398 protein-coding genes and 1 pseudogene (2 of these 399 running past the window's edge) are annotated in these 461,373 nt (G+C 40.5%); 161 read left to right on the top strand and 238 right to left on the bottom strand.

Annotated features, from left to right (window positions below):
* The 3 genes from NO991_RS03690 to NO991_RS03680 form a co-directional block, all read right to left on the bottom strand.
* A protein-coding gene (locus NO991_RS03690) for an SNF2-related protein (protein WP_371351690.1) crosses the window boundary here: on the bottom strand, positions 1-155 show its 5' portion. 2,989 nt of this gene lie to the left of the window's left edge; only the first 155 of its 3,144 coding nucleotides appear in the window; the start codon lies at positions 153-155; its stop codon lies off the left edge, out of view.
* 415 nt (positions 156-570) lie between these two features.
* Positions 571-1,533 carry a transcriptional regulator gene (locus NO991_RS03685; RefSeq protein WP_300545677.1) on the bottom strand — a complete coding sequence of 321 codons (963 nt, stop codon included), beginning with the start codon at positions 1,531-1,533 and terminating at the stop codon, positions 571-573.
* A 14-nt stretch (positions 1,534-1,547) separates the two neighbouring features.
* A complete protein-coding gene (locus tag NO991_RS03680; protein ID WP_199528876.1) occupies positions 1,548-2,786 on the bottom strand; it encodes an AAA family ATPase in 1,239 nt (412 codons plus the stop codon).
* 769 nt (positions 2,787-3,555) lie between these two features.
* On the opposite strand from NO991_RS03680, the gene NO991_RS03675 reads away from it, so the two are divergent.
* Positions 3,556-4,770: a hypothetical protein gene (locus NO991_RS03675; RefSeq protein WP_054553336.1), complete on the top strand. Its 1,215-nt coding sequence runs from the start codon at positions 3,556-3,558 to the stop codon at positions 4,768-4,770.
* A 59-nt stretch (positions 4,771-4,829) separates the two neighbouring features.
* On the opposite strand, the gene NO991_RS03670 is transcribed toward NO991_RS03675, so the two are convergent.
* A complete protein-coding gene (locus tag NO991_RS03670; RefSeq protein ID WP_371351689.1) occupies positions 4,830-5,705 on the bottom strand; it encodes a DNA replication terminus site-binding protein in 876 nt (291 codons plus the stop codon).
* A 436-nt stretch (positions 5,706-6,141) separates the two neighbouring features.
* Between NO991_RS03670 and NO991_RS03665 the strand changes: the two genes are divergently transcribed.
* Positions 6,142-7,491, top strand: a complete 1,350-nt coding sequence (locus NO991_RS03665) for a class II 3-deoxy-7-phosphoheptulonate synthase (RefSeq protein WP_054563102.1) — start codon at positions 6,142-6,144, stop codon at positions 7,489-7,491.
* 63 nt (positions 7,492-7,554) lie between these two features.
* Here NO991_RS03665 and NO991_RS03660 read toward each other — a convergent pair whose 3' ends face one another.
* The gene (locus NO991_RS03660) at positions 7,555-8,364 is read right to left on the bottom strand and encodes a pyruvate, water dikinase regulatory protein (protein ID WP_054553333.1); all 810 of its coding nucleotides are present in this window, start codon (positions 8,362-8,364) and stop codon (positions 7,555-7,557) included.
* Positions 8,365-8,516: 152 nt separating this feature from the next.
* Here NO991_RS03660 and ppsA point away from each other — a divergent pair, with 152 nt between their 5' ends.
* On the top strand, positions 8,517-10,892 hold the full coding sequence (gene ppsA, locus NO991_RS03655) for a phosphoenolpyruvate synthase (RefSeq protein WP_138617233.1): 2,376 nt from the start codon (positions 8,517-8,519) through the stop codon (positions 10,890-10,892).
* Between the two features lie 345 nt (positions 10,893-11,237).
* Here ppsA and NO991_RS03650 read toward each other — a convergent pair whose 3' ends face one another.
* Entirely contained in the window at positions 11,238-11,447 is a 210-nt protein-coding gene (locus NO991_RS03650) for a PGPGW domain-containing protein (protein ID WP_054553331.1), read from the bottom strand.
* Positions 11,448-11,594: 147 nt separating this feature from the next.
* Here NO991_RS03650 and NO991_RS03645 point away from each other — a divergent pair, with 147 nt between their 5' ends.
* Positions 11,595-14,639, top strand: coding sequence for an FAD-binding and (Fe-S)-binding domain-containing protein (locus tag NO991_RS03645; protein ID WP_371351688.1), 3,045 nt, complete (start codon positions 11,595-11,597; stop codon positions 14,637-14,639).
* A 36-nt stretch (positions 14,640-14,675) separates the two neighbouring features.
* On the opposite strand, the gene NO991_RS03640 is transcribed toward NO991_RS03645, so the two are convergent.
* Both NO991_RS03640 and NO991_RS03635 read right to left on the bottom strand, forming a co-directional pair.
* Positions 14,676-15,863 (bottom strand): sodium:proton antiporter, encoded by a 1,188-nt coding sequence (locus NO991_RS03640; RefSeq protein ID WP_300417486.1) that lies wholly within the window; start codon positions 15,861-15,863, stop codon positions 14,676-14,678.
* Entirely contained in the window at positions 15,863-17,074 is a 1,212-nt protein-coding gene (locus NO991_RS03635) for a tyrosine-type recombinase/integrase (RefSeq protein ID WP_194441132.1), read from the bottom strand. The genes NO991_RS03640 and NO991_RS03635 overlap by 1 nt, the downstream gene beginning before the upstream one ends.
* Positions 17,075-17,208: 134 nt before the next feature.
* On the opposite strand from NO991_RS03635, the gene NO991_RS03630 reads away from it, so the two are divergent.
* From NO991_RS03630 to NO991_RS03620, 3 genes are all read left to right on the top strand, one after another.
* The gene (locus tag NO991_RS03630; RefSeq protein WP_054553327.1) at positions 17,209-17,772 is read left to right on the top strand and encodes a YSC84-related protein; all 564 of its coding nucleotides are present in this window, start codon (positions 17,209-17,211) and stop codon (positions 17,770-17,772) included.
* A 617-nt stretch (positions 17,773-18,389) separates the two neighbouring features.
* Positions 18,390-18,698, top strand: coding sequence for an excalibur calcium-binding domain-containing protein (locus NO991_RS03625; RefSeq protein ID WP_054552227.1), 309 nt, complete (start codon positions 18,390-18,392; stop codon positions 18,696-18,698).
* Positions 18,699-18,922: 224 nt separating this feature from the next.
* Positions 18,923-20,482: a PAS domain-containing methyl-accepting chemotaxis protein gene (locus NO991_RS03620; protein WP_300361111.1), complete on the top strand. Its 1,560-nt coding sequence runs from the start codon at positions 18,923-18,925 to the stop codon at positions 20,480-20,482.
* A gap of 17 nt (positions 20,483-20,499) precedes the next feature.
* Here NO991_RS03620 and NO991_RS03615 read toward each other — a convergent pair whose 3' ends face one another.
* The 5 genes from NO991_RS03615 to NO991_RS03595 all read right to left on the bottom strand — a co-directional run bounded on the left by NO991_RS03615 (position 20,500) and on the right by NO991_RS03595 (position 26,074).
* A complete protein-coding gene (locus NO991_RS03615; RefSeq protein WP_138599780.1) occupies positions 20,500-21,549 on the bottom strand; it encodes a patatin-like phospholipase family protein in 1,050 nt (349 codons plus the stop codon).
* Between the two features lie 27 nt (positions 21,550-21,576).
* Complete coding sequence (locus NO991_RS03610) at positions 21,577-22,986, bottom strand: sodium:alanine symporter family protein (RefSeq protein WP_300543311.1); 1,410 nt, start codon at positions 22,984-22,986, stop codon at positions 21,577-21,579.
* A 120-nt stretch (positions 22,987-23,106) separates the two neighbouring features.
* Complete coding sequence (locus tag NO991_RS03605) at positions 23,107-24,063, bottom strand: patatin family protein (protein WP_300361118.1); 957 nt, start codon at positions 24,061-24,063, stop codon at positions 23,107-23,109.
* A 174-nt stretch (positions 24,064-24,237) separates the two neighbouring features.
* Complete coding sequence (locus tag NO991_RS03600; RefSeq protein WP_138599782.1) at positions 24,238-25,233, bottom strand: LLM class flavin-dependent oxidoreductase; 996 nt, start codon at positions 25,231-25,233, stop codon at positions 24,238-24,240.
* A 67-nt stretch (positions 25,234-25,300) separates the two neighbouring features.
* Positions 25,301-26,074 (bottom strand): siderophore-interacting protein, encoded by a 774-nt coding sequence (locus NO991_RS03595; RefSeq protein WP_138599783.1) that lies wholly within the window; start codon positions 26,072-26,074, stop codon positions 25,301-25,303.
* Positions 26,075-26,185: 111 nt separating this feature from the next.
* Here NO991_RS03595 and NO991_RS03590 point away from each other — a divergent pair, with 111 nt between their 5' ends.
* From NO991_RS03590 to NO991_RS03580, 3 genes are all read left to right on the top strand, one after another.
* Complete coding sequence (locus tag NO991_RS03590; RefSeq protein WP_054552220.1) at positions 26,186-26,620, top strand: MarR family winged helix-turn-helix transcriptional regulator; 435 nt, start codon at positions 26,186-26,188, stop codon at positions 26,618-26,620.
* 63 nt (positions 26,621-26,683) lie between these two features.
* A complete protein-coding gene (locus tag NO991_RS03585; RefSeq protein WP_054552219.1) occupies positions 26,684-27,097 on the top strand; it encodes a LexA family transcriptional regulator in 414 nt (137 codons plus the stop codon).
* Positions 27,085-28,341, top strand: coding sequence for a Y-family DNA polymerase (locus NO991_RS03580; protein ID WP_300361126.1), 1,257 nt, complete (start codon positions 27,085-27,087; stop codon positions 28,339-28,341). The genes NO991_RS03585 and NO991_RS03580 overlap by 13 nt, the downstream gene beginning before the upstream one ends.
* Here the strand turns inward: NO991_RS03580 and ybaK are convergent.
* Positions 28,338-28,799 (bottom strand): Cys-tRNA(Pro) deacylase, encoded by a 462-nt coding sequence (gene ybaK / locus NO991_RS03575; protein WP_371351687.1) that lies wholly within the window; start codon positions 28,797-28,799, stop codon positions 28,338-28,340. The two genes, NO991_RS03580 and ybaK, sit on opposite strands and share 4 nt — an antisense overlap.
* A 457-nt stretch (positions 28,800-29,256) precedes the next feature.
* Here ybaK and NO991_RS03570 point away from each other — a divergent pair, with 457 nt between their 5' ends.
* Both NO991_RS03570 and NO991_RS03565 read left to right on the top strand, forming a co-directional pair.
* Positions 29,257-29,601: a DUF3302 domain-containing protein gene (locus NO991_RS03570; protein WP_054552213.1), complete on the top strand. Its 345-nt coding sequence runs from the start codon at positions 29,257-29,259 to the stop codon at positions 29,599-29,601.
* Positions 29,602-29,604: 3 nt separating this feature from the next.
* Positions 29,605-30,735 carry an HlyD family secretion protein gene (locus NO991_RS03565; RefSeq protein WP_300362846.1) on the top strand — a complete coding sequence of 377 codons (1,131 nt, stop codon included), beginning with the start codon at positions 29,605-29,607 and terminating at the stop codon, positions 30,733-30,735.
* A 62-nt stretch (positions 30,736-30,797) separates the two neighbouring features.
* On the opposite strand, the gene dnaJ is transcribed toward NO991_RS03565, so the two are convergent.
* Positions 30,798-31,937, bottom strand: a complete 1,140-nt coding sequence (gene dnaJ / locus NO991_RS03560; RefSeq protein WP_371351686.1) for a molecular chaperone DnaJ — start codon at positions 31,935-31,937, stop codon at positions 30,798-30,800.
* A gap of 183 nt (positions 31,938-32,120) precedes the next feature.
* Complete coding sequence (gene dnaK / locus NO991_RS03555) at positions 32,121-34,043, bottom strand: molecular chaperone DnaK (protein ID WP_300362844.1); 1,923 nt, start codon at positions 34,041-34,043, stop codon at positions 32,121-32,123.
* Between the two features lie 239 nt (positions 34,044-34,282).
* On the opposite strand from dnaK, the gene NO991_RS03550 reads away from it, so the two are divergent.
* Positions 34,283-35,083 carry a thioesterase family protein gene (locus NO991_RS03550; RefSeq protein ID WP_199529829.1) on the top strand — a complete coding sequence of 267 codons (801 nt, stop codon included), beginning with the start codon at positions 34,283-34,285 and terminating at the stop codon, positions 35,081-35,083.
* On the opposite strand, the gene NO991_RS03545 is transcribed toward NO991_RS03550, so the two are convergent.
* On the bottom strand, positions 35,072-35,848 hold the full coding sequence (locus NO991_RS03545) for an ABC transporter substrate-binding protein (protein ID WP_235373655.1): 777 nt from the start codon (positions 35,846-35,848) through the stop codon (positions 35,072-35,074). The two genes, NO991_RS03550 and NO991_RS03545, sit on opposite strands and share 12 nt — an antisense overlap.
* Before the next feature lie 140 nt (positions 35,849-35,988).
* Between NO991_RS03545 and NO991_RS03540 the strand changes: the two genes are divergently transcribed.
* The 3 genes from NO991_RS03540 to NO991_RS03530 are packed head-to-tail and all read left to right on the top strand — an operon-like array spanning position 35,989 to position 39,490.
* Positions 35,989-37,227, top strand: a complete 1,239-nt coding sequence (locus NO991_RS03540; RefSeq protein ID WP_138599792.1) for a PqiA/YebS family transporter subunit — start codon at positions 35,989-35,991, stop codon at positions 37,225-37,227.
* Positions 37,224-38,879, top strand: a complete 1,656-nt coding sequence (gene pqiB / locus NO991_RS03535; protein ID WP_187490385.1) for an intermembrane transport protein PqiB — start codon at positions 37,224-37,226, stop codon at positions 38,877-38,879. Before NO991_RS03540 ends, pqiB begins: the two co-directional genes overlap by 4 nt.
* Positions 38,879-39,490 (top strand): membrane integrity-associated transporter subunit PqiC, encoded by a 612-nt coding sequence (locus NO991_RS03530; protein ID WP_187490386.1) that lies wholly within the window; start codon positions 38,879-38,881, stop codon positions 39,488-39,490. Before pqiB ends, NO991_RS03530 begins: the two co-directional genes overlap by 1 nt.
* On the opposite strand, the gene NO991_RS03525 is transcribed toward NO991_RS03530, so the two are convergent.
* Entirely contained in the window at positions 39,473-39,964 is a 492-nt protein-coding gene (locus NO991_RS03525) for a GNAT family N-acetyltransferase (protein ID WP_187490387.1), read from the bottom strand. The two genes, NO991_RS03530 and NO991_RS03525, sit on opposite strands and share 18 nt — an antisense overlap.
* A 3-nt stretch (positions 39,965-39,967) precedes the next feature.
* On the bottom strand, positions 39,968-40,372 hold the full coding sequence (locus NO991_RS03520; protein WP_187490388.1) for an NUDIX hydrolase: 405 nt from the start codon (positions 40,370-40,372) through the stop codon (positions 39,968-39,970).
* Between the two features lie 284 nt (positions 40,373-40,656).
* On the opposite strand from NO991_RS03520, the gene NO991_RS03515 reads away from it, so the two are divergent.
* Positions 40,657-42,039, top strand: coding sequence for a Na+/H+ antiporter NhaC family protein (locus NO991_RS03515; RefSeq protein ID WP_371351685.1), 1,383 nt, complete (start codon positions 40,657-40,659; stop codon positions 42,037-42,039).
* A 49-nt stretch (positions 42,040-42,088) separates the two neighbouring features.
* Here the strand turns inward: NO991_RS03515 and NO991_RS03510 are convergent, their stop codons facing one another.
* Positions 42,089-44,974 (bottom strand): insulinase family protein, encoded by a 2,886-nt coding sequence (locus NO991_RS03510; protein ID WP_371351684.1) that lies wholly within the window; start codon positions 44,972-44,974, stop codon positions 42,089-42,091.
* A gap of 166 nt (positions 44,975-45,140) precedes the next feature.
* Here NO991_RS03510 and NO991_RS03505 point away from each other — a divergent pair, with 166 nt between their 5' ends.
* Positions 45,141-45,554 carry an MAPEG family protein gene (locus NO991_RS03505; protein WP_138599799.1) on the top strand — a complete coding sequence of 138 codons (414 nt, stop codon included), beginning with the start codon at positions 45,141-45,143 and terminating at the stop codon, positions 45,552-45,554.
* Between the two features lie 61 nt (positions 45,555-45,615).
* Here the strand turns inward: NO991_RS03505 and NO991_RS03500 are convergent, their stop codons facing one another.
* The gene (locus tag NO991_RS03500; RefSeq protein WP_366035299.1) at positions 45,616-46,293 is read right to left on the bottom strand and encodes a peptidylprolyl isomerase; all 678 of its coding nucleotides are present in this window, start codon (positions 46,291-46,293) and stop codon (positions 45,616-45,618) included.
* On the opposite strand from NO991_RS03500, the gene NO991_RS03495 reads away from it, so the two are divergent.
* The 3 genes from NO991_RS03495 (at position 46,262) to ushA (ending at position 48,487) form a co-directional block, all read left to right on the top strand.
* Positions 46,262-46,369 carry an AgrD family cyclic lactone autoinducer peptide gene (locus NO991_RS03495; RefSeq protein WP_365995968.1) on the top strand — a complete coding sequence of 36 codons (108 nt, stop codon included), beginning with the start codon at positions 46,262-46,264 and terminating at the stop codon, positions 46,367-46,369. The genes NO991_RS03500 and NO991_RS03495 overlap by 32 nt on opposite strands.
* 231 nt (positions 46,370-46,600) lie before the next feature.
* A complete protein-coding gene (locus tag NO991_RS03490; protein ID WP_300542986.1) occupies positions 46,601-46,798 on the top strand; it encodes a hypothetical protein in 198 nt (65 codons plus the stop codon).
* A gap of 75 nt (positions 46,799-46,873) precedes the next feature.
* The gene (ushA, locus tag NO991_RS03485) at positions 46,874-48,487 is read left to right on the top strand and encodes a bifunctional UDP-sugar hydrolase/5'-nucleotidase UshA (RefSeq protein ID WP_054552198.1); all 1,614 of its coding nucleotides are present in this window, start codon (positions 46,874-46,876) and stop codon (positions 48,485-48,487) included.
* A gap of 69 nt (positions 48,488-48,556) precedes the next feature.
* Here ushA and NO991_RS03480 read toward each other — a convergent pair whose 3' ends face one another.
* Positions 48,557-49,504 (bottom strand): hypothetical protein, encoded by a 948-nt coding sequence (locus NO991_RS03480; protein ID WP_300416859.1) that lies wholly within the window; start codon positions 49,502-49,504, stop codon positions 48,557-48,559.
* The gene (locus NO991_RS03475) at positions 49,491-50,393 is read right to left on the bottom strand and encodes a hypothetical protein (protein WP_054552196.1); all 903 of its coding nucleotides are present in this window, start codon (positions 50,391-50,393) and stop codon (positions 49,491-49,493) included. Before NO991_RS03475 ends, NO991_RS03480 begins: the two co-directional genes overlap by 14 nt.
* 219 nt (positions 50,394-50,612) lie before the next feature.
* On the opposite strand from NO991_RS03475, the gene NO991_RS03470 reads away from it, so the two are divergent.
* Positions 50,613-51,476, top strand: coding sequence for a S1/P1 nuclease (locus NO991_RS03470; RefSeq protein ID WP_138617477.1), 864 nt, complete (start codon positions 50,613-50,615; stop codon positions 51,474-51,476).
* 34 nt (positions 51,477-51,510) lie between these two features.
* Positions 51,511-54,627 carry a TonB-dependent receptor gene (locus NO991_RS03465; RefSeq protein WP_300361942.1) on the top strand — a complete coding sequence of 1,039 codons (3,117 nt, stop codon included), beginning with the start codon at positions 51,511-51,513 and terminating at the stop codon, positions 54,625-54,627.
* A 469-nt stretch (positions 54,628-55,096) separates the two neighbouring features.
* Here NO991_RS03465 and NO991_RS03460 read toward each other — a convergent pair whose 3' ends face one another.
* The 5 genes from NO991_RS03460 to NO991_RS03440 all read right to left on the bottom strand — a co-directional run bounded on the left by NO991_RS03460 (position 55,097) and on the right by NO991_RS03440 (position 60,021).
* Entirely contained in the window at positions 55,097-56,107 is a 1,011-nt protein-coding gene (locus NO991_RS03460; RefSeq protein WP_300416853.1) for an ABC transporter ATP-binding protein, read from the bottom strand.
* 11 nt (positions 56,108-56,118) lie between these two features.
* Positions 56,119-57,618 carry an ABC transporter permease gene (locus NO991_RS03455; protein WP_371351683.1) on the bottom strand — a complete coding sequence of 500 codons (1,500 nt, stop codon included), beginning with the start codon at positions 57,616-57,618 and terminating at the stop codon, positions 56,119-56,121.
* On the bottom strand, positions 57,618-58,658 hold the full coding sequence (locus NO991_RS03450; protein WP_138617304.1) for an extracellular solute-binding protein: 1,041 nt from the start codon (positions 58,656-58,658) through the stop codon (positions 57,618-57,620). The genes NO991_RS03455 and NO991_RS03450 overlap by 1 nt, the downstream gene beginning before the upstream one ends.
* Complete coding sequence (locus tag NO991_RS03445) at positions 58,658-59,470, bottom strand: hypothetical protein (protein ID WP_054552191.1); 813 nt, start codon at positions 59,468-59,470, stop codon at positions 58,658-58,660. Before NO991_RS03445 ends, NO991_RS03450 begins: the two co-directional genes overlap by 1 nt.
* Before the next feature lie 95 nt (positions 59,471-59,565).
* Positions 59,566-60,021 carry a MarR family winged helix-turn-helix transcriptional regulator gene (locus tag NO991_RS03440; RefSeq protein ID WP_138617308.1) on the bottom strand — a complete coding sequence of 152 codons (456 nt, stop codon included), beginning with the start codon at positions 60,019-60,021 and terminating at the stop codon, positions 59,566-59,568.
* A gap of 103 nt (positions 60,022-60,124) precedes the next feature.
* On the opposite strand from NO991_RS03440, the gene hmgA reads away from it, so the two are divergent.
* Together hmgA and maiA are read left to right on the top strand one after the other, a co-directional pair.
* A complete protein-coding gene (hmgA, locus tag NO991_RS03435; protein WP_300361932.1) occupies positions 60,125-61,429 on the top strand; it encodes a homogentisate 1,2-dioxygenase in 1,305 nt (434 codons plus the stop codon).
* Complete coding sequence (gene maiA / locus NO991_RS03430) at positions 61,429-62,058, top strand: maleylacetoacetate isomerase (protein ID WP_063530108.1); 630 nt, start codon at positions 61,429-61,431, stop codon at positions 62,056-62,058. The genes hmgA and maiA overlap by 1 nt, the downstream gene beginning before the upstream one ends.
* Positions 62,059-62,111: 53 nt before the next feature.
* Here maiA and NO991_RS03425 read toward each other — a convergent pair whose 3' ends face one another.
* Complete coding sequence (locus NO991_RS03425; protein WP_054552187.1) at positions 62,112-62,342, bottom strand: TIGR02647 family protein; 231 nt, start codon at positions 62,340-62,342, stop codon at positions 62,112-62,114.
* A gap of 77 nt (positions 62,343-62,419) precedes the next feature.
* On the opposite strand from NO991_RS03425, the gene NO991_RS03420 reads away from it, so the two are divergent.
* Together NO991_RS03420 and NO991_RS03415 are read left to right on the top strand one after the other, a co-directional pair.
* Positions 62,420-62,719 (top strand): DUF1496 domain-containing protein, encoded by a 300-nt coding sequence (locus tag NO991_RS03420; protein WP_054552186.1) that lies wholly within the window; start codon positions 62,420-62,422, stop codon positions 62,717-62,719.
* 56 nt (positions 62,720-62,775) lie between these two features.
* Entirely contained in the window at positions 62,776-63,042 is a 267-nt protein-coding gene (locus tag NO991_RS03415) for a VF530 family DNA-binding protein (protein WP_054552185.1), read from the top strand.
* 4 nt (positions 63,043-63,046) lie between these two features.
* On the opposite strand, the gene NO991_RS03410 is transcribed toward NO991_RS03415, so the two are convergent.
* Positions 63,047-64,669: a diacylglycerol kinase family protein gene (locus NO991_RS03410; protein ID WP_300359860.1), complete on the bottom strand. Its 1,623-nt coding sequence runs from the start codon at positions 64,667-64,669 to the stop codon at positions 63,047-63,049.
* A gap of 335 nt (positions 64,670-65,004) precedes the next feature.
* Here NO991_RS03410 and NO991_RS03405 point away from each other — a divergent pair, with 335 nt between their 5' ends.
* From NO991_RS03405 to NO991_RS03380, 6 genes are all read left to right on the top strand, one after another.
* Positions 65,005-65,535 (top strand): sigma-70 family RNA polymerase sigma factor, encoded by a 531-nt coding sequence (locus tag NO991_RS03405; protein WP_138599809.1) that lies wholly within the window; start codon positions 65,005-65,007, stop codon positions 65,533-65,535.
* Positions 65,532-66,221 (top strand): anti-sigma factor domain-containing protein, encoded by a 690-nt coding sequence (locus tag NO991_RS03400; RefSeq protein ID WP_166340963.1) that lies wholly within the window; start codon positions 65,532-65,534, stop codon positions 66,219-66,221. The genes NO991_RS03405 and NO991_RS03400 overlap by 4 nt, the downstream gene beginning before the upstream one ends.
* 122 nt (positions 66,222-66,343) lie before the next feature.
* On the top strand, positions 66,344-67,936 hold the full coding sequence (locus NO991_RS03395) for a DUF4331 domain-containing protein (RefSeq protein WP_054552181.1): 1,593 nt from the start codon (positions 66,344-66,346) through the stop codon (positions 67,934-67,936).
* Between the two features lie 14 nt (positions 67,937-67,950).
* A complete protein-coding gene (locus NO991_RS03390; RefSeq protein WP_054552180.1) occupies positions 67,951-68,463 on the top strand; it encodes an Ig-like domain-containing protein in 513 nt (170 codons plus the stop codon).
* 39 nt (positions 68,464-68,502) lie between these two features.
* The gene (locus tag NO991_RS03385) at positions 68,503-69,495 is read left to right on the top strand and encodes a lipopolysaccharide assembly protein LapB (protein WP_235377368.1); all 993 of its coding nucleotides are present in this window, start codon (positions 68,503-68,505) and stop codon (positions 69,493-69,495) included.
* Between the two features lie 9 nt (positions 69,496-69,504).
* Positions 69,505-70,014: a hypothetical protein gene (locus tag NO991_RS03380; RefSeq protein WP_054552178.1), complete on the top strand. Its 510-nt coding sequence runs from the start codon at positions 69,505-69,507 to the stop codon at positions 70,012-70,014.
* 126 nt (positions 70,015-70,140) lie between these two features.
* On the opposite strand, the gene NO991_RS03375 is transcribed toward NO991_RS03380, so the two are convergent.
* The 7 genes from NO991_RS03375 to NO991_RS03345 all read right to left on the bottom strand — a co-directional run bounded on the left by NO991_RS03375 (position 70,141) and on the right by NO991_RS03345 (position 80,166).
* Positions 70,141-70,758, bottom strand: a complete 618-nt coding sequence (locus tag NO991_RS03375) for a TetR/AcrR family transcriptional regulator (protein ID WP_054552177.1) — start codon at positions 70,756-70,758, stop codon at positions 70,141-70,143.
* 128 nt (positions 70,759-70,886) lie between these two features.
* Positions 70,887-72,290, bottom strand: a complete 1,404-nt coding sequence (locus NO991_RS03370) for an efflux transporter outer membrane subunit (RefSeq protein ID WP_300359847.1) — start codon at positions 72,288-72,290, stop codon at positions 70,887-70,889.
* Positions 72,290-75,421: an efflux RND transporter permease subunit gene (locus NO991_RS03365; protein WP_054552175.1), complete on the bottom strand. Its 3,132-nt coding sequence runs from the start codon at positions 75,419-75,421 to the stop codon at positions 72,290-72,292. Before NO991_RS03365 ends, NO991_RS03370 begins: the two co-directional genes overlap by 1 nt.
* Before the next feature lie 12 nt (positions 75,422-75,433).
* Positions 75,434-76,597 (bottom strand): efflux RND transporter periplasmic adaptor subunit, encoded by a 1,164-nt coding sequence (locus NO991_RS03360; RefSeq protein WP_138599815.1) that lies wholly within the window; start codon positions 76,595-76,597, stop codon positions 75,434-75,436.
* Between the two features lie 213 nt (positions 76,598-76,810).
* Positions 76,811-77,899 (bottom strand): 6-phosphofructokinase, encoded by a 1,089-nt coding sequence (locus tag NO991_RS03355; protein WP_199529839.1) that lies wholly within the window; start codon positions 77,897-77,899, stop codon positions 76,811-76,813.
* Positions 77,900-77,970: 71 nt separating this feature from the next.
* A complete protein-coding gene (locus NO991_RS03350) occupies positions 77,971-78,384 on the bottom strand; it encodes a hypothetical protein (RefSeq protein WP_300359842.1) in 414 nt (137 codons plus the stop codon).
* 87 nt (positions 78,385-78,471) lie between these two features.
* Positions 78,472-80,166 carry a cyanophycinase gene (locus NO991_RS03345; protein WP_371351682.1) on the bottom strand — a complete coding sequence of 565 codons (1,695 nt, stop codon included), beginning with the start codon at positions 80,164-80,166 and terminating at the stop codon, positions 78,472-78,474.
* Between the two features lie 343 nt (positions 80,167-80,509).
* Between NO991_RS03345 and NO991_RS03340 the strand changes: the two genes are divergently transcribed.
* The 3 genes from NO991_RS03340 (at position 80,510) to iadA (ending at position 86,167) form a co-directional block, all read left to right on the top strand.
* Positions 80,510-83,437 carry a TonB-dependent receptor domain-containing protein gene (locus NO991_RS03340; RefSeq protein WP_371351681.1) on the top strand — a complete coding sequence of 976 codons (2,928 nt, stop codon included), beginning with the start codon at positions 80,510-80,512 and terminating at the stop codon, positions 83,435-83,437.
* Between the two features lie 142 nt (positions 83,438-83,579).
* Positions 83,580-84,989, top strand: a complete 1,410-nt coding sequence (gene yfcC, locus NO991_RS03335; RefSeq protein ID WP_166340943.1) for a putative basic amino acid antiporter YfcC — start codon at positions 83,580-83,582, stop codon at positions 84,987-84,989.
* 11 nt (positions 84,990-85,000) lie between these two features.
* Positions 85,001-86,167: a beta-aspartyl-peptidase gene (gene iadA, locus NO991_RS03330; protein WP_300359835.1), complete on the top strand. Its 1,167-nt coding sequence runs from the start codon at positions 85,001-85,003 to the stop codon at positions 86,165-86,167.
* A gap of 15 nt (positions 86,168-86,182) precedes the next feature.
* On the opposite strand, the gene NO991_RS03325 is transcribed toward iadA, so the two are convergent.
* The 4 genes from NO991_RS03325 to NO991_RS03310 all read right to left on the bottom strand — a co-directional run bounded on the left by NO991_RS03325 (position 86,183) and on the right by NO991_RS03310 (position 90,604).
* On the bottom strand, positions 86,183-87,469 hold the full coding sequence (locus NO991_RS03325; RefSeq protein WP_054552168.1) for a hemolysin family protein: 1,287 nt from the start codon (positions 87,467-87,469) through the stop codon (positions 86,183-86,185).
* Between the two features lie 138 nt (positions 87,470-87,607).
* Positions 87,608-88,300: an ABC transporter substrate-binding protein gene (locus NO991_RS03320; RefSeq protein ID WP_166340939.1), complete on the bottom strand. Its 693-nt coding sequence runs from the start codon at positions 88,298-88,300 to the stop codon at positions 87,608-87,610.
* Positions 88,301-88,425: 125 nt separating this feature from the next.
* Positions 88,426-89,535, bottom strand: a complete 1,110-nt coding sequence (locus tag NO991_RS03315) for an arginase family protein (RefSeq protein ID WP_194441101.1) — start codon at positions 89,533-89,535, stop codon at positions 88,426-88,428.
* Positions 89,536-89,824: 289 nt separating this feature from the next.
* Positions 89,825-90,604 (bottom strand): DUF2189 domain-containing protein, encoded by a 780-nt coding sequence (locus NO991_RS03310; protein WP_054552165.1) that lies wholly within the window; start codon positions 90,602-90,604, stop codon positions 89,825-89,827.
* A 145-nt stretch (positions 90,605-90,749) separates the two neighbouring features.
* Here NO991_RS03310 and udp point away from each other — a divergent pair, with 145 nt between their 5' ends.
* Positions 90,750-91,505, top strand: coding sequence for a uridine phosphorylase (gene udp, locus NO991_RS03305; protein WP_054552164.1), 756 nt, complete (start codon positions 90,750-90,752; stop codon positions 91,503-91,505).
* Here udp and cdd read toward each other — a convergent pair.
* Positions 91,502-92,434 carry a cytidine deaminase gene (gene cdd / locus NO991_RS03300; protein ID WP_194441100.1) on the bottom strand — a complete coding sequence of 311 codons (933 nt, stop codon included), beginning with the start codon at positions 92,432-92,434 and terminating at the stop codon, positions 91,502-91,504. The genes udp and cdd overlap by 4 nt on opposite strands.
* Before the next feature lie 165 nt (positions 92,435-92,599).
* Positions 92,600-92,968 carry a hypothetical protein gene (locus NO991_RS03295; protein ID WP_054552162.1) on the bottom strand — a complete coding sequence of 123 codons (369 nt, stop codon included), beginning with the start codon at positions 92,966-92,968 and terminating at the stop codon, positions 92,600-92,602.
* A gap of 343 nt (positions 92,969-93,311) precedes the next feature.
* Between NO991_RS03295 and NO991_RS03290 the strand changes: the two genes are divergently transcribed.
* Positions 93,312-95,342 carry an ATP-binding protein gene (locus NO991_RS03290; RefSeq protein ID WP_371351680.1) on the top strand — a complete coding sequence of 677 codons (2,031 nt, stop codon included), beginning with the start codon at positions 93,312-93,314 and terminating at the stop codon, positions 95,340-95,342.
* Here NO991_RS03290 and ppc read toward each other — a convergent pair.
* The gene (gene ppc, locus NO991_RS03285) at positions 95,339-97,984 is read right to left on the bottom strand and encodes a phosphoenolpyruvate carboxylase (RefSeq protein ID WP_371351679.1); all 2,646 of its coding nucleotides are present in this window, start codon (positions 97,982-97,984) and stop codon (positions 95,339-95,341) included. The genes NO991_RS03290 and ppc overlap by 4 nt on opposite strands.
* Positions 97,985-98,408: 424 nt before the next feature.
* On the opposite strand from ppc, the gene NO991_RS03280 reads away from it, so the two are divergent.
* Together NO991_RS03280 and NO991_RS03275 are read left to right on the top strand one after the other, a co-directional pair.
* Positions 98,409-99,155, top strand: coding sequence for an SDR family NAD(P)-dependent oxidoreductase (locus NO991_RS03280; protein WP_371351678.1), 747 nt, complete (start codon positions 98,409-98,411; stop codon positions 99,153-99,155).
* A 10-nt stretch (positions 99,156-99,165) separates the two neighbouring features.
* Positions 99,166-99,774, top strand: coding sequence for a flavin reductase family protein (locus tag NO991_RS03275; protein WP_371351677.1), 609 nt, complete (start codon positions 99,166-99,168; stop codon positions 99,772-99,774).
* 15 nt (positions 99,775-99,789) lie between these two features.
* Here the strand turns inward: NO991_RS03275 and NO991_RS03270 are convergent, their stop codons facing one another.
* Positions 99,790-100,869 carry a M24 family metallopeptidase gene (locus NO991_RS03270; RefSeq protein ID WP_371351676.1) on the bottom strand — a complete coding sequence of 360 codons (1,080 nt, stop codon included), beginning with the start codon at positions 100,867-100,869 and terminating at the stop codon, positions 99,790-99,792.
* Between the two features lie 129 nt (positions 100,870-100,998).
* On the opposite strand from NO991_RS03270, the gene NO991_RS03265 reads away from it, so the two are divergent.
* Together NO991_RS03265 and NO991_RS03260 are read left to right on the top strand one after the other, a co-directional pair.
* Positions 100,999-102,219, top strand: a complete 1,221-nt coding sequence (locus NO991_RS03265) for a Xaa-Pro peptidase family protein (RefSeq protein WP_300545655.1) — start codon at positions 100,999-101,001, stop codon at positions 102,217-102,219.
* 152 nt (positions 102,220-102,371) lie between these two features.
* A complete protein-coding gene (locus NO991_RS03260; protein ID WP_175080086.1) occupies positions 102,372-103,778 on the top strand; it encodes a YfcC family protein in 1,407 nt (468 codons plus the stop codon).
* Between the two features lie 222 nt (positions 103,779-104,000).
* On the opposite strand, the gene NO991_RS03255 is transcribed toward NO991_RS03260, so the two are convergent.
* Together NO991_RS03255 and NO991_RS03250 are read right to left on the bottom strand one after the other, a co-directional pair.
* Positions 104,001-104,330: a HigA family addiction module antitoxin gene (locus tag NO991_RS03255; protein ID WP_300360856.1), complete on the bottom strand. Its 330-nt coding sequence runs from the start codon at positions 104,328-104,330 to the stop codon at positions 104,001-104,003.
* 10 nt (positions 104,331-104,340) lie between these two features.
* Positions 104,341-104,580 (bottom strand): annotated as a pseudogene (locus NO991_RS03250) (type II toxin-antitoxin system RelE/ParE family toxin); the annotation flags it as partial.
* A 481-nt stretch (positions 104,581-105,061) separates the two neighbouring features.
* Between NO991_RS03250 and NO991_RS03245 the strand changes: the two are divergent.
* Entirely contained in the window at positions 105,062-105,556 is a 495-nt protein-coding gene (locus tag NO991_RS03245; RefSeq protein WP_300360877.1) for a GNAT family N-acetyltransferase, read from the top strand.
* 188 nt (positions 105,557-105,744) lie between these two features.
* Positions 105,745-105,969, top strand: a complete 225-nt coding sequence (locus tag NO991_RS03240) for a hypothetical protein (RefSeq protein ID WP_300360858.1) — start codon at positions 105,745-105,747, stop codon at positions 105,967-105,969.
* A gap of 643 nt (positions 105,970-106,612) precedes the next feature.
* On the opposite strand, the gene ppiC is transcribed toward NO991_RS03240, so the two are convergent.
* The 6 genes from ppiC to NO991_RS03210 form a co-directional block, all read right to left on the bottom strand.
* Positions 106,613-106,891 (bottom strand): peptidylprolyl isomerase PpiC, encoded by a 279-nt coding sequence (gene ppiC / locus NO991_RS03235; RefSeq protein ID WP_055021968.1) that lies wholly within the window; start codon positions 106,889-106,891, stop codon positions 106,613-106,615.
* Positions 106,892-106,954: 63 nt separating this feature from the next.
* On the bottom strand, positions 106,955-107,509 hold the full coding sequence (locus NO991_RS03230) for a lysoplasmalogenase (RefSeq protein ID WP_300545649.1): 555 nt from the start codon (positions 107,507-107,509) through the stop codon (positions 106,955-106,957).
* 217 nt (positions 107,510-107,726) lie between these two features.
* Positions 107,727-108,749, bottom strand: a complete 1,023-nt coding sequence (locus NO991_RS03225; RefSeq protein ID WP_288343834.1) for a zinc-binding dehydrogenase — start codon at positions 108,747-108,749, stop codon at positions 107,727-107,729.
* A gap of 13 nt (positions 108,750-108,762) precedes the next feature.
* Positions 108,763-110,169: a TolC family protein gene (locus NO991_RS03220; RefSeq protein ID WP_300420628.1), complete on the bottom strand. Its 1,407-nt coding sequence runs from the start codon at positions 110,167-110,169 to the stop codon at positions 108,763-108,765.
* Entirely contained in the window at positions 110,162-113,308 is a 3,147-nt protein-coding gene (locus NO991_RS03215) for an efflux RND transporter permease subunit (RefSeq protein WP_209328381.1), read from the bottom strand. The genes NO991_RS03220 and NO991_RS03215 overlap by 8 nt, the downstream gene beginning before the upstream one ends.
* A 6-nt stretch (positions 113,309-113,314) precedes the next feature.
* The gene (locus NO991_RS03210; RefSeq protein WP_371351675.1) at positions 113,315-114,481 is read right to left on the bottom strand and encodes an efflux RND transporter periplasmic adaptor subunit; all 1,167 of its coding nucleotides are present in this window, start codon (positions 114,479-114,481) and stop codon (positions 113,315-113,317) included.
* Between the two features lie 118 nt (positions 114,482-114,599).
* Here NO991_RS03210 and NO991_RS03205 point away from each other — a divergent pair, with 118 nt between their 5' ends.
* Positions 114,600-115,544, top strand: a complete 945-nt coding sequence (locus tag NO991_RS03205; RefSeq protein WP_054552136.1) for a LysR family transcriptional regulator — start codon at positions 114,600-114,602, stop codon at positions 115,542-115,544.
* A gap of 11 nt (positions 115,545-115,555) precedes the next feature.
* On the opposite strand, the gene NO991_RS03200 is transcribed toward NO991_RS03205, so the two are convergent.
* Both NO991_RS03200 and NO991_RS03195 read right to left on the bottom strand, forming a co-directional pair.
* The gene (locus NO991_RS03200) at positions 115,556-116,599 is read right to left on the bottom strand and encodes a GGDEF domain-containing protein (RefSeq protein ID WP_054552135.1); all 1,044 of its coding nucleotides are present in this window, start codon (positions 116,597-116,599) and stop codon (positions 115,556-115,558) included.
* A 199-nt stretch (positions 116,600-116,798) separates the two neighbouring features.
* Positions 116,799-117,647 carry a DUF6279 family lipoprotein gene (locus NO991_RS03195; RefSeq protein WP_054552134.1) on the bottom strand — a complete coding sequence of 283 codons (849 nt, stop codon included), beginning with the start codon at positions 117,645-117,647 and terminating at the stop codon, positions 116,799-116,801.
* A gap of 545 nt (positions 117,648-118,192) precedes the next feature.
* On the opposite strand from NO991_RS03195, the gene NO991_RS03190 reads away from it, so the two are divergent.
* On the top strand, positions 118,193-118,915 hold the full coding sequence (locus tag NO991_RS03190) for a tetratricopeptide repeat protein (protein ID WP_054552133.1): 723 nt from the start codon (positions 118,193-118,195) through the stop codon (positions 118,913-118,915).
* 19 nt (positions 118,916-118,934) lie between these two features.
* Here the strand turns inward: NO991_RS03190 and NO991_RS03185 are convergent, their stop codons facing one another.
* The 15 genes from NO991_RS03185 to NO991_RS03115 form a co-directional block, all read right to left on the bottom strand.
* Positions 118,935-120,347 carry a coniferyl aldehyde dehydrogenase gene (locus tag NO991_RS03185; protein ID WP_371351674.1) on the bottom strand — a complete coding sequence of 471 codons (1,413 nt, stop codon included), beginning with the start codon at positions 120,345-120,347 and terminating at the stop codon, positions 118,935-118,937.
* A gap of 139 nt (positions 120,348-120,486) precedes the next feature.
* The gene (locus NO991_RS03180; RefSeq protein WP_054552237.1) at positions 120,487-121,917 is read right to left on the bottom strand and encodes an SLC13 family permease; all 1,431 of its coding nucleotides are present in this window, start codon (positions 121,915-121,917) and stop codon (positions 120,487-120,489) included.
* Between the two features lie 57 nt (positions 121,918-121,974).
* Positions 121,975-122,934, bottom strand: coding sequence for a porin (locus NO991_RS03175; RefSeq protein WP_371351673.1), 960 nt, complete (start codon positions 122,932-122,934; stop codon positions 121,975-121,977).
* 213 nt (positions 122,935-123,147) lie between these two features.
* On the bottom strand, positions 123,148-124,518 hold the full coding sequence (locus tag NO991_RS03170) for a sigma-54 dependent transcriptional regulator (RefSeq protein ID WP_054552130.1): 1,371 nt from the start codon (positions 124,516-124,518) through the stop codon (positions 123,148-123,150).
* Positions 124,515-126,254, bottom strand: coding sequence for an ATP-binding protein (locus NO991_RS03165; protein WP_371351672.1), 1,740 nt, complete (start codon positions 126,252-126,254; stop codon positions 124,515-124,517). The genes NO991_RS03170 and NO991_RS03165 overlap by 4 nt, the downstream gene beginning before the upstream one ends.
* A gap of 22 nt (positions 126,255-126,276) precedes the next feature.
* Positions 126,277-128,259 (bottom strand): TonB-dependent receptor plug domain-containing protein, encoded by a 1,983-nt coding sequence (locus NO991_RS03160; RefSeq protein ID WP_371351671.1) that lies wholly within the window; start codon positions 128,257-128,259, stop codon positions 126,277-126,279.
* Between the two features lie 194 nt (positions 128,260-128,453).
* Positions 128,454-128,723: a hypothetical protein gene (locus NO991_RS03155; protein WP_054552127.1), complete on the bottom strand. Its 270-nt coding sequence runs from the start codon at positions 128,721-128,723 to the stop codon at positions 128,454-128,456.
* A 159-nt stretch (positions 128,724-128,882) separates the two neighbouring features.
* Positions 128,883-129,365: a hypothetical protein gene (locus NO991_RS03150; RefSeq protein ID WP_371351670.1), complete on the bottom strand. Its 483-nt coding sequence runs from the start codon at positions 129,363-129,365 to the stop codon at positions 128,883-128,885.
* Positions 129,352-129,774, bottom strand: a complete 423-nt coding sequence (locus NO991_RS03145) for a hypothetical protein (RefSeq protein ID WP_371351669.1) — start codon at positions 129,772-129,774, stop codon at positions 129,352-129,354. The genes NO991_RS03150 and NO991_RS03145 overlap by 14 nt, the downstream gene beginning before the upstream one ends.
* A gap of 51 nt (positions 129,775-129,825) precedes the next feature.
* The gene (locus tag NO991_RS03140; RefSeq protein ID WP_054552126.1) at positions 129,826-130,077 is read right to left on the bottom strand and encodes a hypothetical protein; all 252 of its coding nucleotides are present in this window, start codon (positions 130,075-130,077) and stop codon (positions 129,826-129,828) included.
* A 38-nt stretch (positions 130,078-130,115) separates the two neighbouring features.
* Positions 130,116-130,520, bottom strand: a complete 405-nt coding sequence (locus NO991_RS03135; RefSeq protein WP_054552125.1) for a DUF1761 domain-containing protein — start codon at positions 130,518-130,520, stop codon at positions 130,116-130,118.
* A 152-nt stretch (positions 130,521-130,672) separates the two neighbouring features.
* The gene (locus NO991_RS03130) at positions 130,673-131,206 is read right to left on the bottom strand and encodes a response regulator transcription factor (RefSeq protein WP_371351668.1); all 534 of its coding nucleotides are present in this window, start codon (positions 131,204-131,206) and stop codon (positions 130,673-130,675) included.
* On the bottom strand, positions 131,203-132,414 hold the full coding sequence (locus NO991_RS03125) for a sensor histidine kinase (RefSeq protein ID WP_371351667.1): 1,212 nt from the start codon (positions 132,412-132,414) through the stop codon (positions 131,203-131,205). The genes NO991_RS03130 and NO991_RS03125 overlap by 4 nt, the downstream gene beginning before the upstream one ends.
* 17 nt (positions 132,415-132,431) lie before the next feature.
* Positions 132,432-132,836, bottom strand: coding sequence for a DUF4440 domain-containing protein (locus tag NO991_RS03120; protein WP_054552122.1), 405 nt, complete (start codon positions 132,834-132,836; stop codon positions 132,432-132,434).
* 8 nt (positions 132,837-132,844) lie between these two features.
* The gene (locus tag NO991_RS03115) at positions 132,845-134,110 is read right to left on the bottom strand and encodes an amidohydrolase family protein (protein ID WP_371351666.1); all 1,266 of its coding nucleotides are present in this window, start codon (positions 134,108-134,110) and stop codon (positions 132,845-132,847) included.
* Between the two features lie 195 nt (positions 134,111-134,305).
* On the opposite strand from NO991_RS03115, the gene NO991_RS03110 reads away from it, so the two are divergent.
* Entirely contained in the window at positions 134,306-135,379 is a 1,074-nt protein-coding gene (locus NO991_RS03110) for a ketoacyl-ACP synthase III (protein WP_166340915.1), read from the top strand.
* Positions 135,380-135,447: 68 nt separating this feature from the next.
* Positions 135,448-135,834 (top strand): VOC family protein, encoded by a 387-nt coding sequence (locus tag NO991_RS03105; protein WP_138617396.1) that lies wholly within the window; start codon positions 135,448-135,450, stop codon positions 135,832-135,834.
* Between the two features lies 1 nt (position 135,835).
* Here the strand turns inward: NO991_RS03105 and NO991_RS03100 are convergent, their stop codons facing one another.
* Both NO991_RS03100 and NO991_RS03095 read right to left on the bottom strand, forming a co-directional pair.
* Positions 135,836-137,197, bottom strand: coding sequence for a leucyl aminopeptidase family protein (locus NO991_RS03100; protein ID WP_339980587.1), 1,362 nt, complete (start codon positions 137,195-137,197; stop codon positions 135,836-135,838).
* Between the two features lie 86 nt (positions 137,198-137,283).
* Positions 137,284-137,694 (bottom strand): hypothetical protein, encoded by a 411-nt coding sequence (locus NO991_RS03095; protein WP_054552118.1) that lies wholly within the window; start codon positions 137,692-137,694, stop codon positions 137,284-137,286.
* 106 nt (positions 137,695-137,800) lie between these two features.
* Between NO991_RS03095 and NO991_RS03090 the strand changes: the two genes are divergently transcribed.
* The 3 genes from NO991_RS03090 (at position 137,801) to NO991_RS03080 (ending at position 142,465) form a co-directional block, all read left to right on the top strand.
* Positions 137,801-137,953 carry an oxidoreductase-like domain-containing protein gene (locus NO991_RS03090; protein WP_082389209.1) on the top strand — a complete coding sequence of 51 codons (153 nt, stop codon included), beginning with the start codon at positions 137,801-137,803 and terminating at the stop codon, positions 137,951-137,953.
* 296 nt (positions 137,954-138,249) lie between these two features.
* The gene (locus NO991_RS03085; protein ID WP_166340914.1) at positions 138,250-140,835 is read left to right on the top strand and encodes a TonB-dependent siderophore receptor; all 2,586 of its coding nucleotides are present in this window, start codon (positions 138,250-138,252) and stop codon (positions 140,833-140,835) included.
* A 145-nt stretch (positions 140,836-140,980) separates the two neighbouring features.
* Complete coding sequence (locus NO991_RS03080) at positions 140,981-142,465, top strand: sulfotransferase (RefSeq protein WP_371351665.1); 1,485 nt, start codon at positions 140,981-140,983, stop codon at positions 142,463-142,465.
* Here NO991_RS03080 and NO991_RS03075 read toward each other — a convergent pair.
* The 7 genes from NO991_RS03075 to NO991_RS03045 all read right to left on the bottom strand — a co-directional run bounded on the left by NO991_RS03075 (position 142,398) and on the right by NO991_RS03045 (position 149,493).
* The gene (locus tag NO991_RS03075; protein WP_339980590.1) at positions 142,398-143,300 is read right to left on the bottom strand and encodes an alpha/beta fold hydrolase; all 903 of its coding nucleotides are present in this window, start codon (positions 143,298-143,300) and stop codon (positions 142,398-142,400) included. The genes NO991_RS03080 and NO991_RS03075 overlap by 68 nt on opposite strands.
* Before the next feature lie 1,723 nt (positions 143,301-145,023).
* The gene (locus NO991_RS03070) at positions 145,024-145,497 is read right to left on the bottom strand and encodes a hypothetical protein (RefSeq protein ID WP_138599854.1); all 474 of its coding nucleotides are present in this window, start codon (positions 145,495-145,497) and stop codon (positions 145,024-145,026) included.
* Between the two features lie 123 nt (positions 145,498-145,620).
* Positions 145,621-146,475, bottom strand: coding sequence for a DUF6236 family protein (locus NO991_RS03065; RefSeq protein WP_339980592.1), 855 nt, complete (start codon positions 146,473-146,475; stop codon positions 145,621-145,623).
* Between the two features lie 269 nt (positions 146,476-146,744).
* Positions 146,745-147,209 (bottom strand): hypothetical protein, encoded by a 465-nt coding sequence (locus NO991_RS03060; protein WP_339980593.1) that lies wholly within the window; start codon positions 147,207-147,209, stop codon positions 146,745-146,747.
* A gap of 116 nt (positions 147,210-147,325) precedes the next feature.
* Positions 147,326-147,493 (bottom strand): hypothetical protein, encoded by a 168-nt coding sequence (locus tag NO991_RS03055; RefSeq protein WP_166340905.1) that lies wholly within the window; start codon positions 147,491-147,493, stop codon positions 147,326-147,328.
* Positions 147,494-147,557: 64 nt separating this feature from the next.
* Complete coding sequence (locus NO991_RS03050) at positions 147,558-148,016, bottom strand: hypothetical protein (RefSeq protein WP_166340904.1); 459 nt, start codon at positions 148,014-148,016, stop codon at positions 147,558-147,560.
* Between the two features lie 277 nt (positions 148,017-148,293).
* The gene (locus NO991_RS03045; protein WP_054552110.1) at positions 148,294-149,493 is read right to left on the bottom strand and encodes a DUF642 domain-containing protein; all 1,200 of its coding nucleotides are present in this window, start codon (positions 149,491-149,493) and stop codon (positions 148,294-148,296) included.
* 229 nt (positions 149,494-149,722) lie between these two features.
* On the opposite strand from NO991_RS03045, the gene rlmF reads away from it, so the two are divergent.
* Together rlmF and ltaE are read left to right on the top strand one after the other, a co-directional pair.
* Positions 149,723-150,628 carry a 23S rRNA (adenine(1618)-N(6))-methyltransferase RlmF gene (rlmF, locus tag NO991_RS03040; protein WP_194441069.1) on the top strand — a complete coding sequence of 302 codons (906 nt, stop codon included), beginning with the start codon at positions 149,723-149,725 and terminating at the stop codon, positions 150,626-150,628.
* Positions 150,629-150,638: 10 nt separating this feature from the next.
* Positions 150,639-151,646, top strand: coding sequence for a low-specificity L-threonine aldolase (ltaE, locus tag NO991_RS03035; protein WP_166340902.1), 1,008 nt, complete (start codon positions 150,639-150,641; stop codon positions 151,644-151,646).
* On the opposite strand, the gene NO991_RS03030 is transcribed toward ltaE, so the two are convergent.
* From NO991_RS03030 to NO991_RS02985, 10 genes are all read right to left on the bottom strand, one after another.
* Complete coding sequence (locus NO991_RS03030; RefSeq protein WP_054552107.1) at positions 151,629-152,213, bottom strand: thymidine kinase; 585 nt, start codon at positions 152,211-152,213, stop codon at positions 151,629-151,631. The two genes, ltaE and NO991_RS03030, sit on opposite strands and share 18 nt — an antisense overlap.
* Before the next feature lie 65 nt (positions 152,214-152,278).
* Entirely contained in the window at positions 152,279-153,016 is a 738-nt protein-coding gene (locus NO991_RS03025) for a hypothetical protein (protein WP_194441067.1), read from the bottom strand.
* A 159-nt stretch (positions 153,017-153,175) separates the two neighbouring features.
* The gene (locus tag NO991_RS03020; RefSeq protein ID WP_138599979.1) at positions 153,176-153,643 is read right to left on the bottom strand and encodes a methylated-DNA--[protein]-cysteine S-methyltransferase; all 468 of its coding nucleotides are present in this window, start codon (positions 153,641-153,643) and stop codon (positions 153,176-153,178) included.
* A gap of 2 nt (positions 153,644-153,645) precedes the next feature.
* The gene (locus NO991_RS03015; RefSeq protein WP_194441066.1) at positions 153,646-154,995 is read right to left on the bottom strand and encodes a DNA-3-methyladenine glycosylase 2 family protein; all 1,350 of its coding nucleotides are present in this window, start codon (positions 154,993-154,995) and stop codon (positions 153,646-153,648) included.
* 87 nt (positions 154,996-155,082) lie between these two features.
* Entirely contained in the window at positions 155,083-155,694 is a 612-nt protein-coding gene (locus tag NO991_RS03010; RefSeq protein WP_371351664.1) for a superoxide dismutase, read from the bottom strand.
* Positions 155,695-155,709: 15 nt separating this feature from the next.
* The gene (locus tag NO991_RS03005) at positions 155,710-156,216 is read right to left on the bottom strand and encodes a hypothetical protein (protein WP_138599957.1); all 507 of its coding nucleotides are present in this window, start codon (positions 156,214-156,216) and stop codon (positions 155,710-155,712) included.
* A 122-nt stretch (positions 156,217-156,338) separates the two neighbouring features.
* Positions 156,339-156,824 carry a GNAT family N-acetyltransferase gene (locus NO991_RS03000; protein ID WP_062565571.1) on the bottom strand — a complete coding sequence of 162 codons (486 nt, stop codon included), beginning with the start codon at positions 156,822-156,824 and terminating at the stop codon, positions 156,339-156,341.
* Positions 156,825-156,970: 146 nt separating this feature from the next.
* Positions 156,971-160,081 carry an efflux RND transporter permease subunit gene (locus NO991_RS02995; protein ID WP_371351663.1) on the bottom strand — a complete coding sequence of 1,037 codons (3,111 nt, stop codon included), beginning with the start codon at positions 160,079-160,081 and terminating at the stop codon, positions 156,971-156,973.
* A 9-nt stretch (positions 160,082-160,090) separates the two neighbouring features.
* Positions 160,091-161,218 carry an efflux RND transporter periplasmic adaptor subunit gene (locus NO991_RS02990; RefSeq protein WP_371351662.1) on the bottom strand — a complete coding sequence of 376 codons (1,128 nt, stop codon included), beginning with the start codon at positions 161,216-161,218 and terminating at the stop codon, positions 160,091-160,093.
* A 57-nt stretch (positions 161,219-161,275) separates the two neighbouring features.
* Positions 161,276-161,653 (bottom strand): hypothetical protein, encoded by a 378-nt coding sequence (locus NO991_RS02985; RefSeq protein WP_054552100.1) that lies wholly within the window; start codon positions 161,651-161,653, stop codon positions 161,276-161,278.
* A gap of 170 nt (positions 161,654-161,823) precedes the next feature.
* Here NO991_RS02985 and NO991_RS02980 point away from each other — a divergent pair, with 170 nt between their 5' ends.
* From NO991_RS02980 to bfr (NO991_RS02955), 6 genes are all read left to right on the top strand, one after another.
* The gene (locus NO991_RS02980; protein ID WP_294410434.1) at positions 161,824-162,687 is read left to right on the top strand and encodes a cation diffusion facilitator family transporter; all 864 of its coding nucleotides are present in this window, start codon (positions 161,824-161,826) and stop codon (positions 162,685-162,687) included.
* A 64-nt stretch (positions 162,688-162,751) separates the two neighbouring features.
* Positions 162,752-163,822: a PepSY domain-containing protein gene (locus NO991_RS02975; protein ID WP_054552233.1), complete on the top strand. Its 1,071-nt coding sequence runs from the start codon at positions 162,752-162,754 to the stop codon at positions 163,820-163,822.
* A 28-nt stretch (positions 163,823-163,850) separates the two neighbouring features.
* A complete protein-coding gene (locus NO991_RS02970) occupies positions 163,851-164,186 on the top strand; it encodes a DUF3703 domain-containing protein (protein WP_166340894.1) in 336 nt (111 codons plus the stop codon).
* 354 nt (positions 164,187-164,540) lie between these two features.
* A complete protein-coding gene (locus tag NO991_RS02965) occupies positions 164,541-166,676 on the top strand; it encodes a TonB-dependent receptor (protein ID WP_371351661.1) in 2,136 nt (711 codons plus the stop codon).
* 210 nt (positions 166,677-166,886) lie between these two features.
* Positions 166,887-167,360 carry a bacterioferritin gene (gene bfr / locus NO991_RS02960; RefSeq protein WP_054552096.1) on the top strand — a complete coding sequence of 158 codons (474 nt, stop codon included), beginning with the start codon at positions 166,887-166,889 and terminating at the stop codon, positions 167,358-167,360.
* Between the two features lie 11 nt (positions 167,361-167,371).
* Positions 167,372-167,836 (top strand): bacterioferritin, encoded by a 465-nt coding sequence (bfr, locus tag NO991_RS02955; RefSeq protein ID WP_054552095.1) that lies wholly within the window; start codon positions 167,372-167,374, stop codon positions 167,834-167,836.
* A 57-nt stretch (positions 167,837-167,893) separates the two neighbouring features.
* On the opposite strand, the gene NO991_RS02950 is transcribed toward bfr (NO991_RS02955), so the two are convergent.
* Positions 167,894-168,367 carry a mechanosensitive ion channel family protein gene (locus NO991_RS02950; protein ID WP_054552094.1) on the bottom strand — a complete coding sequence of 158 codons (474 nt, stop codon included), beginning with the start codon at positions 168,365-168,367 and terminating at the stop codon, positions 167,894-167,896.
* Positions 168,368-168,425: 58 nt separating this feature from the next.
* The gene (locus tag NO991_RS02945; RefSeq protein WP_300362898.1) at positions 168,426-168,881 is read right to left on the bottom strand and encodes a hypothetical protein; all 456 of its coding nucleotides are present in this window, start codon (positions 168,879-168,881) and stop codon (positions 168,426-168,428) included.
* Between the two features lie 181 nt (positions 168,882-169,062).
* Here NO991_RS02945 and NO991_RS02940 point away from each other — a divergent pair, with 181 nt between their 5' ends.
* Positions 169,063-169,494 carry a hypothetical protein gene (locus NO991_RS02940; RefSeq protein ID WP_138599963.1) on the top strand — a complete coding sequence of 144 codons (432 nt, stop codon included), beginning with the start codon at positions 169,063-169,065 and terminating at the stop codon, positions 169,492-169,494.
* Positions 169,495-169,785: 291 nt separating this feature from the next.
* Here NO991_RS02940 and NO991_RS02935 read toward each other — a convergent pair whose 3' ends face one another.
* Both NO991_RS02935 and hutH (NO991_RS02930) read right to left on the bottom strand, forming a co-directional pair.
* On the bottom strand, positions 169,786-171,786 hold the full coding sequence (locus NO991_RS02935; RefSeq protein WP_199529410.1) for a urocanate hydratase: 2,001 nt from the start codon (positions 171,784-171,786) through the stop codon (positions 169,786-169,788).
* Positions 171,787-171,797: 11 nt separating this feature from the next.
* Positions 171,798-173,291 carry a histidine ammonia-lyase gene (gene hutH / locus NO991_RS02930; RefSeq protein ID WP_300362989.1) on the bottom strand — a complete coding sequence of 498 codons (1,494 nt, stop codon included), beginning with the start codon at positions 173,289-173,291 and terminating at the stop codon, positions 171,798-171,800.
* 120 nt (positions 173,292-173,411) lie between these two features.
* On the opposite strand from hutH (NO991_RS02930), the gene NO991_RS02925 reads away from it, so the two are divergent.
* Positions 173,412-174,308, top strand: coding sequence for a LysR family transcriptional regulator (locus NO991_RS02925; protein WP_054552089.1), 897 nt, complete (start codon positions 173,412-173,414; stop codon positions 174,306-174,308).
* Here NO991_RS02925 and NO991_RS02920 read toward each other — a convergent pair.
* From NO991_RS02920 to NO991_RS02890, 7 genes are all read right to left on the bottom strand, one after another.
* Positions 174,286-174,693 (bottom strand): DoxX-like family protein, encoded by a 408-nt coding sequence (locus tag NO991_RS02920; RefSeq protein ID WP_300362739.1) that lies wholly within the window; start codon positions 174,691-174,693, stop codon positions 174,286-174,288. The two genes, NO991_RS02925 and NO991_RS02920, sit on opposite strands and share 23 nt — an antisense overlap.
* A gap of 49 nt (positions 174,694-174,742) precedes the next feature.
* Positions 174,743-175,159 carry a DUF805 domain-containing protein gene (locus NO991_RS02915; RefSeq protein ID WP_138599969.1) on the bottom strand — a complete coding sequence of 139 codons (417 nt, stop codon included), beginning with the start codon at positions 175,157-175,159 and terminating at the stop codon, positions 174,743-174,745.
* A 186-nt stretch (positions 175,160-175,345) separates the two neighbouring features.
* Positions 175,346-175,873: a DUF4240 domain-containing protein gene (locus tag NO991_RS02910; protein WP_054552086.1), complete on the bottom strand. Its 528-nt coding sequence runs from the start codon at positions 175,871-175,873 to the stop codon at positions 175,346-175,348.
* On the bottom strand, positions 175,870-176,064 hold the full coding sequence (locus tag NO991_RS02905; RefSeq protein ID WP_036971837.1) for a YwbE family protein: 195 nt from the start codon (positions 176,062-176,064) through the stop codon (positions 175,870-175,872). The genes NO991_RS02910 and NO991_RS02905 overlap by 4 nt, the downstream gene beginning before the upstream one ends.
* Before the next feature lie 59 nt (positions 176,065-176,123).
* A complete protein-coding gene (locus tag NO991_RS02900; protein WP_300362734.1) occupies positions 176,124-176,570 on the bottom strand; it encodes a hypothetical protein in 447 nt (148 codons plus the stop codon).
* Between the two features lie 2 nt (positions 176,571-176,572).
* Complete coding sequence (locus NO991_RS02895; RefSeq protein ID WP_194441060.1) at positions 176,573-176,845, bottom strand: hypothetical protein; 273 nt, start codon at positions 176,843-176,845, stop codon at positions 176,573-176,575.
* Entirely contained in the window at positions 176,838-177,044 is a 207-nt protein-coding gene (locus tag NO991_RS02890) for a hypothetical protein (RefSeq protein WP_138599973.1), read from the bottom strand. The genes NO991_RS02895 and NO991_RS02890 overlap by 8 nt, the downstream gene beginning before the upstream one ends.
* Positions 177,045-177,132: 88 nt before the next feature.
* Here NO991_RS02890 and NO991_RS02885 point away from each other — a divergent pair, with 88 nt between their 5' ends.
* The gene (locus tag NO991_RS02885) at positions 177,133-177,939 is read left to right on the top strand and encodes an ion transporter (protein ID WP_171041553.1); all 807 of its coding nucleotides are present in this window, start codon (positions 177,133-177,135) and stop codon (positions 177,937-177,939) included.
* Between the two features lie 40 nt (positions 177,940-177,979).
* On the opposite strand, the gene NO991_RS02880 is transcribed toward NO991_RS02885, so the two are convergent.
* The 4 genes from NO991_RS02880 to NO991_RS02865 form a co-directional block, all read right to left on the bottom strand.
* Positions 177,980-178,372: a VOC family protein gene (locus NO991_RS02880; RefSeq protein WP_300362731.1), complete on the bottom strand. Its 393-nt coding sequence runs from the start codon at positions 178,370-178,372 to the stop codon at positions 177,980-177,982.
* A 273-nt stretch (positions 178,373-178,645) separates the two neighbouring features.
* Entirely contained in the window at positions 178,646-179,080 is a 435-nt protein-coding gene (locus NO991_RS02875) for a GNAT family N-acetyltransferase (RefSeq protein WP_138599975.1), read from the bottom strand.
* 122 nt (positions 179,081-179,202) lie between these two features.
* The gene (locus NO991_RS02870; RefSeq protein WP_300362728.1) at positions 179,203-181,161 is read right to left on the bottom strand and encodes a methyl-accepting chemotaxis protein; all 1,959 of its coding nucleotides are present in this window, start codon (positions 181,159-181,161) and stop codon (positions 179,203-179,205) included.
* Positions 181,162-181,446: 285 nt separating this feature from the next.
* On the bottom strand, positions 181,447-182,058 hold the full coding sequence (locus NO991_RS02865) for an FMN-binding negative transcriptional regulator (RefSeq protein WP_166340882.1): 612 nt from the start codon (positions 182,056-182,058) through the stop codon (positions 181,447-181,449).
* A 509-nt stretch (positions 182,059-182,567) separates the two neighbouring features.
* Between NO991_RS02865 and NO991_RS02860 the strand changes: the two genes are divergently transcribed.
* Complete coding sequence (locus NO991_RS02860; RefSeq protein WP_300360449.1) at positions 182,568-184,715, top strand: TonB-dependent siderophore receptor; 2,148 nt, start codon at positions 182,568-182,570, stop codon at positions 184,713-184,715.
* 133 nt (positions 184,716-184,848) lie between these two features.
* On the opposite strand, the gene asd is transcribed toward NO991_RS02860, so the two are convergent.
* From asd to NO991_RS02785, 15 genes are all read right to left on the bottom strand, one after another.
* Positions 184,849-185,985 (bottom strand): aspartate-semialdehyde dehydrogenase, encoded by a 1,137-nt coding sequence (asd, locus tag NO991_RS02855; RefSeq protein ID WP_054552076.1) that lies wholly within the window; start codon positions 185,983-185,985, stop codon positions 184,849-184,851.
* Between the two features lie 119 nt (positions 185,986-186,104).
* The gene (yegS, locus tag NO991_RS02850) at positions 186,105-187,001 is read right to left on the bottom strand and encodes a lipid kinase YegS (RefSeq protein WP_194441057.1); all 897 of its coding nucleotides are present in this window, start codon (positions 186,999-187,001) and stop codon (positions 186,105-186,107) included.
* Positions 187,002-187,116: 115 nt separating this feature from the next.
* Positions 187,117-187,440 (bottom strand): hypothetical protein, encoded by a 324-nt coding sequence (locus tag NO991_RS02845; RefSeq protein ID WP_130167573.1) that lies wholly within the window; start codon positions 187,438-187,440, stop codon positions 187,117-187,119.
* Between the two features lie 159 nt (positions 187,441-187,599).
* On the bottom strand, positions 187,600-190,233 hold the full coding sequence (locus NO991_RS02840) for a TonB-dependent receptor domain-containing protein (protein WP_300360447.1): 2,634 nt from the start codon (positions 190,231-190,233) through the stop codon (positions 187,600-187,602).
* Between the two features lie 78 nt (positions 190,234-190,311).
* A complete protein-coding gene (locus NO991_RS02835) occupies positions 190,312-193,065 on the bottom strand; it encodes a hypothetical protein (RefSeq protein ID WP_138600834.1) in 2,754 nt (917 codons plus the stop codon).
* A gap of 291 nt (positions 193,066-193,356) precedes the next feature.
* Positions 193,357-194,664, bottom strand: coding sequence for a lipopolysaccharide assembly protein LapB (locus NO991_RS02830; protein ID WP_199528363.1), 1,308 nt, complete (start codon positions 194,662-194,664; stop codon positions 193,357-193,359).
* A 17-nt stretch (positions 194,665-194,681) separates the two neighbouring features.
* Positions 194,682-195,287: an energy transducer TonB gene (locus NO991_RS02825; protein WP_054552071.1), complete on the bottom strand. Its 606-nt coding sequence runs from the start codon at positions 195,285-195,287 to the stop codon at positions 194,682-194,684.
* Positions 195,288-195,299: 12 nt separating this feature from the next.
* Positions 195,300-195,713 carry a biopolymer transporter ExbD gene (locus tag NO991_RS02820; RefSeq protein WP_036971869.1) on the bottom strand — a complete coding sequence of 138 codons (414 nt, stop codon included), beginning with the start codon at positions 195,711-195,713 and terminating at the stop codon, positions 195,300-195,302.
* A gap of 45 nt (positions 195,714-195,758) precedes the next feature.
* Positions 195,759-196,286 (bottom strand): MotA/TolQ/ExbB proton channel family protein, encoded by a 528-nt coding sequence (locus NO991_RS02815; protein WP_054552070.1) that lies wholly within the window; start codon positions 196,284-196,286, stop codon positions 195,759-195,761.
* 3 nt (positions 196,287-196,289) lie between these two features.
* On the bottom strand, positions 196,290-197,657 hold the full coding sequence (locus tag NO991_RS02810) for a MotA/TolQ/ExbB proton channel family protein (protein ID WP_054552069.1): 1,368 nt from the start codon (positions 197,655-197,657) through the stop codon (positions 196,290-196,292).
* A gap of 10 nt (positions 197,658-197,667) precedes the next feature.
* On the bottom strand, positions 197,668-198,420 hold the full coding sequence (locus NO991_RS02805) for a DUF3450 domain-containing protein (protein WP_138616705.1): 753 nt from the start codon (positions 198,418-198,420) through the stop codon (positions 197,668-197,670).
* Positions 198,421-198,596: 176 nt separating this feature from the next.
* Positions 198,597-199,202, bottom strand: coding sequence for a DsbA family protein (locus NO991_RS02800; RefSeq protein ID WP_194441053.1), 606 nt, complete (start codon positions 199,200-199,202; stop codon positions 198,597-198,599).
* A complete protein-coding gene (locus NO991_RS02795; RefSeq protein WP_228482467.1) occupies positions 199,203-200,282 on the bottom strand; it encodes a diguanylate cyclase in 1,080 nt (359 codons plus the stop codon). It lies immediately after the preceding gene.
* Positions 200,283-200,301: 19 nt separating this feature from the next.
* Positions 200,302-202,200, bottom strand: a complete 1,899-nt coding sequence (locus NO991_RS02790; RefSeq protein ID WP_371351660.1) for a methyl-accepting chemotaxis protein — start codon at positions 202,198-202,200, stop codon at positions 200,302-200,304.
* Positions 202,201-202,547: 347 nt separating this feature from the next.
* A complete protein-coding gene (locus NO991_RS02785) occupies positions 202,548-203,819 on the bottom strand; it encodes a sugar MFS transporter (RefSeq protein ID WP_166340869.1) in 1,272 nt (423 codons plus the stop codon).
* 137 nt (positions 203,820-203,956) lie between these two features.
* Here NO991_RS02785 and NO991_RS02780 point away from each other — a divergent pair, with 137 nt between their 5' ends.
* On the top strand, positions 203,957-205,174 hold the full coding sequence (locus tag NO991_RS02780; RefSeq protein WP_371351659.1) for an AGE family epimerase/isomerase: 1,218 nt from the start codon (positions 203,957-203,959) through the stop codon (positions 205,172-205,174).
* On the top strand, positions 205,174-206,127 hold the full coding sequence (locus tag NO991_RS02775) for a carbohydrate kinase (protein ID WP_300360477.1): 954 nt from the start codon (positions 205,174-205,176) through the stop codon (positions 206,125-206,127). The genes NO991_RS02780 and NO991_RS02775 overlap by 1 nt, the downstream gene beginning before the upstream one ends.
* A gap of 59 nt (positions 206,128-206,186) precedes the next feature.
* On the opposite strand, the gene NO991_RS02770 is transcribed toward NO991_RS02775, so the two are convergent.
* Positions 206,187-207,872 (bottom strand): M1 family metallopeptidase, encoded by a 1,686-nt coding sequence (locus NO991_RS02770; protein WP_371351658.1) that lies wholly within the window; start codon positions 207,870-207,872, stop codon positions 206,187-206,189.
* Between the two features lie 179 nt (positions 207,873-208,051).
* On the opposite strand from NO991_RS02770, the gene NO991_RS02765 reads away from it, so the two are divergent.
* Positions 208,052-209,788: a hypothetical protein gene (locus tag NO991_RS02765; RefSeq protein ID WP_371351657.1), complete on the top strand. Its 1,737-nt coding sequence runs from the start codon at positions 208,052-208,054 to the stop codon at positions 209,786-209,788.
* A gap of 26 nt (positions 209,789-209,814) precedes the next feature.
* On the opposite strand, the gene NO991_RS02760 is transcribed toward NO991_RS02765, so the two are convergent.
* From NO991_RS02760 to NO991_RS02750, 3 genes are all read right to left on the bottom strand, one after another.
* Positions 209,815-210,339 (bottom strand): RNA methyltransferase, encoded by a 525-nt coding sequence (locus tag NO991_RS02760; RefSeq protein ID WP_054552060.1) that lies wholly within the window; start codon positions 210,337-210,339, stop codon positions 209,815-209,817.
* Positions 210,339-210,836, bottom strand: a complete 498-nt coding sequence (locus NO991_RS02755) for a YcgN family cysteine cluster protein (RefSeq protein ID WP_371351656.1) — start codon at positions 210,834-210,836, stop codon at positions 210,339-210,341. Before NO991_RS02755 ends, NO991_RS02760 begins: the two co-directional genes overlap by 1 nt.
* Positions 210,837-210,900: 64 nt before the next feature.
* Positions 210,901-212,724 (bottom strand): DUF885 family protein, encoded by a 1,824-nt coding sequence (locus NO991_RS02750; RefSeq protein WP_138600814.1) that lies wholly within the window; start codon positions 212,722-212,724, stop codon positions 210,901-210,903.
* Between the two features lie 147 nt (positions 212,725-212,871).
* Between NO991_RS02750 and NO991_RS02745 the strand changes: the two genes are divergently transcribed.
* Positions 212,872-214,140, top strand: a complete 1,269-nt coding sequence (locus NO991_RS02745) for an amidohydrolase family protein (RefSeq protein WP_371351655.1) — start codon at positions 212,872-212,874, stop codon at positions 214,138-214,140.
* A 197-nt stretch (positions 214,141-214,337) separates the two neighbouring features.
* Complete coding sequence (locus NO991_RS02740) at positions 214,338-216,746, top strand: TonB-dependent receptor (RefSeq protein WP_371351707.1); 2,409 nt, start codon at positions 214,338-214,340, stop codon at positions 216,744-216,746.
* Between the two features lie 563 nt (positions 216,747-217,309).
* On the opposite strand, the gene NO991_RS02735 is transcribed toward NO991_RS02740, so the two are convergent.
* The 4 genes from NO991_RS02735 to adhP form a co-directional block, all read right to left on the bottom strand.
* A complete protein-coding gene (locus tag NO991_RS02735; protein WP_300360481.1) occupies positions 217,310-219,070 on the bottom strand; it encodes a hypothetical protein in 1,761 nt (586 codons plus the stop codon).
* A gap of 167 nt (positions 219,071-219,237) precedes the next feature.
* On the bottom strand, positions 219,238-219,711 hold the full coding sequence (locus NO991_RS02730; protein WP_300360482.1) for a hypothetical protein: 474 nt from the start codon (positions 219,709-219,711) through the stop codon (positions 219,238-219,240).
* A gap of 133 nt (positions 219,712-219,844) precedes the next feature.
* On the bottom strand, positions 219,845-220,588 hold the full coding sequence (locus NO991_RS02725; protein ID WP_300360483.1) for a YrzE family protein: 744 nt from the start codon (positions 220,586-220,588) through the stop codon (positions 219,845-219,847).
* A gap of 375 nt (positions 220,589-220,963) precedes the next feature.
* Positions 220,964-221,974 (bottom strand): alcohol dehydrogenase AdhP, encoded by a 1,011-nt coding sequence (adhP, locus tag NO991_RS02720; protein WP_300419491.1) that lies wholly within the window; start codon positions 221,972-221,974, stop codon positions 220,964-220,966.
* A 251-nt stretch (positions 221,975-222,225) separates the two neighbouring features.
* Between adhP and NO991_RS02715 the strand changes: the two genes are divergently transcribed.
* From NO991_RS02715 to NO991_RS02705, 3 genes are all read left to right on the top strand, one after another.
* On the top strand, positions 222,226-222,783 hold the full coding sequence (locus NO991_RS02715; RefSeq protein ID WP_187490940.1) for a GbsR/MarR family transcriptional regulator: 558 nt from the start codon (positions 222,226-222,228) through the stop codon (positions 222,781-222,783).
* A 197-nt stretch (positions 222,784-222,980) separates the two neighbouring features.
* Complete coding sequence (locus NO991_RS02710; protein WP_300362315.1) at positions 222,981-223,640, top strand: ion transporter; 660 nt, start codon at positions 222,981-222,983, stop codon at positions 223,638-223,640.
* Between the two features lie 253 nt (positions 223,641-223,893).
* A complete protein-coding gene (locus NO991_RS02705; RefSeq protein ID WP_300362312.1) occupies positions 223,894-224,139 on the top strand; it encodes a hypothetical protein in 246 nt (81 codons plus the stop codon).
* Positions 224,140-224,533: 394 nt separating this feature from the next.
* Here the strand turns inward: NO991_RS02705 and NO991_RS02700 are convergent, their stop codons facing one another.
* Both NO991_RS02700 and NO991_RS02695 read right to left on the bottom strand, forming a co-directional pair.
* The gene (locus NO991_RS02700; RefSeq protein WP_138616663.1) at positions 224,534-225,559 is read right to left on the bottom strand and encodes a lytic transglycosylase domain-containing protein; all 1,026 of its coding nucleotides are present in this window, start codon (positions 225,557-225,559) and stop codon (positions 224,534-224,536) included.
* The gene (locus tag NO991_RS02695; protein ID WP_054552050.1) at positions 225,552-225,833 is read right to left on the bottom strand and encodes a YcgL domain-containing protein; all 282 of its coding nucleotides are present in this window, start codon (positions 225,831-225,833) and stop codon (positions 225,552-225,554) included. The genes NO991_RS02700 and NO991_RS02695 overlap by 8 nt, the downstream gene beginning before the upstream one ends.
* A 156-nt stretch (positions 225,834-225,989) precedes the next feature.
* Here NO991_RS02695 and minC point away from each other — a divergent pair, with 156 nt between their 5' ends.
* The 3 genes from minC to minE are packed head-to-tail and all read left to right on the top strand — an operon-like array spanning position 225,990 to position 227,774.
* A complete protein-coding gene (gene minC, locus NO991_RS02690; RefSeq protein WP_300582509.1) occupies positions 225,990-226,694 on the top strand; it encodes a septum site-determining protein MinC in 705 nt (234 codons plus the stop codon).
* A gap of 5 nt (positions 226,695-226,699) precedes the next feature.
* The gene (gene minD / locus NO991_RS02685; RefSeq protein WP_054552048.1) at positions 226,700-227,509 is read left to right on the top strand and encodes a septum site-determining protein MinD; all 810 of its coding nucleotides are present in this window, start codon (positions 226,700-226,702) and stop codon (positions 227,507-227,509) included.
* A 1-nt stretch (position 227,510) separates the two neighbouring features.
* Entirely contained in the window at positions 227,511-227,774 is a 264-nt protein-coding gene (gene minE, locus NO991_RS02680; protein ID WP_054552047.1) for a cell division topological specificity factor MinE, read from the top strand.
* A gap of 39 nt (positions 227,775-227,813) precedes the next feature.
* On the opposite strand, the gene NO991_RS02675 is transcribed toward minE, so the two are convergent.
* Positions 227,814-228,230 (bottom strand): GNAT family N-acetyltransferase, encoded by a 417-nt coding sequence (locus NO991_RS02675; protein ID WP_119852929.1) that lies wholly within the window; start codon positions 228,228-228,230, stop codon positions 227,814-227,816.
* Between the two features lie 73 nt (positions 228,231-228,303).
* Positions 228,304-231,093, bottom strand: a complete 2,790-nt coding sequence (locus NO991_RS02670) for a TonB-dependent receptor (protein WP_371351654.1) — start codon at positions 231,091-231,093, stop codon at positions 228,304-228,306.
* 389 nt (positions 231,094-231,482) lie between these two features.
* Between NO991_RS02670 and NO991_RS02665 the strand changes: the two genes are divergently transcribed.
* Together NO991_RS02665 and NO991_RS02660 are read left to right on the top strand one after the other, a co-directional pair.
* A complete protein-coding gene (locus tag NO991_RS02665) occupies positions 231,483-232,211 on the top strand; it encodes a copper homeostasis protein CutC (protein ID WP_300362300.1) in 729 nt (242 codons plus the stop codon).
* 2 nt (positions 232,212-232,213) lie between these two features.
* The gene (locus tag NO991_RS02660) at positions 232,214-233,074 is read left to right on the top strand and encodes a BadF/BadG/BcrA/BcrD ATPase family protein (RefSeq protein ID WP_371351653.1); all 861 of its coding nucleotides are present in this window, start codon (positions 232,214-232,216) and stop codon (positions 233,072-233,074) included.
* Here the strand turns inward: NO991_RS02660 and NO991_RS02655 are convergent.
* Positions 233,071-233,796 (bottom strand): helix-turn-helix domain-containing protein, encoded by a 726-nt coding sequence (locus tag NO991_RS02655; RefSeq protein WP_371351652.1) that lies wholly within the window; start codon positions 233,794-233,796, stop codon positions 233,071-233,073. The two genes, NO991_RS02660 and NO991_RS02655, sit on opposite strands and share 4 nt — an antisense overlap.
* 163 nt (positions 233,797-233,959) lie before the next feature.
* Here NO991_RS02655 and NO991_RS02650 point away from each other — a divergent pair, with 163 nt between their 5' ends.
* From NO991_RS02650 to NO991_RS02620, 7 genes are all read left to right on the top strand, one after another.
* Positions 233,960-235,120 carry a Gfo/Idh/MocA family oxidoreductase gene (locus NO991_RS02650; protein WP_300418499.1) on the top strand — a complete coding sequence of 387 codons (1,161 nt, stop codon included), beginning with the start codon at positions 233,960-233,962 and terminating at the stop codon, positions 235,118-235,120.
* Positions 235,121-235,126: 6 nt separating this feature from the next.
* On the top strand, positions 235,127-236,179 hold the full coding sequence (locus NO991_RS02645; RefSeq protein ID WP_371351651.1) for a sugar phosphate isomerase/epimerase family protein: 1,053 nt from the start codon (positions 235,127-235,129) through the stop codon (positions 236,177-236,179).
* A gap of 34 nt (positions 236,180-236,213) precedes the next feature.
* The gene (locus tag NO991_RS02640; protein WP_300544737.1) at positions 236,214-237,434 is read left to right on the top strand and encodes a sugar MFS transporter; all 1,221 of its coding nucleotides are present in this window, start codon (positions 236,214-236,216) and stop codon (positions 237,432-237,434) included.
* A 26-nt stretch (positions 237,435-237,460) separates the two neighbouring features.
* On the top strand, positions 237,461-238,153 hold the full coding sequence (locus NO991_RS02635; RefSeq protein WP_300418493.1) for a DUF1080 domain-containing protein: 693 nt from the start codon (positions 237,461-237,463) through the stop codon (positions 238,151-238,153).
* A gap of 1 nt (position 238,154) precedes the next feature.
* Entirely contained in the window at positions 238,155-239,834 is a 1,680-nt protein-coding gene (locus NO991_RS02630; protein WP_371351650.1) for a GMC family oxidoreductase, read from the top strand.
* Positions 239,835-239,836: 2 nt separating this feature from the next.
* Positions 239,837-240,592 (top strand): gluconate 2-dehydrogenase subunit 3 family protein, encoded by a 756-nt coding sequence (locus NO991_RS02625; protein WP_300544744.1) that lies wholly within the window; start codon positions 239,837-239,839, stop codon positions 240,590-240,592.
* 67 nt (positions 240,593-240,659) lie between these two features.
* Positions 240,660-241,490, top strand: a complete 831-nt coding sequence (locus NO991_RS02620) for a sugar phosphate isomerase/epimerase family protein (protein WP_371351649.1) — start codon at positions 240,660-240,662, stop codon at positions 241,488-241,490.
* Between the two features lie 132 nt (positions 241,491-241,622).
* Here NO991_RS02620 and NO991_RS02615 read toward each other — a convergent pair whose 3' ends face one another.
* From NO991_RS02615 to NO991_RS02600, 4 genes are all read right to left on the bottom strand, one after another.
* Positions 241,623-241,940 carry a hypothetical protein gene (locus NO991_RS02615; protein WP_138600778.1) on the bottom strand — a complete coding sequence of 106 codons (318 nt, stop codon included), beginning with the start codon at positions 241,938-241,940 and terminating at the stop codon, positions 241,623-241,625.
* 889 nt (positions 241,941-242,829) lie between these two features.
* Positions 242,830-243,960: a ribonuclease D gene (rnd, locus tag NO991_RS02610; protein WP_371351648.1), complete on the bottom strand. Its 1,131-nt coding sequence runs from the start codon at positions 243,958-243,960 to the stop codon at positions 242,830-242,832.
* Positions 243,961-244,008: 48 nt separating this feature from the next.
* Positions 244,009-245,670: a long-chain-fatty-acid--CoA ligase FadD gene (fadD, locus tag NO991_RS02605; RefSeq protein WP_138616640.1), complete on the bottom strand. Its 1,662-nt coding sequence runs from the start codon at positions 245,668-245,670 to the stop codon at positions 244,009-244,011.
* A 117-nt stretch (positions 245,671-245,787) separates the two neighbouring features.
* Positions 245,788-246,639 carry an alpha/beta fold hydrolase gene (locus NO991_RS02600; RefSeq protein WP_194441035.1) on the bottom strand — a complete coding sequence of 284 codons (852 nt, stop codon included), beginning with the start codon at positions 246,637-246,639 and terminating at the stop codon, positions 245,788-245,790.
* Between the two features lie 110 nt (positions 246,640-246,749).
* Here NO991_RS02600 and NO991_RS02595 point away from each other — a divergent pair, with 110 nt between their 5' ends.
* Positions 246,750-248,039: an alkaline phosphatase gene (locus NO991_RS02595; protein ID WP_194441034.1), complete on the top strand. Its 1,290-nt coding sequence runs from the start codon at positions 246,750-246,752 to the stop codon at positions 248,037-248,039.
* A 102-nt stretch (positions 248,040-248,141) separates the two neighbouring features.
* Here NO991_RS02595 and NO991_RS02590 read toward each other — a convergent pair whose 3' ends face one another.
* The 5 genes from NO991_RS02590 to NO991_RS02570 form a co-directional block, all read right to left on the bottom strand.
* Complete coding sequence (locus NO991_RS02590; RefSeq protein WP_054552027.1) at positions 248,142-248,465, bottom strand: hypothetical protein; 324 nt, start codon at positions 248,463-248,465, stop codon at positions 248,142-248,144.
* Positions 248,466-248,541: 76 nt separating this feature from the next.
* Entirely contained in the window at positions 248,542-249,234 is a 693-nt protein-coding gene (gene tsaB / locus NO991_RS02585) for a tRNA (adenosine(37)-N6)-threonylcarbamoyltransferase complex dimerization subunit type 1 TsaB (protein ID WP_300544517.1), read from the bottom strand.
* 10 nt (positions 249,235-249,244) lie between these two features.
* The gene (locus NO991_RS02580; RefSeq protein ID WP_054552025.1) at positions 249,245-251,161 is read right to left on the bottom strand and encodes an ATP-dependent DNA helicase; all 1,917 of its coding nucleotides are present in this window, start codon (positions 251,159-251,161) and stop codon (positions 249,245-249,247) included.
* Between the two features lie 104 nt (positions 251,162-251,265).
* Positions 251,266-253,128 (bottom strand): M28 family metallopeptidase, encoded by a 1,863-nt coding sequence (locus NO991_RS02575; RefSeq protein WP_300582351.1) that lies wholly within the window; start codon positions 253,126-253,128, stop codon positions 251,266-251,268.
* Positions 253,129-253,197: 69 nt separating this feature from the next.
* The gene (locus NO991_RS02570; protein WP_300360494.1) at positions 253,198-255,393 is read right to left on the bottom strand and encodes a M4 family metallopeptidase; all 2,196 of its coding nucleotides are present in this window, start codon (positions 255,391-255,393) and stop codon (positions 253,198-253,200) included.
* A 387-nt stretch (positions 255,394-255,780) separates the two neighbouring features.
* On the opposite strand from NO991_RS02570, the gene NO991_RS02565 reads away from it, so the two are divergent.
* Entirely contained in the window at positions 255,781-256,860 is a 1,080-nt protein-coding gene (locus NO991_RS02565) for a mechanosensitive ion channel family protein (protein ID WP_300418271.1), read from the top strand.
* Positions 256,861-257,085: 225 nt separating this feature from the next.
* Positions 257,086-258,369 (top strand): sodium:proton antiporter, encoded by a 1,284-nt coding sequence (locus tag NO991_RS02560; protein WP_054552023.1) that lies wholly within the window; start codon positions 257,086-257,088, stop codon positions 258,367-258,369.
* 27 nt (positions 258,370-258,396) lie between these two features.
* Here NO991_RS02560 and NO991_RS02555 read toward each other — a convergent pair whose 3' ends face one another.
* Together NO991_RS02555 and NO991_RS02550 are read right to left on the bottom strand one after the other, a co-directional pair.
* A complete protein-coding gene (locus NO991_RS02555) occupies positions 258,397-259,362 on the bottom strand; it encodes a sensor domain-containing diguanylate cyclase (protein ID WP_194441029.1) in 966 nt (321 codons plus the stop codon).
* Positions 259,363-259,452: 90 nt separating this feature from the next.
* Positions 259,453-259,686 (bottom strand): hypothetical protein, encoded by a 234-nt coding sequence (locus NO991_RS02550; RefSeq protein ID WP_054552021.1) that lies wholly within the window; start codon positions 259,684-259,686, stop codon positions 259,453-259,455.
* Positions 259,687-260,030: 344 nt separating this feature from the next.
* Between NO991_RS02550 and hisG the strand changes: the two genes are divergently transcribed.
* The 13 genes from hisG (at position 260,031) to NO991_RS02485 (ending at position 270,764) form a co-directional block, all read left to right on the top strand.
* Entirely contained in the window at positions 260,031-260,930 is a 900-nt protein-coding gene (gene hisG, locus NO991_RS02545; RefSeq protein ID WP_138616628.1) for an ATP phosphoribosyltransferase, read from the top strand.
* Positions 260,931-260,936: 6 nt separating this feature from the next.
* Entirely contained in the window at positions 260,937-262,238 is a 1,302-nt protein-coding gene (hisD, locus tag NO991_RS02540; protein ID WP_371351647.1) for a histidinol dehydrogenase, read from the top strand.
* Positions 262,228-263,325: a histidinol-phosphate transaminase gene (hisC, locus tag NO991_RS02535; protein WP_187490069.1), complete on the top strand. Its 1,098-nt coding sequence runs from the start codon at positions 262,228-262,230 to the stop codon at positions 263,323-263,325. The genes hisD and hisC overlap by 11 nt, the downstream gene beginning before the upstream one ends.
* On the top strand, positions 263,322-264,383 hold the full coding sequence (gene hisB, locus NO991_RS02530; protein ID WP_138616622.1) for a bifunctional histidinol-phosphatase/imidazoleglycerol-phosphate dehydratase HisB: 1,062 nt from the start codon (positions 263,322-263,324) through the stop codon (positions 264,381-264,383). The genes hisC and hisB overlap by 4 nt, the downstream gene beginning before the upstream one ends.
* Entirely contained in the window at positions 264,380-264,970 is a 591-nt protein-coding gene (gene hisH, locus NO991_RS02525) for an imidazole glycerol phosphate synthase subunit HisH (protein WP_063707478.1), read from the top strand. The genes hisB and hisH overlap by 4 nt, the downstream gene beginning before the upstream one ends.
* Before the next feature lie 27 nt (positions 264,971-264,997).
* The gene (locus tag NO991_RS02520) at positions 264,998-265,732 is read left to right on the top strand and encodes a 1-(5-phosphoribosyl)-5-[(5-phosphoribosylamino)methylideneamino] imidazole-4-carboxamide isomerase (protein ID WP_063707479.1); all 735 of its coding nucleotides are present in this window, start codon (positions 264,998-265,000) and stop codon (positions 265,730-265,732) included.
* Positions 265,714-266,493: an imidazole glycerol phosphate synthase subunit HisF gene (gene hisF / locus NO991_RS02515; RefSeq protein WP_054552014.1), complete on the top strand. Its 780-nt coding sequence runs from the start codon at positions 265,714-265,716 to the stop codon at positions 266,491-266,493. Before NO991_RS02520 ends, hisF begins: the two co-directional genes overlap by 19 nt.
* Positions 266,484-267,098 carry a bifunctional phosphoribosyl-AMP cyclohydrolase/phosphoribosyl-ATP diphosphatase HisIE gene (gene hisIE / locus NO991_RS02510; protein ID WP_054552013.1) on the top strand — a complete coding sequence of 205 codons (615 nt, stop codon included), beginning with the start codon at positions 266,484-266,486 and terminating at the stop codon, positions 267,096-267,098. The genes hisF and hisIE overlap by 10 nt, the downstream gene beginning before the upstream one ends.
* A 310-nt stretch (positions 267,099-267,408) precedes the next feature.
* A complete protein-coding gene (locus tag NO991_RS02505; protein WP_138600742.1) occupies positions 267,409-267,996 on the top strand; it encodes a hypothetical protein in 588 nt (195 codons plus the stop codon).
* 280 nt (positions 267,997-268,276) lie between these two features.
* Positions 268,277-269,014 (top strand): hypothetical protein, encoded by a 738-nt coding sequence (locus tag NO991_RS02500; RefSeq protein WP_235373714.1) that lies wholly within the window; start codon positions 268,277-268,279, stop codon positions 269,012-269,014.
* Between the two features lie 151 nt (positions 269,015-269,165).
* Positions 269,166-269,678: a hypothetical protein gene (locus tag NO991_RS02495; protein WP_055021702.1), complete on the top strand. Its 513-nt coding sequence runs from the start codon at positions 269,166-269,168 to the stop codon at positions 269,676-269,678.
* Positions 269,679-269,719: 41 nt separating this feature from the next.
* Positions 269,720-269,905 (top strand): DUF1289 domain-containing protein, encoded by a 186-nt coding sequence (locus NO991_RS02490; protein WP_054552009.1) that lies wholly within the window; start codon positions 269,720-269,722, stop codon positions 269,903-269,905.
* A gap of 64 nt (positions 269,906-269,969) precedes the next feature.
* On the top strand, positions 269,970-270,764 hold the full coding sequence (locus tag NO991_RS02485; protein WP_235373713.1) for a glycosyltransferase family 25 protein: 795 nt from the start codon (positions 269,970-269,972) through the stop codon (positions 270,762-270,764).
* 20 nt (positions 270,765-270,784) lie between these two features.
* Here NO991_RS02485 and NO991_RS02480 read toward each other — a convergent pair whose 3' ends face one another.
* Positions 270,785-272,566: a M61 family metallopeptidase gene (locus NO991_RS02480; RefSeq protein WP_371351646.1), complete on the bottom strand. Its 1,782-nt coding sequence runs from the start codon at positions 272,564-272,566 to the stop codon at positions 270,785-270,787.
* Between the two features lie 201 nt (positions 272,567-272,767).
* Here NO991_RS02480 and NO991_RS02475 point away from each other — a divergent pair, with 201 nt between their 5' ends.
* From NO991_RS02475 to ilvN, 9 genes are all read left to right on the top strand, one after another.
* Positions 272,768-274,303: a GGDEF domain-containing protein gene (locus NO991_RS02475; protein ID WP_138600731.1), complete on the top strand. Its 1,536-nt coding sequence runs from the start codon at positions 272,768-272,770 to the stop codon at positions 274,301-274,303.
* 71 nt (positions 274,304-274,374) lie between these two features.
* The gene (ppnN, locus tag NO991_RS02470) at positions 274,375-275,718 is read left to right on the top strand and encodes a nucleotide 5'-monophosphate nucleosidase PpnN (RefSeq protein ID WP_138600729.1); all 1,344 of its coding nucleotides are present in this window, start codon (positions 274,375-274,377) and stop codon (positions 275,716-275,718) included.
* Positions 275,719-275,729: 11 nt separating this feature from the next.
* The gene (xni, locus tag NO991_RS02465; RefSeq protein WP_300419709.1) at positions 275,730-276,503 is read left to right on the top strand and encodes a flap endonuclease Xni; all 774 of its coding nucleotides are present in this window, start codon (positions 275,730-275,732) and stop codon (positions 276,501-276,503) included.
* Between the two features lie 71 nt (positions 276,504-276,574).
* Positions 276,575-276,958 carry a DUF3192 domain-containing protein gene (locus tag NO991_RS02460; protein WP_054552003.1) on the top strand — a complete coding sequence of 128 codons (384 nt, stop codon included), beginning with the start codon at positions 276,575-276,577 and terminating at the stop codon, positions 276,956-276,958.
* A gap of 6 nt (positions 276,959-276,964) precedes the next feature.
* Positions 276,965-278,662, top strand: coding sequence for a hypothetical protein (locus NO991_RS02455; RefSeq protein ID WP_371351644.1), 1,698 nt, complete (start codon positions 276,965-276,967; stop codon positions 278,660-278,662).
* A gap of 215 nt (positions 278,663-278,877) precedes the next feature.
* On the top strand, positions 278,878-279,885 hold the full coding sequence (locus NO991_RS02450; RefSeq protein WP_054552001.1) for an isocitrate dehydrogenase: 1,008 nt from the start codon (positions 278,878-278,880) through the stop codon (positions 279,883-279,885).
* A 242-nt stretch (positions 279,886-280,127) separates the two neighbouring features.
* Entirely contained in the window at positions 280,128-281,102 is a 975-nt protein-coding gene (locus NO991_RS02445; RefSeq protein WP_371351642.1) for a transposase, read from the top strand.
* Between the two features lie 791 nt (positions 281,103-281,893).
* Positions 281,894-283,618 (top strand): acetolactate synthase 3 large subunit, encoded by a 1,725-nt coding sequence (locus NO991_RS02440; RefSeq protein ID WP_054551999.1) that lies wholly within the window; start codon positions 281,894-281,896, stop codon positions 283,616-283,618.
* Positions 283,618-284,115 (top strand): acetolactate synthase small subunit, encoded by a 498-nt coding sequence (gene ilvN, locus NO991_RS02435; RefSeq protein WP_054551998.1) that lies wholly within the window; start codon positions 283,618-283,620, stop codon positions 284,113-284,115. The genes NO991_RS02440 and ilvN overlap by 1 nt, the downstream gene beginning before the upstream one ends.
* Positions 284,116-284,197: 82 nt before the next feature.
* Here the strand turns inward: ilvN and NO991_RS02430 are convergent, their stop codons facing one another.
* The 15 genes from NO991_RS02430 to NO991_RS02360 all read right to left on the bottom strand — a co-directional run bounded on the left by NO991_RS02430 (position 284,198) and on the right by NO991_RS02360 (position 295,410).
* Positions 284,198-284,473, bottom strand: coding sequence for an HU family DNA-binding protein (locus tag NO991_RS02430; RefSeq protein WP_004586404.1), 276 nt, complete (start codon positions 284,471-284,473; stop codon positions 284,198-284,200).
* A gap of 204 nt (positions 284,474-284,677) precedes the next feature.
* Entirely contained in the window at positions 284,678-285,211 is a 534-nt protein-coding gene (locus NO991_RS02425; protein ID WP_054551997.1) for a DUF3833 domain-containing protein, read from the bottom strand.
* Entirely contained in the window at positions 285,204-285,701 is a 498-nt protein-coding gene (locus tag NO991_RS02420; RefSeq protein ID WP_054551996.1) for a chalcone isomerase family protein, read from the bottom strand. The genes NO991_RS02425 and NO991_RS02420 overlap by 8 nt, the downstream gene beginning before the upstream one ends.
* Before the next feature lie 55 nt (positions 285,702-285,756).
* Positions 285,757-286,251 carry a DUF2878 family protein gene (locus NO991_RS02415; RefSeq protein ID WP_371351641.1) on the bottom strand — a complete coding sequence of 165 codons (495 nt, stop codon included), beginning with the start codon at positions 286,249-286,251 and terminating at the stop codon, positions 285,757-285,759.
* A complete protein-coding gene (locus NO991_RS02410; protein WP_300579918.1) occupies positions 286,229-287,491 on the bottom strand; it encodes a cyclopropane-fatty-acyl-phospholipid synthase family protein in 1,263 nt (420 codons plus the stop codon). The genes NO991_RS02415 and NO991_RS02410 overlap by 23 nt, the downstream gene beginning before the upstream one ends.
* A 4-nt stretch (positions 287,492-287,495) precedes the next feature.
* Entirely contained in the window at positions 287,496-288,245 is a 750-nt protein-coding gene (locus tag NO991_RS02405) for a DUF1365 domain-containing protein (RefSeq protein WP_235377351.1), read from the bottom strand.
* Positions 288,238-289,494: an NAD(P)/FAD-dependent oxidoreductase gene (locus tag NO991_RS02400; RefSeq protein ID WP_294407962.1), complete on the bottom strand. Its 1,257-nt coding sequence runs from the start codon at positions 289,492-289,494 to the stop codon at positions 288,238-288,240. The genes NO991_RS02405 and NO991_RS02400 overlap by 8 nt, the downstream gene beginning before the upstream one ends.
* The gene (locus NO991_RS02395) at positions 289,491-290,201 is read right to left on the bottom strand and encodes an SDR family NAD(P)-dependent oxidoreductase (protein WP_194441388.1); all 711 of its coding nucleotides are present in this window, start codon (positions 290,199-290,201) and stop codon (positions 289,491-289,493) included. Before NO991_RS02395 ends, NO991_RS02400 begins: the two co-directional genes overlap by 4 nt.
* Positions 290,201-290,647: a nuclear transport factor 2 family protein gene (locus NO991_RS02390; RefSeq protein ID WP_054551990.1), complete on the bottom strand. Its 447-nt coding sequence runs from the start codon at positions 290,645-290,647 to the stop codon at positions 290,201-290,203. Before NO991_RS02390 ends, NO991_RS02395 begins: the two co-directional genes overlap by 1 nt.
* Position 290,648: 1 nt before the next feature.
* The gene (phrB, locus tag NO991_RS02385) at positions 290,649-292,040 is read right to left on the bottom strand and encodes a deoxyribodipyrimidine photo-lyase (protein ID WP_371351640.1); all 1,392 of its coding nucleotides are present in this window, start codon (positions 292,038-292,040) and stop codon (positions 290,649-290,651) included.
* Complete coding sequence (locus NO991_RS02380; RefSeq protein WP_054551988.1) at positions 292,040-292,993, bottom strand: DUF523 and DUF1722 domain-containing protein; 954 nt, start codon at positions 292,991-292,993, stop codon at positions 292,040-292,042. Before NO991_RS02380 ends, phrB begins: the two co-directional genes overlap by 1 nt.
* Before the next feature lie 10 nt (positions 292,994-293,003).
* Positions 293,004-293,654, bottom strand: a complete 651-nt coding sequence (locus NO991_RS02375) for a ChrR family anti-sigma-E factor (RefSeq protein WP_054551987.1) — start codon at positions 293,652-293,654, stop codon at positions 293,004-293,006.
* The gene (locus NO991_RS02370) at positions 293,647-294,270 is read right to left on the bottom strand and encodes a sigma-70 family RNA polymerase sigma factor (RefSeq protein WP_054551986.1); all 624 of its coding nucleotides are present in this window, start codon (positions 294,268-294,270) and stop codon (positions 293,647-293,649) included. Before NO991_RS02370 ends, NO991_RS02375 begins: the two co-directional genes overlap by 8 nt.
* Positions 294,271-294,332: 62 nt before the next feature.
* A complete protein-coding gene (locus tag NO991_RS02365) occupies positions 294,333-294,911 on the bottom strand; it encodes an LON peptidase substrate-binding domain-containing protein (RefSeq protein ID WP_138599476.1) in 579 nt (192 codons plus the stop codon).
* Between the two features lie 220 nt (positions 294,912-295,131).
* Positions 295,132-295,410 (bottom strand): hypothetical protein, encoded by a 279-nt coding sequence (locus NO991_RS02360; protein ID WP_054551984.1) that lies wholly within the window; start codon positions 295,408-295,410, stop codon positions 295,132-295,134.
* A 259-nt stretch (positions 295,411-295,669) separates the two neighbouring features.
* Here NO991_RS02360 and NO991_RS02355 point away from each other — a divergent pair, with 259 nt between their 5' ends.
* Positions 295,670-296,299 carry a hemolysin III family protein gene (locus NO991_RS02355; RefSeq protein ID WP_300418725.1) on the top strand — a complete coding sequence of 210 codons (630 nt, stop codon included), beginning with the start codon at positions 295,670-295,672 and terminating at the stop codon, positions 296,297-296,299.
* On the opposite strand, the gene NO991_RS02350 is transcribed toward NO991_RS02355, so the two are convergent.
* Positions 296,296-296,604 carry an MGMT family protein gene (locus NO991_RS02350; protein ID WP_300361991.1) on the bottom strand — a complete coding sequence of 103 codons (309 nt, stop codon included), beginning with the start codon at positions 296,602-296,604 and terminating at the stop codon, positions 296,296-296,298. The two genes, NO991_RS02355 and NO991_RS02350, sit on opposite strands and share 4 nt — an antisense overlap.
* Positions 296,588-297,499, bottom strand: coding sequence for a LysR family transcriptional regulator (locus tag NO991_RS02345; protein WP_138599474.1), 912 nt, complete (start codon positions 297,497-297,499; stop codon positions 296,588-296,590). Before NO991_RS02345 ends, NO991_RS02350 begins: the two co-directional genes overlap by 17 nt.
* A gap of 117 nt (positions 297,500-297,616) precedes the next feature.
* Here NO991_RS02345 and NO991_RS02340 point away from each other — a divergent pair, with 117 nt between their 5' ends.
* The 3 genes from NO991_RS02340 (at position 297,617) to NO991_RS02330 (ending at position 302,973) form a co-directional block, all read left to right on the top strand.
* The gene (locus NO991_RS02340) at positions 297,617-298,702 is read left to right on the top strand and encodes an efflux RND transporter periplasmic adaptor subunit (protein ID WP_166340814.1); all 1,086 of its coding nucleotides are present in this window, start codon (positions 297,617-297,619) and stop codon (positions 298,700-298,702) included.
* Positions 298,702-301,773: an efflux RND transporter permease subunit gene (locus NO991_RS02335; protein WP_300361987.1), complete on the top strand. Its 3,072-nt coding sequence runs from the start codon at positions 298,702-298,704 to the stop codon at positions 301,771-301,773. The genes NO991_RS02340 and NO991_RS02335 overlap by 1 nt, the downstream gene beginning before the upstream one ends.
* Positions 301,774-302,430: 657 nt before the next feature.
* Positions 302,431-302,973, top strand: a complete 543-nt coding sequence (locus NO991_RS02330; RefSeq protein WP_300418726.1) for a hypothetical protein — start codon at positions 302,431-302,433, stop codon at positions 302,971-302,973.
* Between the two features lie 72 nt (positions 302,974-303,045).
* Here the strand turns inward: NO991_RS02330 and rluF are convergent, their stop codons facing one another.
* From rluF to NO991_RS02275, 11 genes are all read right to left on the bottom strand, one after another.
* Positions 303,046-303,990 (bottom strand): 23S rRNA pseudouridine(2604) synthase RluF, encoded by a 945-nt coding sequence (gene rluF / locus NO991_RS02325; RefSeq protein ID WP_058584133.1) that lies wholly within the window; start codon positions 303,988-303,990, stop codon positions 303,046-303,048.
* Positions 303,991-304,079: 89 nt separating this feature from the next.
* Entirely contained in the window at positions 304,080-305,144 is a 1,065-nt protein-coding gene (locus tag NO991_RS02320; RefSeq protein ID WP_371351639.1) for an ABC transporter substrate-binding protein, read from the bottom strand.
* Between the two features lie 70 nt (positions 305,145-305,214).
* Complete coding sequence (locus NO991_RS02315) at positions 305,215-306,297, bottom strand: DUF418 domain-containing protein (RefSeq protein WP_300363019.1); 1,083 nt, start codon at positions 306,295-306,297, stop codon at positions 305,215-305,217.
* 7 nt (positions 306,298-306,304) lie between these two features.
* Positions 306,305-307,519: an EAL and HDOD domain-containing protein gene (locus NO991_RS02310; RefSeq protein ID WP_371351638.1), complete on the bottom strand. Its 1,215-nt coding sequence runs from the start codon at positions 307,517-307,519 to the stop codon at positions 306,305-306,307.
* Positions 307,520-307,610: 91 nt separating this feature from the next.
* Positions 307,611-309,149, bottom strand: a complete 1,539-nt coding sequence (locus NO991_RS02305; RefSeq protein WP_235373694.1) for a glycogen synthase — start codon at positions 309,147-309,149, stop codon at positions 307,611-307,613.
* 123 nt (positions 309,150-309,272) lie between these two features.
* Complete coding sequence (gene glgC, locus NO991_RS02300; RefSeq protein ID WP_054551973.1) at positions 309,273-310,571, bottom strand: glucose-1-phosphate adenylyltransferase; 1,299 nt, start codon at positions 310,569-310,571, stop codon at positions 309,273-309,275.
* A gap of 18 nt (positions 310,572-310,589) precedes the next feature.
* Positions 310,590-313,112 (bottom strand): glycogen/starch/alpha-glucan phosphorylase, encoded by a 2,523-nt coding sequence (locus NO991_RS02295; protein WP_371351637.1) that lies wholly within the window; start codon positions 313,110-313,112, stop codon positions 310,590-310,592.
* Positions 313,105-315,162, bottom strand: coding sequence for a glycogen debranching protein GlgX (glgX, locus tag NO991_RS02290; RefSeq protein WP_371351636.1), 2,058 nt, complete (start codon positions 315,160-315,162; stop codon positions 313,105-313,107). The genes NO991_RS02295 and glgX overlap by 8 nt, the downstream gene beginning before the upstream one ends.
* A complete protein-coding gene (gene glgB / locus NO991_RS02285; protein ID WP_300542476.1) occupies positions 315,152-317,389 on the bottom strand; it encodes a 1,4-alpha-glucan branching protein GlgB in 2,238 nt (745 codons plus the stop codon). Before glgB ends, glgX begins: the two co-directional genes overlap by 11 nt.
* Positions 317,389-319,365, bottom strand: a complete 1,977-nt coding sequence (gene malQ, locus NO991_RS02280; RefSeq protein ID WP_300417217.1) for a 4-alpha-glucanotransferase — start codon at positions 319,363-319,365, stop codon at positions 317,389-317,391. The genes glgB and malQ overlap by 1 nt, the downstream gene beginning before the upstream one ends.
* An 8-nt stretch (positions 319,366-319,373) precedes the next feature.
* Positions 319,374-319,673, bottom strand: coding sequence for an isoamylase early set domain-containing protein (locus NO991_RS02275; protein ID WP_054551968.1), 300 nt, complete (start codon positions 319,671-319,673; stop codon positions 319,374-319,376).
* A gap of 939 nt (positions 319,674-320,612) precedes the next feature.
* Here NO991_RS02275 and NO991_RS02270 point away from each other — a divergent pair.
* Together NO991_RS02270 and NO991_RS02265 are read left to right on the top strand one after the other, a co-directional pair.
* Positions 320,613-322,526 (top strand): putative bifunctional diguanylate cyclase/phosphodiesterase, encoded by a 1,914-nt coding sequence (locus NO991_RS02270; protein WP_371351635.1) that lies wholly within the window; start codon positions 320,613-320,615, stop codon positions 322,524-322,526.
* A gap of 48 nt (positions 322,527-322,574) precedes the next feature.
* The gene (locus NO991_RS02265) at positions 322,575-323,501 is read left to right on the top strand and encodes a hypothetical protein (protein WP_300362255.1); all 927 of its coding nucleotides are present in this window, start codon (positions 322,575-322,577) and stop codon (positions 323,499-323,501) included.
* Positions 323,502-323,529: 28 nt separating this feature from the next.
* On the opposite strand, the gene NO991_RS02260 is transcribed toward NO991_RS02265, so the two are convergent.
* Complete coding sequence (locus tag NO991_RS02260; protein WP_054554593.1) at positions 323,530-323,958, bottom strand: Lrp/AsnC family transcriptional regulator; 429 nt, start codon at positions 323,956-323,958, stop codon at positions 323,530-323,532.
* 204 nt (positions 323,959-324,162) lie between these two features.
* On the opposite strand from NO991_RS02260, the gene NO991_RS02255 reads away from it, so the two are divergent.
* The 6 genes from NO991_RS02255 to NO991_RS02230 all read left to right on the top strand — a co-directional run bounded on the left by NO991_RS02255 (position 324,163) and on the right by NO991_RS02230 (position 331,107).
* Positions 324,163-325,368, top strand: coding sequence for an aspartate aminotransferase family protein (locus tag NO991_RS02255; RefSeq protein ID WP_138616543.1), 1,206 nt, complete (start codon positions 324,163-324,165; stop codon positions 325,366-325,368).
* Between the two features lie 46 nt (positions 325,369-325,414).
* The gene (gene astA / locus NO991_RS02250; RefSeq protein ID WP_054554521.1) at positions 325,415-326,449 is read left to right on the top strand and encodes an arginine N-succinyltransferase; all 1,035 of its coding nucleotides are present in this window, start codon (positions 325,415-325,417) and stop codon (positions 326,447-326,449) included.
* A gap of 18 nt (positions 326,450-326,467) precedes the next feature.
* Complete coding sequence (astD, locus tag NO991_RS02245) at positions 326,468-327,940, top strand: succinylglutamate-semialdehyde dehydrogenase (protein WP_235374021.1); 1,473 nt, start codon at positions 326,468-326,470, stop codon at positions 327,938-327,940.
* 40 nt (positions 327,941-327,980) lie between these two features.
* Positions 327,981-328,784, top strand: a complete 804-nt coding sequence (locus tag NO991_RS02240; RefSeq protein ID WP_138599460.1) for a DUF1338 domain-containing protein — start codon at positions 327,981-327,983, stop codon at positions 328,782-328,784.
* A 17-nt stretch (positions 328,785-328,801) separates the two neighbouring features.
* Positions 328,802-329,629: a hypothetical protein gene (locus NO991_RS02235; RefSeq protein WP_300362263.1), complete on the top strand. Its 828-nt coding sequence runs from the start codon at positions 328,802-328,804 to the stop codon at positions 329,627-329,629.
* Positions 329,630-329,889: 260 nt separating this feature from the next.
* Positions 329,890-331,107, top strand: a complete 1,218-nt coding sequence (locus tag NO991_RS02230; RefSeq protein ID WP_188728802.1) for a type III PLP-dependent enzyme — start codon at positions 329,890-329,892, stop codon at positions 331,105-331,107.
* Between the two features lie 82 nt (positions 331,108-331,189).
* Here NO991_RS02230 and NO991_RS02225 read toward each other — a convergent pair whose 3' ends face one another.
* Together NO991_RS02225 and NO991_RS02220 are read right to left on the bottom strand one after the other, a co-directional pair.
* Positions 331,190-332,470 (bottom strand): flavohemoglobin expression-modulating QEGLA motif protein, encoded by a 1,281-nt coding sequence (locus NO991_RS02225; RefSeq protein ID WP_166340802.1) that lies wholly within the window; start codon positions 332,468-332,470, stop codon positions 331,190-331,192.
* Between the two features lie 79 nt (positions 332,471-332,549).
* Complete coding sequence (locus NO991_RS02220) at positions 332,550-333,416, bottom strand: thioredoxin family protein (protein ID WP_082389329.1); 867 nt, start codon at positions 333,414-333,416, stop codon at positions 332,550-332,552.
* 202 nt (positions 333,417-333,618) lie between these two features.
* Between NO991_RS02220 and NO991_RS02215 the strand changes: the two genes are divergently transcribed.
* The 3 genes from NO991_RS02215 to NO991_RS02205 all read left to right on the top strand — a co-directional run bounded on the left by NO991_RS02215 (position 333,619) and on the right by NO991_RS02205 (position 335,859).
* On the top strand, positions 333,619-333,879 hold the full coding sequence (locus NO991_RS02215) for a DUF3081 domain-containing protein (protein WP_054554528.1): 261 nt from the start codon (positions 333,619-333,621) through the stop codon (positions 333,877-333,879).
* 7 nt (positions 333,880-333,886) lie between these two features.
* Entirely contained in the window at positions 333,887-334,186 is a 300-nt protein-coding gene (locus tag NO991_RS02210; protein ID WP_054554529.1) for a hypothetical protein, read from the top strand.
* Between the two features lie 77 nt (positions 334,187-334,263).
* Positions 334,264-335,859, top strand: a complete 1,596-nt coding sequence (locus NO991_RS02205) for an AbgT family transporter (RefSeq protein ID WP_135926342.1) — start codon at positions 334,264-334,266, stop codon at positions 335,857-335,859.
* Positions 335,860-335,913: 54 nt separating this feature from the next.
* Here NO991_RS02205 and NO991_RS02200 read toward each other — a convergent pair whose 3' ends face one another.
* Both NO991_RS02200 and NO991_RS02195 read right to left on the bottom strand, forming a co-directional pair.
* Complete coding sequence (locus tag NO991_RS02200) at positions 335,914-345,213, bottom strand: Ig-like domain-containing protein (RefSeq protein ID WP_371351634.1); 9,300 nt, start codon at positions 345,211-345,213, stop codon at positions 335,914-335,916.
* Positions 345,214-345,337: 124 nt separating this feature from the next.
* Positions 345,338-346,066: an outer membrane beta-barrel protein gene (locus tag NO991_RS02195; protein WP_300362997.1), complete on the bottom strand. Its 729-nt coding sequence runs from the start codon at positions 346,064-346,066 to the stop codon at positions 345,338-345,340.
* 242 nt (positions 346,067-346,308) lie between these two features.
* Between NO991_RS02195 and NO991_RS02190 the strand changes: the two genes are divergently transcribed.
* The 3 genes from NO991_RS02190 to NO991_RS02180 all read left to right on the top strand — a co-directional run bounded on the left by NO991_RS02190 (position 346,309) and on the right by NO991_RS02180 (position 349,633).
* The gene (locus NO991_RS02190) at positions 346,309-347,286 is read left to right on the top strand and encodes a Solitary outer membrane autotransporter beta-barrel domain (RefSeq protein ID WP_166340797.1); all 978 of its coding nucleotides are present in this window, start codon (positions 346,309-346,311) and stop codon (positions 347,284-347,286) included.
* Between the two features lie 72 nt (positions 347,287-347,358).
* Positions 347,359-349,095, top strand: a complete 1,737-nt coding sequence (locus NO991_RS02185; RefSeq protein WP_371351633.1) for an amidohydrolase — start codon at positions 347,359-347,361, stop codon at positions 349,093-349,095.
* A 19-nt stretch (positions 349,096-349,114) separates the two neighbouring features.
* Positions 349,115-349,633, top strand: coding sequence for a protein tyrosine phosphatase family protein (locus tag NO991_RS02180; RefSeq protein ID WP_199528732.1), 519 nt, complete (start codon positions 349,115-349,117; stop codon positions 349,631-349,633).
* Between the two features lie 53 nt (positions 349,634-349,686).
* Here NO991_RS02180 and NO991_RS02175 read toward each other — a convergent pair whose 3' ends face one another.
* The 24 genes from NO991_RS02175 to dapA all read right to left on the bottom strand — a co-directional run bounded on the left by NO991_RS02175 (position 349,687) and on the right by dapA (position 371,816).
* Entirely contained in the window at positions 349,687-351,933 is a 2,247-nt protein-coding gene (locus NO991_RS02175; RefSeq protein ID WP_300360413.1) for a carbohydrate binding family 9 domain-containing protein, read from the bottom strand.
* A 220-nt stretch (positions 351,934-352,153) separates the two neighbouring features.
* Positions 352,154-353,455, bottom strand: coding sequence for a DEAD/DEAH box helicase (locus NO991_RS02170; protein ID WP_300419502.1), 1,302 nt, complete (start codon positions 353,453-353,455; stop codon positions 352,154-352,156).
* A 67-nt stretch (positions 353,456-353,522) separates the two neighbouring features.
* Positions 353,523-353,954, bottom strand: a complete 432-nt coding sequence (locus tag NO991_RS02165; RefSeq protein ID WP_054554538.1) for a hypothetical protein — start codon at positions 353,952-353,954, stop codon at positions 353,523-353,525.
* On the bottom strand, positions 353,955-354,785 hold the full coding sequence (locus tag NO991_RS02160; protein ID WP_300419506.1) for a MipA/OmpV family protein: 831 nt from the start codon (positions 354,783-354,785) through the stop codon (positions 353,955-353,957).
* Positions 354,782-356,008 (bottom strand): beta-ketoacyl-ACP synthase, encoded by a 1,227-nt coding sequence (locus NO991_RS02155; RefSeq protein WP_300360411.1) that lies wholly within the window; start codon positions 356,006-356,008, stop codon positions 354,782-354,784. Before NO991_RS02155 ends, NO991_RS02160 begins: the two co-directional genes overlap by 4 nt.
* Positions 356,008-356,733: a 3-oxoacyl-ACP reductase FabG gene (fabG, locus tag NO991_RS02150; RefSeq protein WP_138599445.1), complete on the bottom strand. Its 726-nt coding sequence runs from the start codon at positions 356,731-356,733 to the stop codon at positions 356,008-356,010. Before fabG ends, NO991_RS02155 begins: the two co-directional genes overlap by 1 nt.
* Positions 356,730-357,185, bottom strand: coding sequence for a hotdog family protein (locus NO991_RS02145; protein ID WP_054554542.1), 456 nt, complete (start codon positions 357,183-357,185; stop codon positions 356,730-356,732). Before NO991_RS02145 ends, fabG begins: the two co-directional genes overlap by 4 nt.
* Entirely contained in the window at positions 357,172-358,335 is a 1,164-nt protein-coding gene (locus tag NO991_RS02140) for a beta-ketoacyl-ACP synthase (protein ID WP_300543202.1), read from the bottom strand. Before NO991_RS02140 ends, NO991_RS02145 begins: the two co-directional genes overlap by 14 nt.
* 2 nt (positions 358,336-358,337) lie before the next feature.
* Positions 358,338-358,889, bottom strand: a complete 552-nt coding sequence (locus tag NO991_RS02135; RefSeq protein WP_300360409.1) for a DUF3261 domain-containing protein — start codon at positions 358,887-358,889, stop codon at positions 358,338-358,340.
* On the bottom strand, positions 358,877-360,118 hold the full coding sequence (locus NO991_RS02130; protein ID WP_300360408.1) for an NAD(P)/FAD-dependent oxidoreductase: 1,242 nt from the start codon (positions 360,116-360,118) through the stop codon (positions 358,877-358,879). Before NO991_RS02130 ends, NO991_RS02135 begins: the two co-directional genes overlap by 13 nt.
* 3 nt (positions 360,119-360,121) lie before the next feature.
* Positions 360,122-362,341, bottom strand: coding sequence for an MMPL family transporter (locus NO991_RS02125; protein ID WP_371351632.1), 2,220 nt, complete (start codon positions 362,339-362,341; stop codon positions 360,122-360,124).
* Positions 362,338-362,856 carry an outer membrane lipoprotein carrier protein LolA gene (locus NO991_RS02120; RefSeq protein WP_300360406.1) on the bottom strand — a complete coding sequence of 173 codons (519 nt, stop codon included), beginning with the start codon at positions 362,854-362,856 and terminating at the stop codon, positions 362,338-362,340. Before NO991_RS02120 ends, NO991_RS02125 begins: the two co-directional genes overlap by 4 nt.
* Positions 362,856-363,281: a thioesterase family protein gene (locus NO991_RS02115; protein WP_063707680.1), complete on the bottom strand. Its 426-nt coding sequence runs from the start codon at positions 363,279-363,281 to the stop codon at positions 362,856-362,858. The genes NO991_RS02120 and NO991_RS02115 overlap by 1 nt, the downstream gene beginning before the upstream one ends.
* Complete coding sequence (gene hutH, locus NO991_RS02110; protein ID WP_300360405.1) at positions 363,274-364,818, bottom strand: histidine ammonia-lyase; 1,545 nt, start codon at positions 364,816-364,818, stop codon at positions 363,274-363,276. The genes NO991_RS02115 and hutH (NO991_RS02110) overlap by 8 nt, the downstream gene beginning before the upstream one ends.
* Position 364,819: 1 nt before the next feature.
* Positions 364,820-365,788 (bottom strand): acyltransferase, encoded by a 969-nt coding sequence (locus NO991_RS02105; RefSeq protein ID WP_300360404.1) that lies wholly within the window; start codon positions 365,786-365,788, stop codon positions 364,820-364,822.
* Positions 365,788-366,525: a glycosyltransferase family 2 protein gene (locus tag NO991_RS02100; protein WP_300360403.1), complete on the bottom strand. Its 738-nt coding sequence runs from the start codon at positions 366,523-366,525 to the stop codon at positions 365,788-365,790. Before NO991_RS02100 ends, NO991_RS02105 begins: the two co-directional genes overlap by 1 nt.
* 3 nt (positions 366,526-366,528) lie before the next feature.
* Positions 366,529-366,882 carry a thioester dehydrase gene (locus NO991_RS02095; RefSeq protein ID WP_119853021.1) on the bottom strand — a complete coding sequence of 118 codons (354 nt, stop codon included), beginning with the start codon at positions 366,880-366,882 and terminating at the stop codon, positions 366,529-366,531.
* Positions 366,866-368,224 carry a class I adenylate-forming enzyme family protein gene (locus NO991_RS02090; protein ID WP_194441358.1) on the bottom strand — a complete coding sequence of 453 codons (1,359 nt, stop codon included), beginning with the start codon at positions 368,222-368,224 and terminating at the stop codon, positions 366,866-366,868. Before NO991_RS02090 ends, NO991_RS02095 begins: the two co-directional genes overlap by 17 nt.
* Complete coding sequence (locus tag NO991_RS02085; RefSeq protein ID WP_138599435.1) at positions 368,211-368,777, bottom strand: septation protein IspZ; 567 nt, start codon at positions 368,775-368,777, stop codon at positions 368,211-368,213. The genes NO991_RS02090 and NO991_RS02085 overlap by 14 nt, the downstream gene beginning before the upstream one ends.
* A gap of 8 nt (positions 368,778-368,785) precedes the next feature.
* Positions 368,786-369,031, bottom strand: coding sequence for an acyl carrier protein (locus tag NO991_RS02080; protein WP_054554554.1), 246 nt, complete (start codon positions 369,029-369,031; stop codon positions 368,786-368,788).
* A 25-nt stretch (positions 369,032-369,056) separates the two neighbouring features.
* On the bottom strand, positions 369,057-369,314 hold the full coding sequence (locus tag NO991_RS02075; protein WP_054554555.1) for a phosphopantetheine-binding protein: 258 nt from the start codon (positions 369,312-369,314) through the stop codon (positions 369,057-369,059).
* On the bottom strand, positions 369,311-370,096 hold the full coding sequence (locus NO991_RS02070) for a 1-acyl-sn-glycerol-3-phosphate acyltransferase (RefSeq protein ID WP_194441356.1): 786 nt from the start codon (positions 370,094-370,096) through the stop codon (positions 369,311-369,313). The genes NO991_RS02075 and NO991_RS02070 overlap by 4 nt, the downstream gene beginning before the upstream one ends.
* Positions 370,086-370,796: a beta-ketoacyl synthase chain length factor gene (locus NO991_RS02065; protein WP_300360401.1), complete on the bottom strand. Its 711-nt coding sequence runs from the start codon at positions 370,794-370,796 to the stop codon at positions 370,086-370,088. Before NO991_RS02065 ends, NO991_RS02070 begins: the two co-directional genes overlap by 11 nt.
* A gap of 105 nt (positions 370,797-370,901) precedes the next feature.
* Positions 370,902-371,816: a 4-hydroxy-tetrahydrodipicolinate synthase gene (dapA, locus tag NO991_RS02060; protein ID WP_300420136.1), complete on the bottom strand. Its 915-nt coding sequence runs from the start codon at positions 371,814-371,816 to the stop codon at positions 370,902-370,904.
* A 160-nt stretch (positions 371,817-371,976) separates the two neighbouring features.
* Between dapA and NO991_RS02055 the strand changes: the two genes are divergently transcribed.
* Both NO991_RS02055 and NO991_RS02050 read left to right on the top strand, forming a co-directional pair.
* A complete protein-coding gene (locus NO991_RS02055; protein ID WP_300543216.1) occupies positions 371,977-372,630 on the top strand; it encodes a DUF6058 family natural product biosynthesis protein in 654 nt (217 codons plus the stop codon).
* A 236-nt stretch (positions 372,631-372,866) separates the two neighbouring features.
* Positions 372,867-376,646 (top strand): S8 family serine peptidase, encoded by a 3,780-nt coding sequence (locus tag NO991_RS02050; RefSeq protein WP_371351631.1) that lies wholly within the window; start codon positions 372,867-372,869, stop codon positions 376,644-376,646.
* Positions 376,647-376,715: 69 nt separating this feature from the next.
* On the opposite strand, the gene NO991_RS02045 is transcribed toward NO991_RS02050, so the two are convergent.
* Positions 376,716-376,943: a hypothetical protein gene (locus NO991_RS02045; RefSeq protein WP_220095044.1), complete on the bottom strand. Its 228-nt coding sequence runs from the start codon at positions 376,941-376,943 to the stop codon at positions 376,716-376,718.
* 249 nt (positions 376,944-377,192) lie between these two features.
* Here NO991_RS02045 and NO991_RS02040 point away from each other — a divergent pair, with 249 nt between their 5' ends.
* Both NO991_RS02040 and ykgO read left to right on the top strand, forming a co-directional pair.
* On the top strand, positions 377,193-377,444 hold the full coding sequence (locus NO991_RS02040) for a type B 50S ribosomal protein L31 (protein ID WP_300359034.1): 252 nt from the start codon (positions 377,193-377,195) through the stop codon (positions 377,442-377,444).
* 18 nt (positions 377,445-377,462) lie between these two features.
* Entirely contained in the window at positions 377,463-377,600 is a 138-nt protein-coding gene (gene ykgO, locus NO991_RS02035) for a type B 50S ribosomal protein L36 (protein WP_054554561.1), read from the top strand.
* Positions 377,601-377,650: 50 nt separating this feature from the next.
* Here ykgO and NO991_RS02030 read toward each other — a convergent pair whose 3' ends face one another.
* Positions 377,651-378,034 carry a cytochrome b562 gene (locus NO991_RS02030; protein WP_138616481.1) on the bottom strand — a complete coding sequence of 128 codons (384 nt, stop codon included), beginning with the start codon at positions 378,032-378,034 and terminating at the stop codon, positions 377,651-377,653.
* A gap of 346 nt (positions 378,035-378,380) precedes the next feature.
* Between NO991_RS02030 and NO991_RS02025 the strand changes: the two genes are divergently transcribed.
* Entirely contained in the window at positions 378,381-381,227 is a 2,847-nt protein-coding gene (locus NO991_RS02025) for a TonB-dependent receptor domain-containing protein (protein WP_187490011.1), read from the top strand.
* A 145-nt stretch (positions 381,228-381,372) separates the two neighbouring features.
* Positions 381,373-382,416 carry an ABC transporter substrate-binding protein gene (locus NO991_RS02020; RefSeq protein WP_300543221.1) on the top strand — a complete coding sequence of 348 codons (1,044 nt, stop codon included), beginning with the start codon at positions 381,373-381,375 and terminating at the stop codon, positions 382,414-382,416.
* 12 nt (positions 382,417-382,428) lie between these two features.
* Here the strand turns inward: NO991_RS02020 and NO991_RS02015 are convergent, their stop codons facing one another.
* From NO991_RS02015 to NO991_RS01925, 19 genes are all read right to left on the bottom strand, one after another.
* The gene (locus NO991_RS02015) at positions 382,429-384,198 is read right to left on the bottom strand and encodes an alpha-amylase family glycosyl hydrolase (RefSeq protein WP_371351630.1); all 1,770 of its coding nucleotides are present in this window, start codon (positions 384,196-384,198) and stop codon (positions 382,429-382,431) included.
* A gap of 12 nt (positions 384,199-384,210) precedes the next feature.
* On the bottom strand, positions 384,211-385,431 hold the full coding sequence (locus NO991_RS02010) for a glycosyl transferase (protein ID WP_235373148.1): 1,221 nt from the start codon (positions 385,429-385,431) through the stop codon (positions 384,211-384,213).
* Positions 385,424-387,166, bottom strand: a complete 1,743-nt coding sequence (locus NO991_RS02005; protein WP_300580008.1) for an HAD-IIB family hydrolase — start codon at positions 387,164-387,166, stop codon at positions 385,424-385,426. The genes NO991_RS02010 and NO991_RS02005 overlap by 8 nt, the downstream gene beginning before the upstream one ends.
* Positions 387,167-387,304: 138 nt before the next feature.
* On the bottom strand, positions 387,305-388,543 hold the full coding sequence (locus tag NO991_RS02000; RefSeq protein ID WP_300543226.1) for a uracil-xanthine permease family protein: 1,239 nt from the start codon (positions 388,541-388,543) through the stop codon (positions 387,305-387,307).
* Positions 388,544-388,552: 9 nt separating this feature from the next.
* Positions 388,553-389,182 (bottom strand): uracil phosphoribosyltransferase, encoded by a 630-nt coding sequence (gene upp, locus NO991_RS01995; protein WP_054554568.1) that lies wholly within the window; start codon positions 389,180-389,182, stop codon positions 388,553-388,555.
* Between the two features lie 143 nt (positions 389,183-389,325).
* Positions 389,326-390,297, bottom strand: a complete 972-nt coding sequence (locus NO991_RS01990) for a Gfo/Idh/MocA family protein (protein WP_300359014.1) — start codon at positions 390,295-390,297, stop codon at positions 389,326-389,328.
* Between the two features lie 2 nt (positions 390,298-390,299).
* Positions 390,300-391,247, bottom strand: coding sequence for an aminoglycoside phosphotransferase family protein (locus NO991_RS01985; protein ID WP_300359011.1), 948 nt, complete (start codon positions 391,245-391,247; stop codon positions 390,300-390,302).
* Positions 391,248-391,392: 145 nt separating this feature from the next.
* A complete protein-coding gene (locus tag NO991_RS01980; protein WP_054554571.1) occupies positions 391,393-393,648 on the bottom strand; it encodes an acyl-CoA dehydrogenase in 2,256 nt (751 codons plus the stop codon).
* A gap of 254 nt (positions 393,649-393,902) precedes the next feature.
* Entirely contained in the window at positions 393,903-395,435 is a 1,533-nt protein-coding gene (locus tag NO991_RS01975; protein ID WP_300580017.1) for a phospholipase D family protein, read from the bottom strand.
* Positions 395,436-395,593: 158 nt separating this feature from the next.
* A complete protein-coding gene (locus tag NO991_RS01970; RefSeq protein ID WP_054554573.1) occupies positions 395,594-395,788 on the bottom strand; it encodes a (2Fe-2S)-binding protein in 195 nt (64 codons plus the stop codon).
* A gap of 304 nt (positions 395,789-396,092) precedes the next feature.
* Complete coding sequence (locus NO991_RS01965) at positions 396,093-396,548, bottom strand: type II toxin-antitoxin system YhaV family toxin (protein ID WP_054554597.1); 456 nt, start codon at positions 396,546-396,548, stop codon at positions 396,093-396,095.
* Between the two features lie 20 nt (positions 396,549-396,568).
* Positions 396,569-396,898 carry a type II toxin-antitoxin system PrlF family antitoxin gene (locus NO991_RS01960; protein ID WP_062565737.1) on the bottom strand — a complete coding sequence of 110 codons (330 nt, stop codon included), beginning with the start codon at positions 396,896-396,898 and terminating at the stop codon, positions 396,569-396,571.
* A 434-nt stretch (positions 396,899-397,332) separates the two neighbouring features.
* Positions 397,333-397,665 carry a hypothetical protein gene (locus NO991_RS01955; protein ID WP_300359003.1) on the bottom strand — a complete coding sequence of 111 codons (333 nt, stop codon included), beginning with the start codon at positions 397,663-397,665 and terminating at the stop codon, positions 397,333-397,335.
* Between the two features lie 34 nt (positions 397,666-397,699).
* Positions 397,700-399,148, bottom strand: coding sequence for an RHS repeat domain-containing protein (locus NO991_RS01950; RefSeq protein ID WP_300359000.1), 1,449 nt, complete (start codon positions 399,146-399,148; stop codon positions 397,700-397,702).
* Between the two features lie 305 nt (positions 399,149-399,453).
* Positions 399,454-400,374 carry a hypothetical protein gene (locus NO991_RS01945; protein ID WP_235377265.1) on the bottom strand — a complete coding sequence of 307 codons (921 nt, stop codon included), beginning with the start codon at positions 400,372-400,374 and terminating at the stop codon, positions 399,454-399,456.
* Positions 400,375-400,741: 367 nt separating this feature from the next.
* Complete coding sequence (locus tag NO991_RS01940) at positions 400,742-401,662, bottom strand: hypothetical protein (RefSeq protein ID WP_300358996.1); 921 nt, start codon at positions 401,660-401,662, stop codon at positions 400,742-400,744.
* A 349-nt stretch (positions 401,663-402,011) separates the two neighbouring features.
* Complete coding sequence (locus tag NO991_RS01935) at positions 402,012-402,494, bottom strand: hypothetical protein (RefSeq protein ID WP_300543025.1); 483 nt, start codon at positions 402,492-402,494, stop codon at positions 402,012-402,014.
* Positions 402,495-402,700: 206 nt separating this feature from the next.
* Positions 402,701-403,297 (bottom strand): hypothetical protein, encoded by a 597-nt coding sequence (locus NO991_RS01930; RefSeq protein WP_166340758.1) that lies wholly within the window; start codon positions 403,295-403,297, stop codon positions 402,701-402,703.
* A gap of 111 nt (positions 403,298-403,408) precedes the next feature.
* A complete protein-coding gene (locus tag NO991_RS01925; RefSeq protein ID WP_235377262.1) occupies positions 403,409-403,696 on the bottom strand; it encodes a hypothetical protein in 288 nt (95 codons plus the stop codon).
* Between the two features lie 160 nt (positions 403,697-403,856).
* On the opposite strand from NO991_RS01925, the gene NO991_RS01920 reads away from it, so the two are divergent.
* A complete protein-coding gene (locus tag NO991_RS01920; protein ID WP_054554583.1) occupies positions 403,857-404,555 on the top strand; it encodes a hypothetical protein in 699 nt (232 codons plus the stop codon).
* Between the two features lie 57 nt (positions 404,556-404,612).
* On the opposite strand, the gene NO991_RS01915 is transcribed toward NO991_RS01920, so the two are convergent.
* Complete coding sequence (locus tag NO991_RS01915) at positions 404,613-405,029, bottom strand: hypothetical protein (protein WP_300360389.1); 417 nt, start codon at positions 405,027-405,029, stop codon at positions 404,613-404,615.
* A gap of 299 nt (positions 405,030-405,328) precedes the next feature.
* Here NO991_RS01915 and NO991_RS01910 point away from each other — a divergent pair, with 299 nt between their 5' ends.
* Positions 405,329-407,602 (top strand): CHRD domain-containing protein, encoded by a 2,274-nt coding sequence (locus tag NO991_RS01910; RefSeq protein WP_300360388.1) that lies wholly within the window; start codon positions 405,329-405,331, stop codon positions 407,600-407,602.
* A 52-nt stretch (positions 407,603-407,654) separates the two neighbouring features.
* On the opposite strand, the gene NO991_RS01905 is transcribed toward NO991_RS01910, so the two are convergent.
* The 3 genes from NO991_RS01905 to NO991_RS01895 form a co-directional block, all read right to left on the bottom strand.
* Positions 407,655-408,140: a DUF6436 domain-containing protein gene (locus NO991_RS01905; RefSeq protein WP_138599419.1), complete on the bottom strand. Its 486-nt coding sequence runs from the start codon at positions 408,138-408,140 to the stop codon at positions 407,655-407,657.
* A 13-nt stretch (positions 408,141-408,153) separates the two neighbouring features.
* A complete protein-coding gene (locus NO991_RS01900) occupies positions 408,154-409,620 on the bottom strand; it encodes a methyl-accepting chemotaxis protein (protein ID WP_054554586.1) in 1,467 nt (488 codons plus the stop codon).
* 76 nt (positions 409,621-409,696) lie between these two features.
* Positions 409,697-410,251: an isochorismatase family protein gene (locus NO991_RS01895; protein WP_054554587.1), complete on the bottom strand. Its 555-nt coding sequence runs from the start codon at positions 410,249-410,251 to the stop codon at positions 409,697-409,699.
* Positions 410,252-410,419: 168 nt separating this feature from the next.
* Between NO991_RS01895 and NO991_RS01890 the strand changes: the two genes are divergently transcribed.
* On the top strand, positions 410,420-414,955 hold the full coding sequence (locus NO991_RS01890) for an EAL domain-containing protein (protein ID WP_371351629.1): 4,536 nt from the start codon (positions 410,420-410,422) through the stop codon (positions 414,953-414,955).
* On the opposite strand, the gene NO991_RS01885 is transcribed toward NO991_RS01890, so the two are convergent.
* From NO991_RS01885 to NO991_RS01865, 5 genes are all read right to left on the bottom strand, one after another.
* The gene (locus tag NO991_RS01885; protein WP_300543044.1) at positions 414,927-417,200 is read right to left on the bottom strand and encodes a response regulator; all 2,274 of its coding nucleotides are present in this window, start codon (positions 417,198-417,200) and stop codon (positions 414,927-414,929) included. The two genes, NO991_RS01890 and NO991_RS01885, sit on opposite strands and share 29 nt — an antisense overlap.
* Positions 417,201-417,779: 579 nt before the next feature.
* The gene (locus tag NO991_RS01880; RefSeq protein ID WP_054554589.1) at positions 417,780-418,673 is read right to left on the bottom strand and encodes a cation diffusion facilitator family transporter; all 894 of its coding nucleotides are present in this window, start codon (positions 418,671-418,673) and stop codon (positions 417,780-417,782) included.
* A gap of 137 nt (positions 418,674-418,810) precedes the next feature.
* Entirely contained in the window at positions 418,811-422,713 is a 3,903-nt protein-coding gene (gene cobN / locus NO991_RS01875) for a cobaltochelatase subunit CobN (RefSeq protein WP_371351628.1), read from the bottom strand.
* Positions 422,710-423,054 (bottom strand): DUF2149 domain-containing protein, encoded by a 345-nt coding sequence (locus NO991_RS01870; RefSeq protein WP_054554591.1) that lies wholly within the window; start codon positions 423,052-423,054, stop codon positions 422,710-422,712. The genes cobN and NO991_RS01870 overlap by 4 nt, the downstream gene beginning before the upstream one ends.
* A gap of 1 nt (position 423,055) precedes the next feature.
* Positions 423,056-423,583, bottom strand: a complete 528-nt coding sequence (locus NO991_RS01865) for a MotA/TolQ/ExbB proton channel family protein (RefSeq protein ID WP_054554592.1) — start codon at positions 423,581-423,583, stop codon at positions 423,056-423,058.
* A 179-nt stretch (positions 423,584-423,762) separates the two neighbouring features.
* On the opposite strand from NO991_RS01865, the gene NO991_RS01860 reads away from it, so the two are divergent.
* Entirely contained in the window at positions 423,763-425,943 is a 2,181-nt protein-coding gene (locus NO991_RS01860; protein ID WP_371351627.1) for a TonB-dependent hemoglobin/transferrin/lactoferrin family receptor, read from the top strand.
* A 49-nt stretch (positions 425,944-425,992) separates the two neighbouring features.
* On the opposite strand, the gene NO991_RS01855 is transcribed toward NO991_RS01860, so the two are convergent.
* The gene (locus NO991_RS01855) at positions 425,993-426,940 is read right to left on the bottom strand and encodes an AraC family transcriptional regulator ligand-binding domain-containing protein (RefSeq protein ID WP_371351626.1); all 948 of its coding nucleotides are present in this window, start codon (positions 426,938-426,940) and stop codon (positions 425,993-425,995) included.
* Positions 426,941-427,037: 97 nt separating this feature from the next.
* On the opposite strand from NO991_RS01855, the gene NO991_RS01850 reads away from it, so the two are divergent.
* From NO991_RS01850 to NO991_RS01795, 12 genes are all read left to right on the top strand, one after another.
* On the top strand, positions 427,038-427,358 hold the full coding sequence (locus NO991_RS01850) for a DUF962 domain-containing protein (protein ID WP_054553946.1): 321 nt from the start codon (positions 427,038-427,040) through the stop codon (positions 427,356-427,358).
* Between the two features lie 9 nt (positions 427,359-427,367).
* Positions 427,368-428,117, top strand: a complete 750-nt coding sequence (locus tag NO991_RS01845) for a class II aldolase/adducin family protein (RefSeq protein ID WP_371351625.1) — start codon at positions 427,368-427,370, stop codon at positions 428,115-428,117.
* Positions 428,118-428,126: 9 nt separating this feature from the next.
* Positions 428,127-429,014 (top strand): bile acid:sodium symporter family protein, encoded by an 888-nt coding sequence (locus NO991_RS01840; RefSeq protein WP_371351624.1) that lies wholly within the window; start codon positions 428,127-428,129, stop codon positions 429,012-429,014.
* Between the two features lie 222 nt (positions 429,015-429,236).
* The gene (locus NO991_RS01835; protein ID WP_138599411.1) at positions 429,237-430,154 is read left to right on the top strand and encodes a bifunctional diguanylate cyclase/phosphodiesterase; all 918 of its coding nucleotides are present in this window, start codon (positions 429,237-429,239) and stop codon (positions 430,152-430,154) included.
* Positions 430,155-430,173: 19 nt separating this feature from the next.
* Positions 430,174-430,593 (top strand): DUF1801 domain-containing protein, encoded by a 420-nt coding sequence (locus tag NO991_RS01830; protein ID WP_235373164.1) that lies wholly within the window; start codon positions 430,174-430,176, stop codon positions 430,591-430,593.
* Between the two features lie 167 nt (positions 430,594-430,760).
* Positions 430,761-431,714, top strand: coding sequence for a slipin family protein (locus NO991_RS01825; RefSeq protein ID WP_130052753.1), 954 nt, complete (start codon positions 430,761-430,763; stop codon positions 431,712-431,714).
* 8 nt (positions 431,715-431,722) lie between these two features.
* Complete coding sequence (locus NO991_RS01820) at positions 431,723-432,175, top strand: NfeD family protein (RefSeq protein ID WP_371351623.1); 453 nt, start codon at positions 431,723-431,725, stop codon at positions 432,173-432,175.
* A 103-nt stretch (positions 432,176-432,278) separates the two neighbouring features.
* Positions 432,279-433,115 (top strand): patatin family protein, encoded by an 837-nt coding sequence (locus tag NO991_RS01815; RefSeq protein ID WP_166340745.1) that lies wholly within the window; start codon positions 432,279-432,281, stop codon positions 433,113-433,115.
* Between the two features lie 88 nt (positions 433,116-433,203).
* Positions 433,204-435,402 carry a carbohydrate-binding family V/XII gene (locus tag NO991_RS01810; protein WP_371351622.1) on the top strand — a complete coding sequence of 733 codons (2,199 nt, stop codon included), beginning with the start codon at positions 433,204-433,206 and terminating at the stop codon, positions 435,400-435,402.
* Between the two features lie 194 nt (positions 435,403-435,596).
* Complete coding sequence (locus NO991_RS01805; RefSeq protein ID WP_194441329.1) at positions 435,597-437,222, top strand: methyl-accepting chemotaxis protein; 1,626 nt, start codon at positions 435,597-435,599, stop codon at positions 437,220-437,222.
* A 38-nt stretch (positions 437,223-437,260) separates the two neighbouring features.
* Positions 437,261-438,067, top strand: a complete 807-nt coding sequence (locus NO991_RS01800) for a substrate-binding periplasmic protein (protein WP_371351621.1) — start codon at positions 437,261-437,263, stop codon at positions 438,065-438,067.
* A gap of 2 nt (positions 438,068-438,069) precedes the next feature.
* Complete coding sequence (locus NO991_RS01795) at positions 438,070-438,540, top strand: DM13 domain-containing protein (protein ID WP_371351620.1); 471 nt, start codon at positions 438,070-438,072, stop codon at positions 438,538-438,540.
* Positions 438,541-438,627: 87 nt separating this feature from the next.
* Here the strand turns inward: NO991_RS01795 and ahpF are convergent, their stop codons facing one another.
* The 4 genes from ahpF to NO991_RS01775 all read right to left on the bottom strand — a co-directional run bounded on the left by ahpF (position 438,628) and on the right by NO991_RS01775 (position 442,693).
* Positions 438,628-440,208, bottom strand: coding sequence for an alkyl hydroperoxide reductase subunit F (gene ahpF / locus NO991_RS01790; RefSeq protein ID WP_138599405.1), 1,581 nt, complete (start codon positions 440,206-440,208; stop codon positions 438,628-438,630).
* A gap of 155 nt (positions 440,209-440,363) precedes the next feature.
* Complete coding sequence (gene ahpC, locus NO991_RS01785; protein ID WP_054553958.1) at positions 440,364-440,933, bottom strand: alkyl hydroperoxide reductase subunit C; 570 nt, start codon at positions 440,931-440,933, stop codon at positions 440,364-440,366.
* 207 nt (positions 440,934-441,140) lie between these two features.
* Positions 441,141-441,644, bottom strand: a complete 504-nt coding sequence (locus tag NO991_RS01780) for a 2,4'-dihydroxyacetophenone dioxygenase family protein (RefSeq protein ID WP_054553959.1) — start codon at positions 441,642-441,644, stop codon at positions 441,141-441,143.
* A 47-nt stretch (positions 441,645-441,691) separates the two neighbouring features.
* Positions 441,692-442,693: an NAD-dependent epimerase/dehydratase family protein gene (locus tag NO991_RS01775; RefSeq protein WP_371351619.1), complete on the bottom strand. Its 1,002-nt coding sequence runs from the start codon at positions 442,691-442,693 to the stop codon at positions 441,692-441,694.
* 148 nt (positions 442,694-442,841) lie between these two features.
* On the opposite strand from NO991_RS01775, the gene NO991_RS01770 reads away from it, so the two are divergent.
* The 7 genes from NO991_RS01770 (at position 442,842) to NO991_RS01740 (ending at position 448,925) form a co-directional block, all read left to right on the top strand.
* A complete protein-coding gene (locus NO991_RS01770) occupies positions 442,842-443,861 on the top strand; it encodes an AraC family transcriptional regulator (protein WP_371351618.1) in 1,020 nt (339 codons plus the stop codon).
* Between the two features lie 97 nt (positions 443,862-443,958).
* Complete coding sequence (locus NO991_RS01765) at positions 443,959-444,639, top strand: SDR family NAD(P)-dependent oxidoreductase (protein WP_371351617.1); 681 nt, start codon at positions 443,959-443,961, stop codon at positions 444,637-444,639.
* A 9-nt stretch (positions 444,640-444,648) separates the two neighbouring features.
* Positions 444,649-446,184, top strand: a complete 1,536-nt coding sequence (locus NO991_RS01760) for an AMP-binding protein (protein ID WP_371351616.1) — start codon at positions 444,649-444,651, stop codon at positions 446,182-446,184.
* Between the two features lie 98 nt (positions 446,185-446,282).
* Positions 446,283-446,702, top strand: a complete 420-nt coding sequence (locus tag NO991_RS01755; protein WP_130167664.1) for a DUF3429 domain-containing protein — start codon at positions 446,283-446,285, stop codon at positions 446,700-446,702.
* 54 nt (positions 446,703-446,756) lie between these two features.
* Positions 446,757-447,128 carry a hypothetical protein gene (locus NO991_RS01750; protein ID WP_054562486.1) on the top strand — a complete coding sequence of 124 codons (372 nt, stop codon included), beginning with the start codon at positions 446,757-446,759 and terminating at the stop codon, positions 447,126-447,128.
* A 4-nt stretch (positions 447,129-447,132) separates the two neighbouring features.
* A complete protein-coding gene (locus NO991_RS01745) occupies positions 447,133-447,933 on the top strand; it encodes a class I SAM-dependent methyltransferase (RefSeq protein WP_371351615.1) in 801 nt (266 codons plus the stop codon).
* 2 nt (positions 447,934-447,935) lie between these two features.
* Positions 447,936-448,925, top strand: coding sequence for a Gfo/Idh/MocA family protein (locus tag NO991_RS01740; protein WP_371351614.1), 990 nt, complete (start codon positions 447,936-447,938; stop codon positions 448,923-448,925).
* Between the two features lie 16 nt (positions 448,926-448,941).
* Here the strand turns inward: NO991_RS01740 and NO991_RS01735 are convergent, their stop codons facing one another.
* Entirely contained in the window at positions 448,942-450,297 is a 1,356-nt protein-coding gene (locus NO991_RS01735; protein ID WP_371351613.1) for a flagellin, read from the bottom strand.
* Between the two features lie 199 nt (positions 450,298-450,496).
* Here NO991_RS01735 and NO991_RS01730 point away from each other — a divergent pair, with 199 nt between their 5' ends.
* Positions 450,497-452,158: a methyl-accepting chemotaxis protein gene (locus NO991_RS01730; RefSeq protein WP_371351612.1), complete on the top strand. Its 1,662-nt coding sequence runs from the start codon at positions 450,497-450,499 to the stop codon at positions 452,156-452,158.
* A 32-nt stretch (positions 452,159-452,190) separates the two neighbouring features.
* Here the strand turns inward: NO991_RS01730 and NO991_RS01725 are convergent, their stop codons facing one another.
* Positions 452,191-454,206: a TonB-dependent receptor gene (locus NO991_RS01725; protein ID WP_371351706.1), complete on the bottom strand. Its 2,016-nt coding sequence runs from the start codon at positions 454,204-454,206 to the stop codon at positions 452,191-452,193.
* A 444-nt stretch (positions 454,207-454,650) separates the two neighbouring features.
* Between NO991_RS01725 and NO991_RS01720 the strand changes: the two genes are divergently transcribed.
* From NO991_RS01720 to NO991_RS01700, 5 genes are all read left to right on the top strand, one after another.
* Positions 454,651-454,941, top strand: a complete 291-nt coding sequence (locus NO991_RS01720; protein ID WP_119853064.1) for a hypothetical protein — start codon at positions 454,651-454,653, stop codon at positions 454,939-454,941.
* Positions 454,938-456,506: a PepSY-associated TM helix domain-containing protein gene (locus NO991_RS01715; protein WP_371351611.1), complete on the top strand. Its 1,569-nt coding sequence runs from the start codon at positions 454,938-454,940 to the stop codon at positions 456,504-456,506. The genes NO991_RS01720 and NO991_RS01715 overlap by 4 nt, the downstream gene beginning before the upstream one ends.
* Positions 456,507-456,656: 150 nt before the next feature.
* Positions 456,657-457,538 carry a DMT family transporter gene (locus tag NO991_RS01710; RefSeq protein WP_138599398.1) on the top strand — a complete coding sequence of 294 codons (882 nt, stop codon included), beginning with the start codon at positions 456,657-456,659 and terminating at the stop codon, positions 457,536-457,538.
* A 268-nt stretch (positions 457,539-457,806) separates the two neighbouring features.
* A complete protein-coding gene (locus tag NO991_RS01705) occupies positions 457,807-459,351 on the top strand; it encodes a hypothetical protein (protein ID WP_194441322.1) in 1,545 nt (514 codons plus the stop codon).
* A 235-nt stretch (positions 459,352-459,586) separates the two neighbouring features.
* Positions 459,587-461,373, top strand: partial view of a TonB-dependent siderophore receptor gene (locus NO991_RS01700; protein WP_371351610.1) — the 5' portion only. The gene runs 292 nt beyond the window's last position; the window shows 1,787 of its 2,079 coding nt (coding positions 1-1,787); it begins with the start codon at positions 459,587-459,589; the stop codon falls past the right edge of the window.

Genomic DNA, 461,373 nt, shown 5'->3' with positions numbered 1-461,373 from the left:
TGGCCGTTCTGGTGATACTCTTTTGCTTTACTTAACACATGTGGCTTAAACAGCTGTTTAATGAAGCGCTCAGACAGAGGAAACTGAGTTTCTTGCTCTTGTTTGATTTCTTCAAAGATAGCTAATAAGTCATTTTTGGATAAGTTAGCAGACATAACGCTTTTGGCAGTAAAAACAAAAAATAATTCTGCCAGTATATGATCTATCGGCCCAGAGCTAAAGCACTATTGGGCAATATTGGACTGGTTGGAGCTGATTAGTTAGTAAAAAAGTGCTTTAAAATAAAATCAAAGTTGAAAAGTGACATACTGAGCATTTAACAAACAACAATCGCACAAGATATAAACAGGTTAATAACAAGGAAGGGGCTTTACAGATCGATTTTTTACTAAGTAAACAAATTTACAGGGTAACAGAACTGTAAAGGGGCGATTAGTTGGTAAAAAACTGATCTGAGAGTGTAATAACGACCAAATTAGCCAACCAAAGATCACTATTTTACTAACGAAAGGGGAGGGGAGATCACGCTTTTACTAACTGTAAAAGCGTGAGAGATCATTATTTTACTAACTAATTAAAGCTATTTAACAATTTAGTTAGTTGCTCTAAACGTTTGTCTGTCATCACTTTATTATCGATTTTGACAGATAAATCACCGCTTTTAATATTACGCTGTACGCTAACAAACTCACTGTCGATAAGTGCTTCACGACGGCTAGGCGCTGCAGGCTCAGCAGTTAATAGCTTGGTAATTGCAAGAGCACGTTTATCATCGCTGCTGATTTGCGCTATTTCGCTATCACTACTTACGTCATTTACAAGCTTGGTAAACAGCTGCTCATCACGCTCTTTGGCACTGATAAGCTTTTTAGCTACTTCACGGCCAACATGATTCGCAGTAGGGTAAAGACTTAAAACCTCAGAAGGTAGATTCTCAAACGCTTTAATAGCATCAGCAATAGCAGTATGTGATACACCTTCAATTGCCGCAATCTCACGATAAGAGCCTTTTTTACCTTCAGCAATAAGCTCATCACGGGTTTGTTGATACGCTTGACCAAGCTCCCATAGGCTCGGGGCAATGTATTGATCAGATGATACAGCAAGAATTTTAGCATCTTGATCTGTGAAATCTTCAGAGCTTAAAACTAAGTAATCAGAGTTACTTAAGATACATGCTTTACGACGACGAGAGCCTGCTAATACAAGCATTTCGTCACCTTTATCCCAACATAGGGCAGGGTGCTGATTACGACCGTCTTCGGCAATTGCAGGTAGGATATCGGCAACTGACTTTTCATTTAATAATGATTGCACACGGCGGTTTTTACCATAAACTTTTGTTTTAGCTTCAATTTCTGAACTTGCGATAACCTTACAAACCAATGTAATTTGACGAGTAGGATCACTTGGAGCAGGCATACTGATAACATCACCAGCAGAAGCCTGTTCTAGCAAAGCATCTAAACTACTGCTTTCGATAGACGTTGAAAAAGGGTCTAAGCTGGTATCGTTTTTACGTTTTTTAGCCATTTTTATTAATTACCTTACTTAGCTGAATTTAGCGTTGATTGAGTTGACTGCCAATTAGAACGGATCAACATTTCTAGTTCATCAACCACATCTTTGATATTTTCTTGCGCACGAAGTAGTGACTCACGACTAGCTAAGCTGTCTGACGTTTTTTGATCAAAAATAGTATTAAAAGAAGATGAGCTGGCGGTAATTGCTGAACTATGATTGATTGGGTAACTCATTACTTGACGACCAAATGCACTACGAACATCTTTAACGATGTCGCGCTGTGAATGGTTCCCTTTAACATAGTTAGTCACTAAGAATTGCATGAAATCCCAACCTTGGTGGCCAAGCGCAGCAACTGTATGGTAAATCTCGCCTAATCGTTTTAAGTATTTATTGTTTGCATCAAAGTCTACAGCTTCAGGATGAACTGGAATAAGCATCGAGGTAGAAGCCATTAATGCATTATAAAACATAAAGTTAAGAGAAGGCGCTGTATCAATTAGAATAATATCGAATTGATCTTTTACCGGTTCAATTACTTTTTCGAGCAATTTATGATAGTGGCGTGTTTTATCGTAACTAGAGCTATCTTTTAATAAAGTTGCTGTTTCATGCTCGAAATAAAAGTCATCCATACCTGAAGGCAATATACGGATATTAGGTATATGAGTAGCTAAGAAAGAGTTAGTTACTAACTCATCCCAGGTTTCGTTTTCATCGAGTTCAATACAGTCACGCATTAAGTCACCCACAGTGATTGGATCTGGTTCACTAGGCGGGAAAAAGCTTGATGAAGAACCTTGTGGATCAAGGTCAATAATACCAATTCTGTATCGTTTAATGTTGGTAGTAGCAAGTGCAGCGGCTATGTTCACCATGCTGGTCGTTTTACCACAACCACCTTTTAATGAGTTAATAACGATAACTTGTAATTTATCATCAACGGTACGGTGATCTGGCTTTATATCCATGATATCAGCCATAGCAAAAATATTTACCAAGGTATATGCGTAGTGACCATTAGCACCACGTTTGATATTTAGTTCATCAAAGTCACCATTATCATGACGTCGTTTCAAGGTGCGATTATTACAGCCTAATAAGTCAGCGGCTGCTTTTTGCGTGTAAGTACGAAGTTCTTTTTCTTCAGACTTTAAATGGGCACGATAATGTTGAATACGTCCTTCTAGCGATTTTTCAGCAACTTCTGCTGTCGCTTTTAGTAACCTGTAAGTGGCTAGCGCATTATTATTGATAGACATACTTTCTTCCTCAAAGTTATGCTTTAAGTATAATGTCCATTCAAATTGCTGTAAACAAGTATTTAAGACGACATACCTTTTATTTATAAGACATTTAATAAAAATTTGTAACTTTACTGATGCTAAGTATAAATAAGTAAGTTTAATATCGGTTAAGTATATAGGTATATAAGGTTAAGATGCTAAAATAGTGAAATATATCACTGATTTTATTGAATATTTACTAAAAAGCCAGATCGTGTTTTTACTTGGTAAAGATCAGATCTATAATGACTCGCAGATCAGCATATTACTAAGCAAAAAATGAGCTTTCGACTTATGCACAGCTTAGTCACTGCTTTACACACAAAAATGCTTGTGTAGATCAAACTTTTACTAACTAAATTATAAAGTTATACACTGAGAGGATAACTAAAATGCGCAATAAGTTGGTATGGATCTGATCTATAGTTGGTACAGATCAGATCTATGCTAACTAAACAGCTGTTTATCCACATGCTGTTTTAAAAAAGCAATTTTTGTCGTGTTAATTTGCTTTAAAAAGGTGATTAACAGGACATAAATTGAACTGAGTTAGTAAAATTGCGACCTATCAACTATAACTTAGTAAAAATCTGATCTGAAAATCAGCAATTACGAAACAGTTAGTATAAAACTGATCCGAAGAAATAAATTATGATCGGATCAAGTTTATACTAACTTAAACATTTAACTTTTGAAGTTTTATGTGTTGTTATTAACTGTCGAAGAAAAATTGGAAATAAGAACAATGAGCCGAAAGGTCAACATCTCGGTAGATAACTTACCCGATACATTACGCGGGCAGATCCACGGGGTGGAAAGTGCAATAGATAATGAAAGTCTTGCACTATTTACAGACAACAAAGATGTGCGTGTTTCAATTGAAAATGCTGCACATGGTTTGAGAGCTTACTCAAATACATTTAATCATTATGATTTATGGGGACGTTTTGTCCGTTCTGGTCATAAGAAGCTTCCGGTTGAAGAAGCACCAAAGAAAACCATCGTCACAAGAAGAATCTCTGAAAAAGTAGACGGCATTCTTTATGATGGCGAAATCAAAATTACACCTGCGGTAGTAAGCACAAGAAAAGATGGTGAAGATGTTGAATATCTTGTTTGGCCATCTGATCGAGAAGAAAAAGTCGAACGTGCCTTAATTCGTTTAGCATCTAAAGGTAAAATTGTAAAAATCAATTTTAAGTCTGGCATTCAATACGCAGTTGTTTTTTCAATGAATGAATTAGCGCAAGAACTGAAAGCGGTTGGCCAGTCGATGCCTTATCCGCAAATCAAAGAATCATTAGAAGCATTACAAGGTTCTAAACTTTCTTTTAAATATTCAGCAACAGATACGCGTAACTCTGATATTGATGACTCATTTTACGAATCGAACATGAACTTTTTATCGTCACTTCATTTTAGTGGAAAAAAAGGTCAAGGTGGTAACGTAAAATGTGTGGCTTGTTTGAATGCCTTCGTTCATAACATGATCGATAACCTTGAATACAAAGGTTACTACTTTAATAGTGCTCAAGAATTAAAACGTGGTTTATCTCGTTGGATGATGCTTCGTTTATATCATTTATGGCGTTATGCGGCACCGGGTAAGACCTACCATTTCCGACTATTATCGATTATGGAAAAATATGGCTCTATTTATTCAACAGACGAAATTACCGAGAATAAATTAAAAGCTTTGCGTCGTGATATGACTACGACAATGAAAGACTTAATTGAGAAAGGTGCAATCTCTGAATATAACATTACCAATGTCAAAGATGACAAAACGGGTAATATTATTGATTACACATATGAAATGCATCCATCTGATCAATTTTGTGATGAGATTCTTACGCTTAATAAGCATAATAAACGAATCGAAATTCAAGGTGGGAAACGCATTGTTGAGAATGCGGTATTAATCGATGAAGATAAAATTGAAGAAATAGTCGAAGACTAATTTCTTTTATACTTACTTACTATATACAAAAGGCCACATATGTGGCCTTTTTAACATAATCAATCTGTCACTTGTTCTAAGTAAAGTCTATCAACTAAGAAATCATATTCTCTTTTTCGAGGGTGGCTTTCAGGTTTTTGATAATCAGTTAATGTACCCAGTTTTACATCTGGTTCTGGGTTTATCAAAATAAAAGGTAAAGCAGCACTAACATGATATCGATTTTTAGCTGTATATCTTACATTAACTTGTGGGCTAACTCTTGTTGGTCTACGAATTCGCAATTTTTCTTTATCACCTAAACTTGCAACACGACTTTGCTCTTGTGCAACTAGCGCTTGCCAAGCGTGTTGGTCGATCATTCTTGGGTTAGAATAACTAGCCGATTTATCCAACATTGCTAAGGCCATTTTTTTTGTTAGCGTTTTAGTTGCGTGTTTGTGCATCCAAGTAAAACGAACAGAGTAGGGCGATTCAGTTTCAAAATGGATCTTACGATATGCTGCAAGGGTAATGAGATTTGGAACAGCATTGTGAACAGCTTCAAACCTCGCATCATTATTATCGATAGCTATTACGCTATTTTTAAAATCAGCTTTGGCTTTATTTAACTGATTTATCCTTGCAATGAAATGTTGCTTATCGACATCTTTTAAAACTAATAAGCCTGGATGCCTTTTTAAAACTCGACTACTTAATCCTGTCTTTTTATAAAAATCACCAAAGGAATTTAGAATTAATTTATGAGCATCATCGCCTTCAATTTTATGTACACTAATTGAAGAAGGAACTTTCTTTTCGTCGTTTATATCGATATCTGGCAGTTGAAAATATGATGCCTTATGAAAACCGACTTCCATTAATTCTTCACAAAACAAATGAGTTAATTCACTTACTAAATCAAACTGACTGCGTATTTCTAACTTGGTACTCATAGGAACACATCTTACTTAACGTTTATTCAATTTTAACCTTATCTTCTGATAATTAATAGATAAATTTATTTTTATTGCTGACCTAACTTATAAATTAATTTAAGTATGATGTGTTCTTCATTATGATGCATAGTACAGGTTTTCAACTTGATCAATGTTAGATATAAATTGTTCAATATAAGTGTGTAAAGCAGAGGTTACACTAGGCCTTAATCTAGGTAAGATGTGTTCTTGGCCTTTGGGTTAATTGTTAAAACAAAAAAAGCTCTATAACTTACTGTTTCAAAATGGAAAGATGCTAAGTATCTGCTAGTTAATATCGAATCTGTTTATCAAATAACGAAATAATCGTAAATAGCTGAATATTGTCCTTGAACTTAGTACATGCAATAAGTTAGTTTTCGTAAATGGTCTATGTTAGGAATGAGGAAACAACATGCAATCGTGGAACCCAGACAGCTGGAGAAAACTGCCGATACTTCAGCAGCCAGAGTACCCAGATCAAGAAGCCCTAAAATCAGTTGAAGGGCAATTAAAAAGCGCACCACCTCTGGTATTTGCCGAAGAGACGCGTAGCTTATACAAACAACTAGAAGCTGTATGTGAAGGCAGAGCCTTCTTATTACAGGGTGGTGATTGCGCAGAGTCATTCAGTGACTTTAATGCAGCAAATATCCGCGATACATTTAAAACACTTTTACAAATGGCCGTTGTTTTAACTTATGGTGGTAAATGCCCTGTAGTTAAAATTGCGCGTATGGCAGGTCAGTACGCTAAGCCTCGCTCATCAGATTACGAAACGATCGATGGTGTATCTCTGCCTTCGTACCGTGGTGATATCATCAATAACTTCGAGTTCACTGAGCAAGCACGTGTACCCGACCCACAGCGTTTGATGACAGCATATCATCACAGTGCAGCAACGCTAAATTTATTACGCGCATTCGCGCAAGGTGGTTTAGCCGATTTACATCAAGTAAACCGCTGGAACATGGGTTTTGTTGCAGCAAATCCGCTTAAAGAGAAATACCAACAGCTAGCTGACAGAATTCAAGATGCGCTTGAATTTATGGAAGTGTGCGGTATCGACTCAACTGTTGCACCAAGCTTAAAAGAAACAGACTTATTTACATCACACGAAGCATTATTATTAGGCTACGAAGAAGCACTAACACGCCGCGACCACTTATCAGGTGACTGGTACGATTGTTCTGCACACTTTGTTTGGATTGGTGAACGTACACGTCAACTTGATCATGCACACATCGAATTCTTTAAAGGTATTAAAAATCCAATTGGTGTGAAAGTTGGGCCAGGTATGGACCCAGATGAGCTAATCAAACTTATCGATGCAGTTAACCCAGATAACATTCCAGGTCGCTTAACGTTAATTACGCGAATGGGTGCTGATGTACTGCCAGAGAAACTACCGGCACTAGTACGTAAAGTACAACAAGAAGGCCGTAAAGTTATTTGGAGCTCAGATCCAATGCATGGTAATACTGAGAAAGCGAGCTCAGGTTATAAAACACGTAGCTTTAATAATATTCTTCGTGAAATTAGCCAGTTCTTCGCAGTACACAAAGCTGAAGGTTCATACCCAGGTGGTGTTCACCTTGAAATGACTGGCCAGCACGTGACTGAATGTACTGGTGGTGCATATGGCTTATCTGATGAAGATTTAGCACAGCGCTACCGCACTCAGTGCGACCCACGCCTAAATGCAGATCAAGTTTTAGAACTAGGTTTCTTAGTTGCTGATTTATTAAAAGACGCACGTAAGTAACACTAAGTTATCCAAAAAAGGCTGCATATTGCAGCCTTCTTTAATGTCCGATACTAAAATAAGTTAGTACTTACGTCTTTCAAGACCAGTATCAGATATAATCTTTGCAGAAATTTCTTCTACTGAATGATGAGTCGAATTTAAAAATTGAATCTTCTGTTTTTTATAAAGCATTTCTACTTCACGCACTTCGATACGACACTGTTTTAAAGACGCATATTTTGAATTAGCCATACGACGCTGGCGAATATCGGCAAGGCGAACAGGGTCAATCGTTAAACCAAAAAGTTTATGTTTGTAAGCTTTTAAACACTCAGGCAGGGTGCCTCTTTCTAAATCATCTTCTGTCAGCGGGTAATTCGCCGCTTTGATACCATATTGTAATGCCAGGTATAAACTAGTTGGTGTTTTACCGCTTCTGCTAACACCTACTAAAATAATGTCGGCTTCAGCATAGTTTTTAATGTTAGCGCCATCATCATTGGTCAACGCATAGTTAACCGCATCAATACGAAAATCATAACTTTTCTCGTGCATCGAATGCGTTCTATGAACCTTTGGTACTGGCGCAACTTTTAACTCTTGAGAAATTTTATCACTGTATTGTGATAAAAAGTCATAACACACCGCGCAAGACGATTTAATAATTTCACTTAGCTCGTGGTTTACAAAAGTGAAGAACACGAGTGGCTGTTCTCCATCACGTTGCGCTGTTGAATTAATTAAGTTCTTAACTTCAATTGCTTTTTTTTCTGTTTCAACAAAAGGAATTGTTTTGTGATTAAACTCAACAGGAAACATAGATAAGGTCGCATGACCAAAGACTTCAGAGGTGATTGCTGTTCCATCAGAAATATAAAATGCAGTTCTCATATTTAACCTTTTTATTACCTTTATCTGCAAAATAGGGGCTTCACGGTTTACGTGAGGTCTGTTGCCAGTGTAGAATGACTACGACCTTTTTAGAAGGTTTTCTTTCTTAACTCTCACAGTTAGTACTACAATTTGTTTATGGAGAAAGATCCGTGCAAGAATACGTTCTCTGGTATCAAGAGCTTGGTATGCAAGATGTTCCTCGTGTTGGCGGTAAAAACGCTTCACTTGGTGAAATGATCTCAAACCTAGCTAACGCTGGTGTTCAAGTGCCAGGTGGTTTCGCTACAACCGCTGATGCATTCAATGAGTTTCTAGAGCAATCTGGATTAAACTCAAAAATCCACGATATTTTAGACACATTGGATGTGGATGATGTAAATACACTCGCTAAAGTCGGTGCCGAAATCCGCCAATGGATTATCGATACACCATTCCAACCTAACCTAGACCAAGCCATCCGCGACGCATATAGCCAACTACACGGCGACGCATCACAAGATGTTTCATTTGCAGTTCGCTCATCTGCTACAGCAGAAGACATGCCAGACGCTTCATTCGCAGGACAACAAGAAACGTTTTTAAACGTACGTGGTATTGATGCAGTAATGACTGCAATCAAACACGTGTTTGCCTCACTATTTAATGACCGCGCTATTTCTTACCGTGTTCACCAAGGTTATGATCACCGTGGTGTTGCACTTTCAGCTGGTATCCAACGCATGGTTCGTTCAGATAAAGCAGCTTCAGGTGTTATGTTCAGTATTGATACTGAATCTGGCTTTGAAGATGTTGTATTTGTAACTTCAAGCTATGGTCTTGGTGAAATGGTTGTACAGGGTGCTGTAAACCCAGATGAATTTTATGTTCATAAACCAACGCTTGCTAACGGTAAACCAGCGGTAGTTCGCCGTAACATTGGTTCAAAAGCAATCCAAATGATTTACTCAGCGGATGAATCACATGGTAAGCAAGTTGAAATTGTTGACGTAGATTCGTCACTTTCAAACAAATTCTCAATCACAGATGCTGAAGTTCAAGAACTTGCAAAGCAAGCTGTTATTATTGAAAAGCACTACGGTCGTCCAATGGACATCGAGTGGGCAAAAGACGGCAACGACGGTAAACTTTACATCGTTCAAGCACGTCCAGAAACAGTTCGTTCAAACGAAGACGCTAACGTTATGGAGCGTTTCCAATTAAATGGTACAAGCACAGTTGTTGCTGAAGGCCGTGCAATTGGTCACAAGATTGGTTCAGGTACTGTACGCGTACTAGATTCAATTGATGAAATGGACAAAGTACAACAAGGCGACATTCTAGTTACTGACATGACTGACCCAGACTGGGAGCCAATCATGAAACGTGCCGCTGCGATTGTTACAAACCGTGGTGGACGTACTTGTCACGCGGCAATCATTGCTCGTGAATTAGGTATTCCTGCAGTTGTTGGTTGTGGTAATGCAACTGATTTAATTAAAGCAGGCCAAGATGTAACTGTATCGTGTGCCGAAGGTGACACAGGTTATATCTACGAAGGTATTTTAGATTACGAAGTACTTACATCACGTGTTGATGAAATGCCAGAATTACCAATGAAAGTTATGATGAACGTAGGTAACCCTGATCGTGCATTCGACTTTGCTCGCTTACCTCATGCCGGTGTTGGCCTTGCGCGTGTTGAATTCGTAATCAACCGAATGATTGGTGTTCACCCTAAAGCACTTCTTAATTTTGATGCGCAATCTGACGAGCTAAAAGCTGAAATCTCAGAAATGATGGCAGGTTATGAATCACCTGTAGAATTCTATATTTCTAAGCTTGTTGAAGGTATTGCAACACTAGGTTGTGCGTTTGCACCTGAGCGTGTCATTGTTCGTATGTCTGACTTTAAGTCAAACGAATATGCAAACCTTGTTGGCGGCCAGCAATATGAGCCAGAAGAAGAAAACCCAATGATTGGTTTCCGTGGTGCAGCACGTTATATCTCTGAAGACTTCCGTGACTGTTTCGCTTTAGAGTGTGAAGCGATTAAACGTGTTCGCAACGAAATGGGTATGACTAATATTGAAATCATGATCCCATTTGTTCGTACGCTTGAAGAAGGTAAGCGCGTTATTGAATTACTTGAAGAACATGGCCTTAAACGTGGCGAAAATGGTCTGAAAGTAATCATGATGTGTGAATTACCATCAAACGCGTTACTTGCAGATGAGTTCTTAGAATATTTTGATGGTTTCTCTATCGGTTCAAACGACTTAACTCAGTTAACATTAGGTCTTGACCGTGACTCAGGTTTAATTGCCCATCTATTTGATGAGCGTAACCCTGCAATCAAGAAACTATTATCAATGGCTATTCAAACTGCTAAAGCAAAAGGCAAATACGTAGGTATTTGTGGTCAAGGTCCTTCAGATCATGAAGACTTTGCAGCTTGGTTAGTTGAGCAGGGCATTGATTCTGTTTCTCTAAACCCAGATACAGTATTAGAAACTTGGTTATATCTTGCTAAGAAATTAGCCGACTAAGTACTTTATTTAATTAAAATAATGATTCTGATATAAAAAATGCCAGCACTTAGCTGGCATTTTTGTAACTTCGAAGGGCGTGTTGTCCTTTTATGATTGATTTTGCAGCAGTGTGTTTGGTATTTAGGCAAGGCAGAGCCTGTGTAGTGTGGTTGTTCCACATAAATAGGTTATAACGCAGCATCAATGCCAAACACGCGCTGCCCTTCGGGTTCTTTCTAGGGGCGATTAACTCTTTGTTGCTCGATTTTTACTTAGCCCACTAGGTTACAAATCTCGCGCCGCGATTAAATCTCCCCTAGAGTGAACAAAGTCTAATCTACAAAGGACAACACGCCCTTTAAATCAGCGAGCAAGTTTTTTATCGATATAAGCACATGACTTAGTCAGAGCCTTTTGGCACAAGGTTAAATAATCACGCGCTTTAGGATAGTAAAAAGATAAACAGAAAAGTCCTGCAATAAAGAAGATCAGCGACGGTCCGGGAATAATAACAAAAACTAAACCCAATAACATGCACAAGGCACCTAAACTGATTAATGCAATTTTTTTCATCTGACTATCTCATTTGCTGCTTTAATACACAGTATAAAAGTATTGCCCCCGAAATCGATAAAAAGAGTGTTACAAACTGTAAAATCTTCAATTTATCTTAGCTATTAGCATGATATAATTTGCAAAATGCCTTAATTTATCACCGTCATGATAGCAACAATAAGCCAACAACAAGCCACCACAGAACTCGTTTCTAATTACTTAGATACAATACAAAAACAAGGTTTTAGTGGTGATACCGATGCAAGCTTTTCTACACGTTTAAGTTTATCAACCGATAACAGCGTTTACCAACAGGTACCTCAAGGTGTCATCTTTCCAAAGTCAGCAAAAGACATACAACTTGCTATGCAAATTGCTTCTCGTGATCCGTTTTTATCACTGACTTTTGGTCCACGCGGAGGTGGTACAGGTACTAATGGTCAATCGCTAACCCCAGGTATAGTTGTTGATTTATCTCGCTACATGCGTGAAATTTTAGAAATCAATGTCGAAGAAAACTGGGTGCGCGTGCAAACGGGTGTAATAAAAGACCAATTAAACGACTTTTTGCGTCCTTACGGTTTTTTCTTTGCGCCCGATTTATCAACAAGTAACCGTGCAACAATCGGTGGAATGATAAATACAGATGCATCAGGTCAAGGCTCTTTGGTTTATGGCAAAACAAGTGATCACGTTTTAGGCCTAACAACTTATCTTGTTGATGGCACTGAAATGTCAACAACCCCTATGCCTGTTGAAAAAGCAAAAGTTATTGCTGAGCAAAACACGACTGTAGGCAAGTTATATAAAACAGTTTTTGATATTGGTCTTGAGAATCGAGACGCTATTTTAGAAAAATTCCCTCGTTTAAACCGTTTTCTGACCGGCTACGATTTAGAACATATTTTTTCTAATGATTTACAAACCTTTGATATGAGCCGATTAATTACAGGCTCTGAAGGTTCATTAGGTATAGTTACTGAAGCTAAACTAAACATTACACCCATTGCTGAATTTAAAACATTAATAAATATTAAATACGATAGCTTTGATTCTGCACTTCGTCATTCACCCTTTCTAGTTGCAGCAAATGCAACTTCGGTAGAAACAGTCGACAGTAAAGTACTTAACCTTGCTCGAGAAGATATCATTTGGCATTCAGTATCGGACTTAATAACCGATGTTGAAAACAAAGATATGCAAGGACTCAACATGGTTGAGTTTAATGCGGTTTCACCAGAAGACATTAAAGATAAAGTAGACACTCTTTGTAAGCTACTCGATGAATGTGTTGAAAAACAAACTAATGGGGTGATCGGTTATCAGTTAACGAATGACAAAGCTGATATATTAAAAATTTATGCAATGCGTAAAAAGTCAGTGGGCCTTTTAGGAAATGTAAAAGGCAGTCAAAAACCGTTAGCTTTTGCTGAAGATACTGCAGTACCACCAGAAAACTTAGCCGATTTTATAGTCGAGTTTCGTGAACTTCTCGATAACCACAACCTTCAATATGGTATGTTTGGCCATGTTGATGCCGGTGTATTACACGTACGACCGGCTTTAGATATGTGTGATCCAGAGCAAGAAAAATTACTTCGTCATATTTCAGATGAAGTCGTTAAACTGACTGCAAAATATGGCGGCTTGATGTGGGGTGAGCACGGAAAAGGATATCGAAGTGAATATGGCCCTGAATTTTTCGGCGAGCATTTATTTACACAACTTCGAAAAATCAAAGCGGCATTTGATCCAAATAACAGAGTAAACCCAGGTAAAATCTGTACGCCAATTGAAAGTAAAGACTCACTCGTTTCTGTTGATGATCAAAAGCGTGCCTGGTTCGACAAAGAAATTTCTATCGATGTTAAAACAGAATTTAATAACGCGATGACCTGTAATGGTAATGGTCTATGTTTTAACTACGATGAAAAATCACCAATGTGTCCATCTTATAAAGTAACAGGTGACCGCCGTTATTCACCTAAAGGTCGCGCAAGTTTAATGCGCGAGTGGTTGCGCCTTCAAGAATCTGAAAATATTGATTTACTCAATGTCGAAAAAGAATTAGTTAATGGTGAAGTGATCACTTGGTGGGAGCGCTATCAACATAGTCGCGATAAGAAAAAAGGCGTTTATGATTTCTCTCATGAAGTAAAAGAATCAATGGACGAGTGTTTAGCTTGTAAAGCATGTACTACTGCTTGCCCAATCAAAGTTGATGTACCAACATTCCGTTCACGCTTTTTAAATTTCTACCATAGTTATTATGCGCGCCCAGCAAAAGATTACTTAGTTGCAGGCATCGAACAAACTGCGCCGGTGATGGCAAAGTTTGCTAAAGTGGTAAATCCAATTGTAAATACAAAGCTTGTTTCAGGTTTAATTAAAAATACTATTGGTTATGTGGATACGCCAAGCTTAAGCGTACCGCAACTTTCTAAACGTGTTTCTAAAGATCAGCAATTTAATTTTGAATTACTTAATTCGCTTTCAAAAGAACAACAAGCAGAGTATGTACTAATAGTACAAGATCCATTCACGAGTTTTTACGAAGCTGAATTAGTCGAAAGCTTTATTAAAGTGATTAAAGCGCTAGACAAAAAGCCGATGCTATTACCGTTTAAACCAAATGGTAAAGCTCAGCATGTAAAAGGTTTTTTAAATGAATTTAAAACAACAGCAAAAAATGCAGCTGAGTTTTTAAATTCACTCAGTGAAATCAATGCTCCTTTAGTTGGGCTCGATGCATCTTTGGTTATGTGTTACCGAGATGAATATGTGTCAATTTTAAAAGAGAACCGTGGAGATTTTAAAGTTGAGCTTGCGCATGAATGGCTTCAAACGCAAAACTTTAAACAAGTTACTCTTGCCACTACAACAAATTCGCCATTTAAATTGTTGAGTCATTGTACTGAAACAACAGCAATGCCGAATGCATCTAAAGTTTGGCAAACCATTTTTGCTGATCTAAATTTACAGCTTGAAACTACCAGTACGGGTTGTTGTGGTATGGCAGGAACGTACGGCCATGAAAAACAAAACCAAGAAAATTCACGGGCTCTTTATGAAATGAGTTGGCAACCAATTATTTCAAGTAATGAGCCTGAAACTATTTTAGCAACTGGCTTTTCTTGTCGTAGCCAAGTGAAACGCTATGAAAAATTTAAACCAAAGCATCCACTGCAATTAATTGCAGAGCTACTTTAAGTTGTAAAAATAAAAAAGGCGCTCAACGCGCCTTTTTTATTGGTAACTTTTTGCTATGGGCTTGGTACTCATGCCATGAATGAACACACTAAATAAAATGGTTGTTAATGTTACTGTGGCAATTTGTTCTTTGTTTTCAATTGCTGTATCCATCACCATTAAAGTGAAAACGATAGACGCCAAACCTCGAGGACCAAACCACGCAAAAGTAAATTTGTCTTTGAAATTTAGATTAGTAAACATAAGTGAAAGGAGTACCGGCACAATTCTAAAAATCGTCACACTTAATAACGCATAAAAAACAATTGGCCAAGTGATATCATTCACAATTAAGTGACCACATACAAAACCGAATAAACACCAAATTAGTAGCGCAACAAATTCAGCGATATGCTCAGAGTCTTTAACTAGTGTTGAACGAATTTTTTTAGGTGCTAAGTAATCAAATAAAAGCCCCGAAACAAAAACAGCAATAAAGCCACTGCCATGAAAATTTTGTGTTAAAGAGAAAATAGCCATGACTAAGCCAATCAATAAAAATGGACTGCTATTATTTGCAAAGTAATGACGTGCTAATGCTATTTTTAAAAGTGGAATAAACACGGCCATCGACACGCCTGCAACAATAAGTGCTACACCTAACTCTCTTGCAAAAACAAGTAAAGTATCACTTGTCGTTACAGCACTTTCTGGATTTTGAGCTAATAAAAGTAAAATTAAAAAGATGGGTACGCAAAGGCCATCGTTCAAACCACTTTCCGTATTTATTCCTTCGCGAACTTTCTCTGGAACCGATGTGCATTCTAAAATTCCTTTGCTAAGCGCGGCATCAGTCGGCGTTAAGATTACCGCAATCAAAGCAGATTGAAAAAGTGATAACTCCGAAAAGAAAAACAACCCACCAGCTACACCTAACACTAATGTCATCGGCAAAGCCACAAAAAGTAACAGGCTAGGGTACTGATAACTATGTTTTAATACGGGAAGTTTTGATTTGGCGGCATCGGTAAATAAAAAAATACTTAAGGTTAATTCAACCAAAGGTAAAATGTCACTGAGTCCGGCTTCGCCTAACTTAAACTCACTCGGCAAAAAGTAAGACATTGCAATTCCGACCAACACAAAAAACATTGGCCCGGTAATTTCTGTTCGCTCTAATTGCCGAATCGTCAGTGAATAAAATAATAAAGCTAAGCCAACTGATGCCAGTATTGTATATTCCATTACACTTTCCTTTTTATTCCGGACTTTGCACGTTCTTTTATATTTGTTTGAATATAGATTTGATCTGTCGTAGCAATTTTTGCATGACCTAAATCTTCAGATAAATGTTTAAGAGGTCTTGTTTGGGCATCGTGTGTTGCACCAGTATGTCTTAACCAGTGAGCAGTGGCCGCTTCAAGTTGTTCCGCATCATCTTTAAAGCCGTCATCTAAAAGAGATTGTTTTGCTAAATCAAAACTTTGCTGAACCAAACGACGAATTTGACGAACAGTCATTCCACCTTTACCACGAATTTTATGAACTAACGGCTCAGCTTCATCAACGCGGGGCAGGGCAGGTAAACCACGGTAAAGCCTATAACGTTTTAGATATGATATAAAATCTTCACTTAAGGTAACATCACGTAATTTATTTCCTTTACCCATAATTCTTAGAAACCAAAAACCATCATTATCTTGCCAAAAATGTGACATAACGGGTGACCACTGAGGGCGCTCGGATAACTCAGATATTCGTAAGTACAATCCTTTTAAGCAAGCAAGTGTGAATAAATTTCTTTCTAAATCAGGTTGTTGTTCACATAAATCACGAGTAACACCAAAAACATATTCCCATTGAATATCACTAAGTGTATCGGGAATTTTAATTTGCGATTGCACAACTAAGTAAGGGCTATTCTTTTTAACAACCGGTACAAAGTTAGCAAAGGTTTTTTCTTCTAAAATTGCGAACTTATAAAAAACATTTAAAGCTGTAAACATAGCTGCGAGTGTTTGTTGGCTAGCAATATTTTCTTTATTGATGAAAGGGCGCCAATTTGTATTTAGTCGTCTTATGCCTTGTTCATCTTTATAACGCCATTGCACTGAACTTGATAACCAGGCTGAATCTGGTTCAACCATAAAATCAACATAGGCTTCAATATCTTCACGTTTTAGATCAAATACCGATTTCTCAGCAACCAACCACGACCATAAACAAAAACGCTCAAGCTCATTTCGAAAACGATTAAATGTGGCTTCTGATTTTCGGCCATACACATATAAAAACTGATAAACAAAAGCTAAGTCATTTTTTGATTCAGCAACAGTCAATCCAACTTGATGTATAAAGTGTTCAAGTTCTGGATATTCTGTTGCAAGAGTATCATCTTCAAGATGGGCAATTTGGTAACGCAGTTGTTTTAGTGTATCGACGAGAGCAACGAGCATAATGATGTAATATCTTGTAAAATAGCTAGTTATAAGATTACCATAAAGTCCGATACTGTCTAGTATTGGACTTAATATATCTATAGTATTTGCAACATTAACTAGATTGCCATACTAATATTCAAGGAATATGTATGAAAAAGTTTATCGCTATTAGTTTAGTTTTAATCACTACAATTTTAACCGGTTGTGCTACAACAGGAAGTGCATCTCCCGATGAAAAACGTGCTTTAGTACAAAGCATGAAAAACAATACATTAAGTGAGCTTTACGCTCAAAAACCTGATGTTAAACAACAAATTGCTAACTCTGCTGGTTATGCGGTTTTTGATAATGCCAATGTAAATGTTGTTTTAGCCAGTTTTGGCGGTGGTTACGGTGTTGTTAAAAACAACCTAACCGGTAAATCAACTTACATGAATATGGGTGAAGCAGGTTTAGGCTTAGGTTTAGGTGTTAAAGACTTTAATGTTGTGATGGTTTTTCATAATCAAGCAGCAGTAAATCGCTTTATTGAACATGGTTGGGCATTCGGTGGAAATGCAGATGCAGCAGCAAAATACGAAGATAAAGGTGGCGCTTTAGTTGCCGAAGCTATTGCAGACCAAGTAACTGTTTACTCTTTAACCGAAAATGGCCTTGCACTACAAGCTGTACTTAAAGGCACAAAGTTTTGGGTAGATTCTGAGTTAAATTAAGCTATTTAAAACCCTTCTAAAAGTGGGCTAGTTAGCAACCTAACTCCCACTTTTAATTATTTTATGTAATTTAACATAACGTAATTTATGGGTAGTAATCTATAATTTGTTTCTAGTAGTTAATTTACTTGTTTATATCTATTTTACAATTTTTTATGAGTTCTCATTTATCGCTCTTTCAATTAATAAGTTCTTTGAACAAATAGCTAGTTATTTTTTATAGTTCTCAAGAGATTAGTTTGTTATGCGTAATTATTTTTAATGTATTACTCTAACAGTTTAGATGTTAAAGCTTTTATATTTTTAGCATTTAAACCTATCTCGTATATCTGCTCTTGCTTTGCTTGCACAATGCCCATTCAAAATAAACGACCTAATTTTGATAACTTTATATCTTTTCATTTGATGTTCCACATCAGAAGTAGTTCGGGGTTTTTTAAGTTATCTCTTCTTACACCTCCTAGGAAAATTCAGATTTCTTGGATAAACCATTAATTAAACTTAACTTTTCATTTTCATCTTAGTAGCATATCCATACTTTAATACTAGAAGAGTTGCACTTTTAACATTTTATGCATTTTCTTCAAACTTTATAACTATAATTATTAGCAGGTCCTATGAGAAAGTTTATTTTGCTGACAATTTTTTTGTATTTGGGATGGGAATATTACGTTACAAATAATGGTGGTACATCTATTACTGAGGTAGTCAATAGCCGTGTTATAGCACCTTTAAAAGCACGCTTTAATAAGAGACAACAAAAACGCTTCTCTACTAATGAAAGTTATTTCGAATGTGATGGCAGACAATACTGTAAGCAAATGACATCCATTGAAGAAGCCTATTTTTTCAATAGGCATTGTCCAAATACTGATTTAGATAGTGATTATGATGGTGAGTTATGTGAAGGTGATCCTAGGTTTTAATTTCTATAGTTTAACTTTAATTCTAAATTCTATTTAGAATTAAAGTTTTCCTCCGCATTTACGAAAAATATGAATTTTCTTAATTCCATATCAATTACTTAGGTGTAAATTGATATAGGACAAAACTTATTTAAATAAGACTTTCCTTGTTTATTTCACAATAATAATATCGGCAATAAACAATACTTTACTATTATAATTATTCTAAAAAAGTGAACAGCACTGTGAATAGCCAACTAATAAATAGCAATGAAGTTAAATTTCCTGAATCATCTATCCTATTATCAACTACAGATTTAAATAGCAATATTACTTATGCCAATGATGAATTTTGTAAAATAGCCGGATATTCCCTCGACGAAATGGTGCATAAACCACACAATCTCGTTCGTCATTCTGATATGCCAAAGCTTGCTTTTGCTGATTTATGGCACCATCTTAAAAATGGTCAATCTTGGATGGGACCTGTTAAAAATCGATGTAAAAATGGTGATTACTACTGGGTGAATGCCTTTGTAACACCTATTAAAGATAAAACTGGTAATATCATTGAATTCCAATCAGTCAGAACCAAACAGAGTGATGAAGTTGTACAAAGAGCAACTGCTGAATATGCAAAAATAAACAACAACCAAAAGTCTCATGCTACAGCAGTAAAGTATGATGCCACTCTTTACATAAGTGCCCTGTTGCTAATTAGCTTTTTAGGCTCGCTGGCTGCCCTATTCAGTGCTGGATTTAATATTTTTAATTGTGTACTTGTACTATTTTTAGCATCAGCTAATGGGCTTATGTATTTTTGGCGCCAAAAATATTTAGCACTTATTAGTAAAGCAAAACAAGTATACGATAACCCCTTAATGGCTTACCTGTATTCTGGTACCAATGATCAATCTGGCTTTGCATATCTTGCACTTGAGATGCAAAAAGCAAAACTAAAAGCAGTTGTTGGCCGTGTGAATGATGTTAGTGTGGGTGTTAATTACAATGCCCAACATTGTGCCGAGTCTGGCCATAATGTTACGGAGCTTTTAAATAAACAAACTGACGAAGTTTCGCAAATTGTTGTAGCAACAGAACAAATGACCGCTTCTATTGATGAACTTTCGTCTAGCACGATGAAATCAAGCCAAACTGCTGAGTTAACGAATCAAGCAACAGAAGACGGTTCACTTGCAGTTAGACAAACTATAAATTCAATTAGTGAACTTGACGAAAAACTCAATGCCGCAAGCAATTATGTAGAAAACTTAATCCAAGGAAACCAAGATATTGTGGCAATTCTTTCTGAGATTAATGCCATCGCAGATCAAACTAATTTACTTGCTTTAAATGCGGCAATTGAAGCAGCCCGCGCAGGTGAGCATGGCAGAGGGTTTGCGGTAGTTGCAGGAGAAGTACGAGCTCTAGCGTCTAGAACTCAGCAATCAACAGAAGAAATTAGCAATGTATTAAATCAACTCACCCACGCTTCGAAACAAGCACAAATTGCCATGAATGACGGACTAAATTTGTCGGCCAAAAGTGTTAAGCTTGCCCATCAAAGTGGCGATAGTTTAGACCATATTAAAGCGCAATCAATCAAGCTAAGTGAGCTTAATAGTGTTGTAGCCCAAGCGATAAAAGAACAGCTAACGGCAAGTCAATCGATCGCAAGAAATATAACAGCAGCTCAAGATTTTGCTCATGACTGTAAAGAGCTTGGCCAAACTTCGCAGCAACTTTGTGAAGCATTACTCAGTAAAGTGACAGAACAAACATCCTTGATTAGCCAGTTTAAGTAGTTAAAGCAAAACCACGATTATTTGATAAGGTTTATTTTCGGTGTGTGCTTATTCGTACATACCGTATCAAATGCCTCTGCTAGCCGTTCGGTTTCTTTGAATACTTGTTGCCAATATTTGATTCGTATATCAGCATCAAGTTCTGTAAAGTCTTTACGATCGGGAATTTTTCCATAAGGTAATGAAGCGACAAATTCCGCTGATGGGGTGATCATCACTACGTTATCATAGTTACTCGGGGTAATACCGCGCTTTAGGCTCTTATCAAACCAACCTGCCTTTGGGCTATTATTGAAATGCGGATATAATATGAGCCCGTCATTATGAATACTTAAGTCAAAGTGATAATCGATAATACCGCCATCACGATACATACCTGGTGGTGTTCCTGTTATATTTTTAATGCCTTGCATCACTAATGGAATAGAGCCTGAAGCAAGCAAAGCATCCGCTAAATTATCTTCGCTTAGCTCTATAGTATGGGTATTGAAAGTATTGTTATCGGAAAACGATAATTGACTATCTGCAGGCTGAAATACATAACGCTCGTATTGCTTGCTTAACAAACGCCTATTCATTCTATTGACTAAGTAGCTTTTAGATAACCCCATTAACTGCATCACTTTGTTTTCTGATGCTGTAAAGCCATTCGATTTTGCAACTATAAAGTGGGCTTTAAAAATCGGGTTGTTAATGATTTCGTGAATACCATTTTCAGCAAATACAGTGGTTAATAACTCTCGTGCTTTTGTTGTTATTTCTTCTGGTTTTGCTTTATTCGATGAATAGCGTGTTTCAGAGTAAGACTTTGCTAATCGAGATATTGCAGCAACAGGGTCATTTTGTGCAAAACAAGCAGATCTAAATGCACCGGCACTTGACCCTAATAAGTTTAAAGGTGTGGTACGGTCTTTAAAAAATTCACCAAATAGATATTTATCCAAACCAAATAATGTAAACCACTTGGGCCCGCCGCTTGCTCCTAAAAAGGTATTAAACAAATCGGCAGACAGACCTTGCTCTTGAATTACTTTTGCAGCACTAGGCCCTGCATAAATATCTATCATGGTTACTTTTCTCGTTATTGTTTTAGCTTATTTGCGCCATATACCTTGCTCTGTTTGACCTTGAACCTGTACTTTTTCAGAATCAAAACTCGGTTCTTGGCCTGCTTCACGTTGACTATGGTAGTCTTTTGTCACAGATAAGATGGTTGGCGTTAAGCGTATGATAGCGATAACGTTCACCACTGTCATTAAACCTAAAGCAATGTCTGCAAGATCCCACACTTGTTTAATGGTGGCAGATGCGCCCCAAATCATCATTGATAAATATAAACAGGTATAAATACCTCGGCCGAGTTTATTATCTAGTTTAAATAAATGTAGGTTACTTTCTGCGTAGGCATAGTTTGCAACCACAGAAGTAAACGCAAATAAGCAAATTGCAGCCGCTACAAAGTAAATGCCACCATCGGCCATATGCGCTGTCATCGCAGATTGAGTTAAGCGTATTCCTTCCATTTCGCCGCTAATATCAATATCAGCCAATAAAATAATCACCGCCGTACAACTACACAGCACAATAGTGTCAAAAAACACCCCAAGCATTTGAATGTAACCTTGAGTGACTGGGTGGTTTGGTACTGGCGATGCACAGCCAGATGCATGTGGCACACTCCCCGCTCCGGCTTCATTTGAATAAAGCCCTCGCTGAATACCGTTTTTAATTGCGGCGCCCATAGCCCCTGCGCCTGCCTCTTGTAAGCCAAAGGCTGAAAGTAAAATATCTTCAATCATCGCAGGCACTTTACCAATATTTAGTAAAGTAATTATGATAGCGGCTAGTACAAATAAAATGCCCATAACTGGCACAATGCGTTCAGCAAAGCGGGCAATAGCTTTAAAGCCACCTAAAATAATAGAGCCTGCCAATATTGTGATCACAATACCTGAATACAGTGTTGGAATTTCAAATGCGTAATTGAGAGCATCGGTAATGGTATTCGTTTGCATGGCACTAAACGTAAAGCCATAACCAAGAAACAAGCAAAAAGCAAAACACACTGCAAGCGCTCTACTGCCTAAGCCTTGTTGAATATAATAAGCAGGCCCGCCCCTAAACTCGCCATTGGCATCCCTGACTTTATAAACTTGCCCAAGTACGCTCTCAGCAAAGCCTGTGGCCATGCCCAAAATGGCAATCACCCACATCCAAAATATTGCACCACTGCCCCCTAACGAAATAGCAACGGCAACCCCTGCAAGGTTACCGGTACCTACACGGGCTGAAAGACCAGTACATAAAGCTTGAAACGAACTAATTGAGTTTTTATCTGTGCTGCTACTCGACTTTAACAGGCTAAACATATGGCGAAACTTAATCAATTGAATCGCTTTTAACCTTACCGAAAACCAGATCCCAGCAAACAGAAGAATATAGATAAGAATTTGGCCTTCCCCCCAAAGAAGACCATTGATTGTCGATACAGCACTGTTAAACATGGCAAGCCTTTATTGTTTTTATAGATAAAAAATCACAAAAAGTGAATAGCTAACCACTTTAACTCTATTTACAAATATCTCAAGTAGGCAATGGGATTAATTACCCGAGCCTGCTCCCAACTAATTTAGCAGTTGTTGCTGTAAAAAGGCACGACCTGCCGCTAAGCCTAATTTGTGATCATAGCGGAGATCTGAATCTGTACTACCCAGCAGTTTACTGCGTAATTTATCACCTGCAAAAATTTGTGTGATACGGGCATCACTTGGCGGGTTTGCAATGAAATCTAATTCATCTTGATAAGCTTGTTCGTGTTGAACCAAGTAATCAATGGTTTTAGGGCAATAACCCGATACGCAAACGAGTGATTTTAACTTATTTACCCATTCAGATTGCACTTGAAAGTTTTCATCAACAGTACGAATAACCACAATATCACGAGCACCACGATTATAGGCCTCTTTCACAGGTAAAGGTGCAGCTAAGCCCCCATCTAAATACATATCATGGACTAAATCAGTATTAGAGCTTTGAATAATGGCATCATTTGCGGCCTTGGTTGTTAGCCAAGGCGTTAAGTTAACGCCATCTTTATATAAAAACGGTAATGCGCTTGATGCTTTTAACAAGGCCAACCATTGCGTATCTTCACCATTCGGGCTCAAGTAATAGGGTTTACGATCAGCTGCGTTAGTGGTTGTGATCAACAGTTCGCGTTTGCCTAGGCTTTGCGTTGCTGTTTTAAAATCTAAGGCACGGTTTACTTCTTTGGTTTTATCAAAATACCAATCAAGGTCAACAATGCTTTTACCAAACAGCCCGCGGCCAAGTTGGAAAAAACGTTTATGACGAGAAAGGCCTCTGATCAAACGTTTTGCATAGCCTTTTTGACGCGCTAAATAACTTGTTAAGTTTTGTGAGCCTGCTGATGTACCAATGAATAAATCGAATGGATCGTAATTATTTTCTAACCACGCATCGAGTACACCTGCGGTAAAAATCCCTCGTTGCCCACCACCCTCAGCGATTAATGCTGTTTTTGTTTGTGGTTCTACTGCGGCAATTTTTTGAGATTTCACGGTGCACCTTCCTAGGGTAATGGTTAATAAATGTATTGTATAAAGTTAAATTCAATCCTTAAAACGGATTATATGAATTGAATTAATCTATAAAACCGTTTGATAAATGAGTATCAGGGCTTAAGCAATGCGCATAAAAACTCATTACACGCATTCACTATTTGCTAAACCGTATTAGCGCATGATGCTTGCTAATATTTCCAGCGCATGTTGTCTGTCACTCAATTCATACAGGTCATTTGTAAAAATAAACTCATCAACCTGTAGCGTTTGTTTAATCATACTCAGCTTATGCTTAACGCTCGCTTGACCGCCCACAACAGAAAGTCCTAAAAAGTTTTCTACTTGCATTTTTTCTTGCGCTGTCCACAACCCTTCCATTGTTGCAACAGGTTCTTTAAGCCAAAGTGGCTTGCCGCGCATAAGTGCTAAGATACGTTGTTTCGCTGTGGTTGCTAAAAACTGTGCTTGTTCGTCGGTGTCAGCGGCAACAACGGGTAAACCAAGCATGACGTATGGCTTATCTAATACCTCAGATGGTTGAAATTCTCTGCGATACAATGCAATGGCATCTTCAACAAATCGTGGAGCAAAATGCCCAGCAAATGCATATGGCAAACCTTTTTTTGCCGCCAGTCCAGCACTATAAAGACTTGAGCCCAGTAACCAGATTGGCACATTAGTATCTTCACCTGGGATTGCGCGTACTGGAGAGTCACCTTTATATGGGCCAAGTAAAGCTTGCAGCTCCGTTACTTCATCATTGAAGTGCTCAGCGCGTTGTTCATCACGGCGCAAAGCACGGCTGGTAATTGGGTCACTACCTGGGGCTCGGCCTAAACCTAAATCAATGCGACCGGGGTATAAACTCTCTAGGGTGCCAAATTGCTCAGCAACCACCAGCGGTGGGTGGTTAGGTAACATCACTCCACCCGCACCTACGCGGATATTCTGAGTTTTACCTGCGATATGACCTATCAGTACTGAAGTTGCGGCACACACGATACCGCGCATATTATGATGCTCTGCCATCCAAAACCGATTAAAACCCAGTTTGTCGGCTGTTTGTGCATAGGTAACACTATTGGCTAGTGTTTGCGAAACGGTTTCGTGCTCTTTCATTGGGCTCAATTCAAGCAATGAAAAAGGTGTGTTGCTAAGATCTGACATTCGCTCTCCAAAGTTTAACTCTTTATAATTAGTTAATGAGAGCGAATGGTTTTTTTTCAAATGCTAATTAGGCACGGCTTTGTTGCTGTTTTTCCACCTTTAGGCCATCAGCATCAATACCACGCTTCCAATAGGCCGATGCAACAATGTGTTCACGATCAATTTTAAAACTGCTTGTAATTAAACGGCGAATTGCCTTCACCAAATTTGCTTCTAGCGCCATAAACACCATAGGTTGCGCGTTATAACCTGCGCATAAGCGTGTTACTTGATCGAGTAGATCAGTTTCTGGCTCATCTGTAACTAGCCATTCAACACTATGTTGGCTGTGTGCTTCAATCTGCTCAAGTTCAATAATGTCGGCTTTATCCGCAACATGAATAATGACATCGACAGTGGCGTCTTGTGGCAGGGCTTGTAAGTAGCCATTGATTGCATTGACAGAGGTTAAATCTGCCAGCATTAAATAATGTGTTTGCGTAAAATCTGTGAGTTTTTTAGGGCCTGGGCCCGCTATACCGACTTCGTCTCCTACACGCGCATTTTGTGCCCAGTTGGTTGCCACGCCTTGATGTTGGTTAACCACAAAATCGAGGGTAATTGCACCGTTAATTGGGTTGATATCGCGAATAGTGTAAGAACGCATTAATGCGGGATGCTCAGCGTGTAAATCAAGTTCAACCTTAGATTCACCGACATGCGGGAGCAATACCTTTACGTACGCACCTTTTGCATCTTGCGGGAAGTCAGCAAACTCGTCTGAGCCAACAACAATTCTTTGTAGATGCGGGGAAATACGTGTAGTACTTAATACGTTTGCACGACGAACTTTTCTAGCCATCTTTCTCTCCTAGCTGGTTAAATTGCACAACGCCCCGATAGTTGATATAGTCAACTATACGCTTTTGATTGACTTTGTCAACTAAATCCACCAACTGAACTTAGGTGAACCATGCCACAAACCTCGCTTTCTTCTGCTTTATTTACACTGGCACAAAGTTACCGTGTCACTGTACGCGAAGCCATTAACGCCAACGAGCTTGGCCTTAATGCGCTGCATGTACGCTGTTTACATATCATTGCCGAAACACAGCACTGTACCGCCAATGATATTGTTACCAAAACAGGGCGTGATAAAGCACAAATAGCACGCTTAGTAAAAGAGCTTATAAAGCTTGAACTGGTTTCTAAATGTGCCGACGAAAATGACAAACGCTGTTTAATTTTATCGTTTACTGATCAAGGTAACGCCCTGTTCTCGCGCTTAGAAGTTGCAGAGCAAGAGGTTGATGCCAAACTTTGCCACGGTTTAACTGATCAGCAAGTACGTGATTTCATCGCTATTGCCACAACTATGATCGAAAATATCAATCACAACACGCCGTGATCTTATTGGCAAGATAACCACAAACCACTATACTGTATAAACGTACAGTACAGTGGTTTTGTTATGCGTGTTATTCCTATTTATATCGAAGCTGGCGTATGTGGTTTTGAATCACCGGCAGCACAATACAAAGAGCTAGGCTTATCATTAGATCAGCTATTGATTAAACACCCTGATGCAACATTTATTGGTATTGCCTCTGGCGAATCAATGCAAGGTGTGGGGATTTTTGATGGTGACTTATTACTGGTTGATCGCGCCGAAGATGTTAAAAATGGCGATGTCATTGTCGCGAATCTAAATGGTTTATTTGTTTGTAAGCTATTAGATAAACACAATGCTCAGTTATTATCAGCCTCGCCTAAATACCCCGCGGTGCAACTACGCCAATCGGATGAGTTTCAGTTAGAAGGCGTGGTTACTCGCTCAATTCGCTTACATCGCAGTAGTAAAGAGCTGTTAGCATGTACGCCTTAGTCGATGCTGTGGCCTTTTATGCCAGCGCCGAAAAAGTATTTGATCCGGCTATTCGTAGTAAACCGGTTGTGGTGCTCACCAACAACGATGGCTGTATTTGTGCCGTGTGCCCTATTGCACGAAAGCTGGCTATTCCAAAATTTCAGCCTTATTTTCAAGTAAAGAAAATACTCGAAGATAACCAAGTGGTGATCCGCTCATCTAACTATGAGCTGTATGCGGATTTAAGCGAGCGAATGATGAACGTGATTGGCCGCTTTTGCGATAATCAGCACATATACTCTATTGATGAATCATTTTTAAACTTTACTGGTTTCAATAAGCTTATTCACGACTGGCATCGTTATGGCCATGATATTCGCCGTACCGTATGGCGCGAAACAAAGCTACCTGTTGGGGTTGGATTTGGCCCAACAGCCACCCTTGCCAAAGCCGCCAATCATGCAGCTAAAAAACTCCCCGGCTTTGATGGCGTTGCAGTGATTGACTCAGAAGCTTCACGGATAACCATTTTAAAAGCCATGGACGTACAAGATATTTGGGGCGTTGGTCGACGCTTAGCTAAAAAACTCAAAGCAATGAATATCAATACGGCTTTTGATTTAGCCGAGCAAGATCCACGAAAAATGAAACGCCTGTTTAGTATTGTATTAGAGCGCACAGTGAACGAGTTACGCGGAAAAAGCTGCTTAGCCTGGGATGAAGTACGCCAAGACAAAAAAGAAATTTTTTCGACCCGCAGTTTTGGGGAGCGTATCACTGACGCCACCGCGCTGAAAACGGCACTAATCAATCATTGTGTCATTGTGGCAAGAAAGCTACGTGCGCAAGGCTCACACACTCAACGCTTATTAATGTTTGTGGCCAGCTCTCCTCATCAAGATGGCTATTATAAAAAGTCCTATATTTATGAGTTTAGTGTCGCCACCGCCGATAGTTGTGTGTTTGCCAATGCTATCAGCGAGGTATTTGATCATCTTTATAAACCAGGGGTGCGATTTTATAAGTGTGGTGTAGGTGCCCTAGAGTTATCGAGCCACATGTTTCAGCAACCTGATTTGTTTCAAGCACCTATCGATAACCCTAAACTGATGCAGTGTCTTGATAGCATTAACACCCGTTATGGCGTGGGTACCCTTGCCATAGCCAGCGAAACTCCTACGACCCGTTGGCATATGAAACGCGCGTACTTATCGCCTCATTACACAACCCGCTGGCATAACCTACCGAAAATACATTGTTAAAAGTCTGCCTGCTTAGCATTTAATAAACTACATAAATCCTTAGGGGCCAATGCAATCTCAAGACCTCGCTTACCAGCTGAAACATACATCACGTCAAAGTTATCAGCAGATTGATGCACATAGGTATTAAGGCGCTTTTTCTGACCTAGCGGACTCAGCCCCCCTAAAATATAACCTGTCGTGTTTTCGACTTTTTGTTGTGGAGCCATCTGCACTTTTTTAACCTTTGCCGCCTTTGCTAGCATTTTCAAGTTAACTTGCTGGCTCACTGGCACAATAGCAACCAAAAGCTGATGCTCAGTATCTTCAAGTACTAAAGTTTTAAATACTTGCTCAGCAGGGAGCTTTAGCTTCTCAACCGCTTCAAGACCAAACTGTTGCTTTGAAGGATCATGTTGATAGCTGAGCACATCAAAATTAATACCTTTCTTTTGTAATAAATTAATAGCCGGTGTCATTACTTCTTCCAAATACTGAATGCTGAACGATAAAAAACATAACGTGAACGGTAGTCTAAAAGCAATTAATCAAAACCTACAATCGTACTAATTTAAGTAAAATGAACTACACTTAAGTGATAGACACTACGCAAGGTAATGAACATGTCTAGAGCTAATAGCCTATATCTGGTTAAGCAGTTACTTATCATACTCACCCTGTTGTATACGATTAATTTTATCTGCAACGAATACTTAGCGTGGAACTCCTTTATTGATTGCCAAAATAAATGTCAAACACTTGGTCTAAATAAAGGGAAGATTCAAAAAACGGTATTCTCTGATGATGTAACATTGTGCAGATGTCTTGATGATTCTGCCTATTATGTTGTATTAGATTAAATCTGAAAATGCCGATTAGGAATAGGGTCAATTTAACGTATTATAAATTAGGTATTAATTTAACAAAGGAAGATAGATGTTTTTAGACTACTTTGCACTGGTCATGCTAGTGTTTGTAACGGTAGTAATATTTTATGGTGTTATTGCCATTCACGATATTCCCTACGAAATTGCCAAAAAACGTAATCACCCTCACCAAGATGCCATCCATTATGCAGGCTGGGTTAGCCTGTTTACCCTACATGTGCTGTGGCCATTTTTATGGGTTTGGGCGACATTATGGCGTGATGACCGTGGCTGGGGGTTTAACCAAATTCAAAAGGAACAAGAAGACTTAGCAGAAAAAGTAGCTAGCCTGACAGCCACGGTTGCAGCACTACAAGCACAAATAAATGCTCAATCGAATAATAAAGAGAAATAGACTATGGATTTGTTATTAATACTCACTTATACCGCATTGTGCATTGGTATCTTTAAAGTGTTTAAAATCCCACTTAATAAATGGACAGTACCCACCGCGGTACTCGGTGGTGTGGTATTGATAGGCGCTTTAATCCTATTAATGAACTACAATCATCCACATTCAAATATGGCCAGCAGTGCCTATGTCACAACACCCATTGTGCCAAATGTACGTGGTACCGTTGAAGAGGTTGCAGTAAAGCCAAATCAGCCGCTTAAAAAAGGTGACTTATTGTTTCGCATAGACGATACCTTATATCGAGCCAAACTAAATCAAGCGATTGCCGCTTTGCAGGATGCAAAACAGTCAGTGCTCGGTTTAGAAGCGAGCTATAAATCAGCACAAGCCAGTGCCCTAATGGCTAAAGCTGAATATGATCGTAGCAAGAAAGAATACGAACGTTATGAAAAAGGCGCAAAAAGCGGTGCTTACTCAAAAGGCCAAGTTGATAATAAATTAGGTGTATACTTAGCAGCAAAGGCAAGTTACGAAGCAGCACAGGCCGAAGAGTTACGTCAAAAACTAGCATTTGAGTCTGAAATAAACGGCGAACAAACTAAAATTGCCGCAGCTCGCGCTAATTTAGAGCAAGCTCAATTTAACTTAGACAGCACAAGCGTTTATGCACCTACCGATGGCTATGTAACACAACTAACATTACGCCCTGGGATGATTGCAGTCCCTATGCCATTACGTCCAGTAATGACCTTTGTACACAAAGAAGATACCGTTTACGTCGCTGCATTTAGACAAAATTCACTATTAAGACTCGAGTCTGGCTACAAAGCAGATTTTATTTTTAAAGCTATTCCGGGCAAAACCTTTGCAGGCGAAGTAATCGATGTATTACCTGCGATTGGTGAAGGGCAAGTGCAAGCACAAGGCACACTGATGGGCACTGAGTTTTTTGCTCGTCAAGGGCGCGCAATTGTCACCTTAAAAATCACCGATGACATGAGTGAATATCACCTGCCACAAGGAACAAGCACAGAAGTTGCAGTTTATTCAGAACACTTCGAACACGTATCAGTGATGCGTAAAGTATTGATCAGAATGAAAAGTTGGCAAAACTACCTATTCTTAGATCATTAAGGCATAAAAAAGGCGCTTATCAGCGCCTTTTTATTCTCGAACTCAAGTTACTTAACTAGAAGTTACTTAGTTAGGTCATCGAAGAATTTCTTCACACCATCAAAGAAACCTTTTTCTTTTGGACGGTTTTTAGAGCCATCTTTACCCATGCTTTGCTCAAGCTCTTCAAGCAATTCACGTTGACGGTCATTTAGATTCACTGGCGTTTCAATAACCACTTTACAGATCAAGTCACCTTGAGCGCCACTACGTACAGACTTAACACCTTTACCACGCATACGGAACATCTTGCCCGTTTGGCTTTCTGATGGGATCTTCAGTTTTGCACGACCATCCAGTGTCGGCACTTCAATTTCGCCACCCAGTGCTGCTGTCGTAAAGCTAATTGGAACTTCACAATACAGATTATTACCATCACGTTGGAAAATCGGGTGTTCACGAACAGAAACCTGAACGTATAAATCACCTGCTGGTGCACCATGCATGCCCGCTTCACCTTCGCCTGATAGACGAATACGGTCACCTGTATCAACACCCGCTGGGATCTTCACTGATAAGGTCTTAGTTTTTTCTACGCGACCTTGACCATGACAGCTGTCACATGGATCAGAAATAATTTGACCTGTGCCCTGACACGTAGGACAAGTTTGCTGAACCGCGAAGAAACCTTGGCGCATTTGTACTTGACCAGCACCATGACAGGTAGTACATGTTTTTGGTTTTGAACCCGCTTTTGCACCGCTACCATCACATGGCTTACAGCTAACCCAGGTTGGTACTTTAATTTCTACATCTTTACCACGAACGGCCTCTTCAAGGCTTAAATCCATGTTGTAACGTAAGTCCGAACCACGTTGTTGACGCGATTGACGACGACCACCGCCACCACCAAAGATATCTCCAAACACATCACCGAAAATATCACCAAAATCACCATGACCGCCGCCGAAGCCACCGCCATGACCGCCACCAGCTTGTTCAAAGGCTGCGTGACCATATTGATCATACATCTGACGTTTTTGGTCATCAGTGAGTACTTCGTAGGCTTCTTTTACTTCCTTGAATTTAGACTCAAGTTCTTTATCGCCTGCGGTACGGTCTGGATGATATTTCATCGCTAAGCGCTTATACGCTTTTTTTATGTCTCGTTCGCTGGCATCTTTGCTCACGCCGAGAACTTCATAATAATCGCTTTTTGACATATCTATCACACTACTCTTTTTACTGCAGTTACACTGCGTAAGGTAAGTCAAACGACTTTACCGTTTATATACATGCAAAAGGCGCGTCAAGCGAAATCGCTGGCGCGCCTCAATCATTTCATCCTAACTTAATTGGCTAAACAAAGCAGCCATTAATGCGTTAGGCAGAAGCGAAACAAGCAATTACTTGTCGTCTTTCACTTCTTCGAACTCTGCATCAACAACATCGTCGTCTTGTTTTGCAGAAGATTGTTGTGCACCTGCATCCGCACCACCTTGTTGTTGCTGTGCTTTAGCTTGTGCAATTTCCATTAGCTTTTGTGACTTCTCAGCAAGAGCTTGAGTTTTCGCTTCAATCTCTTCTTTGTTATCACCTTTAATCGCCGCTTCTAGGTCAGTAAGCGCAGCTTCGATTGCTTCTTTATCTTCTGCAGGTAATGCATCACCCGCTTCTTCGATTTGCTTGCGTGTACCGTGAACCATTGCATCAGCTTGGTTACGAGTTGCTACTAGCTCTTCGAATTTCTTATCTTCTTCAGCATGCGCTTCAGCATCACGAACCATTTTTTCTACTTCATCGTCGCTTAGACCTGAAGAAGCTTGGATTGTGATCTTCTGCTCTTTACCTGTATCTTTATCTTTAGCAGATACATGTAAGATACCGTCCGCATCTACGTCGAATGTTACTTCGATTTGTGGCGTACCACGTTGTGCTGGGCGAATACCTTCTAGGTTAAATTGACCTAGTGATTTGTTATCGCTTGCACGCTTACGCTCACCTTGTAATACATGAATCGTTACCGCTGATTGGTTGTCTTCAGCTGTTGAGAAAACTTGTGATTTCTTAGTAGGAATCGTCGTATTTTTCTCGATTAGCGCAGTCATTACTTGACCCATAGTCTCGATACCTAGTGATAACGGAGATACATCAAGTAGAAGTACGTCTTTAACGTCACCAGCTAATACACCACCTTGAATCGCTGCACCTACTGCAACTGCTTCATCAGGGTTAACGTCTTTACGTGGCTCTTTACCAAAGAACTCTGCAACTGTTTTTTGAACTAGAGGCATACGTGTTTGACCACCAACAAGGATGATGTCATTTACGTCGCTTACTGATAAATCAGCATCAGCTAGTGCACGCTTAAGTGGCTCAATTGACTTAGTTACTAAGTCTTCAACAAGTGACTCAAGTTTTGCACGAGTAACTTTCACGTTCATGTGCTTAGGACCTGTTGCGTCAGCAGTCACGTACGGTAAGTTAACTTCTGTTTGTTGTGCAGAAGAAAGTTCAATTTTCGCTTTTTCAGCAGCTTCTTTAACACGTTGCATTGCAAGCGGGTCGTTTTTAAGGTCGATACCTTGATCTTTCTTAAACTCTTCAACTAAGTAGTTGATAACACGGTTATCGAAATCTTCACCACCTAAGTGAGTGTCACCGTTAGTTGCTAACACTTCAAACGTGTGCTCGCCTTCAACTTCGTCGATTTCGATGATAGAGATATCGAAAGTACCACCACCTAAGTCGTATACTGCAACAACGTTTTCACCTTTATTTTTGTCCATGCCGTATGCAAGTGCTGCGGCAGTTGGCTCATTGATGATACGTTTAACTTCAAGACCAGCAATACGACCAGCATCTTTAGTCGCTTGACGTTGTGAGTCATTGAAGTATGCAGGTACTGTAATTACTGCTTCAGTAACCGCTTCACCTAGGAAGTCTTCTGCTGTTTTCTTCATTTTTTTCAGCACTTCTGCTGAAATTTGTGGTGCAGCACGTTTCTCGCCACGCGCTTCAACCCATGCATCACCGTTATCAGCTTTTACAATTTTAAAAGGCATGATACCGATATCACGTTGTACTTCTTCGTCTTCAAAACGACGACCAATTAAACGCTTGATTGCAAATAATGTGTTAGTTGGGTTAGTTACTGCTTGGCGTTTTGCAGGTTGACCAACTAATGTTTCACCGTCTTGCGTGTATGCAATGATCGATGGTGTTGTGCGATCGCCTTCCGCGTTTTCGATAACGCGTGCTTTATCACCGTCTAGTACTGCTACACAAGAGTTAGTAGTACCTAAATCGATTCCAATAATTCTACCCATGAATCTTCTCCAACTTCAAAATTCGTTAATACGTTCGATGACTAGTAAATAGGGATGCAGGAAACTGAATTCAACTATAAAAATGAAAAATTTTACTTTTTTTTGAAATTTTTTTTGAAATGCATGTTTTTTCCTCAAAAAGCACTGTATTTGCACGCCTATTGCGGAATAAACAAACTGGTCTGATGACTTTGACTGTGCTATAACCTAAACCATAACAATAAACGTTAAGGAAAATTATGCATTTTGATCAATTACTCGCCATGGCAGCTGAACTTGGTAAAGACAAAACAAAAGTAATGCAGTTTCCAGAAAACTGGTGCCAAGGCCGCACTGCATTTGGTGGTTTATCTGCAGCTTTATTATATCAAGCTATACGGCAGCATATCGATAACTCTCGCCGTTTATTATCTTTAAGTACTAACTTTGTTGGCCCGTTAATCGCTGACAATGATTTTTCAATCGACGTTGAAGTCTTACGTGAAGGAAAAAACAGTGCGCAGGTACTGGCAAAAGTGATTCAAAATGGCGATGTTTGTGTTATTACACAAGCCTGTTTTGGGGCTGAGCGTCAATCAAGTGTACAAGTAGATGTCACTAAAACCATGCAGCTAAAACCCGTTGATGAACGTTTTACCCTACCTTATAAAGAAGGCGTGATGCCGGCATTTTTCCAGCACGTTGCACTGTGTTTGCAAGACGGCAATATGCCTTTCTCTGGAGCAGACACCTCACATTTAGGTGGTTGGATGAAATTCAAACATGTACCAGAGCAAATGAGTGAAGCGCATATCATTGCTTTAACAGATGCATGGCCACCGACTCTATTACAAATGTACAAGCAACCTGCACCAGCAAGTAGTATGTCATGGTACATAGAATTTGTAGAAGAACCTGCAATTGCCTATGATGCTTGGATTGGCTACGAGGCTGTTACCCATCATAGTAAAGATGGCTATGGTCTTGAAGATGGCTGTATTTGGAGTGAAGACGGTAAGCTAATTGCATTGAGCCGCCAAACTGTTGCGTTATTCGCGTAACTCTGGCTCTGAAAGCTGCGCGTACTCAGTACCATCAAGGCGAATAATTGCTTGGTATTCGCCTGATTCTATGATCTCACCAAGACCCAAATTAAACGTGTTTTTTAACGTTTTACTGTAAAAAAACGCAGGTCTTGGTGCTTCTTTAAAGATTGCATGCACAATAAAAGGTTTTACCTCAGCGCTTTGTTTATATTTTTCTAAATAATATAAAAACACCCGGCGCTCTAGAATAATAACATCAACCCAGCCCTTCATAAGGTGATCAACTTGCGCTTCTTGGTTAACCACTTCTTCGTAAGAGCGTAAAATATTGGTAACCGATTTAAAAGGTGCTTCAATAAAATTAGTTGCGTTCTGAAAGGCAAGTACACTTTTACCTGCTAAATCATAGATAGTGCTAATTTTTAAATCTCTATTAGCAAGGCTGACCGCGACATTTTGATAGCGCAGTAGTTCATCACTTTTATAAACATGTGGAGTGAGAACTGGAGGAAAGTTTAATGCAATATCAACCTCTCCCTGCATAAGCTGTTGCTCTGCACGTTTATTAGACATGTAATGAATATGAATATTAGAGATGCCTTGTGACTTAAAAGCTGCTTTTAAAATTTCAAGTTGAATACCGCTATTGGTATCTTCGATAACATAAGGAGGTAAAGAGGCGCTTGCAGCAACAACAATAGGTTGTTGTATATTTGGCTCAGATAAACACTCACCTTTAACACTAATAAACAACATTAAAAGGGTAAATAATTGTTTCACTGCTCACCTTAAGGAATTAAATGCATTAAAAAGCGTAATCGCTTTGTACAAATATTAGCTTATATTAAACAATGCTGCATTTGTATTTATGCAGTATTTGGTGCAAACTTAACTAAGTTCTTGTTTATGAGACTCTAAGTTTGCAAACAGCCTGCCCTAGTTGTGATCTGGTCGTTGAGATCCCACATTTAAATGCAAAACAAGTAGCGCTTTGCCCACATTGCAATACTAAGTTATCAACATCACAAGCCTGCCAAGACAGTACAGTGGTCGCATTGAGCTTAAGCGCAATAGTCATGCTTTTAAGCAGTATGTTTTATCCTTTTTTATCTTTCACGAGTAGCGGTATTACACAAACCATTACGCTTCCTGATGCTGCGCGTATTTTATTCAATTACGATAACGATTTTTTGGGTCTATTTATTGACATAAGCATCATAGGCTTACCTATGTTGTTATTACTATTGATTATTCCGCTACATTTAGGTGTATTAAAAGTACTACCTTATTTGTGGGGCAAAAGATTGTTAAAAACCACCTTTGCTTTAGAGCCTTGGATCATGTCCGAGATTTTCTTAATCGGGGTGATGGTCAGCATGGTGAAAATAATGTCAATGGCAGACATTGAATTTGGTGTAAGCTTTTGGTCCTATGTGGCATTTGTGGTTCTATATGTAGCAACCATGGCGAAGTTAAATAAACACTATCTTTGGAAGCAATTAAGAGAGCCCGCATATATAGATCAAACAATTGCAAACACACGAGCTATCGATCAAGGACTGCGTGCTTGTCATGTTTGTGGCCAATTATGTAATACTGAAATTTGCTCGCGATGTGACACAAAAACCTTTACCCGCAATCCTTATAGTGTACAAAAAGCGTTTGCTTGGTTGATCACATCTGTCGCTTGCTACATCCCAGCCAACATCTACCCAATTATGTATACCACCAGCCTAGGTGATGAAATGCCTTCTACGATTATTGGTGGTGTGATGATTTTGTGGAATAGTGGTTCTTATCCAATAGCCATGATCATATTTTTGGCCAGTGTAGTTGTTCCCCTTGCCAAAGCGCTAATCTTAAGTTTTTTATGCTATATGGTGATGAAGCCTGCAAATAGACAAACAAAAGGCTATACACGTATCTACCAATTAACTGAATTTATAGGTAAATGGTCAATGATTGATGTATTTGTTGTCGCGATTCTAGTAGCCTTAGTACAACTAGGAAATTTAATGTCTGTGACACCAGGCATCGGCACAATATTTTTTACCACTATGGTAATTTGCCAAATGTTGGCAGCCCATGCATTTGATCCACGCTTACTGTGGGACAGCCCTGCTAATTTAAAGAAAGTAAAACAAGAGACTCTGGCATGAGCGAAAACGCTAAAATAAAATCAGCGCCAAATATTTCGGCTATTTGGATAATTCCGTTAATAGCCCTACTAATAGGCGCATGGATGTTATACCAGTATCAGGCAAATAAAGGCACCACTATCTTTATAAAAATGCCTCATGCGGAAGGTATCGTTGCTGGCAAAACTGAAATAAAAGTACGTAGTGTAAAAATCGGCCAAATTAATCATGTACGTCTGTCAGATCAGCAAAATAGTGTAATTGCAAGAGCTCAAATCGATAAACACTATGATGACCTATTAACTGACGATGCAAAAATTTGGGTCGTTAAACCACGAATTGATGATACAGGTATTACTGGAATGAGCACTCTGCTCTCAGGCGTATACTTAGAATTTGCACCGGGTGAAAGCAAGAAGCTAGCGGATAAGTTTGAACTTCAGGATGAACCCGCATTAATTGGCAATGATGTTAAAGGTGGTCGTTTCACACTGCTTAGCTATAACGCTGAAGTACTTGATGTAAGTACGGGTATTTATTTCAAAGATTACAAAATTGGCCAAATAGAAACTGCAACCTTTGACTGGAAAAATCAGGCCATGAAATATGGCATTTTCATTAATGAGCCTTATCAAAATTTAATTACCTTAAATTCTATATTTTGGGTGAACTCAGGTATCGAAATAGACCTATCAGCTGATGGAATTAATGTAAATACAGGTTCATTAAGTAAGTTACTCAAAGGTGGAATTTCTGTAGGTATACCTGAGCAGCAATCTCCTGGTGAAGTCGCAACTAATGGACACAGTTTTTCATTAAGTAATAGTTATAAAGCCGCGTTAGAAGAGCGCTTTTATGACTTTGATTATTACTTAATCGATTTTGAGCAATCAATTCGTGGGTTAAGAGCTGGGGCACCTGTTGAATACCGTGGTATGCGTATTGGTAGTGTGGTTGAAGCACCAGCAAGTGTCATGATCGACGGCAAGCCTGCACACTTTAGAACTGACAATACCGCAGTACCTGCCCTTATTAAAATTGAATATGGTCGTCTTTACCACGACAGTACAGCTGCACGCGAGTTTTGGCATTCAAGCTTAGATAACTGGATTAAAAATGGCCTTAGAGCCTCTTTAAAGCCAGGAAACTTACTTACCGGCGCCGTATACGTTGACTTAGACATTTATGATAACGCGGAACCTGCCGAATTAAAGACTATAGCCGATTATACCGTATTCCCAAGTGTATCGAGTGGTATTACGGTCATAGCTGACCAAGTATCCGATGTGTTAAATAAAGTGAACAACCTTAAGATAGAAGACAGCTTGGCACAAATGCAAACTACGTTTTCTGAGTACCAAGAACTTGCTCATGACATGCGAGAATTGATCAATAAACAAGATACCCAAGATTTACCCGGTGATATAAATCGCAACTTTGCTGAAATGACTAAAAGCATGCAACAGTTCGATAAAACCATGAAACAATTTGAAAAAACCATGGCAAGTTACGAACAGGGTTCGGCTTTCCATCAGCAGTTACAAACCACCTTGTCCGAATTTAAACGTTTAAGTGAAGAGCTACAACCACTTACACGTGGCTTAAACCAGCAACCTAATATGTTGATATTTGATAAAGAACTACCCGCAGATCCAACGCCGAGGAAACAATAATGAACTATAAACGCTGTGTTTCAATCGCAGCAGTGCTATTACTTTCGGCCTGCAGTCAGACGTCATTCTCAACTATTGAGTATTATCAATTCTCACAGCCAATCGTGAATATGCAGCGGTTAGCTGAAAATACGCAAGCTCAGCTAAGGATCAACACAGTACAATTACGTGGTGCGCTTAATAATCGTGGCATTGCTATGGTACTCGAAAACAACCGAGTCAATGCTGCTAACTACCATTTATGGAGTGAATCACCCGATTTAATGTTAACAGCGAGTGCCCATCAACAGTTATACACCGAACTAGATAATTGGATGGTAATAAAAGGTTTACCGGTGATCACCGATTTAGATCAACAAAGCTATTATGAATTAGAATATGAGCTACATCACTTTAATGGCGATGAGCAAGGCAATGCCAACATTGCAGGGCTTTGGCGTTTGTACTATACAAGCCCTAAATCGGGCCGAAAGTTAAAAGCGGTTAATTACTTCAATGAGCTTACACCATTACAAGCAAGTGATTACGAAGGGCTTGTCGCGACACTTGAGTCAACATGGTTAAAGGTAAACAAACAAGTTGCAAACGAAGTATCAAAGCTTACTCTTTAAAAAGAGTTTTAGAGGCTGATTGTCATCGTTAATGATGACATCGCCTATGAACTCAAAGCCAAGTTTCTGTAACACCTTTTGTGAGCCAATATTTGTTGGTGAGGTTATTGCTGCAAGTACACCAAGCTCTAATACGTGTTTTTTTACCATCAATAACCTAGCAGCAGATGTAATAATACCCTTACCTTCATAGTTAGCTAACAAGGCAAATCCTAAATCGGGGATAGCTAACGCATCGCGCTGAAAGAGCCCCACCATTCCAACCGGTGTATCATCAGCTAAACAAACAATATAACTGCCAAAGCCAAATTGCTGGTGGCTATTTATAAACGTTTGTTGAATATAATGCTCAGCTTGTGCGGGCGTATTAATGTTTTTATTACCTATGTGCTCTAAAAATGTTGCTTGGTTTAAAAGCTCAACGATAAAGCTCGAATCATCTGGCTGCCCAGCGCGCAAATATATATCTAACATTTATTAAAACACCTTACTCACGACATCATTGGTAAAATTAAGGCAATCAAGAACCCGCTCTTTTTGTACTTTAGATAACTCATCAATATCGAAATAGTCATACTCTGTGTGCTCATCGCTCAACATTATCTCAGCGTCCTCAGCCATATGAGCACGGAAAATAAACGCATGAGAGTTAAACGCGGTGTGATAATAAACGCCACTTAAATAAGCGATATCTACATCACAATTAAGTTCTTCTTGGCATTCGCGAAGTAACGCTTGATGAATGGTTTCACCTTTATCTAAAGCGCCGCCAGGTAGCCCCCAACTTTTTTGACCGTAATCAGCTTTTAGTAATAACACCTGACCTTGGTTGTTGGTGATAACCGCATGGCTACTGAGTCTGTAAGTATCTGAAAATGCCATAATCCCTTTGCTCAATTAATAAAAAGTGACGTTATAGATGAGTGTAAAATAATTATCATCGCAATTAAAATTGTTATTGACTAAATTAATATTCAGGATTATTTTTCTTGCGATGTTTTGGGCAAAACAAAAGCAGTATACCCTCTATACTGTCTGGCGCCAGCCAACGCAGGCACTTTCCCTAAAGGGTCCATAAAAGTGTGTTCGCGTAAAGCAGTTAATTGAGTCAATAGACTTTTGATTTCTCTAAGCAATCTCGATTGCTTAACTGTGTGAAAATTATAATGCAAGAACCTTCTGCGTTAAGTTTACTGCCGCCAGTATTGGTGGTGGTTTTGGCCGTATTTTTACGCCGCCCTATTTTATCTTTACTGATTGGTGCTTTATTTGGTTTAGCCATGCTAGGTCCGACCGCTGTGTTAGCCAATTTTGCTGATATTTCATTAAAAGTAATGCAAGACGAAACCATTGCCTGGCTAATTCTAGTCTGTGGTGGATTTGGTGCATTAATCGCTTTATTAGTGAGAACCGGGGGTGCAAGTGCATTCGCCGAATTAGCGTTAAAATTTGCCAAAGGCCAGCGTTCATCGTTAGTAATGACCTTTGTGCTAGGTGTAATTATTTTTATCGATGATTACCTAAATGCATTAACCGTCGGTGAAACTATGAAGCGTATCACCGATAAGTTTAAAATTAGCCGCGAAATGCTCGCTTATGTTGTTGACTCAACGGCTGCGCCTATTTGTGTGCTTGTACCACTCTCTACATGGGCCGTTTTTTTTGGTGGCTTGTTAGTTGATAATAATGTTGCACCAGAAGGTCAAGGTATTGCTGTATATATCCAAGCAATACCTTACATGTTATATGCTTGGTTTGCAGTCATTGTGGTATTACTAGTTAGCTTAAATGTCATTCCTGCTTTTGGTCCGTTGAAAAAAGCACAACTACGTGCCATGAATAATCAAATCGAAATATCAAATAGCCAGTACACAGATGTTCAAACAGCGGATGAATACGCAGTAAAAGCAGCAGAAGAAAACTTTGAAACAGCCGCTTCAAACGGCAAACTCTATAACTTTTTAGTACCTATAGTTTTACTTGTTACGTTTACTGTTTACTTTGACATTGACGTCTATAAAGGGCTGCTGGCAACCTTTACCGTTGTTTTGCCTTTTTATATGTTACAAAAGTTGATGACATTGTCAGAACTCGTTGAGCGTATGCTCGATGGTTTTAAAAGCATGATACCCGCTATAGGAACTGTGGTTGCAGCATTTATATTTAAAGATGTGTGTGACCAATTAATGCTACCGCAATATGTCATAAATACCTTGAGCCCTTATATGACAGCACAGTACTTACCAGCCGTGGTGTTTTTAGCAATGGCAGTCCTTGCTTTTGCAACGGGTTCAAGCTGGGGGATTTTCGCAGTAACTATTCCTATTGTAATGCCACTGGCTTACGCAATTGATGCCAATATTCCTTTAGTGATTGGTGCTTTGTTATCGGCGTCGTCATTTGGTAGTCAAGCGTGCTTCTATTCAGATTCCACCGTACTTGCTGCACAAGGCTCAGGGTGTGATTTAGTCAGCCATGCTATCACGCAACTGCCTTATACCTTACTTGCTGCAACGGCTGCATTTATAGGATTTTTGCTTATCGCATAAATCAAAAAGCCCAAGCAATAGCTTGGGCTTTTGTTTATCAACTATTAAATTAGTTTTGGAATTTAATGCCTTTGTAAAAACTTTCTAAGTTTTCAACTTTTGTTTGGCTTTTCAGATCTGCAAATGGCTTGTCTGCAAACTTACTACCACGCATTTGAATGTTTAAACGCGCAGCTTCACTATTGAGCATCGTTTTCTTGTAATAATCTTTCAGATCAGCCAAGGTTACTTTTTCAACTTCAGCGATAAGCTTTTCTTTAGAGTCAAACTTAAAGTTCTCACGATACCAGTCTGTAATAAGTGGCGACATTTCATCACTTAAATTCTTAGGTTGCTCTTTTAAAGACACAAGCGTTGCATTTTTAAGTTGTGCAAATGTTTCTTCTGTCATGTTATCAAGCTCAACTGCGTATTGCTTTTTAAACTCATCAAAGCGCGCCTGCATCTCTTTAGGACCTTTAACCGGTGTTTGAATGTAAAGACCTAATGCAGAATAATCTTCGATTGGACGCGCTAACGCACCAACCGCATAAGCAAGTTGCTCTTCAGTACGTAACTTATCAAACGCTACGGTTCTAAAGTGGCTTTGTAAAATTTGTGCCTGTGCTTGTTGTTTATAGCCAGGGGTTGGGTGAACAACCATGTCAATGATTGCTACATCAGCTACATCAATATCTTTTTGTAAAACGATACGCTCACCAGGCTGAGGCAACCAGGCTTTACTTCTAGCAAACTCGGTCGCTTTATGACCTTTTGGTAAAATAGCGGTTAATTTACTCGCAATAGCGTCAACATCATTTTGGTTATAGTTACCAAACGTGAATACGCGTAAGTCATTGGCAGCAAGTGTTGATTGCTTAATAGCCGTAAAATCAGCTAAGGTAAGCGCATCTGCCGCAGCAATCAAGGTTTCGGTATCAAATTTACCACTACGAGTAAGCTTAGAGTACTCACCGAATGCTTGATAGAACGGGAACTGTTTTTGCTGATTTAGTAAATCACGCTTAAAACGATCGATTGCTTGGGCAAAACCTTCTTCAGACACCTCTAAGGTTAGATTTTCAAGCGCCTGAGCTAAAAGGACATCTTGTTTATCAGTGAAACCACTAAGCGATAACACAAGGCCATTACTTGGCTGTAACCCTAAACTCATACCTGCAACAGCGGCTTCTGTGCTTAATTTACTTTGTTGTAAGTTATAAAGATCAGCCCAAATTGAGTAAAGAACCTGTGATTTTACATTCACAAGGGCATCTGGCGTATTAATATAAACTTCAACAAGACCTTTAGGCTGCTCAGCAAACTGCTGACTTGCTTGACGCCAAACTTTAACGCCTTGCTTATCAAATACGAGTTCAGGGTGCGCTTGTTGTTTAAACTCAGCTGTTTTAATTGCAAAGCTTTCAGGTAATAAGCGGTTTACTGTTGGTAATGCTAACGCGTATTCACTTGGTTTATTCCAGCTTGCAACTTCTGACTCGCTGATATCTTCAATACGATATTTACCATCGTAAAAATGCAGCTGTGAATCTGTCTCTTCTTGTTTTGAAATATACCAAATACGTAATGTATCTTCGTTTAATTGCGAAAGGACATTTTGCACCGCATCTGCATCAAACTTGGCATAATAATAAGGTGCGTTAATTGCGTTGTTCACAGGGAACTTTTGCATGCTATCAGTTAAGTTACTTACATAACCAAACTCATCCCCTTTTTCTAGGAATTGAAACGAATTGTTTAACGATGTACGAATTTCATTAAAGTATTTGCTATCAACACCCTGCTCTTTGATAAGTGCAATATATTGCATAACCATAGCAACAATTTCTTCGCGGTTTTGCATGCCGGCATCAGTCAATTCAATATCAACTGTTAAGCTTCCGTAGTTCCCATATTGCGTTGGTGAAGCAGAAGACGATAAACCTGATACCCAACCTTTATCACGTAGTATTTGTGCTGGGCTGCCTTGCATTTCGTTACTTAAAAGGTAAGAAACAAAACGGTTTGGTTTAACTGCAAATTGTGAACTGTTATCAGCAATAGTGAATTCTAATTGCAGTTGTTTTACGTCTTCATTCGGTGCGTAATAAACACGTTTACCGCCAGCTTCAGAGAAATCTAACTTATCAGTCACCGTTGGCTTTTCGATATTTTTATTTTCAATATCAGCAAAGTACTGTTTTGCTTTTGCTTCCATCTCAGCAAGTGGACGATTAGAAATCATCGCCACTTTCATAATGTTCGATGAATAGTACTTGTTATAAAAAGCAACGGTTTCTTTATGAAGATTGCTGCCTTCTTTATCACCTAGTGTTTCTAGGTTACCAATCAAGAAGCGGTTAGCAGGATGTGAGCCCATCATTTGACGTGCCAGTTTGAATTGACCAAAAAAGTCCATCTCACGGCGCATTGACCATTCGGCATTTACGGCATTTTTTTCTTTGTCTGTGTACTCAGGGTAAAGCTTTGGTGATTTAAAGAAATCCGCAAAACGGTCAAGTGCTTCATCGTAGGCATCATTGTTCACTTTGAACATGTAGTTTGTGATATCTAACCAAGTGTAAGCGTTATGAGCACCGCCATTTTTAGTCATAAAATCACTGTAACCTTTGGTGTCTGGGTAACGGTCCGTACCAAGGAACAGCATATGCTCTAAATAGTGCGCCATACCTTGTTGCGACATAGGGTCGTGCAATAAACCAACACCAACACTCAATGCAGCAGCTGATTTTTCAGCACTTGGATCTGAAATTAAAATTACATCAATTTCGTTATCAAGTTTTAATGTTTTGTACTCACGGGTGTCGTTTGGGCTGATAACTAACGAGTCTGGAATAAGGTTAGTATTAGCAGCAGGAGGCGTTGTGGTAGAAGTAGAAGAACAACCTGCTAACACTGCAAAAGCGATTGCACTGAGTCCCATTATTTTTTTCATTATTTTGTATCCATTAGAAATTGAATAAATTTTTATTTATCATGTGTTTTCGAGCGCCGCAATTCAATGCTTTTCAGTTAAGTTACAGCAAAACTTTGTAACACATTGTGAAAATGCAGTACTTACGGTTAAGATTAATAGCAATAACTATAACAAAGGATGAGCTATGGAAAGGTGGCTAATTGTAGCAATGTTCACTCAGGTGTTACTGACATTTATTGTGATGTACATTATGGGTAAGCGCCGTTTTCGTGCGGCAAAGCAAAAAACCATTGAGATGAAAGACTTCTTATTAATGGAACTTGAAAAAGCTGGGGATAATGTTCGCGTAGCAGATCGTAACTTTATCAATCAATTCGAAATGCCTGTGCTGTTTTTTATTGCCTGTTTAACAGCTCTGCAAGTCAATGCTGTAGGTACTGTTTTTGTTGCCCTTGCTTGGGTTTATGTTGCATTAAGAATTATTCATAGCGTAATACACTTAACTTCAAACACCTTGAAGGCGCGCTATTATAGTTTCGTTGTCAGTAGCTTTATAATGCTAATAATGTGGGTGCTGATTTTAGTTAGAATCTTTTAATAATCATCAATACAAAGAAATAAGGCGCTTTTTAGCGCCTTATTAACTTTGTTGGTTGGAATTATTTACGACGAGCAAAGCCTGCTAGGGCTAATAAAGATAGCATCCATGCAAGACTACCACCTGAACTACTACCGCCGTTGTCTGAAGCGTCATCTTCATCAATCAGCGTGTTTTCTTTTGGTGATAAAGAAGCAGATGAATTAGGGTCATCGTCAATCACAGTTACACTGTTAATGTAAAATAAGTTTTCACCACTAAAACCTGATGTTGTATCTGGGCACTGCTCTTCATTTAAGTTTACTACTGGGATCTCTCCACAATGTACTAATTCTGTGATTTGCTCTATCACAGCCATACTCTGGACAGTTACCTCGCCAAAAACGGTAAAGCCACCATTTTGTAAGTCAAGATTTGCGCTGTTATCTTTTAAATTAAAAAACCACTGACTGGTTGCACTGTTAGCATTGCCACCAAGCTTAGCCATTGCAATGGTACCTTTCACATTAGACAACTCTGGTTCATTAGTAATAGCGTCTGCGGTGTCTATCGCATCAAAGTCAGTACCAAATTTAAAACCCCCACCTTGTAAAATAAAGTTATCAACAGAACGATGGATAACGGTGCCATCGTAGCTACCATCTGCAACATAATTTAAAAAGTTCTCAACTGTAACAGGTGTCTGTTGATCATAAAGATGAATCGTAATGCTGCCCAGGTCCGTTTGCATTTCGACAATAGTTGCATTCGCTGTAAAACTGCTAGCCAATAAAGCTGTTGCAAGTAGATGTTTTTTCATTGTTTATCTTTCCTGATAATTTTTATTATAAAACTGCAAGAAGCTTAAACAAAATAGGCAGGTGCTTAAATAGCAAACAAAACAGTTACACAAAACGCGTCAAATCAATTACATCTCAGTTACATTAATTTACACTGTGTATTCATTATGGTTATAAAAAGTTTAAAGATTAAATCAAAATCGTCTTATCAAATAGGCTCAGTTTGTTAGTATCTGCACGACAACAATGAACACACAGGAATGAACCATGGCGAATGAAAAGAACGCAATATGCGATTTTGGCCTACACCAAGGTGAGCCTTATAGTAAGTTACCCGCTAGTTTTTTAAATTGGATGGTCGGCAATAATCATCTTAAGTCTCATTATGCAGAACAAGAACTACAACGAAGACAACTTGCCGCAACAGGACAACTAAATACAGAAAATAGCGACAAAAGTTTATAAAAGACATTTAATTTAAACTTAAGTCGTTTAAACTAAGCGCATAATTAACCTACTGCTCTATTCAGGCAAACAATTATGCGTTTTTTTTTACTAACATCGCTACTGGTTACCCTAACCGCGTGTAGCTCCTCTTCTAACAATACAGATTCAGCCCAATATTTCACTCTGCTCCATACTAATGATAATCACGGTCGTTTTTGGCATAACGAACATGGTGAATATGGTATGGCTGCTCGCAAGACTTTAATTGATCAATTAAGAGCCGATGCTAAAGCACAAGGACATGCAGTTTTACTGCTGTCTGGTGGCGATATCAATACAGGTATTCCTGAATCAGATCTACAACACGCAGAACCGGATTTTAAAGGTATGTCTGTAATTGGTTACGATGCCATGGCAATTGGTAACCATGAGTTTGATAACCCGCTGGCTGTACTCGATAAACAGCAAAAATGGTCTAACTTCCCTTTTTTATCAGCCAATATTATAGATAAAACGACCGGTGAAACTCGTTATCAAGCATACAAAATCTTTGAAAAAAACGGACTCAAAATTGCTGTCATTGGTTTAACCACAACAGATACAGCAAAAATAGGTAACCCGCAGTATATCGGTGGCCTAGAATTTAAAGACCCTACAGAAGTGACTGCAAAGTTAGCCCCAAAAATTGAAAAGCAGTACAAGCCTGATATCACTATTGCTGTAACGCACATGGGTCACTATGTTGATGCTAACTTTGGTATTAATGCACCCGGTGATGTGACTATGGCGCGTAACTTACCAAAAGGAATGCTAGATATTATTGTCGGCGGTCATTCACAAGAGCCGGTGTGTATGAAAGAAGCCAATGTTGCTGACGAAAGCTTTATGCCAGGTAAAGCGTGTAAGCCTGATCAACAAAACGGTACTTGGATCATGCAAGCCCATGAGTGGGGTAAATATGTGGGAAAAGCTGAATTCAAATTAGAAAACGATGAATTAACTCTGCTCAATTACTCACTTATTCCTGTCAATCTTTATATCGATGATGAAAATGGCAATAAACAGCTAGCGGCTGAGTACATCGAGCCAAACAAAAACTTACAAGACATGCTCGCGGTTTATCAGAAAAAAGGTGCAGCACAAATTGCTGGTAAAATAGGTAACGTGGATGCAAAACTTGAAGGTGACCGCAATAAAGTACGCTATGAGCAAGTAAACTTAGCACGCGTTATTATTGCTGCACAAATGCAGTCAGTGGGTGCTGATTTTGGTTTGATAAGCGGTGGCGGTATTCGTGATAGCATTCAAGCTGGCGATGTCAGTTATAAAGATATTTTAAAAGTTCATCCTTTTAAAAACCGTATCACCTATATTGATATGACAGGCCAAGAGCTATATGACTACTTGCAGGTTGTTACTTCTTTCCCACCTGATTCAGGTGCCTACTTACAATACTATAAGCTAAGCTTCAAACGCGATAACGACACTTTATCTGATGTTAAAATTGCTGGTAAACCACTTGATATGACTAAAACATATCGAATGAGTATTAATAGCTACAACGCCTCTGGTGGTGATGGCTACCCTACGCTTACCAATAAAAAAGGCTTTGTAAGTACAGATGATACCGATGCACAGGCATTAAAACGTTTCTTTGAGCAAAATAGCCCTGTTAAAGCGGCTGATTACACTCCTAAGCAGTTTTAGATACCTAATCATCAATATCTAAATAGATAAAGGGAAGTCAGTGACTTCCCTTTTTACTTTAAAACTAGATTATTTCCCTATGACTTCAATATCGGTGCTCTCAATCGACTTCAATCCGTAATGATGTAATCGAGAGCGTGAACCTTCACCATGGGCTTTAGGCGGATAATAGGTTTCTTTTATCTCAAGCTGGTCTTGCCAAACTTCATCAAGGGCTGCCCGAATTTCGCTTAAAGTTTTTTCTAAGCTATTAGTAAAGTTTGGCCGTTTACGTATTGTGTGACCAAGCTCAACTAACCGGTAAAAATACTTGTTCGCTAAAGTCAGTAATTCTTCTGGTACATCTTTATTTTGATTAAGCACTACGTCTGGTTGTTCAATACAAAACTCAACTAAAGCAAGATAAAAACACAATGGTTTATTCGCAAGGGCCACTGTTTTATCAACATCGCAACTAGCAGCTAAGGTTTTATTTTGAAGATCGACTATCAATTTAGGTTTCTCTTCTATCTGAACTGCAACTTCAGGTTCGTTTTTAGCTATTTGAATCTTGGTTCGTTCACTGATAAATAATAAGTAGGTAAATGTAGATGCAAATAAGCAGACCAGAATGAACACAGCTATATCGTTTTTATCTAATAAAGAAGATGCGATAACAAAGCTAACCGTTAATGATTTTTGAGGTGCATGTAATTGCTTAGTAATTAAATCAGCACGAGCAGGATATTCCGAAATACCTTCAATAGAGTAAACCATCACGCCTGAGTCTGCTAATTGAGCATTAAGACGCTTGATATAATTGAGTACCATGTCTCTACTACCGGAGTGCTTCAAAAAACCATCTGGTAAATTTAAATGGTTTAAATCAAGAGCAATACGGTTTTCAACTTTTGCTAAAGTCAGTGCATCATTAGTTGTTGTCTTATAAGCTTTTGCAATAATGAAGGTAGCAAATAATACCAAGCAGCAGCTTAAAAATATTGCGCCATAAACAAGCTTAATTCTAATTGGCAGCATTGCTATCCCCTACTTTCATTGTTTGCTGAGTCGAGTCACATTCCCAAAAAGACTCAACATGATTAAAGTAATGAGAATTTTGATTGTGTGCCAATAGGGTTAACTGCGCTTGAACTGCACATAAAAGGTCGGTGTTCTCGTCCTGCATTTTTAAATACCAACGACTGCCACTTATATTGTCGCGTATAGGCGTAATATAATTTTTAGAAAAACGTTGTTGATCACTGTCTTGCCAATAAGAAGAAATTAAATCAACCTTTCCGCTGGCAAGCAGCTCTCTTAACTCAGTATGGGAACTAGCGTAAGTTATATCTAGGTTTTCTAGGTTGATATCTAATTTTTTAAATAGCTGCTTTGGTAAAATATGTCCTGAGCGACTGGTTGGGTAATCAAGTAAACCAATGCGTTTATCTAAAAAGTAGCTCTTATCAATTCTAGGTTTTTCTTTACTCGAAATTAAATAGGCAGTGTAATCAGGAAATCCAACAACAGCTTGGTAGTTGTAAGTTGACTCCGCCATAAAAGCGTTAATTAAATTTTCTTTAGCAAGGATTAAATCAGCAATCCCTTTGCCTAAAAACTCAATCGTGTCTGAGGTTTTATAACCCCAATAAGAGGTTACCTTGCCATATTGTTTACTTATGATGTCATCATTGCATAAGGTTTTAGCAACATCCTCAGCCAACACTTTGCCCGATGAATACACCACTAACTCGTTAAGGTTAACCTCTGATTTGGTATCACATTGAAAAGACGTTTCAATAAATGCATCGATATCAGAAACAGCCGGTTTACCCTGCAAAATTCCGATATAAAAAAACAAAATAACTGATAGAAACAAAAATGTAACAATCGACGATTTTTTTATTAGTATTGTTCTTAAATTCAATTTTAATAGCCAACAACGCTCCGTTGTCTCTATTTGAACAATTATTCTTACTTATTACAACAAGTAATTTTACCTGAATAATTTAAACTATTGATAAATAACATATATGAACAAGAAATTATGAATCTTATTGAGTCCTTTCTATTTGATTTTAAATTCAGGAAAATATGACACAAGAAATCGTGCTTCATTGCACATTCATTTTTGGACACTGAGTCAATGTTACAAAAAACAATAAAAATGTTGCTGTTATCAACACCAGTTATTTCAGCAGTGTTAAGCACCCCTGCAAATGCATGGGGTCAAAATGGTCATCGTATTGTTGGTGAAATTGCATCTAAGCATATTACAGACACCACTAAACTAGCATTAGTTCCTCTACTCGATGGTGACTCACTACCACAAGTTGCAACGTGGGCTGATGAAATGCGTTCTGCTCCAGAAAATTTCTGGCAAAAGAAATCTTCGCGCTGGCATTACATTAACTTTAAAGAAGGCGATGCTAAACCCCATTACGATTCAGATGCCCATCATAATAAAGAAACCGTGTCAGATATCCTTGAAGGCATGGAATACTCAATCTCAGTTTTACAAAACCAGAAAGCCTCACTAGCTGAAAAACAGTTCGCACTGCGTTTTTTAGTTCATCTAGTTGGTGACAGCCACCAACCTTTTCATGCCGGACGCGGTGAAGATCGTGGTGGCAACAATATTTCTGTCACATTCTTCGGTCAAGATACCAATTTACATAGCCTATGGGACACAAAACTCATTGAAAATGAAAATTTGTCCTATACTGAGTTTGCGCAATTTATAAATACAACAAATCAAGCGTTAATCACGGACTATCTTGCCAGTTCACCTAGCGATTGGTTAGTCGAATCAAATAATATTGCAAATTCACTGTATAACGAAAATGAAACAAACGTAAGTTATAGTTATATCTACAAAAACTTACCAATTGTGAAAACTCGCCTACAGCAAGGCGGTATAAGATTGGCTGGTTTATTAAATACGTTATTTGATAAATCAGCAAAACCGTTAGTAAAGGCACTTAAGATGCCAACTGACAGCAAACTATAAATGAAACATAACCTCTAACACGGGAAATAACATAATGAAAATCCAACTCCGCAAAACAGCTCTATCACTTGCTATTGCAGCATGTGTTGGTGTGAGTGGTGCAGCGTTAGCAAATGAAACAACATCTGCTATCAAGGGTCAAATCAAAGGTCCTAGCGGCAACCCTGCTGCTGGCACTAAGATCACTATCGTTCACTTACCTTCAGGTTCAACTAAAGAAACTGAAACGAACGATGCGGGTTACTTCACAGCAAAAGGCCTACGTGTAGGTGGTCCTTACCGCGTTGTTGTAGATTCTGACGTATTCGCAGATCAAACATTCAACAACATTAACCTACAAGTGGGTGCTGACTACCCAGTTAATGTTACGTTAGAGAGACAATCTGATGTAGAACAAATCGTAGTTACTGGTCGCCCTATCAGCCGTATGTCTGGTGGTACAGGTCCTGCTGCAACGTTCACTCTTGAAGATTTAGAAAACCAACCAGCTATCAACCGTGATTTAAAAGATATCATCCGTATCGACCCACGTGTAACTATCGATGATAGCCGCGGTTCAATCAACTGTGGTGGTGGTAACCCACGTTTTAACAGCTTAACCCTTGACGGCGTTCGTATGAACGATAACTTCGGTTTAAGCTCAAATGGTTACCCAACTATCGGTGCTCCTTTCTCTTTCGACTCAATCGAGCAAGTTGCAGTTGAGTTAGCACCATTTGATGTTCAATATGGCGGTTTCACATCATGTAACATCAACGCAGTTACTAAATCTGGTGGTAACGAAGTACACGGTGGTGTTTTCTTCGATTACACAAATGATTCAATGAAAGGCGATAAAATCGAAGGTGAAGACTACGACAACGGTGATTACACTGAAAAACGTTACGGCTTCAACGTTGGTTTACCACTAATCAAAGATAACCTTTTCTTATTCACATCATACGAAAAAGTTGAAGGCGTTAAACAATATGAGTACGGCGGTTTAAACACAGGTAGCGTTTCAGCTGCAGACGTTGCTCGTGTACAGCAAATCGCACAAGACGTATACGGTTATGACGCAGGTGGCATGCCATCTAGTGCTCCAGTAGAAGATGAAAAAATCTTAATTAAGTTAGACTGGAACATCAATGACGATCACCGTGCAAACTTAATCTATAACTACAATGACGCTTTCACGCTATCTCAATCAGATGCATACAGCGATACAGTAGCTTTAGATAATCACTTCTTCAAGCAAGGTGCTGAGTTTACATCAATCATCGGTTCAATTTACTCAGATTGGTCAGATAGCTTCTCAACTGAAGTTCGTATTGGTAAATCTGAGCTAGATGCAACAGTACAATCTTTAGATGCAGCGAGCGGCTTTGGTGAAATGCAAATTGATGCTGCTGGCGGTGGTACTATCTATATCGGTCCTGATGACTCTCGTCAATCAAATGACCTAGACTACGAAACAACGACTGTAAAACTTGCAGGTACATACTATCTTGATCAACACACGATCACAGGTGGTTATGAGTACGAAAAGCTAGACGTATTTAACCAATTCGTACAGCACACTCAAGGTGAGTGGCGTTTTGATTCTGTAGATGATTTTGAAGCTGGTCAAGCTGCACGTATCTACTACAACAATGCTGCTGGTACAAACAACCCAACTGATGCTGCTGCAAGCTTCTCATATGCACAACATACTTTCTATGTACAAGATGAGTACAGCTTCACAGATTTAGATGCGACGTTAACATTTGGTCTTCGTTACGACAAATACACAAGTGATGACGCGCCTAACTACAATGAAAACTTCACTAACCGCTACGGTTTCAGCAACCAAGCAACATTTGACGGCATCGATTTAATTCAACCACGTGTAGGTTTTGAATGGTATGCAACAGATGCATTAGAAGTACGTGCAGGTGTAGGCCTATTCTCTGGTGGTAACCCGAACGTTTGGTTATCTAACTCATACTCAAACGACGGTATCACGAACATTGGTACTTACCGTGAAGATATTGATTTATTCAATACACCAACAGTGAATGGTGGTACTCCAGGTTACGAAGTGCCACAAGATATGTTTGATGAAGTTGCTAATACAACAATTGGTGCAGGTGATTCATCAGTAAATGCTGTTGACCCAGACTTTGAAATGCCATCAGAGTGGAAATACTCAGTAGGTGCAACATACACAACTGAAGATGAATACGTTTTCTCTCTAGATTACTTATTCACTAAGCGTAAAGATGCTGCAATTTTACAAGACATCGCATTACAAGATTCAGGCAGAACTACATTTGACGGTCGTCCAATTCTTGAGTCTATCGAAGGTCGTAGCGGTGACTTACTACTGACTAACGTAAGTGGTGATAGCGGTGAGTCTCACATCATTTCTGCTGCAATGAGCAAGCGTTTTGATAACGGTATTAGCTTACAACTTGCTTATGCTTACACTGACTCAACAGATGTAAACCCAATGACTAGCTCTGTAGCGAGCTCAAACTACGGTAACATGGCGACATACGATCCGACTAACCCAGGTGCACACACATCTGATTACGAGATCCCGCATCGCTTTACGATGACATTAGGTTACACAACTGAATTGTTTGATGGTTACAACACACGTTTCAACCTATTCAGCGAAACATTCAAAGGTCTTCCTTACAGCTATACATATAACGGTAGCGACAATGTTTGGGGTGATAGCAACTCTAACCGCAGCCGTCAGCTAATGTATATCCCTGAAGTAAATGACCCTAACGTTGTTTACGACATGACACCTGAAGAAGTAACTGAGTTTAACGAGTGGATTTCAGCTCAAGGCCTTGAACGCGGTGAAATCGTTGGCCGTAACAGCCAAAATGCTGATTGGTTCACTAAAGTTAACTTCAAGATGACTCAAGAGTTACCTGGTTTCATGCCTGGTCACAAAGGTGAAGTATTCTTCGTTATCGATAACTTAACTAACATGTTAAACGATGACTGGGGCGTACTTAAGAAAGGTAACTTCGTTGGTAACCGTATGATCAAAACATCAATCGATGACCAAGGTCGTTACGTATACTCTGACTTCAGCCCTAACAATGGTAAAACTGCAACTCAAAGCGGTGCATCAGTTTGGGAAATGCGTGTAGGTGTACGTTACACATTCTAATAACAAGTTAACCTTGTTATAAAGCAAAAGCCCGCCCCTACTGGCGGGCTTTTTACGTTTGGGGGAAAGTTGGCAAGAGTAAAGTTAGCGAGTTGCTAGGTATCAGCGATTTTACATCGCGCCTTTCTACATAAACCCTAGAACCAAATACCTGATAAATCCTTTCGTAGGACTGGCTTTAGCCGGGAATGGTTGTAGAAATGAGATACGAGATACGAGATACGAGATACGAGATACAAGAGCAAAATAAGCCAGTACCAAGATTAAAGCTTGAAGTAACAAATTAATGCATTTATATGTAGCAGATTTTACATCGCGTCTGAGGGCTGATGTTTAACTCGATCTAAGATTGTTATGTAGGTCGTCATTTATGGCGACAAATGTTTAAACACTGAATGATGACGGGCTAAAGCCCGACCTACACTGATATGTAAATGCAGGCCAATGAGACCTGCACAGTTATGTCTATTTAAGCTGCGAAAACCGCAAGTGGGTGTGTTGTGTTAATAGATACATGTACTGCATCACCTGGGCGTACCATCACTTCATGGCTAACACGGCTTGTCACCACAGTATCACATGCCAGTTTAACAGCGCATAAACGGCTACCACCTTCGTAACGGACCCATGTCACTTTACCGTTGCTAGTAGCTGCATTTTGAATAAGGTGAATATCATCAGGGCGAAGTAATACATCAACCTTCGCTGTATCATGATCAACCTTAATAGCTGGGGCATTACCTAAATCAGTAGTGGCGATATCACCTTCACAATTACCGGCAATGAAACTTGCTTCACCTAAGAAACGTGCAACAAAGCGATTGCTTGGTAAGCTAAAGCAGCGTTCAGGGGTATCTATTTGCTGAATAATCCCTTCTTTAAGTACGCCAACTCGGTCACCGACAGATAAGGCTTCCTCTTGGTCATGGGTTACCCAAATTGCAGGTACACCCGCATCTTTTAATGCATTACGAATATCCCAACGAAGGGTATCTTTTAAAGCTGCATCAAGGTTTGATAACGGTTCGTCAAGCAATACAAAGTCAGGTTCGTGAGCCAATGTACGGGCAAGTGCTACACGCTGCTTTTGACCACCCGATAAAGTAGCGGGCTTTTTATCACGAAAAGCGTCAAGACCCAGTAACTTAATCCAATGATCTGCTTTAGAGGTATCAGTTAATCTAAAGCAAATATTTTGCTGTACCGTTAAGTGCGGAAATAACGCAAAGTCTTGAAATACCATCCCTACTTTACGCTTTTCTGGTGGTACTTTTAATTTGGGTGTTGCCCGCCATGAGCCTAAGTTAATTTCGCCTTCGCTGATAGGAATAAGCCCTGCTAACGCTTGTAAAATTGTACTTTTACCACAGCCAGTTGGACCAACTAGCATGAGGATCTCACTTTCCCCAAGTGATAAGTTAAGTTCACTTACCACACGATTGCTACCATAATCGATAGACAGCTTACTAACTGATAGCATTAAACTGATCCTTAATGTTCTAATTGACTGCGCTTTTCACCTGAGAGCATTATAGCTAAGCCACATGCTGATATCACTACTAACAAGAGCCCAGGAATGGCAGCGCGACCGAAATAACCGGCTTCATAAACTCGCCACAAATAGGTTGATAGGGTTTCAAATCCTGTTGGGCCGAGTAACAATGTTGCTTCAAGCTCTCGCATTGATTCTAAAAATACCAAGGCTGCACCAGCAATGATACCGCGCAGTGTTAAAGGCAAGGTAATACGCATAAATGCTTCACGAGGGCTTGCGCCTAATACGCGTGCTGATTTAATTAAACTCGAATCTAAGTGTTCTGTGCTGGTTCGCACAGAGCCAACTGCCAACGGTAAGAAGCGCAGCACATAGGCAATAACTAATAATGCCAGAGTTTGGTATAAAAGCGGTAATTGCAGGCCACCATAAACAAGTGCAGTACCCATTACGATACCTGGAATACCAAATCCGAAATAAGTAACCCGTTCCATAATGCGCCCTACTTTACCGCTTAAGGCAGCATGCGCTACAGGCACAGCAACCACAACAGCGACAATAGCCGCAATGCCAGATGCATAAGCTGAGTTCCACGCAATGCTGAAATCAAAATCAGCAACACCATCACGGGCAAGCCAAAGAGTAAAAATGGCTAACGGCAAACAAATAGCCAATAATAAAACAGGTAGAAAAGTCACCAGCATGGCTAACTTTTGCCCGTTTGATGGAAATAACATTAGCGGTCTACCGTGGCGCTCTGAAGCTGTTTTAATTTGTGATTCGATGAACAGTAAAAAGCCTACTATTACCATTAATTGAAGCGACAACATCGCTGCACGACTTAAGCCAAAGGCGTTATATTCAACATAGATTACCCGAGTAAAGGTATCTAAGCGCATCATCGCCGGTGTACCAAAATCTGATAAGGTATAAAGCGCAACCAGCAATGAACCCGCCGCAATACCGTTGATAACACGGGGCAAGATTACTTTAAACACACTCATCGGCATCGACATACCTAAAGTACGAGCCGCATTTACCATACTGGCATCGAGACTAAGTAAAGATGAACGCGTCGTAAGCATAACAAACGGAAACGTGTATAGCGTCATTACAATCGCAGCACCCGTTAAGCCATACATAGGCGGCGTTTCAAAACCTAGCAGCTGATTTATCTCACCACCGGGGCCAAATGCTGCATATAAAGTAAACGCGCCAATATAACTTGGAATAGCAAGTGGCGCTGCAAACAAAACAAGCCAAAGCTTTTTAAAAGGAAGTTGAACATAGGCACTGATAAACGCCAGAGGCACGCCAATTAAAATAGAGCCTAAAACAGTTAACACCATAAGTGATAAGGTGTTACCTAGAATTTTTAAATTGTGACTATCAAAAACAGCCGTCGCATCACTGGCTAAGGTGATCAGAATATAAACTGGCACTAACACCAAAAGCGCTGCAAGCAGCGCCATGGGATAAGAAGCAGGTATGCGCATTATAAAATACCGCTACTGCGCATAAGGTCGAGTGTTGGCCTTAAATCTGCCAATTGAGTTAAATCGATTTTCGGTGGTGACACATCCGTTAATGCTGGTAACCCAGCAGGCTGTTCAATGCCCTGGATCAATGGAATTTCGTAGGCTTCACGTGCTAAGTAACTTTGTACTTCAGAACTTAGTAAGTAGCGCATAAAGTTCATTGCATTTGGGTTGTCTGTCAGTGATAACACACCTGATGCATTAACTAAACAACCGGCATCTTGATTGGTGAATGCTAGATCAAGATTAGCATCAGGTTTACCTGACTTAAGACGTAACGTGTAATAATGGTTTGCAAAACCAATATCCACTTCACCACGCTCAACAGCCATCACTACGCCAAGCTCGCCTGCATAGGTTTTCGAACGTTTTTGAACTTTCTTAAGCCATTTAGCGGTTTTATCTTCACCTTCAAGAATACGCATTGCCGTGACAAATGATTGGAAAGAAGCATAAGCCGGTGCCCAACCAATAGATAAATCGCTATCAGCAATGGCCATTATGCTATCTGGGATCTGATCTTTACTTAGGCGCTTAGTGTTATAAGGCAATGTACGAATACGACCTGTCACTGGTGCCCAGCCCGGATAACGAAACTGCGGTTGTAACTGCGCTTCTAAGTCACTTGGTAGCGGTTTAGCTAAACCTGCATCTGTGACTAAGCCAATCGCACCAGAGTCAACCGCCCAAAATAGATCAGCACGTTTAACACCCGCTTTCGCTTCTGCCACAATCATGTTGGCAAGTGCAGCAGTTGGGCCACGGCGAATAGATAAATTAAGTTTTGGGTTTTTCTTTTGGATTGATTGCAGTACGTTTTCGTACAAACCACCTTCACCACGGCCTAAATATAAAGTTAGGTCACCCTCTAGGGCTGGTAAGTCTTTCACTGAAATTGGGCTTGCAGCAGAGGCTGCAAAGGCACGAGAAAGAGGTAGCGGCATTGCGCCTACTACCCCAAACGCAGCCAGGCCTTGAATAAAGGTCCTACGCTTCACTAAAATACATCCTTACGTGCTTTTTCGGCTTCTTCTAGTAACACCTTAGCGCGATCTAGTTTTTCTTGCATATCAACAACCACTGCACGGACTTGGTCAACAGACCCTTTATCAGAAATAGCTTTAGGCAGGGTTACGTTAAAATCTTTTTCGAGTACTTCTACTAACTTCGCATCTTTTTCGATAAGTGTACCTTCAACACCTTCAAATAAGTGAAGGTAAGTATCGTGTACAATTTGCGTTGCTTCATCGCTTAAACGTTCTGCGTACTTTGCAACAACACGGTCTAATTTATGTTTGATCTCATCGATAGTAGCGCTTTGCGTCATTGTTTCAGAAGCAGTTGCTTTTACAGCTTTTAATAAGCCTTTTTGCTGGAAGTCAGCAGCAAGTTTAACAGCTCCAAGACCCTGCCACAAGGCAGCATTTAAGGCCTTTTGGTGCTTACGTACTTCGCTTGCTGGTTTTTTGTCATCAATAGCCATTTTGATACCATAAATGCCTTGCCAGATTGATGCATAAACCGGCACATAATTCGTTTCAATCGCACTGTGAAACTTTACTGATTCCCAGTATTCAATTAAATCATCGCTTTTAACTGCTTTTGCGCCTTTTGTTTCATAATCGGTAACCATGGTGTCAACTTTACCGACCATCCACTCAACGTCTTCTGAGTAATCTTTTAAATTTTCTTTTAGATGATTAACGTGCTCACCAATTGGGCCATTTGCCAATACAGGTTGGGCAATAAAAGTAGATGCTAATACTAGGCTAAGACCTAGTGTTTTAACGGTGTTTAACGCTAATTTCATAGGGGGGACATCCAAGTTTCTAATTGTAAATGATAGCCATTATCATATACGTATCGATTGTCTAAATCAATTGCTATAAAGCCTTGATTACAGATTTAAACATTTTTATTTAGGTGATTGGAAAGCTTACTAAGAGTGCTTATAAATTGTTTAAGTTCTTGGCTATCTAAGTCACTCACTAAACCTGCTTGCCACTCATTTGCTAATGGCACAATTTGTTCATGAAGACGGTTCCCTTCAACGGAAAGCGATAACAAACTTGCGCGTTTATCCTTAGGGTTTTCTTTGGCTATTATAAGGTTTCTGGTCAATAGCGACTTTACTGCACGAGACACCGTTGATTTATCCATTCGTGCCATATCACATAATTCTTTGGCAGTGCGCTCACCATATTGCGCCAAATTCGCAATTATCCGCCATTGTGGCACGGTTAAATCGAACTGCTGTTGATATAGCTCACTAAACTGCTCACTCATTTGCATTGCAATATTAGTTAGTGAATAAGGTAAGAACTGTTTTAAATCGAGCGTTGTTTGATTATCTGTCGTCATGGCTGCACTACTGTCAAAGAATATTTACACAAGTAAATTCAGTGTAGTTTGAATTTAGTCTCACATGAGAGTATCTTACCTAAAACCTTTCAGGAGTCTAGTGATGAATAACGAATTACAATATATGACTGGCTTTGGTAATGAATTTGAAACCGAAGCATTACCCGGTGCATTACCTATCGGTCAATTCAGCCCACAAAAAGTTAAATACGATTTATATGCTGAGCAGTTCAGCACAACCGCATTTACAGCGCCCCGTGCTGATAATCGCCGCACTTGGTTTTACCGCATTCGCCCATCAGTAGTACAAGGTGATTATACACCAATTGATAATGGCCTTATTCGCACCGCTCCTATCACCGAAGTGCCAACACCACCGACGATGCTGCGTTGGGATCCAATCGACATTCCTACGAAGCCAACCGATTTTATAGATGGTTTAGTCACTATGGCTGCAAACGGCAGTGCCAATGCACAAACAGGTATTGGTATTCATATTTATGTCGCTAATAAATCAATGCAACACCGTTACTTTTATAATGCTGACGGTGAAATGTTATTCGTGCCGCAACAAGGTGAGCTATTACTTAGAACCGAGTGCGGGATACTCACCGTTCGTGCAGGCGAAATTGCAGTAATTCCTCGTGGCATTAAATTCGCAGTTGATTTGCTTACAGATACAGCCCGTGGCTATATCTGTGAAAACTATGGCCATGCCTATATTTTACCAGAGCGCGGCCCAGTGGGTGCCAATGGTTATGCTAATGACCGTGACTTCCACTACCCTGTAGCGGCTTTCGAAGATATTGAAGGTGATTTCGAACTCGTTGCTAAATTCAATGGCAATATGTTCCGTTGTGATATTGGCCACTCGCCATTAGATGTGGTTGCTTGGACTGGTAATAGTGCACCTTACAAGTATGACCTTGCTCGATTCAATGTTATGAATACAGTAAGTTACGATCACCCAGATCCATCAATCTTTACTGTATTAACATCACCATCGGGTACAGAAGGTGTCGCTAATATCGATTTTGCTATCTTCCCTCCACGTTGGATGGTGGCTGAGAACACATTCCGCCCACCTTATTACCACCGTAATATTATGAGTGAGTTTATGGGCTTAATCGAAGGTGTGTACGATGCCAAAGAGCATGGCTTTGTTCCAGGTGGTTCTAGCTTACATAACTGTATGTCGCCACATGGTCCAGAAGCCGATGTATTCGAAAAAGCATCAAATGCTGAGCTTGAACCACAACGCTACGAAAACACTTTGGCATTTATGTTCGAATCGCGTTACGTTATTTCACCAACTAAATATGCCCTTGAAGGTAAAGAGCGTCAGCCTAACTACACAGATTGTTGGCGCACTATTAAAAAACATTTCACAGGTAAACAGGACGTATAATGAAACTTTATAGCTATTTTCGTTCATCAGCTGCATATCGAGTACGCATTGCGCTTAATTTAAAGAACATTGATCACGAGTTGGTGACAGTTAATTTATTAAAATCCGAACAGCAAAGCGACGAGTACCTAGCTAAGAACCCTCAAGGGTTATTGCCTGCACTTGAAACTGAGCAAGGTGTACTTGCGCAATCGCTGGCTATTTTAGAGTGGCTAGAAGAAACTCACCCAGAAACACCGTTACTAACGGGTGATGCATGGCAAAAAGCTCAGATCCGTAATTTATGTTATGCCGTAGCGTGCGATATCCACCCTATCGATAATTTGCGCGTATTAAAATACTTGGCTAACGATCTGGGTGTTGATGAAGAAGCAAAAACAACCTGGTATAAGCATTGGGTAGAAGTGGGCTTTGAGAGTATCGAAAAGCTACTTGATGAAGCGAACACGTTTTGTGTGGGCAACAAACCAACGCTTGCAGATGTGTGCTTAGTGCCGCAAGTATTTAATGCCTTGCGCTTTAAAGTTGATATGACCAAGTACCCTAAAATTGCTGCGGTATATGAGCAATGTAATAAACTTGATGCCTTTATTGATGCTGCACCGCAAAACCAGCCAGATGCAATTTAAGCTTTAAGATTTGTGTTTAAAAAGGCCCGAACATTTCGGGCCTTTTTTATTTGTTATCTAAGTGCTGAGTTAATCACACTCACATGGTTAATTAAATCGAGCCCTAAGTCCGTTAAGTAGCCCCCATCAGGACTGTCAGTAATACCTTTATCATAAAGCCGTTTTGCTGCATCTTTAATTGAGTTTTCTGCATCGGAGTGTATTTTAATTCCCTGCATTTGAGAGTTACGAGGAAATTTTGCAAGCAGGGTTAGTTCATCGATCATATTTTTATCAAATTGCATGTGTTCACCTTTTTATTATTTATTCCTTGTCATAAGCTTAGTGTAGTTATACAAATCTGCCCAACGGGAGGCGTATTTTGTTAAAGAAAATTTTACTGTTAAGTACTTTGTTTACTTTAGGGTTTCTAAATCAAGCGCACGCTAAGGAAAAACCATTAATCGTGCTTGATGGTCAAGAGGCGTTAAACAATGAAAAAGTGTGTTGGTATGAAAATAAACGCTATACCGAAGGTGCCTATATTGTCGTTGGCGAGATGACCTTAATTTGCAGCGCCAAACAGCCTAATTTTTCAAACAGTGATTTGGCGTGGCTCAGACTAAATGCAAATGGCGAGATTATTTACCCTAAACAAACGAAAACGATTCACGTCAATTAGATTAAAACGCACAGATAGGGTACTATTGCGCGGTTGCAAATAACCTAAGATTTATCATGGACAATCAACCAAATAATCCGTTACATGGCGTTAAATTAGCCGACATCGTTACTAAACTTGAAGAAAAACTTGGTTGGGAAGGTATGGCAGCGCACGTCGATGTACGCTGCTTTCAAAATGATCCAAGTGTAAAGTCGAGTCTTAAATTTTTACGAAAGACCCCTTGGGCACGTGAAAAAGTAGAGCAGTTATATATTGATACCTTTATCAATAATGACCTAGCTGATGATGGCACTTTCCAATGGAAAAGCATCAAAAAGTAACCACTTAATCTTCAGCTGCTACAATCACCGAAAGCGATTTCGGTGATATCTCCACCTCTAGTTTATCTGCGGTTTTCATCTCACCATCAATAACATAGCTCAACCCTTTTGCTGCGCTTACTGTTACCCGTTTAGCATTTGTGTGGTGACTGTTAATAGCAAAACTAGTTTGTGTAATACTCGAGAACACTAACTCCGCAATACTTAAAGTACTCGCTTTAGAATCGGCACTAGGTGTTAGCCAGTTAACATCCAATAAACCATCTTGGTGATCTGGCTGCCCTGCGGATTGCGCAAGTAAGGTAGTAAATGGTGCGGCGTTGGCGATGATTAAACTGGTGGTATTGATTGTTTGCTCATCGTTATTATCAAGCGTAACAATATAGTCTTGCGCCTCATGCTCACCTAATGCTTGCCAAAACCCTTGTAAATAAGCTAATTGCCCAGACTCATTTTTTGCATCACGATGGGCTTTTTCAATCATCTTTTGTTCAAAACCAATTCCTGCAAGTAATAACATACGCTCGCCATTACACACAGCGGTATCTATCCGACTCGCCTGCCCTTCAATAATAAGCTCACACGCCTGCTCTACCGGAATAAGCTTCGATTGTATACCCATCAACACATGAGCGAGGGCATTGGCAGTACCTAAAGGAATAATCCCCAGTTTACAGTCTGTATTAACAAGTACACTTGCCACCTCTGTTACTGTACCATCACCACCACAGGCGATGACTACATCAGGGTTCAATTCAAGTGCTTCTTTGGCTAACTCAGTACCATTTACCTGCTCTGAAGTGGTGTAAACAGTTAAATCGTAATACTCAGACAAACGAGATGTAATTTGCTTACGTTTAGCTTCCCACAGTTTTGTCCCAGAAACAGGGTTAGCAATGAGCACAGCTTTATTTTTGATTAATAAGTCACCTCTACGATGGCGGCGCACTAGATGACGCAGCTGGCGCTTGTTTAAATTCGCAGTTTCTCTAGTTTCTTTAATTTGTGCGAGTATTTGGTGTACATCGGCATCTTTATTTTGGCTAAGTAAGTAAGCTGCCATCACAAATACAGAACGGCCTCGTCCTAAAGCGCAATGCACTACCACACGTCTATCAGCTTTTACTTGATGGTCAATCCAATTAATTGCTTGATGCAATTGAGCTCGTGTTGGCACGCTATGATCAAGAACAGGGATATTTAAATAACGAATATTCTCTTGCGTTGAAGACCATTCAAGGCCATCAAACTCGCAAGTTACATCTAAAATAGCCGTAATACCCATTTCTTTCATAGTGTCTATATCGGAAGGAAATAAACGACAGGCTAAAAATAAATGCTCATTAATTTGTTGTAATGGCGGCACTTTATCGTGTTTACGCGACCAAGCATTGTAAAGCTGTGCACCCAATAAAAAGGGGATAAAAGCCCAACGAATATAGATAGGAATAACGCCATTTTCACGTTTTCTGAAAATACGTGCGATATTAAAAATATATGCGCCACTGACTAATAGTAACGACAGTGCAGTCCAATAAAAAAACAGTGCAAAGTACACAGTTTCTACGCGAATAGCCGCAATTATAAATACAATCGCTAATGCTAAGTAACTAAATGCTGCCCACATAATCACTCCTTGTTATTCTAATTGCACAATACCTTGCAAATTTCACTCCATATAAAGCCATTTAAATAGCTTTATAGACTATGAAAAATCAGCAACTTAGCAATTATTAAAAAGCTTACCAATTTAGTTTAGGACATTTTTTCACTACTTTATGAATAACTTACACAAGTTTACATAATATTCACATGTAAGTTTGCCTTGTCTTGCAACCCTGCTACGCTAACTAATGGAAAAGAATTGCTTTTACAAAATTAAACCATTCTTTTTGTAAAAACATAAATGAATTGCATCTAAAACTGTCAGCTAATCGTTATTAATAATAACAAAGGAAATCTATGGAAAACGATGAATTATTAACCCTATTAAGTGCTACAGCTAAAGGCGATAAAATTGCTTTTGGTCACTTATATCAGAAGACCAGCGCAACACTTTTCGCAATAAGTCTTAAGATGCTTGGCAATCGAGCGCACGCCGAGGAAGCTTTACAAGATGCTTTTGTTAAAGTTTGGCATAACGCAAGTGAATATCAATCATCTAAAGGCGCTGTTATGTCTTGGATGATCAGCATAGTTAGATATCGAAGCCTAGATATGATTCGCCATCACAAAGTCCGTAAGGAACAAACTCTTGTTGATGAAAATGATCATTTAGATGATTTACCTATTGATGTTAATTATGAAGACAACAGCAAATTGGTAGATTGTATCGAACAGCTTGATCCTCAGCAAAGACAGGCTATTCATTTAGCATACTATAGAGGTTTGACTCATCACGAATTAGTTGACCACATCGCGACACCGCTTGGAACAGTCAAAAGCTGGATCCGACGTGGTTTACAGCAACTACAAAGGTGCTTAACGCTATGAATTATGAAAATCAAACACTCATTGATATGTTAGCGGCTGAATATGTACTGGGGACATTACGTGGTTCAGCAAGAGATAGATTCACTCGGTTAATGCTAACTTCAACGCGGGCACGTGAAGCAACTTGGATGTGGGAACAACACTTGAACAACCTTGCAAGTTCAATAGAATCTGTGCCTCCAGATGAACATGTTTGGCAGAAAATTGTTAGCAGGATCGATCCTCAGGTAATACCTATAACAAGCAAGCCAAATAAATCTAAATCTTCAATATTACAAGCTTGGTCACTCATCGCTACGGCTGCATGTATAGTGTTAGCTTTAATTATTTGGCAACCTCAGGAAATAACGAAAGTTAAATCAGAACAAATAGCCCTTTTTAAAAATGAGGCTGAACAACCCCTTTGGTTTATTGATGTAAAAGATGAAAACTTATCGATTCGAGCTGCAACAGCACTTGTTCCGCGCACTGATAAAGATTATGAGCTATGGATGATCTTAAAAGGTAAAGATGCGCCGGTTTCTTTAGGTTTACTTCCAAAATCGGGAACACTTGAATTACCAAAACACATAGACTTTGATGCGACAGAAATTTCACTACTCGCTATCAGTTTAGAACCTCTAGGAGGCTCGCCAAATGGCTCTCCAACCGAGGTACTTTTCACTACAGAACTCATTATTTTGTAAATTAAAAGCCGTGTTTAAACACGGCTTTTTACTTTTTTCTAAAAAACTTTAACTTTTTTGCATCCAATAAGATTGCCAGTACGTTACTAGCAATGACTTATTTTACAACTAAGGAAAAAGTCATGAACAAAGTAATACCATCTCTAATCACTATTGCAGTATGTAGTACCTTATTCACTTCTATTTCTGAAGCATCTAGCCACCGAGAAGCACCTAATATTACGCGCTTTCCAACGTTAGATTCGACTGACTTTTATGCTTTTAATAGTTACGAAGAAGGTCGAGGTGACTACGTAACCTTTATTGCCAACTATATTCCTTTGCAAGATGCCTATGGCGGACCAAACTACTTTGCGATGGATCCAGACGCGACTTATAGCATCCATATTGATAACGATGGTGATGCTGTTGAAGATATGACATTCGCATTTAATTTTAAAAGTATGTTACCGAACAACAATATGGGAGTTGCTCTTACCGTCGGCCCCGAAGGTAATCAAAGAACAGTCGCAGTTCCTCTAAAAAATGTTGGTGGCGTTTCAGCAGGCAATAATGCTGCCGTTAATTTCAGTGAGTCATATACTGTGAGTGTAATTTCTGGCTCACAACGTTCCGGCACAAAAAGCATGCTGACAAACACCACCAATAGCAGCAACGATTTTTATAAACCTCTCGATTACATTGGTAATAAGACATTCTCTTCAATGGCTTCATACCAAGAGTACGCAAATCAATTTGTTTATAGTGTCGCACTGCCTGGATGTGATGGCATGGGCAAAGTGTTTGTAGGTCAAAGAAAAGACCCATTTGTTGTGAATCTAGGTAAAACATTTGATTTAGTTAATTACGTCCCTGTTGAAGGTGATAGTGCGCCAGGTGCAGGCGATGGTGGTGGATTCCCAGGCGGGATTACACAAACAGCTGATAATGATGACTTAGCTATGAAGAATGTCACTGCAATTGCTGTAGAAGTACCAAAAGCCTGTGTAATAGGTGAAGGGAATGGCACAATTGGTAGCTGGACAACTGCAAGTTTGCCCCAAGCACGCATTTTAAATCCTAATGCCGCATTTGCAAAAACTTCGGTAAATGGCGGTGCTTTAACGCAGGTTTCGCGTCTTGGTAACCCATTAGTGAACGAATTAGTAATTGGCCTTAAAGATAAAGACACATTTTCTACTTCAGCACCTGCCGATGATGGTCAATTTGCCGACTATGTTACCCACCCTTCTTTACCTGAATTATTAAATATTCTCTTTAAAGACGCTGTTAATACGACGTTGGGCACAGATATTGAAACATTGGCACCGACTAACTTCCCACGAAATGATTTAGTCACCGCATTTTTAACGGGTTTCCCTGGTGTAAATCAACTTGCTACAGTAACGCCATCTGAAATGCTTCGCTTAAACACAGCAATTGCCGCAACACCTCAAAATGAGCAATCAGCATTTGGTGTCGCAGGTGATGATTTAGCTGGCTTTCCGAATGGCCGTCGCCCTGGTGATGATGTAGTTGATATCGCATTACGTGTTGTAATGGGCCGTTTATGTTATCCGATCCCTGTTAATGGCACAGACACAGATCTTGGTTTATGTACATCAGATGATGCAAGTGTTGGTAATGTACCTTTCACAGATGGTGCGCCTCTTGATGCAAGCATGATGGATAGCAGTTTCCCATACCTTGCTACCCCAATTGCTGGTTCTAAATAAACAGGAGAGTCATTATGTGTAAATTACAACTATCAAGTATCACACTCATTGTATTGTCTGGTTTACTAGTCGCTTGTAACGATAGTGATAGTAAGAAAAATATGGATACTGAAGTCGTTAATTCAGCACCTAGCGCAGAAGATGCAATGGTAACCACTCAGACTGAAACCGTTATTAACGACATGCTCGAAGGCTCAGACCCTGATGGCGATACGTTAACGTTTAGTTTAGTGAGTGAGCCAAGTTTAGGTACTGTAAATGTAAATACGGATGGTAGCTATATTTATACGCCAAACCTAGAGACTGTCGGTTCTGATAGTTTTCAATTTGCAGTCAGTGATGGTGTGAATAGTCAGGTAACAGCAACAGTAAGTATCACGATAGAGACCTTACAAGTTGACTTTGCAACGCTTGGTCGGGCCGCATTTATTCAAGATGTAAATGATGAACCTCTTCGATTGAATGGTCGAGAATTTATTAATACAGGTTCTGAGGCAAATTTTGATGATCTATTAAACGGGAATTAGTTTTTAGCTTGGCCACGGATGGCTATTTCTGGAGCAATCATGAAATATCTTTTATACATAGCTTTCGTTTTTAGCACTTACACTCATGCGGATCCTTATATACCAAATGATAAAGATGTTATAGCCTTATCAAGCAAACCGAAAGAAACTGAATTCACTAAAGAACAACTAACCGCCTTATTTAATAAAAGCCAATTTGTTGGTCAAACAGAAACAAATCAAGGTATGTTAAAAAGCTATTTAGAAAAACAAATTACTCTAACCGAAGATCCCGATATACATTATTTTTATGCTCGCTTACTACAAAGAGAACATGAGTTTGAAGCAGCAATTAATATTCTTTCAGAAGTTATCTCACGCAAACCTGATCATACGAATGCTATTTTATTAAAAGCAAATTTACTGATGGTTAAAGGTCGATTTGAACAAGCACTTGCACAGTGTTTATCATTATTTGGTTTAGTTGGACTGGAAACTATTTCTACCTGCTCTCTCGATGTTAAGAGTCAAACAGGTGAACTTGAGCAAAGTTATCAAGCTTTACAAACCATTGTAAAAGAATCGTCAATGACTAGAAACACGCGTCATGTGCTCGCCGAGATGGCCTATAGGTTAGGCTATCCAGAACAAACGATAACTTACCTCAGTAACCTTGACCTAAAAACAGCCCCTGTCAGTTTAGTTGTTCTATGGGCTGACGCTCAAATGGCAAAGAAAAACCACCAGATAGTATTATCAACGTTAGCAAGTTTAACTGCTGAAAATACTAACTTGGAAGACGCTATATTATTACGCCTAGCGCAAGCTGAAAAAATTGAGAAGCAATCAGATAAATGGCAAGAAAAAATGAGAAAGCGAGTGATACTAAGAGAACGGCGTCAAGACACCTATCATGCCAGTGATTTAGCTTTGTATTACTTAACATTAGATAAAAATAATGTAAAAGCTAAATACTGGGCAGAAATGAACTGGCAACAAGCTAAATTAGACAGTGATAAAAAACTTTTAGCACTCACTAACACTAGCAATTAAGGAATTATCATGAAAATCTTAGCAGCGGCTCTTTTATTTTTAATAGCATGTAGCTTTAAAATAAACGCCCATCAATTAAGTACAGCGTATCTTAACTTAACAAAAACCGAAAACGAGCAGTTAGTGTTAAAAGGGCAATGGCAAGTTGCTGTTATTGACTTAGAACATGTTATACCTTTTGACATTAACACAAATGATGTAATTACATGGCAAGAGATCAAGAGCCAAAAAGAGAGTATTTTAAAATACTTAGCTAAACATTTGGTTGTGAATCAGAATGACATAGGCTGTAAGCTGCATAATGAGGGGGATTTAAAAATCGACTCACATTTTAATGAATCATATATTGTCGTGCCTGTTCAAATAACCTGTCCTACTACACAAGCATTCACCATAAACTACAGTGCGTTGTTTGAAGTTGATGCTAATCACAAGGCAATTGCTGACATTGCAAACTTTAGTAGAGTGTTCACGTTAAGTGAAAATAATCAATCATTTGACACCAATTCACCTAATTAGTACGTCGATTTATAGGTATGAAAACCCTATGCTACTAAGGCAAAATTTCGTTTTGTAAATCGATTTATTGCCATTAAATTTAGTTCGTAACTATCTAAAGCTTTAGTAAGCGCTAGTAGATGCGCTTTATTCAAAAGGTAGTAACAAGGTTTTCATTGTTGGGCGAAGTGCTTTAAGTAATTCATTAATATCTAGATCTGGGTTCAGCATTTTGCGTAGTAAAAGCCCCCCCATCACAGAAAACATCACTTCGATACGAGCATTCACTTCTTCAAGTGCCGTTCCTTGTAACGGCCCTCTTTCACCCACTAATAATTCGCGCATTGAATCACGGGCGTGGCTATCTGACTCACGCAGTAAGTTAGCGACTTTTTCATTACGTGCTGCCTCGGCAAGCATTTCTAAATCAAGCGCACCTTGACTCAAATCGGTATGGCGCTCAACGCCTCGGTCAAGACCATCTAGCAGAACAGTGACACGATCGCCGGGTTTATCAGCAAACTCTTTAAAGATTGAGAACATTTCTTCCATATCACGTTCAACAATCGATTCTATAATTGCTTCTTTACTGGCGAAGTAATTATAGATATGGCCAGCACTCATACCCGCAGTCTTCGAGATTTCCGCCATTCCCGCGCCATGATAGCCTTTACGTCGAAAACAATCTGCCGCGGCACAAAGCACTTGATTACGTCTTGCCTCGGCAAGCGCAGGGTCATTGTGTCTTTTTGTTTTTTGCGTCATGGTTTCTCCAAGCTTTACTGACTATGGTTAACTTTAATTTAAATAAGGTTTACAGGATCTTAATCTTAGAGGAGAGTCAAAACAACTAAGATCCTGCAAAACCTTAAATAAATTATGCTTTTGCTGATTTATTGCACAGTATTTTGTGCATTCCAGCCGCCGCCCAGTGCTTTATACAAATTAATTTGGCTCGCCAAATACGCTTGCTTACCCAAAATTAACTGTTGTCCTGCACTGTACCAATTTCGTTGTGCATCCAATACTTGCAAGTAGCTGTCTGCGCCTTTTTGAAAACGCGCATCCGATAAAGTAAAAGATAGCTCATTACTTTGGTACAAATCATTCAGGGCATCTAGCTGGTGCATATAACCTTCACGGTCAGCAAGGGCATCAGAGACTTCTTTAAATGCCTGTTGAATGGTTTGCTCGTAACTGGTTATTGCCATTTCTTGCTGTGCTTTTGCAACATCGAGATTAGCTTGATTGCGACCCATATTAAAAATAGGCAAGTTTACTGAAGGTACAAAACTCCAAGTACCTGAACCTGAATCAAAAAGATTACTCAAGTCAGCAGAAGCTGTACCCGCATTCGCGGTTAAACTGATGCTTGGATAGAATGCCGCTTTTGCCACACCAATATTTGCATTGGCTGCCAATAAATCATGCTCTGCAGCTTTGATATCAGGTCGCTGAGTAAGAAGCTCTGACGGTAACCCTACTGGCACATCCGGTAAACTCAGTACATCATCAATATTTTGTGATGGTAATAAATCCGCAGTCACGATTTTACCCACTAAAAAGTCGAGGGCATTTTTATCGCGCTTTAATAAACGCTGATAGTTTGCGATATCAACTTTCGCGGTTGCTACTGTGCTTTCAAGTTGCGATAGCGTTAACTGAGAGGCAGCACCTAGAGCAAATGTTTTACGGGTTAGCTCTAAAGACTCCTGCTGAGACTTTAAAGTCTCGTTTGCTAAAGCCAATAGCTCTTTGTCAGTCGCATAGTTAAGCCATGCATTCACTAATTCAGAAATCAAACTAATGCGTACACTGGTTAAACTGTATTCTGCAGAATACAGGTTTTGCAAAGCTTGCTCTGATTGGTTGCGGACTTTGCCCCAAAGATCAATCTCATAAGCGGTTAAGCCAACAGTTGCTGAATAGTTTTCAGAGATAGTAGCTTGACCAGTACCAGATAAATCTGCTGGAAGACGCTGACGAGTACCCGATGCATTGAGATCAATGCTTGGGTAAAGTGCAGAATCTTCAATCTGATACATTGCTCTAACCTGCTGCACATTCAGTGCAGCAGTTTTAATATCTTTGTTGTTTTCAAGCGTTAGCGCAATCAACTGTTGAAGTTGCGCATTACTGAAAAATGACTGCCAATTGAGCGCATTGATATCGCCCGCTGTACCTTGGATATCATAGTTTTGAGCAACAGGTAATTCACGTTGCTCCATATCTGGCGCCATATTACAGGCAGATAACATAAGTGCAGCAACAGACACTGAGATAAGTTTAGCTTTCATTATGCCTGCTCCTCATTAGTTGATTTTGTTTTGCCGGGGAATACTCGGCGCACCAGTACAAAGAACAGCGGCACAAAGATTACCACAATAGTCGATGACGCAAGCGTACCGCCAATAACAGCAATACCGAGTGCGTTTTGTGCACCTGAGCCTGCACTTGATGCAATTGCCAGTGGTAGTACACCACACACAAATGCCATTGATGTCATAAAGATTGGACGTAAACGAAGGCGAATAGCTGCTACCGCGGCATCGACAAGTTTCATACCTTCATCCATTTTATGAATTGCAAACTCTACAATTAAAATGGCATTTTTTGATGCCAGACCTATGGTGGTTAATAGACCCACTTGGAGATAAATATCGTTAGATAAATTAAATACAAATGACGCAATCGACGCACCAAAGACTCCAAGCGGTACAATAAGCATTACCGCTGCAGGAACTGACCAGCTCTCATATAACGCCGCTAAACATAGGAATACAACCAACAATGAAAGTGCATACAGTAATGGCGCTTGACCACCACTTAAACGTTCTTCATATGAAATACCTGTCCATTCGAACGATACACCCGGTGGTAACTTCTTAACTATTTTCTCAACTTCAGCCATCGCTTGACCCGTACTGTAGCCTGGAGCAGCAGCACCTTGGATTTCCATCGCTGAGAAGCCGTTATAACGCTCAAGACGCGGTGAGCCATAAGTCCAATAAGAATGAGCAAAGGCAGTAAATGGCACCATGTCACCATTATTGTTACGTACATACCACTCATCTAGGTCTTCTGGCACCATGCGTGATTCTGGCGTACCTTGTAAGTACACTTTTTTCACACGACCACGGTCAATAAAGTCATTTACATAGCTACTACCCCAAGCCGTTGATAACGTATTATTGATATCTGCTTGCGTTAGGCCTAATGCTTCGGCTTTTGCTAAATCAATATCAAGCTCAAGCTCTGGCTTATCTTCTTGACCATTCGGGCGCACACCTGATAACACCGGGTTTTGTGCAGCCATACCTAAAAACATGTTGCGTGCTTCAAGTAGTTTTTCGTGACCTAGACCAACCCTATCTTGTAAGAACAAGGTGAAACCGTTTGCAGTACCAAGCTCAACAACCGCAGGAGGTGGGAAAGCAAACACGAATGCTTCTTTAATGGTTGAGAAGTACCCCATGGCTTTACCTGCAACCGCACCGACGGTTAGATCAGGGCGTTGACGCTCATCCCAGTGTTTTAAACCCACAAAGCCGATTGCCGCGTTTTGACCAGAACCTGCAAAGCTAAAGCCTGTTACCGTAAAGATAGATTTTACCGCTTCTGATTGTTCTTCTAAGAAGTGATGTTCCATCTTTTCAACAACTTTTAACGTTTGCTCTGTTGTCGCACCGGCAGGTAGGCTGACTTGGTTAAACAAAATACCTTGGTCTTCATCTGGTAAGAATGCCGATGGTAATTGTGAGAAAATAAACACCATGCCACCCACGATTAAACCATAAATAAGTAAGTAGCGTTTACTGTGCTTGATCATGCGAGACACAAAACCTTGTGTACCCGAGTTCGTTCTGTCAAAACCACGGTTAAAGCCAAGGAAGAAACGACCAAATAAAGATTTATCGTTATGTACATGACTAGGTTTTAGCATGGTCGCACACAAAGCTGGCGTTAAAATCAATGCAACCAACACTGATAAACTCATCGCAGTTACCAAGGTAATTGAGAACTGGCGATAAATAACCCCTGTTGAGCCAGGGAAGAACGCCATAGGCACGAATACTGCCGAAAGCACCATCGCAATACCAACAAGGGCACCTTTAATTTCATCCATTGATTTACGTGTTGCTTCAAGAGGAGATAAGTTCTCTTCAGTCATAACACGTTCAACGTTTTCAACCACGACGATGGCATCATCTACCAGTAGACCGATGGCAAGTACCATCGCAAACATGGTTAGGGTATTAATTGAGAAGCCAAACACTTGCAAGATAGCAAACGTACCAAGCAATACAACAGGTACTGCAATAGTCGGAATAAGTGTTGCTCTGAAGTTCTGTAAGAATAAGTACATGACCAAGAACACCAGCACAACAGCTTCGATTAGAGTGCTTACTACTTTCTCAATTGAAAGTGATACGAATGGTGTCGTATCATAAGGCACAACCGTTGTTAAACCTTCAGGGAAGAAAGGCTCAAGTTCAGCAAGCGCCGCTTTAACGCCATCTGCTGTATCAAGTGCATTAGCACCACTGGCAAGCTTAACACCTAAACCTGATGCCGGTTTGCCGTTAAAACGCGCAACAACACCGTAGTTTTCACCACCTAATTCAACATCAGCAACGTCACTTAAACGAACAACTGAACCATCAGCATTGGTTTTTACAAAAATATTTCTAAATTGCTCAGGCGTTTGTAAGCGGCTTTGTGCAGTCACCGTTGCATTTAATTGCTGGCCACTCACCGCTGGCAATGCACCTAGTTGACCTGCTGAAACCTGCGCATTTTGAGCACTGATTGCAGCACTAATATCAGCAGGAGTTAATGAGTACTTCAGTAATTTAGCTGGGTCTAACCAAATACGCATTGCATATTGAGAACCAAACAGCTGTACTTCACCGACACCGTTTACACGCGAAATAATATCAAGTACGTTTGATGAAACATAATCACCGATATCGATGTTGTTCATACTACCGTCTTCAGATACAAAGCCTACAACCATTAAGAAGTTACGAGCCGATTTTGCAACCGATACACCTTGACGCTGTACTTCTTCTGGTAATAACGGTGTTGCAAGCGACAATTTGTTTTGTACTTGAACCTGTGCGATATCAGGGTCTGTATCTGCACTAAAGGTTAAGGTTAATGTCGCAGAGCCGTTAGACTCAGAGGTTGAAGACATGTAGAGCAAGCCATCTAGCCCTTTCATTTTTTGTTCAATAACCTGTGTAACCGTATCTTCTAGAGTACGGGCCGACGCACCAGGGTATGTGGCTTGAATACTAATTGCAGGTGGTGCAATTGATGGATACTGCGCAACCGGCAAACTTCTAATTGCTAAGATACCTGCCAGCATCACAACGATAGCAAGTACCCATGCAAATATGGGCCGATCAATAAAAAATCGTGACATTAAGTTTCTCCGTTACTGGCTGTTTGCTGCTGATTCTGCAGGCATTGCATTGACTGGTGCACCTGGGCGGATTTTCTGTAAACCTTCAACAATTAACTTATCGCCACTGTTTAGGCCGTCTGTCACTAACCAATTTGAACCAACAGTACGATCAGTTTTAAGCACGCGTGCTTCTACGGTATTGCCTTTGCTTACTACCATGGCAGTAGGCTCACCTTTGGTGTTTCTGCTTACGCCACGCTGTGGTGCTAAAATCGCATCACTTTTCACACCTTCAACAATCACTGCACGAACATACATACCTGGCAACAGTAATTTTTCAGGGTTAGGAAATTCAGCACGCAAGGTTACTGAGCCTGTGCTTGGATCAACAGTCACTTCAGAGAATTGCAATGTACCTTTATGTTGATAAGTACTGCCGTCTTCCATCTTTAATTCAACTTTTGAATGTAAAGCGGCATCTTTATCAAGCTCACCCGCAGCAATGGCTTTTTTCAAACGTGTTAGTTCACTGCTTGACTGAGTTAAATCAACATAGATTGGGTCTAATTGAGTAATGGTTGCTAATGCTGTTGCTTGATTAGCACTCACAAGGGCACCGGCTGTGACATCTGATTTACCAATTTGGCCACTAATTGGCGCTAATACTTTGCTGTAGTTTAAATTGATTTCAGCGGTTTTAAGCTGCGCTTGAGCCGTTAGTAAATCAGCTTTTGCACCTTTGTATGCTGCATCAGCTTCGTCGTAATCTTGTTGGCTTACAGCTTTGATGCTCAATAGCTCTTTGTAGCGTTCTGCTTTTGCCTTGGCATTAGCAATACTGGCTTGAGCTTTAGTAATAGCGGCTTTACTAGTCGCTACTTCAGCTTCAAATGTAGATGGGTCAATCTGATATAAAGCTTGGCCTTTTTCAACCTCAGCACCTTCAACAAACATACGAGACTGAATAATACCGTTAACCTGCGGACGAATTTGCGCAATACGTGAAGCAGCCACACGACCTGGCAATTCTTTAGTTAGTGTAAGTGGTTTACTTTGCATCTCAATAACGCCAACAGGAACAGCTTGAGCTGCCTGCGTTTGCCCTTGAGCCGATTCTGATTGGCCGCAGCCTGATAATAAAACAGCACCAGCCAAAGCTGACACTGCAAAAAATGGAATGCGAGAGCGCTGCATGTGTAGTTCCTTAGTTTAGAGTGAACGATCATTCTAAATCAAAAAAGGCACAGATCAACCATCTTTAAAGAACTTTACATTAAATAAAATGCTTGCTTTAACGCATGAATTTTGTGCAATACATAAATTGCGCATTGAATTATTACGAACGTAACTGAGAAAGTTGTTTTAAAACTATTAGTTATGCGAATTGAAGTTATATCAATTCGCAGATTATTCGCCTAAACACATGCCCATTGCGCGGGCACTTGTTATTAAAGGATGTTCTAGAGGAATGACGCGATATTCAGAAGTAGCTTCTTTTAAACTGATTGGTTTAATTTCACCGTCTTTACTGACAGGGATAAAACCAAATTGGCCTTGCTTTACTAGCTCAAATGCTTGCACCCCAAACTCTGCTGCAAGCACCCTATCAAACGCATTAGGTGTGCCACCACGTTGAATATGCCCTAATACGGTTACTCTTACATCAAGGTCAAGCGCTACACGTATTTGTGAAGCAAGCTGCTCAGCAATACCACCTAGTACAGGGTTTTCGTAACCGAGTTCATTTGATTGTTTACTAACAACACCACCAGCAACAGGTTTAGCTCCTTCTGAAATGACAATATTGGCAAATCCGTGGCCTTTATCAAAACGTGATGTTAGTTTGGCTTTAATCGCTTCAATATCGTAAGGAATTTCTGGAATAAGCGCGACTTCTGCGCCAGCTGCAATAGCAGAGTGCAAACAAATCCAACCGGCATCGCGTCCCATTACCTCAGTCACAATCACTCGGTTATGACTTTGCGCTGTTGGTATTAATCGATCAATTGCTTCGGTGGCGGTGTCGACAGCAGTCTGAAAACCAATTGTGTAATCAGTGCCATATAAATCATTATCAATGGTTTTTGGTACGCCTACGATATTTAAGCCATGCTCAAATAAATGCTGAGATACCCTATGCGAACCATCACCACCAATATTTATAACGGCATCAAACCCAAGCTGCTTAATAATACTGATTAACTCATCAGAGCGGTCAATAAACACTTGTTCGCCTGCTATTTCAGCAGGAAAAGCGGTTGGATTCCCTTTATTAACAGTTTCGAGAATTGTTCCACCACGAACATGAATACCCGCCACCACTTCACTGGTTAAGTGCATAATATCATTTGGCTTTTCAAGCACACCACAGTATGCTCTTCGACTACCATACACCTGCCAATTGCCATCATGTTCGGCTGCTTTAACCACCGCTCTGATCACCCCATTGAGCCCAGGGCAATCACCCCCACTTGTTAATAGCAGTAATTTTTTCATTGTGTTACCAACTTGGTTCACTGATTAATTACAGATTAGCCTATATGTTGATCTTTCGCGTATGACTTACATCAACTAAAGTTCGGTTTCTTATGAGTAGAAAAAAGCGCAACAAAAAGCACTAGTAATACATACTTAGGCAGACTAGTCAGTAAAGTGGTGTTATCAATATTTGCAGAAAAGCTGTTAACAGCAAAATATAAATGCAGCGCTAAAAATGGTGTCAGCAATATAAAGTATGAATACGCTTTATCTCTAAGGTACAGGGACTTACTAATGAGTAAAAATACTAAAAGTAAGGCTAACAAAGGAAGGCCTAAAGTAACGATATCAACCATTGATAAAGCAAAGTTAGGTGACAAGTCATAAAGGGCTGAAAGTACTTCGGTTGGAATCGCAATAGACGAGCCATAACCTATGACTAGTATAGATAAATAGGCAAATAAACAGCCAAAAATAAATAAAAGTAGTACATTATATTTCATAACCCCATTCCATGGTTTGTTCATTATTAGTCTTACGCTAACTAATAATGAACAAATAATCCACTACTTTTTCAGTACCTTACACCCTTAAAATGTCTTAACTTTAAAGGCTAGGTTTTCTACCGCACAGCCTGTACTACTGGTGTTTACACGGTAATAATGAGTATTGTCAGTGGCATTTAAATCCAATAAAAACTCATCATGCTGAGCGACTGCTTGTTGCTCTTGTGTTAAGCACATAGCTTGTACAAGCGAACGTAATTTAGCATCTGAAAATATAGTGCCAAAACGCTGCATCGGCAGTGGCGGAATTTTAATACTAGGGAGTGCATTATCAACAGTTCGTTTAGCTAGAGTAAAACCATCCTTTGTTACATCAATAACTGCACCAGCAGGCCAATAACTGATTGATCCGTTATTTTTAGCGTTAGATTTAACATGCACGACACCGCTTTTACCAATCACCGTCATTAGTGCGGTTTCACCAGCTCGAATTGATACAAGGGCGGTGGTCTCATCAATGCCAAAACCATGCTGTTGCCCGGTATCTGCCAGTAATCTTGCCAAACGCATTGTTCTGTTGCGCTCGCTAAAGTGTGTATCAAGAACACCATAAGTAAAGCTGCCAAGCCCACCTTGTTTTTCATAGGTAAGACTATCAGCCGAAAGCTTATCACCGCATTCATTTTCACAGCGCTCACTTGGCGGTGATACCGCAAACGAGCCTTCTCTCATTGCCGCTAAACTTGTACCATTTGAAATCATCGGCACTGTGCCATAGGCATTTTTACCACCACTTTGCACCGCTGTACCTGCGCTTGTGCCAACAAGTAATGGTCTTTGTAAAATTGCCTGAGTCCAAGGATATTGCTTACCGTTATCATCAAACAGTACTTTTCTGGTTAAACTCTGATCGCCACCGTTAAACATAATCCCCGTCGCGTTTTTAATCAGCTTAACTAAATGATCGACCCCTTTATCACAAAGCGCTTTTTCTGACTTAATTCGATCAGGGTAAATAGTCTCACGATTAAAAGCGCCCATAGACTCTGTACGTAAAGATTCCAAACTCTCACATTGCTTACTAGTAATCGCAATTGCTAAGGCGGGTGTTAGAGGTAACCAGCTTGATTCAACACCAGTAAAGTTTAATAACCCTTCATAAAAGTCAGCTGATTCATATGGATCTCTGCTTGAAGCCGTAACCGCTAAAATTGTTGGTGATTCGGTAGTTGTTTTTAATGAAGCAGCAACAAAGTCTAAAATATCATTGGCTGCATGTTCGTTATTATCGCTTGTACTTACCAACTCTTTTTGGCGGGTCGAATCTGTATTTGATACAGCCACTTCAAGTGAGTCTATGACAAAGTTGTATTCTGAATCAGTAAGCTCGTTTAGTAACTTGTTATCTAAATCGCGCCAAGCCCATAAAATATCACTTTTGGTGATCACACCTGACTTTTGACGTGCAATCTGTGCTAATACCTTAAGCGATTGCTGACGATTTTTTTTGTTGTTGGTTGGCCAATTTGTCTTTATTGCAGATAAAGCATCATTATTTAATCGATATTGATTATTCTGTTTACCACTAATCTGTTTATTCGAAAGACAATTTTTAGGGCTCATACTTGAGCAGGTGGTCAAAGATCCGCCAATTAAAACCAAAGTTTGCTGTTGATCATTTGCATAGACTTTGCTGCCAAATGATGCGAAAAACAAACTAAATACCAAAGAAAAAGCTGAAGTTTGATATTTAGTCTTTTGCTCCTTAAGGATGTTCATATTGTTACACTCTTGTAAAAAAATATTAGAAAATTGCTTGCGCAGCTTTTTGTTGCTTGCTATAAAAAAAAGGAACATTTAAAAACGCGAGTAAGCTAGCACTGTATCGCTAGCTTTGTCAAAAGACCTTACGGATTGGAATTATGTTGAAAAACGCATTATCGCTGTGCACATATTTCTACTCTCCACACTACCTTTCGGAGTGGTTTGACGAGTAGCCACACCTCACTTCCTGTGAGGGGCTAGTTGTGTCTATAACCCACTGCCCTGTCTAAAAAATTATAACAATTATTCAAAACGTCACGGTTTTGCCGTGTGTTTTTTAAGACAAAGGTAAATCAATATGTTTCGTCAGTTATCAATTGCTGTAGCAATCAGTGCTGTGCTGTGCCCAGTACAAACTGTGTATGCTCAAAACGACCAACAATCAGAAAAAATTGAACGAGTAGAAGTAACAGGATCACGAATTAAAGGGGTTGATTTAGAAGGAACCATCCCGCTTACAGTGCTTGACCAAGATGCAATCAAGCGCTCAGGAGCGAACACTATTCATGAATTATTAAAAGATTTATCGGTTTTTAAAGGCGGTTCCGGTACCTTTTCAACATCTGAAAGTGGTGGTACATCAACCTCAACGCCAGCGGGTCAATCCGCTGCAAGCTTAAGAGGTATGGGTCCCTCAGCCACATTAACACTCATTAATGGCCGCCGTGTTGCACCAAGCTCGTTCGCAGCAGGCACTGAAAACTTTGTTGATGTAAATTCAATTCCGCTTGCTGCAATCGAGCGCATTGATATTTTAGCCACTGGCGCATCAGCAATTTATGGAGCTGATGCGGTAGCCGGTGTTATTAACTATATTCTCAAAGATGACTATCAAGGAGCTGAAGTAAACACTTCTTACACCAATAGCTTTGACAGTCATGACGAAGCTAAGAAGCAGCTTAACTTAGTCTACGGAACCAATATCGGTGAAAGTAACTTAACGATATTTGCTGATATTTACGACCGCAATGCCTTTAAAGCGACCGACAGAAGTTATACCGCAACGCCTAATCTAGTAAATGGTTACTCATATTTACCGAAACTTGAGAACTCACCAAACATTTATTACTTCAGCAGCCGAGATGGCAATGAACTACCAGCCCCAAACTGTAAAACAGAGCTTGTCACGACTGAGCATGGTGAGCAAATTTGTGCTTACTATGCAAACCAAGATGATTACCTAGAAACCCCATTTGAAAGCCTATCAACTGGCTTCATGTTCAACAGCACCTTAGGTGATTTAGATTGGCATACCGATTTCTTCTATAGCCAAACTAAATCAAAAGCCTATTCATCACCTGCACCAATCAATCAAATAAACGACGATGATGGTCCGTTTATCATAGAAGATGCGCTATTCATTTATGATAACGCTGATGGCAGTAACGGCTTAATGGACCAGCTTTATATTGATCCATTTACCACTCAAGCGGGTCGAGATGTGTATGGCTTTGCATTTGATGCACGTTTTAATTCACCACGAACTGTTGAAGTTGAAACTAAAAACTTTCGCTTAGTCAGTAGCCTAGCTGGTTACATTGGGGACTGGAGTTGGGAGTCAGGTGTAACATTTTCTCGTTCTAAGTCAGAGCAAGAAGCGATTGATGGTATTTACAACCGCTACCAATTTCATGCTGCAATCACTGGTGAATTATGCTCTGACGGTTCATTAGCTACATACGATGGAACACAGCTCAATTGTGCGCAAGGTCAGTTAATGCCGTTCTACAACCCATTTTTACAAGGTGATGAAAATAACGATGCGGTGCTTGAGCTTGCAAAAGCAAACCCAAGTAGAAGTGGTGAAAGTACAGTCTACGGATGGGATTTAAACTTTAATGGCGATTTATTTACATTTAATGAGTTACCCATTTATGCTGCATTTGGTATTGAGGCTCGCCGAGAAGAGTTAAAAGATATTCCGTCTTTAGACTCTCAAGCGCGTGCTGAAAATGGTTATTTAGTCGACGTTTTTGGTTTTGGCTCGAGCTTATCAGAAGCAGACCGCACACAGTACGCTGCATTTGTAGAGTTGAATATGCCAGTTACTGAGCAGCTAGAATTGCAAATTGCTGGTCGTTACGATCATTACGATGACTTTGGTGGAACATTTAACCCTAAAGTGGGTTTAAGCTACCGCCCTTCAGATTCTCTAATTATTAGGAGCTCTTGGTCAACGTCGTTTAGAGCACCATCATTAACTCAAGCTGGCGTAAAATTACGGACCACACAATCAAGCTTTGATTGCGGCGCAAATCAGGCTGTTGCAGATTTATACTGTATGGGTGATGGTACAGAAGTCAGTGTTAACAGCCTAGAGCTTGGTAATCAAGCACTCAAAGCCGAGGAATCTGAAGCGCTCAGCATTGGCTTTGCATGGAGTCCATCTGTAAATACCAACCTAACTGTCGATTATTGGCATTTTGATCATGAACAAGTCATCGATACCAATATGACTGCCGTGCTTGATAGAGCAATTACGGACGCGTCTCTTCGTCACTGTGGCTTAGTACCACAAGGACAACAAGGTATTTCCTACGAGCAGCAGCTGTGTGAAGTAACCGATAATGCAGGCCTTAATATCGAAAGTGATGGCGCTAATCTTTCAGAGATCCTAACAAACTATATTAGTGAATTTAATCCGCGAGAAGATGAGTTATTCCTGCCGCTATTTAGAGACCATGTTATTCCTCTTGAAAATACCGGCACGCAAACCTTAGCGGGTATCGACTTTAAATTTGATCATCGTTTTCGCTTAGCTGAAGGTGATTTAACGTTTGCCCTTGATGGTACACACTATTTAGAGTTTGAGAGAAATAAACCCGGTTCAGATGCAATCGAAAAGCTAATCGGCACTTATCGCTACCCTGAAAATGTTGGCAGATTCTCTATCGATTGGGATGCCGAGAGTTATTACATAAATCTAGGTGCCAATTATACCAGTAGCTATGAGGATGATATTGAAGGGCTTCGTGGCCGTGAAATAGACGAGCTAGAAGAACTTGGCGAGCTTAATGATGAGTTAAAGCGTGATGTTGATGACTGGCTAGTATGGGATTTATCAGCCGGGTATTTTATCAATGATGCATTATCAATCCGTGCTCGTATCGATAATATCTTTAATAAAGAACCACCTAAACTATATGGTTCAAGTCGAGGTTTTGATTCTATAAACCATAATGCTTATGGCAGTCGCTATACGTTAAGTTTGAGCTATCGCTTTTAGCAAGGTATGGGCGGCTTAATCGTCGCCCACACTTTTGAGCTTACGTTATCTTAAACTGACGACTCTCAGTATTAATCTTTCTTAGCAAGGGCTACAATACCTTGCTTATCTTATAAACGTCGAATGACATTTAAGTGACTTTATGAAAAACAAACAGTTTGCGATGCCAGATGCGAGCATCATTTTGTTGTGCGTCGCAGTTATCGCCTATTTTGCCAGCCTATTTATAACCCCCGGTGTATTTAATGCCGAAAAAGATAGCCATAGTGTTGAATTATCACAATATCAAACAGCCTCAGATCATACCCCGCCAGCATTATTTGCAGAAGGTGGTGAAATTGGCCTAGCTAATGTCTTATTTGAAGGATTAGTGTCAGGTGATAAGTATGGCGCAGCGATTGGTGTGATGGCGTTTATTTTAATCACTGGCGGTGCGTTTGGGATTATCTTAAAAACCGGTGCGGTAAATAACGGCATCATGGCACTGATCAATAAAACACAACATATTGAGTGGGTATTCATTCCTCTCTTGTTCGTGCTTTTCTCTTTAGGTGGTGCGGTTTTCGGCATGGGTGAGGAAGCCATTGCCTTTTGTATTGTGTTATTCCCGATTATGAAACAACTTGGCTATGACGCAAAAGTAACGGTATTAACAACCTATGTTGCTACACAAATTGGCTTTGCCACCTCATGGATGAACCCGTTTAGCATTGCCATAGCTCAGTCTATAGCTGAAATTCCCGTTTTTTCTGGCGCAGGGTTCAGAATGGTTGCTTGGCTTGTTTTTACTTCATTTGGCCTTGTATTCACTATTCGCTATGCCAACTCTATCAGAGCCACTAAACAACAATCTAACCAACACCAAGACAGTGCAATAAATTTAGATAACGCAGATAAACTAATCTTACTTACTTTTATTGCTGGCATTGTTTGGGTTATTTGGGGCGTGATGGCTAGGCAGTATTATATTCCTGAATTAGCAGCGCAATTCTTTTGCCTAGGGATTGCTTGTGCTGTAATCGCCAGCCTATTTAAAAAACAAACTGCCAATGAAAGCGCAAACGCATTTAAAGAAGGTGCTCAAGAACTGCTACCTGCAGCGCTTTTAGTGGCACTTGCAAAAGGCGTTATTATAATACTTGGCGGTAGTGACTTAACCTCGCCTTCAACTCTAAATACCTTGCTGTACTACAGTGCCACCAGCATTTCAGTTGTACCCGACTATATTGCGGCTTGGGGCATGCTATTATTTCAAAGTGTATTTAACTTCTTTGTTTCGTCAGGCTCTGGACAAGCAGCCATAACGATGCCGCTAATGTCACCGCTCGGTGATTTATTAAATATATCACGTCAAATTGTGGTGTTAGCATTTCAGTTGGGTGATGGTTTAACCAATATTTTTATTCCGACTTCTGCTAGTCTCATTGGCTGTTTAGGTATTGTTAAATTAGATTGGAGTGAATGGGCACGTTTTATTTGGCGCTTCACTTTAGCTTTGTTTGGCCTTGCTAGCTGCTTTATTTTTCTCGCACACTTTATTAACTATCAGTAAAAGATTTAATTATGTTAACACTTATAAAAGGCGCAGACGTTTTCGCCCCCTCACCTTTAGGCACTCAAGATGTTCTTATTGCTGGCGGAAAAATAGTTGATATACAGCCTGAAATCACCATCGATACTTATCAGAGGATTACCACAGTCGATGGCACTCATTGTATTTTAGCCCCAGGGTTTGTAGATTCACTCGTACATATAACTGGCGGTGGCGGCGAAGCTGGATTCGCAAGTAGAACACCAGAAATGAACCTGACTGATGCAACATTGCATGGCACAACAACCGTTATTGCAGCCCTTGGCACTGACTCAAGTAGTCGAACTCATAGTAACCTGATTGCTAAAGCAAAAGAGCTGAAAGAGCTTGGGCTCAACGTGTTTTGTCATTCGGGCTCATATCATTTACCTGCGAAAACACTGACAGGCTCAGTCACCAGCGATTTAATGTACATTGATGAGTTTATTGGTGTGGGTGAAGTTGCTATATCTGATCATCGTAGTAGCCAACCCACGGTGCAACAGCTGGCAGAGCTTGCCGCTGAGGCAAAAGTGGCAGGCATGTTAAGTGGTAAAAAAGGCACAGTCAGCATTCATGTTGGCCCTGTTGATACACATTTATCGTTATTACATGAGGTTGATAAGCTAACCGATATTTCACTGGCACAATTTTACCCAACTCACATGAATCGAAATATCGACTTACTTAATGCTGGGGTAGAGTTTTGTAAAGCCGGTGGCACTATCGATTTTACAACAAGTACAACCGAGTATGACCTTGCTCATGGTGAATACTCTGCCGCACACGCACTCGCTTATTGCCTAGAGAATAAGGTCGACCCAACAAAGCTCACTATGAGCTCTGATGGCCATGCAAGTCTCCCTATTTTTGACAAAAGCTATAATCTGCTTGGCCTTGAAGTCGGTAAAGAGTCCACATTGCATGGCTCGTTTGTAGAAGCAGTGCAAAAGTTTAATGTTTCGATTGAACACGCTTTAATGGCGATTACATCAAACCCTGCACAGATACTGGGTATCAATAAAGGTGTCATTAAGCAAAATGCAGATGCCGATCTTGTGCTACTTAATAAAACAACGCTTGCGCCAACAGAATGCTGGTCAAAGGGTGTTCATATGGTAAGCAAAGGCAAAGCCCTTGTGAAAGGCGCCTTTGAGTAAGGCCGCATCGGCGGCCTAAACAGTATCCGAAATGCGAGTAACGAGTAGTTGCTCGACTTTCACTCCTTCAACATCGACAACTTCAAACTTATAGCCACCAAAATTAATAAACTCAGCGCGTTTAGGCAGGCGTTTCATGGTGTAAATCAAAAACCCTGCGACTGTTTCGTAATGAGATTGTTCTGGGAACTCTTCAATTTCAAGTACCTTAGCAAGCTCAACCACAGGTGTTAAACCATCAACCAGCCAAGATGAATTATCACGTTGAATAATTAACTCTTCACCCTGATGGCTAATTAAATCCCCCATAAAGCCTTTCATTAAATCTTTGACAGTGACAATACCTACCATGAGTGCATACTCGTTAACCACAACGGCAAATGGTTCAGCCGCTTTTTTGAATGTGTTTAAAGCTTCAGACAAACTCAATGTTTCTGGAAGATAAAAAATATCTTGGCTTATCAATTCATTATCAATTTCGGCGCTTTGCCCTTTAAGCACTTTGCGCAAAATATCTTTTGATTCAACTGAACCTATTAATTTATCTAAATTACCATCACAGACTAAAAAGTGGTTATGTGGATGTTCGATAATTTTGGTCGCCACTTCTTGAGCATCAGCTTTAACATCAAAATAGACAATTTGATCACGAGGAGTCATTACACTCGATAAAAAACGCGCTTCTAAATCGAATACATTGCCAATTAACTCATATTCTTGTTGCTGTAAGCTACCGTACTCTGCCCCTGCATCCATCATCGCCACAATGTCTTCTGTCGTAACAATGTCTTCTCGTTCAGCGGGTACTTTAAACGCGCGCAAAATCAGGTTGGTAATTCCATTAAAGAAAACGACAAAGGGTGTTAACGCAAAAGTTACCCAGCGCATTATAGAAACCACATTAACTGCAACGGCTTCCGGCATAATCATCGCTAACCGTTTAGGTAATAAGTCAGCAAATAGAATAAACAAAGAGGTAATACTCAAAAACGAAATCAAAAAGCTGATTTGGCTTAGTAAAGGTCCTTGATAAATCATACCTAAGATTTGTTCGATATAAGGCGATAATGCTTGCTCACCAACAATACCACCCAAAATGGCAATTGCATTTAGGGCAATTTGTATCATGGCAAAGAAAGCACCAGGTTGCTCTTGCAACGCCAGCACCGCTTGGGCTTTAGAACTCCCCTCGTCCACCATTACTCGTAATTTAATCTTGCGTGATGCTGCTATTGCAATTTCGCTCATAGCAAACAACGCACTGATCAGAATTAAAATAATAATAATGAGTAAGTCACTCATTGTAACTCCTAACAATTAAACGCATCCAGGGTGTTGAATGCAAACAACTTTTTGCTCGTTTTGCTAGCTAGAGTTTGGCGAGAATGGACAAAAAGCAGCTGATTATAGCCGCTTTATTACAATCAACAAGTGCTATTTTTAATCGTAATCAGCAAAGGCTTTACTTAACTTCTCAAGCCATGCAGTGTTCATATTTTTATTACAAGCAAAATATAAGTCAGGATTAACAACAGGAATACTAAACACTGGTTTTAGTGAGTTGAGTGTAGAGTCTTTTTGTAATTCAAAATTAAATTGTTGATCACTTAAAACGACTAAATCTATGCTCGTTCGACGACTTTTTAACACATCATAAATATTGTCAAAACTATCAAGTAATATCAGCTGATTTGTTTCATCAAAGCCATGTTCTTTTAAGAAAATATGAGAGTAATTATCTTTTAGCACCGCAATACGGTATTGCTTAGCTTGTTGTAAATGACTAATTGAAATTTGCTGAAAATTAAACGAATAAAATGAAGCAGAGAAACGTCCAAGTTTTGACAACCAGATAAAATCACGCTCCCTAGCAGGTAATCTAGCTATTGAGAATATACATGTATTTTCATCTCTAAGAGCCGCATTGTAAGAAACAGACCAAGGGTTCACAGAAATTTCATAGTTGATGTTACTTTGCTTGAGCGATGTTAGTACTTTATCAACTACAGTCCCCACTAACTCACCATTCTCATCTTGATACTGTAACTGCGGTAAATTTTCAGTGACCACTGTAATTGCAGAGAATACAGGTAGAGACACTAGTAAACAAAGTAAGATAAAGAGCTTATGCATAATCGCTATACCGGAAATTATAATTATTTTTTATACAAATATAGCGCGAGGTGATGAAATTTGAAATGTAAAATAGAAATAAACAATTAGCGGAAACTAAGTTTCCGCTAATCTTGCAAAATGAATTACTTATTCATTGCACCAATCAAAAATGCAGAGATTTTAGCACCTTCTCTGAGTGTCGTTTCAGAACTTGTTTGGCCGATTAGTGAGCTGTCGGTGAATGGCGCGATTTCCATCATATCAGCACCTGTAATTGGGAACTCGTCAGCCAATGCAACAAGAATGTCTAATGCATGCTGAGGTGTTAAGCCACCGGCTTCTGGTGTTCCTGTCGCTGAAGCAAAGCTTTCATCAAGCGCATCAATATCAAAGCTCACATAAAGCTCATCAACATTATCTGCTTTGAGCTGTGCAATCACTTCATCAGCAACTGCTTTAGAGCCACGTTCGATAATTTCGTGGGCCCAATGTTGTTTAACACCAAACGTGTCTTCCCAATGTTGCTTAGGCTTACCACTAGAGCGGATACCAAATTGAATTAGGTTACGTGGCGCTGGTAAGTACTCAAGAATATGTGTACACCAAGAACCAAAGCATAAATCAATACCAAGACGCTCTACTAATAAATCTGTATGAGCATCAAAGTGAATGATTGCAGTGCGTTTGCCAGCATCACGTTTTGCTTTTAAGTAAGCTTTAGCTAGCGGGTAGCTAATTGAGTGGTCGCCACCGATACCAAAAATACCCTTATCAGGGTAGTTCGCATAAAAGCCGTCACAGACATCTTCTGTGATAGACAAAGGTGATACATGGTATTCACTGTTTTCATCAGCATATAACGCTTTTTGGCAGTTTGTGATGGTCGCATCGTTTAGGTATTTATCATGCAGTAAATGTGGGATCACACGCACATCACCTAAATCAAAAGCGCGTGCTTGCGGTTGTTGATCAATCAAGGTAGAACGTAAAAAAAGAGGTCCCCAGTTAGCACCACGTAATATACCACCGCCGCAGTCAGAGCTAATACCTAAAATAACGGCTTTGTGCTCAGACTCTGCCAATGTTTCAAGTGACTCTTTCCAAAGCACATCAACATTGTCTGTTTGACCGTATAATTTAGTACGCAGCGCATCTTTACGCTCTTTTGCTGTATTTACTGTAAATACACCATCGCCAGGAGGACAAAGACACTGACTTAGTTTTTCGTGGAATGCTTTTTGTGTGTTACTCATCTCTACTCCGCTGATCATTGTCTGCATATTCATGCGTAAACAAAAAACTTACGCAATCAGTTTTGTGTATAGTTAAGATTTTTAAGACTCAAGAATCACTTGCTCAACCGAATCTATAACTCACTGATATTGAAAGGTTATATTTTTAATGCAGATGAATTTAAACTGCTCTAGTCAAATAAGAGCGCTGTATTTTGGCAGGTATAACATGCGCGAAAAGAAAGTCAAATTTTGCGGCAACCTAGGCGATTGCCGCTATAGATTTATATTCAAACGAAGTGAATACTCATTATTCGTAGCCTCTTGGTTTCTTGGTTTTGATAACAGCAATGTATGCATGCCAACTGGCGTAGCTTAATAAAGGCATAATCACAATAAACCCAGCAGTGCCTGTAATAAAACCAACAAACACTAAACAGAGTATTATTCCAGCCCAAACAACCATGGCAGCAAAATTGGTTTTAACCGCATTCATTGAAGAAATTACCGCAGTCATAATATCAACTCTGCGTTCCATCATAATTTGCGGGGTAAACGCTGAGATAGCAAATACAGTGACCAGTAAGATACCACCGACAATACTACCGAGCGTTAAAAACGCAGATAACTGCTCAAAACTCGGGTTAACAACATTCGGATATAGGGCGTGGATGAGCGCAGCTAAACGCATCCAAACAATCATAATCACCATTAATAACACAGCAAAGCCCCATTCACCTGCTGGGTTTCTAAACATAGATTTAAGGCTATGCATTAGAGTAGGTTTATGGCCTTTTTCAAGCTCCCACGCTACATCATAAAGGCCAGCAGCAAAGGCAGGGCCTATTAATGCAAAGCCAACCACAGCAGGCAAAATAACTAAGTGCGTATCAAACTGATATACAAAATACATAATTGTCGCTGGTATCAAGGTAAATACTAATCCGTAGACAAGACTCAGTATTGGCGCATTAGCGATGTCCTTAAATGCAAGTGCTAACCAATGAAACGGTGCAGATGCAGATATTTGAGAGCTCTCTAAACAACGAGCAAATTCGTGGTTTTTGTTCATAGAAGATGATGCTGGCATAATGTATCCTCATTAAAGGTGACATCTTTAGGTTTAGGTTAACTGTGCAATTCTTGCAACATTGTTAAGTTAATCGGACATCTGTCCTGTACTTTAAACACATATGATTAAAGTATTACGCTTTAGACAAAAATAAGGTTTAATAATGGAAAAGGTATTTCACTTAGGGATCACACGTGACGACTTAAAAGGGGCAACTCTTGCTATCGTACCTGGCGATCCTGACCGCTCAGCACGCATTTCTACGCTTCTTGATAACCCTGAATGCTTAGCGAAGACTCGTGAATTTCATGTTTACCGTGGTGAGCTAAACGGCCACAGTGTTGTCGTTTGTTCAACCGGTATTGGCGGCCCATCTACTTCAATTGCTGTTGAAGAGCTTGCCCAACTTGGTATTGATACCTTTTTGCGAATTGGCACGACCGGTGCTATTCAGCCGCACATCAATGAAGGCGACATTTTAATTAGCCAAGCATCTGTTCGATTAGATGGCGCAAGCCAGCATTTTGCACCACTAAGCTACCCTGCTGTGTCTGACTTTTTTGCTACACAAGCAATGGTCAATGCATGTGATAAATTAGGAATTAATTTCCACATTGGTATTACTGCATCAAGTGACACATTCTACCCAGGTCAAGAGCGTTACGATACTTATTCAGGTTATGTTCCGCGCTCATTCCAAGGCAGCTGTGAAGAGTGGCAAAAACTAGGTGTGATGAACTACGAGATGGAATCAGCAACACTATTTACTATGTGTGCTGCCCTTGGCTTACGCGCAGCATGTGTTGCAGGTGTTTTAGTAAATCGTACTAAACAAGAGATTCCGAATGTTGACCACGGCGAGATTGAGAAAAAATCAGTCGCCGTCGTCATTGAAGCTGCAAAACTATTGCTTAATTAAGCGTTACTTAATTTCGCAATATAGTGCTCAAATGCTGGTGGGTTTGCAAAGCTTGCCAGCACAGATTTAGCCACCTCATATTGATTTTCTGCCCCTTGTGTTTCTAACAAGGTTATCGACTTAACTGTTTTATCATCAAAGCTTAAACCCGCAAGATAAAACTGACTCAATGCACTTTGTAATGGCGAAAGGCTTGGACTATAGGCAGCATTTTCGGCATAGCTTCCGTAAAAATCCCCTTCGGTAAATGTACTTAATTTAACAGCACTAAAATTACCTGTGTATGGCACATATGCATTGAGTGCTAATTGAATAAGTTTTGCGTCATCAATGGTAAGGTCGGCAAATTGTTTATCACTTTGCTTATGCGAAAATAAACACGCATCATTACCTAAATCTTTCGGGCCAAATGAATAAGGTAATAACTCATGAAGGTTAAAGTCACGCTCTGGTAATAAAATCTCAAGTGAGTCTGCAGTACTCAATTCATTCATAAATTGACGGCAATAGCCACAAGGAGCGTCACTGATTGCAATTCTTTGTACTGCTTGCGCGCCATTAAGCCAAGCATTATTAATCGCTGATTGCTCAGCATGAACGACTAAACTCAAGGCTTGATGAGAAAACTCAACATTAGCGCCAAAATAGAAATTTGTTTCGCCTTGCTCATTTAACCCAACTGCAATAGCGCCCACGTAGAATTTAGAAATAGGCGCCACAGAAAATAAACTTGCGACGGGTACACAAGCTTTTAGTAACTCAAGTTGGCTAACTTGAAACTGCTGACAAAGAGAAGAAATATCTGTTTGAGATAAGATGCCACGTTGCTGTTTTAGCTGGGCAAAAAGAGAATTTTTTTGTTGATCATTGAAGCTAAACGGCTCTGAATTTTGAGCTAGTTTGCTTGCATCTATCCTAGTTGCTGTCATAACAAATTATAATTATTAATTGGCTAAACAGTTTAAAAGGTTACGTAATGAATTGCTAGGTTTTGGCGGTAAACATCAAGGTAAATCGCACAATAAAAGCTAAAAATTAGCGGTATTTGTAAGCCCAGATATACACAACAAAATAGCGATGACTAGCTCGACCAATTATTGACGAACCAGCCAATTTTTTGCTTTGTTAAAACATTCAAAGTTTTCAGCTTGTAAGTTATAGCGCTTTGCTTTTTGCATAAATAAGTCGTGCATAAAACCATCAAAACTTACGACAATTGCTACAACAGCTTCTTTCAAAGAGTTTGCCACTGCCGGCATAATTGTGAATAAATCAGCAGGTGCGAAATTGTGCGTCAACTCAGACACGTCAACGAGTATTTTATCTGACCCATATAATACTGAGTATTGTTGGGCGATTTGGTAAAAGTTAATCACATCCTGTGCGCTTGCCGTCCCTCTTAACGTCATCATAACTAACGACGTAGATGCATCATAGGTAATGCAAGTAGACACGTTTGACATAAAAATACTCTTAAACTGCGTGAGTGGTTAGGGGTTAACTCTAGCTCTCAGAGTTGAAAGCCAGCATATTTTATTTATAACCCTAACCTAGTCAATAGCTAGCAATTAAATAGGTATGACCAGCATTAAATATAAGAATTTATAACTAGAAAAATACATTTTTGGCGTTACCTTAAATTAACCTTTAATGCTTTTTTTAAACATGCACGAGAATTCTGCCTTTAATTTAAGCCTTTTCAGATGCCCTTAAAATGAGTGAAAACTTACAATGAACATCATCTTAAAGCAGTAGAGTAAACACGTATTGTCAGATGATACATGTTTGCTTGGATAGGAATAAATCATGAGATTCATGGTTCCAATTATCGCAGGCATGTTTTTGTCAGTTCCTTTGCAAGCAACCGCAATTACAGCAACAGAATTTGAAAAACTACGCAACCAAGTCAGAAACACTTACGCAAACTCAAGACAGCTAGGTTTAGAAGAAGTAAATAAAATACTAGCCGATTCTGAGTTGAATCTTGAACAGAAGATCATTATGACTAACTATAAAGCGTGGGTTTTATCTGGTAATAATAAACTAGATGAAGCGATGATTACGCTTGTAGAGTTCGAGAGTATGGTTGCCAAATCGAAAGATAAGAGTCTGATGTATGGCTACTATAATATTTCGGGAAATATCTATTCCCATTTAGGGTTATATCAAGAAGCACTTAATCATTACAAACAAGCGCTCCCTTTTGCAAAGATGAGAAATAATAACCTTGTAATGCAAACTGAAAACAACATCGCTGTTATCTACTTAAAATTACACCTATATAACAATGCAGCAGAAATATTTAAAAAATTTAGAGAGTATAGCAAAACAAATAACCATACCTTTAATGAGTCGTTTACGAGTAATCTTCTTGCTAAGGCTTTGCTTGGTTTAAAAAAATATGACCAAGCATTAGAACTACTTAGTAACATATATAACTTTCAGAAAAGCAACGACTTTCTTTCACACCAAATAGTTAATCTAACCACTCAGGGAAAAATTTATAACTCTCAAGCACAATATAAAAAAGCAGAAATAATATTGAAAAAAGCACTCAATTTACTAAATGAGAATAATCTTCAAAGCGATAAGCTTGCTGTAATATTAGAACTTGCTAAAACATACAAAGCCCAAAATAAACCTGCATTGGCTCTAGCACAAATTCAGTCAATTGATTTAAAAAATAAAAAAATCTCTGACTATCAATTATTGCTAGCTACACAAGAGCTATCAGCCTCTTTGCATTTACAACAAAAAAACTACCATGCAGCAATTGATGCATACAAACAGCTCTATGAAACTCAAGAAAAAATTCTAAGAAGACAAACCAGTACTAATCTTGCCAAAGCGTTAGCAGAATTAGATATAACGACTAAAGAAGCAGAAATAGAACTTTTAACTAAATCAAATCAAGTTCAGGCTTCAAAAAATAAAGCAAATAAAGTGATTTTTATGGCGATTGCTTTTGCCTTATGCTCAATTTTAATCGTATTAACGTTGATGACAGTGAGGACGAAGCAACAAAAGAATGCCCTATCTAAAACATTAACAAAACTTCATAACACACAAGCACAACTTATTGAAATCGAAAAAATAGCATCGTTAACCGCATTAGTATCTGGTATGGCGCATCAATTAAATATGCCCATTGGCACCATTGTAACCGCTAGCTCTTTAATTGATGATCAACTTACACTTATTTGCCAAAAGTTTAAATCTCAAGAGCTATCTAGCAAGCACCTTCATAGCTTTTTAAACGATACAAACGATGCAAAAGATTTAATACAGGCTAGCATCGCTCGACTTGCCAGTATTGTCGAAGAATTTAAGGCACTCAATGTGTCTATTGATTTAGATAAACCACTAGTCCAGTTTAACCTAAAAGAAGAAATATCACGCAGAGTTCTGCCTTTCTCAAGTTATTTAGGAAAGTGTATTAAATTCGATATTCAGGGCGATAATGTTGTAATAACTTCTTACCCTGCAATTATTGGTGACATATTAAAAACCTTAATCATTAATTCCTGCGAACATGGTTTTGCAATAAAGCTACACGGCTTAATTGAGATCGAGATTAAAGCTTTTCCTAAGCATGTCGAAATTATTTATCAAGACAACGGGGTCGGTATTAAGGAAACTATCTTGCATGATATCTTTACTCCTTTTTATACCACTAACATGGGCGATAAACACCTAGGACTTGGGTTAAATGTTGTTTTTAATGCAGTTAAATTTAACTTGAAGGGAGAAATATGCGCCGAGCCTTATGAACACGGCGCACGATTTGTTATTAGCCTACCAATCGATGCTCGATTGGTTGATGATACTAGCTATTAACCGGTATTACGCATACCTGCAGCGATACCTGTCATAGTGATCATCAAGGCATTATCAATATCGCCTTCAGAGCCCTCGTCAGCTTCGCGTGAACGACGCAGTAACTCGACTTGTAATAAGTTAAGTGGATCTGTGTACGGGTTACGAAGTGCGATTGACTCTTTGATCCAAGGTTGGTCTGCAAGCAGGCTCTTTTGTGGGCTAAGCGATTGAACAAGCTCAATCGCCTCGCTCAATTCTTGACGTAGCTTCACGCCTAATGGCTTATATTGCTCAGTCACTAGTGCATCATCGTAATGCGCACTTAACCATGTATCTGCTTTACTAAATACCATCTCTAGCATCTCTAAACGAGCACGGAAGAATGGCCATTTTAAGCTCATTTCATGAAGTGTCTCGATGCCATACTTATCTAACGCAGCTTTAAGACCTGTTAACGCACCTAACCAAGCAGGCAACATTAAACGATTTTGGCTCCATGCAAAAATCCATGGAATAGCACGTAGGCTCTCTACGCCACCGTTCGGGTTGCGCTTCGCAGGGCGAGAACCAAGTGGTAATTTAGATAGCTCTTGCTCTGGCGTTGCCATTCTAAAGTAAGGTACAAAGTTATCATCATGGCGCACAACTTGGCGGTAATGCTCACACGAATCAGCACTGATCAGTTCCATAACATCACGCCATTCGCTCTTCGGCTCTGGCGGTGGTAGCAAGTTACTCTCGAGTACAGCACCAGCATAAATATTTAAGCTTTGCAGGGCAACAGCAGGCAAACCAAACTTAAAGCGGATCATTTCACCTTGCTCTGTTACACGTAGGCCACCTTTTAATGAACCTGGAGGCTGTGAACGTAGTGCTTGCGCAGCTGGCGCGCCACCACGACCAACCGTACCACCACGGCCGTGGAATAAAATAAGCTCAATACCGCGATTTTCGGCTAATTGAACCAGCTTATCCATAGCTTCATATTGTGCCCAACCAGCAGCCATCATGCCTGCATCTTTTGCTGAGTCTGAGTAGCCGATCATGACATTTTGTTGGTTTTGAATATGACCACGGTACCAAGTGTTATCAAGTAAACATTCGATAACCTCTTTACCATTATTTAAGTCGTCTAACGTTTCAAATAATGGCGCAACCGGTAAGTTAAACTTACAACCACTTTCTTTAAGCAGTAACTGTACTGCCAGTACATCAGATGCAGTTCGTGCCATCGAAATAATATACAAGCCAAATGTTTGAGCATCTTGCGCTGCGATTACATCAAATGTATCTAGCACCTCTTGTACTTCTGGGCTTGGTTGCCAATGTTTTGGAATTAGCGGGCGGCGAGAGTTTAACTCAGCAAGTAAAAACGCTTGTTTGTCTTCCTCTTGCCATTGATGGTAATCACCTAAACCTAAATAACGTGTTAGTTCAGAGAAAACATCACCATGACGCGATGAATCCTGACGTACATCAAGTTTTGCAAGGCGTAGACCAAAGCTATTAATACGGCGCAGAACATCAAGCAGCAAGCCATCAGCAACTACTTTCATGTTGGTTTTAATAAGCGAGCGATAACACACTTCAATTGGGTGTTTAATTTGCGCGATATCGGTAATTAAATCTTCAGAATCAGTGCGCTTTTTCTTAATTTTTGCGCCCAAATGCGTCACCGTTTCAGCAATTTGATTCTTTAATTTTTTAAGTACTGCACGGTAAGGTTCAAAGTCTTGACCTGCAAGCTCAATGAGCTCATCGCTTGCATCCGACATTGATAGCTCATTGCTTAGCGTTTCGATATCACGCGAATACAAATCGAGTGCCATCCAGCGGCCATGATCAAGTACTTGCTGCGTGACTTCAGCGGTGACGAACGGGTTACCATCACGGTCACCGCCCATCCAAGAAGTAAATTCTATTGGGCTGAAATCTATCGGCAGCTCAAGATCAAGCTCTGATTTTACGTCTTCGCCAAACTCCCGTAAGAAACGCGGAACAGCGTGCCATAAGCTATTTTCAATAACCGCAAAACCCCATTTAGCCTCGTCGATTGGCGTTGGGCGTGAGCGACGAATGTCGTCGGTATGCCACGCTTGGCTGATAAGTTGGGCAATACGATTTAATAAATCTGCACGTTCACTAGGTAGGTTATCTTTACGCTCTAAAGAGGCAAGACAATCACTTAATTCAACGTGTTTATTAATCATTGTACGGCGTGTCACCTCAGTTGGGTGAGCCGTCAGTACTAAATTGATGTGGAGTTTTGAGAGTGTTTGTGCCAAGTGATTAGGATCAACTTGACCTTGCTTTGATGCTGTTGCTAACGCTTTTAATGTTTGAGTGAGAGGGTTTAGTTGGCAAAAGCCAACATCATTAAAGCGCGATACGGTATGAAATTGTTCAGCAACATTAGCAAGATTCAAAAAATGATTAAATGAGCGTGCAACCGGTAATAGTTCTTCATCTGTGAGAGCGTGTAGTACTTCGATAAGCGCCTGTCTGTCGGCTTCGTTACCACTACGTGACGATTTAGATAAAGCGCGAATCTCTTCTACCTTATCTAAAATGGCTTGTCCTTGTGCATCTTTAATGGTTTGACCCAGCATTTGTCCAAGCATACTAACATTACCGCGAAGTGCAGCGTATTGTTCACTCATTCTCATACTCCTTTCTTTAACTAAGTTGAAAGTACTTACTGCACAGTATTTAGCCAAGCACGAGCGCAGCTAAATACTGATCCCTTTTATTAATATCATTGTCAGCGTTAATTTAATAGATCGAATTTTCTAACATACTCGTAAAAAAGAATAACCAATCTATAAACATAAAAGTGTAATAAATACGCAGCTTAGTCAGCTACAAAGCGTTAAAGCTAGCTCAATTGGTAAAATGGACTTACCAATTTAAAAGGTAAAATCCCCGTAAATTAAGGCATCCTTAATATTTGCATGGTCAAATCTTTATCCGCCTTTTTTTATATGTTTGTAGGGTTAGCTCAAGACAAACAGAGCTACTATCATTTTATTAGTTGGTGATAGTTTGAGCGAAATTTTTTTCAAATATTTTTATAACAGGTCAAAAATGCAACTCTATATTTTGTGTGGTGCACGCAGTGAAATTGCAAATGCCTATTTCACTACTCTTCATAAACAAATCAACACGGGTCATATCGTCACCATCAGTCGAGATGAATTTAAGGCAAGTTTCAATGAGTCATCAAGCAATGAGATAAGTCACCAGCATTTTATTACTGATTATTCAGAGCAAAGCTTAAGTGGCATTGCTAAAGAACTTGCCGGTGGCCACTATGATTTAGCCCAGTTGATGATATTTAACGGCCTATTGCATGATCCAAATAATGCGCCTGAACGTAAACTTGAGCAAATATCTGAGCAGCACTTTATAAATAGCATGACAACAAATGCTCTACTGCCAATTCGCTGTGTGACTTTATTCTCAATACTTTTAAAGCCACAAGTTTCAACTGTGGTGTGTGCCCTTAGTGCACGTGTTGGTAGCATCAGTGATAACAAGTTAGGCGGTTGGTATAGCTATCGGGCATCGAAGGCGGCATTAAATATGTTATTTAAATCTGCAGCGATTGAACTTAGCAGACGCTATAAAAAGTGCCACTGTGTATTATTTCACCCAGGTACCACTGATACGCCTTTATCAAAACCCTTTCAGGCAAATGTACCCAAAGGAAAGTTATTTACCCCTGAGTTTGTAGCCGAGCAGCTGTATTCATTGATAAGTGATGCTGACTATTTACAACAATCACACAACCCTGCCTACTTTGACTGGCAAGGAAAACCCATAGACTGGTAACAGGAAATTTATGCATTTTACAAAACAAGCCATTGCTGATTTAGAAAACCGCTACCGCGCTCATTTAATTAATAGTTTGTCGGGGTTTAAAAGTGCCAACTTAATCGGCACTCAAGATAGTAACGGCCAAACCAATTTGGCGATTGTCAGTTCAGTATTTCATCTTGGAGCACATCCCCCTTTAGTGGGTATGATCATTAGGCCCCATTCAGTGCCTCGCCATACCCTAGAAAACTTATTAGTCACCAATCAGTACACTATTAACCACGTGAACAAAGACATTTATAACAAAGCACATCAAACATCGGCACGCTACGACAAAGGTGAGTCTGAATTTGATGCAACAGGGCTCAGTACTGAATACCTAAATGACTTTACAGCGCCTTTTGTTAAAGAAAGTAAGCTTAAATATGCGCTTGAGCTGAAAGAACACCATCACCTTGCCATCAATGGCACTGAGCTGATCATAGGTGAAATAACCGACATTTACTTAGATGAGGCTTGCTTGCAAGAAGATGGCTTTGTCGATATTGAAGCCATTGACACAGTCGCAGTGAGCGGGCTTGATAGTTACCATGTAACTGAACGTTTAGCCCGCTTAGCGTATGCTAAAAAGTAACCTTTAATTTAAGCACTAGATTATAAATGGCTTAGGCGCATGGGTTAACACCTCAAAACCAGATTCGGTGATAACTATGTCATCTTCTAAGCGCACACCACCATAGCCTGGTATATAAATGCCGGGCTCAATGGTGATCACATTACCCACTTCAAGGTTGTAGTCTGTCAGAGTATTGATAAATGGCACTTCATGTAAAAACAGCCCTAAACCATGGCCAAGGCCTTTACCTGCGTATTCGCCAAAGCCCGCATCAGTAATCACCTTATTTGATATGGCATTTAAATCTAAACAATTAACACCCGGTTTAACCATTTCAAGTGCAGCATTTTGCGCATCAAGTACGGTATTATAAATACGGGTTTGTTTTTCTGATGCTTCACCAATAATGTAACTACGAGTCATATCAGAGCGATAGCCATTTACAACTGCACCAAAATCAAGGGTTACAAAGTCACCTTGCTTTAAAACCTGATCTGACGGGTTACCATGCGGCAAGGCTGAGCGCTCTGCAAACAGCATGATGGTGGCAAACGACATTCCTTCTGAACCAAGCTTTTGCATTCTAAATTCAAGCTCTAAGGCAAGGTCACGCTCGGTTACACCCGGTTTAAAATAAGGCAGCGTTTGTGCTAATGCTTCATCAGCGATGGCCGCAGCAGCTTTAATTTGTGCAACTTCCCAGCTATCTTTAACGCGCCTTAGTTTTTCAATTAAGCCGTTTACCGCTGTTAATGTGTGGCCGCTTAGCTCATCTGCCACACCTTGCCAAATGGCTACCGTGACATAACTTGCATCAAATGCGACATGGCTGTTTGGGTTAAGGTGCCTGTTAATACAATGACCAAGGGTTTCGTTGTCTCTGTCTCGACAAACAACCTCAAACCCTGTTGTTTCTGCAACTGCACGTTGGTGGTATCGGTAATCAGTGATCAACACACACGCATCTTGAGTAATTAATGCATAAGCAGCATTACCGCTAAAACCACTTAAGTAACGAATATTTTCATGACCAAGTACTAACATGGCGCTGTAACCTTGTTGCTCTAGCAAGGCTTTAAATTCAGCTTGTCTTTTTAAGTAATTAACTTGCATTGTCGCTCCTTATTTTTTGCGCATGCTAACAGTTATGTCCATAAATACGAATATTATGCGATTAGTCGCAGTGAGTTTGCATCAACTGTTTACTCAAGCCACAATGCAGAAAAAACCAAGGAGTACACAATGACAACATATGGTATTGGCACACAAACGCCAGAGCAGGCGCTTGACTCTTTGTCAGATATGACAACAGATTTAACCCCTATTCAAAATGACGAATTTCATGCGCGTATCGCAAAAGCACAAGCGTATATGCAAGCAAACAACATTGATGCAATTTATTTAAATGCAGGCACTAACCTAGCCTATTTTACAGGGATGCGTTGGTACGCAAGTGAGCGTTTAGTTGGCGCTATTTTACCTGCAAAAGGTGATGTTCAATATATAGCGCCGTTTTTTGAAATCGGCAGCTTAAATGATTTTATGGTGATTGACGGCCCAATTCGTGGTTGGCAAGAGCACGAAAACCCTTACCAATTGTGTGTTGAAGTACTGTCAGAAATGGGCATTAGCAAAACAGGCACCCTTGGTATTGATGAAAGCGCACAGTTTTTCATCTACGACGGCATTAATAAAGCTAACGGCAATTACAACATTGTTAACGCACAGTGCGTTACAGCTCACTGCCGCATGCATAAATCAGCCAATGAACTTGCCTTAATGCAACGTGCTATGGACATGACTTTAGAAGTACACAAAGCAACGGCAAGTATGCTTTATGAAGGCATTACCACCACTGAGGTTGAAGCCTTTATTAAAAAGGCGCACCAAAAAGTCGGCGCGCCGGGTAACTATTTTTGTATTGTGCTATTTGGTGTTGCGTCTTCTTTCCCGCATGGCGTTAAAAACCCGCAGACCCTTAAAAAAGGTGACGTGGTACTGATTGATACTGGCTGTAAAGTACATGATTACCTCTCTGATATTACCCGTACTTATGTATTTGGTGAAGCAACCGAACGTCAACGCATGTTTTGGCAACACGAGAAAAATGCCCAACTTGCTGCTTTTGCTGCCGCAAAAAATGGTGTGGCATGTGGCAAAGTAGACGATGCTGCAAGACAGTACCTTGCCGAAAATGGCATGGGACCAGAGTATCAAACACCAGGCTGCCCACATAGAACCGGCCATGGCATTGGTTTAGATATTCATGAATGGCCATACCTTGTGGGTGGTAACCCTACTCCACTCGCAACAGGTATGTGTTTTAGCAATGAACCTATGATTGTCGTACCTGATGAGTTTGGTATTCGCTTAGAAGATCACTTTTATATGACAGACGAAGGTCCGCGTTGGTTTACCGAGCCTGCTCATAGCATCGATGACCCATTTGGGTTAGCTAAATAAAATTCAAATAAACTTTATAAGGCCAGTTTTCTGGCCTTTTTTGTATCTGAATTATTACAATCATTAACAGTGTGGACATTTTAGAGACAACCTATCCGCTTTTATCATGTTATGATTTCAAGAATTTAACCTAACATAATTACGGAGAATAAATGGGTTTACGTTTTAAAGTTCCACATACCCTGATACTGCTGCTGGGCATGATGGTTGTTGCGCTTATTGCTACCTGGTTAGTACCACAAGGTTTTTTCACTACTACATTAAGTGAATCAGGCCGAGAAATGGTTGTTGCGGGCACCTATCAAACGGTTGCTGAGCGCCATTACTTAACTCCATGGGATTTATTACAAGCCATACCTCGCGCTTTTGCTGCTGCTCAAGATGTTATTTTCTTTGTGTTAATTGTTGGCGGTGTATTAGCTGTTGCACGTGCCACAGGCACTGTTGATGCGCTCATTGGTAGGCTTTTAGAGCGACACGGTAAAAAACCGCAACGATTAATCTTTATGGTGGTGTTTTGCTTTGCCTTAGCATCAAGCAGTATTGGTACCGCCGGCGAATATATTCCTTTTGTTATTATTCTCGTCGCGCTTTGTAAGGCAATGCGCCTAGATGCAATGACTGCCGTAGGGATGATAGTCGCAGGTTATGGTATTGGTTATGGTGTTTCGGCATTTAACCCATTTACGGTATTAATCGCACAGCAAATTGCCGGTATTCCTGTTTACTCTGGTCTGTGGTTACGTTTAGCTATATTTATTCCATTTGTGCTCATTGGTTTTCATCATGTTTGGCAATACACCAAAAAAGTAGCGAACGATCCGTCTAAATCGATGATGATTGGCGTGCCTTGCCCACTCGAAAATCAAACAGCAACAAGTTACCCAGCACTTGCCCTGCGCCATAAACTAGTTTTAGGCAGCTTTATTATTACCCTAGCAATTGCAGTGTGGGGCATCGCAACGAAGGGCTGGTATTTATACGAGCTAGGCGGTGTTTTTATTGCATGGGGTGTAGTTGTAGCAATTTTAGGCAAACTATCTGCTGATGAAGCAGCAAACAAATTTATAGAAGGTGTGTCTGATCTTGTTACTACCGCAGTGTTAATTGGTGTTGCACGTGGTATCGCACTTATTTTAGAAGACGGCCAAATCCTGCATAGCCTTGTACATGGCATGTCGTTACCGCTTTCTTATGTATCAGCAGAAATATCAGCAATTGGCATGCTGGTTATTCAAACCCTGCTTAATACCTTTATTCCTTCTGGTTCAGGGCAAGCTTATGTCACCATGCCACTGATGGCGCCACTAGGTGATTTAGTTGGTGTACCAAGACAAGTTGCCGTACTTGCTTATCAATTTGGTGATGGCTTTTCAAATATGATCATTCCGACCAATGCTGTACTTATGGGCATTTTAGGCATGGCTGGTGTGCCTTACGGCCATTGGTTTAGATTCTGTTTACCACTACTAATTAAATTAATGGTCGCAGCATCGGTTGTATTAGTATTAGCTGTAATGTTCGGCTATGGCTTAGATGTGCAGCCCACCCTAAATTAAGTTAGTTGAGTGAGCTAATTGGCTCCTAAATTAATGATGCACGCTAACACCTATGTGTTAGCGTGGCTCTTAGCATTACTTGCCACAAATAATTGTCAGATGAAAAGCTAATTATAAAAACTTCTGTACGAAAGCTTTTAACTCGTCTTTCTCAGCTTCACTAGCAAATGAATTTGCCGTAATGATCAAGATTGTGGATTAACAATATACGTTATGAATTCTTTAAATAGTTTGTGATGTACGTAGTGAAGTTTCTTTAGCAGAAAGTAAGGGTTTTACAGATTTAGCCTCTTCTTGATAACGGTTTCTCGTATCCCATAAATCTATGGAGTGCTGGATATTAAGCCAAAACTCTGGGGTATTCCCTAACGCAGCAGCTAGCTTAATTGCAAGTGACGCCGTTAAGCTACCGCCATTAATCAAGTTACTAACTGTATTTCTATGCACACCCATTGCTTCAGCTAAAATTTTTGATGTAATGCCCATAGGCTCCAAAAACTCTAGCTTCAGCATTTCACCTACACTCACTGGACGACGCTTTGTAATACGCATAACCCTTACCTCAATACTTATGAGGGTCTAAATAGGTGTTTTCTGCTACACCATCAACCCACTTAAAAATCAATCGATACTGTTTGTTCACTCGTATTGAACACCAATCTTTCAAGTTACCTTCAAGGTGTTCAAACCGGTTACCTGGTGGTACTCTTAAGTCAGATTCAGCCTTCGCTGCATCTAATATTTCTAGCTTACGATATAAAGCATTCTCGATAACCTTAGGGATTAATCGATGACGCTTATCCTCTTCATAGAATGCTTAGAGCCACTCATCCTTAAAATCTACAGCCATATCCTTGCACTGTCCTATTGTGCATCAGTACAAAAATGATAGCGCACAGTCATAATGTGCACAACATATACGTTTAAAAATCACTCTAGGCATTTTTGTCGTGTATAAACTTATTCGTAGAAAACCATTTTTCAATATAAATGAGTTGGTCCTGAAGGACAGTTCTGTGCCAAAATCAGAAAATAAGCCGCAACTTGCTTATACTTTTCTATTTCGTCAAAGTAAATTACTTTCATAGTCAGGAAAACGACCCTATCGCTGGTTTTCGTCCTGAGACAAACGCTAGAACCACAGCATTTTAGTAATATTGGCAATTACTTAAGAATTTTGTTACTAATTAGTCATTCAGAGAAGCGAGCGACGCTATGGTAGTAAAACGTGCGATTCGATCGCTATAAACATATTATGTCTCGAGGAATTGATATTGAATGTAGTGGAAACTGAGAGACTATGTATTCGTAAGATTACTGATGCGGATGCTCAAGAACTTTCGAAAGTATTAGCAGACTCTGAAGTAATGAAATACTCCACTGTGGGAGTTCATTCCGAACAACAAATTCATGATTATATTGCAAACTACCAGAAGCAATATTACCAAAATGGTTATGGACACTGGGCTATTTATGATTCCAGTACTTTTGATTTTATCGGCATTTGTGGCCTAAATAAACATGAGATAGATTCAGGTGAAGTTATACATATCAGCTACCGTTTAGCTCCTAACCAACAAGGTAAAGGTTATGCTGCTGAATCTACGCTCGGAATTTTAGACTATGCAAAACACTCATTAAGGCTTGATGCAATACATGCACTCATCGAGCCTGAGAATGTCAGCTCTGTTAAAGTTGTAAACCGAACAGGCTTTGAGTTTATTGAAACTTCATCATTTCGTGGTTTTATAATAGATGTTTATCAAGTGCTTTTATAAGAACGAGGTATAACAATGTTTTAAAGTCGGACTCGCAACAGTTTGTTAGGTCCACTACGTTTCACATCTTAGCAAACTATTACTCGCCGCTTAAAACGGCGTTAGTGAATAAAAGTATGAGTTAATCTGTTCGAAAGGATATATTAATCAAGGCAATAAAAGATCTGGAAGAATCGGGAGATATAGTCGTGGTTAATCCAACAGAAAATACCGTAGCCAATAAACTACATGAAATAATTCAAGAGGTTTCACCTAATATGATTAATTCACAAGAACTAGGTAGCATCATCAATACGTTAAACGCGCACAATCTAGGCTTTGATCTAGACGAGAATGATTTTCAAAATATTATAGGTATCACCAAAGGCGAACTTAAAATTGCAGCAAATAAGTTAAAGGCAACCGAATGGTAAATCATATTAAAATGCATTTAAAGGCGGACGAAAATAGACTTGGCTTGTGCTCCTTCGTCACAATTTATAGACAACGATTTTTGCCGCTCAAAACGGCGCGTGCTGTTTAAGGTTATGAACAATCAATTAATTAGCGCCTACCTAGCTGTATTAAGCTTTGCACCCATTTGGGTATGGTTGTCAGTAGTTCATTGCAAAAAATGGAGTTGGTTTGAACTGGTTTTGCTTATCTTGCCTTTATTAGTACCAGCAATTGTGTTTATTTTGATGATGACCACCAAGTCCAAAAAAAGGTGGTTTGTAATCCCACTCATTTTGTCGCTAATAGAGATTGTTGGACATTTTATACTTTTTATTAAACTCGGCTTTGGGAGATGCATACATTAAATTTTCTACTAGTCCAATATGTTGCTTCATTGTATAGCTGTGTATCAGCTAACAAATTAGTGAATGTATACTTCGTCCCTATTAGGCACTCCATAGACCTACAATGCGTAGCTGATTTATGTGCTGGAGTAGCACAAAATCAGCAACTACGTTTCGGCACGTTACTAAAGCGTTACCGAATAAATACTTAAACTCATTATTGATAAGTATTTAATGCTAAAAATGTGTCTTTTGATATTTAGACCAGCTTTTAACTTTACGTTCTGTATAGCACTTTAATTACATGCCAACCAAAGCGCGTTTTCACTAAATGAGGTTCTAAGATTTCGCCGCTGAATGCTACTTTGTCAAACTGTGGTACCATTTGACCGCGTCTGAATTCACCCAAATCGCCGCCTTTTTTACCCGACGGACAGGTTGAATGTTTTTTAGCTAAAGTCTGAAACTTAGCACCTTTTTTTAGTTGCTTGATAATGTCTTCAGCTTGTTCTTTATGTTTAACAAGAATGTGCAGTGCGTGCGCTGTATTTGCCATGGAAAATCTCGAAAATTAAAACGCGCATATTTTATCACGGCAATCACCACTGAGCCACTGCGGCTATTTATGTTTACTTGTTGCCTGCAAAAAACCTGTCACCAAACAAAATTGCGCTAAATAATAACTACACATTATTGCGATATCTGCATGCGCTATTTCTAAATAAAAACGGTTAAGGCCAAGAATAGAGTCTGATATAACAAACACGGCCCCACCTAACACTAAAAAGCCGTTCGATTTATCCGTCATCCAAGTAAGGCTTGCCATTATAGTAAGCACCAGCATGTAGAAAAGCACAGGAATGAGCATGTCATTTAAGTTTGGATAGAATAAGCAAAAAACGATGATGGCCAAAAATAGATAAAGAAGTACAACGTCTAGTCGCCAGGTTTTAATTGGCAACATGGTAATGATATAAAAGGTATGGCTTATAAAAAATACCGCTAAACCGCCTATAAACAGTTGCCCTGTATCAAGGGCTAGCAGCACATCACCTAGTGCTGAAAAACTAAGAGCGAATAATAAAGTAATAAAAGTACGATTTTGTAACTGACTACGCCCTTTTAACACCATCACGATCAACAGGCCGATTGGTAATGTTTTAAATAGTGCCATAATAGGCTGAGGAAATGCTGGTATAAAGAGCAGTAAAGCAATGTAAACCGAGCTTAGGATTAGAAAGAGAATGTTCATATTCTTATTATTGTTATTTGTTCCCAATAACGAGAATAGCAAGCTTTGCTTTAAATGTTTATAAAAATAAACTGAACACAAAAATGGCACAGATTGCACTGACCATCAAACAAGATGACTGGGCAGTGAGTTTGCAAGATTAGCCGCTTACCTGCACAACTTGTTTACCGGTAAAGCCACCAGCAAGTTGTTTATTTAAAGCAGCTGAAACAGCCTCGGCGGTAAAATCAACAGCATGAATTTGCGGTAATTTGATCTCGCCACGGGCTGCATTATCGAGTAATAAGTTACCCATAAAGCTCAGCTTTTGCTGCGCACATAAGCTATTTGCAAGCCAAGCTCCACCTAACGATACAATGCCAATATTTGGTGCGCGTCTAAACATAAGTTCTTGTTCAAACTTAGGTAACTCATTTAAACAGGCAATACGACCACAAAAGCGCATTAGCTCAACGTTACGAATGGTAGTATCGCCACCAATACAATCAAGCACCGCATCAAAGCCTTGCGGGCCTAATTCACGGCGAATTTTATCTTCAAGTTTTGGGTCTTTGTAGTCAAACACCACATCAGCACCTAATTGCTTAAGTAACTTATGATTGTGTTTGCTGGCAGTGGTAAACACGGTGGCACCACGTTGCTTAGCAAATTGAATAGCGAATTGACCAACGCCACCCGCACCTGCATCAATAAACAGTGAATCCCCTTCGCTTAGCTGCAACTTATCAAGGGCAATTAATGCCGTCATACCTGAACAAGGTAAGGTTGCAGCATCTGCCGGTGATACGTTATCTGGCACAACCGAAACCGCATAGTTTGGTACCGTTGTGTATTCAGATAAAACACCTTGGTCGCCAAGGCTGGCGTGCCATACAACACGTGCGCCAACACCTGGGAATACACCTTTACTTGCCTGAACAACCACACCAACAGCATCATGACCTAGTACATGAGGGTAATGCCATTTACAAAAACCTTGTTTTGCAAAGTTGGCATCACCATGATTTAAGCCTACATATTCAACTTTAACCAAAAGCTCATTGCCTTCAGGGCTCGGTACTGGCACAGAAAGCTCAGATAACGCTATGGCGTCATTCGGCTCAATCAGTGCAAGCGCGCGCATTGTTGACGGAAGTTCTGTAGTTTGTTGAATATGTGACATTTAATACTCTGGGTTAAAGGTTGTTTAGTTCAAAGCTCCAACGACCATTAAATGCTTGATAAGCACTTACTTTGGCCTGTAATGAAGCAATTGTTGAATCAACAGCGTTCTCTTGTGCTATTAAAACATCCTGTCTCGCATCTAACAACTCTAAGTAAGGAATTTGTCCTTCTTGGTACATTGCTTGAGCTTGACCAAATGCTTTATTCGCATAATTAAAACGTTGATCAGCATAACTTAACTGTTGCTGCTGTTTGACTAGCCTTTGTAAAGTAAGTTCACTATCGCTAATGGCTTTTAATACTTTACTTTGATAGTCACTGTAAGCGGCTTCACTTAAAAATTGCTGTGCATCACGCTGCGCTAATAATGCAGGATAGCTGAGTAAAGACCATTCAACTTTTGGCGTTACTTGCCATTGTTGCACGGTATCTTCTAAGCCATTGCTGGTTAAGCTCACCACACCTGCAAACCCAGCCAGACTAATATCTGGCAGTAATGCTTTTGAGGCGGCAACACTTAGCGAATAAGCCTGACTAAACTGATATAAGGCACTGGTGATATCTGGTCTCAGTGCCATTGCTTCACTGGCTTTAGTAAACGACACGCTAAATTCATGGCTTAATAACTCAGGCTCTTCAATCAGTGTTATATCGCTTGCAAGTCGCCCTGTTAGCACCGCAAGGGTTGCGAGGTCACGATATTGCAAGTAGCTAAGCTCAGGAATAAGCGCTTGTTGCTGCTTTAACTGCGCAAGAGTGCGGTTAAGATCAAGCTCATTCGCAACCCCCTCTTCTACTCGCGCTTTGAGCACATCAATACTTTGCTCGAGCGCCTCGATTTGCATTTCAATAATCGCTTGCTTTTGCACATTACCTTGATAGCTGACATAGCCTTGCACCACGGCAGAAACCACTTCAACCTGTAATGCTCTTAGCTGCTCCGCTTGGTTTAATGCACCCGCATTAGCAGCATCGACAAGCGCGGTAATACGACCAAACAAATCAAGCTGCCAATTAACATTAACGCCTGCGTTTGATTGGCGCGAAATTGCGCCATCTAAGCTGCTGCGTTCTGCGCCTACACTTAGGCTGCCCTGCGGATAATAATCCGCGCGGGCTGCACCTAAACGGGCAATGGCTGCATCAAGTTGAAGTTGACTGGTTTTTAGGTCGTGATTCATTGCTAATGCATCTGTCACTAAATTGTTTAACTGCGCTGAATCTAAACGGCGCCACCAGTTATTTTCGCTCGCACCTTCGTTTTGTTCACCAATTTGTGTATCACTTACAAATTGTGTCAGGCTCACTTGCTGCTCTTGCATATCGACGCTTTGTGCGCAGCCTGCAAGTGCTCCGGCTAATAGCATTGCACTAACTAGTTTGCCGTGTTTAAAGATTCCATGAAGAGGCTTATGCATCATGTTGCTCCTTCTGCGATTTTTTAGTGACTAACATATAAAACACCGGGGTGAACAATAAGCCGAACACAGTTACACCAATCATGCCTGAGAACACTGCGTTACCCATGGCATGACGCATCTCTGCACCTGCACCTGTGGCTAAAACAAGAGGTACAACACCTGCTGTAAAGGCAATTGACGTCATTAAAATTGGGCGAAGTCGTAAGCGACACGCTTTGATGATAGCTTCAAGATGAGATAGCCCCGTTTTATGCTGATCTCGTGCAAACTCTACCATCAAGATGGCGTTTTTACTTGCAAGTGCAACCAGTACGATTAATGCGATTTGCGTAAAGATGTTGTTGTCATCACCAACAAACCACACACCTAATAAGGCCGAGAAAATCGTCATAGGCACAATCAGAATAATAGCCAGTGGTAATCTTAAGCTCTCGTATTGCGCAGCAAGTACCATAAATACAAGCAATACAACCAGTGGGAAAACATACACCATGGTATTACCCGCTAATATTTGCTGATAAGTTACTTCTGTCCACTCAAACTCAATACCATTTGGTAATGTATCGGCAAGGATTGCTTCAATCGCATGTTGCGCTTGATCAGAGCTATAACCTGGTGCTGGGCTACCATTTAATTCAGCTGTAGGGTAACCATTGTAGTGCATTACACGATCTGGGCCTGTTGTTGGTGTGACCGTTAATACAGAGCCTAATGGCACCATTTCACCCATGCGGTTACGTACTTTAAGATTCAAGATTTGCTCAGGATCTTGGCGGTAATCAGCATCAGCTTGCGCATTAACCTGATATGTACGACCAAACAAGTTAAAGTCATTCACGTACACAGAACCTAAGTACACTTGTAGGGCATTGAATACTTCATCAAGTGGAATACCTTGGATAAGCGCTTGCTCACGGTCAATGTCGATATCCATTTGCGGTACTTGAATTCTAAAGCTTGAATAAAGCCCCATTAATGCTGGGTCTTGCTGCGCTTTCGCAATGGTTGCTTGTAAACTGTTAAAGAGTGCTTCAAAGCCTTTGTTTGCACGGTCTTCAATTTGCAGTTTAAAGCCACCCGTTGTACCTAAACCTTGAATTGGCGGTGGCGGGAATACCGCAACAAATGCTTCATCAATACTAGCAAACTTCTGATTTAACTGAGCCGCAATCGCCATTGCCGACATGCTCGGATCTTGACGCTCTTCAAAAGGGGCAAGCGGTGTAAATACAATGCCGCTATTAGGGCTATTTGTAAAACCATTCACCGATAAACCAGGAAACGATACTGTGTTTGCAACACCCGGTACTTGTAATGCAATTTTTTCCATTTCTTGCACGACTTCTTGAGTTCTGTCTAAGCTTGCCGCATCGGGTAACTGTGCAACAGCCACTAAATACTGCTTATCTTGCTGTGGGATAAAACCACCTGGTACTGCGTCAAACAATTTTACTGTGCCACCAACAAGTGCAACATAAGCAACTAATACAATCACACTCATACGAATTAGCTTTTGTACCAGCTTTTCGTAGCCATTGGCGCCTTTATCAAATAAGCGGTTAAAAGGTTTAAATAACCAGTTACCAAATACACGGTTTAATAGCTTAGTTAAACGATCTGGTTTTGCATCATGACCTTTTAATAGTAACGCCGATAACGCAGGCGATAGTGTTAACGAGTTAAACGCTGAGATAACCGTCGAAATAGTAATGGTTAAAGCAAATTGTTTATAAAATTGACCAGATAAACCCGTAATAAATGCCGTTGGAATAAATACCGCACACAATACAAGTGCAATGGCGATAATTGGCCCTGTTACTTCTGTCATTGCAACACGGGTTGCTTCAAGTGGCGATAAGCCCTGCTCGATATTACGCTCAACGTTCTCAACCACAACAATGGCATCATCAACAACAATACCAATGGCAAGAACCAAACCGAATAGCGATAAGGTATTAATCGAAACCCCCAACCATTGCATAACCGCAAACGTACCAATCAAAGATACCGGTACTGCAATCAGTGGGATTACTGATGCACGCCAAGTTTGTAAGAACACCACAACAACGATTACAACTAATGCAATTGCTTCTAGTAGCGTTTTAATAACAGCATCAATTGAACCGCGTACGAATACAGTTGGGTCATAAACAATGTCGTATTCAACACCTGCCGGAAAGTCTTTTGATAATACTTTCATGGTTTCACGCACTTGATCAGAAAGCTCAATCGCATTTGAACCTGGGCGCTGGAAAATCGGCATTGCAAGCGCAGGTTGACCATCTAACATCGCTCTTAATGCATAGGTGTTTTGGCCTAATTCAAGGCGTGCTACATCACTTAGGCGTGTAAGCTGACCTTGGTCACCTACTTTGATGATCACATTTTCAAATTCTTCTTGTGAGCTTAAGCGCCCTTTTACATTCATCAGAATTTGAAATTGATTACTTTTCGAGGTAGGTTGCGCACCTAAACTACCCGCAGCAACCTGTTGGTTCTGAGCGCGTAATGCATTTACTACGTCCATTGCTGTTAAATCGCGAGCAGAGAGTGCATCAGGGTTAAGCCAAACACGCATTGAATATTGACCACCACCAAACATTTGCACATCACCCACACCGCCTAAGCGCGCAATTTGGTCTTTGATATACAAATCAGCATAGTTCGCTAAGTAGGTCGTATCATGTGTTTTTTCAGGCGAGTACAAATGCACCACCATGGTTAAATCAGGTGATGATTTTTCGGCTACAACACCTAAACGCTGAACTTCTTGCGGTAAGCGTGGTAGTGCACTATTGACACGATTTTGCACTTGAACTTGTGCACGGTCTAAATCAGTACCTAATGCAAAAGTAACTGTTAAAGTCATGCGGCCATCACTGGTTGCTTGTGAAAACATATACAACATGTTTTCTGTACCATTGATTTCTTGCTCAAGTGGCGTTGCCACTGTTTCGGCAATCACCGTTGGGTTAGCACCCGGGTAATTTGCTGTTACTACAACCGTTGGTGGTACAACCTCAGGGTACTCACTCACTGGCAATTGAAATAGCGAAATTGCCCCTGCAATGAGAAATATAAGCGACAGCATCGCTGCAAAGATGGGTCGCTGGATAAAAAAGTGTGAAAATTTCATTTTGACCTACTGTTTAGCAACCAAATCTGAGTGATTATTTGAAAGAGTAAATGCAATTCCGTCGCTATTGATTGTGACTGTGTTTGGTGAAATTGGCATACCAGGGCCAACACGCGCCGGGCCATTCACAGCAATCACATCGTTTTCGTTTAGTCCTGATGTAATCGCACGTAAACTGCCGTAACGCTCACCCACCGTTACTAATTTGTATTCAAGAACATTGCCTTCACCTACAGTGAGTACAAAGCGATTCTTTAAATCAGTACCAATTGCACGCTCAGGCACAATGACTTTTTCACTTACTTTATTGGCAGCAAGCTTAATACGTGCAAATGAGCCCGCACGTAATTGTTGTTCATCGTTTTCGAACACCGCACGCACACGAAGAGTGCCCGTAGTTTCATTAATTTGGTTATCAATGAAGTTGATTTTGCCATTGAAGTTAAAGCTGGTTTGACCCACTTTTTGCATCACAACCGCTTGTTCACTTTGCGCTGTCACATCAGTAAACGATTGATTCCATGTACGCTCATCAATATCAAAATAAGCATACATTTGCTGGTTTGAAACAATGCTTGTTAACACGCTTTGACCAGCAAGCACGTTATTACCTTTGGTAATATTCGCACGCGATACAACGCCATCAATGGGTGAACGCACTTGAGTAAATTCTAAATCAAGCTCTGCGGCCGTAAGTTCAGCCTGTAGCGCTAGCAATTGCGCTTCGCGTTGTCTTAGCGTTGATTTACGAGACTCAGCTTGCTCCGTTGAAATTGCTTTACGCTCAGTTAAGCGCTCTGCACGTTTTGCTTCACTTTTAGCCTGCTCTAATGCGGCCTTGGCGCTCTCTATCTGCGCTTTTAAGCTATCGACTACTGCTGCAAAAGGGCGTGCATCAAGGGTGAAAAGCAAATCACCTTCTTTAACACTGTCACCTTCTTTAAAGTTAATTTTATCAATCACACCTGAAACACGCGGCATAAGTGCAACCTCTTGCGGTGCCTCTAAACGCGTTGTGTAGGTGTGCCAATTTTGTACTGGCTTTACAAGTACTTGCGCTACATCGATAGGTTGTAATTGTTGCTGCTGCGCTGATTGGCTAGCTTCGCTACCACATCCTGCCAACGTTAAGCTCGCAATGGTCACTGCCACTGCAAGAATAGATTTGTTCATAACGACTCTCCTGTATTTAGATAGGAGACAATGTTACGCAACTAATTAGTGGATAAAAATGATAGATTTTTAAATTCATTAATGCCAGAATTGCACCAATAGAATTTAAGGAACTGCTATGGATACCACCAGCCGCTTATTAATGTTGCTTGAAGTAATTGAACGAGGCTCATTTGCCAAAGCCGCCGAATCTAGAAATATAGATCGCTCAGTTATTTCAAAACAAATTAGCCGCCTCGAAGATGAATTAGGTGTTCGTTTACTAAATCGTACTACACGTTCTTTTTCGTTGACTGCCGCTGGTGCTGAAATGGTAAAAAAAGCAGCTGAACTGAGAGATTTGTTATCAGATACCGTAAGACTTGCTGAAAATTACCACCAAGAACCCCGTGGTACGTTAAAAATTACCTCATCAAGTATTATTGGTAAACGCTATATTCAACCAGTCATTAACGACTTTCAAAAACGCTTTCCGCAAGTTGAGGTGGAACTTCGTTTAGACGACAGGCTGATTGATTTAGTATCAGAAGGCTATGATTTAGCGTTTCGTGTTGGCGAACCAAAAGACTCGTCATTTATTGCCCGTAAAATTGCCCGCAACCGTATGTTGCTGTTGGCATCACCGGAATTTATTGAAACTTACGGTATGCCAAAACAGGTTGAGGATTTAAAAGAACTACCTGCCGCTAGCTATTCAAGCCCAAGTAAACGCATCAGTGGAATTCGTTATCGTAATGCCGATGGCGATATTATTGAGCAAAATATTAAAAGCGTCTTTCGTGCGAACGATGCAGAAGTACTTTTAATGAAAGCTATTTCAGGCAATGCGTATGTTTTGGCGCCGGCATTTATTCTTGACGATGAAGTTAAGCGTGGCGATCTGGTGCCCATTTTAACCGATATGGAATTACTCGATTACAGCGCGGTGTATGCAGTTTACCCACACAGAGACTTACCAGTAAGAACGCGTTTATTCTTTGATGCTATGCGTGAATACATAGGCAAAGATATTCCTATTTGGGAGGCAAACATCCCTGATTTCGACACCATGTACAAAAGCTAAATTTATAAACGCTAACTCGCTTTATTATGCTCAATTGACTCTTGGCTCAACTCATAAGCTGTTACAACTTTATTTCGTCCTTGCTGCTTTGCTTGGTATAGCGCATCGTCAGCACGTTTAATAAAGTTTTTCAGGGTTTGATTTGGCATGTAGCAAGCAACACCAATACTAATGGTCAGATTAATTACTTGCTCATCAATATTGTGGATAGTGGTTGATAAGTGCTCGCGCAGCATATCTGCGAATTCATAAGCACTTCTTGGGTCACTACTGGGTAAGAAGATAGCAAACTCCTCACCGCCAATACGAAATACATAGCCTTTACTAATGCGTTGCCTAAAGAAACTGGTTACTTCAATCAAAATGCGATCGCCAACATCATGGCCATACTGATCATTAATATTCTTAAAATAATCAAGGTCGAGCATTAAGATAAACAAGCCATTTTTGTTTTTTAATTCAACTTCAAAATAATGGGTCATTGCCAAGCGGTTCCCCGCGCCAGTCAAAGGGTCGAGCAAGGCTAAGTTTTCAAGTCGCTGTCCATATTCAGCACGACTATTTTCAAAGGTGTGAGATACTGCCCAAATACAGATATATGTAAATGAAAAATTGAGTAAAAAATTAACACTATTGAGAGGTTCAAGACTTGATTTACTAAATAAAATCAGTGCTTGTAATAGTGCAACCATCAAAGACAACACTTGCCCATATTGCTTACCAAGTAATAGATAGAACAATACAGGCAATGAACATGTCCAGATAAAAAGTAAACTCTTTATACTGCTTAAGTAAGTACCTAATGTAATGAGTAAACTTAAAAACAAACACAGAGTAAGTGATTGCCAGAGCTGAGCATTACGTTTTCGGGTATAGAAAAAGATATAAAAACAAAACGAAGCAAAAACGACTTCTAACGCACCTAGAACAACAAAGTCATTTATAAATAGATTAAAAACCGCGAACACGCCCGCTAAAACACCTAGACAAAAGCCCATCCATTTAAGAACGTTATTACGTAAAGCTTGAGTGCCTCTTAGCGCACCAATATCCATTCAGTTTCTCGTTATTATTCTAGTGACTAGATTTTAACTCCAAATTAAAAAATTAGGAACAAATTATTAAGCGAACCCTCATTAAATTACGTTTATTAACATAAAATCTTGAAAAACTGATACTTTCTAACTTTTATTTTAAAAACATAAGCTGCTAGCTGCCATCAATTTCATATCACGTGCAAATACACCTAGCCCATTAATCATCAATCAAGTCACTTACCTCTTCGATTAACTCATCAAACTCATCGCGAACATTACGACGCTGTTTATCGGTTAATGTAGGTTTTAGTTCCACTAATAAATTAACGTAGTTATCGAGATTTTTATCATCGGCTGCAATTAACTCATCGCTCATAAAAGCCAAGCGATTATTAATGATGACTGCCAACTGGCTATCAAAGTCTGTTGGTTTTTGCTTTTGCATAAATAACGTTTTTAATGCATCTAAACGCTTTTGTTTGTACTGCATCCACATTAAAAATGTACCGACTCGAGAATTTGATGAGCTCTCTATGAGTGTTTTTTGCTGCGCAGTGAGTCTGCTACCGAACCACTCTTTATAATTTTCAAGGTTTTCTTCTAAACGTTCTTTTTTATGTTGCTCAGGTGATTTTTCTTCGTGCTCTTTGTACTCGTCGTTAATGTTTTCTTGCAGTGCAGCAACAAACTCTACGCGCTGCTTATAAGAAAGTGAATTCGCTAAAGCGATAAGTTCAGGCTCAATTTTATTAATCAATGTTTGCCAGTGCTGCTTCGCTTGTACAAAGTGTGCTTTAAGCTCGTTATGGTCAACTTGCTTATCTAACATGGTCTTTAAATTTTCAAGGTCGCGTTTATATAAGGGGAGTTGTGTTTCTCGATGCCAATCTCGGCTGGCTTTGACAATATGCTCAAATTTATCAGCCTGGTCACTGTTAAGGTCAACATAATCATCAATCCAAAACCCTGATAACCAACCTAAATTATTGTAAGTGAAGCTCGGAGAACACCCTGTTGCTGTAAACAATAAACTAAATACTATTAGATACTTTGATAGCTTTTTCATTGTAGTTTTTTCAAATCCTATTTCAAAACAAAGTAAACTTACCACTAAGAACAAAAATTCAGCAACCAAATTAAATGAAATTAATTATCATTTGAGTATTGACGAACGGTTAAACCTAAGTAATAATCGTTATCAACAACTTGGTTCGCTAGACTATTCTCACAGCAACATCATACTGTTAAAGGTTTTGATGCTGTTTTACCAAGTTAGTTCAAGATGTAACTCTTGATTGTCATCTGTTTCCTCGACCCAAACATAGACATAAAACGTTACACTTTACTTGCTACATTGCTCATATCGGTGACGGTAGATATGACACGAAAAAGCCCGCAAAGGGCTTTTTTTATTTCTTTAATTTTTCTGGAAAATCTGTATCTTAAGCCTACTTGTTAATTGCAAAGCTTGCCGCTGTCTATAAATTGGGCATTTGCAGCTGTTGGGGCTAAACTAAAAGTGATGTTTTGCTCTGAGGCTGTTTGGCAAGGCATTTTATCAATAGCTGAATACTTTGTTATTGATACCTAACACACATTTGGAGGCAGACTATGATCAAGCCTAATTTTAAATCACTATTGCTCGCTAGCACGTTAATCTTGTCACCTTTAGCAAATGCCAGTCTTGAAGATGCCCAATTAGCGGCGAATGAAGGTCGTTTTGAAGAAGCGCTTCATGAATTTAATTACCTTGCAGACAGAGGTTATGCCCCTGCAATGTATGAGCTTGCTAAAATGTACGAAGGTGGCTTTGGTGTGCAACGAGACTATCGTAAAGCAGCAGAGTTGTACGAAAAAGCAGTAAAAAAAGTGCATGCTGATTCAATGTTCGCATTGGGTGTACTTTATCAAGAAGGTAAAGGTGTCAAACTTGATAAAGAAAAAGCCATTTCATTGTATGAAATGGCGTCACAAAAAAACCATCCAGCGGCACAGTTTAATTTAGGGGTTATGTATGCCAATGGCGAAGGGGTAATTCAAGATTACCGTACCGCGCTTAGTTGGTACCAAAAGGCGGCTGCAAATAACTTTACTCTTGCGCAATTCAACATGGCTTTAATGTATTACGAAGGGTTAGGAGTTCCTAAGAATCTCGAAAAATCATACATTTGGAATACCATTGCTGAATACAACGGCAACATGGATGCAAGTCATAGCCGTAAGCTTGATGAGCGAAGTATGATGCCTGCAGAAATTGAAGCTGCTAAAGAAAAAGCAGATGCCATTTATGCAAAAATACAGGCTGGTTTATACGCACCTGACGGGCGTCTATAAATAAACTTCGTACTTGCGCTTAAGGGCGCAAGTACAACCATTTTAATAGTTTGATCAGCAATTTATTTTGTTTTAGCAATAAGCTAGTGCGAGGGTTAAACTTACCGGATACCAAGGTATTTCGTGCATGGCTAAAGGTTTTAAAACCTTCAATGCCATGATAGTGCCCCATCCCTGACTCACCAATACCACCAAACGGTAGCTGATCTGCTGTTACCTGCATCAATACATCATTAATTGCTAATGTACCACTTCTGATTGATGTGCTTAATTTACTGATTTTCTCTTTATCGTGCCCCAAAATATACAAAGCAAGAGGTAATGAGTTACCATTGATCGTATCAATCACCTGCTGCAATGACTCATAACCGATAATGGGCAGTAAGGGGCCAAAGATCTCGTCTTGCATGACGCGCATATCATCATTCACTTGCGTTAAAATATGCAAGCCCATACGGTGTTTTAGTTCATCAACTTGATGACCTTCTATCGGCTCAAATACTTGCGCGCCTTTGTCTTTTGCATCAACTAAATAAGCAGCTAATCGCTGGTATTGACTCTCGGAGATAATTGAAGTCAGATTTTTACCTTCAACACCTTGTTTAAAATGTTTTCGGTAAATATCACAAAGCTGCATTACCAACTGATGTTCAAGGCGCTTTGGAACAAATACGTAATCAGGAGCAACACAAATTTGCCCTGCATTGTTCAATTTACCAAATAAAATTGTTTTCGCTGCTTCTTTGATATTTGCATCATCAAGAACAATTACTGGCGATTTACCACCTAGCTCTAACGTCACTGGGGTAAGGTTTTTACTAGCACTTTGCATTACTTTACGGCCGACAGCGGTTGAACCAGTAAACAGCATATGAGCAAAAGGAAGTTGGCAAAATTTTGCAGCAAGTTCTGCTTCGCCTTCAATCACGATACAATGCTCTTTCAATTCATCAGCCAAAATCGTTTTTATAACTGCGTTAGTGTGAGGTGTATATTCGCTTAACTTTAGCATTACGCGATTGCCTGCGGCTAATGCGGTTATGGCAGGAACTAACGCAAGTTGAATTGGATAATTCCATGGGGCAATGATGCCTACAACCCCTTTCGGCTGATAACTGATATGTGCAGACGAAGGCCATAAACTAAGTCCAACACCACGAGATTCATTTTTTGCCCACTTTGGCAAACGCTTAATCACATCACTGATTGTTTTGACTGTTGGGAAAATATCGCCTAGTACAGTATCAAAGGCTGTACGGTATCCAAAATCTTTACTTGAAGCATTCACTAAAGCCTGCTCGTTCTCAATAAGCGCAACTTTGACGCGTTTTAGAAGCTTTATTCTAATATCTATTGGTAAGTAAGGTTCAGCTAAAAATGCATCGTTCAGCTGATAATATTGTTCTTGTAATTGTGAATCTAGTTCGACCAAAACGAGTACTCATCAAAAAGGTTTAAACAACTATAACGATGAATAAAATCGAGAGCAAATAAAAACAGCGCCCATAAAGAGCGCTGTGAGTGGTTGGTAAGAGTTGAAACTATTGTTCTGTATTCATTAATTTTTACATTTAAAAAGCAAATACACTCGCTGCTACAGTCATTGTAACTAAGGTGATCATGGCAATAGCTATTAAGTTAAGTGCGAACCCAGAACGGATCATATCGCGCATTTGAATTTGCCCTGATCCAAACACAATCGCGTTTGGTGGTGTCGCGACTGGCATCATAAACGCACAGCTACATGCAATTGCAGCAGGAATGACCCATACAAGCGGTGTACCAAATACTGACTCAGCAACTGGGCCTAATAGTGGTAAGAAACCTGCAGCTGTGGCTGTGTTACTGGTTATTTCTGTTAAGAATGTAATAAGAGCCGTTACCGCTAGAACACTTAAAACTAACGGAATAGCGCTTGCGCCCTCGATCATATGGGCAATATATTCAGCAAGGCCAGACGACTTGATTTGTGCAGCTAGTGTTAAACCGCCACCGAATAGTAGCAACACGCCCCACGGCACTTTAGCTGCACTTTCCCAATCAAGGATTCGCTCACCATCGCCTTTATTTGCTGGTAACACAAATAACATCAATGCTGCAGCAATCGCTATGCCCGTATCAGAAATTTTAAGGCCAGAGAAATCAGCAATCATAGGCCTAAAAATCCAGCATACTGCAGCTAAAGCAAATACAACAGCTACGCCTTTTTCAGCGCGCTGCATAGCTCCTAACTCTTGTAACTGTGACAAGAATAAAGATTTAGTGTCTTTGCTTGCACTTTTTGCACATTGTGTATCTACTTTATAGGCAAACTTAGTTAACCACACCCAGCATAAAATAAGCATAACTGTCGCAAGTGGTACACCTACTTTCATCCACTCAGCAAAGCCAATATCAATCTTGTAGCTATCTGATAAGTATGCAGCCATTAATGCGTTTGGTGGCGTACCGATTAGGGTTGCTATACCACCGATGCTAGCACCATAGGCAATTGATAATAACAATGCTTTACCAAATTGGTCATTATCTGGGTTAGACTGTTTAACCAACATAGTAATCGACATTGCAATCGGTAACATCATCACAGCAGTCGCTGTATTTGACATCCACATTGATAGAAATGCCGTTACTAACATCATGGCTAAAATTTGTAGGCTTGGCTTAGTACCAGCACGAAGCATGGTATTAAGTGCAATACGCTTGTGTAAACCCCAACGCTCCATCGCGATTGAGATCAAAAAGCCGCCTAAGAATAAAAAGATCAAAGGGTGTGCATAAGGTGACGCGACCCCTTTGATTGCTGCAATGCCAGCAAGAGGTGATATAACCAGTGGCAATAAAGACGTAGCAGGAATTGGCACAACTTCGCTTACCCACCAAGAAGCCATCCAAAATGCAAGGCCTGCAGTACGTAATGCAGATACACTCATACCCGCTGGTGGATCAATTAAGCAAGTTAATAACATCACTAATGGGCCTAACAGTAACATCACTGTGCTCATTAATGGGCGTGGCTGTGAGCCATCTTTTGTTTGATTTACTAATGACATACCGACTCCTTAGAACTTGTATTTAAGGCCAAGTGCAACGCTGTTATCTGATTCAAGTTCTAAATCTAAATCAGTATAGAATAAGTAAGCAGTGGTTTGTTTATCGAACACATAGTCAACACCTGCTGTCCATTGCTTACCTTCTTCAGCATGGCGAATCTTTGAGTCGTCTTTAACGTATTGCAGTTTAGGTACCCATTTATCGATTGCATAGCTTGCGCTAAGTGCATAGCCATTGCCTTCTTGCGTACCGTCGGTCGATTCACTGCGCTGGAATAAACCCGCTAACTGTAGGTTTTCAAGTTTCCATGCGGCAACAACACGGCTTGCCGTCAACTTGTTAAGTGCATCAACATGGCTGATAGCGACATAGTAGTCTTTAGATTTTAATGCACGGTCACCATAAATAACCGTTGCCGCAAAACCATCTTCATCGTTGCTGCTGTCATCTTTTGGAGCATAAGTTAGTGCAAGTGATGCGCCACCGTATGTTTTTGAGCTGTAGGTAATGGTATCGCCGATACGGTCTTGACCCGGGATCAACTGAGCGATATCAGCTTGGGTTTCGTTAAAGCCGTCTACTTTACCTTCAGAATATTTAAAACGGGTATCGTTACGACCTACAACCACTTCACCAAAATCGCCTGCAAGACCTAAGTAAGTATTACGAGCTGAAAATGGTTCATTTGTATCATCATGCTCAAAGCCTTTTACTTGTACTTCGTATTTGAATACTGCTTTTAGCGACTCAGTTAGTTTGTGGCTACCTTTAATACCAATACGAGAAAAAGGTGCTTCGATTTGCGTACCTTCATCTGCATAGCGCATAACGCCTGTATCTGTGTTTGCTATTTGAACTTCTGCTTTACCGTATACCGCGTAGTCTGCTGCCATTGCTGAGCCAGATGTGCTCGCTAAAATTACGGCCGCTGCTACGCGTGTTTTTGTATGAGTGAATATTGTTGTCATTATGCGCCCCTTATTAGGTTCAAATTGTTGTTCCTAACTATTAAGGCAAGTTGGTTGCCAACTTAGTTAATTTTAAAAAAGCTGTTAAATAACAGTAAATTAACTTTATTGACGTAAAAGAGGCTATTTTTTATGGGTGGATATCCACACATTTTTAAAAATATGCTGTCACCAGTTCCACCCATTGTGAAGAGTTGAATGTGAGAGAGTTGCTTAGTCTTTGAACATTTCGCGATTAATACCGTACTTGGTCATCTTGTCGTAAAGGGTTTTACGGGCAATTTGTAATGTGACCATGGTGTCTTTTATGCTGCCGTTGTTTCGCTCTAGCGCTTCTTCGATGAGTGACTGCTCATAAAAGCTAATCTTCTCGGCAAGACTTAGATCTTGAGCAAGTTCATTTTGATTATTTGTGTCGCTGTAAGAAGCAAACGCAAGATCAGAACCTAGCAATACCGCACGTTCAGCCTGATTTCTAAGCTCTCGCACATTTCCCGGCCAATCATACGCAAGGAGTCGTTGTTTAGCTTCACTACTCAATGGCGCAGGCGGCTTATGAAAACGTGTCGCCGCTATCGAGCTGAAGTGTTTAAAAAGCAGTGGAATATCAGCTTTTCTGTCACGTAATGCCGGAATACTCACTTTTACTAAATTTAGGCGGTAATATAAATCGGCTCTAAACTCCCCTGCTTCGACTAGTGTCATTAAGTCTACTTTGGTAGCAGCAACTATACGTACATCTAAATCAATGGCGTGGTTGTCACCTACAGGGGTTACTTTGCGCTCTTCAAGCACCCTCAACAACTTTACTTGTAAACTCGCAGGCGTAGACTCTATTTCATCTAAAAAGACAGTGCCGCCTTTGGCAAATTCAAACTTACCTTGGCGAGATTGTGTCGCCCCTGTGTATGCACCACTGGCTGCACCAAAAAGCTCACTTTCAATAAGTTGCTCAGGTATTGCGCCGCAGTTTATAGCAACAAAATTAGCCGCTGAACGATTACTTTGATCGTGTAAATAGCGAGCAACTAACTCTTTACCCGTGCCTGTTTCACCTTCTATTAGCACATCTGCTGGCGTATCGATTACCGCATTAAGTAAATGCATCATTTGTTGCATTTGTTCGGTTTCACCCAAAATACGCACACCGGGCGCAGACGTTTTTTCAACAGCAATTTTTAAGGCGCGGTTTTCCATTACTAACGCACGTTTTTCTGAAGCACGGGCAATACAATCTAATAACTGCTCAGTTAGCGGCTTTTCAAATAGATCATAAGCACCAAGCTGCATGGCTTTAACGGCCACAGATACATCAGCAAAGCCGGTAAGAAAAATAACCGGTAGCTCGCTATCAAAGGCTTTAACTTGCTCTAAAAATGCCAAGCCATCCATTTTTGGCATGTTTATGTCGCTTAGTACAATACCTTCGAAGCGACGACTTAATTTTGAAAGTGCCGCTGTAGGCTCACTAAAACACTGAACTTGATAACCTTCAATCTCAAGGAGCTGCTTCAATGAATCACGGATCACCGCTTCGTCATCGATAACGATTACCTGATCACAGGTTGCTGCAACTTCACTCATGATGTTTCCTTGTTAGTTTGTAAAGTTATAATAAATTGTGCTCCGCCCTTAGGGCGGTTATGGGCCGTTAGGCGGCCATTAAATGAGTCGATTATTTGCCTTGAAATAGACAAGCCCAGGCCTAAACCATTGCTGGTTTTAGTGCTATAAAATGGCTCAAAGATATTACCTAATGCATGTTGATCAATACCCGGGCCAGTATCGAGAATTGATAGCTTTACTCGGTCGTCAAACAGTTCAAGCTCAAAGCTCAGTTCGCGTTTGTCAGATTCACTCATTGCTTGGCTGGCATTAGTGATCACGTTAACCAAGACTTGCTCAAACTTAACGCTGTCTACCCATACTGTTATGTTTGCATCAATATCTGCGGCTTTAACTTCGATATCATCTTGCTTTAACTGTGCGCTTGCAATCATTAAGGCATTTTTTAACATACTCGCTAAGCTTTGCTGTCTCAGTTGAGTTTGTGCCGGTTTACTAAAATGCTTTAGCTGTGCAACAATTTTGTGTACACGCTCTATTAAAGACTGCACCAGGACTAAATTTTCGCTGGCTTGCTCAATATTTCCTTTGATAAGTAACCTTTTTGCACTCACTAAGTAGGTATTCATGGCACTTAATGGCTGATTGATTTCATGGTTAATGCCTGCACTTAACTGACCAATAGTCGCAAGTTTAGCTGTTTGGATCAGCGCTTTTTGAGCCTTTTCGAGAGCCTGTGTACGCTCTATAACCTCTTGCTCAAGACTGTGCCTAGAAAACAAAAGCTTTTTATAACCAGCAAAACGTACCATTGCCGTATGAATAAGTCCTACCGCAATAGCATAAAACACACTAAACCAAAGAAGCCTAGGGATTTGTGCAAGCTCGACATTCGTCACATCCACCAACACACTCGCTTTGGCGTTAATGATTTCAATGCTTTCAACAGCACTAATAAAGCGCGATTGCTTACCGTTTAATAAAACTTTTTGCAGTATGGTTTGTTCATTTAGAGGTTTATGGGTATAGGGCAGTAAAGTGGGTTTATGTGACAGATATCGGCGCGATTTAACTAATGCAGCCATTTGTTCATTATCAAGGGGCTTAAGTGACTTTAAACGCCAATCAGCTACATCAGACATAACAATAACGTTGTCTTCAAGAGCAATGTAGAAATGTGAAGTGTCTGATGCATTGAGTAGCTGGCGGTCTTGTTCAAATTTTTTGGCATTAACTTTTAGTGCCACTACCGCAACCACCTCGCCTTGATAAAATAACGGCTCAGAAAAATAAAAGCCTCGCTCACTAGAGCGCATACCCAAAGCAAAATAAGCAACTTTTTCACCTTGTTTGGCTAAATAAAAATACGGCCGAAAAGCAAAATTACTTCCTAAGAAAGTATAGTCAACTTGCCAGTTACTACTTGCTAAAACAGTGCCTGACAAATCCATTACGTAAACATCTGAAGCCCCACTCGCTCGTTGAATATCTTCAAGATAATCATTGACCGCATCTCCACCAGCACCTTTTTCGACAATAAATGATTTTACCAAATCATTGGCACTTACTAAGCTAGGTATGGTTTTAAATCGTGCTAATTCACTTGCGATATAATGGCTTAGCTGAGTAGCTTGTGTTTGACTTTGATGCTGAGCTTGTTCGTAATCATGGCTTCTACCGAGATAAAAAACTAATATTAACAGCATTATTAGCAATACACCTGCTGCAATAAATTTTTTACTTAATGACGACATTCAAACCTTACGAACAGGACTACTAGAAATTGAATTGGTAGTGTAACGATAATTCCTCAGTTGTACCAGCGACTGCGCCATTGTCAATGCGAGGATCAAATGCGTTGTATTTTTTTCCTAACAAATTTTCTGCTTTTAGCATTAGTTGGCTGTTGTTGTTTAACTGCCATTTTAAACTGCCACCCAATAAGCTGTAAGCAGATTGTTTAAAGTGAGCACCTGTCTCTGAGCTTACTTCAACTGTATCGCGCCACAATAAGTTTAAGCTCACCTGCCATGAATCAGATAAGTTATAACTACTGATTATGCTTGCAAAGCGCTTAAAGCTCGCATTGATGGGATCTTCAAAGTATTGCGTATAAGTGCCTGTAATCGAAAAATTTTTACTTGATTGCCAAGTGCTATCAAGCTCGATACCACTGTTTTGGGTGTTGAATGAGTTTGTAAAGGTAAACAATGCATCATCTGATAATGTTGGCTCAATATTTATAAAATCATTAAGTTCATTATAAAAAAGCACTGCATTAGCTTGTAACTCTGAGGTTTTATAATGCCAAACAAGTTCAGTGGTTTTTATCGACTCAGAGCGAAGCGATGGGTTACCAATTGTCACATCATCATTTGAAAAAAGCTCATTGGTAACCGGTGTTCTAAACGATTCACCATATTGCAGCTTAACAGTATGTTCTGAATTTATTTTATAGACACCCGCAAGACGTGGAGAAAGTTTACTGTCGATGTCATTCACATCGTCATAGCGTGCGCCAATAAATAAAGTAAGTGCATCTGAGTATGGTATTTTTAGCTGTCCATAAGCACTCAAGGTTTCGAATGTAAACTTAAGTGACGAAAACTCAGGAAAGTCCATCACAGACACGATCCCTTGCTGTTCAAAGGCAGGGTCGATAATTATTTGTTCTGAATCGAAATCATAATAAGACGTGCGAACTCCTGCTTCAGTTTGCTTAGCTTCTGAGTATTCAATTCCCGCAGCAAGCTGCCATTGGTTATCGAATTGATAACTTAGCTCAGTTTCGAATTTACTATCAGTTGTTTGCCACGCAGGGCCAACGAGAAAGTCTGGTATATCGTCAAATGTAGCGATTAACCCTGCACTTGAAATATTATGCTTTGTGAATGAGTAACTAGAATCTAGCTTTAACTTATCGTTATCAATCCAGTTATATTTAACGCCAACAAAGGTGTTATCACTGGTGTGTTGATTTTGCGTTGAATAGCCGGCAAGGTTTAAAAATTCATCAAGAGAGGTTTCGTTGTAACGAGCACGTAATTGCAGCTTTTTGTAATCAACACCTGCTTCTAGGTAAAGCGCCTCAAGAGGATCTTTTACTCCTTGCGGGTAGATTTCGCCGTCTTTTTGATCATACGAAAAACTCGCAAAGAGTGATGTATCATCACTTAAAGAGGTATTGAACTGCCCTGTTGCCCCGTAGCGACCATTATTGCCAAGCACAAGTTGCAGTGTATTTCGCTCTTTAGAGGTAACAATATTCATCACCCCTAAAAACGCATTACTGCCATACAGAGCCGAGCCTGGACCGCGAATAAACTCTATTTTTTCAATGATTTCAATAGGAATATAAGGCATGTAAACAGAAGCCTTACCAAATGATGATTCATTAACTCGCTCACCATTTATCATCACCAAAACATTACCGCTATCTAGATAAACGCCCCGAGCATGATCTTTAGGCACCGCCCCTACCCAATCACCTCGAGTTGATTGCATACCAGGCACAAAATTCATCACTTCGTAGGCGTTATCAACCCCTAATGCTTGAATTTGCTTACGACTAAAAACACTTATTGTAGAAGGGACTGATGACAAAGTTTCGTTGGTTTTACTTGCTATATCGACTTGAACATTAAGTAAGTCTTCAAAACTTAAAGAAAATAAGTCTTGCTCTTCAGCCGCGTTTGCAACCACTGGCGAGGTTGAGGCAACTGCAATAGTAAAAAGTGCTGAACATCTGAAAAGATCCACGGTAAGCGATACCTGTACTTATAGCCCGTGTTGCAAAAGCAACACCATGTTTACACTATTAATACAAAAGATTGGTAAGCTTGCAATGTTTTTATAATTTTAGTTTATAAAGTTTTCTTAAATAGCGACAAAAAAACCCATTTTCAACTGTAAATGGGTTTCTAAAAACGTCTGTTTTAATGAGCCAAGCTTAATTAAGCTGTTTCAACATTTCCAGTACGCTTTGCTTTGATGTACTTATATAATCCAATAAGTGACGCCGCTATCCAGAAAATCTCAATAACAAAACTAGCAAGGTTAAAGTTATAACAAAGACTGATCAGTAACAGAATTGCGCCCGTTAAGTTCATCATGTTATACACAAGGCCGGTTGGCGATGCTTTATTCAGTTGTAGTAAAAAGAAAGCACCAACCACTAAGAATGTGCCTGTCATGCCAATAATATCAAATAAAAGTGCTATCACGTGCGTGAGTCCATTTTGTTCATATGTTTATACCCATACAACTGGCCCAATCCATGGGGAGGGTTGTTTTCATTCATTGAAACAGCAAACCGGTCAATAGTATCAGAGCATGAGTAAGAAACGAGGATAAATGTCCGTATTCTAATTACAGTTAAAAAATTACTCGAAGCAAATACTCAGATCTTCATGGTTGATTTGCTCTAGCTTTGTCAAAGATGATTGACAAAATTCTGTGGTATACATTGTTTTAAACTCCGCTGGCACTTCAGCCACCCACCAAGAGTCTTGATCAGCAATAGATAAAGAAAGATAAAAAACATCAAACTTTAGCCCATCTGCTACAAAAAAAGATGATTTGCCTAAATGAGTAGTGTCACTTTCTATCTTCAGTATGCTGCTTGGAGACTCGACAGTAATCCAATCAAATTGGACGACATTAGGTTCATTTTCTAAAGGTTTAAGTTTAAATGCACCATATTTATATAGGTTATCGCTTGGGTTTTTAGATCTTACGAACACATATTCATTTGTGTATATTTTTGTATGTGATGCTTCCTCTCCACATGAAGTCAAAATGGGTAAAATGCAAAAAACAATAAGAAAAATAACAAATGAACCTTTGACTAAGTTAATGTTTTGCATCTTGATCATTTATCCAATAAGGTCCATCCACAGCAATAGTATTAATACTTGGCTTAAACCTTTGATTGCTTATAAGTAGTTCAGGTAAGTTTGGATGTGTAGCAACAACCTTATCTGTTAAGTGTTTTGTAATTCGATACTTATCCTCACAGAAGTCTGTATATTGTAGATAAATAAATTCTGAATCTTCTCCTTGCACTGCAGAACTAGGAGGAGTGGAGCGACTGTAAATATCGATATACTCTGAAATGAATGCATTCATGAAAATTTTTATGGTTCGGTTTTTATCTCTGTTGCTTTCACCTAACCAAACAAATTCAACCCGCGAGATGCAGTCTTCTTTATATTCCTTTTTATCACTACAGGCACTAATCAAAATAAATACGAAAAATAATAATACCTTCTTCATCCGTGAATAAGTTCCTGTAAATTACATACTAACAATGTGGTAAATACTAATCTACTTATGCGTTACCTTACCACCGATTATTTTTAAAGCTGGAGTACCACGGATCATGGTCTGGCGGGCAAATGGGCGTTGGCAGTCAGGGCAAATACCGGTGTCATTGGTAAAATCTTGGCTAATCCGTTCAACAAAACATTTAACCAACGCGCCTTTTCCACCTTTACGGTATTTAAATAACTGCGTTTTACATTGTGAACAAAAAATATCGACCGTTTTAGTTGGCCCTTTTTTATTTGGTTTTGCCATTAATCCATTTATTATTTCAAAAAGTACATGCTATCACGCTATGACCAGAGACCCAAAACCAAGCCAATTAATGAAAATTGTAAAATAGCGTAACCTGAATTTACCAAAAACAGTTTTAACGGCCGCTGCTCGAATATGTAGCCTATGCCTATAGCAAGGCTTACCCAACATAAACCAATTATAAAACCTGTACCAACAGCCACCCCAACAGCAACATTGGGCCCAACAAATAATGAAAAGCTAAATGAGATCAAACAGCATAATATTAAACTGCTACCAAAAACTTTAAATGGATTAATTTGTTGCAAATCTAACTCTGTTAGACCACAGCTCTCCATCCAAATACGCTTAAATAACCAAGGTGAATACCAGACAATTCCCAATAAGAATGAAGCAAGACCTGCAAAAAAAATTGCGAAAAAGTTAAGTTGATAAAAATGCATACACCAGACTCATACAACGATTAGGTTTAACATGACTTTAGTTAAGGATCAGCGATGCGGCAAATTTAAAACACGTAATTTTGTACCTATTTAGAATTAAATCCTGTACTGATTTACGCCTTCTAATTATTTTATTTACGTTAATAATCATATTACTGCTGAACTGGTTTTTTCTGTAATTTACGCTGTAATGTTCTTCTGTGCATATTCAGTTGGCGCGCAGTTTCGGAAATATTACCATCGTTACTGTGCAAAACATGTTGGATATGCTCCCACTCAAGGCGCTCTGGCGACATAATTTTGTTTGGCTTTGACTCTTCAAGTGATAGGTTTACCTCTGTGTCTCCCAAGATTGTTTTTAAAAGTGAATTAAAATCGACAGGTTTTGGTAAATAGTCGTCAGCACCTAATCGTATGGCTTCGACTGCACTGGCAATACTGGCAAACCCAGTGAGTAACACAATACGAGCTGAAGGAAATTGTTCTCTTAAGGGTTTAATTAGCGCAAGGCCGTTATCATCCCCGAGTTTTAAATCCACCAGAAAATGGCTAGCCTCAAAAGTGGTTATATGCTGTAAAGCTTGCTCAGCGTTATGAGCGAGTGAACATATAAAGCCTTGTTTTGTAAAACGCCTTGCCAGTGTGCTGGCAAGATTTTCATCGTCTTCAATAATTAAAAGTTTCATACAATTTTTAAACTAACCATCGCAATTGCACCTTGCTGTGGGTGATTGCTTAGTGTTAATGAGCCATTTAAGCGCTCTAAAGTCACATTCGAAAGCATAACTGCCATCCCCATACCATTGTTACTTGGCATGAGTTGGCCACCTAATGATGCCATTTGTTGTTCGCTAAAACCTTGACCGAAATCACGTAACGACAATGAAACTGTTTGCTGATCTATGTGCCACTTAGCTTCTACGCAGTATTGCTGATTATAGTTATTCGCCGATACGGCGTTTTGCAGCAAGTTTAAAATAGCCGGTAACAGCATGGCATCACTTAAAATCGAACAATCAGGGGCGTCATTTAGCCACTGTAAGTTTTGCTCCGGAAAATGCAGTGTCATCGCATCTTGAATGGTGCTTTGTAGTGTTTCAGCGCTGATCACTTGCCGTGTTTGACCGGTCCTTAAGGCATTTGAAAGTGACCTAAAATGAGCAAGCTGCTCTTTACACTGGGCTAATGGCTTAGCCATTTCTTGTACAATGGGGTCATCAGCTTGTTGTTCTTTAAGTTCTTCAAATAACAGCTGTAAGTTTGCGATAGGCGTTGCAAGTTGGTGCGTTACTTGTGCAGCAGCGCCATCAAGCGTTAATAATTGCTCATGCCTTAATTGTTGCTCACGAGTTCGTGCAATGGTGGCTTCTCTTGCTCTCAATGTACTGTTTAATGTACCAATAACAAAAGCAATAACAATGGCGCTAATAACAAAGTTAATCCACATACCAATAAAATGATGCGTCATCTGCATTTGGTGCATGGTGTGCTCAGGCATATTTATCAGTAAAAAGCTATAAGCGGCGATTGCCAGCACTGCGGTATAAGCAAGCCCTTTCGCATTAACAGAGACCGCAGCGATCATTATCGGTAACAGTAATAACGACACAAATGCATTGGTAGCCCCGCCACTTAATGAAAGCAAAATCGTTAAAAACAGTAAATCGGCTGTCAGCTGCATCAGTACAGCGGCTGGTCTGGCTTTGGTTACTTTTCTATAAGCGAAAATACTTAACAGCTGAAAGATTGCTTCAACACAAATAACAGCAAGTAAAGGCAGTAAGGGGATTTGGTATTCAAATAGAAAGTACACCGCAATAACAGCGACAAATTGTACGGCGATTGCGGCGCTTCTTAAAATTAGTAGGCGACTAATCGCCGGATCGGTTTGCATAACGGACTCTTTAAAACTTAATCATCGTCCATTGAAATTGTAAAAACAGCACAAGGCGTTCCTTGATGAAACACCATTTGCCATTGTTTACCATTAAAACGCCACAGTGACATTCGAATGGAGTAATTAAACTCTGACCGCGCAGAACGTCTAAAGGCTGCTTGATAGCTCAGCTGTGCAATATCATCACTGAGCATTCGACCTTTAAAGTGTTGATTATAAAACTGCGGTACTACCTCAGTTGGCAGACGGGTTAACACTTGGAACTTATTAAAAGACGTACCATCAGCAGCTATTTCAATAAAATCATCATCAAGTAATGCATCAAGCGCTTCAGCAGATTGCCGAACTTCTGGCTCAAGTAGCTGCCGCTCAGCATCAATTAAATGATTAAATAACGTCTCTTTAATTTTACCGCCCATAGTAACCCTTACTGTTTGAGCACTTTACCGCCCTTCATAACAAACTGAACCTGACTAAGTTCACTAATGTTATCAAGCACATTCATATTAACGCTGATAATATCTGCTTGTTTACCAACACTCAAGTCACCGAGGTTATGACTTTGACCTAATAGTTTAGCAGCTTCAACGGTGGCTGATTTAATAGCTTGTTTTGGTGTCATGCCATATTTAACTAATAACTCGAACTCTTTAGCATTATCACCATGCTTAGATACGCCAGAATCTGTACCAAAGGCTATTTTAACCTTGTTTTTTAATGCTAATTTAAACGACTCTTCCATTTTTGGCGCCACAAATTCAACCTTCTCAGCAATAGCTTTTGGCATATTCGGGTTATTTAGCACTTCTTCTTTTACTGTCGCGCCAGCGAGTAAGGTTGGAACTAAATACGCGTCTTGCTTTTTAAATAATTTAACTGTGTCTTTATCTAAAAAAGAGCCATGTTCGATTGAATCAACACCCGCTCTGAGAGCTGCTTTTATACCTTCTGTGCCATGAGCATGAGCGGTGACTTTTCGGCCTAAATGATGAGCAGTGTTAACAATGGCACTGAGTTCTTCATCAGTAAATTGCTGATTAACCCCGGCCGCTGTATTACTTAAAACACCCCCTGTTGCAGTAATTTTGATCACATCGGCACCACTTTTAATTACATCGCGTACCGCACGAGTACAATCGTCAGCACCATCACACACACCTAATCCCCCACCCTCTGTCGCTTTGGTAATATCACGGCGATAGCCATGCATGTCAGCGTGGCCGCCGGTCGGTGTGATCATATCACCTGCTGCAAAAATGCGCGGGCCAACAATGTCGCCACGCTCAACCGCTCGCTTTAATGGGAAGATAACTTGATAACTGCTACCTAGGTCGCGCACAGAGGTAAAACCCGCATTAACCGTGTGTTTTAAGAACTTTAAAGAACGTAGTGCATAATCGGCTTCGTATTCAGTGACCCATTGATGTGGGTTACGCTTTGCATCTCGCTCAAAGGTAACATGAACGTGCATATCAATCAGACCCGGCAAGACCATCTGATTTTTTAAATCAAAAACATCTGCATCACTGAGGTCTAACTGCTGTGTTGTTAAGTAGCCTGCTTTTATTGCAGCAATTTTATTACCTTCAATAACCAACGTTTGCTGCTCTTTAACACTCTGTTCAGTGCCAACAAGTACCTTTCCTGCATGAATAAGGGTGGTTTGTGCATTAACCACAAACGTAGATAACAAAGATAGTACCGATAATGTGCTTATTTTTAGATTTATTTTTTCATAATCGCCTCTTTTTTATACTAGGTTTAACTTAAATACTGAGTAAATGCCATTATTTACGACATAGCGCGGCAATGAACTAGTGTTAACAAGTGAATTTTGATATAACTTCGGGAAAATTTAACAAGTCTGACCACATAAAGAGAACACATTATGTCTTATGCCCAAATTACTGGCTGGGGTAAATGTATACCACCAGCAAGCATCAGCAATGATGAAATTAGCAATATTGTTGATACCAATGACGAATGGATCACAACACGTACAGGCATCAAATCTCGCCGTGTCAGCCATGTTTCTACTGCCGATTTAGCGACCGTTGCCGCAAAGCAAGCGCTTGCTTGTGCTGGTGTTGATGGTAAAGACATTGATCTTGTACTTCTTGCGACTTGTACACCATCAACTATGGTGGCAAATACGGCCTCTTTAGTGCAAAAAAACATTGGCGCGGTTGGCGCTGCAGCAATGGACACAAACGCTGCATGTTCAGGCTTTTTATATGCATTACAAGCAGCAACGGCACAAATTCGTGCAGGTATGATCAAAAAAGCAGTCGTTATTGCCGCTGAACGTATGACGTGGTACATCAACTGGGCACGTCGCGACAGTGCTGTATTATTCGGTGATGGTGCTGGTGCCGTGGTATTAGAAGCCTCAGACACACCATCAGGTTTACTTGCCACTAAAACAGGTTGCGACAGTGAAGATCGCGACATTCTGCATATCGAAAACTTCGGTAGCGATTTAAATAAGTACGAGCCAATTGGCCCGTCTAACTTATTATTCGAAGGTCGCGAAATCTTCAAACGTGCTGTTAAAGGGATGAGCGAAGCTTGTGACGACGTGCTGAACCAAGCGCAGTTAGAGCTTGATGACATTGACGTATTAGTTCCTCACCAAGCCAATTTACGTATTATCCAAGCTATTCAGCAACGTTTGAAAGTAGCTGACGAAAAAGTAATGGTGAACATTGCCGATTACGGTAATACGTCTGCTGCAACAATTGCGATTGCCATTTGTGAAGCGGTTGAGCAAGGCCTTATCAAACCTAACTCAAACATTATGTCAGCAGCCTTTGGTGCTGGTTTAACTTGGGCGGCGAGTTACATTAAATGGGGCGAGCGTGTAACACCTATCGCGGTTTCTGATGCAGCTCTACCTGAGTGTGATAAAACAGGTCTTGAACTGGTTGCACCGGCTGTTGCAGCATGTAAAGCGGCACAGTAATACCCCTATCATTTATAGAGAAGCGCGGCTTAGTCCGCGTTTTTTTATGGGCATAAAAGGATTAATTTATGGATCTATTAGGCATACATCATGCTGCAATCATCTGTAGCAACTATGAAAAATCAAAGCATTTTTATAATGAAATATTAAAGCTACCAATCATTCACGAACAATACCGCGCTGAACGTGACTCGTATAAATTAGATTTAGCACTTCCTGATGGCAGCCAAATAGAGCTTTTTTCGTTTCCTGGAGCGCCACCGAGACCAAGCTATCCAGAAGCACAAGGGCTACGCCATTTGGCGTTTAAAGTCGCCGATATTGCAAAATCTAAGCATTATTTAGAACAACAAGGCATTTCGGTTGAAGAAATAAGAGTGGATGAAATCACCGGGAAGCAATTTACGTTTTTTGCCGATCCCGATGATTTACCGTTAGAGCTTTACCAGCTTTAACTTATTGGAAGCGATCTTGTAGGTAGTTGAACACAGCACGAATACCCAGTGCCTCACCGCCTGCAGGACGACCCGGTAATGCACGTAAGTTCCAGGCCATCACATCAAAGTGCACCCATGGCGTACTTGGTTCAATAAACTCTTTTAAGTAAAGTGCCGCGGTGATCGCACCACCAAATGGAGTGGAAGCACAATTAGCAATATCTGCTACGTCACTTTTTAATAATACTTTGTATTGATCAAATAACGGCAGTTGCCATACAGGATCATGACAGCTTTCACCTGCATCCATCAGTTTATTAGCCACTTCACGGTTATTTGCGAAAAAGCCAGGTAATTCTGTACCTAGGGCTACACGACAAGCACCAGTTAAGGTTGCAAAGTCAACGATAAGATCGGGGTTATCATTTTGCGCTTCAGCAAGTGCATCACACAGCACTAAACGGCCCTCAGCGTCCGTGTTATCAATTTCTACTGTGATCCCTTTACGAGTTTTGATCACATCACCCGGTCTAAATGCATTTCGAGAAACCGCATTTTCAACCGCAGGTACCAGAACACGTAAGCGAATTGGTAAGTTGGCAGCCATAATTAACTGCGCAAGGCCAATAACATGCGCCGCACCGCCCATGTCTTTTTTCATGTTGCGCATACCTGAGCTTGGTTTCAAATCTAAACCGCCAGAATCAAAACACACGCCTTTACCGACTAAGGTAATTTGCGGTGCATCTTTTGCGCCCCAACGTAGATCAAGTAAGCGAGGTTTATTCTCAGACGCACGACCAACCATATGAATCGTTGGGTAGTTTTGCTCTAATAATTCATCACCCACCCACTCACTGAACTCACCATCAAAGGTATCAGCTAAATCAGCCATTACTTGTGATAAATGCTGCGGCATCATATCCGCAGCAGGCGTATTCACTAAATCACGCACTAAATTAATTGCACTTGCATACTGAGATAAACGCTTTACTAACGATTCGTCTTTAATGGCAAGGGTAGCGCGTGGCGAAGGTTTTTCTTTATATTCACTAAACTCGTAACCGCCTAACACAAAGCCCAGTGTTACTTGCTCTACAAACTTTTCATCACCTTGTATTTGGTAACAACCTGCAGGCAATTTTGTTGATAAGTCACCTGCTAACCAAAAGTCTTGTAAATCATTTACCAGACAATAAACATGCTCAAGTGAGCCGGTTTCATTATTAGCAACTAAGGCCATGCCTTTGTTTTTAAAATCACAATTTGTTAGCCAATTTTGTAAGGCTTGCGGCTGCTCGGTTAACCACGTTGATAGGTCAGCTTTAGCAATAAATGACAGGGGAATTCCCGTAGAAGAATGGCGAATTAATGAACTCATTAAACGACTCGATATAAAGAAAAGGTATTTAAGCATACCAATATCTTGATACAAAAGGTATAGGCAAAATCAGATAAAAAACCTAATCAGTCTTTGTTTTGTTTCTCTTTTTCTTCTTTTGCTACTTGTTGATCTAGCTCTTTAATTGACTTATTAATATTGAATGAACTAGGTAGCACATCGACACCAACCCATTGCCCCAGCTTTACAACCAAAGGAATGGTAATAGGTGCAAAGGGTAAAACTGCAAACACACCTAAACCAAGCCCTTTTAAGATATCTAAAAATTGCTCATTAGCAGTATGTAACTCTTCTTTAGTAGCTTGGCCTTGGGTGTATCGCCTATAAATATGAAGCATTTCTTTTGTTTCTTGCTTTTCTTGGGCAAGTGCGATTTTGAGTGCTACCATAGCGCGCTTAAAACGTAATGTTTGACGCTTTTTGGTAATTTTAGCCACTCGAAATGGGGCTCGATGAATAACTTTATATAATCGCATTTAGTTATTTTCACACAGCATGCGACGTTCACAAAGCATAATTTACTTATATTAGATTTTACTTTATCCTTAATACTCTATTCGTAACTATTTTTCAGTATTAAAAATGAACCAACCTAAACAACAAGCTGAGCCAAAACCCAAAAAACCAGCTTCAGATGAGTGTTGTGGAGGTGGTAGCTGTTGCCCATGTGTATGGGATGAATACCGAGAAAAACTGCAACAATGGCGGTTAAGCAATAATTTGCAACAAGCTTAATAGACCGTTCCAAATCAAAAATCGTTCAAAAACCATCCAAAAAAGCCTTCTATCTAATTATTTTTGCATAATTTATATATTTTCTTACGCTAAAACCCAATATCGAGAATAAATTATCCTCTTTACTTTCAATAGGATAATCCACAAAAGAACGACAAAAATAAAGAAACACCCACAAAACAACATAAAATTAACAATTTGCAAAAATTATTTACAGGATGTATAAGAGATTTACACCAAGTTCTAATACTTTATTTGGTGACATAATCATAACTATTCTAACTGGGGAAGTCGGAATGAAATTCAAAAATAATGCGCTACAACAAGCAATTAAATTTGCTTTAGCGACAACAACAGCAGGCCTGTTTGTGTCGGGTTCGGTTGTTGCTGCAGAGCAAGCAGCTGAAGAGACGAAAGTTAACAAAAATGTAGAGAAAATTGCCGTGGTGGGTACTCGTTCAGCACCACGTTCAATCGGTGATTCACCAGTACCCATTGATATCATTGGTGGTGAAGAGCTAGATAAAGGTGGTAACACCGATATGCTTGAGCTTTTAAAAGGCTCCGTTCCTTCTTTTAACGTTCACCAAAACCCAATTAGTGATGCTGCGTCACTTGTTCGCCCAGCTAACTTACGTGGCCTTCCTTCTGACAGTACTTTAGTACTTGTTAATGGTAAACGCCGTCACCGTGCATCTGTTATCGCTTTCTTAGGCGGTGGTATTAATGATGGTGCTCAAGGTGCCGATATCTCTGTTATTCCAAGTATTGCCTTAAAGCAAGTAGAAGTACTTCGTGATGGTGCTGCTGCACAGTATGGTTCTGATGCAATCGCGGGTGTAATGAACTTTGTATTAAAAGATGCCTCTGAAGGCGGCTCATTCGAAATACGTCAAGGTGAATACTACGAAGGCGATGGCGATACAACGCAAATTTCTGGTAACGTGGGTCTACCGTTTACCGATAGTGGTTTTGCTAACTTAAGCTTCCAATATAAAACAGCTGATGCGACTAGCCGCTCAGTACAACGCCCTGATGCAGCCGCACTAGATGCCGCAGGTGTGCCTGAAGTATCTTCGTTAGCACAAGTTTGGGGTGCACCAGAAGTTGATGATGATATTACTATCTTTGGTAACATCGGTCTTGAGTTAAGTAATTCATCTGAATTCTACATGTTTGGTAACTACTCTGAGCGTGATGTACGTGGTGGTTTCTACTATCGTAACCCACACACTCGCCCAGGTGTTTACTCAAATGACGGCGGTGAAACACTGCTTGTTGGTGATTTAACTGGCGATATGAGCGGTAACTGTCCTACCGATATCATGATTGATGACAACGTTTTAGATAACCAAAGATACATCGATGAAGTTGCTAACAACCCAGACTGTTTTGCGTTTAACGAAATGCTTCCGGGCGGTTTTACACCTAACTTCGGTGGTAACATCACAGATACTGCATTAACAATTGGTACTAAAGGTGAAATCACATCTGGTTTCCTTGAAGGTGCATACTATGACTTAAGCGGTACAGTTGGTTACAACGAATCACGCTACTTCATCTATGACACAATCAATGCGTCATTAGGTCCAGAAAGCCCGCGCGATTTCAGCCCAGGTAAATACTCACAGTTAGAGAAAAACTTTAATGCTGATTTATCAAAAGGTTTTGACTTTGGTTTAGCTTACGATGTAAACGTTGCCGGTGGTCTAGAATGGCACGAAGAAACATTCACAGTTGTTTCTGGTGACGAAGCGTCTTTCACAGCTGGCCCACTAACAGAACAAGGTTTTGGTATCGGCTCGAACGGTTTCCCTGGTTTCAAACCATCTGATGCGGGCGAGTATACACGTCGTAACTATGCTGCATACGTTGATGTTGAAGCACCATTCACAGAAGACTTCTTAATGGGCTTAGCACTACGTTATGAAGATTATGATTCATTTGGTTCAACAACTAACTACAAGTTAACGGGTCAATACCACGTAACTGAAGACTTGAACATTCGTGGTTCAATCAGTACTGGTTTCCGTGCACCAACAGTTGGTCAAGCAAACGTAAGTAACGTTCAAACTAACCTAAGCAGCGGTGTACTTGTTGACTCTGCACTTTTACCACCAACAAACCCAATTGCTGTGCAATTAGGTGGTACAGAGCTACAACCTGAAGAGTCTCAAAGCTACACGTTTGGTGCAGTATGGACACTTGGCGACTTATTCTTCACTATTGACTACTACAACATCCAAGTTGATGACCGTATCAGTCAATCAGATAAAATTGAATTAAGTCAAGCAGATAAAGACACGCTTGAAGCAGCAGGCGTACCAAACGTACAAAACTTAGCGCAAGTAAGCTTCTTCACCAATGACTTTGATACAACAACTCAAGGTATTGATGCAGTAGCTAACTACTCAACTGATTTGTTAGGCGGTAGCTCAACATTCAGCTTAGCTTACAACTGGAACGACACAGAAGTAACTAAGTCGAGCCCTATTACTGGTGAATTTAAAGTAAGCCGTTTAGAAAATGACTTACCAAACCACCGTGCAACACTTAGCTGGGCACAACAATGGGAGAGCTTCTCTGCATTTACACGTGTTAACTACTATGGCGAATACCAAGGTGTTCACGTAGATTACGATGCAACAGCGAAAACAGCTGATGCTGCAGTAACGATTGATGCAGAAGTAACTTACTTCCTAACTGAAGAGCTTAGCTTCTCTGTTGGTGCGACAAACTTATTCGACCAAGAAGCAGAGAAACTTGATTTCTTCGATAGTACTGGCATCCCTAACAACAACTGGGGTGGTAAATACTACGAAACGTCGCCATATGGTATCAACGGCGGCTTCTATTACGTGAAAGCTACCTATACTTTCTAAATAGAACAGCTTTCTAGGTTGAGCAATCAACCTAGAAAGTCGATACCCCGGATTTTTTCTGGATATTTATAGTTAACCAAGGCGAAAGACATTTCGCCTTTTTCGTTTTATAGTAAATAAAAATAACAAATAACCAGCCATTCCTATGCTGTTAGAAAAAGCGAATCAACTACTGAATGAAAACAAGCTTAAAGAGGCCGGGTTTCATTTTAAAACCATTCTCGATTCAGATCCTGAAAATGGCGAAGCGTTATTTGGATTGGGCCGCATTGCACTGCGTTTAGAACGTTATGATGCAGCGGTTTACCTTCTACAAAGAGCCTGTGAACGACTACCGCACATGCTTGAACCACTGCATGCCCTTGCCGATGCTTTTAATGGCGTGCATTCACCGCAAGATGCCTTAACTGTACTCGAATATGCTAAATCAATTGCCAGCCATAACCCTGAGCCACATTACTACCTTGCCCAGCATTATTTAACTTATGGTGAGTTAGATAAAGCGTACAGTATTTTAAAGCATGCACTCGGTATGGGAAATTACCCAGTGACGGCGTACATTTTATTTGAACTAGTACAGTTTGGGCGCTTTAACAACGAACAAAATTACATAAATGAGCTACACCAGTTTTTAACTTTGACCAATAACTTGCGCTTAAAAATGGTGTGTTATTATGCCCTTGGTAAAAGCTATGATCAGTTAAATGATACAGAACAAGCTTTTAACTACTTCAGCCTAGCTAATAAGCTACAAACAAAACTCACGCAGTTTAGAACCCGTGATTTAGAGCCATTTTATCAGCGCATTATAGAGCAAAATACGGCCGAGCTAATTGATGCCAGAGACAAAACATTTACAGGTACAATTACTCCCATTTTTATTATTGGCATGCCAAGAAGTGGCTCAACCCTAGTAGAACAAATGCTGGCAAGCCACGATGACTTTGCCAGCCTTGGCGAAGATGCCAGTATCAGTAATCAGGTTGTTGCATACCTTGAACAACAAACGCAACTCCCCTACCCAGATTGCTTAGCAGAGCTAAATCAAGGGCTGATTAACAATGCCCGCAATATTTATATTGAACGAATAAAACAAGCGCCAGTTGTGCGCCCTTTTATGATCAACAAGCTACCTGCTAACTATCAGTCACTTGGATTGATTTACTTACTCTTTCCTAACGCCAAGTTTATTAATATGCAGCGCGAATATGATGCAATTGCGTGGTCGGTGTTTAGCAACTATTTTGCTGAAAACGAACCTTATTTTTGTTCACTCCCAGAGTTTAAACAGTACTTTGATTTGTATCAGCAATTAATGGAACATTGGCAAAATGTGATGTCAGAGGCGGTTTTTGATTTAAGCTATGAAGCGCTTATCAGTGACAGCGAACAAACACTAACAGCCCTGTGTAATTTCTTAAACATTGAGTACAGTACACAGTTTTTAGATTTTTATAAGTCAAAAAAACCGGTGGCAACACTCAGCAAAACGGCTGTAAGACAGCCGTTAACTGATAAAGCAGTAGAGAAATACAAACGCTACGAGAGCGCAATGCACACGCTTATGCGTGAGTCTCAAACCAGTTCAACAAGTCAACAAACTGATCAAAACGCGCCTGTGGGTGAGTGAGCATATTAATGTGATCATAATCGACCTTATGGCCAAACTTACGGCCATAAATGGTCATCGTTTGCTTGCCGATGCCCGACTCTTCCATAAATTTTTCAATATCAATCGGCTGGCATAGAGCTTTATCTTTAACACCCGCCACATGCATAATGGGCGGCAGTGCCTTATCAGCTAATGCGTTTGCGTAATCAAAGCCATCGTCAGTATCGACCCAAGGTTTACGCTTAGCCCACTGCATACTTTGATAATGTGACTTACGGGTTTCATCATCACTGCCCCATTTCAGTTTTTTAGCCGGCACAAAACCATGCTTACGGGCAACTAATGGCGCCAAACCATACCAAATTAAATTACCTTGAATATACTTGCTTGGATGATGGTTATACAAAGACCGTTTAGAACCAAAATAGCCGCAGGCTTTCACATCATCAATCAACTCAGGAAAACGGGCAAACACACTGTTCATTAGCACCCCGCCCCATGAGTGTGCCACCCAATAACGCGCAGGCTCGCCTTCAAGCTGTTTAATTTTATCTAAAAATGCGGGGATATCTTCTAAAATAGCCTCGGTTTGGCCATACTTTGCATGCTTTGAAATCGCAGGTTTACTCTCACCACGACCACGTAAATCAGCCACATAGCAAACATAGCCATGCTCAGCTAAAAATGGTGCTAAACCTTTATTGCTGTGGGTGTAAAAGATTTTGCCATTTTCAACGGCACCATGCATAAAAAACACCGCAGGGCCATTCGCATCAGTCTTACTGATACGGCGTAAATGTAAGGTTTGGCTTTCGGCGAGTTTAATAAACACCGATTCTTGTTTAATCGTCACGTTTGACCTTTTTATTCTTATATACTCATCGTACCAGTGTTAAGTTACGCCAGTCCATTCAGCAAAGCAAGTTTGTTTGTATGTATGGCGATTGCCACTCAAAATGAGAATCTCAGGCACGATGAAATTTTGATTAAATTGTAACACCAATGCAGAGCCATTATTTATCGATGTTAGAAGTTCGAGTTACATAAGCCTTTGGCTAAATGATCACTAACGAAAAGCTATGAAATGGTGCTGAAGTCTTTATAGATAAAGGGACAAAATTTTATGTAGGGAACACCGAAACAAAACCCTAGGGCATGCCTAACCAACAAACATTTTCCGTAGGCTTCAGTTATAAGTTCTAGCAACCATGATGCATAATAAAGTAGGCAATATATGAGTTATTGCTTACTTTATTAGGCATAATTTAGGTTTATTAATATCTTTAAGCTATCAAGGCTTGGTATTTCCTTTACTAACCAGGAACTATTATTTCTTACGGAAAACTTTCTCTAGTAGGCTTTAAGACCTTCATCAATATTATGGAACAATGGAGCATTGAACCGAAAAATCAAAATGTACTTTAGGCCTATATATTCAAAGCATAAAGAATGAGAAAGTTTCTGGATTTAAAATACACATACCGAAGCCTTCTTTAATTCGAACTTATTATCTCATCCGAATATACAAATCATTACGAATTATTTTCCGTTAAGAACATCAAGCAAATATCCTTTGGACTATTACCAAGAATGTAGAGAGGCAACTTGTGCGCACAAAGGTATTGATAAAGGTCGTTCCGTAACAAAACGCTCAAGAAGGAACCTCATTGTTTAGCTACCTCTGAAGAATAGATCTTTAGAGCATTTATGCTAACTAGTTTTTAGGGCTGTTATATTTATAACCCATCGCTGTACATTTATGAGTTAGAACCGAAGGTCGGCTCTGTATAAAAGAAAGGCCTTGGTAACACTGTTATCACTGAACAGCGGACTGAAGCTGTAATTTATATTAACGAAGCGGCAGCGTTGCGTATAAATTGCTACGAAGGACAGCAGTTCCGGTACATATCTTTGTTATGTGTTTGATTATTCGCTCTCATTAAGTGCAAAGAATGAGCTAAGCCAAGCTTTTGGTCCTTTATTAACGGCCTTGTTAGGCTAAATTATATATCGTGGCAAATTTGAACAAAAAGCTCATTAAGATGGAATTTATCTGCATCTTCCAGCTTATTTATACTGCGCAGCTCCTCTAATCCTTGCTCAATACCATCCGTCATATCAGAAAATGCTGCTTGCGCTGATTCCCATAAATGAAACCAGTCTGCTAGCGTGGGTCTAAAAGTAAGCTCGTGTGCATATTTATTTCTAATTTTATTGATTTGTTCAATAACCTCTTTTGATTTTAAATGAATAATCCCATTGATATATGCTGCATTAAGTATGCGATGAAAACTACTTTTCCGTAATTCATAGCCAAGACTTGGGTTTGATACTTCTAGACGCTTTCAAAGCATGTACTCAATCACCACGTGACCTTGAAGAAACCAATCAATATCAGGTCTTTCGTTCAAAGTCTCATAGTAAATATTCATTTCATCTTAAATATTCAAATTATATCCTACTTTGGCGAGAACGATTCAGCCTAACGAACCATTCAGGGACTATTAATAGTTGGCTAAAATAACGAACGCTGTATGGAAAGCAAACTGTTAAAAATCCCGCACTGCAATGGCTTGTTATATTTTTTCTGCTACATAGCTAGGTACATCGATCTTCTCGCCACCATTGCTGAAGTGATGTTCGAAGGCGTATGCCATTTTTTCTAAGGGTGCGCCCTCGTAACCTAATGTTTGGATTTCACTAATGTAACGTTCCATAAAAGGAACAGCTCCTAAATAGTTCCATTGCGCTACATGAACTAGTTCATGAAAATGTATACGTAAATTTGAAGCTATGTGTGGAAGGACATAATAAGTGTCTTTATATGTGATGCCATCGACTTCCATATCTATAAAATCTCCCAACCCCATTTGTCGTAATTCGGGAAAATTTGGTTTTGGAATCTTATCTACGACTACAAAGTACGCTTGCTTTAAAAATGACAAAGAGTAAAAACCTTCAAAATCGTCAAAAAATTGAGAGCAACAAACCCTTTGCTCTTTGAATTCAATATTTTTTTGATCAATCCATTGTTCAATTTGATTTAACATCACCACACTCCAGAAAATACCAACGCCCCCTTAGCGGCGTAAAATTGCAGGGTAAAATTAGCGATGAAGGAGCGCAAGCCTGCTCTTTTGCGTCCCTTGGTTTAGGCACATGTTATGTGCACATTACACCAACACTTCTCTTTTCGCATTTGCTAAAAAAGCAAGTTTTGAATTTTTACTTGCAGGTTGAAAAGTATTTGTGGCCTTAGATTGCACTTTAATTGTTGAAATTAAAGCACCTGCTATAGTCGCAATTGGTAATGTCATACCTGTTGCAAAGAAATCTATTAATGCTCCAGATGCTGCACCAACAGAAATATCTTTACCACTTAAATTCAGTTCTGCTGATAAATCAAACTTTCCAGTTTTATCAAAGTGCTCATTGGTTACATAATCCAAATCAGCTATTGATTTCGCTAAATCTGAAATTGCTCTTTTGGATGCTAAATCTTGATCAGCCGAACTTAAAACTTGCTCATATAAATCATCTAAGTGTGCATGAAGAGAATAAAGCTCATCTTTACGCTTTTCTTTAAACTCTAAAAGTTCATATATATCTACATCACCAGTTGGGACAGGTAATGAAGAAGCAAGATCCACACGAATAATATTTCTTCTTTGATTGAATCCATAAGGGAATTGGCATTCTCCCCCTAGCTGGTGAATAACCCAGTCTGTAGTTTTATCTTTGACTAATTCTTGTGCTACAACACTCTGGCAAGACAAAATGGCGTTTGTAACTTGGTCGCCCTCAAATCGACCTGTAAACCCAACACTAGGTCGCTCAACAGCACCTGATTTAATTAATTGTTCTTCTTCAGGCAAACCAATATAAACAAGATTATTTCCGGGAATGACAACTTTATTCCAATAAAGAATATAATAACGTAGTTCATCAATCGAAAGACTACGCTCCATTTGAAAACCTTTGGGTAACCTATTTATGATGCCTGGAGACGCTATTACACCTCTTTCCATCTTGCACACTCCTTGCTCAGTGCCCATAACAATTTAATAGTGCGCGCGTCACGAATCTTTCTGCCAATGTCACGCTCATTTATTAATAAATCTATTAGTAACAAATAACGAAAAGCATTGCCAAATCGTATTTTTAATTAATCCTAAAGGTATTCAGAAAAAGAAAATGCGCTCGTCGCTAATTTTCTTGAATATGGGAGCGAAATAACTATGCTGTGTATTTTTACAGTAACCGATATTGCTACCTCACAAAACGTCTCATCTGTATTTTAATTAATCTTGTCATGTAGTGACTTACACAATTCATGATGCCTGAGGCGGTTACCAAACAACGAATTGAGTCTATCTGTACCACCTGTTTTTTCATAAAACTCTTGTACTGTGATTTCTTTTTGCTCGTAGTTCAATAACTGCCAAAAACCGTAAAAGCCTCTAAACCAAAAATAATAGAACACAGCTCCTACGCCTAATAAAAGATATACCGTTTTACCTGCTTTTTGTTTGTATTTTATGGCGCAATAAAAAAACCAGATACAACTTAGTACAGCAACAATGGAAAACCCTAAAAAAGGTGTCACTACAGAGTTGGCATTATCCCAAAGTGAGCTAAGACAGGTTGAATGCCAATTTAACTGCATAGAAAAAATTAACGTAATTTTAAAAAGGAAGTACAATAAAACGGTTGTAAATACAGCATATAAGATTCCACTTTCCTTGCTTTGTTCTTTTTTCAATTCTTTCCCTTTAAGTTATAAAAAGCCCTGCATGATTATTTTACTGTTGAGTGGTTAGGTTGCTGTTTAAACCAAGTATGATAATTTCAGGTGAAGTATATGTTTACTAATCTCTATTAGTCTTTACACTCAAAACCTTTAGAGTCGACTTTAGCGATGTTGTCTTTATTGCCACACTCTTTAATTGCCATCTCTGTGTGATTGTGCTCATTGTATTGTTTAGCAATTGCGCCAAGGCTTAGCAAAATTACTACAGCTATCACTATTTTTTTAATTTTAGACATAAACATTCCTTTGAAAATAAACTATTTAAATACAAACAGTTGCGCTTGCTATTTTTGATAAAACTTAATCAATAAGCGCCATCGAATTTAAATTGAAGTTATAAATAGAGAATGACTCACCTTCTTCTTTTAACGTGACGGTTATTTGTGCGTCTCCATTCGTGTATGAAGCTGGAATTAAATAAGTAACATAAGTACCAGAACCACCTCCAGTAACAGCTTTAGAGCTAACATTTATAAATTCAAATTCACCTAGTTCTTTTAATTCGCCCAACTTTGAGAATGCACGCATGATTTTAGAAATATCTTCATCTGTGGCATTTTCAATTGATGATGGGGTCATATAGTTTTTGAGAATTTGAGGATCCCATTTAGAGATATCTGTAATTGCTGAATTTAGGTAAGGAATAGCAGTTTCTTTGTAAGCAGAGGATTTATTCGCAGTCCAAATTGCTAAAAGTACAAATAAGCTAATTAACACTAAAAATGTTATACCAATTCCTTTAAGTATCTTTTTAACCATGATTTTTATTATTTTTCCTTGATTGAATCACTTACGAATTTATCAGCTTTAGGTGTTTTATGGTAGTACCCAATGTGACCCAATTTGAGTAGAAATTTTTAAACACTAATTTTAGTTGCTTGTATCATGGCCAATATACCCGATCTTTCGCTCTTAATCTCAAGTAGCCCATACTTTAAGCAAAGCAACCTATCAGTTATCAAATAATTTTGCTTACCATGTTTAATAGACTAAATAAAAAATAGCCAGAACCACTGGCTATTTTTATAAACACCGCCTATTCGCAGTAGTTATCTACGAAAGTTAAATCATTAATGTGCTCTGGTGCATCCATAACGTAACTAGAGTCAGCCGTTTGAGGATTAACACTGTAAATCTTCGCATTTTCGCCTGCTTTTCTTCCTGAAACATACAATGTTCCATCATCAGCAATCGCTAATCCTGAAGCCCAATTAATGCCGTGTTCACCAATTAAGGTTAACTCCATCGAACCATCATCAATGGTATAGAGTGATTGACCTGTTAATACGTAAAGTACATTATTATCAGCAGAATATGCTACATCACCATGTGAGAAAGAATCTCCCGAATAGCGCATCTTGCCTAGTACTGTTTTTTCTCCAGTTTGCAAGTTGTAGTCATACATATAGGTTTTACTTGTCGCACGTAAAGATTGTCCGTCTGCCGTGACTGCTGAACGATAAATTGGCCAAGATGTAGCATCAGCCTCAGCAACTTGAGCGCCCGTTTCTAAATCTAACGACCAAAGTTTTGACGCTTTCGTGCCCGAATCAAGTTGTTCCATAAAATAAAGTTTGCCATCATAACTTGCAATGTTTGAAGCCGTATTTTGCGCTCCTGCGACCACACTGTAAGTATTTGTCTCTAGGTCAAACTTATAAACATAACCCGTTTCAGAAGAACCAAAATTGTTAATACCAAATATACCAGAATGACAAGCCTGCTTTTGAGTGACAACAACGTTATCAATAAAACCGCCTAGACTATCACTCGCACCTGCGCCGCTAAAACGAATTTCTGAAGAGTTTGAATCTGCTTCTACAGATAATGTAAATGATTGCCAGCCTCTTTGCGTCGCATTTACGTTTAGTACTGTTGTTCCATTCCACTTCACATCGACTTTATTTGTATCATTGTTACCGTTAATACGAGGCGAGTAGTAAAATGAAACTTCATAAGTTTTTCCAGCCTCAGTTGCGACTGTTTGAAAGATACTGTAATTAGAAGTAGAGTCTAGCTCGACATATTGATTACCTTGCTGAGCAGTAATAAGACCTAGACGCGATGTTTGAATTTCAAATCTTGCACCTTCACTTTGCCATCCGTTAACTTCATCTAACAATGTCCATGTTGAGTTTACGACATCCAGTTCAAATGAGCCGTTTGCAATTAAATTGTCTGCAATTGCAATTTGCGAAGCAAAAAGCGAAGACATTGCTAAAATAGATAACTTCATATAATAATTCCCCAGATTAGTTGTATTCACTGCATTGTGAAAAAACAAACCACCTCAATCATTAAACTACTTATGAGTAGAAAAAGTTAATTGATAAAAAACTAACTTCTCTCTGCAATTGAGCGCTTTGAAATGGACTGTACATAAGAGAAGGCACAAATGATGCCAAAATTTAAAATTTATTTGATACAATCAGCCTTTGATATGGCTAACAGATAGGTTTTCCTTAATGCATCCGCGAAATCGCCACTTAAATGGCTACGACTTTACTTTGCTATGCAAAGATACTCCTGCCCTAACACCTTATATAACGCAAACGCCAGCGGGCACTGATAGCATTGATTTCACCAACCCGTTAGCGGTTAAAACCCTCAACCAAGCGTTATTAAAAAGCCATTATAAAATCGATTTTTGGGATTTACCCGACAACTACCTTTGTCCGCCAGTTCCTGGCAGAGTGGATTACATTCATCATTTGGCTGATTTATTAGCAAGCGATAACCAAGGTCGTATTCCTACGGGTAAGCAAGTAAAAGTGCTTGATGTAGGCACGGGTGCAAATGTGATCTACCCGCTTACGGGTAATCACGAATATGGCTGGCACTTCACAGGCTCAGATATTGATGTATTGTCTGTTAAAATTGCTAAGCAAATTGTGCAATTTAACCGCCTCAAAATAAATGTTAAGCAGCAAAGTAACGCCAATAAAATGTTTACGGGCGTAATATCGAATAAAGATGTCTTTCACCTAACTTTATGCAACCCACCGTTTCATGCCAGCGAGCAACAGGCAAATGCAGGTACTGAACGTAAATGGAAAAACTTAAACAAAACACCACAAAAAGCGCTTAATTTTGGTGGCCGCCAAAATGAGCTTTGGTGTGAAGGCGGTGAACGAGAATTTATCAGTAAAATGTGTATTGAGAGCCAAGAGTTTGCAGAGCAATGTATTTGGTTTACATCACTTGTTTCAAAGTCTGACACTTTACCGCATATAAAAAAGTTACTCAGCACACTTGATGTGAAAGAAGTAAAAGTTATAAAAATGGCACAAGGCCAAAAAAATAGTCGTTTTATTGCTTGGAGCTATTTTGACCAAGCCGACCGCGAAGCCATTCTTAACGAACTAGTATAAGGATAATAAGATGATCGACTTTCGTTCAGACACAGTTACAAAACCAACAGCAGCCATGCGCGCGGTCATGAATGACGCCCCAGTAGGCGACGACGTTTATGGTGACGACCCAAGCGTTAATCAGCTTGAACAATTTGCTGTTGAGCGTCATGGCTTCGAAAGCGCCCTTTATTGTAGCTCAGGCACGCAAGCAAACTTACTAGCATTGATGGCACATTGTGAACGTGGCGACGAATACATTTGTGGTCAACAAGCGCATAACTACAAATTTGAGGGTGGCGGTGCCGCTGTATTAGGTTCTATTCAGCCGCAACCAATTGAAAATAATGCCGATGGCAGCATAGATTTAAACAAAGTTGTGGCTGCAATTAAAGCTGATGACTTTCACTTTGCTAAAACCAAACTACTTAGCTTAGAAAACACCATTGGTGGCAAAGTTCTCCCGCTAAGTTATCTTAAACAAGCCAGAGAGTGTGTTGATAAACATAACCTTGCTCTGCACTTAGACGGTGCCCGCGTGTATAACGCGGCGGTTAAGTTAGGTGTTGATATTACTGAGATCACCCAGTATTTTGATTCTGTATCTATTTGCTTATCAAAAGGACTCGGTGCGCCGGTTGGCTCCCTATTACTAGGTAGCAAAGTACTGATCGATAAAGCTCGCCGCTGGCGTAAAGTACTTGGTGGTGGTATGCGCCAAGCGGGTATGCTTGCAGCCGCTGGTCAGTATGCACTTGAGCATCACGTAACAAGACTTGCTGAAGATCACGATAACGCGGCGTATTTAGCAGAGCAATTAAACACGTTAGCTGCTTTTGATACATCACCTTTTCAAATCGATACCAACATTGTTTACGCAAACGTTGCCGAACATATCGACTTAAAAGCAGTGGCACATGCGCTAAAAGAACAAAATATGTTATTTTCGCCAGGAAAACCACTGCGATTAGTGACCCATTTAGGCGTCACTAAGCAAGATATTGATAGCTTTATCTCAGCATTAGCGGCCGAGATTTAACGCTTCTTTATAATGTTTGCGGCACACTGATACATACCGGTCGTTGCCGCCAATTTCTACCTGATTACCGTCTGCAATCGCATTGCCATGCTCATCGGTACGCAGTACATGATTAGCTTTACGACCACAATGACACACTGTTTTCAACTCAATTAGTTTGTCAGCCCATGCAAGTAAGTATTGTGAGCCACTAAATAACTCACCTCTAAAATCGTTACGTAAGCCATAACACAGCACTGGAATACCAAGCTCATCAACCACATCCGTTAATTGCATTACTTGGTCTTTTGATAAAAACTGACACTCATCAACTAAAATACAATGGCGCTTTTGCTCTGCATTTAAAGATTTGATCAATTCAAATACATCTTTCTCTGCATCAAAAATATGCGCATCAGCCTGTAAGCCAATACGTGAAGACACCTTGCCAACACCTGCTCTATCATCAATAGCCGCTGTTAAAATAACCGGTTCCATACCACGTTCGCGGTAGTTAAATGCAGATTGTAAAAGTGTGGTAGATTTGCCTGCATTCATTGCAGAATAATAAAAGTACAGCTGTGCCATGATGTTGCCCAAATTTTAAAGTCGCAATATGCTACCCTAATCGAACGACAACATCATCCTTTACCTTATTCTTTTGTCCCATAATGGGTGTTTTGTACTGAGCTCGTATTTTGCAACATTCTTGCATAAATCCCTGCCAATTGTTTATTGGCGAGCTGCTCCCAAACTAGGTTTGCATCTAGTTTATGCTTATAAAAAAACTCATTTGAAAAAGCCAAATATGCTATTGAGGTATTGATCGGTGGGAACAGTGGAGCAAGTTTAAATTGGTAGTACTGACTAAGATCGACTTTATTCTTAGAAATCTCACAAATCACAAGTGCTGCATCAGCATTTCCCTGAGCAACTCGTTCAATCGCAGTTTGTAGCGTAAATGTGTGCTCAATAAAAAACGCATCTTCACTTGCAGCATCACCAACAAAATGGCCATTAGCAACAGCTAACGAGAATGCTTTTGATTGAAATACCTCACGTGAATTCCACTTTGAATGAAAACGTCGTTTACCGATTAAACATTGGCTCAAAGATGCGAATGAATATTTATCGAGAGGTTTGCCCTGTTTATTAACAGGGAAAACAGCATAGTCACTTTTAAGCGCGTTAAAACCAGAAATAAATGCATCAACAGTGCCGTGCTTTATTGATGATATACATTCTTGCCAAGGCATTTGTTGGTATTGAAATTGAACTTCATCTATTGCGAGATCTAATTCATTTAGAGTATTAATTTGTGCTTGGCTATTAATAATGGGGATTTCGTTTTTAGCATCGATAAACATCGGCGCTTTATTATGATCCGCCACACAAATTTTAATTAGTAAGGGAGACGCCTCTTTCGCATAACAAGTAAAAGTAAAAAACAACCCTGTACACAAAAATACTCTAGTAAAAAACAACATCACTGTCATAATAAGTTACTAATTTAGTTAAGCTTTAAATAGTGTAGAAGGCAATTTAACTTTTTACAAAATTCCTTCGTGTTTCAGTAACCACTCTTTTCTTTCAAGGCCACCCGCATAGCCTGTGAGTTTACCGTTTGCGCCAATAATCCGATGGCACGGTACAATAATGCTAATCGGGTTTTTACCATTTGCAGCGCCCACTGCACGCACCGCTTTTGGGTTATTAATGGCAAGTGCTATCTCTTGGTAACTTTTAGTTTGTCCAAATTCAACATCCATCAGTGCATGCCATACTTTCCTTTGAAAGTGGGTACCTTGGGTATCGAGTGGAACAGTAAAACGCCTACGCTCACCATTAAAGTACTCATTAAGCTCACTTATACATATTAAAATAGGTGTAAGGGTGTGCTCATCAACAGCCTCTGTTTGCATCGTAACCACTGGGTAGAAGCCAACGTAACTGACACCTTTTGCTGTACTTTGAATGGTAATATCGCCAATGGGGCTTGGCATTATAACTTGTTGCATACTCATAATTGTTGCCATAGTTGAAAAGTTAAATATGAACGAAATGGTGCACAGTGCTCACTGTTAAATTCGCTTATTCCAGCGAGGGCTTTTTTAACCCCTAAGTCGCCCGCTAGTAAAATGTCGGGGTGGCTTTGACCGCGTAGCTTGGCGTAATTAACTGTCCACGGACCAATGCCTTTGAGCTCAAGCCAATTATCAAGCTCTTGATTCTCTGGGTTTTGCTGACAATAAGCACTTAAACGCCGTAGTGCATCTTTGCGTGATTGTGGCATTTTAAAAAAGTCGAGTTCAGAATTGGCAACCCAATCAGGGCTTGGAAAATAGTGGTTAGTACTTTGCTGATTAAATTCATTCACAAGCTGAGTTACGAGATTGTGAGCCGCAGTAACACTCACTTGCTGACCAAGAACCGCACGTATGCCCGCTTCATAGTCTGACCAAATTCCCGGCAAACGCAACCCAACACAAAGCGGCATTGCGCCTTTAAGCTCTGCATCTAAATGCTGTTCAATAGTTTGCGTGTCGGCGTCTAAATCAAGCACACGACGAATGTTATGGATCACTTGCTGTAAATAACGGGTGTTATCTATATCAATCGCCACTTTAAAATGGTTTTTATGCTCAACAAAATGCGCAGTGAATTGCCCTTGGCAATATTTGTCTTTAAAAGTACGACCATAGCTCGTTGCACTCAGCCATTCTAGGCCACTAATTAAACGGCGCTGCAAAAAGTCATGCAGTGCTTGCCAGTTATAAGGCGGCCTAAATGCCAGTGTTAAGGTTAGCGTGGCGCTTGGTTTTTTATCTGACTTGCGTAACTTTGAAGGAGCGATATTTAACTGCTTCAAAAAAGCATCATTAAAACGACGAATACTATTAAAGCCAGAAGCAAATGCGATATCTGCCACCGATAAATCTGTTTCTTGTAATAACTGCTTTGCAAAATTGCATTGGTTAAATAATCGATATTGGGTGATCGACAGTCCAAAGTGTTGGTTAAACAAACGGCGTAAATAACGGCTCGACACCCCTAGCCTGTCTGCTAAAACCTCACAATCGTAGGCCTCACCTTTATCAATCAGTTGTTTTGCGCGTAATGCGGTGGTTTTAGTACCTAGCCAAGCTGGGCTATTCGGTGCGCTATCTGGGCGACAGCGAATGCAGGGTCGAAAACCATCCTGCGCAGCCAAGTGCGCGTATTGGTAATATTCAACGTTCTTTTCTTGTGCTGTTGGTGCGGGGCAAATGGGTCTGCAATAAATGCCAGTACTTTTTACCGCCACAAAAAACACCCCATCAAAGCGTGGGTCGCGGCTTTGCCTTGCTGTTTGCCATTGTTGGCTAGTCATAATTATTCTCGTTACACGCTAATACCGTTAGCTTAACTGAATATTATTTTTTGACTAGCCAGTTTCGGACCTTAACTAATTAAACAGCTATTTAATTGCAGCTAAATATCGGCGCTCAACTTCCGGCCAATTGATCACTTCGTAAAATGCCGCAATATATTCAGGGCGACGATTTTGATACTTCAAGTAATATGCATGCTCCCACACATCTAGCCCTAAAATAGGTATGTGATTTTGTATAAGTGGACTATCTTGATTGAGGCTACTTTCAACAATCAATTGGTTATTTTCATCAACACATAACCACGCCCAGCCACTGCCAAAGCGACTTACCGCTGCATTCGTAAATTGCTCTTTAAATGCGTCAAAGCTGCCAAATGTATCAACAATTGCTGTATTTAATTCACCACTTGGCTGACCACCGCCGTTTGGTGTCATTATTTGCCAAAATAATGAATGATTATGGTGACCACCCACATGCTCTTGTACTGCTTTTTGTAAAGACTCAGGCATTGATGAAATAGTGCGTAGTAATGTTTCAGCATCTTGCTCAGAGTAATGGCTGCCCTCGAGTGCAGCATTCGCTTTATTGATATAGGTTTGATGATGCAAGGTGTGATGTATTTCCATGGTTTTCGCATCAATGTGCGGTTCAAGTGCATCATAGTCATAAGCTAAATCGGGTAATGTAAAAGGCATACTGATTCCTTATCGTTAATGTAATAACTGCGTTTTATGGGGATGGTCAGCTAATAGCTGGTTGATTCGGTTAATGAGTGTCGGAAATGCCGATGCCATGCTGGCAAACTTAACCAGCTCATAATAGGTTTTGTGATGATGGTGCAGCACCAAGATGCGAACCTGCTGCTCTGGGTGATTTAACAGCGCGCTTAATCGTTGATGAGCATGGCATAGCCAGGTGCAGGCTTTATCTGGTTTTTGCATGACTTTAAATGTGTCGGCAAGATTCAAAGTGGCAACAACAAATGCTGCAATACAATGCTCTAACGAGCGAGTTACCGAATGGTTGATTGGAAAATTAGAAAACTGTGCGAGTAGTGTTTCAGCGCAGCTGCTGGCAACCGTGTAATGATCACGCGCAGTAATAAGCTCACCTGATTCAAATGCTAAGTTGCCTTGATAAATTGCACTTTGCCAAGGGGCAAGCGCGTCATCAATGGCGTTCGAGGTTAACGGTGTGTGGCGTGTTGTTTGAGTCATAAAAATCACCTGCACTTATACCAATCATTCTATGTGTATTTAAACTACACATAGAAAAGATCAAATGCAAATGATTTTTATTTATGTTGTTATTTGTTGATTTTAAGCTATAACAACATTACTTATTGATGCGCAAAGTCGATAAGCTCTTGGCCTGTTAGGCGGTAAATAATCCATTCGTTTTGCGGTTTAGCACCAATGCTGTCGTAAAAATCAATGGCTGGTTTATTCCAATCAAGTACCACCCACTCAAAGCGACCACAGTCTTTTTCGAGAGCTTGCTTAGCGAGATATTGCATAATTTGCTTACCAGCACCTTTACCACGGCTATCTGCACTGACGTAAAGATCTTCTAAATACAAACCATTTTTGCCAAGCCATGTAGAGTAATTATAAAAATACACGGCAAAACCAATTGGCGTGTCGCCGTCTAAACAAATAACACTGTGAGCTGTAGCACCTTCACTGAATAACGTTTTTAAAATAGCTTGCTCGTCTGTTTTAACTGCGTCGGGTTCTTTTTCGTAGATAGCAAGTTCGGTAATAAAATGTAGGATTGTTGCAGCATCACTTGCGACTGCCGGACGAATTGTAATTGCGTTACTCACTCTGTATTCCTTTTTTACATCATTATTGTAACGCCCAGTTTATAAGGGCTTTAGCATGGTGTAAACGCCCTTTACAGAAATACACGGCATTAAAAAGGGGCTACTAAAAGTTAGCCCCATATGCTTTATTTACTCATCGACTTATTTTATTCACTCATCGACTTATAAAGTACCGGAAGTACAAATAAAGTTAAAAAGGTAGCACTGACCAAGCCGCCAACAATAACCGTGGCAAGGGGCTTTTGTATTTCGGCGCCTATTCCTGTGCTAAGTAGCATTGGAATTAGCCCAAGCATTGAAGTAAGCGCGGTCATAAGTACGGGTCTTAGCCGTGAAACTGCGCCTTCAAATACTGCTTTATCTTTGCTATCTCCTGCACTAACCCTTTGATTAATGCTTTCGACCATCACCACACCATTCAATACCGCAACACCAAATAGTGTAATAAACCCTACTGAGCTGGGTACAGACAAGTATTGCCCAGAGACATACAATGCAATCACTCCCCCAATCACAGCCAAAGGAACATTGACAAGAATAAGTACCACTTGCGATAGGTTACTAAAGGCAAAATACAGCAATAACGCAATGAGTAATAAGGCTACTGGCACTACTATCATCAGCCGCTGCTGTGCCCGTTGCTGGTTTTCGAACTGCCCACCAATGGCTACACTGTAACCACTTGGTAGCTGTATTTTATCGGCTATGGCAGCGCGTATATCGGCAACTACAGAGCCCATATCTCGCCCCTGCACATTCGCTTGAATAACCACCCGCCTTTGAACATCATCGCGACGAACTTGTGGAGCGCCAGACTCTATTTGTACATCGGCCACATCCCCCACCCTAACAATGGCACCCGCTGGGGTTCGCAGTCGAAGATCAGCAATCACATTCGGGTTTTGCCGAAAGCTTTTTGCTATACGCACATAAATATCATAGCGCTCATTGGCATTAATGATTTGCCCTGCAGATTGCCCGCCAATACCGTGCTGAACTACATCCATCAAATCAGACACCGATAAACCAAAGCGCGACAATGCCAAACGGTTAGGTTTGACTATCAGCTGCGCTTCACCGCCTATTTGCTCCATAGCAACATCTTTTGCACCAGATATTTGCTGAACTAGCTGCTCAATTTGTTGGCCTTTTTTAGTTAAAACGCCTAGGTCACTGCCGAATAATTTAATGGCCAATTGCGCTTTAACACCGGATAAAAGCTCATCGACTCGGGTTGCTATGGGCTGCGAAAAGTTAAACAAAAGCCCTGGGAACTGCTCAAGCTTGGCTTCCATTAGTTGCTGTAATTCGACCCGCGTTTTCGCGTTTACCCATTGCTCATGAGGTGTTAAGCCTAAATAGATTTCAATGTTATTAACCGGTTCAGGATCGCCCCCTACTTCTGCCCGACCGATCCGGCTCAGCGCATATTCCACCTCACTAAATTCAAGCAACATGGCTTCAAGCTTTGGTGCAACTAAGATTGCCGTTTCGAGACTTGCAGATGGAGCAAGTGTCACACGAAGGTTAATAGTGCCTTCTTCAAGCTCTGGCACAAATTCAGTACCCAACCTTGGAAGCATAACGGCCGCTACAATTAGTAATAACCCTGCTATCGCTAAAACGCTGCGTTTAGCCTGCAATGCTTTTTGTAAAGCCCGTTGATAAAGCATATCGATAGGTTTTAACAGAATACTTTGCTTTACTGTCACGCCCTTGGCAAATAAGTACACACACAGAGCTGGCACCACCACCAAGGCAACGATCACAGCACTAATAATCGCAAGCATAATACTTACAGCCATTGGCTGAAATAACTTCGCCTCAACGCCTTCAAAGCTAAACAGCGGTAAAAATACCGTTAGTATGATCAAAGAGGCAAAAAAGATAGGCCGTGCGACTTCTTTTGCAGCAATAGCCACCAGCTGCGAAGAAGGCTTATGTTGATTATGTTTAAGCCCTAAGTGCCTAAATACATTCTCAACCATCACAACAGAGCCATCTACCAGCATACCGATTGCAACAGCAATCCCACCTAACGACATTAAGTTTGCCGACAAGCCAAGCCATGCCATTACACTCAGTGCTAAGCCAATCGAGATAGGGATCGACAACAACACCAAAAATGTTGCCCTTAAATCCAACAAAAATAGCGCTAATACAATGATAATAAATACAAAAGCTAAAAGCAGTGCGTCAATAACCGTTTGTACCGCTTGGCTTATAAGCTCTGCTTGGTCGTAAATGGCTTTAAATTCAACCCCTTTTGGCAGTGCTTGATTTATCATCTCGATACGCGCGTTAATGCCATCAATCGTTTGCTTGGTATTAGCGCCCATTCTTTTCAGCACGATACCAGTCACTACTTCACCACGATTGACTATTTCGCCTTGTTCATTGCGTTTAGATAAGGTGACAGCGCCTTGGCGAATTTCACTACCAAGCTCAACATTCGCAACATCAGCCACTTGAACAACCGTCCCATCAATGGTTTTGATAGGTGTTTGTGCAATCTCAGCAAGCCCTTTTTCGCCTGGGGTAAACCAACCTGTACCACGAATAACAAGCTGCTCTTGACCACGGTTCATATACCAGCCACCCACATTACTGTTGTTAGCATCTAGTGCGTTACTAACATCTTGCTGTGTTAAGTCATAAGCAAGGAGCTTATTGGGGTTTATGTTCACTTGATACTGCTTTACCTCACCGCCAAATGACAGAATATCGGTCACACCATCAATAGGTAATATAAGTAATTTAACCACCCAATCATTCAAACTACGCAATGCCATGCTATCTATGTTGGCATCTGGCTTTGCTTCAAGTAAATACTGATAGACTTGTCCAAGTCCTGATGTATTAGGGCCCATGGTTGGCATACCCACACCATCTGGGATCAATTCTTTAGCAGACTGCAAACGTTCAAAAACCAGTTGCCTAGCAAAGTAAATATCGACACCTTCTTTAAACACCACAGTGACGCCCGATAACCCTGTTTTAGAAATAGAGCGTACCTGCTCTACATCGGGCAGCGCATACATAACCGCTTCTATCGGGTATGTGATCAGCTGCTCAACTTCTTCAGCCGCAAGCCCTGGCGCTTCGGTATTCACTGCAACTTGCACATTCGTCACATCAGGAAAGGCGTCTAAATTAAGTTTTGGGATCATAAATGCACTCACTGCAATCGCTGCAAGCAAGGCCAATACAACCAGTAAACGGTTCTTTATCACCGCCTCTATTAATAAATTAAACATATATCACCTCTAGTGGTTATGCGGATCAAATCCGCCTTTAGCTAGCTGTGATGCAATAAAAAAAGCACCTTGGGTGACAACTTCAAGCCCGGCTTTGATACCTAACACTTCGCGATAATCACCAAAACGTCTGCCAAGGGTTACTTCATGGGCAGCAAAGCCACCATCGTCATCAACGACAAATAACTGCCAGTCACCATCTGCACTGCGTGTTAATGCGTTTTCAGGTACGGCAAGTACCTCTTGGTCTGTTTCAAAATGAAAATACACATCCGCAAACATGCCTGGGTGCAAACTATGCTGGGTGTTTTTTACCTCGAGCCTAACAGTTCGTGAACGTGTTTGTTCATCAATGGTATGTGCTTCTTGAATAACCCTTGCTTGATAGCGATTGCCGTTAACTTCTAACAGCGCCGTAGAGCCATTACTGATAGTACGGTCTTGATTAGCTGAAAGCTGAGCAGCAACCCAAAGCGCAGATTCATCGGCTATTAGCATCAGCTCAATCCCCGAATCTACTCGCTGACCTTGGGCAAAGTTATCGGTTAAAACAGCCCCAGATGTTTGTGCAAACAAGGTGTATTCACCGAGTTTTTCTGGGCTTATGGTGAGTGTTTGTACAATAGCTTGTTTTGATAAACCAAAGGCAACTAATCTGCTATAAGCCACTTCATACTCGGCTTTGGCAGTTAAGATTTGTTTTTCGCTGACTGTGCCTGCGGTCATTTTAGTAACGCGTTGCCACTCGGCTTCTGCTAATCTAAATTCTGTTTGCTGGCTAGCCACTTCGCCACTAAATAAAGTGACTAAAGAGTCTCCTTTATTTACATGTTGCCCTAATAAGGCATGGCGTTTTACAACGATAGAATCAACACGTGGTGACACCACATAACTGGCGTAGCCATTGGCTTTAATTTCGCCCGGTGCATACAAGGTTTGCTTGTGTTTTTTCAGTACAAGGCGTTCTACTTTGATATTAGCGAGTTGCTGTTGCTGCTCAGTTAAACTGACTTCATTAGCATGCTCAGCTTGCTCATTTTCTTGGTGGTTATGCGCTTGTTCTGTCGCATAAATATTTGTCACAGTCATATAGCATACGCACAGCAATGCATAACGCATAAAATTTCTTAAATACATAGAGTGTCTCTTACTTAAAATGGGCTAAGCCCAAAAAATCTAAAAAAGGGTTTTTGATTAAGTAAGAGCTAAAATAGGTGGGCGATGTAGCGGTGCTAAGTCAGCCGATTTGAAATTGAAATCAAGTGATTCAATTTTAGCGAAATAAACATCAGTAGGTTCAGACAATTGCAGCGAATCGACAAACGCAGGGCTGTGACAAACATGACAATGGCCTTTCTCGGCTGAGTCAGACAACTGTTTGCTAAGCTCGGCATGCTCTGATTGATGTAACTGGTGATCGCCATTGGCTGCGCAATGGGCTTCAAGGTCAATTTCTTCTGATAACAGTACCGAGGTGTGATTAAACGCAGCATTATGATCGGCCACATCAAAGCTATCCAGCAGTGGCTGGAGCAATAATACGCTAATCAAAATAATAAATGCAGCTTTCACATTGAGCCTAAAAATTAGAACTAAAAATTGGTACAACGGCGCTAAATTAACAAATCCACCGGCATTTGAACAGTAAATTATAATCTGTACACGAACAATGCATTACAAACATTTCAATACCACGGCACGCATGGTATAAAAATAAAGCAAATCAATAACTCGGTATTTTTATGGGACACGGACACCACCACCATCATCACGATACAAATAACCAAAGCACCCGCCAACTCATGCTGGCAGTTGCAATCAATGTGTTATTAACTGTCGCTCAGGTGATTGGCGGCCTTGTTTCTGGCAGTTTATCGTTAATTGCTGATGCACTGCATAATTTAAGTGATGCCTCGTCGTTATTCATTGCCTTAATCGCCCGAAAAATTGGTGCCAAACCTGCCAATGATCGTTATCAATACGGTTATAAACGCGCTGAAATTTTAGCAACCTTATTTAATAGTTTAAGTTTAATTGTGATTGGTGGTTACCTAATTATTGAAGCGATCTCCAACTATTTAAATCCTGAGCCCATTGATGGCTGGATCATCATCTGGGTTGCAGGGTTTGCACTGGTTGTTGATCTTGTCACCGCTCTTTTAACTTACAAAGCAGGTGCTAAAGACAGCATGAATATTCGTGCTGCGTTTATACATAATGTGTCTGATGCATTAGCTTCAGTGGTGGTGATCATAGCAGGTACCTTAATTATTCTTTATCAATGGTATATTGTTGATTTAATTGCCACTATGCTGATTTCTTTGTATGTCATTTACCATGGTGTTTTGCTGTTAATAGCGAGCAGTAAAATATTGATGCAGGCAGCCCCTGATAATTTTGCTTTAACAGCAGCTATTACTGAGCTCAAAACCCAATTTGCAATTACTAATATTGATTATCTCAAAACGTGGCAAATAGACGATCATCACGTTCATTGCGAGCTAAAGTTTAGTGCCAAGCACAACATCAATAACGATGAAATACGTCACTTTTTGCATGATAACTTTGCAATTGAAAGCTGCACCATTGAACAAGTTTTAGTGTAAATGTTACGCGTTATCATTTACTATTCAGTTTTGTATTAACAGCAAACTGAAGGAACAAACCTTGTTGAAGTTGTGGTTACGTCGTACGCATTTATTGCTTGCCTTAGTAAGCGGTTTATTTTTGATTTGTTTAAGTTTGACCGGTGCGTTGCTTATTTACGCAAAAGACATTCAATACCTTACTCAAAGCGATAAATGGACTGTAACACCAGCGGCTTCAGCACTTGATTTTGATAGCCTCATAAAACATGTTTCAGCTTCAACTAAACAACCGGTTACCCTGTTAATGCCTGAGCAGCGCAGTGATCTTGCCTGGCAATTACAGTTAGCTAATAACCGCTATGTCAGTGTTAACCCATACAATGGTCAAGTTCTACATGAGTACGATTACTACAGCACGATTTATGGTTTTACCATGGCTTTGCACCGCTGGTTGCTTTATGAAGATGCCGATAAGAACCGCCCGCTAAGAAATTGGGTTTCGGTATGTGCTCTAATACTCATTTTTGAGATTCTGCTCGGTTTTTATATTTGGGTTAAGCCAAAAAATCGTATTAAACGTTTGGCTATTAAGCGTAAAGCAAAATTCAGAGTGTTAATGTATCAGCTACATACCGTTCTGGGTGTGTATTTTTTAATTCCACTCATTTTAATTGCTTACACAGGTATGGCGTTTAACTGGAAGCCACAAACCAAAGCCGTATTAGAATTTGTGATGCAAGGTACAGTTGAAGATAGACCAAAACCACCAGCCGTTATTCCCCCTTTAGATGCTACGCCATTTCAAGTGCAAAAAGCGTTTGATAACGCACAAACTGTATTTCCTGAGGGTAAGTTGTTTAGAATTTATTTACCGAAAAAACCAACTGATAACATAGGTTTTAGAATAGAGAACCCGGGTGAAAGCCATGCTTATAGTTGGGTATGGGCGAACCCATATTCAGCAGATATTGTTGCAAGCTATGATGCCAGCCAAAGCTCATGGACCACGCAAACATGGAATTTTAAATATAAGTTTCATATTGGTGATTTTGCAGGCTCTATCGTGCAATTACTGTGGTTACTATTTGCTTTATCACCGTTGTTTTTCACGATTTCAGGTGTTTACTTTTGGTACAAACGGCATTACAAATAAACAACCATTACTAAACATACCATTCGCCATGAATAATGAGCTCAAAAATGCCTTTAACACCGAAATGATATTGGCTAAAACGAGTTATAAGAAAGCAGATTACACAACCGCTTTTTATCACTTAGAGCGGGCTCATATTCTCGGTCAAAGCTATATTATTCCGCACACTTACTCACATTGGTGGATGTGTAAAATTGGTTTTAAAACCCATAATACCAAGGAAATAATTGGTCAGTTTGTTCGTATGGCTGCTTCAATTGTATTTTCGCGTATTTGGGTACCACTCGGTAACACTGGCGGCACTAATGTTAGCCCTTTCAAACCAATGCCTATACCTGACGACTTAAAACGCTTTTTAAGCTAGCGCCAGCTAATACCAACCCGCAATAATACTTAATCATTTTGAGGGATTAAACCTGTCGCTAACTGCGTTAAAAATTTCTCATTTAGAACAACTAAATAACGAAATTTTTGCCTTGTTATCAACGAGGTTTTATTGCCTCAAAATAGACTACTTAATTAAGCGGATTAGTATAAAAACACAGCTACAGTCCTGCTAAACCTAATAGCTATTTGCTAAATAACTAATTTAAAAAAGTAGGTACAAAACAATACAGCTAATTATTGCAAACAATTATCATTAGCCTTGCCTTTACACTTCTTTACATTTAGACTGCCGCACAATCACATAATAAATACTGATTTAACAAGGACAAGCATGTTAAAAACCTCACTTACTCTGGTCGCTCTTGCAATTAGCGGCCAATCATTTGCTGATGATGCCATCAATAAAAAACTTACCGCAGAAGAAATGGAACACGTTGTTGTATCGGGCAGCCGTGTATTTGAAAGCATTGATGAAGTACCCGCTTCTGTCACGATTATTAGCCAAAAGCAAATTGAAGAGCATTTAAAAGTTAATCCAGAACTACAAAGCTTACTTGCGCAAATGGTACCTGGTCTTGCACCTGATACAGGTAGTTCGAGTAATACAGGTCAGAGTTTACGTGGCCGTGCACCACTTGTGATGATTGATGGTGTGCCACAATCTACACCACTCAGAAACGGTTCGTTAGGGGTCAAAACACTCGACCCAAGTGCCATTGCACGTATTGAAGTGATCAAAGGGGCTACCTCTGTTTATGGTAATGGTGCATCGGGCGGTATTATTAACTACATCACAAAACAAGCAACAAGTGATGGTCAGCCTGAAGGTGAAATTAGCCTATCTTCACGCTTTAGTGCAGTAAAACTTGAAGAAAGCGCTGGTGCCCGTGTCTCTGCAGCGATTAACGGCAGAGCTGATAAAGTTAGCTACTTATTTACCGCAAGTTACGAAGAAAATGGTGTTCAACGTGATGCAGAAGGCGATATTCTTGGCTTACAGTATGGTTTATCTGATGCAGTAACCGAAAACTACTTCACTAAACTAGGTTATGATTTTGACGATGAGAAGCAACTGCAATTTAGCTATAACTACTTTAGCTCTCAACAAAAAACCGATTTAGGTGACGTAGTTGGTAACCTAAACGATGGCGAAAAAACCTATGCCATTCATGTACCTAAAGAGCTGCAAAAGAAAGGTAAACCACAAGGCCCAGATGGTAACGAAAACATTACCTTAAAATACACAGACTATGCCCTGTTTACTAATACCCAAATGACGCTCGATCTTTACATGCAAGACATCGAGAACGTGTTTTTCTTTTCTACCAACCTAGCTAACCCAGACGAAGGCTACGAAGGCGGCCAATCAATTATTCGCTCTGAAAAGAAAGGGGCGCGCGCTACCTTTAATACCCTTGTTGATTTTGACAATGTTGAAGCTACCTTCATTTATGGCCTAGATGCACTGAATGATGTGACGTCTCAGCCACTTGTAGATGGCCGTGTTTGGGTACCAGAAATGGATATGGAAAGCCTTGCTGGCTTTTTACAAACAAAATGGGTTATCAATAATGATTTAGTTATTAAAGCGGGTGTGCGCCAAGAGAGCATTGATTTAACCGTTGATGACTATGAAACCTTAAAGCTTTGCCGCTCAGAAACACAGTGCTCAGTGCCGCTTAGTGTAAAGGGTGACACCATAGATTATGATGCAATCACTTATAATGTAGGTGTGAAATACAATTTACTTGAGGCCTTCAGCCCGTTTGCCAATTATTCACAAGGCTCTGATATCTCAGATATTGGCCGCCTATTACGTGCAGCAACGGTAAATGATATTGGCTTAATTCAAACAGAAGCATCAATCATCGATAACTATGAAATTGGTTTTACCTCACAGTTTGATGACTTACGTTTTGAATTTGCAGCCTATCGCAGTACATCAGAGTTTGGCACCACAAACAGCTTTAATGAAGTAACCGGTGTGTATGAGCCAGTACGTGCACCGCAAGAGATTTGGGGCTACGAAACACTGGTTGATTATAAAATTAATCCAACTCTAAAACTGGTTGCAACTTACAGCTATGTTGAAGGTAAAAACACCGAAGACGACATTTACTTAGGTTCGCGCCAAATAAGCCCACCAAAAGGCACTGCTAACTTAAACTGGCAGCCTAATGATGAATTATCACTGACGGTGAGTTATTTATATGTGGGTTCACGCAAACGCTTTGAACCAAATGCAGACGGCGACTATGTTGGCGACCAAGGGCCAATTAGCAGCTACAACCTATTTAACCTAAGCGGCCGTTATAACTTTAGCGATAACTGGCAAGCGTTTATGGGTGTAGAAAATCTATTTAACAATGATTACTACCCTGCCCGTGCCCAGTCATACACCTACGGTGGCTATAACATTAAAGGTTTAGGTACCACTGTGACACTTGGTGCAACCTATAGTTTCTAAATTAAACTTTGTTTAGAACAACAAGCCCTTCTTAGTAAGGGCTTTTTTCATTTAAAAATAGAAACGATAAACTGTTCATTTATCAACCATTAACGCAAACTTAAACGAGAATCACAATCAATAGTAAACAACTGATTTACAAAGGAAAAAGTTTGCAATCTTGTTTTTATATACTACAATTACCGCAACTTGGAATTTGAGGACAGCATTATGAAAGGTAACCAAAAAGTCATAGATAGTTTTAACAAACTACTCGCAAACGAATTAGCTGCTATAGATCAATACTTTATTCATTCTCGTATGTATGACGATTGGGGCCTAAATAAGCTGTATGAGCGCCTTAACCACGAAATGGAAGAAGAAAAAGATCACGCTGATTGGTTGATCAAACGTATTCTGTTTTTAGAAGGCGTACCAAACATGACTAAGCGTCGTGACCTATTAATTGGCTCAGACGTAAAGAGCATGATGCAAAATGACCTTACACTTGAGCTAGAAGTGGTTGACTGTGTTAAAGAAGCCATTGCCATCTGTGAACAAGAAAAAGACTATCAATCACGTGAAGTGCTTGAGAAGCTATTGTTTGATACAGAAGAAGATCATGTTTACTGGTTAGAACAACAACTTGGTCTAATCGACAAAATTGGTAGCCAAAACTACCATCAATCTCAAATGGGCGAATAGAGGCTAATTGTATGAAAGGTGATAAAAGCGTCATTGCTGCACTTAATAAAGTATTAGCGAATGAATTAGTAGGTATTAACCAATACTTTTTACACGCTCGTATGTTTAAAGATTTTGGCTTTTCAAAACTAGACAAAGCTGATTACAAAGTATCTATTCAAAAAATGAAAAACGCCGACCGTTTAATTGAGCGTATTTTGTTTTTAGAAGGTTTACCAAACTTACAAGATTTAGGCCGCCTACGTATAGGTGAAAACTCTGAAGAAATGATCGAAGCGAATATGAGCTTTGAACTTGATTCATTACCTGATCTGAAAGCGGCAATTAAACTTGCTGAAGAGAAAAAAGATTACATCAGCCGTGAAGCGCTAGATAACATCTTAAATGAGCAAGAAGAACAGATTGATTGGCTTGAAACACAGCAGCAGTTAATCAAAACCGCAGGGCTTGAGAATTACCTGCAATCTCAAATGTAACTTGCTAAAACTTAAAAAAGCAGCCTAGGCTGCTTTTTTTATGGCTAAAATTTGTGATTAATCGTCTTCGCGATCAATGATTGACACTTTATTACTTAAAATCAAAGAATTAGGAATTAAATGCACCGCTCCCTCGCCTTTAATTGTGATATAGCGCAAATTAAGGTCAATCACTGTGCCCTTTGAATTACTCACTTCAATGTAATTACCAAGCTTAATGGGTTTATAAAGCACAATCATGACACCTGCGACTAGGTTTGAAATAGCATCCTTCAACGCAAAACCCAAAGCAAAGCCTGTTAGGCCTAAGCCAGCAACTAACGCGGCTACGTCAAAACCCAGTTTCGATAGCGCCAGCACAATACCAATGAATAATAAAATAGCGCGCTGCGAGTTAGAAATCAGCCGGAAAGTTTCAAGAGCGGTTGAATCAAAGCGACGTTGAAACTGTTTAATAGCACGGTCAATAATAAGGCTTGCTATGTAAAAAGCAGCAAGCACTAAAAATGCTTGAATAAATTGGCTAGTCATAGAATTATCAGTTTAAAAATAAAGCCATCATAGGCTTAATATTGCTTAAGGCAAACGATTATTGTTTTTCAAACACACAAGACACGTCAGGTTTACTCAGCGTGTAAGTGATATTGTCATTATCTTTAAAACGCAGATCTTCTGTTGTTGAACCGTTGTCGCCTTCATTATCACAGCGAAAATAGCGCTTAGTTCTAACAATGCCATTTACAAAGTATTTTAACTTCGAACTGACAACACAGTAGTTAGGGATCTTCTTCACCTGGGTTCCGTTATGTAAGTCACTAAAGTCGATTAACGTCCCTAAGCTAAAGCCTTGCGTAGGTTCTTTTATCAATGCAAAGGATGCGTTTTGGCAAACCGCATCGCTACCCTCTTTTACTTTATAATTGCCTTGTTTATCTTTTATCAAAGCCAAAAACTGCGTTTTATTGCTTGGCTTTACATCAAGCAAAGCACTTGCATAAGACGATGTTGAAAACAAAAAAAACACTAAACAAAAGTAATATCTCATTGAAAATCCATAAACTTATAGACACTTAACTAGCATAGCATGCTGATAATGGTTGGTGAATTAATTACCTACTACTTAATACGACTAAAACATGAAATTAGTTCTGTGATTTAACTTCTCATAGGAAACGAAGCTGTTTATATGCTATAAATTTTAAAGTGACATCTTTGGAGGGAATCTTATGAAATTAATCAAACTAATTACCTTAACGACATTTCTTGCTTTAACAAGCATGCAAAGCCTAGCGAGTGATGACGAATGGAAATCGATTGCCGAGAAAAAGGTAAGCTACAAAAGCGAAACCGATACTGTTAACCCAATCACTAGCAGTCGTTACAGCCATATTAAAATTAAATGTACTCATGGCACAGTGAATCTTAAGAAAATTAAAGTTATTATGAATACCGGTGAAGAAAAGGTGTTTGATAACCTTGGTGTTTTAACCAAAGGAATGTCATCACGTAGCTTAAGTTTACCAGACAAAAACGACGCCAAACTCGATAAAATCAAACTTGAATATGAATCGGTAGGCAGCACAGCCCTGAGTATGGCAGGTGTAACCGAAAAAGCCGAAGTCGAAATTCTCGCGAAAAAAGCTAAGAAAGATGATTAAAGTTGCGAGTCAATGATCTTTGAGGCCATGCACCTTAAGTAGCAGTAGCTTTATACTGCTACTTTTTAAATACAAACGCGCGAAACAAGTTTCACGCCTACACTGGTGCCCATGTAGGTCGTCATTTATGGCGACAAAAACCGTGGAAATTTTCACGTAGGAACGGCTTCAGCCGTGAACCTTAGATGTTCGGCGTAAAAACGCCTCCCAAACGATGCGCTATTTAATATTTTTTGGCAATAAAAAAGGCCATGTTGCGCTTACAACATGGCCTTTTTGCATTGACACAACTTAGAAATCTAAGTTTGATAAAACGTCATCATCAACGTTATTAGACAAGGTCACTTTAAGTTTAGGGGTACGAGCCATTTCACGTTTAATCGCAAAATTAGCTTCTTCGTTACGCGCCCAACTACGACGAGCAATACCGTTGTTTACATCAAATAAGAGCATAGATTTCAAACGACGCTCGGCAGCTTCACTACCATCGAGTAGCATACCAAAACCGCCGTTGATCACTTCGCCCCAGCCAACACCGCCACCATTGTGGATAGATACCCAAGTAGCACCGCGGAAACCATCACCAATTACATTGTGAATCGCCATATCTGCTGTGAAGCGGCTACCATCATAAATGTTTGATGTTTCACGGAAAGGTGAATCAGTACCACTTACGTCATGGTGGTCACGCCCAAGAACAACCGGACCAATTTCGCCACGATTAATAGCATCATTAAAGGCTTTAGCGATTTCAGCGCGGCCTTGCGCGTCTGCATAAAGAATACGAGCTTGCGAACCAACTACGAGCTTGTTCTGCTTCGCATCTTTGATCCACGTGATGTTGTCTTGCATTTGCTGTTGGATCTCTTCAGGCGAGTCTGCCATGATTTTATTTAAAACGTCTGCAGCAATCGCATCTGTTTTATCAAGATCTTCTGGTTTACCTGATGTACATACCCAGCGGAACGGGCCAAAACCGTAGTCAAAACACATTGGGCCAAGAATATCTTGTACGTACGATGGGTATTTAAAATCAATACCGTTTTCAGCCATTACATCGCCACCAGCGCGTGATGCTTCTAGCAAGAACGCATTACCGTAATCAAAGAAGTAAGTACCTTTTGCCGTGTGTTTGTTAACAGCATCGGCGTGGCGTTTAAGCGTCGCTTGTACTTTTTCTTTAAATACTTCTGGCTCTTCACGAATTAAACGATTTGACTCTTCATAGCTGATATCAACCGGGTAGTAACCGCCTGACCAAGGGTTATGAAGTGAAGTTTGGTCTGAACCTAAGTGAATGAAAATATCTTCTGCTAAGAAGCTTTCCCATACATCAACCACGTTACCGATAAAGGCAATTGAAACCACTTCTTCATTTTGCTGTGCCGTACGTACACGCTCAACAAGCTCTGGCATGTTATCAATTAGCTCATCAACCCAACCTTGTTGATGACGCTTAATAGCCGCCTTAGGGTTAACCTCAGCACATACGGTGATACAGTTAGCAATGTTACCCGCTTTAGGCTGAGCACCACTCATACCGCCTAAACCAGCAGTTAAAAAGATCTTACCTTTTGGTGATTCGCCTTTTTCGAGCACTTTACGGAACGCATTCATTACCGTAATGGTTGTACCGTGAACAATACCTTGTGGGCCAATGTACATAAATGAACCCGCAGTCATTTGACCGTATTGAGTTACACCCAGTGCATTGAATTTTTCCCAGTCATCCGGCTTTGAATAGTTCGGGATCATCATACCGTTTGTCACAACCACGCGCGGTGCTTCAACTGATGATGGAAATAACCCCATAGGGTGACCCGAGTACATGTGTAGCGTTTGGTCTTCTTCCATTTCGCTTAAGTACTTCATAGTTAATAAGTACTGCGCCCAGTTTTGGAATACCGCACCGTTACCACCGTAAGTGATTAGCTCTTCAGGATGCTGTGCTACTGCAGGATCAAGGTTATTGTCGATCATTAACATGATCGCGGCAGCTTGTTCGCATTTAGCCGGGTAATCGCTAATTGAGCGCGCTTTAAGTTCATAGTTAGGCTTAAAGCGATACATGTAAATACGGCCAAATTGCTTAAGCTCAGCGGCAAATTCAGCGGCTAATTCGGTGTGCCATTCTTTAGGGAAATAACGCAATGCGTTACGAATAGCTAATTGCTTTTCGTCAGCCGATAAAATGTCTTTACGTTTTGGAGCACGGTTTGCATCACTTGGATACGGTTTTGGCTCTGGCAATACACTCGGGATACCTTGCTTAATTTGTTCTTGAAAAGTCATTGTTTGCTCCCTTAGTTAACTTTAAACGCTTGCGATTTAACAAGTTCTACCATGGCATCAATGTCTGGCTTAAGTAAGCGGTCTTCTTCTAGTTTGGCAACTTTGCTGCGAATGAGCGCAAAGTTTTCTTCGATGATGTCTGAACACTTGTTAGGACGTCTAAATTCGATTGCTTGCGCTGCATACATCAGCTCAATAGCGAAGATTTTATCAAGGTTACCTAAAATCTGGTTTAACTTACGACCAGAGATACTACCCATAGATACGTGATCTTCTTGGCCCATCGATGTTGGTACGCTGTCTGCTGATGGTGGGAAACACAATGATTTATTTTCTGTTACCAATGCCGCAGTCACATATTGCGGGATCATCATGCCAGAGTTTAAGCCACCCGATGTCGTTAACAAACGTGGTAAGCCATGTAAGCCCTCAAGCAGTAAGTAACAACGACGATCAGCAATGTTACCAAGCTCTGCCGCTGCGATTGATGCGTAATCTAATACCATAGCAAGTGGTTGGCCGTGGAAACCACCACCCGAAATGGCTTCTTCTTCGCTGATCACAATTGGGTTATCTGTTACAGAGTTCATTTCTGTTTCAGCAAGCTCTTTTAAATGGTAGTACGCGTTACGCGATGCACCATGAACTTGTGGAATACAACGTAATGAGTAAGGGTCTTGAACACGGTCACAATCAGTGTGTGAAGCCATGTTTTCAGAGCCTGCAAAAAAGCTACGCATACGTGCTGCAACTTCAACATTACCTTTAAAAGCACGAATTGCGTGTAACTCTTCACGGAACGGTGATTCGCTACCTTGCATACCTTCAATGCTCATAGCACCTGCGATATCTGCAAGGTCTAATAAGTAACGCATTTTAGTAAGCGCAGTAATGGCATGCGATAAAATAAACTGAGTACCGTTAATTAATGCTAGGCCTTCTTTAGCATGTAAATCTAAAGGCGCTAAACCATGCTCTTTTAATACCTCTGATGCTGGCTTGATTGTGTCGTTTACCCAAAACTCACCTTCACCTAAAAGAGGTAAGAATAAGTGTGATAACGGTGCTAAGTCGCCTGATGCGCCTACTGAGCCTTGCTCTGGTACAACAGGGATAATATCAAGTTCAATAAACTTAAGCATACGCTCAACAACGGTTAAACGAATACCTGAAAAACCTTGGCTTAATGCATGTACTTTGGTGATTAGCATCAGCTTTGAAATAGGTTTAGCGATTGGCTCACCCACACCAACAGCGTGTGTGATCAATAAGTTCTTTTGTAAAAGGTTAGTTTCTTCTGGAGAAATTTGTGTATCACATAATGGGCCAAAGCCCGTATTGATACCATAAATGGCTTTATCTGAGGCAGCCATTTTGTCTACGTTTTGGCGGCTTTTATTAATTTTATCAATTGCTTCTTGGCAAAGCTCTGCCTGTAACGTACCGGCTGCAATAGCATTAACGCTATCTAACGTTAATTGGTCAACACCATACTTAAATGTCATTTATAACTCCTAAAGAACAGGATTAAGTTTTATTTAGGTGGAGTCTAGCTTGCTCTAGTTGTTTTACAAATGCATAATTATCGTTATTCATTCCAGATTTATCGAACTTAAAGAAGAGCTATGCAAGTTCATGACGTAGACCTGCGCTTATTGCGCGTTTTTGTAGCAATTGTTGAGTGTGGCGGGCTTTCAGCCGCAGAGTCACGTTTGAATATTGGCCGCTCCACCATCAGTGCGCATTTATCAGATTTAGAAGTAAGGCTTGGTATTAAATTATGTAAACGTGGCCGCAGTGGTTTTGAAATTACAGACGCTGGCGCCATCACTTATCAGGCATCGATAGAACTGCTTCAGCAATGCGAAGCCTTTGCTAATACCGTAGCAAGCTCTAAAAACGAGTTATCGGGACGTTTAAGTATTGCCATGATAGATACCATGGTCAGCGACCCGCGTTGTGCCATTCCCCGCGCGATAGCAAGATTAAAAGGCAAAGGTAAAAACATTCAGTTCGATATTAATGTGTGCGAGGCACGAGAGGTAGAAACCGCAGTAGCCAATGGCCGCTCGTTGGTGGGGATTGGTGTTAGCCGCCATCATATTCGCGGACTTAATTACACAGCCCTACATAACGAAACTAACTTTTTGTATTGCGCAGTCGGTCACCCATTATTTGAGTGTGAAGACAAACAAATAGATAAGCTCATTAAAGAAGCCGAAGTCATTACCAGTAACTACATGCGTGATAAAGAAAGCCGAAACGACGGTTTAAACTATCAAAACAGTGCTGTTGCCTATCACGATGAAGGTATTGCACATTTAATTTTATCAGGTGAGTTTATTGGTTATTTACCCGACCACTACGCACAGTTCTGGGTCGATAAAGGTATTTTCAAAGCTATTCAACCGAGTAAATATCACTACGATATTCCTGTGGTATTGATCACCTCAAAAACAAATGCCAGCTCGCCTTTAGCAAATGCCATGATTGATGAAATTAAGCGTTGTTACTCGGTCTAGTGTTTTTGTTTAAAGCTTTTTGCTCTTTAATGAGCACAAGGCTAAAGGCGATCATGGCAAGATTTGTGGTCACAGGATTAAACGCTTCGATTAAAAGTGCGGGTTGTAAAACGGCAACAAACAGCGCTAGCCCAACTAAAGCGGCGATATTGAGAATATTGATAAAGATTGAACTATAAAAAATAAAGAACAGCACGGCAAATATAATTTCACCTATGCCAGCTGCTCGGGTGATGAGCGTTGAGATTTCAGCATTGAAGCCAAAACTGGCCGTCATTTTTAATTCAAGAGGAGCAATATGAATTAGTTTTGGCATCAGCCCATGATAAAGCCAACTAAAGCTGATAATAAATCTAGCTATTTGAATCGTTGTTAAATGCTTCATTAGACACGTTTGTTTTGTGTGCTCTGATATTCAGAGCACACGGTAAAGCTTATAAGCTAGTAGGTTTACCGAAACGGTTCTCAGCTTCATCACCTGCTAAAAAGCCATTTTCGATTAACGCCCAAATACCACCAATCAGTGGAACTAAGCCAATCAGTACCCACCAACCTGATTTATTACGGTCGTGCCAGCGTTTAACTTGAACCGCAAGCGAAACCCACATAAGCGGGATATAAAAGATGAGTGTGATTACAGAGATTGCTGTTTCATTACCACCTGTTAATAATGCAACTACGAACATAAAAACAAATGAAGCTACAATAATACCTAAGAAAGAATACCAATAAGTCTTACGAGGAATACGTCCTTTAAAAGAAAATAAGATTTCTTTCATGCTTAAGGTAGTTGTTTCTGTTGACGCTGTAGCAAGGTTTGCTTCTGGTGCTTGATATACGTTTTCTGACACTGTCATTTCCTTTGATATGTGTTAAGCAAACTAATTAAACTTAGCTTGCTGATTTATATTGTTAAATTAGCTGAATATAGCGTGAATAAGATACCACAAAATGATTAAATATAGGTACTAAAAATTTCTGAAAGCTATAGAAAAGTAAGTATTAGCGCATAAAAAAGCACCCTTAGGTGCTTTTAATTAGTTCGGTTGTTGCCAATATTTGGCGTATAAATTTGGATAGGTTTGCTTTAAAAACTTGGCCTTATCTTTAAAGCGTTTACCTTTTGGTTGCTCAAGGCCAGATGGTACAAAGGGTAATTCGTCATCATTACGCTCTTCGTAAAGCATACCGGCAATTAAATCGTACTCATCTAAATACGGGTAAGGCTGCTCGTTTAAATGATAAACAGGCGTACACTCAGCAATTGAGTCTGGGTTTTCAAGCGCTTTCAAAAAAGCCTGTTCACCACGTGAAATAAGCCAACATAAAAACTCAGAAAAACCATAATCGTCGTTACATCCGGCCATCACATATGCAGCGCCAAATAAATCCCAGGTATAAGCTTTACGCATACGTAGGTTAAACTGCTTATCGAACTCCATCAGCTGTTGGTCAGATAAATCAGTAAGCTTTGCTTTTAATGCATTACAAACAGACTCAGGCTCGGCAGTTTTATCTTCGGCAGTCACGAGTTGCCAAAATTCACTTTCGCTTAAAACACTCATGATAAAATCTCTTTCACGCGCCCTACTTGACCATCATCAAGCTGTACTTTAATACCATGCGGGTGATTCGGTGATTTAGTTAAAATACGTGATACCACACCTTGAGTTAACTGACCTGTTCGTTGATCTTGTTTTAATACAATGTTGACTTCGCAGCCAATTGAAATTTGTGAACGCGTAGGCACTGCCATTGCTATATCTCTTTCAATAATTTTTGCCGATTATAGCCATTTGCAGCTGGCTTACCAAATTAAACCTGTTCGATTGGGCTGTTTTTAAGCAGCGCCTTTGGCAAAATCTCATTTAAACGTTTAGTGATGGCTTCAGCTTTACCTTTTATTTGAAAGTCATAACCTTGGCCGTTGTTATCTAATATGACGGCTAAATAGTTATCAGCAACTTTCAGTTGCGTTATACGGCTTAATTCAAGAGTCTTTTCTTGCTCGCCATAATAAACCTGCTTAACCGTTAAGCTCGTGTCTGTTGTCATGAGTGTTTTACTAAGGGCTGTTTTGGCTGCAAATTTTTCTGTTGAGCGATAGGCTTGCACCATAAAAGCAATTGCAAATATAAAACCGGTAAAACTTGAAATAGGTAATGAGTCTGATTGCAAGCTGTACACACCTACACAAATAAATAACACAGCAAGAGCTAGGTTTAATCTAACCATCTGTTTAGGGTCTAAATTTAAGTACATTATTATTCCTTTAAAAATGAAATTGCTTTTACATTGATAGCTAAATCTTTTGCACTCAATTCTTTGATAATTAGACTGCTAATTAACTGGGTTTGCTCAGCGGTTATCGGCAGCTCTTTACAATAACAACTGACTTTTAGTGATTGCGGTAGCTTTTTTAGATCAGCAGTATGCGTTAACCATGAAAATTCGTGTACGTGCTCTTTTGCTAGTTCGCACGCTTGCGTTAAAGCAACTCGAATAACCTTATCTAGACGCTTTTCTGTTTTAGTCATGTTCTGCTTGTTGTTTTTTAAATTCTTCGTAACTGTCTTGCTGGCGTTTAACACACTCATGGTATTCTTTATCTGCCAAATAATTGCATTCACTTAAACGTGCTGATTGAATTTCATGATAACGGGCATCAGAGCTACACGCTGATAAAACCACAGCAAGCGTTGCAATCACGGCTAATTTTAAAGCGTTAAAAAACATTAAATTTCCTTCATGTAGTTATACATTGGTGCTGCAATTTCCTGTATATTGCGTGGGTTTAAATATTACAACCAAAGGGTTCTATATGATGTTGTCGCAGTTACAACAGCTGTTTCAGCGTATCGATAAAAGTAAAATTTTTCAATCATTTGTTATTGCTGTCATTGTTATTTCAGCACTAACTGTGGGGGCACACACCTATTCGTTACATCCAACAGTTGAGCTTGCCTTACATTGGATGGACTTAGGTATCACGGTATTCTTTTTAGTTGAACTGGTGATCCGCTTTATCGCAAGCCGAGGCTTTAAAGACTTTTTCAGCAAAGGTTGGAACATTTTCGATTTTATAATCGTGGTGGGTAGCCTTTACCCTGCAGCAGGCTCAACAATTTTTATCGCTCGATTACTGCGTATTTTCCGCGTATTGCGACTTGTATCTATGATCCCAGAGCTTAGACTGCTGGTTAACTCGCTTCTAAAAGCGATTCCGCAAATGGGCTATATCGCCCTGCTCATGTTCGTGATCTTCTATATTTATGCCGCCATGGGTAGCATGCTGTTTGCTGACATCAACCCAGTACTGTGGGGCGATGTGTCTATTTCGATGCTCACCCTATTCAGGATTGCCACGTTTGAGGATTGGACCGATGTTATGTATGAAACGATGGCTGTGTATGAGCTCAGCTGGATTTTTTATCTAACCTTCATCTTTTTAACAGCCTTTGTATTTTTAAACATGATGGTTGGTGCGATTTTAGAAGTTATGTCTGAAGAGCATCGTAACGCCCGTGAAGAGCAAACATCTGATGCCGACATGCCCGCAACCAAAGGGCAAATAGCTCAGCTGCAAGCTGAAATGGCTGAACTAAAACAACTACTGAAAGAAAAGCAGTAAGGTTTTTAAATAATTGTTTTTAGCTATTAGGCGCTAGACCTTAGCGCCTTTTTTTACCCTCTTTTTCTACTTTCCATGGCGGGTTTAAGCGGTTTTCTCCGGCCCAATACAATTTAATTTTATTCCCTGATGGGTCTTTTAGAATTGCTTCCGTCCATAAATAACGCTGTGCAGTAGGCGGCTGTTCAAAGCGAATGCCTTTTTCAACAAGGCTTGCATAGAGCTCATCGAGCTGCTCATGTTCAAAATAAATTACCGCACTATTATTATAATTACCGGTTTCTAATGACAGCGAAAATGTGGCATCACCATCAGGGCATTGAAAGCGTGCGTAATGCGGAGTATCCACTATCTGAATCATTCCCAATGTTAAGTAAAAAGACACCGCTTCATTCATATCCTTTACAGGTAACGTCACCTGATTGAGATTCATTTACTACTCCTATGTAATGTTTTATTTGCTGCTTCAGCATATCGTGTTCATTAAATTAAGCAAAACATAAGTGACGACAGTAAAGTTAGTAAGAGTTTGTAGGAGGCGTTTCAACGCCGAACATCTAAATTCATGGCTGAAGCCGTTCCTACGAGATTCATCGTAGGCGTGAAACTTGTTTCGCGCGTTTGTAAGTCGTGCTTTAGCGCGTAATTAGAAAAATATTTAAAGTTTTGTCGCTATAAATTTCGACTTTCACGGCTGAAGCCGTTCCTACACGAGCTCCATGTGCAATATTGGAAATGGCTTGCCCATATCATCTAAAGGCGAGCGTGAGGCAATTTTAAAGCCCCTATGTTGATAAAATCCAACCGCAAGTAGGTTTTGCTCATTAACATCCACTTTGTTGGCAGCTAATTGCTCAACTGCATAGTTGAGTAGTGCTTTACCTATGCCCTTACCTCTTGCGGCATCTAAAATGAACAACATTTCTATTTTGCATTCATGTACGCCTATAAAGCCTAAAATTGCCTGATGCTCATCCTTAATGCACTTTAAAGTCACATTCGGAAACGCTTGCTCGATAATAATTGGCTTAAAAAAAGCGATGTCGTCTTCTGTTATAAAATCATGGGTTGCTCGAACTGAGTTTTCCCATACAGCAAGTAGCTCTGGGTAATCTTCAGCGTTCACACTATCTATTTTCATTATTTGCCATTTTATAGGAGTTTTGTGCCTTGTGTTCTCTAATCAAATAACAAAATGATTCGTTACACGCTTTAGTTATTTATTCCATTAAAGCATGCAAAGTATATGAAACAAAGAGTATTTTACACTTTAAACTTACCCACTAAATCATTTAGAGTTTTCGATAACAGGTTTAGTTTGTCACCATTGCCTCTGGCACTATGGGCAATTTCGCTTACATCATCAGCCGCATTTTTTATTTCAACAACATTGCGGTTAATGTCTTCTGCTACATGCTGTTGCTCTTCAGCTGCAGTGGCAATCTGTGTATTTAAATCGCTGATATTGACGATAGACGCTGTTATTTCGCTAAATTGCTGTTGTGCTGAATGGGCTAACTCCACTGTTTTGTTTGTGCGGTCTAAGCTGGTTGTCATCTCTTTTGACACTTGATCAGACATCTTGCGCAACGTATCTAACTGACTTGCTATTTCTTCTGTCGATTCTGAGGTTCTTTGTGATAACGCACGCACCTCATCTGCGACAACTGCAAAGCCTCGACCATGCTCACCCGCCCTCGCCGCTTCAATTGCTGCATTTAAAGCTAACAAATTGGTTTGCTCTGCGATGCCTCTTATCACGCTTAAAATCGACATGATATTTTCACTTTCAGCATCGAGTTGGTTTATATCTTTAGTTGCTTTGGTGATCACCTTAGATAGAGATACAACGCTATCAACCGTTTTAGATATAACACTTTGTCCAAGCTCAGAGGCCTGTTGTGTTTGCGATGCAAGTTCGGCTGCATTGGCACAACTGGCAGAGACTTCATTGGCTGTCGCTGCCATTTCATTAATCGCTGTGGCCGCCATTTCGAGGGCTTGTTGTTGCTGAGATGTTGAGCCAGATAATTGCGCCGCTTGTGATGACGTTTGCGCCGAGGTATCACTCACATTTTGCGCACACTCATTAATTTGCGTGACTAAATCAGAAATCAAATTCAAAAATAAATTAAAGCTGTTAGCCAGTTTGGCCGTTTCATCGCGTGTTTTAATCACTAACCGCTTTGTTAAGTCACCACCACCTTGCGATATTTCAGTTAGACCATCACTTACTTCAACAATAGGTGCAGAAATTAATTTAGAAATATAGCTAGCTACAAGAATGAATACAGCAATCAAGATTGCACTGATGACTAGAATGGTAATCGTCATTGCATTTGCGCCACTCATTACTTCAGATTTTTCAACTAAACCTATAAATTTCCAGCCTAGTTTTTGCGAGGTGTATATATTCGCTAAGTAATCTTTACCATTAATGTCAATTTCAAATTGCCCCTGATTATTATCAGCGAGCTGTTTGTATTTTCCGTTATTGACTTGTGCTAGCTGCTTAAACCTGTAATCAGCATTTTTAACGTCAACGAGTACATTGCCACTATCTTCAATCAACATTAAATAGCCAGTTTCACCAAGTTTAATGTTCGCAATAATATCGGTAAGGCCCTGCAAGGATACATCCATGCCCTGTACACCAATAAGCTCCCCCGCTTCCTTAATCGCTTTAACAGTAGAAACAATTACCATGTCATCTGCTGCCCAATAATAGGCATTGGTTCTTACCGTTTTACCATTTGCTGCTTTGCCAGTTTCGTACCAAGGCCTTACTCTTGGGTCATAATTCGCTGTAACTTCACCCTCTGGCCATTGAATATAACCACCTTGCTCATTCCCCATATAGATATAAGCAAGTCCCGGGTGGGTGGCACCAAAGTGATCAAATAAACGAAAGGCGTTTTTTTCGATGTCACTACCACTTAGATGATCAAGCTTTTCTGCACTAGGTGATTGCATATGGGTTTTAACACCTTGCTTGGCGTCTAAGATAGCGGAATGGGATGCAAGATAATTGACGTTTTTCTCTATTTCAGCAAAAAACATACTGATACCGTTATCAACTTGTTTCGCTTCTCTTTGACTAAGCTCAGCGAAACTATCGAGGGCTTGTTGTCTTGTTTGTGTAATTACAAGCACAGCAATAATGATCAACGGCAGCGCAATTGCTGACGCAAAGGCGAGTTTTAATTTTTTTGAAATGTTCATAGCCAACTTCCAACTTAGCACTTAAGAAAATATAGTGAGACCTCTGAAGTTCAGCAAATAATTAAGTGTTTATTTTTATGGGGCAAAGCAAGCTTGACCACATAAAGTTAACGTGAAATTTATACCCCTTATGCTTGCTTTTACTCAAAACTTACCTGTTAAAAATATGACATTTAGTTGACAGACACGTGGAATGTACTAACTTTAGTTTTAGTAGTTAACATACTTTTAACAAAGTATTGCTAGATACTTTCCAACCAATTGGCAGCATTTGCTGTATGCAAATTAGCTGCCTATTCCTACTTCATGTTTAAGCATATAGCAAAGTAAAGCTTGGGCATCAGGGTGTTTATCTGCTTTTAACCCTGTTAAAACACCTTGTTGATCCGCCGCCGACTTATGCTGGCCTAACTTCTCTTTTGCCTGAATTGAGTCAAGTTCGATTTTAATACCCACTATGCCACGCAGTAATTTGGCTTGATAATCAGCTGGTAACAAACTGGTGTCGTTTAAAATACTTGGCTCGTATTGGCTAATTAACTCATTTAGGCAGGCTAAGGTGTTGTCATCATCAAGGTATTCTACTATGCCTTGGGCATGCACCGCAGCGTAGTTCCAGGTCGATACAGCTGGCTTCTCACTATACCAAGTGGGTGAAATATAACTATGTGGGCCATTAAAAACCACTAATACGCGGGTACCTTGCAAGCTTTTGCCGTGACTATTAGCCCGTGACACATGACCATATAAGGTACCAAACTCGCCCTCATCGGGTTTATACACTAATGGTAGATGGGTTGCCTCAAACTCACTATCAACCATCAGTGCAAAGCTGTAGGTTTTGATAAACTGCGATACTCGCTCTGGTGTCATTTTCCACTTGTTGGGTGTGTGCATGCTTTTCTCAATTTATTAAAAATTGCTCCGATTGCTTGAATCTAACATTGTAATTGATCAAGAGTTTTCTACTAGCCTTTAGCCACGACTTAAATCACAAATAATGTTATGTCCTTTAACCAATTCGAAAAAACTAACAAATCAAAAGGCCTTTTAACTGCACACTTAATAAATGATAATAATTTACATTACCATTTATTAAGTGGTATATTCCCATTAATCGGTACAGGGTGTTGCGGATTTTAATTAATTGGAGACTGAAGAAAAACTCTTCTTGTCTCTTGGTTACTAAATCAATGTTAAAGGATATACACAATGGAAATTTTTAAACTACCGCAATATCTATGGATTAATGATTCCAACTATCTAAAAAGAAAAATCTCCGTTTTGCTGGGGATATCATAAGCCCACTCCATGATTTTCCACTCGTCATGACTTTCAACATGACACAACAATAGCCTAAGCATAGGCCTCACTATTTAAAGACGTAATAGGACTACGGATAAAAAATGACAAAGACTAACTACTTTAAACTCACGCCTGTCGCACTTTCTTGTTTAGCGATATTTAGTCAATCTTTACAGGCTGAGCAAAAAAAGCATCACGATATGGAAGTACTCACAGTCGTGGGTGAACAAAACAATGCTCAAAGCTATAAAGTTGAGCAAATGAGTACCGCAACGGGTTTAGAGTTATCATTTCTTGAAACACCACAATCAACCACAGTCGTGAATGAGCAAGCGATAAAAGATCAACAACTAAACTCTGTTATTGAAGTGATGAACAGCGTAGCGGGGATTAATACCCGCCCTTCTGACAACGACCGATACTCAATCAGTGCCCGCGGTATTGGCGTAAGTAGTATTTTGTATGACGGTGTGGCGACAACCTACGATACACGCTTTAACTATGGTGACAACTTAATGGATAGCGCAATTTATCAGCGCATAGAAGTTGTTCGCGGAGCAACTGGTTTGATGTTAGGTGCGGGCAGTCCATCGGCAGCTATCAATTTAGTGCGTAAGCGTCCGACAGAACAATTTCAAGCAAACGTAAGCCTAAGTATTGGTTCATGGCAACAGTTACGCGGTATTGTTGACTTATCGGGAGGTTTGAATCAAGACGCAAGCGTTCGAGGTCGAGTCGTCATAGCATATCAAGATCGCGAAAGTTATCAGCATCGTTACGAGCAACAAAGACAAACCCTTTACGGTATTATTGAAGCAGATTTAGGTCGTGACACATTACTAACCTTAGGAACTGATTATCAAGATACCAAGCCTGAAGGCTCAATGTCTGGTGGATTACCGCTATTTGACAACCAAGGTAATAGAACTAATTACAGTCACCACACATCAACTGCTCCTCGCTGGGCATCATCTAAAACCAAAGCGTTGAACAGCTTTGCCACGATTGAACATAACTTTAGTGATGACTGGCAAGTTAAAGCCAGCTACATCTATGGCGATAACGATTTAGAATATGATGTGTTATGGCCAACGGGTAACCCAGACCCAATAACCAATGAAGGAATGATACCTGGCTCACTTTCATTTATTGATGGCAATCGCACTCAACATACATACGACTTAAAATTATCGGGCCGTTTTATGTTACTCGATCGTTCTCAACAAGTTCTAATTGGTGTAAATCAGCAGAAACAAGAGTTTGCCAACCCATATTATGGCTCTTTAAATGAAGCACCGCTTTTGGGTGATTTTAGAGATAAAAACTTTACTTATCCCACCCCTCAATGGAGTGATGAAATCTTGTATGGCTCATGGGGAGAAACAAAGCAACAAGCAATATATCTTGCTTCTGATATTGAAGTAACTGACGCGCTTTCAATGGTTATAGGAGGACGGATTGATAATTGGGAAACTGAGCAAGACAATTTCGGAACCGTTCATAATTACGAAGTTGATAATGAATTTACCAGTTACATTGGCGCTACCTATACTGTTGGGCAAAATGTATCTTTGTATGCTAACTACACCGATATTTTCACACCACAAAGTAGAGTTCAATCCGATGGCAGGTACCTAGATCCTGTTAAGGGAAAAAACTACGAAGCAGGTGTTAAAGCAAGCCTATTTGAAGAAGCGCTAGACACCTCATTTTCAGTGTTTGAGATCCGTCAAGATAATGTTGGCGAAGCAACAGGAGAAACATTACCTGGTACTACTGTGCCTATTTACCGTGGTATTGATGGCACCAAAACGCAAGGATTCGAATTTGAAGCAAATGGTTCAATTAATGAGCATTGGAATGTTTATTTTGGATATAGCCAATTTGAAACAAAAGACCCTGATGGAGAAAAGATAACGACCACTAGCCCAAAACACCAAGTAAAGCTTTTCAGTACTTATGAATTAAATAATATACTAAGTGGTCTACAACTGGGAGCTGGTTTTAATTGGCAAAGTGAAATCAATAGAAATGTCACTAAGCCTGATAGAAGTTCAGTTGAGGTTAGTCAGCAAAGTTATGCGCTTTTTCGACTAATGGCAAGATACAACGTAAACGAACAACTTACATTGCGCGCTAATTTAGAGAACGCATTTGATAAACGTTATTACAGCCAAATTGGGTTTTATAACCAGTATCAATATGGCGCACCGAGAAACTTTAGTATCACTGCTCAATATCGTTTTTAATAACATACACGAGTAATTACTAAATTCGCCTCTATATACGAGGCGAATTTAGAAACAGAGTAAAAATCAGCTGAGTTTTCAACAGAAGCTCTGAGTTAGTAGAATAAGGTTTTATACCCAAGTAAAACCAGTTCTAGCCATCGACAATAATACGTAACATGCGACGCAGTGGCTCAGCAGCACCCCATAACAGTTGGTCACCAACCGTAAACGCACTGATATACTCTGGGCCCATCGCTAATTTACGAATACGACCTACCGGAATAGACAGCGTGCCAGTTACTTTTACAGGCGTTAAGTCTGTAGCGGTAATGTCACGATCATTCGGGATCACTTTGACCCACTCATTGTGAGAAGCAAGAATTTCTTCAATTTGCTCAACGCTAATGTCTTTGCGCAGCTTAATTGTCATTGCTTGTGAGTGACAACGCATTGCACCAATGCGAACACATAAGCCATCAACAGGGATAGGTTGTTCACTGCTGCCTAAAATCTTGTTCGCTTCAACTTGCGCTTTCCACTCTTCTTTACTTTGACCGCTTGGCATTGGTACATCAATCCAAGGGATAAGGCTACCGGCTAGAGGTACTCCAAACTGATCTTGTGGTAAATCGCTTGAGGCAATTTTTTCGGTGACTAACTTATCAATTTCAAGAATCGCAGCATTAGGATCTGCCAGTTTGTCTGCCACTGTTTCGTGAATTGCACCCATTTGCGCAATTAGCTCTTTCATGTTGCGTGCGCCTGCGCCAGAAGCGGCTTGATATGTCATTGGGCTGACCCATTCAATCAAGTCTTGCTCAAATAAACCGCCTAGGGCTAATAGCATAAGTGATACGGTACAGTTTCCGCCCACATAGGTTTTAACACCTTGCTCTAAGCCTGCACTGATAACGTCTTTGTTTACTGGGTCTAGCACAATAATACTGTCGTCACTCATACGCAATGCCGATGCCGCATCAATCCAATAACCTTGCCAACCTGATTCACGTAATTGCGGGTAAACGGCTTTGGTATAGTCACCGCCTTGGCAAGTGACAATAATATCCATCTTCGCAAGCTCAGCGATATCATTGGCATCTAAAAGCGGTTTAGCAGGACCCGCAAGATCAGGGCCTAATTGACCGGTTTGTGAGGTGGTGAAAAAAGTCGTGTCGATATTAGAAAAATCATTTTCTTGCTGCATACGTTCTAATAACACAGAGCCAACCATGCCCCGCCAACCGACTAATCCTACTTTTTTCATTGTTTGTTCCACTGTTTGATTCATTCAAATTACCTAAACTGTTAAAAATTAAAGTCCATTGCGTGAGAATTTAATTTTTACAGAAGTAATCTAGCATTGCGGTCTTAGCAAAACCAGCGTAAACCGAGTAACATCAAAATTTTTCATCTTAGCATCGGACAAGCGTCTGGTAGTACCATGTTTAGCGCGCCAGCATGCACTTTAAAATGCTGTTGCTTTGAGCTGATTGGCTCGCCATCTAAGTTTATTGGCATTTCTGTTTGTGTTTGCCATTCAAGCCAAGGCACTTGAAAGCGTTTTACCCACTGTTGTGAAGAGTTAGGGTAATTACTGAGCTCTTCAATAACCGCTGGTACATCTGAGATTGCAAATGATGTAAACGCCACTAAATCAACCAAGCCATCATTTATGTACGCATGTGGCGCAAGTAATTGGCCACCGCCCGCTTGGCGGCCATTACATACGGCAGCGGCAATAATATCGCCCGAAGTACGTTCACCATCAGGCAGCGTTAACTCGCCACTGTAAGGTACAAAACTCAGCGCTTGTACAAGACCAGCCAAGGTATACGCGCCACCACCGAGTAAGTTTTTCAGTGCAGGCGGTGTGGTTGCGGTAATTTTTGCCCCAAAGCCAGCACTGGCTACATTTACGAAATAACGCTTATCAACCTCTACCGTATCAATTGCATGCGACTGACCTTGTGCGGCAAGCTTCAGTGCTGGCAAGTACCCGTGAGGAATATTAGCGGCTATAGCAAAGTCATTTGCTGTGCCCATAGGTAAAATTGCAAGCTCTAAACGTTGTGACTTTTCCAGTTTCATTAATGCATTAACGGCTTCATTAACGGTGCCATCACCACCAGCTACGACAATACGTTTTACACCCTCTGCGACGGCTTCATTAATAAAACGCTCAATGTCACCGCCTTCATAGGTAACACGCACCGCAAGTGGCTGACGAGTTCGAAATTGACCGATGGCGTCACGAAGCTGCTCATCAGCCGCTTTTTTGCCATTTATAATTAACCGTAAGTCCATTTTTAATCCCTGTTTAAACACGTTGAACTACCATAACACGCAATGGTTTTTAGACAATACAGAAACAAAAAAGCCCTGCTAGTGCAGGGCTAAATCAACGTTAGGATTTATACAATTAAAAATCTAAAGATGTAGCTATTACTGTTAATTGATCATCAGCATCATTATCACCGCAATTTGCATTTGAATTAGTAATAACGCTTCCATCCATCTCAACAACGGATAATTTTAAAATCTTATTAGCCAATGCTGCATTTGTAATTAAAATCAAATCACTTTCATCTTTAATATCATAAGTATTTGAGAATTGAGCTAGTGAAACCTTTACCTTACCATTTGAAAGCTTATACAGCTTATCTACATACCCTTCACATTGGGTTGCATTAACTGAGAATGAGCATAAAGCACTTAAAATTACTACTGATAACATGTTCTTCATAATTAACTCCATTGTTCCTTGTTAAATCAGCTATAAATACTCATATATGTCCATGACAGTTGTATATTTTTTAAATTACAAAAAAATTAAAAAAGCCCTGCTAGTGCAGGGCTAAATCAACGTTAGGATTTATTATTGTATCCTTCCTTGGTCAGAGTATTAGAACTGGTATTTGTACTCAATTGAGAACTCAGTGCCTTTCTCTTTAGAGCGAGTTAAAGTTCCCGCTGACTCTATTTCAGATTTTGCGCCCAAGATATTCGTCACTTTAAACTTCAAGCTTGAGTTGAAATCAGGGAAATAGGTGTAGTTAAAGTCTAGAGAGTGGAAAGGTTGCTCCATCCAATCTTCTTGACCTTCAATGCCAGGAATTATAATTCGCTCACCAAATACGTTATAGATTAGCGTTGAAGCATGTTGCCCACTAGGTGCGTCATAGCCTAACTGCATGTTTACAACATATTTTGAATGGCCCGTCATGCGACGTGTTGTATTTGTAACCGCTGCAGAAACCCCTGTTTGCTCAACAATCGCCTGACGGTCCATGTTGATTTCTGAGTCACTTAACGTCACGTTACCTGTCATGAACACGTCTTGCCAGAATCCACCTAAGAAAGCAAAATCTTTCAGGTATTCAAATTCAACACCCGCAACATAACCATCTTCTGCATTAGCAATACGTACCAATGGTGGACCATCTTGTGCAGGTGATTGAACAGACTCAATTGGATCAACCATGTCTTTATAGAACACACCAACAGAGAAGTTCTCGCCCGTATCAAAATAGTTTTCCCAGCGGAAATCATAGTTTTTGATTTGCGTTGTACGTAAACCAGGCGTACCACCTACAGGGTATTCAGTAAGTGGGTCGATGTAAGTTGCATCAGAAATCTCACGTAAATCTGGACGAACAACTGTTTCACCATAGCTTAAACGCCATTGCGTTTCGTCGTTTTGCACATAAGTTAAAGCAAGTGCACTATAAACGTCGTCTTCACGGAATGCGAGCTGATCTAACTCATCATAATCAATTGAAGATGCAAGGCCACCAGTAAATGGGTCAAGCGGAACAGATACTTGACGGAAATCTTCCCAACGTAAACCACCGGTAATACGCCATGTATTATTGAAGAAGAAATCTGCTTCGAAGTAATAGGCATCCACTTTCTGCGCTGACTTATAGTCATCGCCTGAAACCGTTGTGTCGTTCAAGATTGGTTGCGTTAGTGTCGCGTTCGAGAGTACATCATCAGACAAAATAGTGTTTAACTCATTTCCGTTTAAGTCAACATCTGAGAATGCACGTGTATTGATATCAAAACGACGGTTAGTTGCTGAACGCTCTTTAGAGATAAAGTCAGCACCTGATTTAAGCTCAACATCCACGCCATCTAGCATAATAGGCAACGTAAAGTTAAAACCGTAGTTCTCTACTTCATCATCCAAATCTTGGAAAGTGTAACGTGCAGCTGTTGTTGCATTGGTTAGTGCACTTTCGTTTACTGTATCGTAAAACCCATCTTCGTTAGCATCAGTAACAATGAAACGAGTTTCCATGTTACCTGGTGCGTAACGGTTTGAGCGACCAATTGAATACTTCCAGTCAAAACCCGCGTAATTCAACCAATCAAAAGTATGCATACCTTTTAATTGATTAACGATCAGCTCACGCTCTTCATAACGAACATCATACGAACGTACACGCTTGTTGTCTGAGGTATTGTTGTTTTGGTCAATACCTAAACGATCTGAAATTTTATCTTCAGTATCACGTAGGATTAAAGCTGTGTAGTCAACTTTATGCGCTTTGTCATACTCAACACCAACAGTAACCATACCTGATGTTTTAACCGTGTGTTCAGTACTTAGTACTTGGTCATAACCACGGATCATGGTTGTTGAGTTTTCACCAATCAAGAAGCCTTGACCTTGATACTCATCTGCAACAACGTGCTTATTATCGTAGCTAAGCGACGATAAGAAACCGTAGCGCCATTTATCTGATTCGAAGCTGTTACCTAATGTGGCAGTAAACTTCGTATTCGGGTCAACCTTTGCTGATTTTGGATCATAATCACGATTTAACGATAGGGCTAAAGCACGGCTTTGCTCTGGTGTTAAATCATCAAGCGATTGACCACTTTGGTATACATCAAGGATAGGACGTGGAATTTCGCGTGTGCCATCATCAACACCGTACCAATCGTCCGAACCACCGTTGTATTCAAGGCCATCATCAAAGTTATTAGTGTTGTAACCAAGCTGACCCGTCACATCAAATACAAACTGATCAGGAATTGATTTCAAGCGAATATCAACGTTACCACCACCAAAAGATGCTGGCATTGACGGTGAATATGATTTTTGTACTGATAAGCTTTCGATAATACCTGATGGAAATAAATCCAGTGGTAATACAGAACGCGTTGGATCTGGGCTTGGTACAGCAGAATTATTTAACTGTGTACTTGAATATCGTTCACCTAGACCACGTACATAAATAAATTTACCATCAACAAGTGTTAAGCCTGTTACACGGCGTAGCGCTGCAGCAGCGTCACTATCACCACTTCGTGAAATTTGCTCTGCACCCATAATATCAGCAACGAATGCTTGCTGTTTACGCTCTTCTAGAACAGCTGTTGCAGTGCCTTTTAAACGACTTGCACTAACAACAACTTCTTCAAGAACAGCTTCTTCGTCTGCTTCAGCTGCGTGTGCTGAGACACTCAAGCCGCATAAGATAGCTGCGCTTAGTGCTGTTAAGCTGAACTGTTTTGAATATTGTTTCATGTTTACCTCTATCTGAAATAAGTTACAGAAAGTTGTTTAAAGGTGCTAAACACGTTGTTTAGCACCTCGCTTACTGTGTTATTCCAGACCTACCGTCCAACCTTCAGTCCAGTTGTTATCAGCAGATACTGCACCAATGTGCGTTGTTGTATCGAAGAAACCGTCGATTGCTTTAACGTCTGTCGCTGTTGTTGTATCGATAGTAAAGATACCATTTACAACTTGCGTTTGACCTGTAGCAACTAAGTTACCTAATGTGTTTGTCCACCAGTTCTCAACGCTGAAATCTACACCACTTGGGTCTTTGAAGTTTTCAGAACATGCAATCACTGATGATTTAATCATTAAGGTGCCATCTTGAGCATTGTTCACTGTTTCACTTTCACCAGAAGCTGCACCTTCAATCTCAAGACATTCGCCCATGCCTTCAGGGCCCGTTACGATTGTGTTATAGATTTGTGCACCCGTACCTTCACGGAAGTACATACCTTCTGAGTCATCTTCACCGTCAAAGGTATTACCAATGATTGTTAAGTTAGCAATTGTTGGGTTTGACTTAGGCGTTTTAGACGGTGTAGTACCATCGTTGTCTGCTTCAATACCACGGTTTGCATCTGAGTTATCAGCTGCTTGCTTAACAAGAATATGCTGCATTTTACCTTGGAAACCATTGTCCCAGTCGATGCTGTCATCTTGAATGCTTGTTAGTACTAAGTACTTCGCTTGTACGTTACCACCGAAGAATTCAACACCGTCATCCGCGTTTTGGTGAACTTGCACATACTCAACAGTAGTACCAGAACCAACACCACCGAACGTAATACCGTTTAATTCGTTATCTGGTGCGATTTCGTAACCACCATTCATCACACGAACATAACGCAGCGTACCTGAGTTGTCCGTTGTATCAGTACCACCGAACACGGCACCTGACTCCACACCTTCAACTTGAAGTGCACAATCGCCTTCTGCTGGACACTTGTTCGATGGTGCATTACCAAGAAGAACTAAACCACCCCATTGGCCCGCTGCTGTAGTGCCGCCCATAACATCTTGGCTTGAAGTGAACGAGATTGGCTCATCTTTAGTACCGTTAGCATTAATTTTTGAACCACGGCTAATTACTAAGTAATCATCACCTGTACGGCCATATACTGTTACGCCAGGCTCGATTGTTAAAGTAGCTGAATCTGCATTATCATCACCTACAAATACTGCACCGCTTAATGCGTAGTAGTTACCCGCAGTAAGTGTTAAATCTGCAGTAATGCGACCAGACACTTCACATGTTGTTGTGCTGCCATCAACTGGAGAAATTGACGTTGTACCTGATGGACAACCTGCTACTGCTGGTGGTGCAGTTACTTCACCGCCACCGTAACCAAATGCCCAACCTTCACGCCAGTCATCTGAGTCATTTAATGCACCAACAAAGTCAACTGTATCGAAGAACGCATCAACAGTATTTGCTACATCTTGGCCCGCGCCTAGTAATGGAGAACCTGCAATTGGTTGACCGTTTGCACCAAGCATTGGCTTGTCATTGATTACGTTACCAGATTGTGCTGTAAACCATGTTTCAAGCTCAAGTAACGTGTTGCCGCTACCATCAACTGGATTTTTGAAGTTTTCGCCATTAGTACACGACATAAACGTGTTTTGCATTAAGATAGTGCCATCGTTAGCGTTATTTACTGTTTCGCTAGCACCGTCTTCTGCACCTTCAATCTCTAAACACTCACCCATTTCATCAGAGCCGGTGATCACTGAGTTATAAAGGTGTAAACCTGTACCTTCACGAAGGTAGATACCTTCAGCATCATCTTCACCATCAAAGTTGTTACCGATGATTGTTAAGTTAGAGATGATTGGTAATGATTTTGGTTCTTTAGAAGGTGTGCTACCGTCGTTATCTGCTTCGATACCACGGTTTGCATCTGTTGAATCAGGATCTTGTTCAACATAAACGAATTGCATTTTACCTTGGTAACCATTATCCCAGTCGATGCTATCGTCATCGATGCTTGTTAATACAACGTGCTTAAGGTTTACTGCACCACCGAAGAATTCAACACCATCATCTGAATTATTGTGAACTTGTAAGTATTCAACTGTAGTACCAGAACCAACAGCACCAAACGTAATACCATTTAGTTCGTTGTCTGGTGCAATTTCATAACCAGCGTTTTTAACAACAACATATTTTAATGTACCTGAATTATCTGTGTTATCCGTACCGCCAAATACAGCACCTGATTCAACACCTTCAACTTGAAGAGCACAATCGCCTTCAGCAGGACACTTATTAGAAATACCATTACCAAGAAGCACCATACCGCCCCATTGGCCTGCAGATGTTTCATCACCCACTACATCTTGCTTAGAAGTAAAGATGATAGGGTCGTTTTTAGTACCTGTAGCTTCAATTTTAGAGTCACGGCTAACAACTAGGTAATCAGAGCCGCTGTTACCGAATACGACCGCACCTGCTTCAATTGTTAATGTTGCACTGTCTGCTTTATCGTTACCAACAAATACTGCACCATCAAGTGCCCAGAATGCGTCTGTTGATAATGTTGTATCTTCTGTAATTACGCCTGAAAGAACTTGAACTGTTACATCACGACCTAATGCAGCAGATACTTCATTCGAAAGGCTTTGGCTGTATACACCTGGTAACTCTTCAGTTGTTGGTGGTGTAGTTGGGTTAGTAGGTGTAGTTGGTTGCTCAACTGTTTCGTCCACGTTGATGTTGATGTCACCACCGCCACAACCTGCTAAAGAGATTGCTGTAGCTACAAGACTAACCTTGAATAAGCCAGATAATTTCATTGTTCACTCCGTTAAGATAGATATTTAATTATTGTGTTAGCGCATAAACTCAAGTCACCGAAAAAGCACTAAAACTTAATGCTTTTGGGTCACTTGAGTTTTAAACTGCGACTACCTTACGGGAGCTGTATGACAAACTAGTTACACTTTAATAAACATAAAATGACAATATTAATTATTTAAAAAAGAGTAAGTTAGTAAATTTTAGGAACGGAAAAAAGCCGCCCGAAGGCAGCTTTGGTGTTGCGATTATAAATTAGTTCTTTTGTACGCTTACCTGTTGAATACGATTTAGAGTAAAGCGGTACGTAATGTTTCGGCGTGCACTTTTTCACGCTTCACATACTTGATCCATTGCTCAGCTAAACGCTGCGACTTTTTGTGTTTTTCCGCTTGCTCAAACGCTAAAATCGAGGCATCAAAGTTTTGTAAATTGTACTGCGCCATACCTAAGGCAACATACACATTTGATTCAAACTCTAAGCCGCCTTTATCTAGGGCTTTACGTGCTGCATCCGCTGCTTCTTCGTATTTTTCAAGATTAATACTTACCTCTGCAATACGTTGTTCGTACTGACCATGCGTTACTAAATCAGCGGCTTTTGCAAAATAAGCAAGTGACTTTTCACCCTCTTTTGCTTGTACCATTGCTTCTGCAACAAAGGCATAGTTTTTCGCTGATTTTTCAGCGACACCGTCTTGCATAGCTTTACTCATCACGTTCGCCGCTTTAAAAGCCAGGCCGTTGTATAAATAAACTTGCGATAATTGACGTAAATCTGATTTAGATTTCATGAAACCTTGTTGATATGCCGCTTCTAAAATCGCTAATTGCTTTTTCTCTGCGCCCGTTTCACCGTACATGCCACCTAACTGAACCCAGTACTCAGGCTTGTTGTAAAGCTTAACTAAACGCTCAAGTACCTCGACCACTTTGTCAGACTGGTTAAGTGAGTAGTACATAGCACGCTGTAAGATTAACCAGTTTTCTTTTGGCATTTCACCTTTGCTGTCGGCTTCTGCGATAGCAAGGTTAATGTTCTCAATGCCTTTTTGGTAATCTTTAAGCTGATAATATGCTTGTGACTTTAATACGTAATAAGCATCTGTTTTAGGCTTGTCGTTAATCACATCCCACTGTGCTAAATATTTGATTACCTTTTCGTAATCGCTATTAGCCATGGCAAGTTGCGCTAAGCTAAAGGTGGTGCTTACACGTAATGTTTCTGGAATCGCATCTTCGTTTACTACTTTTTCAAACGAGGCAATTGCTTTATCTAAGTCGTTTTCGTTGTAGTAAATAAAACCGTAGAAATTATGCATCATGGCAATTTCATACGAGTTCATGCTTGAAGAGCGCTCTTGAATACTATCGAGTGCTTCTAGCCCTGCTTTTGCATCACCATCATCAGCCAGCTTTTGTGCTCGTGCTAATTGGCTATACACTTTTTCACGCAGTGCAGGTACTCGTTTGGTTTTTTGCTCCTCAGCGTAAGCTGTTGCAAGTGTCACACCTGGTAACATGCTAACAACGCTTGGGACTACAAGGCTGCTTGTGAAAGCAGCCGCGCAAATCACGGCAACTTTTAAAGGTTTCATAATCGCATTCCTCTTTTCTAACCGTTAATTTGGAAAGAAATTTTGTTCTGTACGCCCGCTACTTCAACAGCTTCACCGTTAACAACGCGCGGTTTATATTTAAATTTAAGTGCTGCATCCATCGCAGCGCGGTCAAACAGTGACTCTGGTTCAGCTTTAATCACTTTCGGGTCACGAACTGTGCCTTGCTTGGTTACTGTAAACTCAACAATCACATAGCCTTCGATACCACGCGATAAAGCTCGGCGCGGGTAAACAGGCGCTACTTTTACAATCGGTAGGTATTCACCATCGCTTGATTCAAGGGCTAAGCCGCCAGCTAAGTTAACGTCGGCTTCAACACTGGCACCAAAGTCAAAGTTGGCATTACTCGCGTTAGGATCACTGTTTTGCATTTGCGGTGATTCCATTGGTGGAGGTGGCTCTTTTGGCGTTGGTGGCTTTTGCGGTTTACGTTCTTTCTTTTGCACTGTCTCTTCTTTTTTCAGACGAACAAAATCAAGTACGTTTCCTTTTACGGGCTCAGACATGGCCCCTTCACCACCGGTGATCAGTGCCTGCATGCCTAAAAACAGCATAACAGTCACGATACCAGCGATGATTAATGCAACTATATAACGCATTGCTCACATTCCTTATGATGCTTCTTGCGCAGCAATCGACACATCAAATGCGCCTGCAGCACGCGATGCATCCATTACTTTAATAAGTACATCGGTTGTGGCTTTCTTATCAGCTTGAATAACCACGCTACCTTGTGGGTTTTCAGCTTTTAAGCGCTCGATATTTGCTTGAACTGCACGAACATCTACTTGGCGTTTGTTGATCCAAATTTCACCTTTGTCAGAAATAGCAACTAAGATGTTGGCACGCTCTTTTTTCACTGCTGTTGCTGCTTCAGGGCGGTTTACATCAATACCGGCTTCTTTTACGAATGATGCTGTTACGATAAAGAAGATAAGCATGATGAAAACAACGTCTAGCATTGGCGTCATGTTGATTTCTTCAGCGTCGTCTTCTTGAAATAGGTTACCTAGTGGCGCTCTCATTGTTAGTCTCCTAGTGGGTGATGCTCACATCACCCTAAAATTCGTTTAGTGGTCTAAGACCATGTTGTCTTCAAGTAATTGCACTTCGCGTTTTGCACGACGTTGTAAGAACGTTGATGCGAAAACCCCTGAAAGTGCACCCACCATGCCGGCCATTGTTGGAATAGTGGCTTTAGACACCCCTGATGCCATCGAACGTGCACTGCCTGTGCCTGTGATTGCCATTACATCAAATACTTCGATCATGCCAGTTACGGTACCTAACAGACCTAAAAGTGGACATAACGCAACCATTACGTTGATTAGCGCAAGGTTATTATTTAGTTGCATGCCAGCGCGTGAAATCATCGCTTGGCGAATTTGCTCTGCGTTCCAGCTGTTACGCTCTGCTCTATTGCTCCAAGTGCTTTTTACGTCTTTCTTGTAGCGTTTAAAGCCACCAAAAAAATACATAAAACGCTCAAGTATCAATAACCACATCGCGAAGATGAGGACCCCGATGACCAAGAGAACTTGGCCACCTGTGTCGAGGAAATCACGTAGAGCATTGATTGCATCAATCAATAGCACCATGATTTATGCTCCTTTCTCGCTTCGCTCTGCGATGATACCTGCGCTTTGCTCTTGTAAAATCAACAGCATGTTTTTAGAGCGCGTGTTAAGAAGTGTGTATAAGAATACTGTAGGGATAGCCACAACCAGACCAAGTACCGTTGTTACAAGTGCCTGAGAAATACCACCCGCCATTAGTTTAGGGTCACCTGTACCAAACAAGGTAATTGCTTGGAAGGTGTTAATCATACCGGTTACCGTACCTAGTAGACCAAGTAGTGGTGCTACCACAGAGATAATCTTAATTAGCGTCAGGTTACGAGTAATTTTTGGCATTTCACGAATGATTGCTTCGCTTAATTTAAGCTCAAGCGTGTCGTACGCTACATCTGGGTACTGGTCTTTCACTTTCATTACGCGACCAAGTGGGTTGTCATCACGTGCCACTGTGTCTTTAAGTTGACGACGGATTTTGCTACCCATAATCATTAGAGATACAAAACGCTCAAGTGCGATTAGTAAAGCGATTAAGCCAACACCTAAGATGATGTAACCAACCGTACCACCTTGGTGAACTTGCTCTTCAGTATCTGGTGCTTGTACTAAAAGACCTAAGATTGAACCACCTGTAGGGTCAAGTGCAAACGGTACAACACCTGAGTTTGCTTGTTGTAAATCAGCTGCAGTTGCTGTGTAACGGCTGCTAGGCTGACGCGTAAGCTGGCTGATTGTATTTGTAGCTGGTGTGTACTCTAGGTATTTACCATCAGCGATTAAGTTAAATGCACCAACGCGCACCACTTCTTTTTGTGCTTTGCTGCCACCTTCAACGATAACATCTGTTGTAAAGCGAGATACTTTACCTTGCTCAGTCATTTCGCGTTGTAATTCAAACCATACTTTTTCGATATCATCGATAGAAGCAAGCTTTGACGTTGAACCCATTTTTTGTGCCAGCTCATCCATGAAGTTACTACGACCAGGAAGCTCTGCAGAAACAACTGACGTCATGAATTTATTGCTTGAATCACCCGCTACTTGTTGTAACACACCGAATAGCTCTTTAAGTGAACCCATGCGGTTTGAAAGCGTGTCTGTTAAGTTAGCTAGCTTTACTTCGTTTTCTTCAAATTGAGTCTCTAAACGCTCAGACTCGTTAAGCATTGCAGTACGTTTTGCTTGTGTATCTTTAAGCATTTGTACTTGTTCGTTTTGACGCGCCATGAACTCTTGTTCACGTTGTTTATTTTCAGCGCTTTGCTGTGCTTTACCTTGCTCTAATGTTTTTAGTAATGAGTCTAAATCCATTGGCTCAGCTGCTAGGCTGCTACCAGCAAAACCAAGGCCAGCTGCAAACACGGCCATTTTTGTCATTTTCGTTAATAATTTCATCTCAAACCTCTTATTCAGCAGCGTGGACTGGCAGTGTTAACATATCTGGGGCAAGTTGCTTACGTGCAATGCGTAAACCTTTGTTGATTTGGCTGATTGCAGAATCTGGTAATTCAACAAACGATTTTGTTTGTGTATCCCAGCTACCTGCTTTTTTGCCGTCGCGTGTTAAATAAATAAGTTCTAATCGACCGATGCGTAAGAAATCCACTTCGCGCTCTTGTCCATCTACATTCAGTAATGATGTGTACGCTTCGATAGTGCGACCGTAATCAACTTCTACTTGGTAAGCTTCAAGTAAGCGGCGGAATTTTTCACTTGAAGTAATGTCTGCGCGGTCCATCATTTCTTTTAATGATGCAATACGGTTGCTACGTTCTTCAGTTAAGAAAGGCACGTCTAGTGCAACGAATTGCTCAAGACCTGTGATCATACGCATCATTAACGGCGTGATTTGACGCTCAATAACCGATACCTGATCCATTGACTCGTTTAACGCGTCCATTTCTGCAATTTGGTTGTTTAATTGCTTAGTAAGTTGCGCGTTATAAACAGTTAAGCCGTCAATTTCTTTATTAAGGGCTTTGAATTGTTGTAAACGACCTTGCATTGAATCTGCAATCTTGTCGATTTTAGTTTGTGATTGCGCTGCAGATTTGTTTATCTCGCTGCTTTTATCAATTACTTTATCTAGATCGTTTGCATGTACTGCTGCAGATGCCGCTACAATACCTGCTAAAATCAGTGGTTTAACGCCTTTCATCGCATACACCTTTACTCGTTAAGTTAGCTTAATTTGCTAGTTGGGTTGTTTTATTGTGCGAAAGGATAACGATGAAAAATGACAAGCATGTTGCGCAAAAAATACAAAAATATGACAGCTGTAACAATTAGTTTATATTGCGTAAAGATAAGGCAAAAGTTGCAGGGTTTCGGGAACTAAATATGAGATGTTATTTGCTGATAAGTACTTTGCCAGTCTTGATAATTAACAGGAACAGCAGTAAATAGCCCTTTATTTTCAAGTACTAAAGACGGAAAGCCTTGAATTGGTAAGCTTCTCGCTTGGTTTATTTCGTCCATAAGTAATGAATTTATTTTTTCACTTTCTATTTCTTTAAGGAATGCGTTTTTTTCTAACCCTATTTGCTCAGCAAGGCTTGCAAGGGTGCTGATGTCAGATGGATTTTGTGCATCTAGGTAGTAGGCTTTTTGAATGGCATAAAGCATCTCTTGCTCTTTATTTTGCTGCCTTGCGACAAGCACTGCACGGCATGCTGGGTAAGTAGAACGGCGCGGTTGCGCGGTATGCCAAAACTCATGATTAAATGGTGTGCCAAGTTGCTGCTCAATGCGCTGCCATGTTTGCTGTAAAAACTGCTGCATTTCTTTTCGCATTGGCTCATCTGAATCAGGCGCAAGGCCACCCACTTTATATTCAATAGCAAGTTTGTCGCCAATGGCTGCTTGAAGCTTTAACCAAGTTTCTCTGAAGCCCCAGCACCAACTACACATTGGGTCATAAACATAAATTAGCTTTGCCATTTAATTAACCTCACTTAAACCTGATACAACTAGATTGCGCCCTTTTGCTTTGGCCTTATACAAGTTTTCATCAGCATGCTTAATTGCTTTACTAAATTGGCTTCCCCTTTCAAGGCTGGCAATACCAATACTGCAAGTTATAGATATAGATTGCCCAACATCATAGGGGATCTGTTTTTGAGCAACAAAAGCGCGCAACTTTTCAGCTACAGAGTGTGCAATTGTTAGCCCTGTTTTAGGTAGCAAAATAATAAACTCTTCGCCGCCATAGCGTGCTTTTATATCGGTTCCTCGCAGTTTATCGTGCAACATAGAAGTAAATGCAATAAGTACTTGATCACCAAAATCATGGCCATAACTATCGTTGAGTGACTTAAAATTATCTAAATCAATCAATAATACCGACATAGGTAAGTAGTTTGCCGCTTCAGCTTCAAGGCGGGGTTGAATATGTTCATAAATATAACGACGATTGGCAAGGCCAGTAAGTGGGTCGGTTAATGCATCGCGTTTTTCTATTAAGGTAATACCAGCAATTTTTTGATGGCTTTTTTGTCTAAAGTATTCGCTAATCGCAGCGAACAAAATTACTAAACTAAAGGACGCTAAAAAGCGTGAAGTTTCAACTTGCCCATAGTGTGCTTGACCAAAATTAGGGCTAAACAGCAGTGCAACTGCACTAGCATACATAATCCCAACCAATACACTGCCCACTTTTAACCCTAAGGTGACATAAGCCACAATGGGGTAAAACATTAGCCAATATAAAGCAGTATTCTCTTTACCGCCGGTGTACACTAAGGCCATACAAAGCAATAAGATAATAGATAAAATAATGCAGCTAACAGGCACCAGAGCACCTGTGCGAAAGTAATACAGCATGCACAGCACGATGGTTACGTCACTCACAACCAACATAATAGTTAATGGTAAAGCGTAAATTTGATAGTTAGATAACACCAACGAAGTGATTAAAACAATGGCAAAAAAAGCCATGGTAAATAAGGTGAAGGCACGGCGCTGTTTATCCGCCGTGTCGACACTGTTTAAAGTAATGGCATTAAGCCAGTTTTGATCCAAAATTGCAGTCTCTTAACAACTAAACTTTAAATTTGAGCACTAATTTTTCGAGCTCATAAAACTGTGCTTTTAATTTTGTACACTCGTTTAAGGTGTTATTCAGATTGCTCTGGCCTTGATTAGAAAGCTCGCTAATTGAGTGTATGTCACTGTCTAAACTTTGAATGACTTGGTTTTGCTCAGTCGTGGCATTTGCAACACTGTGGTTCACCTCATCAATTGACTCAATGGCACGAGTTACTTCAGCCATTTTATCGCCTGCTACATGTGCTTGTTCAACACTCTTTTCGCTATCACGAATACTTGCAGTCATTACTTCAACCGCAGACGCAGAGCCTTGTTGTAACTGAGAAATTGTGTCTTCGATTTCTTGCGTTGATTGCTGTGTACGATGCGCAAGTTGGCGTACTTCGTCGGCGACAACCGCAAAGCCTCGACCCGCTTCACCCGCACGGGCAGCTTCGATTGCGGCATTAAGGGCTAGTAAATTAGTTTGCTCACTAACCCCTTTGATCACTTCAAGCACTTGGCCGATGCTTACGGTGTGTGCATCTAAACTATTAATGGTTTTTTGCGCCTGCTCCATATTACGAGACAAGGCATTAATTGCCGTTAAATTATCAGCTAATGCAGATTGGCTTAGTAATGATTGGCTGTTAGCACTGGTTGCTAAGGTTGACGCATTACTTGCACTATTTGAGATTTCTACCGCACTCGATGTCAGTTCATTGATTGCAGTTGCTACGTTATCTGTACGCTTTGTTTGGTCAGCATAAATGTCGAGCGTGCCTTGCGTTTGATTAACTAAACTCTCAACTAAGCGCTCAAGCTCAACGGTGGTATTTTTAACTTGCTCGATTGATGTATGAATCTTCTCGATGAACGCATTAAAGTAATGGCTCAACTCACCAAACTCGTCATTATTTTCAACTTCAAGACGACGGGTTAAATCCCCCTCGCCTTGTGCAATATCCTTAATTGCATCGTTCAAGCGCTGCATTGGGCGCATTAAGTAGCGAAGTAAAAACTGCATCATCAGTACAATCGCGACAATACCTAACAGCATATAAATAGCTGCCATATTTCTAAATGAGGCAACCGATGAATAAGCTATTTCTTCGTTAATAACTACACCTAAATACCAATCAACGTTTTGAATACCTTTAACCTTGGTAAACGATACTAATTTGTCTGAGTCATCAATTTGAACTTCAACGAACTCAGATTGAAGCGATAAGTCTTTGCCAAATAAGTCACGCATGTTTTTATCGATAAACTTCGTTTCTGGGTGGCTTAAAATATGCCCTTCGCTATCAAGTAAAAAGCCATAACCAAACCCTAAAAAGTCAATTTCGTTGACGATTTTGGTAATCGTTTTCATGTCGATGTCGGCACCCGCAACACCACTAAACACACCGTTTGCTTGCATTGGCGCAACAGCAGAAATAGTTAGTTCATTGGTAGTTACATCAATATAAGGGGCTGTAAACGCAGTACTGCTTTTATTTTCAACAAGTTTGTACCATGGACGTTTGGTAGCATCGTAATCAGGTGGTAAAACAACCGATTGATCATTCAATACAAAAGTGCCATCAGTGATACCAATATAGGTATTTTTAAAATCACCTGCTTTGTCGGCTGTGTTTAGTTGTTTAAGTGTTAACTCTTTACTATCACCTAGCTGATAGGTGTCTGCGACAGACGAAACAATCGCTAATTTAGCGTTTAACCAGTTAGCTATATTTTGCGATACTGATTGAGAAATCTCTTGCAGAACAAGCGAAAGCTGCTCCTGCGTTTGGCTGCGCATAGAGACGAAGTTATTGACGGTAAATAATCCGAGCACAATCACTAAAACCAGTGATGCAGCCGCAGTTACCTTGGTGGTAAATTTCAAAGTGCTTTTGGAGCTTTGCATGACAAACCTATTTGTTATTTTTTTCGTTGTTAGCACTTTTATATTTAACAAATTTAAAGCCATTTGTCTTATAAAATTAAGCTAAAACTAGGAAATCGTTACTTATAATTAAAGTACGCTTTCTTTATAAATCAATTACTTTATTAGCGGCAGCACATTCAACTTCTAAAGCCACATTAATAAAAAGCAGCAAAACACTTTTTGGAATGTTCCTATAAATTACCGCTTTAATCACCCCTGAATACGTATTCATTAAATCATTCTGTCATCTAATTTTGTTGGCTAAAGCAAAAAATGGCACAAAAAAACCCCGCAACTCTGTGCGGGGTTTTTATTAATAGTTATTTTTAGTTGATGCGTTTTTTCCAGCTATCTGCTAAACGTACAACGTTTAAGCCATACCAAGCGATAAATGCATAACAAATCACAGGTACAAAGAAGCTTTGTTGAATGTTTACTGTATCAGCTACCACACCTTGTACTAATGGTACTAAGGCGCCACCAACGATTGCTAAACATAACCAACCCGAACCTTTACTTGTGAGTGAACCTAGGCCTTCAATAGCAACAGAGAAAATAGTCGGGAACATGATTGAATTGAATAAACCAATCGCAAGTACTGAATAAAGCGCCACATCACCTTCAGTGAATATAGTCACTAACAGCAATACAATAACCATCATGGCATTAAAGAATAACGCTTTTGAAGGCGCAATCTTTTGCAATGCTGCAGAGCCAATGAAACGACCCACCATTGCACCGCCCCAATAATAAGCAATTAGACTTGCCGCCGCATGCTCTTCAAGGCCAGCAATATGCGCTTCGCCAAAGTAGTTTACTAAGAAGCTACCAATTGAAACCTCAGCACCGACGTAACAGAAGATACCTACAACACCCATCATTAAATGAGGTGCTTCAGCTAGGCTGTGGCCTTTCGCTTTGCAGTCTTGCTCTTCTGTGTGCTCTGCAATCACGGGTAATTTAAAGAAGGCAAATACTACAGCAATGGTCAGTAGTGCAGCTGCAAGCATAAGGTAAGGCACTTTGACAGATTCAGCAGTTGCCGCGTTTGCAGCTAACGTGCCTGCTGTACCAAAGAATAAAATACCACCCACATATGGACCAACTGTGGTACCGAGTGAGTTAAGTGCTTGAGCTAAATTTAAACGTGACGACGCCGTTTTTTCAGGACCTAACGCCACAACATACGGGTTAGCAGATACCTGTAATACGGTAATACCTGCCGCTAGAACAAATAACGCACCTAAAAATAACCAGTACTCGTGTACTACAACCGCTGGGTAAAATAACATACAGCCAATTGATGCTACGACTAAGCCTGTTAGTACACCATTTTTGTAGCCCATTTTTTTAACCAACATACCCGCTGGTAGCGACACAATAAAGTAAGCACCAAAGAAACAAAACTGAACCAGCATTGCTTCTGTGTAGGTTAAATCGAATACCCCTTTTAAGCGCGGGATCAACACGTCATTTAAAACTGTAATAAAACCCCATAAAAAGAACAGGGTTGTCATTGCTGTCAGTGGTAGCAGGTAGTTTTTATTTTGCTGCGAACCATCGGCGACAAACGATTGGTTTGTATTTATTTCACTCACGTGGTTTTCACTCCGTTAACAAGTTACCTTTGATTCTACACATTGAAGTAAAAATAGCACAAAGATTTACTAGGAACGTTCCAAATTTTTTATTTCCTGCTATAGTTGCAAGATGTACACAGATTTATTAGTAACGCATGGCCACAGTTAACTTTAAAAGCCCTAATTTTCTTAAGCAGCATATTCAAGATACCCTTGCTTTTTATCACCCCCATTGTGTTGATCATTCAGCCTATGGCTTAGCTGGCTTTTATCAGTTTTTTAAAAATAATGGCGAGATTTACGATAAACATACTCGCCATTTAGTCTCGAGTACCCGCTTTGTTTTTAACTATGCAATGGCGTATATCGAATTCAAAGAGCCAGAATATTTAAGCCTCACTAAACATGGTTTAGCCCACCTTGAACATGCGCATAAACAAGCATCTGGTGGCTATGCTTGGCTTATTGAGCAAGATGATAACGGCAAAGTAACCGTGTTAGACGACACCAATCATTGCTACGGGCTTGCCTTTGTTATGCTTGCAAACGCAGTAGCCTTAAAAGCAGGGGTAAACGACTGCAAAAATACCCTTTCGCAAGTTTGGGATTTATTAGAGCAGCACTACTTTGAACCCCAGCATAATGCCTATTTAGATGAGCAAAATGCCGATTTTAGCTGTGCAGATGACTATCGCGGCCAAAATGCCAATATGCATTTATGCGAAGCCTTACTGATGTGTTTTGAAGCAACCAACGAGACCCGTTATTTAAAACGTGCTAAACAACTTGCCGAAACTTTCACAGTAAAACTGGCTGCACAGAGCCAACAGTTTGTCTGGGAACACTATTCTAAAAATTGGCAACTCGATTTAGATTACAACAAAGATGACCCGCAGCATTTATTTAGACCTTGGGGATTTCAACCAGGTCATCAAACTGAGTGGGCAAAACTGTTACTGATTTTAAACCGCCATATTGATGAACCTTGGCTGGTAACGCGCGCTAAAAGCCTGTTTGATAAAACCCTTAGGATTGCATGGGATCAGCAACATGGGGGCATTTTCTATGGCTTTGCACCAGATAAACAAATTTGTGATAGCGATAAATACTTTTGGGTGCAGGCCGAATCATTAGCCGCAGCAGCCCTACTCGCTGATGCCACAAATGACGAAAGCTATTGGCAATGGTACGAAAAAATTTGGCAATACAGTTGGCAACATATGGTAGATCACCAATATGGTGCGTGGTATCGCATTTTATCAGAACAAAACCAACCCTACAGTGACGAAAAATCGCCAGCAGGCAAAACCGACTACCATACTATGGGTGCCTGCTACGAAGTATTAAGAACCTTAACCTTGAGGAATGCATAATGAGTTTAGTGTGTTTTGGCGAAGCATTAATCGACTTTTTATCAGATGGTAAACAACCAGAGTCATTTACCAAATACGCAGGTGGCGCACCTGCCAATGTGGCTGTTGCAGCAGCAAAACTAGGCCTAAACACCAGCTTTTGCGGTATGCTAGGCGATGATATGTTCGGTCACTTTATTAAACAAGAGCTTGAGCAGCATGCAGTAAACACTGATTACTGTACATTCACCGATGCCGCGAAAACTGCGCTGGCGTTTGTATCACTCGATGAAAATGGCGAACGCTCGTTTAGTTTTTATCGCCCACCAGCTGCCGATTTACTGTATCGAGTGGACGACTTTGAGCATGCAATGTTTGCAAATCACGCCATCATGCATGTATGCAGCAACAGTTTGACTGAGCACAATATCTATCAAACAACAATTTATGGTTTAACGCAGGCGAAAAAAGCTGGTGCAATCTGTAGCTTTGATATGAATCTGCGCGAAAACCTGTGGCCAAGTATGCGCCATACGCTTGATAGAATGTGGCATGTTATTTCTCTGGCAGATATTGTTAAACTCTCATTTGAAGAGCTTGAGTTTTTAAATCAAAAAAGCCATCAAGAAATGCCACTTGAGCATACTATTGATGCCATTTTAAAGGCCGGTGTAACCTGTTTGCTAGTTACCAATGGCGGCGAAGCAATCAGCTTTTATCACGCAGACTTTAAAGGCCAAGTTAGCCCACCAGCGACAAAAGTGGTTGATACCACCGCCGCAGGTGATGCGTTTATTGGCGGCATGCTGTCAAAGATTGGTCAGCACTGTGAAAACAAACAAAGCTTTAAAGCGTTTTGTCAAACCCCAGCTAACATCGAACAAACCATTGCTTATGCAGCTAAAGCCGGCGCTTTTGCTGTAAGCCGTTATGGTGCATTTGCGTCTTTACCAAGCGCAGCCGATTTAGCCTAGAACTTTGTTTAGGTTGAGTAATAAGCCCAGTATAAAGTCGTTTATGCTGGGCTTCTTCGCTATTGCTCAGTTTTACATTTATCGATAATTGGTAAATACCTAAACACCTTCATGTTTGGATCGATCACCACATGATCCCCCGCTTTTAAAGCAATGCTGATCTCGCCATTTTCAACATAATAAGTTTGCAACGAACCGTTTATTTGCACCGGAACTGGCATAGGGAATGGCTTATCTTGCAAAGAGTTTTTGTTCCATTTCAGCGTTAAGCTGTTAGCTGATTGAATAACATCAAGTTCAGGTAATTGAGCCTGTTTTAAATACACATCAAACAGCCAGCTATAATCTTTCGCCGTTAAGCGGTTAACAATAGCAATAAACTCATCGGTATTTCGATATCGCGGTGAAATTGGGTAAGCTAATTGCTTGGTGTCGTTCACCCCATAAAGCAGCTCACGGGTGGCTTGCCAAAATAACTCATCACCAATTAACCAGCGTAAGGTATGTAAAGTCCAACTGCCTTTGCCATAAATATCTGGGTTGAATGCTTGATCTGAGGTTATATCGCCATCAAGAGCAATGACTTTACAGTTTTTAAGCCCTAAATACGACTTATACATGCTGTGGTTATAGGCCGCTTCACCGAATTTATACAAGCTATAACTTGGCTGCATGTAACTGCCAAAGCCTTCGTGTAGCCATGCATCGTTGAGTTTTTCATGGGTCATTAAATTACCAAACCACTCATGAGCTAACTCATGCTGTAATAACCAATCATAACCGCCAGCATCACGCTTATATTTTTTACCATAAGCATTGATCGTTTGATGTTCCATACCTAAATGCGGTGTTTCAACAAAGCCCAGTTTGTCATTCCCCCATGGGTAAGGCCCTAAAAAGCGCTCAAAAAACGCGACTTGAGAACGCAAATCCTGCTCTATTAGCATCGACGCTTGCTGTGTGTGTTTAGCAAGTGCCCAAAATTCAATCGGAACCTCAGTGCCATTAATACTAGTATAACTACGCTCAATACGTTGATACGGGCCTATGTTCAGGGCAATGTTATAGTCGCTTGCAGGCACAGATAGCAGCCAATCAAATTGTTGTTTGTTTGCTCCGACTGGTTTTACGCTTTGCAATACCCCGTTGGTTACTGCACTTAAGCCATTTGGTACCGTGAGCCTTATGCGCATGCTATCGGCTTTGTCAGCAAAATGATCTTTACAAGGCCAGAATAAATCACAGCCTTCGCCCTGCACTGCGGTAGCTATCCACGGCTCGCCGCTTTCTGTTTCAGCAAATACAAACCCGCCATCCCAAGGCGCGTTTTTAGCAATATGGGGGTTGCCCTCATAGGCCACAGCAACATTTACTGTGCTGCCCGCAGGGTATTGCTTACCTAAATCAATGTTTAGCACACCTGCATTGCGGGTATAGTTAAGTGTTTTATCGTCTGAGGTAATTGCAGTGATTAAAAATCGGCTATCAAGTTTTAGTTCAACAAATTGGCTTGCAGATAGCATTTTAAACTGCGTTTTCGACACCCCTTTAATGCGTTTATCATCAGGAAACACTTCAAGTGATAAGTCGTAAAATTGCACATCGCTTTTTAGTGCAACTGCCGATAATGGCTGACCAGTATCACCAACGCTTGGATCAAGTGGCAAAGGTTTAACACTACAGCTCGCTAGAATGGCGGTCATAGCAACGGCTGACACGCTTTTAAATAATTGAGTTACCTGCAAAACATCTACTCCATGTTGTTATTTGTATTATTAAAATATGACATAGGTTAAAAGTTAAAACTGTGCTTTGCGGTGAATAACTTGTTACAAAAATTCAATCCGTTTAATAAAGCAACATTGGTCAGAAAACGGCTTTCATGGTATGTTTTCTCCTAATTTTAGAAAAAGGAATTCATGCTATGAATAATAAGCTTCTTGCTGGGGGCGCGATTGCCATTGTTGCAGGTGCGTTGTTGTACTCACAAAATAAAGCCAGTGTTGATGTAGATTTACCTGAGCTTGCATACGTACCTGCCGACACGGCGGTTTTTTATGGTCAACTTAAACCGTTTCCGTACAGTAAATACTTTGCGCTTATGCCAGATGCAATGAAAGGCACGAGCGATTTAACGCCCATCATTGCTGAGCTTAAAACAGTTGATGATAAGAATGCCCTATTCCTTGCATCACTGATGGAAAAATACCAGCAATCATTGAGCTCTTACGATGCCTTCAAATCGATATGGGGCTTTGGTGATGACTACAAAGGCATGATGTATGCGCAAGGTTTAATGCCGATTGTGCGTTTTCAGGTCGCTGATCAAAGCAGCATTATCAATAGCATTAAACAATCTGCTGATGAAGCCGGTATTGCTTATACTACAGAAAGCCTTGAAGGTGTAAGTTACACGCGCTTTGCCATTGAGCTTGAAGGCTTAGATAACTTCAACCTAATTGCATCAACTCACAATAATTGGGCTACCTTAACGCTGACCACTGCGCTTTCTAATGATCAAGATTTACGTATTGCCCTTGGCGTAGAAAAACCGGCTCAATCACTGGCTGAAACTAAAAAACTACCTGAGCTTATTAAAACTTTTTCGCTTGATGGTAACTCGGTTGGCTTTGTTGATCATCAACGTATAGCCAATGCTGTAACTGGCAAAGAAGACTCTCGCTTACACCAAATGCTCAAAGAATTACTTGATAAAGCCCAGCAATCAAATGCGTTAGCAATGATTTCAACACCTGAGTGTCAAGATGATATAGCAGCCATTGCCGCTAAATGGCCTGCAACAGTATCTGGCACAACAAAAACACGTATTACCGCCGACTACGCCGATTTTGACGTAAAAGCAGTACTGCAAAGCACAGATCAAGACTTACTAAATACCCTACAAGCTGTGCGTGGTTTTGTACCAAAACACACCACCGGGCTTGACGGGCAAATGATGAGTGTTGCCTATGGTATTGATGTGGCAAAAGTACTGCCACTGGCCAATACACTAACCGGTGCAATTAAGTCGGCTGAGTTTAACTGTGGCCCAATTGTCGCACTACAAAATGAAATACAAGAAGTGAGCACCGCTGGCCTTGCTATGATGTCGGGCTTTGCTAATGGCGTACAAGGTATGAGTGTGAGCGTTCAAGATGCGGCATTTACTATCGATGACTACAACGGCCCACAAATAGACAAGCTTGATGCCATCGTTACCCTATCGGCGACTGATGCCCATGGCTTGTATTCAATTGCGCAAGGTTTTGTACCGCCGCTTGCTAACATAAAACTACCAGCCAATGGTGATGCAGTACTGATCAATGAATACATTCCATCGCCTGTGCCACTTAACTTTGATATAAAAATGGCCCTTAAAGGCAATCATATTGTGATTTTTACGGGTGATAAGTCAGCGCAGATTGCCGAGACTTTAGAGTCGCAAAGTGTCACTAAAAATGGCTTTGTGAACATGGCATTCGACGTACAAAAAATCTTATTACCTTTGCTTGATACAATTGCATCAACGGGTCAATTAAGTGATGAAGAAATGGCTGAGCTTGACTCCCTTCGCGACCAACCTGTCGGTGTTTATTTTGCCACAGACATTACCGATAACGGCATCGGCCTTGAGAGTAACGTACAAATTACTAAAAAGTAATTTTGAGTTTGAATCTAAAAAGAGCGCTATTTAGCGCTCTTTTTTTGTTGCCATTTAAGTGAGTTGTTGGTGTCTCGACTATTACAGATGGTGTCGTTAGAACTCTCAATACCACCGAGTTTGGCAAGTCGGTCGTACAGTACAACATTGCAGGTTGCAGCTAGGTTCATACAGCCTATGGTTGGTACATAAACCACTTCATCACACCATTTCAGCACGTCTTTACTGACCGAGCCATCTTCAGGGCCAAACACATAAAATGCGTTTTCAGGGTGCTTAAATTCAGGCAGCGGCGTTGCACCTTCAACAAGCTCAATCACCACCGTTGTGGCACCTTCAGGCTTTGCTTGCTCTAGACTTTCAACTTGCGTGAGCGGAATATGCTCAAGCACATTTTTGGTATCAGTATGATACTTATTAGCGCGTAAATAGCGGCTACCAGTAAAAAACACCTGCTTGGCGTTGTAACAACCCGCGGCACGTAATACGCCACCCACATTGGTTGGGCTTTTTGGGTTTAACAGGCCAATGCTTGCTTTAAGGGCGCTCATTAATCAATGTCTCTGGTTGGCCACTCGGCCACGTAAAGGTCAAAGTCATCTAGGTCTACATCACAGTCTTTCACTGTTTTGTCACGCACAGAAATACCCAGCTGATGCATCATGTCTTTACTGCCACCGTTCATTAACGGGTGCCAAGACGCAAGGCCACGGCCTTCGTAAAGGCGACGGTAGCTACAGCTTTGCGGCATAAAAAAGATATCTTTGAGGTTTTCTTTAGTGAGCTTCACACATGAAGGAACTAAAGTTTGGCGGTTAGCATATTCGCTACACCCACAGGTGTCGTTGTCTAGGTATTGGCAAACGATATTAGTGAAGATCAGTTCTTCACCCTCGCGAAGTTGATCCGTTGCGGTAAATTCATCTTCGTCTTCGCTGTCGATAAATGTGTTTAAACAACATTTACCACAGCCGTCACAAATGGCTTCCCATTCGGGTTGTGACATTTGCTCAAGCGAGCGCTTAAGCCAAAATTGATCTTCTAACATGGTATTACTCAAAGCCCCTAAACAGCGCGCATTCTAGCGTAAAGCCAGCATGCGCGCAAAGGTGCTATTTTTGCTCGTTAACCCAACGCTTAATTTTCTCTTCAAGAATTGGCATCGGTAATGCGCCATCAATCAGAACTTGCGTATGGAAAGCTTTAATGTCGAACTTATCGCCTAGCTCTTTGCTCGCGTAGTCACGTAGTTCTTGAATTTTGAACTGACCTAACTTGTACGACAGCGCTTGGCCCGGCCATGCAATGTAACGCTCAACTTCGGCGATAATGTCGCTTTCGGCCATTGATGAGTTAGCCAACATGTAATCAATACCTTGTTGACGTGTCCAGCCCTTTGCATGAAAACCAGTATCAAGCACTAAGCGCATTGCACGTAATTGCTCATCTGATAAACGGCCGTACCACATGTAAGGGTCGGTAAATAAGCCAAGCTCTTTACCTAAACTTTCTGCATACAATGCCCAACCTTCTGCAAATACCGTGTAGCCACCGAATTTACGAAACAGCGGTAGTCCTTCAATTTCTTGTTGCAAGGCAATTTGAAAGTGGTGACCCGGCGCGGCTTCGTGAATAGACAAGGTTTCAAGTAAAAACTTAGGCTGTGCTTTTAGATTAAAGGTATTGATATAAAAAATACCTGGGCGTGAGCCATCTGGCGCTGGCGACTGGTAAGATGCACCCGCAGCTGATTCAGCGCGGAAATCTTCAACTGCTTTTACAACGTATGGCGCTTTTGGCGCAATATCGAACATTTGCGGCAGCTTAGCATCAATCTTTTCTTTTACTGCTTCGTACGCAGCAATTAGCTCTTCTGGCGTATCGTAGTAAAACTCATCTGAGGTTCTAAGGTGTTCAAAAAACGCTTTTAAATCGCCTTCAAAACCAACAGTCTCTTTGACTTTTTTCATCTCAGATAAAATGCGCGATACTTCGTTTAAACCAATGTCATGAATTTCATCGGCGTTTAGGCTAAGCGTTGTATGCTGTTTAATTTGATACTCATACCATGCTTTACCATTTGGTAGGTCGCTGTAACCAATGCTTTCACGGGCATTTGGAATGTATTCATTCGCTAAAAAGTCAGCCATTTTTTGATACGCAGGCACTAAACGTTCGCTGATCATCGCCGTGTACGCGCTTGTTAGCTGTGCTTTTTGCTCGTCGCTGAAAGATTCAGGTAACTGAGCAATTGGCCCCCAGAATAATGACTCTTCTGGTTTTTCTACAATATGAGTTTGAAATTGCGGTAATAGTTTTTCAGCAAGCGGTTTAGGAAGAACCACTTTGTCTTTCATGCCTTGGCGCATTGATTGCTCAACACTGTCTAACCACGCGATAAAACCATCTGCTCGCTTTTCAAATGCTTGATAATCTTCAACCGTGTTAAAAGGTTGTGCACTTTGCCCAGAGCCTAAAGCAGCAAAAGTATTATGCGCCCCGCCCATTTGGTTAATTGGCATTAAGTAACTTGGAAACTGAGCGCCTTCGATCGCAAGGTCTAAATCGCGGGCTAGAATTTCGTAGCTCAATAATGACTGACCCTTTAATTGCGCTTTGTCGATATTTGCTAATTTATTTTGGTATTCTTTAACAAAATTAAGCCGCTCGTCGCGGTTGGCTTTACTAATGGGTGCAATAAATTGATCGTTAAATTCGCTACGGCCAATGTAAGTGCCGCTAACAGGGCTAAATTTTAAACCTGCTTCAAAGTAATCTGCTAGTAATAAATCAAGTTGCTCTGTGGCTGACGTTGCGCTTGGTGCTTGTTTGCTTACTGCCTGCGTTGTTTTTTCGTTGCTTGGCGTTGATTCATTACAACCAAGTAATGCAAACATCACTGCCGAACTAAGTAGTGCTAGTTTTACGTTTTTCATTCTTTCCCTGCCCTTATATTAAGTACGCGTAAATTATGAGGGTTTAGTTCCCTATTTAGCAAGTATCGCTGCAACTTATCGCAGTTTATTTACACTTTGTAAGCTGATTGCTAGAGTGGCGGCTCGACTTACCAATTTTGAATAAAAATGAAAAAGACAGCTCTTGCTATTAGCCTAGGCCTAGCTTGCCTAACCTCTTTAAATACCTACGCAACCACCTACTTATCGGCAAAAGCCATGGTAGATGTAAATTCAGGTAAACTGATTAAATCACCACTTATTAGTATAGATAATGGTCATATTACAGCTGTGCAAAGCAATAAACAGCCAAACTTAAAAGACGGCGATAAGCACATTCAATTATTAGAACTGACTTTGCTGCCAGGTTTAATGGATATGCATGTGCATTTAACGAGCGATCCTACCGTACCGCGCAGTGAGCGAATTGGTCAATCGATTCCGCGTAAAGCAATTAAAGCGGCACACTTTGCCGAAAAAACACTATATGCAGGTTTTACAACGCTGCGTAACTTAGGCGCAGAAGGCTACAGCGTGATTGCAGTACGCGATGGCATTAATGCAGGCGATATTGTTGGCCCGCGTATTTGGGCGGCTGGCCCGTCTTTAGGTGTTACTGGCGGTCACTGTGATAACAACCGTTTACCACCAGAAATGAAATACACCGCCGAAGGTGTTGCTGATGGACCATGGGCAGTGCGCGCTAAAGTACGGGAAAACATTAAGTACGGTGCCAATGCTATTAAGTTTTGCGCTACAGGCGGGGTATTTTCAAAAGGCACAAAAGTCGGTATTCAACAATATAGCCAAGACGAAATGAACGCCATTGTTGACGAAGCTCATTTACGTGGCCTAACCGTTGCAGCCCATGCGCACGGTACCAGTGGTATTAAAGCGGCCATTGTTGCCGGCGTAGACAGTGTTGAGCACGTTAGCTTTGTTGATGACGAAGCCATTAAACTTGCGAAAAAACACGGCACTTGGTTTTCAATGGATATTTACAACACTGAGTACACCCTTGCCTTTGGTGAACAAAATGGGGTTGCAGAAGAAAACCTCGATAAAGAACGCCAAGTATCTAAAAAGCAACGTGATAGCTTCAGCCGCGCAGTAAAAGCAGGTGTAAACATGGTATTTGGTACCGATGCAGCGATTTACCCTCATGGCGATAACGCAAAGCAGTTTTCGCGTATGGTTGAATTTGGTATGACACCGCTGCAAGCATTGCAGTCTGCCACCATCAATAGTGCCAAACTACTTAAAGCTGATAATCAACTTGGTCAAATCAAAAACGGTTTCTTAGCCGATATTATCGCCGTTAAAGGCAACCCGCTTGAAAACATTGCAGTACTTGAAGATGTACAATTTGTAATGAAAGACGGTAAAGTTTTTAAATAAGCCACAATGTTGGCTTTGCACTTGCAAAGCCAACCACACCTCATGTAACCATTTTGAAAACAAATTTACCAACAAAAAACACACCCGTTAAAAAAATGTATCTAGGTTAAAAAAATACTCATAATGGTTAAATAAAACTTGAAATGAAAATGTCTCGCATTATCATTGCCGAAAAGTTTCGACAATTACCTATAATCATGACATATAAATATTCAATTTTAGCCCTAGCCTGCTTAAGCGCATTCAATGCAAACGCCAACGATTTAGACTCAGTTGAACGTATTACCGTTTACGACAAACAAAACCGTGTGGTACTTGAATCTGGCCTTGCCACAAAGTCAAATATGACCCTAATGGAAACACCTGCACCTGTTGTAGTTGTTGATCAAGAGCTTATCAACTCGCAAGGCGCAACTAACTTACAAGACTTAGTGCGTAACATCAGTGGTGTAACCCAAGCCGGTAACAACTACGGTATTGGTGATAACTTAGTGATCCGCGGTTTAGGCGCTAACTATACTTACGATGGCATGTATGGCGGTGCAGGCCTAGGAAACACCTTTAACCCTACACGCTCAATGACCAATGTTGAATCTGTAGAAGTACTTAAAGGCCCTGCAACAGGTTTATATGGTATGGGTAGCGCAGGTGGTGTTATCAACCTAATCGAGAAGAAACCGCAATTTACTGAAAAACACGCGGTAAATGCTGAGCTTGGTCAATGGGATAGCTACTCATTAGGCTTTGATAGCACAGCAGCATTAACCGACAACCTTGCTTATCGCGTTAACGCAAAAACCGCTCGCAGCGATGGCTACCGCGACTTAAAAGACGACCGTGATGAAATTTATGGCGCGTTAAAATACGTATTAAGCGACAAACAAGATATCATGATTTCTGCCGCTTATATTAAAGATGCCATTGCCGTTGACTCAATTGGCCACCCTATTCGTATTTTTAACAGCGACTCAGTGAATGGCAAAACCGCAGGTGAAATAACCGCCGCCGATTTAATTAACGACGCAACTGCACAAGGCCTGCAACTAACCGAACAGCAACGCCAACAATTAGCTGACTCACTGGCAGCAAATGATGGCCTAACACCTTACACCTTTGGTCATAACGGTATCATCTCGCCAATGGCAAATGATAACGAAGGCGAAGAGCTACGCTTTAAGTTAACCCATAACTACTTTATTACTGATAATTTATTTTTAAATCAGCAATTACAATACCGTAATTACGAATCGAGCTTTGCCCGCCAAACGGGTGCTTATAACTATGTTTATTGGAACCGTAATGGCGTGATCAATGCCGACCCGCGCGCTCCTTTAGTGGTTGATGACGTACTTTACCCATTTGCAGCGCGTCGCCAAGAATACCGCCAAGTAGAGGCTGACGAAAAATCATGGCAATACTTTGCTGATCTGCGTTATGACTTTAGCTTTGCCGGAATCGATAACGAACTACTTGTAAACGCCAACTACGAAGACCGCGATATTCGTTTTAAACAATACTCAATTTACGATGCCGACAAGGTCATTAAAAACAAAGATGGAGAGGTAATTTACCAAGGTCAATTACCTTACATTTTTGATATTCGTAACCCGAACTGGGGCGAAGGCAGCTTTTACGACTACGATCCGCTAAAAACCAGCGATTACAACAAAAAGGTTCAAGCTTGGGGTGTGGGTATTCAACATGTTGCCTATATTCATGATACTTTCACAACCCGTGTTGGCGTTGCCTTTAACCGTATTAAACAAAGCTATGAACACTTTGGTGTTGATGCACGCTACCGTGCCAGTGCCGCCGAGCCAACACCAGAAGCAGATACATCAGACAGTGGTATGACCTACAACCTAGGTGCAACCTACAAACTGAGCGATGATATTTCGTTCTTTGTAAATCACTCTAAAGGCCGTACAGCTTACAGTGTGCTTGGCAGTGTATCGGGTAACGAAGCAGACCGCGATGACGCCGAGTCGGTCAGTAACGACATTGGTATGCGTGTAAAAGCGTTTGACGATCAACTACTAGCCTCACTTGTGGTATTTGATAGTGCCCGTACAAACCTTGAGTATGCCAACCCAGATTACGAAGCCGGTGTATCTGATGCCTCAGTACCAAAAAGCTTTTACGATGGTGAAGAGCAAACCAAAGGTGTTGAGCTTGATTTAAATGCCGATTTAAACGAGCAGTGGAAACTTAACGTAAACGCGGTGTATCAAGACGCGCGCGATAAGCAAAATCCAAATTCATCAAGCTTTGATTCTCGCCAAAAAGGTGTGCCTTATGTAACAGCAAGCAGCTGGTTAAGTTATGACGCTAAATGGTTTAGTTTAGCCGAGCCGCTTACAATTAGCGCAGGCGTACAATATGTTGATGACCGCAGCACAAACTCAACCTCGTTTGGTATTCCTGATGGCTACGTACCAAGCTACACGGTATACGACGCCGCAATTCAATACCAAACAGATGATTGGAAACTACAGTTAAACCTAAATAACTTGTTTAACAAAACCTATTACTCAAAAGCAATGTTCTTAGGCGGTATGCCAGGAGAAGAGCGTAATGCTAAATTAACCTTTAGCTACACACTTTAATTGTGAAATAGATAGCAAAAAGCGCGGCTTATTTGGGTCGCGCTTTTTGTTTTATTTAGTAAGAGTGCGTTTGAGTAGTGGCTTGTTATTGGACAGAAATGAGTTTTAGTCGACGGGCGGTTCTGTGCCAGAAGCGGACGGTGGTAACGGCCGCCACAAACGCGATCAGCGTGTTGCGAAATGAGCCGCGCAGCGGCGTTTAAATGGCGCTTATTATGTGTTTTGGGCACTTAATTTTTTCCCTTTGAGATAGCACCATATAAAAGTTAAAACACAGGTGGCTTTAAGAGCCAATAGTTCCAACGGTTTCCACCATGCTCCTGTCTCAGCTTCGATTATGTCTGATACGCCAAATAGAGTGAATGCAACCGTAGCTACCAGCCAAAGCGTTAGCTAACGATTATCTCTGCGCCTAATGACAGCAGTAATTAGCATCCCTAAGCCAATACTGAACCATAAGCCAGCTTCAATATGGTTGAATGTTTCTATGGTCATAATTTACACATAACGCCCAAATCAGGTGCGCCGTAGGCGTCACCTGGATTTACTTGTTATGTGCCTTGTTAATATGAAGATATTTCTATCAATTTATATTCACCCGGAAAATGATCGATGTAGAATTTCTCATCCCCTTTATGCAATAAAGAGCCAGCCATTGTATAGCCAGACTCTAAAGAGTCTAGTTCCAACCGCTCGAATGTCCCATCAGAAATGTATGTGTGCTGAGCCAGTCCAAAAAACTTGTCGATTTTTACAGAATCGAACTGGAGATTATAACCTCCAAGACTCATTTCTTCTGTACACTTTTCCATGCATTCATCAACTATCTTATCAAATTCATTTATATGAAATTGAATGTAATTGGTGTCACCATCACTTTCATCGATTATATGGCATAAGGTATCACCATCAATAATTGGTATATTTTTTTCAGGGAAGAACATGCCAACACTTTGTGAAGTTATAATTAGCTTATCTTTAATTACACAAAAACCATGAGGAAAATATTTTTTTAAGTCCAAATCCTTAAAGTTCTTCTTTATTAAATCCAGCAGATACCTTTCACCTTGGTTTGTACCTAAAAACTCATTTATTACATTTATTTGCGAAATGGCTTTTGTAATAAAACCATTCTTAGAAGATGCCTTAAGGTAATCCTTAGCCCATACAGCTGGCAGGTTATTTTTAACCTCTCCTATAAATAAATGGAAGCCTAGCGAAGGCTCGTATGATATTGCTAACACGTCAATATCAGGCAGCTTTTCATCGAATTTACTTAATTTCACATCACAAAGAACTCTGTAGTTTTTATGCTGTTCAAAGGATTTTTTTATCTTTAATACCAGTCCATTACCGATAAGATGTGCAATATTAGATGAGAAATGATCTGGTTCGAATTTGGCATGCAATCGTAAAAAGTTACTAATTATATCAATCAGCGTAAAAGAAAATGCCGATAAGTAATACTTAGATTCTTTTCTTAAGAAAATGAAGGTTGAACGAGATGATAAAGAGATATCTTCTAGTATTTTTTTTATTTTTACGATTGATATCTCAGGTGTTTGCTGTTGGATTGCGTTACTTATCTCATATTCAGTGTATGTTATAACACTTGATACGCTATTGGCCGTTGAGTAATGTCTTTCATATAAAGCATAAAACATTAAAACTTTATAAACACTTATGAATTCAGAATACAAATACCCTCTAACTTTAATTGAGCTATCTTCAGGCACATACGAGAAAAAATAACTAAATTTCCATTCTATTTCAGATTGAATAGATTCTGCAGCATCAACGACGTTTTGATTAGAGAAATCAAAAGGTTTAGTGTTTTTCAATAAATCAATTGCATTTGAAAAGGAATGATTTTTATTATTTGAAGAAATAGAATTAAGCCTAAACGTCTGTCTTTCTGAAACAAGCTGACGAAATATTGAATCATCATGTAATTCAATACGAATTTCATCACCAGATTTTTTCCATGTAATTGAGTCAGGATTTGCGTAAGAGTAGAAAACTTTATCTCTAACAGCCCAATAATTGGCCCCGATTAATAAATCTGCAAATACCATTTCAAGATCTGGTTTTTCTTCAAAGTTGTTAGGTGATTCAGCGTTTTTTAGTAACCTCTCAGAAATTATCTCATTTCCGCAACGCAATAATTCACCTAAAGGAAAATTTCCTGACTTATAGGCAGATTCGACAGCTTCAGATAGATATAATAATGGATCGCTAGTTATGCTTAATCTATTAGTTATTTCCTCAATCTTCGATTCAAAAGCATTTTCAACTATCTTCCTTACATTGTTATTTGCTGACACTAATTATTTCTCTTTTAATTTCTAACAAAGGGGTACTTTAGGTTGCTCAGCTGCAGGCACATAACGCCTGGCTCAGCCACCGCAAAAAATGGCGGTCGTTTTGCAGCTTTTTTTGGCAAAACAAGTGACAGTTTTTGCGGTCGGTTGCAGCCACTTGTTAGGCCTTTCTAGTATATTGAGTTAAATCCTGCTTCAGTCAGAAAATAGCCGCGTTCATTTTCCTCGATGAGGCCTTCTTCTATCAATGACTTCATAGCTGGCTCTAATCCATGTTTTTGTTTTGGATTCCAGTTTAGTACTTCTGTATGCATGAATGATCGGGTGTTAAAAGCATGCCCAGCACGAGCGTTTGCTTTAGCAAAGAAATCCAATATAGCTACTTTTATAGAGTCTCCAATATCAGGATAGAGATAATCTACTCCTTGCTGCGTCAGGAAAGGCGTTCCCTCTCGATCTTCGATTAGCCCTGAAGATGCAAGCTCTTCAACTGCTCTCTCTAATAAGTCCTGTTGTTTTGGGTTCCAGCGGGGAACGACATTGAGCATAAACCCACGAACATTTAATGCTTCGCCAGAATCTGATTTCTGAATCTTAAATTGTTCCATGATTTGCTGTTTAACAAAGTCTATATCGTTGGTCATCTTACTTCTTCCTGATTTAAGTTATGGTAAATATCTGGCCTAACACCCCGCTTAGGGGCAATAACACGTGGGCTAAAATTTGGAGCGAAGCGACTGAGCCCACGTGTTATTGTCCCAGGGAGCTTGCGACCGACTACAGCGGTTTGTTAGGTTTTTCCATTCTTACAACCGAATGGCGAGGGTATATTTCTTTCGTCGTACTCGATAACTTTTCTATGATGTTTTCTATTGAGTCGCAAAGCGAATCAACAGAACTGATTGTTGTCTCAGTTAGCATAATCATGGTGGAAAACAAATTCTCACCAAGTGCCGTATTCAGTTGAGAGTAACTGATAGTTTGACCATCGACAAAACTAGCCTCGTCCATCTTCTTTTGAACCTCATTTCGATGAAGATCGTTTCTTACTGTAATCAGCTCAACTGTCGAATTGATTTCATCTTGAACTTCCAATACTTGCTGAAGAAGGAATGCATTTTTTTGAAAAATAAAGGAAAGAGAATCTATGGATAGCTGTAATTCCATTTGCGCCGTTCCTAAAGATGGTAATATTTCAAACGCTTTTAACGGTGAGTCGCGAAATGGATTTATGAATTGGTTCTTGTATCCACTAAAGTGATTATAGGATCTTATTAATTGGGCTATTGAACTATTAGCAGCCTTGACATCAGTCCTGTGTTCTTTTGCTTCTTCGTTTTTTCGAGCAAACTTAAAAGCTAAAAATGCACCAGTAAATGTTCCAGTAAGTGTTATAACTAACTTAACGGCATTTTCGGTTTCTAGGTTGGTAAAAAGGCCAAGCATTAAACCGAAACAAAACACCAATATAATGGTGAAAATATTTTTTTCATTTCTTCCGTAAAAAACTTGAAACTTCACAAAATCCCTCTGAAAAACCTAGCATGTTTATAGCGAGCTAATCGCGCGTTTTTCTACCACAGCGTAGCTCGCTTTTCTTATTAGGTTATTTCTAACAAACTTGTTAACTAATTACCAGTGTTATTAAAATTTAGGAGTTCTCGCTTTTACCTCAGGATAAAAACGAGCGATTGGGTCGTTTTTCTGACTATGCAAGCAATATATTTTGACAAAATAGAAAAGCAATTGCGGACGTTCGAAGCCCGCTTTTTTGAGAAATTCGCCAAACACGTCTTGGGGCAATAACGAGTTACATTTCCCTACTTTTACAAATATAACAACTGCCAGCTTCGATTGAATCACTCAACCAAACCTGACAGCGTTAACTGACTTAGCTTAAAGCGTCATCACGATTCGGCCTGTGATATCGCCTTTTAGCATGTCGTCAAATATATCGTTGATATCTTCTAGTCGCTTTTCTTCAATAATCGCTTTAACTTTACCTTTGGCTGCAAAGTCGAGGCATTCTTGTAAGTCTTTGCGCGTACCAACGATAGAGCCTACAACAGACACACCATTTAACACGGTATCGAAAATTGGCAGTGGCATATCTTCGGGTGGTAAACCTACAAGCACACATTTACCGCCACGGCGTACGCTTTTATAAGCTTGCTCAAAACCGGGTTTTGAAACGGCCGTACACACAACACCATGTGCCCCACCCACTTGTTCAAAAATGGTTTCTGAAGGCACTTGCTTCATAAAGTCGATGGTGATGTCTGCGCCAAGCTCTTTGGCTAGTGCCAATTTGCTTTCGCCGGTATCAACGGCAATCACATTAAAGCCCATTGCTTTTGCGTACTGCACTGCTAAATGACCAAGGCCGCCTACACCGACAATTGCAACCCAATCACCCGCTTTTGCATCAGTCACTTTAAGCGCTTTATAGGTTGTAACCCCCGCACAGAATAGTGGTGCGGCTTCTGCAAAACCTAATCCTTCAGGAATTTTCACCACGTAATCGCCATTGGCTACACAGTACTCGGCGTAACCACCATCGACTGAATAACCTGTGTTGTGCTGCTCAAGGCATAAGGTTTCTTTGCCTTCTAAACAAAACTCACAATGACCACAGGCGCTATATAACCAAGGAACACCCACACGGTCGCCTACTGATAGGTGTTTAATGTTTGCGCCTACTTTTTCGATAGTACCTACCCCTTCATGGCCCGGTACTAATGGCATTTTAGGTTTGACTGGCCAATCTCCATGACAAGCATGTAAATCTGTGTGACACACGCCACACGCGGCAATTTTAACTAGCACATCGTTAATTCCCACCTCAGGGCATGGGATATCTTCGATTGTTAATTTACCTTTGTACTCTTTATTTACTGCAGCTTTCATAACGTTCCTCCATGGTATTAATTGCGATTCAGCCTATACGATAAACTCATTAACTGTCACTATTATTGATCCACATCAAATAGCTAATCACTGCGGCATTTAATTAAACTACACTTTAAATTCAATAACTTAAAACTAAATAATGGCGTATCTACACTTTAGTAGTAGCAGATTGCATAGTGGCTATTTCTTTTAGTTATACCCCGAGCGTGCTAGCATTTAATTTCTGAAATTTTTGAATACTAAAAATTATGAGCCTATCTGAAAAAAACTTAGCTTTTGTTATGCACTGCGGTGAAATGGGTAGCCGTTGGGGCTTTAACCGCACCATTGGTCAAATGTGTGGATTATTAACCATTACTAAAGAGCCAATGACCGCCAATGAAATTGCCGATACCTTAAGTATCTCGCGCGGAAACGTAAGCATGGGTATTAAAGAGCTACAGTCTTGGCGCTTAATTAAAGTGCATCATATTCCGGGTGACCGTAAAGAATACTACGGCCCTGCTGGCAGCATTTGGGATATGGCCAACCGCGTATTCGAAGAGCGTAAAAAGCGCGAGATAGACCCTACCCTTAGCCTGCTTCGCGATAACATTTTAGAAGAAGCCCACAATGATGATGAACGCTTTGCTCAGCAGCAAATGCAAGAAATTCATGACCTGCTCGAAACTGTAACTAAATGGTCTGCAGAGCTACAACGCTTAAGCCCTGAACAACTTCAAAGCCTAATGAAACTAGGCTCTGGCATTGGTAAAGTGCTTGATTTTAAAGATAAGATTTTGAAAAAACCGGGGAAAGGGGATTAAGTTAGCGAGTTGCTAGGGGAAAGTTTGTAGGTCGTGCTTTAGCGCGTTGCTAGGTGCTAGGTGCTAGGTGCTAGGTGCTAGGTGCTAGGTGCTAACAAATTAGAATTTGCTTCCACTCTTTTACTCAAAATATGAGTTGTTAAGTACAATCTCACTTTAACGTAATATAAAAATAATGTGATAAAGGAATATCAGAAATGAAAGAGAAAGGTAGTGCTGTATACCAATTATTTCTACTTGCTCTTAGTATTTATGTGCTTATTGTCGTGTTCGCTGAAACATTCTTGGTTACTGACCCAGAAGTTTCGCTCCTCCTCCAAAGAGTGGATTTGAGTATATGCGTTGTATTTTTGATTGATTTTTTTGTAAATTTCTACAAAGCAGAGAGTAAACTAAAATATATGAAATGGGGCTGGATTGACCTTGTTTCTTCGATCCCACTGCTTGACCCACTTCGTTGGGGCAGGCTTGCAAGAGTAGTTAGGATATTAAGGTTTTTTCGAACAATAAAGTCCCTTAAGTTACTCATCAGTTCAATTTTGTCTAGCAAGTTTCAAAGCCTCACTCTCGTTGTGTTATTAATCACTTTTGTTTCTTTTACAGCTTGTGCAAGTTTAATAATGGAGTTTGAGAAAAATTCTGTTGGCGGAATAAGCACTGCGAACGAAGCACTATGGTGGGCTTTTCTTAATATCATGAACGCAAAAGTGTCTATCTCACAGGCACAGTCTACCGGCGGGATCATTGCTACTGTTATTTTGAATAAAATAGGCTTACTTTTATTCGCTTACTTTAATGCAATTATGATTGCATGGTTAATTAAGAAAAGAGTAGATATAAAACACGGGCAATCTTGAAGCTCTAAAAATAAGGATAGTCATGTGAATAAGCTTCTTTTATTAATCAGTATTGTATTAATTTTGGCAGGCATACTTCTGTTCTTATATGACTTTTTACCTGTCGGAGTTGCTAACAAAGAAGACTCTTATATAAAAATAGTATCGAGTGATACCTTTTCGATTTTAAACTACAGACTGCATTTATTGGTCACGGGTGTTGGGCTCTTAATACTATACAAACTTAAATTATTTTAGCTTTTAAAAGGTCACTATGACTGCGAAGCCGATTTTAGAAAAACACTTTTATCATGATGGCAGAGGACCTGAACTACAAAGGGTTATTTGGCAAAGCAATGGTAAAGACCTTTTAGGCTTTGAGTACTTCAATCCCGATGATGAATATTCATTAGCTAACCTTAAGCATATACGATTAGATAACGTAATAGCATATTCAATGGCAACTGTTGATGTTCATGGCTGTAATCTAGCGAATGCAAATTGTGGCGGCCATATTTGAAGTGCCTAATTCGAATTGGTTACTCTCATTCAATCAAAACGAAATTGTTGGGTGTAAGCATTTTCAAATAATGTTTTATGATGAGATTTATGACGTTGTTTGTAAAAGTGTAATCACAGGAAAAGGAAATCTGGCGTTTCAACGCCGAACATGTAGCAACGATTTTATATCGCGTCCCAGAGCCTAAATCCTAGCGCCTAATATTTTCTATCGTTGGCGTGAAACTTGTTTCGCACGCTCTCTTGTAGGTCGTGCTTTAGCGCGATTGATTGGAAAGTTAGCGAGTTACAAGAGTAAAGTTTGTAGGAGGCGTTTTAACGCCGAACAAGTTAGCAAGTTGCTCGGGTAAAACTTGTAGCTTTACCCTTGGTGCTTGCTAACTTTTATTACTCAATTACTTAATCGCTGGGTAACCGATGCGATCTGATAAGTAACCAACACTGGTTGCAAAGTAATACGAGCGATTCCAGTGCATAAGTGCTTTATAGTTATCGTAGGCTAGATACATACGGCCGTTTACGTCATCAGGCATTACCATTGCGGCAGTAACATCAACGTTTGGTAGGTCGCTACCATCCATTTTACGAACACCGATTGCTTGCCAATCAGCAAGGCTGCGCTCTGAATCTTTCCAATACTCTAACCATTGGCTGCGCGTTTTAGTGCCACGCTTAAGAATATTTGCGTTATCAAAGCCTTCAGGTAGTTTAACTTGGCGGCCCCAGGTTAAATCATCGTTCCAACCTGCTTGCTTAAGGTAGTTAGCAATTGAAGCAAAGGCGTCTTCTTCTGTGGTCCAAATGTCTTTGCGGCCATCACCGTTGTAATCAACAGCGTAAGCGTTAAATGAAGTTGGCATAAACTGCGTTTGCCCCATTGCACCAGCCCAAGAGCCTTTGAACTTATCTAGGGTAATGTGACCCTCTTTTAAGATATCAAGTGCTGCCCAAAGTTGGTTTTTGTACATGGTTTCGCGGCGACCATCAAAAGCAAGTGTAACTAATGATGCAATGACACTGTGACCACCTTGGATTTTACCAAAGTTACTTTCAAGGCCCCAGAGTGCCACAATAAAACGTGCTTGTACGCCGTATTCTTTGGCTACTTTTTCAAGAACCTCTTGATTTTCTTTGTATAGCTTACGCGCGCGGTCAATTTTCCATTGCGGCACACGTTTTGGTAAATAAGTTTCGAGGGTTTCTTTTACTTCTGGCTGGTTTTTATCAGCTGAGATCACTTTCTTTTTGAATTTAGCTGTTGCAAGTGCTTGATCAACTAAGGCTTCATCATAGCCTTTTTCAAGTGCTTCTTTTTTTAATGCTGCAACGTAAACGTCAAAATCAGCTTGTGTCTTTTGTTCTGCCAATACTGAAGTACTTAGTGAAGCACTGAGTAAAATGACGGCAAGTTTTTTAATCACTCTCAACTCCCTTGTCTTTTTTAAATTGGGTTAACAGATTTTCTTCCGGCGGAGGTAATTGCAAGTAGAACCCTTGGTCAATTAACGCTTGCTTAACCGCGTCTAAGTCTGCCACACCTAACTTTTCACGGCTTGCTAGATTAATCATCATCACGTACTTAGGTTGACCAAACGTTTCTAGTAATGGTTCAGGTACGCGTGAGAAATCATCTCTTTTTTCTACAAAAAGGTATGTATCCGCTTTTTTAATACTTTTATACACCGCAGTTAGCATTATGGCCCTATAATATCTTGCTTAACGAAGGCGCACACTATAACATGAGTGATATAATAAGTTAGAAAAAATAGATTAGATTTTTAATGTATATGCCTTGTTCAGCCTGTGTTTATACTTAAATAATGCTAATCCAGACAATTCAATTGAGCGTGTATGTCGGAACAAATTTTTGAATTAAAAGGGAACCTTTTTACGTTATCTGTTTTACATTTATTTTCAGCAGATACAGCCCTTTTAAGTAAGCAGTTAGATGAGAAAATCGCCCAAGCACCTAAGTTCTTTGCCGGTGCGCCTATCGTAATCAACTTAAGCGACGTACAAGATGAAGCGCTTGATTTCTCTTTCTTAAAATCAATGTTAAGTGGTCTTTCGTTAAACCCAGTTGGGGTTTGTAATGGCTCTCAAGAGCAAAACGAAAGCGCAAAAGCTGCGGGCCTGTCGGTGTTAAATTATTCACAAGACGTTAAGGGTGCAACCGCTAAACAAAAAACAAATACATCTATCGTTGAAAAAACCGTTCACCTGCCTGCGCAAGTTATTCATGGCACTGTACGTTCGGGCCAGCAAGTGTATGCAAAAGACCGCGACCTAATCGTAATTGGTGCTGTAAGTCATGGCGCCGAAGTGATTAGCGATGGCAACGTGCACATTTATGGCACCCTTCGCGGCCGTGCAATTGCAGGGGCTAAAGGTTACAACGAAGCAAATATATTTTGCCAAAAATTAGAAGCAGAACTTGTTTCGATTAATGGTAGTTATTGGATCAGCGACTCTCTACAAGGTGAACACTGGGGCAGCGCAGTACAAATCCAACAAAAAAATGATTCATTAGAAATTTCAGCTTTGGTTAAAGGATAAATCTCATGGCAAAAGTGATTGTCGTTACTTCTGGTAAAGGTGGTGTTGGTAAAACCACATCGAGTGCTGCGATTGGCACAGGTTTAGCGCTTAAAGGCTTTAAAACCGTTATTATCGACTTTGATATTGGTCTACGTAATCTTGACCTTATCATGGGTTGTGAACGCCGTGTTGTTTATGATTTCGTAAACGTAATCAATGGCGAAGCTAACCTAAATCAAGCACTTATTAAAGATAAGCGCGTAGATAAGCTACATATTTTACCTGCCTCACAAACCCGTGATAAAGACGCCCTAACCCGTGACGGTGTTGAGCGCGTACTAAACGAGCTGAAAAAAGATTTTGATTACATTGTGTGTGATTCTCCAGCGGGTATCGAAGCTGGTGCAATGATGGCAATGTACTTCGCTGATGAAGCGATTGTAACAACGAACCCAGAAGTATCATCAGTACGTGACTCTGACCGTATTCTTGGCATTTTACACAGCAAATCAAAACGTGCTGAAGAAGGCCTTGAAAGCGTAAAAGAACATCTACTATTAACTCGCTATAATCCTGAGCGTGTTGAAAAAGGCGAAATGCTTTCGGTAGAAGACGTACAAGAAATCTTAGCGATTAAACTACTGGGCGTTATTCCTGAATCACAAGCTGTACTTAGTGCATCGAACTCTGGTCAACCGGTTATCCTTGATGGTGAATCGGATGCAGGCCAAGCATACACAGATGCAATCAATCGTTTATTAGGCGAAACTGTTGATTTTCGTTTCTTAGACGTAGAGAAAAAAGGCTTATTTAAACGGATTTTTGGAGGTTAATGTGTCTTTACTTGACTACTTCCGCTCAGAAAAGAAAAGCAGTGCGTCATTAGCAAAAGAGCGATTGCAGATCATTGTCGCGCACGAACGTTCACAGCGTGGTACACCAGATTACCTACCACAGCTAAAACAAGACATCCTTGATGTTATTCGTAAATACGTGAATGTAAACACTGATGCAGTTCAGGTGCAGTTTGACCAAAACGAAGATGACTTAGCCGTACTTGAGCTAAACGTCACCTTACCTGACGAAGAAAAGAAATAGTCAAAATTGGGCGCTTAGTTTTTTAACAGCGCCCTTTTTTTATTTCTGCCACTGCATATGAAACTCATAGTCGTCTTCGCCTAGAGTTTTAAACCCTGCCCGTTGATATAGCCCATACGCTGGATTCGCTTTTAGCACCGTTAAATTAATCTCTGCTGTTTGTGCTTTGAGTGCATCTAACACCTTAGTGCCTAACCCTTTGCCCTGCTCTTTAGGTGCAATTTGAAGCTGTAATAAACTGATTGCTTGGTCACTCACAATGAATTTGGCTGCTCCTACACATTGCCCATCATTTAACACTAAATGACTGTGCTCAAAATGCTCTGCCACTCTTGCTTGATGTTGCTCAAGTGATAAAAATAACCCTTGATTCTCTAAGTGCTCAACCATGGTATTTAATCTTAAGTCGAGTAAATAGGCTTTGTCTTGCTCTGTAACCGCTACAAATTCAATCATTATTGTCTTAAAAAAGAAAAAGGTACTTTAATAAAAGTACCTTTTTAGGTTGCAACAAACAACATGCCTATGGTTAGAAATTATAATTTGCGCCTAAGTAAAAACGGCGGCCTGAATATTGGTTATAGGTAAAGCGATTGCTTTGTTTCCAATATCCTTCTTCTATTTCTTCTGTTAGGTTCACCACTGAGGCAGTAAACGAAAGATCCTCTGTTAGGTTATATGAGGCATTTACATCTAGCTGACCATAGTCTTTGGTATACAAGTTGTAGCCTTGGTGAATACCGTTGGCACGGTCATCTTTCCAGTTGTAAGACGCACGAACACTAAAGTCGTCATTCTCAAAGTACACAGACACATTATATTGGTGCTTAGCGGTGCCTGGTATTTCGGCCTCTGTTTTTTGCCCGTCTGTCGAGACTTCGCTGGTGCTGGTATCTGTGTAGGTATAGTTAGTTAAAATACCAAATCCATTATCAAATGAGTGCTGGAAGAATAGCTCTAAACCTTCTGATTTTGCATCACCACCACCTACTTTGGTGTTCATTTCGACTTCTATTGGGCCGTTACAGCAATCGTGTTCACGCTCTACAATTTCTACTGTCGAGATTGGTAAGTTAGAAATATCTTTAGAGAATAATGTCGCACCCACTGCAGAACCATCGCCGTAATACCATTCAATACCTAAATCGAATTGGTCAGATAACATAGGTTCAAGGCCTGTGTTTACCGAGGTACCATTACCACGGCCTGTCCATGAATCTGGCGAGTTAATATTAACAGGAGGACCGTAAGACTCCGCTTGGCTTAAGTCTGAATAGCTCACTCTTGCCATAGTGCGTGCTGCGGCAAAGCGCACCACAAGATCTTCGGTTGCATCCCATGCAAGGTTAAAGCTTGGTAGTACTTCACTGCCATCGCTGCTGCGCTCGTTTGGATCCGTGTCGTCATCGTCTTGACCAATGACATCATCGTAGGTCAAGGTGCTTAGCTCTGTATTTACATAGCGCACACCAACATTACCGCGGAAATCTTGCCATTCAAAATCAGCTTGTGTGTAAACAGACCAAATTTTTTCTTCTAAAGCATAAGTACCCGAAAGGGTTGGCACCACTGTCTGGCTAAAGTTTTCTTTTAAGTAGTTATCCAGCGCTCTAAAATCAAACGCTAAAAAGTTAAATGCGCCTGTATCACCCGCGCTGTTATCAACTACATGATCGCTTACCAATGTTGATGCATCTGGGTGAAAATCTGGATTATGGAACCACTCAGTCCCTGGTAAGTAACCGCGGTAACCGCCGTTGTCAGAGATGCCGTCATCCCAACGAAAGTCGTTACGAATACCTTTAATTTCGTGGTCGCGGTATTTAGCACCTACATAGACACGGGTAAAAAAGTTGCCATCGAGGTCAAATTTGACATCTGTTTGAATGTAATCTTCTGAGTCTTCATTTTCAGATGAGTAAGAGTCAAACCAATCATAATACTGGTATGCTTCTTTATCGGTGGCTAAATCAGTCGACACTTCGTAGCTTGGTTTACCGTTTTCAATTGACCATAACCAGCTGTTTACTGAGCCTAAACGCGCATCAATATTGGCGTAGGTTTCTTTTGAGGTGCCGCCTTCAGCTTCGGTATGACCCAGCTTTAATGTAACACTGTAAGTATCACCATAATAAGTGCCTTCAAAATCATAGGTATTTGATTTTGACTCGCCAAAACGCTCACGCCCTGTTAACTGCGGTGATAACAAACCACGACGAACAGCCACACCACCATTTACATCGGCATCACCCCAGTTATTATCATTGAGTAACCCATTATCGCCATTACCATAAGCAACTACGGTATCGCCATCAAGCACAATGCCGTAATACGGGTTGTGGTTATCGTTCCATTCTGCAAAAGTAATGCTTTGCCCTGTTTGGTCGTAGCCTAACTTGGCACCAAAATAGTTAAAGTTTAAATCAAGTCTGTCACTCGGTGCCCACTGCACAGCGACTTGATAACCATCGCGTGTGCGGTCTTGGTTTGAGTTATTAACACTCATCGCACGAGGTGCCCATACATTGTTGTACACTTCACCAGTGGCTTGGTCTACCAGCGCTGGACGCTCTGCGCCTTCAACGGTATCTGAGTGAAAACGCCAGTGTGATGCGTTGTTAGTGATAGTTGTTACGGTGCGATCTTGACGAGTAAAACCGGCCAATACACCAAAGTTTTCGTCGTCATTTTTCCATGAATACAGCACATTAACTTGCGGTTTGGTGTCTTCAGACACATCATCGTAAGTCACCTCTGCACTTAGCGCCCCTGAATTTGCTTCCATCTCAAGAGGTTTTCGGGTGTGTAAAATAACCGTACCACCAATACCGCCTTCATCGATGCGTGCTTCAGCACTTTTGTACACTTCTACACTTTTGATCATGCTTGAAGGTAATAACGTGTAATTAAAACTACGGGTAGGAGTACCAGAACCTGATGAAGCAAGATAGTTACCGTTTAATTGGGTGAGAGTCCAATCCGGTGACGTACCACGAATACTCACGCGGCTACCTTCGCCACCGTCGCGGTCAATCAAAACGCCCGATACACGTTGCAATGAGTCAGCGACGTTTTTATCAGGAAACTTACCAATATCCTCTGCGGTGATTGCATCAACTGTCGCCGTTGAAAGTCGTTTTATTGCTAAGTTTTCTGCGGTTGAAGAACGAATACCTCGTACTTCAATCACTTCTACATCATCATTTGCTTGCTCTGCTGCATAGCTTGTATTAATTGCAGCCAGTAGCGAAATTAAAATTGCATTACGCTTAAAATGCCTTCCTTGCCCTTTTGTTTTTATTACAGTTTGCTTGCCCATGCCTATCTCCAGTTGTGTGTTCTGCAAGCTTTATGAGGTCTATACATCTCATAAAACATCTTATTGTTGTCGGTTTTTAAACTGATTATCGGTAGTTAACAGCTTGTTAAACTCAAACTCAGAATAGGGTGAGCGGTCAAAAAGTGATAATAAAAATTCGGTGAGAGATATGACAAAATCGGCGTTTGGAATATTTTATATTCATTTTTATATTTTCTGAATTATAGTTAAGCTCAGCGAATTTAAGTTAATTGGCTCAGCAAAACAAACTCAAAGACACGCTTAATAGATTGATAATTAATAACAATTCCACACTCTATGTATTTGTTAATCACTCGCAAATTGAGTAACTAAAAATTAGGTGTAATAGATATGGTAAAAACACGCCCGTGAACAATGGTAAATTTCTTGAAGTATGCCTAAACGAAGGGTGCTTAAAGCAGCTTGCTAACAACATTTCAATGGCTAGTAACTTAGGCGCAAAACGCTTTGAGCTATGCAGTAATTTACACCTAGGTGGCTTAACGCCAAGTGTTAATGCGATTGACTGTGCTGTGAAAAACCTGACTAATAGTGCAGAGTTAGTGGTGATGATACGCCCCGAAGCAGGCAACTTTTTTGTTAGTGCTGAATGTCGCAACCTAATGCAAAAACAAATAACAATGGCAGCGAGCGCGGGGGCGCATGGGGTGGTATTTGGGGCAGTTAAACACGGCGAACTTGATTTAGAAGTGACCCGCTCTTTAGTTACCACAGCCAAACAGCATGGTCTGATGGTGACCTTTCACCGTGCATTCGATACCCTTACAAACCCGTTAAGCGCACTTGAGAAACTGATTAGCTTAGGCGTTGAGCGCATCTTAACAGCAGGCACGCCATGGCAAAGCGCTCAAAGTGCCGTTGATGGTCTAAATCAGCTCAACACATACTTAGTGCACAGCGATAATCAAATAGAAATTGTTATGGGAGGTGGTGTGACCTTAGAAAACGCTGAAGCTCTTTGGCAATTAATAAAAAATCATTCAGCAAAAGCAGCTGTGCATGTACACTCATGTGTGCACAACGAAAACGGTGCAATTAACGCTGAGGCTATCAATAAGCTTCTTTCAAAGGATTAAGCATGGCAATGTATTTTTTAGGTATTGATGGCGGTGGCAGTAAGTGTAAAGTTCGTTTAGAAAACGAAAACGGCTCATTGCTTAGCGAAGCCATAAGTGGCTCTGCAAACGTGGCCACCAGCTGCCAACAAAGCCAAGAGTCAATACTGCACGCCACTGAACTTGCATTTCATGAAGCTGGGCTTGCCTTAAGCGAGCTGAAAAACACCTATGTGCATGCCGGACTTGCCGGTGCTAATATCGACTCTGCCTATCAAGCTATGACCAAATGGCAGCACCCTTTTGCTAAGTTTACCTTGTCAACAGATATGCTGATTGCCTGTAAAGGCGCACATCAACACCATGATGGTGCGGTGATTATTCTGGGCACAGGCTTTTGTGCGGGTTACCAACAGCAAAACCAATTTAGCGAATTAGGTGGCTACGGATTATTACTGAGCGATGGTGCCAGTGGTGGTTGGTTAGGTTTACAACTTTGCCGTAAAGCATTTGCAGTACTTGATGGTGTTGCGAAAAGTTCTGCAGCAATAAATACCCTACTCAACCAGCTTAATTGCGACTCAAGCCAAGCGTTAAGTCAGCGTTTAATATCAGCGCGCCCTGCAGAGCTTGCCAAATTTGCGCCCCTAGTTTTTAGCCATTCTGACGATGCTTTTTGTCAGCAATTAATCAATGAAGCGTGCGCATACATTAGCCGCTATATCGCTTACTTTGAAAAGCAAGGCATTGAAAACGTCACCTTGATGGGCGGCATTGCCAGTGCCATCACACCTTACTTAACTGATGCCAGTAAAGCGCATTTAACCCCCGCCCTTGCCAGTGCAGAGCAAGGGGCTATTTTAATGGCAAGAGCTGCAATTTAATCGCCTAATTGCGAGCGCATTTGCGAGGGAATTTCACCAAACAAACGCCGAAATTGTTTGCTGAAGTAACTCGGCTCCGAAAACCCGCACTGGTAGGCTACTTGTGAAATTGGCAGTTGCGTTTCAATCAGTAGCTTGCGGGCATTTTCGAGACGCACTTCGTTAATAAATTGATTAGGTGTTTTTGCTAAATGCTTTTTAAAGCGGCGCTCTAAAGCACTTACCGACAAATGTGCAAGCTCTGCTAATTCATCAATGCTGATCTGACGATGATAATGCTCGCGAATAAATTTTACTGGCTCTTCAATCGCCCTTACATGAGAAAGCGCTTTTGAGGTTTTTTGTAGATGTCGGGTTACTCCGTAAGTGCCAATCACATTGCCATCGTGATCTTTTAAAGCATGCTTTGATGTAGAAAACCAACCAAGCTCACCTTGTTGGGTTTGGTTAAGCTCTAAACGGTCAGTCACTATATAGCCTTCCATCACTCGTTTATCGTCATTGACGTATTGAAACGCGAGGTGCTTTGGCGAAAAATCGAAGTCTGTTTTTAGCAATATTTGCTCCAGTGTTTTATAACCCTGATGCTCAATAAAATGCTGATTACAATGCAAGATTCTACTATCTGTGTCTTTTACCCAAAAGAGGATATCTGGCAGTAAATCAAATGCAGCAATTAGCTGATTTACAACAGCTTTTTTTATTATTTCTTGAATATCCATCGCTTAATTTTGTCTCAATAAAGAACAGCCCTATATATTTTAAACGCCGATTTTGTTGCATTGTCAACCGAATTTTTATTAGCGCTTATTGGCTAAGCTTTCCTATTATCAATAACATGACATTAACAGTAGCAGACGCTATTTAAATTTAGGAGCGCTTAAGATGAGCAAAGCTAAGATCCGCATGGCAATGGTAGGCGGTGGCGATGGTGCCTTCATTGGCGCTATTCATCGAATTGCAGCGCGATTAGACGGAATGATAGAGCTTGTTGCAGGCGCATTTAGTTCAGACGCAAAAAAATGTAAAGCAACTGGCGAACTACTTGGGCTTGATAGCAGCCGTTGTTACGACAGTTACCAAACGCTTTTTGCCGAAGAAGCAAAATTACCTGCTGATGCGCGTATTGATTTTGTGGCTATTGTCACCCCAAACCACTTACATTTTCCGGTCGCGAAAATGGCGCTTGAACATGGTTTTCATGTGCTCTCAGATAAACCTGCAACGCTTACTCTCGCAGAAGCAGAGCAATTACAAAGCATTATTGCAAAACAGCAGGTTTTATATGGCTTAACCCACACTTACACCGGTTACCCTATGGTCAAAGAAGCCAAGCATCGAGTAAAAGCAGGCGAGCTCGGCAGCATACGTAAAGTCATTGTTGAGTACACTCAAGGCTGGTTAGCGCACAGCGAAGACGAAGGTTCAAAACAAGCGAGCTGGCGTTTAGACACCAGTAAGTCTGGCATTAGTTGTTGTATGGGCGACATTGGCGTGCATGCAGCTAACTTAGCCGAGTATGTTTCTGATCTCGAAATCACCGAGCTTTGCGCCGATTTAAATCATGTGGTTGAAGGCCGAGCCCTTGATGATGATGGCACCGTGCTTCTTAGATTCAATAATGGTTGTAAAGGCGTTTTACTGGCAAGCCAAATTGCTATTGGCGATGAAAACAACTTACGCCTGCGTATTTATGGCGATAAAGCCAGTCTTGAGTGGTCGCAACTTGAGCCTAATAGCTTATGGCTAAGAAGCCACAATCAAGCTGCAATATTACTTAGAGCAGGCGTGGGTGAATTACACCCTGACACGCAAAATGCCCTTCGCGCCCCTGCCGGTCACCCAGAAGGCTACCTTGAGGCATTTGCCAATATTTACCGCAATTTTGCAGCGCAGATCCACGCATTTAAGCAAGGTGATAACGCAACAAATTCAGCATTTGATGTGCCTGGCATCAATGAGGCTGTGCGTGGTATGGCGTTTATTGAGCATGTTGTTGCTTCATCGAAGCAAGATACTAAATGGCACAAATTACAGATTGGATAAAAAAGAATGAATAAAATCAAAGGGCCAGCAATATTTTTGGCGCAGTTTATTTCAGATCAAGCCCCTTTCAATAGCTTTCGTGGTTTATGTGAGTGGGCAAGCGGTTTAGGTTACAAAGCGATTCAAGTGCCAACCTCAAACCCGACTATTTTTGATTTAGAAAAAGCAGCTCAAAGCCAGCATTACTGCGATGAAGTCACTGGTATTGCCACAGAGTATGGACTTACAATTTCAGAGTTATCAACACATTTGCAAGGCCAGTTAATTGCTGTTCACCCTGCCTACGATGAAATGTTCGATAACTTTGCCGCAGAGCATGTAAAAGGTAACCCTGCAGCGCGAACAAAGTGGGCAACAGAGCAACTGATGATGGCTGCTAAAGCAAGTAAAAACCTTGGCTTAACAACCCATGCGACATTCTCGGGTTCTTTTTTATGGCATACCTTTTACCCGTGGCCACAGCGTCCACAAGGACTTGTCGAACAAGGCTTTAGTGAACTTGCTAAGCGTTGGTTACCTATTTTAAATTGCTTTGACGAGCATGGCGTGGACGTGTGTTATGAATTACATCCGGGTGAAGACCTACATGATGGTGTTACATTTGAGCGCTTTTTAGCAGCAACCAATAATCACCCACGCGTTAATATTCTTTATGATCCGAGCCATTTTGTATTGCAACAGCTCGACTATTTAGCGTTTATCGATATCTATCATTCGCGCATTAAGGCGTTTCATGTCAAAGATGCCGAATTTATCGCAAATGGCCGTTCAGGTGTTTATGGCGGATTTCAAAACTGGCAAGACCGACCAGGGCGTTTTCGTTCTTTAGGTGATGGCCAAGTAGATTTTAAGCAAATCTTCAGCAAGTTAACTCAATATGGTTTTGATGGTTGGGCTGTACTTGAATGGGAATGCTGCTTAAAGCACCCAGAAGATGGGGCAAGAGAAGGCGCTGAGTTTATTAAAGCACATTTAATAAACCCAACAGATAAAGCCTTTGACGATTTTGCCAGTGGCGCAACAAACACTGAGCGTAATAATCGAATTTTAGGTTTATAAAACCGACAACAATAGAACACACAGGACACACAATATGGACAACAATAATTATAACCGCATTGTCTTTCGGCTTTGCTGTATAGCACTGATTGTGACCTCTATGACCTTTGCCATTCGTGCTGGTATTTTGGGTCAACTTGGCAGTGAGTTTGGCTTAACCGACACCGAATTAGGTTGGGTTAATGCCATGGCATTTTTAGGCTTTCCGGTTGCGACTATGGTCGGCGGTATTATTTATAATGCCATTGGCGCTAAGAAATTAGTGGCGTTAGCGTTTATCTGTCATTTACTTGGCCTTGTTTTGACGATAACAGCTGATGGTTTTTGGGGCTTACTGGTTTCTACCTTTTTTATTGGTTTTGCCAACGGCGCTGTTGAAGCTGGCTGTAACCCGCTGATTGCAGAAATGTACCCTAAAAACACCACCACTATGCTAAACCGTTTTCATGTTTGGTTCCCAGGTGGCATTGTGATTGGCGCACTTGCGTCGAACTTTATGTCGGGAGCGGGTTTAAACTGGCAATGGCAAGTAGCGTTAATTTTAGTTCCTACGGTTATCTATGGTGCTATGCTGATCAAAGCACAATTCCCACGCTTTGATACACGCTCTCACTCTACCAGCAGCAATATTCGCCACTTATTTACGCCGTTATACATCTTTTTAATTGCTTGTATGACGTTTACCGCAACCACTGAATTTGGCACACAACAATGGATTGAGCGTATTTTAGGTTCATCGGGTGCCTCTCCTATGGTGGTATTAGCCTTGATCACTGGCCTAATGGCGGTTGGTCGCTTCTTTGCAGGCCCTATAGTGCATAAGCTCAACCCTACCGGTGTATTACTTGGCTCTGCCATTTGTGCAAGCTTAGGTATCTTTATGATGAGCCAAGCCGAGGGCAGCATGATTTATATAGCGGCCATATTATTTGCTCTTGGGGTTACCTACTTTTGGCCGACCATGCTTGGCTGCGTTGCTGAATACATTCCAAAGTCAGGGGCGCTGGGTATGTCGTTAATGGGCGGTGCAGGCATGTTTGCAATGAGCATCTGGAACCCTGTAATTGGTAGTTGGATAGATACGGCACGCTCATCGGCACAGGCAAGTGGCGCAAGCGCTGAACAAATTGAAATTTTAGCCGGACAGGCTGTATTACAAAACCTACTGATCTTCCCAATTATTTTAATCGTCGCATTCATTGGGTTGCATTTGGTAATTAATAACAACAAACGCACCGAAAAATGTGCGTCTTAAGCAAGTAAATCGTCGAGGAACACACAATGTTTAAATCTCTTAAAGCACTGACTTTAATGCTCACCGTTAGTAGCTGTGCACTCGCTAATGCGGCTGACAATCAGCTTACACAACAAGAAAAGCAAGCTGGCTGGCAGTTGTTGTTTGACGGCAAAGATATGTCGCAATGGCGTAATTTTAAAAGCGAATCTTTAAATCCTGCATGGGTCGTTGAAGATGGCGCTATGACATTAACCAAAGGTGGTGGCGACCTGCTTACTAAAAAGCAGTACCAAAACTTTGAATTACAGATCGATTGGAAAATCTCTACCAAAGGTAATAGCGGTATTTTTGTATTAGCTGATGAAACCGGACAGATGATTTATTCTCATGCGCCTGAAATTCAAATTATCGATAACGAAGAACACCCAGATACCGAAATTGACTCGCACTTAGCGGGGTCAATTTACGATTTATTTGCAGCCCCAGTTGCGGCTCACAAACCAGCAAATAGCTGGAACCATGTGCGCATTAAAATGCAAAATAACCACTTACAAGTTTGGCAAAACGGTATTAGCACCACCAGCATTGTAATTGGTAGTACAACATGGAACACCCTTGTAAAAGGCAGTAAGTTTGCAACTTGGAAAAACTTTGCAACGGCTGAACAAGGTCATATCGGGCTTCAAGACCATGGTGACAAAGTGTGGTTTAAAAATATAAAAATCAAGGAGCTATAAGATGTCTGATTTTAAACATAAGGTATTAGTTGTTGGCTCGGGTGCAGGCGGTGCAATGGCCGCATACACGTTAACCAAACTTGGCCACAAAGTATTATTACTTGAAGCGGGCCGTAATTATGACCCGAAAACAGAAAGCCCGATGTTTCGTCGTAACAGTGAGGCTCCACTTATGGGGGCTGGTAACAAAGACAAAAACTTTGGCTTTTACGATGCAACCGTTGATGGCGGCTGGCAAGTGCCTGATGAACCATACACCAGCGCCAAAGGAAGCGACTTTTATTGGTGGCGCGCACGTATGTTAGGTGGTCGAACTAACCACTGGGGCCGCTATTCATTACGCTTTAGTGAGCACGATTTTAAAGGCAAAAGCCGAGATGGTCACGGTGCCGACTGGCCATTTGAGTACGCTGATTTAGCACCTTGGTACGATAAAACTGAAGAACTTGTGGGTGTATGTGGCACCAATACAGGCCATGAAGATATGCCAGATTCGTCACCGGGTATTTTACAGCCACCACCAAAGCCGCGTGTTCCTGAGCTTTTAATTGCCGCTTCTGCAAAGAAAATGGGCATTCAAGCAGTGCCTATGCATCGCGCGGTATTAACTCGACCTAAAGATGATCGCATGGCGTGTTTTTATGCAACACCATGTGGCTCTGGTTGCTCAATTGGTGCAGCTTTTCAAACTACGACATCATTACTGCCAATGGCAAAAGCCACTGGTAACTTAAAAGTCATTACCGATGCCATGGTTAAATCAGTCAAAGTTGATGATCAAGGTAAAGTCACTGGCGTCACCTATGTTGATAAACACTCAGTAACCGAACATGCTATTGATGCCGATGTGGTTATCTTAGCGGCTAGCGCCTGTGAATCAGCGCGTATTTTATTAAATTCAAAGAATAAAAAGCACCCTAAAGGCCTTGCTAACTCAAGTGGCCAAGTAGGTCGAAACTTAATGGATTCGACGGGTGCATGGTTAGGTGCGCAAATTCCGGCACTTAAAGGTCGCCCACGTTATAACGAAGATGGACATACCGCTAATCACTTATTTATTCCTTGGTGGGGTCATCAAGCACAAGCTAACAATGAATTAGATTTCCCACGTGGTTATCACTTTGAAATTGGCAGTGGCTTTGGCCAGCCGGGTTCGGGTGTGTCAGGTGATAAACAAGGCTATGGCCCTGCCCTTAAACAGCAAGTTCGTGATGCATATGGCTCTTACGTTGGCTTTGCTCTGCGTGGCGAGATGTTACCGAACAAAGATACCTACATGGAAATTGACGAAAACGTTAAAGACAAATGGGGTATTCCGGTATCAAAGTTCCACTTTAAGTGGTCTGACAGAGAATTAAAGCAAATCGAACATGGTTTAAAAACCGCGAAGCAAATCCTCGAAAACATGGGTGCGACTGTTGGCGAACTCCCGCCTGCTGAAAAAGCAATTTCAAAAGGTGGCGAAATCATTCACGAAGTGGGCACCACACGAATGGGCAGCTCAAAGAAAGACTCAGTCACCAATCAATGGGGTCAAACATGGGATTGTAATAACCTATTTGTAATGGATGCGGGGGTATTTGCTTCAAACCCTCATAAAAACTGTACGCTCACCATCATGACTCTGGCAATGCGTAATTCAACTTGGCTTGCTCAACAAATTGATAACGGGGTACTTTAATTATGCATCATCGTAACGAACACGACTCATATAACTATGTTTCTAACATGAGCCGCCGTGAGTCTTTAAAATGGCTTGGTCTATTAGCTGCGGGCTCGGCGGTTAGTTTAACTGCAGGTTGCACAAAAGCACTGGAAGATGACGTTGCAGTCTCTGCAAAAGAGCATTGGCCTGATTTAGATATCAAGCCTGTAACCGCTAAAGGCTATGGTCAAGATCCTAATTTGGTTATGCCACCAGAATCACCTTGGCCACTGACCTTAACAGCAGACGAACTCACGTTAGTAGCGCTTTTATCTGATTACATTGTACCGCGCGAAGGCGCTATTCCTTCAGCCAGTGAGCTACAAGTACCGGCTGTTATTAATGAATGGGTGAGCGCACCGTATGAAGGCCAACAACGCGATAGAATTAAAATTTTAAATTCATTAGCATGGCTTAACGATGAAGCACAACTTCGTTTTAAAAAGCAATTTGTTGCACTTAACGAAAAGCAACATCGCGCGATTTTAGACGATATTGCGTTTTTAAACGAGCAAACACCTCTGCAATTTAAGCGTATTGGTAAAGCCTTTTTACGCTTTAAAGAGTTAGTGCTTGCTGCCTTTTTCTGTACACCTGAAGGCTGTAAAGACATTGGTTACCTTGGTAATGTGCCTATTGCAGGTGATTACCCTGGCCCTTCTGATGAAGCAAAAGCTCATTTAGATCAGGTTTTAGCTGAGCTTGGTCTAAGCGAGTACGCCTATACCGATTAACTTTCCCCCTTGTGTTATTTGTAACACAGTGCAGGGGGTCACTCCCCTGCTTTTTTAGGATTGAAGTATGTTTAAAACCCGCATTTTATTGCTCATTATTAGCCTTGTATTTAGTGGTCAATTACTCGCAAAACTGCCAGTGAGTGTGCAACTATGGTCAGTCAAAGACACCTTAAAAAATGACTTTCATGGTACGCTTAAGTCTCTTGCCGAAATGGGGTTTGACGGCGTGGAATTTGCCGGAGACTTTGGCCCATATTCAAATAACCCAGCAGCCTTAAAAGCAAAGCTCAGTGAATTAGGCTTAGTTGCCAGTAGTGCCCATATAGGCTTTGATGCACTCAGTGAAAACACTATTGATAGCACCCTGCTGTTTTACAAGACCCTTGGCGTTACTACACTTTATGTACCTTGGGATGAAAGAGCATGGCACCCTGAGGGAGTTAAATCTCTAGTTAAAGAGCTTACTAAAGTCAGTGATTATGCGACCCGCTTTGATATGAAGATCGGTTTTCACAATCATAATAAAGAGTTTAATGCATTTAATAACGCAACGTTTTGGGATTACATTGCCAGTAATACCCCCAAGACCATGCCATTGCAGTTAGATATTGGCTGGGTCAATTACGCTGCTAAAGATCCAATCTACTTTATTAAAAAGTACCCTAACCGCACGCTTGCTACGCACATTAAAGTACGTACGATTGAGGGGAGCAACTTGAGCCCTATTATCGGCGAAAACGACATTGATTGGCCTGCCATCATCGATACTTTAGAGTCGCACGGCAACACCAAATGGTTAGTGCTTGAACAAGAAGAATACCCAAGCGGGTTAACCCCACTGCAAAGCGTTGCTAAATCAAAACAAAATTTAGATAAGATTTTACTTGGTTTGTAGGGTTATTTTAGGAATGAGCTCGCTTTAAACACGTGAGCTCATGGCTTGGCTTTAATATAAATAGTCGTTCACTCACAGCTCTATATTAGGGTTCATCTTGCCAGGAGCTATTGCCTATAGAACGCTAGTTTGTTATGGATCAATAAGCTTTATGTACACAACTTGCCTAGGTTCTCCAACCTTAGTGCAATCTTCATCAATTTGATCAGCTAAAGCATCACCGTAGTTATCACGAATATATGACAATACTTCTGATCGACTAAATGTTGAAGAACCTTTTGACTCACCATAGTACACCTTTCCATAATCAAAATTTACTGCACCATGTTCTTGTAAAAGGGGTTTAATTTGATCTTTAAGTAATTTCTCTTGATAAAGTAGAGCCTTGATTTGACGCTTGATTCCAATTAAATCCTGAGCGAATTGCTCTATTTTGTTATCGTTTTCCATAACCTAACCTTTTTATTTTTTAACACTGAAGTTTGAATGATTGTTAGCTTGGCGCGATTACTGAATATATTATTTGTAGCAGAGTCATTAACTAATTTCTAGCCAAAAGAAGTTTACCAAGCGAATATCTAAAATTCAGATAATTACGAAAAGCTTGATAAATAACATAAAAAATAAGCAGTATACTTTGATTAAAATTAGATAGATAACGTTCATTTTTTTGCTAACCAAAAATAGACACCCAAACAGTTTTTCTATTTTAAATAGTCATTTCAATTCAAAAAGATAAACAAGCATTACAATACAAAATTAATAATAAAATATTAAGTACAGCGTTTACTTTCATTTTTTCGGCAGATTGTTTTATCTAAGTTGCGAAGTATTATATTAAAAAAGCCTCTCATGGACTGAGAATGAAAGTATTGAATTTAAGAAAGACTTCTGAAAAAAGCATATGGTTTATGTTAGCTACCCTTGAGGCTGTTTTTGTATACCTTTTAAAAACCCTTTCACAGAAGCACTTTTTATATGAGCCGCTTCTTATACTTTTCATGTTAATTTCGTTAGTTCTAACATTATTAATACTTAGTAGTAAAAGTGAACTCACAATCTGTCGCCACGGAGTATTTTATAGCTCGCCTTTTGGCAACGCGCATATAGAAGCAACTAAAACGAAGTTGATTAAACAATATTCTAAGTTTGGGTTTAATTGTGTAATTATTATAGGTGAAAAGTTTTTTATTTTTGCCCCTTTTTATAGTTTAACGTCTAGACAACTACAAAGATTAAAACGGTATGATTATAACTTGCTGCATTGGTTACAGGTAACTCATAAACGCAGCAAGTTTCAGGGCCTATAATGATAAGTAAATAGCAATAAAGGGCTTTATTAGTTTTGCCACTCTTTAAGTACGTCTTTCACATACTCATAGCGCCATGAGTTGAATAGATCTGGCTTTGATGCTGCTTTACGTTCATCGGCATCGAGCTTCCAATTCCAGCTGATCAGCTGGTTAATCTGTTTTTTAGAGGCCAATACATCTTCAGGAATGCCCCGCTCTTTTGCAGCTTTAGTGATTTTTTGTTTAATATCTTTCGCGGCTTTTTTATATGCCGGAAAATCAATTAATCGTTTTAATTGTGCAGGTTGTTCGCTTGCAGGAACGGCTTTACCACGTTCAATACATTTTAAAATTTCAACGCCCGAACGGTTAACTTCCATTGGCTCAACACCTGGCACTCTGCGTAACGCATTTAAACTTGCAGGCTTGCGCTTAGCAATTTCAACCATGTTGTGCTCTTTAACCACAAAGTTAAGCGCGAGGTTTTTGCGCTCAGCCTTTTCACGGCGCCATGCAGCAAGCTCGCGTAATACCGCTAAGTCGTGCGGTCGTAATTGCCATGCATTTTTAATGTCTTTGTAGAGCTGCTCTGCGGGCGTTTGGTAAGCACGTTTTTGCGCGACTAACTCGCTTTCGCTGATAACAATGTCAAAAAAGCCAGCTTCATCAATTTGTTTTTTAATAATTTCAAAACAAGGCAATAAGTGATACGTATCGGCAGCGGCATAATCTAGCTGCTTTTCAGTGAGCGGGCGCTGTAACCAATTAGTACGCGATTCACTTTTATCAATTTCGATATCAAGTAACTCTTTAACCATGTGCGCAAAGCCCATGCAGTTACCATGGCCTAGTATTTGTAGTGCAAACTGGGTATCAAACAGTGGTGTTGGTACAAAGCCAGCGTATTTTTGAAACACTTCAATATCTTCTGACGGTGAATGTAGTACCTTTAACACCTCAGGGTTTTTAAGTACTTGCCAAAAATCAAAAAGCGACAGCTCAGCCAGAGGGTCGATTAACGCTAAGTGCTCACCATCGTATACTTGAATAAGTGCAACTTCAGGGTAAAGCGTACGACGACGCATAAACTCGGTATCAATTGCCAGAACCGGTTTACCTGTAATTTTTTCTATAAAATCATTTAATTGATTTTGCGTTTCGATCAGTTGATATTGCACTTATACCCCTTTCTTTACCATAAAAAAGCCGGCTAATGCCGGCTTTAATTATTTTTCTTCGTCCTTTAAGGCTCTTCTTAGAATCTTACCAACGTTTGTTTTTGGTAGTTCATCTCTAAACTCAACGAGTTTAGGCACCTTATAGTTCGTTAAATTATCACGACAGTGCTTTATTATATCTTTTTCAGTTAAAGATTGATCTTTTTTCACAACAAAAACTTTAACTTGTTCGCCACTGACCTCGTGAGGAATACCGATAGCTGCTACTTCAAGCACGCCATCGTGCATAGCGACGACTTCTTCGATCTCATTTGGGAACACGTTGAAACCAGATACGATAATCATGTCTTTCTTACGATCAACAATGTAGAAGAAGCCTTCATCATCGTAAGTAGCAATGTCACCTGTTGCAAACCAGCCATCTTTTAAGCATTCAGCTGTTGCATCTGGGCGGTTATAATAACCTTGCATAACTTGTGGGCCTTTAACCCAAAGCTCGCCCGGCTCACCTTTCGCTGCTTCTTCACCATTTTCAAGCATAAGCTTAATATCAGTGCTAGGAGCAGGTAAACCGATTGAACCGTTATAACCTTCAAGGTCGTAAGGGCTAACAGTTACAAGTGGCGCACATTCAGTTAAGCCATAACCTTCCATTAATTTTGTCTTCGTTACAGCTTGCCATTTTTCAGCAACTGGACGCTGTACCGCCATACCACCACCAAGTGACATTTTTAAGCTTGAGAAATCAAGTTCAGCAAAACCTGGGGTATTTAGTAAACCGTTAAATAGCGTATTTACACCCGTTACCGCCGTAAATTTGTGCTGTGCTAGCTCTTTAACAAAGCCCGGCATATCACGAGGGTTTGTGATAAGTACGTTTAAACCACCGTATTTCATAAATGTTAGGCAGTTCGCTGTCAGTGCAAAGATGTGATAAAGCGGCAGTGCTGTGATAACCACTTCTTTTCCGCGCTCTAATACTTTGTCTAGACAACCTGATACTTGCTCAAGGTTACCAACCATGTTGCCATGCGATAGCATTGCACCTTTAGATACACCCGTTGTACCGCCTGTGTATTGCAAAAATGCTAAGTCGTTTAAATCAACTTCAGGTTTTTTGTAACCAGCTTCATCACCAGCAAGCGCATCTGCAAATTTGATCACATTTGGCAATGAGTAGCTAGGCACCATTTTCTTAACGTGCTTCACCACAAAATTAACGATGTACTTTTTAAGGCCGCCGACCATGTCACCCACTTGAGTAACCACGATGTGCTTGACGTTAGTTTTTGGTAATGCTTTCTCTAGAGTATCGGCAAAGTTTGCAAGAATAAAAATTGCTGAAGACTCTGAGTCATTTAACTGATGCTCTAATTCACGCACGGTATAAAGTGGGTTTACATTCACCACTACACAGCCTGCACGAAGAATACCTAAGATAGTCACAGGCGTTTGTAGTAAGTTTGGCATCATAACCGCTACTTTATCGCCTTTTTTAAGACCAAGATCATTTTGAATGTACGACGCAACACGTTTTGTAGCACTGTCTAACTCACGATAGGTCAACTCTTTACCCATGTTGGTAAAAGCTGGAAGGTCACTAAAGTCAGCAAAACTTTTTTCAAACAAGTCGAGTAGCGAGTGATAATGCTCAGGGTCGATTGTTTCAGGCATACCTTCTGGGTAGCGTTTAAGCCAGATTTTTTCCACTCTTAGCTCCTGTTTATAATTATATTTTTTAATAACCTTAAGCTAACTAAGGCCGTTTCTCAATGGAGTAAATACTCTAATGGTGCAGATAATCCCACATTTGGTGCAATTATACAATTAACTTGCTTTATACTGCCCAATAAATGCATGAACGTGTTCTAAGGTTAATGCAGGAAATTGCATATGGCAATGGTGACCACCAGGTATCTTATGAATTTTTAACTCTTTGTAATATTTACCATATGCTTCTAAGTTTTGCTTTACGAAAGGAAACCCCTCATCGCCTAAAATAAGCTGACATGGCGCGTTAATTTGTTTAATGGTTGCAATACATTGTGCTTCATCAAAGCGAAATCCTGAGTGATTTTTAAGCTTTGGATCGGTTGTTAAGTACCACTTGCCTGCTTTTTCGTAGCTATTTCGTGTCATTAATAACTCTGCTTGTCTGTATTCAAGGTCACCACTTGCAAGCCTTGCACTAATAATGTGCGCTTTTGAGTCAAATGCGCGAGGGCCTTTGCTGTTTACCCGCGCTCTATTTAATATTGCTTTACGAAGTTGGCCGCTCACTTCATTGCTGTTGGTTGTAACGCAGCCAATTCCCTCAATAAAGTTTACCGATGCTACCTTTTCAGGGAAGCAGCTCGCAAAAACGCCAGCCACCATGGCGCCCATAGAATGGCCAACTAAATGCACTTTCGTTACATCAAGCGACTCAATAAACTTATAGACGTCATCAATGTAGTCAATAAAGTAATAATGGGCGTCACTACTTCGCCAATCAGATAAACCATGGCCAGGAAAATCAAGGCAATACCAACGCTGATTTAGCTGCGCATTTTGTAACATAGGTATGTAACTATGTGCGTTATCAAGCCAACCATGTAAGGCAATCACAACCTCTTCGCCATGACCAAAGGTTAGGCCATGCATTGCCTGAGTGCCAGTTTGAAAAGAAAAAGGTTGCACAATTGCTCCTATTTATTAAGCGTTTCAACTTAAAGGCGTTTATTTATCGTCTGGCTAGTATACAATAATCTTCGCAGTATAAATAAGGGCACAATAATAAGGTTACATCAATGAAATTAAAATTAAGTCTTTTAGCATTATTATGCTCAGCAGGCTCAGTAATGGCTGAATCAGCACCAAAAAACATCATTTATATGATTGGTGATGGTATGGGCCCGGCGTACACAACTGCATATCGTTACTTTAAAGATGATCCAAATACTAAAGTTGTTGACCCAACTGTTTTCGATACTATTTTGCGTGGTATGGCACATACCTACCCTGATGATCATACCTATGTAACAGATAGCGCTGCAGGTGCAACAGCGCTAAGCAGTGGTCATAAAAGTTATAATGGCGCAATTGCCGTTGATACTGATAAAAAACCTGTAAAAACTATGCTTGAAGTTGCCAAAGAGCGCGGTATGACAACAGCACTCGTAGCTACTTCGCAAATCAACCACGCTACACCAGCAAGCTTTGCTTCACATAACGAATCACGCCGTAACTACGACGAGATTGCTAACGACTATATCGATAACAAAATCGCGGGTAAATTACCGGTTGATTTAATGTTAGGTGGCGGCACGAAATATTACGTTCGAGAAGACCGTAATCTAGTGGAAGAATTCAAAGCAGCTGGCTATCAGTACAGCGATGACTTTGCTGCAATGAATGACTTAAAACAGGTTCCTGCACTTGGTTTATTCGCTGAAGTAGGTTTACCGTTTGCGCTTGACGAAAATCCAACACGCCTTACGCAAATGACGACTAAAGCGCTTGATTTACTTGATGGTCAAAACGACAAAGGTTTCTTTGTAATGATCGAAGGTAGCCAAATTGACTGGTGTGGTCATGCAAACGACATTGCATGTGCAATGGGCGAAATGGACGACTTTGCTAAATCGATTGAACAAGCAAAAGCGTATGTAGATAAAAACCCAGATACCCTACTTGTTATCACTGCCGATCACTCAACAGGTGGCTTAACACTGGGTGCGCATGGTCAATATAAGTGGGAAACTGACGTTGTTAAAGGTGTTAAAGCAACTGCCGGCACTATCACAAAAGATCTACTTGAAAACGATGACTTAAAAGCAGTATGGCAAAAGTATTCTGATATCGAATTTACTGATGCAAACAGCATCAAGCTAAACGAAGCTAAGAAAATGGGCGATAAAGCACTGCTACTTGCTGTAAAAGATATCATCAATCATGCCAGCTTCACGGGGTGGACTACTGGTGGCCACACCGCTATTGATGTACAAGTATTTGCCTATGGTAAACGTGCAGAAGATTTCTACGGTTCGCAAAACAATACTGCGATTGCCGACAAGCTGATAGGTTTTATTAAGCAGTAATTTTATTGCTTAGAAATACTGTTCAATCATAAAAAAGCCTAAACATATTGTTTAGGCTTTTTTGTGAATTCAGTTTTAGCTTTTATTAATCATACCAATTAGCTATGCATATACATCAACGCCAATAAGGCTTTGCACTTCGGCGCGGCGCTCTAAGTTAGCAAATTCCGTATAGGTTGAAATCGCGCGACTGGTTTTTGGGTTGCTTGGTTTGTCATAAATTGTTTGCTGATAGCTTTGCGACTCAGCTTTAAATTCATCGGCAATAGCAACAGCTTGAGGACTTGATTTAACATACTCTGTTGACGATTTTTGCTCAGCCGTTTGGTCTGATATCGCTTTAGGCTTATCAGTAATGGTATTTTTACGGCTATATTGACCGGGAATGTCACCGGTATAAAAGCCTGAGCCAATAGGTAAAGTCAAACTCGTAATTCCACATCAAACATGACTAAATTATGTGCCATAACTGACGGGCACGCAAGTCCCGTTATTCTTTCAGTTACTCTCGGCCTGGTAGCTTTTTCCAAGTCACTGTATCACGAACATATTTAGGCTGCGCATTGGCTGCAGTGACTGTATCACCGTGAGCATAAGCAGTGGCAACCGAGGCCAGCATGTACTTCGCATCAGGCAGTAAAATGTTTTCATTTAAGCTTACATTTGCAAGTTCTGTAACAAGTGCAGGATAGGTCTGCCAACCTGTACCCACCGCTGTTACAGCCATTTCAGGTAGCGTTAGCAACTCAGGTTTAATGACTTGCTCTTCATCAACAAGCAGCATTAGACCATTATCATCAGCTTTATAGTGAGCGTAATAAATCTCGCCCATACGTGCATCAATCGCAGAAAACACATCGCTGGCTTGGTCTTGCTCAAACGCTTGTTGTGCCATCATCTGCAGTGTTGATACGCCAACCAAAGGTAAGCGTGCGGCATAAGCTAAACCTTGAGCAATCGCAACACTAATACGCACGCCAGTAAAGCTACCCGGTCCTTGACCAAAACCAATTACATCTAAATCGGTTAGTTTACATTGCGCCTTTGCGAGTAACTCATCAATTAAAGGCAAAATCTTTTGGCTGTGCTGCTGTGGGCACTCTTCAAAATGATGAAATGTTTGCCCTTGATAATGTAGCACCAGCGATAAAGCTTCAGTTGATGCATCTAAGGCAAGAATATTGTGTTTAATCATCTAAGTTACTCTAATTGATCTGTTCTAAAAACGCGTTTGCCATTGCTAAGTCGCGCGTACGGCGCATGGGTGGCAAACTTTTTAAAAATACTTGGCCGTAATGGCGTGTTACTAGGCGGTTATCGCAAATAACCAGCACACCTTTATCTTTACTATCGCGAATAAGTCGCCCTACCCCCTGCTTTAATGCAATGACCGCTTGAGGTAATTGAATATGCGCAAATGGGTCTTTGCCTTGTAACTGGCAATCTTGCATTTTTGCTTGCAATAATGGGTCATCAGGTGCGGCAAACGGCAATTTATCAATGATAACACAACTTAATGTGCTGCCTCTAACATCTACGCCTTCCCAAAATGAGGCTGTGCCGAGTAAAACGGCATTACCGTGACGGGTAAACTTCTCAAGGATAATGCGTTTAGACATTTGCCCTTGCATATAAACCGGATAATCCATTTGTGTGGTTAAACCTTCAGCTACTAAGTGCATCATACGATAGCTAGTAAACAGCACAAAGCAGCGACCTTTAGCTGATTTAATCAACTCAAGGGTCAGCTTGATAATTGCGTGGGGCATATTATTCGCATGAGACTCAGGTAAGTAGCGCGGCAAACAAAGTAGTGCTTGTTGTTGATAATCAAACGGACTTTCAACAATCATGCTTTGCGTTGGTTTTAAGCCAAGGCTGGCGTTAAAGTGCGCTAAGTCGTTATCGACCGATAAAGTCGCCGATGTAAACACAAAACCAGCCCCAGTGTCTTTCATCATTTGTGCGAATTTAGCCGATACATTAAGCGGTGTAATGTTTACCGTTAGGTATCGGCGAGTGGTTTCGTACCAATAACTATAGCCCGTTTGTGCGGTATCAAATACCCGCTCTAACTGACCTTTAAAGGCCAGTGTGCGCTCAAACGGATGCTCTATTTTTTCGCTACGGTCTAAGCATAACTTTAATACTTGGTATAAAAAGTCGAGGTCGCTAATGACCCGGTGCAGTGCTGCACAAATCTCTTTATCAGCCAGCTTTTCACGCCAATCACCACGGCTACCATCAAGCCCAAACTGCAAGCGTAAATCTGCCACGCTAGTTTCTAACTTGTTGAGGGTTTTGCCTAATTGCAGCATATCAGGGATATCGGCACGGTAAATTGCTCGTAAGTCATTAATTAAATCCACCAGCTTTTTGGTACTAACACTTTCACCAAAATAGTCACTGGCTATTTCACTGAGCTGATGAGCCTCATCAAAAATATAGGCGTCTGCCGTAGGCATTAATTCAGCAAAGCCTGTGTCTTTTACAGCCATATCTGCAAAGAATAAATGATGGTTGATCACCACCACGTCAGCTTCCATGGCATTTAAGCGGGCTTTACGAATATAGCAATCTTGAAAATCGGGGCACTCTTTACCCAAACAGTTATCAGCCGTTGAGCTAACATAAGGCAGTACCTTGGCGTCTTCTTCTATGCCTATACAATCTGCTAAATCGCCCGAACGGGTTTCACTTGCAAACTTTGCCACCATCGCAAGTTGATGCATTACATCTGGATCATCAGTTGGCACATGCGCAACGTGCTGGCTTAAGCGATAGGTACACAAATAATTCGCGCGGCCTTTTAAAAGAGCGACTTTTTTAGTGGCGCTCAGTGCTTTGACTAAATTGGGTAAATCACGGTGAAACAACTGCTCTTGTAGTGCTTTTGAACCCGTAGAGATGATGGTTTTGCCTTTTGATTTTAACGCAGGCGCTAAGTAAGCATAGGTTTTACCCGTGCCTGTGCCCGCCTCAACCACTAATTGGTGACGTTTTTTTAAGGCATCGTCAACTGCAACAGCCATGTCAATTTGTGGCTGCCGAGGAGTATATCCATCAAGAGAAAGTGCAAGGGGGCCAGTGGCACTGAAAAGTTGTTTGATAAACTTCGCCAATAGATTAAAAGTGATGGGCAGATTTTACGTAACTGACTTGCCAAGGGCAAGACTAAATGAGGAAGCAAGGCTTCCTCATGGTTAAAAGTATGATTGCGTTTAAATCATTGTCCTTGAATCGTTAATGTCACGCCCGATGCAGCTCGGTAACCCTGTAAATCTATGTACCAAGTTCCACTTTGTGGGTTATCAAATTGACAACTTTCTTCGTTACCATTTTTGTAGGGCCGACATAGATAATTTGAACTTGTTGACGCTGAGCCATAGTTAACATACAAATCTGCATCGCCACTACCGCCAGATATAGTCACCGTTAAATTACTAAGGCCTGCCGGTATTTGTTGAGTAAAGCGCTGCCAACTACCGGTAGCGACACTCACGTTTGTCTCAGTTCGGTCAACGTTTTCGCCGCCACTTGAGGTGCTATAACTTCCCGTGAGTGACACATTCGAAATCTCATTCCACGCTTCAACCATGACATGATACGTGCCAGTTTGAACTGACGACATCACACAGCTTTCATTACTTGTAGAGGTTGTGCTTTTACAATCAAAGTCTTGTAATGTTGGTTTACTGCCAAATTTAACGTATAAATCGGCATCACCGGAGCCCCCCTCAGTTACAAACTCAAGGTTACTGCTCATTGCAGGTACTTCAAGCGTAAAGAATAGCTGCTCTTTTGCTGCGCCCGCCAAACCCGTTTTAGCTACGCCATTTTCAAGCTGATTAGTCGGCTCAGTTACTACATCACCGGCATTTTTTGCCATTTCAGCAACATAACTCACTGCTAGTTTTGCAAATTTACTCGCGTGAGCCGCATCAAATTGAGCATCATTTGATGTGTGGATCAAAGGGTTAATGTCACTCATTGTTGATTCAAATGGCATTGAGGCGGCAAACCCTTGTTGATACCAAGAGGCATGATCTGAGCAGCCATAACCACATTGATCAAAGCCATAGCTCACTGCGGGCTGGTAAGCATCGAGCAACTGCGATAAATACTGATTTTGCGATGAGTTTGTGTAATCTGTCATCATCACAATATCTGTGCTACTGCCGTTATTGCCAGTCATATCAAACTGTACCATGCCTACAACATTCTTACCCTGTGTTTTATAACTTTGAGCAATATCTTTTGAGCCCCTTAGACCTACTTCTTCAGCAGCAAACCCCATAATTTGTATGGTCCGCTGAGGTTGGTAGTTATTTTCCACTATTGCTTTTAAGGTTTGTGTGAGCACTGCAATACCCGAGGCATTATCATCTGCACCAGGAGCTCGGCCATTACTTGGATTAGACTGATTGATTGAGTCTAAATGGCCACCAATAACGACAATTTCATCTGCTTTTTCTGCACCAGGAATGGTCACAATAACTGATGATTGCGAAAAACTATGGTTAAAATACTCAACACTGATATCACTGCGGCTACTAGCTATTTGCTGCCAATGGCTCTTTAACCAATCAGCAGCATCAACACCACTTTGCACGGCATAATATCGGTTATGAAAGTTCATCATGCTATTAACCGTATCGCTCAGTTCACTACTATCAATCGATGATATTAGCGCGTTAACTGTCGCGGCATTATCAATACTGTAGTTTACTAGGCTCGCATTCATCGCAGTCTGCGAAACCGCATTTAATTGCTGAGTATAGAGCTCTGCATCTGCTAATGAGTCATGGGCTACAAAACCACCGCAGCGATGATAGTTATCGTGCATAAACTCACTTAAACCAGCGATATCCTGCTTGTTAACGCGCATAAAATTAACTTGATTCAAAGCTGATTTTTGCATCGCAAAATTGCTGTTTAGTTTACGTTTACTCACGGTATCTTGTTGAAAGTGCTCTGCAGCAAGGGCATCAATAGTGACCCAAATTGTTTCGTCTTGCGCTGCATAACTTAGTTGGCTCAGTGACAGTGTGGCAAAGCCTACTAAGCACTGTGTTAGGCGGGTTGTCATAATCAATCCTTTTATGATGTGTATTTTAATGAAAATAAAAAAGGGAGCCGAAGCTCCCTAAAAGGGTGGCTAGTTAGCCGAAATGGTGAGAGTTACACCACTTGCAGCGCTGTAGCCGCGAAGGTCGATATACCAAGTACCCGCTTGAGGGTTTGTAAATGTACAAGTTTCGCTATTGCCGTTTTTATAAGGACGGCAGTCATAGCTCGATGTTGTCGATTGAGAACCAAAGTTCACATACAAGTCAGCATCACCAGAGCCACCAGAAATAGTCACATCAAGTGATGAATAACCAGCATCTAGGTCTTGCGTGAAACGAGTCCAGCTATTTGTGCCAACACTTAAGTTAGACTCAGTACGGTTTATTGGTGTTACACCACCACCGCTGCCCGAATCAAAGCTACCAGTAAGTGATACACCTGAAATTTGATTCCACGCTTCTACCATTACGTAGTAAGTACCCGCTTGCACATTACTGATAGCGCAGCTTTCTGTGCTAGTAGATGAAGTACTTTTACAATCAAAGTTGCTCAGTGTTGGTTTTGCGCCGTACATAACGTAAAGGTCTGCATCACCACTTCCACCAGTTGTATTGAATTGTAAATTCGTTGCACCTGCTGGTACTTCAAGAGTAAAGAACATTTGATCTTTCGCTGCACCACTGATCCCTGTGCGAGCAACGCCATTAGTTAGCTCTTCATCACCGCCCGGAGGTGGCTCAGTTGTGCCACAGCTACTACCCGCACTTAAGCTTGAAGTCACACCAACCGCCGCAAGTGCCGCTTGAACATCTGCTGGGTCATAGCTTAAATCACACGCCGCATCCATCACGCCATTACCTGCTAAATCCCAGTTTGTGCTGGCTGTCCAGTAAAGTTGGTTAGCACGCGCCATCACAACAAATGCCTTTTGCGTATCCCAACCTGGTGTGGTTGCAAGGTTATAAAATGCCTTGTTGAATACACCTGAGCTGTAGTGCACATCCATACCAGAGTAGTAATTGTTTTGATGGTCAATCGAGCTGCCATCTTGGGTGGGGTTATTCATGTAACGTAATGCACCGTTACCTTTAAAGATTTCCTGACCCACTAACCAGTCATTTGAGCCTTTCATGTAAAACTCAGCTGCTTCACCTGCCATATCAGAGAAAGCTTCGTTCAAACCACCTGATTTACCAGAATAAATAAGCCCTGAATTTTGTTCGGTAAAACCATGGCTCACTTCATGGGCCGATACATCAAGGCTAACCAGTGGATAAAACGTATTTTGACCATCACCAAATGTCATGGCACTGCCATCCCAAAATGCATTTTCGTAGTTATTACCATAATGAACACGCATTTTTAGCTGGAAGGTTAAAGGCGCGGTACCTAACCAGTCGCTATACATATTGAAAATAACGTTACCAAAATAATGTGCATCATTTAATGGCGAGTATGCTCCGTTTATTTCTTTAAAGGTATTTTCTGGGCATGTAAACGAATACGCTGACGAACCACTTGTACCACCATTTAAATTAATGGTTCTTACGTTAGCGTTATTCATCGTACAAGTACTGCCTGACTGAGTAACATCTAGGCTATCAAAATCAGTACCGTAAATGTATTTGCCGGTTTTTAAGTTACCGCCTGGGCCCGTTGCACTAGCATGTTGTAAGTTATCGAAGCTAAATAAAACTTCACCGCTGTTTGCATCAATAATTTGATACGGACGAGATGGGTTATCGCCATACGTCACATAAGATACTTCATACACTAGGTGTGCAACGCTGTCTTCATCTAGCCAAATAGCTAAGCGGGATTGTTCATTATGCTTTTTTAACCCAACTGATTTAATTGCAGCGGGTGAGTTAGCAAGGCCCTTCGCCATTGCTTTTTTCTTGTTAAGTGCCGGAGACACTGAATCGATGTCGGCGGCAATGTCATACACTGCTGCACCATGTGCGCGTTTTAATTGGCCATTACCATCAAATGTAAGGCTAACCGTATCGCCGATGACAGGTAGACCTTGATACATCTGCTGATAACGGCGCGTGGTGTTGCCGTTACTGGTTTTGATTTCTTTTAATACAACTAAATCATTCCCTGCACCTAAACCAACTAACTGATTTGGATTTGCACTCAATACAGATGATGCATTGGTTTGCAAAGCTTGGTTAATCCCTGTTTGTTCGTTTAGGTATTTCTTGTTCGCAGCTACTGCACTTGTTGCTTGAGTCAAAGCAAAAGCAGCAAGAGTTGCTAGTGTGATTTTAGATAAATTCACGTTTACGCTCCGTTAGATTGTTATGTATTTAATATTTTCCTAGTAACCGGACTGCACTGTTCCCGATTAGTGACCAGCCTAGATTGATTGGAACGAAATTGAAAATGAAACAAAAAATTTACAAATAAAGTATTAACTCTAAACTAAAACCCTATAATTAACAGCAGGATAAGAAAATTAAAGTTTATTAATTGTTAACAAATAAAGTTAAAGTGTAAAATTATTGATACAAAATAATAACATTTGATATACATTTGTACCTTTTATTTGCATTTAATATTGCTCATTTCATTATTTGTGGTTCAAAGCTGAAGGCTTAAATATCCACAAAAAGCCTGGGTACATAATTTGCAGCAATACCAAGTACCTAGAATTTAAGGACTAAGCATGAATACTGAGTTGATACAAAATGAATGGCTAAATGAGCCTTGGCTGGTTGTCATTGGAGGCACTGCACTAGCCGCTATCACTTTGTTCTTATTGAGGTTTGTAATTATCTATTGTTTAAAAAAATGGACTCAACGCACTGACTTTGTGTTCGACTCTTTATTGGTTGACTCACTCTCTACACCATTGACCTTGTGCACAATGATGGTGCTTGTGATCATTTTTGGTCAGTTATTGAACACCACCGGCTTTATGGCTGAGCACCCCTTACCTATTGCGGCCACCGCTAAATCCATTTGTATTTTTGCCTTAGTGTTATTTTTAGATCATTTCTTATTTGGTACCGTTGATTATTACAGTGCCCGCTCGGTGGTGGTTTCGAATAGTCATAGCATCATTAAAGGCTTGATCCGCTGTGCAATTGTGTGTGTTGGCTTATTGGTGTTATTAGGCACGTTAGGCATATCAATCACCCCAGTTATTGCCTCATTAGGCATTACCTCTCTTGCCGTCGCTTTGGCTTTGCAACCGACACTCGAAAACTTTTTTTCTGGCGTGCAGTTGGTGATTGATAAACCAATTCGGGTCGGCGACTTTATAGAGCTTGAAAGTGGCGACCAAGGGTTTGTTGAGAAAATTGGTTGGCGCTCAACCTGGGTGAAAATGTTGCCGAACAACATGATAGTCATCCCCAATAGTCAGCTGTCTAAATCACGCATCATTAACTACTTTTATCCCGAAAAAGAGCTCAGCGTCCCCGTTGAGGTGGGTGTTCATTATGGCTCCGACCTTGAAAAAGTTGAGCAAGTAACTTTGGATGTAGCAAGACAGATCTTAAAAAGCCATAAATGGGGCATCGATGATTACGAGACCTTTGTGGTCTTTCATACTTTTGACCAATCAAGCATCAATTTTACGGTGATGTTAAGAGCAAAAGAGTACTTTAACCGCTTTTGGGTAAAATCTGCGTTTATCAAAGCATTACATCAACGTTACGCAAAAGAAGGAATTGTGATCCCTTACCCAATCAGAGCTATAAATACCAGCCAAGAATCGGCTCACTTTAAACAGGCTGATTGACCTAACTGAAGTTATCATAATTGCACATTCATCAGGTTTTTTTTGTCTCTTTTGAGACATTATTAACAGCGATTATACATATGCAATCAGCACCTTGAATTTTTACTCTAAAATGTCATAAAAATCGCATAAACACTGTGACATACCTATTTTAGAGGCGTACTATATGCGGCCAGAAAGTGACTGCTTTCTGCGTCTTGTTATAAAAATATTTAAGGTCAAACAATGAATGCTTGGTACCTCATTTGTTTTCTTTCAGCATTAGCTATTTTTATTGCTTTTGCTAACCAATTCATCCTCAAAATGCAAACTACAATTGCTATAACAACAGGTTCTGTTGTTATTTCTCTACTTCTTATACTTGCCGTTAAAATGCTTGGTGATACCACCGCCCTCGAAATGACTCAAGTTGTCTCCAGTATCAACTTTAATCAGTTGCTATTAAAAGGGATGCTCGGCTTTTTGCTGTTCGCGGGTGCGCTAGAAATCAACTTAGCAGCCCTTCGAAAGCAACGGTGGGAAATTACCGCATTAGTGTTATTTTCAACAATAACCTCAACGGTCATTGTTGGTTACTTGAGCTATTATTTGTTTGCTTTTGTTGGCTGGCCCGTGCCGTTTATTTACTGTTTATTGTTTGGTGCTTTAATCAGCCCAACCGACCCGATTGCAGTGTTAGCCATTATTAAACAAATGCGAGCCCCAGAAGGTATTTCTGTGCAAGTTGAAGGTGAGTCTTTGTTTAATGATGGTATTGGTTTAGTGATTTTCACAACGATATTTTCAGTGGCCTTTTATGGCACCGAAGCTACCTTTACTGACGTTGCAGAATTGTTTTTAGTTGATGCAATTGGCGGTATCGTGTTTGGTCTGGTGATTGCGTTAGTCGGGCATTTTTTAATTATTAATAGCCGCGATGTGAACATTCGTTTGCTACTAACCCTGACCATTCCAACAGCCGGCTTTGCAGCAGCAAATATTTGGGAAATCTCAGGTGCCCTTGCTATGGTCACCAGTGGTATCTTACTTGGCAATATTACTCGTTCAAAAGCAACAGAGCGTACCGGGCCTGAAGATACTCGCTACGTGAAAGACTTTTGGCATGCCACAGATAGCTTTTTAAATGCCTTGCTGTTTTTGATCATCGGAATGCTAATTGTCACTATGCCTATTACTCTTGAAGAAATTGGCTTAGGTTTACTCATGGTGCCTGTGGTGTTGCTGGCTCGTTTTTTAAGTGTAGGCACGCCATTTGTATTTTTTAAAAAGTACCGCCAGTACGATAAGCACTCAGTGAAAATACTCACTTGGGGTGGCTTACGGGGTGGTTTAGCGCTTGCAATGGCAGCTGCCATCCCACGCGATCAAGTAATGATCGCAGGCTCTGATTTACATGACTTGATTGTTATTGTCACTTATGTGGTGGTGATCTTTTCGATTATCGTACAAGGTTTGACAATATCGCCGTTGATCCAAAGCAGTATTCAATCAGCAGAAGCGAAAAATTAAGCACTGATTTTTACTTTAAAGGCTCGATTATCGAGCCTTTTTTTGTGCTTTATCGGAATACATTCGTGCGTCTGCAACAGCAAGTAATTTAGTCAGCGAGCAAGGCTGCTGATCTGAAAAATCGGCAATGCCATAGGAAAAGCTAAGTTCAACTTGATTATTAAAACTATTAGGTAAGTGACTGAATGACAAAAATAAACGCTGCATAATAGCCTCGCAATCACTGGTATTTAAATCTGTAAACAAAATTACAAACTCATCACCGCTCAACCGCGCATATAAATCCGCTTTGCGACAGCAGCTTTCCAGCAACCTTGCAAAATCTTTTAGCAACCGATCGCCTGCAGCATGACCGAACTGGTCGTTAATTGCTTTAAAGTTATCTAAATCTATAAATACCAATTTTGCTTTTAAATGCTGGCGAATGCATAAATCAAGGTAATGTTCAGCTGTGCTAATAAAACCCCGACGATTGGGTAATAAGGTAAGCTCATCTGTGGTTGCTAATTGCATAACCGCAAACTCACGCTCGACAATTGCTGCAAAGTCTTTTAAAACTTTAGTATCTTTATTGTTAAAACTGCGAGGTTGGTGATCAATAAGGCACAAAGTGCCAATTCTATTTCCTGATTTAAGTGTGATTGGGCAACCTGCATAAAAACGAATATTTGGGTCACCCATTACCAGCGGGTTATCTTCAAAACGTTTATCGTTTAAGGCATTTTCAACCACTAGGGGGTCTTTATATAAAATTGCATGGGCGCAAAAAGAAATGTCTCTTGCAGTCTCTGTCACATCTAACCCCACACATGACTTAAACCACTGTCTATGCTCGTCAATTAAGCTAATGACACAAATTGGCACAGAGAAAAACTGTTGGGCAAGGCGAGTGATTCGGTCAAAGGCGGGGTCGCTCTGAGAGTCTAATACATCCAAAGAGCGAAGCTCTTCAAGCCTTGCTTGCTCATTTAACGGCACTGCTGGTCGTTCCATTAGATTGCCTTTTGATCAAAATCACATGTATTTCTTAACCCTAGCAGAAAAAAATGGTCTATTGCATACAAACAATTTCTTAAATTTCTGCTATGCCCATGTATCTAGGTGTTTATTACCCTCTTCATCTTCTTCTATGGCATTTTTACCGCTTTTATCATCTTTTTTAGCAGCTTTTTTTCGTCGCTCTATTTCTCGTTTTTGGCGTTTTTCAAGTTCAATTCGCTGCACGTTCGCATCTTTTACGCCCGCAATGTGAAATGCGCCTTTACTTTCTAACTGTAGCCGTGTAATTCGACCTAAAAAGGGGATCATGATATCCATTTGTACCTCCTATCTATCCATTTATTATCGGCGGTTATAGCATATACTTTAATTTCGCAAAAAAATGCTTGCCAAATATTAGCAAAGCATGTTTATCTATATACGTAACTTATTTAAACAGATTTACGCACTGGTTTATACAAACGAGTGCAATACAGGAAAAATTATGCGCTTCAATCTGACAACTATCCATCATCACCATCATTCACCGGAATAGCCTGTCAGGTTTTTCGCTGAGAGGTTATTCCTAAAAGGAACCTCTGGCGAGCAATCAACCCAATTATTTATTTTCGCCCTGAGGTTCCCTCGGGGTTTTTAGTTTTTGAATTAAAGGAAAATGAATAATGAGCAATACCAACCGTTTACGAATCGCCATCCAAAAAGGCGGCCGCTTATCAAAAGACTGCCAAGAGTTGCTAAAGCAACTTGGTGTGAAATTAAATCTTCGTGAACAACGTTTAATCGCACACTCTACCAATATGCCAATTGATGTACTTCGTGTACGCGATGACGATATTCCGGGCCTAGTAATGGACGGTGTGTGTGATCTGGGTATCGTAGGTGAAAACGTACTTGTTGAAGTACAAGCCGAACGCGAACGCCAAGGTGTGGAATTCGAAGTAAACAAACTTTCTAAGCTTGATTTTGGTTACTGTCGCCTTGCACTTGCATGGCCGCAAGAACTTGGTCCACAAAATAAAAGCTGGTTCGAAGGTAAACGCATTGCCACTACCTACCCAGAAATCTTAAGCCAATACCTAAAACGCGAAGGTATTAACGCAAGCACAGTTATGTTAACGGGCTCTGTTGAAGTTGCGCCCCGTGCTGGTTTAGCTGATGCAATTTGTGACTTAGTATCTACAGGTGCAACGTTAGAAGCAAACGGCTTAATGCAAGGCGATACCATCTTAGAATCAAACGCATGTTTAATTCAAAACAAGAATCTAACTGATCAAAGCAAACTTGATTTAATCAATACGCTAATGCCGCGTTTACGTGGTGTACGCCAAGCAAAAGAAAGTAAATACATCATGCTACACGCACCAAAAGCAAAGCTTGATGAAGTATGCGACTTACTACCTGGCACAGGTCAACCAACTTTACTATCGCTTGCTGGTAGCGACGATTATGTTGCGCTACATATGGTTAGCAGCGAAACCCTTTTCTGGGAAACAATGGAACAGTTAAAAGCACTAGGCGCTAACTCAATTCTTGTTATGCCAATTGAAAAAATGATGGAGTAATTATCCATGTTTCGCTGGAATGAGGAAAATCAACAAGCACAGCAGGCGGTACTTACCCGCCCTGCTGTTACTGCAAGTAAAGAGGTTGAAGCAATTTGCATCGACATCTTAAATGCAGTTAAAGCACAAGGTGACGCAGCGTTATTAAAGATGGCAAAAGAGTTTGATAAGCGCGAAACACCGCGCTTATTAGTGCCAGTTGAAGAAATAAACCAAGCTGAGCAGTTATTATCAAACGAGTTAAAAGCCGCTATCGAAACGGCCTACGCCAATGTAAAACGCTTTCACCAAGCACAATTACCTAAAGATATTAAGTTAACAACGCAACCTGGCGTATTGTGTGAACTTAAATATCAAGCCATTGAAGCGGTAGGTATTTACGTGCCAGGTGGTAGTGCGCCACTGCCATCGTCAGTAATTATGCAAGGGGTGCTTGCACAGTTGAGTGGTGCACAAACCGTTGTGCTTACTACACCTGTGAAAGCCGATGAAACTATCAACCCTGCCATTTTATATGCGGCAAAACTATGTGGTATTAAAACCATTGTAGAAAGTGGCGGCGCGGGTGCGATTGCAGCGATGGCTTACGGTACAGAATCAGTGCCTAAAGTGAACAAGATTTTTGGCCCGGGAAATAGCTTTGTCACCATTGCAAAACAACTTGTTGCGCAAACTATTCCGGGTATGGCGATTGATATGCCAGCTGGTCCTTCTGAAGTGTTAGTGATTGCTGATGAGCGTGCAAACCCAGGGTTTATTGCGGCAGATTTATTATCGCAAGCAGAGCACGGCGCTGATTCGCAAGTTATTTTACTGTGTAACAGCGCACGCATTATTGAAAAAACACAGCAAGCATTAACAGAGCAGCTAGCAAAGTTAAGTCGTAAAGACACTGCCGAGCAAGCCCTTGCTAACTCAAGCTTGATATTAGTCGACTCGGTTGAGCAAGCCTTTGCGGTGTCTGCTCAATATGGTCCTGAGCACCTTATTCTACAGCTTGCTGATGCGCAGCCTTATTTAAGCTTAGTGAAAAATGCCGGCTCAGTATTTGTGGGTGATTACACTCCGGAGTCTGCCGGTGACTATGCATCGGGTACTAACCACGTACTACCAACGTATGGTTACAGTGCGACTTATTCGAGCTTAAACTTACTGGACTTCTTTAGAACTTACACAGTGCAAACCATCAGTAAAAATGGCTTACGTGAATTATCTAAAGCAATTTTACCTTTGGCTGCAGCAGAGGGGCTTGATGCTCACGCTAATGCTGTTTCAATTCGTCTTGAGGCTATGAACAATGAGCGATAATTCAAAAATAACAACGCTGTTGCCAGATAACATTGCAGCGCTTACAGCCTATAGTTCAGCGAAAAGTGAAAAACTAACAGGCACAACGTGGTTAAATGCCAATGAAAGCCCGTATTCACGTACGCCAAATATCAATTTAACTGATTTAAATCGCTACCCAGATCCGCAGCCTCAGCAAGTGATCACTCGTTACGCTTGCTATGCTAATTTAGAGCCAGAGCAAGTACTGATGACTCGTGGCGCTGACGAAGGTATTGAACTATTAGTACGTACTTTTTGTAGCCCTACTAAAGATAGCATTGCACTCTTTTTGCCAACTTACGGCATGTACAAAGTCACTGCTGATACCCACAACATTGCGATTAACGGTTTAACTCAAGAGCTGTTATTAAAAGGCACGGTTGATGAGATTGTCACTGCAGTTGCTGATTCAAAGTTGGTGTTTATTTGTAATCCAAATAACCCTACCGGCAGCATGACAAGCCTAGACAAAATCAGAAAAATCACCCAGCAACTTGCGGGTAAAGCGATTGTAGTGGTGGATGAAGCTTATATAGAATTTTGCCCAGAACAAACAGCGGCAAGCCTGATCAACGAGTTTAGTAACCTTGTGGTACTAAGAACCTTATCAAAAGCATTTGCACTTGCGGGTTTAAGAACAGGCTTTACGCTAGCCAACAGCGAGCTACTTGCGCCTATTCGTAAAGTGATTGCGCCTTACCCTGTATCAACGGTGGTTGCGAGCATTGCCGCAGATGCATTAAGTAGCGACAACATCGCTTCAATGCGCCGTCAGGTAACGATTTTAAATAGCTTAAAAACCAAACTAAAAAATTGGCTTGAGCAATCACCTGCTGTTATCAAAGTACTGAGCGGTGAAGGTAACTTCGTCACCTTAAAACTAAAAGACAAACAATCATTTAATATCGCACTTGAGCAAGGACTCGTGATGCGTGCCTTCACTTTATATGGCGAAAATGATTGGTTACGAATTTCTATCGGTAACGAGCAAGAACTAGAACAAGTAAAAATTTGGTTAGATGGCTTATCACTGACCAGCAATACAGTAGAACAGGAATTATCATGAGCAACCCGTATTTATTTATTGACCGCGATGGCACGATTATCGAAGAGCCTATCACCGACAAACAGGTTGATAGCCTAGAAAAATTAGTGTTCTTGCCGAATGTGATCCCTGCTCTATTACAACTTCAAGCGGCAGGTTACCGCCTTGTGATGGTTTCAAACCAAGATGGTTTAGGCACTGATAGCTTCCCGACCGCTGATTTTGATATTGCCCAAGACAAGATGATGGATATCTTAAACAGCCAAGGGATTAAATTTGATGAAGTTCTGATCTGCCCTCACTTTGATGAACAAAATTGTGACTGCCGTAAACCAAAAACTGGTTTACTTACTGAGCTGATGCGCTCAGGTAAAGTCGATTTAGCACGCTCATTTGTGATTGGCGACCGCCAAACAGATATCGGACTTGCTAATAACTTATGCTGTGAAGGCATTTTGTATGACGGCAGCTGGGATGCCATTGTCACTAAGTTGACAACCGCGAACCGTGAAGGCCGTGTCACTCGCAACACCAAAGAAACGCAAATCGATGTACAAGTTAATTTAGACCAAACAAAAAATGGCGAAATTAGCACTGGCCTTGGCTTTTTCGATCACATGCTTGACCAAATTCGTACACACGCCAACATCGGACTTAATATTCAAGCCACTGGCGACTTACACATTGATGAGCACCACCTAGTTGAAGATATCGGCATTGCACTTGGCCTTGCCCTTAAACAAGCGCTAGGTACAAAAACGCAAATTGGTCGCTATGGCTTTGCACTCCCTATGGATGAATGTAAAGCAGAAGCGCAAATTGACTTATCGGGTCGCGCCTCGTTTGTATTAAATGCCGATTTTAGCCGTGAAAAAGTGGGCGACTTAGACGTGCAAATGGTTGAACACTTCTTTAAAAGCTTAAGTGATAATGCCGCCATGAGCCTAATTCTGTCGGTTAGCGATGGTAACTGTCATCACCAAGTTGAAGGCTTATTTAAAGCGTTTGCAAGAGCACTTCGCGCTGCGATTGCAAAAGATGCCACACAACAAACTGCCAGCTCTAAGGGGTGTTTATGATTGCCATAATTAATACCGGTTGTGCCAACATTAACTCAGTTCGTTTTGCCTTTGAGCGCTTAGGGAAGACGCCAGAGGTGATCACCTCCCCTGAACAACTGAAAGGCTTTGAACGTGCGATTTTACCAGGCGTAGGTCATGCTTCTGTTGCCATGAAACGCTTAAAAGACGGTGGTTGGCAGCAAGCAATTGATGAATATCAGCGCCCGCTAATGGGCATTTGTTTAGGCATGCAATTACTTTGCGACAGCACAGAAGAAGGTAATGTTGATTGCCTTGGCAAAATTCCGGGTGTTGTTAAGCACTTAGAAGTGGGCACATTAACCTCACCACACATGGGGTGGAATGACTTAAGTGTGTTAAAAGAGCATGCCCTTACCAAAGGGTTATCTGCGCAAGATCAAGTGTACTTTGTGCATAGCTTTGCGCACACAGTAAACGATGCCACCCTAGTTAGCGGTGAATACGGGCAAGCTTTTTCTGCGATTGTTGCCAAAGATAACTACGCAGGCATGCAGTTCCACCCTGAGCGAAGCGCCAAAGTAGGCACGCGACTTTTACAAAACTTTTTAGATTGGCAGCTGTAAGCGCAGCAAAAAATAAGAGAAATAAACGTGATTATTCCAGCACTCGATGTATTACAAAACCAAATTGTGCGCTTATACCAAGGTAAGTATGATACAGCACAATTTTACCCTTACGAACTTGGCGCACGCTTACAAGAGTACGCAAACAGCGGCGCAGGCAAACTGCACCTAGTTGATTTAGAAGGCGCGCGCGATCCAAATAAAAAACAGTGGCAGCATATTCAAGCTGCAACCAAAGCGCTTAATGTGCCTTATCAAGTGGGCGGTGGTATTCGCTCAGAGCAAGATGTTGCTGACTGGCTTGAAGCCGGTGCTAATCAAGTCGTGATCGGCTCAATGGCCGTTGAAAAGCGCGAACAAGTAAAGGCGTGGATTGAAAAATTTGGCAGCTCTCACTTTGTTATCGCACTAGATGTAAATAAAACTGACAACGGCTGGGCACCCGCAACACATGGTTGGTTAAGTGAATCTGAGTTTGGTTTGTTCGAACTTGTTGATTTTTACGTGGCACTGGGTGTAGTTGATTTTCTGTGTACTGACATCAGTAAAGACGGCACCATGACCGGTCCTTCGTTTGCACTTTATGAAGATTTAACCAACCACAACAGCGAGATTAAAGTTCAAGCATCAGGCGGTGTAAGCTCACTTGATGATATTGCAAAGCTGAAAAAACTGGGCGTTGGCGGTGTTATCTTAGGTAAATCATTGCTCGATGGTGCCTTTAATGTTGAGGAGGCGTTAGCATGTTATCAAAACGCATAATCCCTTGTTTAGATGTAAAAGACGGCCAAGTTGTTAAAGGCGTTAAATTTAAAGGCCATGAAGTAGTTGGTGATATCTTAACGCTTGCTAAAGCTTACAGCGATGCCGGTGCAGATGAGCTGGTGTTTTATGAAATCAGTGCCAGCGTCGAAAAACGCCTACTTGATGTTAATTGGGTAGAGAATATTGCACGCCACATTGATATTCCATTTTGTGTGGCAGGCGGCATTAAATCTGTTGCCGATGCAGCACGTGTTTTAGAACGTGGTGCAGATAAAATCAGTATTAATAGCCCTGCAATTGCTCGCCCAGAGCTTATCAAAGAGTTACACGATGAGTTTGGTAAACAATGCGTAGTTGTGGGTATTGATAGCTTTTATGATGAAAACACTGGCGAATATTTAGTCTACCAGCTGACTGGCGACCCAAATGCATCAAGCCGTACTCGCTACAAAACCGAAGAATGGGTTAAGCGCGTGCAAGACCTAGGTGCTGGTGAAATTGTACTCAATTGCATGAACCAAGACGGCGTGCGTAAAGGCTACGACAATGTTCAGCTATCAAAAATGCGTGCACTGTGCGATATTCCACTAATTGCATCGGGCGGCGCAGGTACGATGCAAGACTTTGTTGATGTGTTTCAACAAAGCCAAGTCGATGGCGCGCTCGCTGCCAGCGTATTTCACAAGAACGTCATTGATATTGGCGAACTAAAACAATTTTTAACTGATAATAATGTAGCGGCAAGACTATGCAATTAACCAAAGACACACTTTCTCAAGTCGATTTTGCCAAAAGCGAATTGATCCCAGCTATTGTGCAAGATGCACGCTCTGGTGTCATTTTAATGCAAGGCTTTATGAATCAAGACGCATTAGCTGCAACTTTCGACAAACAAAAAGTAACCTTTTACTCGCGCTCTAAAGAGCGCTTATGGACCAAAGGCGAAACATCAGAAAACTACCTTGAAGTCGTTTCGGTGCATACCGACTGCGATTACGACTCACTATTAGTGCTGGCAAACCCACTTGGACCAACATGCCACCTAGGTACACAAAGCTGTTTTGGCGATGATGCTAAACCTAGTTTGTCGTTTTTAGCTGAGCTTGAACAAGTGATTGTCTCACGTAAAGACGATGATCCAAGTAAAAGCTACACAGCGTCTTTGTTTGCAAAAGACTTAAGCCGTAGTTGCCAAAAAGTGGGTGAGGAAGGCGTTGAAGTTGCCCTTGCAGCCATGAAACATGATAACGATGAATTAACCAATGAATCGGCAGACTTACTGTATCATTTAACTGTGTTATTGCAGCGCCAAGGCCTATCGCTGGCTGATGTGGTGAGCTGTTTACAAGGTCGCCATAAGTAAATTAAGTTCAGTTAGATGCACCTTTTTAGGTGCATCTTTTTTAGTGTTTCTTAAATCCACTCTTATCTACCCTGTGCTTTAAAACATCACGGGTAAAGTCATGTTCACTAAAGCCTTTAAGTCCTGCAAGGTCACCTCCTCACATATAGTGTGATTTTAGAATCCATTGCAACAACAGTAAAAACGTGAATTGATGTCAACTTGAAATAAATGCAATAAATTCAACAATATATATAATTTCATTATTTGATTAGTAAGTCTAATTATGGTCTAATTCAATTGAAAAGGACAAAGAAGAAGGATTCTTATCATGAATAAAATTTCATTATCAATTGCTACCCTTTTAGCGATTGCATCAACATCAGCATTTTCACAAACAATTACTTTTACTGGCTCTGCGCATTGTAGTGAAGATACTGTGAAAAAATCTTCAGCTTTAAACGAGCTAATTGCTACAAATGGCGATTTATCAGCATTAAAAGAAGTCTCTTTAGAAAATGTTGGCGCAACCGCTAACGGATACTTTATTTTCAACCCAACATTTTCAAGAACTTCACGTTACTTCAATTGTGCAATTCCATTGAACGATAACATTGGTCAATACCAACTAACAGTTCACGGTACTACTCAAGGTTTAAATAACTCTTTTGGTGGTTGCTCAATTTCACAGATTAAAAAAGTAAATGATGGCAACAGTGAAGTATGGCTTAAATATGGGACTGGACAGGGTTTTGATTGGATTAGCATATCTGATCTAAATAACTCATCTAAACAAAGTGTTAATTTCACAACAAGTTTAGATAATAATTATCAAGACAATTCTATTCTTTCATTGACATGTAGAACAACTTGGCAGCAAGGAACTGTTTCAGTTGGTCAAATAGAAATAAATTATTAAACTAAAAAATTTGTCCTTTTTAGTAGGGCTTGATGATTCAAGCTCTACTTAATCGTGTATATCAGAATGTTAGTCTTATTAAATGTTCTATTTCGTACATAGAAAATACAGGTGCATTTATTAATCCCACTTATCGCATTACTTTGTAATTATTAGCCTTAACCTTAGAATTCATAAGTTCAGCCTATTATTTTTATAAAAAATTTTTAAACCCTTTAAACCTTTTTTATCAGCACCTGCGACTAAGCTAATAACACCACACATTTGAAAGGGAAGAACCATGTTAAGTACAGTAAAAACACTCTCACTCATTGCCGCAGGCTTATTATCAGCACAAACCTTTGCTTGGGGTGATATGTCACTACAAGCAACGAAAAACCTAACGCTAGATGCAGCCTCATTAAGCGCTTTAAAAGTAGAAGCCGGCTCTGGTTTTTTACATATAACCGGTAGTGACAGTGATGAAGTAACCGTTAAAGCCGAGATTTATCAAGAAAAGCCTCATGATGAATACTGCTTAAACCTTGAAGCCAAAGGCAATAACGCAGCACTTAGTGCAGGCCAGTGCGATTACCACACCAATAAGCAAACCCGCATTGATTTAACTGTTGCGATCCCTCGTTCATTTAATGTTGATGTACACGATGGCTCTGGCGAAATTATTATTAGCAAAGTCGCTGATACTGTGATCAACGATGGTTCAGGTTCAATTACCGCAAATGACATTACAGGCACATTAGAAATCAATGATGGTTCGGGTAGCATAGAGGCACGTAATATCAGCCGTGATATTAAAATTCATGACGGCTCAGGTAATATTGATGTTGCCAACGCACAGGGCAATATTGAAATACACGATGGTTCTGGTGGCATCGACTTAAATGATATTTCTGGTGATGTTGTCGTTTCAGATGGCTCAGGCAGCATTCGCGTTGATACTGCAGCAAACTTTGAGTTACTAAGTGATGGTTCTGGCTCAGTAAAAGTGACCAACATTGCTGGTAAAACTAAAATGTAAGCCTGCGCTTTTACCATATACGCAACTAAAATGCCCTCCTTTACGAGGGCATTTTGCTTTGTAATCACCAATCTTTATTAGCATTTTTACAAGGGCTTAGGTATCCTTTAGGAAACGTTTAAGGAACTGCTATTTAAAAGGATAGCCTGATATGAAAAAGCCACTCGCCGCCTTACTAACTGGCCTTGTTTTAACAGGTTGTACAGGACTAACAACTGAACAACAAACAGCCATTGATAACTTAACCCCTTGCGAGAAAATTAACGCCCTATTAGGTGCTTACGACAACCGCTTTGAAGGCTTAAAACGTAGCCGTGTAAATACTAAATACATGGAAACATGGACAGCGAAATACAACCTTATTGCCGATAACTGTCAAATCACGGCGCTTGATAAAGACAATGTTACCTATCGCTGTGTAGGCAACTACGAGCAACAGCAACAAGCTGTCGCTGATCACACCCGTGCGGTAAATTTTACCCAAGCTTGTTTAGCGGGTAATAATTGGCATCAAACACAAAAAGAGTCAGCTGAATCGTTACGCACCACGTTTGTGCTTGACGAAAACAACCCTGTTATCTCAATTCATTCGGGTAAAACCCTATCACGCAAACAGCCTTGGTCTACTACCCTTGAAATTGGTAAGCCAATTGAAGGCAAGTAATACACTTAGGAAGGCTAATAGAGATTAGCCTTCACATCACTATGACACATTCAAAAATACCAACCAGCCAATACAAAACAGATTGCATCGGTCAATGTCATCGCCTAAATGGTTATTGCACTGGCTGTGGTCGCAGTAATGATGAGATTTTTGATTGGATCATTTTATCCGAACAAGAAAAGCAAGCGATTTTAAACACTCCTCGCCCTGACATAAAAGCGAAATAGTTCTGACACCCAAGCGTCATTAAAGCTTGTTAGCCTGATTCAAACTGACCATCAGGTAACGATAATGACCGCTATTTTTGTAATCAACTTAGCAAGTTCTACTGAACGATTGAACCGTGTAAGCCATGAGCTAAATGCACAAAATTTGGCATTTGAACGCCTTGATGCAATTGATGGTAGAGAGCTGTCTGATATAGAGATAACCAAGCACTATAGTGCTGATTTAAACCTAAACAAATACCATAAGCCCTTGAGTAAAGGTGAAATTGGCTGTTACCTGAGTCACAGAAAAGCATGGCAAACCATTGTCGATAGGCAATTAGATTACGCCATTATTTTAGAAGATGACTTTGTTCTCGACCGCTCTATTCACAGTGCAATTGAAAACATTAGTACATTAAAACAGCCTTGGCAGCTAATAAAATTGGCCGCTTATAAAGACCGAAATCGGGAAATTGACTTTACAAAACCCCTTGCTGATGAGCAACACTTAGTCATTCATAAAAAGCTTATGTCTGGCTGCTGTGCAACTGCTGTTAGTTTTGAAGGTGCAAAAGCGCTGTTAAAAGCCACAGCCACATTTGGCCGCCCCGTTGACTGCGATTTACAGCATGTGTGGGAAACCGGTGTTTATGGATACTCTTTGCTGCCCTACCCAGTGTCACAACCCGATAATTCACAAAGCGATATTCGGGATAGATCAACCAAAGTTAAAAAGTCGTTTTGGCGACGTAAAAAACAGCAACTTCATAGTGCACTACTAAACACAAAGTACACAAAGCAGTTTGTAAAAGCGCAACAAACACCGAGCAAAAAGAAAGGAGCCGCAGCTCCTCTCTTACCAATCAAAAATCATTAACGATTTATTTTGCTTGGCTGTTATTTAGCTTGATTTGGGTGGTTAACACCCATCCATGCTTTAAACAATGCCATTTGAGCTGGTGTTGCATCTTTTAATGCTTTGACCTTTTTCTCTTTATCAAAGTCTTCGCTAAGTGTTAGCGTTGTGCTTTGTAATGCATCGCGTCTAATGAAATCAACAGTCACTGTGTCGCCTGCTTTAAACGTTTCGAGGCTGGCTGTTAAATCTTTACCAACATGCTTTTTGTTAAACGCAACAATTTTGTCATCAGTCGTTAAGCCCGCTTGCCATGCAGCGCCACCACGGCGAACATGAGTTAGGGTTAATAACTCACCGCTGTTTTTTGCAAACGAATCAATACTAGGTACTGATTTTGCGCCTTCAGGGCGAATTAAACCTAAGCCTACTTTTGCAAGTAGCTCATCAAAGTCGATAGCAGCTGGCTCATCCACATTTGCTTGCCACCAAGCGCTGTAATCACGACCAGTAAGCTCTTTTAAAATCGCTTTAACATCATCTGGCGTAAAACCATCTGGTAAACGATGCTTGTTGTAAAGCGCGCGGTGAACGTCGCGGTAACTGATTTTGCCATCGCTTTTTTCTAGCAAATCAATATCGAGTGCCATTGAAATCAATGAACCTTCTAAATAGATATTGGTGCTGTAGTTGCGAGCGTGGTCGCCACCTTGGTTGATCCACTTATCAAAGCTTGTTTCGGTTGCACTTTGTACTTCGCGACCCGGTGTTTGTAAGTGACGATTAACGGTTTTCGTTAACGTACCGAAGAACTCATCAGTTGTTTCAATGCCAGCACGCACCATTAAGTGATCTTCAAAGTAGCTGGTTGAGCCCTCTGCAATCCATAATGTTTTCGCGTAGTTAATATTGGTGTAGTCATACGGCGCGATACCTTTAGGGCGGTATGCTTTTACGTTCCAAGTATGAATAAATTCGTGAGCTGCGGTGCTGATAAACGCAAGGTAATCTTTACGAGAACCAAAACGGTCACGTGGGCGCTGGATAATGGTTGAGTTTAAATGCTCTGTTGCACCGCCTGCACCTGACGTAGCATGGACCATAAATACATAACGCTCATACGGGTAGCTATCCCAAATTACATTACCGGTTGTCACTAGCTTTTTAAGGTCAGTTAGCATTTGATCTACGTCGTAGTTGCCTTCACCCCAAATAACTAACTCATATTCACGGCCATCAACGGTGAACTTGTGTAGCTCGTTGATACCCGTTTCGATTGGTGAATCAACTAAAATATCGTAATCAGAGGCTTTAAAACTGTGTTTAGAGCCCGCATTTTCCATACCCGATACTGAACGCCATGCTTTTGGTACATCTAGTTCAACTTTAACTGGATCTTGACGGAATGATTCACTGAACATGAAAAAGCCTGATGCATCAATGAAGGCATGGCTGTCATCAATATGACGAGCACGTTTACCTAGCTCGTTAGCGTACACTTGGTAATCTACATTGACTTGAGTAGGTTCGTTTAGGTGAACACGCCACGTGCTGTGGTCAATTTTTTCCCACTCTAATGCCTTACCATCATCATCTTTTGCTTCGAAAAAGCGCACGCCATTGGCAAGATTTAAAATTTCGTAGCGACCAGTACGCCAAGCAGGAAGTTTAATATCTAAATGTGCTTGTGCTGTTTGCGGAAACTCAACACTTACATTACCAAGGTGGTGTTCAGGCTGAGTAATAGACAGTGAGTAGTTTACATCTGCAAACGCACTGCTAGAACAGGCCGCCAAAATAGACATGGCCAAAAACTTTTTCATAACAACTCTTTTTATTACTATCAAAATTACGAAATAGACTAACAATTGCGATAAAGAATGTGAATTAAAAACCGATAAACAGCCATTGCAACAAGTTTGATAGACAAAATAGCTAAGTTTTTGACTTGGAACCTACATTTCGTAATATTTTGTTGTAAACTTAGCTTATAGACAGTTGATTAATAACGGCGGTATTACTCGGTGCAGCAACAGCATGATCTTCTTAATAAAAAGTTAAAACAAGCAATCGATGCCCGGACGGTTGTTGAGGATGCACGCAAACACCAAGTTGAGGTTCTTTCTCAGTTTGCTGCAAAGTTATCTCTAAGTTGTAAGGGCTTAGATATTGAGTTAGATAATCGCCTCGCTAAGTTTAGAAGTGCTCTGAAAAAAGGGGTTGATTTTAACCTTCTTTCACCTTTTATTGATGATGTTCTAGGGCTATTAAAACACCAAGAAGCAAAGCAAATTGCTTTACAACGCGAACTTAACAACAGTGTTACTGATGCAGGAAAGCAGCTACAAAAAGTAAAAGGTTTACCGGATGATGCCCGTCGTTCTTTACGCCATTTGCTTGATCATGAGTTAAATAACATCCAATCTAACCATGACTTTATCCCTTTGTTATCTAAACTGGTAATAATTTATCATCAAGCTTTACAGGCAAAGCTTTCGACAAAAAGTGAAACTGAATCACAAATTAAACCCGAGCTTGCAGCCGAACTACTTAACCTAGCAAATGATCTCGTTTTAGAGGATGAAAGCGCAGAACAAATCAAAGCAGTAAAGAATAACATTACACATAACGACTGTATTGATGATTTACTTGATTCTGCTCTAAAAATTATCACGATTATTACTCGTAATATGAGTAAAGAGCGTCAATCAGCACAGAGTTTTTTGATCTCTTTAAATCAAACAATTGAAGATTTACATCATTCAATTGTTTCAACCAGTAAACATTCTGAGTCACTTAGCGCTGAGTACGAGTCGCTAAATAAGCAAATAGAAGCAAAAATTAAAAACCTTAATACTCAGACGCAACAAGCAACGTCAATATCGTCCCTCAAAGAGCTAGTCGAAGAAGAGTTAAAATCATTAAGTGATGATTTAATTGCAAAAGAAAAATTAGAACAGAGTGAAAGAGAGCATTTATTAAATAGCTTTAACGACATTAATAAAAGAATAAGTCATTTAGAAAGCAAACTCTCAACTTACAAAAAACGGTTAAATGAACAACGCTATAAAAGCTTACTTGATGGTTTAACAAAGCTACCAAACAGAGCCGCGTTCGATGAACGTTTTAATCATGAATTTCATTTATTTAACATCCAAGAGTCTGATGTGACATTTGTGGTGCTTGATGTCGATCACTTTAAATCTATTAATGATAGGTATGGCCACAGTGCTGGCGATAAAACATTGCAAGTTATTGCTAAAGCACTACAAAAATCAATTCGTAAATCAGACTTTATTGCCCGTTACGGTGGTGAGGAATTTGTGTTATTAATGACAGGCATGTCTATTGAAAATGCAGTTAGCTCTCTTGAAAAACTGCGCAAAAATATTCAGGCAATACCGTTTAAATTTAAAGATAAGCAAGTAGAAATCACTATTTCTCTTGGTGCTACCCAACTTAAAAAAGGTGATACCCCGCTGATTGCTTTTGATCGTGCCGACGATGCTCTGTACAAAGCAAAAAATGAAGGACGAAATAAAGTTTGCATTAGCAAATAAAGCCCTTATCTCAATGGTGAGGTCTTTGACACACAATGATAAAGGCTCATAGATGAGCCAGGAGAGTGCTTATGTTAAAACAACTGAATCCTACAGGTGTACTGGATTTACTATCGCAACTAGAAGTTGATCTACTCGAACAGTCATCCACCAGCGAGCGCTATAAATTATTTAGGAACTGTGTGCTCGCGGTTCTCAATGTGGGCAGCCACACCGATTCAAGCTCTGAAATTTACAATAAATACGAAGACTTTGATATTCGCTTATTAAGCCGCGAGCGTGGTATTAAAATTGAACTTGAAAACCCACCCGAATCCGCTTTTGTTGATGGCGAAATTATCACTGGTATACATGAACATATCTTCTCGGTTATTCGCGATATTCTGTTTATTTGTCAAAAATACGAAAAAGACTTAACAGAGCAAAAAACCATTACTCATATGGTATTCGACATGCTGCGAAATGCAGGCGCACTGAGAGTGAATAGTGATCCGAGCATGATAGTTTGCTGGGGCGGCCACTCAATTAACGAAGTTGAATACAAATATACAAAACAGGTTGGCTACGAACTCGGCCTTCGTGGCTTAAACATTTGTACTGGTTGTGGCCCAGGTGCAATGAAAGGCCCAATGAAAGGTGCCACCATCGGCCATGCTAAACAGCGTATTACAGATAATCGTTACTTAGGTTTAACCGAGCCAAGTATTATTGCCGCTGAGCCACCTAACCCGATTGTAAATGAATTGGTGATTTTACCCGATATCGAAAAGCGCTTAGAGGCATTTATTCGTACCGCACATGGCATTATCATTTTCCCAGGTGGTGCAGGCACTGCAGAAGAGTTGTTATACCTTTTAGGTATTTTGTTGCATCCTGATAACGAAAAACAATGTTTACCAGTGATCCTTACAGGGCCTAAAGAAAGTGAAAACTACTTTATTGAGCTGTGTAAATTCGTTGAGAAAACACTCGGTAAAGCGGCGCTTGAGAAATTTGAAGTAATTATTGATGACCCTGAACGTGTGGGTAAAACACTCAAAGCGAAAATGGCTGATGTGCGTGAATACAGAAAGAGTCAAGGTGACGCTTACTACTTTAACTGGACGCTAAAAATCGACCATGATTTCCAACAGCCGTTTGCACCAACTCATGCTAATATGTCGGGCTTAGATTTACATTTAGATCAACCAACTCAGCAACTCGCAGCTAACTTACGCCGAGCATTCTCAGGCATTGTTGCAGGTAATGTTAAAGACGAAGGTCTACAAGCCATCAAACAACATGGCCGCTTCGTACTCAGTGGTGAGCCTTCGTTAATGGCTGATATGGATAAGCTGCTGGCAGCATTTGTTGATCAAGGTCGTATGAAGTTGCCTGGCAGTAAGTACATCCCTTGCTATGAGATCAAAGCTTAACAGGAGACTATGTGACAACCCAATTACTTTTAATAGATGCGCTAAATCTTATTAGGCGCATCTATGCTGTTGATAGTAATCAGAGTCATCACAGTGAAGAACATATGATAAAAGCAAGCTGTGCCCGAGTGGCACATGCTTGCAAAAAATTACGACAGCAATGTAATGCAACTCATGCCATTGCCGTGTTTGATGGCGAAAGAAGCTGGCGCTATCACTACTTTGAGGCATACAAAAGTACTCGCTCACCGATGCCTGACACCCTAAAACAAAACTTATCGCGCTTTAAACAAGCAATTGAAGACACAGGCATTGTGGTGTTTTCACCTGAAAATGATGAAGCCGACGATATCATTGCCACCCTTGCTCACAAAGCAGCTACAAATAATGTAGCTTCGACTATCGTGTCTACCGATAAAGGGTTTTTGCCGTTTTTATCTGAACAAATAGCTATCTATGACTACTTTAAAAAGCAATACATTGAAGTTGAAGATATTAAACAGCGCTTTAATGTACCCAGGCATCGACTTGCTGATTTTTGGGCTTTGGCAGGCGATAAAACCAATGATATTCCTGGTGTTAAAGGGATCGGTAATAAGTCGGCACAGCAATTAATTAATGATTATGAGTCGATAGAAGCGGCCATAAACGACGATGAGCTAAACCCTACTCTTAAACGCAAGCTAAGCTCAGAAATGGAGATGTTTGTGATATCAAAAAACCTCGTCATGCTGCGTACTGATATTAACTTAGGCTTTAGTTTAAAGCAGTTAAGGCTCAATTAGTCGCAATCTCGTAGCACAGTTGGCCAACTGAGCGTATACTGAAAATTCGCGTTAATTTTATAGAGTTACACATGTTTAAAAAGGTTTTCCAATATCTGGTACTTGGGTTAGGTGTTTATGCACTGATAGCAACCCTCGTGATCACTTTTTATAAAGATGATCCGCAAGCCATGATCTGGCAAGACCGTGAAGCCTTCAATAAGCGATATATTGCAAAGCTGTCTGTTGATAAACCTGAAAATCTAAATGCGGTGCTTGATTATTTAGGCAGCCCCGATCTAACCTATGCAAAACGCACCGAAGACAATGTTTGGCAAATAATTTTTTACCGCACTCAGCACGTTAAATCCGATGGAATAACGACAATAGACGAGTGCACGGGCCTACTTTTTAAGAATGGTCAGTTGGTGTTATGGGGGCCAAGTGCCTATGAAAGCTATCAACAAGAAACCTAAACGCTTATGATGGAAAATGTAACCCCTCGGGAGCTAGCGCGCTTATTTGATAGTACGCACCAATTACTTAAACTTTACCATCAAAAGCAAAAATGGTCTCAAATCTTCCCTTTATTAAGTAACCTTGCTGAGCGGTACTACCTATTATACCAAGCCTACCCAAAAGGGATGCAAGCGCAATTAAGCTTGTATGTAGCGAACCACGGCTACACCACAAATTTAGTCGTAAACCAATGTGTTGTAGCCTGTATTTTATGCCGTAGTCTTAATTACAACCAAGCTATTAGTGAGCAAATTATTAGTTGCTGCTTAGCTAATTACCTGTGCGTGCAATCGCAAAGTAATAAATTGGCAGCAAGTAAAGCTCTCACCCCGCAAGATAAAAAACTTTGGCAATGCCGTCATCAATTAGCAGCAAAACTACTAAAAGAGTCAGGCTCGCATACGCTACCTATTCAGCACTTATTAGCGCGTTTAAATAAATATAAACAAGCACTACTAAGTGCACCAAAAATTATGATTTACGATGGTGCAACAACCTTAGTTGCTTTGGCTAATATTATTGCGATGAATACGACTTATCGCGAGTCAGGTGGGCATATAAGCGTGTACAAAGCCTTAGCTGATATATATTTGCGTACACCGAACGAATTTGCACAAAATGCCATAAAAGCTCTGATTGCGCATATTGGCCCTTACATTCCGGCCAGTGAAGTAAAATATGCCGAACAAGTACTTATCTATTTAGCGACAGATGGACATGGTCGTCATATTTTAGTCGATGTGAGTCGTCCTGAAAAAATTCGTTGGCATCGCATCAAGGCAAACTTAACGACTTGTGCTAAGCAAAGGCCTTGTAAAGATACTCGCTTGCTCTACACAGTTTGGTTTAGTGAGAACATAAGTTTTGCTGAGCCACAACCAATAAATGAGCAACGTAGGCAACAATATTTAACGTTAATTAGTGCATTAAAAGTATCAAAAGAATATAGCTATCAAGGTTTAAATAAGCTTTTAAGCCCCTACCCTGAATTAATAACACAGCTCACTGTTGCCGCTAAACCCTATAATAAAGAGCAGCAAAGAGCTAAAGACTTGCGCCATTGTTTATCTATGGTCGGATACGATAACGCCCCTGCGATTATTCAAAAAGTATTATTTCAACGCTTAGTCGCAACCACCTCTCACCCACTTTTTCAGCATATCTCTAAGCGGCTTGAGAACATGGTACGTATTATCCAAGCGTTATTTAAACACATCGATTCAATTCAATTTGAGCAGGTTGCTTTGCCATTGTATGCCTATGTTCTTTATCTTTGTGAACATCAAGCAACCAGTATTTCCCGTAAAACGGTATTTGAGCAAGCTGAAAAACAAGTGATTAGCCCTCCTCTTGGCTGTTTGTTTGGGGTTAGTCAATTAAACCAAGAACCACTAACGGTGTATTTAAATCGACTGATTGGCGATAACAGTTGGACGCAACATTTACTTGGTAGTGAGCAACATGATAAACAAACACTTGATATCAATGAAAAGCATTGGGTCGCGATTAAGCTATTTACTTATTATGTTTTTCAGCCAAAAGCACTTTTTAGTAGTTGGCAGGAACAAATTATTTTCGATAGTTTATCGGCCGCTGGATGGCAATCAAAAGCAGATTTTTATGCATATCTCAAAAACTGTGAATTTGCAGACAATTTTTAGATTGTGTTGTTAAAAAGTGCGAAAACGTTAAATAAATATGAACTTTAGTCTATTTATAGTCAGTATTCACAGGATAAACTGGCAAAAAGCTGAATAAATTGCTATAAAAGCCGCTTAAATTTTCAAACACATCCACGTAAACCCTCTAACAAGTAAATCGCATGCTATTTCGCGATAAGTTTACGTGTTTATCTACTCATAAATAGGAAAAGTAAATGGCTAAACAAACCATCACAGTGATCAAAGGCGACGGCATTGGTCCTAGCATTATTGATTCAGCACTTGAGATCCTTAAAGCTGCAGGTTGCGATTTTGATTATGAATTCGTTGATGCTGGCCTTGCTGCCCTAGAAAAAACTGGTGAGTTACTTCCGCAAGAAACAATCGACACAATCGCGCGTAACAAGATCACTTTAAAAGGTCCATTAACAACACCAGTTGGTGAAGGTTTCACTTCGATCAACGTAACTTTACGTAAAAAGTTTGGCCTTTACGCTAACGTTCGTCCTGTTAAGTCATTTGCAGGTACAAAAGCTCGTTACGATGACATCGACATCATCACTATTCGTGAAAACACGCAAGGGATGTACTCAGGTCTTGGCCAAGTTGTTTCTGAAGATGGTAACGAAGCTGAAGCAATGTCAAAAATCACCCGTGAAGGTGCAGAAAAAATCGTTACTTTTGCATACGAACTAGCGGTACGTGAAGGCCGTAAAAAAGTAACTGCTGTACACAAAGCGAATATCCTTAAATCTACATCTGGTTTATTCTTAAAAGTGGCACGTGAAGTAGCTGAGCGTTACCCACAAATCGAATCAACCGAAATGATTGTTGATGCAACTTGTATGAAACTAGTTATGACTCCTGATGAGTTTGATGTAATCGTTACTACAAACTTATTCGGTGACATCCTATCTGACCTATGTGCTGGTCTTGTTGGTGGTTTAGGTATGGCTCCTGGCGCAAACATCAGTGAAGATGCTGCTATCTTCGAAGCTGTACATGGTAGTGCACCAGACATTGCAGGCAAAAACCTTGCAAACCCAACTTCAGTGATCTTAGCATCTATCCAAATGCTGGAGCACTTAGGTATGGGCGACACTGCAGAGCGAATCCGTAGCGCAGTTGCTGATGTTATCAAGTCAGGCGACCGTACAACTCGCGACCTAGGCGGCAGCCACGGTACTACAGACTTCACTCAAGCTGTAATTGAGCGTCTATAATAGAACACTTGTTTAAGGCTAATAAATTTAGCCCTTAACCACCTAGCAAAAGCCAGTCTACGACTGGCTTTTTTATTACCCCACTTAACCAGACACCCACTTTATCTAACAAGATTTAAAAACATAAAACTAGACACCCACATTTATTCTTTCAAAATACTAACCAGACATCCAATTTAATATTTCTCACTTCTCAAAATTATGACTAAACTTACACTGTTCAACTCATGGAGGAGAAGAGCATGGCAACCCCACGTAGAAACTTAATTAGCGTTTCAAACACGCCTTATTATCACTGCATTTCACGCTGCGTTCGTCGCGCTTATTTATGCGGGCAAGACCCACTAACTGGTCGCTCATTTGAACACAGACGCGATTGGGTTGAAAAGAAACTACTTCAACTTGGTCGTATATTTTGTATTGACGTTTGTGCTTACGCAGTTATGAGTAACCATACTCATCTAGTACTTCATATTGATATAGCAAAAGCAAAGCGTTTGAATAATAAAGCGATTCTGATTAGATGGCACAAGTTATTTAAAAGTACATTCCTTTGCCAACAATTCTTAAATGGCGAATTGCTAACAAAAGCAGAGCTTTCTGCGGTTAATACCAGAGTAAATTTATATCGAGAGAGGCTCAGTAGCATCAGTTGGTTTATGCGCGTTCTTAATGAGAGTATTGCACGACAAGCAAATCAAGAAGATGAGTGCAAAGGTCGCTTTTGGGAAGGTCGCTTTAAATCACAAGCTTTACTTGATGAAGCAGCTCTTGCAGCTTGCCTTGCTTATGTAGATTTAAACCCTGTAAGAGCGAAAGCGGCTGATTTACCTGAGCAATCTGACTACACCAGTATTAAATCTAGAATTAATGCAGCTCAAAACAATAAGCAACCAAAATCACTTATGCGTTTTGCAGGTAAACCACGTAAACATATGCCTAACGGACTACCTTTTGAGCTCAAAACATACCTACAACTGGTCGATTGGACTGGCCGCTCAATACGAGAAGATAAACCAGGGAAAATCCCAGAAGATGCATTACCAATTCTTGAACGATTAAATATTTGTATTGATAACTGGCTTACACTCACCACTTCCTTTACCCGCTCATTTAAAAATACTGCAGGTAAAGAACAAGCTATCACAGCTTATACAAATCATATGAAACGAAAACGAAGAAGCTCTATAGCTAATAGCTTAGCCTTATTTACTTAGTTACGCATTCTACACTAGAAATCAACCTTGCAAACCCAATCCTTTTAATTCTAGGAGCATAACGACTTTTGCAACTAGCGCTGACCAGTGTGTAAAATTAAAGATTAACTCAGCACATAAGGCTGAAATTTAATAAATGACAATGAAAAATCACTATTCTTTCTGGCAATTCAACTTGTTCTCAATAATTCACATCTTACTTAAGCTACATCTTTTTAAAAATAAGCTGGGTGTCTCATTAAACAGATTAAAAATAAGTTGGGTGTCTATTTAAAAATATCCAAACCTTATGGTAGTGAGGTGTTAAAGTGGGTGTCTAATTATAAAAAAGAAACCATTCTGATAGTAGCTAAGTTATGCAAGGCAGTAACGTAAATGTATTATCTATTGGTTTGATTAGCCATTTTCCACACGAACAATTCAATGCATAGTTACACCCCAAAACAATGACAGCTAGGCATCTAGATGCAACAAAAATATCAAAAAACTCAAATAAAGAAAAACTAATGCAAAAAGCCACATTTGCGGTTGACATCAGTTTCCAAAACACTTAAAAATACTACTAACATTTTTTAAACAGCAGCCATCTAGTCGGCTGTGCATTTTTTAGAAGAAAATTAAAAAATAATGAATATTCGCCGTCACCTTTTAGTCGTCAACGTTCTCGTACTGGTCTTAGTTACAAGCCCAGCGGGAGGCTATTAAAAGGTGAAAGCACGCTTTTTAAAAAACCCCCGCCATATGCGGGGGTTTTTTTATGCATTTATGCTTGCACACACAGAGGAATGAGGATGAGTACAACTGAATACAATGGATCCGAACTAGTTGTTCGGGCACTTAAAGAATTGAATGTTAAGTATATTTTTGGCTACCCTGGTGGGTCTGTTCTTGATTTATATGACGCGTTATTTCAACAAGAAGATATTGAACATATCTTAGTACGTCACGAACAAGCCGCTACTCATATGGCTGATGGTTATGCCCGTGCTACCGGTGAAGTCGGTGTGGTGCTAGCAACTTCTGGCCCTGGCGCTACAAACTGTGTAACAGGTATCGCGACAGCGTACATGGATTCTATCCCAATGGTGGTGTTATCTGGCCAAGTTCCTACTGGTTTAATTGGTGATGATGCATTCCAAGAAACTGATATTGTTGGTTGTTCTCGCCCTATCGTAAAGCACAGCTATAACTGTCGAAGCGCAAAAGATATTCCAACAATCTTAGCTAAAGCATTCTACTTAGCCAGCACAGGCCGCCCTGGTCCGGTTGTGGTTGAATTACCTAAAGATATGCTTAACCCTGAGTTAAAGTTCCCATTCGAATTTCCAAAAACAACTGAGCTTCGAACTTATAACCCGAACACTAAAGGCCACTCAAAACAAATTCGTAAAGCAGTGAACGCAATTTTAGAAGCTAAAAAACTGGTTATTTACTCAGGTGGCGGCATTATTCTATCAAATACCTCTGAGCAACTAACTCACTTGGTTGAATCATTAAACGCGCCAATCACTAACACCTTAATGGGTCTAGGTGGTATCAGCGGTACTCATCCTAACTTTATTGGTATGTTAGGTATGCATGGTAGCCTTGAGGCAAATAAAGCCATGGCAAATGCTGATGTTATTTTAGCTTTAGGCGCTCGATTCGATGATCGGGTAACAAATAACGTTAAAAAGTTCTGCCCTAATGCCACTATCGTTCATGTTGATGTTGACCCAACCTCAATTTCTAAAACAATTAAAGCGCACATCCCGGTTGTTGGCTGCTTGAAAACAGTGCTTGAGCAGTTACAAACGGCGATTGATAAGAGCCCTATTTCAATTGATCGTTCTGCACAAGAAGACTGGTGGCGTCAAATCATTAGCTGGCGTGAACAAAAATGCCTGAGCTACAGCACGGATGGCGATAAAATCAAACCACAAGCGGTTATCGAGGCAATTTACAAAGCAACCAATGGTGATGCTTACATTAGCTCTGATGTAGGTCAGCATCAAATGTTTGCAGCTCAGTATTATCCGTTTAAACACCCTCGCCAATGGATTAACTCTGGTGGCTTAGGCACCATGGGCTTTGGTTTACCTGCAGCAATGGGCGTTAAGCTTGCCTTCCCTGATAAAGAGTCTATCTGTGTGACGGGTGATGGTTCAATACAGATGAACATTCAAGAGCTATCAACTTGCTTACAATACAATTTAGCTGTGAAAGTAGTGTCGTTAAATAACCGCTCACTGGGCATGGTACGTCAGTGGCAAGATATGATGTATTCAGGTCGTCACTCATCTTCTTACATGGAATCACTTCCCGATTTCGTGAAATTAGTAGAAAGCTATGGCCACGTAGGTATTCGCGTTGATCATATTGATGAGCTTCAGCCTGCTATTGAAAAAGCCATGTCTATTAACGACAGACTGGTATTTTTAGACATCTGTGTAGATGAAAAAGAACATGTTTACCCTATGCAAATCAAGCTAGGGGCAGTCGATGATATGTGGTTACGTAAAGGAGTAAAAGCATAATGCGCCGTATTTTATCAATCTTATTAGAAAACGAACCTGGCTCGTTATCGCGCATTGTAGGCTTATTTTCACAGCGCGCTTACAACATCGATAGCCTGACTGTTGGCACGACTGACGATCATTCTCTTTCGCGTATTACCATTACAACCATGGGTGATGATCGCATCGTTGAGCAAATCACTAAACAAGTGAACAAGCTTGTAGATGTTCTTAAAATTATTGACTTAACCGAAATGGCGCACATCGAGCGTGAGCTATTATTAGTGAAAGTTTTTGCCCAAGATGAAACCACTCGAGCAGCAGTAACGCGTGTTGCTGATGTATTCCAAGGTGCTATTTTAGATATGGGGCGCCACAGCTACACACTGCAGCTTGTCGCGAGCACAGAAAAAATTGAATCCTTCCTTGATACTTTGCGTCATGAATCAGACATTATTGAAGTTGTACGTTCAGGTGCGGTTGGTATTGGTCGTGGTGATAAAGCGTTAAAGGCATAAGCCTTTTTCGCTAGCGCGACAAAACTCCAGATACAAAAAAAGGGCTATAAGCCCTTTTTTCAATAATTAGTAAGTTACCCTATTAAGGATTAACTTGGTCTTTAAGACCTTTACCCGCTTTAAAGCTTGGGATAGTTGCTGCTGCGATTTGGATTTCTGCACCAGTTTGTGGGTTACGGCCAGTACGCGCTGCGCGCTCTTTTACTGAGAAAGTACCGAAACCAACTAATGCTACTGAGTTACCTTCTTTAAGAGAGCTAGTAACTGCGCCAGTGAATGCATCTAGTGCACGAGTTGCTGCCGCTTTTGAGATTTCTGCATCAGTAGCAATTTTTTCAACTAATTGAGCTTTATTCATTGTTAGATTCCTATTCGTTATTATTTTGCCTTCGCAAAACCTATCTTTATGCATTTTTGAGAAGTTAGCAACAGCAAATTGCTATTTTTACGTAATTTATTCAAAAATGACTACTATTTAACTATCAATCACAAGGTTAGTGACATCAGTATTAATAAAGACTTAATTTAACTTCCATCACAAAATTTTATGATAGCCAAACCATCATTCAATTTTCTCGATAACCAAGGTAACTTCCCCGACCTCAAAGCCAAACTTATCAATAGCGGTACGGTTTATCAAGCGTGATTGTGTTACCAAGTACATCCAATCATCGAAATTTACCACTAAAGTACTACCATCATATGGAAGCTCGACAGAATATGTCCAATGGAACACGCTTCCATTGCTCTCACCCTTTGCTTCGCCAATCACATCTGATGCTGTCCCTGTGATACTGCCATCATCATTAATGGTGATGTACCAAACACGGGTTTGCGTTTCGCCATCATCATAAACAAATTGCTCGTCAATCACTCCCTGATTGCCGTTCCAAGATGCTTGCATGTCAACTACCAGCTTACGAGTTAACTCGCCCTTGTGGTCTTGCACAACGCCGTAGGCTTTGAGCTCACCACTAAAAAACTGCTTAAAGTCAAACTTAGGCTCTGTTCCGTGATAATAATCAACATCAGGCGCAGAGCAGCTGGTAATTAACAGTACCATAGCAAAAATAAAGAGTGCTTTGAGCTTAATCATGTTTCCCTCCAATAAGCTGTTTACGAAGTGATGGTTCAGACGTGTCGGCGCTTAACCAAATTGCTAAGAAGTTGTCAGCGAATCTATTATCATCGATCTGACCTAGCTTTTTATCATTAAAGTAGAAAGTACCAATTCCTTGCTCGTTGGTTTGAAACGACAACGAATCGTTTTTTTTGATATCAGGCCAAAGGGCTAATAATTGTTTATCGTAAGCACCAACCATGTCATTGAGCTTTAAATGTTGCCATTGCTCGTTGGTTGCTTTGACGATGTCTTTCGCATCGAAATCCCGCAAATAAGTCAGTGTAAGTTTGCTGGGGTGTTGGCCAAACTGATACGAACCCGATGGGGTCTCTAATTTAGCGTTATAAACATCCCAAAACAGATACTCCATTTTCGCTTGGCCCACCGTTTTAAAGCCATTTGCATATACGCCCGCAGAGAACAATAACGCAGCAAATAAACTTAAATTAAGTGACTGTTTCATCGAATAATCCTTAAAGTTGTGTTGTAAAACACTACGAAAAACCACCTAAAACTGATCATTTAGCCGCTAAAAATCGCTTATTAATAGCGATAATAGCCATAAACATACTTGCCCAACCCAAACCATAAACGAGCCAAAACTGCCAAAGAACGAGCTCAGTATTAAGCACTTCAAAGCGCATTCCAGCATAGTAACTAGCAGGAGCAAATAGCGCGCAAACACCCCAAGCAATATACCAAGGCAGCTTTTGTAGAAAGTGCATCGAAGTATTAATGGTTAAAAGTAGTGCAGCCCAAAGTACAGCAAGCCATAGAGGAAAAGGGCTTACTTTAAAGGCAAGTAAATTTAAGCTGCTGGCAAGCCATTCATAGCCCAGTGCGAGAGGCAAACCACATAAGAGTAGCCAACTATCTTGCTGGCGTTGCTTTGATAGATAAATCATCAAAGCGACAAAAGCTAAAGCGGGTATCAGAGAGTTGTGCTCAAGGAGTAAGGCCATAAACCATACCCCTTGAAACAAAGCAAAATTAATAATCGAGCGCGATATCATCGCCAGAATGGCCAAAACGAGGTTTACGGGCAACTAAATGAACGGTACTGATAGCACGGGTTCTAAACGCACCTTCACAGTAAGCTAAATAAAATAACCATAAGCGATAGAATCGCTGGTCAAATTTCACTTTATCTATTTCAGTCCAGCTAGCCACAAAACGCTCACGCCAATCAGCCAAAGTTCTTGCATAGTGAACACCAATATCTTTTACACTGTGCACAACCATGTCTGTTTGCTGCTTTATTTGCTTGTTCATTTCGTCTAAACAAGGTAAACAGCCACCTGGGAAGATGTACTGCTGAATAAAATCGGAATTTTTAAGGTAATGACTGTAACGCTGATCAGCTATGGTGATTGCTTGAATAAGCATTGCACCACTGTCTTTTAATAAAGACTGACATTTTGCAAAAAAGCCTGGCAAATACTCATGCCCAACAGCTTCAATCATTTCAATTGATACAAGCTTATCGTACTTGCCCTCTAAGAGGCGGTAATCCTGCTTTAATAACGTTATTTTATGCTCAAGGTTAAGCTCTTTAACCTTTTGTTCAACATAGGCATGTTGCTCATCAGAAATGGTGGTCGTTGTTACATGGCAATCAAAATGTGTTGCTGCATAAATCGCAAATGCGCCCCACCCTGTGCCAATCTCAATCACCGAATCACCAGGTTGTAAATCAACCTGCTCACAAATCAATGCTAGTTTGTGCGCTTGGGCCTGTTCAAGGCTAGCTTGTTTTGACGGGTAAACAGCACATGAATACAACATTTCGTCACTTAAAAATGCACTGTATAAATCGTTGCCTAAATCATAGTGCGCCGCAATGTTCTTTTTTGAACCGCTTGCTGAGTTTTTATTTTTAATGTGATTAACTCGGTGCGCAATGCCACTTAAAAAGGCAAATTTTTTTTCGAATGCATCTAGCTGATCTTGGTTTAAAGCGAATATTTCAATAAGTTTAGTGAGGTTGTCACAATCCCAATAGCCGAGAATATAAGCCTCTCCGGCACCCACACTACCAGATAACGCAAATGACTTATACATAGCAGCATCATTTACCGTGACCGTTGCGTGTAAATCACTTGTAATGTCACCGAATTGCTCTGTTTGGTTACCCTCTTTAAGAGTAATGCAACCGATGTTGATACTGTTGAATGCACCTATTACCAGTTTTTTATAAAGCTTTGTCATCCAGCTGGTCGTTTGGGCTTGTGTTAAATTTGATACTTTTTCCATCACATCACCTAGTTGAATTCTCTTGTTTGCCCGAGTGGCCAATAAATGGCACACGTTTGCAAAACAACTTCAAAGCATGAAGGTAAATACCTTTAAAAATACTTAACGTCATAGCCGGAAACTGTTTAAGCACGGCACTAACCTGCTCTTTCGTGAGAGGCTGCTTTTGCAAACGCAGGGTTGCATCAAACAAAAGAGTGTCGTCTTTTTTATTTTCAATATGAATCATGGTGTTATCAGAATTCATTCTAATATGCCAATGATAGTTCATATCTAAGTTCATGAAAGGTGATACGGAGAAAACCTTTTTAAAGTTCACTTTTTTTTCAAGGGGTACGACATAATAATGACGTTCATTCCAGGGCGTGTTGCTGACTTCAGCAAGCATGTGAGTGAACTCGCCATGACTAGTTTGGAAGAAGAAAAAGTTAACCGGGCTAAAATAAATTCCTAAACAGCGCACCTGTCCGAGCATAAAAACATGGGTAAATTCATCGTCAATGCCAAGCTCTTTAATTTTGTTAAGTGCACGCTGCTTGAGTGGCAACTGCATATCGGTTTGATAATTAAAATAGTCGCTCTGATTAAATTTAAGCGCCTTGAAACCACTTAAGCCAAGCCAAGGATGAACTCCATTAAGCTCATCAGGCTTAGCTAAATCGACCCACATCATATAAAGCGGGTATTTAAAGTGATGCTCTTTGACGGCAAAGCGCCTGTGGCGAACATCACCTACATAAATGGCGCTATTCAAACTCGACTCCGAGTTGCTTTGCCACATTTACAGCACTTCTTACACCATCTTCGTGGAAGCCGTTGTACCAGTACGCTCCGCAAAAATAGCTGTTATTTTTACCGTCAATAAGAGACTTTTGCTGCTGAGCGGCAATCGACTGCTTATTAAATACCGGGTGATGATAGGTAAACTCGCGTAAAATTTTATCTTTTTTAATGCCATCAAGATGGTTAAGCGTGACACAAAATTGCGTATCGCTTTGAATCCCTTGCAAAATATTCATCTGATAAGTTACAACAGCAGCTTTGTCTGTGTTGTTATTTAACAGATAATTCCAACTCGCCCATGCTGCTTTGCGTTTTGGTAGCAGTGTAGTATCAGTGTGTAGTACCACTGAATTAGCCGTATAAGGTATCGCTGAGAGAACACTTTTTTCGTCTTCGCTTGGGTCTAATAACAGCTTTAAAGCTTGATCTGAGTGGCAAGCAAACACAACTTTATCGAATGATTCACTATGGCCATCATCAAAATGAACATGCACATTGTCATCTTTTCGAGATACCGAGCTGATATTACTATTTAAACGAATTTTATCAGCAAAACCTTGGATCATAGGTTTAATGTATTCGCGAGAGCCACCCGGAATAACATACCACTGCGGACGATTAGTGATGTCCAACAAACCATGGTTATAAAAGAACTTAACAAAAAACTCTATGCCAACTTGCGCCATCTCTTTAATGCTTGTTGACCAAATAGCAGCGCCCATCGGCAAGATATAATGAAAACGGAAGAACTCGTTAAAATCATGCTCGTCTAAAAACTCACCTAGAGTTTGATTTGCTTTGTAATTTTTTTCAGCATGTAATGATTTACACACATCATTAAAGCGCACAATGTCTTTTAAAAGTTTCCAGAATTTAGGGCGAAAGATATTGCGTTTTTGTGCGAACAAGCTCCAAAAAGTATGACCGTTATATTCAAAGCCTGTTTGTTCGTTATGCACACTAAAGCTCATTTGGGTTTTCTGACGCTCAACGCCCAAGCGCTTAAGTAGTTTTTCAAAATATGGGTAAGTTCGGTCGTTAAAGACAATAAAGCCTGTATCAACAGCGTACTCAACGCCATCAACTTTTACGTCTATGGTTGCAGTATGGCCACCTATGTAGTCGTTTTTCTCAAATACGGTTACATCGTAGTGTTTATGCAATAGGTGCGCACAGCTTAAACCCGCTATGCCAGATCCAATAACAGCCACTTTTTTCAACGTGATAATCCTTTTGCAAGCTTCAGCCAAAGTGGCGTAGGAAGCATTCTTAAAAATTTTAAAATGAAGGTAAAACGGTGCGGAAAGTGCACTTCTTTGCGCCTTTTCGCGACCCCTTTATAAATATAATTTGCCGCTTTTTCTGCACTCACCGCCATAGGCATAGGAAAGTCGTTTTTATCAGTCAGCGGCGTTTTAACAAAACCAGGGTGAACTAAAGTGACATCGATATCTTTTAAATCAACCGCTAAGCTATTAGCTAAATAACTTACACCGGCTTTAGACGCACCATATGCTTGGCTGCGCGGTAAGGGTAAATAAGTCACACTAGAGCTTACGAGCACCAGCTGACCACCGGGCTTTATTTTTGGTAATAGCGCCTCAAGGCAATAGCCCATACTGAGCAAGTTGGTTGTGATCACCCGCTCAAACAAACTACTGTCAAAATTGCGAGCATCATCAATGTACTCACAATTGCCAGCATTTAAAATAACCCGGTCAAATTGCGTATAAGCCACTGTGCTAGAACGAATATCTTGAAGGTCTGTTGCATCAAACTGGCAAGACTCAATATTTTGATGTTGGCTCAATTTAGCAAGCTTTTCTGAATTTCTACCGCATGCAATGACCTGTTCATTATTGTCTGCATAAAGCGTTGCTAATGACTCGCCAATACCTGAAGTTGCACCTGTAATTAATGTCGTCATTATGCACTCGCTCTTTTATCGATGTATTTCACAGCCGAGCCAAGCACGGGAATATGCCTGTAAAGCATAGCGCCTACGTCAAAATAGTCGCGATGATTAATTATTTTATCGCCAGCAAACTTCAAACGACTATGGCCTGCAACCGAGATTGCTTGGCCTTTGTTAAGCTTTGGATGTCGATATTGCATAGTCCAGTAGATAAACGCGATGTCGTCTTTGCCCTCGGTATTTTCAGTAACATAGCTGTCTTCAATAACAAATTCGCAAGAAAGTACATTGGCGTAAAGGTTTTTGAAGTATTCACGCAGTTCCCCAAGACCATTTACCGCATGCAAGGGATCTGCGAAATGAATATCTGTATGATAGATTTCATTCAGTAACTGTAAATTGTCTTTATTGAGTGTTTGATAAACATCAATAAACCTATCAAGGATCGCCTTGTCCATGTCACACCTTAAATGCGTTAAGCGCTCGCTCTCGCGCGGCTTTATGATCAACAATTGCTGGCCAATAACTGCTCGACTTACCCTGTTTCGCTAAATAGTCATGCGGAAAATGGATTTGCTTGGCAGGTATTTTTTCCAGCTCTGGTAAATATTTACGGATAAATTCACCATCTGGATCAAACCGCTCGCTTTGGGTGATGGGGTTAAAAATTCGGAAATATGGCTGAGCATCACACCCCGTACTTGCAGCCCATTGCCAGCCACCGTTATTAGATGCAAGGTCGCCGTCTATTAGGTGCTGCATAAAAAAACGCTCGCCTTTACGCCAATCAATTAATAAATGCTTGGTTAAAAAGCTCGCAACCACCATGCGTAATCGGTTATGCATCCAGCCAGTTTGCAGAAGCTGCCTCATTGCAGCATCAACTAACGGGTAGCCTGTTTTACCTTCGCACCATGCTTTAAAGTCGCTGTCATCATCACGCCATTTCACAGCGTTGTATTTATCATTAAAATTTTCGTACTTATTTAGGTTTGGATAAATCGCGATAAGATGGCGATAAAACTCACGCCAAATCAATTCGTTAACCCAACAAAACAAGTTACTTTTACTGCTACGTAGTACATCAGGGTGACGCTGCTGGATCAGTGCCAATAATTGATGAACGCTGGCAATACCAAGGGCTAAATAAGGGCTTAACCCCGAGGTGCCTTTAATGCTTGGGATATCTCGTTGGTCTTGATATGTTGCGAGTTTTTCTTCAATAAAGCGCGCGCAAACGTGACTGAGCGTTTCATCATCAACAGGCCATTTTTCTGAGCTGCCGTCTGAGGCTAATAACTCACTTGGCTGCCACTCAATTGGCTCGAACATCTGTGGCGGCTCAGCAAAATAAAAGTGGGTGTCTTGATAAACTTTTAGCCATGCATTTTTAAATGGCGTAAATACTTTGAACATCTCACCGCTTTGATTTTTAATGCTTCCCGGCGGCGCAATCACATCGCCGTCGTATGCGTAAAAAGCAATCCCATTGCTGTCAGCGTGCTGTAAAAAGGCTTTATCTCGGTTTACCTCGTTAAGCTCATATTCGTTGTTAGCGTATACATTTTTTACTTGATGCTGCTCGCAAAAGGACGCTAACTTTTCAACACAGCCTGCGTAATCAGCTGCATCAATAATATGTAATTCAATACCTTTGCTAGCTAAAAGCTCCCCCAAGAAGCTAAGCCTACGCTTTAATAAATCTAGCTGGATAGCAGCCACATCATGCTTTTGCCATTGCTTTTCAGTAATAAAAAATACCGCATTTCTGCAACCATTTTCGATTGCATGATACAAGGCGTCGTTATTAAAAAGGCGCAGATCGCGCCTAAACCAAAATAATGTATTCATTAAATTCCGTAGCGTAGTTTTAATTCGTTCGGATAGGGGTCAAGATACACTTGCTTAGCAAGATACTCGTTTGGATGCACTTTTAAATGATGCTTAATTAGCGTAAGTGGTACGTATAGTGGCACCAAGCCTTGGCGATATTCATCGATGGCATCACGTAGTTCTTGCTTCTCAATCTTAGAAAGCGATTTTTTAAAATAACCTTGCAAATGCATTAAGGTATTTGCGTTATTTTTACGTGAAGCCGGTTTTTTAAGGGCTGTCATTAACCCTAAAATATATTCATCAGCCAAAGTTTGGATATCTTCGCCATCAAAAGTGCCAAGTAGATTTCCTAGACTACGGTAAGCTTCGTAGTTATGAGCCATCAATAAGTACTTATATTGGGCATGAAACTGAGTCAATCGATGTACTGTGAGTGGTTGTTCGCTTAATGTTTGCCAGTGCTTGTAGGTATAAACACGCATTACAAAGTTTTCGCGAAGGTGCATATCATTTAAACGACCGTTTTCTTCGCATGGTAACAATGGGTTATGTGCCATTATTTGCTCTGCAAAAAAGCCAACGCCTTCCGAGGTGTTACCTGTACCCGCTTCATTGTAGATTTTAATTCGTTCCATACCGCAACTAGGACTTTTCGCGCAAAATACAAAGCCACTTAATTCTGCCGTTTGTTCTGTGGCAACGCGTTTACCGTATTCTGTTAACTTAGGACCAACATCGCCAGTGCCATCTGGGCGGCACACTTTAATAGTATCGCCAACACGCACTTGGCGGATCGTTGGCCGAGGGATTGGCAACCCTACCGCTACTTCAGGACAAAACTTTTTATATTCAACATGGTTAGCCAACTCATCCATGCAAAAATTAGATTTTTTGTGCCCGCTGTCAAAGCGAACCTTGTCGCCTGCTAAGCAGGCGCTTAAACCAATTTTAATTGTCGATTGCTGCATATAAACTCTACTAATAGATAAGATTACCAATTGGGTTCAGTAATTTACTAATACCTTTATTGAAGTGTAGGGCACTACTTACAACTGTAAAGCACAAGCACCCTTCAATCGTTTTTGGTGTGTGATTGTGACGACCATCTAACATCATAAAGTCACCTGGTACATAGTGTCCGTCTTCATCACTAAACTCCCCATCTAATAATAAAGTGAGCTCAAAACCTGTATGTGTGTGATCTGGAATTTCACCACCCGCATCAATATGAAGCAAGCTTGCTCGTAATGGACCATCCTCTAAATCAATACGAGAGCGGGCAAGCTTACCAATTTGCATAAACTTGCTGTGGCCAATACGCGTGAGCGCTCTGGGTAAGGTGTAGGTTTTGTCTTTAACATTAACCGATACCTGCTCTTGCTCGTACACTTCATCAATCGTTTCATCAGCGGTGATGGCATCAAAAAGTGTTTGATCGAACATATCATCCAAGTCGGTAGCTGATTCAGTAAATACATTGTCTGCATTTTTCGCTTCAAGCGCAGCGAGCTCTTTTTGACACACAGGACACATTTCAACATGAATAGCGACTGCAACACTCAAAGTGGCAGGTAAATTACCTTCACTGAACTTGGCAAGTAATTCGTTGCTAGGATGGTGCTTAATCATGGTGATCTCCCATTTCATTGCGTAACTTCTGCAAGGCTAAGCGAAGACGAGATTTCACTGTGCCTACGGGAATATTTAAATGTTCAGCAAGCTGTTCTTGCGACATATCTTGGAAATATACACCGCGCACAACCTCTCGTTGCGCAAGGGGTAATTTATCAAGGTATTGTTTAATCTGTTTATCTTCTAAATGGTCACTAAATTCGTGTTGGCCCGGCTCCGCTTCATCTATCAATGGCCAGATATCTTCGCTAATACACTCTTCTTTACTGCTTTTCATTTTTCTGAGCATATCGAAAGAAGCGTTACGCATCACGGTATACACCCAGGTTGTCGCCGCACCTTTCTCTTTGTGGTAAAGATGCGCTTTGCGCCATACAGAGGTAAGGGTTTCTTGAACTAATTCCATCGCTTGCGCTTCAGAGCCAAATTGTTTGATCCCAAAACGTTTTATTTTTGGCGAAAAATATTGGAACAGCACAGCAAACGCACGCTTATCACGGTGCGTTGCTACAGCAAATAAGGCATCAGCAAGCTCTTTGCTTGGTGTATCTGGCATGGCAGAATATTGACCTGTGTTAGGTTTACAACCGGTTTGAAGTTGTTGACTTACCATCTTTGTGTCATCCAATTATTGTCGTAAAAACTTATACGCCAAAAAGTTGATGTGAGATCACATTAATCAGTAAATTCGTTGTTAATTAGAGTATGGAGGAAACTTAGCAAGTTTTCAAAATTAGATTTAAAGGCAAGTTGTTGTTTTTTAACTAATGAAATAGGCAAAATTTCGAGCCAGCGGGCAACAACCCAAGCAAGGTTATCAAATTGTGGGGTTTTATAAAGGCCAGCTAAATCAGGCTGATTTGCAAACACAGCACGAAGCGTGTCGCTCAATAGAGTGTTTTCGTCATTGATTGGTGTGTTTACATACCATGAAGGCGATGTAATTAGTTCGATGTCAGCATGGCGTAGTTGCTGCTTATCCTGATACGCGTTATGCATAGACACGGCATGTTCAGCATAAACATCAATTAGTAATTGGCCACTATCATCTTGATTGAAGTCGGTTATTTGCACTAAACAACCTATTTCGGGCAAGTTAAGATCTGTATCGTGTTGATAAGTGCACAGCACAAAACCTGTATTATCTTGTACCGCTTCTTTGACCATCGTTAAGTAACGCTGCTCAAAAATTCTTAGCTTGGTGAACCCTTCAGGTAAAATAAAAACCGGTAAAGGAAAAATCGCACGCTTCATAAAGTCTACTATTCTAAAACCACATGCCTTTAATTACGTGCGTTTTTAATCCGCCGATCAATATTTCATGAAATCTTAATATCTACTTTGTACTCTAGAAGTTGAACCATTGCGCAACGTTACGAAATAATTCGATTGATGCATACGCACTGAGTAAACTCAAAACCGGTGCAACCATAAGTAAAAATAAGCTGATTTCACTACTCATTGTCTTGTTTCCTTACTGCTTGTTTGTTGCTTTAGGAGCTTGAGCAATTTTTAACTCTTCTTCTTTCGAAGCAATTGCATCTTCACTCATGTAAGTATCTAGTAACTTTTGAGCATCAAACTCAATGCTGTTCATTACGCTTTCTTTCAATTCAATGCTTGCTTGTTGAACATAGCTTTTAACAGATTGTGTAATGGTGTTGCTGATATCTAATTCAAAGTCAGTAGCGCTTGCTTGAGTTGACCCTAATACAAGTAACGCAGCAGTAGTTAATTTAAGTGAGTTATTCATAGTGGTATTCCTTGTCTCTTTAAGTAATTAGTCGTAATTACTTAATCAAAGGTTGTGCCACCCTGAAAATATTTTTTAATTTATTGATTTTTAACGATTTAAAAATAAATTAAATTTTCGACCGCATTCAGGACTGGTTAATATAACCAACAAATTTAAATATTTTGACCAATATTTAGTGAAAAAAATAAGCATTGCCAACTTCAGCGCACACTTGTACACTGAAACTGTTTTATTCACTCATTTTTAGTAGATAGATATGACAGAACAACTCCCTTATTCACGCCAAGAAGAACAACTTAACGTGCTTACTCACGGCATGGGAGTCCTGTTTGCGGTATATGTACTGTGGGACTTAATTTCACAATCTAAAGTTGTGTCAGCTACGGTGAGCGCCATCGTGTATGGCTCAAGTCTACTGGTATTATTTTTAGCCTCGACCTTATATCACGCCAGTACCACAGAGCGCATACGAGCCATTTATAAAAAATGTGACCACTGTGCGATTTACTTGCTTATTGCCGGTACCTACACGCCTTATTTGGTTATTTCGTTATCTGGGGCTTGGGCAATTGCCGCTTTGGTATTTATTTGGTCTTTAGCGCTTAGTGGGGTTGCGTATAAATTACTGGTCAGAAACACGAATAAAAAAGTCTCTCTCGCTACCTATTTATTGATGGGCTGGTTTGCCTTAGCACTTGTTTACCCACTTTATTTGAACCTTGATTTAAGCGCTTTATGGTGGCTGCTAGCTGGCGGGATTGCCTACAGTTTAGGTACTGTGTTTTACAGCGCTAAAACCCGCCATTACAGTCATGCAATTTGGCATGTATTCGTGTTAGTTGGCTGTGTTTGTCATTACCTATCAATTAGCTTATATGTCTATTAGTCCCACTGATGCAGGCGCATATTAATTTTAGCTTTATTAAAGGTAACACCTTCACTGAGTAGTTTTTGTCGTTGCTCAAGATACTTATTGCTGCCTTCAGGAAACGATATTTTACCCTGACTATTAACCACCCGATGCCACGGAATGCTTGAGCCTTCGGGCATTACTTTTAATAACCGCCCCACTAACCTTGAGTTATTAGGGTATCCCGCAAGCTTTGCTACTTGCCCATAGCTGGCAACTTTCCCCTCAGGAATAGCACAAATAATGGTATAAATTAAATCTTCTTTAGTTGCCTGCTGCACGACTCGACTCCAAATACTGTTTACTGACTTCGCTAAAATCTTGCCAAATAGCTCTTGCAACAGGGCCATGATGAACCGAGTGCTGTCTAAATACACGAATTTCTGCACCAAACTGGTGTTCACGATCGATTATTTTAATTTGTTGTAATAAACCAGCGTCGATTTCTGCTTGGCAATGCTGCAAACTGATCATTGCCCAGCCAGCACCAGAGAGTAAAAACGACTTAACACTGGTTATATCGTCAATTTTCATTAATGCAGAGCCTAAGGTATAAGAAAGCCTATCGCTATCAAAGCTCAAGTCGCTTTCAAACATGGCTAAACACGGGTAATTTTGAATTTCTGAAAAGGTGATTGAACTTGGCACCACATCAGGCGCGCTGACAATACCTATATCAAATTTACCAATTGGCAAACTTTCTAGGTCCCCTGTTGCATGAAACAAATCAAACCAAGGGCCAATTCCTAAATCAGCCTCATGGCTATTAACTTGCTCAAGAGATACAAAACGTTTACCTGAAGAAATACTAAACTCTGTACTGGCAAAACGTTTAAATGTACGACTGATCACTTGGTTATAGCTGTTTTGATGACAAAGTTGCTCATAGCATATTTTGTAATTGGCCTCATTACCTAATGCAAGCTCTTTAGCGAGTGAGCTTAACTCACTGTTTGCATTAAGCAATTGTCGGGCTTCTCGATAAAAAATTCGGCCTTTTTCAGTTAAGTGTAATCGATATTGACTACGGTCTAGCAGCTCAAAACCTAGCTCTGACTCCAGCTTCTTAATCGCTAGCGTGAGCGCAGGTTGAGTCTTATGCAATTTAAGTGCGGCTTGGCTCAAACTAGAGCTTTGCACAATAGCATCTAGAATGATTAATTGATTTAAATTCATTAATGGCAAACTATATAAATAAAACTTATGCTGTTTCTAAAATTTAATAATTTTTATTTTATATCTTTGCAGCGTATCCTGCAGCAAATTTATGCTTTCTTATCTATGGAGAAGACAATGAGATTGGCACCCGCCGTGTTAATGAGCAGTATGTTTCTGTTACTTGCGGCATGTTCAGAGCAAGCACAACAAGGTGAAGCAGAGCCGGTAGTTCGCCCTGTAAAACTGTTTAATATTGGTAATAATTCGGAGCAGAGCATTCGCAGCTTTCCTGCTGAAGTGGTTGCTAACCAAGGATCTTACCTTGCCTTTCGAGTAAATGGTGAGTTACTTGAGTTCCCTGCTCTTGCGGGCCAACACGTTGAGAAAGACCAGCTTTTAGCCAAACTGGATCCTGAAGATTTTCAACTGCAATATGATGAGCGCAAAGCACGTTATGAACTTGCAGCGTCTCAACTTGAGCGTGTGCAAAAGCTATTTAACCGCTCAATTGCCAGCCAATCTGAGTTAGACCAAGCCCTTGCTAATAAACAAGTTGCTGAGTCAGCGCTTAAAATTGCCAAAACCAACCTAGATAATAGCGAATTACGCGCGCCGTTCGCGGGTACTGTGGCAAAGGTATTTGTGAAAAACTTTGAAAACATTCAAGCAAAACAAAACATCCTACGCCTTGAAACCCGCGACCTAATGGATGTGGTTATTCAAGTGCCTGAAAAACTCATTGCACGCATCGATAAAGACGTTCACTATCAACCTGATGTTGTATTTGATGGTTATCCAAACAAGTCATATCAATTAACCATTAAAGAGTTTGATACCCAAGCCGACCCAATTACTTTAACGTATAAAGTTGTGTTTTCATTACCTGTGCCAGAAGATTTTAATCTACTTGCCGGTATGACTGGCCGCGTTGATATAGACTTAAGCAAAATCACCAGTTCACAATCACCTTATACATTGCTGCCTGTTGAGGCGGTATTCTCAGAGCCTACCAAGTCTGAAAACGACAACAGCTTTGTGTGGATTTATGACGAAAACACCGGTTTAGTGCACAAGCAAGCTGTTGAAGTTGGCCAATTACACCGTGATGGCATTGAAGTACTATCAGGTATTAAAGAAGGCCAAATCGTTGTGGCTGCTGGTGTGCACTTTTTAGAAGAAGGCATGAAAGTGCGTCCATGGCAAAAAGAGCGAGGCTTATAATGAGCTTTGCTGCACTCGCTATTGAAAGAAAAGTCATTAGCTGGATGTTCGCGCTGTTTCTACTTATTGGTGGAACCGTCGCTTACTTTGGCTTAGGACAACTTGAAGACCCTGAATTCACCCTAAAAAAAGCCATGGTGATCACCCTTTATCCGGGCGCGTCACCACAGCAGGTTGAAGAAGAAGTCACCTTCCCTATCGAAAATGCAATTCAACAGCTACCGTATGTTGATTACGTAACCAGTATTTCATCACCGGGTAAATCGCAAATTACCGTCGAAATGAAAAGCAATTATCGTAAACAAGACTTACGTCAAATATGGGACGAGTTGCGTCGGAAAATTAACGATCAAGCATCGTCGATGCCCTCTGGTGTTTATCCAAGCAAGATTATGGATGACTTTGGTGATGTATACGGAGTGATGTATGCAGTCACTGGTGATGGTTATTCTTACGATGAGCTTAAAGATTACGTTGATTATTTAAAACGTGAGCTTGTTTTGGTTGATGGCGTTAGTAAAGTAACTGTGGGTGGTGAGCAACAAGCACAAGTCATGGTTGAGATTTCAACCCGCAAACTTGCCCAATTAGGTATTTCGCCTAATCGTATTTACCAGCTTTTACAAACTCAAAATAGTGTCTCGAACGCAGGTAAAGTCCGCGTTGGCGATGAATCAATTCGCTTACACCCAACCGGTGAATTTAAAGACGTAAAAGAGCTCGAAAACTTACTTATTTCTAAGCCAGGTGAAAATGAGCTTATTTACTTAGGTGATGTTGCTACCGTTTTTCGTGAGTACGCCGAAGTCCCTAACAATATTATTCGCTATAACCAGCAGCAAGCATTACTGGTAGGCGTGTCATTTAGCACAGGCGTTAACGTTGTTGATGTAGGTGCAAATATTGATGCCCATTTAGCGTCACTGGAATATCAACGACCACATGGTATGGAAATAAACAGCGTTTATAACCAACCTGCTGAAGTAGAAAAGTCAGTTAGTGGCTTTATTATCAGCCTACTTGAAGCTGTTGCCATCGTTATTATTGTACTTTTAATATTTATGGGCTTTAAAAGTGGCGTACTGATTGGTGTAATACTGCTACTGACCGTATTAGGTACCTTCATTTTCATGAAGTTGTTTGCCATTGATTTACAGCGGATTTCGCTTGGCGCCTTGATTATAGCTTTAGGGATGCTGGTAGATAATGCCATTGTAGTAACCGAAGGCATATTAATAAACCTCAAACGCGGTCAAACAAAACTGCAAGCGGCGACTAACATCGTTAATCAAACCAAGTGGCCATTACTGGGGGCTACGGTTATTGCAATTACTGCCTTTGCGCCGATTGGCTTGAGTTCAGATGCCAGTGGTGAGTTTGCTGGCAGCTTGTTCTGGGTGTTGTTTATTTCCTTGTTACTAAGCTGGATCACCGCCATTACCTTAACGCCTTTTTTCGCTGATTTAATGTTTAAACAAGCCACTGAAAAACAGCCGCATCACGATGAAGACCCTTATCAAGGTGTTATTTTTAATGTTTATAAAGGCGTGTTACATACAGCAATGCGGTACCGTAAAACCACGCTACTGCTGATGGTGATCATGCTTGTTAGCTCAGTTTATGGCTTTAAATTTATCAAGCAGTCGTTCTTCCCAGCATCGAATACTCCTATGTTTTATGTTGATTATTGGCATACACAAGGCGCTGATATTCATACCACTATGGATGGTGTTGCAAAGCTCGAAAAATTCTTACAAGCCGACCCACTGGTTGAAGAAATAACCACAACGGTTGGTCAAGGTGCACCGCGTTTCATGCTGACTTACGCACCTGAGAAATCATACCCAGCCTATGGGCAATTGATTATTCGAGTAAAAGACCGCGAAGCTGTTACAACCATGATTAAAAAAGTACGCGATTACCAACATGAACATGTACTTGATGCTCAGCTTAAAGTTAAACGTATGGAAATTGGCCCATCAACAGATGCAAAAATTGAAGCGCGCTTTTCTGGTGCTGATCCTGTGGTACTTCGTCAATTAGCAAAAGAAGCGAAAGACATTCTGCATCAAGATGCGGGGGCATTTAATATTCGTGACGATTGGCGTGCTCGCTCGAAGTTAATTCGTCCACAATTTAACGAGCAAAAAGCCCGTCGTTTAGGGATTGCTAAATCAGACCTTGATCAGCTGCTGTTAACTAGCTTATCGGGTAAACAAGTGGGCGTATATAAAGACGGCACGCAAATGCTGCCTATTATTGCTCGCTCACCTGCTGAAGAGCGCTTAAACGTTGAAAGCTTGCGCGACTTACAAATTTACAGCCCAGTGTTAGGAGTGTTTGTTCCGGTGACACAAGTGGTTGATGATTTTGTTGTTGAGTGGGAAGACAGCTTGATCATGCGACGTGACCGTAAGCGTACCATCACTGTAATGGCCGACCACGATGTTATTGGCGATGAAACTCCAGCGAAGCTCTTTGCACGTGTTCGCAAAGACATAGAAGCTATTGAACTACCTCGTGGCTATGAATTGCAATGGGGCGGCGAGTATGAGTCATCAACAGATGCGCAAAAAGCGATTTTTGGGTCATTACCTCTTGGTTACTTAGCTATGTTCGCTATAACTGTATTGCTGTTCAATTCAGTTAAAAAGCCTTTAGTGATTTGGGCAACAGTGCCACTAGCCATTGTGGGTGTATCAGCTGGTTTATTACTAATGAATGCAGCATTTAGCTTTATGGCCCTTCTTGGCTTACTGAGCTTAAGCGGTATGCTCATTAAAAACGGCATTGTATTAGTTGATCAAATTAACCTTGAACTTGATAGTGGTAAAGACCCTTACAAAGCAGTATTCGACTCTGGTGTAAGCCGTGTTCGACCTGTAGCGATGGCTGCAATTACAACCATTTTAGGCATGATCCCACTGCTCTTTGACGTGTTCTTCCAGTCAATGGCGGTAACCATTATGTTTGGCCTTGGTTTTGCGACAGTACTAACACTGATTGTTGTGCCTGTGCTTTATACCATGCTGTTTAAGATCAAAGTACCAAAGCAGCGTCACGCTAATTAATACAGATTGACTCTCAACCAAAAGCCCTTTCAGCAAACTGTTAGGGCTTTTTCTTTATTACCTATTATTTTAAAAGGTAATAAAATCCGCCACAGCCAGCAAATAAAAATAAGCAACACCAAAAAATAAAAACGCACTGGTTCTTGGTGCTTATGGATGGTGCTAATGCTCCCTGTATAACTTCAGCTACCTACACGAATTTTATTCGTTAGTAATCCCAACACCCCATAACCAACAAACAATAGAGATGCAATAAAGATAAATACATTCTGAAAAGTAGCCATTGATAACCCAGTTTATTAGTCGTGCAAAATTGGTCAGCTATCAATTATTAACTTATTTATTATTCTCGGTAAAGTCGAATGCCGAGAGCTCGCCAGTGTCTAGTATAAATTTTTGTTATTTAAGGTGGGTTAAGGTGGGTGTCTAGTTAACGTTATTTAAGATGGGTGTCTAGTTACTTTTAAAGTGGATTTCCATTTAAAGTGGGTGTCCATTTTTGGGGAAGCGCACTAGCTTTCGTGAAATTTATTTAACGTGGCTGTCCATTTTGATGATCTGGTTATGGCTCTAAATAAAGTGGGTGTCTATTTAATGCTTAACCTATCAGCTTGTGTGCTAACCTATTTCTGCTGATTTAGTACTTGAAGAATTAAGATGTTTAGAAGTGGTTTTTACTTATTGATTGCAATACTCAGTGGTACTTTAAGTGCCAATGAAAAAGCATACTACCAGCATGAGTCTAATGTGGCTTTTCACGTTGCCGTTGAAACTTTATCTGATGCTATTTTAGCAATTGAAGGACAAAATGGATTGATATTTAACTCAAGATGGATTTTTGGGGAAATAGGCACGCCAATCGCAGATATTTGTGAAGGGCAACAATCAGCCGATTTAGAGCTCGAGTGTGATTCTGTTTCAAACCGCGCTGTTGAATCTCATTACGACTTTCCACAAAACAGTCAAATTGCTCTGTATTTTAGACCTAACTTGATTGTGAATGGACTCAAATTGATTGAAGCAAGTGTTAAAAACAATAAAGTAGCGCTATTACTATTTGAAGATGACCATACAAAAGAGCTATTCTTTGTAAGAAAACATCAACTTATCGATATTATCGCGAAAAAACTCACTAAAAAAGAATTTAAACAGAAAAGAGACCGTCTTGAAGATGATGCTATTTACCCTAATAAAGGCTAAGGTTGAAATCAGTATCATTTAGAACCCTGAAGATTACGAGCAAATACTAGTCAGGGTTCTATACTCTGAAGCTTACTTTTTCAGACTTAATGTGCCGGTGCGTTTAGTACTGCTTCGCTTCGTTTGATTTGGTTTTGATGAGTGAGAATTGCCAGCCTTTGCTCTTGATTGACCTTGCTTGGCATCACTGCGTGCTTTTTTCACGTATTTAGAAAAGTCGCGCTTTTTTTCTTCTTCATTGCGTGGCTTTTGCTTTGCACGAGCTTGCGTTGGCTGTTTGTTTTCATCAATTGAACGCTCTTCCGTTTTACCTGAATCTGCAATTGAGTTATTGATCTCAGCCATTTCTTGTTCGGTTAAGTGACGCCACTGCCCTACTTTTAAACCCTTTAGGGTCACGTTCATAATTCGTGTGCGCTTTAAAGTCACCACTTCATAGCCTAAATATTCACACATACGGCGTATTTGGCGGTTTAAGCCTTGTGTTAGCACAATGGTAAATTGCTGCGGGCCGGTTTGTTTAACCTTACACTTTTTAGTAACGGTATCGAGGATAGGAATACCATTTGCCATCTTATTAACGAACTGGCGATTAAGTGGTTTATCAACCGTTACTACGTATTCTTTTTCATGATTATTACCAGCGCGAAGAATTTTATTAACGATGTCGCCTTCGTTAGTTAAGAAAATTAAGCCTTCTGAAGGTCTATCTAAGCGTCCAATTGGGAAAATACGCTCGGGGTAATTAACTGCTTTAACAATATTGCTTTGGATTTTTCGCTCAGTCGTACAAGTAATACCAACTGGTTTGTTATAGGCAATATAAACCAGCTTAGGCTTTGCTTTTAAAGGTTTGCCATCAATAAGTACATCATCGGCGTCACTGACTTTTACGCCCATTTCAGGCAAGTTGCCGTTAACAGTAACACGACCTTCTTCAATATATTTATCTGCCTCACGGCGTGAACAAAAACCTGTTTCACTGATAAATTTATTTAATCGCTTTAACTCTGTCATGGCACACTTCTGTCTGGATTTTAAAGCCGCTAGTTTATACCAGAAGCCTTTACCAAGCTAGGTAGAATCTAGGCTCTTTGACTACACTTTTAGTGTTGCGCTGCGCTTTTGGGCTTTTCGCTCAATAAACTATGTAGCGTATCAAAATCGAAGGCGTACTCAGTGCTTTTACTGTTTGGCAGTAAGAAGGCTTCAAAAGGGATAACCGACCAATCTTTGATGTTTCTTAGCCAGCGGTAACTTTGAATATTGTGCTTTGTGATCACCCCAAGCTGAAACTTAATCGCATCGTGATTCTGCCAATAAGGGTTGCCATTATGATGATCGACCACGCTAATTAGTGCCCACGCTCCCATCATAAAATGCCCGCCAACACTGGCAGTGAGTTTTTGTTGTTCAATTAAGTCTAAATTATCATCAAGCCAGTCTATGCCACCTATGAAATAGGCTTTATCTGTTTTACCTTTCACAGCTTCTAGGGCGCCTTGCGCCATTAAATCAGACGCACACCAAATCACATTGCTATCAGGGTGTCGTTGCAATAATCGGCTTACTTTATTCGCAGCCTCCTGCTTACTCCAATTTGCATAGACAACTTGCTCAAGCTCAACATCTTGTTTACGTAAATAATGAACGAGGCCATCACTGCGGGTGTCAGATTCAGTACCATAATGGCCATTAATAGCAACAAAATGAGGCGTTTGCTTTGTATTTATTGCCTCATCAAGTAAGGCTTTGCCAAGTTGCTCACCGGCTTTGAAGTTATCGTGAAATACTTCACCTAACCAATACTTAAAGCGCTGACGGGGTTTACCGACTTCGTTTCGCTCTACGCCAACAATCGTTTCTTCAAGGGTGATAAATTTAATTTTGTGCTGCTCAAGCAAGGTCATTGACTGCTCTGCACCACCTGGGTAATTAATTAAAATTGCGTAGTCGGGTTTAGCGTTATATTGAAGGTATTGTTTCAGCTCAGCTAATTGAATGTGGCGATTTCCACCGCCATAAATTGTTGTAAGAGCGACATTATTTTGCTTGGCAGCAACCTGCATCACATTAGTCACTTTTTGCCAAAACAAATCAGTTTTAACTGAAGGATTAACTAACAGCACAGAGAATTGCTCGCCAGCATAAAGTGGTGAACAGCAAAGCATTGTAAAAACCAACAAGCAAACTCGCATTACCACTCCGCTTTGTTTTTCTTTGATTGTAGTATACGAGGAATTATCTAGACAATTTTCGCCAAATTAACTCGCACGGACCTTGTTTAAAATACATACTATACACTTTACAAAAAAACAATTGAAAAACAAGCACAAAAGCAATCACCAACCAATAATCTAAGCGATCAAAATTAAGTGCTGCGGTTGGGTATGCGACTTTAAAAAACAAGATAAATATGACTGTTTGCATCAAATATAACGTCAATGACATACGCCCAGCTTGCTGTAGCAGCAACCAGTTATTAGGGATATTCTTAACTACTTTCACAATAATGTGGCAATAAAAAATAGCCATGGATAAAGCAGCCAACCAATTAATTGGTTCTACAATCGCGTACATAAAGACACTCTGGTTTGGATCGATTATTAATCTCAGGGCCGTTAAACTTATCGCAGCTGGAACAATCAACTTGAACTGGGAGTTTGTTAAACCATGAATGAATACGCCTTTCTTATATAAATAGACACCCATCATCATTAACCCAGCAGCCATCCACACAGTGATAAGCGGTACAGCAATAAGCATTATGATAAACATAAAAAAGTTACTGACGAATCCTGCAAAGTAAGAAGAATACGCTGCATCATACGCCATTAAGAAACTCTCAGAGCTTCTCGTTACAGGGTTAAAATCTGGCTCTACAAAGGCAAGTAAGAATGAAATAAAGGCGCCGAGAAGTAAAAACAACATACCCATACGCAAGTTTTTTTCTTTATCTTGCTGACTAAATTTAAGCGTTAACCAGCCTGCACAAGCATAAATAAACAAAATATCACCAGCCCATAATAAAAAACCATGGGCAAGGCCTATAAATGCCAAAACTTTTAGTCGTTTATGTTGTTTTTCAACATTTTGCCAAAGCTGCCATTGAATAACTAAAGATGCTCCGAATAACAAGCAAAAAAGGCTTCTAAAACGCCCATCAATAAACACGGTATTAATAGTGAAAATTAGCGAGTCTGAAAAGGGTGGCGTAGCACTTGGGGTATAGTCATACTCAAACACAGCAAAGGTGTAGATGTTCATAAACATCAAGCCGAGTACCGCAATACCCCGTAACACATCCATATTTATATTGCGCATAAATCCCTTATAGGTTTTGCCTGCAGCTATCACTCCAATTTACTGCATTTTCGTATATCTTGGGAAGATCTGCGCTTTCAATGCTTAGATAGGCAACAGCCTGTTCAAGCGCCCACCAGCTACCAGTTTCGTACGCTTTAACCGTTTCAAGTATGTAATAGAGGATATTTTTTTCTTGCATGAGAGCGGCATGAATTTCGTCAGGAAACGGCAATCTATCCAATAACTTTTCCATAGGTTGATCTAATATGGCATCAAGTAATGAAAATAGCCCTGTTAAAAATGCCTCACCAGTTTGCTGTTTAGCAACACGCTGAGCGATTAATTCACAAAAACGGGCTCTTACAACACAAAGCCGAGTCAACTCGGCTGGTTTTGACTGGGCACTGTGGGCAGTAATAATTAGACTAACAAACTTTTTAAGTCGTTCATGACCTAAATAAACAAGCGCTTGTTTTAATGAGCCAATTTTACTCTTTATAGGAAAAACACCGCTATTTATTAAACGTAACAGTTTATAAGCAAGTGCAGTATCTAAAGAAAACAAACCAGCGATTTCACTGATATCTAGATCTGGGCGCATGACTTGTGCATAAATCGATAATACCAGCGCATAATTGTAATCAATATCACGATGCTGAATCATCTTCGGTTTAGCAAAAAAATAACCCTGAAAAAAATCAAAGCCCATTTTATGCGCTTTTTCGTAATCATCAGCTGTTTCGAGTTTTTCAGCTAATAGCTTTATCTTTTGATACTTTTTTAATTTATGAACAATCGGGGCCAATTCTTCAAAAGGGGTTTGCTGGACATCAAACTTTATTAAACGAATAAGTTTTAAAAAACGGTCCCATTCGGGTTGGTAAACAAAATCATCCAACGCTAATTTATAGTTGTTATGAAATAACTCACGGCAATATTCGTAATTTTCGTCCGTTGGCTCAATGGTTTCAAGTAACTCAATCACGACATCATTTGTTGGCAAAAACGCGCAAAGGTCCAGCTTCAAAGACTCTGGACCAATATTAATTAATGCTTTTTTACCCGACGTTATATGACGAGTACCTAAATTGAGCTGGTTTTCCATAATTAGGCGAGCCGTTGCCGTGCTCTCTGACACATCAGGAAAACTATTTTGTAAACTATCTCTAAATAGTAGCTCATAGGCGACAACTTGTTGACGACGATTAAAGACCGCTTGCCTAGCAACAAATACAGCCACTTTACCTACTTTTCTTATTTTATATCACACTAAGTAATTAATAGCTGAAATTGGTAAAAAAGTCACCTAATTACCATGAATCACTTACTTTTTATTGATATAAGCCAGATAAATAGCCTTCTGCAACGGATTGCCACGTAAAACGGGCATTTCTTGCCTGTTCACATATTGAGCACCATTTTTCTGGTTGCGATTTTTTAAGCTCAAGCGCATCACTAAAACTAGTAACAAGTTCGTAGCTTTGTGATGCCAAACTCTCGCCTTGGAAACTAAAACCACTCACATGATGTTCTACTGTATCACGTAAACCACCTACACCATGTACTAAGCACGGCTGTCCTGCTCGCATTGCTAACATCTGGCTAATACCGCACGGCTCAAATGAACTTGGCATTAAAAATAAATCGCCTAAGTGGTACATGTATTCACCAACATAATGCGCATAACCTTTTAAAAATAGCAGGTTATCTTGACGTGCCATAACTGATGTCATGATGTGCTCAAGTTCAGTATCCCCTGAGCCTAAAATAATCATGTAGCCGTTATGTTGTTTTAAACGCTGACATAACTCATCTAATACAAGCCCTTTATCATAAGGCTGACGAAGTAACAGTGCTTTTTGGTCCGTTAAACGACCCACACTGGTTACTAATGGCCCAGAAAACGGCCGTGTTTTAAATTGAAGTAATCGTTGATGCGCTATGTAATAGCTTGAATCTAATACTGGGCTTTTTGCCATCCATTGAAATAACGCATTTTCGGCATGTTGATAAAGACTCGCTAAGCTGATGTCTTCAAGCTTCATTCCTGGGTACTCGCAACCATTAAGAATGCCCACTACACGCCCTTGTTCATAGGCAGCCTGCAAGTCAGCTTCAAGTCCCTCACCACCAAAAAAGCCTTTTTCAGCATCACTTGGACGCAGTACTTCTTGGCAATAAGTTGGCGAAACAAGGTGTACTTTATCAACCAGGTTAATAGCAGTACGCATTGGGTTAAAGCAATCAAAATAGCGCGGATCGCATAACCTTTCGCCGTTATAACCTAAACTTGGGAACCAGGCTTCTAGGCTTGAGCTATCACCTTTGAAAGGACGTATCCCTTGCAATGCAAGGTTATGTACTGTGTAAGCTAAAAATAAGTGCGCTAGTTTTCTATAGCGGCTATCTGATTTAAGTAATAGAGCAACACAAGCACTGTGCCAATCATGTAAGTGAACAACATCCGGCGTGCGAATAAGCCCTTGTAATAAGGCTTCGCAAACAGCAGCGTTAAAAAGAGCAAACTTACTTGCATCGGTTGCAAACGGACGGCCCGGTTCATCATTACAATAAACAGCGCCGTTATGGCGGCTAAATTCCCAATTAGAAATAAGCAGTTGCGTTATACCTTCTTCACTTTTAGCAAGCTTCCACACATCCAGTTTTTGCATATGACCTGCAAAGGGCACGTGCACTACACCTATGTGATGCCGCTCTAAATACTCAAAGCCATAATCTGGGATCACCACATCAACACTAAGGCCTTTTTCTACTAACGCTTTAGGGCAATCTCTAACAACATCCGCTACACCACCGACTTTTGCATTCGGTAATGCATCATTCTCTGCAGCTACCATCAATACATGCATGCTTTGCAGTACTCCATAAAACTTTTATACCAATTGGCAATAATACTTAATTAAGCAAACTGGTATTATTCAAATATAAATAAAGGAGGGACATGCCCTCCCTTTTTGTCTTAGCGCGATTGCTTAAGCAAGGCGTTTATTATCTTGCTCTTGTTGCTCTAACTTCTTTGCAAGCTCATTCAACATATCACGAGTGACCAGCACAATCCCTTTTTTCGAGACTCTAAAGCCATTTTCTTTGTCGACTTTGTTATCGTAACCGATTTCAAGTCCTTCGGGGATCTCACAGTTACGGTCAATAATAGCACGCCTAATCTTACAATTTCGGTTGATCTTAACACCTGGTAATATCACTGATTCTTCGATTTCACAGAATGAATGAACATATACATTCGAGAAAAGTAGTGACTTCTTAACTTTAGAACCAGAAATAATACAGCCACCTGATACTGTTGAATCAACAGCCATACCACGTCTGTCATCATCATCAAAAATGAATTTAGCAGGTGGTAACTGCTCTTGATAAGTCCAAATTGGCCATTTTGGATCATAAAGGTCAAGCTGTGGCTGTGGCATTACCAGCTCCATGTTGGCTTCCCAGAATGAGTCAAGTGTACCAACATCGCGCCAGTATGGCTGACCATCATGTACATCTCTAAACGGATAGGCAAATACGTTATGCTCTTCGATGATAGCAGGGATAATATCGTGACCGAAATCTCGGCCAGAACCTTCAGTTTCTGCGTCTTTTTTCAATTGTTCAAATAAGAACTCAGTATTGAAAATATAGTTACCCATTGATGCTAAACAGGTCCCTGGCTTACCAGGCACAGAAGTAGGCTCAGCAGGTTTTTCATCAAAACGACGAACACGATTGCTTTCATCAACTGTCATTACACCAAATGTATCTGCAGCTTCTTCGCAAGGTACCTCAATACAACATACCGTCATATCAGCACCTGTCTCAACGTGTTTAGCCAACAAACCACCGTAGTCCATACAATAAACGTGGTCACCCGAGAGGATCATCACATACTTAGGCAGCTCATGGCGGATAATATCCATATTTTGGAATACCGCATCAGCTGTACCACAATACCAGTCATCTCCATTTCGCTGAGAGGCAGGAAGTATTTCAACTGATTCTCCCAATTCTTTTTTGAAATGGCCCCATGCACGATTTACGTGACGAATTAACGAGTGCGACTTATATTGAGTAGCAATACCAACTCGACGAATACCTGAATTTATACAGTTCGACAGTGGAAAGTCGATGATTCGGTGTTTACCACCAAAATAGACTGCTGGTTTAGCACGCCAGTCTGTTAATTCATGTAAACGTGAACCTCGCCCTCCTGCTAGGATGAGGGCATACGTTTCTCTTGTTAAACTACTTATATATCGGTTTGCATAACTTGGCATAACTCTCTCCGTCTTAAGCTAGCTGCTTTTCTTCTGTGTGTTTTGCTGTGCACTAGTATCCATTAATGGCTCCAAATGCCAGATGTCGTCACTGTATTGACTAATGGTCCTATCGCTCGAAAACATGCCACTGGCTGCAGTATTCAAAATACTCATTTTTGTCCAGTGAGCAGTATCTAAGTAGGCTTGTTCAACTTGCTCTTGCGCTTCTACAAAGCTGGCAAAATCATGAGCGACTAACCATGGATCGTGCGGGCTCTTAATCGCCGCAATAATGTCGTCAAATAAATTAGGCTCAAACAGGTTAAAATGACCGCTCTCAAGTAATTGCATTACTTTATAGAGGCTGTCAGTTTGGTGAATAATCTGCTCAGGATTATAGTGTGCTTTGATATCGTCAATTTGCTCTGCACGTGCACCAAATAAGAAGAAGTTATCAGCACCCACTGCATCACGAATTTCAATGTTAGCGCCATCTAACGTACCTATAGTCAAAGCACCGTTCATCATGAACTTCATGTTACCTGTGCCAGATGCTTCTTTACCTGCTGTAGAAATTTGCTCAGATAAATCAGTTGCTGGGCAAATAGTTTCCATGGCTGTTACGTTGTAGTTTGGTAAAAAAGCAACTCTTAAATACGGTTTAGCAAGCGGATCTTTATTGATCACTTCTGCTACGTTATTAATTAATTTAATAATTTTCTTCGCCATGTAGTAACCTGGTGCAGCTTTACCGCCCAGTAGCACGCAACGAGGAACAATGTTTGCTGTATCGCCTTGGCGAATACGATCGTAAAGGTGAATAACGTGCAGTACGTTTAATAGCTGACGCTTATATTCGTGAATACGTTTAACTTGCACGTCAAACATCATTTCTGCGTCAAACTGTACACCACAGCGGTTTTTTACTAATTCAACAAGGCGTTGCTTATTAGTGTGCTTTACAGCTTGCCATTGATTATGGAATTTAGGGTCGTCATATAGACGGCGTAACTGGCTAATTTTGCTAAAGTCAGCAACCCATTCATCACCAATGTGTTGATTAAGCAGTTTAGCCAACTCTGGGTTACAATGTGCTAACCAACGACGCGGTGTTACACCATTGGTTTTATTATTGAATTTATCTGGCCATAGCTGATAAAACTCGTTAAATAAGCCAGCTTTAAGCAGCTCAGTGTGAAGTGCAGCCACACCATTAACCGAATAACTACCCACAATCGCTAAATATGCCATGCGAATTTGCGGCTCAGGGCCTTCTTCGATCAGTGACAGTGCACGCTGTTTTTCAACATCACCAGGCCAAGCTAACGCAACTTCGGCTAAGAAACGCGCATTGATTTCATAAATAATTTCTAAGATACGCGGTAGTAATCGGGCAAATAAAGATACTGACCACTTCTCTAATGCTTCAGGAAGTAAAGTGTGGTTTGTATAAGCCATGGTCTTAGTCGTGATAGACCACGCTTCTTGCCAATCTAGCTCATACTCATCAACCAAAATACGCATAAGCTCAGCAACAGCAATACTTGGGTGCGTATCGTTTAATTGAAAAACATGGTAATCAGCAAAGTCAGAGAAGTCTTCGCCATGTTTGCTAACCCAGGTATCAATGATGTCTTGTAAACTCGCCGATGATAAGAAGTATTGCTGACGTAAACGTAGCTCTTTACCGTTCTCGCTACTATCATTTGGGTAAAGTACCATTGTGATTTGTTCAGCTAAGTTTTTACGCGCTACAGCTTCTGAGTAACTACCCGCATTGAACTCGCTTAAATCAAATTCGTCAGTGGCTTCTGATTTCCATAAACGTAGGGTGTTTACAATATCGTTCTTGTAACCCGGAATCGGCACATCATAAGGCACAGCTAAAACATCATGAGAATCTAGCCATTGACGGTGCTCACGACCCTGTTTATCAGTATAGCTTTCAACATGACCGAAGAATTTTACGCGTTTTGATTGCTCAGGCGCACTCAGCTCCCACGGGTGCCCTTCACGTAACCAATTATCTGGTTGTTCAATTTGATGACCATTTTCAATAGCTTGATTAAACATGCCATATTCATAACGAATACCATAGCCAACCACTGGTAATGCAAGACTTGCACAGCTATCTAAAAAACATGCAGCTAAGCGCCCTAAGCCACCATTACCTAGACCTGCATCATGCTCAGCCTCCGCAACTTGCTCAAGTTCGGTGCAGTATTCTTGCAACGCCTTAGCTACTTGCTCATCTAAATCTAAGTTTAAAATCGCATTGCCAAGGGCGCGGCCCATTAAAAATTCAAGAGACAAGTAAGCTGTTTTACGGCGTTTTTGTTCATGAATTTGCTGTTTTGTTACTCGGCAACGAGCAACTAATCGGTCACGAATAGTTAATGCTAATGCATGGTATAAATACAGTTGTGATTTACCTACTTTGTCACGTCCAAGGGTGTAATAAAAATGGCGTGATAAATCATCGTCTAAAGTACTTTCATCAACTGTAGGCGCATCCTGCCAGCCCTTAACAACACATACTTGATCGGCATTTTTAGCCATGATTAAGATCCTCTGAATTGGCGGTAAAAACCCAGCTGCTCATTGCAGCAATCTCGTGTTCCTTGTCAACAAACTGAGTTGACATTGGATGAATGCTGGTCAGCGCTAACTGCCATTTTCCTTTATCTAAGTTAGGAAGTTGGCAAGTTACAGGCTCTGATCCTGCATTTAATATGATCAATAAAGCTTGATTTGTGTGCTTGTCAGTCAGGCTGTATATCAGCACCTGGCGATCGCCTTGATGCCAATCGTCTTGTTGCATATTGGAGCCTGATTCAGTGAACCACGCGACGTCATAACGCGGGTCATTGTCGTGAACAAAAAAGCGGTGTTTAAAAATGCTGAACTGCTTACGAATGCGCAAAACATCGTCAATAAAACGTGTAAGAGGATGACTAAATTGTGAGTCTTTCCATGCAAGCCAACTTGTGCGATTGTTTTGACAATAGGCGTTGTTGTTACCACCTTGTGAGTGTGCCATTTCGCTTCCTAATGAAAGCATAGGCACGCCTTTAGAAAGCAACAAAGTTAACAGCATATTTTTTTGTTGCTGTAAGCGTAATTTGCTCACTTGTGGGTCATTGGTAAACCCTTCAACGCCACAATTGAATGAGTGATTGTCACTGTGTCCATCACGATTTTGCTCGCCATTGGCTTCGTTATGTTTATTCTCGTAACTAACTAAATCAGCAAGCGTAAAGCCATCATGACTAGTGATAAAATTGATACTGTTAAGTGGCCCACGTAGGTTATGCTCAAACAAGTCAAACGAACCATGTAAACGTTTTGCAAGCTCACCAATTACGCCCTGTTCTTGTTTCCAAAAGCGTCTTATCGTATCGCGATATTTATCATTCCATTCACGCCACGGTGCCGGAAAAGCCCCTAATTGGTAACCTCCTGGGCCTATATCCCAAGGCTCTGCAATGAGTTTAACTTGGCTTAATACTGGGTCTTGATTAATCGCTTGGAAAAACGCATGCGCCTGATTAAAACCATTCGGGTTACGCGCTAAAATGGTTGCTAAGTCAAAACGAAAACCATCGACCCCCATCACTTCAACCCAATAACGCAAGCTATCAAGTACCAGCTGTAAAGAACGAGGCGAATCAATATTTACCGTGTTACCACAGCCGGTATCATTAATATAATGCTGCGGTTTATCAGCAACAGTGCGGTAATAACCTAAATTGTCTAAGCCACGTAATGATAAAATAGGCCCATCTGTGCCCGCCTCTGCAGTGTGGTTATAAACCACGTCGAGTATTACTTCTATGTCCGCTTTGTGAAGCGCTGCCACCATTTCTTGAAACTCACTAATATCATCATTAACGAGATACTCTTTATGCGGAGTAAAGAAGTTAAGCGTGTTGTAGCCCCAGTAATTTTGTAAACCTTTAGCGGTTAGAAACTGCTCGCTGATAAATGCATGAATAGGTAATAATTCTAGGCAAGTCACCCCAATAGTGCGTAAATGCTCAATAAAGCTAGGATGGCTTAAACCTAAAAACTTACCTTGTAACGATTTTGGGATCTCAAGATGACGACAGGTTGCACCAACTACATGACATTCGTAAATAACCGTTTTACCCCAGCTGTGGTTCGGCTTTTTACCTGTGTAAGGTGACAGCTCCCGGACTCGAGATTTTGGCATATCAATAGCATTGTTAACCTGGCTTAACTTTCCTACAGGCATTTGCCCATAGTGACGTTCACTCCACGTAAACTCGCCATAAAAATCACGCGCATAAGGGTCTAACAGCAATTTGTGATTATTAAAAAATAGTCCTTTTTCGGGTGCGTACTCACCATCAGCGCGAAAGCCATACAAGGCGCCACTTTTCAGAGGACTCACTTTTAGTGTCCAGATACCGCCCTCGTTCATATGCATCGCTAGGGTGAGAATTTCTGAATGACCACTGCTATCAAATAAGCACAAAGACATATGTTGTGCTTGTGGTGCGTACACAGCAAAGTTTACGCCCTCACCAACAACAGATGCCCCTAAAGGCGAGCTCACCCCAACTTCGAGTTCAACACTATGACTCATCGCTCACCTTCTTAAGGTAAATTGTCGCAAGACCAGGCAAAGACACACTGATGCTTTGATTAAAGCCATGGCTTTCAATCGCTTGGCTTACGATGATTTGCTCTGCGTGACTAGTTGCTTCAACGCCAGAACCAAAATAGTTCGCTTTATCTGTGTTCAAAATAACTTGATAAGTGCCAGCTTTTGGCACACCTATCACGTAGTCGTGATACACCTGTGGCGTTAAATTACAAATCACTACCACAAAATCTTCTGCTTTCTTTGCATAGCGAATAAAGCTAAACATACTTTGCTCAGCATTGTTGCTGTCGAGCCACGCGAAGCCCGCTGGGCTGGTATCTTGCTCGTATAAAGCTGGCGTACTAGTGTATACAGCATTTAAATCTTTAATCGTTTGCTGCATGCCACTGTGGCTAATATGCTCAAGTAAATGCCAATCAAGCGATTGGTCGTGATTCCACTCTTTACGCTGGGCGATTTCAGCACCCATAAACAATAATTTTTTACCTGGATGCGCCCACATAAAGGCATAATATGCACGTAAGTTTGCAAACTTTTGCCAGTCGTCCCCTGGCATTTTTTCAATTAATGAGCCTTTACCATGCACCACTTCATCATGGCTAAGCGGTAAAATATAGTTCTCGCTGTAGGCGTAAACCATCGAAAAGGTCATTTCGTGGTGGTGATGCGAACGGTAAAGGGAATCGCGCTGCATATAATGCAAACTGTCATTCATCCACCCCATATTCCACTTATAACCAAAACCTAAACCATCATGGTCAACTTGGCGCGTAACACCCGGCCACGCAGTTGACTCTTCAGCCACCATCATAATGCCCGGATTTTTTGCATAGCAGCGCATATTGACTTGTTTTAAGCACTCAATAGCGCCTAAGTTTTCTCTGCCGCCGTATTGATTTGCAACCCACTGCCCTTCTTCACGGCTGTAGTCTAAATAAAGCATTGAAGCAACCGCATCCACACGTAAGCCATCAATACCAAATTCATGTAGCCAGTACATTGCATTCGCAATCAGAAAGCTACGAACCTCTGCGCGATCATAATTGTAGATATAGGTATTCCAATCAGGGTGAAAACCTTGTCTAACATCGGCATGTTCGTATAAATGGGTGCCATCAAAACGATGTAAACCGTGAGGATCACTTGGGAAATGACCAGGTACCCAGTCCAGTATGAGACCAATATCTGCTTCGTGACATTGCTCGACAAAGTAAACAAAATCTTCAAAGCTGCCATAGCGACTGGTCGGGGCAAATAATCCAACGGGTTGATAACCCCAAGAACCATCAAATGGGTACTCGCTGATTGGCATTAGTTGTAGATGCGTAAAGCCAAGCTCTTTTGTGTAAGGAATAAGATTATCAGCAAGTTCACGCCATGTGAGATAGCGCTCGCCGTCATCCCGTCTTTGCCAAGAACCCGCATGCACTTCATAAATACTAACAGGCGCATCAACACTGTTTCGTTTTGCACGATTTGCTAACGCCCTTTCAGAAAGCTGAATACCCGTTTTTAGCTTTTGCAGTACTGACGCAGTACCCGGTGCTTGTTGCATCTTAAACGCAAATGGATCGGCTTTATCAAGCACTTCTCCTGTTAGAGTGGTGATAGCAAATTTATAGCATTGATGCTCTTTAAGCCCAGGAATAAATAACTCCCATACCCCACTGGCAGGATGAAAACGCATAAAATGACGATTACGCTGCCAATAATTAAATTCACCAATAACCGATACACTACTGGCATTCGGCGCCCACACTGTAAAGCGAACACCATCAACCCCTTGTTGAGTCACAAAATGTGCACCAAAATGTTGATAAGCATGCTCTAAACTGCCTTCATTAAACAGATACATTGCCTGTTCATCTAAGCTGCTTTCAAAGCTGTACTCATCATATTGTTGATGAGTAAATTCATTGCTATAGCTAACATCCAGCTGGTAGTCAGGTTTCGTTTTTGATTTGATATTTGCGACAAATAAATGACTATCACCTTGTTGCTGCGCAACGATTTTTTCTGTGCCAAGCAGAATCGAAACACTGCTTGCGCCAGGCAAAAAGCAACGAATTTCATAGCTTGTAGGGCCACTTTTATGCGCCCCAAGAAAGCTGAAAGGATCTCTAAAACAACCACTGGCTAATGCATCGATTTGTTTTTGATAAATAACAGATTGTGCACTTTGCTCTTGACGAACACGACTTCTCATTATTGATTCCTTATCGAAATTAAATTGGCTAAGAATGACTGTTGCGCTTCGATAATCTGCGCAGCTGGACGCGACAATAAACGCCGCCAATTTGGGTACTCTTTATCAGTACCGGGGATATTTACAGGCAGTATTTGCTGGTCTAAGTCATCTATTTGAATAGTAAATAGCTTTGCTGGTGCTGCCGCTAATGAGGATGCCAACGCTTCATAAACCGTAAAGGCATCTGTTTCTAACGATAAATGCTGGTGTGACTCTCGTGCGATAAAATTAAGCATACGATGCTTTTCAATGTTTCTCGCATCGAATTGAGCCCGAGTTTGCTCATCATCAAGCAAACCATATTGTTGTTTAATCGTAATATCGTGGCCAATCCACCAGCCTTTGAATGGTGGTACATCATGGTTGGCTATCATTAAAAGGCTATGAGGCGCAAAATGCTCAGCCGCTAAAAACTCGCCTTGATAATCTTTTTCAAAGTAGAACAACCCATTTGAATAGATTGCACTTGCTTTTAATGCTTCACGCACTTCATTAGGTACCACACCTAAATCTTCACCAATTACGACGCATTGATTAAGATGAGATTCAATTTTAAGCACTGCTAATAACTGTTCAAACGGATAATAAACATAACAACCATCTTGCTGGGAATTATTCTCAAAACACCACCAAAGACGGCGAATTGCCATTACATGGTCAATTCTAAGACCACCCACATCTTCCATATTGGCCCGGATAAGTGAGCGATAAAAAGCAAAGTTGTCTTTACTTAACTTTTGTGGATTCAGTACAGGCAAACCCCAATTCTGACCATGTTCAGCCCAAGGATCTGGCGGAGCTCCAACATGAGCATTTTCGGCAAATAGCTCATTTTGGCTTTTGAACTCACTGCCATCACCTGCACAGCCAACGGCTAAGTCATTAATAAGGCCAATTGCCATACCGCTATCACGGGCAGCTTGCTGGCAGATATTTAATTGAAGGTGAGCTTGCCATTGTAAATAGCTAGCATAATCACGGTCGCCAACCAACATGGTCGACAAGCTGTGTTTATGGGTTTCACAAAAACGAGCGAACTGCTGTTTTCGCTCTTCTGAAGCAAACTCACAAAATTGTTGATATAAACAGCTAAACACTTGATATTTAAAATCACTAACCGATGTATAATCAATGTAAGTCGCATCGGTTTGCGGTTTATTTGCCAATAATTTATCAAGTGCATTATTATTTTTGGCGTCTTCGCATAATGACACAGCAATATACAACGGGTTCAATAACGCTCGGCTATTTGGACTATAAGGACTCGCCCTCTCAGGACTGTGTTCAAACAGTAAATGCAGCGGATTAAGCAACACATAATCCATATTGTTAGTCGCGGCTGCTTTAATAAGTTTTGTTAAATCAGCGAAATCACCAATTCCTAACCCCTCTTCATTGCATAAGCTATAAAGCTGAATGGATAAGCCCAAACGCTTTTTATCATCAATAGAAAAGCTTTCTTTAGGTGTGATCCATAGCTGACTGTAAGCTTGCTGATCTGCCACTGTAATGAGTGCATCATGGTAACCGATTGGCATTTCAGGAACTGGCAATGCAAGCTCAAGATAACGAATGCCGTTTAGGCCGTAATCACCTAGTACAGCTAAACCTTGCAAGTTTTCACAAGTAAAATGAATATCAAGCGAAGGCACGCTTAGAGTACATGAGCGTGTTAATAAACGCTCATCAACGCGTACTTTCAAAATTGGATGGTGTGCCTCAATAATGCTTGTATGAGGCAACAAGTTCAGCCAAGTACCTGCATCTAATGCAAAATTAAGTTGGTTTATTACATCAGAATCTTGGGTATTTATACCGCAACAACTAAGCGCCTGCTTGCGTGTACTTTCATCGAAAATAACATGCTCACCAGTGTATTTAGTATATTCATAGCCTATGCCATGCAGGTAATATAACTGAGATAGTGAGTGCATCAAAACACCTAAGCGCGCTGGGTATTAACAATGCTGTTATCAGTACCAAAACCGTTAGGAATATAACCATCAGCTTGGTGGTCGTTGTCCCATGTCTCGCCATTGATTAGATAACGGAAGTGAAACTCTTGATCAAGTGGTAAACGCTGCTTGCATTTGAAAACTTGCTCTTTTTTATTGAACTTCATTGGCACAGGCTGCCAATCTGTAAACTCCGCAACTAATTGCACATCTTCAGCATCAGGATGCTTAAATTCAAAAGTAACTTCGGTTTCGTCTTTAGTTTTAAAAAAACGTTTGCTTAGCATAGTGGGCTCCAATTCAACCAATTGGTAAATTAATCCTTGCCACAGTACCGCATTCAACGACTCTATAAGCGGAGGCTGTGCGTTCCAGGTTTCATAAACTTGATTACCAAATCATCAAGTTCATTAAGTAAATCAAACCTATATTTACGCATTATGACAGTGCAACTGTTTATTTTTCGCACCAAGATAGTGCGTAAATTAAACAAAAATTACAACAATCATATTGCTGTATTATTACGAGCAATAACTGAACCAAGTTGATGATAAAATACACTTTAATTTCAGTATGTTTTATCTACTCTCGTAATGACTTATAAAAAGTAGATAACAAATTGGGTTGGGTAAAGTGAATTAAATTGAAGTGAACAATTAGAGCAAAAACACTAAAAAGACACTATTTCATTTCGTAAAAATATAAGCATATAATTTACAAAAATAAATTACATTGTTTCTGTAAGGTAAATTATATAAATCTATATGAGACATATATAAATCGTTATTCCTTCCAGAAAATACCTACAAAACAAAGCAAAACCAACCGTTAATTTTTACTACCCAATTAACTTATTTAAAAACTACCCAAGCAGAAAGACAAAAACAATAAGTACAAAATCGTAAATTTAAAATTTAAAACTAGTTATCAAACCAACATCAGACCCAGCTTTAAAATAAAAATAAAAACCTTTTAAAAATTTAAAACCGGACGTTTTTCCAGTGAAGTAAATTTATTTTACATCGTGAACGCTAAGCGAATATTATTAGCTCACTACCACCCCACAAATAGAGCTTATACTCTAAACGATGTGAATTTTCACATTTTGTACCAATCTAAACACCATTATCAATAAAACGCTTTTGCTAACTTATCTGTAACAATATAATTACTGACATTATAAAGGTGAGCACAACTTATAAAAATGCACCAAAATGGTACTCTAGATGACAAATGCAATACGAACTTCATTCACGATTATTATTACTATAATTGCTTTCGCTTATGGGATGAGTATCTTATTAACAAAAAAAATTAATGATTTAAATTATATTGATAGCGGAATAGAGCTGCACTATTTAACTGGGGTAGAATCGCAGATAACAAAAACGGCTTGGTATAATATTTTATTAAGTGGGCAAAACATAATAATAAAAGAGAATGAAACCTATATAGTAATAAATTCTGAGCAAGGGCTGACTATCGCGGCACTTTCATCAGATGTAATATTATCTACACTGTTAGCTCCAATAAATATAATTATACTATTATTATTGATAATGGCTGTAAGCTGGATAGTAAATATAAGAGTACAAACTCGAAATGAGAGTTACACTCTCAAATTGCTTAATACTCAAGCATCTGATTTACTTAAAAGTCTCAACTTAGCTACCAGCTCTACAGCTAAACAACCGCATATTGAGCAACTCCGCGTCAACTATGACGCTCTTAGCAAGCATATCACTAACTACACTAAAGAGTCTGAAATAAGTATATTTCAAGATAAGCTCACTCACCTGCTTGACCGCCACGCATACATAGAGCATTTAGCCAAACAACTTAGAATCGCAGAGCGACAAAAATATCGTTGCGCATTACTTTTTATCGACTTAGATGGCTTTAAACAAGTAAATGATTCTTTTGGTCATAGTTTTGGAGATGAAATTCTAATGCAAGTCGCATCACGCTTAAGTAGCATAATGCGACACCATAAGTTATCTAACTTATCTCCGACGAGCCAACTTGATCAAAACTTAGCCAGACTAGGTGGTGATGAATTTTCGATATTTATTGACCTTAAAGAATGTAAAAATAGAGCCTTAGATGTAGCGCAAAATGTTTTACACGAAATAGAACGTGACTTCGTTTTAGGTAATAAACTAATAAAAATTAGTGCAAGTATAGGCATTGCGGTTTACCCAGATAGTGCAGCCACACCACAATCACTGTTACAGATGGCTGATGTTGCTATGTATAGAGCAAAAACCGATGGTCGAGGCATTTTTAAAGTCTATTCACCTGATATGGGCAAGAAAATTAGGCGATATCATTATTTACTTGACGAAATGCGTCTTGCAATTGCAAGCGAAAATTTTCATTTATCGTTTCAACCTATTGTTGATGTTGATGACTGCGCCATTGATTATTTTGAAGCGCTTGTTAGGTGGGAGCACCCAAAAGAAGGACTTATTTCTCCTGAGGAGTTTATTCCGATCGCAGAAGAGTCGAATATTATTCTAGAACTTGGAGACTGGATAATGCTCGAATCATGTAGGCAAATGTCGGCATGGTACAACGCAGGTATGAGAAAAGTTAAAATATCTGTAAATATCTCAGGAGTACAGTTAAAGCATTGCAATATCTATGATTGGGTTATGGATAAACTATCAAAAACAGGCCTCCCTGCCCACGCATTAATGCTTGAAATCACTGAATCTACTTTTATTGAAGCAAGCAATAAGATTATTCAAACACTCGAACAATTGCGTGCAGAAGGTATTACTATCGCAATTGATGACTTTGGGACTGGCTTTAGCTCGTTAAGTACGCTTGCAGATCTTCCAATTGATGTTATTAAATTAGATCGTCTATTCGTATCGCAAGCTAAAGATAACGCTAAATACCATAAAATAATGCACTCTGTGAGCGAGCTAGGTGCTAAGCTCGGTTTAAAAGTCGTGGCTGAAGGTGTTGAAGATGTAAAACAATTTGAATTGGTAAAATCTATGGGTATCAACAGTATTCAAGGTTATTTGATAAGTCACCCAGAGTCATCTTTAAATGTGGGGCACAAAGTTTTGCAAGATAACTTAAACTTTATATCAGCCACCGGCCGTGGTGTTTGGAATATACAAAAATAGCATAAACCGCTATAATCCCAGCTATTAATCTGTACTTTTACCCAGTTGATGTTAAAAAAAAGCCTATTAACCATTTTTTTAGTTTCCTTCGCGATCACTAGCCTACTCATTGGTTCATCTATTTACACTCTCTATAGTAAGAAAAGATTGTCTGTAGACCCCAAAGTCAAAGAAATCTCAGGGATTGAATTTGATAAATTTAATCGACTTTGGGCCATAAACGACAGTGGCGACGAGCCAAAACTTTACCGCCTTAATCAAGACGGGTCTATTGCAAAAGAAATCTTGGTAACCAATGCTAAAAACATTGATTGGGAAGATATGACGCAAAATAAATTTGGTCATTTCTTTTTGGGTGATTTTGGCAATAACAAAAACGACCGAAAATGGTTAACCATTTATAAAATCGAAAATCCAATCGATATTAAAGGCGACACCACTGAAGCAGAGATTATCAAGTTTACATACCCCGAAATGGATGGCCGCCCCATCCAACCTGATCAGCGAAATTTTGATTTAGAAGCCTTTGTAGCCTTAGGGCGACATTTGTATCTATTTACCAAAAATCGTACTGAGCCATTTGATGGCATTACTAAAGTTTACAAAGTTGGCGATCATGCAGCTAATTTTGATGCTGAATTAATTGATTCGTTCAAAACTTGCACCACCATGGAAAAGCTTTGTTGGATCACTTCCGCGGCGCTTAGCCCAGATAGAACTAAGTTGGTTCTGCTAGATTCCACCAGTATTTGGTTATTTGAGAACTTTCGGGGTGATAAGTTTTTTTCTGGTGATGTATCACGTATTGACTTAGGTATTGTTACGCAAAAAGAAGCCATCACTTTTTACGATGACAACACGATTGTTTTTACAGACGAAGAGTTTAAAGGCATTGGTGGTAATGCCTATGTTATAAAGCTTGATGAAGTCGAAAAGAAGGTCATCCGCAAAGCGCCTCAAGCTGATACAAATTAAGTTCTATAGGCAAAAACTAAATCAAAGGTTAACGCTTAAACTTCGTTTCTAAAATCACCGACGACGTTGTTCGCTCAACACCATCTAGGTTACCAATGTCATCTAACAAGTGGCTTAACTTTTCAAGGTTTTGAGCTTGCACAACGGCGATCAAATCAAATTCACCGCTAATTGCATAGAGCTGTGAAATAGCATCAATCTGCTTTAGTTCAAGGTTCGTTTTAGTGGTCAATTTTTGTTTCACTTTAATCGAAACGTGGGCTGATACCATTTGGCTCAAATAAGCATCTCCATAGTCTACGCTGTAGCCTTTGATCACCCCTGTTTCTTCTAATTTTAACATTCGGCTTTGAACTGTTGAGCGCGATAAGTTAAGCGCCCTCGCTAGGTCTGAAATACTCGCACGCGCGTTGGTTCTTAAGATAGCTAATAGTTTTTCATCTTGTGAAGTTATCACTTTGACTACTCTTTTCGTTAATTTGCTTTTTATTTTAGTCATTTTTCACAAAATAGCACTGCAAATTTAAGTTCCTAACCCAGATAATAAGAAAAATAGATAAGAAAAATAATCTCATCGTGCTTAATTAGGCAGGAACGGCTTAACTGACCTATTTTTTGCAATTTAACTTTTTTCATACTAAGCCAGATTTAGGTGTAATAAATGCAAGTAACAAGAGAACTTTTTAACGACGTAATGGTACCAAACTACAACCCATCAGAGGTTATTCCTGTTCGCGGTGAAGGCTCACGTGTTTGGGATCAAAACGGTAAAGAATTTATCGATTTTGCAGGTGGTATTGCCGTTAATTGTTTAGGCCATTGTCACCCAGCGCTTGTCAATGCCCTAAAAGAGCAAGGCGAAAAAATTTGGCACTTATCAAACGTAATGACAAACGAACCTGCGCTTCGCCTAGCTAAAAAGTTAACTGACGCTACATTTGCAGATAAAGTATATTTTGCAAACTCAGGTGCAGAAGCGAACGAAGCGGCATTAAAATTAGCGCGTCGTTGGGCATTAGATGTACACGGCGAGCAAAAGAACCAAATCATCGCGTTTAACAAAGGTTTCCACGGTCGTACATTCTTCACTGTTACCGTAGGTGGTCAAGCGGCTTATTCAGACGGTTTTGGTCCTAAGCCTGCTGCTGTTGATCACTGTGATTATAACGATTTAGCTGCGTTTGAAGCACTTATCAGTGACAACACCTGTGCCGTAATGATGGAACCACTACAAGGTGAAGGCGGTATCATTTCGCCAACGAGCGATTTTATCAAAGGTGTTCGCGCATTATGTGATAAACACAATGCTTTACTTATTTTTGATGAAGTACAAACAGGTGTTGGCCGTACAGGTGATTTATACGCATACCAAGGCTTAGATGTAACACCAGACATCCTAACAACAGCAAAAGCGTTAGGCGGTGGTTTCCCAATTGGTGCGATGATCACAACAGCAAGCATTGCAGCGCATTTAAAAGTAGGTACACATGGTTCTACTTACGGCGGTAACCCACTTGCATGTGCGGTAGCTGAAGCTGCTTTTGATACTGTTAACACAGCAGAAGTACTAGCCGGTGTTAAAGAGCGCGAACAGCTGTTACGCGATGGCTTTGCTGCAATCAACGAAAAATACGACGTATTTAGTGAAGTACGTGGTAAAGGTCTATTATTAGGTGCAGTACTTAACAGCAAATTTGAAGGCCGTGCACGTGATTTCCTAGTAGCAAGCACTAAGCACGGTTTAATGAGCCTTGTTGCTGGTACAAACGTTGTGCGCTTTACGCCATCTTTAGTTATTCCATTAGAGGATATCAAAGAGGGGTTAGCTCGCTTTGAAAAAGCGGTTGCAGACGTTGTAAACGGTTAATCCTAGTAGGCGCATGCTTAAAGCATGCGCCATTGGAGTGCACTTAATGCAAGTATTACGTCCTATAACAGCAAATGATTTTGCTGCGTTAAAACAAATTGCTGTTGAATCTGGTCATGGTTTTACCTCGTTACCAGTTGACGACAATTTACTACAAGAAAAAATTGAACGCGCAGAACGCAGTTTTGCAAAAGACATTAATAAACCACAAGACGAAACCTATTTATTTGTTTTAGAAGACAGTAAAACGGGTGATGTTATCGGCACAACGGCTATCGAAGCTGCTGTAGGAATGTCGGTTCCTTTATATCATTACCACCAAGGTAAAACTGTTCACCATTCACCTACTCTCAATGTATATAACACGGTTGATATTCTGAGTATGTGTAATGACTACACTGGTTGCTCTGAAATTTGTACCTTGTTCTTACGTGAGCAAAACCGCAAAGGTTTAACAGGTCGCTTTTTATCGCGTTCTCGCTTTTTATTTATGGCCCAGCATAGCGAGCGTTTTGCTGACACCATCATCGCAGAAATGCGTGGTGTAAGTGATGAAGATGGCCATTCACCTTTTTGGCAGTGGTTACAAGAACACTTTTTTAGCATTGAGTTCCCACAGGCTGACCATTTAGTTGGTTTAGGCGATAAAGTCTTCATCAGCGAGTTAATGCCGAAGTACCCTATTTATGCCAACTTACTGAGCAAAAAAGCACAAGCTGTGATTGGTAAGGTTCATGAAAAAACCAAGCCTGCGCTTAAACTTTTGGAAAAAGAAGGGTTTGAGCACCGTGGTTATGTTGACTTATTCGATGCAGGACCAACGGTAGAAGCAAAGCTTGGCAATATTCGCAGTGTCCGTGAGTCACAAGTGTGCCCTATCAGCATTGGTGAGCTTGCGCATATCAATGAGCAAAGCTCAGATACATTAGCTATTTGCAACCAAGGCGTGAATGATTTTAGAGCCACATTCACCAAGCATGCTCATTATAACCACGCTAAGCACACATTAATCGTCAGCCAAGAAGTGGCAGATGCACTTAAATTAAAACAAGGGGATGCAGCACGGTTTTTCCGTTTGTAACCGCTTAAGGAGTTTAAAATGAGTGTCACAACTCAACTTATCGATAACCAATGGCAAGCAGGCCTTGGTCATGATTTTAGTTCAATCAATCCAAGTAATGGCGAGGTTGTTTGGCAAGGTAAAACAGCCACAGCTGAACAAGTCGCTGATGCAATAAAAGCAGCTCGTAGTGCGCAGCTAGGCTGGGCTGATATGACTCTTGAAGAGCGTATCGTTATTCTTGAAAACTTTGCAGCAGAGCTTAAAGAGCATAGCGAAGAATTTGCAACGATCATTGCCCGCGAAACAGGTAAACCGCTTTGGGAAACACGTACTGAAGTAGGTGCAATGACGGGTAAAATCGCCATTTCAATCAGAGCCTATAACGAACGTACGGGTACCACAGAAAACCCAATGCCTGGCGCTAAAGCATTTATTCGTCATAAGCCACATGGTGTTGTTGCAGTGTTTGGCCCTTATAACTTCCCGGGTCACTTACCAAATGGCCATATTGTGCCAGCTATTTTAGCGGGTAATACCGTTGTATTTAAGCCATCAGAACTAACACCACATGTTGCTGAATTCACCTTAAAACTTTGGCTTAAAGCAGGCTTACCAGCCGGTGTCATCAACCTTGTGCAAGGTGAAGTAGACACAGGTATTGCACTTGCCTCTCATCAAGATATTGATGGCTTATTCTTTACGGGTAGCTCAAATACAGGTCACCTATTACATAAGCAATTTGCAGGTCACCCAGGTAAAATTTTAGCGCTGGAAATGGGGGGTAATAACCCACTGATCGTAAAAGATGTCGCAGATGTAAGTGCGGCTGTTCACGACATTATTCAGTCTGGTTTCATCACCTCTGGCCAACGTTGTACCTGTTCTCGTCGTTTATTCATTGAAAACTCGGCAAATGGTGATGCAATTTTAGAAAAATTAATTGCTGCAACAAAGCAAATTAAAGTCGCCGACAGCTTTAGCGAAGATCAACCATTTATGGGTGCAATGATCAGCGAAAAAGCAGCACTAGGTATGGTTGCAGCTCAGCAGCAGTTACTTGATATGGGAGCAACCTCTCTTGTCGAACTTAAGCATCTTGAACCGGGTACTGGTTTTGTAAGCCCTGGTATTATTGATGTAACGGCTGTTAAAGAGATGCCTGATGAAGAGCACTTTGGTCCTCTTATCAAAGTTTATCGCTACACAGATTTCGATAGCGCGATTAATGAAGCAAATAACACCTCATTTGGTTTATCTGCTGGTTTATTAAGTGATGATAGCGATGACTACCAGCATTTCTTAAAACGTATTCGTGCCGGTATCGTTAACTGGAACCGACCAATTACAGGCGCATCTAGCGCTGCCCCATTTGGTGGTATTGGTGCCAGTGGTAACCACAGAGCGAGCGCTTATTACGCTGCTGACTACTGTGCATACCCTGTTGCTTCTGTTGAAGCCGAAAAAGTTAACTTACCACAGACCCTTGCGCCGGGCTTAATTATTGAATAATTGTTTGGCGGCCTCGCCGCCTTAATTGAAGGAATTAAACATGCACACAGATGTAAACGCCCTATTTGAAAACCTATGGGACAACTATTTATCAGTTACGCCATCGGCGGTAAAAGTACATGAGCTACTTGGCTCAACACAAAAAGATGACGTGATTAACGATCACATTGCTTTACGTACTTTTAACCATGAAAAAATCGGGTTAGAAAAACTAGCTGCGCACTTTTTAGCAGTTGGCTACAAAGAATGCGGCGAGTACCATTTCGAAGCGAAAAAACTATACGCAAAGCACTTCGAACACTCAGATCCTAAGCAACCTAAAGTTTTCATTTCTGAATTACTTGTTGAGCAATGTTCAGAAGAGCTGCAAACGATTGTCAACGACATGGTTGCACAGATTGACGAAAACGCTGTTACAGCCGATAATTTCCTGTATTCTGGTACGCACTGGCAAGTAAGTTCAGACACTTACAAAAAACTGCTCGCAGAAAGTGAATATGCAGCATGGATGTCAGCATGGGGTTACCGTGCTAATCACTTTACGGTGAGCATCAATGAGTTGGCTAAATTCGATGATATCGAAAGTGTAAACCAAGCACTTAAAGATGCGGGTTTTGCGCTAAATACATCTGGCGGCGAAATCAAAGGTTCACCAGAGGTATTACTCGAGCAATCTTCAACCCTTGCTGATGACAGCGAAGTTGAATTTAGCGATGGTGTTGTTGCCGTACCAAGTTGTTTTTATGAGTTTGCTTTGCGCTACGAAAAACCAGATGGTGAGCTATACACTGGCTTTGTTGCAGCATCAGCTGACAAAATATTTGAGAGCACCAATGCTCGATAACTAAAAAGAGTTTATGTATGAGGCTAATTGGGTTTATCGTAATTTTATTTACTCTAAACACTGCTACGGCAACAGAAAAGCCAAAGCTAACAATTCTGTCTCATGCATATTTTGCTAATGAATTTGACAAAAATAGTGTCAACCGTCACCTAAATGCTGTAATCAAACCAGCCCTTGCAGATGAATTCGATATAGATGTCGAAATAACAAATCATGCTCGGTTATTAAAACGCTTATCTGGTAACGAAGCTAGTTGCACTTACAATGCCATCAAAACCCAAAATCGATCGAAAGCTATGATATTTTCGACGATACCCACGTACATGCATGTACAGCGTCGTTTATACGCCCTTAAAAGTACCTTAAAGTCAGGTTCGGAGCCTGTTTCTGTTACAGAGCTACTAAAAAGCAAAGCTAGCTTTGGGATTGTTGGCTCAACTAGTTACCGCGAACTTGATAGCATTTTCGCTGATAAAAAATTCAATGTCGCAACGATTTACGGTGAAAATGCGTTTTTGCAATTAAGCCGCCTACTTTTCAGCAAACGTATTGATTACATCGTTGCATACAAACAAACACTTGATGTACACATTCCAGCTCATGAATTAAACCAACTCACATCAAGACGTATTGCCGAATACCCAGAATTTATAAATGGCTTTTTTACATGTAGTAAAAACACAGAAGGTTATCGAGCTATGTCGCTTATAAATGATTATATGCAAAAGGTAGAAATGGCTGCTTATATCAAAGAACTCCACCAGCAAATGAACGATCCTAGCGACGCAGAAGCAATGCTTGAAATTTACACAAACGAATATGGAATACTCTTTCAAAACGACTAAGCAGCCTCTAACTTTTGCATAAAAATAACTCAAAATATTATCAAAAAACACTTGCGCAAATAAAAACGCAGATCTATTATCTCGCCGCTTCTTGATGATAGCCAATCCGAGTACATTACGAACCCTGTTTGTAGCAAGGCGATAGAGCAACTATCCAAGAGTGTATTTGATTGCACAGAACAAACTGTGCGCTTAATAACACTCAACTGACTCGGACTTCCATTTTTTTCCGAGCAGTTGCTTAATTGCCGGAGAGTAAAATGGCTATTTCAACACTTACACAAGACTTAACAATCAAAGTACCTGCAGCGTCGGTTGCAGCAAACGAACCAGTAGCACAACCTTCAAACCAATTTATTGAGCAACTCGTTGCACAACATGGCGCGCCATTAATGGTGCTTGATTGTGAATCTGTTCGTCATCAATACCGTGCATTAAGCCGTGCTTTACCTGGCGTTGCTTTACACTTTGCATTAAAGCCACTTCCTCATCCTGCGGTTGTTCGTACGCTTTTAGAAGAAGGTGCCAGCTTTGATTTAGCAACCAGCGGCGAAGTTGACTTAGTCGCCAGCCAAGGCGTACCAAGTGACCGTACTATTCACACGCACCCAATCAAACGTGATCGTGATATCCGTGATGCACTTGAATACGGTTGCAATGTGTTTGTGGTAGATAACATCAACGAACTAGAAAAGTTCATTGCATACAAAGACCAGGTTGAGTTACTTGTTCGCTTAAGTTTTCGTAATGCGGAAGCATTCGCTGATTTATCGAAAAAATTTGGTTGCAGCCCAGCAATGGCTATTGAAATCATTAGCTACGCGCAACAATTAGGTATTCGTATCAAAGGGTTGTCGTTCCATGTTGGTTCGCAAACAGCAAGTCCGGCTAAGTATGTCACTGCTATTGCTGCATGTAACCAAGTGATTAACGACGTAGCCGCATTAGGATTACCTGCGCTTAGTACGCTTGATATTGGCGGTGGTTTCCCTGTGCCTTACAACAAAGACGTGCTGCCAATTGAGGAATTTTGTGCGCCAATCAATGATGCCTTAGCACAGTTACCAGAGACAGTTCGCGTAATTGCTGAACCAGGTCGCTTTATTGTAGCCAGTGCGGTTACCAGTGTTGCATCGGTCATGGGTCAAGCAGTGCGTGATGGTAAGCCTTGGTACTATTTAGATGATGGTATTTATGGCTCATTCAGTGGTTTATTGTTTGATGAAGCCTCATACCCTATCGACTCGTTTAAACAATCAAACGAACGTGTTGAGTCCGTGTTAGCAGGCCCGACTTGCGATAGCATCGACGTAGTAAGTGAATCAATCATGCTACCAAAATTAAACAATGGCGATTTAATCATCAGCCGTATGATGGGTGCTTACACATTAGCAACTGCAACAGATTTTAACTTCTTCAAACGTGCAGAAGTTATCGTACTGAATGATGTAGTGCAGGTTGACGCACTCACCGGTTAATCGTTTCCTCGACTAAAAGCATGTAAGGCAACATGCTTTAACTCTTAAAATGCAGCTGCTCATTCCAGCTGCATTTTTTTGCTTAAAGAAACAGTGGTTTGTAGTCGTTTTCTAATTGTTCAAACGACAAGTTACCAATAAAACGGCCAAAGCTTAGCCAGGTTGCTAGGCCTCGTAAGTCTTTAAAGTGTGGTGGTATAAATTTAGGGTCTTCAATCACACCTAAATCATGTAATTGCGATATCAGCCTGAAATCATCAATTGAGATTTTACCGACTAATAATAAGTGCAATTGATCAATTCGGCCTAATTGAATGGCAACCCGAATAAGGTTATACACCAACACGAAACCTTTGATGTAGGCGATATCTTTGGTAAAAGGTAAGCCTGTTGCTGTGCTGCCTCTAAACACGCGTTGAGTAAGTGTATAGCTTTCGTCTTTACTCAACCCTTGCGCTACATAATCACGATAAATATCAACAAATTCTGCGCCATCAATGACTTTAGTAATACCTTGAATACGGTTCACTAATTTTGCTAAACGTCGCGGCGTTGACTTTAAGGTAATAATTTCGGTCAAGACAGCAAGACCTTCTTGGGTGACCGTAGAGCTTGGAGTGCCTTTACTTAAGCAAGTTAAATATGGCTGTGCAAGACCATTTTGCGTGGTCCCAACATGGATCCAGCCTTCATGCACCTCAAGAATATCTAGCTCTCTTTGAGAAAATTTAACATCTTGATTAAGTTTAATATTATTTGCACCTGCCGCAGCATCACTCACAATACCATCACTCAGAATAACCTCAACATCAATGCCTGGCATCGTTTGAGCTACTTGTGATGCTAAAATTTTTACTGCATCTTCTGCATCAATGTTTTTTGGATCATCTGGCAAGATATCAGCATCAAGCATGCTTTTTAGCGGCTGCTCAAGCATGGTTGCAAGTTCAGAAAGTGAAGGCTCTCCAGCATGGAATAAATCTTTTGGATGACCAAACAACTCAACAGACAAATCATGAAATTCAGGAGTACCACGATATTCAATCATACTGAGTACGGTTTTATATTCAGTACACATCTTGCTCATATATTGCGCAATTGGGTTTAATTGCCCTAGCTGGCTGATGATATCGCGATTTAAATCAGAAAACGCACGACGTAACTCACTTGGTACAAAACCAAGGTCACGCTGTTGGTAATAGGCTTGATCAACTGTTGGGTTCTTTTGGCACTTATGCTTAAAAAACTCTTCTTTGATTTGTTTATCCCAATTAATCGCATCAAGGATACGAATGGGTGTTTGCAGTGCGATTAATCGGTCAGATAACTCGCGTGTTTTTGCTAATAATGCCTTATCTATCATGCTCTAGGCTCACTGTGTAATGAGCCTAGAGCATAGGCTAAATTTGCATAATTACAAAGCAAAATTAAGCGTTTTTTAGCTAAAATTTAGCTTTTTTAGAGACTAATTTTCCGTCGTTGTAGAGAAGTAAACTGGGTACCGAATTAATGCCATTTTCGATAAATAAATCATTACCATAATCGATTGAAACTGGCATGGTTGCAGAGAATTTATCAACATATTCTTGCACTGCGCTTTGGTCAGTCCATAACTGACTCACTTTAACCTCGACATCAACTCCTTGCTCTGCCAACTGATTAACATGTTGCTGTGCTAATTCACACTGTTTTGCCATTGCAGGGCGCGTGTCGGCTAAGTACCAGTCGCACCATGTTGCGGTAAATAATACGGCTTTTTTTCCTTTGTTCGGAATAACCAAAGGAGTGGCTTGGCCTTGCTTTTCATTTAATAAGCGCGCTTCATCAACTTTGCCATTGTGTGATAACAAACGTAATGTGTTATCAAGCGGTTTATCAGCTTCGTGGCCTTGAAAAATCACCTTTTTATCACTATCAATCAATACATGAAAAGGGGTGCCCATAAATTCATAATGTTTAGCAACTTGCCCTGTGTGATCAGTAAAAATTGGCATAGTAAGTGAAAAACGCTCTTTAACCTTAGCAACAGCGTCTGCATCATCATTGAGATCAATATTAATAGCCACAAATTGAATTTTATCGCCATATTGCTCATATGCATGCTGAAAATGTGGCATTTGCTCCATACATGGCTTGCACCAAGTCGCCCAAAACTTTAAGTAAACGGGCTTCTTGCCTAAGTAGCTGTCAAGTTTAACTATTTTCCCCGCTTCATTTTCTAACATCAGGGGAGCTGTATTTGCTGATATGCTTTTGCTTACAAGCAACAAGCCTGTTAGTAGTATCAGGGGTATAAACTTATATTTCATTGTGTGTCCCTCAAATAAAATCTATCTTAAGTTTAAGGTAAGAGAAAATATTGTAAATTTTCGACATCTGCTATCTAAATGTGATTTTACTGATTTATCGCAAAGTAAGGTTTTAAAAATACAACAACACAATTAATACCGACATAAAATAGCACTAAACTTTTTATAGATCTGAAACGTATTACTTCAAAAAGGAGTTATCATGAAAAATGAACTAGACGGTAAATTGATCCTCTCAGTGTATGAAAAAATCATACAACACGGTGAAGACCATGAAGATGGAAAGCTTTATGAGGGTATTTGCGCTTTTTCGGATATCGATGGTTATACGGTCTATCTAAAAGGCAGTGGCGTGTTACTGCGCTTTGGTTTTCACAATACTTATCACCTTGACTATCAACATGAAAAGAACAAAGAGGACTTTTTAAAGAAAGTGCTTTATATCGCAGAACAGGAACTGTAAAGAAGTAATGAAACGACGGGTAAAAGCTGAGTCAAAGCAACAGCAAGCGTTTATTAACCAAGTTATTAATGAGCTAAAATCTAACCCAGATAAGTTAGATATCATTCGCGAAAACCTTAGTTACTATCGTGAACAACAGTTCCTCAAGCGTGGTTTTCTACTAGCTATTGAGCGCTTTGATTGGGTATTTGAAGCAAGTAACGATGTAGAGCAAATCTGTGCGCAAATTCTAGCCGATGATTACATTGGCAAACGTTTGCGCCGCTATCCCTTGCTATACAAGGGCATTTTGGAACGTACCTATTAGTTCTCCCACCGCTAAAACATGATCTGTCCGGTAAAAAATGCTAGGTTAGCGCCATTTTGAAATAACGAGAACTGGACATGTCAAAAACTATAAACTCTCACAACACCCATGAGGGTGGCAATAATGGGTTGTTTAACCGATTTTTAGCCACCGTTGAATTTTTGGGTAATATGCTCCCCCACCCTATCACTTTATTTGCAATGTTCTGCGTTGCTATTATCGTTTTTAGCGGCATTGCCGATTGGTATGGTTTAAGCGCTATCGACCCTCGCCCTGAAGGCGCTGCTGGTCGTGACCCTGATGGTGTTATTGAAGTTGTCAGCCTACTCAGTGCCGAAGGCCTGCAGCGTATCGTTACTGGCCTTGTTACAAACTTCACCAGCTTTGCACCACTTGGTACGGTATTAGTCGCTTTATTAGGTGTAAGTGTTGCAGAACACTCAGGTTTACTCTCTGCTGCAATGCGCGGCATGGTAATGGGCGCATCAAAGCGTTTAGTTACTTTTATGGTGGTGTTTGCTGCGATTTTATCAAATACGGCATCGGAACTTGGCTACGTCGTACTAATTCCATTAGCAGCCATGATATTCCATAGCCTTGGTCGTCACCCTCTTGCCGGTCTTGCTGCGGCATTTGCCGGTGTTTCAGGTGGTTACAGTGCCAATTTATTACTCGGCACCATTGACCCCCTACTTGCAGGTATCACCACGCCAGCAGCACAAATGATTGATCCAAATTACCAAGTTGGCGCTGAAGCAAACTGGTATTTCATGATGATTTCGGTATTTTTAATTGCCATTTTAGGCACATTCGTTACCGAGAAAATCGTTGAGCCACGTCTTGGTAAGTACAACCCTGATGAAGCAAGCAACGATTTGCCTAAAAATGATATTGCCGGTTTAACCGATAAAGAAAAATCAGGTCTTAAGTGGGCAGGTGTGTCACTGTTAGTGGTGTCATTATTACTTGCTTGGACAATTGTTCCTGAAGACGGCATTTTACGTAACCCGGAAACAGGCCTTGTTGCACACTCGCCATTTTTAAAAGGCATTGTGGTGTTTATCTTTGTGACTTTTGGTATTCCGGGTTTTGTTTACGGCCGCGTTGTTGGCACCATGAAGAACGATAAAGATGTCATCGATGCCATGAGTAAAAGTATGAGCTCGATGGGTATGTACATTGTGCTGGTTTTCTTTGCAGCACAGTTTGTTGCCTTCTTTAAATGGACCAACCTAGGCACAATTTTAGCCATTAACGGTGCTGCTCTTTTACAAGCATTAAACCTAACTGGCCCTGAAGTATTCGTGCTATTCATTTTAATGTGTGCATTAGTAAACTTAAGCTTAGGTTCTTCATCTGCACAATGGGCTGTAACGGCCCCCATCTTCGTACCAATGTTAATGCTAATCGGCTATGCGCCAGAGACTATTCAAGCGGCGTACCGAATTGGTGACTCGGTTACTAACCTTATCACCCCGATGATGAGTTACTTTGGCTTGATACTGGCTGTTGCGACTAAGTATAAGAAAGACATGGGTATTGGTACATTGGTTGCGACTATGCTTCCTTACAGCATGATCTTCTTTGTTGGTTGGGTTGCGTTATTCTATTTATGGGTATTTGTTCTGGGCTTCCCAGTTGGCCCTGAATCACCGATTTACTATCAGCCTTAAAGCGCTTCTTAAAGGTGTAAAAAAGCCAAGCTTTGAAGCTTGGCTTTTTAATGTTTATCGATATGTTCGATAATAACTGCGTCTTATAATTGTCAATGCGAATAATAACAAGATTAAGCTCATTGGCAGCGTACCACCGCCACTGGTTTTATGTTCTACACTCACCTGCTTATACGCTTTAACAACCACATTAAATTGTCCTTGTGTTGTTCCGCCATCACCATCTGAGATAACAAAGGTGACTGTGTCAGTACCTTCAAAACCTGCATTTGGAGTATAGGTAATCGTCCCATCATCGTTAATGACCACACTGCCATTCTCTGCTGTGGCTGAAATTATAGAGAAGTCATTATTATCTTCATCTGTCACATTTGCCAAAATATCAATCGTGACTGGACTTTGATCATCGGTGCTAACATCAATGATGGCATCTATCATCGGCGCTTCATTGGCTACGACGTCAACTATCACTGTCGCAAAATCAGCCCCTCCCTGACTATCTGAAATGCTATAACTAATCGTTGCAATTCCTAGGTGCTCTGCTTGCGGGACAAAATAAAGTAAATTATTAACAATACTTACTTCACCAATGTCTACTGCTGCGGATGTCAGAATTAACGAATCATCATTCACATCTGTGTCATTCGAGAGTACATCAAGGTATGTACTAATGTTGCGTTTAACCCTAACCATATCATCTTCAGCAACCGGTTGAGTATTTGTACTCATTGTACTGGCAATACCACTTGGATCTTCGATGATACGATTTACTTTTCCGTCGGCGTCATTTGGGCCACCGTCTTCAATAGTAAGTTGAACACACCAATGTCCTTCAGTTAATCCTTGGGTATACTGAGCATCATGTGGTGGTGGACAGAAACCTTCTGCACCAGGTGCTGATGCAATGCTATTGCGACTATCTACGACAAACTCAGTCCATCCGGTATGCATTAGCTTACGATATACAGCATTGCTCGGAATGGGTGCAAACTGAGCTATAACAATGCCGACTGACTGACCCGCTACGGGGATTTGGCTAACGTTAAAGTCAAAGACTCCGCTAGCATAATCAAATCCAGCATCTGCTGTGGCACCTGAACCATAATTCCCGTAATGCATTACTTCTTGCTCTGACACTCCGGTATTGGTGCCATGTGCTACAAACGCTACATGACCTAGGCTAAGTTGCAAACCTGGCTCGGTTTCCATTAAGAAAAATTCACTTTCGTTCAGTTTTTCTTGTACAACGTTGAGCGCTAACGAATCAGCATCTAAATAATCAGGTATGCCATCATTATCAGCATCCCCGTAACCTTCTTCATTATCAGGAATACCATCAAAGTCAGTATCTTCAGAAGATAATTGAGGCATTGAGTCAACAATAGTCAGTTCTAATAGTGAAGATCCCGCTTGTTGTCCGTCAAACACGCCGACTTCAAATTGATACGTCCCTAGCTCAAGAAGTTGTGGATCAAAAGTAAAACTCTCTTCAACACTGTCAGTATCGACAATGGCACTATCAGACGTTAACCAACCATATATGTGTGTATCGGTTAGGTTTGCATCCGTTACTAGTGTCGTTAACGTTACATCACCACCTTGTCTATTTATGATTCGCGTCACTATCCCTTGCTGATTTGCAAAGACCTCAATGCTTGGCGCAACATTCCCTTCTTCGATGGTAAGAGTATGCTCACCTAACGGACCGACAACAGCATTCTCAGGCGTTGAAAACTGAAGAACCAGTGTTTCAGACCTCTCATCAATGTCATCAGATGACACGTTAACAATCAGACTCGCTTCACGTTGCCCTTTTTCAAATCTAAATTCACCTTCAACTAGGTCATGGTCTGCACCCTCTAGCGCATCTCCAGATACTGTATATGGCACAACCACTGGGTAGTTAACGGCATCACCATTGAGAATTGCTTTAATAGAAACGGCCGTCCCCTCAGTTGCAGTTTGATTTTTACTAAAGTTAACCTGAGGAATAACATTGATTAACTGCGTTGCAGAAACTTGATCATCGCCTTCCCCGGCGCTCCAAATCACAGTGTGAGTCCCCGGTGCAAAGAAACCTTTTGAGCTTGCGGTGACACGAACTGGGTTACCCAGTGCATCCTTCGCAATAGCAGTGCCCATATTCACTTTGGTGAAAAGACCTTTAGATGCAATTGTTTTGTCTTCTGGTGCTGTAATCGTAATTTCAGCTGCCGTAGACACAACAGATACCACCAATGTGACTTCAACCACTTCACCATTTGAATCTTTAATTTGATAAGTAATTACAACATCAGCATTCAAGCCAACTGGGGCTAAGTACTCTAGTTTGTTATCGACAATGCGGATCGTGCCAGCACTCACGGTTGCCTTAACAAGAGTAAGTTCATCACCGTCAACATCAATATCGTTTGCGAGCACATCAAGCACCACATACTCATTTAAATCCGCATTGACGGTAAAGTTATCTGGCATAGACACTGGCGCATCATTGATTGCGTTAACGACAATAGTCACTGTCGCAATATTAGAGTTCAGCATGCCATCCGATACGGTGTAACTGAAACTATCAGTACCATTGAAGTCAGCGTTTGGTTGATACACCAGATGGTTTGCATCCATTAACAATGTACCATTACTCACAGGTGTCACAAGATTAAGCGTAAGCTCATCACCGTTTTCGTCGAAATAGTTTAGCGAAAAGGTAATGCTTTCATCTTCATCCATGCTGAACTGTTCGTCATGGGTAACCGGTGCAACATTCGCGATAATGACAACACTGGTTGCATCTGAGGTAAAGGTTTCTGTATTACCATGGCCATCAACATAGGTTACGACAACTGTGATTGTCGCGCCAATATCAGCTTCGGTTAGCATGTACTCTGCAAGCGTTGCACCAGTAATGATTTCGCCGTTACGCATCCATTGGTAGGTAAACTCACCTACGCCATCTGGGTCTTCGATTGTCGACTCAACAGCTAAGGTTTCACCTTCTTTTGCTTCACCAGTAATACTGATCCCGCCCGTGGCTTCATCGTTAACATCGGCCACTGTGATAGCAAAGGTTTGAGTATCGGTTAATCCTCCTGCATCAGTGGCAACTAAGTTGATACTATGAGTACCTACATCATCATTACTCGGCGTACCGCTTAGCTCGCCTGTTGTAGGGTCAAAATCAAGCCAACTTGGCAGCTCTAGCGCACTTAATTTATAGCTATCTGCACTGTCTATATCTTTAACAGTAACAACATAACTATACGCTTCATCTTGTGTCGCCGACGTGACTGGGTGAGATTCAATAACAGGCGCATCATTGACTGCTAACACGGTGATGGTCACTGAAGCTGTGTTTGACTGTGCACCTTCATTATCAAGTACAGAGTAAGTAAATGAATCAAAGCCCACATAATTGCTAATAGGCGTATAAGTAACTGTACCATCTACATTATTGGTAATATGACCAAATACAGGGTTTGTTACAATATTCACTGAATCCTCATCAAGATGACCATCAATGTCTGAATCATTCTGCGTCACATCAATAATCACGCTCTCATCTTCATTGGTCTGGATCACATCATTATTTGCCAATGGTGCATCGTTAACAGCTGTCACCGTAATGAACACCTCTGCATGATTTGACCAAAGGCCTAAATCGTCTTTAACACGATAAGTAAATGTGTCTGCTCCATAACTATTACTATCTGGTGTGTAACTGAACACGCCATTGTTCACTTGTACATTACCGTGTTCAGGCTGTGTAACAACTTCTAGACTCGTCTTATCAAGGGTGCCATCAACATCGCTATCGTTACCTAACACATTGATATTATGAGATGTGTCTTCAAGTAATACGGCGGTGTCATTTTGTGCAACTGGCGCATCATTCACACTATTTACCGTTAAAGTGACTGTCGCAATATTTGACATTAAAGACTGATCATCTTTGACACTATATTCAAAGCTATCAGTACCAAAGAAATCTGAATGTGGTGTAAAGCGGATTGTGCTTAACTCTTTATTGACAGTTAGCTCGCCATGCTTAGGGGCTTTCGTGATCGTCACATTCTCTGTAAGCAACTCACTATCAACATCAATATCGTTGTCAAGAATAGACAACTCAATTGATGTATCTTCATCAAGTACACCTAAATCATTGGTCGCCACTGGTGCATCATTAACTTCACCGATAGTCACTAAAACACGTGCAATATTTGACACTGCACCTGCTTTATCTGCAATACGATACGTAAATGTATCGCTACCATTAAAGTTAGACGCAGGCGTGTAAACAATGCGATCGTTTTGAACATTTGCTTGACCATTTTCAGGTGCAGAAACGACTACTAAGCTTGATAAGTCGAGTGAGTCTCCTTCGTCAATATCAGCATCGTTTAGTGCAACATCAATTTCAATGGCCATGTCTTCTTCGGTCATCGCGCTATCGCTATTTGCAAGAGGCGCGTCATTAACAGGATTAATAGTAATGGTCACCGTCGCCACATCTGAACGGCCATGCTCTATGTCATCGACTGTATAGCTAAATGTATCGGTCCCGTTAATATTCTCATTCGGCGTATAAGTGATCACACCATTTGCCGTATTCAAGCTAGTTTGACCTTGTGTTGGCGTTGTAACAATCATCACGCTTGCTGGGTTTAGCTTACTATCGACATCACTGTCATTGGCAAGAATATCAATCGCAACACTATTATCTTCATCAACACTGGCGATGTCATTTTGCACATCGGGCGCGTCATTCACGTTCTCAACCGTAATAGTGAAAGTTTGCTCTGCCGTTTCGTTAGCACTGTCGGTAACGGTCAGCGTCACAGAGTGCACACCGACATCATCATTGCGAGGCGTACCAGTAAGCACACCTGTTGACGGAGTAAACGTCAACCAGCGAGGGTGGTTAGTCAACGCATAGGTTAAGGTATCGTCTTTATCGACATCGCTTGCACTGAGCGTGTAGCTGTATAGCTGGTCTTCAACGGCCGCTGTCATTGGCGTTGATGAAATCACTGGCTTATCATTCACGTTTACAACCGAGATAGTGAATGATTGAGTATCAAGTGCATTAGCACTGTCTTTGACGCTCAAAGTAACAGCATGCTCACCCACATCATCATTGCTTGGTGTTCCAGAAAGTACGCCCGTTGATGGGTTGATCGTCAACCAATTAGGGAGCTTCGTTGCCGCATACGTTAGGGTATCACCTTTGTCAGCATCCTTTGCCGTTAAAGTGTAACTATAAAAACTGTCTTCGGTTGCCGATGTGATTGGCACAGAAGAAATTTCCGGCGCGTCATTCACATTTTCAACCGTGATAGAGAATGATTGCGAAACAGATGCGCCAGTACTGTCAGTAACAGTTAAAGTAATGGCATATGTACCAATGGTATGCTTATTTGGGGTACCATACAGTTCGCCCGTAGACCTTGTAAAGCCTAACCATCCAGGGATCTTCGTTGCTGTATAGGTCAACGTATCGCCTTTATCGATATCGCTCGCAACAAGGGTGTAGCTGTATGGCTGGTCCTGTGTTGCTGCTCTAATCGGCGTGGAAGAAATCACAGGCTTGTCATTCACGTTTTCAACCGAAATCGTGAATGATTGAATGTCACTTGCATTTGCCTGATCGGTCACTGATATAGTCACCGTATGATCACCTACATCATCATTAGTCGGTGTACCCGCCAGCAGACCGGATGGGTTTAGCGATAACCAACTTGGTAATTGGGTCGCTCTGTATGTAAATGTATCGTCCTTATCAGCATCAGATACTGTCAGTTGATACGAATAAAGCGTATCTTCTGTTGCTTGAGTCACCGCAATTGATGAAATACTCGGCGCGTCATTTACACCAGTCACCGTAATCGTGCCATTCACTGGCGTTATACTATTGCTGCCATCAGTTAAGTTAAATGTAATACCCAGTGAGCCAGAAAAATTAGCCGCTGGTTTAAATGATAAACTTGCAAGTGTAGCGGTGACATCCGCGAGCGACCCACTGACTGTTAGTGTCGCATTGTCATTATTATAATTAACGACGGCACTACCACTCGCCGAGCCCGCTAGTAAGCCAGATGTGTTATTAGCAAGTGTAATTGTCAGGGTAACATCATCACCTTCTTCATCGGTGATTTGATAATTATCGAATAGTAAGCTCGCGTCGCTGTCTTCTGCAACAGAAAGCGCATAGCTCTCAAATACTGATCGGCTGGATTTCATAACCGAAGCCTTATAATCATCAGCAGCATCATTAAAAGAAAAATATAAGCTGTCGTCACTCGCAATCGCGAATCCAGACTGAATGGCTGTATTTGATCTAGAGCTTAGGGGAGATAGCTTATGCCAGCTTGTGCCATCAAATCTCATCACTCTCACCTCAGGGCCCTCAGTTCTATTCGTAAAAGCGACATAAGGCCTATTTTTACTATCAAACTCAATATCGGGTTCAAATCCACCTTCTGCAAAAAAGCCTCGTTCTCCTACTAAAACCCAATCTGTGCCATCGAATTTTCTTACTAAGGTAATCTTTTCAGCCATATCAGTATTCACAAAGTAAGGCGTATTATTATTTATAGCAAAGCTAGAGATATAAACATTTTCAAGGGAATCGACAGGACCTACCTGCTCCCAACTATTATTCACAAACTTTTTAACACTGCCGAACCACTTGTCGTTTCTTTTATCAATATAGGCAAGGTAAGGTGTGTCACTGTCATCAAATGCAAGTGAGATAAACCTTGCATCACTAGGTGAAACATGAGTACCACCGACAGTCAGCCAATTTTTACCATCCCACTTTTTAACAATTGCTTTTTTAGAGTGATGACCATCTTGAAAAGCAACATAAAGATTGTCTGCACTATCAATTGCGATTGATAAATAATCTGCGCTGCTATAACTGACAAACCCCTCACCTACGGCTTGCCAACTTCCGTTAATAAACTTTTGGACGAAAGCCCTATCTTGAGTCTTTGTATGTATAATATAGGGGGCATTATGACTGTCCATAGCCATTTCTAATTTAACAGTAACTCCAGTATGGAAACGTTGAAGTCCTACATATTGCCAAGAATTGCCCTCAAATTTCATTCCTGATATGCCGCCACCAACATATGAACCGTCTGAAAAAACTACATAGGGAGTATCATGACTATCTAACTCAAGCCTAATGTAATTGGCATTCTTTTTAGAAAAACCCGCATTACCCACAAAATCCCATTTGAGATTGGTGGTAATCTCTGGTGCATCATTTATTAAAGAAACAGAAATAGCAAAGTTTTGATTGGTAACTGGCTCAACACCATCTTCCAAGCCATCTGCTAGGTCAAATGTAAAGTTATCAGAGGTAGTCTCCGAGCCATTGTGTTTGTAATAAAGGTTTGAATCATCCAGCGTTTGCTGGGTAAATGTACCATTTACAGCAAGCGCTTCGCCTGAGTCTAAGCTGCCGTTATCATTGGCATCAACAAACAAGCTGCCGTTAGTAGGCACTGATTTAAGTGTAAATGTAAGTCCTACGCCAGAGTCATTAGGATCAGTTGCAGATAAATTCAGAGTAGAGATCAGTTTTGTAGTACCTTCATCGATTGAAAGGCCTTTATTAGTGCTAATAGACGGCGCTTTGTTAATTGCAGTAACAGTGTAATTACCAATGATATTTGAACTGCTTTCAATACCATCAGATACGGAAAAAGTAAGCGTAAACTCACCAGCACCATTTGAAGCAGGTGTTAATTTAATTGATTCAAGCGACGCGTTAATGTCTGAGAGTGAACCAGCGAGTGTTAAAGTACCTGTATTTTCATCGTAATCAAGAGATGAGCCACCACTGGCTGTCCCCGATATTGTGCCAAATTCAGGGTTAGAGATTATGATTGATAATGTAACATCATCTAAATCTGTATCTGATACGGTAACGTTTCTAAATAAAAACTCACTAGCACTGCCCTCTTGGATGGTTTTACTATAATTCCCAAAAAAAGCATACTCTTTCTTCAAAACATTAGTTGCGCCAGCTTTGTCAGTTGCCGCAATAAATATAGTGTCTTGATTATCTATAAAGGAAGATATTTGATTGACTTCTAAATCGAGCTCATCGCTAGGAGCGATTTGCCCATAGTATATCCACTGATTGTTTTTAAAAGAATATAGCTGCCCTTTTAGTTCATCACTTTGCTCTGTGAATGCAATATATGGAGAATCATCAGAGCCTATAAATAAACTTGCATCTTCAGAAGCTTTAAGTTCAGGCATTTCACCAATCGGTTGCCACCCATCGTTATCATCTATGTACCGAAATATCTTAATAACTCCTGAGCCTGTGTCAGTTAAGTCATGAATAAATGATGTATATAAATTATCATCACTATCCAGTACTATTTCTGTCTTGTGAGCAGTCAATCCATCCAGCCCTTTTAAATTTAAAAAGCGCCATGCTCCGCTATAATATTTTTTTAAATGGAGCCCGTTTGAGCCACTACTCTTATTTATATAAATAATATATGGGTCATTTTTTGAATCAAAAACAATTTCAGGTGACTCAACTGCACCTGAACTAATATTGCTGCCTATACTTTCCCAATCTCTTCCATTCCACTTTTTAACCTCAGCATTCGGAGAGTTGTAGGCAACATATAATTCATTATTATTATCTAATTTTAAATCAAAATGTGTAATAGTTGTCCCTGTAATCTGCCCTGCGCCTAATTCGACCCAACTCTTTCCTAGTTCCTTTTTCTGGATTATAAGACTATTAGTATCACCAGTGTTACCATAAGAAGCATATGCAAAATATAGCGTATCATTCTTATCTACAATTAAATCTTGGTACTTCGCAGAGATAACTGAAAAATCTTGTGGGCCTAATTCGCTCCACTCGTTATTTTTATAGGTATAAATAAAACTCTTTGATAAGCGGTTTTTAAAGACAAAATATGGATTTCCGTCTTTATCTAATGTTAATTTCAGGTTACTAGATGAACTGCTTTTAGGTTTGAACATTAAATCAACCCATTGATTACTTGCAGAAAAACTAGGCACAGCATTCGATTTCGAAACTGTTAATGTATCATCCTTCTGTATATTTCTATCTGACAAAGAACGATTATCATCATCCAACACAGCGGTAGAGTTATCTCTACTTTGGGTAATGACCACTCTGTCATACGGGATACTCGTTTCATCGCTTATTAATTGTCGTAAAGTACCAATACTGTCACTGGGCTCTACATCAAGCGTAAACGTTTTACTAGGAGCGATAATTGTTATTGGCATAGCCAATATCGACATGGGCGCAATAAGTGCGACTAAGTATAAATATTTAATAATTGTTGATAACATGGCATTTTAATCCTGTAGAAACTTCAAGCTGTTTGCTAATTCACGATGAGTGGTTTAGTAAGTAGACTCAGCTATTCCTTGAGATAATTAAAAATGTACGCCCCCTGCATACATTTGGAGTTGATTAGTTAAACTGATACTTAGCGCCAATAGAAAACATTGACGTTGAGTAATCATCTAACCTAGCTTGGTCGTAACTTAAGAAAAGTAGGGTATTTTCAAATATTGAATAGCTGATTTCACCTCCAAAAGTCACACTATTTCCGCTGCGTTTCGCTTTAAAAACATCTGATGTATTGATTTGGTATTGGTAATCTTGTTGCCAATCAAGGTACCCAAGTTTACCTGTTAGTAATAGGTCATTTGTTAGAGGCCATGATGCTAAAACAACTAGGTGTGGCCCCTTTGCAGATTCAGGGTAAGTTGCTTGCATTACATCATGAAAATTGTCTAAATCAGTCACCTCTCCTGTTAAACGAAAATTTCTATCGCCAAAATCTAAATAACCCAGTTGGACTGAAAATATAGAATCTAGCTGATATCCAAATCCTAGTTGATAACCTACGTCAGCATCTTTCACTGATAAGTTTTCATAATTGACACTCTGTGCAACAAGCTCATTTTTAACAGCGTCTGCCTTAAAATCAGTCGAAGCGTGGCCTATTTGGCCATACAAATACCAATTATTTTCTTTAGCTTGCCCATCTGTACTGAATAGTGAGCCACCAGAAAAAAGAATCAGTATAAAAGCCCATGAAAAACAACTAGAACTTTTAGTTAAAAAGTATTTATGGTTCAAAATAAAGCACTCTCTTAATCTAATTAAACGGGCACAGAATTGATTTAAATACAATAATATGTAGATTTAAAAGTCAGAATATCAACTCTGCATTTATGTTTTACATTAGATGAAAAGATGAGTGATCCGAATCAGAATCTTCCTAAATTTATGAGCTTGTGAAATTTCCGACAGACATTGTTATTAGTTATTTGGTGATTTTGAATAATTGACAAAAAATCAATTCTAAATAACTAGTCATAGTTTGAAATAAATGGGCTATTATTATTCATAAAATAATGATTCCCGCTTTATTAATGAAAAATAGCTATAGATTTAAATTTATTTTTTATACCCCTATTATTTTCTGTATCTGCTCAGCGGTTTTTGCAAACCCGACTAAGCAGCTCGAATCGGCCTTTGCCACGTCGTTGGTTTTAACCGATGGTGATAGTATTACCTTAGGTTTTGGTGATTTTGATCCACAAACACTGTTTGACTCGCAACATGCCAACAAAGATGAAGACAGTATTGCGCTTAGAAAAGAACTCAAACTCTACAGTATTCCTTACACTTGGCAGCTTGATGAGCCTGTTTATCAACACAAACTAAGCCTGACCAGCAAAGTAAGCTATTTAAATCAATCAGATTTCATTTCGCTTTTTGATAATGTGGCTGACGACTATATTTCAGAAACAGTGTATAACGGGATGATCGGTTTTAATGCCGAAAAAGCACTTGGCTCTAAATGGTCATATCAATTTGGTTTTAATACTCACTACTTACATTACAACAATGATTATGAGTACAACTCTCCCGAGTCTAGACGTAATTTTAAGCCTTTAGCTGAAAATCTTTACACCAACCTCAATAGTAATGCACTGGTGTTAAACCCTAATGCGACCATGATCTATCGCTTACCTAGGCATTGGGGCTATTACGAGTACAAACTTAACTTTAATTATTACTATGGCTGGGCACTCTCTCACCCTGATGGAATAAATAATGCGGCGCCTGAAACATGGCGCACACTCAATGGTATTAAAGCTAAATTTAACATGTTCAAAATCGGGGTTTTTGAGCAAGCTTTTTACATCAAAGGCCAACGTATCGATTTAGGCGGCGATAGTCGGGTAGCATTTGGGACCGATCACTTTTATGAATACGGTATTGGCTTTTTATGGGATAGCAGAAAATGGACGTCATGGTTCGATAACTTTGGTATTGGTATCAACATTCATAATGGCAGTAGCCTAGATGGCGCTGCTATTGTCTTGTACTTTAATGAAATTTAAGTCCAATATAAAAACACAAACTGAGCAAACAGACTATATTATTAGACATACTTAGAATTCAAGGAAGATTATATGAAACATCACCTCGCAATTGCATGTTCATTGCTTGCCTTAACGGCTTGCGATAAAACCTCTGAACAAACAGCTAAAACGCTTCCACTGCAAGTGAGTGCAGCAGATACCATTTATTATGGTGGTGATATTCTTACAATGACTGGCGATGAACCAGAATATGCACAAGCAATCGCAACGCAAGGCGACAAAATTATCTTTGTGGGTGATAAAACTAAAGCCCTTGAGCATAAGTTTGGTAAAACGAAGCTGATTGATTTACAAGGCAAGACCCTAATGCCTGGCTTTGTAGATGGCCACAGTCATGTGTACGCGGTAGGCTTGCAAGCCATGGTAGCCAATGTATTACCTAGTCCAGATGGTGATGCTACCAGCGTTGAACAAATCGTTAATATTCTCACAGCTGCACAGAGTAACCCTGACTACACCACATTTATTGAAAAAACGGGGGCAATTTTAGGCTTTGGTTACGATGATGCTGAGCTTGATAGATACCCTACAAAAATGGACTTAGACCGAGTTAGCACTGAAAAGCCTGTGATCATCATTCATACCTCAGGGCACTTAAGTGTGGCAAACACTAAAGCGTTAGCCATGGCTGGCATCGATGAAAACACAGAAAATCCTGACGGCGGGATAATTCGTCGCATGACAAACTCACAAGAGCCCAATGGGGTGCTTGAAGAAAACGCGCACTTTGGATTACTGTTTAAACTGATGAAATCTGTTGATCCTGATTTACAAGATTTAATGCTGCAAGAAGGGCAAAAACTCTATACAAAATACGGCTACACAACGGCCCAAGAAGGACGTGCTACCCAAGAAGCTTATGACTCGATGGTAAGAGCATCAAAGGCAGATAAATTCGTGATTGATATAGTTGCCTATGCCGATATGGCCACCAGCAGCGGATTTATGGACTCAGCCTATAACAGTAAAAACTACACAAATCATTTTCGCATCGGGGGTGTAAAACTTAACTTTGATGGCTCACCGCAAGGGAAAACCGCTTGGTTATCTCAGCCATACTTAAAAGCCCCCGAAGGCCAAGAGCAAGGTTATGCAGGCTACCCTACTTTTAATGATGAGCAAGCTTATCAGTATATTGAAACGGCCTTTGCCAATGACTGGCAGGTAATGACGCATGCAAATGGTGATGCCGCCATTGAGCAGTTTTTAAATGCCGTTGAAAGTGCCAATAACAAGCTCGGCAAAAAAGATCGCCGCCCAGTACTCATTCATGGTCAAACAATTCGTCAAGATCAGGTAAATCGTCTTAAAGAATTAGGCATATTTCCATCGCTCTTCCCAATGCATACTTTTTATTGGGGCGACTGGCATGTAAATTCAGTGCTAGGTCACCCCCGTGCCGATTTTATTTCACCCACTCAAGCTGTTCGCAAACAAGGATTAATGTTTAGCACCCATCATGATGCACCAGTCGCCCTACCTGATGCACTACGTGTATTAGATGCAACGGTTAACCGCACAACCCGTACAGATCAAGTATTAGGGCCAGAGCAACGTGTTTCTGTGTATACTGCACTACAAGCAATGACAACATGGCCTGCGTATCAACATTTTGAAGAAAGTTCAAAAGGGCAATTAAAACAAGGGATGCAAGCAGACTTGATAATTCTTGATAAGAATCCGCTAAAGATAAAGCCTGTAGAGCTACATAACTTACAAGTGTTAGAAACCATTAGTCGTGGTGAAACCGTCTACAGCAAAAATTAAACACACTTTAAGGAGTAACATGAATAAGTTCATACAATTAGCATGTGCTGCGCTGCTGTCTTTTTCTGCATTTGCAGCACAAACCGTTACTACAAAACTGGATATTTTAAATCTTAAGGCGCAGTCTGAGAATGTGCTAACTTCAGGACAGCCAAGTCAAACTGATTTTGCCAAGTTAAAGCAACTTGGTGTTCAGAACGTCATAAACCTTCGTGGTGATAACGAAACGAATTGGTCTGAGCAAGAGTTAGTCACTGAGCTTGGTATGAACTATTACCATATTCCTGTGCAATCTAAAGCTGATATTACCATTGAAAATGCTACGAAACTTCAGGCCTTACTCAATGAGCACCAACAACAAACCACCTTACTTCACTGCGCTAGCAGCAACCGTGTCGGTGCTCTCGTTGCGCTATACAATGCGGTAACCTTGAAAAAGCCAATTGATGAAGCTGTTGAGATTGGTAAACAATGGGGCTTAAAAAGCCTTGAAGGGGTGGTAAGAAGCAAAGTTAACGAAGAGGTTGGTCAGCCATAAGCTGACCAACATATTAGTTTATATTGCTTTTTTCTGACTCTTTTTATAATTACTTAGAGCTGCCATGCATAGCTTAGTTTAGTGAAGAAGGTACGCTCGTCACGCTCAAGACTTTTCAAAGAGTCGTCTTGATATCCTTTGTCTGAATAACCTAAGTAAAACAGCGTCTGAGAGTTAATTTTGTATGAATACACCAACTGACTGCCATAATCGCGGTTAGTTTGACTGACATCAAATCGATAAGCTTCGTTGTTTCGATCGACATCTTCAAACTGCAAAACGAGTTTTAGCATTGAGCGCATATTAAATTTATAATAAACACGTAAATCAGTTAAATTTGCAGTATAAACACGATCATTTTGTTCGTTATCTAGATAGCTGTAACTGTGCTCTAGTTGAACCTGCCAATGATCGTTAATATCCCATGTCATCTCAGGTTCAATACGAACCATGGTACCTAAAGCTGCATTACTGTAATCAATTTTGCTGCCATATTGAGCATACAATAAGAACCGCACATCACGAATAGGTCTAAAACCACCGTAGATATAGCTTATATTTTGATTAAAGAACTCGCCGGCATAAAACTCATTACGATGAATAAAGCCAATTTCTGTTTGCGACTGCATCTTACCTTTAAAAGTAATAAAGCCATCGTATTCTTCTTCGAGTAAGTCGCCATTTTGTGCCCACGTTTTATCCCACTCTACATTGTAGCTGTACTCTGTGATTGCATCATCAGCATCACGATACCAAGTTTGCCCACCACCTAATTGTACTTGTTCGTAATCAACTTTAGCTTGGTAGCCTAAATCAGAGCGGTATTCTTTACCTATATTTTCGTAATTAGCATAGACTTCGTAATCACGCTTAGTTCTTGTAAATTCAATAGCATAAGCTTGATCGGATTGATTCTTATCAACGCCATAATAATCAACTAAAAATTCTGAGTTAGTGGTATCAGTGCTTGCAACTTGATACTGCAAACTATCTGATTGGTTAAACCAATAACTACCATCAATCGATAACACCGTATTATGGTAATCATCATTTTCACGGTGAGTGCTCATCACACCAATTGTGCCTTTTTGGCCAATATCAAACTGATAACGCCCCGCTACTGCTTGCGTTTTATCTGCCAGATTAGCAAAGCCCGACCCTTGATTTGTCGGAAGTAAAACACTGGTATTCTGATCATCAGCGTACATAAAACCATAGCTGTGCGCGCCGGTTTTACCAGTTAATTTTAAACCTACATCAGGTTCAGCAATCATTCGCGTATATAAAAGCTCTAGTTGGCTGGTATTAAAATAAGACGCACCATCTAAAAAGAATGGACGCTTTTCAGCATAATAAATTGAATAAGTGGTGTTTACATCAAGTTCGAGTGAGTCTGCCTCGACTTGCGAAAAGTCAGGATTAATAGTGGCATTGATAACCGCATCTTGCGTCACACCCCAACGTAAGTCTAAGCCTGCTTCAGTATCAATATCGCCATTTTGCCAATCACCCGGCACTGTGTCTTTGCTATCATGACGAAGCGCAGTTAAGGTTGGCGTAAGCTGAATATTTTGGCTTTCTGTCATGTTGGCAAAGCCTGTTAGTTTATCAAACTGACAAAAGCTACATTTTACATCTCGGTCAAAACCAACGTTCGACATTTGATAATACACATCACGCGGGTAATTTCGCCATACTGCAAAACTCCACGTTAATTCGGCCTGGTCTTTTGGAAAGCGAAGTGCAGTGAATGGAATACGCATTTCAACAACATAGCCGTCCTCTGTTATTTGCCCTGCGCTATCCCAAATAGCATCCCATGATGGGTCTTCCACCCAATCATCAATATCTGTCATGCGCATATCACCTTGCGCACCCAATGGGTTTACATAAAACTCATAGCCAGTTCGTTCATCATTAAAAGTATCAATCATCAAGGCAACATTGTCGTCTTGCCAAAGTGTGTCGCGATCTCGAAGAGCGGCACGAATTTGCGAAGGATCATTATCTTTTGCAATAAAACCCACATACAAGTACTTGCCATCTTCGTACATGTAAGCATCGGTTTGCACGAGCGGTGTGCCTTTTTCGGTTGGTTCGTTCTGATATTTTAATGGCACTTTAGTGGCGTATTGCCAGTGTGGCTCATCCATCACACCATCAACACTAATAGACTCTTTAATATGGGCAAGGGAGAACTCAGCCTTATCAAATGCATTAGCAGAAAAAGGCACACTAGCAACACTGAGTAAAAAAGTAGGGGCGATTATTTTATTTATTATTCTTTTTATGTACTGCATAAACATCCATTTAGACACTAACGCGTTAGAAACGCTACTTGACTGATTTCAAAGCGATTGTAATTCATCAAGGTACATTTGTTAATCTAATTTTGCATTTAACTGTATAAAAATTAACAAAATACTCCATTTGTACGATTAGCAGAGCCAAAAAAGCCCCATTGCCAAACAGCAATGGGGCTTTTTTATAGAAGCTCTTATTGTTTATTATCGAAATTCATTACTTTTTAAGGCTTAATTTATTGCCTTTCAATGATTTGCGAACATTTGCGATACGTGAACGATTCTTCGCACGCGCTTCACCCGTTGCCTGACCTGAAGCCTTATTTGTACGGCTACGGCGTAAATGCGACGGCTTTTTACCAATTTTATCAATCAGTACTTCACGGCTGCTTACTTCGTAACCTGGTAAAACAACACGCTTGATGCGCTGTCCAATTAACTTTTCGATATCGAATAAAGTGTTTTCTTCCTCACGGCTCACAAACGAAATAGCTTGACCCGGCTTACCAGCACGACCTGTACGGCCGATACGGTGCACGTAGTCTTCTGCAAGCCAAGGTAAGTCGATGTTAATCACACGTGGTAACCCTTCAATATCAATACCTCGGGCAGCTACTTCGGTTGCGACTAGTACGCGAACTTTACCTTCTTTAAACTCGCGTAAAGCGCGGCGGCGGTTACCTTGGGTTTTATCACCATGACAAACAACAGCAGGAATACCATCAAGGTTAAGCTCCTTTACAAGCTCATCGGCAGTTTCTTTCATGTTTACGAAAACAAGTACTTGCTGCCAGTTTTTCTTTCCTATCAATTCAGATAAAAGCTCTTGCTTACGGCGCTCTTCTACAGGATACACAACATGTTGCACTGTTTCTGCAGTACTGTTTGTTTGATCAACACGAATGATTTCAGGCTGCTTTAGTACTTTACTCGCAAATTGTTTAATTGCCGCAGGGAAAGTGGCCGAGAACAACAAGATTTGACGCGCTTCATCACAGCCATTAATAACCGTTTGCATATCGCTGATAAAGCCCATGTCTAGCATACGGTCAGCTTCATCTAGCACTAAATGCTTAACATTAGCTAAGCTGATGTTACCTAAACGAATATGATCAAGTAAGCGCCCTGGCGTTGCAACTACGATGTCAACACCTGCTTTCAAATCGTTAGCTTGACCCGCTAGATTAATACCACCAAACAAGCACACTGTTTTTAATTCGGTGTATTTTGCAAACGCTTTAAAGTTATTAGCAATTTGCTCTGCTAACTCGCGAGTAGGTGCAAGCACTAGTGCACTTGGTGCATTATTTTCGCTAACAGCTGATTCTGATAATTTTTGGATAAGTGGTAAAGCAAATGCAGCGGTTTTACCCGTGCCGGTTTGCGCACTAACGAGTACGTCTTTGCCTTTTCTTATTGCAGGAATTGCACTACGTTGAACGGGAGTAAGCGTTTCGAAGTTAAGCTCTTCTAATGCCTGTAAAAGCTCAGAAGAAAAACTAAATGATTTAAAATTCATGCTGTATAACCTGCGGCCATCATATCAAGGGTCGCAAATTATACAGAAAAAAAATGACTTTAGTTAGTTATAACTTAACTAAAGTGCCTTTTAATGCCACACCAGCGATAAACGTACCCGCACCACATTGATATTCTGTTTGGCTAACAAACTCACGCTTCTTGTAATACGATTGAATATTTACAACTGCATTCATGCCTTCACGGACAGCACGCTCTTGTAATGCTTTTAAAGCACTTAGCATTACCCACTCACACGCTTCTCGGTCAGTTTTATTAAATGCATTGGTTTTCTTGTTGGTGATCACTTCACCATAAGTTGTTTTAATCGTATTATGACTTTGATCAGCAAAATACAGCGGAATATCTAACAATGCTTGTTTCGCTTTGGTGGTTTCAAGTAATGCTTGTACAGGTAGTGTTTGTAAATCATCACGTGCAAAACTGTTTGCTGAAAACAAACAAGCTACTAAAACACATGCAAGGGTCAATAACTTCATTTAAAAATTCCTTCTATAAAATTTCCATGCAACGCCAAAACCGACCGAAACATTATAATCTTGCTTCACGAGTGGGCTTGCATCTTGTTGACTGTTAGCAAGATGGTGATATTTAACAAAACCACCTAACCAATACTTTGGTGTGTCAAAATGTACCCCAATTGATACATCAGCACCAGAAAAACCTGAACGACTTGAGTATGCTTGGCGAGTTTCATTGCTATGTAAGTCACTCACTCCATAGTAGTAATCAAGGTATTTATCGCTAGCAAAGTTGATATTGCCACGAAACGCTAATGAAAATTGTGAATCCGCTTTTTCGATGATCGGCACTCGATAATACACACTTGGCCCATAACGCCAGCCAATATCATCAATACCAGAGAAATCTGTCGCAATGGCTTTGCGTGCAAACAGGCTTAAATACAAGTGCTGTCTAGAATTTGGTTCACCTATTAAGTAGTAATTAAGCGAAGGCCCTAATTCAAACACCCAATCTAGATCATCCATACCTTCTCGGGCTTTGTTATCTTCACTATCAACTGCAAGACCTACGCTTGCAGATAAATCTAAATGGAGATTTTCTTGCTGCCACAAAAAGCCAGTGAAACTATTACGGTCTATGGCCATTGTGTCACTTTGATAACGAAAATAAGGCACAGGCAATAGGTATTGCTCACTTTCATCTGAACCTAAATAATGGGGGATATCTGCATAAAAAAGGCCTGCACCGAACTCCATTTTTGCAGTGCCCTTTTCTACACTGTCTTCTGCAGCATAAGCATTAAAAGTTAGAATAAATAAAATACTTATGATGCAGCGCTTGATCATGCTTGCCACTTTTTAAAAATTAACGAGGTATTGATACCACCAAACGCAAAGTTATTACTCATAATGTAATCTGTTTGCATTTCACGGCCATTGCCTTTGATATAATCTAAATCAGCACACTCAGCATCGACATCCGTTAAATTAATAGTAGGTGCAAACCAACCATCATTCATCATATTAATACTCGCCCATGCTTCAATGGCGCCACACGCTCCTAGGGTATGACCTAAATAGCTTTTTAATGAACTAATAGGTTTCTTGCCAAGGGCGTTGAAAGTCGCTAGAGACTCCGCAATATCACCTCGATCTGTTGACGTACCATGAGCATTCACATAGCCAATTTGATCCGCTGTAAGCTGTGCATCATGAAGGGCCATTTCGATAGCCACTTGCATTGTTTCTGCGGTAGGTTGCGTAACATGTTGACCATCTGAGTTACAACCAAAACCAACTAGCTCCGCATAAATGGTTGCTCCACGGGCTAGGGCATGCTCATACTCTTCTAAAATGAGTGTGCCTGCACCTTCACCAATAACCAGACCATCACGATTTTGATCAAATGGTCGTGGCGTGCTTTTCGCAGCATCATTTTTTGTGCTGGTCGCGTACAAGGTGTCAAATACCGCGGCTTCTGTGATGCATAACTCTTCTGCGCCACCAGCCACCATGGCTTTTTGACGGCCATACTTTATCGCTTCGTAAGCATAACCAATACCTTGCGAGCCCGATGTACAGGCAGAGCTGGTGGTGATCACGCGACCTTTTAAACCAAAAAAGACACCCACATTCACAGGCGCTGTATGCGCCATCATCTGGATGTAACTGGTGGCCGTTACGCCCGTCATTTCGCCGGTTTCCATCATTTTTGCAAAAGCCAATAATGGTGGTGTTGACCCCGTTGACGAGCCAAAAGCAATGCCTGTAGAGCCATCGGTTAGGCTTGGGTGCTCTAATAGCCCAGCTTCTTCTAAAGCAAGCTCTGTAGTACGGGTCGACATCATAGCAACACGCCCCATTGAGCGAACTTGTTTACGCTTATAATGACTTGGTTTAGTAAAATGAGTAACAGGTGCCGCTAGTCGAGTGTTTAGTTCTGGCGCCACATCCCAATCAGTCATGTACTGAACAGCATTTTCACCTTTTTGCAAAGCGGTTTTAAATTCGCCCCAGGTATCACCTAATGCTGTGATAGCAGACATGCCTGTAACAACAACGCGCTTCATTACACCATACCGCCATTCACAGAAATAACTTGGCGGGTGATATACGCAGCGTCATCGGAACACAAGAACGACACAGTGCCAGCTACTTCATTAACTGAACCCATACGTTTTAATGGAATCATTTTTAGCATTTCATCAACCGGTAAATCGTCTGTCATTTCGGTTTCGATTAACCCTGGTGCCACGCAGTTAACGGTGATCTTACGCTTTGCAAGTTCAAGCGAAAGCGCTTTGGTTGCACCAATAATGCCTGCTTTAGCGGCACTGTAGTTAACTTGCCCGCGATTACCAGCAATCCCTGACACTGACGCCATAGTGACAATCCGGCCACCTTTGCGAGCTTGCACCATTGGCATCACCGTTGGATGCACTACATTATAAAAACCATCAAGGCCAGTACGGATCACTTTATCCCAGTCATCACCTTGCATCGCAGGGAACGCCATATCATTTGTGATACCAGCATTACAGATCACCCCATAATACGCTCCGTGCTCGGCAATATCAGCTTCAATTTGTTGTTTCGCACGCTCTCTATCGCAAACATCAAATTGCAATAGGCTTGCATGACGACCAAGCGCACTAATTTCTTCACAGGTTTGCTCTGCTTCAGCCACACCACTGCGACAATGAACAGCAATATCAAAGCCATCGTTAGCTAATCTAAGTGCGATTGCTTTGCCAATACCACGGCTTGAGCCGGTGACTAAAATACGTTTTGTCATTGATTTTCTCTTATAAACTGCATGGGGTCTTGTGGTTGAAACACATTGATTTTTGCTTCTGCTAAGCATGTTTCATCGCTGTGTATTTGACACTCAAATACACTTAACCCTGATTCTTCTTGATATAATTTTGTCACCGAGACTTTAAGCGTTTGCTCGTTTTTAAATACCGGTGCATAGGTTTTATATTTGCGCGTACCAATTAAAAAACCGATTTGTACTTCATTTCCTTTGTCTTTTGCCAGCGCACCCGCATAAGCTGCGATAGTTTGCGCCATATATTCACAGCCAATATAACTGGCAACCCCATTTAAGCTCTCGTCATAAAACGGGCTTTGTGAACTTATATCCACTTCACAGCAGCCTGACTCTTCGCTGTAACTAGATAGGCGATTGAGCAATATCATTGGTTCGCTATGAGGGACGACTTGCTCAATTTTATAGTGATTCATTTAGATGTCCTAGTACTACACTGACATTATTGCCACCAAAGGCAAACGAATTTGATAAACAGGTGTTAATTTCTGCCGTTTCTGGTTGTGTTAATAAACCAATTTCAGCCAATGATTCGTCTTTTATAACCTGATTGCATACTAATTGATTAAACTCTGGGTAAGCCAAATAAAGCCAACATAATCCAGCTTCTAAAGCACCTGCAGCGCCTAAGGTGTGGCCGGTCAAATGTTTAGAAGAACTGACCTTGGTATCTTTGCCAAATACCTCACTGATTGCCAGAGATTCCATGGCATCATTTTGCGGTGTAGCTGTTCCATGGGCATTAATGTAGTCAATATCTGAAGGTGTTAAATTCGCGTCTTGCAATGCCATTGTCATAGCTGCGATTGCACCAGAACCGTCTGCAATCGGTGCTGAAATATGGTGAGCGTCAGAGCTTTCACCACCACCTAAAAAGGCAATACTTTGTTTTGTGTGCTGCTCTTTACTCATAATAAATAATGCTGCGGCTTCACCAATATTGATACCAGCTCTGTCGCCACTAAACGGCTTACAGATTTCATCGCTGATCGAAGATAACGAATCAAAGCCATTAATAGTGAGTTGACACAAGCTATCTACCCCACCACAAATTACCACATCGGCTAAATCAGCACTGAGTAAGGCACGCGCACTAATAAGCGCCTTGGCACTTGAACTACACGCAGTTGAAATGCTGTAACTTGGCCCCTTCGCAGCGAGTTTTTTGGCAATATAATTGGCGGGTGCAACGAGTGCTTGGTCGTAATAATCAAATTCCTCTGGCCACTTTCCCTTCGCTGCATGGGCAATTCGGCCTCTTTCACCTTCTTGAATTGCAGCAGTACTGGTACCAATCACCACAGCAATACGGCTACTCGGAATGTTTATGCCTGTCAATGTGTCAGTAATTTGCGCCAGCGCTAAATCGATTAGCTGATAAAACCGCATTGATGCGGTTAATGGCAGTTCATTAACCAAACCCACAAACGTTGGGCGCTGCTCAAATGCAAGCGACGTCACCTCTGTGAGTGTTTGTTTAGGTTGTAAGCTGATACTTTGCATTGTTTGTTGATGACCAACCCCCAATGCACTAACAATACCTAAGTCGTTAAGCCAAAATGGCATAATCAATTAACCCTTTGAAATTTAATTTTGTAATCTCGCTGAAAGTTTACAAGTTCTGTTGCACCGTCTAAATAGCGAATTTCACTAATTAACTGTTCACCTTGATATAAACGCCGTGTCGAGCCTTGTTCAACCAAGTTCAAACCATACAGTTGCGAGTTAAGCACAGTAACCGGCCAGTGTACTAGCATGATATCAGCAAGAATATAGCGAGGATCAACCGCGTTGATAGGGAGCATTTTTTCGCTTTTAATCGGCCCTTGTGGCGCTTTTTCTAACTGAAAGATTGGCATACCTTGAGCTGTCATCACAGCCAAGTTAATACCCGTTTCACTGTTTAAACTCAGCTGCGCGAGTAACGTATGCTGCTCATCGCCATGGTGTACTTCAAGTACTTGCTGCCAATTATCAGCAACTAATGACGGCGGTGGATCAAGCAAATAAATTCCTGCATTTGGCGCTAAATCAACACCTTTTTTTACTGCAAATTCACTGGCACAACTTGCCACTAATATGCTCAAAGATAAGAGCAAAGAGCGTGTTAGTCGCGACATAATTCAACCAACGTATTTAAGCGTTTGTTGCTTTGTTTTACAAATGGGTTTTGTAAGTCCCATGCATAACCCGCAAGAATAGCACTGATCATCTCACGCACTTGTTGATTTTTCTCACTGTAAAAAATCACGTCCTGAAATGAGCCATCATACCAGGCACTGACGTAGGTTCTAAAGCAATTAACCCCTTGTTGCAAAGGTTCACTGTAATCGTTTTTGAAATCAACTTGCTCACCACGTAAGTAGCTATCAACTAAAGGAGCAACCAATGAAGCTGATTTTAATGCAATCGTCACCCCAGATGAAAACACCGGATCTAAAAACTCACCAGCATTACCAAGTAGTGCAAAATGCTCACCATACAAGCTCGACACATTAGCCGAATAGCCTTTGATAGCGCGCGCTTCACCAATTGCTTCACGATTGGCTAATAACTCACTTAAATAGCTATCTTGTTCAATAAATTCATTTAAACCAGCGAGTGGTTGTTTATCATTAAGTTGCTCTGGTTTACCGACCACACCAATGCTTGCCGTACCATCACTAAATGGGATCAGCCAATACCAAATATCTTTATGCTCTGGATGAACATTAATTAAGATTTTTTCGCGGTCAAACAGGGGATCGCTAATATTATCTTTAAAATGGCTGAAAAAAGCCCAACGTACAGGGAAATTTGATGCTGACTCTAAATCAAGTAAGCGAGGTAATACTCTGCCAAAACCACTGGCATCAAGGACAAAGCGCCCTTTAATTTGATAGCGCTGCTGGTTTTCATCCGTAACGTCAAGTAAAGCGCCATCCTCACAATCGGTGAACGCTAACACGCTATGTTGGTAACGTATTTCAGCCCCTTGCAGCATGGCACCATCGGCTAAGCATTTATCAAAGTCAGCGCGTTTTACCTGAAAAGTCGTGCCAGGGCCTTCGCTAAATTTCTCGGTAAAATCGATTGTTGTGTGGTCGCCACGACGCTGAAACGCCGCACCATTTTTAAACTGAAAACCAAGCGATTGTGCCTGTGTTTGCACCGCTTGCTCAAGGCCTGCTTCTGCTAAAAAGCTCATGCACTGGGGTAATAAACTTTCACCAATCGAAAAACGAGGAAAGGTTTGCTGCTCTAACACCACCACATGCCAACCTTTTTTCACCAGTAAACTAGCAGCCACGGCACCGGAAGGGCCCGCACCAATAATAACAACATCAGCCTGTTGAACTTGATTATTCACCTATTATTTTTCCTTATTTTTAGGTAATGCAATACTGAGCGGCGCCAGGATATAGATACAAACTAGCCCCACTAATACCGTTAATCCGAAACTGAATATGGCCGGTGTTTTCGAAACGGCCAACATGCCAAATACCCACATCGATGATGCCGCTGACAAACTAATTGCGAGTACATTGCTCGAGCTTAAGTTATTTACCTGATAAAACACCAAGTAATCGATTGCCAACGCTAATATCAATAAACAGCCTAATAAATTAAAAATCGATAGCTGAGATTGCAGCGCACTGCATAGTAGCAGTACAGCAGCGGTAGTTAGTACAAGTACTAACGTTTGTTTACACGCCGTTTTAAAACCAAATTTAACGCTAAAGAGTAGTAACGCAAAGGTCATCGCAATGGCCAGTGTCACCAGTAACGAATTTGAGTAATGACTTAAACCTTCGCTTATCATCGCGACTTTATCGTAAACAATTAAATCTGGGTAAGCGTTGGCTAAATCCATCAGCTCGGATTTATTTACACCCGTTACCATAAACCAGCTTGCGGTTAGTGTATTGTTTGAGATCACTTGGTTAGCGATTAACGGCGCTAACGGTGAATTAAGTGCCGCGTTTAAATCAAGCATTGATGTTGAGAGCTCAACGGGCGTCCCTGTCATTTGGCTAACCACACTCATGGCTTGCTGGGCCGAATGCAGTTGCGCATAGTTTTGCTGTTGTAATTGTTTACTAGGCACTAAGTCACTAAGCATCACAGCAGTGCCATTAAGGCCGCGAATAGTTGCTTTTAATGTTTCTTGTTGTACTAATAACTGCTGCGCATTATCGGCAAATAAAATCATGATTTGGCCATTATCTTTACCTAATAAAGACATATGCAGCGCTTCGTTTTGCATTAAATCAGCAGGACTTGCATTTAACAGCTTTACATCATCATTAATCACAGGGGGCTTTAGTAAAGCAAAAGCACTCAATAACACTAGCATCAGCATACTGAGTGCGACGCGATAACGCGTTAATCGTTTTAAATAACCACTTAAGCAGTTAGCTAATCGACACGCAGCAGTGTTTATGGTTAAACCAACTTGCCAATAAGGCAATAAAATACGGGTGCAAAGCCAAGCTGTAACTAGCCCTGCAACAACGAACACGCCAACTTGACTGAGTAACTGCACTGGCGAGAAAAACAAACTCGCGTAACCGAGTGTGGTAGTTAGTAACGACAACACCAGCGCCAGTTTGAGCCCTTGGCTAAAACCTTGCGGCTGCTCGGTTAAATCAAGCATGCCATGAAATGCATAATCAATGGCAATACCAATCAGCGTCACGGCAAACACCATGGTTAATACATGCACCTGACTAAAAATACTGATCAGCGCAATGGTGCCGCCAATAGCGGCACTTATCACGGTTACAGAGGCCAACCACAATGCGTTTATCGATCGAAACACCCAGACCACCATCACAATAAGCGCCAGCAAGCTCACCGAACCAAACAAGGTCATTTCAAATTTGGCTTGCTGTGCATTTGCTGCGGTATGAAATAAAGCACCGGCATAGCGAATTTGTGTATCGGGATAGCGGCTTTCAAGCTCAGCGATATAGGCAACTATCTCATTGCTCAACGCTATTGATTGATTTATTGAAAAGGCATTGTCAGCACTTTGCACGAATAACATTAAATACTCATCACCTTGATAGTTAATGTTAATTCGGCCATCTTGCAGCTCAAATTGCTGCATGTGTGTCATTGCCTCAGATAAGAACCCTGCTGTAGCAAGTGTTGGGTCTTGGTTGATAGTACTTGAAACAAAAGGATCAGCGACTTTACTCAACTGGCTAAAGTAATACTGTTGAAAGCGATTAGCATCGCCAATCGCTTGCTTATATTCCTCGGACACTAAATGCCCTGCGTACTGACCGTAAAATGCTGCCAACTGGGATATTTCTGGTAACTTAAAACGAGGCTCAATATGTTTGCTAGAAAGCCACTGATGTAAATCATCATAAGCTTTTACTGCATTCTCACCACGAAAAGAAAAACTCAACTGCTGTTTATTAGCCGCAAAAAAGTATTCTTCGACTTGCTGTAAACGCGGTTCTGGCTTTGGCAACAAAGCCAAAATATCATTATTTAACGTTGGCTGTTTTAGAATAAAAACAACCACTAAGGCGCTAACTAATAGGCTCAGCCAAGCGAGCGTTAGGCCCCATGCTTTCACTGTTTATGCTCTTTATGAGGATAAGCAAAGCGTAATACAGTAAAGTTACCATTTACTTCTTGAAGACGCACACGGCTCACTTGCTCTGCTGCTACACATAATTCGAACTGACTAAATAGCTGCTTTAGCAAGTCATCTTTAGGTAATAAAGTCTGACAACCGGGCTCTGCATGCTCTGCCATCGTAAATTGCTCAGCAAGTGCAACTTCATCATGCTTTAAAATCGCTTGCAGTAAATTTACGTATGGCTCCGCGCCTTTTTGTAGCTGCGGCTCACCTTGATCATTAAGGGTATATACTTGCCCTTGCTTGATTAATAGCGTGCTTTTAACCGGAGATTCAACCTGCCAAGTGAGGCCATCTTCAGCAAGTTCAAACGAACCTGTTGAAATAAAAGGTTTATTAAATCCTTTAAAATGCTTCTCTTGGCTAAATGTGCCTTGCTCTGTCACAGCGCTTGATGCAAACACAGGAAAAAAAACGAGCACACTCAGTAATAACACGCTTAATCGCATTAAATCACCTTTTGAAGTTTTTCATGTAGTACAGGCGGCGAAACAAACTGCATTTCTTTATTCTCTATATCAACCGCAACTTGGATAGTCGTTGCTTTGGTTAACTTTTTACCTGTAGCACAATCAGTTATGACGTAATCGATACGTAATCGTGTTTCATATTCTTTTAAGTAAGCATCAACGCGGATTTTTTGCGTAAACAAAGCTGAGCCGACGTACTTAATATGCATGTCAATAATCGGCCATGCATAGCCAGACTCTTGCATTTGCACATAATCATAATCAAACAAACGCAGTAATTCGCAGCGCGCGACTTCTAAATAGCGCGGGTAATTACCATGCCATACCACATTCATTGGATCGCAATCATGAAAAGGAATTTCAATCTCAACATGAGTGCTCAGCAACGAGCCACGACTATGCATATAAACTCCAACGTTTTGTTTGAATAGCGTCAACCGTAAAGCGAAGAACAGCCTCTAGAGGACGGTCTTCATCAAGCAGCGGGAAAAACTCGCTAATGTCTTGATACATACTTTGTACATCAGGGGTTAAACTAGCGAATTCAAGCTCACCGCTATTAATACGTAAACGCAAACCTTGAATACTCGCAAGCAAGGTACTAGCAACCACTTGCTCAGTTAGCTGTAAGATACGTAAGCAATCTCGAGCAGCGATGGTTCCCATGCTCACTTTATCTTGGTTGTGACACTCGGTTGAACGAGAAAACACACTTGCTGGCATGGTCAGTTTTAATGCTTCGGCCGTGTATGCACTGGCGCCAATTTGGACCGCTTTAAAACCATGGTTAATGTAACGACGTTCATCATTACTCGCCGATAGATTAGAAGGTAAACCATTGTTATAGCGCGTATCAACTAAGGATGCGATTTGTCTGTCGGCTAAGTCGGCTAAATTAGCAACGGCGGTTTTCATGCTATCCATAACCATTGCAATATGACCGCCATAGAAGTGACCACCATGCAATACGTGCTCACCTTCACCATCGATGATTGGATTATCATTTGCCGAATTTAGTTCATTTTCAATCATTTGCCTAAACCACGGCAAACTATCTTGCAGCACACCAATCACATGTGGAGCACAGCGAATTGAATACCTATCTTGTAAGCGGTCAGCATTACGCGGGTGTTCTACATGGTTTAAGTCTCCACGGATCCATGCAGCTACTTGCTGTTGCCCTGGATGTGGCTTCACTGAAAACAAAATATCATCAAAGTGATGACTGTTGCCTTTTAATGCAAGGCTTGCAAGGGCTGTTATACGGCTAGTCAATTTAGCTAGATAATCAGCTCTATCATAAGCAAGGCATGCCAAAGCTGTCATCACGGCAGTGCCATTCATAACTGCCAGCCCTTCTTTCGGACGTAGCTTTAATGGCTTTAAGCCAAGTTCGTGCATCACCTCTAGACTGTTTTTAATTTCGCCTTTGTAATACACATCGCGCTCGCCAACCATAGCACCGGCTACATACGAAAGCGGTGTTAAATCACCACTGGCTCCCACTGAGCCTTCTTGCGGGATCACCGGTACGATATTGTGATTTAAAAAGTCACGTAATAAATTCAACATCTCCCAGCTAACGCCAGAATACCCTTGCGAAAGCGAGGTTAAACGGGTCGCTAAAATAGCGCGCCCTTGGGCTTGATTAAACACATCGCCAAGACCACAACCATGAAATCGAGTAAGATGCAGTGGTAACTCATTAACTAAATCAAGTGGCACTTTTACGGTTACCGAGTCGCCATAACCTGTGGTAACGCCATATATCACGCCATCATCTTCAAGCAACTTATCTAAAAACGCGACGGCGCTGTCTATTTTATTCGCAAATTGACGGTCTGATGTTAACGCTACAGCACCTTGCTCTAATGCAATATGAACAATATCTTCGATTGATAAACGCTGTTGGCCAAATACGGTAGTCGAGTGCTCTGACACCTTAGTTCTCCTTGTTTTGACTACGAGACACTTGCTCGTCATTTTGCCAAAAATCATAAAAATTAAACCATTGATACGGATAGGCCGCAGCATAAAAACTGAGCCTTTGCGCATAATCGCTAACAATTTGTTGTAATGTTTGTTGCCTCGTTTTACGCGGTAAAACGAGTTTGTCGGCGTATTTTTCAAAAATCACGCGGTAACATGTCTCGCCATTTTGCTTTTTATCTTTTAAACAAAACAGATGAAACACTGGGCAATCTAACAGTGCAGCTAAAATAAATGGCCCTTGTGAAAAAGGGGCTGGCTTACCTAAAAAGTCCGCTTCAATAACTCTTCCTGCGGTGGTGGTACTGGTTCTGTCACCGACAATCACCACAATTTCACCCTGCTCGACTTTTTCTTTGAGCATAATTGCCATATCTGGGCCAAGATCGGTTACTTGAATGAGGTTTACTGCAACATCCGGATTAATACTTTTCAGTAATTTATTAAATTCAACAGCATGATGCGTAAACACCAATACATTGATCGTTTTACTGTTTCGGTGTTGGCTAAGAGCTCTACACACCTCTAAATTGCCAAGGTGTGAGCCAATAAAAATAGCCCCTTGCTGTTGCTCATCAAGTTGTTTAAACAGCGCTTCGTTGGTATAAAGAATATTATTTTGCTGAATTCGTCCAAGCCAGGCATCAATTTTGTCAAAAGCGCTGTCAGCAAAGCAGCGAAAATGACGAAAGCTATCGCGCCAAGTAACTGCTTTGCTATTGCCATTCACCTTACGCGCTTGGGTTAAGAATGCATGTGACGCTTGACGGGCAGTTTTGCCTGTTAAAAACAAATAAAACACCACCGGAAACAACACCAACCACAAGCCTTTACGACCAAATACGCGATAGCACACGAGCAATATTTGCATGCCTAAGCGATTGCCACGTTCTTGCATTTTTGACCAGTGCTTTACAGCCATTAGCCAGCCACCTTACGCCAAAGTAGCTTGGGAGAGCGTAGCAACATGCCAAAGAATAAACGCGTATGCAGCCACGAAATTCCCACGTTATCGTGTAAGGCACGAAAATGAGATACACCATTTTCAGGGTAAATAACCTGAGTTGGCAAAAACGTGACTTTAACACCTTGCCAATAAAGCCTGACTAAAATTTCAATATCAAAGTCCATGCGCTTGCCAAGCGCTTGCTTAGCCATTAATTGTTCAACGGCTGCTAAGGGATAAACCCGAAAACCACACATTGAATCAACAATATCAAAGCTGAGTGTTTCTACCCAAACCCAAAAATGGGTGATGTAACGACTCAAATAACGGTGCTTAGGCACGGAGCTATCATAAATAGGACAACCACTGATCACCTTGTTAGGTGATGCATTACTGAGTTCAATCAACTTACTAATATCTGCTAACGAATGCTGGCCGTCTGCATCAACCTGAATGGCATGGCTAAACCCTTGCTGGTAGGCAGCCAGCAAGCCAGTTTGAACTGCCCCACCCTTACCTTGATTTTGAGCATGGCTTATCAAGGTTAAAAAATCGTACTGTGCGTTAAGCTCTGCAAATACTTGCTTGGCATCTGCGTCACTGCCATCATCAACCATGATTATCGGCAGCTGTAGCTCTTTTAGCTCATCGAGTACAGCAGCAATAGCATGGGTGTGATTGTAATTAGGAATAACAATACAAAACTGGTTCATGGCTTAATCACAAAATACTATTCGACCGGATGCATGTTGGCCTTTGTCTGAGTGATAGCTAAACAGGCACTTGCCTTTTGCATTGCGCTCAAGGGTGAGATTTACCGTCATATCGGGGGTTGTTACCACCTGAAACTTTAACACTTCTAAATCTTGTACTAGTTTGCCAAAACCCAAATATTGCTGAGCATATTTTACTGCCCAATCCAGCTGTACTACGCCTGCTAAAATTGGCGCATCAGGAAAGTGGCCGCGAAAATAATCTAAATCAGCCGCAATGGTTAACGCTAAACTCACGCTAGTTTCTGTTTGTGATAAAACGGCCACCTCTGGGGTCACGTTATTCAGACTTGGCAAAATACTGCTCCAATGTTTTTAAACTTAATTTAGCTTGGCTGTTAAAAGGAAGTGCATCGATATAGCGCCATTTACGCGGTAAGCAAATACGTTCAAAGCGGTTTGAGAGGTGCGCTTGTAATGTGCGGTTAATTGCCAATTTACCCTGCTGTTCAAGCTCTTTATTAGCTTCATCACTGAGCACAACCACCGCACCAATTTGCACGCGCTTAGCTGGAATAACCACCACTTTAACTTCTTTTACCCAGTCATGGCTTTGCAGATAACTCTCAAGCTCATCTAGATTTAAACGTTTTTCTTCAATTTTTATCGTTCTGTCTATACGGCCCAACAGTTTAAATTGACCATTTTTATGAACGAGTGCTCTATCGTCTAAAGGGAAATTTGATTGCTCTAAAATCGCAGAATCTAGCATCAAGCGTCCTTCATGATTCAGCGATAAAAAATTACCATTAAACGGCTGCCATGGTACATCAACCGCGGCTTGTGTAACTTGTCGATAAGCAATACCGCCAGTTTCGGTACTACCAAATACTTGGGTAGCAGGGCGAGCTAACTGGTTAAATAAAGTTTCGGCATGCTCATTATTGAGCGGTCCGCCAGAGGAAAATAACCATTTAATTTTGTCACGCTCAGGAATTAACACATTATCAGCACATAAGCGACCAAGTTGCGCAGGGCTTGAAACGAGCGCTGCATAACGAATATTTTTTAGCCTTTGCGCAATATGCTCAGGGTACTGAATTTGTTCACTATCAATTATATGGCCTTTCGCCAACGGCCAAAGTAAACGAAATAATAAGCCGTAAATATGTTGATGCGAAACGGTTGCTAAAAACGTAAACTGGCTGGGTAAGTCAAATGACATTGAAAGTACTGCAAGCTCTCGATTTAATACCCGCCACGGTTTTACTATCGGTTTAGATTGTCCTGATGAGCCTGACGTATAAAATATAACCGCTGTGTTTGTTGGCCATTGTAAACGGTTAGTTTGCAAAGGCGTGTGACCCAGACTGAGTTCAAGGTTGGTAAATAGCACATCATCATCGATATTGGTCGCATCGCCTGCAAAAAAAGCAGACTGAGCAAGCAATAAACTTAAGGTTTCGTGCTGACCATTAGGCGGCAAAATAACATTATGACCACTACAGGCTAAGGCAAATAAGCGAACTGCAAATTGGTAGGTATCGGGGTGGAATAACACCACATGACTGCCAGCTTTAAGCGCCGTAAGCTTACTTTGATAAGCGGCAATATCAGCAAAAAACTGTGTGTGTGTTATTGGCTGCCCTGCAATAACAAATGCAGCATCTGGGTGAAATTTCAGGTTACTCGATACCATTATTTTTAACCTTTTGTCTAACAAGCCATTCCACAAGGCCCAAGAGAGCTATCAAAATATAGGCTACTAGTCCGTTGTACAGTGTCCATGTCTGTAACGAAGTAAATAGGCTAGTGTATAACGCAATACTGCCATTAATAATAAAAAACGCGCACCATACTTTAGTAACTTGGCGCGTGTAATTAACCCCTTTTTCATCAAGCTCAGGCTCTTTAATTCGAGCAAAACTCTCAATGACTGTTGGGCCACTTTTCAGCGAATAAGCAAAGGTTATGGCCATTACTGTATTTATAATGACCGGGTAAAGTTTCAAGCCCAGATCATTGTTAAAAAACTGCGTTGTTGCTAAAGCGATAATAGCCAAAATAGAGGCTGGCTTTATCCATGGCATAGATGTGAGCAGCTTTTTGCTCAGCAAAAGCCTTAGACCTAACAATACCATCAGTACCAAGCTCACTTGCCTTATTGAGATATGCTGTAATCCAAAATACACAATAAATGGGTATAAAGATAAGCACACTAAAAGCAGTGTTGTGGTTATCGCTTTGAGCATAGTAATGTTTATGAAACGAGTTTTTCTACTTCATTTACAACATCTTGCACAGTACGCACTTGTTTAAATGCATCTGGCTCAATTTTCTTGCCAGTGATTTCGCGTAGTTTTACAACTAAATCAACAGCATCAATGCTATCAAGATCTAGGTCTTGATACAGGTGCGCATCTAGGCTGATATCATCAGCATCAATCTCAAATTCATCTACTAAAATGCCCTGTAAAACGTTGTAAATGTCAGCAGCGGTTTTCATGCTTATTCCTACTTCTAAGTCTGTATTATGATTGGTGTTGGTTAATAAATTCTGCCAGTGCATCTACTGATGCAAAATGGGCTTTTGTTTGTTCTGAGTTTGCGTCAATTTTAACGTTAAACTCTTTTTTAATGGCTAAGCCAAGCTCTAACGCATCGATGCTATCTAGGCCTAAACCATCAACAAACAAAGGTTGGTCATTTTCAATATCATCCACGGTAATATCTTCAAGATCTAAGCTGCTAATGATTAATTGTTTTATTTTGTTCTTTAGTTCAGTCATAGGTGCCTGAGTTCCTCTGAAAAGTAATGTTGCAAATCACGGGTTAATTGTCGTGCTTGCATGGCGGGTTGTTCATTATTAAATGTGTCGTTAAACGTAAATGGGTCAGTGGCAAAGCGCATCTCAAAATGCGCTTTTGTTGCGGCAACGCAATACCATGGTGTGCCTTTGGTCAAAGTGCTGGGTTTCATACTAATCAGCACTGAGGTTATAGGGGCTTTACAACGCGCAGCAATATTTGCCGCACCACGCTTAAATTTTAACTGTTCACCTGGGGTTGTGCGGGTGCCTTCAGGAAAGATAATCAGGTTATTTCCAGCAGCGAGTGATGCTTCACAATCATTCAGTAACTCTTGCGGGTCTTCATTACTAATATAACCTGTGCCTTTAATGACACCGCGCATAAATGGATTTTTAAATAAGTGCGCTTTGACCACGCAATCAGCATTTTTAATCACAGATATCAGCACTACAACATCAATTAATGAGGGGTGATTGGCAAGCACTAGCTGCCCCTTAAGATCATGAAATTTCTGTTTATCTTGCACAGAAAAATGGATAGCACCGGTGTAATGCATTAAAGCAACAAAGAATTTAAAACTATAGTGAACAGTTAAACGGGCTTTCTGCTTACGTTTAAATTCACAAGGCTCCAAAAATCGTTGAATAGGTAAAATCAACAAGGTAAGTAAAATACCGCCAAACCCAAAAACAGCAAAGCAAAAACCAGTTGCTAATACACGCCAAATTTTGTTCAGCTTTTTATATAAATTAGCCACCATGGTACTGTAGCATCCAAGCTGATTGTTGATGTGTCAGCAGCGATTGTGATCCTTTGCTTGCTAAAGCAGCTGCTAACTGTAGACTCAAGGGTAAACACGAGTCACTTTGAGAGTGTTCAGATTCAGGAAGTTGTGTTAATTCAAAATACGGTTTGTCTACCTGAACTTTGGATAATATGAACGACACACTATGAGCGATTTGTTGCTCATCGCTAAATGGTAAGTATTCATCAGGTAATACACTTTCGGCATGGGCAACCAAAATTTGCTGCTCAACACCACTCTGGACACGTGCAAAACCATCAATCATGGCTGAAATAATGCTGTCTTGACCACCTGCTATGGCATTCATCGGGGCTTTGTTTTTTGCAATAATCGAGAACAAGCCTGTTGCAGCATTATGTACACTCAAACCAAATGCGGTCGGAGAAAGCGGTTCTTGTTCAACAAGTGAATGCAATAGTTGCGCTGTTTTAGGTAAGTCGCCATGACGAGATGAAAAATTAACGGCTAACTGCTGATGCTCACCTTGCGCTTGATGCATAGTATGAAGTGCCATTTTCATAAACGGGCTTAGACGGCGGCGCTGCATTGGTGCAACCCAGTTTAAATCAAGGTCAGGGTGATCAAGATGGCTTAATTCTGCAATTTGTTGCTCGGGCGCAACCCATACACTCAAATTATTAACAACAAATTTCACAAATATTATTCTTTTAGCGCCAAACGATTGCTAATTTTACCCATAAGGCATAAAAAAGTAAAATAATGGTGCTTAATTGTAGTGAAATTAAGCACCCATTCATCTTTATCGTAAAATAACGTCTTTTTCGTCTAAAAGTTGAGCTTTTTCGCCTACTATATCAGCAACATCAAGTTCGTTAATGTAACCTAAACCGATTTCTTGCTGAGCACTTGTTAGTGGCACATAAGGAAGACGGAACACAGGATTTACCGCGCCTGTCATCATCAGCGCCGTATTAATCGCGATTGGGTTAGGTTCGCAGAATAGCCAGCCCATAAGTGGCTGCAGTTTTGCATTAAGTGTATCATTTTGCTCATCCATTAACTGACGGAACAAGCCCGGAATAATGTTAGATGTAACCGAAATAACACCGTGAGCATTATGAATGTGCCGTGCATCATGTGCTTCATCGTCATTACCAGACCAACAAGCAATACCTTGCTGTTCATAATGAGCAATACGCTCATTGCCACCGCACTCTTTTACACCGATAAAGTTTTCGTGCTTAGCGAGTGGCTCAATGATATCTGGTGTTAAATCTTGGCCTGTACGACCTGCTACGTTGTAGATAAACGCAGGACCAATATCAAGTAAACGGTTAAAGTGCTCTTTCACACCCGCCAGTGACGTGCGCCCGTAATAAGGGTTGATTTGTAGCGCGGCATCCATACCGGTGGCAAAACCATACTGGGTTGCTTTAATCGCTTCACGCGTGTTGTTGCTACCTGTATTACCAACAATTAATAAACGATCAGAGAATTTGCTAACACTGTGTGCAATTAGCATTAAGTGTTCTTCCCAATTCATTAATTGGCCTTCACCTGTGGTACCACCGACGATGATGCCATCAACACCAGCTGCAATTTGCTGCTCAACAAGGTCGTCATAACATGCAAGATCAATGTCACCATTGGTTAAATACGGTGTTTTTATAGCGGTGATCAAACTTGCTTGTTTAATTGTTTCTAGGTTGCGCATAACTTTTTTAATGTTTGGAAAATTTGCGCTAGTTGTATCATAAACACAGGCATTTTCCGAGTAATGAGCTGCAATAAATAAAAATACTTGAGAAAAAATCAAAGTTAAGCCAAAATCAAACACTGTATAAATTAACAGTATTTATTGTGAGTATTTGATAATGCAACTTTCTAAATTTTTGGCAACCTACTTTTATACTACCGAAGAGCTGTGCCATACCCTCTCAATTGATGAGGAAACGCTATCGGCATGGCAACAAAGTAGTTTATTTCCAAAACCGAGTTACTGTTTGCAGAGTCAATTAGAATGCAGTTCGTATTCGGGCATTTATCAATGCGAAGAATATCAAGACTATTACCCTCGTGGCGCCGCTAGTTGGGGGCAATTAATTATCAAACATGACATAACCTCATCCTGCCAAGCGTTTAATTATTTTGCTCAGCAATATTCGAATCAACTTAGTAAGCTTGCCGAGCAAGGCTTTGCTATCAATGAAGAATTATTTGGCAGTGAAATTGACGAGCACTTACAGCAAGTTTGGCAACAGTTTTTATGCAGTAAATACGGTGTGCTCACACAAAATGGCTTAGTTGAAGAAGCCGTACAGCTAGATGTGGCCAAGCTATTGATTGATGATATTACTGAAATGCGCACTAAAACAGGTTTAAACATGGATGAACGTCAAAGCTTGCATAAGGCACTCAAATTAATGAACCGCGCGTTAAGTCATGGTACGGGCAACGAAGGTAAAAATACCTTACGCCATCGTTATATTGATGACGTAGTGGCAAAGTACGATCTATCGGTAAAATAACCTCTAATTTTTGCGCTTAAAATGAAGCGAAACTGAATGACCGCACAAAGTTACAACGGTGTTTATTTTGTTATGAATAGGTTAATACAATTTGCTACTTTTGTTTTGTAGGTTTTCATCTGCTTGATCGATAGATTGGTCTGGTCGAGTTATTGCTCTTGTCATATTTGTTATTTTGACACCTAGCAATAACTTCTTTCTTCCAAACTAATTACATCAAAATACAGGATGAAAAAATGAAACCTTTTCCAAGGCTTGGTTGCTTAAAGGCGACCTACTTAGCCATGCTCGGCTTATCGATTGCCCAACCAGCAACCGCAGAAGAATCATTTGTTACACAACAAAGTAAAGCTGATGCCCTTACATTCACTTTGATCACTGGGGACAAAGTATCGGCTGTTGTCAATAAAGACGGCAAGCTAGGCGGCATTCGATTAGTGAATGCAGATGGTTCAGATACGTTCACCAGTATCTTTAAACGTGGTAACAACACCTATGTTGTTCCAAACCATGCTCAAGCCTTAGTTGATTCAAATGCGATTGATTTAGAGCTATTTAATATTAATAAGTTATATGAATCGGGTTATGATGATGCTTCAACCGACGCCCTCCCCGTCATTGTTGAATACCGCGACGGCACCCTTGCAGGACCTGCAGTCCCAGCAACGCTTGCTGGTATGTCATTAACCGGTGAAATTGAGCTAATCGATAGCGCCGCATTTGCAATCAGCAAAGACAAAGCGGCGCAAACTTGGCAAACCTTGGTTGCACAAGCTGACGTTGAAGGTATTTGGCTTGATGCTGTCGTTCATGCTCACAAGGTCACACAGTCAGAGACACTCACTCCAACAGTCCCGCTTACCGGCGCATATGGAGAGTCTGCGATTAACTATAATGGCACAGGAATTAAAGTTGCCGTACTCGATTCAGGATACGACATTGAGCACCCTGATTTACAAGGGCGAGTAATAGCATCACGAGACTTTACTTACTCAAGCAACGGTGTAGATGATTTAAATGGTCATGGTACTCATACAGCCTCAACCGTTGCAGGCAATGGTCATGAGTCAGAAGGTAAATGGGTCGGTGTGGCGCCTGCTGCCGATTTAATAATCGGTAAAGTACTTGGCAATACAGGAGGAGGATCAACTTACGGTATTTTAAATGGCATGCAATGGGCGGTGCTTTCAGAGCAAGCTGATATTGTAAATATGTCGCTAGGTGGCACAGCAACAACCTGTAGTGGCCCATTGGTTGAGATGGTTGAAGCACTGAGCGATAAAGCTTTATTTGTTATCTCTGCAGGTAATAGCTTTACCCGTGAAACGATTGGTTCACCGGGCTGCGCGCCAAGTGCATTAACCGTGGGTGCCATTGATCGTGATGGCAATACGGCGTCGTTCTCTTCACGCGGTCCATCGCCAGATGGCCATTCAGCAAAACCGGATATTGCCTCGCAAGGTGTATCTGTTGTTGCTGCTGCTTCTGGTGGCTTAGCTGATACGGCTTACCGCGTCTATTCAGGTACTTCGATGGCAGCCCCTCATGTTGCCGGTGGTGCTGCAATTGTTATGCAAGCTCGCCAAGACCTTACACCAAAAGAAATTAAAGACGTGCTTACATCATCTGTATTTAGTGGTGATTCTCACGTACTTGAGCAAGGTGCCGGTGCTATGAATATCAACCGTGCCATTGACCAAGCTATTGTAGCCCCTGCAAACCGTGAACTTGGCTACTTTGATAGCGCTACTAATAATGAATTTACAGAAACACAGATCACGCTGACAAATACGTCTGATGAGAGTATTAAATTAAAATTGAAATTAGACTTAATTGGCGAAGATGGCAAAACACAATTGCCAGCAACTCTAGCAGGATTAGATATTAAATCTGTGACAATCCCTGCCAAAGGTGTTGCTCAAGTTCCTATGTGGATTGACCCAAGTGTGGCACTTAATAACAGTGCTTATGGTGCAATTACAGGTCGTATCACAGGCACAACCGTTGGCAATACCGACCAACAAGTGACTGTACCAGTGTCGTTTTGGATTGACCAGCCTCACGTTAATTTAACGGTAAACCTGACTGATCGCTGGGGTAATCAAGCAGGCTCTCCATCTAAGCTTTACTTAATTAATGAAGAAGATGATTGGGGCAGTCTTGTTAGGCTCACTGGCGGTAAAGCCAATATCGATGTACCTGCTGGTTACTATACGTTGATTGCTAACATTATGACTTACGATAACCCGCAAACCAGCTCTGGTTTAGTTGAATCAGCGGCACAAATGGCTGTATTAAATCGTAAGATTGATGGCAAAACAGAGATTAACTTTGATGCACGTAACGCTCAGCCTGTTACCTTTAAAGCTGACCAGCCTCTTGATCCACAAGGTTATTCGTTTGGCTTTACTTACGCGATTGACGATCAAGAAGTTGCGAAGCTTGCAGCTATCGAAATGGCTCCTGATTACGTAAATGATATGTATGCATGGTCACAAGGTCATGACGATCGCTTTCGCTCATTTATCACCACCCGCGCGGTAGCTCCAGAAACAACCGTCACTATGCAAAACGGGGTTGAACTTGATTACATCAAACAAGGTTTAGCACTGTCTTTTCATGGTGAAGGCTCTGCAGAAGTCGTACCTGTAGGTGATGCAGGCTACAGCACTGACTGGAGTCAATTTGAGTTAGACGGAAAAATTGCGCTTATTGCTAACCCTAATTACCTCACGTCTTACATGGTCGGTAATGCGATGAAACATGGCGCCAGCGGTGTGATTTTTTATCGCCCTGGTCGTGGCGGCCGATATAAAGGGGCAATCACAGGCACACCAAAAGTCCCCGTGATTGGTATTAGTACCGAACAAGGTGAAGCCTTAATGGCAGAAATAGAGGCTGGCAACAATATTGTTAGCTGGTCTGGTATTGCGGCTGAACGCTCACCTTATGCTTATTCAATAAACCATATTGTTGATGGCCGAATTCAATCTGGGCAAATCAATATTGCTGAACATAAAATGCATAAAATAAGTGCGTCTTATCACTCGCAAAATGATGAGCGCCCGGCATGGACTGATGTTATGGCAATGACCAACAGTACAGGGGAGTTCTACTCAACAGGTAGCTCACAGTTAATTATGTTACCTCATCAGCGTGATGAATATTACACAGCAAGTACAAAAAATGCATGGACGAATGTCGTTATGCCAAACTATCAAATTCAAAGCGCAGGCGCTTATTTTGATGGTCCACGCGCTATGACTGAAGGTGCTGAGCAAAGTACCACTTGGTTTAAAGGTCCACGTGCTGGTAGCTTAGGCAGCAGTGGCTCGGCGATTATTAGCCGCGATACCAATGTCCTTTACTTTAACCTTGCTTCGTTTGGCGATGCCGCAAACCATGATGGTATCTTTGGCTTTATGGGTAGCTCAGCCTTTGGTTTAAAAGTAAATGGTGAGCCAGCATCTCCGTATCAAGGTACGTTAACACTTGAGCCGGGCTCTCATCAAATTACCTTAGAAATGCGTTCTTATGCCCGTGGTGTTGGTGAGCGCTCTCCAATAAATGATAAGCTAGGTTCTCTTTACCAAGGTTTCTATACATTTACCGCTGACGAGCAGCAACAAGGTGTTCAGCCAATTTTAGTGCCTATGGTTGATTTACCGGTTGATATTAACAACAGCATGAAAGCAGGTGAAGCCGCTCAAGTTAAGTTAACGGGTTTACTAGACGGTGTAGGTGAAGTGGCGCTGGCAGATGTACAGTTACAATATGCATACGGCCAAGAATGTACGATTGCTAACGTGCCTGCTTATATCTATTGCCCTGTATCAACGAAGTTCTCAAGCGAAAACTGGTTAGATGCACAAGTTGAACACATTGACGGTGAATGGGTAGCTACGATCCCTAATACTGGAAACGTCGGTGACTTTGTCCATATTCGAACAATTGTTTCAGATTATAGTTCAAGCCAAGCGGAGCAAATTACCATGCGAGCTTACATGTTAGATTAATTAGTTAGCGCTAATCAGCAAAGCCGCCTTCGGGTGGCTTTTTTCATGTAAAAACAACATGATCAAGTATTAAGAATCTAAATGCTCGTACTGACCTCGATACACTTCAAAAGTCTTCACAACAGTGTGTTGCTCTTTACTTAGATTATCAAACCAGGTATCGAAACGCTCATCATCATCTTGTTCACTTAACGCTAAATACTGGGCCAATAATTCAATAATATCGTTGTGAGTACACGACAAGGTGTCTACATGATTAGCTAAAACAGAATGGTCTTTATCGCGAAGCGTGTTCATTACATTTTGATCTAGTTCTTCACGGCTAGTTTTATCATTCACTTCCATATCCCTCTTAAAAATAAGCACGCATACCTAGTTATAACAGCCTTATCGACAATATCCAGCTTTTTAAATCTAACTGCTTATTGATTGTTCAGCTTGTACAAATTTAAGACAATGCGATATAAATAAGAATCATTTTTATCTTGATCTAAATAGTCAACCACCCTATAATCGCTACATTATCACATAACAAATAGGTGCATTATGAAGCCAAATATCCACCCTGATTACCAGCAAGTCGCTTTTCATGATACAGCGGCAGACAGCTACTTTATTATTGCTTCGACAATCAAAACTACACGTACGATCGAACTTAAAGGCAAAACTTATCCTTATGTACCAATTGACGTATCAAGCGATTCGCACCCGTTCTATACCGGTAAACAAAAAGCCGTTGCGAGCGATGGCCGTGTTGCAGCGTTTAATCGTCGTTTCAAAAACTTGGCGAGCAAATAGTTGCTTTAAGGAAAGAACATGAAAGTATTAAGTTCATTAAAAAGCGCTAAGAACCGCCCGGGCTGCCAAATCGTAAAACGTAAAGGTCGTGTCTATGTTATTAATAAAGACAACCCGCGTTTTAAAGCAGTTCAAGGTAAAAAGAAAAAGCGTTAAAAAGGTGCCTCGGCACCTTTTTTTAATTAAAGTAAATCTAACTCAATAGCTTAGTTGCCAAATAACAACTCCCAAAAGCCTGGCGGCTCATGGAGCTCATGGTATTTTTTACGTAACTCATCAATAGATTTAAGCGGCGCTTTTGCAGCTTCAAGGCCACGAGTCGTTGCAAGTTGCTTCGCTTGCTTTGCTTGATTTATGACTTTATCAAGCCCTTCTAGAGACGCTGTTTTATGCTGTTTAAAATCAGCTGTTTTAGCTGTCTCTAACAACACAATAAACTCATCAATAGCGGCATTAAAGGTAGCTAAATCAGTAGCCCGTACGGAGTTTTTATAAGCAAGCCCCATATTTTTCATATTGGCCTCAAGATCAATATCAGAGGCTACACTCACACTCGAAAAAAACAAAAAAATAACAAGAATTAATCTCATAAAATACTCATGCAAAAAACCATGCGATCATTATAAACCGAAACATGCCACTGGCATAATTCAAAAACAAAACCAATTTAAATTACAATATTACCATAAAAGAAAATGCATCAATTGATAACAATTATCATTGATCATTAACTAACTATAAATAGTACCAACATTAACAAAAAACCACACTATACTATAAGTCATTGTAATGAATAAGTTTATTTAAACTACAAAATGCTACGAAGTTTTTATTTGCATAAAATAGGAACAATGATAAAGTCTTTATCGTTAACATTTATTAACTACCGTTAACACACCCATTCAGGGATAAAACAATAAAGTAACAGGTGAAACAATGATAAAAAATAATTATTTAGGTGCTAGCATTAAGCTTGCTCTATGCTCATCGGCCCTCGCCATTTCTAGCCAATCTTTAGCTGCTGAAGAAGAAGGCGCAAAATCTATCGACCGTATCGAGGTAACAGGTTCACGTATTTTACGTGAAGGTGCTATTGCCCCCGCTCCAGTAACTGTTATCAGTGGTGAAGACTTAGTTAACACCGGCGCAGTAAATATCGGTGAGGCACTAAATAAGTTACCGGCCCTTGGTAATACTTACTCATTATCAAACTCAGGTCGTTTTATCGGTACTGCCGGTCTTAACATTCTTGATTTACGTAACATGGGTACTGATCGTACATTAGTACTAGTTAATGGTAAGCGCCATGTTTCTAGTTCAGCAGGCTCTCAATCAGTTGATACCAATACTATTCCAAGTGTTTGGGTTGAGCGTGTTGAGATCATCACAGGTGGTGCTTCAGCTGTATACGGTGCCGACGCTGTAACAGGTGTAGTTAACTTCATTCTTAAAAAGAATATCGAAGGCTTAAGTGTTAGTGTTACCAAAGGAGCCTCGGAACTAAGTGACTATAAAAATGAAAAAGCAACGTTTTCATATGGTACAAACTTCGATAATGACCGTGGTAATGTTGCCTTTGCTGTTGAGTATTCAGGCCAAAATACATTAAATGCGCTTGATCACCCGTGGACTGATGGCTCTTTCTTTAGCTTGCGTAACCCAGCTCAAAACGAAGAAAACAAAGACGATCCAAACTTCCCTGATAAAATCTACACACCAAATGCTGGCTATTATGCGATTAATAACGCTGGTGTTTTTGCAACAAGCAATGGCTATGTTAACTCATTCAACCCTGATGGCAGCCTTCGTGATATTTATATAGGTGACCGAGTAGATGGCCTAGCATGTGCTGACTGTGACTCATTTAACCTTGCACAGTTCAATGAAATTCAACCAGAATTTGAGCGTTACAACGTAAACTTTAAAGTTAACTATGATGTTGCTGAAGACATGAATGCGTATTTCGAAGCAAAATATGTTAACAGCGAAGGTGAAAGTATTGGTCAACCGGCATTTTTCTTCTTTAACCCTAATAACAGCATCAAAATTGATAACGCTTACCTAGATCCAACTGTAAAAGCAGTAATGGAAGAAGAAGGTGTTAGCTCAATCATGGTTAACCGTATGATGACAGATTTAGGTCGTCGTATCGAAAACAATACGCGTGAAACAACCCGTTTTGTTGCTGGTTTAAGAGGCACTGTATTCAATGACTGGGAATTAGATGCATCAATTGTGCATGGTCAAACTGAATTAGAGCGTATAAATGGCGCCAACATGATCATGGCAAACTACTACAATGCTCTTGACGCTGTTGAAGATGATGAAGGAAATGTTGTTTGTCGTAGTGAAGAAGCACGCGCTGAAGGTTGTGTACCGGTAAACATTATGGGCTTTGGCGCACCAAGCCAAGAAGCAATTAATTACATTAACACAGTATCGACAGGTACTTCTGAGATTACTCAAACAGTAGTCACAGCATCACTTGCAAACTCAGCGATTTATGAACTACCAGCAGGTTATATTGGTTTTGCTGCCGGTGTTGAATACCGTAAAGAAGAAAGTGAAACTAAAGAGCCAGATAATGCAGTTGGTACGTTCTTTAACGCGCTTGGCGAAGATAAAGGTGATTTTGATGTAAACGAGATTTACTTTGAAGCATCAATCCCACTATTAGCTGACTTGCCTCTTGTGCAAGACCTAGTACTAGATACAGCGGTACGTTATGCTGACTACAGCACAATCGGCGATGCAACAAGCTGGAAGGTAGGTTTAGATTGGACTGTTAACGATCAATTACGTGTTCGTGCAACACAATCTGAAGCCCTACGTGCTCCAAACATTGGAGAAATCTTCGGTGCACCTAGCCAAACATTCTATAACGTTGATGACCCTTGTTTAGCTGATAATCTAGATGATTTACAAAACTCAGAAGTTCGCCGTGCTAACTGTGCAGCATTAGGTGTTCCAGTAGGTTTTGAATCAGATTACGATTCGCAAACACTTGAAGGTCTAGTTAGTGGTAACCGAGACGTTAAGGGTGAAGAGTCAACAAGTACAACAATTGGTTTGGTTTATCAGCCGTCATTTTTAGAAAACTCAGTTGTTACAATTGACTACTGGAAAATTGAACTAGAAGATGCTATCTCGACGATTGCTTCTCAAGAAATTCTTGATCGTTGTGTTGACGCTGAAGGCGGTATCAATAACCAATACTGTAATCTAATTACACGTGATAGCACATCAAGTGAAATTACCTTAATTCAAAACTCGGTATTAAACGTTTCTGGTCAAGAAGCATCGGGTGTTGATTTTGAGCTAGGATATGACTTTGACGCGCTAGATGGCGACTTCTCAACACGTTTAATTGGTACATACCTTATTGAACGCAAAGACTTCCCATTCCAAGACCAACCTGAAGATTACATCGAATATGCTGGTACAACGGGTGAGGCAAAATGGCAAGCTAACTTAACTATCTCTTACAAGCGTGATGGTTTCTTTGCAACGTTTGATACACGTTACCTAGATGAAGTAAGCCTTTATACAGACCAAGAGCTAGAAGATAACCCAAATCCAAATAGCTTAATGAAGTTTGGTAGCTATGTTATTTCTGATGCGACAGTAGGTTATAACTTCGAAAGCGGCTTTGGTGTTAAAGTTGGTGTTGATAACATCTTCAACAGAGAGCTTCCATTCGGTACAAGAGGTACAGGTTCTGGTAGTGCAAGTTACGACAACATCGGTCGTTTTGGCTACTTAAGACTATCTTACGATTTCTAATCGTTAATAGATTTGATTCTCTTGGGGCTGTACATTCGTGCAGCCCTTTTTTGTATGAGCCCTCAAAGCCTACTCCAATCATTTACTTCAAAGCAAACGATTCGCGCTATACTTCACCATACCAACCTTTTAACCTAATCATATTATGCTAAGAACAGTATTTTTCATTATCTTGCTATTTTGCTTACCAAGTGTTTTTGCCAAACAAAGTATTATTTTTATAAACCCTGGCTATGAAAATACGAATGTCACAGGCCCATTTTGGTTTGAAGTGTCTCAGTTGATGCGTGATGCTGCCAAAGACTTTGATCTCGATTTAACGATTCATTATGCCAATCGAAATCATATTGAAATGAAGTCATTAGTAGCTAAGGCGATTAAAGCAAAGCATGATATGCTGATTTTAGTTGACGAAAAAAGCGTGCTCACCCAACAACTTTTAAGCTTAAATAGCACCTCTACACCTATTTATTTTCTACTTAACCGCCCATCAGAATTAGAACTAAAACGTTTGATTGATCATGGCATTAATATCGCAGGTAGTGTGGAACCCGACAACAAACAAGCAGGACAATTACTCGCAGATAAACTGATTGAAAAAACTCAGTACGCGGCCAATTTTCTCGCTATAAATGGCGATTACACCACCCATGCAGCACTTGATAGAGAAGAAGGTTTAGAGCAAAGTGTTCAAACGCATGAGAATGCTAATATCACCGCAAAAACGGTTGCCAACTGGTCAGCAACACAAGCGTATCGCCATAGTCTTGGCTACTTTAGCCATCAATCAAACATGAATATTGTCTGGGCTGCCAACGATGCTATGGCATTAGGAGCAATTACTGCGCTTGATGAGTTAAACAAACGCAAAGATGTATTAGTTGGCGCAATAAACTGGCCGCTTAGAGCCGTAGCAGAAAAGATAGACGTCACTATCGGCGGCCATGTTACGTTGGGGGCGTTTGCTTTGGTAAATATTTATGATTTACTAAACAAGCACGAAACCAGAACTATGCATCATAAGGTGGCTATTTTCAGCCAACATAACGAACAAACGCTAAAGCTGGTTGAACAAATTCACAGTGATAACTTAGCAATTAACTTTCGCGCTTTCAGTAAATCAAATGAAAATCCCCTTCCCTTCAGTGTTGAATCACTTCTGTTAGAAGCAACCAAAAGCGCACTGTAAAGGGCGTTTACATTACTTATTGCTGAGCCATACAGCTTGGTATGGCATTAGCGACATTGTTTTTGTCCGCTCGGTAATTTGCTCACCGCTAATTAAATCTCGCCATTGCTCGGTACCAATCAAATTTAAGTCGGCAAGCGTAAGCGTTTGTTGCTCGTCACTAATGTTATAAACACAAAACATACTTTGCGAACGATTGATGCTTTGTCGCCAAAAACCAAAGAGCCCATCGCTTAAATGTAACGTATATTGCGTCGCATTGGGGTGAAATGCACTTTGCGCCTTACGAATAGCCATTAGGTTTTTCATCGCTTTAAACACAGTACGATGATGGGCATTTTCGTTACTTAACTTTGCCAGTAAATCTGACTCTTGCCAGCGGTGACGATTAATCGCTCGGTTATGTTGGCTGTTTTCAAAGCGTTCATAATCATTGGTAGTGCCGAGTAAGCTATGAATATACAAACCTGGAATACCCTCAAGCGCAAACGTAATGGCATGCGCACATAAAAAGCGTGCAACACCCCATTTATCTGGGCCTTTATGGGTGCCTTGCAATGCATCAAATAAGGCAATATTTAACTCATAAGGGGTATTGGTGCCATCTGGGGCGGTACGTAATGAGACTTTACCGCCATATTTCGCAGTCGTATTTACCATTTCGGCAATTTCACTTTGCTCCAACAAGCCTTCAACGGGGCGCAAGCCAATACCATCGTGTGAAGCTATAAAGTTAAAGTATGCCGTCCCTTCCTGAGGAGGTGGCATACTCATCATCCAGTGCTTTAATGCGGTACTGTCGCCACTGAGTAAGGTATGTAATAACAGCGGTGGTAATGAAAAGTTGTAAATACAATGCGCTTCGTTGGCATTACCAAAGTACGATAGGTTTTCGCGGTTCGGGATATTAGTTTCAGTGATAATAATCACATTAGGCTCAAAATGCTCAATAAGGGTGCGAAGCAACCTAATCACTTCGTGAGTTTCAGGTAAGTTAATGCAGCGGGTATTGAGTTTTTTCCATAAAAAAGCCACCGCATCAAGGCGAAATATACGCACACCGTTATCTAAATAATGACGAATAATGCTGACAAATTCATTAAGCACATCTGGGTTAGCAAAATCAAAGTCAACTTGGTCGTGACTAAAGGTACACCACACATGCTGCAAACCGTCTTTAGTTTCTACCGCCTGTAAAAGGGGCGATGTTCGCGGGCGAACAACTTGTACAAGGTCGTCACTTGGGCTTGCCGTTTTAAAATACCCTTTTCCTGGCTCTTTGCCCTGAATAAAGTTTTCAAACCAAACGCTGCGGCTAGAGCAATGGTTGATCACCAAATCTGCCATCAACCTAACATCCGCTGAAATATCACGGATATGTTGCCAACTACCTAACGCTTCATTCACTTGCACATAATTCATTACCGCGAAGCCTTCATCTGAGCTGTATGGGTAAAACGGCAAGATGTGCAGTGCATTAAGTTCAGGTAAACATTGGTTTTTTACAAAGCGATGTAACGTTTGCAAAGGTGGCTCTTCGGGCTTGGCAACGGCTTCATCCGTATTAGCATGACGAATAATCGAATCACCGTAGGCGATTAAAATCATATCTTGCTCATCCCAACGGTTTTTATGCGGCGTTGGGTCTCGAACAGGATCATCACCTAACATGGTACTAATTAGTCTGTCTGCGAGTTGTTCAAGCGTTGTTGATAGTTCAACCTCGCTGTAGATGCAGGTTAAATGCTGAATAACCCTTTGTTGCAAAAGCTCTAAAGTCACGTGCTTTCCCCGTTAAATATATTCTTTGTTATCAAGCTCTACGGCTTCTTCTAAACGAGCAAACACCTCCGGCATTGCCGAAGCTACTCGGTTCCAACTCGGCACAAAGGGTGCTTCCATTGGGTTTTCTAAAAAGTGCTGACCCGCATTCATAATATTTTGTGCAAACATTTCAACGGCTTTTTCTTCGTGGTGAATATCAAGTGTTAAGCCATTCATTAACGCATCGTTGTGATAGGTTTCAATAAAATCGAGTGCAATTCGGTAATAGGTTGCCTTTAATGAACGAATCGTTTCTGTCGTAAAGGTAACGCCTTGGGTAGCGAGCTTTCTGAATAAAGCTTTGGTGATATCAATCGACATTTTCGACAAGCCCGCCGCTTGGTTTTCTAACGATAAATCTTGGTGTTTATGATCATAGTTATCAGCAATATCGACCTGACACAAACGGTTATGCGAGTAATTGCGATACATCTCTGATAACACGCCAATTTCTAAGCCCCAGTCACTTGGAATACGAATATCGTTGAGTACATCACGGCGGAATGAAAACTCACCTGCTAATGGGTAACGAAACGAATCCATATATTCTAAATAATCGTTGCTACCTAAAATTGTTTTAAACGAACGCAATAACGGCGTTACCAGCAAACGTGACACACGGCCATTAATTTTGCCCTCAGCGGTGCGCGGATAAAACCCTTTACAAAATTCATAGTTAAAACGAGGGTGAGCAACGGGGTAAATTAAACGTGCTAATAGCGCTCTGTCGTAAGTCAGAATATCGCAGTCATGCAGTGCAATTGACTCAACTTTTGAGGTTGCCAACTTATAGCCCATGCAATACCAAACATTGCGACCTTTACCTAACTCTCGTGGCGCAACGCCCAATTTTTGTAGTTCTTTATCAAGAGCTTGTAAACGCGGGCCATCATTCCAAAGTACCTTATGAGGCTGATCAAGCTCCGCAAAAAACTGCAGTGCATGACGATATTGGCTTTCATCAGCGCGATCTAGACCAATGGTAATTTGCGATAAATAAGGCACATGTTTCAGCTCTGCAATTATATTTTGCAAAGCGGGCCCCTCTAGTTCACTGTAAAGCGAGGGTAAAATTAGGCCCATTGGGCGTTGTTTTGAAAAGCTCAGTAACTCTTGTTCTAGTTCTTCTACTGGGCGGTCAGCAATATTGTGTAAGGTCGTGATAATGCCATTTTGATAAAAATCAGCCATGAGATTGCTCCTGTTTTGCTGCAAAACGCGCTTTGATGATAGTTAACGCAGAAACTTCTTGAACCCAACCTGCTGGGGCTGGTTTTTCGCTGAGCTGCCATGCTTTTTGTAATATTTGTGATTGCACTTGGCTGCCAGGGTTATTGATTAAAATAGCGGTGTCGGCCGCCTTTAGCATGGCTACATCGTTTTGACTGTCGCCAAGCGCTATCACAGTAAAAGGATTGCGATATGCTTTTTTGAACTGATTTAACAGCCACTTTTGTGCAAGTCCTTTATTGTTACCTTTAGTTAAATGGATAAAACGCCCGCCAACAAGCACTTCGTAGCCTGCTTGGCTCATTGCATCTATAAAACCTTGCTTTTCTTCATCACTGCCCGAAAAACAAACCGGATCTGAGTACTGTCTTTGTAGAGCCAATTCACTTTTATCGACGGGGAGTCCTGTTAATTTGGCTATTTCTTGTGCACTAAATTGACTAAATAAGCGTACACAATGGCTAAATTGACTGGCATATTGTTTAAGGTCGTCATGCAATTTATCGGTACTTTGCGTCATGGCAAAGCGCCAATAACCTTTATATTCATCACAGCCAATTGGCTTTACTTTGAAATAGTCTTTCGGGATATAAACAGCCGCACCATTTTCCACAATAAAGGGTTGGTGATGATCCAAACCTTTTTGAATATCAGTAACTTCAGCAAAGGTTTTGCTGGTATTAAAAACCACATTGACACCGGTATCATTCAACTTTGCCAAAAATGGTTTGATCACTCCACATTCGTAACTGTCGTGATCGAGCAATGTGCCGTCTAAATCAGTAAAAATAAGTGGTTGAGCAATCTGGTCTGCGAGAAGTTCCATCTTGGTGATATCACGCTCAGTATCAAGCAATAGTAACGCATCAACGCTGTACGCAAGCGTGGCTAAGTTTTCCCGCGTAATACGTTCAAAATGAGAGATAAAACGCTTTAAACTCACTTCGTCATATGTGCCCTGCCCTTGGCCTTTTTTGGCAATTAACTTATGCTCTTGTTCTAAGCGCCACGCATACACATCTTCGAATGAAGGCGCTTTTAACATAATGGTGTAATCGGCCATTGCGAATACATGTTGATATTCATTCGCTAAGCAACTATTTACGCAGCGGCGCCAAATGCCGTCAGCATCTTCTAGTTGCTCTAATTCATTTACCGGAGTTTGCAGTTGATAAGGCTGTTGGGGCGTACTGGCTACACACCAGCCTTCAAAAAACACGATATCAATCGGCTTTTGGTTACTAGGCCACAGCTCTTTTGGCACCGGATCATCAGTTAGCTTATCAAATTGAGGTAATGGCACATCTACTTTACCAGCCAACAAAGCTGATAAGGTTTGTTCCATTAATTGCGTATCATGCGTACCCGGTACACCACGACTCGCAAACAAAGGATGAACATCTTTAGCAAGCTCATTGCGCGCAGCACGACTTAAATAAAAGTCATCGATTGATAATGACACGCTATTAAATTCGGTATTGCTATTAACCCAGGTCACTAAGAAGTCAGCGAGGGTCGTTTTACCTGAGCCTTGGCAGCCGTTAATCGCCACCAGCATAGGTTGGCCGGTCATTTTTGCGCTTAAGATATCGTGCGCGAGGGGTATAAAAAACTGCTCACTTAAGTATTGATACTTGAGTGGTAACTGATGCTTCGCTAAAAACGGGGTAATATCCACAACATTTGCCTCTTGCATAATCGCTCCTACCAGTATGACATAGAGATAAATGCAGTTAGTAGACCAGTTTTATAATTCCTTATTTTTTAGATGGTTACAAAAAAAGCGCATATTTAATGCGCTTTTTTGGTGCAATATTCAAGCAGTTTTTAAGTTCTAATCAGCTTGTTGCACTGCTTTGGGGAGAACTGCATTTAAGATAATCCCCAAAATTGCGCATAAGCTCACACCTTGTAAACTAAACTCATCACCACCGATATGCATGCCACCAATACCAAACACTAAAATCAGTGCGATGATAGTCAAGTTGCGAGGCGCGGTAAGGTCTTCACCTGATTTTACTAAGGTATTTAAACCAACAACGGCGATAGAGCCAAATAGTAAAATCATGATGCCACCCATCACAGGAACCGGAATAGTTTGTAAACCCGCGCCCATTTTTGCCACAAACGCGAGCACAATAGCGATGATAGCGGTCCAAAGCATCACTCGAGGGTTGAAGTTACGCGTAAGCATTACCGCCCCCGTTACTTCAGAGTACGTTGTATTCGGTGGACCACCAAAAATTGATGCCGCAGAGGTTGCTAAGCCATCACCTAGTAAAGTGCGGTGTAAACCTGGTTTCTTTAAATAGTCTTTACCTGTTACTTGGCTAATAGCCATCATGTCGCCAATATGTTCAATTGCTGGTGCAATGGCTACTGGCACCATAAACAAAATAGCTTGCCACTTAAACTCAGGGTAAGTAAATGCAGGCACTGCTAGCCAGTTTGCTTCAGTGACCGCATTAAATTCAACAATACCTATAAATAACGAAGCAAGGTAACCTGCTACCACACCAGCAAGAATAGGAATAAGTTTAAATACACCTTTGCCCCATACCGCAAAAATCAGCGTAACCAGTAATGATAAACCAGACACCCAAATTGCTTGATCATAAGGAACTAATTGTGCACTGCCATCCCCTGTTTTACCCATTGCCATATTCACAGCGACGGGGGCTAATGCTAAACCAATCACCATGATCACAGGGCCAACAACCACAGGCGGTAACACCTTGTGCAGTGCATTCACGCCTTTAAATTTTACAATCAAGCTAAGCGCAACATAACAAAAGCCTGCCACCATCAAACCGCCCATAGTTGCGGGAATGCCCCACATTTGTACCGAGGCGATAATAGGTGCGATGAAAGCAAAAGACGATGCTAAAAAGATAGGAACTCGGCCTTTGGTAACCACATGAAACAACAAGGTTCCTAAACCTGCGGTAAATAAAGCCACATTAGGATCAAGGCCTGTCAGTAACGGCACAAGTACCAGTGCGCCAAATGCAACAAACAGCATTTGCGCGCCCGTTAGAATGGTTTTTAACGAAAATGTTTGATGATTTTCCACGTGAGCGCCTTACACTGTGCCAAAAATCTTGTCACCGGCATCTCCTAAGCCTGGAATGATGTATCCTTTTTCGTTTAAGTGACTATCTAAAGATGCTGTGAAAATTTCAACATCAGGGTGGGCTGCAAGGGTTTTTTCTACGCCCTCTGGCGCTGCAACTAATACAATCACTTTAATATCTTTACAGCCAGCTTTTTTAAGCATATCGATAGTTGCAATCATTGAACCACCGGTTGCCAGCATTGGGTCAATAACGAGGCTTAAGCGCTCATCAATTTTACCCACGAGTTTTTCAAAGTAAGGAACTGGCTCAAGTGTTTCTTCGTTACGCTGAAGACCAACAACACTTACTTTTGCCGCAGGTAATAACTGCATTACACCATCCATCATACCAAGGCCGGCACGAAGAATAGGCACAACAGTAATTTTTTTACCTTTGATATGCTCTACATCTAATGTTGAACCATCCCATCCAGTGATTTGTACGCTTTCTAATGGTAGGTTTTTTGTTGCTTCGTAAGTAAGCAAGGTACCTACTTCAGACGCTAGCTCACGGAAACTTTTAGTACTAATACCTTCTGCGCGCATAAGGCCAAGTTTGTGTTGAACTAACGGATGAGTAATTACATGGATAGACATAAGTAGAACCTAAATGAAATAAATTACGCCTATTTTAGCGTAAATTAATGAGCTCTACTGCAAAAAATGCACAACATTTGCATTAATTCTTTTAAATGACTTAATTTTATTCAATAAAAAGCAAACATACCTGTATAACTTCTTCAACCCGATAGTATTTTCTCCATAACCCAACTTGTATGAAGTGCGCTTTCACCGCTTGATGGGTGTGGTTGCTGAGCATGAAAATAGTTCGCCATGTTTTCAACATGATATTGTTGAATATGCGCGGGGTTATCAATTACGAACTGTTGTTTGCCCTGTGCATTGTTAAGCACAATCGGCTTTTCGTCAAAAACACTAAAGCTAAGCTCGCCTTCACTGCCATAAATCATCACATCATCAAAACGATTAGATGAAGCAAAGTTCCAGCTCCCAGTGCCGGTAACACCAGATTGATGCTGCCAGTGCGCGGTAATAGCATCGAACGCAGAATATAAGCCTTGTTGATTAGCACATAAACCATGCACCTTATTAAAATCACCTAAAAGGTAAGCAAGTAAATCAAGACCATGGCTGGCTAAATCGTCGAAGTAACCTCCTCGTGCCACGTTTTGATCTGTGCGCCAGTTGTATTCACCCGACAAATCAAGAGCGTTAGGAGCTTTACTTAAATGCCAACTTACATGACGAGGCTTACCAATGGCACCTTGCTCAAGTAATTGTTTAACGTGATTAAAGCGTGGTAATGAACGGCGATAATAAGACACAAATAGCGGCTGTTTAGCCTCTTTAAATGCTGTAACAATGTCAAGGCTATCTTGATAACTTGGCGCCAGTGGCTTTTCGATACAACACGGTTTACCTGCCGCAGCAACCTCAAGAGCAAACGCTTTATGGCTATCTGGCGGCGTGGCAATATACACGGCATCAACACTGTTATCGTTAATGAGTTCGCTCGGCGATGCGAACACCTTTGCAACATTGTGGCGTTTAGCATAATCATGGGCTTTTTCTAAGTCGCGGCGTGTTACCCCAATAAGTTCAATACCTTCTGCTTGCTGATAAGCAGGGCCACTTTTCACTTCGGTTACAGCACCACAGCCGATAATGGCAAATCGCATTGGCTTATTCATTGCTAATCCTTTATTTTTAAGTACGTTACAAATTGCTGCTGCATGTAGCCGTTTATTTTTGCATGAGCAGGGCTCCAACCTGCTAAAAAGCGATAAAAATCGCTCCATGCGTAACACCAAAGCGCTCGCCAACTGCTAACAACATGCGCTGGGTTTACATTTGGTTGATAACGTTTTAGTGCCTGTGTGAGGGTGTCAAAATAGCGATTTAAATAGTCATCTGCAACTGATTTTAATGCCGTATCATTTAAGCAACTGCCTAAAAAATACATGACATCAATCACCCCAACACCCCTGCCTACATATTGAAAATCATAGCCAAGAACATGCTGGTTTTGTGGCGCAATAGCAAAATTGGCAAGCTTAGCATCACCATGAATTAATGTTTGGTAAGGTGACTCATTCAACGCAGTATCAATAGCGTGTGCCTGCGCTTTTAAGCTTAAATCGCTCATACGCTTTAGCTCATCGGGCCGTGTTGCTAAATGCCAATAACTACCTCGCGGCCAAAGGCCATCGGCAGAGCTTGCTAAATGAAAAGCATGAAAGTGTGCAAGCCAGTTTATAATTGCTTCAATGTCGCGGTGTGTAGCACTTGCTTGCTGGTAGCCAAGTGCACTGAAATCACTAAATAACAGCGCTTGCTTACTGCCCTCTTGGATTGCCTCAATACAATGAATAGCCGCAGCTTCATGGGGCAATTGCTTAGCGTAATGCCGATACCAATTAAATTCGACTAAGTAAGATTGCCGCTTTCTGGCAAGCGCAAAATCACTTTGTTTTATACGACTATGATTGATCTGACTTGGCACTTCAATCGCTTTAATTACCCTAGCCACACCATCTATTTGGCAACGAATAATCTCACCGCAACCACTCCATACTGATGCCGCTTGCTGTAGCTCTGTAATGTTTGAAAAGTGAGAAGTAACAAATTGCCTAAGATCCATAACGCTCTGTAATTTATATAAACCGATGGCAATGGTAGGTGATATTGGCTATTGGTACAACGACCTATAAGCAATAAAAAACCCGTGCTAAGCACGGGTTTTCGAAGATAAAGTCCTAATACTGCTCAGGACTTGCATTGTTGAATTACTCGTTTACCACACTTTTAAGTGGGTTTACTGGCTTTGCATTGTCATCCAGTAAGTTCATGTCAAAGTCGAACTCATCAACACGAATCGCTTTTTCACGTTTCTTGTTGTAATCAATCAGTTTTGCATACTCTTCTTCGTTGATAACACTTGCAACAAGTGCATTATCAAGCGTTTCTGCAAAACGAACACCCGGCTTAATAGTTTTAGCACGCAGTGCTTTTTTAACTTTTGCAAGTAAATCAAGGCACGCCATTTTCGCTTTGTACGCTTGCTCATTGATGTAATGACCATCACCTTCAATTGGATTAACCAAGTGAGTGATTTGCGCTTTAAATGCCGTATCCATTTGCGCTTGAGTCGCAAGTTCACGGATTAAATCATCGCTGATTTTAGGCATTTTCATTGAGTAGTTCATCGTAATGAAACGCATAAACTTACGAGTACCACTTGCAGGGAAGTTATCTAAGAACTTATGCAATGCTTCTTCAGCGCTTTGTAGTGCAAAGCGAGTCGCATAGTGGAAGTAAGGCGCAGCTTGCTCACGTTCACTGCTTGCTACTTTTTGCTCGTAATATTTAATTGATGCCATCGCCGCATACAAGAAGCTCATTACGTCGCCTAAACGTGCAGATAACATTTCTGCTTGCTTAAGTTTGCCGCCCAGTACCAATAACGAGAAGTCAGCGTAAACTGCTAGTTTTGCAGATAATTTATGCGCTGCTTTTTCGTATTCACGTACTTCGGGTAGTGACGATTTAGCACCGGCAGTAAACGGTAATACACCTAAACGGAAAGCACGTAAGCTGTTAGCTACGCTGTAACCTACTGTTTTACGTAAGATGCTGTTGAATTCTTTATCTGCATTTTTGTCTTCGCTATGGATAGACTCAACCATAGATTGAAGGTAAGGGTGACAACGCATTACACCTTGGCCAAAAATCATTAGGTTACGAGTAAGAATGTTTGCACCTTCAACCGTGATTGCGATTGGTTGTGCAACATAACCACTAGCTAATGTATTTTGCGGACCATTTTGAATTGCTTTACCTGCTTGAATATCCATTGCTGAATCAAGCACGTTACGACCAATTTCTGTCATGTGGTATTTCGCAATCGCAGTGACGACAGATGGTTTTAAGCCCATGCCTAAACCTTCTGTTGTTAATACACGCATTGCTTCTTGAAGATAAGTTTTACCTGCGATATCAGCAAGCTTCTCTTGAATACCTTCGAATTGACCAATCGCCAGACCAAACTGCTCGCGTACTGCTGCGTACTCAGAAGCACCTTTAAATGCTACCTGTGATGAACTAACACCTAGTGCCGGTAAAGAGATACCACGGCCTGCACCTAAACAGCTAACCAGCATCTGCCAGCCACGGCCGATGTTCTTTTGACCACCAATGATGAAGTCCATTGGTACAAATACTTTTTCACCGCGAGTCGTACCGTTGTAAAAACGGATACCCATAGGATCATGACGATTACCAAGTTCAACACCAGGGTGATCTTTAGGAATTAGCGCACAGGTAATACCGAGGTTTTCTTTGCCACCGAGTAAACCATCAGGGTCAACTACTTTAAATGCTAAACCTAATACTGTCGCAATTGGCGCAAGTGTGATGTAGCGTTTGTCCCAGGTAATTTCTAAACCTAGCACTTCTTCGCCATTAAACTGACCACGTTTAACAACACCGATATCTGGAATACCACCCGCATCTGAACCCGCTTCTGGGCTAGTTAGTGCGAAACAAGGAATGTCGCGACCATTTGCAAGACGTGGTAAGTAGTGATCTTGTTGCTCTTTAGTACCAAAGTGAAGTAATAGCTCACCTGGGCCTAATGAATTAGGAACCATCACGGTTACCGCAACCGCAGAACTCTTAGTCGCGATAGTCGCAACGATTGTTGAGTTTGCATAAGGGCTGAATTCTAAACCGCCGAATGATTTAGGAATGATAAGCGAGAAAAAGCGCTCTTTTTTCAAGAAATCAAGAATGTAGTCAGGAAGATGAACACCATTTTGAATTTCAGAATCATCAATCATTGATAATAATTCTTTCACTGGGCCATCTAAGAATGCTTGCTCTTCAGCGCTCAGCTTAGCTGCTGGCACGTCACGAAGTGCATCGAAATCAGGTTTACCTTGGTAGATTGAACCTTCTAACCAAACATCACCCGCATCTAACGCTTCTTGTTCTGTAATTGAAATACTAGGTAATACTTTTTTTAATTTTGTACGTAAGCTCATAATAAACTCATCCGACCAGATAGTAATACCTACATTACGTCATAAAATAAGCAATAGATCAATTGGTCCAACCAGTTTTTTTAACATTTTTTTATATTTATTTTTTCTTTGCATGCTAAGCACTTGAATACAATGGGTTTACACGTGTAAGCTCAAACGCTATTTTTTTATCCCAAAATGGTTAACAACTAATGGCTGACAATAAAAAGCCCAACTAAAAAGTTGGGCTTAGGTGTAAATGCTGAAGGAATGCTTTATAGCTCATCCTCGATAGGGAATAACGAAATAAACCACACTTGAAAGCGTCGCCAAGAAGAAGTTTGTGGCTCTTCATCAAATTGCTCATTACTCACTGTGTCGAGCCAAACTAAATCATCACCCTTTAAATCAACTTTCCAAGCATACTCAGCCATATCAATATCAACCCACTTTGATAATGATCGGCTTAATTTAGAGCTGTTGATCAATACACCCATTTCAGTATTTAAATCAAGTGAGCGAGGGTCAAGGTTCATGGTACCGACAAATATCTTTTCATCATCAAAGGTCATGGTTTTTGCGTGTAAGCTTGCTTGTGATGATCCAGTAACTTTACGCCCTGCTTTGCGCTTAACGGCCATCAAGTCACTTGGCTTTAATTCCCAAAGTTTTACCCCTCCAGAAATTAAATCTTTGCGGTACTTTTTATATCCTGCATGCACAGCTGAGACATCAGTGGCAGCTAGTGAATTTGTTAGCACAGTAACGTTAACGCCCTTCCGCACCCAGTTTGTTAGCAACTTAACGCCTTGCTCTTTGGGAATAAAGTAAGGCGAAATGATAATAACTCTTTGCTGTGGTTGCCCAAGTCTTTTAAGTAAACGTGGCGACATATTTGACGACTTTTCACGTACATCATTTAAAACCTTATCAGGATGGTCAAAAAACAGCTCTGAGGTTTGCCAGTCAAATGTAATTTCGTCATCAAGCAAGCGTTTAACAAACTCGCTTTCATGCAGCTGCTGAACATAATTGCTCTGTCGGTTTTGTTCAACATAGCTCGACAATGTTTTAGTGATATCTATAAGTGACTGTTCATCACGTTTACCGTGTAAATCTTCAACTGGATAAGACAATTGATGATTCCAATATAAATCAAATGCTTTAGATGCATTTGGAACAATTTCACCAACACTCATAACATCTAAATCAATAAACTCAGAATGATCTTCAGCCGAGAAGTACGCATTACCAATGTTTCGCCCACCAGTAATAAAAATACGATTATCGACTATAAAGCTCTTATTATGCATGCGCCTAGAAAGCTGTCTAAAGTTGGTAATAAAGCCGAGCGCCCTAAAACGACGGTTAGGAAATGGATTAAATAATCGAACTTCAATATTTGGATGTATAGCCAGTGCCGCTAAATCAAGCTCACTGTCGGCTTGCGATAAGTCATCAAGCAACAAGCGAATTCTTACCCCTCTATCTGCGGCTTTTAATAAAAAGGCTGTAAATAAAATGGTAGTTTGTTGCCTGTGATATAAATAGTACTGCACATCAATGGTGTGCTCGGCAGAATCAATAAGTGCCAACCTAGCTACAAAGGCATCGACCCCATCTGCTAAAGGATAAAACCCTGATAATCCAGGATGATTATTACCCACTGCATCTCCTATGGTACTGGGTGTATCTGCTGCAATGGCATAGCTTGGTTGAATGGACTCTCGTGAAGGTAATTGCGCGCAGCCCGCGGTGATTAAAATGAGTACTGCACAAAAAAGTGATTTTGAAGAGTCTATTATCATGGCTTCCTACCAATGACCGTGTGATACACGTATCTGCTTTGTTATAACCCTAATAAATGAAGGGGTTAAAAGCAAATAAAAACTCGTAAGTATGGGGATTAATTAGAACAATTAAACGAAGGAAAAATTGTTAAGCACGCATGCTTAAGAGCAAGTAATTACGCTACTTGCTCAGTGATATCTGCAATTTCGATCAGTTTGCGATTAAGAATTTTTTTACAACAACCACAACACTTGCCACACTGGCTACCCACTTGCAGCTCTTTTGATAAATCGCGCATCGTCATAGCGCCATCATCAATTGTTTGTTCGATTTTTTTATCAGTCACACCATGACATAAACAGATATACATGAATGCAAACCACTCTCATTTCTCTTGATGGTCAGCATATTAATCTAAACGGTAATAGTTCGCAATAGTGTTATAGGCAATATTTGCATAACTTTTATACCAATATTTCATAAATGGCACACAGCTAAAAATTTTCCCTTATGATTTGGGCAGTTAGTTAAAGGCGAATAAAGAAAAAATTTCTAACTTTTTTGAGAGGGTTTGGTTTGGAGTTGAAAGAAAAAGAGAGGATGGCTCAGATACAGAGCATTGGTAAATAACAGAGAAGCCAACACTTCAACAACTGGAAAAACATGCGCCTTGATTAAGGGAAGAGCAACTCGTCCTTAGCTGCTTTTAAAAGTTCATCCCATCCCTCAGGTGGATGACCAGAATTTAACATCTTTTCGAATACTTTGTAGGCATCGGTTTTACTACCGTATGCACGTTTATTATTTTCATCATTGACCCATGCATAAACGATGATTTTTGACCCTAAATGATATCGAAAAAACAAACGGTATTGTTGGAAGAACTTTGCTCTAAACCAGTGCTTGTTATCATCACCTAATGTGCTTCCTTGGCGAAATTCAGGGCTGGTAGGATCGTGCGGTATGAGTTCAAAGATTAACCGTTGAATAGCGGCTAATCGTTTCGTGGCATTTTTTTTAAGGTAGCCCTTTGGATCTTTATTCCGAAGAGCCTCAACTTGAACTTTAAGGCTTATGTATTGCTCTTTAAACAATGGATGAGTGTAAAGTGTCCAACCATTTACGACCATTGGTATCGTTTTTTGCAAACTTACTCGTCCTCATCCAATAACGGAGCATCTAAATCGATTTCAACACCTTCAATCAACACATCAACGTTTTCTCGCATACTTGCTGATAACGGTTCTATTCTTTCAGGATGAGCCTGCATATCACGCGCTATGAATGATAAGAACTCGCCAAGCACAGGATCGCTTTCTTGCACTGCTGCACGCGAAATAACAACGCTGCCATCAGATTGAATCGTGTATTTAATTTTATCTTTTTTACCTAAGTGCAACGCCTTACGAACAGGGCTAGGCACCGTAGTTTGAAAACGGTCTGTCAATGTTGATTCAGTTTCTAAAGCAACTTGTGCCATAACAACCTCTGTCTTTTATTTGCTTCATTAGCTTTGATTTTAGTACGAACGAACAGGCAATGCAAATGCATTACCCTTTAAAAATGAGCTAGAAAATACTCAAGTTGCTTAATGCTGTAAGGGGGGACTTGTCTAGACACTCAGCTAGCTGAGTGTGCGCTCATTCCCTCACGACGTAACATGATACAAAGCACCTGCAAACTCTAATCGTAGTGGCCTAGCCATCCTTTCACGTATCAATCTTGGTTAGTTAATAACTAAAAATTAGGCTTCAATATGCTAAAGGGCAAAAAGAAATACCTGAGCCTATTGGTTAAATTAGCAGATAAAAGAAAATCAGCTCCCGCTGGCTTTCGTTTGCTTGGCTTAGGTTGCTCCCAAGTTGAAGGGGCAACTTAACTAGAAGTTAATTACACTGTTTCCTTGCTGATCTGTTATTTATTATCCACAACTACAACACCTTCAACTTTTAAATAAACCAATACTGGTCCCTTTCTTCCAGCCTTTTCATATTGAAACTCAATTTCTTGCTCTTTGCTTATTAACTTCGAAACTTGAGAGCAATCAACATTCCACAATTTTGAAGTAAAGTTTATTGGAGATTCAAACTCCTTACTTACTACTCGTATATTTAATACGTTACTTGACCTCCAAATATCTTCACAAGATATGTCGGTCACTTTCCCTGTAGCAAGATAGTACTTCCTACCTTCTCCACAAGAGATAATAAAACAAACAAATAAAGCTATAGTAATTAATCGAATCAATTTCCTGAACCCCCCGTTGTGCAGCATTAACGCTCTAAGCTGATAAGTATGCGTTTGCAGCGCTAGAGGCGCTAATAGTTTGGTTAACACTTAATGCTCTGAACATATTTGTTGTAGCACCAGCTCCAGTTAAAGCTCCGGGAACGTTTACGCCAATAGCCGCAGCTTGCCTCGCAGTTTCTGCATCCATGCCAGCCCCCATGAAAGCTTTTTCGGTACCTCGCTGTACTGGATCATACCCAGTTGTTTGCTCCAGCATATCACTAGCTCCTACTGTTGCAGCAGTGGCGGCTAAGGCACATCCGGCCCCAGCAGTAAATGCACAAGTTCCCGCACCTGCTATTACGACAGTATTGACAGCAGTTCTAGCAGGGTCTTCAGCTAAAGAACTCATTGTATTAGATATACCGTTACCAATATCGCTCATTACCCCTTCTATTGAACTTCTAAGTTGAGCCGCTCCATCAGCAATACTTCTGAACCACTTAGCCAGTGGAGCATCAGGTGATTCAAACTTAGGGTGGTTGGCGTCATTATACGCTTTCATGAATGCAGCAGTTAAAGCACCGTTAGCAAACTTACCTCCTGTAACCTGAATAACTGTACCACCGACAACAGCAGCAACAACTCTTGCACCCGTATCCTTGAAGGCTGCATAAATCTTGCCTCCTGCCATACTTGATACGCCTGCGGCAGCAAAACCATGTCCAAACTTACCGCCAGAAAGGACGCTGCTTATTCCCCCAGCCATCCCTCGAATAAGCCCTTTTCCAAGTATATTTTGTATCCCGTTATTGGCAATTAACTCACCAGCACCGTAGAAAAGCGCCCCGCTAAATGCACCAACTAATGCCCCCTTTAGAGAGCCAGTTGCAACATAACCAGATAATGCACCACCTGCAATTGCCCAAGCTAACCCAGCTCCAGCAGTCATCACTGTAATGCCTATTTGAACAATCGTTTTCCAATACTTTTTCACAAACTTTTTGAGAGATTTAAAGAAATACCCACTCGGATCTGTATAGCTCATCGGGTTATTTAGAACATACGAATAACGGTTGTAGTTCTGGCTATTCATCGGAGCCTGAATATGTGGGTCAGCTTGAAGGAATCTCCCCAAGGTTGGATCGTAGATCCGACCGTTCATATGGATAATACCTAAATCCGATATTTCTTTGTGACCTGTATAACCTTTACTTTCCACGGGGCTTTGTTGATTCAACAAAGAAACTAATGATCTACTAGTATAGAACCGATTTTGTTTCCCCCACGCATCATAGTTTATGTGCTGAATAACACTGCCATTCGCGTCTGTTACCGTCACGGTAGAGCCTAGATGCTCCTTATGCGTATATAAAGTTTTACTTTGCTTAGCATCCGTACTGTCAATTACTACAGTATTCCCAACATAGTATTTGTGTTCAACATTTCCTGAAGGCAATGTTGAACGCTCATATAGCCCTTTGAGATATAATGTTTCCACACATGGGTCAGGTATTGCCTTTTGCCACTACCATACTCCATGCTTGAATTGTGCAGCTTGAAATAATCACCCAACTCTTTTCTTTGCTCGACAATTACCGCTAACTTACGCCTTGGTTTTGCTTTAGATTTCCCAAATAGGAGTAATATTTTATCGATTTAAATCCATTTTGGAGCTTGTGCTTGTTCCATCATAAAATGTCCTACACGTTGAGAACTTCTATTAAACCATTGCTTATAAACAACATTGGACTAGCTAAAAGGCAAAAAGAAAGACCTGACCATTTTAGTGACACTTTTTAGATGCTACGCTAGTAACGCTTTTTCATCAAAGTCTTGCTCATGTAATTTGACTACAAGCTTTTCAAGCAGGTCATCTTTTTCAGGGGCTACAGGCTGCGTTAATAGTAAAGAAGTAACATTGCCAAAACCAGGGTGCTCAAAATCAGGGTTCTTAAGGCCATGTTGTGCTCTTAACGTTAACAGCATAAGTGCAGCATAAGGCGTAAATTGCCAGTTCATATTATCGAACTCAAAAAACATCTTACTCGGTGGTGATGCAACCTGAGCGACTTGATCGTCACATAACTGATTTAGATAAGCGGTAACTTTTGTTAAGTCTGTACTATCCCAGTTATCTATAATAGATTGGTAAGCAAAATCATCTACGATCGGTTTTAGGGTATTGCCACCTTCTACCTTATCAAACAACAGGATAATAAAGTCACCTATATGACTTTTCGAACGGTTTATCCAATTTTTCATGTAACCATTTTGAAATAATTTATAAAATTGCTGCGCATAATCATACTGATGTGATAAAACAGCTGTAGCTAATTGAAATACACTTCCAGGTGATATCACTCTTTCATTATCTTCCCCGAAGCGAATAACACAGCGCTTTTGTCTTATATGAGCAATAGTTAGCTGATAATACCCATAGCTCAAATAATATCCCAACTGCTCGATATTGAGTACGCTACCCTTCACTAAACTAGCTTGTGCCTGCATTTCATAAAAATAACCTGGAATTGACAATTCAACATTAAGCTTTTCCCAAGGAGCAAAAGGTAAACTCTCATTAAAAAATTCTTCACCTTTTGTTTTGCCATGTTCTAAGTAAAAAGTAATTCTCGTTATATTTCTATCGTAGACATTTCTATACTTTTCTGGGTTTTTAATTGCTTGCTTACGCTTACGTAAAAATTTTTCTAATATTTTGTCCATTATTTACCAACTGGGGTCATTGAGGTTGTAGCTGTGTCAGCAAGCATCTAGGGGTCAGGTCTTGCTTTTTGCCACTACCATACTTCATGCTTGAATTGTGCAGCTTGAAATAATCACCCAACTCTTTTCTTTGCTCAACAAATACCGCGCACTTTAGCCTTGCTATCACTTTAGATTTGTCAAATTGAAGTAACACTTTGTCGATTTCAAGCCACTCTGGAGCTTGTGCTTGTCCATCGTAAAATGCCCAGCACGTTGAGAACTTCTATTAGACCATTGCTTATAAACAATATTGGACTAGATTAAAGGCAAAAAGAAAGACCTGACCCTTTTTAGATTTAGTAGATTTATAAAGTCTCATCACACACTACGCTAGTAACGCTTTTTCATCAAAGCCTTGCTCATGTAACTTGACTACAAGCTGTTCAAGCACCTCATCTTTTTTAGGGGCTACAGGCTGCGTTAATAGTAAAGAAGTAACATTGCCAAAACCAGGGTGCTCAAAATCAGGGTTTTCAAATCCATGTTGTGCTCTTAGCGTTAGCAGCATAAGTGCAGCATAAGGTGTAAATTGCCAGTTCATATTATCGAACTCAAAAAACATCTTACTCGGTGGTGATGCAACCTGAGCGACTTGATCGTCACATAACTGATTTAGATAAGAGGTAACTTTTGTTAAGTCTGTACTATCCCAGTTATCTATAATATATTGGTAAGCAAAATCATCTACGATCGGTTTTAAAGTATTGTCACCTTTTACCTTATCAAACAGCAAGATAATAAAATCACCAATGTGACTTTTTGATCTATTCACCCAGTGCTTCATGTAACCTGCTTGATATAACGTATAAATTTGGCGAGCATATTCATTATTATGCAATATCACTGCAATACTTAGCTGAAATACAGATGTTGGTGATACCAACCTTAAAGGTTCACGACTAAAGCGATGCGTGAAGCGTTTTAGGTTATAGTTTTCTATCATAAGCAGGTGATATCCATAAGTTAAGCATATGCTTAACTTACCTAAATCAAGTAAGTTATCATCTACAAAACTAGCTTGTGCATCCATCTCATAATAATCACATGGAATTGACAACTCTGTATTTAATACCTCCCAGTTAAAGAAAGGCAATTTATCATTGCTAGGTATACCTCTTTTCGTTTCTCCTTGCTCAATATAAAAATTAAGCTCTTTTGTATTATTTATATAAACCTTTCTATACTTTTCAGGATTTTTTATCGCCAGCTTACGCTTACGTAAAAATTTTTCTAATATTTTGTCCATTATTTACCAACTGGAGTCATTGAGATTGTAGCAGTGTCAGCAAGCATCTAGGGATCAGGTCTTTCCTTTTGCAACAATCTTACTAACACGCGAATAGTGTAATTGAAATAGTCACCCAATTATTTTCCTTGCTCGACAAATAGCGCAAACTTACGCCTTGATGTTGCTTTAAATTTGCCAAATAGGGGTAACATTTTATCGATTTAAAGCCATTCTGGAGTTTGTGCTTGCCCATCGTAAAATGCCCTACACGTTGAGAACTTCTATTAGACCATTGCTTATATACAACTTTGGACTAGTTAAAAGGTAAAAAGAAAGACCTGACTCTATTGGTTTGCATCCTAAAACACTACTTTTTGACACTCAACTCAAAAATCAGGTTTTCATTTCCTTCTCTAAGGTAAGCAATTTTAACAACTCGCCCCTCTTGGATTGTATCTGAATCATGCTTTCTATTCGCAAAAAAGGAGTTTTCAGTTCCGTAATCATTGTACTTAAAGCGTACTCCATCGACAGTAAAAACCTCTTCTCTACTATTTCTTTCAACAAGTTGAATATCTTCAATAGCTCCTTCAACTGTAGAATAATTTCCAGAATCTATGTCATTAGATTTTAATGCTAGACCATAAAATGACAGTGACTGCATTACAGAAAAGCCAAATAAAAATAAGAAGCCAAACCAGAAGTTAACTTTCTTTTCAAACTGTAGTTTATTTTCGTACCAGTATTTTATTTTCGGGCAGCACAATATTAGTAGAACAGAACAAATAAGTGAAAAATAAAACCCAAGCCTGGTGCCTGAAAAATCAGACTGAAAATAAAGTTCATACATTAACTAAATCTCCTATGGCTAATCTATGGGCCGAAGTTGCCGTATGAACCATGCTAGTTTCTTTTCCCCGAGCCAATATCGAACGAACACAAAATGGGTTCAGGTCTCTCTTTTTTACCTAAATTAAAGACTAAACTGAAGTGGTTATTATGATTTAGAAGGAAAATGTAGTTCGACCTCTTTGGATAGATAAAAGCTACTTACCATTATTCTTTATTTTTAAAGCTTAAATCATTATGACAAAAAGCATCTATTAAACCATCACTATCCGCTTTATTTATTTTTGCTTCTACTGAGAGAACTATAATAAGATAGTTATAGGTATACTTACCTTCATCAGTCATTCGATTAAGTTTATACCCAACCAAAAATTTATCGCCACCTCTGTAATCCAAAAGTGATATGCTGCAACTTGTTGTATAGCTAATCGAAAATACTAATGAAGCTTTAGCATCTTCGAATTCATCATAGCTCGAAAATAGAGGCACTGAGAAACTATCTATCACTCCAGTGTATTCATCAAAAGCTTTTTGTTTATCTAAAAATGAATCTACTTCAGAATTGACAATATTGATAAACTTTTCTACTGAAGGTTTAATATCATCGAATTCAATACTTGTGTTTCTATTCTTAAAGAAAGTCATATCCTCAGCAGTGTAACCATATACTAGGCATTTGTTTGCTGCAAAAATATCACCTCCGATTCGGCCTAACAGATAAGAGTCTTCACAATATTCAGATATAGGCTGTAACGCCATGCAAATGCCACTTTGGAATAAAAGGATAAAAATTAAATACTTCATAGTATCTCCACCATTTAACTTGAGTCTCTTCGATTAGCTCAGAAAAAAACTGTTACGTTTTTTGGCATAGTGCTTAACCATAATCCACGAAAGAAAAACAAGAACCGACTCCTAGCTCTGTTGAATTCCATTCAATTTTATTAAAAAAAACATAATGAAAAACATTACTGCAATTGCTATAGATGAGTATTTAATGGCTTTACAAGCCCACACTTTGTCTTCCCGATAGGATTCAACTTTGAACAGCTTAAAACCATGATAAATTGCACCTGTTCCGCCGTAGTAGTTTATGAAAAGCTCTTTTTTTGCGTATTTTGGAGCTAAGATAAACAAAACCATTACAAACAAAAATAAAACAGCCGAAAGTACCATCAAAATAATAAGAAAATAATCTATCATTTCACCAGTTCACATTTACATATTTATCAGTAACTTACTATACCAATAAAAAGCAAGTTATGCTCCAACCAAACTTAAACACAATCTGGTGTTTTTAGTTGATAGTAAAGCACTGCGTTTGCTATTTTACGTCTAATACTAAATCTGTAACCGAGGACACATGGAAGCGCCTACTTTTGAATTAACCCGTGATAACTTTAACTCAATCTTTTTTCAGACTTTCATAAAAACGAAAGTGCAACCTGAAATACCTATCATAAGATGCGCAGTGCCTTTACCGAAAGCACAGAAATTCAAGGCAAAATTAATTACTGCCGTTATTTTCATTATTGCATGTCACCTTGTTTGGAAAACACAATCCGGTGCAGGTGCAATTGCCGCTGTGGTCATTACTTATCTCAGTTATTTTTTAATTCAGATGTTTATTGCCAATAAGCGTTATTTCATCCATGAATCTCCCTTGTGCGAAATTAAAATAAATAAAGAAGAGGTTTACCTGCCTGCACTTTTATTCGATGACAGAAAAGCACGAACACTTAAAAGAGAAGATTTACTTAATGTTGAGGCCGTATGGAATTTTACACGCACCAAAAGCGGCTACGATATTAACGATCCACAACCTAGGCGTGCATATCTATTTTCTGTTATTTTTAAAACTCGCTATGGTGATTCAATTCCTTTAAATGACTGGAGCTTAGAACATCCTGAGCTTTTCAAGACACTTGTTGAGTATGATTACCCAGTCACTATGATCAGAACAGCCAAACGCGGGTCACCAATAACAGTTCACATAAAATGGTTCTTCCTATTTACCTTTATATGTACTCTCATCTACTCACTTATAAAGTATGTAATTTAGCGGACTTATAAATATGCAATTGGCAAAGTAACTGCGAACAAGCGCTTTGCCTTAAACTTACGCTTTATTGTTAAACAGCATACCAGAGTGATTACTAGAAGTAGGAGCAAACAATGAGTTTATCATCGTAGAAACATTACTTTTTACGGCAAGCTGGACTGCATTTATTTCTTCATCAAGTTGTTTATTAAGCTCTAGTAACTCACTTTCTCGTTGTTCTGGAGCTAGGTCTTTATTGCTTTTTAAACTATTAATCTTATTTTGTAACTCCTTTATTTTTACTACTAGCTCTTGTTGTGTTTGTGATATCTTTGGTTGAGCCTCAACTTCCGGTTCAGCATCGACGCCCGCTCCTTGTTTTTTAGAGCCTTGAAGGCTTCTTGCTCTTTCACTTGCTGGGTTTAGCTCATTTTTATTTTGCTGATCTAATAATCGCTCTTTTAGGAATGAAGATGTGTACGAAGTTAGCTGCATAGTTTTCCTATCGTGAATTTTTTGGCGTTTAGCTATAAACTTTTTAAAATCAAACTAGATGCACGATCCGTACCCATTTGGAACCCAAAAGCCATTATACGGCTAAATATGTAAAATCCTCTAAAGTTAGCGTTATTAAACTTTAACTTTTGAATCCTCATTTCAAATAAACCAACACTAAAGAACTACTTTTTAACTTTTAAACAACCTTTTTTGATCTTTTTTTAAACACCGTCCGTACGCCTTATTGAAGTGGACACGTCGTAACGTCCGAACATACAAAGATATAAGGAACAACGATGAAATACATACTCCTGGCTAGCAGCTTACTTTTTCTCACCGCGTGTAGCGATGATGATGACGATAATACCGAAGTTGTTACCCCTCCCCCAGTTCAAGAATTCACTCCAAGTAAAACCTATTCTGTAACTTTAAGTGGCAAACAAGAAGTGCCAATGAATGACTCAATGCAAACAGCGACTGCAACGGTAGAGCTTGACGAAAGTTTAATGCAATTTCGTGCAACACTTGATGCAAGCTCAGTCGAAGGTTTTAGCGCAGCACACATACACGACGGCGATTTGGGCGCTAATGGTGATGTTGCTTTTGCATTTGAAGCCACTACCGATGGTATGTATGAAGTCGCAATTACCGACCTTGATGAAAGCCTAATTGCTGATTTAATGGATGGTGATTGGTATATAAACCTTCATACTGAACAGTATGCAAGCGGTGAACTTCGTGCGCAAATTGTGCCAGATACAACGAGTATCATCACGTTTGTTTTAAATGGCGATCAGCAAGTGCCTATGAACGACAGTGACGCAATGGGTTATGGCTATGCATCTTATGACAGCGCCACGACAGAATTACGGCTTCGCGCGGTGACTATGGGTGTTGATGACGCAACAGCAGCTCATATCCACACGGGTAAATTAGGCTCAAATGGTGACGTATTCGTAACTTTAGAGCAAGACGACGAAGTCATGACTGACTGGGTTGTACCAGAAAATACCATGATCGACAGCGACACTCTGGCAGTACTTTTAGACGGCGGTCACTATGTTAATGTTCATACGCCTGAATTTGCCGGTGGCGAAATTCGCGGCCAAATCTTAACAGACAACTATGCAGTTGCGACCTTTGACTTAAGTGGTAATCAAGAAGTGCCTATGGTCAGCACCATGGCTGATGGTGATGGTTATGCCCTTGTTGATACAACAGACTACAGCGTAGAGCTTACTGTTGTAACATCAGGCTTAGACGATGCAAGTGCTGCGCATATTCATACAGGTCGTATCGGTACTAATGGCGATGTATTAGTGGCTCTTGAACAATCAATGGACGACAGTAATGTCTGGATGACACCAAGCAATACGCAAATCAACGCGGATATTTTTGCAGTGCTGGCTTCTGGCGGTCACTATGTCAATGTTCATACACCTGCTAATGCTGGCGGCGAGCTTCGTGGGCAAATCCTAACCAGTAACTATGGTTTTACGAGCTTTAAACTAAGCGGTGAGCAAGAAGTTCCTGCTGTCGAATCTGATGCAAGTGGTGAAGGTTATGCATTAATTAACATGGATAACTATGGCTTAGAGCTATTAGTAAACACAATGGGTGTTGATGGTGCGACAGGTGCACACATTCATACTGGCCGAATTGGCACCAATGGCGACGTTCTAGTAGCGCTTGAGCAGTCAACAACTGATGCAGGCATGTGGATGACACCAGCAAATACCATGATCAACGCAGAGATATTTGAGGTACTTGCATCAGGTGGTCATTACGTTAACGTACATACACCTGCTAACACGGGTGGCGAAATTAGAGGTCAGATCCTAACAGATAACTATCAACTCGTTACTTTCCCACTTAGTGGTATGCAAGAAGTTCCAGCGGTTGATACGATGGCATCAGGTAGTGGTTATGCCTTAGTTAACATGGATAACTACCATTTAGAATTAAGAGCGTTAACCGAAGGTGCGAGTGACGCCACTTCAGCCCACATTCATACAGGTCGTATAGGCACCAATGGCGACGTTCTTGCCGCGTTAGAGCAATCAAGCGATAACATGAACCTGTGGCAAACACCTGAAAACACCATGATCAATGCAGATATTTTTGCAGTACTTGCATCAGGTGGTCATTACGTTAATGTGCATACTCCTGCTAACCCAAGTGGCGAACTTCGCGGTCAAATCCTTACCGACAACTATGTGTTTGTCACCTTTCCGCTAAGTGGTGAACAAGAAGTACCTGCGGTCACAACGGATGCGTCTGGCGATGGTTATGCGCTAGTGAATACCAATGATTACAGTGTTGAGTTGCAAGTGCTTACATCAGGTGTAAGCGATGCAACTGCTGCCCATATTCATACCGGTGTAGCAGGTGAAAATGGCCCTGTGTTAGCTCCACTTGTACAAGACAGTGATGATATGAATCGCTGGATGAGTAGCACAGGCTTAATGATAGACGCCGATATCTTTTCATTTTTAGTTTCAGGCGGTCATTATGTAAACATTCATACCCCTGCAAACCCAAGCGGTGAGATACGAGGCCAAATTCAATAAATATTAAATACAGAGGCCAACATACTTGGCCTCTTTTACTTACCTTTCAAGCTCAATTAATTTCACAATAACATCCCTCGGCGTCTGAATTAATAAACTGGCTATTAAAACCCGCTCGTAAGTTTGCAATTACTAACTCAACAAAGCCATTCTGACTTGAACACGCGAGTCCTTTTGATAATGGCCCTGCATACACAAGCTGTTGATTTTCAGAAACAAGTACTGCGGCAGGTTGAGCGGGTAATATTGCAGCAACCGCAGATGTTGGTTTAAGTTTTATTACTTCAATACCTTGCTCTGCTGCATAGCTGCTAAGGCTTGTTATGTGCGGTTGTGAGCGCTCTGAGCATACACAGGTATTTTCATCAATAATGTACAAGGTATCTGTATGGGTGATGCCAAGTCCCATACTTTGTTGAAATGTAGTCAGCCAGTTAGCTGTTGCCAGCTTTTTATCTGGATCAAAGGTGCTTGCTTGTTGAGAATAAGCAAATACCAAGGCTAATGCCACAGAGGCAACCCAAAGTAGAGTTGCCATTATCAGCCATTTGCTATTTGAATTTAGCAATACCTTGCTCCAGTACATCGATACTTACATCAATTAACTGTACGCGATCGGTGAGTTTTTCAATCATCAGATTATCGTTGGCTTGGTTAGCAATTAAGGCTTGTGAGTTCTCGGCAATAGCACGCGTATTACCCGCTTGATTTTGCACTACATGTGCAACCGATTGTGAGCTACTTGCAGCAACATTCACCTGCTCTGTCATCTCGGTAATTTGCAGTTTCATCTGCGAACTAATGGCCGATAACTGCTCTATAAGCGCAACACTACCCTGCATCGACTTAGTTGATGATGCGCTGTTTTGCATCAAGCTTTCAAGCGTATTGGTTATTTTATCTGTGGTGTTTTTGCTGCGTGTTGCTAAGTTTCTCACTTCATCAGCCACCACTGCAAAGCCGCGACCTTGTTCTCCAGCACGCGCAGCTTCAATTGCAGCGTTTAGTGCAAGTAAGTTTGTTTGCTCAGCAATTGACGAAATCTCATTGAGTAATTCTGAGATATGCGAACATGCACTCACCAGTTGGCTAATATTTTGGTCAGCCTCTTGAAGGTTATTAGCAAGCTCCGCCGTTTTGCTGTCGGTATTCGCCACTTCATTGAGTGCCTCTGTGGCACTTAAATGGAGCTGCTCAAACTGTGTTTGTAGTTCATTACTTTCTTGTTCAACATGGGCAAAGCCTTCGGCGACTCGCTCGCCTGACTGCGCGATATCTGCAGATAACTGCTCACGATGAAGTGCTTGCTCATGTAATTCGTCGTGTACTTCAAGTAATTGTTTAGACTGATTTTTTAAAACACTACTTTGGCTTTGAACATCACCTATCACACTCGATACAAAACCCAGTAAACGGTTAAAACCCGCTACGGCTTCACTGTGGGAGTCGTCTGCTCTTAAACTAATATTAATGCTGTTTTCGTCAGCCATTATCTGCTCAGTCGTTGTGCTTAACGATAAGCCAGAACTGCGTTCGCGGTGAAGGGTTTTAGCAATGTAACCCGCTACAATTGCTTCAACAATGGCATACACGGCATGAATAAGTACCGTGCTAAAATATAATCTGTCTGGGTCAAAAACGTATAAGCCTACTTCGTTAATCTGTAAAAAGTAAAAGCTCAAATGGTGAACGGCCACAAAAGCAAGTGCAGTTATAAACACGCGCCATTCAACAAACATGATCAATACGGCCATTAAAATGAAAATTTCAAAATGTACTTCAATAAGGCCGTAGCTTTGTTGGATGTGTAAAAACGAAAACATCATGCAACCGGCAGCTACAACATGAGCCGTTAATTTGCTCGTTGGGTATTGATGAAGCATCCAAAGTGGTAAAGACAGCAATAATAAACCAGTTACTACACCCGTTATCAAAGTCGAGTAGATAAAGCCTAAAACCAAAGACTCAACAAACAATAAAAGGAACAAATAAGTAAAAAGGCGGCGCACACTCGTCATAGATAAAGCCTTAATGATTAAATACTTTACAAAAATACAATTAATCGAGCCAATACGGTTCGAACCGCATCGTGGTTCACTTTATTAATTGCAATAATGCTCTAAATTGATCGGTCCCTGCTTTTTCTAGCCATTGAAATATCACACTTTCTGTACAGGTAATAATAGCACCTGCTGCCAATAGCTGCTTAATTGCTAACTCTTTGTGTTTTTCGTTGCGTGATGCAATGGCATCTTCAACCACAAACACCTGATAGCCATTAGCAATTAAGTCTAAACAGGTTTGCAGTACACACACATGCGACTCTGTACCCGTCACCACTATTTGCTTACGATTGAAGCCAGCTAATTGTTGGTTAAATTGCGCTTCTTGGCATGCGCTAAAATGTATTTTGTGATAGCAATTATTACCATTTATGAAGGGTAAAAGCTGTTCACTACTTTTACCTAACTTGGTTGGGTTTTGTTCAGTAAATAAATACGGAATGTCTAAAGCTTTAGCTGCATTTATCAACTTTTCGGTGTAATTAACAGCTTGGCCAAAGTCGCTTATGACAGGCTCAAGCCCTGCTTGAAGGTCAATAATTAATAACAAGGCATGATTCTTTTGACTTATAAATGAATGACGCATAACTTTCCCTTAGGTTGCCTATGGGCTATTTATAGCACAGCTAACACTATGTTGTACCTTAATTAAACATTTACTAATTTATCTTTTCAGCTGACTCAATAACATTCATAATTGTGCTATATTTTGTTAAAAATTATATGCAAATAATAATTTAGGGTTAATCAGTCGGTGCCTAAACTTTTTCTTTTGATATTCAATTTGCTGTTCTTCACGCTCACCTTTTCAGTGAATGCACAAAACTATGCTTTGCAAATGCAGCGGATCTCTACAGATGAAGGGTTAACCCAAGGTAGTGTTACTAAAATCGTGCAAGATGATTTAGGCTTTATTTGGGTTGGCACTTATCAAGGCTTAAATAGATATGACGGCTATCAAGTAGCCGCTTTTGCTGGCGAATATATGCTTGATCAACGACAGATCACTTTTATGACTAAAACCAGTGATGGCAAGATTTTTGTGAGTACTGAGTTTTCAGGTGCTTACTTCATAAACCCAAAAACACTCAGTGTCGAAAAAGTCTATTCAGGAAAACTAACCCCTGAAGATGTTTATTTTTCCCCTATTCTTGCACTCGAAGAAGATGACAGTCATTTCTTTTTCGCAATCAATCAGCACCTTTATTCTTACCATAAGCAAACCAAAAAGTTTTTGCATGAGTTTTCAATCGATAAGCAAGATGACTTTATTCGTGCTTTAGCTCTGCATGATAATTTTTTATACATTGGAACAACCGCAGGACTTTTTTCAAAAAACTTAGTGGATGATCATGTTTCTCGTATTGAGCTTGCTGATGAAAATAAATTAAATAACGATAATAAAAACGCAAAATTTTTGCATCTGGATCCTCAATTAGGTCTGTTAGTTGGTACAGTCGAAGGAATGTACAACATTCCATTTAATGCAGATAAACTTCTCGCAGTAGATAAAACCAAACTATTGGTTCCTGAATTAAATATTTGGGATTTCGCATCTAGTAAATTTGGTGAGTATATTGTCACTGAAAAAGGCTTATTCGAATTTAATAGGGAAACTCTATCCGCCGAATTTATTTTGAGCTATGAGCAAAGTAAATTTTTAATGACCGACAATACAATTGTCGACGTGATGATTGATAAAACAGGATTGCTATGGCTTGCATCTCGTTCGCAGGGAGTTTTTACATGGTCCACCTTAGCAAGGCGTTTTAAGCATATCGAATCAACGTCTACTTCTGGTAATGTCAACAATAGTGTTTGGGCGGTATTGCAAGACAGCGAAAACATTATTTGGTTCGGCACCGAAAATGGCATGCTGAAGTATAACCAATTAACAAACTCCATCAGCCCTTACCTAGTTAATGACGATATAAAAGCCTTTCATGGAGAACATGCTGTATATGGCATTGCACAGGCAGAAATAGAACCATCTGAACGCTTTCTGTGGCTTATGAAGTACAGAGGCTTAGCGCTCTTTGATAAGATCAGCGGTGATTTAGTGCCTTTAAAAGGCAGTAAAGAAGTGATTAATATATTAGAAAATGAGCCAAGTTGGGGCTTTCATACTTTAGGTTCAGATCAATTTGCATTTATTACTCAAGAAAACTTTTATCGCTACAATGGTAAAACAGGTGAATTACGAACTATTAAGGGACTAAAAGAACAAGTCGATATTATCAATGCGCACTCTTTTTTAAAGCCGCTCTCGAGTCACCCTAACGACTATTTGTTAAGTATGTCTGGCCATTTGTATCGTTATAATGAGCAAACTGAAAAATTGACACTTGTTTATCAAGTCGAAAACTTCAATCCACTCACATTTTCTGTGATTGATGATTGGGTTATTGACCACAATGATACACTTTGGCTGGCTTCATCTAACGAAGGGTTAATTGCTGTTGACTCTCACTCCTACGCTGTTAAACATCGCTTAGGCACTCAATCTGGTCTCAATGCAAAATCAGTGTATGGCTTACAAATCGACCGCTTTGGTTTTTTATGGGCTAGTTCGCAAAATGGCCTGTATAGAATTGATTTAAGTTCAAGAAGTGTCAATTCGTATTTTATCCGTGATGGCCTTTCAGCTAATGAGTTTAATGTTGATGCCGATGCAACGCTAGACAATGGCCAAATTGGCTTTGGTTCGACAAGGGGCTTATTGTTAATCGCACCTGAAGACTTTTTAACTTCACCAACAGAATTAGATGCGATAAATACTGAAATTACTCATGTTTCTTTGCTCTCTCGCGAGCTGAACTATCATCCATACAAATATATCAATAACCCTCTTCAAATGACTGCTGAAGACATCGGTCTTGAGGTTAGCTTTTCTAACTTTGATACTATCAATAAGGATAAAACAACTTATAAAGTAACTTTAGAGGGACCAACGTCATTAAATTACGACAAATTAACCACTAACAAAGTATTTTTTACCAAGCTACCTCCCGGACAATATATCTTGTCTGTTGCTTCTAACTCCGAGAGCTCCAAAGTCAGTTCAGCAACAAGACAATTACAGTTTAATATTGCCTATGCACCTTGGTCTTCACCAGTTGCGATAACAGGTTATGTGCTGCTCATTTTTGCCATACTCTTTTTCTTTTTTTGGCAATACAGAGCACGTCAACAAGTACTGAATAAAGCGCATGCTGATGTTGTTAAATCGCAACAACAAACTGAATTAGCACTGAGCAGTAACAAAAGTGGGGTATGGGAAGCCAATTTAAGCCAGCAAACGCTTTTAAATAATCGCTTTGTGACAGAGCTGGGTTACCACAAGAGTAACGAGAGTTTAGCCCTCATTGAGTTCCTTGATTTTATTCATCCAGCAGACCGTAGTGCCTACTTAAACCATTGGAATGCCTTTGCAAAACAATCAAATCAAGAACAATGGAATATCACCTACCGTTTAAATCATCAAAATGGTAAGTGGTTATGGTATCAGGACATTGGCCGTGTCGTCGAAGTTGATGAAGCAAATAAGCCAATAAAAGTAACAGGTATCTATACCAACATTACCGAACAAAGAGCAAATGCACTACAAGCAAGTGTGCTCGGTGAAGCTTTCAGCCAGATAAATGACTGGCTTTTAATTTTAGACAGCCAGTTAAAACCATTTTCAGCAAATACAAGCTTCAGTGATACGTTTGATATTACAGGCAATATAACTGATCTAACAATTAAGGACTTTGTTCGCACAATAGGTAGGGCTCAGTTCTTAAGATACATCAATGTGTTAAAAACATTAAAACCAAAACAAAACTGGAAAACAGAAGCTTATATACACACTCAAAAAAATCCATCCCACCCTGTTCATATCAGTGTTACTGCAGTTGCGAAAGATAATCAAGCGATTAGTCATTATGTGATTGTAATTTCAGATCTTACAGAACAAAAGCGTGCTGAAGATGAGTTACGTTATTTAGCGAATTACGATCCATTAACGGGCTTACCAAATCGTTCATTAATGCATTCAAAAATCAATAATTGTATAAATCATTCTAAAAAGCATAACAAGTTAGCAGCCTTGTTATTTATTGATTTAGATAAATTTAAGCCAGTGAATGACTCTTTTGGCCATGCTGTTGGTGACCAATTGCTGTGCAATATTACGCAACGTGTAAGTTTACTTTTACCTAATAATGCAACGGTTGGTAGACAAAGTGGCGATGAGTTTTTAGTGTTAGTCAAAGATCTTCATTCGCCTCAAACGTTGAGCGAATTAGTTAAGCAACTTACACAAGAATTAGCAAATAAAGTCATTATTGACGATTTTTCTATCAATATTTCAGCCAGTATTGGGGTTGCACTCTATCCTTTTGATGCTAAAACAGCTGATGAGTTAATACGCAATTCTGATATTGCCATGATGCATGCCAAACAATCTGGGCGAAACAATTTCAAATACTTTACCGAGCAGATGAATAACCAGCTCACTAAAAAGTTATTACTCGAAAATGCGTTAAAAGATGCCTTTAAAGATGATGAGCTTTTTAATAATTATCAGCCAATTGTTAATGCTAAAACGAAGCAAATTAATGGTGTTGAATTATTAATGCGCTGGAAGACAGAACAAGGTTTTATTTCACCTGCTGAGTTTATCCCTATTGCAGAAGAAATTGGTTTAATCGATGTACTTACAGAACAGGCTTTAAATCGAGCTTTAACAGAATTGCAGCCAATTTTAAGATCAAACCCTCGGTTTTACCTTTCTTTAAATGTATCGCCAACGCACATATTAAAGGCGAACTTAACCGAAAGACTCTTGTTGATCCTGAATAATTTTCGCATTAAGCCTGCGCAATTGCGCTTAGAGATTACTGAAAACACATTACTAGAAGACAAAGATAAAGCCTCAAAGCAGCTACGAAAGTTAAAAAATGCGGGTTTTAAACTATTACTTGATGACTTTGGTACCGGATATTCTTCACTGACTTACCTCAGTCAGTTTCCAATTGACGTCATTAAAATAGACCAAAGTTTTGTGCGCAATATTGGGCATGATCGAAGTAACGAATCAATTATCAAAACAATCCATGCGTTATCCGCTAATTTAGGCCTTTATTGTATTGCCGAAGGCGTTGAAACTACTGAGCAAATTAAATTTTTACAACACATGGGCTGTGATGACTTTCAAGGTTACTACTTTGCAAAACCTATGCTTTCTGAAGACCTACTTGCAGAACAAAACTTGCAATCTATTGTTGCTCGTTTAAAAGAGCTTTAAGCCATTTGTTTAAACACGCATATAATTGGTCTTTATTAATTGGCTTTGAGATAAAATCATCCATGCCAGCAACAAGGCAACGCTGCTGATCCTCTTCAAATGCATTCGCAGTGATGGCAATGATTATAGCCTGACCATACAAGTGCGGGTTCTGTTTTATTTCTTTTGTACATTGATAGCCATCCATATTTGGCATTTGGCAGTCCATAAGGATAATATCAGCTTGATAACTCTGCAGTATCTCAAGTGCTTCAAGGCCGTCATTTGCTTGTTTGAGATTACACTCAGTGGAATGCAGCATCTTTTTCAATACAATTTGATTAACTGGGTTATCTTCAACTAGTAAGATATTCAAACCTGCTAATTGGGGCGTCGCAGTGCTTTGGTTATCCACTGAGGCTGAATTACTAATAATTACAGGCATCGTGATGGTGAACTCACTACCAACGCCTTCTTGACTTGTTAGCTTAAGCTCCCCTGCCATTAACTCAATAATTCGCTTACTAATGGTTAGCCCAAGTCCCGTTCCGCCATATTTACGTGTGGTAGAAATGTCGGCTTGAGTAAACTCGGTAAACAGTTTTGCCTGCTGCTCACTTGAAATCCCGATGCCTGTATCACGAATGCTGATCTGCATTCGGTCATTAACCATAGTACAGCTCATGGTAATGTCGCCCGACTCTGTGAACTTGCCAGCATTACTCAAAATATTATTTATAACTTGGCTAAACCTTAAAGGGTCTAAACTGATACAACTTGGTACAGAGTCACTAATGTTAAGCTTAAACGTCACCCCTTTTTTTACGCTTGTACTACTAAACACCTTGGCAATTTGTTCAAGTAACTTAGTTATTTCAACTGCACGATACTCTAACTTTAAAGCACCCGCCTCTATTTTGGAGAAATCTAAAATATCATTTAAAATCAGCAGTAAGTTATTCGCACTTTGATGGATCATCACTAATTCTTCGTGTTCTTCTTCTGCTAAATCTTTATTATCTAGTAACAGCTGAGTCATCCCTAAAATACCATTTAGCGGAGTTCGAATTTCATGACTCATATTAGCCAAAAACTGAGATTTAGTGCGGTTAGCATTATTTGCAGCCCGTACTGCTTCAACCAACTCATTGGTTTTATCATCAACCTGTTTTTCTAGTTGTGCATTAAAGTCTTTCAGTCTTACGTTTAGTAATTCATTTTCGTGGTTCGCTTGATGTAGACGATTGAAGCTCAGTGCGAGCTTATTCGCAAGGCTGGAAAATTGTGATTGCAAGCGGCTCACTTCTAACCAAGTTTGCGGTAAATACGTGTCAGTATCAGCATTTTCTGGCTCAAATTTATCAATTTGTTCAGCAAGTTTGCGTATCGGTGTTGTGAGCCAACGACTTAGTTGAGTGATAAAAACGCTTGTCAGTAAAATAATAAAAATGATCATAACCAATGATTGTCCCCATGCATTTACAGCGACATCATTCGCGTGTTTTCGGTTTAGCATGGTCATAACCATCCAATTATGGTCAGCTAAGCGCGCTTGCTTAGCATAATATTGCTGCTCATTTTGTGCATCAAATATGATAAAACGCTCTTCATTCGCAAATGAATCAATCTCTTCATTGCTTAGTTGTTGCATCTCTTTGAAATCATCGATGGTGCTAAACACAACTTTATTAGCCGCATCGAGTATTAGTAAATCACCTTGATGACTAAATAAACTTGGACGTAAACTAGCAAAGTAATCAAACATCAGCGAGCCTTCGACCACGCCAGTAAACGTATCCTCAATATAAATAGGCGCTGAAACCGCAACAATGGGCAGAGAACCAAAACCACGCCCTTTAAAAATAGTCGAGATATAACCCTGCTTATTGGACGGTGCATGAATAAAGTAATCACGATCTGAAACATTTGCGCGAATGTTTGACTGCTGCAAACTTACAGCTAATGATTGGGGGTAAAAATGAGTAACATCTGCAAAAGCATCAGTGATGATTTGAGTTCTAAAATCTGGGTACAGATTAGCCATATTCTCAAGTGCAACCTGTTTGGGTAGTCCATAAGCAATACTTTTTGCGGTTAGAACCACTCCTTTTTTATGGTGCTCTAAATGCGAATCGATAACTCGCGCTATTTCATTCGCTTTTTCATTAAGTTGAGCGTTTACCTCATACTCTATGCGAGCATAGTGATTGTTAGTCAAAACAATTGAAGTGAGTATTACCACTAAAATGACTAACAAGCTAACCACGTAATTAAGTATTTTATCCAATGAGGAATAATATTTGTGCCAAGAGTATCGACTAAAGAAAAAGCTCAATAAATCTATTACAGACAAGTAAATAACTGCATTTAAACAGTACTTAGCCAATGCTATCAACAGAGTGAGTGTAGGTAATGCTAAAAAATAGTGCCCAAATACCCAAAGAATGGGTGAACCTATAACAAACCAAAAAAGCATCCCTCTCAAAAAGACAGGACGCGCCTTAGAAAGGCAATATAATTGTAAAAATATAAGCTCTAAGGCAAAAACAATGGATGGCCAAGCATGGCCCCAGCGATAAAAAATGAAGCCAGTACTAATGATAAAGGTGATAATTGCATAGCGCCAACCGAGTAAAAGCAGGCTTAAAATGACAAAAAATTGCCCAAGCAGAAACTCAGAGCTATCCAAAAAAAATACTGGCAATAAATTAACTAGACCTGCAATGCAACCAAGCAACAGCGCAGCTAAAAAGTTAATATAAAATGGCTTATTTTGAAGCAAAAAAGGCATCCTAACACCCTAGCGATACCTTTAAATTAAAAGAAAATTAAACATTTTGCCACTTTAATTAACATAATGGCATTCATGACTTTCGATTTGTAAAACACTTTTGTTTACTTTAAAGCGTGAAAGCAATAGCTGTTCTACTTTGAGTCGACACGCCTCATCATGCTTTTCCACGGTACAATGCTGCTTTAACACCACATGTGCTCCCACAACAATATCTTTGTCTTGGCGCATTACCGTTACATTATGCACATTTTGAACGTGTTCTATTGATGCAATACTTTGCTCAATAGCTGCTACATCAGGAAGCTTACTACGGTTTTCCAGTAACCCTTTAATACAGCGAATAATCACTTTAACCCCAGTGAACAATACAAAGATCGCTATGAGCATACTCGAAATAATATCGATTTCTGCCCACCCGGTTAAGTAGATTAAAATTCCAGCAAAGAAAGTAGAAACTGTCGAAATTAAGTCAAAGAACGAATGGAGAAATACCGCATATACATTAATACTTGCCTTACGCCCTTTATACAAAACCCATGCAGCTGCGCCATGAAACAAAAATCCAATAGCAGATATAACTGACATCAAATAGCTATTGATTTGTAGTTCATGCCCATCACTGTGATGGAAATAACGTTCTCCACCTTCGTAAAGAATAACTAAGCTAATGCTTAAGTACAAAACACCATTGATCAAGCCACCGGTCAGTTCAGCTCGTTGGTAACCATCGTTAAAGTTTTTTGCAAAGTAAATCGCCATGCTTGAAGCAATAAGTGCAATAAATAAAGAACTGTTATGAACAAACAAATGCCCAGCATCAGCAAGTACAGCAAGCGAATTAGAATAATAGGCACCAATGATCTGAATAACCATAAACGAGCACGTTATGGCTAAAGCAATTAACAAGCGGCGTCTAGAAGCTTGGTGTGTTGTAATATCTGTCATGAAGAAGTGGAAAACCTATTCGCTGGAGATGGAAATGATATAAAGTCGCAATTGTAATACGTGACGCGGCTAAACGCACTAAAAAGTTATGAAAGGCGGCCAAAAACCTAGCCTCGACCGCCTTTTGTAAGGTAATGCTATTGTTTCACTCTTATAAAGGGGCTAATCATTCCAGTAAAGAAAATCCCGCCTAATAGCCACCATAATGTATAGTCAGATTCTGTCTGTTTACCTTGTTCAACCTGTTCAAGTTTTTGGCCACTCACTTGCTGACTAGCAGAACTTACACTGTTGGCAAGTTCTGGTGCCGCTTGCCCAGGTACTAAAGGTGCAAGACCAAAGCCAGCATTTTGCTCTTTTACGAACTCGGTAAATGTTTCATTGTCTGTAACAACATCATGTTGATTAGCAATTTCAGTGTAGGTTTCAAGCATTTTCTTCAGTGTCTCGGCATCAGCTTGCCAATAACCTTTGCGAACAGCCTCTAACATTCGCTCAATGATTTGTGCTAATGCTTCAGCGTTATGTTGCTCAAAGAATTCGCGCATTTGCATATCGTATTTATCATCAACATACACTGCAAAGAATTCTTGCCATTGATCATCTCTTACCGCGTCGGGGGTCATAACTTCCCAGCCCCACATATTGTTCATACGGTCTAAAATAGCGGTAGCCCCAGCATAACCTGAGTCTTGCATCGCTTTAATCCAGCGTGGGTGGAAATAACGACTGCGCATCTCGTTACTAATAAACTGATCTAAAGTTTGAATTTTCTCCTGCCCCTTACGGCGTAAATTAGAGACATACATTTGTGGTGTTTTACCATCAATATTACGAACCGCTAGGCCAATGCCACCAAAATATTGGAACGGATCATCATTTGTCATGAGTGCATAAAGGTTACTTGAACGAGAAAACACCACCCCATCTGTGCCCGACAACACCTTTTTGTATAGCCCTGTTTCTGATAAATTTTCGCTCCAGCGAGCCTCATCTTTACCAAAACCAAAGCCCATTCGATCTGAATACAAATTAGCCAGCTTACTATCATTTTCCCAGCTATCAGAGTCAAGCGCTCCTCCCGCAAGCCCTGTACCGTATGCACCACTTTCATTAGAGAAAATACGCACAGAAGATAAGTAATCTGCATCTTCTTCACTTTTACCTTCGTCTAATAATGTTTGCTTGAGGGTCATTGAGTGACGATAAACAAAGTTATTGTCTTCTTTCATCTTTGCCACTTTATCTATTGCCTCGGCAATCCAAAGCATGACATTAGGAAATGCATCACGGTACAAGCCTGTCGCAGAAACCACTACATCAATACGTGGCCTGCCAAGCTCTGAGTATGGGATCACTTCTGTGCCAACAATGTTGCCCTGATTATTCCACTTCGGCTTTATCCCCATTGCATGGAGAATTTGTGCTTCTAATGCACCTTGATGACGCATTGTTTCAAGTGACCAAAGTGAAAAAGCAAGCTTCTGTGGGTAGCGGCCATGTTCCGCTTGATACTGCTGTACAGTTTGTTCAAGCATCTTAACCCCCGCCTGATAAGCTTCTTTTGAAGGTACTTTCGCTGGGTTAAAGCCAATTAAGTTTCGACCTGTTGGTACAGCCGCCGGATTACGAATAGGGTCATTACCGTGGCTTACTGGTATATACTGACCATTTAAACCATTCAGCAAACCGGTGATTTCTTCACTTTTGTGAAAGTTTTGCCAGTACTCTTTAGCTGTCGCGATATCACTTTGTAACGACTCAGGGATGGATAAGTTGCTATTTTCGCCCAGCACTCGCGCTAGTAACTGAAATCCTTCTAATGCCTCTAACTTTACAACCTTGCGCTCGTCCTCACGTTCAGACTCGCCAATAGCAATACCGATTTCTCGCTCAAATTCACCTGCTTGTTTAGTGAAATCATCACCAAGCATTTGCAAAATAGTGCTGTAAAGATGGGCATTGATTGGTAGTTCACCAAAAATATGAACTCCCAGCGGCTGGCTCATCTGTGCCAGTGTGTTTAAGTGATCTTGTAAGACGGTAATCTTGTCAGCAAATTGAGCTGCTAAAGTAGCTTCATCAAGATCGAGGTCTTTTAACATATTCAATTGCTTAGCAAGCTTAATTATTTCTTGCTGCGTATTTGATTTTGTTTGCCCTTCATCCAACATTAAATAGTTGGTGATCAGTTCGTTTAATTTTGCCACTTCAGTGTATAGCCCTGCTTTTGCAAAGCCAGGGGTTAAGTGACTGATCATGGTGGCACGACCACGACGTTTTGCCTGCATCGCTTCACCGACATTATCAATAATGTACGGATAGAAAACAGGAATATTGCCTATCGCTAAGTTTGGCGCATCATAAACCGATAAGCCACGCTCTTTACCACTTAGCCACTCTTGTGAACCATGAGTACCTAAATGCACCACCGCATCAGCATTAAAAACATCACGTGCGTATAGATAAATAGCTAAATAACTATGATTAATGACAGATTTAGTACTGTGATACTGGGCAGCATGCTGCTTTGCCGTTTCACCACGCACACCTTGAGGAAGTACAATCATGTTACCCAGTTCCATGCGCGGAATGACAAACATCATTTCGCCATTGTGCATACGCAACATAGCGCTTTCACTTGGTTGACCATATTTATCAATAATTGGCTGAGTGACATGCTGAGGTAGGCTATCAAACCAAGTTTGATAGATACTTAGCGGTAAATAATCTGCGAGTCCGAGTTTTACCAAAGCCTCAGCATCTTCACCACGATAATAAGGGCGAAGCAATTTACCCGCTTGCTCAACTAACGTGGCTGTATCCGTTTGTTTTACTTGGTAACCCTTGTCGTTCATCGCTTTTGCGATGTTAGCAATCGAACTCGGTACATCTAAAAATGCAGCGCCAATATTCTTCTCACCCGGCGGGTAGTTCCATATAAAAGTGGCGACTTTTTTATCTGTGTTTTTAATGTGCGCTAAATTGGCATGGTTAAATGCACGCTCAACCAACGCATTAAGTTGCGCTTGCATTGCCACCTTACTGCCCTTTTCATTGGCAGCAATAATAATTGGGTCGGTGCTACCCGTATCTTCTGGCATTACAAGAAAGAACGGAGTGAGTGCTGGTGATACACCCGCATGATCTTCTTTAAAAGCCTGTTCATCGCCTTCGGTATAGTTAAGTGCATGAATAACAGGCACACCAATTTGCATAAACTCTGCGCGGCGTTTCTCAACATAGTGTAATGAACGATAGTTAATGATTAAATCTACCCGTGAACCAGTTTCATCACTCAGTAACTCTGGGTAGGTTAATGCTTCGTCATTGCCTTCAAAGAAAAACGCCAATGCTTTCGCACCTTTGTTCTGAAGACCAGTAATTAATGCATCAACTATTTGTTGCTGTTCATAATCAATGACTGAACGATGAATCGCTATCGCTATAACTGGTTGAGAAGGCTTAGCATCTAACCAATTAAAAAACTGCGTTTCATCAGCACTAACATGGCCGTCAAACTCAGGATGATATAAACCAACGTTTGGAATGACTTTAACTGGCTCTGCTGGCACATCAGAGAGTTTAAAAATGGCATTTGCAATATAAAGCATCATATTACGATAATTATCGCGCCCAGCATTATTGTAATAACCGCCAAGGTGAGTATGTTGCTGCTCAGATAAACCGCTATTCATTGCTGAGTTTTCCATATCACCGAGTGAGATCACTGGCACATTGGGGTACTCAGTTAAATATGGCTGATACTTAGCAAACATATATTTTGAAAGCGCAGGGTTGATGCCATCCAACAAAATCAGCTCGGCATTTTGCCAAGCTTGTTTAATCTCTTCGTCTGTTTTGCCTTTAGTACTAAAATTAGTAAAGGTGAACGGTAGATCTTCAGCAAGGCTTGTTAGCAATGCCCCTTTCGATTTAGCCACATGACCCGACATCATTATAAGTACTTCAGGCTTTTGTGCTGCATGTGAAGTCAGTGCGCTGAATAAAAGCAGCGCATACGTTATTATTCTTATCATTGTGTATTCTCTTGTTTGCCCGTTGCTGAGCCATCACTTTCGGGGACATAAACAAAGCTACCGTCAGCCATTTTATAAGCCACACCAGCGCGCATACCCTCGCCAGAACCTATTTCACCGTTAGATTTATATTGTTTAATTTCTTTGCCTTCTTTAACAATTACTTCCATATTTGGCTCACCAGCATTTTTAACAACAGTCACATTTTCTGCCGTAAAAGGGCTGAGTGGGTTTTGTGCAATTGCAATAAGAAGTGCAGCAATAATCACCAGAAATACATCAACAAGATTAACGGCACTGACAATTGGGTTTAACTCTTCATCTTCGTCTAAAAAGCGCATGTTATTGCCCTCTTAATTTACGAATATTGATAAGTTCTTGAGCGCACCAACGTTTTTTAACCGAAGCTGGCCAAAACGTTAGAGTCGAAATAACCAAGCCCCAAATAACCGCTGCAAAGGCAATGATTAAATTTTCGCTGATCCCCTGAATGTTGCCATCGGCAAGGGCTTTTAATGCAGGTCCCATTGGGATCATCGTCGCAATTAGACCAAGCATAGGTGCGATACGGGTAACAACTCTAAGTACTTCTAGTTGTTTTAACGCAAACACTTCAAGCTCATCCTCAGATGCAGTTGGGTTCGCTACATAGTAATTATGGACATAAAAGCCTCTGTAATTCGTGGCCGTTTTAGTATCTATATCTCGCTGATACGCAAGCTGATTTTTTCTTCTGATTAGATATTCAGATACAAACCTCCCTGCTGCGAAAAACGCATAAACAAAGAGCACTGCAATCACTAAAATCACAGGTGCCATTAGAAGAGCTGACACATCAGCCATAAGTTGTTCGATTATTTGGATATTCACATTATTGCCCCAGTAAATTTGACGGGCTCAAATGTACGTGAAAACACACACCATTACAATAATGCAAATGGGAACAATTTGCATTTATATTGATCTTTGTAAAAATAGGCGTATTATTCTGGCAAAAATTAAACAGTTCTTTGTACACAAATAATATAAAGCTCCTAAGGAAACCAATAATGCGCCTAGCTAAAACACATTCTTTACGCATTTTAATCGCTGCGACTCTTGCAGCTTCTGCAACACCTAGCATTGCTGATGAATCAATCAAAGCTGACGATTTAGAAGTAATTGTTGTTAGTGGCTCGCGTACTGAAAAACCATTAAAAGATGTTGCTGCGAGTATTTCTGTAATCACAAGTGACGATATTGAAAAACAAGTTGTCACTGATATGAGTCAATTATTCTTATATAACCCAAGTATTCAGGTAACTGGCCGTGTTGGCGGTGCACAAAACATTCAAGTTCGAGGTATGGGTTCTGATCGTATTCTGATGATTAAAGACGGCATGCGAATGAACGAAGGCTACGGTGCAAACGGCTTGAACGATATTGTGGGTCGTGGCTTTATTGATACCGATACTTTAAAGCAAGTTGAAGTTGCAAAGGGTGCTGCATCTTCGCTTTATGGCTCAGATGCACTGGGCGGAATCGTGGTGTTTACAACTAAAGATGCAAGCGACTATTTACAAGACGGTGAGCAGTTTGGCGGCCGTGTGAAATTAGGTTACAGCGACTTAGATGATCAAACCAGTTTAGGTGCAACACTGTATGCTCAGCATGGTAACTTTGATCACCTATTAAGTGTAACCGCTCGTGATGGCGAGGAAGAGCAGAATAAACACCAAAGCAATGCGCCATTCGAAATTGATTCACAAAGCCTTCTTTACAAACTTAAATACAACATAAACGATAAAGATTACATTAACTTCTCTGCTGATCTGTGGCGCCAAGATGTCAATGGCGACAGTGCTGATGGCCTACTTACCTATTTCCGTGGCTTAGCAGAATATGGCTACAATATTGCCACCGAAAACACGCAAACCGAAAAAGATAGCGACTCATATCGCTTTAGTTACAACAATAATTCAGCCAATCGCTTATGGGATAGCGCTCAGTTTAACCTTTACTACACTAATAACCGCCAAGACGACCAAGAATATGCGTTATTAGACATCAATGCGCCAATGTTTGGTACCGTTGAAATGCGTGACATGTGGAAAACAGGCACCTACGAGCAAACAACCTATGGCCTGATCTCCCATGCTAGTAAAGCCTTAAACAAACAACACACTCTTGGTTATGGTATTGATGTTGAAACAACCGAAAGCTTACGCACTGTGCATGAATATCGTGAAGTTGAAGGCGAAACAACCAAAGACGATACCACCAATAAGTTCCCTAAAAATGATACTCTTCGTGCTGGTTTATTCATCAATGACGAAATCTCATTACTAAACGACAAACTGGTTGTAACGCCAGGTGTTCGTTTTGATTATTACAGTATGGATCCAAACGGCGCTTTAAAAACAGATGGTGAAGAATACGCTAAAATTGATGAAAGCAACCTCTCATTTAATTTAGGTGGCTTATATTATATCAATGATATGTTGAGCGCTTATGCGCAATACGGGCAAGGCTTTAAAGTACCAGCTTATGACCTAGCTTACATTGAGCATTACAACCAACCTACCGCTGAATACATTTATGAAGTATTACCTGCGGATGATTTAGATCCAGAGAAAAGCGATACTTTCGAGCTTGGTTTACGTGGCCACATAGGCGATTTTACGGTTACAGCAGCGGTATTTCACAATAAGTTTGATGACTTTTTAGCAACCGAATTAATAGATCGTGAAACCGTATTTAATGACGACGGCTCATTTGGATATATCCACGATAAATATCAGTATCAAAATATTGATTCAGTAACCATCAAAGGTGCAGAGTTTTCTACAACTTACTATGCAACAGATGCTATTTCTGTGTTTTTGAATGCAAGTTATCAAGACGGTAAAAATGACGAAACCGATGAATACATCAGCTCAATCAACCCTCTATCAGGTAACTTGGGTGTGAGCTTCCAAGGTGACACATTTGGTAGTGATTTAATCGTTAACTTTGCTAAAAAAATGACCAAAGTGAACGAAGGCAATTACGAAACACCAGGCTATGGTACGGTTGATTGGTTAGCACGAGCAAGCTTTGGTCAAGCTAATCTAAACTTAGCTATTCGTAACTTGTTCGACAAAACTTATTATCAGCATGGCAGCCTTGCGAACCATTCAGCTTCAGATAGTTTAGAAGGGCTCGAAAGTTCTGGTCGTAGTATTTCTGCAAGCATTAGTTATAGCTTCTAATTAGTTTTTAAAACCTTGTCGAGTGCAGCAATGCACTCGACTTATGGCATTAATTTTTTTGCCTGTACACTTTTGGCGACATGCCATACCAGCGATGAAATGCATGATGAAATGCGCTAATTTCAGAGTAGCCACATAAAAAGGCTATTTCTGTGACTGATAAGTCTGTTTCGTTTAACAATGACACACTTTTTAGCTGTCTTAATCTTGCCAATTCTTTACTAAAATTTGTGCCCTCTTTTGCAAGACGCCGTTGCAACGTTTTTTCACTCATATTAAGTGCTTTTGCCATTGCTTTATTGGTGGTTTGGCCTTGAATTAAATGCTCTTCAAGTAAAATTCTCAGCACCTGCGTCACATTCGTTTGCGTCACCAGTTTCATCTGGCTTGATAACACAGGTTCACTATCGGTATTTTCGCTAAAAAATAGGCTATGGGTCGTAGCGCCGTATTCAATTTTGCAATTAAAGTGCGCATTAACCTCACTATGAGGCTCTTTACGTTGCAAGCAAATTCGCGTTGGGTGCCAATCTTTTCCCTTCACAGTGCGCGCTATTTTCACACAAAACGCCATGGGTGCCTCGTAGCTTAGCAGTGACATATCCCGCTCACCATCACTAAAGTTAAAGCGAAGTTCATACTCACTACCGTGATCGATTAGAGACACATTATGTGTATCGCCCATCAATTTTTGATAACGCAATATCAACCGAAAAGCACTCAATAGCTGTGTTGACTGAATAATAGCCATACCTACTACCGGAATAGCCCGTACATTCATGTTACTGCCAACATAAAGACCTAAATGCGTGTTTGGTAACATCGCTTGCGCCTGCTTCCAAAGCATACTGACACTCGCTTGCGGGTATCGGGCTGTTTGGCTACTTAATTCTGCTAAAGGAATATTTGCCGCTGCAAACAACTCATTAATTGGTAAGCCCTGCCATTTAAACGACTCAGCCATAGCACGAAGCCACCAGCTTGATAAGGTTCTCATGCGCGTCCTAAACAAACAATTTAATGACCTATACTATCAAGTAAATAAAAGAATAAAAGCCTATTGTTAACCTGTAATTAACAACGGAGACAACAATATGGGCACTGTAGCAAGTAAACGCGAGTTCGCGAGCTTTAAAGAGTTTTACCCTTATTACTTACAAGAACACAAAAATAAAGTCTGTCGACGCTTACACTTCTTTGGCAGTTGGGTTGTTTTGGCTATTTTGTTTACCGCTATTTATCAGCAGCAATATAGCTGGTTAATTTTATGCCCTGTTGTGGGCTATGGCTTTGCTTGGGTTGGTCATTTCTTTTTTGAGAAAAATCGCCCCGCTACTTTTACACACCCTTTTTATAGCTTTATTGGTGATTGGGTGATGTTTAAAGACATTATTATTCGCAAAGTACCATTTTAGGAAAACACCATGACCATGAAACACACAGTATCAGAACAAGAATGGCAAGCCCGTGTTGAGCTCGCTGCCGCGTATCGCCTAGTGGCTTTATATGGCTGGGATGATTTAATTTTTACCCATATTTCAATGCGCGTTCCCGGCACAGACAACGAGTTTTTGATAAACCCGTATGGCATGATGTTTCACGAAATTACCGCATCTAGTCTTATTAAAGTAGATCAACAATGTAATAAGCTGCATGAGAGCGAATACCCAGTTAATCCTGCGGGGTTTAATATTCATAGCTGTATTCATATGGCGCGTGATGATGCCCATTGCGTTATTCACACCCACTCACTCAATGGCACGGCGGTGTCTGCAAACAAAGACGGCTTATTGCCTATCTCTCAGCAAGCTGTTGTTGTGCACTCAGGTTTGGGTTATCACGACTACGAAGGCATTGCTCTTAATCCTGCAGAGCAAGACCGTTTAGTTAATGATCTCGGCACGAATAACTTTCTAATGCTGCGCAATCATGGCCTATTAACTGTGGGTAAAACGGTCGCTGATGCATTTTTGTTTATGTATATTTTTGAAGCGGCATGCGCTATACAAACTCGTACGTCACAAAATACCGAACAACTCGTACAAGTACCTAGCACGATTATTGATGGTATCAAAGGGCAAACAGAAATTGCTACTAAGGGATTGGGTGGCGCAATTGCTTGGCCTGCCCTGCTGAGCTTACTCGACAATAAAAGCCCGGGTTACGATCAATAAGGATACACCATGCAAATTGATATCATGACTAAAATAGTGCTGCCTTTAGCCCTATTTATCATCATGTTTGGCATGGGCTTAGGGCTTAAAAAGCAAGACTTTGGGGCATTATTTATCAGCCCCAAAGCACTTTCAATAGGCTTAAGCTGCCAACTACTGTTATTGCCAAGCGTTGCGTTTGTATTAGCAATGAGCTTTACCTTGACCCCAGAGCTCGCTATAGGTTTGATTTTAGTGGCTTGCTGCCCAGGCGGTGTGACTTCAAATCTCTATACCTATTTATTCAAAGGGGATGTTGCGCTGTCAATAAGTCTAACAACGCTAGCCACATTTATCTCACCCTTTACCTTGCCATTAATTATGCATTTTGCCATGCAAACTTTGAGTGTGCCGGGCCACGAATTTGCTTTGCCAGTGATTAAAACCATAGTGCAAATGCTGATGATAACGGTACTTCCTGTTTGCTTAGGAATGGTATTTAATCACTTTAAACCCCATTTCAGCTTGAAAATAGAACCCTTTATACGTCGTTTTTCGAGTGTATTCTTAATTGTGATAGTGCTTAGCATTATTCATAAAAATGCCGACCAAATGCTGAGCTATTTTGCGACTAGCGGCATTGCAACGTTGACATTAAACCTCAGCACGCTGTTACTAGGGTTGTTTTTTGCAAAAATATCAGGCTTAGATCACAAGCAACAAATGAGCATTGCGGTTGAAGTTGGGCTACAAAATGGCACTCTTGCCATTTTAATTGCGAGTACCTTAATCAATAATGCCGCTATGGCAATTCCTGGTGCAACCTATAGCTTATCAATGTTTGTAACGGGTTATATTTTTTGTCGCTTATTTAGCGCGCATCATACAAAGCAGCTTGCCATTCTCAACAAAGCTTAAAAGCCAAAAGTGATGACTAAAAACAAGGATGTTTTTAGCATGAAGAGCACATCACCCAAAAGTAATAACAAAGTTCATCAACCATCTTAATTAATAACTTTCTATTTATTTTTCAAAACTATACCTAAATTATTAGTTGTGAGATTAACACTGTGGTCAGTCTTGTTTAATAGCATTTTTTCATTCACTATCAATTTATGGCTTGTCATATAAGGACATATTGTGGCCGAACTTACTAACACTAAACTGCCTGTCCATATTGCTGAATTAAAGTTTGCACTTGATAACGTACCTGCATACGTTTATATAAAAAACGAACTATCCCATTATGTATATGCTAATAAACTTACACTCAGTCTACTGGCGTGCACAGAGCAGGAACTTCAATTCAAAAGCGATAAAGATTTCTTTGCGCTTAATGATGTTAAGAAACTAGCTAAAATCGATTCGCGTGTGATCAAAGGAGAGCGAACCCGAGAAGAAGTGGAGTTAAATTTCCCTGATGGAAACAAATATATTTTTTGGGAAGTAAAAACTCCAATTTTTTGTGACACAGAGCCAAATAAGGTTATTGGGATTTTAGGTATTTCGACAGATATTACTGAACGAAAACAACTTGAAAAACAGCTCCTCTATGATGCATCTACAGATCCTTTAACAAAACTCTTAAACCGCCGATATTTTTATTCTCGCCTATCACTTGCGTTACAAGTTAGTAAACAAGACCTAAACTATGGTGCTGTCATCTTTATCGATCTTAACAAGTTTAAAGAGTTAAACGACCAATATGGTCATCTCATTGGAGATGCATACCTTATAGAAGTGGCTAACAGGATGAAAGCAGTCGTTCGCGACAAAGACTGTTTAGCGCGCATCGGCGGGGATGAATTCGTAATCATGCTTGAAAGGCTTGGCCGTGATGAACAAGCCGCCAAAAAAAACGCTCATCGTGTTGCCGATAAACTACAATCAGCAATTGAAACCCAATTTATATACCAAAATGTCAATTACTTCGGCTCTGCGAGTGTTGGGGTTACAATGTTTTTTGGAACTCAAAAATCGGCCAATGAAATTGTCGCACAAGCTGACCAAAAAATGTACCTTATAAAACGAACTTTGCCTCACCATGCTAATTGTTAGTTTTTAGGACAAAAATTTAATGAGCGAATTAAAAACACAACCCAATGATGCCAATGTAGATACATTTATTAGCCGTATTGAACATCCAACCAGAAAGGCAGATGCAAACGTGTTACTCGAACTATTTAGTAAAGTAACCAAACAAACTCCCGTCATGTGGGGCGACTCAATCATCGGTTTTGGTAACTACAGTTATCGCAACTCAAAAGGTGAATACAACTGGTTGATGACTGGCTTTTCGCCGCGAAAAAGCAATTTAACCCTATATATAATGCAAGGATTTAGCACTTACAGCGATGAACTTTTAACGCTAGGCAAAATAAAGCACGCTAAATCTTGCCTTTACATTAATAAGCTCAGCGATATAGATCTAAATGCGCTTGAGCAATTTCTAATTAAAGTTGTGGCAGATATGCGAGCAAAGTACCAATGTAGTTAATGACTATAAACTGCTTAAAATCTATCTGATGTCTAGTTTTCTGAATGTAGTGGAATATGCTGTTACTATTACTCGCTAATTTAGCCTTATAAATCATTGGCGCAGCTTGCTTTGTGGTGGTAATCTGAGCAGTGAAAAATAATTTTAATTGTATCTAAGGAAAGTACATGGATCCCATTTCTAGCATTTTAGACCTGTTGTTAAATGTAGAAGTCTTTCTTCTAATTTTTGTTTTAGTGCTACTAAAAAGCAGCGTTAAATTTGTGCCACAAAACCGTGCTTGGTTAATCGAACGTTTTGGTAAATACCATTCAACCAAAGAAGCGGGCTTAAACTTTATTGTGCCATTTATTGACCGTATAGCCGCTGATCGCAGTTTAAAAGAACAAGCGCAAGATGTACCTTCGCAGTCTGCGATCACGAAAGATAATATCTCGCTCATCGTCGATGGTGTGCTGTATTTCCGTGTGCTTGACCCTTATAAAGCCACGTATGGTGTTGATGACTATGTGTTTGCGGTTACTCAACTATCACAAACAACAATGCGCTCTGAGCTTGGCAAAATGGAGCTAGATAAAACCTTTGAAGAGCGCGACATGTTAAACACCAACATAGTTACCGCGATTAACCAAGCTTCTGAGCCTTGGGGTATTCAGGTTTTACGTTACGAGATTAAAGATATTGTGCCACCTAACTCTGTCATGGAAGCGATGGAAGCACAAATGAAAGCAGAACGTGTAAAACGTGCACAAATTTTAGAATCAGAAGGTGATCGTCAGTCTGCTATCAATGTGGCAGAAGGTAAAAAGCAAGCCCAAGTCCTTGCAGCAGAAGCTGAAAAAGCCGAGCAAATTTTACGCGCTGAAGGTGAAGCAAAAGCGATTATCGCAGTTGCTGAAGCACAAGCTGATGCACTTCGTAAAGTAGGTGAAGCCGCCGATACAGAGCAAGGCCAAAAAGCAATTCAACTTGACCTTGCTACTAAAGCAATTGCTGCTAAAGAGGCCATTGCCCGTGAGTCATCTGTAGTATTACTGCCAGAGAGTGGCACAGATGCAAGCTCGCTTGTAGCTCAAGGCATGTCTATTATTAACTCTTTGAATAAAAAGCAACAAAGTTAGGTGAGCTAATGGCATTTTTAGATACCCATTTAGCCGAAGCACTGATGATTATAGGTGTTATCGCGCTCATTGTTGAAGTTGCTGTACTAGGTATGAGTACTTATGTATTACTGTTTTTAGGCTTATCTTTATTTGCCAGTGGCTTACTAATGAATATAGGCCTACTTGATACAAGTTACACCACCGCGCTTTGGAGCAATATTGTATTTACTCTTGGTTTTGCACTCGTGCTTTGGAAACCACTCAAACGCATGCAAGATAAAACCGATACAAAACCAATACAAAGCGATTTTGCTGAGCTCACCTTTGTCGTTAACGCTGATGTTGATGATAAAGGTTTAACCACGCATCAGTATTCGGGGATTACATGGCAATTAAAAAGTCACTTTCCCATTGCGGCGGGTAGCACAGTAAAAGTCACCGATAAACAAGTCGGTGTACTTTGGGTAGAGGCGGTATAACTCAGCTAGCGTCAAACTTCACTTAGAGTCAAAACTCTATTTCGTTTTGTAACCGTGTTTGCTATGGTTAGAAGCATTCACGGTTACAAGCAAGGTTGCGAAAATGAACAATAACAGGGCTCTCGTTGTAGAAGGTGGCGCAATGCGTGGTATTTTTGCCACTGGCGTACTGGATTCTTTTATTCAAGCTAATTACCAACCTTTTACTCAATGCTATGGTGTTTCTGCCGGAGCCACTAACATTGCCGCTTATTTGTGCGCACAATACAAACGTAACCATGCGGTGATCACCGATTACTCTTGCAGACCTGAGTTCATCGACTTTGTTCGATTTATTAGAGGTGGCCACCTATTTGATTTAGACTGGCTGTGGCAAGAAACCATGCGTGATATTCGCCTTGATCTCGACACTTTCGAAAAACAAGCCAGTGAGTTTTATATTGTCACAACCAATATAAAAACTGGTCAGGCTGAGTATTTAAAAGCAAGTACAACACTTCTTGAAGAGCAATTAAAAGCCTCATGCGCACTACCCATTGCTTATAGAGAATTCCCCGTTATCGATAATTTACAACTCACTGATGGCGGCGTGGCAGATTCGATTCCAATTCGTAAAGCATACGAAATGGGCAATAAAGAAATCACCGTGATTTTATCTCAGCCTCTTGGCTATAAGAAAAAGCCTTCAAAAGCGCCGTGGTTTGTAAAACGTCTTTATAAGAACACCCCGGCATTAGCAGAAGCCACCTTAAGACGTGCAGAAAATTACAATCAAAGTATTGATTTTATTGCCAACCCACCAAGCGATTGTAAAATTAATATTATTGCACCACCACCCGACTTTGCTGTTGGTCGAACAACGAAATCATTTGAAAAACTCAGTGCAGGCTATGAAATGGGCTTAAATGCGGGCTCGCAATTTTTAACTCAAGGCGCCTAAGCTAACGCTTTAAAAATAGGCGCTGTTTTCAAGCGTTTTCGATGCCATTGGCTATACTTTAAAGAGTTACGTTAGCCAAGGATTGACCATGAAACTCTTCCTACCTTTTATCACTGCCTTCAGGGTATTAATACTCTCTTCTTTATGTTTATGTTCATTTTTTAGCAAAGCTATTGAGTGGCCTCAACAAGTAAAAACAAACCAAGGCACACTCATTGTTTACCAGCCACAACCCGAGAAACTAAACGGTAATACTTTAACAGCCCGTGCAGCAATGTCTTTTTCGCTTTCAGGCAATGATGCTGTGTTCGGCGTGTTTTGGTTTAGAGCTAAATTAGATACTGACCGCGAAAACGATACCGTCACCGTTCGCAATATGACAGTCACCGATGTACGCTGGCCTGAATCAAAAGATGCTGGAGAACAAAAATTTACTGCTGTCGTTAATGAAGCAATAAAAGCCAGCCAATTCGAAACCTCGCTTTCGCAACTCACCGCCAGCCTTGAAAGTGCAGAAGCAGCAGAGCAGAGTTTAACGCAATTAAAAACCGACCCTCCAACGATTATATTCAAAGAGCAACTGTCGGTACTGCTGAGTTTTGATGGTGAACCTAAGTTTAGTAAAGTTGAAAACAGCCAATATGAGCGTGCTTTAAACACCGCCATGACAGTGATTAAAGATAGCAAAAGTAAACTTTGTTATCTCACCGATGGGCAATTTTGGTATCAGGCAAAACAAGCCAAAGGGCCTTATGAATTCACTCAAACGCCACCTACCGAACTTGTAAAAATGCTCCCTAAAGATACTGAAAGTTCAGGTCTTAGTGCGCCACCAGCTATAGTCGTGGCGACTAAACCCACTGAGCTCATTGCCACAGATGGCGCAGCTAAATGGAAAAGTCTAACCGGTGGCGAGCTCATGTATGTGTTTAACACTGAAACCCCGTGGCTACGTGAAATGCAAACGAATAACATGTATGTCTTGTTATCTGGGCGTTGGTATCGCGCAAAACAACAAACAGGCCCGTGGACATTTGTACGCGGCGACGAACTACCCGAAAGCTTTGCCAATATTCCACCTGAATCAGATTTAGCTGGTCTAAGAGTTTCAGTTGCCGGCACAGAAGAAGCTGACGAAGCTGTACTAGATGCAAAAGTGCCGCAAACAGCGGCTATCAGCCGTAAAGATACCAGTTTAACTGTGAACTATGATGGCAAACCTAAGTTTGAACGTATCCCGGGCACGCAAGTTTCTTATGCTATTAATACCGATGCACAAGTGCTGCAAATTAAAGGCAAATATTATGCAGTCGATAATGCGGTGTGGTTTAAAGCAAACTCCGCCCAAGGACCATGGCTTGTTGCTGATAGCATTCCCAAAGACGATATTGCAAAAATTCCTCCAAGCTCCCCCGTTTACAACGTCACTTACGTCGAGATATACGAGTCAACTCCTGAGGTGGTGTATGTTGGTTATTACCCAGGTTACATGTGGTCATACCCTTATTATGGCGTGCCAGTGTATGGAACGGGTTGGTATTACCCGCCATACTGGGGCGGTGGTTACTACTACCCTCGCCCACCGACTTGGGGTTTTAATATTGGCTATAACAACTGGACAGGTTGGTCGTTTGGCTTGAGCTGGAGCAATGGCTTTTTGAATCTAGGTATGAATTGGCATGTCGGCTGGCCAACAAATTACCGACCTTATCATTGCTGTAATGGCTGGTATGGCGGTGGTTACCGCGGCCCTATTATTATTAATAATGGCAACATCAATATTGGTAACAAGATTAATGTCGGCCATAAACCAGGTCATCTTAATAAACAGCCAAGACATAACATTTATAAACGCGATAAAAGTAAATCTCGTCTAGCTTCAAAGCAGCAAGTGAAACGCGATTTAAAAACCGCCATCAGCCAACGCGATAAGGCAAACAACGTGTTTGCGGATAAAAATGGAAACGTGCTCAAGCATGATGCCGATAAATGGCAACAACGTGTTGAGGGAAAATGGCAAACATTACCTTCTGATAAACAGCAACAAATCAAAGATCGGGCACAAAACATTGACCGCCAGCAAGTGCAAAATAAATTGCAAAGCATAGATAAAAGTAAAGCGAAACAAGCATTACAGCAGCGTCAGCATATGCAAAACAGGCAGCAAAATCGTATGCAGCAATTAAATCGCGCGAACAGAGCACGTCAGCAAGGTATGCAGCGTCAACAAATGCGCCGTAATACACAAAGACAGATACCAAGGCAAATGCCTAATCGCGGCCATTAATGTAAAAATAGGAACAAAACAAAGCCAACGTGAAAATTGGCTTTGTTGCCTACAATATAAAGGCTGCATATGGTGACTTTACTAACTAAATGAGGTCTATCAAAAGAAAAACCCATCAAACAATTGCAAAAACTTGCTTAAAACCATTTCTCTATTAGTTTTAATAATAAGTCCCTACAAAAGTTTGCTCGCTCATGTTAAATAACTACACTGTTCGTACGAGATTAGCTGTCTTAGCTTTGTTACCAGTTGCTGTTTTTGTGATCACATCTATTTTCACGATGTCGATGATGTCTAATATGGTCAAAGGAATTGATAGTTTGTATAGAGACAGAGTACTTCCGTTAGAGCAAATAAAAACAGTATCGGACAATTACGCTGTTAACATTGTTGATTTATTTCATAAATACCGCGCTGATCAAATCTCCAAAGCTGACTTTCTAGCCGCAGTTGAAAACGCAAAGAATGTTGCTGACAATAAATGGAAAAGCTATTTAGCAACAAAACTCACTTCCGAAGAACAACGCTTAGTTAATATTGTTGAAAAGAATCTCTCTGTAGTCGAAAGTGAACTTAGCAGGTTTTTAAACCAAGTTAACAGTAACCAGCTAAAAGCGATCCCTAATGAGGTGTTTGTAAAAAATCTTTACGATGTGTTTGACCCACTCAGTGAAAGTTATCAAGGGCTAATAAACTTACAAATCAATGAAGCCAACAAATTTAAAAACGCCGCAGATAAAGACTTTTCCCAAGTCACTATCGCAATGACAGCTTCGATAACTATTTTAATTATTATCTTGTTGTTTATTGCCTTTGTTATTTATCGTTCTATTCACAACCCTCTGTTATCGCTGAGCGAAACAATAGGTTCAATCTCTGAAAACGCTGATTTGCGGCTCCGCGCAAAAACCCATGGTAATGATGAAATAGCACAAGCAGCAAACCACTTTAACGCTATGATGGAGCGCATTCATGCTCTTGTAAATGATGTAACCAGCGCAACACTTACTCTCTCATCTGCCGCTGAGCAAATGAACTCAATTAGCGACCAAGTTGCCAGCACTGCCACTGAACAAGAACAACAATCGGCAATGATTGCTACTGCTATTACGCAAATGAGCAGTGCTATTGAACAAGTTGCAGCTAATGCGCTTGCGACTTCAGAAAAAGCCACCCACACAGATAAGACAGCGAAGCTTGGCCAACAGTCTGTACAAGAAAATATCGATGCAATTAACCACTTGTCGCATATAGTTAATACCAATACTCAACTTATCAATGAGTTAAATACACAATCAACAGATATCAACCAAGTGGTAATGATGATTCAAGGGGTTGCTGAACAAACCAATTTACTTGCGTTAAATGCGGCCATTGAAGCAGCACGCGCAGGTGAGTCGGGTCGCGGTTTCGCTGTAGTGGCTGATGAAGTAAGGCAACTTGCGCACAACACGCAAAAAGCCACAGCGAGTATTAACGAAATGATCAGTAAACTACAAGCAATGGCGCAGCAAGCAGTGACCGCCATGGGCAATGCCGACGAAAGTGCTAAACAAAGTGTTGAATACGCAGAACGCTCATCACAATTACTGACTGAAATCACTCAAGAAATGGCACTTATTGCCGATATGAACAACGAAGTTTCTACCGCAACAGATGAGCAAACAATCGTTGCCAACGAACTTAGTTGTAATATCAATGAATTTAGCAGTAGTATTTCACTAGTTAGCGAAAGCTCGCAGCAAAACGCTCAAGCAAGTCAAGAATTAGCTTCATTAGCGTCGCGATTACAGCAACAGGTCCATGTATTCAAAGTATGATGGGCAACTGATTACTTTGCACACAGAGAACCTTATAAATGACTACAATTTGGCGCCTGTTTTTATTATTTTTAGCTTTGCATTGTTCTTACGCAATCGCGCGAAGTCAAATTGTAATCCAACTTGCTAAACCTATTTATACTGATGCAGTCAAACAGCAGTACATTCATAAAATACTTACGAAAAGCTTTGCCGCGGTAAATGCTGAAATTATCATCCGATATGATTCGCAACCAATGAATGATAAACGAATAGTAGAGCAACTTAGCCACAACAAAGCTATAACTCTCGCCTGGCTGTCTTTACCTTCTCAGTTAAGTAATACCTTAGTAAAAACAACTATTCCTATTTATAAGGGCTTACACGGTAAGCGGCTACTAATTATTCATAAAAAAGAGCAACTAAAATTTAAAGCTATCAAAAACTTGGAACAATTAAGGCCGCTACTTGCAGTGCAACAACAAAGCTGGTCAGATTATGATGTGCTAAAAGCAAATGGTTTATCTGTAAATGGAGAGCTTGATTACGCAGGAATGGTCAAAGCACTTGAAAGTGGTCTAGCAGATTACTTTCCTCGTTCTGCATTAGCAATAGGTGTAGAACTTCAGCGACTACAACAAACAAACTTTGTCATTGCGCCAGACATTATGTTGCAATACCCCAATGACTATTACTTTTACTTAAGTAAAGAAAATCAAAATATTAGGGATTTGCTAGAACAAGGCATGCAAAAGATACAGCAATCGGGTGAACTTGAGCAGCTTTATTTACAACACTTTGGTGATGTTGAAAAGCAATTTTCTTTAAGTCAACGCCACATCATAAACTTAAAAAATAGGGAATAATAATGCTAAAAGCACTGTTAATTTTCATCATAGCATTGGCTATTTTTTCTGCGGGCTTTATGGCTGGGATATACAGTTTGCCAATTTTAACTGAGCAACCAGCCCCTGAAATCAAGACTCTTGAACAACATCAAACGAGAGCTCTGTTTAGTGCAGAGTTTAAACCTGATCTTAAAGGCTCAGATCGCCTTCATTATGGTGATGGTATGGTGTATCTAACGAATGATGCTATTTCTATGCAAGGCACGTTATCACCAGGGCCTGACTATCAACTTTATCTGTCGCGAAACTTTATTGATAACGAAGCCGATTTTTTAGCACAAAAAGGCACCATGCAGCGTGTTGCAGGGGTGCGTTCGTTCAACGGCTTTAAATTAGTTGTGCCACAAGGTATTGATGTCAGCGATTACAATACTGTGATTATTTGGTGTGAAAGTTTTGAGGAATTTATAACTGCAGCACAGTATCAGTAGCTCGATGAATAAAACAAAGCCGCCTTTGGAGAGGGCGGCTTTAAAGCGGCAGCTATGGGTGTGAGCTGCCTAATCAAGAGTCGCTAATTAAGCTGCATCTTCGGTGTTTTGAATCTCATCGCTGTGGCGAATTAAGTAATCAAATGCACCTAAACTTGCCGTTGCACCACTGCCCATGGCAATAATGATTTGCTTAAACGGCGTTGTTGTTGCATCACCTGCCGCGTAAACACCCGGTAATGATGTTGCACCTTTGCTGTCTATTTCGATTTCGCCAAAGCGAGTCAGTGCTAGTTCTGAATCTTTTAACCATTCAGTGTTTGGCACCAAGCCGATTTGCACAAAGATACCTGCAAGCTCAAGTGATTTTTCATCGCCAGAGATACGGTCAATATAGCTTAAGCCTGTTACTCGTTTACCATCACCAACAACTTCTGTTGTTTGCGCGTTTTTGATAATCGTAATGTTGTTTAAGCTATTTGCTTTGCGAATAAGTACTTCGTCAGCACGTAAGGTATCAGCAAATTCGAGCACAGTGACATGCTCAACAATGTTTGCAAGGTCGATTGCCGCTTCAATACCTGAGTTACCACCGCCGATAACCGCAACCGCTTTACCTTTAAATAACGGGCCATCGCAGTGAGGGCAGTAAGCAACGCCATGACCGCGATACTCTTTTTCACCGGGTACATTCATTTCACGCCAGCGTGCACCAGTTGCTAATACCACTGACTTAGCATTTAACACCGCGCCATTTTCTAGCGTGATTTGGTAATTACCTTGTTTAGTAAGCGATGCCGCACGTTGGTTTTGCATCACATCTACGTCGTATTCTTTTACGTGTTCTTCAAGTTGAGCAACTAATTTAGGACCTTCGGTCGCTTTTACTGAGATAAAGTTTTCAATTGCTAACGTGTCTGAAACCTGACCACCAAAACGCTCTGCCACAACACCGGTATTTAAGCCTTTACGCGCCGAATAAATTGCCGCAGAAGCCCCTGCCGGACCACCACCAACAACAAGTACATCGAATAACTCTTTATCGTTCAGTGCTTCGGCTTGGCGTGCAGCCGCTTTGGTATCTACTTTATTTAGAATGTCGGTCAGGTTAACAGCGCCTTGGCTGAATAACTCTCCATTTAAGTACACAGCCGGTACTGCTAACACATTACGCTCGTTCACTTCGTCTTGGAACAAGGCGCCATCAATCATAGTCGCCGTAATATTTTCATTGTGTGCCGCCATCAAGTTAAGTGCTTGCACTACTTGCGGACATGTTTGACAACTTAATGAAATATATACTTCAAAGTTGAGTGGCCCAGGCAATGATTTAATTTGTTCAATTTCAGTCTCTGATGCCTTGCTTGGATGACCACCAGTGTGAAGAAGTGCAAGGATCAAGCTTGTGAATTCGTGGCCCATAGGCACACCCGCAAATGTGATTTGCGTATTGTTAATAGGTGAAGACACCACCATAGACGGACGACGTACGTCTTGGTTAGGGTTATCTCGCACCGAGAATTTGTCGCTTAACGATGCTAAATCGTTCGCTAAGTTTTTAAGTTCTGTTGATTTATTGCTGTCATCCAAGGCGATAAGCAGCTCAACAGGGCTGGTAATAGAAGCAAAGTGGCTTGTTAATTGGTTTTTGATATTCGTATCTAACATGGCTTAGCCCTTGAGTTCAGAATAAATAATCTAGAAAAATTTTAGGGATAACTGCCCATCACCCACTAATGTGCTTAATATGAGTTGTGATGGGCAATTAAAGTTGCATTGAGATAGCAAAGCAAAGCTTTGCTATCGTTTAATGCTGTGACAAATTAGATTTTGCCAACTAGGTCTAGTGAAGGAGCAAGTGTCTCTTCACCTGGCTGCCATGATGCAGGACATACTTCACCGTCGTGGTTAGCAATGTACTGTGCAGCTTGTACTTTACGTACTAACTCTTTCGCGCTACGGCCGATACCTAAGTCGTGAGTTTCGATTACTTTGATTTCGCCTTCAGGGTTCATTACGAATGTACCGCGAAGAGCAAGACCTTCGTCTTCAATCATCACACCGAAGTTACGAGTAATACGACCTGTAGGGTCACCAATCATTGGGAATTTGATTTTACCAATTGTGTCAGACGTATCGTGCCATGCTTTGTGAGTGAAGTGCGTGTCAGTTGATACTGAGTAAACCTCAACACCCATTTCTTGAAGCTGCTCGTAGTAATCAGCAACATCACCAAGCTCTGTAGGACATACGAAAGTAAAGTCAGCTGGGTAGAAGAAGAAGATTGACCACTTACCTAGCACGTCTTTTTCTGTTAGTTCTACAAAGTCACCGTTGTGGTAAGCTGTTGCATTGAATGGTTGTAGTTTTGTGTTAATTAATGAAGTGCTCATAATATTCCTCATTGATGTATTTAAAAAGTTTAATTAACGCAGCCTTGCGTCTGCTTGATTAATACAATAGAGGCCTGAGCGATTAAAATAAAATTGATTGTTTAGATTAAATTGATTTATTTTTTAGATTGAAAGATTGGAAATAGCAAAAACTACAAAGCCCTCAATAACTTACGCAATCAAGGGCCTTCATTTCAGGGAATAAAATTACTTACTAAAACCGTATAAACTCTTTGGTTTTATGTAGTTAGGCTCAATTCCTTGCTCTTTTGCAGCTGCTAACATCACTTGTTCAATCCAACCTGCATCCATAATGTTCATATAGTTGCCATCTGGGTCAAAGTTAATATTGGCTCCCATTACTATCATAAAGGTATCGGTCACTTCAGTGTTGTCTGCTGGGACTTGAAATTGATGAATCGAACCGCCTGGTTCAAATAAATAGCTACCCGCTACTTGTAAATCGTCAGGGTACTCAGTGTAGTGCCAGCTGCCCGCCATGGTATATAAATGCACAACACCAGTGTGAAAGTGCTTTGGCAAAACTGTACCCGGTTCAAATAAAACGCGTAAAACCCATACCCCATTCTCAGAATCCAGCATGAGTGGATAAATGTGCACGCCTGGTAAAGCGTTTTTAATTAGCTTTTCATCATTAGTATGAATAGTCAGTAAGAAATCTTGATGATTAATAATATCTGGTAATGCCATGTGTATGCCCTCTTTTCACTTGCTTTTAATAAGTTAAATTGTTGTCTTTAATTTGCCGTGGCGGTATTTGTGCGTGGTTCTTCTTTACAAAGTCCTTGTTCATACGCCCACTGCAATGCATGTTGCATACCTTGCTGTAAGGTAAATTCTGGTTTATAACCAAAAATGTTTTGCGCCTTTTCATTACTGTACGCTGCACTTTTACGACTTAGCATGCGCATGGTCGACGGATTGATATCTGTGGTTTTACCAACAAGGTGATAACACCACTCAATGAACCCTGTTAGCTTTAACGCTAAAGCCAAATTCACTACTGTGACGTGCTTTTTCCCTTGTGCCTGTGCCAAGTAATTAAAATAAACTTGATTAGTCACTTGCTCAGGGCCTGATAGATTAAAAATTTCACCGCTTGCATCGTCGCTCATAGCACTTTGGTAAATGCCTTTGACTAAATCATCAATATAAACAGGCCCAAACATGCCCTCTGGTACCATAAACGTGCCTTTGGCGATTTCTTGTAATGGGTAAGCTATCCACGGTCTTGAGCCGGGCCCATAGACATCGCCAGGGCGAATTATTGTGACATTGAGTTTTTTACTGGCGTGATAGCTTAGTGATAAATGCTCGCTCATCATTTTCGAATCGTTATAGGCTCTGCCATCAGGGAACAAAGGCGCATCTTCTTTAATATCAGTTTGCCAATCACTACCATAGACGGCCGTCGACGAAATATGAATAAAGCGCTTTACTGTGTTTGCAGCCACCGCTGCATCCAGCAAGTTTTTCGTCCAACCCACATTCGCCTGCCATGTTTGCTTATAGCCAAACGCATTTGAAACAATTGCCGCTGTATGAATAACTAAATCGCAGTCACTCATTAATGAGCGCCAACTCGCTGGCTCATTCAAATTACCAGCAACAATGTTAAATTCTTCACAGGGTGTTAAATCAACGCCGCATACATCGACCCCATGCGCCTTAAAGTAGCGCGCAAGTGAGCGGCCAATAAAGCCATTACCACCACTAATAAAAACTTTTGAGTAGTTCATTGTGTGTTCCTCTAAGCACGTTACAGCCTTAATTGCAGTTAATAGGCCACCTAGTTAATACATTGTTAAACTTTAATGACCTGTAATACTTTACTTTTCACGCAATTTTTTTTACTTTTTACGCCAGCGCACTAGAAAAGAGCACATTATGCCCCGTTTAACACAAGTACCTGATCTTATTAGAGTATCTGCTCTACACGGCTATATTGAACTGATCGAAAGTAAATTGGTGAACCCTGACGCACTATTATCGCGCGTTGGTTTAGACAGAAAACAATTACAAGATGCCAATAACTTTGTGCAGTATCAGCAACTCATTCAGCTATTAGAAATCACGGCTAAAGAGTTAAACCTACCCTATTTCGGGCTAGAATTAGGCCGCTGGCAGAGCTTAAATATCTTGGGCTCAGTCGGTTACTTGATGGGGAACTGCGACACCCTTGAAATGGCGCTAAAAAATTTTACTCAGTACTATCATGTTCATCAAAATAGCGCTGACTTACTCCTTGAAGTAGACCAAGACTATGTAAAGCTCTCTTTTTTAGTTCGCACTAGCCTAAAGGTAAGTGTTTATCATGGTGCCGACTTAGCCCTAAGTGTTGGGGTCAATTTATTAAAACAATTAACCGATGACCAAATAAAACTACATCGCTTAGAACTTCCCCATAGTGGGAATGAAAATCCTAGCGTATATCGTCAAGCGTTAGGTCAACTCCCGGTATTCAACTGTGCCCATACCTCAGTGGTATTTGATAGAAAGTATTTAAAGCTCCCCATCAAAAACTCAGATAAGCAATTATTTTCTATACTTAGCCAGCAGCTTGGGGATCTTAAGGACACTAAGCGAGAAAACATTTCAGATCACGTTGAAGTGCTGATCAAGCAATACTTACTGCACGAAGACTTTGGTGTGAACCTGATAGCCGAAAAGCTATCAATGAGTGCTCGAAGCTTGCAGCGCCACTTAACAAAGCATGACACAACGTTTCGTGAATTAGTCGATGATGTACGCTGTAATCTGGCACATCAATATTTAACTGAATCTAGCCTCAGTTTATCGAACATCTCAGATATCCTAAGCTTTTCTAATTACAGCGAATTTACTCGCGCTTTTAAGCGCTGGTATGGCATTCCACCAAAAGATTATCGTAAGACACACTCGAGTTAATGGCGTAAAAAGTTAAAAAAGGGTCGTTTAAAGCTAATTTTTCTGTTAACAATTTATATATATTGACTAGCTAGTTTCGCTAATTGGTGGTCATGCAATGTTACGAAGAGTGTTTATTACCGGTGCTAACAGTGGCATTGGGTTCGAATTGGCAAAGCAATATATTAGCCGTGGTGACGATGTCGCTTTATTCGATTTACATTTCAACGAGCACACAAAACAATCGTTAAGTGAGCTTGCTGAAGATTACCAATACATTGAGTATTTTGCTACGCATATCAGCGATAATGAAGCGCTGCAAACTCAAGTAAATAATGCAATCGCAGCGATAGGCAAACCAGATTTAGCCATTTTTAGTTGCAGTACCAATGTGCAACTAAGTAAAGAAAATAGTATTGCTTGTCAGCACTTTGCAACACTAATAACGCCACACTTAAGCATGAACGGCCACCTAGCAATTACATCCCCCCTTATTGATGCAACTAAATTTACGCCAGAGCCAAACGCTTTGATTTTAGCCAAAAAGCTACGCAAGAAATTTAAGCCAAATAACATAAAAATCAGCTTAATTTGCGCAAGCAAAACATCTAAAGCCATAACAAACCCAGCCAATACTGCACAACACATTTTGCGCAGCTTGGATAAACAAAAATTAATGGTGATCCTAGGCTTACAATCTACACTAACCTATATCATGAGTCGTTATTTGCCAAATTGGATAATGGGTTCTGTGATGGATCGCCTCATCAAACAACAACTAATAAGAACAACACGCTAAGGAACAACCATGAACACACATGACAACCTCACGCAATTGATTGAGCATACTTGTCAGACTTATGCCGAACTTCCTGCTTATAACAGTGCAGGTAAAACACTTACTTTTTCTCAAGTAGAACAACAATCTCGCTATTTGGCACAGTGGTTTCAACAGCAAAGTGGCCTAGTTGCAGGGGACAGAATTGCTATTCAACTACCTAATATTGTTGATTACCCTATAGTAACTTATGCAGCAATTCGTGCAGGTTTAATCGTAGTCAATACCAACCCGCTTTATACTGCTCGTGAAATGCTACACCAGTTTAATGATGCAGATGTGAAAGCCATTGTTATTCTTGATGCTCTTACCGATAAATTAGCAACGGTTATCAATGATACGTCAATCAAAACCGTTATTGTTGCAGCGGCTGTTGCTGAGCCGACATTGCAAGAGGGTCAATTTTCGTTAAACGAACTCATTCGCCAAGGTGAAAGACTCGCCCCTCTTAATGCTCATCAAGCCAGTCGTGATGATATTGCTGTTTTACAATACACCGGCGGTACCACAGGAGTTGCCAAAGCTGCGATGCTTAGTCATGGCAACATTTTAGCCAATGCCGAGCAAATGAATGAGCGCTTTGATGACATATTAACGCCCGGTCAAGAAACTGGTATTTGCCCGCTTCCGCTTTATCATATTTACGCCTTTACGGTGAACATGGTTGGTCTATTTGCTATGGGACAATTTAATGTACTGATACCAAATCCTCGTGATTTAGATGCCTTAGTTAAACAAATCGAACCATTTGAGATTAATTACTTTTCAGGTATTAACACCTTATTTATTGGCTTGTGCATGCACCCGGGGTTTAAGGCACTGAATTTTTCAAACTTAAAAATGACCGTCTCTGGGGGCGCAGCCCTCACACATGCTGCAGCCGATGCGTGGATGAATACCACAGGTTGTACAATCACAGAAGGCTACGGCTTATCAGAAACCTCGCCGGTTGCAACCTTAAACGACTTTAAAAAAGAAGAAATTGGCAGCATTGGCCGTCCACTCTCTAACACCACTGTGGAAATTTGGGATGAAAACGATGAGCCTGTTGCAGATGGTGAGTCTGGCGAGATAGTTGTTAAAGGCCCGCAAGTGATGATGGGCTACTGGCAGCGCCAAGATGAAACCGATAAATGCATGAAACGGGGCTTTTTCAAAACCGGTGATGTGGGTCTAAAACTACCTAGTGGTAATTACAAAATTGTAGACCGTTTAAAAGACATGATTATTGTTTCTGGCTTTAACGTGTACCCTAACGAAGTTGAAAACGTACTTTGTCAGCACCCAGCTATCTGTGAAGCAGCCGTTATTGGTGCAAAAGATGAAAAAACCGGTGAGCGTGTCTGTGCCTACATTACTTTAAAAGAGCAGATTGATGAGCAACAATTGAGTGACTATTGCCGCGAAAACTTAAGTGCTTATAAAGTGCCTAAATCAATCATTTTTATGGAACAATTGCCTAAATCGACGGTTGGCAAAATTCTACGTCGAGAATTACGCCAATAATAAAGCGATCGTTTTAGCCGCATAACTGGTATAAAATAGTTATTAAATAAAGCATACCGTTAGGTATGCTTTTTAATTTAAGCGGTTTAAAGGTCATTATGGAAAAGTTTATTAATCACATTCAACTTGGTTACTTAGGTTTACTACCATTTTTAGGCTGCGTAGGTTGGCCACTTATTGCAGGAAGTAATGCCGTCAACTTAGACTTTTTCACTTTTTATAGCATCGCTATTTTAGCCTTTATGGCTGGTAACTTATGGCATGCAGGTCAGCAAACGCATGCTGATGCTATAAAAGCGATTATTCCTATTTTACCGATTGGCTTTTTAAGCTTTTTACCAGCAACTTGGACACTAGCCTGGCTCGCAGCCAGTTTTTGGTTAGTGCTGTTATTTGAAAAAAGTTCACCGCAGTGGCAAACCTATCACGTTGATTATCAAAAAATGCGTTTTGTTCTAACGTCAGTGGTTTTTGTATGCCACATATTTGTAATTGGCATGAGTATCTATCCTGAGTAGCCCTTTTCTTGCGTTTGCGGTAACATCCGCGGCTCAGTTTTTTAAGGACTTACTATGATAGATCAACTGCGCGCTAAACTAGACCACCTTGGCGAAAATTACGTAGAAAAAAACGCTCACTTTAAAATAAAAGTGATACCGTTTTTTTGTGCGATTCACATTAAAAAAGATCATAAAAACCAAGGCAATTTAAAGCTATATTCAAATCAGTTGATTGAAATATTTTTAGCTACCATGTTCTTGTTATTCGGCTTAATGCTTTTTGACACAGACGCGGGTTTTACCCATGGTCCTATTCATATCGTTATTGCCGTATTGATTAGTTTTAACTTAATCTTTAAGCAGATAGCCATTGAAGGGCTTAAAACTCGCTTAGCTCTTTGCCCTGAAATCGCGCAAGAAACAACGCCAGCACAAGGCAAATAACAGCATGTTTTTAGACCCTAGTTGGCGTATTTTAACTGTAGGCGATGGTGATTTATCATTTTCACACTCTGTTGCGCGTTATATAAAACCAGCCAAGCTTGTTGCTTCAACTTATGATGATGCAAACACCATAGAACAAAAATATACCGACAATGCACTTAGCGCCTTGCGACAACTTAATATTCAAACACTCACTGAGTTTGATGTAACAAATCCAGACTCGTGGCAGCGCTTAGATGGCGCCTGTTTCGATGTGGTTATTTTTCAATTTCCCCTTATACCCGCGTTTAAAGGTGAAGCTGCATTTAAAGCACATACCCAACAAGGTGGTATGAATGTATTAAACCGTGCTTTGTTGCATCGCTACCTAGACTACGCAAACCAGTTTGCATTAGATACAAACGGCCCAATGCTCTGCTACATCACCTCTAAAGATGTAAAACCTTACCGCGAATGGAATATTGAAGGCAGCTTAAATCAAGGGCTAAACTGCCATTATCTAGGGCAAATGCCATTCGATATAAATTTATTCCCGGGCTATAAAATTCGCAATGTTGATCGCGATAAACACGTTAAAGACACCAGTGGCATTACCTATGTATTTAGCGAAAAAACTGACAATGACATTACCGCTAAGCTGACTTTACCTGCTTATTTAGGTGAAAAACACTGTGCATTATGCCGCGTAGGCCCTTATATGGCACAAGAAGATGAAGACAAACATTTGTTAAGCAAAAAACATAAACAAATGGAAAAGTTTGAACAGGATTGGCAAGCATGGCTTGCACAAAACAACGAGGAGTAACCATGAACTTTGTGATTGTAGGTACCAATTTTATAAGCGATACACTACTGAGTGCAGCTAAACAAATTGAACAATTCTCCTTATATGGTGTGTGCTCTCGAGAGCAGCAAACAGGCGAGGCTTTCCTTACAAAGCACGATGCTCAAAAGGCTAAAGTGTTTACCAATATTGAGCAAGTATGCGAAGACCCATTAGTCGATGCCGTCTACATTGCTGCTCCAAATAGCTTACACAAAGACTATGCTGTAATGTGTTTAAAAGCCGGTAAACATGTTTTAGGTGAAAAGCCTTCGGCTGCTAACAGTAAAGAACTAGAGGCCATCATTCAGGCGGCAAAAACACATCAACGCTTATACATGGAAGCTATGATGACCACCCATTTACCAAACTTCGCATGCTTAAAAAATGCAATTGCAAAGATTGGCACACCCCGCAAATATATAGGTCAATATAGTCAGTACTCATCACGTTACGATAAATATAAAAATGGCGAGCGACCAAATACTTTCTTGCCAGAATTTGCTAACGGTGCATTAGTCGATTTAGGTATCTATCCGCTATATATTTTACTCGCATTATGGGGCGCGCCTCAGAGTGTAAAAGCCAGTGGCGTGTTACTTGAAACCGGTGTTGATGGGGCCGGTGACGTATTATTAAATTACGCTGATAAGCTAGCGGTGATCAGCTATTCTAAAATCTCGCAAGGGGATAATTTTACTGAGATCCAAGGTGAAAAAGGTCGTATTCGTATCGAAGCAGTCTCTTTATTAAAGCGTATGCAATTTATCGGTAACGATGGCACGGTTGAAGAACTCTCTGAGCCATTTGATGAACACTTTATGCGCCATGAAGTAAGCCACTTTATTCAAGCAGCGAATGCCGGACAAATTGAGTCTTCAGTTAATACTCATACGCTGTCAAAACAAGTTATGGCGGTGCTTGATGAAGCGCGAAGCCAACTTGGCGTTGTGTATCCCGCAGATAAAAATTAATAGCGACTTAGGGCAACTATTCTAGTTGCCCTAACAAACTCAAAATTCCATCCTTAGTAATTTCCTTCGCTTGCATTGCAACACTGACACCCGCTTGTTGAACAATATCTAGTGATACTTTTTCTGCCATTACTTTGGCAAAGTCGGTATCTTCAATGCGTTGATTTGCTGAACTTAGCATCGACGACTGATTAGATTCATTGCGTATAGTCGACTCAATTGCACTCATTTTTGCCCCGACTTCAGCTCGGAACCCACCGATACGCGACAATGCAGTGTCAATTCTAGCAATTGCATTTTGAGCCAACTCTTCGCTGCTTATGGTAACTCCCTCAATCGTTAAAGAACCCGCACTGGCATCAATATCTTCGAATATAATATAACCATCTTCGCCAATTGCTTGGTCTGTTGATGTTACCATCATCGGACCATCACTAGATTCAGCAGATGATGAATTTAAACTTCCCAAAGAATCCCAACTGGCAGTAATTCGAAACATACCCGAGCCAATCACAGTAAGAAGCAGCGGCTCAGTTACATTATCAATGAATATTTCTTCATTTGAACTTCCTGAACTTGGGTTACCATTCCCCGAGTAGGTAAAGTTCATTCCATTAATTGTTTGACTATTTACAGCAGGGAAATTAAAACCTCCCCCCGTAAATAAATTGCCATTGCTATATGTTTCTGTTCCTTGGTAACCATTTGCTGGAGTAAATAAATTTGCCTCAATTCTAGATTGCACAGGCGATAAATCCTGTCCAACTAAATGCTCGCCAGTTTGGGTAAATAGATTTAAATCATCATTCGCACCATTATCATTTATTTGAATCCTGACGTTCGTTGAACCAGCAGGTATTAGACCTAAAGAAATATCTCCTGAGCTCATTCCTTGCTGAATATTATTAGAAAACACTTCATCTAATACAGGTACATTATCTAAATTAGTCTCTTGTTCAGGCTTAGACATTAATGGTTTTTTACCAAAAATTTCTGTATTTGCTACAACGCTGTTTATATGATCTCGTAACTGTGAAAACTCTTCATTTAAGGCTGCCCTATCAATACCTGTATTTGAGCCATTTGCAGCTTGAAGGGCTAAAGTTCGCATGCGTTGAAGCGAGTCTGTTAGTTCAGATAAGCCAGCATCAGCAACTTGCCCATAGCTGATACCATCTTGTAAGTTTCTAAGTGTTTGTTGCTTCACCGCTATTTGTGTTGTTAATCGATGGCTTATCTGTAGGCCTGCAGCGTCATCCTTTGCAGAGTTTATACGCTTTCCCGAAGCTAACTTTTCAAAGGTTGAAGTAATAGATTGCGTATTTTGCAGTAAATTTGGCGTACGTAGCCGTGGCGAATTGATCGTCAACATTTTGTCTTCCTTGGCAAAAAGACAAAACAAAGCAAAACCCATACCATTTCATTAGATAGTTAACATTTTAACTTCCCTCAACTTAACCATTATTATCAATATTCATTTCCAACATTATTTTTTGCGCTTGTAGCTTATTGCACTATGTTTAAATCATGCATTATTTGATTTGTGAGACTTATCCTTGTCTATAAGATTTTTGTTAAGAGCAGTTTTCGCAGCAACCATTGCCCTTGCAGCCGGACTTCTCTTCATTATTTTATTTTTACAATCAGGCCAAGATGAGAGTATGGAGTCGGCTCAACAGCGTTATGAGCTAAGCCATCTTGCTCAGTTTTCATCTTCAAATTCGATTCGCCTTACTGAGCTTGCTCGTCAACATGTCGTAACCTTAGATCCTCGCTATGAAGATGAATACCATCAACTTGTTGATCAAATTCAAGGCAAAGCAGCTTGGCTAAATGGCGAAAAGAAAAGCTATGAACAGCGTTTAAGAGCGTTTAATGTCGCTACCGATGATTTAGCGCTCTTGCAAAAATCCAACGATTTATCACTCAAACTGGTTGAAACAGAAGAAAAAGCATTTAGCTTAGTCAGTGATTTACTTGGCCGAGATACAAATAACTTAACCGTCAGCGAGCATAAAAGGTGGGTACAAGCTATTACGCTTTTAACCAACAATGCTTACATGGCCGAAGTTGAGAAAATTCAGCAACCCGTGAAAGCTTTTTTAAGTTCGATAAAAGAAAAAAGTGCTGCAGAAGTTAAAAGCAATCACGACCGTGTGGTCACTCTAAGTTTAATTAGTACAGCTTTAGTCCTGACTATTATTGCTACCCTAATAGTATGTTACTGGCAATTAGAGAAAAAAGTGATTAAAGCAACCCATGCCTTAATTGATGAAGCCAAGCGTATCTCTGAAGGAGATCTGTCTCGCTATATTGACCACAAAGCCGATGACGAAATAGGCCAGCTTGCGAGCAGCTTTAATATTATGGTTGATAAGTTATCTCAGCTTCTTAAAGAAATACATGACCAATCAGAGCAAGCGCAAGTGGCTGCAAAAAGCCTCGATGAAATTTCACAGCAAGCTAAAACGCTCAATGATATTCAAAGCCAAGCAATTGAGGTGATTTCAAGCTCAGTCTATGAAAACTCAACGGCCGTTAAAGAAGTTTCTCAAAACTGCGCCGCTGCTGCAAGCAGTGCCACCGCGGCCAACCAAAAAACCCAAGAAGGTCTACAGGTTGTACAACAAGGAGTTAGCTCTGTTGAATCAGTGGCCGATACACTCACCAAATCACTAACAGACCTTAACCAATTAGAAGCATCAGTAAATGAAGTCACGGTTATTTTAAGTGTTATCAGTAATATAGCCGAACAAACTAATTTATTGGCACTCAATGCCGCAATCGAAGCTGCAAGAGCAGGTGAACAAGGCCGGGGTTTTGCCGTTGTTGCTGATGAGGTAAGAACTTTGGCTAGTCGCACGCAAAGCTCTACTCTTGAGATCCAAGATAAAATTGACTCATTGCAATCTGCAACCAATGCTGTGACGCAGAGGATACGCTCTAGCGATAATCAAATTAAAGAAGCGGTGATAAACTCAGAAAAAGTGGGCCATATGCTCGATGAAATTAGCGTACAAGCAAAAGCCATTTCTGAGGCCAATATGACCATTGCTTCTGCATCTGAACAGCAATCTCAAGTGACAGAAGAAATCGCCCAGCGCTTAAACGAAGTACAAGATACCAGCCGTAAGTCACAGCAACAAACGCAAAGCATTTCGGACTCATCGAGTAAGCTGGCTAACTTAGCGAATAACTTAAACGGGCAAATTAATCGCTTTAAATTAAGCTAGTCGCTGATCAAGCTCAGCGACTAGCGATTAGTTTAAAATCGGTAAGTAACAGATGCACCGATTGTTTGTGGGTTCACAACTGCCACATAGCCTTGTGGGTAGCGACCACTGACTGGTTCTTGTGAGGTATACGCCTCTTCATCTAAAGCATTGTTAATGAAGGCACTTATCAACCATTGTTCAGTATCGTAAGTCATCGATAAACGCGTAATGGTGTAATCACCTGCAACGCGTTCTTCTGTGTTTGTTAAGTCGCCATAAAATTCATCAACATAATTGGTACTTAAATTCACTTTTAGACTATCGGTAAACCAATGCGACAGACCTAAACTCGCCGTTAACTCCGGTGCAGAGTTTAAATCATTGCCGACGGCATCAGGAAAGGCTGATGATTCATCAATTTTAGTTTTCAATAAACCAAAGCCACCATGTAACTGCCACTGATCGCCCAGCATGCTGTAGGCTTCTACTTCTAAACCATAGCTATGAGCATCTTCAATATTAGTGATTTTACGCTCTGAGCTTAGCGCTTGATAACCGTTAAAGTTATTGTAAAACACATTAGCGCTGATGTTTATGTCACCATTATTGATTACGCTGCGCGAACCAATTTCATAGGTATTAACGGTTTCTTCGTCGTAGTAGTAATAATCTTCAGCGGTAAAATCGAGTGCGCCACCACCCGCGTTGTAGCCACGACGAGCACTGGCAAATAGCGTCGTTTCGTCACTAATATCATATTGAATCGCGAGCTTTGGTAAACGAAGAGTGTGTGAATTATCAAGTTGCTCAACGAGCATATCACCACGAAATGCCATATTAAAATTACGTAATTGTTCTTCACGCTCAATGCGCAGACCCGCTGTTAACGTTAATTCGCGGCTTAAGTTAAAGCTTGTTTCACCATAAACTGCGGTCGATTTACTACTATCGTCACCGTAATAATTAGTCGCTCCAACACTTTCAAAGTCTTGGTCGCGGTCAAAATAGGCAAGACCCACAAAACCAGAGTAAAAATCATTGCTTAAACCAAAGTTCAATTTGGTATCGACAGTGATGTTACTTTCATCCATTGATACGTCAGATTCTGCGCTTTCAAGTGGCTCGTATGCTTCAAAGCCCCATTTGTAATCCATATAAGCAACTAAAACATCTAACGAAAAATCATCGTTAATTTTGTAATCAACATTCACTTGCGTGGTGTCAGATTCAGTATCCATAATACGTTGATATAGCGGCTCATAATCAAATGGCTCATCCGCTAAAAAGTATTTACGACCCGAATTACCTTCTTCACTGTAAGTTGAATAAGTTAGCTGTACAGCAAGATCTTCATATGGTGTGTAAAGTAATTTAGCGCGTGTGCTGCTGGTATTTAACTTGTTTAATTCACGATCAGTTGGATTTGTTTCGTATACCGGTGGATTTGAAAACGTTTCGCCATCAACATACTGAGTTGATAACCGAAATGCTAATACATCTTCAACTAACGCCCCTGATACCACTGCGGCAGTATCTAGGTAGCTATCTTGGTTACGATAACCAACGCGCACTGCCCCTTCAAATTCTTGAGTAGGTGCTTTAGTTGTCATGTAAACAGCGCCCGCAATACTATTACGACCATTACTAGTTGATTGCGGCCCTCGGTAAACTTCAATTTGTTCTACATCCCACAGACCCGTATCACCGGTTAAATCGGCTACAAACGGTTGGCTAACACCATCAATCAAGGTTGAAACACGAGCCTTTGAACCACCACTAAATGAGTTAAACCCCGTTGCACCACCATTACCTGATACGCCTCGCATATCTGGTACCGAGCCCGTTAACACAACGACGTTCGCCATTTCTGACAGCGCTTCAGATATAGAAGCAAGTTGACCGTTTTCTAGTAAAGACTTATCAACAACCGCCACTGACGACATGGTCTCTTTAAGTGACTTCTCTGTTTTTTCACCTGTAACAACAATGGTATCCATTGATTTTCGACTGCTTTGGTCGTCATCAGCCCATGCTGAACCCTGTGCAACAAGTAATGATGCAAGCATAACTTTGGTGAGTGAATTAAGTTTAAATGCAGTAGCCAATGTCCTTTCCCCGTAAGAGATTATTAGAATTAAACAAATTGAGTTTGATAAAAAAGCGCTAGGAAATTAACACAAGCTTAATGATATTGCAATTGAGTTTAGTTATCATTTACAATGAGATTTAATATCAACTACAACTATAATCTTATGCTCATTTTTACCGTTACCCTGCTTGTCGTTTTTGCTGTCAGTACTGTGTACTGCACTAGAAAGCAGCAGCGATTTTTAAAAAAACCTATTAAAAAACAATGGCGATTACTTTCGATTGCGTTAATCGTTTGCGCATTAATACTTGCCTTTCAACAATTCTCAGTCACAGCGGCCGTGTTCTATATCATTTTTAGTCTGATGCTAATGTTGATGCTGATCCCTTTTATTAGCCTGCTGAAAAGAAAAGGATAATTCATGACAAGCTCATCTAAACGCCAACCAACTTGGTTAGGGAAAACCCTAGCGGGTGCATTTTTAGGGCTAGCCCTCTCATTTATTTTCGTTGCATTTTTTGCTTGGTATGGCCCAGGAGGCATTGATGCTCGCGATAAAGTGCAATTTAACATGTGGATGATCACGCCTGTTTGGCTAACCATTTTTAGTTTTAGTTATTTATTCAACTCAGCAAAGCAAGCGTGGCTTGTGCTTGGCAGCTTAACTGTGCTGCTTTATGGCGTGTTTTTTATGCTAAGGAGTGCATCATGAAAGTCAGATCGGATATTCTTCGTACCTATCAAGGTGTACATACATGGACAGGCATCATTGCAGGTTTAGTGCTGTTTATTGGTTTTTATGCGGGCAGTTTGACCATGTTCAAACACGAAATCCAGCAATGGGCAGCACCTATTCAAGCCCCTAAAATCACCAGCTCTGATTATGACTACCAAACCCTGGTAGATACGGCAATTAATGAGCGAGGCGAACAGCTTGCTAAAGGCTTTAACCTTGATTTACATACCCAAGATGCACCTCTTTCGTGGTATATCAAAGGCAATGCCCGAGGCATGGAGCTTGATAAACAACTTAACTTCGCACACCTAAATGCTGATGGCACTTTAAACGTCAGCGCACAAACCGAAAACGAACTTGCCGATTTAGTTGATTATTTACACCGTACAGCAGGCTTTATAGGCGAAATTGGCCATGACCAATCTGGTGTTTATATTCTTGGCATTGCCTGTGTTTTGTACTTTTTAGCTTTGGTCTCTGGGGTAATTATTTTACTGCCGACATTAGTTAAAACCTTTTTTGCACTGCGAAAAGAAAAAGGGCCTAGTCGATTCTGGCTCGATAGCCATAACCTTATCGGTATCGCCAGTTTACCATTTCACTTAGTCATTGCATTTACTGTGGTGGTGTTTGCGTTTCATGATTTTATTTATGGTGGTTTAGCGCAATTTTATGATGGTAAGCCATTGTTTCAGCGCCCTACACCTGCCGCGCAAAGTTTTCATATTGAAAACTTACCACGTGTAGATGAGCAAGTACTTGCAGCGAAAAACTATGCCCCCGGCTATGAGCCAATCCATATTCGCTATAGTAATTTAAATTCAGCATCACCTTCTGCGGTGTTTATGATGAGTAACAATAATGCGGTAGTGCGTGGACCAGATACTGATTACCTATTCATGAACCCGTACACACTAGAAGTGGTTAACTCAAGCTACCCGCAAGGCGAAGATGCAGTGTGGGGTAACATGGTTGCCAGTATTTTCTCACTTCATTTTGGCACCTATGGAGGAGACTGGGGTCGTTGGGGTTACTTCATTATGGGATTACTTGGCGCCTTCTTATTCTATTCAGGTAATCTACTGTGGATAGACAAACGCTTCAAAAAAGATCCTAATAAACGCAGTACCTTGTTTATGGCAAAACTCACCATTGGCGTTTGTTTAGGGTCTATGATTGCCGTTGCTTTTACACTCGTCGCTGCCAAATGGCTACCTGCATTTGTTAGCAACACAAACTACGCTACCCTATACAGTTACTATGCAGCCTTTTTTGTTTTTGTAATATATAGCTTCTTAAAACCTGTGCAAAAGGCAACCACGGTTGGGTTTTATTTACTCGCAAGTCTGTGTGCATTAATGGTGTTATCTACGCTAGTAAAACTTGCCAGCGACACCAACTCACTATTTTACTCAAGCTATTTAGTTGATATTGTCGCTGCTATTTTTGCGGCTACTTTCTTTAAAGTGGCAAAACGCCAGCAGCAAAAACAGGCCACGCAAACCATCATGCCGACCTTTGAACAAGCAGGACAAAGTTAAGCACTCTCTTTATGGGTATCAAAGCAATTTGATACCCATAATTTTGCTTTATCGAAAATCTGTGTCCGTTTAACGAAAAACATTTCTTCTCCCTCAAAACATCAGTAGAATCGCCGCAAACTTGAACTATTAACTTTCATAAGGACAGTGATGCAGCGCACCATTCCACCGTTTTTTATTGCTGTTATTTGCGTGCTTCTTGCAATGGTTACCATTCAATCTGGTGCCTCTGTTGCAAAGCAATTATTCCCTTTAATAGGCCCTGAAGGTACCACAGCACTTCGATTAGGTTTTTCAGCTGCTATTTTGTGCCTGGTTTTTAAGCCTTGGCGAGCTTTTCCGCCGATAGGGCAACGCATGCCGATCATCGTTTATGGACTGAGTTTAGGTGGCATGAATATCCTGTTCTATTACGCGATTGAGCGCATTCCTTTAGGCATTGGTGTTGCTCTGGAGTTTACTGGCCCCCTTGCTGTTGCCCTACTTTCATCTCGTAAAAAGCGCGATCTGTTTTGGGTAGCCTGCGCCATTGTTGGCATTATTTTATTGCTACCTGACATGAAAGGCGAAGACAGCCTCGATCCTGTGGGCGTGATCTTAGCCCTTGCAGCAGGTGCATGTTGGGCGTTTTATATATTGTTTGGCAAAAAAACTGGAAACCAAGGCTCTGGCGGGATGACTGTAGCCATGGGGATGAGCGTCGCCGCGATTGTGCTTGTACCTTACGGTGCCGTTTCGCAAGGCGCTGCATTATTGAGTTGGGAAGTATTACCACTTGGTATTTTAGTGGCTATTATGTCTAGCGCACTACCCTATACGTTAGAAATGGTGGCACTTCGCAATATGCCCGCACAAGGCTTTAGCATCATGATGAGTTTAGAGCCTGCGATCGCAGCATTGGCTGGTTTTATAATTCTCTCTGAATTTTTAAGTGTATGGCAGTGGCTGGCCATTTTATTAGTGATTACCGCCTCGGTTGGCAGTTCGATGTCGAGTGATTCACAAGATCAGAAAAGTCAGAAAAACAGCTAATTTAACATTAAACATGCTTTTTTTAGTACTTAAAGATTAAATTTCAGACTTAAAAACAGCTTTTATCGGCATTCGTAAAGTGAGAGTTCTCACTATAATGCTCACTATTAATACAAAGTGGTCTTATCTCTTTGTGTCGCTAGAAACCTAACAGTGGGATTTACTTATGTCGATAAAAGCCAAATTATTTCTATCAACCCTAGCTCTTTCAAGTAGCTTTTTGACTTCTTATGCAGTCGCTAATAGCTGTCAAGGGGAATTAGTAGCAATGAATGCCGGCAGAGGCGAATTAGGTGTTGTATTCGGTCTCGATGAACTGCAAAAAACCGCTAGAGCAGACTCTGTTGCAAAATTTAGTTCTGCTGCAATTGCATATGACGAAACAACTAACCGCACTTATTATGTGTCTTCACCTATTCCACTTGAATTCAAAGTAGATGTTAGCCACCTTGATATCAGTGATGAGCAATTTCCAAGTTTACCTATTAGAGGTGACAAATATAAATACAGTCGCTTAGCCTATTTTGATCACGCAACAGGCGAGCATGTTGTTGTAGGTAAGACTAAATCAGTTTTCGGTATGGCATACGCTTCAGATACTGATTCATTTTTTGCAGTGAGCTTTTCAAAGCTATATCGCATAGACAAATACACTGGCGAAGAAACTGTACTAGCTGACTTCAGTGGTGTTGATGGCTTAAGCCGCGCTGATTTAGTCTTTAAAAATGGTGACCTTTTATTAGTAACAGCGACTTCGGTATATAGCATTGATCGTAATGACTATTCATATACTAAATTAGCCAATCACAACCTTGTTAATGTCACAGGTGCAACATTAAGCCAAAAAGGTGACGTTTTAATCAGTCGTGTAATTATCAATGATCATGGTGATCAAAACGAATCTAAACTTTATAAACTTAGCCCTTATTCAGGAAAAACTTGCCTTATTGCAACCTTGCCGATTCACATCAGTGACTTAACAACAAACACATTAAACTCAACAAGTTGTTACACTGAAGCACCTTGCGCTATTGCAAATGATGGCATTCCTTACTACTCAGAAACAGTTAATAACCAACTAGGTGGTGAATGGCAGTCATTTGATTTTCAAGATCAGTATTTTACAAAACCAGCAGTGTTTTCATCAGCAGTAACCGTGCATGATGAAAATGGTGGTGTTATTCGTTTAAAGAATATTGAAACGAATAGCTCTGAGATTTCATTCCAGAATTGGCAATATTTAAACACAAAACATGACGAAACTGAGTCTTTTGACTTTTTAACAATGAATGAAGGTCGCTATACAATGAGCGACGGTACAATTGTTGAAATTGGTAGTTTTAGCTTGTCTAACTCTAGAAAGTTTACAGATGTTGTATTTACGGAAGCATTTAGCGCAAAACCTTACGTCTTTTTGCAAATTCAAACCTACAATGGCGGACACAGTGCCTATACGCGTGCCAAAAGTTTAGCAACAACAGGCTTTAAAGCAGCATTTTATGAGCAAGAAAGTTTGAATGAAGGTCATGTTCCTGAACGAGTGGCTTATTTTGCAATTTTACCTGGTTCGGGTACTTCGGGCACACTAGAAACAGTTGCAGGTAACAAAGATTACAATCTATACCAAGCCGATATTGATCATGACGGTGGTCAATTAGGCAAGCATTTCTACTTCCTTCAAGAAGAGCAATCTATGGATGAAGAATTACTTCACGCTAAAGAACGAGTACATGTTATGGATATTGAGGAAGTAAGCCTTGCTCAAACTGTTACTGTTCGTGATGAAGACACATATACCCTCCGCAGAAAATAAATACACCTAAATCAAGGCGCCTCTGGGCGTCTTTTTCATGCCTTAAATTAACTCGCCTTTTCATATACACAAAACTCTTTGACATAATTTGTTACATTTATTTGTATTAACATATCACTTTTGCGATAAATGGTGATGATAACTATTATCAGTTGTGATAACTTACCCGCCGATTGTTTCCTTATTAAAAACAATAACCCTATAAAAATTTGCTAAATAACACGCGGAGATAAAAATGAAGTTCACTCAGTTGCCTATTGCAACCGCTATTCTTTGTGCATTGTACCCTCAAATCAGTTTTGCAGAACAAACGACTGACATAGAGGCCAATGTCGAAAAAATCGAAATTGTTGGCATACGTCAGAACCGTATTAGTGAAGGCGCGACAGGTTTAGCACTCGAAATTGATGAAACTCCGCAATCAATTAGTGTGATCTCTGCTGAGCAATTAAAAAATTACTCTGCTTTTAACGTCAATGATGCTTTACGCTTAGCACCTGGTATCAATGTTGAAGAATGGGAAACTAACCGTACTAACTATACATCACGTGGTTTTGAAATTAAGAATACACAAATCGATGGGGTTGGCTTACCGAATGACTGGGGTATTGTCACTGGCGCAATGGAAGCGTACGGCTATGAAAAAATTGAAGTTATTCGTGGTGCTAATGGCTTACTTACTGGTGTAGGTAATGCTTCGGGTACGCTTAACTATGTGCGCAAACGCCCTAAAAACGAAAACGGCGGCGAAATCGGTGTCTCTGTTGGCTCTTGGGATTTTAAACGTTTACAAGCTGACTATTCACTATTATTAACCGAATCAGGTAGTTGGGCTGCACGCTTTGTGGCTGCTGCTGAAGATAAAGAGTCATATCTCGATGGACTTGAGAACAACCGAGAGTTTTTCTCTGCGGTAGTAGATGGTCAGCTTACAGATAACTCAACGGTTACTGTGGGATATTCATATCAAGATGCAGACACCGATGGCAATACTTGGGGCGGCCTTGTTTATAACTACACAGATGGCACACAAGCTAAATGGGACGAAAGCGACACAACCACCCAAGAATGGACAATGTGGGACACCATTAACACCTCTGCATTTGTTGAATACAACTATGTCTTTGCAAACGCGTGGCAACTTCAAGCGAGCTACAACTTCCGTGGTTTTGAAGAGCAAGACAAACTATTTTATGCCAGTGGCAGCATTGATAAAGACACCAATCTTGGCCTAAGTGGTTGGCCGGGTCGTTACGACAGTGAAGTAGATGCTGATTTATTTGAAATCAAAGCATTTGGTGCCTTTGAATTATTTGGTAAAGAGCACCAAGCAAGCTTTGGTGTAAGCCATGCAAAAAGTGATGATGTGATGTATCAACACCCGTTTGATTTTGACAATACACCGGCTTATGGACCAACGCCTGCGTTTCCGTACGATTTAGATGCGATTCCAGAACCGGATTGGTTAACACCGGTTCTTTATTCGGATATTGAACAAAAGCTAACCCGTTACTTTGGCTCTGCTCAGTTAAATATTACTGATAAATTATTTACCGTGGTTGGTTTTAACGCTATTGAATTTGAACGCTCAGGCATGAATGCCGGTGCATCTATCGATAATGACGAAAGCGAAACAAGCCCATATATCGGCTTTACCTATAAGTTAAACGATGATTTAAACTTATATGCTAGTTACTCAGACATTTATCAGCCGCAAGAGCAAGCTGATTACAACGGCCAATACTTAGCACCTACCAAAGGCACTAACTTTGAAACCGGTGTTAAGGCTTCTTGGTTTGATGATGCTCTAATGACAACATTTGCCTATTTTACTGCTGAGCAAGATAACTTTGCGCAATATGCGGGCCTCACTGAAGATGGTATTTATTACTATGAAGGCGTGTCTATTGAGTCAGAAGGCTATGAATTTGAAGTCACAGGTAAAATCACCGACGCTATGAATATCGTCGCATCTTATACACATATTGATGTTACAGATGAAAATGGTGATGACACGAATAA

It is taken from the genome of Pseudoalteromonas sp. DY56-GL22 (assembly GCF_041414715.1).
Taxonomy (GTDB): domain Bacteria; phylum Pseudomonadota; class Gammaproteobacteria; order Enterobacterales; family Alteromonadaceae; genus Pseudoalteromonas; species Pseudoalteromonas simplex.
Note: the sequence above shows the minus strand (reverse complement) of the source record. Positions and strands in the feature narration are given on the sequence as shown.

Bases quoted from the DNA above. Each gene is read 5' to 3' on its own strand.
- NO991_RS03685 (WP_300545677.1), bottom strand. From the start codon at position 1,533: ATGGCTAAAAAACGTAAAAACGATACCAGCTTAGACCCTTTTTCAACG.
- NO991_RS03680 (WP_199528876.1), bottom strand. From the start codon at position 2,786: ATGTCTATCAATAATAATGCGCTAGCCACTTACAGGTTACTAAAAGCG.
- NO991_RS03675 (WP_054553336.1), top strand. From the start codon at position 3,556: ATGAGCCGAAAGGTCAACATCTCGGTAGATAACTTACCCGATACATTA.
- NO991_RS03670 (WP_371351689.1), bottom strand. From the start codon at position 5,705: ATGAGTACCAAGTTAGAAATACGCAGTCAGTTTGATTTAGTAAGTGAA.
- NO991_RS03665 (WP_054563102.1), top strand. From the start codon at position 6,142: ATGCAATCGTGGAACCCAGACAGCTGGAGAAAACTGCCGATACTTCAG.
- NO991_RS03660 (WP_054553333.1), bottom strand. From the start codon at position 8,364: ATGAGAACTGCATTTTATATTTCTGATGGAACAGCAATCACCTCTGAA.
- NO991_RS03650 (WP_054553331.1), bottom strand. From the start codon at position 11,447: ATGAAAAAAATTGCATTAATCAGTTTAGGTGCCTTGTGCATGTTATTG.
- NO991_RS03645 (WP_371351688.1), top strand. From the start codon at position 11,595: ATGATAGCAACAATAAGCCAACAACAAGCCACCACAGAACTCGTTTCT.
- NO991_RS03640 (WP_300417486.1), bottom strand. From the start codon at position 15,863: ATGGAATATACAATACTGGCATCAGTTGGCTTAGCTTTATTATTTTAT.
- NO991_RS03635 (WP_194441132.1), bottom strand. From the start codon at position 17,074: ATGCTCGTTGCTCTCGTCGATACACTAAAACAACTGCGTTACCAAATT.
- NO991_RS03630 (WP_054553327.1), top strand. From the start codon at position 17,209: ATGAAAAAGTTTATCGCTATTAGTTTAGTTTTAATCACTACAATTTTA.
- NO991_RS03625 (WP_054552227.1), top strand. From the start codon at position 18,390: ATGAGAAAGTTTATTTTGCTGACAATTTTTTTGTATTTGGGATGGGAA.
- NO991_RS03615 (WP_138599780.1), bottom strand. From the start codon at position 21,549: ATGATAGATATTTATGCAGGGCCTAGTGCTGCAAAAGTAATTCAAGAG.
- NO991_RS03610 (WP_300543311.1), bottom strand. From the start codon at position 22,986: ATGTTTAACAGTGCTGTATCGACAATCAATGGTCTTCTTTGGGGGGAA.
- NO991_RS03600 (WP_138599782.1), bottom strand. From the start codon at position 25,233: ATGTCAGATCTTAGCAACACACCTTTTTCATTGCTTGAATTGAGCCCA.
- NO991_RS03595 (WP_138599783.1), bottom strand. From the start codon at position 26,074: ATGGCTAGAAAAGTTCGTCGTGCAAACGTATTAAGTACTACACGTATT.
- NO991_RS03590 (WP_054552220.1), top strand. From the start codon at position 26,186: ATGCCACAAACCTCGCTTTCTTCTGCTTTATTTACACTGGCACAAAGT.
- NO991_RS03585 (WP_054552219.1), top strand. From the start codon at position 26,684: ATGCGTGTTATTCCTATTTATATCGAAGCTGGCGTATGTGGTTTTGAA.
- NO991_RS03580 (WP_300361126.1), top strand. From the start codon at position 27,085: ATGTACGCCTTAGTCGATGCTGTGGCCTTTTATGCCAGCGCCGAAAAA.
- ybaK (WP_371351687.1), bottom strand. From the start codon at position 28,799: ATGACACCGGCTATTAATTTATTACAAAAGAAAGGTATTAATTTTGAT.
- NO991_RS03570 (WP_054552213.1), top strand. From the start codon at position 29,257: ATGTTTTTAGACTACTTTGCACTGGTCATGCTAGTGTTTGTAACGGTA.
- NO991_RS03565 (WP_300362846.1), top strand. From the start codon at position 29,605: ATGGATTTGTTATTAATACTCACTTATACCGCATTGTGCATTGGTATC.
- dnaJ (WP_371351686.1), bottom strand. From the start codon at position 31,937: ATGTCAAAAAGCGATTATTATGAAGTTCTCGGCGTGAGCAAAGATGCC.
- dnaK (WP_300362844.1), bottom strand. From the start codon at position 34,043: ATGGGTAGAATTATTGGAATCGATTTAGGTACTACTAACTCTTGTGTA.
- NO991_RS03550 (WP_199529829.1), top strand. From the start codon at position 34,283: ATGCATTTTGATCAATTACTCGCCATGGCAGCTGAACTTGGTAAAGAC.
- pqiB (WP_187490385.1), top strand. From the start codon at position 37,224: ATGAGCGAAAACGCTAAAATAAAATCAGCGCCAAATATTTCGGCTATT.
- NO991_RS03530 (WP_187490386.1), top strand. From the start codon at position 38,879: ATGAACTATAAACGCTGTGTTTCAATCGCAGCAGTGCTATTACTTTCG.
- NO991_RS03525 (WP_187490387.1), bottom strand. From the start codon at position 39,964: ATGTTAGATATATATTTGCGCGCTGGGCAGCCAGATGATTCGAGCTTT.
- NO991_RS03520 (WP_187490388.1), bottom strand. From the start codon at position 40,372: ATGGCATTTTCAGATACTTACAGACTCAGTAGCCATGCGGTTATCACC.
- NO991_RS03515 (WP_371351685.1), top strand. From the start codon at position 40,657: ATGCAAGAACCTTCTGCGTTAAGTTTACTGCCGCCAGTATTGGTGGTG.
- NO991_RS03510 (WP_371351684.1), bottom strand. From the start codon at position 44,974: ATGAAAAAAATAATGGGACTCAGTGCAATCGCTTTTGCAGTGTTAGCA.
- NO991_RS03505 (WP_138599799.1), top strand. From the start codon at position 45,141: ATGGAAAGGTGGCTAATTGTAGCAATGTTCACTCAGGTGTTACTGACA.
- NO991_RS03495 (WP_365995968.1), top strand. From the start codon at position 46,262: ATGCTGCCCAGGTCCGTTTGCATTTCGACAATAGTTGCATTCGCTGTA.
- NO991_RS03490 (WP_300542986.1), top strand. From the start codon at position 46,601: ATGGCGAATGAAAAGAACGCAATATGCGATTTTGGCCTACACCAAGGT.
- ushA (WP_054552198.1), top strand. From the start codon at position 46,874: ATGCGTTTTTTTTTACTAACATCGCTACTGGTTACCCTAACCGCGTGT.
- NO991_RS03480 (WP_300416859.1), bottom strand. From the start codon at position 49,504: ATGCTGCCAATTAGAATTAAGCTTGTTTATGGCGCAATATTTTTAAGC.
- NO991_RS03470 (WP_138617477.1), top strand. From the start codon at position 50,613: ATGTTACAAAAAACAATAAAAATGTTGCTGTTATCAACACCAGTTATT.
- NO991_RS03465 (WP_300361942.1), top strand. From the start codon at position 51,511: ATGAAAATCCAACTCCGCAAAACAGCTCTATCACTTGCTATTGCAGCA.
- NO991_RS03460 (WP_300416853.1), bottom strand. From the start codon at position 56,107: ATGCTATCAGTTAGTAAGCTGTCTATCGATTATGGTAGCAATCGTGTG.
- NO991_RS03455 (WP_371351683.1), bottom strand. From the start codon at position 57,618: ATGCGCATACCTGCTTCTTATCCCATGGCGCTGCTTGCAGCGCTTTTG.
- NO991_RS03445 (WP_054552191.1), bottom strand. From the start codon at position 59,470: ATGAAATTAGCGTTAAACACCGTTAAAACACTAGGTCTTAGCCTAGTA.
- NO991_RS03440 (WP_138617308.1), bottom strand. From the start codon at position 60,021: ATGACGACAGATAATCAAACAACGCTCGATTTAAAACAGTTCTTACCT.
- hmgA (WP_300361932.1), top strand. From the start codon at position 60,125: ATGAATAACGAATTACAATATATGACTGGCTTTGGTAATGAATTTGAA.
- maiA (WP_063530108.1), top strand. From the start codon at position 61,429: ATGAAACTTTATAGCTATTTTCGTTCATCAGCTGCATATCGAGTACGC.
- NO991_RS03425 (WP_054552187.1), bottom strand. From the start codon at position 62,342: ATGCAATTTGATAAAAATATGATCGATGAACTAACCCTGCTTGCAAAA.
- NO991_RS03415 (WP_054552185.1), top strand. From the start codon at position 62,776: ATGGACAATCAACCAAATAATCCGTTACATGGCGTTAAATTAGCCGAC.
- NO991_RS03410 (WP_300359860.1), bottom strand. From the start codon at position 64,669: ATGTGGGCAGCATTTAGTTACTTAGCATTAGCGATTGTATTTATAATT.
- NO991_RS03405 (WP_138599809.1), top strand. From the start codon at position 65,005: ATGGAAAACGATGAATTATTAACCCTATTAAGTGCTACAGCTAAAGGC.
- NO991_RS03400 (WP_166340963.1), top strand. From the start codon at position 65,532: ATGAATTATGAAAATCAAACACTCATTGATATGTTAGCGGCTGAATAT.
- NO991_RS03395 (WP_054552181.1), top strand. From the start codon at position 66,344: ATGAACAAAGTAATACCATCTCTAATCACTATTGCAGTATGTAGTACC.
- NO991_RS03390 (WP_054552180.1), top strand. From the start codon at position 67,951: ATGTGTAAATTACAACTATCAAGTATCACACTCATTGTATTGTCTGGT.
- NO991_RS03385 (WP_235377368.1), top strand. From the start codon at position 68,503: ATGAAATATCTTTTATACATAGCTTTCGTTTTTAGCACTTACACTCAT.
- NO991_RS03380 (WP_054552178.1), top strand. From the start codon at position 69,505: ATGAAAATCTTAGCAGCGGCTCTTTTATTTTTAATAGCATGTAGCTTT.
- NO991_RS03375 (WP_054552177.1), bottom strand. From the start codon at position 70,758: ATGACGCAAAAAACAAAAAGACACAATGACCCTGCGCTTGCCGAGGCA.
- NO991_RS03370 (WP_300359847.1), bottom strand. From the start codon at position 72,290: ATGAAAGCTAAACTTATCTCAGTGTCTGTTGCTGCACTTATGTTATCT.
- NO991_RS03365 (WP_054552175.1), bottom strand. From the start codon at position 75,421: ATGTCACGATTTTTTATTGATCGGCCCATATTTGCATGGGTACTTGCT.
- NO991_RS03360 (WP_138599815.1), bottom strand. From the start codon at position 76,597: ATGCAGCGCTCTCGCATTCCATTTTTTGCAGTGTCAGCTTTGGCTGGT.
- NO991_RS03355 (WP_199529839.1), bottom strand. From the start codon at position 77,899: ATGAAAAAATTACTGCTATTAACAAGTGGGGGTGATTGCCCTGGGCTC.
- NO991_RS03350 (WP_300359842.1), bottom strand. From the start codon at position 78,384: ATGAAATATAATGTACTACTTTTATTTATTTTTGGCTGTTTATTTGCC.
- NO991_RS03345 (WP_371351682.1), bottom strand. From the start codon at position 80,166: ATGAACATCCTTAAGGAGCAAAAGACTAAATATCAAACTTCAGCTTTT.
- NO991_RS03340 (WP_371351681.1), top strand. From the start codon at position 80,510: ATGTTTCGTCAGTTATCAATTGCTGTAGCAATCAGTGCTGTGCTGTGC.
- yfcC (WP_166340943.1), top strand. From the start codon at position 83,580: ATGAAAAACAAACAGTTTGCGATGCCAGATGCGAGCATCATTTTGTTG.
- iadA (WP_300359835.1), top strand. From the start codon at position 85,001: ATGTTAACACTTATAAAAGGCGCAGACGTTTTCGCCCCCTCACCTTTA.
- NO991_RS03325 (WP_054552168.1), bottom strand. From the start codon at position 87,469: ATGAGTGACTTACTCATTATTATTATTTTAATTCTGATCAGTGCGTTG.
- NO991_RS03320 (WP_166340939.1), bottom strand. From the start codon at position 88,300: ATGCATAAGCTCTTTATCTTACTTTGTTTACTAGTGTCTCTACCTGTA.
- NO991_RS03315 (WP_194441101.1), bottom strand. From the start codon at position 89,535: ATGAGTAACACACAAAAAGCATTCCACGAAAAACTAAGTCAGTGTCTT.
- NO991_RS03310 (WP_054552165.1), bottom strand. From the start codon at position 90,604: ATGCCAGCATCATCTTCTATGAACAAAAACCACGAATTTGCTCGTTGT.
- udp (WP_054552164.1), top strand. From the start codon at position 90,750: ATGGAAAAGGTATTTCACTTAGGGATCACACGTGACGACTTAAAAGGG.
- cdd (WP_194441100.1), bottom strand. From the start codon at position 92,434: ATGACAGCAACTAGGATAGATGCAAGCAAACTAGCTCAAAATTCAGAG.
- NO991_RS03295 (WP_054552162.1), bottom strand. From the start codon at position 92,968: ATGTCAAACGTGTCTACTTGCATTACCTATGATGCATCTACGTCGTTA.
- NO991_RS03290 (WP_371351680.1), top strand. From the start codon at position 93,312: ATGAGATTCATGGTTCCAATTATCGCAGGCATGTTTTTGTCAGTTCCT.
- ppc (WP_371351679.1), bottom strand. From the start codon at position 97,984: ATGAGTGAACAATACGCTGCACTTCGCGGTAATGTTAGTATGCTTGGA.
- NO991_RS03280 (WP_371351678.1), top strand. From the start codon at position 98,409: ATGCAACTCTATATTTTGTGTGGTGCACGCAGTGAAATTGCAAATGCC.
- NO991_RS03275 (WP_371351677.1), top strand. From the start codon at position 99,166: ATGCATTTTACAAAACAAGCCATTGCTGATTTAGAAAACCGCTACCGC.
- NO991_RS03270 (WP_371351676.1), bottom strand. From the start codon at position 100,869: ATGCAAGTTAATTACTTAAAAAGACAAGCTGAATTTAAAGCCTTGCTA.
- NO991_RS03265 (WP_300545655.1), top strand. From the start codon at position 100,999: ATGACAACATATGGTATTGGCACACAAACGCCAGAGCAGGCGCTTGAC.
- NO991_RS03260 (WP_175080086.1), top strand. From the start codon at position 102,372: ATGGGTTTACGTTTTAAAGTTCCACATACCCTGATACTGCTGCTGGGC.
- NO991_RS03255 (WP_300360856.1), bottom strand. From the start codon at position 104,330: ATGCGTATTACAAAGCGTCGTCCAGTGAGTGTAGGTGAAATGCTGAAG.
- ppiC (WP_055021968.1), bottom strand. From the start codon at position 106,891: ATGGCAAATACAGCGCACGCACTGCACATTCTTGTTAAACATAAAGAA.
- NO991_RS03230 (WP_300545649.1), bottom strand. From the start codon at position 107,509: ATGGCACTATTTAAAACATTACCAATCGGCCTGTTGATCGTGATGGTG.
- NO991_RS03225 (WP_288343834.1), bottom strand. From the start codon at position 108,749: ATGTCACATATTCAACAAACTACAGAACTTCCGTCAACAATGCGCGCG.
- NO991_RS03220 (WP_300420628.1), bottom strand. From the start codon at position 110,169: ATGCATAAGCCTCTTCATGGAATCTTTAAACACGGCAAACTAGTTAGT.
- NO991_RS03215 (WP_209328381.1), bottom strand. From the start codon at position 113,308: ATGAAATTTTCACACTTTTTTATCCAGCGACCCATCTTTGCAGCGATG.
- NO991_RS03210 (WP_371351675.1), bottom strand. From the start codon at position 114,481: ATGAACAAATCTATTCTTGCAGTGGCAGTGACCATTGCGAGCTTAACG.
- NO991_RS03205 (WP_054552136.1), top strand. From the start codon at position 114,600: ATGGATACCACCAGCCGCTTATTAATGTTGCTTGAAGTAATTGAACGA.
- NO991_RS03200 (WP_054552135.1), bottom strand. From the start codon at position 116,599: ATGGATATTGGTGCGCTAAGAGGCACTCAAGCTTTACGTAATAACGTT.
- NO991_RS03195 (WP_054552134.1), bottom strand. From the start codon at position 117,647: ATGAAAAAGCTATCAAAGTATCTAATAGTATTTAGTTTATTGTTTACA.
- NO991_RS03190 (WP_054552133.1), top strand. From the start codon at position 118,193: ATGATCAAGCCTAATTTTAAATCACTATTGCTCGCTAGCACGTTAATC.
- NO991_RS03180 (WP_054552237.1), bottom strand. From the start codon at position 121,917: ATGAGCACAGTGATGTTACTGTTAGGCCCATTAGTGATGTTATTAACT.
- NO991_RS03175 (WP_371351673.1), bottom strand. From the start codon at position 122,934: ATGACAACAATATTCACTCATACAAAAACACGCGTAGCAGCGGCCGTA.
- NO991_RS03170 (WP_054552130.1), bottom strand. From the start codon at position 124,518: ATGAGTGAAGTTGCAGCAACCTGTGATCAGGTAATCGTTATCGATGAC.
- NO991_RS03165 (WP_371351672.1), bottom strand. From the start codon at position 126,254: ATGTCGTCATTAAGTAAAAAATTTATTGCAGCAGGTGTATTGCTAATA.
- NO991_RS03150 (WP_371351670.1), bottom strand. From the start codon at position 129,365: ATGCAAAACATTAACTTAGTCAAAGGTTCATTTGTTATTTTTCTTATT.
- NO991_RS03145 (WP_371351669.1), bottom strand. From the start codon at position 129,774: ATGAAGAAGGTATTATTATTTTTCGTATTTATTTTGATTAGTGCCTGT.
- NO991_RS03140 (WP_054552126.1), bottom strand. From the start codon at position 130,077: ATGGCAAAACCAAATAAAAAAGGGCCAACTAAAACGGTCGATATTTTT.
- NO991_RS03135 (WP_054552125.1), bottom strand. From the start codon at position 130,520: ATGCATTTTTATCAACTTAACTTTTTCGCAATTTTTTTTGCAGGTCTT.
- NO991_RS03130 (WP_371351668.1), bottom strand. From the start codon at position 131,206: ATGAAACTTTTAATTATTGAAGACGATGAAAATCTTGCCAGCACACTG.
- NO991_RS03125 (WP_371351667.1), bottom strand. From the start codon at position 132,414: ATGCAAACCGATCCGGCGATTAGTCGCCTACTAATTTTAAGAAGCGCC.
- NO991_RS03120 (WP_054552122.1), bottom strand. From the start codon at position 132,836: ATGGGCGGTAAAATTAAAGAGACGTTATTTAATCATTTAATTGATGCT.
- NO991_RS03110 (WP_166340915.1), top strand. From the start codon at position 134,306: ATGTCTTATGCCCAAATTACTGGCTGGGGTAAATGTATACCACCAGCA.
- NO991_RS03105 (WP_138617396.1), top strand. From the start codon at position 135,448: ATGGATCTATTAGGCATACATCATGCTGCAATCATCTGTAGCAACTAT.
- NO991_RS03100 (WP_339980587.1), bottom strand. From the start codon at position 137,197: ATGAGTTCATTAATTCGCCATTCTTCTACGGGAATTCCCCTGTCATTT.
- NO991_RS03095 (WP_054552118.1), bottom strand. From the start codon at position 137,694: ATGCGATTATATAAAGTTATTCATCGAGCCCCATTTCGAGTGGCTAAA.
- NO991_RS03090 (WP_082389209.1), top strand. From the start codon at position 137,801: ATGAACCAACCTAAACAACAAGCTGAGCCAAAACCCAAAAAACCAGCT.
- NO991_RS03085 (WP_166340914.1), top strand. From the start codon at position 138,250: ATGAAATTCAAAAATAATGCGCTACAACAAGCAATTAAATTTGCTTTA.
- NO991_RS03080 (WP_371351665.1), top strand. From the start codon at position 140,981: ATGCTGTTAGAAAAAGCGAATCAACTACTGAATGAAAACAAGCTTAAA.
- NO991_RS03070 (WP_138599854.1), bottom strand. From the start codon at position 145,497: ATGTTAAATCAAATTGAACAATGGATTGATCAAAAAAATATTGAATTC.
- NO991_RS03065 (WP_339980592.1), bottom strand. From the start codon at position 146,475: ATGGAAAGAGGTGTAATAGCGTCTCCAGGCATCATAAATAGGTTACCC.
- NO991_RS03055 (WP_166340905.1), bottom strand. From the start codon at position 147,493: ATGTCTAAAATTAAAAAAATAGTGATAGCTGTAGTAATTTTGCTAAGC.
- NO991_RS03050 (WP_166340904.1), bottom strand. From the start codon at position 148,016: ATGGTTAAAAAGATACTTAAAGGAATTGGTATAACATTTTTAGTGTTA.
- NO991_RS03045 (WP_054552110.1), bottom strand. From the start codon at position 149,493: ATGAAGTTATCTATTTTAGCAATGTCTTCGCTTTTTGCTTCGCAAATT.
- rlmF (WP_194441069.1), top strand. From the start codon at position 149,723: ATGCATCCGCGAAATCGCCACTTAAATGGCTACGACTTTACTTTGCTA.
- ltaE (WP_166340902.1), top strand. From the start codon at position 150,639: ATGATCGACTTTCGTTCAGACACAGTTACAAAACCAACAGCAGCCATG.
- NO991_RS03030 (WP_054552107.1), bottom strand. From the start codon at position 152,213: ATGGCACAGCTGTACTTTTATTATTCTGCAATGAATGCAGGCAAATCT.
- NO991_RS03020 (WP_138599979.1), bottom strand. From the start codon at position 153,643: ATGCAACAAGTTATAATGCCAAGCCCCATTGGCGATATTACCATTCAA.
- NO991_RS03015 (WP_194441066.1), bottom strand. From the start codon at position 154,995: ATGACTAGCCAACAATGGCAAACAGCAAGGCAAAGCCGCGACCCACGC.
- NO991_RS03010 (WP_371351664.1), bottom strand. From the start codon at position 155,694: ATGCCTTTTACATTACCCGATTTAGCTTATGACTATGATGCACTTGAA.
- NO991_RS03005 (WP_138599957.1), bottom strand. From the start codon at position 156,216: ATGACTCAAACAACACGCCACACACCGTTAACCTCGAACGCCATTGAT.
- NO991_RS02995 (WP_371351663.1), bottom strand. From the start codon at position 160,081: ATGTTTAATTTATTAATAGAGGCGGTGATAAAGAACCGTTTACTGGTT.
- NO991_RS02990 (WP_371351662.1), bottom strand. From the start codon at position 161,218: ATGTATTTAAGAAATTTTATGCGTTATGCATTGCTGTGCGTATGCTAT.
- NO991_RS02980 (WP_294410434.1), top strand. From the start codon at position 161,824: ATGGGACACGGACACCACCACCATCATCACGATACAAATAACCAAAGC.
- NO991_RS02970 (WP_166340894.1), top strand. From the start codon at position 163,851: ATGAATAATGAGCTCAAAAATGCCTTTAACACCGAAATGATATTGGCT.
- NO991_RS02965 (WP_371351661.1), top strand. From the start codon at position 164,541: ATGTTAAAAACCTCACTTACTCTGGTCGCTCTTGCAATTAGCGGCCAA.
- bfr (WP_054552096.1), top strand. From the start codon at position 166,887: ATGAAAGGTAACCAAAAAGTCATAGATAGTTTTAACAAACTACTCGCA.
- bfr (WP_054552095.1), top strand. From the start codon at position 167,372: ATGAAAGGTGATAAAAGCGTCATTGCTGCACTTAATAAAGTATTAGCG.
- NO991_RS02950 (WP_054552094.1), bottom strand. From the start codon at position 168,367: ATGACTAGCCAATTTATTCAAGCATTTTTAGTGCTTGCTGCTTTTTAC.
- NO991_RS02945 (WP_300362898.1), bottom strand. From the start codon at position 168,881: ATGAGATATTACTTTTGTTTAGTGTTTTTTTTGTTTTCAACATCGTCT.
- NO991_RS02940 (WP_138599963.1), top strand. From the start codon at position 169,063: ATGAAATTAATCAAACTAATTACCTTAACGACATTTCTTGCTTTAACA.
- NO991_RS02935 (WP_199529410.1), bottom strand. From the start codon at position 171,786: ATGACTTTTCAAGAACAAATTAAGCAAGGTATCCCGAGTGTATTGCCA.
- hutH (WP_300362989.1), bottom strand. From the start codon at position 173,291: ATGACATTTAAGTATGGTGTTGACCAATTAACGTTAGATAGCGTTAAT.
- NO991_RS02925 (WP_054552089.1), top strand. From the start codon at position 173,412: ATGCAAGTTCATGACGTAGACCTGCGCTTATTGCGCGTTTTTGTAGCA.
- NO991_RS02920 (WP_300362739.1), bottom strand. From the start codon at position 174,693: ATGAAGCATTTAACAACGATTCAAATAGCTAGATTTATTATCAGCTTT.
- NO991_RS02910 (WP_054552086.1), bottom strand. From the start codon at position 175,873: ATGAGTGTTTTAAGCGAAAGTGAATTTTGGCAACTCGTGACTGCCGAA.
- NO991_RS02905 (WP_036971837.1), bottom strand. From the start codon at position 176,064: ATGGCAGTGCCTACGCGTTCACAAATTTCAATTGGCTGCGAAGTCAAC.
- NO991_RS02900 (WP_300362734.1), bottom strand. From the start codon at position 176,570: ATGTACTTAAATTTAGACCCTAAACAGATGGTTAGATTAAACCTAGCT.
- NO991_RS02895 (WP_194441060.1), bottom strand. From the start codon at position 176,845: ATGACTAAAACAGAAAAGCGTCTAGATAAGGTTATTCGAGTTGCTTTA.
- NO991_RS02890 (WP_138599973.1), bottom strand. From the start codon at position 177,044: ATGTTTTTTAACGCTTTAAAATTAGCCGTGATTGCAACGCTTGCTGTG.
- NO991_RS02885 (WP_171041553.1), top strand. From the start codon at position 177,133: ATGTTGTCGCAGTTACAACAGCTGTTTCAGCGTATCGATAAAAGTAAA.
- NO991_RS02880 (WP_300362731.1), bottom strand. From the start codon at position 178,372: ATGAATCTCAATCAGGTGACGTTACCTGTAAAGGATATGAATGAAGCG.
- NO991_RS02875 (WP_138599975.1), bottom strand. From the start codon at position 179,080: ATGAAAATAGATAGTGTGAACGCTGAAGATTACCCAGAGCTACTTGCT.
- NO991_RS02870 (WP_300362728.1), bottom strand. From the start codon at position 181,161: ATGAACATTTCAAAAAAATTAAAACTCGCCTTTGCGTCAGCAATTGCG.
- NO991_RS02865 (WP_166340882.1), bottom strand. From the start codon at position 182,058: ATGCACACACCCAACAAGTGGAAAATGACACCAGAGCGAGTATCGCAG.
- NO991_RS02860 (WP_300360449.1), top strand. From the start codon at position 182,568: ATGACAAAGACTAACTACTTTAAACTCACGCCTGTCGCACTTTCTTGT.
- asd (WP_054552076.1), bottom strand. From the start codon at position 185,985: ATGAATCAAACAGTGGAACAAACAATGAAAAAAGTAGGATTAGTCGGT.
- yegS (WP_194441057.1), bottom strand. From the start codon at position 187,001: ATGGACTTACGGTTAATTATAAATGGCAAAAAAGCGGCTGATGAGCAG.
- NO991_RS02845 (WP_130167573.1), bottom strand. From the start codon at position 187,440: ATGAAGAACATGTTATCAGTAGTAATTTTAAGTGCTTTATGCTCATTC.
- NO991_RS02840 (WP_300360447.1), bottom strand. From the start codon at position 190,233: ATGAAACAATATTCAAAACAGTTCAGCTTAACAGCACTAAGCGCAGCT.
- NO991_RS02835 (WP_138600834.1), bottom strand. From the start codon at position 193,065: ATGAAATTATCTGGCTTATTCAAGGTTAGTCTTGTAGCTACAGCAATC.
- NO991_RS02830 (WP_199528363.1), bottom strand. From the start codon at position 194,664: ATGAAACCTTTAAAAGTTGCCGTGATTTGCGCGGCTGCTTTCACAAGC.
- NO991_RS02825 (WP_054552071.1), bottom strand. From the start codon at position 195,287: ATGCGTTATATAGTTGCATTAATCATCGCTGGTATCGTGACTGTTATG.
- NO991_RS02820 (WP_036971869.1), bottom strand. From the start codon at position 195,713: ATGAGAGCGCCACTAGGTAACCTATTTCAAGAAGACGACGCTGAAGAA.
- NO991_RS02815 (WP_054552070.1), bottom strand. From the start codon at position 196,286: ATGGTGCTATTGATTGATGCAATCAATGCTCTACGTGATTTCCTCGAC.
- NO991_RS02810 (WP_054552069.1), bottom strand. From the start codon at position 197,657: ATGAAATTATTAACGAAAATGACAAAAATGGCCGTGTTTGCAGCTGGC.
- NO991_RS02805 (WP_138616705.1), bottom strand. From the start codon at position 198,420: ATGAAAGGCGTTAAACCACTGATTTTAGCAGGTATTGTAGCGGCATCT.
- NO991_RS02800 (WP_194441053.1), bottom strand. From the start codon at position 199,202: ATGGCAAAGCTAATTTATGTTTATGACCCAATGTGTAGTTGGTGCTGG.
- NO991_RS02790 (WP_371351660.1), bottom strand. From the start codon at position 202,200: ATGCAAAGCTCCAAAAGCACTTTGAAATTTACCACCAAGGTAACTGCG.
- NO991_RS02780 (WP_371351659.1), top strand. From the start codon at position 203,957: ATGGCCACAGTTAACTTTAAAAGCCCTAATTTTCTTAAGCAGCATATT.
- NO991_RS02775 (WP_300360477.1), top strand. From the start codon at position 205,174: ATGAGTTTAGTGTGTTTTGGCGAAGCATTAATCGACTTTTTATCAGAT.
- NO991_RS02765 (WP_371351657.1), top strand. From the start codon at position 208,052: ATGAATAATAAGCTTCTTGCTGGGGGCGCGATTGCCATTGTTGCAGGT.
- NO991_RS02760 (WP_054552060.1), bottom strand. From the start codon at position 210,339: ATGAGCGCCCTTAAAGCAAGCATTGGCCTGTTAAACCCAAAAAGCCCA.
- NO991_RS02755 (WP_371351656.1), bottom strand. From the start codon at position 210,836: ATGTTAGAAGATCAATTTTGGCTTAAGCGCTCGCTTGAGCAAATGTCA.
- NO991_RS02750 (WP_138600814.1), bottom strand. From the start codon at position 212,724: ATGAAAAACGTAAAACTAGCACTACTTAGTTCGGCAGTGATGTTTGCA.
- NO991_RS02745 (WP_371351655.1), top strand. From the start codon at position 212,872: ATGAAAAAGACAGCTCTTGCTATTAGCCTAGGCCTAGCTTGCCTAACC.
- NO991_RS02740 (WP_371351707.1), top strand. From the start codon at position 214,338: ATGACATATAAATATTCAATTTTAGCCCTAGCCTGCTTAAGCGCATTC.
- NO991_RS02730 (WP_300360482.1), bottom strand. From the start codon at position 219,711: ATGACCAACGATATAGACTTTGTTAAACAGCAAATCATGGAACAATTT.
- adhP (WP_300419491.1), bottom strand. From the start codon at position 221,974: ATGAAAGCTGCAGTAAATAAAGAGTACAAAGGTAAATTAACAATCGAA.
- NO991_RS02715 (WP_187490940.1), top strand. From the start codon at position 222,226: ATGAGCCTATCTGAAAAAAACTTAGCTTTTGTTATGCACTGCGGTGAA.
- NO991_RS02710 (WP_300362315.1), top strand. From the start codon at position 222,981: ATGAAAGAGAAAGGTAGTGCTGTATACCAATTATTTCTACTTGCTCTT.
- NO991_RS02705 (WP_300362312.1), top strand. From the start codon at position 223,894: ATGACTGCGAAGCCGATTTTAGAAAAACACTTTTATCATGATGGCAGA.
- NO991_RS02695 (WP_054552050.1), bottom strand. From the start codon at position 225,833: ATGCTAACTGCGGTGTATAAAAGTATTAAAAAAGCGGATACATACCTT.
- minC (WP_300582509.1), top strand. From the start codon at position 225,990: ATGTCGGAACAAATTTTTGAATTAAAAGGGAACCTTTTTACGTTATCT.
- minD (WP_054552048.1), top strand. From the start codon at position 226,700: ATGGCAAAAGTGATTGTCGTTACTTCTGGTAAAGGTGGTGTTGGTAAA.
- NO991_RS02675 (WP_119852929.1), bottom strand. From the start codon at position 228,230: ATGATTGAATTTGTAGCGGTTACAGAGCAAGACAAAGCCTATTTACTC.
- NO991_RS02670 (WP_371351654.1), bottom strand. From the start codon at position 231,093: ATGGGCAAGCAAACTGTAATAAAAACAAAAGGGCAAGGAAGGCATTTT.
- NO991_RS02660 (WP_371351653.1), top strand. From the start codon at position 232,214: ATGGCAATGTATTTTTTAGGTATTGATGGCGGTGGCAGTAAGTGTAAA.
- NO991_RS02655 (WP_371351652.1), bottom strand. From the start codon at position 233,796: ATGGATATTCAAGAAATAATAAAAAAAGCTGTTGTAAATCAGCTAATT.
- NO991_RS02650 (WP_300418499.1), top strand. From the start codon at position 233,960: ATGAGCAAAGCTAAGATCCGCATGGCAATGGTAGGCGGTGGCGATGGT.
- NO991_RS02645 (WP_371351651.1), top strand. From the start codon at position 235,127: ATGAATAAAATCAAAGGGCCAGCAATATTTTTGGCGCAGTTTATTTCA.
- NO991_RS02640 (WP_300544737.1), top strand. From the start codon at position 236,214: ATGGACAACAATAATTATAACCGCATTGTCTTTCGGCTTTGCTGTATA.
- NO991_RS02635 (WP_300418493.1), top strand. From the start codon at position 237,461: ATGTTTAAATCTCTTAAAGCACTGACTTTAATGCTCACCGTTAGTAGC.
- NO991_RS02630 (WP_371351650.1), top strand. From the start codon at position 238,155: ATGTCTGATTTTAAACATAAGGTATTAGTTGTTGGCTCGGGTGCAGGC.
- NO991_RS02625 (WP_300544744.1), top strand. From the start codon at position 239,837: ATGCATCATCGTAACGAACACGACTCATATAACTATGTTTCTAACATG.
- NO991_RS02620 (WP_371351649.1), top strand. From the start codon at position 240,660: ATGTTTAAAACCCGCATTTTATTGCTCATTATTAGCCTTGTATTTAGT.
- NO991_RS02615 (WP_138600778.1), bottom strand. From the start codon at position 241,940: ATGGAAAACGATAACAAAATAGAGCAATTCGCTCAGGATTTAATTGGA.
- NO991_RS02595 (WP_194441034.1), top strand. From the start codon at position 246,750: ATGAAATTAAAATTAAGTCTTTTAGCATTATTATGCTCAGCAGGCTCA.
- tsaB (WP_300544517.1), bottom strand. From the start codon at position 249,234: ATGATTAAACACAATATTCTTGCCTTAGATGCATCAACTGAAGCTTTA.
- NO991_RS02575 (WP_300582351.1), bottom strand. From the start codon at position 253,128: ATGACAACCCGCCTAACACAGTGCTTAGTAGGCTTTGCCACACTGTCA.
- NO991_RS02565 (WP_300418271.1), top strand. From the start codon at position 255,781: ATGAATACTGAGTTGATACAAAATGAATGGCTAAATGAGCCTTGGCTG.
- NO991_RS02560 (WP_054552023.1), top strand. From the start codon at position 257,086: ATGAATGCTTGGTACCTCATTTGTTTTCTTTCAGCATTAGCTATTTTT.
- NO991_RS02555 (WP_194441029.1), bottom strand. From the start codon at position 259,362: ATGGAACGACCAGCAGTGCCGTTAAATGAGCAAGCAAGGCTTGAAGAG.
- NO991_RS02550 (WP_054552021.1), bottom strand. From the start codon at position 259,686: ATGGATATCATGATCCCCTTTTTAGGTCGAATTACACGGCTACAGTTA.
- hisG (WP_138616628.1), top strand. From the start codon at position 260,031: ATGAGCAATACCAACCGTTTACGAATCGCCATCCAAAAAGGCGGCCGC.
- hisD (WP_371351647.1), top strand. From the start codon at position 260,937: ATGTTTCGCTGGAATGAGGAAAATCAACAAGCACAGCAGGCGGTACTT.
- hisC (WP_187490069.1), top strand. From the start codon at position 262,228: ATGAGCGATAATTCAAAAATAACAACGCTGTTGCCAGATAACATTGCA.
- hisB (WP_138616622.1), top strand. From the start codon at position 263,322: ATGAGCAACCCGTATTTATTTATTGACCGCGATGGCACGATTATCGAA.
- hisH (WP_063707478.1), top strand. From the start codon at position 264,380: ATGATTGCCATAATTAATACCGGTTGTGCCAACATTAACTCAGTTCGT.
- hisF (WP_054552014.1), top strand. From the start codon at position 265,714: ATGTTATCAAAACGCATAATCCCTTGTTTAGATGTAAAAGACGGCCAA.
- hisIE (WP_054552013.1), top strand. From the start codon at position 266,484: ATGCAATTAACCAAAGACACACTTTCTCAAGTCGATTTTGCCAAAAGC.
- NO991_RS02505 (WP_138600742.1), top strand. From the start codon at position 267,409: ATGAATAAAATTTCATTATCAATTGCTACCCTTTTAGCGATTGCATCA.
- NO991_RS02500 (WP_235373714.1), top strand. From the start codon at position 268,277: ATGTTAAGTACAGTAAAAACACTCTCACTCATTGCCGCAGGCTTATTA.
- NO991_RS02495 (WP_055021702.1), top strand. From the start codon at position 269,166: ATGAAAAAGCCACTCGCCGCCTTACTAACTGGCCTTGTTTTAACAGGT.
- NO991_RS02490 (WP_054552009.1), top strand. From the start codon at position 269,720: ATGACACATTCAAAAATACCAACCAGCCAATACAAAACAGATTGCATC.
- NO991_RS02485 (WP_235373713.1), top strand. From the start codon at position 269,970: ATGACCGCTATTTTTGTAATCAACTTAGCAAGTTCTACTGAACGATTG.
- NO991_RS02480 (WP_371351646.1), bottom strand. From the start codon at position 272,566: ATGAAAAAGTTTTTGGCCATGTCTATTTTGGCGGCCTGTTCTAGCAGT.
- ppnN (WP_138600729.1), top strand. From the start codon at position 274,375: ATGTTAAAACAACTGAATCCTACAGGTGTACTGGATTTACTATCGCAA.
- NO991_RS02460 (WP_054552003.1), top strand. From the start codon at position 276,575: ATGTTTAAAAAGGTTTTCCAATATCTGGTACTTGGGTTAGGTGTTTAT.
- NO991_RS02455 (WP_371351644.1), top strand. From the start codon at position 276,965: ATGATGGAAAATGTAACCCCTCGGGAGCTAGCGCGCTTATTTGATAGT.
- NO991_RS02450 (WP_054552001.1), top strand. From the start codon at position 278,878: ATGGCTAAACAAACCATCACAGTGATCAAAGGCGACGGCATTGGTCCT.
- NO991_RS02445 (WP_371351642.1), top strand. From the start codon at position 280,128: ATGGCAACCCCACGTAGAAACTTAATTAGCGTTTCAAACACGCCTTAT.
- NO991_RS02440 (WP_054551999.1), top strand. From the start codon at position 281,894: ATGAGTACAACTGAATACAATGGATCCGAACTAGTTGTTCGGGCACTT.
- ilvN (WP_054551998.1), top strand. From the start codon at position 283,618: ATGCGCCGTATTTTATCAATCTTATTAGAAAACGAACCTGGCTCGTTA.
- NO991_RS02430 (WP_004586404.1), bottom strand. From the start codon at position 284,473: ATGAATAAAGCTCAATTAGTTGAAAAAATTGCTACTGATGCAGAAATC.
- NO991_RS02425 (WP_054551997.1), bottom strand. From the start codon at position 285,211: ATGATTAAGCTCAAAGCACTCTTTATTTTTGCTATGGTACTGTTAATT.
- NO991_RS02420 (WP_054551996.1), bottom strand. From the start codon at position 285,701: ATGAAACAGTCACTTAATTTAAGTTTATTTGCTGCGTTATTGTTCTCT.
- NO991_RS02415 (WP_371351641.1), bottom strand. From the start codon at position 286,251: ATGATATCGCGCTCGATTATTAATTTTGCTTTGTTTCAAGGGGTATGG.
- NO991_RS02410 (WP_300579918.1), bottom strand. From the start codon at position 287,491: ATGGAAAAAGTATCAAATTTAACACAAGCCCAAACGACCAGCTGGATG.
- NO991_RS02395 (WP_194441388.1), bottom strand. From the start codon at position 290,201: ATGACGACATTAATTACAGGTGCAACTTCAGGTATTGGCGAGTCATTA.
- NO991_RS02390 (WP_054551990.1), bottom strand. From the start codon at position 290,647: ATGGACAAGGCGATCCTTGATAGGTTTATTGATGTTTATCAAACACTC.
- phrB (WP_371351640.1), bottom strand. From the start codon at position 292,040: ATGAATACATTATTTTGGTTTAGGCGCGATCTGCGCCTTTTTAATAAC.
- NO991_RS02380 (WP_054551988.1), bottom strand. From the start codon at position 292,993: ATGCAGCAATCGACAATTAAAATTGGTTTAAGCGCCTGCTTAGCAGGC.
- NO991_RS02375 (WP_054551987.1), bottom strand. From the start codon at position 293,654: ATGATTAAGCACCATCCTAGCAACGAATTACTTGCCAAGTTCAGTGAA.
- NO991_RS02370 (WP_054551986.1), bottom strand. From the start codon at position 294,270: ATGGTAAGTCAACAACTTCAAACCGGTTGTAAACCTAACACAGGTCAA.
- NO991_RS02365 (WP_138599476.1), bottom strand. From the start codon at position 294,911: ATGAAGCGTGCGATTTTTCCTTTACCGGTTTTTATTTTACCTGAAGGG.
- NO991_RS02360 (WP_054551984.1), bottom strand. From the start codon at position 295,410: ATGAATAACTCACTTAAATTAACTACTGCTGCGTTACTTGTATTAGGG.
- NO991_RS02355 (WP_300418725.1), top strand. From the start codon at position 295,670: ATGACAGAACAACTCCCTTATTCACGCCAAGAAGAACAACTTAACGTG.
- NO991_RS02345 (WP_138599474.1), bottom strand. From the start codon at position 297,499: ATGAATTTAAATCAATTAATCATTCTAGATGCTATTGTGCAAAGCTCT.
- NO991_RS02340 (WP_166340814.1), top strand. From the start codon at position 297,617: ATGAGATTGGCACCCGCCGTGTTAATGAGCAGTATGTTTCTGTTACTT.
- NO991_RS02335 (WP_300361987.1), top strand. From the start codon at position 298,702: ATGAGCTTTGCTGCACTCGCTATTGAAAGAAAAGTCATTAGCTGGATG.
- NO991_RS02330 (WP_300418726.1), top strand. From the start codon at position 302,431: ATGTTTAGAAGTGGTTTTTACTTATTGATTGCAATACTCAGTGGTACT.
- rluF (WP_058584133.1), bottom strand. From the start codon at position 303,990: ATGACAGAGTTAAAGCGATTAAATAAATTTATCAGTGAAACAGGTTTT.
- NO991_RS02320 (WP_371351639.1), bottom strand. From the start codon at position 305,144: ATGCTTTGCTGTTCACCACTTTATGCTGGCGAGCAATTCTCTGTGCTG.
- NO991_RS02315 (WP_300363019.1), bottom strand. From the start codon at position 306,297: ATGCGCAATATAAATATGGATGTGTTACGGGGTATTGCGGTACTCGGC.
- NO991_RS02305 (WP_235373694.1), bottom strand. From the start codon at position 309,149: ATGCATGTATTGATGGTAGCTGCAGAGAATGATGCATTACCGAATGCA.
- glgC (WP_054551973.1), bottom strand. From the start codon at position 310,571: ATGCCAAGTTATGCAAACCGATATATAAGTAGTTTAACAAGAGAAACG.
- NO991_RS02295 (WP_371351637.1), bottom strand. From the start codon at position 313,112: ATGGCTAAAAATGCCGATCAAGTATGTGTTGTTAAGGGCTGGCAGGAT.
- glgX (WP_371351636.1), bottom strand. From the start codon at position 315,162: ATGAGTCATAGTGTTGAACTCGAAGTTGGGGTGAGCTCGCCTTTAGGG.
- glgB (WP_300542476.1), bottom strand. From the start codon at position 317,389: ATGAGAAGTCGTGTTCGTCAAGAGCAAAGTGCACAATCTGTTATTTAT.
- malQ (WP_300417217.1), bottom strand. From the start codon at position 319,365: ATGCACTCACTATCTCAGTTATATTACCTGCATGGCATAGGCTATGAA.
- NO991_RS02275 (WP_054551968.1), bottom strand. From the start codon at position 319,673: ATGCTAAGCAAACGTTTTTTTAAAACTAAAGACGAAACCGAAGTTACT.
- NO991_RS02270 (WP_371351635.1), top strand. From the start codon at position 320,613: ATGACAAATGCAATACGAACTTCATTCACGATTATTATTACTATAATT.
- NO991_RS02265 (WP_300362255.1), top strand. From the start codon at position 322,575: ATGTTAAAAAAAAGCCTATTAACCATTTTTTTAGTTTCCTTCGCGATC.
- NO991_RS02255 (WP_138616543.1), top strand. From the start codon at position 324,163: ATGCAAGTAACAAGAGAACTTTTTAACGACGTAATGGTACCAAACTAC.
- astA (WP_054554521.1), top strand. From the start codon at position 325,415: ATGCAAGTATTACGTCCTATAACAGCAAATGATTTTGCTGCGTTAAAA.
- astD (WP_235374021.1), top strand. From the start codon at position 326,468: ATGAGTGTCACAACTCAACTTATCGATAACCAATGGCAAGCAGGCCTT.
- NO991_RS02240 (WP_138599460.1), top strand. From the start codon at position 327,981: ATGCACACAGATGTAAACGCCCTATTTGAAAACCTATGGGACAACTAT.
- NO991_RS02235 (WP_300362263.1), top strand. From the start codon at position 328,802: ATGAGGCTAATTGGGTTTATCGTAATTTTATTTACTCTAAACACTGCT.
- NO991_RS02230 (WP_188728802.1), top strand. From the start codon at position 329,890: ATGGCTATTTCAACACTTACACAAGACTTAACAATCAAAGTACCTGCA.
- NO991_RS02225 (WP_166340802.1), bottom strand. From the start codon at position 332,470: ATGATAGATAAGGCATTATTAGCAAAAACACGCGAGTTATCTGACCGA.
- NO991_RS02220 (WP_082389329.1), bottom strand. From the start codon at position 333,416: ATGAAATATAAGTTTATACCCCTGATACTACTAACAGGCTTGTTGCTT.
- NO991_RS02215 (WP_054554528.1), top strand. From the start codon at position 333,619: ATGAAAAATGAACTAGACGGTAAATTGATCCTCTCAGTGTATGAAAAA.
- NO991_RS02210 (WP_054554529.1), top strand. From the start codon at position 333,887: ATGAAACGACGGGTAAAAGCTGAGTCAAAGCAACAGCAAGCGTTTATT.
- NO991_RS02205 (WP_135926342.1), top strand. From the start codon at position 334,264: ATGTCAAAAACTATAAACTCTCACAACACCCATGAGGGTGGCAATAAT.
- NO991_RS02200 (WP_371351634.1), bottom strand. From the start codon at position 345,213: ATGTTATCAACAATTATTAAATATTTATACTTAGTCGCACTTATTGCG.
- NO991_RS02190 (WP_166340797.1), top strand. From the start codon at position 346,309: ATGAAAAATAGCTATAGATTTAAATTTATTTTTTATACCCCTATTATT.
- NO991_RS02185 (WP_371351633.1), top strand. From the start codon at position 347,359: ATGAAACATCACCTCGCAATTGCATGTTCATTGCTTGCCTTAACGGCT.
- NO991_RS02180 (WP_199528732.1), top strand. From the start codon at position 349,115: ATGAATAAGTTCATACAATTAGCATGTGCTGCGCTGCTGTCTTTTTCT.
- NO991_RS02175 (WP_300360413.1), bottom strand. From the start codon at position 351,933: ATGCAGTACATAAAAAGAATAATAAATAAAATAATCGCCCCTACTTTT.
- NO991_RS02170 (WP_300419502.1), bottom strand. From the start codon at position 353,455: ATGAATTTTAAATCATTTAGTTTTTCTTCTGAGCTTTTACAGGCATTA.
- NO991_RS02165 (WP_054554538.1), bottom strand. From the start codon at position 353,954: ATGAAGTTATTGACCCTTGCATGTGTTTTAGTAGCTTGTTTGTTTTCA.
- NO991_RS02160 (WP_300419506.1), bottom strand. From the start codon at position 354,785: ATGATCAAGCGCTGCATCATAAGTATTTTATTTATTCTAACTTTTAAT.
- NO991_RS02155 (WP_300360411.1), bottom strand. From the start codon at position 356,008: ATGAAGCGCGTTGTTGTTACAGGCATGTCTGCTATCACAGCATTAGGT.
- fabG (WP_138599445.1), bottom strand. From the start codon at position 356,733: ATGACAAAACGTATTTTAGTCACCGGCTCAAGCCGTGGTATTGGCAAA.
- NO991_RS02145 (WP_054554542.1), bottom strand. From the start codon at position 357,185: ATGAATCACTATAAAATTGAGCAAGTCGTCCCTCATAGCGAACCAATG.
- NO991_RS02140 (WP_300543202.1), bottom strand. From the start codon at position 358,335: ATGCCATTTTGGCTTAACGACTTAGGTATTGTTAGTGCATTGGGGGTT.
- NO991_RS02135 (WP_300360409.1), bottom strand. From the start codon at position 358,889: ATGTCGCGACTAACACGCTCTTTGCTCTTATCTTTGAGCATATTAGTG.
- NO991_RS02120 (WP_300360406.1), bottom strand. From the start codon at position 362,856: ATGCGATTAAGCGTGTTATTACTGAGTGTGCTCGTTTTTTTTCCTGTG.
- NO991_RS02115 (WP_063707680.1), bottom strand. From the start codon at position 363,281: ATGCATAGTCGTGGCTCGTTGCTGAGCACTCATGTTGAGATTGAAATT.
- NO991_RS02105 (WP_300360404.1), bottom strand. From the start codon at position 365,788: ATGGCTGTAAAGCACTGGTCAAAAATGCAAGAACGTGGCAATCGCTTA.
- NO991_RS02100 (WP_300360403.1), bottom strand. From the start codon at position 366,525: ATGAACCAGTTTTGTATTGTTATTCCTAATTACAATCACACCCATGCT.
- NO991_RS02090 (WP_194441358.1), bottom strand. From the start codon at position 368,224: ATGGTATCGAGTAACCTGAAATTTCACCCAGATGCTGCATTTGTTATT.
- NO991_RS02085 (WP_138599435.1), bottom strand. From the start codon at position 368,777: ATGCTCAAAGCGATAACCACAACACTGCTTTTAGTGTGCTTATCTTTA.
- NO991_RS02080 (WP_054554554.1), bottom strand. From the start codon at position 369,031: ATGAAAACCGCTGCTGACATTTACAACGTTTTACAGGGCATTTTAGTA.
- NO991_RS02075 (WP_054554555.1), bottom strand. From the start codon at position 369,314: ATGACTGAACTAAAGAACAAAATAAAACAATTAATCATTAGCAGCTTA.
- NO991_RS02070 (WP_194441356.1), bottom strand. From the start codon at position 370,096: ATGGTGGCTAATTTATATAAAAAGCTGAACAAAATTTGGCGTGTATTA.
- dapA (WP_300420136.1), bottom strand. From the start codon at position 371,816: ATGCGCAACCTAGAAACAATTAAACAAGCAAGTTTGATCACCGCTATA.
- NO991_RS02055 (WP_300543216.1), top strand. From the start codon at position 371,977: ATGCAACTTTCTAAATTTTTGGCAACCTACTTTTATACTACCGAAGAG.
- NO991_RS02050 (WP_371351631.1), top strand. From the start codon at position 372,867: ATGAAACCTTTTCCAAGGCTTGGTTGCTTAAAGGCGACCTACTTAGCC.
- NO991_RS02045 (WP_220095044.1), bottom strand. From the start codon at position 376,943: ATGAACACGCTTCGCGATAAAGACCATTCTGTTTTAGCTAATCATGTA.
- NO991_RS02040 (WP_300359034.1), top strand. From the start codon at position 377,193: ATGAAGCCAAATATCCACCCTGATTACCAGCAAGTCGCTTTTCATGAT.
- ykgO (WP_054554561.1), top strand. From the start codon at position 377,463: ATGAAAGTATTAAGTTCATTAAAAAGCGCTAAGAACCGCCCGGGCTGC.
- NO991_RS02030 (WP_138616481.1), bottom strand. From the start codon at position 378,034: ATGAGATTAATTCTTGTTATTTTTTTGTTTTTTTCGAGTGTGAGTGTA.
- NO991_RS02025 (WP_187490011.1), top strand. From the start codon at position 378,381: ATGATAAAAAATAATTATTTAGGTGCTAGCATTAAGCTTGCTCTATGC.
- NO991_RS02020 (WP_300543221.1), top strand. From the start codon at position 381,373: ATGCTAAGAACAGTATTTTTCATTATCTTGCTATTTTGCTTACCAAGT.
- NO991_RS02010 (WP_235373148.1), bottom strand. From the start codon at position 385,431: ATGGCTGATTTTTATCAAAATGGCATTATCACGACCTTACACAATATT.
- NO991_RS02005 (WP_300580008.1), bottom strand. From the start codon at position 387,166: ATGCAAGAGGCAAATGTTGTGGATATTACCCCGTTTTTAGCGAAGCAT.
- upp (WP_054554568.1), bottom strand. From the start codon at position 389,182: ATGTCTATCCATGTAATTACTCATCCGTTAGTTCAACACAAACTTGGC.
- NO991_RS01990 (WP_300359014.1), bottom strand. From the start codon at position 390,297: ATGAATAAGCCAATGCGATTTGCCATTATCGGCTGTGGTGCTGTAACC.
- NO991_RS01985 (WP_300359011.1), bottom strand. From the start codon at position 391,247: ATGGATCTTAGGCAATTTGTTACTTCTCACTTTTCAAACATTACAGAG.
- NO991_RS01980 (WP_054554571.1), bottom strand. From the start codon at position 393,648: ATGAGCTTACGTACAAAATTAAAAAAAGTATTACCTAGTATTTCAATT.
- NO991_RS01975 (WP_300580017.1), bottom strand. From the start codon at position 395,435: ATGATAATAGACTCTTCAAAATCACTTTTTTGTGCAGTACTCATTTTA.
- NO991_RS01970 (WP_054554573.1), bottom strand. From the start codon at position 395,788: ATGTATATCTGTTTATGTCATGGTGTGACTGATAAAAAAATCGAACAA.
- NO991_RS01965 (WP_054554597.1), bottom strand. From the start codon at position 396,548: ATGGTCGTAAATGGTTGGACACTTTACACTCATCCATTGTTTAAAGAG.
- NO991_RS01960 (WP_062565737.1), bottom strand. From the start codon at position 396,898: ATGGCACAAGTTGCTTTAGAAACTGAATCAACATTGACAGACCGTTTT.
- NO991_RS01945 (WP_235377265.1), bottom strand. From the start codon at position 400,374: ATGGACAAAATATTAGAAAAATTTTTACGTAAGCGTAAGCAAGCAATT.
- NO991_RS01940 (WP_300358996.1), bottom strand. From the start codon at position 401,662: ATGGACAAAATATTAGAAAAATTTTTACGTAAGCGTAAGCTGGCGATA.
- NO991_RS01935 (WP_300543025.1), bottom strand. From the start codon at position 402,494: ATGTATGAACTTTATTTTCAGTCTGATTTTTCAGGCACCAGGCTTGGG.
- NO991_RS01930 (WP_166340758.1), bottom strand. From the start codon at position 403,297: ATGAAGTATTTAATTTTTATCCTTTTATTCCAAAGTGGCATTTGCATG.
- NO991_RS01925 (WP_235377262.1), bottom strand. From the start codon at position 403,696: ATGATAGATTATTTTCTTATTATTTTGATGGTACTTTCGGCTGTTTTA.
- NO991_RS01920 (WP_054554583.1), top strand. From the start codon at position 403,857: ATGGAAGCGCCTACTTTTGAATTAACCCGTGATAACTTTAACTCAATC.
- NO991_RS01915 (WP_300360389.1), bottom strand. From the start codon at position 405,029: ATGCAGCTAACTTCGTACACATCTTCATTCCTAAAAGAGCGATTATTA.
- NO991_RS01910 (WP_300360388.1), top strand. From the start codon at position 405,329: ATGAAATACATACTCCTGGCTAGCAGCTTACTTTTTCTCACCGCGTGT.
- NO991_RS01905 (WP_138599419.1), bottom strand. From the start codon at position 408,140: ATGGCAACTCTACTTTGGGTTGCCTCTGTGGCATTAGCCTTGGTATTT.
- NO991_RS01900 (WP_054554586.1), bottom strand. From the start codon at position 409,620: ATGACGAGTGTGCGCCGCCTTTTTACTTATTTGTTCCTTTTATTGTTT.
- NO991_RS01895 (WP_054554587.1), bottom strand. From the start codon at position 410,251: ATGCGTCATTCATTTATAAGTCAAAAGAATCATGCCTTGTTATTAATT.
- NO991_RS01880 (WP_054554589.1), bottom strand. From the start codon at position 418,673: ATGACAGATATTACAACACACCAAGCTTCTAGACGCCGCTTGTTAATT.
- cobN (WP_371351628.1), bottom strand. From the start codon at position 422,713: ATGATAAGAATAATAACGTATGCGCTGCTTTTATTCAGCGCACTGACT.
- NO991_RS01870 (WP_054554591.1), bottom strand. From the start codon at position 423,054: ATGCGCTTTTTAGACGAAGATGAAGAGTTAAACCCAATTGTCAGTGCC.
- NO991_RS01860 (WP_371351627.1), top strand. From the start codon at position 423,763: ATGCGCCTAGCTAAAACACATTCTTTACGCATTTTAATCGCTGCGACT.
- NO991_RS01855 (WP_371351626.1), bottom strand. From the start codon at position 426,940: ATGAGAACCTTATCAAGCTGGTGGCTTCGTGCTATGGCTGAGTCGTTT.
- NO991_RS01850 (WP_054553946.1), top strand. From the start codon at position 427,038: ATGGGCACTGTAGCAAGTAAACGCGAGTTCGCGAGCTTTAAAGAGTTT.
- NO991_RS01845 (WP_371351625.1), top strand. From the start codon at position 427,368: ATGACCATGAAACACACAGTATCAGAACAAGAATGGCAAGCCCGTGTT.
- NO991_RS01840 (WP_371351624.1), top strand. From the start codon at position 428,127: ATGCAAATTGATATCATGACTAAAATAGTGCTGCCTTTAGCCCTATTT.
- NO991_RS01830 (WP_235373164.1), top strand. From the start codon at position 430,174: ATGAGCGAATTAAAAACACAACCCAATGATGCCAATGTAGATACATTT.
- NO991_RS01825 (WP_130052753.1), top strand. From the start codon at position 430,761: ATGGATCCCATTTCTAGCATTTTAGACCTGTTGTTAAATGTAGAAGTC.
- NO991_RS01820 (WP_371351623.1), top strand. From the start codon at position 431,723: ATGGCATTTTTAGATACCCATTTAGCCGAAGCACTGATGATTATAGGT.
- NO991_RS01815 (WP_166340745.1), top strand. From the start codon at position 432,279: ATGAACAATAACAGGGCTCTCGTTGTAGAAGGTGGCGCAATGCGTGGT.
- NO991_RS01810 (WP_371351622.1), top strand. From the start codon at position 433,204: ATGAAACTCTTCCTACCTTTTATCACTGCCTTCAGGGTATTAATACTC.
- NO991_RS01805 (WP_194441329.1), top strand. From the start codon at position 435,597: ATGTTAAATAACTACACTGTTCGTACGAGATTAGCTGTCTTAGCTTTG.
- NO991_RS01800 (WP_371351621.1), top strand. From the start codon at position 437,261: ATGACTACAATTTGGCGCCTGTTTTTATTATTTTTAGCTTTGCATTGT.
- NO991_RS01795 (WP_371351620.1), top strand. From the start codon at position 438,070: ATGCTAAAAGCACTGTTAATTTTCATCATAGCATTGGCTATTTTTTCT.
- ahpF (WP_138599405.1), bottom strand. From the start codon at position 440,208: ATGTTAGATACGAATATCAAAAACCAATTAACAAGCCACTTTGCTTCT.
- ahpC (WP_054553958.1), bottom strand. From the start codon at position 440,933: ATGAGCACTTCATTAATTAACACAAAACTACAACCATTCAATGCAACA.
- NO991_RS01780 (WP_054553959.1), bottom strand. From the start codon at position 441,644: ATGGCATTACCAGATATTATTAATCATCAAGATTTCTTACTGACTATT.
- NO991_RS01775 (WP_371351619.1), bottom strand. From the start codon at position 442,693: ATGAACTACTCAAAAGTTTTTATTAGTGGTGGTAATGGCTTTATTGGC.
- NO991_RS01770 (WP_371351618.1), top strand. From the start codon at position 442,842: ATGCCCCGTTTAACACAAGTACCTGATCTTATTAGAGTATCTGCTCTA.
- NO991_RS01765 (WP_371351617.1), top strand. From the start codon at position 443,959: ATGTTACGAAGAGTGTTTATTACCGGTGCTAACAGTGGCATTGGGTTC.
- NO991_RS01760 (WP_371351616.1), top strand. From the start codon at position 444,649: ATGAACACACATGACAACCTCACGCAATTGATTGAGCATACTTGTCAG.
- NO991_RS01755 (WP_130167664.1), top strand. From the start codon at position 446,283: ATGGAAAAGTTTATTAATCACATTCAACTTGGTTACTTAGGTTTACTA.
- NO991_RS01750 (WP_054562486.1), top strand. From the start codon at position 446,757: ATGATAGATCAACTGCGCGCTAAACTAGACCACCTTGGCGAAAATTAC.
- NO991_RS01745 (WP_371351615.1), top strand. From the start codon at position 447,133: ATGTTTTTAGACCCTAGTTGGCGTATTTTAACTGTAGGCGATGGTGAT.
- NO991_RS01740 (WP_371351614.1), top strand. From the start codon at position 447,936: ATGAACTTTGTGATTGTAGGTACCAATTTTATAAGCGATACACTACTG.
- NO991_RS01735 (WP_371351613.1), bottom strand. From the start codon at position 450,297: ATGTTGACGATCAATTCGCCACGGCTACGTACGCCAAATTTACTGCAA.
- NO991_RS01725 (WP_371351706.1), bottom strand. From the start codon at position 454,206: ATGCTTGCATCATTACTTGTTGCACAGGGTTCAGCATGGGCTGATGAC.
- NO991_RS01720 (WP_119853064.1), top strand. From the start codon at position 454,651: ATGACAAGCTCATCTAAACGCCAACCAACTTGGTTAGGGAAAACCCTA.
- NO991_RS01715 (WP_371351611.1), top strand. From the start codon at position 454,938: ATGAAAGTCAGATCGGATATTCTTCGTACCTATCAAGGTGTACATACA.
- NO991_RS01710 (WP_138599398.1), top strand. From the start codon at position 456,657: ATGCAGCGCACCATTCCACCGTTTTTTATTGCTGTTATTTGCGTGCTT.
- NO991_RS01705 (WP_194441322.1), top strand. From the start codon at position 457,807: ATGAATGCCGGCAGAGGCGAATTAGGTGTTGTATTCGGTCTCGATGAA.